The sequence below is a fragment of the Haladaptatus caseinilyticus genome, from assembly GCF_026248685.1.
GTDB lineage: Archaea > Halobacteriota > Halobacteria > Halobacteriales > Haladaptataceae > Haladaptatus > Haladaptatus caseinilyticus.
In genome coordinates this window covers 659,166-1,103,262 of sequence record NZ_CP111036.1, presented here as the reverse complement: position 1 = coordinate 1,103,262, position 444,097 = coordinate 659,166, and the positions used below count along the sequence as shown (strand labels likewise).

Sequence of the window (444,097 nt, the reverse complement as noted above, 5' to 3'; positions counted from 1 at the left end):
ACGTTCAGCGCGTTCGCGATGGTGTGCTTTGACGCGGCTACAAGCGCGAGACGTGAATCGCGCAGGTCGTCGTCATCCGCCGTGAGGACGGGGCATTCGCGATAGAACGTGTTGAACGTCTCCGCGAACTGGCGAGTGTAGGTGGCGACAGCGTGGGGTTCGAGGTCGTCTGCGGCCTCCTCGATGACGTGCGGGAAGCGTGCGATGACTTCGATGAGTTCCTGCTCCGCGTCGCTGTCGAGAAGCGATGGATCGATGTCCGTCGGAACTTCTCCACCCGCCTCTTCGATGATTCCACAGCAGCGTGCGTGAACGTACTGTACGTACGGGGCGCTCTGGGCTTCGAAATCCAGTGCACGTTCCCACTCGAACGTAATCGTCTTGGTCGGCTGTTTCGAGATGATGTCGTAACGAACCGCGCCGATTCCGACCTGTCTTGCGATACGGTCGATGTCCCCCTCCGTGAGATCGTCGTCGCGGATGCGAGTATCTATCCGCTTTTCGACCTCTTCCCTGGCGCGTTTTTCGGCCTCGTCCAGCAGGTCGTCCATGTCGATACCCGTTCCTTTGCGGGTGCTCATGCCCCCCTCGGGGAGGTTGACCCACGAATAGTGGAACGCGGTCAGTTTCTCGGTGTCGTTACCGAGGAGTTCGAGCGCCTGCGCGAGTTGCTCGGCTTGGAGTTTGTGATCCTCGCCGATGACCGTCACGGCACGGTCGTAGTTGTCCAACTTCCATTCGTGATGCGCCAAATCACGGGTCGTGTAGAGGCTCGTGTCGTCCGAGCGGAGGAAGACGAGGTTCTTCTCGAAGCCGAATTCGGAGAGGTCGAGTTGCCACGCGTCTTCCTCGTACACCGAGTGTTCGCTCTCCTTGAGGCGCTCGACGACGTCGTCGGTGCTCCCATCGAACATGAACTGCGTCTCTTTGACGAATTCGTCGAACTCCGCCGGAAGGCGGTCCAACGTGACGCGCATTCCGGAGAGGACCGTATCGACTACTTCGCTGACACGCTCGTAGGTCGCCTCGTCACTCGCTTCGAGTCCCTGTAGGATGGTTTGAATCTCGGTTTCAGCCTCGTCCACGTCCTCGGGGTCTGCCTCTTCGAGGTAGGCATTTCCTTTGCGGTAGTAGCGCACAAGGTCGTAATCGGCGCGTTCGCGTTCCGGTTCCGGTAGGTCCTCCTCGTCGAATGTTTCGTAGGCCCAGGTGAACACGGCAATCTGTCTGCCAGCGTCGTTGACGTAGTAGTGACGCTCGACGTCGTGGCCAGCGAAATCGAGAATTCGAGCGATAGCGTCGCCCGTAATCGGGTTGCGGGCGCGTCCGACGTGAACCGGACCGGTCGGATTCGCGCTGGTGTGTTCGACCACGACGCTCTCACCGCTCGGTTCGAGGCGACCGTACTCGTCGTCCTGCCCCGAGGTAACCGCCTCGTCGTAGTACGCACTGCTCGGAAGGAAGTTGACGTAGGGACCCTGTGGTGACGCGTCGGCGATGTATGCGAACTCGCTGGCGTCTATTTCGTCCGCGATATCGACCGCGACTTTCGGTGGCGGTGCGCCAACTTCCCCGGCGAGTCGGAACGCCGCGCTAGAGGCGAGAACGGCATCTACGCCTTCTGGTGGCGTTTCGATTCCGAGGTCGTCGGTCGGGAGCGAAAGCGAAGAGAGCGCCTCGTGAAGGGCGGTCTCGACTTCCTCCCTGAACGTCAGGAACATACCCGTTCGTTCCGGGTCTGCCGGTAAATGGGTTTCTGAATATGGCGGCGGTTAGGTGGTTGCACGAACCAACCGCTCGCCAAGCGAATCGATCCAGAGGATTCCGAGGCCGACGCCATACGCCAGCATGATTGTGGTTCCGACAGCGACCATTAGTAACACGCCACCCGGCAGCAGCGACGTTGCGACCAACACGCCGACGGCGACCTGTCGCCAGTACGTTCGCATCGTTCGGTATCGGACGACACCGCTGTGGTGGAACAACAACATCGTCACCGGTACTTCGATCCAAAGGCCGATACCGACCGTCGTGGCGAAGACGAGCCAAAAGAACGCGGCAGTGCGATACGCGATGATCATATTCGCCGCGAGCGCATCAGCGACGAGGTAGGAAATCACGCTCGGCGCGACGAATCGATAGCCGACGAAACTCCCACCGAGGAGTCCGAACGATAGTACGCCCGCCCAGACGAAGAACACGTTGCGGTTGGCACGCGCCAACTCACGTGTTTCGATGGCTGGCCACGCATAATAGAGCACGAGTGGAAGGACGGCGACGACGCCGACCAGCAGGCTGACCTTCATCTCGAACGCGAGCGCTTCGACCGGATGGAGAAGGACGATGTTCACGTCGCTCGTCGGCGTCCCTGCTGGAAGGTGAATCAGGAAATCGCGTTTGATATCCCCGATTCCACCCTGATAGAGGTAGGTGAACACCAGTGCGACGACGGCCATGAAGACGCCGATGATGCGGAAGGATTTGCTTCTGAGACTCCCAATCACGAACCGCAGGTCGTAGTAGTAGCCGCCGATGTCGTCCTCCGTCGTCTCCTCCTCGGCGAACGCCGCTGCCATTCTGCTCGCGGTTCGCTCGACCGTTCCTGACATATCTCCCTCGATTTCGTTCTGCGAATCGTTCGCGACTCGTTCGTCGCGTTCGTCGAACCGGTCGAGAATCGCTTCCGCCGATTCGGAATCGCCCGAATCGAGTGCTTTGTCCGCGAGTTCGAGCGCTTTGTGTTCGGTGATATCGGCGAAAGCCTCGGGCGGCGCGGCGCGAATCCCGCTCGCATCGAGATCGACGAGGTCGATTTGTGACGGGTACCCGTCACGGGTGTCGTTTCGGCCGCTAGCCCGGTCGATGACCCTCGCGGTGCCGACCCCGACGAAGTAGAGCGCCGTCATCGGAATGGCCACGAGCGACATCGAAAACGGGTCTGGCGACCCATTCACCATCGAACTGATGACGACGATGGCGAAGATCGCGTGTCGCCAATAGTCCCGAAACAGGTCCGGTGAGACGATATCGGCGTACACCAACCCGCCCATAATCAACGGGAGTTCGGCAGTCAAGCCCAAGACGAGTGTCAACAGGAAAACGAACTGCGTCCACTCCACGATGGAGTACGTCGGCTGAAAACCCGCCGTTACCGCGTTGCCGATGAGAAAACCGAACAGGAGCGGAAGAAAAACGACGTAAGCGTATACGACGCCGCCGACGAACAGACCGATAGCAAGCATCCCGACGAGCAGGTGTGTTCGCCGCCGTCCTGGAATCCTGACCCCTCGTGCGACGAGACGATCGCGGGAGCGATACACAATCCACCCACCGGCGAACAGCACCCCGACGATGGCTCCGATTTTCGCTTGCAGGAGGACGACGTCGAATGGCGTGACCGCGACGACGACGGCGTTCGTCCCGAGCAGTTGTCCCTCCAATTCGGGCCAGATGAACAGTCGGAGGGCGTAAAACGTTCCCAAGAACCCAACGACGCCCACGACGCACGCGATTCGTAGTTCGGACCGCACGCTCCTGAGCGCAGTACCCAGCACTCCCTCTAATCGAAGTCTTTCGTGTCCCCCCATTGAAACCCCCGCGCAATCGCACTACGTAGTATCGTCTCGCGCAACTATCAACTTTCCTCGTGTGGTCGTCTCCCCTTCACCGAACGGTCCGTCCCCACCAGCGCAATATATCCGCGAACGTCAGGAACGGGTCGTTGTGCTCGTCACGTCGCACTAACCGAGTACCCCGAACCGCCAGCAAACTAAACGTAATTTTCATTCGAAGTTGCGGCGGTATCGTTTCGGAAAGGCGTCTAGGAATATTCAGAATATTGAACGAGGTTATACAAAACCAGACACAAACTGTCCGAGCGAACGGTTTTCCACAGCAAGACCTCCCAACGGAGTAACCGACACTCCCGCTACGAGTCGTCGATGCTCTCGATAACACGTTGGGAGAAATCGACCTCGGACAGCTCGTCGTTTTCGAGCGCCCGGAGCCATTCGGACTCGGCATGCCAACGTCCTATCTGCTTGCCATCGAGGTCGGTCACCGACCCGCGAAGGTTTCGTTCGACTTCGGTCAACTCACGAACCACGTTGATGACGCGCCCGACTTCCCTGTGCGGAACGACGCCTGCCTGTCCTGCCTTGATGGATTCGTACTCGACTTCGATTCGTTCGTCGTCGGTTTCGAGCGACGTAACGTAGACGCCGTGGCTCATCAGCCGCGCTTCGAGCTGGTCCGGGTCGAAAGTCATGGTCGAACAAGTGTTGGCTATCGGTAAAGGGATTGTGAGAGTATCGTTTGAAAGGGAAGACAGGTCCGAACCCGAATCCGGAACAGAGGAAAGAACGTTTTACGATTGGACGACATTCCCCCTACAATGAGCGAATCGGACACCGTCGAGGAAACCTCGACGAGCAACCAGAACTCGAAGCACTCCGATGATGGGCCAAAACAGGTAGACAACCCGGACTACCACAGCGAGAATCACACCGCCGCCCAAACTTGCGGGTGGACGGCAAACGCCCTGCGGGGTGAGGGGAAGTGTTACAAAAACATCTTCTACGGCATCGAGTCCCACCGTTGCATCCAGATGACGCCGGTTGTGAAATGCAACGAACGCTGTGTCTTCTGTTGGCGCGACCACCGTGGTCATTCCTACGAACTCGGCGATGTCGAGTGGGACGACCCGGAGGCTGTCGTCGACGCGAGCATCCGCCTCCAGCGACGACTCCTCTCGGGGTTCGGCGGCAACGACGATGTCCCACGCGAAGTCTTCGAGGAGTCGATGGAACCGCGTCACGTGGCGATCAGCCTCGACGGGGAACCGACGCTATATCCCTACTTGCCGGAACTCATCGAAGCGTTTCACGACCGGGATATCACCACTTTCCTCGTCAGCAACGGAACGGACCCCGAGATGCTGGCGGAGTGCGACCCGACACAACTCTACGTTAGTGTGGACGCCGCTGACCGGGCCACTTTCGACCGCGTGGTTCGCGCGGTGGACGACGATGCGTGGGAGAAACTCATCGACACGATGGACGTGCTCGCTGAGAAAGAGGATACAAGAACAGTCCTGCGAACCACGCTCGTCGGCGGCGAGAACGTGGAAAATCCGGATTGGTACGCCGGTTTCTACGAGCGTGCTGACCCGGATTTCGTGGAACTCAAGGCGTATATGCACGTCGGCCACTCGCGCGGCCGCCTCGACCGCTCGGCGATGTTAGACCACGAGGAGGTCGTGGCGTTCACGGAGAGGGTCCAAGAGCACATGCCCGACCACGACGTGCTAAAACAGGTTCCTGCCTCGCGGGTCGCACTGCTCTCGAAAACCGACGACACGTGGGTTCCAAAGCTAAAGAAGGATAGCGAGTTCTGGGCGCGCGATTCGATAACTGGGGAGTGGAAAAAGACCAATTGATTCCGTTCCGATTCAATACGGCGCGTAGAACACCCAGCCCTCCGATGGAACCGTAATATCAACCCAGCCGTTTCCGTCGGTCGTGATGTCACTGCTCGTTCCGCTGTAATCCTTGAGCGTCGTGCTCGTCCACGAGGTGTACACCGACTGGGTGCGGGAACCGCCGCCATTGTTGATGCCGACGAGTAAGTTATTGTATCGCTCGTAGACCGCAAGGTCACCGTCAGCGTGTCGCCAGTAGGTCTCGCCGCCTGCGAGGTTCTTTTTGGTCCACACCATGTTGTTGACGTCGCTGTCGTCCAAAATGGCGTTCGGGTAAAGGTTGTAAATCATGGGCGTGCCCTCGCTGGTGAGAACGAACGCGTGGGCGAGATAATACTGCGAAGGCGCTCCCTCGTCGTGGTTCTGCACGAAGGGGTGGGCGTGCCACGGATCTTGTGCCACGACGCCCGCGCCCTGAAGACGGCTCATGTCGCCGCCGGAGAACACGTCGTGGAGTACGTAGTACAGTGGATAATCGAAGGCGTCCATTCCCGTGTCGATGTAGCCTTGAACGTAATCCACGCTTCCGTCGAACACCTCGCCGATTCGGGCCATTCCGAGTTCGTCGGCCTTGGGATTGGCGTAATCGCGCCAGTACTTCTCCTCGACGTGCTTGACCGCGTCGTAGCGATAGCCGTCCGCACCGAAGGAGGCTATCTTCTCCATGTAGTTCATCAGTTCCCCACGGACGTAGTCGGAGGTGGACCTGTCGTACTGTGCGAGGTCGGGGAGGCCGAGGAGTTCGCCGTGTTCGACCTGATGGTCGTCGTTCCAGTCGTCGATGGACCCGACGCAGTGATGAAAATCGTTGTACGAAAAACGAGGGAAATCGTAGTCGTATCCCGTCGCCATGTGGTTCATCACGCAATCGACGTACACTTCGAGTCCGTGGTTGTGGACTTCATCGATGAGTGCCTGGAGGTCGGCCTCCGTTCCGAACTCGCTGTCGAACGTGGTGAAATCCACCGGTTGATAGCCGAGTGGAGGATCGTTGCGGCCGTTCTGGTCCCCCCACGTCAGGTCGCTCTTTTGTGGTGCCTGTATCCAAATCGCATCGTAGCCTCTGTCGGCGACCTTCGAGAGGTTGTTCGTGATCGTCGGCCACGTCTCGTGGAAGTATTGGAAATGGACCGGTTCACCCGCAGCTTCCGTTCGCCCCGTGAGTTCGGATAACCCAACACCGAGTCCGGCGACTGAAAGTCCCCCGACGAACGCACGGCGCGTCAAGTCCGGACGCCGAGCGCTCGGTTCGTCGGATGCTTCCCTGCTCTCCTCGTCTGCGTCTTGCCCATTTTGAACATCGGTATCACATTGTGTGTTATCCTCTGCCTTCATACATCTATGATGTACTATCACAACATACATTAAACTAGCCAATTTTCAATTAAATTCCAATAATTTCGATAGGTATATTGGGGGCAAATGCCCCCTCGTGGCGTTGAAAACCAGCAAACTTAGATATCGTCACACAGTAGGTGTTATTCCAACTGTGGGGCTCCGTCCCACTCCATCACACTTCTGTTATGCATATCGCTTCCGGCATACTTAAACGAACGAAGCACTGAATACCGAGTATGCCAGCGACATCGCTCGTGGTCGGGTACGACGAACTCGCCGCTCTGAAACTGCTCGCCATCGATGGTGCACTCGAGAGCGAGGTCAAAGTGTCGTGTGCGGACCTCGCCGACCGTCTTGATGCCTCCAATCAGACGGCCTCTCGTCGCCTCCAGCGATTGGACGATGCGGGTCTCATCACCCGCGAAATAGTCAGTAACGGTCAGTGGGTCGCCATCACCGACGACGGCGAGTGGGAACTGAAACGCGAGTACGAGGACTATCGGCGTATCTTCGAAAACCTCTCCGGCGTCGATCTCTCCGGCACGGTTACCGGCGGCATGGGGGAAGGTCGTCACTACATTTCACTGTCGGGATATATGGAACAGTTCATGGACCGATTGGGCTACGAACCGTTCCCCGGCACGTTAAACGTCGAACTGACGGCCGAAAGCGCTCGCTCCCGGTCCGCGATGGACGCACTTGACCCAGTTCCAATCGATGGCTGGGAAGACGGCGAGCGAACGTATGGCCCTGCAGTTTGCTACCCCGCGGCTATCGAAACAACGAATGGGGACTCGTACGAGCACGCCCACGTCATCACGCCCGAACGAACCCACCACGACGAAAAGCAGTTGGAACTCATCGCGCCAGCAAAACTCCGTGACGAACTCGAACTGAGCGACGACGATCACGTAACGGTCCACGTTGAGGAGGCACCATGAACAAGACCACACCCACGACGGTCGAGCAAGCAATCGAGCAGTTCCGTAAGGGTTCTCCCCTGCTCGTCCACGACGCCGCCGACCGTGAAGGTGAAACCGACCTCATCTATCCTGCGGGAGCAGTCACATCGGATGCCGTCTCCCGACTTCGCAACGACGCCGGAGGACTGATTTGCGTCGCACTCTCACACGACGTCGCAGATGCCTTCGACCTCGCGTATATGGACGATGTTATCGACCACCCCGCGAGCGAAGGCCACGAACTCGGCTATGACTCCCGGTCTTCGTTTTCCCTGACGGTAAACCACCGCGACACCTACACCGGCATTACCGACGATGACCGCTCTCTGACGATTACCGAACTGGCGAAAGCCGCGAATACTCCCCACGAACTGAACTTCGCAGATGAGTTCCGCGCACCGGGGCACGTCCACCTTTTACGGGCCGCACCTGGCCTTCTCGACGAACGACGAGGCCACACCGAACTCGGAATCGTGCTGGCGAAAGCGGCAGGACAGCCCCCCGCTGTCGTCGTCTGTGAGATGCTAGACGACCAGACAGGCGGCGCGCTTTCACCCGAAGACGCACGAGCATACGCGGAGCGCCATGGATTCCCGTATCTCGAAGGCGCACAGATCATCGAAGCGTTAGCATAAATAGTCCGCCTTCCTCTACCGAGAGCGCAACGCATCCCTTCCGTAACGGAATTTCTCCCGCCCAATTGCAGCAATGTCTAAATACGTCTCGTAATTATGAAAAATGTTCATCGATTCACAAATCCATACTACATGTATGGACCTCAAACTAAGAGCGGTCGTATACGGAATCGTCGCAACAATCATCATTGGTTTCCTCAGCGGAGCAGCCGTTCCGTTTACCGACATGTCGCTTCCCATCGTCGGTGCTGGCTTGACCGGCATTATCGGCGGCATCGTAGCCGGATACGTCGCGGGGAGCAGACTCGGTGACGGCGCGCTCAACGGCGGTGTCGCAACCGCTGCGGGGGCAATCGTGGCACTCCTGCTCCTGACCCTTTTGGGACTGATGGCAGGACCGATTCCGGCCATCGGACTGTTCGGCTTCGGCGTGCTGTTCGTCGTCGTTGCCGCAATCCCCGGCATCATCGGCGGTGCTTTCGGCTCGTGGTTACACGGCCGTTCGGATCGCCGCGCTACCGGGCGACCCGCGGGTCGCTGAACGATCTCGTTTTTCGACGCTTCGTTCGAGTTTTCCGTTCCGTATCCGACCGCGGAGCGACGACCATGGAACGGTGACTCCCTGCCGGTTACTCTCCCCCGAGTAATTCCGAACAATCGTTCGGAGACAATCGCCAAAACTGATTACCTTGGCCTCCAATGGGACTGACGTATGAGCTTTGACGAGATGGATGTGGACACCATTTGGATGAACGGCGAGTTCGTCGATTGGGACGACGCGAAAATCCACGTCCTCACGCACGGACTACATTACGGAACGGGTGTCTTCGAAGGGGTTCGCTGTTACGACACGGAAAACGGTCCCGCGGTTTTCCGCTGGGAAGAGCATCTTCAGCGTCTGTATGACTCCTGTAAACCGTACAACATGGAAATCGAGTACGAACCGGAGGAACTCACGGAAGCTACCCTCGAACTTATCGACCGACAGGATCTCCACTCCTGTTACATTCGACCGATTGCATACTACGGCTACGACAGCCTCGGCGTCAGTCCCGGCGACTGCCCGACCGACGTAACTATCGCCGCATGGCCGTGGGGCGCGTACCTCGGCGACGACGCCCTCGAAAACGGCGTCAAAGTGATGGTTTCCTCGTGGCGAAAACACTCCTCCAGCCAGATTCCGACGAACGCCAAGACGACCGGTCTGTACGTCAACAGCCTCCTCGCTGGCGAGGAAGCCCGCCGAAACGGCTTCGTCGAGGCAATCGTCCTGAACAAGGAGGGTAACGTCGCGGAAGGTCCCGGCGAGAACATCTTCCTCGTGCGCGACGGTGAGATTTACACGCCCGGCCTCTCCCAGAGCATCCTCGATGGTATCACCCGCGACAGCGTCATCACGATCGCCGAGGAGATGGGCTACACCGTCCACGACGATGCGACTATCAGTCGCGGCGAACTCCACACCGCAGACGAACTGTTCTTTACCGGCAGCGCGGCGGAGGTCACGCCAATCCGACAGGTCGATAACGTTGAAATCGGCAGCGGAACCCGCGGCCCGGTCACCGAGGAAATCCAGTCGAAATTCTTCGACCTCGTCAACCGACGCATTGACGACCACGAAGAGTGGTTCACGTACGTTTAAACGCTCCTTTCGTTCCCACCTTTTTGCGGCGTCGGGTGTGCTCACTCACGAGACGCGTTGCGTCTCGTTCGCTGTGGGCACCGCTCCTTGCAAAAATCTGGACCAAAAAGGACACGCTCGCTTGGGCCACGCCCTCGCTCGCATCTTTTCGACCCTTAAAACTCCTCTGCCAACGTAGTCACCGTTGCATCACCTCCGGAGATGTTGGTACTAACTCAGAACCCAACAATAGAGAGAATAGACACCAGCAACAGCGTCCCAACGTCTGCACTCGGAGCTATCCACTATTACCTGAAAAGCTGGCAATATAATTTACAGCTGTGGCTACTGGTAACAGAGAAACACAGAAGAAAATTCGTAGAGATTAGCTCGTAACCGCAACTTCGCCTTCCGCGCGTTCCGGTTCGCGGGCTTCCATCTCTTCGTCCTCCTCCTCCTCCTTCTTGGCCTTGATCTTCTTCATCCGGAAGATCTCCTCGCGCTCTTGTTCCTCGAGTTTTTGCTCGATGTAGTCCTGCGCTTCGTACAGCTCCGGCAGGAGTTTGAACTCGAGTGCGTTGACACGGCGTTTGGTCGTCTCGATTTCGGTGAGCATCTTCTTCATCGCCGTCTCGACCTCCGCGGCGAGGATGATGCTTTCGAGCAGTTCCTCGTAGGCGTCCGCCGTTTCGTCGATGCGGGCGCTCGTACCGAGCACGCCGTAGCCCCGCTCGTCGAGCGACTTCTTGACCTTCGAGGATTCGATCTGCGGAACCACGACACCCATGATGTTCTTCGACTCGGTCGTGATTTCCGGGTGTTCCTGTAGTGCCGCGGCAGCTCCACGAACCGCCACGTCACCCTCCATCGCGCGAGCCATGTTGATGGTCTGCTGTGCGCGCTGGTAATCCGCGTCGAGGCCGGATCGAACATCCTGTGCTTGGTCCAGGATGTCCATGAACTCCATGATGAGTCCGTCCCGTTTCTTCTCCAGCGTGTCGTGGCCCCGCTCGGAGAGGTCGATGCGGTCTTCGATCTGCATCAGTTCCTTCCGAGTGGGTTTGACGTCCTTGGCCATCTTGCTTGACTGTAAAAACTCGATGGGGATAATTCTTTACAGTCAGGATTCGTGGTGCCGGGGTTTCTGGAACCGAGATCGATGGCCGAACACACGCAAGACGGTGGTCTCTGCGCAAACTACGTTCGAAAAATCGGACGAAATAACTGGTTTAGTCAGCCGTGACTTCTTCGGCCTGCTCTTCCGGGTAGTACTTCTCGATGAACTCCTCGTCGATCCGGTTGAGCTCCTCTTTCGGGAGCATGCTGAGCAGGTCCCAGCCGATCGTTAGGGTCTCCTCGATGGTTCGGTTCGTCTCGAATCCCTGATCGATGAACTCCTTCTCGAACTGGTCAGCGAAGTCGAGGTACTTGTTGTCACGTTCGCTCAGCGCTTCGCGACCGACGATGTTCACGAGGTCACGGAGGTCCTCACCCTGTGCGTACGCGGCGTACATCTGGTCGGACACGCCGGAGTGGTCCTCACGGGTGAGCCCTTCGCCGATACCATCGTCCATCAGGCGCGACAGCGACGGAAGCGGGTTGATCGGCGGTTGAATGCCCTGCGAGTTCAGGTCACGGTCGATGTAAATCTGACCCTCGGTAATGTACCCGGTCAGGTCGGGAATCGGGTGCGTGTCGTCGTCGCCCGGCATCGTGAGAATCGGAATCTGCGTGACGGACCCTTCACGACCTTCGATACGACCTGCGCGCTCGTACAGCTGTGCAAGGTCGGTGTACATGTATCCGGGATAGCCACGACGGCCCGGAACCTCTTCACGTGCGGCACCGATTTCACGCAGTGCCTCACAGTAGTTGGTCATGTCCGTCAGGATAACCAGCACGTGGTAATCCTTGTCGAACGCGAGGTACTCCGCCGTGGTGAGCGCGAGACGCGGCGTGACCGTCCGCTCGACTGCGGGGTCGTCCGCGAGGTTCATGAAGACCACGGAGCGTTCCAGCGCACCGGTTCGCTCGAAGTCCTCCATGAACTCGTTTGCCTCTTCGGCGGTGATTCCCATCGCGCCGAACACAACTGCGAATTCGCTTCCGCCGTCTTCGTCGCCATCGTCCTCTTCCGGCACGCTTGCCTGTCGCGCAATCTGGAGCGCGAGTTCGTTGTGCGGAAGACCGGATGCCGAGAAGATGGGCAGTTTCTGTCCACGAACCAGCGTGTTCATGCCGTCGATAGCGGATACGCCGGTCTGGATGAACTCTTCTGGATATTCGCGGGCGTACGGGTTGATAGCTGCACCGACGATGTCACGACGCTCGTCCGGAATGATTTCCGGGCCGCCGTCGATCGGGTTGCCGGACCCGTCGAGCACGCGCCCGAGGAGTTCTTCCGTAACGGGCATCTTCATCGTCTCGCCGAGGAATCGGACCGACGACTTTCGGTCGATACCTTCGGTTCCTTCGAACACCTGAATCGAGACGAGACCATCGCTCGATTCGAGTACCTGTCCACGCAGCGTGTCGCCGTCAGGTGTCTCGATTTCGACGATTTCGTCGTATCCGATCGGCTCGTCAACCTCGGCGAACACCAGCGGACCGCTGATTTCCGTGATTGTCTGGTATTCTTTCATTAGTACTTCTCCCTGAGCTGTTGGGTGATGTTTTCTTCGACTTCGTCGATGAAGTCCTGCCACTCTTCGGCCGTTCCCATCCGGTTCAGACGCGGTGCCGCGTCGATGTCCGTGATTTCGGTGACGGGGACGCCTGCTTCGAGTGCGTCGAACGCTTCCTCGTTGAAGGTCTGGATGGCTTCGAGCATCCGGTAGGTTTTCTCCGGAGAACAGAACATGTCCACGTCGTGGAACGCGTTCTGCTGGAGCCACCCTTCTCGCAGGTAGCGCGCGACTTCGAGCGTAAGCTGCTGGTCTTCCGGAAGCGCGTCCTTACCGACGAGCTGAACGATTTCCTGCAGTTCGTCCTCCTCGTCCAGCACGTCAACCGCCCACTGGCGCTTCTCCGGGAAGTCCGGCTCGACGTTCTGCTCGTACCACGGGTCGAGTTGGTCCTTGTACAGCGAGTAGGACTCGTTCCAGTTGATGGACGGGAAGTGCCGCCGTTCGGCGAGGTCCGCATCCAGTGCCCAGAACGTCTTCACGATACGCAGGGTGTTCTGCGTAACCGGCTCGGAGAAGTCGCCGCCGGGTGGCGACACTGCACCGATGACCGACACCGAACCCTCCGTACCGTTGATATTCTCGAACTTGCCTGCTCGCTCGTAGAACTCGGCGAGACGGGCGGCGAGGTACGCCGGATAGCCCTCTTCGCCGGGCATCTCCTCGAGACGCGAGGAAATCTCACGCATCGCCTCAGCCCACCGTGAGGTGGAGTCGGCCATGAGCGCAACGTCGTATCCCATGTCACGGTAGTACTCCGCGATGGTGATTCCCGTGTAAATACACGACTCACGTGCGGCCACGGGCATGTTCGAGGTGTTCGCGATGAGGCACGTCCGCGACATCAGCGGTTTGCCAGTTCGTGGGTCCTCGAGTTCCGGGAAGTCCTCGATAACTTCCGTCATCTCGTTTCCGCGCTCACCACAACCGACGTAGACGACGATGTCCGCGTCCGCCCACTTCGCGAGCGAGTGCTGGGTCACCGTCTTTCCGGATCCGAACGGTCCAGGAATCGCGGCCGTCCCGCCCTTCGCGATAGGGAACAGGCCGTCGAGGATACGCTGACCGGACACGAGCGGCGTCCGTGGCGTCTGTTTGTCGACGGATGGGCGCGGTTCACGAACTGGCCACTCCTGTTGCATCTGGATTTCTTCACCGTTGTCGAGTTCGACGACGGTGTCAGTGACGGCGTAGTCGCCATCTTCGATGGAGACGACTTCCCCACCCTCGTAGTCCGGCGGGACCATCACTTTGTGGTCGATGCTTTCGGTTTCGGGGACGATTCCGACGACGTCGCCGGGTTCGACCACGTCACCTTCCACTACTTCGGGGTTGAACTCCCAGGCCTTCTCCTGGTCGATACCGGGTGCGTCGACACCACGGTCGAGGAACGCGCCCATCTTGTCTTCGAGCACGTCGAGCGGGCGCTGAACTCCGTCGTAGATGGAGTACAGCATTCCCGGTCCGAGGTCCACTGAAAGCGGTTCGCCCGTGTTCTCGACGGGTTCTCCGGGTGCGACGTTCGAGGTTTCTTCGTACACCTGAATCGTCGTTTTGTTTCCTTCGATTTCGATAACCTCGCCCATGAGCCCTTCTTCCCCGACGTACACAACGTCGTTCATCCGGGCACCGAGGTCCGTGGCGGTCACGACCGGACCACTCACGCTCTCAATGACGCCGTCCTCACGGACGACGTCGCTGTCTGTTGCCTGGCTCATTCGTTATCACCTTGTTCGTCTTCTTCCATAAGGTCGATACCGATTGCGCGCTTGATTTTGTCGCGGAGACCGCCGCTTCCCGCGCCACCACCCAGCGTCACAAGGGTGGGTTCCACGCTCGTCTCGACGTCGTTTCTGACGTTTCGAGAGAGGTGTGTAAGGTCGTCGTCGTGCATCACGATGATGCCCACGTCGTCGTCGTTCAGTGTTCGAGAAACAGCGTCGTCCAACTCCGCGTCCTTTTCGTCGTCCGGGACGTTCGCAAACTTCCGGACTCCTGCGAGTCGGAAGCCAGTCGTGAAGTCCGGACTTCCGATGACAGCGATTTCCTGGCTCATAGTATCACCAGCTCGTCTTCGATTTCGTCCTCGGACAATCCTGCTTCGCGTCCGCGTGCGATGGCACGAATGTTGTCCACCTCACGCTGTTTTGCGAGTACGTATGCGAGCACCGGACACACCGACAGCGGGAACACGTGCGAGAGATGGTCGGAGTACTCGAGCAGTGCCGCGTCGAGGGCATGTTCGAATCCGATGAGACTGTCGGCTCGGTCCAGTTCGTCGAGCGCCTCGTCGAGGTCGCTTCCGTACGTGCTGTCGCGAATCTGGGTGATCAGTTCGTCCGTGTTTCCGGCGAGCTGTGACAGCTCCGCGGCTTTGAACAGTCGCCCACCCGAAATGAAATACTCCGAGGGGTCGATGTCCGCGCCACTTCGACTGATTCGAAGGGCGTTTCGGATGTTTCGGAAGTCGATTTCCGCTTGCAAAAACTCGACGTACAGTTGGGTCGCACGGTTTTCCGTCTCGGTAACGCCTTCCATCAACCCTTCGTAGTACGCGCGATCGACCGCGTTCTCCAGCGGAATCAGCAGTCCGCTGGTCTCGTAGTCTTCGTACGCGGCGTCGAGGTGATCGCCGAAAATCGTCCCGTTCAGCATCTCGACGACGTCTTCGATGGCGCTTGCGTCGGCCAACCGATCGAGGAACGACCGGTCGAACTCGCCCGCGTGAATCAGGTCATCATGAACCGACTGACTGTCGGCATCGGCGTAGATGCCCCGAAGAACCGTCTTGACGTTCCACGAATCGAACTTTCGCAGGTACCGCGCGATAAGCGTGTACAGTTTCCCGCCGGACCAATCCAGCAGGTCGTCGAAGTTCTTCGCGAGGTTGCGGTTCAGTGCGTACTCCACGAGGTCGACACCGTCGTAGCGTGCACCGAGCGCATTGACTTCCGATTCGTACTCGGTTTCCTCCATGTAGCGGGCGATTTCACTCGGCCCCATTCGGAGGAGCTTCCGATAATCCTCGTCGTCGAACAGCGCGGCTCGTCGTGCCCGAACGCGGGCGTTGACGTACTCGTAGTTCGATGTTCCGTCTGCCGAACTCATTGCTCGAACAGTCGCGAACTGATTTCTTGGAGGTTGTCCTCCCACACGTCTTCGAGCACCGAATCGAACGTGTTGTTCACGCGAACGCGGGATGCCTCACTCTCGGCGACGACGCCGCCGAGGCAGTCGTACTCACCCACGTATTCGAAGCCGTCGTAGTCCGCGACGATGTCGGTGAGCAGTCCCTCGTCGTCGGCTCGCCCGTACACGCGTACGGAGTCGCCCGACTCGAACTCCTCGGCCGCCGCGTCGAGCAGCGTGCGCGTCAGTTCTTTGCGGTCGTCACCACTCAGCGTGGCGATTCGCTCTTCCACGTCGGAACGAACGTCCTGCAGTACGTCCCGGCGGGCTTCCAGTCGCTTCTGCTTGGCTTCGAGTTTCGCGCTGGAGAGCTTCTGCTCTCGTTCGCGCCCGATTTGGGTCTCGATTTCGCGCTCTTTCGCCGCGAGAATCTCCTCGGCGTCCGACTCCGCCTCGGCGATTATCTCGTCCGCGCGGGTTTGTCCTTCCGAACGGATTCGTTCCGCACGCTCGCGGGCCTCGTTTCTAATATCCTCAACTACCGTTTCCAGGCTCATTTATAAGAGGGAAAGTGTGTGTGTTTAGACCACGAACACAACGACGAGCGCCAGAATGACGAGCGTCTCCGGCAGAACCGTCAGGATGAGTCCCGTACCGAACAGGTCCTGGTCTTCCGTGACAGCGCCGACTGCTGCGGCACCGATACCACGTTCCGCGTATCCTGCGCCGAGGGCAGCGAAACCGACTGCGAGTGCTGCGGCGGCTTTTGGTGGAATGGCAGAAGCGGCTCCTTGGGATGCGCCATCCTGTGCAAGCAGTACAGCTGCGTCGACGAATGCGAGTATGAATTCGAACATTGGTTTAGTCCTTTGTGGCTCTATAGCCTAACGAGTCGTATTTCGAGTCACTGGATTCTTAAAACTTCCCAAAGCGTTTCGTCCGATTCGCTCGTACTCGCGGCTTCTACCTGCTAAATCATGGTAGCAAATGCCAGTGTCGAGGGGTGACCGAGGCCAAGTCGGTCGTGAAAAAGTGAAAACGAAGTTCCGCGTTCAGTCTTGCGTCGTGTGCGTCCGATCGTAGCCGAACGGTTCGTACTCCTCGCCGCCGCCTTGGTAGAACTTGCCGAAGAACTCGACGTATTCGAGACGCACCGCCTGCAGACCCGCACTCGTGACACCGAGTGCCAGCACCAGCAGGTGCCCCACGACGAGGATGAGGAGGCCGACCAGAACGCCCGCGATGCCCGAGTGCATCAGGCCGGAGAAGATGATTTCGGCTCCCTCGTAGTGACTGTTCACGTAGCTTGGGCCGTACGAGAGCATGAAGTGCCATTCTCCGTGGTGCTCGTACGCGCCGAAGAACAGCAGGTTGATGACGAACGCCATTCCGGCCTTCGCCAGCAACACCGCGGCGATACGAGTGTAGGAGATGACGTCCGACAGCGATTTCAGGCTCTCCAGCGCGCCGATGAGTGCGCCGGGGCCGCCCATGTGGGAAACCTCACCGGCAATCATCAGCACGAGGCCGACTGCGGCGACGACGAGCGCCACCGTTCCGACGCCGGCCGGGAAGCCACCGAAGCCGAGCGCGAACGGCTCACCGTTGAACACCGTAAACAGGAACTCCGGCTTCGGACCGAGGAGCTGCTTGCTGAAAATCCAGACCCAGACGCCGACCATCAGGAGGATCCACGACCCCTTGTGGAGCACGGCATCCTTGACGCCGTGTGAGAGTTCCTCGAAGAATCCGAACAGGTAGCCGAGCGTGAGGTGTGCCAGTCCGACGAGCAGGCTCAGCACGAGCCACGTGCTCGCGAACTCGGCTTCGACGGGCTGGAGACCCTTCTTGATCGGCGGTCCGGCGTGGCCGTAAATCGCCTCGCCGAGGATGTGCAAGCCGAAGATTTCGCCGTACAGGACGCCGAAAATCGCGGTGAACAGCCCGGCCCACAGCGCGATGCCACCGAGACTCTTCAGCGCGAGGCTGTCCGTCTTCGAGTAGATCGCGTATCCGATCGCGAGGTACATCAACCCGTATCCGAGGTCACCGATCATGAACCCGAAGAATATCGGGAACGTGAGGAACAGGATGACTGACGGGTCGAACTCGAAGTATCGGGGTCGGTTGATCGTTTCGACCAGGATTTCGAACGGTTTGACCGGTCCGGGGTTGTCCTGCACGACCGGTGGCTGTTCGTCATCGTCGACGATGTGGCCACCGTCGGTCGTGGCGACTTCTTCCGCCTCTTCGGTCAGGGTGTGTTCGTGCCCTTCCTCGTAGTCGGCGCGGCGGAGTTCGTCCACTTCGGCATGCTCGCCGACCGTTTCGTTGAGGCTGCGTTCGAGTCGGTCGTACTCCTCGGTCGGTATCCACCCTTCGGCGACGAAGGCGTTCTCCGTGGTCGCGAACTGAAGTGGTGCTTCCGCCTTCTGCACTTCGATGGTCAGCTTCTCCTCGGCCGCGAGGAGGAAGCCGGTCGCATCGAGTTTCACGTCGTGCAGTTCGTTTTTGACGCCGTCGAGCTTCGACTCGAGCTTTTGTCGCTCGTGTTTGAGCTCCTTGATGTACTCCTCGGGACTGCCCCGGGCATCCGGTACCTCGTACGATGCGAAATCGACACCGACCAAGGCGTCGTCCAGCACGTCCTCGTCCGCGTGGTCCGCGGGATACGCGAAGACGGCGACCGTCCGCCCCTCGGTGAACAGCTCGAACTCCCGAATCTCGTCCGATTCGGCCAACGCCTGCTCGATTTCGTCCGTATTTCCTTCACCGACCGCGACGTGTAGGTTGTCGTAACCCGACAGCAAATCGAGGTCGATGCCGAGTTCCGCGAACGGTTTCATCGAGTCGATGCGGTCTTCGACGGTCCGAAGTTCCTCTTGGAGTCCGTTTCGCTTGTCGTCGAGCGTGTTGACTTGTGCGCGGATGTCCTCCAGTTCGCTGTTCAGCGCTTCGTCGGTGACGATTCGCTGTGGTCCCGCATCCTCGTCGTCCACGTCGAGAATGCTCTCGATGGAGCGAACCGTGACGAGCTTATCGGACGCCTCGTTTGCGCCATCAACCGGGTTACCGGGGTCGAACCCTTTCCACGATCCGTCGTAGTTCGACAGATGAACGAGGTTCAGTTCGTGAATCGTCTCGATAACGTCGGACATGACGGTCCGTGACCCGGTCACCGAGACCTTGCTCATTTGCTCAGGTCTGAGCATGCACCGCCTCCTTGAACCGGTCGAGGACGAACTCTATCGTATCCTCGACGTTGCCTTCAGCTCGTCCTTCGAGTTGCTCGCGTTCCTTTTCACCTTCGGCGAGCAGTTTCTCGCGCTCGGCTTCGATTTCCTCGCGCGCTTCCGCCAATCGTTTCTCCTCCAATTCTCTGGCCTCTTCCTCGGCTTCCGCGCGGAGTTCCTCCGCGGTCTCGCGCGCCTCCGAAATCCGCTGTTCGCGATCTTCTTTGGCTTCCGCGACGATGTCGTCAGCCTCGTTTTCGGCCTCCGTTATTCGTTCGAGAACCTCTGGCCTCGGCATATGCTGTAATCACGCGAAAGGTTGCGCTAGCGGCTATAAACTACTTGCGGAACCGCCACGCGACCGTTTACGACGGTCGAGAGGCAAGGACGCCGCGATTCGCGCCGTCTTGCCCGTTTCCCTGTAAAAACTGGGTGTGAAAGGTGGGGATTCATGACAGCACGGTCCCAAGCGCCCGCTAATGGGTATCCTCGAAAATAAACGGCGAGCACGAATCTTCTATAAGTATCTCTCGAAGGTGTACGACACCGTCAATCCGTTCATCTGGAACGAGGAGATGCGAACCGAGGCGCTGTCGATGCTCGATATCGACGACGACGACCGCGTGCTCGATGTCGGCTGTGGGACTGGCTTCGGAACCGAGGGGCTGCTCGAACGGACCGATAACGTTCACGGGCTCGACCAGAGCGTTCACCAACTACAGAAAGCGTGGGCAAAAATCGGCAAATACGACCCCGTCAGCTTCTACCGCGGCGACGCCGAGCGACTGCCGTTCAAAAACGACTCCTTCGACGTGGTTTGGTCGTCCGGTTCTATCGAATATTGGCCGGACCCGGTCGAAACGCTTCGAGACATGCGCCGTGTGACGAAACCGGGCGGACAGGTGCTCGTTGTCGGACCGAACTACCCCCGGACGGGTGTCATGCAAAAAGTCGCGGACGCAATCATGCTCTTTTACGACCGTGAAGAGGCAGACCGAATGTTCCGCGAAGCTGGCTACGAAGACATCCGCCACAGGGAGATGGGTCCACAGTACGATCCGGATATCGCCATCACGACGGTCGCGCGTGTCCCGGACAACTGAACATCCGTCTACTCACTCGTCGTCTACGTAGCTGTCGTCTCTACTTCTACGACGATCGTTTTTCTCACGGCTATTTGAACGACAATTTCATCCCCGGCCTCGAACAGTGGTGCATTCGTCCCTGCCACTTCGAAACTCGCCGTCTCGCCCGGGCTCCACGTTTCATTTGTTGCGCTGTTGAACGGTCCGGTCGGACCGGATCGGAACCCCTTCGCCGAAAAGAACGGGACCGGCGGCTGGTGTTCGAGCGGTGTCCCGTTTACGCGAATACGAATAGAGAGAGTTTGGACCGTGAGCGAGTCGCCAGCCTGATGAACGAACGTCAGGCGGTCAGCAGCAGCATCGGCGGACACGTCGATTGCGACCCGTGTTGGCTCTCGAAACGACGTCGATTGGACTGTAACTGCGCCAATTGTACCTGCGAGAACGAGCGTAACGACGAGTAACAGAACTGTTGCAACGACAGGAGAGAGGGCGCGATTCGACACGACACCAGATGGCCCCGTCTCGGTATTTCAACGTTCGGATGGGATGGGTATCGATTGTGGCGGCCCAGTTGTCGTATTCGACCGAGCCAATCCGTACGGAGTGAAGGTTGCATTGACCGTCGTCGATTCGTAGCGTGCAGAAACGGTCACTGTCCGTCTTGGGGCGATCGTCCAGAGCACTCCATCGCTTCCGGCAGTTCCGATTTCGGTTTCTCCGATCGATATTTGACCGGTAACGGGTTTTCCGTTACCGTCGGTCACGTTGACTCGGAGCGGTCCACCGACGTACGTTCGGTTGACGGTGAGTTCGAGATTTGCCGTTTCGTTTCGAATGGGGTGCCCGTATGGAATGTGGGTAGCTCCGGTAAGGGATTTGAACTGTGTCTCCCTGAATATTTTCTCCGTTCTCCCATCGAGAACTGTCTTGATTACCCCATGCTCATGCGGCAGGGTCGTCATGAATATCCCTGTCCCATATCTGGAGTTCGTACTCAGTTCGCCATTGCTGTGATTCTTCGCCCACGGGTACTGTTTTGCGGTGATGTTCTGCGCCTTTTGACCTAGCAACTGGTTCGTCCCATTCGTGTCCTTGTTTTTACCAAGATACGCTTCTCGAACGTACTGATTTCCGTGTACCGTCGAGAGAGCGACGCCAGTTTTCGTCGTCGCTACGTAGATCATCCGTGGCTCCGACTCTCCCCGATATTGGTTGACGGCATACTGTCGAACCTTCCCCTGTAACGGAATGAGATTCCCCCGAAGTGTCCACACTTCCGGTGTAAATCGTGGAACGTTGCTCCCGCGAGCCTTCATGTGGGCTATCGACTGGTCGATGTTCTCCGCTCTCGCATGGAGGACTGCGAGCCGTCTGACGTACTCCGAACCTGACAATCTCCCATCGTTGAATTTCTTCCGGATATTTCGCTCCGTGTATTTCAACGACGAAAGTTGTGATCCGATTTCGTATCGATATCGTCGAAGCGCTTGTTCTTTGACCTGGTTATTTTCCGCATTTGATAGCCTCTCGTTGAGTATGTACATCCGCTTCTGTGTCCGTACCTCGTTCCTGTCCATCTCCAGGCTGGCACTGAGGCTCATCGACGCCATACTGGTTTCAGCGCGGTTCGGGGTTCCAAGGCTCAACTGCGATGTCGTATTGTTGAACCCCGGTGGCTCTACTATCTCTTCTACGTCCGTTTCCGCGGACATCGATGTCGTGGACCCAGTTTCGAAGGCAACTGCGGGAGGGGCGAGGGCGAGGAGAACCGCCAATACGACGGGAAGAACCCGGGTCATGTGAATGCTGTACGCACGTCCTCGTTAAAATACATACGGGATTCCGAGGCAGTTGTTTGAATAGGCAAACGAGCGAGAAATCATTCAGATCTGCCACTGATGTTTTATCGCGTGGATGGAAAGTATTTTCTTTCCCGATTTACCACACAAGGGTATGCGGTCACATTCCGCCCTCCTCGTGGTCTTCCTTACCCTCCTCGTCGTGGGTTCCGCGGTTGTTGCAGGTGACACGCGGCAGGCGTCCTCGGCTGTCGTCGGTGATTCGCCCGGCGTCGAGAGCGCCGCTGTGAACCCGTCTGCAGCGAACGAAACGGCAAACGGAACGACGATTCGTATCACACCACAGCCTGACGGTGACGCTCGGTGGAATGTTTCGATGGTGTTCACGACGCAAAACGAGAACGAAACAGCGGCGTTCAAAGAGCTCGGGAGGGATTTCGAAAACAGCGGCGGGGCCATCGGTCCCTCCAAAGACGTGTTCATTCGAATCGCTCGGAAGGTGGAATCGGAGACGGGCCGCGAGATGAAAATTCTCGATTCGGAACGGAAATACACGCCCGGGAACACGACTCACACGCTGTCGCTCACGTTCGTCTGGACGAATTTCACGCAGGTCAAGGGTGACAAAATAATTCTCGGTGATGCGTTTTTACTCGATGACGGCACATCGACGTGGCTCGGTTCGCTCACTGCCGACCAGCGACTGATCATCGAAGGGCCGACCGGCTATCGAATCCAGAACTCACCAAACTTCGGTCACAGCAACGCGACGATAACGATAGAGGGGCCGAAGGCGCTAAATACCGATACCGAAAGAATCGACGTCACATACACGAAAACGGGAGGCAACGGTCCGAAATCGATCCTCTCAGCGACGAACGTCTTCCTCTTGTTGCTCGTCGTTAGCACTGGGGCTGTGGGAGTGTACGTCTTGATGCAACGGCGCGAGGATAAATCGGTAGACGACCCCCGACAAGAACCGCCCGTTGCAGCGGAGGAAGCGGACTCGGCTTCCGCTATCGGGGACGGTTCTGCGTCGGAGAACGACGAACCCAACGTCGAACTGCTGTCGGACGAGGAACGCGTCGAACACCTGCTGAAACGGAACGGTGGGCGAATGAAACAGGCGAAAATAGTCACTGAAACGAATTGGTCGAACGCTAAGGTGTCACAGCTTCTCTCGGCGATGGACAAGGAAAACCGGGTGGATAAACTTCGAATCGGCCGCGAGAACCTCATTACGCTCCCCGATGAGGATATCGTCGATTTCGACGACGAATAACTCCACGACCCGACGAAACGAGTAAGATAATCGATTAGTACTGTTCGTGCATTGTCGACTGTTTCGAAAACGTTTACCCCCTACCCGGAAAGGAATTGATTATGAAGGTCCTTGTAACCGTCAAAGAAGTCGCCGAACTCGCGGATGACTTCGAAGTCGAGGGAACCGAGGTTGACGACCGATACCTCGAATACGACCTCAACGAGTGGGACGATTACGCCGTCGAAGAAGGCGTTCAACTGAACGAAGCAGGTGTGGCCGACGAAGTCGTCACCGTCACCATCGGTCCCGAGCGTGCCGAAGAAACGATTCGAATGGCGCTCGCAAAAGGTGCGGACCGTTCGATTCGCGTCTGGGACGAATCGTTCGAGGACGTTGACCTGCTCGACACCGAAACGAAGGTTCAGATCCTCTCCGCCGTCGTTGCTGAGGAAGAACCCGATCTCGTGTTGACTGGTGTGCAGGCGGGCGACGATGCATTCGGCGCAACCGGAGTTGCACTCGCCGACGATATCGATTTCGAATGGGCTGCAGTCGTAAATGACCTCGACATGGACGCCGACGCCGGTGTCGCACACGTCCACCGCGAACTGGAGGGTGGTGTCGAGGAACTGACCGACGTGGAGCTTCCTGCGGTGCTCACGATTCAGACAGGTATCAACGAACCACGATACGCAAGTCTGCGTGGTATCCGACAGGCCCAATCCAAAGAAATCGCACCCAAAACGCTCACCGACCTCGGTCTCGATGCCGACGCGGTGCAGAGCGACCTGACGCTGACCAATATGTACGAACCCGAGAGCGAGAGTGACGCAGAAATCTTCGAGGGTAGCGCCGACGAAACCGCCGGGAAACTGGCTGAAGTGCTTCGCGAGAAGGGGGTGGCAGAATGAGCGACGTGCTTGCCATCACGGAACATCGACGTGGTGAACTCCGCGACGAGAGCTTCGAAGTCATCTCTGCAGGCCGTGAACTCGCCGACGATGCCGGTGGCGATCTTCATCTCGCAGTCATCAGCGGCGACGTGGATTCATTTGCCGATAGCCTGAATCGAGAGGGTGTAGATACCATCCACACCGTCGAAAACGGCGAGGAATTCAACCACGACGTCTACGTGCAGGCCATCGAAGCACTGTACAACGACCTCGCGCCGGCGTTCGTCCTCATGCCGAACAGCGTAAACGGACTAGATTACGCGCCCGCAGTCGCCAACCGACTGGACCTGCCGCTCGTAACGGACGCCATCGGCTTCGAGTACGACGGAACGCTCACAGCGACCCGCGAGATGTACGGTTCGAAAGTCGAGACGACCGTGGAGGTCGAGGGAGACCAGTTCGCCATCACGACTCGTGGTGCGGAATGGCCGACGGCCGAAGGTGTCGGTGATGCCGAGGTCTCCGCGTTCGATTTCGACGTTGATGAAGCAGCAGTTCGCTCGACCGTCACTGGTTTCGAGGAGGTCGGCAGTGGCGACGTGGATATCAGCGAAGCCGAGTTCATCGTCAGTATCGGTCGCGGTATCGAGGAGGAGGACAACCTCCCGCTCATCGAAGACCTCGTGGAGGCAACTGGCGCGACCCTCGCATCCTCGCGTCCGATCGTGGACAACGGCTGGCTCCCCAAGAACCGTCAGGTCGGTCAGTCGGGCGCGCAGGTCACGCCACAAGTGTATCTCGCAATCGGTATCTCCGGCGCGGTGCAGCACGTTGCCGGAATGAAAGGTGCGGACACCATCATCGCCATCAACACCGACCCGAACGCACCTATCTTCGACATCGCGGATTACGGAATCGTCGGCGACCTGTTCGAAGTCGTCCCTGAACTCACCGAGCAGTTCAGCTAGGATCGCTCGGTTCGTATTTTCACCCGAACGACGAGCGTAGTTCAATTAGCGACCTTTTTGACGGTTCTCGCCGAGTGCAGATTATGAGCGACGACGGAGACCTGCCGCTGGCCCTCGACGCATACGAGCAGTTGGCAGACAGCTATGCCGAGCGTGCGCCGACGAAACCGTTCAACGCTGATCTCGAACGCCCGACAACGCAGGGCTTGTTGCCGGATGTATCGGGCATGAACGTACTGGATGCGGGATGTGGCCCGGGCATTACGACCGAACACCTGCTAAACGAAGGCGCGGAAGTAACCGGTATCGACGCGAGTAAGGCGATGCTCTCTCATTCCCGCGAACGAGTACCGAACGCGGACTTTTTGCGGTGTGATTTCGGCAAGGAACTTCCCTTCGAATCGGAGCGATTCGACCTCGTCTACAGTTCGCTGGCGTTCGATTACGTCGAAGATTGGAAATCACTTTTCTCGGAACTCGCCCGGGTACTTCGTGCTGACGGCGTTCTCGTCTTCTCGTCCGGTCACCCCATCGCGGATTACTTCTATTTTGACCCGGAGAACTACTTCGAGACGGAAGTCGTGAGCGCGGTTTGGGCTGGTTTCGGCGACCCGGTGGAGGTTCCGACGTACCGCCGACCGCTCGCCGCGATACTGAACCCTCTCCTCGAATCTGGGTTTCGACTCGACCGCATCGAGGAATCCCAACCGACCGAGACGTTTCGAGAGAAAGACCCGGAAACGTTCGCCCGCGTTTCACGGGAGCCGACGTTTTTGTCGGTGCGCGCAGTGATGACAGCAAACTGAACCCGTCACGTATTTGCGTGCCCCGTCCTGAAGCACAGATGAATGGAGTACCTGATGGCCCGCAGGACGCTCGTCGAAGACCGGTTGGAGGAAGTCGTCGAGCGGGTCGAGCCACGCGAACTGTCGGAGCGATTGGCACATACTGCGCTCTCGGGTGGAAAGCGTGTTCGACCGACGGTGGCCATGTTGGTTTGCGAAGCGGCGGGTGGTGATGCCAAAGACGCCGTGGATTTCGGCGTTGGTATCGAACTCGTTCACGATGCGTCGCTGGTGGTGGACGACATCATCGACCGTTCGGACGTACGTCGAGGGACGCCAAGCGCGTGGGCGGAATACGGCTACGGCCCGGCCATCATTGCCAGCGACGGAATGCTTGGCGAGGCGTTCGAACTGTTTTCCTCACAGCCTCGAGCAATGGAAGTCGTCGCCGAATCGATGATCGAACTCGGGATGGGCGAAGCATCGGAACTCGTCGATTTGCCGTCGAATCAGTCCGAATACATGGAACTCGCACGGCGGAAGACGGGCGCCCTGTTCCGCGCCGCCGCCGAACTCGGTGCGATTGCCGCGGAGGCCGACCCGGAAACGGTCGATGCGTTCGGGGAGTACGCGGAGCGCGTCGGCATCGCGTTCCAGATTCGGGACGATGTCTTGGACGAGACAGCCGACCCCGACGACCTCGGAAAGCCGACGGGACAGGACGAGGAAATCGGCCGCCCATCCATCGTGCAGGTCACTGACCTCAGTGCGGACGAAGCCAACGAACTGGCCCACGAGCAGTCCGATGCGGCACTCGCCGCGCTCGGCCGCGTCGATGCCCCGGACTCGGCGGCATTGGACTACCTACGTGATTTTGCGGAGTTCGTCGCTACGCGCGAACACTGATTTCCGGCTCTCGAGCCGCGATTACAGTTTTCTGGATATTGTCATTCCGAGGAGAAGAAGGATTTTGGCGACGATGTTGGCGAGTGCGAACATAATCCCGTGAACCGGGTGAATCGAGAAGAGAACCAGATACAGACCATAGACTCCGATAATCATCGTGGTCCGGTAGGTAAACGTCCGTCCGAGTTGTTTGAATCGCTCTCGGGTGTAGTGGAGATAGTTCACTCCACCTCCGAGAAGGACGCCGAGAAACACCGCAACCCAAATTATGACCGCATTTGCTTTCTGCGAACTGTCAAATGATGTGATTCCGAGCGAATCAGTGAGATTCAACAGTAAGATGTAGAGTACGATTTGAAGCCCTATCTGCCATAACCCGCCGAAAAATCCTCGTACAGTCGAAGAGTCTTCCCAATCGTCGGAAAATCGACTAAACCATCGCTCGGAAAGACTTGCCATTGCTCCAATTACTTCTACAAACTATTTGATTTCGATGGCTTCCCGACTCGCAATTGGTTCCTCGAATTTTCACATCCTTCAGGAAGCGCGATGCGGACAGTTCGCGCGCCTTGCGCGAACTGTCCGTATGCCCGGGGAGGTCGGGGGACGCCAAGGGCGAGTGCGCCAGCGGTCGGCACACTCGCCCGCACGCGGTGGCGGTATTTGGAGTCGGCAATCGTCGGTCTCGTCGCTGTAATTTCCGACGACAGCAGATGATACAGAATTCTGTAAATGTTCAGTACCTCCGTCTACCTCTCCCCGTTGACGACACGCTTATCCGGCAGAACCGAATACGAATCGCATAAGCGTGGCTATCACGGACAAAATCTACGTCAAAAACCATCGTCAAATCTCCTCCCAACTAGAGACGAACATCCCGAAAGGAGCGTTCAAGGGTGCGACGCTGGATATCCTGTTTCAGGGCGATGGAATGCAAAAGCTGGACGGTGCGACGCGGGACAGAGTTCTCGACTTTGCCGAGGACTTCCTCGACTGTGACTGCCAGAGCAACCCGTACTGTGGCTGTCCGGAGCGGAAGTTCATGCGGTATCTGCTCGAACTGCGGGAGGGTGGACTCGGCCCGGACGCCATCGTTGACGTGATGAGCGACGACTACATGGTGTACGCCTATTCCGGCGACGTGCTATCCTTTTTGGACAACTCAGTGCGTACGCTGGAAGCCGTCGAGGAACTCGCCAACGTGGAGAATGACCACGAAGCGGAAGAACAGGCACGGCGCAAGAAACGCTCGCTGTCGGGATAGTCGGTTTCTATGGCCCTATCGGCTCAGCCGAGCCGGAACGGCTCGTCGTTTTCCAGTTCGTCATCCAGTTCTTCCAGCTGGATGACTTCCTCCTCCGTGTTGTCGTCCACTTTCGATTTTAGATGACGAACGTACTGTTTGTGTTCTTGTAGTTGGTCGCGGAGATGGTCCGCTTCCAGTTCGAGGCGCTCGTGCTCGCGAACGAAACTCTTCGGCACTTCGACTTTCGGTGGGAACGACGTTTCGTCGACGTCGGTAACTCGGTTTTCCGGAACCACTTGTACCTTCCCGTCGTGGGCGACCAGCATGTCCACATAATCGCGGAACACGGCCGACAGCGAAATGTCACGTTTTTCGGCGATCTCCCGCAGGGTTTCGAAGGCGTCCTCGTTGACCCGGAAGGAGATCGTCTTGTTTTTGTTGCCCATTGTTGTGTACATTACCGGTCTGACAGTACTTAAGGTTTCGTCAGACGAGCGGTTCCACCTACTATTTAAAAGACACCGCACACGGTGGTATGATTTATACCCTTTTCAGCTACAATTTGTGTGTCAATGTCTACCGGGAACGAATCGAAATGGACCGTGGATACCGAGCCGACCGTTCGAGACATCGATGATATCGAATTGAACGAATTCGACACCCGACCTGTCGCGAAGTTTGTCTTCGCGTTCGCCGTGGGTGCGTTTTTCTTTCTCCTTCCGATTCCGTGGGATGGACAGATAACCGTCCCATTCGACGTTGCTGTGAGCTATCTCACCGATACCTTTCCAACTGCTGTGGGCATCTACTCGCTTCTCATTATCCTTACCGGTGGCTTGCTCACCACCATCGCGCAGTTCGATGATCGGCGTCTCGGCTCGCTCGACCTCGCCTACTACGACAGTTCTCTCGTTTTCTGGTTCCTTCGGGTGGTCGGCATGCTTCTCGCGCCGGTCATGTTCTTCAAGCTCGGTCCGGAGTGGCTCCACACCGCCGGAACCGGTGGCTTCATGTGGGAAACGCTGGTGTACAGTGTCGGCGTTATCATCCCGACCGGGGCGATTTTCATCACCATCTTCGTCGAACTCGGCGGCTTGGAGTTCGTCGGGACGCTGTCCCGCCCACTCATGCGGCCCCTCTTTCGGGTTCCCGGACGAGCTGCCCTCGACAGCCTAGCCTCGTGGGTCGGTTCGTACAGTGTCGGACTCTACGTCACCCGGAACGTCTTCGAGCGCGGCGGCTACGACAAGCGAGACGTGTTCACGATAGCGACGTGTTTTTCGACGGTGAGCATCGGATTCGTCGGCGTCGTCGCCGACACGCTCGGATTGCTCTCCCTCTTTCCGGTCATTTTTCTCGCGTACTTCGTCTGTGTCGTGGTCTGTGGCTTCGTTCTCGTCCGAATACCACCTATCAGCACCATGCCTAACGAGTATATCGCCGAACCCGACCCCGAAATGCCGTTTCGAGGATCGGTGACGGAATACGTCAGATTCGCCGTGAGCGAAGCGGTCGGCAAAGCCGAACGGGGAGAGACGATCTTCGAGGCCGCGAAACGCGGTTTCATCGATGGACTGAAACTGACGAGTCTCATCCTCGGAACGATTCTCGCCGTCGGCCTCGCTGCTGTCCTTCTGTCGGCGTACACCCCGACGTTCGAAATCCTTGGCTCGCCGCTCGTTCCCGTGATTTCGTTGCTCGGCATCCCAAACGCGGAGGTCGTGGCACCGGCCTCTATCGTCGGCATCACGGAGATGTACGTGCCGGTTCTCATCGCGAAGGATGCTGCCCCGATGGCGAAGTTCTTCGTTGCCGTCCTCGCCGTCTCGCAACTCATCTTCTTCTCCAGCGTCGGTCCGATGATTATGGATATGTTCAACGATGTGCCGATTCGTTTCCGTGACCTCGTCTTCCTCTTCGTGCTTCGGACCGCCATCCTCGTCCCGCTCGTCGCCGCGATGACTCATTTCGTCGCTGCACTCGGTTTGCTTCAGTAGAACTCGATGATTCCATCGACAAGCTTGTTCTCCGCACGACGGAGATGCTCTTCCAACGTCCGGCGTTCGATTTCCATCTCGTCGGCAATTTCGGCCGTCGTCGTTTCACGCGGAATTCGATAATAACCCATCTCGTGCGCGATGACGAGCGCTTCCTGCTGACGCGGTGAGAGGTCGGCAATCGCGGTTTCTGGCGTGAGAAGGGGTCTGTCACCGGGGACTGTAGAAATCTCGCGCTTCGATTCGACGACGACGGGAAAATCGTCCACCAAATCCCGATAGAGTCCGGTGAGATTGCTCGAATCGAGTGCGAGTATCCGGCACCACTTTTCACCCTTCGCGTATCGAAGGGGTGGCACGAGTAGACAGCTGTGTCGGGCGAGATACGCTTCGATGGTATCAGTCTCGCGGTCTTTTAGGCACGTTTCGGTCATCGCCAGCCGCTCGTTTCCTTCGACCAGCAGTTCCTGCACGCCCACGAGTTCTTCGAGGTGCGCTAGCGCCTCTTTTCCCATCGGTCCGCTGACGTGGAGAAGGTCACAGTGGTCGTTACACCAGAGTTCGATGGTCGTCTCGGTTCCCAGGGTCGCGTCGGCGCAGGCACTGGGCTGTTCGATTCGCAGTACGACCTCGTGCATCGTCCGCTATTTCTCCGCGAATTATTTAAATAACCCTCCAAACGCAGGGACTGAGGTATTTGCAGTTCGCGCTCATATGACACACAATGAGCGAACAGACCGAAACGAACGAACGAACCGAAACACACGATGTGGGCGAACCGAGCGCCCAGTGGCGTGAGTATCAGGGTGCACCGACGGGATCCGATATCGAATGTAAGGGCTGGCGACAAGAAGCGGCCCTTCGGATGCTGAACAACAACCTCGACCCGGATGTCGGCGAAAAACCCAAAGATCTCGTGGTGTACGGCGGAACCGGTCGGGCGGCCCGCAGTTGGGACGCCTACGACGCCATTGTGACCGAACTGCGCGATCTCGACGACGACGAAACGCTGTTGGTTCAATCCGGAAAACCGGTCGGACGGTTCACGACGCACGAGCGCGCCCCTCGCGTGCTCATCGCCAATTCGAACCTCGTCGGGAAGTGGGACGATTGGGAGCATTTCCACGAACTCGAAGCGAAGGGGCTCATCATGTACGGCCAGATGACTGCCGGATCGTGGGCGTATATCGGCACGCAGGGTATCATTCAGGGAACCTACGAAACGCTGGCCGCCCTCGCGGACGAACATTTTGCGGGCGACCTGCGCGGGAAGATCGTCGTCACGGGTGGACTCGGGGGGATGGGTGGTGCCCAACCTCTCTCCGTGACGATGAACCACGGCGTCTGTATCGCTGCAGAGGTGGACGAATCCCGAATCGACCGTCGAATCGAGACTGGCTACTGCATGGAGAAGACGGATGATTTGGACGAGGCCATCGCAAACGCGACGGAAGCGGCCGAGGCGGGTGAACCGTACTCGATCGGCGTTCACATCAACGCCGCTGACATGCTGGAAGGCATGCTCAACCGCGACTTCGTTCCGGACGTTATCACCGACCAGACGAGTGCCCACGATGAACTGGAGGGCTACTATCCATCGGGATACACCGTCGAGGAAGCCGGCAAACTCCGCGATGTAAATTCCGAAAAATACGTCGAGGAAAGCCTGGACACGATGGCCCGCCACGTCCAGGGGATCCTCGACATCCAGGATGCGGGCGCGATCGCCTTCGAGTACGGTAACAACATCCGCGGACAGGTGAAAGAACACAGGGGGATGGAGCATGCCTTCGATTTCCCCGGATTCGTTCCGGCGTATATCCGCCCGCTTTTTTGTCAGGGAAAAGGACCGTTCCGATGGGCCGCGCTTTCCGGAAACCCGGCCGATATTCACAGAACTGATGAGGCAGTCGTCGAACTGTTCCCCGAGAAGGAACAACTTCACCGCTGGATAGACCTCGCACAGGAACAGGTCGAATTTCAGGGCCTCCCGTCGCGAGTGTGTTGGCTTGGATACGACACCGACGATGATGGCCTCACGGAACGCGCCCGGTTCGCGCTCAGAATCAACGAACTCGTCGCGGACGGCGAAATCGGGGCACCGATCGTCGTCACCCGTGACCATCTCGATGCGGGGTCGGTCGCCAGTCCGAACCGCGAAACGGAAGCCATGCGCGACGATTCGGACGCGATCGCGGACTGGCCGATTCTCAACGCCTTGCTCAACTGTGCGGCAGGTGCCGACATCGTTTCCGTCCACGACGGCGGTGGCGTCGGTATCGGCAACGCGCTTCACACGAACAACCACGTCATCCTCGACGGTTCCGACCTCGCGGCAGAAAAGGCCCGTCGTGTCTTTACCACCGACCCCGGAATGGGCGTGATTCGGCACGCCGATGCGGGTTACGACGTCGCACTCGATCAAGCGAAAAAATCGAACGTCCGGATCCCGATGCGTGATACAGAATGAGTGAGTTCGTACACACGTTCGACTGGGAGGGCACATCGGCCGACCCGAACGACGAACAGTTCGGTGACATCGTTGAATCCGCAACGATCGACACGGCAGACGAGTTCGACGCCGTCCTCGTCGGCGAACCCTACGACGGAGCGGTTATCGGCCGTGCGGGTGCGAGAGAAGGACCGTCCGCTCTCCGCAAACATCTCGCGGGCATCAAAACCCACCATTTCGACGCCGGACCGATCGGATCGCTCGGCGACCTCGGTGACGTTGCCAACCTCGAAAACGCCGACTGGGTCGAAGAAGCACAATCACTCGCGCACACCGCCGCCAGCGCGGTGCTTGACGGATCCTCGTTTCCGGTATTCCTCGGTGGGGATAACTCGCTCACCTACGCCAACGCCGTTCATTTGCTCTCCGACGAATCGTCACTCGGCGTCATCAATTTCGACGCTCACCTCGACGTACGCGAAGTTCGGGAGTCTCCGACCAGTGGAACTCCCTACCGTCAGTTGTTCGACTCGGAACTCGGCGGCGGACTCGATGCCTACGCTTGTGTCGGCGCTCGTCACTTCGAGACGAGCACCGAGTACGCGTCGTTCGTTCGTGAGAAAGGCGGCGAAATCGTTACCGCAGAAGAGGTCGGTGAGGACTCCGTCTCCGCGATCGACACCCCGCTCGACTCGATGGCCGATGTCGATACGATCTTCGTGAGCGTCGATTTGGATGTCCTGGACGCCGTGTTCGCACCTGGCGTCAGCGCACCCACGCCGGGCGGAATTTCTACTCGGGAACTGTTTCGGATGCTCCGACTTGCGGCGAGCGACGACCGAGTAGTCGGTTTCGAGATCGTCGAATGTTCGCCGTCGCTCGACCGCGATGGACTGACGGCGAAGGCTGGTGCACGGGCAATCGCACATTTCCTTTCCACACTCGGAGGTGGCCGATGAGCGGTCGAAACTCGGAACTTACAGCAGTCGTCCACGACGCAAAAGAAATCGTGACTATCGAGGCGGATGGGTCGCTCGGTATCTACGAAGATGCCGCAATCGCGGTGGTTGATGGGGAAGTCGCACGAGTCGGGGCGACTGGTCCTGTGACCCGAGAATACCCTCCCGAAGATGCGTCCTTCGCACTCGATGCGGGCGGGAAAGCAGTCATACCGGGTTTCATCGACCCACACACTCACGCCCTCTTTGCGGGCGACCGCTCCGACGAGTTCGAGGCGAAACTGCAGGGTAAGACGTATCAGGAAATCCTCGCCGATGGTGGCGGTATCCTCCGAACCGTCCGTTCAGTACGAGAGGCGAGCGACGAGGAACTGTTGTCGAACGTGCTCTCGCACCTCGATACCATGCTCGCCCACGGAACCACCACCGTAGAAATCAAATCCGGCTACGGACTCGATACCGAGACTGAACTCCAAATGTTGGCGGTCATCGCTCGCGCTGACGACCAGCACGCAGTCGATGTGATTCCGACGTTTATGGGTGCTCATGCGATTCCGGAGAGTCGAGACGCCGACGAGTACGTGAACGAAGTCGTCGAAGAACAGATTCCGGCGGTCGCCCAGCAGGGAATAGCACAGTTCTGCGACGTGTTCTGCGAGGAGGGCGTGTTTTCCGTCGAGCAGTCTCGACGTGTACTGGAAGCCGGGGAAGAGTACGGCTTGACCCCGAAAATCCACGCAGAGGAACTCGCCCACATCGGCGGGACGCAGCTCGCCGCAGAACTCGGTGCGACCAGTGCCGACCACCTTCTCTACGCAACCCAGGAGGATATCGACGCGGTCACAGAGGCAGGAGTCGTCCCCGTCTTGCTCCCGGGAACCGCATTCGGCCTGGGTGCGGAGTTCGCCGACGCTCGGGCGTTCCTCGATGCGGGTGCTCCCGTCGCCATCGCGACTGATTTCAATCCGAACTGTTACTCTCAGAGTATGGGATTCGCGGCCTCACTTTCGTGCGTGGAGATGGGGATGACCCCTGCCGAATCGCTGGTTGCGGGGACGAAACACGCCGGGATGGCACTCGATATGGCGGACGGGTCGGGGACGCTTCAACCCGGGACACCGGGCGATATCGCCGTTCTGGACGCGCCGAGCTACGTCCACGTCCCGTACAACTTCGGCGTGAACGCGGTGGAGACGGTGCTGAAGGACGGCGAGGCGGTCCATCGTGCGTGAAAACGATATCGAGGGGTGTGAGGGTACGAACAGTTCCCCGTCGGTTCGTTCGTCTGCACCCGATGGTTCGTCAGTCGGTTTACCGTTGGCAGTTGCGGACTCCAAGCGACCGCAACCGCACCATCGCAGGGGAGGCGCTCACCACCTGCCCGAGGAGCACGGCGTGGGGCGCACGAACATCGCCCGTGAGGGCTTTCGTGGCTACGACCGCCGAAACGGTTCTCACCCCTCACCGACCGACAACCACACCACTACGAAGGTGAACCTCTAATGACCGAAATACAAGTAGACGGCGAATCGCTCACGCCGGAAGACGTGGAACGGGTCGCTCGGGACGACGCGACCGTTTTTATCCCCGAAGAAACCCGCGATCGCGTCCAACGGGCCCGAAAACGCGTCGAACAGGTGGTCGAAAGCGGCGAAGCGGTTTACGGCGTCAATACCGGATTCGGCGAACTCGTGGACGAACGAATTCCACCGGAAGACATCGAAACGCTCCAAGCCAACCTCGTCCGGAGTCACGCCGCTGGGGCAGGCAGGGAGCTGACCCGTGAGGAGGTTCGTGCGATGATGCTCGGACGGGTCAACGCGCTCGTCAAGGGCTACTCCGGCATTCGTGAAATCGTCGTTGACCACCTCGTGACGATGCTGAACGAAGGTATCCATCCCGTCGTCAAATCGCGCGGAAGCCTCGGTGCGAGCGGTGACCTCGCACCCCTCGCACATCTCGCGCTGGTACTGATGGGTGAGGGTACCGCAACCGTCGCCGGAGAAAAACTGAACGGAGCGGATGCCCTCGAAACCGCTGGACTCGAACCGGTCACGCTCGCGGCCAAGGAAGGGTTGGCACTCATCAACGGCACACAGCTTTCGGTCGGATTGGCCGCGCTCGCCGTTCGTGATGCGGAACGCGCGATTCGCGCGGCGGACGTTGCCGGCGCACTCACGACCGAAGTGACGATGGGGACGACCGCCTCAGCGGACCCAGTTATCGCCGACATTCGTCCCCACGACGGGCACGCGGAGAGCGCACGAAACGTCAAACGGCTCACCGAGAACTCGGAAATCGTCGAATCACATCGCAACTGCGACCGTGTGCAGGATGCCTATTCGCTTCGCTGTCTGCCGCAAGTTCACGGTGCGGTTCGGGATGCGGTCGCCCATCTCCGCGGGGCGGTCGAAATCGAACTCAACAGCGCGACCGACAATCCCCTCATCTTCCCCGCTGACGCGGTGAACAGCCGTGCCAGCGGCACGGGCGACGCCGCAGTTCTTTCGGGCGGCAACTTTCACGGCGATCCGCTCGCACTCCCGCTCGACTATTTGACGAACGCCATCACCGAACTCGCGGCCATCTCGGAGCGCCGTGTGGACCGAATGCTCAACCCGAACATTCAGGAACCGCATCTCCCACCGTTCCTCACCGAACACAGCGGTCTGCGGTCCGGTTACATGATCGCCCAGTATACCGCCGCGGCACTGTTGAACGAAAACCGGTCCATCGGTCGCGCCTCGATGGACAACACGCCCGTCAGCGGCAATCAGGAAGACCACGTGAGCATGAGTGCCCAGAGTGCGTACAACGCTCGCCGGGCGGTCGAAAACACCCTCGCCATCGTCGGTATCGAACTTGTCTGCGGTGCACAAGCAAGCGAATTCGTTTCCGACGATCTCTCGCACGGCACCGGTACCGGTGCAGCTTACGACGTTGTCCGTGAGGTCGTACCCCCGCTGACCGATGACCGGCCGATTCACGAGGATATCTCGGCCGCCGAAACCATCGTCTGGTCCGGCCTCCTCGAAGAGCGCGTCGAGGACGCGCTCTCGGAACCCCTCGATTGATTTCGTTTCGAACTACTCCGCCTTCATTTTGGTCGGGTTGGATTCCATTCGTGGCGTTCCTGTCGCGTCCAGTGCCCACACGCCGTGATCGTCGCATTCGAACACGCGTCTAAAGATGCACCTCGACTCCACACCGCAGTCTGGACAGGGGTTGGCAGGTGCTTCGGCGGAGGTGTCTACTTCCATCGCACCGTACACCTCCCGCCACCCGCCGCTTGGGGATGTTCGATCGTCGGGCATGTTGTATCGTAATATCGTGGGTTTTCGACGGTTGTTCCTCTCGAACCGTTTGGTAGACGGTTCGCTATCCGACAACTCTTCATCCGACTACTCCCGAAAGAGATGTGACGTCTCGCTACTGGAGCGGCGTTTCGCTTTCACCGTCCGCTTCGTCGCTCACACCGCCGTCGCTCAGTTCCTCGTCGTTCGACTTTCCGTCCGTATCGAGACTTTCGAGCGCTCGGATTGCGTTCTCCCGATACGAGTCGATCGGTCGGTCGTACTGCTCTTTCGCCATGGCGGCGTAGCGGTTCGTCTCGTCTTCGAACGTCGAGATGCGTTCGAGCGTTCGCTCGGCGGTTTCGACCACCCAGCGGTCACGTGTCGATTCATCGACCACGGTGATGGATTCGGGACGAAGCGAGACGTTCACCGTTCCGTCGTCCATCTCGTAGGTTCGTGGTTTTCCGGCGATGGCGACGTATTCCGGCGCTTCTAGTTCGCGAAGCATCGCCGCGGCGTCGGGTTGGTACTGCCCCGCGTACACGAAGAACGTGTCGCCGTTCGGGTCAACTACCCGTCCACGCCAGTACTCGCTGTCTTCGCCGACGTCTTCTTTTTCGGTTAGCGTCCCGACGACGAAGACTCGGTTCGCTCGCTCGCCCGTGGGGAGGAGCAGGTAGACCGGTGCGCGTTCGTCATCCGACTCTTTGAACGTATAGCTCGCGTCGTTGAACTCCGCTGCGAACGTCCTGCGTGCGACTTCTCTGGTAGGTGCTCCACTCATGTTACATCGACCTCGCTTTGATAAGCGCCGCTTCCGCATCCACTGTTCCGGACAGTTGTTCGACATCGTTCGCCAGTACGTACCGACCCATGGTCGGTCCTGCCACGCGGTAGTAGTAGCCGAGCGTCTTTTCGCGCATTTCGTCGGCCACGACGGTGGTGTCGAGTGCGTCCATCGCCATCTGCTTGGCTTCGTCCAGTTCGATGCCGGTCAGATTCTCGGTCGCTTCCTGATTGAAGATGACCTCGTGAACGTCGTTTCCGTCGTCCACGACGCCCTTGATTCGGAGGTCGAATTCACCTTCCTGCTCGCCGTGTTCCGAACAGCGCCCGTTTTGGAGGACGCGCGTGCAATCTTCCTCGGGACAGCGCTTGATAAGGCCGCTGCCGGACTGGATATCGATCAACGCGCCCTCGATTTCGGTCGCGTTGTCGCCGACTTCGATGTCGGTATCGAGTTCCTCGACGGTCGTGGTTCGGTTGAGTTTCACCGAGTAGCGACCTTGATACTCGTCAGTGACGACGTTGCCGAGTCGGTAGACGACCCCCTCTTCGAGTTCGGGCAGGTCGGATTTCGCCCACTTGGTGAACTTGATCGTGCCCGTCTCGTCACCGAGGAGGCCGACCTGGCCGACCGAGTCGCTTCGCGGTTCCCAAAGGTCGACGACCTTGGCCGTGAGGTTTACCCACTGCTCGTCGATTTCGATGTCGTCAACCGCTACGTCGCTGGTACCGCCGGTTCGGATGTCGTCGCGTTCGAGTCCGGCCTCGTCCAGATAATGGCTGGTAACGCTCCGTCGTGCCTCTTCCATGGGCACCTTGTACTCGTTGACCAGACTGTCGAGACGCGATGCTACGTCGTCGACGGATACGTCGAGATGGTCGGAGAACTGTTCGTGTATTTCCTCTGCGTGCTGTCGCACATCGGTCATGGTTGCTCCGTCTCCACTTCGTTTTCTATGGGAGACGTATCGGTGTTGGTTCGCGATAGTATAAAAGGTTACGCGAGGGTACCGGAAGTGAAAAATGGGTCCTAACGCGGCCTCGTGGCTGTATTCTGTACCTGACCGTTTCGAACTGTTCGTCCATGGCGTGTGAGAGTGCGGCCCGCTCGTCGGGGAAACCTTTCATTCCTCGACCACCAACATGAGGTATGGACGACCGTCTCGAACGCTTCCTCCGCATCAAACTCAGGGAAGCGGGGAAAAAATATGCCAAAACCCGAGAATCGGCGGACCGGCAGATGAAAGAAGCGAAGGAAGCCTATCGAAACGCACATGACGCGGTACTTGCGGATTTGCCACAGGACGAACACGGGAGGGCAAAAATCGTCTGCCGGAGACATGTAGAACGACGGGCAGTACGACTCGATACGGAAGGTCGTCCAGCGTGCTTCGACGCGGAACATCCCGCCTGCGATGGATGTGTCGAAGATATTCGAGAGCGAACCATCGAGACGTGGTAGCCCCGATTTAAATAGCAGATTTCTGACTATCATTCCAAAAGCAAAAAGCGAGTGACAGCTATGCGATGCGGTGTCTATTCTTCCGAAAATGATTACTAGACAAATATATATTCTCAAAATCATGTCTGTAAAACGTCTTTCATTCCGATTTCGTATTTCGATAGACTGAGTCTCTCTTCGGGACGATATTGCTCAAAAACGGTCCGGTCTCGGGAATTTCCTTCAAATAAAGAACACAATTTATGCTCTTGGCTAGCATATACGGTATTCGGGGTACTATAACAATGAGCACAAAAGTAGAGAGCGGTGCTGAAATGGTATCGAACGCTTCGGAAACTTCGTGGCGGGCTTCGATGGGCGCGGGGGCAATCATCGCAGTAATCGGCGTTCTTGCCATCCTTTCACCGTTCGTGGCCGGGGTGTCGTTGTCGATACTACTCGGCGCGCTTCTGATCGTCGGCGCTCTCGTTCACGTCGCACACGCCTTCTCGGGTGGCTGGAAGCGATTCGTCATACAAGCGCTACTCGCGGTCGTTTACGCCATCGCCGGTATTGCGCTTCTGTCGAACCCGGTCCTCGGACTAACGACGCTGACCATCCTTGTGGTGGCGTTCCTGTTCGTGGAGGGCATCCTCGAAATCGTCATGGGATTCCAAGCTCGCGGTGACAAAGGCTGGGGTGCGCTCGTCGTGAGTGGCGTCCTCGCGCTGGTTATCGCCGGAATCATCTGGGCCGGATTCCCCGGAACTGCGCTGTGGGCGGTTGGACTCCTCTTCGGAGTGAACCTCCTCGTCACTGGCGTCTCGATGATGTTCATGGCACAGGGCACCAGAACTGCGGCCCGCAAAGAAGCTCCGTCCGAAACGGAAGCACGCGGCGCCTAAGCCGACTTGTTTTTGCGAGTGCAGCCTGACAACGATTACCGGAACTGTCGTAACTCCCGTGAGCACCGATAGACCGATTTTTGCCATCACCTATCGTTCCCTTTCGTATGACTCGCCCGCTCGTCGCACTCATCATGGCCGGTGGAACCGGAACGCGACTATATCCGGCGAGCAGAAGCGACCGTCCCAAGCAGTTCCTCTCGCTTCTTGGAGACGACTCCCTGCTGGCCCAAACCGTCGAACGCGCCGGCTTCGCCGACGAAGTGTTCGTCTGCACTGCCGCAGCACACGCCGACCTCGTGCGCGAACACGTTCCCGAAGCCGGCGTGCTGGTCGAACCGGAACCGAAAGACACCGGCCCAGCACTCGTGTATGCGGCCCACCGAATCCGCGAACAAATCGGCGACTGTGTCCTCCTTTGCATGCCGAGTGACCACCACATCGCGGGTGATTTCGAATCCACTGCTCGCCATGCCGTATCAGTTGCAGTGGAAACGAAGGGGGTTGTCACTGTGGGAATCGAACCCACTCGCCCTGCGACAGGATACGGGTACATCGAACCCGGTACGGAGCACGAAGACTACTTTGACGTTGCTCAATTTCGAGAAAAACCCGACGCTGAAACCGCAGAGCAGTTCGTAAAGGATTGTTTCTACTGGAACGCGGGACTGTTTGCGTGGACGCCAAACGCGTTCCTGCGAGAGGCCCGCGACTCCCCACTCGAACCACTCGTTACCGCGCTCGAAGATGGCGATGCCGAACACGGATTCGACACAGTCGAACCTGTGAGTGTCGATTACGCCGTGATGGAACGAACTGACGACACATACATCGTCCCCGCCGATTTCGAGTGGGACGACCTCGGATCGTGGGACGCACTGGAACGACTCGTTCCCGGGGAAAATACAGTTCTCGGCGATGCGCTGAGTATCGACGCGACAGGGAACGTCGTCGCCAGCGACAAACACGTGAGCCTCGTCGGTGTGGATGATTTGATCGTCGTGTCGTTCGACGATCGTGTTCTCGTCGTTCCGAAGGAAGAGGCACAGCGTGTGCGCGAAGTGGTTTCGCGATTGCGTACGGAAGACGCATTCTGAGTAGCCACCAATTTTCTTGTTGTCCTCGTCGAACAGCCCATGCTATGACAGACACACCAGCCGTTCAATCGGTCGAAACGGAAGACGAATACATTCACGTTCGATTCCGAGACCCGAACGAGTTCGACACGATTCGGACGCCGGATTGGGCAGCAAACGCCGCACAGGACGTCTCTTCGGGGGCGGAAGTCAGAACCGGGAAACGGGAGGACAGCGACGATTGGGTGGTCCAGAGCGTCCTCATCAAAAAACAGGCGGGCGAGGAGAAAGCCCGCGACGAAGCCAAACGAATACTCGAGAAAATCGAGTCGTAACGGAATCGGAACTTACCGCAAATCGCAGTAGTGAAATTCGCCGTCGCCCACCTCTCGTGTTACCGTCTTCCCGTCTTCGACCGATATCGACGAGTCGAAAATCGGGCCGTCCCGGACGAACGTGTGGAACTCCCCGTTTTTGCCGCACGGGTCGATATCCCGGGGTAAATCGGCGAGGAAAGCAGGGTCAAGTTCGCGGCCCACGAACGAGGAATCGAGCAGTGAGTCATCCACTGCTACGACGGTGGCGCGAAATCCGGCGTCGAGAAACGATTCGATTTGTTCCTCCGTGTTCGGATTCCATACCGGCCAGCAGCCGTCAATACTCGTCTTTTCGAGCCGGTATTCCCGATACCGCCGTATGTCTTCCAAGTACAGGTCAGCGAAGGCGACACGGTCGATGCCACGGGATTCATACTCGGCCATCACGTTCGCCATCCGTGATTCGTACTCCTCGTTCGAACACGCCAGTGGCAGCTCCACGAACCGAATTGGGAGCCCGATACTCTCCGCTCGCTTCTCGTACAGTTCCCGCCGCACGCCGTGCATACTACTACGTCCGTTTTCCGAAATCGTCGTCAGTAGTTCAGCTACGCTGTCCGTACCCAATTCGAGGAGAGCGTATGCAGCATCCTTTCCACCGCTCCATGACACCACCGTCTTTGGATCCGCCATCACGTCTGCTCTCCCATTAACTTCGGAGCCTACCACCGTCTACCGGGAGCGCGACGCCGGTGATGAAACTCGCGCTTTCGCTTGAAAGGAAGGCGACTGCTTCCCCGAGTTCCATCGGGTCGCCGACTCGATTCATCGGGATGTCGCTCGACCAGTCCGCGAGTCCGTCTTCGTAGCTGTCGTACTCACCGCGTTCGAGAGCCGCCTCCACGAGTTCCTGAATTCGGGGTGTCTCGTGCGCGCCCGGCAGAACCGCGTTGACTCGCACGTCAGGTGCAAACTCGCGAGCTTGGGTTTTCATCAATCCGATGACTCCCCGACGTACCGCGTTCGAGAGGACGAGACCGTCGATCGCCTCCCGAACGCTGGTGGAGGTGATGTTCACCACCGTACCCGCATCGCTGTCCGCGAGGTATGGATAGGCGCGCTTCGTCAGCCAGACGACGCTCATCACGAGCAAATCGTAGGCGGCGTACCAGTCGCGTTCGGTAGTGTCGAGAAACCGCCCGCTCGGTGGCCCACCCGCCGAGGTCACGAGGTGATCGAGACCGCCGAACTCCTCGACGGTCGCCTCGATGAGTGTCTCGATTTCGTCCGGATCGGTGATATCCGTCGGCACCGAGAGAACAGCGCCATCGCCCATTCCCTCGATTTCCCGTTCCGCGTCGGCTAGATCGTCTTCACTGCGGGCACAGATGACGACGTTCGCTCCCTCTCGGGCTAACGCCTTCGCGCTCGCCAGTCCCAGTCCACTCGAACTCGCCGTAACTAACGCCGTGTTACCTTCTATATCGAGGTCCATATTCCGAAATCCGTGGGAACTGCTAAAACTCCTCGGGGGATGATTGGCGAACCGTCACTTCACCGTCGTGCGTCACGCCGATGAGCAAGGGCGTTCGGACTCCCCGTCCTTCGACGGCGTTGCCCGCCTCGTCGCTGATTCGTTTCATCAGCTCCGGTGCGGCGTGGTTTACCTTCACACCTGCCTCGTCGCACGCGTCGTACACACGCGACGGCACGTCGTACAGGTCCGTGTTCGGTTCGACTTCGATTCGAACCGGTGCCTGGAGTGTTTCCGCGAACGCCACTGTTTCGTGTGCTTTGCGAACGTTTTCGCGGGCACTCGCCTCGACGCTGGAAACGTTCGCCCGCGAGGTACCGAGACGGTCCGCGATATCGGTTTGTGCAACCCCCCGCTCGCGGAGTGCCAGCACCTCTGCTTGTCGTCTGGTGAGAACACTCGTCTCCGCGCAAAACCCTGCCCGGTGGAGTATCTCATCCACGTCCGGTTCGTCGCTCATATCACTGCCTCCGGCATGCGTGACTGTACATGCCCAACCTGCAAAGGACTGTCCACTTCGCGGACTATCCGCCCCAGAAGTTGTCCCGACTTCCGAGGCGTTCGCGGCGTTCACGTTTTCTTCGGTTCGTCGTTTCCGGTTCCCCTTCTCCCGTGTCCTCCGCTTCGTCCTCCGGTTCCATCGGGAGGCGCTCGACGGGGTCGGCCGTCGCGTGATTGCCCTTTACGTTCGTGATTTTTACTTTAGCGCGAGCGTCGGGGAGGATGCCGTCCACGAGTACGATGAATCCTTCGTCGGTCCGACCGACGCCGGAGCCGCTCTCGTGAATGTCGTCGATCTCCACGATGACTTCCTCGCCCGGTTGGACGGGAGCGGTTTTCAGTTCCCGGATCGGCTGGTTGTAGTGGTTACACCACTCCGCACCGCCGCGGTCGCCGTAGTGGTGACAGCCCATTCCGCTGATTCGTTCCTCGAAACTGGGGCAGCTATCTGCCAGTGGACAGTCCGGCATGAGTGTGAATTTTGTGGCACTCGCCTAAACACTTCCGCAACCTTTTCTTGCGGTCGGGTGCCAACCCCCGCGCCGATTCGGCGCACTGCTCCTCGCTGTCGAGAACACGAAAAAACGAAAACGAGAGCGATTTACGCCAATGGCGTTCGTTCGACCACTTGCCCGTCGTAGGTTGGATACTGCTCCACGATTTCGCCTTTTTCCACGTCACCTTCGTCTATCATCTCCTCCAACAACCACCACGCGACTTCGATGTGGTCGGATTTGACGGTGTAGAACTCCTCGGGAACGCCGAGTTTCGCGAACCGCTCTTCGGTGGCCCACGTCTTTCCATAGATAAGCGTGCCATCGTCGGTCACGTCGTCGAACTCACGGCGGATTTGGCGCGCCATGCGCTTCAGGCGGTTTCGGTGCTGGGCGGCGTCCTTGAACACCGAGGTACAGAAGTATACGCGTGGATGGTCGCCCATCACGTCCAGAATCTGCTCTTTCGACCCATCGACTGCGGACATGTGACCCTCTTGGAGTTCGTACCCCTCGGCTTGCATTCGGCGGTAGTTACCCTGGCTCATCTCGAATTCGTTGACGTTGCAGAATTCCGCCGCGCCTTCGTCAAGGAATTCGAGGAACTCCTCTTCAGCCCGGATTCCAGGTATTTCGAACGAGGGCGTGATTCCTTCTTCACGCGCAATGTACAATATGTCCTCCCACTCCGACCCGTGCATCTCGCCCCAAAGTTCGTACGGCGGATGGAAGCGAATCTCGTCCAGTCCTGCCTCGGCGAGTCGGCGCATGTTCTCGCGCCCACCCGTGATTCCGGTGTAGAGGTGCGTGTGGTGGTCGTCACCGAACTCGTCTTTCAGCATCGAGATATAGCGGCACGTCTTGTTCATCGCCTCCTGTGGCTCGCCACCCGTGATGGACGTACCGAGGGCGTCCATTCGCTTTGCCTCGGTAATGATGTCCTCGTCGTTCTCGATCTTCCGCTCGTTCGCGTATACGTCGGTGACGTTTTTCCGGTTCTCGCCGAGCGGGCAGTAAAAGCAGTCGCGCTGGTCGCAGTACCCGTAGACGAAGAGCACCATCTTGCCACCCATGGCGCACTGTTCACAGCCCTTGGAAATCATTCGTTAGTCCGTTTTACCCGTGGAGACTCAAAAAGCGTGCGAATTACGTTACTCCCCGCCACAAACCGTGTTCAGGAGTTCGTTCATGAGCGACCGCATCGCGTAATCGTTCTCCTCGAAGGCATGCTGGCCGTGTGCACTGCCCGAAATTTTCTCGAACCGTTTCGGACTCGGAGCGTTTTCGTGCATCTGTTTCGTCGTCCGCACAAACCGATCCTTGTCACCTCTGCTCACGACGAACAGCTTCCATCCCTGCATCCCGCTTGCCGACTCCGTGGCTTTTCCGGGCGAGATTGCGAGCGTTCCGTCGATAGTTCCACTCCCTGCCCGCGAGTTGGCGCGAACGACTGCGTTCGCCCCCGCGCTGGCCCCGATGAGAACCACGTTTTTCACTCCGACGCGCCGACGGAGATATCGAACCGCGGCGAGAACGTATTCCGGGGTCGTGCTTCGGTCGTCCAGGTTCAGGTCGATTGTCAGACAGGTGTACCCCTCTTCGGCGAGCTTTCGCGCCTGTGGGAGCCAGCTTTTCCGGTCGAAACCGACCCCGTGAGCGAAGACGACCCCGCACGGCCCTTCCCCGAGAAGTGTCCCTCGTACTGTCGCACCACCGTTCGTCCTGAATTTCACGTCACCGCCTCCCTTCGGAGGATTCGTCCCTCCCGTCGTTTCATCCGTCTCCGTCTCACTGGTCGTCGATTCATCAGTCGTACTCGTCCCTCTGCTCGTCGTCCCGCCTTCGATTGTGGAACCCCTCGTCGTCGGTTCGTTTTTCGCTTCACTGGTCGTTTCTGTGGCTCCGTCACCGCTGGACGAGCACCCAGCGAGGCTGACCGCTGTGGCGGCCCCAACCGCTTGTAGAATGCGGCGCCGTGTCGGTGTTTTCGTCATGGTTGGGGAACTCGCGTATTGCTGTATTATTATACGCGACCTAATATCGCGCGAGCAACGCTCCTTGTACCGTTCACGCCGATTTAGACCGTTTAGAGTCGTTTCTTCGTCTGGTGTCTCGCTTCTCCCGAAAACAGTTAAACATCCCCCGCGTACCTGCGGGCAATGCTGCTGGTGCTGTGTGTAGACCTCGACGACGACCTTGGCCGAAAAACCGACTTCGAAACGCCGGTCATCGGCCGAGACGAAGTCGAGGCCGCCGCCGTCGCGCTCGCAACCGCAGACCCCGAAGACAGTGACGTCAACGTCATGTTCGAGGGCGTCCACCTGTACGACCGAATCGACGCCGAGGAGAGCGTCGAAGTCGCAGTCGTTACCGGAAACGAAGGGAGCGATATCAGCGCGAACAGGGAGGTCGGCGAAGAGGTAGACACCGTCTTGGCGAGCATCAGCACGAGCGAGGAGATTACGACCGTCATCGTCACCGACGGTGCACAGGACGAGAGCGTCGTTCCGGTCATTCGCTCCCGCATTCCGGTCGATGGCGTCCGGCGGGTCGTCGTCCGGCAGGCACAGGATTTGGAGTCGATGTACTATACGATCAAACAGGTGTTGAACGACCCCGAAACGCGCGGGACGATTCTCGTCCCGCTCGGTATCCTCCTGCTCATCTATCCGCTCGCCCTCCTCGCGGACAAAAACGGGATGCCCGGCGCTGTCGTCATCGGCGGTACGTCCGCACTCCTCGGGTTGTACGTCCTGTTCCGCGGACTCGGGCTCGAACGCCTGGTTGACCATGTCGCAGGAAAAGCCAGAAACAGCTTATACTCCGGTCGTGTGACGCTCATCACCTACGTCGTGGCCGCAGCCCTGCTCATCATCGGCGGCGTCAGTGGCGTCGAAACCCTCGAAGCGGTTCGGGCGGATCGCGGCGGTGCCGACCTCGGTGCGGTTCGAGTGCTTGCATCGTTGGTCTATGGCGCAGTCGTCTGGTTCTCGGCAGCGGGTATTACCTCCAGCCTCGGTCAAATCACGGACGAGTACCTCGCCGACGAGTTCGAATGGCGCTATCTGAACGCGCCGTTCTATGTCCTCTCTATCGGTGGCGTTCTGTACGCCGTGAGCGCCTACTTCCTCAGCCGCGTTTCGCTGGAGTTCCTCGCCGGAATGCTGACCGCAGGAACCCTGTTGGGATTGGCCAGCACGCTCGTTTTCGCCATCGCCGAATCGCGATACTCCCGCTCCGGGAAAGCAAGGATGAGCTAGAAACAGAACCGTCCTGCGCCGTCGTTGCTCGCGCTCGCCGCCGCTCCGTCGTCGCTCGCGGGAAACTACATGAAATCCGCAATGCCGGACTGCTTGTTCTTGTCGTTCTCGAACACGCTTTCCAACGACCGGTCGAGAATTTGGAGTCGCTGTTTGGTATACTCGCGGCAGTCGTACTCGTCGGCGACCTGAATCGCGGTGTCCATGTATTTGTTCACGGACCCTTGGTGAACCGTCAGGTTCACTCGGCCGCCGCACTCCCGGCAGTCCCCGGAAAGGGGCATTCGGCGGTACTTCACGCCGCAGTCCAGACAGCGCGTCTCCTGCCGTGAGAAGGCGCGAAGGTTTCCGATGAGGTCGGGCAGGAAGTGCCCTTCGATGACGCGCTCGGCCACGTCGGTCTGGTCCACCGCCCGCGTCTTCCGGGCCAGTTCCAACTGCGCGTTCATTTTGTCCATCATCGACCCGAGCGTTTTGTAGGCGGAGAGGTCCGGTCCCAATGCGATGTTCGAGGTGTCGTGGGTGTGTCTGAAGTTCGTGTACTCCTCGTCGGTGCCGAGATAGTCCTCCGCGATGGTGATGTCCACGTCTTCCGGGTCGGCCATCTCCAGCGTAGCCTCGTAGAACTCACGCGGATACCGGTCCACGATGTCCATGTTGTGTGCCTCGTCGTCGATTTCCGATGGGTCGATACGCGAGGACATTACCAGCGGGGCGTCCATCTGGCCCCCACGCTTGTCCGGCAGGAACTCCTTCGAGAAGTTGAGCAGGCCGTCCATCAGGAGCATTACGCAATCCTCGTCCCCATCACAATTTCTTCGCTTCGCCGCGTGAAAGTAAGGATGGGCATACCCAACCGCGGCACTCGTGAACCCGATAATTCGCCCGACGACCGCTGCGGAGGTGTGGGGGGCCATCCCGAAGACGAGTTCGCCGACCAGCTCCTCGCGTTCGTCCATCTCGTAGAACGGGTCGAGACCGTAGTAGTCGGTGAGGAGATTGTCCACGAAATCGGCCGTTTTGAGCAGGTGTTCGGCCGCGCCATCCGAGAGAACGATGTCTTGCACCCGTAGTTCCACGAGTTGGTCGTCGTGGCGGAGCGGTTCGCCGTGGATGTCCTCGTCGTAGCCCAGCGCGCGGAACTGATCCGCACTCACGTCCAGCTCGGATGGCCGAACCGCGGTCACGGGCAGGTCGGTCATGTCATATCGAATCGTCCCGTCCTTGAACGCGCTGACCCCGTGTTTCGCGCGGAGAACTCCTTTTTCGATGGGCTCCGGCGTCTTGTGCGACGATGTCAACCCTTTGACGCCCTTGAGCGTGTCAAAGACGTTTTGACGTTCTCCAACCGATTCGAGTGCGTTTCGGAACTCTTCGTTCAGGTTGATGGTCTGTGGTTCGACGCTCGTTGCGAGTATCTCACACCGGGGACACTCCGCCCGTCCGGACTGGTCGGGTTCGACTGTCGTCCCACATTCCGGACATTCGTAATCCGGATAAGTGTTGTCACCACACTCCGGACAGCGACATTTGAACGTGGGGTTGCCACAGGTTTCGCACTCTCGCCGACCGATACGCACTTCGGTCTCCCCGCGCACACCGGACATGCCTTCCGTGTGGTTCGCGGCTTTCGCCATGTCACGCTGGTTGCCACCCGTTTCGCCGATGGGAAAGAGCGTGTGAACTGCGGGGCTGAGTTCGCGCTTCTCCGACTTCTCAGGGCGACCCATTCGGTTCCCGATTCGCGTCGGCGCACGCTCCCTGATTTCGAACGGCGCGACTTCGTTCACTGCTTGAATCGCGTTGTCGCCGTTCTCGGCTTCGCCCCACTCGCGCGCTTTCCGGGACAGGTCGTCGATGTCGTCCCATTCCCTGTTCAGGTCATCGTCGAATCCCAGCGAGCGAACGAACGATTTCCACTCCGAAATCTCGATTTCCTCACCCTGCCAATGCTGGACGAGGAGCCGTTCGAGTGCGGTTCGAACATCGTCCGTGTTCTCGATAACGAGTCGCCCATCCCGAATCTCGCCCGCTTCCACGGCGGTTGCAAGTCGCTCAAATTCGGCGACCGAAATATCGTGCCAGAGGTAGGTGAACTTGGGATGGAGTGGTACGTCGTGTTCGGTCGCCCAATCGAGCGCTTCGGTCACTGACGGTTCTTCGAGGTCGATACGGGGATTGTCGCGCATAGCCTGCACGTCCACCCCGGCGTGTTCGAAGTCCTGAATCCACCATTCGAAGGTGTAGGAGGCGGGTGCGAGTGGGTGATTGTTCTCCACGAATTCGCCGTAATTGACGAGATATTCGCCGAGGTCGAGTATCTTTTTGACGCCGTTTCTCACTTCGAGCGCTTCTTCGATGTCGTCGATTCGGCGAACGTCACCGTTTGCCAGTCGTACGGTCGGTCCCTCGATGGTGTCCACGGGGATAACGCCCGCCGCCTTTCCGGGACGCTCGGTTTTTATCTGCGTCCCGGTCGCGAGGAAGTCGTCCACGAGGTGCATCGTCGCCGGATGTACACCGGCGGTTGCGAACCCATGATTCCGTGCTCTGCCGTATCGGAGGCGGAATCCTCCGGGTTTGCTCGGATGTGTAAAAACGGGTCGTCCGGCGATGAGGTCACGGAGAAACTTCGTCGCGGGTTCGACTCGAAGCGGGCCGTTCGGCCCGTCGTCCGTTTCGGCTTCCTCGTCTTCCCCTTCCGCATCGCTCTCCTCGGAATCGTCGGTTTCCGCTTCCGATTCCGTTTCTCCCCCTTCGTCATTCCCGATGGTGCCGTCGATGAGGTCTTGCAACCATGGCCAGTCGATCTCGTCCAAGTTTCGCGTGTATCGCTGAATTTTGGGTGCTTTCAGTGCGATACCCTCCGCGAGAACGAGACACATTCCACCGCGGGCGCTGTTGGTATCGACGCGTTCCAAGTCACGAAATCCGGAGACTTCCTCGTCGCCGGTTGCCTCCCCGTCCAGCATAACGGGCATGTTCTCGGCGATGAACTTCGACTCCTTGTCCTTGGGGGAGTACTGCAAACCGGTTTCGGCGTCGTAGAGGTTTATCTCCTCGGCGTAGCGTTCGATTTCGTCGTCTCGGGCTTTGTACTCGTCTAAACCGATCAGCGCACGAGTGTAGTCGGCGACGAGGACGGACAGTGCCTGTGCCGTTCCCCCAGCGGAGCGAATCGGCCCGGCGTAGTAGACGTTGACGAACTCCGTTCCGTCGTCGTTCGTGAGAATCTCCACACGGTCGATTCCCTCGATGGGTGCAGCGACTACGCCCTCCGTGAGCAGGGCAACTGCGGTTCGAACTGCACCTTCGACCTTTCCGTCGCGTGTTTCGTAATCCCCGACGTTGCCCTCCGCGAAGTCCTTTGCCAGTTCGAGGGCGGCCTCTTCACGAGACATTTCCCCTTCGAGTTCGCGAACGCGCTCAGCAACGCCTTCGATGCCGAGAATGTTCTCGACACGGTCGGCCATGTCCTTGGCGACTGGAATCTCGACTTCCGGTTGTGGGTCGCCGCTGTTTTTCCGTGCAGTTTCGGCAACGTCGAACGCGTCGTCCAACTGGGTCTCCAGTCGCTCGAAGTATCGCCTGTCTTCTTCGCGCATGTTATAGCCAGAGATCCAAGTCGGTCGGTTCGTCGTGTTCACGAACCAGTGGCTCCTCGAATGTTCGCATATACACTTCTCCTGCGAATACGGTCGCGGAATCGAGGTGTCCCGCGAGTGACTGTCCAGACTGTCGCGATAGTACAGCATGCGTGTGGGCGAACGGCTCCCCATCGAGGAGTGAAACGTTGCCGACGCAAGATGCGACTTCGAGCGGTTCGTCGAAGCTCACTTCTCGATATTCCTTTTCGTCCTGGTCGTAGAACCAGACGTCCGCGTCCTGTACTGCTCCCATAGCGACGAACCACGCCGACTCGATAGTCTCGTCTTCGGCGAGCGATTCGATTTCCGAACGCCAGTCCGCGCCGTGCCCGAGTCGAGCGACGAACTCACGTTCCCCGGTGACCTCCCGATAGTTCATGTCTGCATGGAACTGCACCGAGGACAAAAAAGGTTCAGTATCGATTCGTTTCCCTCGTCCTCAACCGAGGTATCGAGTTGTTTCCAGATGGTGGGGGGTCATACCAGTCAGAAATTCAACAATCACGGCGGTGATTCTGCATTCTGAAAGAAGATAAAACTGCGATCGGGGGCGGTTCGGGGGGAACGAAACGAGCTATCGGGGACTACTGCCAGTCCGGTAGCGAGGCTGCGTCCGTTACGCGCATGGAGATCCATGCGTCCTCGCGTGAGATGTCTGCGATGACGAGCCGCTCCGTCTGCCCGTCATCGTCCACCGAGGCCATGACCTCAGTGTCATCTGCAACCGACACCGACACTGCTGCCGTATCCGGCGTCATACTTTGAGAGAGTGTACCAAGGAATATAAGGGCACCGAAACGATTACACGTGGTCTAGTCAGTGACAGTATCCCTCGCCCCGAACTGACCGGTCGCGTAGGAAATGGGCCATTTATGGGAATAATTGTGTGGTTTCCTGCCGGCGGACACCGTTTTTATCCATCTGTCTTTCGGCAATCGCACTACTGAAAATCCCAGAATAATTCGTCATCAATAGATACCTAAACTCGTCCCATTCTGCAATTAAAACGCCGTTCGAGGCCGTAACGGCGCCAATCCTAAACGGTAAGTTTATCCGCCATGACACACAAGCCGAGGTTGGATGACAGATACTGACAACCTAACCCGTCGGCGATTTTTGAAAGCAACCGGAGGTGCGGCAACTGCCGCCGCACTCGCTGGTTGTACCGGTGGCGGTAACGGTGACGGTGGTGGCAACGGTAACGGCGGCAACAGCGGCAACAAACTCCAGCTCATCAACCCGACGATGACGACGCTGGACCCCGTTAAGGCGACCGACACGGCGTCCGGAACGGTTATTCAGCAGATATTCGATCCGCTGATGAACTATCCGAACGGTCAGGTTTCCGTCGAGAACCTGCTCGTCAAGGAACACACCGTTTCCGACGACAAGACGACGTACACGTTCAAACTCAAAGAGGGCGTCAAATTCCACAACGGAAAGGAAGTTACGGCCAAGGACGTCGTTTACTCGTGGCGGCGACTCGCCGAATCGACGAACTCCCGCCGTGCGTACTTCATCCTCGACTCTATCGGTGTCAAACACGACTCCACGACGAAGACGTACAAGGACAGCGATGGAGAAAAGCACGAACTGACCGTCGCAAAACCGAACTCGCTGGCGCTCAAGACGACGGGCGACTACGAGCTGGAAATGACGCTGCAGAAGCCGTTCCACTCCACGCTGGAGATGCTCGCATATACGTCCTTCGCGGTCATTCCCGAAGGCATCGTCGGCGACATCAACGGCTATAACGGCGAGATGAAACACAGCAAGTTCGCCACGAAGAACCCCGTCGGTGCGGGTCCGTTCAAGTTCAAGTCGTGGAAGAGCGACGACCACGCAGAAGTCACGAAATACGAGGACTATCACGACGAGAAGGCGAAAGTCGACGGCGTTCACTGGAAGATTCTATCCGAGCCGAACGCACGTCACACGTACGGTATCACGAACAAACGGGCTGATATCGTCTACGAGAGCAGCCTTCCGACGGCCCAATACGACCCGAACAAGGTCAAGAACACGAGTACGGACGACCAAGGCCGTATCGTGGGTGAGTACGGCCCGACGAATTCCGATGCGACGATGAACTATCTCGGCGTTTCCACCATCAGCTCCTACTATATGGGATTCAACACGGAGGCCGTCCCGAAAGCCGTTCGACAGGCCTGTGCGTACGCAATGAATCAGGAGACGCTGGTCAAAGAAGTGTTCAAGGGTCGTGGCGAATCCGCATACCACTTCACGCCACCGATGATCTACCCCGGTGGTGCGAAACAGTACAAGTCCCACGCGGAGAGCAAATACCCGTACGGATTCAACGAGTCACAACTCGACAAGGCGAAGCAGGTGATGAAGGACGCGGGCTACGGCCCCAACAACCCCTTCAAATTCGAGTTCACGGTCTATCAGTCTTCGACAACGTGGCCCAAGGTGGGTAAACTCCTCCGCGACAAGCTCAAGTCGGCTCACATCGAGATGTCGGTCAACTCGGCACCGTTCAACACGCTTCTCTCCCGCGGTCGCAAGGGCAACCTCGAAGCGTATTCGCTCGGGTGGATCATGGATTGGCCCGCACCGGACAACTTCCTCGGTCTGCTGTACCCGCCGCTGACGGACACTTCGAAGTCCTCGCCGCAGGCGTACACCAACTGGTCCGGCACCAAGGCGTCGAAGCAGGCGACGAAGGCGTGGGAGAAAATCCAGAACAACCGCGGTCCGACAAAGAAGGAAGAACAGGCCCGCGAACAGGCTTACGTCACCATGGAAGAGGCCAACTGGGAGGACGTCACGTTCCTGCCGACGTACCACCTCCTCTCCGAACGATTCTCCTACGACTGGGTCGACGTGCCAAAGTACGGTGGCGCTGGATTCAGCCGCCAGATGTACAACAACGTTACGTTGAGCGAACGCAAGAAGTAACCCCTATCTTCGTTTATTTTTGTCGCTACCGCCCTTGTAGCGATGTATATGTCCAGAATTACGGTGATGTTATCGCAAGACATAATGAGAGGAGCGCAAAATACGGATGTGTATTCAGCCATGAACGCGGTTATCATTGGGTGCAACCTACCGCATGACACGCTTGAAAAAGAACAGGTGGTGAGCGTGGCGCTATGAGTCGCTGGCGCTACTTCGCTCGTCGCCTGTTACTGTCGATTCCCGTTCTGATATTCGGAGCGACGATAACGTTCGTCGTCATCCGAATGGGCCCGTTAGACCCCGTCGCGGCAATCCTCGGGCCAACGGGCGATCCACAGGCGTACAACCGAATCCAAGACCAACTCGGCCTTAACCAGCCGTTATGGCAACAGTATATCGACTACATGACCAACATGTTCACCCTACAGCTGGGTGACTCGTGGGTTCTTCGCCCCGACACGAGTGCCTATTCGCTCATCGTCGAATACGCGCCGTACACCATCTGGTTGGGATTCTGGTCGGTACTCATCGCCCTTTTCGTTGGGATTCCGCTCGGGTTTTACGCCGGACTCAACCCGAACACGTGGAGCGATTACACCGCATCGTTCGGTGGTATCGTCTGGCGTGCGATGCCGAACTTCTGGTTGGCAGTCATTCTTACTGAGGTGTTGTCACAATCGGGAGGATATCTGTTCGGGTTCGATTGGGAGAACTGGCTCGTGCCGGTCAGCGTCATCGGCCGACCGGACTTGTCCAACTTGTTCAACCCGGACATTTTGTTCCCTGCCATCAAGAAAACCGCACCGGCCGCGCTCGTGCTCGGTTCCGCATCAATGGGGAACGAGATGCGTATCGGGCGGACTGCCGTGTTGGAGACGGTGAACTCCAACTTCATCGAGACAGCCCGTGCGAAAGGTGTTCCACCTCGCTCGCTCGTCTGGAAGCACATCTTCCGAAACGCGCTCATCCCGCTCGTCCCGATCATCACGGGTGAGGCGTACCTGCTGATCGGTGGTGCCGTGCTCGTCGAGACGGTGTTCAGCATCAAGGGAATCGGCTACCTGTTCTTCCAAGCAGTCATACAAGGAGACCTGCCGCTGGTCGGTTCGTTGATGTTCATCTTCATCCTGCTCGTCGTGATAATCAACATCCTACAGGATTTCCTGTACACCATCATCGACCCCCGTGTCGGCTACGATGGAGGGAGCTGAAATGAGTCGTATACCTGACGCCGAAAACGAACAACCGCTTCGAGAACGTATCGCAGACAACCCACGCCCGGCCATGCTCTGGGTCGCCGGTTTCGTCCTCCTCGTCGGAGTCGAGTTCGGCGCACTGGCGAACGCCGTGATGGCGATGCCGTGGGAATTGTTGATGGCCAAACTATCGTTTTTGAAACCCATCGGGACACCGCTCGCAGTCCTCGGTGATACGCTGGCGGACCTGCCGACCCTCCTCACGAGAGCGAACTTCGACAACTCCGGATGGCGGCAACCCGGCGGCGGTTGGGGTGGCACGTTCCTCGGTCTTTCCCCGGCGACCGTCTGGGCACTCCGCGTCGTGCTCGTCTACGCCTACGCCCTCGTATTCCTGTACTGGATGTGGCGTGGTTACCTGACGTTCCGGGAGCACTACCGATACGCCGACTGGACGCCGCGTGACGATATGGTGAACCGGTTCCGAGGCCACTCCTGGGGACTGTTCGGATTCGTCGTCGTCTTCATGTTCGTCGTGATGGCGATTTTCGCCCCCGCGCTCGGCACGACGACGGTCGAGAGAACCATCGATAATCCGTTCTCGTACGAGACCTCGTACTTGAACCAGGAAACGGGACAAGTCGAGCAAATCCTCATCGGTGATGCGAACCGCGGGTCGACTTCGGAGGGTGGCGGTAGCAACGTTGCTCCCATGACGTACGACAAGTACGACAGATACCACCCGTTCGGCACCATGCCGACCGGGAAGGACATGTTCACCTTCATGGTCCATGGTGCGCGTGTGTCGCTATTCATCGGTGTCGTCGCCATCGGCCTGAGCGGGCTCATCGCGGCTGGCTTCGCCCTGCTGACGGCGTACTACAAAGGTCTCGTCGACCTCGCCGTCGTCCTCGTGGGTGACTCCATCATGTCGCTCCCGAGGTTGTTGTTCCTCATTCTGCTCTCGTTCGTGCTTCAAAACACGTGGATCGCAAACATTTATAATGGCGGCTTGCTGCTGGCGTTGCTGTTTGCCGGCACTGGTTGGCCGTTCCTTTGGCGTGCCGTGCGTGGTCCCGCCTTCCAAGTGTCGGAACAGGAGTGGATCGACGCGGCGAGAAGCTTCGGACAAAAACCCAGCGTAACGATGCAAAAGCACATGGCTCCGTACATCCTCGGCTATCTGCTCGTGTACGCCTCGATGACGCTCGGCGGAATCATCATCGCCGTCGCAGGTCTTTCGTTCCTCGGCCTAGGAATCAACCCGCCGACACCCGAATGGGGTCGTGCGGTAGACGTCGGACAGGGGTACGTCACGACCCAGTCGTGGCACATTTCGTTCATTCCGGGCGTACTCATCGTTCTCGTCGTCACCGCATTCAACGCGCTCGGTGACGGTATCCGCGACGCCATCGACCCACAGAGCGACTCCGGTGAAGACGGCGGTGCTGAAGTTGCCGCGGCAGGAGGGAGTGGTGCATAATGGCGTCGAGTGAATATTCCGAATCGGCGACCCGTGAGGACGCCATCCTGCAGGTACGGAACCTCCAGACCGCGTTCTTCACGGACAAGGAAGTAATCCGCGCCTGTGACGGCGTCTCGTTCGACATCGAACGCGGCGAGACGGTCGGTATCGTCGGTGAATCCGGGTCCGGAAAGAGCGTCACTGCGCGCACCATCATGGGTCTCGTCAAATCTCCGGGTCGGATTCTCGGTGGCAGTATCGAATTCGACGGCGAGGAACTGACCTCGAAGTCGGAAAAGGAGTACCGCGAGATTCGCGGCGGCGACATCGCGATGGTGTTCCAGGACCCACTGACGAGCCTCAACCCCGTCTACACCGTCGGCAACCAGATCAAAGAATCGTTGAAACTCCATCAAGGTCTCAGCGGGAACGAGGCAACCAAGGAAGCGATCAACCTGCTCGAAGCCGTCGGGATTCCGGACGCTTCCCGACGGGTCAAGGAGTATCCACACGAGTTCTCCGGCGGGATGCGTCAGCGTGCTGTCATCGCGATGGCGCTGGCGTGTGATCCCGAACTGCTCATCTGTGACGAACCGACGACGGCGCTGGACGTGACGATTCAAGCCCAGATTCTCGAACTCTTGGACGAACTCCAAGAAGAGCGGGACCTCGCGATCATGTTCATTACCCACGATATGGGCGTTATCGCCGAAATCGCGGACCGTGTGAACGTGATGTACGCCGGCGAAATCGTCGAAAGCGCACCGGTCGTCGAACTGTTCGAGAACCCACGCCATCCGTACACACAGGGACTCTTGCGAAGTATTCCCGGGAGCAACCCGAACGTGGACCGCCTCGAAACCATCGAGGGGGACGTGCCGACGCCGAACGAACCGGCGACCTACTGCCGGTTCGCACCTCGGTGTCCCAAAGCGTTCGCCGAATGTGACACGGTACATCCGGTGTCGCTCGCGGTTGACGAAGATACGGACGACCACACCGCGGCGTGCCTACTGTATCCCGAAGATGTATCACAGAAACAGGCAATCGATATGCATCGAGACGCAGCAACCGACAGCGAGGAGGAACTATGAGCAAAGTACAGCAGGCTGAAGCCGAGTCAGTCACCGTCGAAGAGGGTGAGACGCTCGTAGAGGTCAATAATCTGAAAACTTACTACGGCGAAGGTGGACTCGTTGACTCGACCCCCGTCAAAGCAGTTGACGGTATTTCGTTCGATATCAAACGCGGTGAGACGCTGGGATTGGTCGGCGAATCCGGCTGTGGCAAATCGACGCTCGGACGGACGCTCATCCAACTGGAGAATGCGACCGATGGGGAGGTTTTGTTCGACGGAACTGATATCACCGAACTCTCCGGCGACGATCTCAAAAACTGGCGGCGAAACAGCCAGATGGTGTTCCAGGACCCCGAATCCAGCCTCAACGACCGGATGACGGTCGGTGAAATCATCCGCGAACCGCTGGACGTTCACGATTGGAAGACGCCGCGGGAGCGCAGACAGCACGTTCGAGAACTGCTGGACGTGGTCGGTCTGCAACCGGAACACTACTACCGGTATCCCCACCAGTTCTCCGGCGGTCAGCGCCAGCGAATCGGTATCGCGCGAGCACTCGCACTCGAACCCGAGTTCATCGTGCTGGACGAACCGGTGTCCGCGCTGGACGTGTCCGTACAGGCCCAGATTCTCAACCTGCTCGAAGACTTGCAGGAGGAGTTCGGCCTGACGTATCTGTTCATCGCTCACGACCTCTCGGTCGTTCGGCACATCTGTGACCGCGTGGCGGTGATGTATCTCGGACACATCATGGAACTCGGTGAGGCCGAAGAACTGTTCGACAATCCGAAGAACCCGTACACGATTTCGCTCCTATCGGCGATACCCGACCCCGACCCGACGTCGAGTGGCGACCGAATCACTCTCCGTGGCACGCCGCCGAGTCCGCGGGACCCGCCGAAAGGCTGTCCGTTCAGCACGCGCTGCCCGATGAAGATCCGTCCGGAGGAGTTCCAAACCATCGACGACGATCTCTGGATCGCCATCGAAGTGTTCCGGGAAGTCGTGCGTGAACGCTCGCGCGCCGAGCGGTCGATGACCGACCAACTGAAAGAAGTTCTCGGCATGGAGACGCGCTTTTCCGACATCGGCGAGATTCGCCAGGAACTGTTCGGCGAGTTCGACGTGCCGCGAGCGGTCGAAAAGCACATCGACGAGGCGGCCGGGTATATCGAAAACAACGACGACGAGCAGGCCCGCGAGTACCTCCGCGACGTGTTCGGAAGCGTCTGTGATTCGGAGAACCCGGACGACAACGTGGTGAGCGACACCGGTCGCTTCAGCCACTGTCACCGACATTTGGACGACTACGAAGAGCCTGACGAGTTCACACCTTACACGATGCGGTAATGGTCGAGACGAACCAGTCCCCCCCGCGGGTTCGACAGTTGCTCGATGCGTTCGTCTACGCGATGGCAGTGACTGGTGTCGTGTTCGTCCTCGGCGTTTTGGTGAGCTTTTCGCTCGGGAGCGACCTCGTCGGTGTGAAATACTTCCTCTTTCTTATCGGATTTTTGCTCTTCGGCTACGCGACGTTCCAAATGCTCCCCGACCCACCGTGGGACGTCAGAAAGACTGGCGATGGTGACGTCGAAGTCGTCCGCAACGATGCTCGGGGGGAGGTCATCGGCTCACGGGAAGAGACTCGGTTCCAAACTGCGGTACAACGCATCCCACCGCTCTCCCGCTATTCCATTCCGCCGGAGCAACGGCTCCCTTCGACGACGAAACTGCTGATCGCTAGCTTCGCAGTGTTAGCGACATCGTTCGTTATGGAGACGGTGTTCGGCGTCGGCATGTAGCTGTCCATGCCGGTTGTGGCTCTTCCGTGTCGCTACGCGTCCGGTTGCTGTGCTGGATACGATCGGTCGGTGTAGGGTTGTAGCAACAGTTTTTACCGCTTCGACACCTGACATGGCTGTATGCCAGAAATCGGTGACGAGGATACTGATTACGCCGAGCGTATCGCGGCCAACGCGGACGTGGAGAAGGGGGCGTGGCAGCGAACGCTCGACGATATGGAGGCGATGGCGGCGGACCTCGAAGAGGAAGGCTGGAACGTCATCCGGATTGCAGCCAGTCATACCGCTCCTGAAAATACGGAAGCGGGAAGAACGGACCGATTCGGTTTCGTCTACGTCATTCCGGACAACCATGCCGACGAGTTCAGCGAAGCAGTCGAAGCGGGAACGTTCCCTTCCTATCAGGTTTTCAGACAGGAAATGTCGTCGCGAGTATTCATGTTGACGCAGTATCTCGACCCCGATACCGACACCGTGATTCTCATCGCAGGGACCTACGAGATGATGCACGCCCCAGCACTCGTGAAAACGGCGAAGCGCGAGGACGAAATGTACAGTCACGTCCAGACAATCGACGGGACCGTTCTCGGGTCGTTCCGCCATGACGACTACACCAAGTTCTTCCCGAATCCGGAAAAGTACGACAACTACGCCCCAGAACCACGTGTCGGCGATCATCACGACGACGAGGAGTAGCGTACTGCCTCCCTTTTCCCGACGTTTCTGTCGTTTCTGTTCGCTGTGCCGTCGTGACTATTTAAACGCCTCCCTCCCTCGTGACTGCACGCTTCGCAGGGTACAAGAAGGGTGAAACCGTATTCGGCGCGTATGAACGTTGCCGAAGCGATGACACCCCGGTCCGACGTCGTTACTGTCGAGCTTCCGGGTACGCGCGACGACGTACTCGAATACCTTCAGGAGCGCTCGTTTTCTTCCGTCCCGGTCGTCAAACAGACCGATGAGGGCGAACGGTATCGTGGTCTCATCTCCCGCGATGACCTCATCGAAAATCCGGATGAAGATCAACTCGCGCTACTCATGCGCGATGTCGCGACGACGACGCAGGACGCTACCGTGGAAGAAGTCGCCGAACTGATGTTGAAAGAGCAAATCCGCCGTGTTCCGGTCGTGGACGGCGAACTCGAAGGAATCGTCACCGTTACTGACGTCGTTCGAGCGATCGCCGAGGGCGAAGCGGATGGCGATACCGAAGTCGGTACGTTGGCCAACACGGACGTCAACACCTGCTACGTTGACTCGCCGCTGACGGTCGCCGAACGGGAAATCTTCTACGCGAACGTTCCCTACGCGGTCGTCCTCGATAAGGAGGGTGAGATGGATGGGATTCTCACCGAAGTTGATATCATCGAAGTGGCCCGCGTGGTCGAGGGCGAGGACGACACTGGTGGAAGTATCGCCAACGAGGACGACGAATGGATGTGGGAGGGAATCAAATCGGTCGGCAACAGCTACATCCCGACACGAAACGTGGAGATTCCGTCCGCACCGGTCCGGGAGTTCATGACCGAAAACGTCGTCAACGTCACGAAGCGTAAAACCGCTCGAGAGGTGTCTCAGATGATGCTGAACAACGATATCGAACAAATCCCGCTCGTCAGCGGCGACCAACTCGTCGGTATCGTCCGGGACGTGAATCTGCTGGAGGCACTCAAATGAGCGGTGAACTAGTCGAACTCGCCAAACGACGCGGCTATTTCTTTCAGGCCGCGGAGCCGTACGGCGGCGTTTCGGGCTTCTACGTTTACGGCCCGCAGGGTGCTGCGCTAAAACGCAACATCGAGGATTCGTGGCGTGACCGCTTCCAAGTACAGGAAGGCCACCGCGAAATCGAGGCACCGACGATCATGCCGGAACCAGTTTTCGAAGCGTCCGGCCACTTGGACGGTTTCGACGATATGCTCGTCGAATGTCCGGAATGTGGCGAAAGTCACCGCGCGGACCATCTCATCGAGGACAACACGGACATCGAGGACGCGGAAAGCTTTCCGCTGGACGAAGTCGGCGACCTCATCGCGGAACACGACCTCCACTGCCCGACCTGCGACACTCCATTGGCGGGCGAACCGGTCGAGGATTTCAACCTCATGTTTCAGACCGATATCGGCCCCGGTTCCGGCCAATCGGGCTATCTCCGCCCGGAGACGGCACAAGGTATCTTCGTGGAGTTCCCACGACTCAAAGAATACGCTCGCAACCGGCTTCCGTTCGGTATTACGCAAATCGGCAAAGCGTATCGGAACGAAATCAGCCCCCGGAAATCCATCGTTCGCGTTCGCGAGTTCACGCAAGCCGAGTTGGAACACTTCATCGACCCCGAGGAGGACGAACCCCCGCTTCACCGCGTTGAAGACGTGGAAGTGAGGCTCTATTCGGCTCCCGAACAACAGGACGACGAGGGCAGATATCTCGATACGACGGTCGGCGAGGCAGTCGAGGAGGGCATCATCGCCAGCGATTGGGTCGCCTACTACGTCGGTGTCGCCCAGGAGTGGTACGAGCGAATCGGGATCGATATGAATCGATTCCGGTTCCGACAGCACCTCGCGGGTGAGCGTGCCCACTATGCGAGTGACTGCTGGGACGCCGAGGGTGAAATCGACGGTGACTGGATCGAACTCGCCGGTATCTCCGACCGAAGCGACTACGACCTCTCGAAACACGGCGAGTACTCCGATGAGGATTTCACCGTCTTCCGACAGTACGACGAGCCAAAGGTGGTCGAACGTGCGACTGTAGACCCAGACATGAGCTATCTCGGGCCTGAATTCGGCGGTGCTGCAGGCGACATCGCCGACGCGCTCCAGACCCTCGCCGAGCGGGACCGATCGGCGTTCGACGATGACGAAGTCACCGTCGAAGCCAACGGCGAGTCGCACACGATTCCGGTCGAGAAAACCGGCTTCACCGTCGAGGAGATCAAAGAGTCCGGCGAACACATCATGCCGCATGTCATCGAACCCTCCATCGGCGTCGGTCGTGCCCTCTACACCGTTCTCGTCCACGCATACGAACAGGACGAAGTCGAAGGCGAGACCCGAACCCGTCTGGCGCTCGAACCCGAACTCGCACCGACCACGGTCGGCGTGTTCCCGCTGATGGACAAAGACGGCATGGGTGAGACCGCACGCGAAATCGCCACCGACCTGCGGAAGGATGGTTTCGACGTGACGTACGACGACTCCGGCAACATCGGCCGACGCTATCGTCGGCAGGACGAAGTCGGGACGCCGTTCTGTGTGACGGTTGACTACGAGGGTCTCGAAGACGACACCGTGACGCTCCGTGAACGCGATTCGACGGAACAACGGCGGGTCCCCGTTGCCGATTTACCCGACCTCCTCTCGTCGCTCAAAGCTGGCGAAATCTCGTTCGACGACCTCACGGAAAACTCGCTTCGAAACCAGTAACCGTGTCAGGCGAAATCAAGCGTCGACTGGTCCACGTCAGTGGAACTGGGTTTCCTGCGCTCTACCTACTGGACTTGGTAACGTGGCAGGAGTTGCGCTTGCTTCTCGTCCTCGGGTCGCTGGTCGCGCTCGTCCTCGAAATCATTCGCCTGTTCGTGGGACTGAATTGGCGGATTTACGACGAACTCACGCGGGAGTACGAACAGGACAACCTCGCCGGGTACGCCCTCTACTTTTTCGGAATGACCGTCACGGCGTGGGTGTTCCAACCACAAATCGCGATTCCGGCGATGCTCATGCTGACCATCGCCGACCCGATCAGCGGTCTCCTCGGTTCGGGCGAGCTTGGTATCAAAGCAGTTCATACCTTGCTCGTGACGTTCGCTGTCTGTCTCGCCATCGCATCGATCTTCGGCCTTCCGGTTCCGGCAGCAATTCTTGGCGCGATAGCCGCGACGCTCGCGGACGGCGTGAAACCGGTTATCGCGGGCTACGTCATCGACGACAACCTCACGATTCCAATCGGTGCTGGGGTGGCGATTTTCGTCGGATTGCAGTATCTTCCCGTGACCGTCTGAGTTTCTGTGTCCTCACATCCATCGGCGTTGGTACCGGTATCGCACATAAACCTTCGCCGTTCACTTTCACTCCGCCACACGAACCCTTTAACCGAATGACGACAAAACCATACGACGAATGGCGACCACGGACGCTGAAACGAACTACGTGGAACATCCCTATCTCGCGCCGCAGTTCATCGAGCGACGACTCTACCAGATTCAACTCGCGGGCACCGCACGTAACGACCATACGCTGGTTTGTCTCCCCACTGGACTGGGGAAGACGACGGTCAGCCTGCTCGTCACGGCGGAGCGTCTGAACGAAGTCGGCGGTAAATCGCTCCTCCTCGCGCCGACGAAACCGCTGGTCAACCAGCACGCGGATTTCTATCGGGAGGCGTTGTCTGTTCCGGACGAGGAAATCGTCGTGTTTACTGGCGAGGTGCGCCCGGACGAACGCTCGAAATTGTGGGATTCTTCGACGATCATCATCGCAACGCCACAGGTCGTGGAAAACGACCTCGTCGGCGGGCGTATCGACCTCGGGCCGGTCACGCACATCACCTTCGACGAATGTCATCGAGCGACCGGCGACTACGCGTACAACTATATCGCCGAACGCTATCACACGGACGCAAACGACCCGCTCGTCACTGGAATGAGCGCGTCGCCGGGTGGCGATAAGGAGTCGATTCTGGAGGTGTGTGAAAATCTGGGCCTCCACGAAGTCGAAGTGATGACCGAGGAGGACAGCGACGTTTCGACCTATACGCACGACACCGACGTCGAATGGGTTCGCGTCCAACTCCCGGACGAGATCATCGAGATTCGAGACGCGCTGAACGAAGTCATCTCGGACCGACTGGAGCGACTGAAACAACTCGGCGTCGTCAACACCACGCGTCCGGATATATCGCAGAAGGATCTGAACAAAGTTCGAGGTCAGCTGCAAAAGCTCATCGACAACGACCAGTCGGAGGGATACAAGGGAATGTCCGCACACGCGGAGGTGATGAAACTTCGCCGGGCAGTCGAACTCGCCGAAACCCAGAGTGTCGAATCGCTTCGGCGGTATTTCGAACGGCAGCGAAACTCCGCCCGGTCGTCGGGGGCGTCGAAGGCGAGCCAACGTATGGTTTCGGAGCCGAAGGTGCAGGAGGCGATGCGGAAAGCGGTACAGTACGATGACCGCCATCCGAAATTCCGCAAAGCCCACACTTTCGTCGCTCAAACCCTCGTGGACGGTGGTCAACGAATCATCGTGTTTACCGAATCGCGCGATACGGCGGAGACGCTCACCGAGTTTTTCGGTCAGCATTTCGATGCTCGACGGTTCGTCGGACAGGGCGACAAGGACGGAAGCGACGGTATGACGCAGAAACAACAACAGGAAGCACTCGACAATTTCCGTGCCGGCGAGTTCGAGGTGTTGGTGTCTACTTCCGTCGCGGAGGAAGGCCTGGACGTGCCGGAAGTCGATTTGGTCCTGTTTTACGAACCCGTCCCGACCGCGGTTCGTTCGATTCAGCGGAAGGGACGAACTGGACGACAGGCGCAGGGACAGGTAGTGGTGCTCCTCGCCGAAGATACCCGCGACGAGGCGTACTTCTGGATTTCGAAGCGACGGGAGGACGAGATGGAAGAGGAGCTACGGAAACTGAAAGGTGTCGCCATGGAGGTCGAGGAGGAACTCGACCAATCACAACAGACGTTGGGTGATTTCGATACCGACGGCACCGACGAGGTCAGCCATGGTTTACAGGAGTTCGAGACGTCGAACGCAAACTCGGAGGCGAAGAACGCGGCCGAACCGGACGGCGTCGTGGCGACTGCTCGAAAACGCGACAACAGCGAAAACGTCGAAATCGTCGCCGACCAGCGCGAACTCGACGCGAACATCGCCCGTGATCTCTCCGCCCGCGACGGCGTGGACGTTCGCCTCGAAACCCTTGCCGTCGGTGACTACGTGCTAAGTGACCGAGTCGTCGTGGAGCGAAAGTCCGTGAGTGACTTCCTCGACACGTTGGTCGGTGGGGACCGCTCCGTGTTCGAGCAGGTCGGCGATATGAACCGTCACTACGCCCGGCCGATCGTCATCATCGAGGGCGATGGACTGTACGAGCAGAGAAACGTTCATCCCAACGCGATTCGCGGCGCGTTGTCCTCGCTGGCGATCGATTTCGGGGCAAGTGTTCTCCGCACTGAAGACGAGAAGGATACAACTGACTTGCTCGAAGTCATCGCCACGCGGGAACAGGAAGTGAGTGATCGCGAGGTTTCGGTCCACGGTGACAAACACACAAAGACGCTTCCAGAACAACAGGAGTACGTTGTCGGCTCCATCGCTGACATCGGCCCGGTCACCGCTCGTTCGTTGTTGGAGACGTTCGGAACGGTTCAAGCAGTGATGACTGCGGAGAAAGACGAACTTATGGAAGCGCAGGGCGTCGGCGAAGTCACTGCTGATCGTATCCGTGAAGTCGTTGCTGAGGAGTACGACTCGTAAGCATTGCTTACTGAGGGACAGCGTCGATGTATGTGTGATATAGACACACACCCGACCGAGTCGGCCTAAAACGGGTCCGTTCCCCGAAGAATGGGTCGGATGACCACGCGTAAACGGCCTGAACGGTCAATCCACATTATAGGCTCCACGTCGATTTACCCAAACGAGAGTAAACCATGTTACCTCGGCCCACGATGCAGGATGATGACGACGGGTCGGTCGCTGAGGAGCTATACGGCAAGCCACAGCACGAAACGTCCGGACAAGCGAGTGAACAGGAACTGTACGGAGACCCACAGCACGACGTTCCCGACAACCGCCTTCCGGCCGATTTCGACCCCGACATCGCGCAGGCGCTGAACTGGTTCGACTACCCGCGAGATTCCGATTCTCGCCTTCGTCGGGCGCTGTTTCCTATGGAACGATAGTTACTGGTACTTTTTCGGCTCGGACGATAGTCTCGGCAGCACTTCCAAGGATGGCCCGATCGATGGTCCCCGACTCGTGGTGACCCATGATGACGTGATCGTATCCGTTCTTTTCCACCATCTTGAGTACGTTTTCGCCGACACGCTCCGATGGTCGGAACTCTAGTTGTTTGTCCGTCGCCAGTTCTGGGTCCGTTTTGACACCCCCCTCCTCGAGCACCTCACGAGCACGGGTGAGGATTTCGTCGGTGGCGTCCGTCGCTTCGTCCGAAAAGTGAACGACGTGAAGCGCCGCGTCGAACTGGCCGGCAAACTGCACTGCAAAATCTAATGCGCGAAAACTACACTCGGAACCGTCGATAGGAACGAGTACGTCCATGAAAGAACGTTGTTCGGTTTTGGCTTAACGCTTCGCCCGGTACCACCGAGTCACACTTACTGTTTCGCTCGGTCTATTGCCGTCACTGCCTCCGCCGCTTCGCGCGTTGCGACAAGTAGTTCGCGAGCACGTCCGACATCATCCGTCCGTTCTGCCTCGGTTGCAAGTCGTGTGAGCTTTCGAACGAGCGCATTTCTGGCGTCGGTGAGGTCACCTGCGCCACCTCCTTGTTCTACGCCGGTTCCCGATTCCGAACTGTGACCGTACGGCGCACCACTTTGTTTCGGTGGCGAACGCGGATGGTGATGCGATGGTCCCGGTGACTGCTCGGATTTCCCCGGCTGATCGGCTGTTGCTGCTCCGGATTCCTCGACTTCGATATTCGTCGAATTTTCGGCTGTTGACGCTTCCGTGGCCGTTTCTTCGTTCGCCTGATTCGTTCCCTCCCGTGTCCCTTCGTTCGATGCGTTCTCCGTCGGCGATTCCGCGGCGGGTTGTTGCTGTTGGCAGGTCGGACAGAACTCGGTTCCGTTCTGGCGGAAAATGGGGTCGCCGCAAGTGTCGCAATGTTTTCCGGTCATCGTCGCCCCTTGCAACAGTAGTTCGCTCATCCGCTGCGTCGCCTTCCGCTCCTCCTTGTCCGCTTCGTATTGCTGGCGGAGTTTCTCCCGCTCTGCTTCCTTATCGAAGTCGCTCATGTACGGACAGAGACTGTCCAGACTCTTGCCCCTTTTGTTAGTCCGGTCCCACTTCGCGGCGTATCAGTATCCCCGGATATTTATATACGATACCGCGGCCAGAAATCCCGTGTCGAAGGTACCCTTCAGCGAACTCGCGACCGCCACGTACTGCCCGAGAAAGCTCTACTATCAGCGACGGGACGACATCGAAATCCCGGAACTCGTGGTCGAACGGCGACAACTCGCCTTCGAGTACGATGCTCTGCTTGACGCGGACGTTGCCGACCTGACTGACCGCCCGATTGCAGTTTCGCCGGAGCAGTTCCGTTCGAATCTCGAACGAGCGACCGAATGTGGTGCGTGGTCGGAACTCGTTTCGCCTACCGACCGCGAACTACTGGTCGACGGGAAAGACTGCCGCGGAATCGTCCACAAAGTTTTGAATTTGGAAACTCCCGTTCCGTCGATGGTTTTCACCGGCGAGCCTCCCGACCATGGGGTTTGGGAGCCACAGAGCGTCCGTGCCGTGGCCGCTGCAAAGGCACTATCGTGGGAGCACGAGCAAGCCGTCGAACGTGCGTTCGTCGAATATCCTGCATACGGCATCGTCCGCGAACTCCTACTCGGAACCCGGCGCAAGGCCGCCTATCACCGCGCACTCCGTACTGCTCGTGCTATCGATGGCCCACCACCGCGATTGAAAAATCGGTCGAAATGTGAATCCTGCGACTACCGAACCGAGTGTGGCGTGAAAACTCGGTCGCTTCGGTCACTCCTCGGCGGCTAACCATGCCTCAATTTCGTCGGCGAGTTCGCCACGCCGAACGATAGTCGATCGTTCGACATTCACGACGGTGCTTCCGGTTCCACCGGTTTCGCCGCCGTCGATGACGACAGCAGTCGCCTCTCGAATTTCTGTATCGAGGTCGCTGACGCGCGTCACGCTCGCTCGCCCGCTCACGTTCGCGCTCGTGCTGGTAATCGGAGCGACGTGCTGGAGCAGTTCCAACGCTCGCTCGTGGTCGGGGATCCGGACACCGACCCGTGAGCGACCAGCCGTGAGTACATCCGGGACGGAGTCCCGTTTCTCACAGAGAACGGTTACCGGCCCTGGCAGAAACTCGTCCATGAACTCCCGTTCTCGCTCCGTCAGTCGAACGTGTGAGAGTGCGGTGTCCACGTCCGGCACTGCGAGTGAAATCGGTTTTTCCCGCGCCCGTCGTTTCGCCTCGAACACTCGCTCGATTGCGTCTGGGTCGAGTGCGTCTGCACCGAGACCGTACACCGTCTCGGTGGGATAGACGACGAGATTTCCGTCTTGGATGGCGCTTACTGCCTGTTCTATGTCGTCCATGTTCACTCCTCGGGTACCGTATGAAAAAAACGTAGCGTCGTGGATTTTTGAAAAAGATCGTATAAATCGCTCACTCCCTGTTCGATCGCTATCGGTGTGAGGATTATGGGGAGTGCTCCATCGCGAAAAACAAATGAACTGGTTTAGTCCGACTACCGGTACGCGGACGTTAGAACGACCCGATACCGCTGTAGTTCTTCGCGATACCCGTCTTGTCGTCGATTTCGTCGTACAAGTCGCCGGCGACGTATTGGTGTGCTCCGTTCTGCTCGACGGTGAAGTGGACGTGGGGCCCGGTGCTGTTCCCGGTACTACCACAGTCACCGATGTGTTGGTGACGGCCGACGCTCTGGCCTTCGGAAACGTGGATATCGCTCAGGTGGCAGTACATCGTCTGGTAGCCAGCACCGTGGCCGACTTTGATGTAGTAGCCGCACCCTCCGGATTCGTAGCCGGTCACGTCCACGGTTCCCTCACGGGAGGCAACGACGGGCGTTCCGGTGTCGGCGGCGATGTCGAGTGCGGCGTGGCCACTCTTGTACTCTTGGCTCACCTGTCCGACGACTGGGTACGAGAAGTCGGCGTGCGCAGTGTACCGTTCCACGGACCAACCAGTCACTCGGCCGTTGTTGCCGTCGCCGTTGAACTGGATTTTCCACCACGTGTAGCCGTCGCTGTTCACGGGTCCGTCGATGATGTAACCGCCAGTATACTGCTCGGCAGTTGCAACGACACCGTAGTTCGTTCCCGGTCCACTTCGAACGTTGAGGTTGTCGGTCGTATAAATCGGAAGGCCGGTGTAGTGCGCCGCTGCGCTGTCGGTCGATGCGGCGAGCACCGTCCCGCCAAGGACTGCGCTACCTGATGCGTTGAGGAACTTCCGTCGGCTGAACTTGTCTGACATTGTTTGGAACTCCATCGATTAATGATGAATTCTAAAATTTAAGTTTTTATATCTCAAAATCTACTCTGCAATTTAGCTGTCGATATCTCTATCCAAAAGCGGAAAATCACCCACAGGCAACCGATAAACAAGTTTCTAGTTGCTAGCTGTTTTCTAATACTGACAACTTTTACCGGTACCGGTTAGCCACCTAGTCAGTTGTATGCTCTCGACCGTTACTGAACTACGACTGTCGGCGTTCGAAAAAAGTTGAAATTCGTTGAACGACGTTTAGATTCCGCTGTAGTTTTTCGGCATTCCTGACTTGGCATACACTTCTTCGCCCTGGTCGCCGGTGACGAACTGCTCTTCGTTGTTGTAGTTGACTTCGAAGTGGACGTGCGGACCGGTGCTGTTACCGGTACTTCCCATGTAACCGATGTGCTCGTGGCGACCCACGTACTCGCCGTTCGACACGGCGAAATCGTTCAGGTGGCAGTAGAGGGTTTCGTAACCTCCACCGTGGTCGATAACGATGTAGTTCCCACAGCCGCCTGCTTCGTAGCGCGTATAAGCGGTACCGGCGCGTGAGGAGTAGATGTACGTACCGGTGTCGTTGGCGATATCAACGCCGCCGTGGAACCCGCTTGACCGCTGGCCGTAGTCCGAGGAGACGTATCCCGTTGCCGGGAACGAGAAGTCAGCATGAGCCTGGTACTGTTCTACTGCATAGCCGCGGACTCGACCGTTGTCGCTGTCGCCGTTGGTTTCGACTTCCCACCAGGTATAGCCGTCTTCGTTCCACGGACCGTCAACGGTGTGCATTCCAGTGTATTTCTCGGCGGTAGCGACGACGCTGTTTTCGGTGCCGACGCCACTGCGGACGTTGAGATTGTCTGTCGTGTAGGATGCAGTCCCAATGGTGTGCGCGGCGGCCGTGTTGGTGGTTGCTGTCACGCCTGCCGTGCCGAGGATTGCTGCGCCTGTTCCTTTCAGTATCTGCCGTCGGGTCAGTTTATTTCCCATCTATTTAACCTCAACCAACAATATCTACTTGGTAGTTTTAATAATTTCTTACCTTCTCTGATACTGATATAAATATTATGGAAATATATTTTATTGTATAGTAATGTCTGAAAACGACTGGGTTTTATTTCTTCTCTTCAAACGAATATCGCTCCAAAATTGGGCGTATGATGGCTTTCGTTCTTCGCTATCGGTCTTCGATAGCACGCTCGATTTCGTCGTAATCCGGGAAGTCGGGCCACTCCGTTGCTACCCACGCGTATTCGATTATTCCGCCTTCATCTAGCAAAAAGACGGCTGGTCGAGGCTCACTGATGCCAGCCATCCCATCCATATCGAAGCTAATGCCGTACTTCTCCGCAACTTCATTGCCCGGATCACTGAACAGTTGGTAATCCATTTCGCGCTCTTCGATGAGCGTTTTGTGCTCGTACGGCGTCGAAATCGACAGCCCAACGATTTGAACGTCGTTGGTCTCGTCCCACGCCCGCTCACGTAGTTCGTTCCAAATGTACGTCGCCGGGAACCCGCCATCCATGGTGTAGAATACGAGCAATGTCGCTCCCTCGTCGGTTATATCCGAAAGAGCCGTATCCTCCCAAAACTCCTCGTTGACAAGCGGCCGCGTGAAGTCCGGCGCCGTCTCCCCGACTTCGGGGTGGTTCGCTTCGCCGAGTTCCACGACATCGAAGTCGGCCATCAGTTTTCGCCCCCGTACGTGCCTTCGAGGTACTCCACGATGTTCGCGCTCTCGCTCATCGTCACACCCGTGTTCTCGTCCACGATGGCGGGAACGGTTCGTTTCCCACTGATGCGCTTGACGACGTTTCGGTCGGAGTGCATCGGCTCTATAAATCGCGACTGGTAGGGGAGGTCGTACTCCTGTAACTTTCGAACCACACGCTCGCAGTAGGGACACGCTTGCAATCGATACAGTGTGATTGCCGGTTCTGTCGTCTCGACGCTCATGGGCACGAATTAGAACGAAATACCCGTAAGGGCTTCGCTCGCGGCAGTTTCACCCGTAATGTCCCTCAGCAAAAGAATAAAGAGTTAATCCCGCTGACGCTCAAGGTGGGTTATTGAATGACACTCTCCCCGATACTGGTCGTCCTTGCGCAGACTGCTCCACCCGATAGTATGTTTGGCGTTCCAATCTCCGATTCGATTATTCAGTGGGGTGGAATCATCGCAATTATCGTTCTGCTCGGCCTGTCTGCTTTTTTCTCCTCGTCGGAGATCGCGATGTTCTCGCTCGCGAAGCATCGAGTCGAGGCGCTCGTGGAAGACGGTGTGGATGGCGCAAAAACCGTCGATTCCCTCAAAAGCGACCCTCATCGTCTGCTCGTGACGATTCTCGTCGGCAACAACATCGTCAACATCGCGATGTCCTCGCTGGCCACGGCGCTCGTCGGACTGTATCTCGACAATCCCGGCATCGCCGTCCTCGTCTCGACGTTCGGCATCACGTCGCTCGTGCTGCTCTTCGGCGAGAGTGCACCGAAGTCCTACGCGGTCGAAAATACGGAGTCATGGGCGCTCAGAATTGCAAAGCCGCTCAAGTACTCCGAATACCTCCTCCTCCCGCTCGTTGTCCTGTTCGATTATCTCACCCGCGCCATCAACCGCGTCACCGGCGGCCGGTCGGCGATCGAGACGTCGTACGTCACGCGCGACGAAATCCAGGACATGATTCAGACGGGTGAGCGCGAAGGCGTCATCGAGGAGGACGAACGCGAGATGCTGGACAGGATATTTCGGTTCAACAACACCATCGCGAAGGAGGTGATGACTCCTCGTCTGGATATGACCGCCGTACCACAGGATGCGGAAATCGACGAGGCGATCGAAACCCTCGTTCAGGCGGGTCACGAGCGTGTGCCGGTGTACGAAGGGAGCCTGGACAACGTCATTGGCATCGTCACGGTTCGCGACCTCGTGCGCGAGAAGGACTACAGTGAAGCCGGTGACAACCTCAAACTCAGCAATCTGATTCAGCCGACGCTTCACGTCCCCGAGAGCAAAAACGTGGACGAACTGCTCACCGAAATGCGCGAAAACCGGATGCAGATGGTCATCGTCATCGACGAGTTCGGAACCACGGAAGGACTCGTCACCATGGAGGACATGGTCGAGGAAATCGTTGGTGAGATCCTCGACGGGGAGGAAGAGGAACCGATCGAGTATATCGACGACGACACGGTCATCGTTCGCGGCGAGGTCAACATCGACGAAGTGAACGATGCGATGGACATCGATCTGCCGGAGGGTGAGGAGTTCGAGACGATTGCCGGGTTCATCTTCAACCGTGCGGGCAGGCTCGTGGAGGAAGGCGAGGACATCGACTACGAGGGCGTGCGCCTCCACGTCGAACAGGTGGAAAACACCCGTATCATGAAGGCTCGAATCAAGCGTCTCGAAGACTACGAGGTCGAATCGGATTCGGTAGAAGAGGGCGTCGAGTCGAGTGCGGAGTAAGGGTCGAACGTCTTGATCGAGCGCACGAGCGAATCGAATACGGGGAAGATGTCATGAAGAGTGCTCTCGATATGTTCGATACGCTTTCGTCGAACTGACCACTCTGCAAGTGCAGACGACACGATCGACAGTAATCCGCCTCCTGACCACTTCCCGGAAATCAGCACTCGACACAGCAGCCAGCGAACTCACCGCGACCGACGCCGGAGCGAGCGGGCACCAAGAAACCCCGGAAGGAGTGCCGAAGGCACGACTGAGGGGGTGACGCAGTGCTTTTGGTCCAGCTTTTACAGGGAGACAGCCAGTGTCCGGTCGGTTCGGCCGGACGCTGGCCTTCGACCGTCGTAAAAGGCGGTAGCGAAAAGGTGGGTTAGAAGGAAACGTTCGTCTCCATCCCCTCCGTCGCGTCGTCCAATCCGTCCTGCTGGATGTCTTGTGTCATCCGGTCGGATAGTTCTCGGTCTTGGAGAATGTTCTCGAACTCGTTGATATACTGTTGGTTGACCGACCGTGCTTCGTCTTTCGCCTCGATGACCTGCCGGTACCGCCGAACAGTGGCTTCACTCGCATCGAGCCTGGCGGCACAGTCGGTGACGCTCATCTCGTCTACGAGGCAATCTTTGAGGTCCGCAATCTCGAACGGTGCATCGGTGTCGGACTCACGGAAGAGATGGAGGTCGATTCGCGCTCGAGAGACGGTTTCGGCGAGCGAATCGTCTCCCAGTTCGTCCGCGATTTCGTCGTCATTGTTGCCCGCAGAGAATTGTCGGACGACGGTCACCAGTTCCTCGTCGGTGAGCGATGTACCGAAATCGTACTGCCCGCGCATCTCCTCTATTACCTCGCGCAGTCGTTCGTCTACCTTCTCCTCCGAGCTAAGCGACCCGTGTGTCTCCTCCTGCTTTTCCGTAACCGTCTCCTCGTCGGTCACATCCATGAAAATGTCTCGGAGTTCCTCAGTTTTCTTATCCATGGCGCGTACCTGATGCTGTGATAATATAAAAACCTGTTGGGCGGCTCGTGAAATTTTTCTTCAACTGCCAGTCACGCCAAACTGTCATCTGAATCAACTACTATCCCGTCAACCGAAGGTATCTTACTGGTTGACGAGCGACGATTCTCCATGTCAACGGAAACCGGCTCGGTCGAACTGGTCGGCGAACAGACCGTCGGAAACATCGCGCGAACGGCGCTGTTCGCGGCGGTTATCGGCGCGTTCGCACAGGTATCGTTCCCCAACCCACTCGCACCGGCGATACCCATCACCTTGCAGGTACTCGGCGTGTTCCTCGCCGGAATCTTCCTGGGTCCACTCTGGGGCTCGGCGTCGATGGTTCTCTACCTCGTCGCGGGTTCGGTCGGCGCGCCCGTCTTCGCCGGCGGCTCCGCGGGCTTCGTCGAACTGGTCGGACTGACCGGTGGCTATTTGCTCTCGTATCCCGTCGCCGCCTTCGTGATCGGTGTCGTCGTCCACGGCAGTACGACGCTCAGTGACCCGAAACGAGTGAACGTCTTTCGACTCGTCGCTGGACTGGTCGCCGGAACCGTCATCATCTACGCCTTCGGGACGCTCGGATTCTCGTACGTCGGAAACTACGGATTGACCGAGGCGTTCATGCTCTCGGCAGTCGCGTTCATCCCTTTCGAGGCGTTCAAAATCGCCGCCGCGGTCGGTATCGTTCGAAGCGACCGCATTACCGCCGAATGATATCGACACGAGGTCTGGTTCATCGTTTCGGTGATACGACCGCACTCGACGACGTTTCCCTCACGATTCCCGACGGACAGTTCGTCGTCGTCGCGGGACCGAACGGGAGCGGAAAGACCACACTCGTCCGGCATTTTAATGGCTTACTCACGCCCGATGACGGGGATGTCCTGGTCGATGGGATGTCCATCGAAGACGACCTCGTAGCCGCACGAACGAGCGTCGGCATGGTGTTTCAACATCCCCGCGATACCTTCGTCTCGGCGACCGTTGGTGCGGATGTGGCTTTCGGTCCCGAAAATCTCGGCCTCTCACACGAGGAAATCGACCGCCGTGTCGAAACTGCCCTTTCCGCGGTCGGGATGGAAGGCAGACGAGATGCCCGAATCGATTCGCTTTCGGGCGGCGAATGTCAGCGTGTCGCTATCGCAGGTGCGTTGGCGATGGAACCGGCCCACCTCGTGCTGGACGAACCGTTCACCGGACTGGACGCGCCAGCACGTGATTCCGTCGTCGCTCATCTCGAACACTGTTCCGCCGAAGGGACCGGATTCGTCGTCGTCACGCACGACCTCCGGGACGTTTGGTCGCTCGCCGACCGAATCGTCGCGCTGCGTGGTGGATCGGTCGCGGTCGATGGAAAACCAGACGAGGTCGCATCCGATATCGCCGAACTCGGTATTCAGCTACCATGACGTTGGCGTATCGCGCAACCGGATCGTTCGCGGAAGGTCTCGATCCTCGAGTGAAACTCCTCTTTCAGACTGCCTTCGCGTTCGCCGCGTTTGCACATACGACACCGCGTGGGCTCGCGATGCTGAGTGCACTGGTCGCGGCGGTGTTTTTCTGGGCAGGTACACCGCCGTTTTGGGTGATTCGCGAGTTCCGGTACGTCTTTCCGTTTTTGCTTGGCGGACCTCTATTTGCAACTCTCACGCTCGGACCGCCGTGGATAGTTCCGGGCAAGATCGTCGCGCCCGCACTGGCCAGCTATCGCGTTTGTCTCGTTCTATGCGTCAGCGCAGCCTACGTCCGGACGACGCCTGTTCGGGAGTCACGGGCGGCGATTCAGTGGCTCGTTCCCGGCCGCGCCGGTCAATTTTTAGGAATGGGTGTCGCCTTCGTCTTTCGGTTTTTCCCGGTCTTACAGTCGGATCTTCGTGCGATTCGAGAGGCTATGAAGTCTCGTCTCGGAGAGAAACGCGCACTCACGGAACGAATGGAAATCATCGGGTCGGCAGGGTTGACCCGAGCGTTCTCACGCGCGGACACCTTTTCACTCGCCCTTCGTGCTCGCTGTTTTGCATGGAATCCAACCCTTCCCCTGCTATCGGTTTCTCGCAGCGACGTGCCGATTTTCTGTCTCGTCTGTGTGCTCTTCGGCTGGTCATTCGTATAAATTGCAAACTTGTTTTTCGTTCTCGCATGACGGCAAGGTGATGGACGGGAAGCAAGATTTAAGCAAGTCGTCTCCTCCTGATAAAACATGCAAATCTTCGCGCTTGCACAGGCGGCGGGCACGACGCGTCCGACGTTCTGGAGGATCGGGCTCGTCGGCGAGGTACTCTTTTATTTCCTCGCCGCGGTCGCCGTTTTCATTTTCCTGTTCGGTGTGTACAACCGCTTCTCGCGGTACACTGACGGGACGGAGGATTGGTTCGAGCGACTCGACGATCTTCCGGGTCGAATCACTCACGCGGCGAAAGTCGTGATATCGAACGAGAAACAGTTCAACCGCGACCTCTACGGTGGGTTGATGCACTCGTTCATCTTGTGGGGTTTTCTGACCCTGCTCATCGGAACGACGATTCTCGCCATCGATATGGATGGCTATCGAAAATTCACCCATTACGTCCTCGGAAACGAGGAATCCTTCTTCGTGGGTAACTTCTACCTCGCCTACTCGCTCGTGATGGATGCAATGGGACTGCTCTTCGTCGTCGGTGTCGGGATGGCGATCTACCGGCGCTACTGGGTTCGAAACGAACGTCTCTGGGGGAAACACACCGGTCGAGAGGACGACCTGTTCATTTGGACGCTGTTCCTGCTCGGGGTCGGCGGTTACATCACCGAAGGGTTCCGAATCCTCGGTACGAGTGCGACTCGAGACGTTTCGTTCGAGACGGTGAGCTTCGTCGGTTGGTTCGTCAAACTAGTCCTCGAATCGGTGGGTGTCACGCCCGCGATGGCGACCGCGTGGTACCCGGTCACGTGGTGGTCACACGCGCTCATCGCGCTCGTCTTCGTCGCAGCGATCCCGTACGCGAAACCGTTCCACATGCTGTCGTCGTTCGCCAACGTCGTCACCCACGACGAGAAGGCTGGCAAGCGACTTCCCGGTGTCCCCTCGGATGCGAGCCCGGACGAAATCGGTGCGAGCAGCATCGACGACTTCTCGTGGCGACAACTGCTCGACCAGGACGCCTGTACGAAATGTGGTCGCTGTTCGTCGGTGTGTCCCGCGAACGCCTCGGGTCGGCCACTCGACCCACGTGACGTGATTCTCGACCTGAAACAGTACCGTGAGAACCTCGACGCCGGTGTCACCGACGAGAAACCGATCATCGCGGACGGCGGCGCGAGCGTCATCGACAGCGAAACGATGGAGTCCTGTATGGCTTGCATGGCCTGTATGGATGCCTGCCCGGTCGATATCGAACACCTCACGTCGTTCACGGACATGAACCGTCGACTCACCGAGTCCGGCCAGATGGACGTGAACGTGCAGGACGCGATGATGAACGTCTTCCAGAACGGAAACGCGTTCGGGGATCCCGAACGTCGTCGTCCGGAGTGGACCGAGGAACTCGACTTCGAGATTCCGGACGCCCGCGACGAGGATGTGGAGTTCCTCTGGTACGTCGGCGACTACCCATCTTACGACGAGCGCAACCGCCGCGTCGCGCGCTCGCTGGCGACCATCCTCCACGAGACGGGTGTCTCCTACGGTATCCTCTACGAGGAAGAGCGAAACGACGGCAACGATGTGCGCCGAGTCGGTGAGGAGGGCCTGTACGAGATGCTGGTCGAGGACAACGTCGCGGCGTTCGAAAAGTGCGACTTCGACAAAATCGTTTGTACCGACCCGCACAGCTACAACACCTTCAAAAACGAGTATCCGGAGATGGCCGAGGAGTTCGACGCGCCGGTGTACCACTACACGCAGGTCGTCGAGGAACTGTTTCAGTCGGACCGGATGGGCCTCTCCGGGAACGAACTCGACTACACCGTCACGTATCACGACCCATGCCATCTCGGGCGCTACAACGACGAGTACGAAGCACCCCGAGAAATCGTCACAGGCACCGGTTGTACGCTGGACGAGATGCCGCGCAACCGTGCCAACTCCTTCTGCTGTGGTGGTGGGGGTGGCGGCCTCTGGATGGACTTCGAGGAGGATTCCAAACCCAGTGAGGAGCGCATTCGGGAGGCACTCGAAGATACCGACGCCAAAAGCGGCGTCGAAAAGTTCGTCGTCGCCTGTCCGATGTGCATGACAATGTACGAAGACGGGCGAAAAACGGGCGGCTATGAGGACGACATCGAAATCGTAGACGTTGCTGAACTGGTGGTCGAAGCGTTGGGCGCGGAAGCGAAGATCAAAGTCTCGAACTGAGTGCTCCGATTTTCCGTCTCGTTTTCGCTCGCCTGTCTTCCCGGCAACCAGCAGGCCGACTACTCGACCGGTTGCGCGACGAGAGTGGGGTTTCAAAGCAACCTCGAAAGCGAACGGTGAAATTGCCGAGTAAAGCTCTGCAGTCGGCCAAACCGGAGTCTGACGAAACCGTGCGCAGTGGTGGCCGTGCGGTTCCGGCTGCCCGTTCGCGCGCGGTACGGTCGTTTTCCCTTAGCAACTGCCCTCTCAGCGTTCCATTCCAATGACCCCTGACTCTCGACCGGAGAATTCAGACCTCCGACGAAATTCGACTACTTCTCCCTCGAAGACCATTGAAAACCTAACAACTATGTGAAGTAGACCCGAGTGTGGGAGCAATGGATTTCCTCCTCGTGGGTTTCGCGGCGTTCAGCTTCGTCGCACAACTTGTCATTCTCTACGGTTGGCACGTCCAAGACAAACCGCTAATCGTTCTCGCCACGTGGGCTGGATACGCGCTGTTCTGGGCGTATCTCGCCGTCACCGAGTTCTTCGGATTGGAGTTCGCCACCATCGGATTGGCGGTCCTCCTCGTGATTTTCCTCCCGCTCACGGCGGTTAGCGCTCGTCGCCAAGGGAGGGACGATAGGACGCGGTCCGCCTGAGTATCAACTTCCGTTTACTTCTTCATCCGTTCACTCCCGCGCCGCATCGACAGCGCGCGCTATCAGACCGGCCTGTGCACCAGCCACGAACCCGGCGTCGATGTTCACTGTCGAGAGGACGGTACATGACTGCAACATCCCCGAAAGTGCAGCCGACCCCTGCCCGGCATGACCGTAGCCGTTCGAGACCGGGAGTCCGATGACGGGGGTGTCCACCAACCCCGCCACGACGGTCGGAAGCGCGCCCTCGCGCCCGGCAGCGACGACGAGCACGTCTGCAGCGCGCAGGGCATCCACCTCGTCTAACACGCGTACGAGCGAGGCGACGCCCACGTCATGGAGTTCCTCGACGGTGGCACCCATCTCCTCGGCGACGACTGCGGCCTCTCCGGCCGGAATCGCGTCGCTCGTGCCCGCGCTGACGATGCCGACCGTGACGTCGAGTTCGGGTCGGTCGAAGCCTACGGCGTGCGCGACAAGCACATCAGCGCGTTCGCGCACGCGGACGTTCGCGTCCGGATGCTCCTCCGCGAGGCGCGCACGGACTGCTTGTATCTGTTCGTCGCTCGCGCGCGTGATCAATGCTCTACCTGCCGTTTCGACTGCAATCGTGGCGAGCGTCGCCACTTCGTCCGGTGTCTTCCCGTCACAGAGAATCGCTTCAGGAACGCCTCTGCGCGTCTCTCGGGCGGCATCGAACCGCCCTGCTTCGGTTGTCGCGTATCCGGATAGCATCGACTCCGCTTCGGAAACAGTTACCTCGCCCTCCGCGACCGCTTCGAGTAATTCCCGCATATGCACCCTTCTGTGCTCCTCCTACTCCCGTTTATCGTCCCATCCCTCTCTACGTTCCTTAACTTAAAAGTTTTGGCCAGGTGGGCAGAGCCGGTCGGATTCTTCTACTCGTGGGGCTTTTCCGTATAATTTGGGAAGCTTTATTAACTGGGCTACGGAACGTCGATGTTGTATGGCAGACCTTATTGTCAAAGCCGCTGTCAAAGAACAGCTCGACGACAAAAACGTTGCATCGGACTTCTACGATGCACTCGACGAGGAAGTCGCTGAGCTTCTCGACGACGCCGCCCGACGCGCCGAAGAGAACGACCGGAAGACGGTCCAGCCGCGCGACCTGTAAAATACGAACCTTCCTTCCATTTATCCGCTGCCGCCCAGCATCTGCTGTCTTCGCAGTCTCCCCGCCAAAACCATCTACAACTCACGAACCTCGACGCCGTCGTCGGTACCGACGTGTATCTCGTCCGCCATCCCGACGAACAGGCCGTGTTCCACCACGCCGGGAATCGAAGCGAGGCCCGTCGCCAGTTCGTCGGGTGACCGAATCTCGCCGAACGCACAATCGAGGACGAGGTTGCCATTATCGGTCACGACTGGGCCGTCTTTGCGCTCTGCTTCGCGGAGCGTGGGACTCCCGCCCAGTTCCCGCACGTCGGCGGCCACCGCCGTCCGTGCTGAAGGGAGTACTTCGACAGGTATCGGGTGACTCAGATATTCGCCCGCCTTGCTCGGGTCCGCGACGACGAGGAACCGACTCGCCGCGTTGTCGACGACCTTCTCGCGGGCGTGGGCTGCTCCACCACCCTTGATGAGGTGTGCCCCGGCGAACTGGTCTGCCCCGTCGATCGCGAGGTCGATGGCCGAAACCGAATCGAGGTCGGTCAACGGAATACCCTCCTCACGAGCCAGTTGACGCGATTGGAACGAGGTCGGAACTCCTCGTACGTCGAGTCCGGCGTCCACTGCGCGCCCGATGGCTCGAATCGCGTGCGCCGTCGTGCTTCCCGTCCCTAGTCCGACGACCATTTCGTCTTCGACTGCCTCGGCAGCGCTCTCGCCCGCGTTTCTCTTCGCCTCGTCGCTTCCGCCGGTCGATTTCATCCTTGGAGTGGGTTTTCGTGTATATCGGAAAAAGGTTTGTGAGGGGAAGGTGTGGATGTGGCTCCGTGGTAAGTCTGCGGCGAGCGAAGCCCGGAGAAAAATTCGAAGATATGCACCACCGCAAAAGGGCGAAACGCTGTCGAAGGCCTCATTCGGAGTCGGCAACTGCTCACCGTCTTTGAAAGTTCCGACCGTAGCAGTTGCCAACACCAGTTCTCGCCACAGTGATCGCCCAAACGCCTCCCCAGTCGATTCCTTTGCTCACTGTCGTTCGCTCGGTCATCCCCCGCGTGACAGTCGGCACGCCTTCGGACGTAGCCTCAGACCCGCCGACGCATGCGCCCTCTCGATTCCGTCGAGCGATAGCAATCGACGGAAACTCCATTTGCGAACCCCACTGTGTCGGCGGTAGGATTTTGGGGTCGTGCTCCGTTCACGTTCGTATGACTGCGGCCCGCACGACGACCGAGAGAGCCGGGGAGCACGACTGATGGACGCGCGCGAGGTATTTCGCATGAGTTGGCGCTCCATCCGCGGCCACAAACTGCGCTCGTCCCTGACGACACTTGGCGTAATAATCGGCGTCGCGGCCGTTATCGCCCTCGCAACGCTGGGTGCAAGCGTACAGGCTTCCATCATTGGCGATGTGGGCGGCGAGGAAGCCCAGCAGATCTACGTTTGGGTCGGACCCGAAGGACAACAGGGTGCGCCCGGCGCGGGCGCACAACCCGTTTTTTCCGACCGAGATATCGACCGGCTTCAAGCCATCGATGGCGTCGAGAGCGTCATCCCGCGCGGGAGTGTTCCGATCTCGGGACTTCGGTACGGCAACGATACCGTGGCCCGGAGCGACGTCGTCGCCATCACTCCCGCGTATTTCGACGGCGCGGAGTTCGAATCCGGAACCGCGTTCAGCAGTGGTGCGAACGAAGTCGTCTTGAACACCGCTGCGGCTACCCAGTTCGATCGGAACGTCTCTGTCGGCGATTCGATTGCTATCCTCCGAGCGAACGGTTCTGCGGTGAACGCCTCCGTTGTCGGTATTTTGAACGGCTCTGCGAGTCGTGGCCCGTTCGAAGGCTTCGCTTCTCAGCCACGGGTTTACACGCCGACAGACCCGTTCTACGAAACGAGCGTCGCCATCGACGGCGAAAACAGACGCGTGTATCCGCTGCTAACGGTTGTGGCGTCCGACCCGGACACGGTCGAACCTGTTCGTGAGGAAATGCTTCGATATCTCGAGTCCGATTCGGATGCCGTTTCGCTCATGCCGACGGACTACAGCTTTTCGGCTCGGACGAACGAAGAACTGCTCCAGCAAGTCCAAGACCTGCTCAACACACTTACTGGCTTCGTGACCGGTATCGCCGTCATCTCGCTTATCGTCGGCTCCATCGGCATCGCCAACATCATGCTCGTGAGCGTCACGGAGCGAACCAAAGAAATCGGCATCATGAAAGCCGTCGGGGCACAGCGCCATGACGTGATTCAACTGTTCCTCGTCGAAGCCGTCATGTTGGGTCTGCTCGGCGCGTTGCTGGGAACGCCGCTCGGCGTCGGAACCGCATATCTCGTCGCGGGTTACATTGATGTGCCGCTTACCTTCCCATTGGAGTGGTTCGCCATCGCGATCGCCGTCGGCGTCCTCGTCGGTGTCGTCGCCGGACTGTACCCCGCGTGGAGCGCGGCTCGTACCGATCCCATCGACGCGCTCCGGTACGAATAAAAAAGCTGGATATTCGAAGCAGTGGTTATTGGTGGTTGTGCCGTTCACTGTAAATCGGATGCGGCCTCCCCGCATTCTGGGTGGATGGGAGTTCTGCCCCCTTGTTGTACGGTGCTACTTGCACGTCCGAGTCAGTTTTCGAATGGAAGGGTTCCAGGGTCTTCGACGACGACCCACCAGTGGTAGTCCGCTTTCGGATGTCTTCGCTCGACGTGGTCCCGGAGTTCTCGTTCCTCGCCGAAATCGCGCCCACAGAGGTTACATCGGTGATGTCGTTTCCGAGCCATAGCGATAGAACGCTTGCGAGCAGGTAAAACACATCGCTCGCGAGTGCAACCGGTCGTCGCGATTTCCCTCCCATATTTGCACTCGCCCATAGCACTATTTCCCTTCTCCCCGTACTCCCAGTCATGCCACGAGAGGAACTAGTGCAGGCGGCGGAGGAACTGAAACACGCCAGCGCGGACGTCTCCGGTGACGTCAAAGACCGACTCGAATCCCAGGCCGAATCGCTTCGTAACCTCGCGGAAGCGGACCACGGCCCCGATCACGGCCGACTCGACCGTATTATGCACTCGCTCTCGGAACTCGAATCCGACGTGGACGACGAGACTGCGAAGCGTATCGAGAGTGCATACGACCACGTCAAAGCCCACCGCGAAACGGTGAGCGGCGTCTGAAACCTCCTTCCTACATCAGGTTCACAACGATCGATTTGACCATCCGAATACCATTTAACAGACTGGTTTCGGATTGACACCCATCGCTTCCAGCGATTCCGTGTACTCTTCGTAGGCAGCGGTAATCGCGCCAGTAGCGGCGTCTTTAGCTTGCTCCCATTCCTCATCGGAATCACAGCGTTCGGCGAGTAGTTCGACCGCGCCGTCCAACTGCGATTCGAGGTCTCCCTTCAAATCGCGGAACACCTGCGCCGACTGGGGGTCCGCCTGTCCGGTGAAAAAGCCGGTCAACTGCGTCTTCGATTTCTCGCTCGCCAGCGTGCGCCCGACGAACCCTCCGAGTCGCGCACGGGTATCGTCTAATCCACGAAGATAATCGTGGAGGGCCGGTACGTCGTCCGGTTCGTGACCCTCCACTTTCGCAGCCACGGTTTCGTAGTGGTCCGCTTCAGTTTCGGCGATGCTGGCGAACAGGTCGCTCGCGCCTTCGTCGGTTTCTTCGTCGGCCCACTGTGAGAACGTCTCTGCGGCCGCGTGCTCGGAAGCGGCGGCGGCACGAAAAACCTCATCGGGTTCCAGTTCGCCTCCGGTTGTAGCGTAGAGCGACTTCGACGAACCGAGTCGGGAGAGGGCGGTTTCGTTTTCTTTGCGGACTGCTTCGACGAACTCGTCTGCATTCATGAGGCACGATACGGATGCGACCCGCTTGTAATCACCGACGCCGGAAAGAAAGAGGGCCGATCAACACATCTCGTCTAGCGCGACGAACGCATCTGCGTCAGCGGTCATCCAGCTGGCCATCCGTTGGAGGCGGGTGGCTTCCGTCGGATAAATCGTACATCGGTTCGGTTTGCCGTCGTACTCGACGACGATGGATGACAACTCGAACGACTGTTGGTCTGTGGCACTCTGTTTCGGCTCGGCCGATTTGTCGATTGTATCGAAACTACCGGTCATTGTGGCCTCATGGAGCGTCCGGACGACGCAACAATATTGAGATTCCTCGCTGTCTCTATAACTCCTGCTAGTATCCCTCTGTATCGATATATATCGTCGTGACATCTCACGATTCCACCGCTGTTTTCATTTTGGAGGTGCCCACTTCGTGGACTGATACCGCTTTAGCACACGCTCGTGACTGCTCCCATCGATAGAAAATACTGATTCGGTATTCGACTGCGTACTGCTCAGTTTCCGCTTCCGGTTTCGATGGGCGCGTCCACGAGGTTGCCCCACTCCGTCCACGACCCGTCGTAGTTGACGACGTTGTCGTAGCCGAGCAGTTCCGACAGCGCGAACCACGCGATCGAGGAGCGCTCGCCGATTCGGCAGTAGGCGACGACCTCCTGGTCGTTCGTCACGCCCTCAGTTTCGTAGAGGTCGCGGAGTTCCTCCGCACTTTTGAAGGTGCCATCTTCGGTGACGGTAGCTGCCCATGAGACGTTCGACGCGCCCGGGATGTGACCGCCACGCTGTGCGGTTTCCTGCAGTCCTGGCGGTGCGAGCACTTCGCCGCTGAATTCCTCCGGCGAGCGAACGTCCACGAGGGGAACGCCGCGGTCGATCGCTTTCTCCACGTCGTCGCGGTAGGCACGAATGCCTTCGAACGGGCCACGGGCGTTGTATTCGACTTCGGAGAACTCCGGTTCTTCGTCCGTCGTTGGATAGCCGTTCTCGATCCAATAGTCGCGTCCGCCGTCGAGGAGGCGTACGTCACGGTGACCGTAGTATTTGAACTGCCAGTAGGTGTACGCCGCGAACCAGTTGGAGTTGTCACCGTAGAGAACCACGGTGGAATCCTCGGTGATACCGTGACTTCCCAGTAGGTCAGCGAAGTCATCCTTTTCGAGGATGTCCCGTTTCGTCTGGTCTTGTAGCTGTGTCTCCCAGTTGAACCCGATTGCGCCAGGGGCGTGGGCGTCGTCGTAGGCTTCCGTGTCCACGTCCACCTCTACGAGACGGTACTCGGGGTCGTCGCTCTCGAACTCGTCCAAATTGTCCTCGACCCAGTCCGCGGTAACGAGCACGTCTTTGGCGTAGTCACTGTTGCTCATGCACGTCTACGTTTCCACGCCCCGATTATATCGTTGTTACTGCCGGAAGGTTCCGCCTTCTGTCGAGTGTTCCGGAGTATTTTGCCGCAAAAATCAGCCAGCTTCGGTGCTCTTCCTCCCCTGCCGACTATCTGAAGGGGATCGGATGGGAAAATGCGGAAACAATTTCCGCAATCTCCGGTAACCTGCCCGATTCGACGTAACCCGGAGGGCTAAGACGCTGGCGTCGGTAGTTCGAGTCGATGCAGCAAAACGTCGTCGTCTCCGCTGACTGGCTCGCAGAGCGACTGGACGATGTTCACATCGTAGACGTACGCGATAGGTGGGAGTACGAGGGGATCGGTCACCTGCCGGGGGCGGTCAACATCCCATTCGAGAAATTTCGCTCCGCCGATGCGAGCGACGCGGGAATGCTCCCCAGCTCCGAACCATGGGCCGACCTGCTCGGAAACGCTGGTATCAGCGAGGACGATACTATCGTGGCGTATGACGACATGCACGGCGTGTTCGCGGCGCGATTCCTCGTCACAGCGGAACTGTACGGCCACGAAACCCTCCACCTGCTCGACGGTGATTTCAGTTCGTGGCAGAAAGCACACGAAACGACGACCAACGCGCCGGACCCAGAAAATGTACCGTACCAAGTACAGGATCCGGCCGACACGCCACTGGTCTCCCGTGAGGAAGTCGAGGCAGCTATCGATGACTCGCACACCGTCCTCGTCGATACCCGCGACCCCGAGGAATTCGCCGAGGGCCATCTGCCGAATGCAATCAACGTCGATTGGCTCGATCTCGTCGACGACGAGACTAGAGGACTTAAATCGCCGGATAAACTCCGTGAAATCCTCGAATCGAACGGCATCACACCTAACAAACGGGTCGTTCTCTACTGCAACACTGCTCGACGAATCAGTCACTCCTACGTCGTCCTCTCACACCTCGGCTACGACGATATCGGGTTTTACGAGGGTAGTCTCACCGAGTGGAATAACGAAGGTGGGGACCTCGAAACGTCGCGCTCGGGAATGAACGATGATCGTTCCCCTCCGTAACGGTTCTTTTACACGTTTCTCGGTAGTCGTTTTTGCGCCTCGGAACGAGTCTGGACGAAACCGCAACACGACGGTGCAGTAGTTTTGATCGTTACCCGCTGGAAACGACTTGAGACGTCTCGGTAACGAACTACACTGGAGGGGACCGGTCCGATGCGGACGATTGCTGGTGTGAACCTAACGAGAATAGTTTTCCATTGGCCAGCGAAACAGTGGAACCCCTTTATCGTAGGCTCCGGCCTATAGCCTGTCACCCCGGGAGGGGGAAAGGGATGACCGAGAAGAAACAACAAGACACAGAAAACGTCGAATCGGAAGAACGACGCTCGTTCATGAAGAAGGGCGCACTCGCGACGGGTGCGCTCGCGCTGGGTCTCGGTAGTGCCGGAACCGCTGCCGCGCAGGACGGAAATTCGGTGCTGGTCTACACGTACGACTACCACCCGAACGTTCCGTTCCGCGTTACCAACAGCCTCGAAGCGTCAACGACCATCAGTTTGCTCGAGCGTCCCGGCGGCGGCGACGTGCCCGAGATCAGCCAGCCTGACGAATACAACGGCTGGGTCATTCGCTACGACCTCGGTGGTCAAGATGCCGCGATCACGACGATCATGTTCTCGCGCAGTGCGAGCCTCAGCAGGGGCGACCGTCGTCGATTCGCCGGTGACGCGACCATCTTCAGCAGCGAACTCAACCTGCTCAGCACGACACTTCGAAGCAGCGGAAACTGAGCGATTCGCTGTTGTGTTGGTTGAAGAACGACGTGATTTCACGTTCATTTTTCGGACAAAAACCGTACGAGTACTGGGATAGTGACCCGTTTCGATATCCGAAACCCGACTGAAAACTATGGACAACGAGATCGAACGAGCACGCGAATCATCCGGAGAATCTAGCCGCCACGTTTTCGCCCGACAGTCGGAAACTGGTGCCTCATCGGGAACTGCATTGCTATTCGCCAGGGACTACTATCCGAACGTCCCGTTTCGCATTCTGGGAAGCCTCCCCGCCATGATAACAGTCAAGATTTTGGATGAGCCACCGGACGGCGTGCAGGTGATCTCTCAACCGGACGATTACAACGGATTCGTTATTAGTTATGGATTTCACGAAACGCCGGTTTACACGTTCATTTTCACGCGCCGGTTCCTCCTCACTGGTGGTCGATTTCGGTTGGGTGGCGACCCTACCTATTTCAGTACGAACCTCAACCTCCTCGAAGTCTCCCTTGTCAGTGTGTAATTCCTTATCCATCCGGACTTCATATCGCAATAGTCGATTCATTCATCGCTAACCCCACCCTTTTTTCGACGATTTGAACATCACGTCCGTTAAGTATCACCGACTATAACCACCGAGTAATGAATCGAAGAACGTTCCTCACGGCGGGAAGTACCGCTCTCGCCGGTCTCGCTGGCTGTCTCGATAGCTCCGGTACGTCGGACTCCGGGACCTCGGGAACGACCGCTAACACGACTGCCCAGACTGAACTGAGTGGCACGCTCAAGGTCGCAACGTATAGCGCGTTCGTGGACGCTCCGAGTTCATCTCCCGGGAAATGGTTGAAAACGGCGTTCGAAAAAGAGTATCCCAAGGCGACGCTCGAATGGCAGACGCCCGAAAACGAGGTCAACTACTTCATCCAACGGCGGGCACAGGGCGTCGATATCGACACCGACGTCTATGTCGGGCTGAACGTCGATCATCTCATCACTATCGACGACAAGCTCGGCGGAAAACAGCTGTTCACCCCCGTCGCCGACTCCTTATCGAACTACGGCCACGTCAAGGATGATTTGAAGTTCGACCCGAAACGGAGAGCAGTTCCGTACGACACCGGTTACATCAGTCTCGTTTACAACGGACACGAAGTCGAGAACCCCGGAACGTTCGACGCATTGACCAAGCCGAAGTTCGAGAGTACCCTCATCACCGAAAACGCTCAGCAGGCGATTACCGGCCGCGCCTTCCTGCTCTGGACGATTTACGAGAAAGGACCGGACGCATATCTCGATTACTGGTCGCAGTTGAAACGAAATGACGTGCAAATCCTCGGGTCGTGGGATGCGGCCTACACCGCCTACTCGAACGGCGAACGACCTATCGTCGTCTCCTATTCCACGGACCAGGTGTACGCCAATCGCTCCGGTGCGGACATGCAAAAGCATCAAATCGGCTTCCTGAACGGACAGGGCTACGCGAATCCCGAAGGAATGGCGAAGTTCGCCAATACGGATACGCCGACGTTAGCGAACGCGTTTCTCGAATTCATGCTCTCGAAGAAGGTTCAGTCGAAGATTCCAACCCTCAACGTCCAATTCCCGGCTACTGACTGGGCCGATCCCGGCAAGGAGTTCGAGAAATATGCGAAAGCACCCGAGAAAGCGATTACCTATTCCTATGACGAGTTAAAAGGCAACGTCGAAGGATGGGTTGACGAATGGGCACGGCAGATCGCAACTAACTGAATGGGTATCTGGCACTGGCTGGAACGACACGCACTCGCACTTCTCGGAGTCGTAACCAGCGCCGTCCTGATCGTCCTCTTTTACTTCCCGGTCGCCATCGTTTTTGCGGATGCCGGTGGTGTCGATGCCTTTTCGGCCGTTCTTACTGATCGGTTCTACGTCAACGAGATCTTCGCCTTTACCGCGTGGCAAGCGTTTCTCTCGACGCTTGCCAGCGTCGCCCTCGGATTGCCTGGCGCATACATTCTCTCGCGCTACGAATTCCCCGGCAGGCGAACGATTCGGTCGCTGACCATCGTTCCGTTCGTCATGCCGTCGATTCTCGTCGCCATCGGCTTCGTCGCGATGTTCGGCCAGCGCGGATTGCTTAACGATCTGCTCGGTGTCGTTGGAGTCGGACCATACTCCCTCCTTTACAATCTGCCCGCCATCATCGTCGCACATGCGTTCTACAATGCGCCACTGGTCGCCCGGATCACGAACGCAGCGTGGGAGAGCGTGGATGCTCGAGAAGTCGAGACTGCCCGCAGCCTCGGCGCAAGCCGTTTTCGGGCGTTTCGAGACGTGCTGATTCCGCAACTTCTCCCGGCGATTTTAACGGGCGCGCTTCTCACGTTCATTTTCACGTTCATGTCGTTCCCAATCGTACTCGCGCTTGGTGGCTTCGAGTTCCAAACCGTCGAGGTGTGGATTTACGCACTGGTTCGTGATCTGGACTATTCGGAGGCTGCGGTCCTTGCAGTTCTCGAAACCTCCCTGTCCTTGGTGTTGACCTATGGCTACCTTCGCTACGAAGCGCGACAAACCGCCGCGACCCGAGCGAATCGTCCGCTCGCTCGAAAACGTGTGTTTTCAGGCGTCGATAGCTCGACAGAATCACTCGAACGTGTGGGCGTGCTGGTCTACTCCGCCGTCGTCATCGTCGTCTTCGTCGGCCCGTTGCTCAGCACCGTCCTCGAAAGCGTGACGGGCCCGAGCGGGTTCACGCTTCGATACTATGAGTTTCTCGTAACGCGACAAATTTCCGGGGCGTCCTTCCAGACGAAACCCGGTGTCGCGGTCCAGAACTCGTTAGTGTTCGGACTGGGCACCCTGCTCGTCGCGCTTCCGATGGGTGTCGTGATTGCAGTGCTTTCTCGAACATGGGATAGCCGTCTGATAGAGGCCGTAGCGATGGCCCCACTCGCAGTCAGCGGGGTAATGGTTGGACTCGGCATGCTTCGCGGACTGGTTTTCGGGGTCCCAGTCGCGGGAACCAGGGTTCAGGTCAGTGGTGCGATCGCCATCGTCGCGGCCCACGCCGTTGCGGCGTATCCGTTCGTCACACGCAACGTCGCCCCGATGTTGTCGGGTATCGATCCCCGAATGGTCGAATCCGCTCGCGCACTCGGTGCGACCCGATTCCGGTCACTTGTGGACATCGAACTCCCGCTAGTTGCTGTTGGACTCGCCGCCGGGGCCGCTTTCGCCTTCGCTATCAGTATCGGCGAGTTCGACTCGACAGTTATTCTTGCCACGGGGAGCAGCAGTTACACGATGCCCGTCGCCGTCGAGCGATACCTCGGAAACCGAACCCTCGGCCCAGCGACCGCGATGGGGACCGTTCTACTCGCGGTCACCGCGGCCAGTTTCATCGTTATCGACCGTCTCGGCGGGAGGTGGGAGAATGGATAGGTCCGTGAGGTGGAAACGTGGTTGACGTTCGTCTCTCCGACGTTCGAAAGGAGTACGACGGCGTGACCGCCCTCAAAGACGTGTCGTTCCATGTCGAGGACGGCGAGTTTTTCACCCTCGTTGGACCGTCCGGATGTGGAAAGACGACCACGCTTCGTGCAATTGCCGGATTCGAGGAACCGACCGCTGGCACGGTGACGTTCGGACCTCGGGAGATGATGGACGTACCGCCGGAAGAACGCGACGTCGGCATCGTCTTCCAGAATTACGCGCTGTTCCCACACATGAGCGTCGCGGAAAACGTCGGCTACGGCCTCCAATTCCGCGACCCGCCCGGAGCGATGACGCGCAATGAGCGCGTTCGATCGCTCCTCGAACTGGTCGATCTGGCCGATTTCGGCGGTCGTGACCCCGACGAATTGTCGGGTGGTCAGCAACAGCGCGTCGCCCTCGCCCGAGCGCTCGCGCCCAGCCCCGACGTACTTCTCCTGGACGAGCCAATGAGCGCCTTGGATGCCCGTCTCCGCGACGACCTCAGAACTCAGGTCTCTCGAATCCAATCCGACCTCGGTATCACGACCATCTATGTCACTCACGATCAGGAGGAGGCGCTGGCGATAAGCGATCGCGTGGCCGTCATACACGACGGTCGCGTCGAACAAGTCGGTCGTCCGGAGGACGTGTATCGCCGTCCGGAATCCCGATTTGTCGCCGAATTCGTCGGCGAGAACAACGTCTTCTCGGGTGAGGCGGTTACACACGAAATAGAGGGGTCGTTGGTCACAGTCGATGACCACGAGTTCCGAATTACGGGTACATCGGATGGCCGCGCAACGTTCTGTGTCCGTCCTGAAGCGCTCCGACTGGGTGGCGGCGAGAACGCATTCTCGGCGACAGTCGAGGCGGTCGAATTCCTCGGTGAAGCGTTTCGCGTGCATCTCGACTGGAATGGTAAACCAGTGACGCTTCGCGTGCCTGAGGCGCCGAAAACCGAGCGAGTTCACGTCGGATTCGCTCCAGAAGATGCACACGTCATCGAGGGTATCGCATCCGAGTTTGCCGAACAGCCGTAACGCCTTCACATCGACGAAAATATTCGAACAATAACCGCAGTTCGCTCAGTTGGTGGTGGTGTCGGTGGTAAACGTCCCATCAGTGGTGTCGGTAAAGCCTCCGTTCGTTGTCTCGGTGGTGAACGTCCCGTCGGTAAAGCCACCATTCGTCGTGTCGGTGGTGAATCGACCGCCATCAGTACCGGTGAAATTCCCGTCGGTCGTTTCGGTCGTAAACTGGCCGTCCCCTCCCCCCGTCGTGAACGTGCCTTCTGTTCCGAAACCGCCCGACCCACCGATGTTGCCTCGCATGCTGTCCGGATGGAACCGACAGCGGTAGCGTCGCATGCGGTCGGTCGCACGGAACGTTATCGACTGTGTTGCCCCCCGTTGAGATGTCTCGTCCGTTTCTCGTATAACGTTCCCCGAGCTTCCGTTTTCTTCACCGAGTATCTGTAACTGATGTCGTGCGCCGTCCAAATTTATCCAGACCAGTCGATACTGTTCGCCCGAGGTCAGTCCTATCGTCGGATTATCGGCGCGCTCGATGACGGCCGGTGCCAGTCCGAGCCACGCATCGGTTCGCCCCCCGAGGATGATTACTCGCTCGCCACCACTCGTCGTTTCGGTTCCCCCGTTCGTGGTCTCCGTGTTGTTCCCTCCGTTCGTTGTATCCGTCGTTTGGTTGCCTTGTGCTAACGCCATCTGCCCAAGTATCCCAACACCTGCTACGCCTCCTGCTGCCTTCAGAAATGCTCGACGCTGCGATTTCGGTGATCCTGTCATTTGGTATTCCTCTGCCCACGAGACGAGTCCTCGCAGTAAAAACGGGTGACACCGTTCTGTTCCGTAACGGGGAATTATGCGTGAGGTATGTCTATTATCAACGCCTCTCCGGTAGAAACAGTCGGCGAATCGTCACACACTGTAGTATCGAAATAGCCTGACTGCAGGACCCCAATTGTGGTTTTCCAGTTAGGGGCACAGTTATTGTCGGGGTTTCACCAATTTCAGTACCGTTGCCAAAATCGGTCTAACCCGAGCGAAAGCATATCAGGACTGACTGGTTGAAACTCCTCACGCTCGGTTTCGGGGAAAAACTCCCTCACGCCGTCCCACGATTCGCGAGCATAGCGACTATCCACCAACACGCGGATACCTGCTTCGTCGGAGCCACGAATCACTCGTCCTAACGCCTGTCGCGCCTTTCTAACGGCGGGAACTGTGAGCGCGTAGGTGAATCCGTCGCCGAACTTTCGCTCGTATGCGGTTCGTACCGCTCGAGTTCGCGGGCTTGCGGTGTTGATGATCGGAACTCCACAGACGACTGCGGCTTTGAGTCGGTCGCCGCGATAATCGACGCCTTCGGTAAGCGTTCCACGAAGGCTCGTAACCAACACTTTGGCCTCACCGCCGAAAAACTCGTCTTTCAAATCCTCCGTCGCGTCGTCCGCACTGCTCTCGTCCAATAGAACGGGCTTCTCGACCACTGTTCGGAGGTGTTCTGCTGCCCACGTCGCTTCGGCGTAGTTCGGCATCCCGACGAGGACGTTTCCGGGCGACCGTGCCACGTCCCGAATCGCATCAGCGTACACTTGCCGCTCTCTCGTTTCGTCGCCCGGCGCACCGCGATTGTTGTACGTGAATTTCGGTGCATCAACCGCGAAACTCTCGCGGTTCGACTCGGGAAAGTTCAAGCCGTAGGTTCGTTCCACCACAGGTCGGCCATCGTTTTCGAGATGGACCAACCCGGACACCTCCTGAAAGATTTCGAGCGGTTCGAGCGTTGCACTCATCAGAATTCCACCGCCGAACTCACCGAGCTGTTCGCCGATCGCATCACTCGGGACGCAGTTCTGCATGGCGAGTTGTGCGTTGTATGCTCGTCGCCACGAATCGTCGGGTTCACGGTCGTTCCACGTCCGTTCGAGGACGATTTCACGGAAATACTCCTCGTGGTCGTTGCGATACCATTCGCCGAGTGCCCTGCCTGCCGGGAGAGCATTCCGCTCCCTGTCTTCCTCTTCTGCCTCGTTGAGGATTTTGGCGACGACAGCACCGACTTTCTCCGCACGTGCCCACGTCCCATCGTCGTAGCCCTCCGTTTCGGCCCATTTCGAAATTTCGTCAGGTTGCGGGACGGTCGGGTCACGAAGCGGGATTTCCGCATCCTGCAGGTCGGTGAGGTTCGCTTTCCAACCTCGGTGCTCGCGTTCGAGATGCTCCGTCACCCGCCGGTCGAGTTCGTCGCGCAGGTCGCGGATGAAATCCCGCGTGGTTTCCAGTTCGCGGAGCGTGATGCCCGCGTCTTCGAGTTCGGAACGAACGAGGCCAGCATCGGCCGTCGTATGTTTCGAATCCCTGTCGTCGAATTTCACGGGTTGGATGACACGGGTGAGTTCGGACTCCGCATCGCGTAGGGTCTTGTCGCCGACGGATTGGCTCACGAGGTCGCGGACCCGCGGTTCCAACATGTGTGCTTCGTCGCAGACGAGGAACGTGGATTCGTCGACGAGCGCGCCCGTGAACGTCGCTGTAGTCACCTGGTCGAAGGCGTGGTAGTAGTTTCCGACGACGACTTCGACGTGGTTCAACAGCGCGCCCATCATCGAATGCGGGCAGGTACCCCACTGAACCGACTGTGCCACGAGGTCGTCGGGTTCGATGAGGCCCATACTGTCGAAGTCGAAGGGAACGGCTTCGATAGGGTCGCCGTCTTCGGGCATGTCCTCCAAAAACTGAGCGTAGAAGGGACAGTACTCTACGTCGCTGTACTCGGGCATTTCGCGTGGATAGGGCGACGGCTCGCCCGCCGTTTCGAGGTAGGTTGCACCTCCCGATTGACTGCCGCTGTCGGCCAGCCCCATCTGCTGGCTTCTGGCTTGGGAGGCAAGGTTTTGGGCGGTCGTGGCACCGCTTTCGCCGGTGATATCCCGCGTTCGCTCTCGAAGCCCTTCACAGCGGTCGTAGACGGTGGAATCGTCGATACCACCCGCGTTTTCGCGGTTGTAGGGACAGACGTCGGCTTTTCCGACCAGAGTGAGCGCGGAAATCGGATTCCAGTCGTTGGGGAGGTTCGAATTTATCGTCTTCAGGTCGGTTTCGAACTGACGCAGTTGCTGTTTTACGCTCGTCAGGACGAACACGCGCTCGTACCTGCTGTCGGGGTCGCGAACGAGGTGCAGACCGGCTGTCAGCGCCAGCATGGTCTTGCCAGTACCACACGCCCCCTCGATGACGGAAAAGCCATCGTCGCGGGCGGTATCGATGGCTGTCTCGATGCCATTCTCCTGCTCCTCGTAGGGTTCGTCGTGACCGAATATGGTCCGCCAGTCCGCCATCATTGTTGTTCTGTTTGCCCCGTGCTTAGGGTTGTTGAACTGGAATGGTTCCGTCTCGGTATTTAAAGTTGAGGACGTGATGGAAGTGGTTCTCCCGACGCGCATCGGCACAGTGCTGAGGCGACTGCCGAAGTCCTGCGCTGACAGCAAGCGAGGCCTTCCCGAACGAAGAGAGGGATAGCTTGTCAGCGCACGCTCTACCGGCGGATGACCGAAACGAGTGGTCGCGAGCGGAGGGTGTCGGTTGGGTAGGTTCGTGGCTGATACGGTGCTGTACCGGTTTGCGGTATGATCGGCATCGGCACCAACCGGCACCCCGAAAGAAACATCGCGTCTCTCGCATCTTCACAACAGTATCCAGGGCCAACGACGGACTTGAGCCTCTACACGGACGCTGTTCATCACATGCCAGCATTTGCAGCCGACGACGCAGTTTTTACGCCTCTCGAACCCGAAGGTCAGTTCATGACCGAGGCACCCGACCTGGACGAAATCAGTGAAGACGAGTGGCGTGAAGAACTTCAGAACACCCGGCAGGAAAAAGACGACTTCTTCGACGAACATCCACAATCACCGATTCCACCGGAAAAACGCGACGACTTCGACGGCTTGTCGTATTTCGACCCGACCCCGAAGTATCAAGTAACGGCGACGGTCGAAGTCCACGACGACCCGGACCCCATCGATCTCGAAATGACTGCCGCAAACCCACAGCGATATTTGCGGACGATGACGCTTCGTTTCTCGGTGAATAACGAGGAGCAGTCGCTCGCAGTGTACCAACAAGAGGGCCAAGCGTCCCTGTTCGTTCCCTTCCGCGACAAGACAACCGGCCAGCAGAGCTACGAAAACGGGCGCTATCTCGAACTACATCCCGACCGCGAATTGACCGACGGCGACGAAATCACGCTGGATTTCAACCTCGCCTACTCGCCGTTCTGTGCCTTTAGCGAGGCGTTTGCGTGTCCCCTCCCTCCTGAAGAAAACTGGCTCGATGTCGCGATCCGCGCCGGTGAGCGGACCTTGGACGAATAACCATCGATCGTCGGTATCGCGATCCGTCGTCGGCATCGGTACTTCCGTTCTCCACGTGCCTCGGTTTCCACCGGAAGGGAAGGGAATAGACCTCGTGTTTTGTGATTGTAGAACTTTATCTCGCCATTCACTACTGAACGGTGCTGTCGGAATACTCTTTTCTAAGTCTGGAAAATGAATTTTCTGGATTTGCGAATTTGGGTGAGAATTTGGAAAGGATATTTAGGGACTCACATCCAAGCAGTGAATGCCGATGGTCAAGCCGTCGGCTGACAGCATGCCAAACTGCGACCATTGCAACGCGCACGTCTCCGAACGATTTGCGCGCGTCTTCGCTGACGAGCACGGAAACATCCGTGCATGTCCTGCCTGCTCGGCCAATGCCGGAATCGCCGAAGTGGCGCGACAGCGTGCGCAAAAAGTATAGCCCACTGTGGCGAACGGGCGGAATCGACAGGAACAAAACGAACCACGCGAAGCCTGTCAGGTGTGACAAACCACTGGGTTTACGTTGTCGAATGCTGTGACGGAACTTTTTACACCGGGTATACGACTGACGTGTCGCGCCGCGTCGCCGAACACAACGCTGGCGACGGTGCGAAGTACACCCGTGGCAGAACGCCCGTCGAACTCGTTCACTCCGAACGGTTCGATTCGAAATCGACCGCTCTGTCCCGCGAATACGAAATCAAACAGTTCAGTCGCATGCGAAAAGAACGGCTTATTGATCGGTAGCTCCGTGTAGATTCAGTCGTCCGCAGTCGCCTCCTCTTCGTCGGCTTCCGCCGACGTCACATCCGGCGTGATGAACGCGTATTTTGCGGCCTGTTTTCCGAGCTTTCGGGTTCGCTCCTCCAGATCCCCGTCCACGAACTCACCGTCTTCGAACTGCTCGTAGGCGTTTCGAATGCCGACTTGATGGGGGAGTACCCAGCCGTGAACCCCGCGTACAGTGATTCGCATGTGATCTAACGTGCTCGCGTACGACCCGCCACCGGCCACTGCGAGGAGGCCAACCGTCGTGTCCTCGAACTCGTCGAAACTACAGTAGTCGTGGACGTTCCGAAACGCCGAGGTGTACGACCCGTGATAGACGGGGCTGCCGAGAATGACCGAGTCGGCCTCACGAATGATGCGTTTGATTTCGACTGCGTCTTCCGGTTCTTCCTCATCCGGGTCGAAGATAGGGAGGTCGTACTTCCGAACGTCGATGAGTTCGGTTTCGGCGCCTGCTTCCTCTGCGGCGTCTAGTACGTGTTTCAAAGCAGTTCGCGTGTGACTTCCATCGCGCATGCTTCCGCAGACTGCGACGACTTTCGGTGTTGCTTGCATTATTTCCTACTCAGGGGTGCGAACGTTTAACCTGTCCGCTCTGGTTGTCATGGACCGGTTTCGATCGTTTCCTTTTCCCCCGTTTCCCACTCGACTTTTCCATCCCATATCCACTCCTCACACCGACAGGAAAAACGATTACCGGCGGACGATTTTTGTAACGATACTGCCAAATGTGTGTGACAGTGACTCGCGGTGGTTTTTTCGACCGGGGGGATGTCGAACGACATATGGAGACGCCGATTTCGTTCGGAACAGACGGCTGGCGGGCGACGCTTGACGAGTTCACCTCGCCGCGCGTACAGATCGTCGGACAAGCGGTTGCCGACTACCTCCGCGAGGTCGAAGACCAAGCGGGTGAAACCGTCGCGGTTAGCTACGATGCCCGGGAAACGTCGCGCGGGTTCGCCGAAGACCTCTGCCGAGTCCTCGCGGCAAACGGCTTCGACGTGCTCATCCCCGAGCGAGACACGCCGACCCCGATTCTCGCGTGGACCCTTACGGACCGCGACCTCGCGGGTGGATTGATGATCACTGCGAGCCACAACCCACCGGAGTACAACGGCGTAAAATTCATTCCGGCGGACGGCGCACCCGCCCTCCCCGAAGTGACCGACGAAATCATGTCCCGACTCGCGGAACCGGACCCACTTCCGGAGGACGAACACGGAACCGTCCACGAGGAGGATTTCGTCGCACCCTACGAAGAGCACGTCTTCGACCTCGTTGAGACCGACCTGTCCGACCTTTCGGTCGTCTACGATGCCATGTACGGCAGCGGTCGTGGCATCACCGACAAACTCCTCGAAGATGCAGGCGCAAGCGTCGAACGGCTTCATTGCGAACAGGATGCCGAGTTCGGCGGAACGTCGCCGGAACCGAACCCGGACCATCTTCAGGAACTCGTCTCGACGGTCGAGGACGGCGACGCGAACCTCGGAATCGCTAACGACGGGGACGCCGACAGACTCGCCATCGTGACGCCGGAACGCGGTTATCTGGAGGAAAACCTCTTTTTCGCGGCGCTGTACGACTATCTCCTCGAAACGGACTCGGGTCCGGCGATTCGAACCGTCTCGACGACCTTCCTCATCGACCGCATCGCAGAGGCCCACGGCGAGGAAGTTCACGAAACCCCCGTCGGATTCAAATGGGTCGCACAGGCGATGGATGAGTACGACGCCCTCGTTGGCGGCGAGGAGAGCGGTGGCTTCACGATTCGTGGTCACGTTCGCGAAAAAGACGGTGTTTTGATGGCCTTGTTCGCCGCCGCAATCGCTGAAGAACGCCCCTTCGACGACCGTGTCGATGATCTCCTCGCCGAATTCGGCGAGATTCATCAGAACAAAATCAGCCTCAACTGTCCAGACAGCGAGAAACAGCGCGTCCTTTCGGACCTCGAAGCCGAACTCCCCGAGGAAGTCGCTGGCACGGCCGTCGAAGACGTCGTCACGAAGGATGGATTCAAAATTCTGCTCGGCGACGGGTCATGGTTGCTCGTTCGACCGAGCGGTACCGAACCCAAAATGCGTGTCTACGCCGAAGGTGACAGCGAAAAACGCGTCAGTGAACTGCTCGCTGCGGGGAAGAAGCTGGTCGAACCGCTGATTTAACGCGCTGAGCGGGGGCCGATGGCCGGTTTCGACAGTTACCGTTGTTGCTTTTTCCCGTTTACGAAGCGGTTTCAGACCACGGACACATTCGCTATCGAAACGAATTACGTCGCAGTCGCCAGCAAGGCGGCCAACGGGAGATGATCCTTCGTCGGTCACACCGGTGTCGAAAATCCGGTTCACCCGAACGACAACACGTCACCGGGATTCAGGTAGTAGAATGCCGCGAGTCCCACGCCGAAGGCGACGGTAAACAGTCCGAGGAGGTCACTTGCCGACGTGTCGAACCCGTCCTGAAATACGTACGCCGCCATTACCACCGCGAACGCGACCCAGATGAGCGCGCGACGACGACGCTTGGTCTCGTCCATACGGCATCGTTCGTGAACTCGACGTATCAGTATTCACGTTCGAGGGTTCCCCAAAAACGATCATCGCTCCCTTCCTCGGCCGGTTCGATGTCGAATCCCAGCGATTCGTAAAACGGTCGAACGTTCGGGTCGAACTCGGCAGTCAGTCCGCCGTAGCGTTCCCGCGCCGTTCCGACCAATGCGCTTCCGATTCCCCGTGCTCGCCGAGCGCGTCGGACTGCGATTGCCTCGATGTGCATGTTGGCGTCGCACGGTTCCAGCACCGCCGCACCGAGGATCCTGCCGTCGTCTTCGGCGACGAGGACGTCCCCGTTTTCGATTCGCTCGCGGACTTCTCCCGCGTCGGTTTCCAGCATCGCCCCGTCCACGATTCGCATGACGGAACAGTGCTCGTCGGCGGTTGCTGGGCGGACGGTCATCCGCCCTTGATGAGCCGGAGAACTTTCACGTGCGCTGCCTCGACGGGTTGGTCTTCCGGCACGGGCCGCCCATCGACCATCACCGACACCTCGTGCGGGCTCAGGCCGACTTCGGACAGCAAGTCGGCGTAGGTTTCGTCGTCCACGTCGAACTCGTGGGTGTCCTCGCCGACAACCTCGACGGTCACGTTCATGGCACTTTCTTGCCGGTCTCGTGCCTTCAGCGTGTCGGGGTTCGGCGGACGGAGTGTGTAGTTCGAAGTTACGTGGTGGATGGTTCGTCGTCTGCACCTGTCTCGACCGTTTCCGCATACTCGGGCGTGATTCGTCGGCCTCGATAGCGTGCACGCACCGCCATCGCGAGTGCACCGAGACCGAGCAGGAGAACGACGAACTGGATGAGTCCGCCGAGAATCGGGATTTGGTTCACTAGCGCGACGACGAGGAGACCGACGAGGAGTGCGAGCCAGCGGTTCGCCTCGTCGGCTAACGACAACAGCCAGACGCCAAGCGTGAACGAACCGTATACCGTTCCGACCCAGAGGAGGATAACGAACAGGAACGCTCCGAGAATCGAGATGGGGATTCCGATGATGGTAATGGCGAAAACGACGAGCACGATCGGCACCAGAATGAGCAAGAGGAGACCGACACCTGCCGAAAGCAGGGGGGTGCTTCGCGCTCGCTCCGCAACGCCATCGGAAAAGGTCGGGAACACCGCCAGCAGGACGGCACCCAAGAGGAGGTTCACGAAAAAGCCGTACAGCGTCCCGATCCAGTTCGGCACGCGCGGGACAGGTGCCGGGCCGACGTTGGCCATGGATTCGTCCTGTCGAACCGTTCCCTCGATGCTCGCGCCCGGCACACGCTCGAACGTTTCCGCGTCGTACACGAGATTTCCGCCGATACTAGCCGTCCCGGCGACTTCTAGCGTTTCGCTGGTGATTTGGACATCCCCCCCGACGGTTCCCGCCAGTAAACTGTAACCCGCACCTCCTTCGAGCATTCCCCTAATCGTGCCAGTCCGTGCGAGGACGAAATTCCCGCCGCCGGTTTCGACGTTTCCGCCGATGGCCCCTTCGATGCGGACGTTTCCGGCGAGGGCAGACACGTTTCCGCCCACCGTGCCGGTTCGGGCGACGAGGACGTTCCCGGCGAACGCGGTTAGGTCGCCGTTTATCGTTCCGCGGACCACGACACTCCCGGCGGTTGCGGTAAGGTCGCCGTTGACCGTCTCACCCCGTTCGATAACCACGATGCCACCTGTTCTCGTTTGTTCCGCCGTCGCCGTCGCGGGGAAGGTGGCGAGGAGCAAGACGACCACGATGAGTGTCGTTTTAGCGCGCATGGCGGATGGTCGCTATCCGGTAGCAAAGTAATTGAGTCGTTGTCTGCCGGAATCATGGATTGTCCTCGGAGAATCGGTGAACTAACTCGGCGCGGAGTCTCGGGGACTTTAAGAACAACAGGTACCTTTGCTGGAACATGAGCGAGGCCGACGAGGAAACCGTTCCCGGGCGCGGCACTATCTGGGTCGAAAAGTACCGGCCACAGACCTTGGACGAGGTCGCGGGGCACGACGATATCACGGCGCGGTTGCAAAGCTACATCGAAAAAAACGACCTGCCGAACCTGTTGTTTTCGGGGCAGGCCGGTATCGGGAAGACGACCAGCGCGGTCGCCATCGCCAAGGAACTGTACGGCGATAGCTGGCAGACGCACTTCCTCGAACTGAACGCCTCCGACGAACGCGGTATCGACGTGGTGCGCGACCAAATCAAGAACTTCGCCCGCCACGACCCCGGCGCAGTGGATTTCCAAATTATCTTTCTGGACGAGGCGGACTCCCTGACGAACGACGCGCAGGCCGCCCTCCGTCGGACGATGGAGCAGTTCTCCGACAAAACACGCTTTATCATGTCGTGTAACTACTCCTCGAAAATCATCGACCCCATTCAGTCCCGGTGTGCGGTGTTCCGGTTCGGTCCGATTCCGGACGAGGCAGTCGCGGAGCGAATCCGCTACATCGCCGACGAAGAGGGTATCGAGACGACCGCGGACGGTATCGACGCGCTCGTGTACGCCGCGGACGGCGACATGCGAAAAGCCATCAACGCCCTCCAAGCCGCCGCGGTTATGGGCGAAACGGTGGACGAGGAGAGCGTCTTCGTCATCACCAGCACGGCCCGTCCCGAAGACATCAAGGAGATGGTGAAGGACGCCCTCGCCGGGGACTTCACCCGTGCGCGTTCGAAACTGGACGAACTGGTCACCGAACGTGGAATGGCTGGCGGTGACATCATCGACCAACTCCATCGTTCCGTCTGGGAGTTCGGCTTGGACGACGCCGACGCGGTTCGCGTCCTCGAACGAGTCGGTGAGGCAGACTTCCGGATCACTGAGGGTGCGAACGAACGCGTGCAACTCGAAGCGATGCTGGCCTCGTTAGCGCTGAACTGACGCCGTTTCGCTGCCGAACTTTCTCACCCCGCTGCACTCGCCGCTTGCGACGAAACGATCCCTACTCCGATTACACGATCCCGACTTCGATACAGTGTAGGCGCGCGCTAACTACCGAATTGGGAATCGTTCACGCCAGCAACGGAAAATTAGCCGAAAAACGGTGTGCGGGATTGACCCTTCGAGATGACGAGAGCGATGTCATGGGACAGTATCCGAAATCAGTGAGAGACGCACAAATCAAATGCATTTCGTGTAACGCTCCGGTCGTCCGGACCGTGGAAGATGCCTTCTTCTGCGTCGGGTGCGGCGAGTCGCCAGTCGAGTCCAACCTCGGCTCTGCACAGTCGGGAACTGACTAGCCGTTTCAACCGTCTTTTTCGTGGTTCGATCCAATTCGGTGAGTATGGCTCGAACCCTCCATGATGTTGTCGCCCGCTATCGAACCGCATCTGACCGAGAGGCGTGCCGATGACGCCAGCGATCGAAACCGACGGACTGACGAAACGATTCGACGGAACGGCAGTCGTTTCGAACCTCCGACTTACCGTTCCCGAAGGTGCCGTTTACGGCTTCCTCGGGCCGAATGGCGCAGGAAAGACGACAACGATGCGAATGCTGACCACGTTGATTCGGCCGACGAGTGGCACCGCCCGAGTCGCCGGGCAGTCCATCGACGACCGCGACGCGGTCGTCTCCCGTATCGGATTTCTTCCGGAAGAACCGCCGCTGTACGACGAACTCACTGCTCGTGAACAGCTACAGTACGTCGCGGGACTCCGTGACGTGGACGCCGACGCACGAATCGACACTCTACTCGACCGGTTCGACCTCGCTGCGGACGCCGACGAGCGTGTCAGCACTTACTCGAAAGGAATGAAACAGAAGACGGCGTTGATTCAGGCCATCCTCCACGAACCCGAACTGGTCTTTCTGGACGAACCGACCTCGGGTCTCGACCCTCGGGCCGCCCGGACCGTCCGCGAACTCATCTCCGAACTCACCGACGACGGAATGACCGTCTTCCTCTCGACACACATCCTCCCCGTGGTCGAAGAACTCGCGGATACCGTCGGCGTGCTCTACGACGGAACGCTCGTCGCCGAGGATTCTCCCGAACGACTCACCCACCGCGCGGAAGAAGAACAGTCGCTCGAAGACGTGTTCCTCGACGTGACGAGCGAGGAACGACCGATGGTGTCCCAATGAACTGGCCGAGGCTTCGGAAAAGCGCTAGCATCGCCCGAATCGAGTACCGACGAAGCATCCGCGCCATGCTGAAAAATCCCGTTCAACTGCTGGCGTTCGGCTTCTTCCTGCTCGTCTTCGTCGGTGGTCCAACGCTCGGCGGTTCCTACGTCGCGTATACACTCGGGGGTCAAATCGGCGATCTTCCCGCGTCGATCCCGGTCCTTGCTTTCGCACGTGGTGGACTCGCCGTCGCGTGGCTCATGCTCGCCGCGATAGTGACCACGAGAGCGGTCGGGAAAACCGGGCGTATCGACCACGAGGCAGGCATGCTGACGACGGTTCCAGCCCGCGATGTCGTCGGTGGTCTCGTCCTCGCCGAGTTCGCCCGAATCGGGTCGGTCGCAGCACTCCCGGTGCTCTCGATAAGTGCAGCATGGAGTCTGGCACTCGGCACGCCGACCGCGTTCGTGACTATCATCCTCGCACTGCTCGGTGTGTTCACAACCGCGATTCTTACCGGACACATCGTCGGACTGCTGCTCAAGCTAGCATTTGCGCGGTCGGAGCTGCTCGCGAAGTACAAATCCGTTCTCGCTGTCGCCGGATTCGCAGTCTACATGGCTGCCGTCATGTCGAACGCGCTGGGTCGCGTGATGGGGTCGCTCGGAACCGTGTTACAGGACGCACCGACCGGGTGGCTCGGTGACGTTTTCATGCTCGGTATTCCGGGTGTCTCGGCGTCGCTCGTCCGCGTTGCCGGGGCAGTCACATTCGTCGGCATCACCGTCCCGCTGTTGGTGTCGCTCGACGTTCGGACCGCGACTCGGCTCTGGTACGGCGACCAAGTTCAAGTCGAAAACAAACGATACGAAGCCAGCGAGTCGAGCGCCGAGTTCCTCGCTCGCTTCGTTTCACGCCCGACCCGAACCGTTACAGCGAACGTCTGGCGACGGACGAAACGTGCACCACTTCGCCTTCTCTACGTCGTATACCCGCTTTTCTTCGTCACCGCGCCGCTTCAAGAAGCGGTGCAAACCGGCGTCGTCTCGAAATATCTCTCCGTCTCGATCGCGCTCTACGGCGCATGGGCGATCGGTGCGTCCGCGCTCAATCCGCTCGGTGACGAAGGTGCGATGCTGCCGGTGACGGTTACGTCCACGATTCGCGGTAAACAGTTCGTCCGCGGACACGTCCTTGCCGTATCGCTCGTCGGACTTCCACTCATGATCGTTGGAACGGGGGTTGCGGGCGTCCTGAGTCCGCTTCCACCTGAACGATGGGTCGGATTAACGCTCGCCAGTGCCCTCCTCGGTATCGCGGGCACCGTTGTCGCGCTCGCGATCGGTACCGTGTTTCCACGATTCAGCTCGGTTCGCGTGACACGGAGTAGACGCGTCGTCGTTCCGAGCAAATCGGCGTTCGCACTCTATACACTCCTGCTTCTGGCCGGGTTTGCCGGCGTCGCGGTCGCGGTCGTTCCGGGTGCACCGTCGATGGTCGCCGGATTCGTAGCGTTCGTGACCCATTTCGTCGAATACCCGGTTATGCTCGACCCGACATACGTTCGAACCTTTGGGGGTACGATGGCCGTCCTGCTTGGTGTCGTCGCGCCGCCCCTCTCCTACCGGTACGCGATTCGAGGCTTCGACAACTACGTTCTCGACTGATAGCGGCCTTGCGGAACTGTTTTACGCACCGATGGGTGAAGAACTACCAACAATGAGCGAACTCGAGGAGGAGTACCGCCTCGACTATTTCGAGGAAAATGACTTTGTACGAAAAGAATGCTCCGAGTGTGGTGCGCACTTCTGGACGCGCGATCACGACCGCGAGACATGCGGGGAACCGCCGTGCGAGGAGTACGGCTTCATCGACGACCCCGGTTTCGAGGAGGAGTACACGCTATCGGAGATGCGGGAGGTGTTCCTCTCGTTCTTCGAGGAGCACGACCACGAGCGAATCGACCCGTATCCGGTCGCCGCAAACCGCTGGCGCGACGACGTGCTGCTGACACAGGCGTCTATCTACGATTTCCAACCCCTCGTCACCAGCGGTAAAACGCCACCACCAGCGAATCCGTTGACCATCAGTCAACCCTGCATTCGGATGCAGGACATCGACAACGTGGGGAAGACAGGGCGGCACACGATGGCCTTCGAGATGATGGCCCACCATGCCTTCAACGTCCGCGAGGACGCCGAAGAGAAGTACGCCTACGAGGGTCAAGTCTACTGGAAGGACCAAACCGTCGCCTACTGCGACGAACTGTTCGAATCGGTCGGCGCGGACCTGGACGAAATTACGTACATCGAAGACCCGTGGGTCGGCGGCGGTAACGCGGGTCCCGCAATCGAAGTCATCTACAAAGGTGCGGAACTCGCCACGCTGGTCTTCATGTCCATGGAGCAAGACCCCGAGGGCGAGTACGAACTCAAGGACGGTAACCGCTATTCGCCGATGGACACGTACATCGTGGATACCGGATACGGTCTCGAACGCTGGACGTGGATGAGTCAGGGCACCCCGACCGTCTACGAGGCGGTCTATCCCGACATGATCGAGTTCCTCAAGGAGAACGCCGATATCGAACACTCCGAGGAAGAGGACGAACTCGTCCACCGCGCCGCGAAACTCGCGGGCCACATGGATATCGACGAGGCCGAGGACATGGAAGCCGCCCGCGACAACATCGCGGACAAACTCGGCGTCTCCACGAACGAACTCGAAACCCTGGTGGAACCACTGGAAACTATCTACGCTATCGCTGACCACAGTCGGGCGCTTGCCTACATGTTCGGCGACGGTATCGTCCCGAGCAACGTCTCGACGGGCTACCTCGCCCGGATGGTGCTCCGCCGGACGAAACGGCTTTGTGATAACGTCGGCGTCGATGCGCCGCTGGACGAACTCGTGGATATGCAGGCCGAACGGCTCGAATACGAGAACCGCGATACGATTCGTGACATCGTTCGAACGGAAGTCGAAAAGTACCGCGAAACGCTCGAACAGGGCGGGCGAAGGGTGCGACGCATCGCCAAGCAACACGCCGAGGAGGGCAAATCGATCCCGACTTCGACGCTCGTGGAGCTGTACGACTCCCACGGTCTGCAACCGGACATGGTCGAGGAGATCGCCGACGAGTTCGGCGTCTCGGTCGAGGTTCCCGACGACTTCTACAGTCTCGTCGCGGACCGACACGATGGCGGGCAGGCCTTCGAGGAAGCGGTCTCGGCCGACGACCGTCTCCAGGACCTCCCGAAAACGGAACGGCTGTACTACGAAGACCAGTATCGAACCGACTTCGAGGCCGTCGTTCTCGACGTGTTCGAGCGCGAAGAGGGGTACGACGTGGTGCTCGACCAAACGATGTTCTATCCGGAAGGCGGTGGTCAACCGGGCGACCACGGTTCACTCTCGACCGATGAGATGACGGTGACCGTTACCGACACCCAAATCGAGAACGGCGTCATCCTCCACTGTACCGACGAACCGGTAGACAAGGGTGATATCGTTCGGGGTAAAATCGATGCCCAGCGCCGTCGCCGACTGATGCGCCATCACACGGCGACACATATCGTCGTCCACGCGGCCCGGCAGGTACTAGGCGACCATATCCGGCAGGCTGGCGCCCAGAAAGGACCGGACAGTTCGCGTATCGACGTGCGTCACTACGAGCGCATCGACCGCGAAACCGCGAAGGAAATCGAACTACTGGCGAACGAAATCGTCATGGAGAACACGACGGTCCAACAGGAATGGCCAAACCGCCACGAGGCCGAAGAGGAGTTCGGTTTCGACCTGTATCAAGGGGGTATCCCCGCGGGGACGAACATCCGCCTCATCCACGTCGCTGAGGACGTGCAAGCGTGTGGTGGCACCCACGTCCGCCGAACCGGCGACGTCGGTTGTATCAAACTCCTCAATACCGAGCGCGTACAGGATGGTGTCGAACGACTCACGTTCGCCGCAGGGGACGCGGCTATTGAGGCGACCCAGAGAACCGAGGACTCACTCAGATCCGCAGCCGACATCCTCGACGTTGCTCCCGTGGACGTACCGGACACCGCCGAGCGATTCTTCGAGGAATGGAAGGCTCGCGGCAAACAGATAGAGAACCTGAAAGAACAACTCGCCGAAGCCCGTGCCAGTGGCTCGGGCGGCGGCGAGGAAATCGAAGTCGGCGAAACGTCTGCCGTCATCCAGCGAATCGACGCCGACATGGACGAACTCCGTGCGACCGCGAACGCGATGGCCGAGGAAGGCAAGATCGCGGTCATCGGAAGCGGTGCTAACGGTGCCCAATTCGTCGTCGCGGTGCCAAACGGCGTCTCGTTGAACGCTGGCGAAGTCGTCGGCGAACTCGCGTCGCGCGTCGGTGGTGGCGGCGGCGGTCCTGCCGACTTCGCGCAGGGCGGTGGCCCTGACGCCGACAAGTTGGACGACGCGCTGGAAGACGCGCCGGATGTACTCCGGCAAGTCAAAAACGCGTAGTTTTCGTCCGCAACGCCGCACTTCCCGTCCGCTATACGACGGTTTGCCAGGCACGATGTAGTTTTCCGACACCGTTCGTTGCCAAGCGCTAGTATTTGCTATCGACTCGATTTGTCGCGGTAATTAGCGGGTTGCCCGGTGTTTCGCCCACATCTGAACGACCTCGTGTCCGTCGTGGTTTCGTATCTCCGGAATCCCGCTGCAATCGTCCGGTTTATTGGTTTGCGCTACCGGTCAGGTACTGTCCCCCTCCACGTACGAAAGCTGTCTCGGCCGCCTTTGGTGTCGAAATGGATCGAATAGGGGGAGGCCGTGCAAACGGAAGCGGAAAAGTGTCTCGACGACCCTTCAAAGCGCCAAAACAGACTGTTCCTCGGGATAGTAGGATTCGACCACAGTCGAGGGTTCCTCTCGTAATATACCAATTATCGCTATATGAAAATCCGTGTTCGGAGGTGAGAGACTGGCTCAAGTCGCGACGGATACAGTACGACTGGTGAGCAATATCCTAAAGTTCTTAGAAGTATTACTAGTCCGTCGAATGATAACAGCATCCGGCGATTCGATTCAGAAACGATCTGATCGGGTTTTCGTGGAAATTCAGGGGTGTGGGGAGCGACCGTCGGTGTTTTGTGGGGTTGTCGAACCGTGAGCTTTCTACAAATTCTTCCGCTTGCGGTCGTGATGGTCGCCGGTCCGCAGATTCTCAGCGCCATTTTTCTCGCCACGAGCAGGAATTGGCGGCGAAATTCCGCTGCATTCGTTTCCGGTGCTGCCCTTTCGATTACCCTCATTGTCACTGCCGCATATTTGCTCGGCAACGGCGCTAAACAGCAAGGAACCTCGAACGAGACGGTTCAGGTTATCGTCCTCGTTCTCCTCCTCGTTGCGATGGTGCACACCTATTTGACCCGGGAGGAGTCGGAGCCGCCGAAATGGATGGGAACGTTGGAGAAGGCAAGTCCGAGATTTTCGTTCAAACTTGGCTTTCTGCTACTCGGCTTTTTCCCGACCGATATCCTTACTTCGTCCGCGGTTGGTTCGTATCTCGCTGGAAACGAACTTCCGTGGACGGATTCCATCCCTTTTATCGCGCTCTCACTGTCGTTTTTGGCGCTCCCATCGCTAGCCTTGCTCGCTTTCGGCGAACGGGCTGAAACTTTCCTTCCGAAAGCGCGAGACTGGATGAACACGAATTCGTGGGTCGTCAACGAAATCGTCATCCTCTTTTTCATCGCGATGACGCTCAACAACCTTCTCGGGTAATTTCTGATTTCGCCTTGCTAGTGTTGGTCTCCCATGTTTTAGGCAGATCAAAAAGACTAAGCCATAGTTTAGGCAAGCCTAAACATATGTCCGGAACACCTGCGGAGACCCCAACCCGTCGTGAGTACGTCACGGGCGGTGTCGCCCTCATCGGCGGTGGCCTCCTCGCCGGCTGTACGAGTATCGGTTCGGAGACGAATTCGGGCGGAACATCCGAAAAATCGACGACCGGAACGACTGCTGATGATGGCTCATACTCGGTGACGATGGCACCGGCCGGTAAAGTCGAGTTCGATGGCGTCCCCGAAAACGTTTTCTCGATATTTCCACAGTACGCCGATATGGCGGTCGCGCTCGGACATGGGGACGCGATAAATTCGATTTACGTCCCCGAAATGTCCGGCAAGACGATGAACACCTACTACGACCGACTGGATGGCGTCTCTTTCGATTGGAACGGACTTTCAGACCCACTCAAAAACGGGTTGAGTAAGGAGCTGCTCTATCAACTCGACAGCGACGTCCATCTCGTTGACCCGGCTTACGTTAGCACTCAAAACAACTGGTCGCAGTCCGACATCGAGGATATTCGGAACAACATCGGTCCGATGTTCGGGAATTTCTACAGCGGTACTCACGACAGACCGCCGGAAGGATACCGCGACGGATATCAGTACTACGAACTCTGGGAGATGTTCGGGAAAGTCGCAGACGTGTTTCGAGAGCAGGAACGGTATCGGGAACTAAAAAAGGTTCACGACGACGTGCTCGCGACGATAGAGAACAAACTGCCACCGAAAAGCGAACGGCCGACGGCCGTACGCGTCACTTACAGCGATGGGAAGTTCTACACCTACCACCTCAACGAACCCGGCTACTGGCTGGCGGATACCCGGCCGTTGGGCGCGACGGATGCGTTCGCGGAGCAAGAGTGGGGCAGTTTGTGGGGGACGGTCGATTTCGAAACGATGTTGGAAGCCGACCCGGACGTTATCCTTCATCTGTGGGGTATCTCCCCGGGATACTACCTCGATGAGATCCAGACACAGATCGAGAACCATGCCGCTGGACAGAAACTCTCCGCGATTCGAAACGACCGCTTCTACGCTGCTGGGATGCGGTATCAGGGTCCCATCATGAACTTATTCCAGTTGGAGATGACGGCCAAGCAGTTGTATCCCGAGCAGTTCGGCGAGTGGCCGGGGTACGTCACCGGCAAACCGTACCCGGAAATCCCCAAGGGAGAACGACTGTTCGATAGGCAGAGGCTCTCGGACGTAATCACCGGGAACTTCTGACACGACTCACGTCACCACTATCCCTCCGATTTTCCAGCAACGTCCGGTCTCACGCATCGTTGTAGCCGAGCGAATCTCGACCGGATTCCACCGTTCCGTCGATGACCGTTCGGTCGGGGCGGGTGAATAGTCGAACCCCCCGCGGAGACGCATCATCGTAACTTTGACTGTGATGAACGGCCTGTCGTATTCGTTTGCACCATGGATACGAAGTGCCGGTACTTCAACGGTAGAACTCATCGACCGTTTCGAGTGGGACGAACGTAATCTTCGAAACCGGCATCGAAAGCCCCTGGAGGCGTCGCTAATCGGCGGCGAATCGACAGTCCTCAAAATCGGTGAGAGAATGGGGCCGATGTGACGTGGAACTGTTCGACAGTGCACGATATCACGATGCCGGCCCGTCGATTCGTGTCGATGGAATCGAACAATAACTCGGATAGACGAATTTCGTATAGCAAAATAGACTTCATCGCCGAATATGACTGGACCTCCGCATCTTAGCTATTGGCCTCTTCTATGCGTCAGCGCGACGTTCACTAACATTTGCCTCCTGTAGTGTCGGTTTTTTCCGCCCGTATCCGTGTCCAACCACTAACGAGATGAGATGTATCACAAGCAGGGCGACGAAGATGCTGATCTCCGGCTTGAATCCCGTAAAGAGAAGGGGAACGTAGAACAGCGGAAGCGACACAGAAGCCCAGAAGCCGATGAATTGAATGGGAAAAACGACTACCTGTGCGACGAGCGTACTGGCCAGTTCCATCGCGGACATATATCTAAATACGATGTATTTACTGAATACTATTCATCACATAATGCGCCTTATCTAGTGTATAATATGGGATATATGCGCATTATCTAATTTCTAGTGCTTTCTATGCTATTTGATGTCCCGGCGATTTCTCCACAGCCATGTTCTCAGACTGGTATAAAAAGGATATCAAAATGAATATTTTTCAAACTACGGTCGTCGAGTAGCACAGATTCGGTTTGTACTCCGGCTTTTGCCGCAATTTCACGCTCGAATTCGTACACTTCGTCGTGGTCCGCGTAGGCGATTTCGGGGGTCGCATCCCGCTCGGCCCACACTGCGCGCTTGAAGGGATTTCGCCGGTGATTGGTTCGGGAATTCTAACCCTTTGACAAGTGTACACACACGTTTACACAGTAACCCAATCGCGAAAGTCCCTCACGAAGAAACGAACGACTTGAAACGCTCGAATCCCCTACTCCCATCACGAATGCCATTCGCGGAACACGGGGGCGTCTCGCTCTACTACGAAACGGACGGTCCGACGAAACACGATACGGTCGCGTTCATCGAGGACGTGGGATATGGCGCATGGCAGTGGGGCTGGCAACATGCCGCCATCGCTGGCCCGTTCGAATCGTTGGTATGGGACGATCGAGGTACTGGTCGGTCGGACGCACCGATCGGTCCGTACTCGGTGTCGGAGATGGCGGCGGACCTCGATGCAGTGCTGGCGGACCACAGCCTCCGAAAGGTCCACCTCGTCGGTGCAGGGTTGGGGGGCATGATCGCGCTCCAATACGCAATGAACTATTCACGAGCCAAAACGCTGACACTCATCGGAACTGCCGCCGCCGGTTCCCGACTCTCACCAGGGGTTCGAGACGAACTACTCGCGGAGAAAACCCCCGACGCGCTTCACGAATCACTTCGTCCGGTGGTGAGCGAAAACGCATACAAAACAGGGTTGGAGGACCTCGTCGAATGGCGACTGGAGGATGACGCCTCGCTCGACGCCCAACGTGCTCAGTTCGAAGCGATGGAACGGTTCGACGTGAGCGACAACCTCTACGAAATCACGATTCCCTCGCTGATCATTCATGGCACCGACGATGGCGTCTTTCCGGTCGATGCAGGCCAGGAACTTGCGGATGGATTGCCCCGTGGCGAGCTACGGACGTTCGAGGACGCGCCCCATCTCGTCCATATCGAGCGCTCGAAGGAGGTCAACGACGAACTGCTCGAATTTCTGGAAGCAAACGCGGAGACGACGATACGATAATGTCGGAAATTATAACACGTTTGACGTGTGCCTCGAATCCGGTTCCGATAGTCCGACGATCACTCGCTTTGGCAGTCCGGGCAGCATCCGTTTTCGAGGTAGACCGACAGTACCGACTCGCCGCACTCAGAACACGCTTCTACCGGTTGTTCGTTTTCGCTATGTTCGTTCTCTACCATCGTGGCGTCCGTATTTGACTTGAACGGCTTCCTTGCATAATAATATACCTTATATAGCAACCGTCGAAAACGCGCGTTCTGATTTCGTCCTCCGAAACGCGGACAAACAGAACTGCTAACATCTCGCACGCACAATGAGATGTATGTCGCTATCACTGGAGCGACAGGCCAAACTCTGGGGGAGTCGCGTCGCGGTCGTCGATGGGAACACGGCAGTCTCCTACGACCTGCTCGCTCGCAGGGTGGAATCCACTGCGAACCGACTCGCCGAATTCGGTATCGGTCCGGGGGATAGGGTTGCCGTTATCTCTCGAAACCGTCTCGAATCAGTCGTTCTGCTGTTCGCAACGTGGCGAGTCGGCGGCATGTTCGCGCCGGTTTCACATCGTCTAACGCCCGCGACCGTTTCGCGCCCGGTAGAAGAAATCGACCCAGACCTCCTGCTGTACGAATCGGCACAACGTGATCTCGTCCGACAGTTCGATGCTCAGTCGTTCGACGAGTTCGAGCACGACGAATCTAGCTCCGTGGAATCCGCTGACGAGTGGACGACTGCATTCGACCAGAGGGACACCTGCTTGCTCGTACACACTGACGACGGCCGACGGATCGTCCGTCTGTCGAGACGGGCAATCGAGTGGACTTGCATCGTCGCCATCTCGGGATGGGGATTGGGGCGAACCGACTGTACGATCATTCTCCTTCCGCTGTCGGTTTCTCACTGTTTGCTCAGGTTCGCACTGCCGCTTCTCATGGTCGGTGGTCGCCTCGTACTCCAGCGCGCGTTCGACCCGGAACGTGCAATGGCCGCCATCGAGGAGCACGACGTGACCTGTTTCGGTGCCGGACCGACCGAGCTCCGCGAGCTGGTAGACGCGCACGCCGGAACGAACCGTCCGTCGATCACGTCCCTCGACTCCATCGACTGGATCGCCACCCGTGCTCGCGTTCCACCCGACGTACGCGAAGGCTTTCCCGTTCCGCTCGTCCGAGTGTACGGTCGACCCGAAACCGGCCCGAACGTCCTTCGTGAAACACCGGATGGTGGGCAGGTTGCTCATCCGTTTCCGAACTGCGAGGTTCGAACCGAGGACGAAACTGGCGAACTGTTCGTTCGTAGCCCGACCACCGCCAACGGCTACCTCGGCGGCGAGCGGTTCGGCGAGTGGGTTTCGACAGGAGACCTGTTCCGCCGCGACGACGAGGGGTACGCCTTCGTCGGACGAGCGAGCGAACCCTTCGAGAGTGAGGGCGAACAGGTGCATCCTCGAGCGGTCGAAACCGTCCTCGAATCGCATCCCGACGTTCGAGCGGCGGGCGTCATCGAGGCCGTCGAGGAAACCGGTGGTGTGGCACCGAAAGCTGTCGTCGTCGGTGACGTATCGCCGGGCGAACTTCGGGAGTTCGCGGAGGAGCGCCTCGAACCCTACGAAGTGCCACGGGCGATCGAAATGGTCTCCTCGCTTCCTCGTCGCACAACCGGCGAACTAAACCGGGGCGAACTCCGTAAGCGATTCGGTGGGTAGTGATCTCCTTGCCGATCTTCGAATGCTGGTGGTGGAAAGACGACCATCGAATTTTACCATGAAGAGTCTCGCTATCCGTGGCCTCTCCCCCTCGGATTCGAACCCCTATTCGAGACACTCTCCGGCGAATGCGACGTTACCGGACCGACAAAAAATTTAATCGAGGTCCAATTCTCTGCCTGCACTCTTTTACTGTCACCGATATGTTGACTTGTGGGCGACACACGAAAATAGCGCTAGAGAGTACGTTTCGGATTTCAAAACGGGGCGAAATTCCCGATAACGAAATCCATTTGTTGCTTCCAGTTTATAGTACTGCTCAATGAGTCGGCTCCGAATCGCATTTCTGAACGCCGCGCACGGGGACGAAAACACGCGGCGGAACTTCCGTAGAGAACTCGATGCTGACCTCACCGAGTTCGACGTAACCGAAGGTCATCTGCCGAACAGTTTCGACTTCGACGCCGCAGTCGTCTCGGGGTCGCGGTCGTCAGTGTACTGGGACGAAGCGTGGATTCCACCGCTCAAGGAGTGGATCGAAATCGCGATCGAATCCGGGATGCCCATGCTCGGCATCTGTTACGGTCATCAACTGCTGGCCGACGTACTCGGCGGGGACGTCCGCGACATGGGTGAATACGAAATCGGATATCGTGAGGTAGAACACTCCGGTGACTCGCTCCTGTTCGACGGTATCGACTCCCGATTCGTCGCGTTCACGACGCACTCGGATGAGGTCGCGGAACTTCCACCGGGAGCGAAGCCCATCGCGGAAAACGACTACTCGAATCACGGCTTCCGAAAGGAAGACGTGTTCGGCGTCCAGTTCCACCCCGAGTACGACATGGACACGGCCGAGGAGGTTACGCGCGGGAAGAATCTGTCCGAAGAACGCCTTCAAACGGTGCTTGACGGCATCAACGAGGAGAACTACGCTGCAGCCAGTGACGCGAAAATAGTCTTCGAAAACTTCACGAGCTACGTCGCCGACACATCAGAGATGTCAGCAGATTGACCGTCGAGCAGCGATATCAATATAAATAACCTGAATGGTTAACCACCAGAGTCACGTTCTTTGAAGACGTGATCATATTCCATGGCAGATCCGACGACAGACGACGAGAATTCGTCACGCGCTGCGCCTTCGCCGTCCGGCCCGAGCGCCAACGTGCCTTCGTTATCGCAGGACGCCCTCTTCGATGCCCTCGCATCTCGCCGGAGTCGCTACATCCTCCACTATCTTCGACGTGAGGAAACGCCCGTGACACTTCCGGACATCGTAGACACCGTCGCGGCGTGGGAGATGGACAAATCCATCGACCTCGTCTCCGACGAGCATCGACGAAACGTGTACATGTCACTCCAGCACACGCAACTCCCGAAACTCGCGATGGCTGGGCTCGTTCAGTACGACGACGACCGCGAACTCGTGGATAAAGGCGTTCACTCGGAGCAGGCCGATGCCTACCTCGATATCGCGATTTCGCGGGACGACGCGATTCCGGAGGAGTAAGGGTTATTCTTCGCACGTTCGATCGTCAGTAGCGACAGCGACGTGCCGTCGGTAGGGAATCAACCCTCCAGAACCAGCAGGGTAGTTTCACCCGAACCGACCACCGAAAACCAACGATTCGCAGTGTCTGTTTTCGGACCGACTGTCGAACGCTTCCCCTCTCCATCGCCATGATCGGTTTTCCCCCTCCAGTTCCCCGGAGTAGGAGCGTTTTTTAGCCTCCCCTCCGGAGAGTTCTCCATGCTCGATTACGTAGAACTGGAGACCGACCTCGGACAGGAAGAGCGGATGGTTCGGGATACCGCCCGCGAGTTCGTCGAAGAACACGTCAAACCCGACATCGGCGACCACTACGAGGCGGGAACGTTCCCGACGGAACTCATTCCGGAGATGGGTGAACTCGGTTTCTACGCGCCGAACCTCGACGGCTACGGCCTGCCGAACCTAAGCGAGACGGCCTACGGGCTGCTGATGCAAGAACTCGAAGCCTGTGACTCCGGCCTCCGCTCGATGGCCAGCGTGCAGGGCGCGCTCGTGATGTACCCGATTCACGCCTTCGGGTCCGAGGAACAGAAGGAGGAATGGCTGCCTGACCTCGGTGAAGGGAAGGCAGTGGGCTGTTTCGGCCTCACCGAACCCGAGCACGGGTCGAACCCATCGGGGATGGAAACACACGCCGAAAAGGAGGGCGACGAGTACGTTCTCAACGGGTCGAAAACGTGGATCACCAACTCCCCGATTTCGGACGTGGCGGTCGTGTGGGCGCGTGACCGCTCCGCGGAGAACGATCCGGTTCGCGGCTTCCTCGTGGAAACCGAGCGCGACGGCGTGACGACGAACAAGATCGACGAAAAACTCTCGCTTCGGGCCTCCATCACGGGCGAAATCAGTCTCCAGAACGTCACGATTCCCGAGGACAACGTCCTCCCGGGCGTCGAAGGAATGAAGGGTCCACTGTCGTGTCTCACGCAGGCCCGATACGGTATCGCGTGGGGCGCAGTCGGCGCTGCTCGTGACTGTTTCGAGACGGCCCGCCAGTACGCGACCGACCGCGAGCAGTTCGGCGGTCCGATCGCCCGGTTCCAACTCCAGCAGGGTAAACTGGCGGAGATGGCGACCCAGATCACCACGTCGCAGCTGCTTGCCCACCGCCTCGCCGATCTGAAGGAGCGTGGCGACCTGCGCCCACAGCACGTCTCGATGGCGAAGCGAAACAACGTCCGAATGGCCCGCGACCAAGCCCGCATCGCCCGCGAAATGCTCGGCGGCAACGGTATCACGACGGATTACCCGCCGATGCGCCACATGGCGAACATGGAGACCGTGTACACCTACGAGGGAACCCACGACATCCACACGCTGGTTCTCGGGCAGGATTTGACGGGGATTGCCGCCTTCGAATGAGCGACTGACGGGGGGTGAGTTCGAAATTAACGACGGCGTTTCTCTTTCGACATTTGACGGAACGAAGAGGGCGGATTTCACCACGCATTCTGTCGCTGGAGGAAGAGAAACAGCAGTCCGACGACGAAAAATGCGGCGAGGAGTGCGATGACTCCACCGACGGTAGTAACGAAATCTCCGAATTTACCGCCGGTGGTCACGACCCAGTCGAAAACAGCTATTAGGAGGGCTATCCCGAAGATGGTTCGGAAGTCGGCCATCGTGATTTCGGTCATAGTTCGAACAATAGTTGCGAAAGTATTAAGTTAGCGAACGTTTCTCTTCAAACCGTCCACTTTTTCGGTCGGAGCGACAGCGCCCGCGCCCGAATCGAACCGTTTCGTGCCGGTTATGAGTCCGTTCGTCCGCTTCCGGATGGATTCGACCAGCGGCGAAAGCTCTCCTGGATGATTAATTCGGTCTCGTACTTCCGGTCGCTCCTTCTCCAGCGCCAGCAAACCGGGCAGGAATCGGCCCGAACGGCAGTTGCACTTCGCGACTACGTCTACGAAACCATCGATTCGTTGCGGACTGAACGCTAACCACTTCACCTAGACTACCGCCGACCGCGGTTTTAAGCCGTTAGCGAGCAACCGTGGTCCATGAACGGGTCTGGAACGGTGAACGCGATTCACCTCGCGCGCGAGTCGGCGGCGGAAACGGAAGCGGTCGATACGGTCGAAGCGATCGCAGGGTCGGGTCTGCGCGGTGACCGCCACTTCGACCCCGACTCCTCGGGGGACGACATCACCTTCATCGAGGCCGAAGCAGTGGAGGCCGTCGAGCAGGAATCCGGAATTTCGCTCGAACCGGGAGCGCATCGCCGGAACGTGACCACCCGTGACGCCGCACTGAACCATCTCGTCGGCGAGAGATTCCGTGTCGGTGGGGCAGTTTGCGAGGGCGTGGAACTCTGTGAACCGTGTTCACATTTGGAGTCGCTGACTGAGAAAGGAACGCTCTCCGCATTGGTTCATCGCGGTGGTCTTCGTGCGGTCATCGTCGAATCGGGCGAAATCGGCGTCGGGGACGGAATCGAATCGCTATAGATCCATCCGGGATGATTCAACTCCACCTGCCAGTAGGGGGTCCCTACGGTACGAACTGCCGTTGATTACGCGTTGATAGTTCGTTCGAACCGTTTGCCAGGCGCTCCGTACCGAATAGAAAAAATCAGTCAACGACAGAGTGTTTATTTCCGTCCTTGTGTGTAAATTACCCATGCGCCGTAGAAGATTTCTGATGGTCTCCGGAGCTGCATTCGCCGGGGGAGCCCTGGCGGGATGCACTGGTTCCGAGCCGGAAGACGGCGGGAATGGGAATAGTTCGACAACGAATGCTGACGGCAAGGCCGGAACCACCAGTAATTCGGGAGGCAACGACGATTCGGGAGGTGTCGCCACGACGGGCAACGGCTTCGCACTCGTTTCGGCGAACGTGCCGAACGAGGTCGTGCTGGACGAGGAGTTTACCATCGAGTTCACGATCAAGAACACCGGCGACTCCGCGAGGTCGTTCGAATCGCCGATAGAAGTGAACGGAAGCGAGGGTGGTTCCCAACAGTCCGGAATGATTCAGACCAAAAAAATCACCCCGGGGGAGACGGCGACCTGGTCCACGAAGCTCTCTTACCCGTACGTCTCGACGGTCAACTACCTGCTTCCCGCATTCGAACAGTCGTTTTCCGTTAAAATCGTCGGTCCGGACCTCTCCATCGGCGAGACGTTCGTTACCCCGAACGAGATGGCGATTTCGGTCCAGGATATTACCGTAACTGACCACTATCGGTACGAAACGGGAAGTGGCGAGATGAGGGATGTGGAAGCGGACGACGGTCGCCAGTGGGCCTTCGTGACAGTGAGTGCTGAAAATAGATTCCGGATGCGACAATCGCTTCCGAAGGGAGACACTTTCACGCTCCTCGTCGGTGAGCGCAGGGAGAAACCGTCCGACATCGCTAAATCGGAGGGGAAGTACGAATTGGAACGATTTGGACGTCGTGACGTCGCATCGGGTGAGGGGCAGACCGGATGGTTGGCCTACGAGATTTCCGCCAATCGTTCCGCGAGCGACTTGGGTGTCGAGTGGACAGGGGGCGACGGCAGCGGGTCGTGGTCGGCACAGTGGAGTCCCTAAGTCGGACTCGCCCGAAGTCAATTCCACGCGGCTCCATCGGGATTGACGAAACGCTCCTCGCGGTCGATTGCTTCGATTTTTCGCACGTCCTCGTCGTCGAGGTCCGGAACTGAGGCGTTCTCACGGAGGTGTACTTCACCCGTTGCCTTCGGAATCGGAACGACGTTTTCGACGCCGTTGAGCCATGCGAGACTGATTTGTGTCGGTGTTGCGTCGTATTCCACCGCGATATCGCGAAGTTCGGAAACGTCATCGGCCTTGCCTTGCATTATCGGTGCGTAGGCGACGAGCGTGATATCGTGCTCTCGGGCATAAGACTGCAGTTCGGTCTGTTGGAACAGTGGATGCATCTCGACTTGGTTCGCAACGATCGGTGCATCGAGAATCTCGCGAGCTTCATCCAGCAGGTCGGGGGTGAAGTTACTCACCGCGATGTTTCGGGCAACACCGTCCGCAGCGAGTGTATCGAAGGCGGGTAGCGTATCACTTGGTTCGTACGCGCGCATCGGCCAATGAACGTATAGCAAATCGACGTAGTCGGTGCCGAGTCTGTCGAGGCTCTTTTGGGTGGTTTCTAGCACGTCGTCGTGCGAGAGGTTGTCCGGGAGAACTTTGGTGGCGAGAAAAACGTCATCACGGGGAACATCAGCGTGGGCGATGCCTACGCCGACCGGCGTTTCGTTGTCGTACATTTGTGCGGTGTCTATGTGCCGGTATCCCAGTTCGAGCGCGGTCTGTACCGTTTTTGCGCACTGCGATTCGTCTTTGTTGCCGGAGGTCCCCAGTCCGGGAGATGGAATCTCTGCCATGGATTCGGCGAAGCAAGCGAGCGCGAAAAAGGTCCGTGTCCCGGAAAGGATGATGGATTCGTCGGTTCGACTCTGGGCCGTTCAGCGACACAAGCCACCGCGTACGCCGATTCGGAGTCCTCCAATCGCTCTCAGTTTTTTCGCGCAGTTGAAACGAAGGGGTTTGCGCGACGTGATCGCATTCGATGCCCTCAGTGAACGCGCCCGTTCGATACTCCACGTCGAACGGGACTTTTGTCGGATGTACATTCCGCCGACTGTTGCGGGTTTGTGAACTATTGCCGAACCCCTCCATTTCGGGTGGAGAAGTTATGGGTTGGTTTTTCGAAAGCCGTCGTTCGTGTGCAAAACGGGATTCGGGGACGAAGGGCACCGTTTCGGGTGGAAATCGGGACCGTGATTCCTCCCCTTTCGCTTACTGTCGCTCGTTAATCCATCGTCCCGGTGACGGTGTCGCAGGTGAGACAGTACACCTCGACAACCTCCTTCTCGTCCGGGATCCGCATCCAGTGCTGTGTTCGCTCGTCACATTCGGGACACTCACGCAAAAGCTCACCCGACTCGCTTTCCTGGGGTGCCCCAAGTGCCAGTGCGACGACGCGCTCGTCGCCATCGTTTCGGCCACGCTGATAGTCGCCCGGTGCGAAGCGAACGATTTCACCGGTTTGGACGACTACGTCCTCGTCTTTCGTTTCGAACGTCGCAGTTCCTGACTGGATATAAAACACCTCCTCTTGATCGAAATGTGTGTGCAGTCCGGGGGAAAAACAGTCTCCGGGTTCGAGTTCGTAGTAGTTGATGGCCATATCGCTCGTTCCAAGCGCTTTCCCGACCGGTCTGGTGACCGAGGCCGCGCTCATAAATCCATCTACGTCGTCGATACTGACTTTCTCCATACGTGCTGATGGAGTGAAAGCCGCAAAAATCCCTCCCCCAATTTTCCCGGTCTCAGTCGAACCGTCCGGTTTCGGCTCCGCAATCGAGACAGTATGTCACGAGCTCGTCGCCATTCCCCGCCATTTCGATGGTGTTCGGGGTTCGGTCGTCGCACTCCTCGCACTCCCTGCGCATTTCGTCCAGTTCTGACTCGCGTGGCGCACCGAGCGCCAGTGCGACGACGCGCTCGTCATCCCGATTCACTCCACGTTGGAACTCGCCGGGTGCGAAGCGGATGACTTCCCCACTCTCTACCTCCACGTCGCCGTTCTCAGTCTCGAACGTTACCGTCCCCGACTGGATGTAGAACGCTTCCTCCTGACCGACGTGGGCGTGATAGCCGAAGGCGAAGCTATCGCCCGATGCGAGTTCGTAGTAATTGATCGCCATGTCAGTCGCTCCGAGCGGGTCCGAGAGCCCTCGCCGAACGGCTGCGGCACTCATTCTTCCATCCACGTTTTCGATGGTAACCTTCTCCATGCGGGTTTCTCCGCTGGCCATGAAATAAAACCATTCGCCGAAATATGAAGGTATTTAAAACCTCTGTCGGCCGAAAATCCGGAAACCTAGTTTCGGGCGCTCTTTCGCGGGTTTTTAGCCCAACCTAAAAATAGATGGTGGGCGCAAGATTTAAGTTGAGTACGGGGTTTTAAGTACGAGTTTCACGTTTGGAAGAACAGGTGAGAGACAGATGGCTATCGACCCACAGTTTCACGAAAACCGCGAGAAAGTAGACGACCACGAGGGCCACGATGTATGGGGCCCAGTAGATGAACCCGACAAACTCGGCATTCACGGTACGCATGTCGCAGTCGACTTTGACCTCTGCATCGCCGACGGTGCATGTCTGGAAGACTGTCCCGTGGACGTGTTCGAATGGGTGGATACCCCTGGCCACCCGGAGAGCGAAGAGAAAGCAGACCCGGCCAACGAGGCCCAATGTATCGACTGCATGCTGTGCGTGGACGTGTGTCCAGTCGATGCCATCGACGTGGACGCCGGACGCATCTGAGAACTGGTAACAATAGCCGATTTTTGAGTCAACCTTAGGGTATTTATATCTGTACCCTAATGGGGTGATATGAACTCCCGTATCCTCCACCAACTCCATGCGGGGTGGCGAACATGAGTCCCTCGGTAAAGCGAGAACAGGACGACGTTCTCGAACTCGAACTTGACGATGCAGCTCCCGTTCCGTTCGAACCCGAAGGAGTGCTTGGAACGGAACACTCCGACGATATGCTCACCGTCTATACGGTCTCCGGCGGCGGTTCGGCATTGGTTCTCACTCGCGAGAAACTTGCTCGTAGTTCGCTCACACTCCACGAAAACGACTTGTCGCCGATATTCCGGACTGGTCTCTCCTATCTCTTCCGGGACGGCGTCCAAACGGTTCGTGTCCGCTCCGATTTGAACACTGTCGAACGTTCCCTCGACAGGCTCGACGATGCACCAGCATACTGCTACGAGGACGTTCTCTTCACTGCAACGCTGGAAAACTAACTACTCCGGTCTGTCCACGTCTAATTCCTGTCGCAGATACGCTAGTGCATCCGATTCTGCGAGATTCTCGAACCGCTCGCGAAAATGGGTATCGCAGAGGCCGACCTGCACGCCGCCCATCTTGGGTGCGAACGTCGCCTTTCGGTCACAGTAATGACACCGCATGTGGGGGCGTACGTTCCCCACCGAATTCAACCCTGCGCTCAGAGTGTCACCGCGCTTCGGAAATGTCGATACTCCGCCTTCGAGAGTCCGGCTTCACCCAACACGTCTCCGTGAGCGTCGCTCCCTCCGGTTGGGATGAGATTATGGTCGGTGATAGCCCGCTCGATCGGCCGACTGTCCACGTCGTGTCCGTAGGGGTAATATCGCTCGACTGCGTCCAATTCGCTCGTCAGCGCTAACGCCGACTCCGGATCGGAGTATCGGAACGGATGTGCTAGTCCGACAAGGCCGCTCGATGCGGAGAGCAACTCCACACCGTGCTCGAAACTCGGTATCTCCCGGGCGACGTAGCACGGTTTTCCGCTACCGATGAGTTCGGCGAACGCGCTATCGAAGTCGTGTTCCGTGTCGGGATGGTCGTCGATAGCCCGGGCGATGTGCGGTCGGCCCAATCCTTCGCGTGATTCGAGGCCGAGGCCGATTCCGAGTCTGTCTTCGACACAGTCGATGATCGCTTGCCCTCGTTCGACTCTATCGGTTTGCAGACGCTCCAGTTCGTCCACGAGTTCCGGTGTCGGATAGACGCCGTAGCCGAGCAAATCGACGTGCTGACCATCGGATGCTTCGACTCGAAGTTCGATACCGTGAACGACCGTCACGCCCTCGATGACGGTCACGGGTGTCGGCAGGTCGGGATGCAGTCGGTCGTGGTCGGTGATAGCGACGACAGATACGTCGGCAGATCGCGCCGCGGCGGGAACCTCTGTTAGTTCCATCGACCCGTCGGAGTTGGTCGTGTGGACGTGGAGGTCCGCAAAAACACTCATGTGCATCCTCCGTCGTTCCACGGCAAGGGGGTTTCGGTGTCCGACATCGACGTTCGATATGCGATAAAGGTCATTTAACACCTTATATTCATAATGATTTGCTAGCAACAACGTTTATCATGTACATTGATGTAGAAACTGGCGATGACGCTAAAGCAGGCAAGTCAGTTGCTCGACACACAGCAGTACCCAGCAAGCACGAAGCAACTCATCTCGTCCCACGGTGACTACGTTATCGATCTCCCCAACGGCACTGAAACGCTCGAAGAAGTGCTCAATCGTGCGGGAGACGAGACGTACGAATCGTCACAACAAGCCCGCGAAGCGATGTACGGTGCTCTCAGTAGCAAAGCAATCGGACGCAGACAGTACAGTGACCGTGACCCGACGACGATGGGAACGGCCGGTCCCGACCAAGTGTCGTTCTAAACCCACTCGACCGCTTGACTCAGCGATAACGGTACCGACCCTTTCTTGTATGCATCGATGGCCCCGGAGGGTCGGGCACGGAAGACGACCGCCGGTCGATGGCGAACGTCCGGTTGCTCGCCAACGACGGCGGACCACTCGTCGTCACGGAATCCGGAACAGTCGACGAACATCACCGCACCGCCACCGTGTTCGTTCAGTTGTCCGTTCGATTTCGTCTCCGCCGTCTCGCGTAGGGCGGCGACTGGTGTGTCCGCGGCCCGCTGTGTTGGAGGTTGCGGTCGTGTAACCTCCACGAGCGACGATTGGTCGTGACTGCCGTTTCGCGGGTCGGCACGGAAATCGAGGGAGTGACCGGTCGTCACTTCTATTTCGGGAATGACATCGTATCCCGCCTCGGTCAACAGTTTCGCGACAGTGAACTCGCTCATCGCCGAACTCATGCGGTTTTTGTCGAAGTACTGGCTGGTACCCAGTTTCGACGCCATCGTGTACCGGTAGTCGTCCAACGCACCCGTGCGGAGGAATCGCTCGTAAAACGAGAGTGCCTCGTCGCGAGTCGTGTCCGGAAATCCGGCATCGTACTTCCGGAAGAAGGCTCGTGATGTCTCTCGCCCGTCCTTCGAGAACAACACGGGAAGGAAGAACCACGAGAGATAATCGTATTTAGCCAACCATGGTGATTCAACGGTGAGATCGGCGAGGAGTTCGCGTTGCCCCCAGCGGGCGATTTGGTACGGTACTTCATCGAAGGTGTACTTCGACGTGCGCCAGAGTGCCGGCGGCGTCTCCGTGTTGCCGAGCCAGTATGCGAAATCGTCGTTCCACGTAAACAGCGCCATATCGCCGTTGTCCATCTCGAATCGGCGTGTCTCGAAACCGTCCGGTCCAACATAATGGGGCGTTACCGAACGTGCGCCGAGGTTCGAGTCGAGGTGAGAGTATAACTCCTCGATGATGCGATCGTCATTCCACCGCTCCGAAGAGCGGCGAAAGCGGAGCGGGCTTGCCACGGTGGGAGATAGTAACCGGGAATGCTTACGTGTTATGCACCTCGAAACGTCCACTTCCCTCATCGCTCTCTTTGCCGTCTCCTCTCTGTCTGACGATTTTCCAAGTTGGGTAAACGATGTTATTATCCGTTACATTAATAACTGGGTAACACCTAGCATGAGTGTGGTTGTCATGTCAATGGGTGCCTATGACGAAGAAGAACACGAGCGCCGTGAACGGAAAAACAGTACCGTGGACGCGAGTTTTGATGATGTCCGTTCCAACTATCACGGTACTGTTGAATATGATTCCGGCGACTCAGCGGAAGATTTACTGAAGCAGTTCGAGGAGATTAAGTCGCAATAGTTCGGCTGTTTTCCGTGATCCTCACCAACCGGGAGTAGGCGGGGCACCGCGTTCGTCCTCGACTCGCATAGTTACCGATGGGTCCGGTTCGTCGTTTGTGGCTATCGATTTCCAGTCAGTAATCGCCTGCCCGACCCATGAGTTCGACGTTCGAACCTCGTTCAGCGTACTTTCGTATATCTCACGGTTGGTTCCCGTCGTTCCGGGTTTCGCGGCGACTGCGGCGGCGACGAATCGGGCACGGTCGTCGTCGGTCAGGTCGTCATCGATGAGGCGTACCACGAGACCCTCCAACTCCTCGGGTTCGGGATAGACGAACACCTTTCCGCCGATCGCCTGTGGGCCGAGTAGTAGCCCTGAAAGCGTGTGCGGCGGTTCGCCGTCCAGCAACCGCTCGCCTCCGAACGACTCTTCGACTCGCTCACATTCGGTTCGCTGACCGAGTTTGAGGTTGTGGCCGGGGTACTCTGCACATTCTTCCGGATACGCATCGTCGCCGTGAATCCGACACTGGAGCGTGCGTGGGTCGAGAAACGCACACGTCGGAAGCCACGAAGCCTCTGTTCCGAACGGTGCGACCGGTTTCAGTGGTTTCCGAATTCCCACGAAAAAGGCGGGTTTGCCTCGGATTGCGGCCAATTCGACACCGTCGATTTCCACGCCGGATTCGTCCTCCCAGAGGCGAGGTGTCAGGGCGTCGGTGAGTCCGGCGTTGTGAAACTCGATCACGTCTTCGCGCGTGAGTGGGACGAGATTGTATGTGTCGTCGAGCGGTTTCCGAGGGCCACGTCGCTCGTGGTTCGAAGTGGTTGGTCCGATGGCTCGCCAGTCGATACAGCACCCGGCACACCCCTCGCAGTTCACCTTCATCCAACTACTCACGGCGTTGGTGAGCATAAACGATGGGGGAGACAACTATCGACATTTCGAGGACGCGTTTCGTCCGAGCTTTCCCGCGGATATAGACAATACTCTGACGTTATTTACACATTCATATGCATAGATCTATGTGTGGTAATACATAAACTACCACAAGAAAATGCAATAATTTATGTTCCCACGGCAGTGGTCTTCTGATGATGCGACGACGAACATTCCTGTCCGCGCTCGCAACAGCAACAGCATCTGCACCAATTACGGCGACTCTCAGTTCCGAGGTTCGCGCCGCCTCGGGTCAGATTTCGCCGGTCGAATGTTATTCCACGTCGAGCTTCACTGATTCCAGCGGGGGCGAACTGACTGACAGTTCGTTCATCGCCGTCTGGGCGGAAGACACCGCCACGAACAACGATGGCGACAGTAATGGCGACGCTACGCTCTACAGTAGTGGAACGTCGATTCCAACCGTCGTTTCGGACTCGAACGTCGTCGCCGCCGGTTCGACGCTCGTCGAGGACGGCACTAACTGGCAGCGAGGTAACGAGGAGTTCGTCCTGAACACGTGGGACGACGAACTCGGTGGCTCCGGAACCGTTCTCTGGGACGAAGGCCACGGCCAATACTACACCCTCAGCAAATTCTCGAACTTCGAAAGCTATGCCGAGAACAACGGCTACACGGTGACGGCAACGAGCAACCTCTCGAACGACCTCAGTTCGGCGGACGCGGTCGTCGTCACCTCGCCCGCGAACGCGTTCACCAGTCAGGAACTCAGCGACCTCAACGACTTCGTCGCGGCAGGCGGTTCCGTCTTCCTGTATAGTCAATCCGACTACAGCGACTACGACGAGACGGCCAACCTGAACGACGTCGCAAGCTATCTCGGACTCGCGTTCCGGTTCAACGACGACGAAGTTCTCGACACGTCAAACAACGGCGGTGCGGATTACAAACCGCTGACCGATGAATTCAACACATCGTTCAACTACTTCGCCGACCGCGACGGACTCGGCCTCGACAAGGACAAGACGTACACCGTGGACGTTACCGCCGTTACCGACGGCGACACAGTCGATGTGCAGTTCGACGACGGTTCGACCGAGAGCATCCGCATTCTCGGGATCGACACGCCCGAGAAAGCGGCGAACAGTTCCGCAGAGCGCGTTCAGGAGTGGGAGGGCATCGAATCGCTCGATTACCTCGGAACGTGGGGCAGCAACGCGACCACCTACGCGAAGGGAGAACTCGACGGGAAGACGGTGGACCTCTCGTTCGACCAAAACGAACCCGTCCGTGATGCGTACGGCCGCGTCCTGGGCTATCTCCACTACGACGCTGACGGCAGTGGTTCCCGGGATGACTTCTACAACCGAAACGCGGTTCGAGACGGCTACGCCCGTGTCTATGGGTCCGGCTTCTCTCACCACGACAGCTTCTGGAGTGCGGAAGACACGGCCCGCTCGAACGGCACGAACGTCTGGGGAGACAGTGACCCCGAGAACACGACCGAAATCCGTAACCGAGCGGTAGACGACCTGTTCTTCCCGACCACGTCGAGCGTCAAAACGTCATCCGGCGCGGTCGCGGATTCCCGCGTTCCGGTCTACGCCGAGAGCACGGCGACCCAGAGCGGTGGTTACTCCTACAGCGGCGACATCCCGCTCGCGGCAGTTGACGAGTCCGCGAACGTCGCGATGGTCGGAAGTCCACTCATCGACGAGACCTACGAGAGCTCCGAAGGCTTCGCGGTCGATACCTCGGGCTACGAGAACTTCGTCTTCCTGACGAACCTCATCGATTACCTCACCGACACGACCGGTGACGTTCTCATCGACGGTGGCCACGGCCAGTTCGACGCGAGTTATGCACTCTCGAACGACGATGCCGCCTACTACCAGCGATTCCTCGAAGGCGTCGGCATCTCCTTCGAGCAGTCGAACAGCCTCGACACCTTCGACCTCTCGCGCTGGCGAGCGGTCGTCGTCACGACGCCCGTCTCGGCGTTTACGCAAGCAGAAATCGATGCACTCACCGCCTTCATCGCGGACGGTGGCGCGGTCGTCCTCGTCGGTGCTGGCACGGCACCATCGAGTGCTCGTGCAAACCTGAACGACCTCGCGTCGGGACTCGGGTCCGACCTGCGCATCAACGATGACCAGGTCACCGACAGTTCGAACAACGTCAACAGCAACTCCGAGATTCCGACGACCACCTCCTTCGACACTTCCTTCCCGCTCTTCGATGCCTACGATGGCTCGACCGGCGGTGGTGGTGGAAGCGGGTCGCTCTCGGTCGCCCAGATTCACGCGGACGCAGCGGGCGACGACACGAACAATCTGAACGACGAGTACGTCGTCTTCGAAAACACCGGCAGCGGTGACCTCGACCTGACAGGTTGGTCCGTGCAGGATGAAGTCGGGAAGACGTACGACTTCCCGAGCGGCTTTACCCTCGCCGCGGGCGCACAAGTGACGCTCCACACCGGAACCGGAACGGACACCCAGACCGACCTCTACTGGGGCAACACTGGTTCCGCAGTCTGGAACAACGGCGGCGACACCGTCTATGTCTACGACGACAGCGGCACGCTGCATACCAGCAAGTCGTACTGAACTACGTTCCACCACTACTGCGCCTTCGATTCTGTTCGTCGGCGACGGCCGGCATCTCGAACGCTAGTCCGGTTACTCGCACGCGATTTCCCTTCCGTTGCCGAACGTTCTTTCCCTGTGAACCACCTATCGGATCCATGGCCATCGAGAAATGCGACGGTTGTGGTGAGGGGGTGCCCATCGCTGGTGGCATCGCCAATCTCTGGAACACGTCTCCGCAGTCGTCGGGTGGGATGACGTTGGAGTTCGAGGACGGAAGCGAGCACTTCCTCTGTTATGCCTGTATCGAAGAATTACCGGATTTTCCGACGAGCGAGGACGTCGCAGCAATCGGTAACGCCGAGTAACACGGCGACTCCCTCCTATTGCTAGTCGCAATATTGACGCCGGTTCACGTCGTTTATACCACGCTATGAGGGGGGTTCGCTTCGGGTCTGTATGGGGTGTTCCAGTTCGAATCGATATCAGTCTTCTACTGGCGCTTCCCGTTGCAGGGTGGTGGATTCAACGCGGCGTGTCGGTTCGCGTGTGGATCGACGTTCTCACCGCGATTTCGCCGCACACGCTCGTCTATTCGGAAATCGACACGGGAACGACTCCATGGCTCATCGGTGGTGCCGTGTTTTTCGGTTTCGCCCTGAGTCTGTTCGTTCACGAACTGGCACGGGTATGGGTAGCCAGACGGCACAGCGTCGGCGTCCGGTACATCCTGTTGTGGATTTTCGGCGGCTTCTCGCAGTTCGATTACGACTCGACCTACTTCGAATACGAAACCCGAATCGCGCTTTCCGGAACGATCGTGAGCGCACTCCTTACCGTACTCTTCACGGCAATTCTTTGGCTACTCCCCGGAACCACTCCGGAGTTCGTGGCGTCGTTCGGCCTGATTGCGATGTTCAACGGCGTGATTTTGGTAGTCAATCTGCTTCCTATCTTCCCGTTCGATGGCGCCCTGTTGCTCCGCTCGTTGGTAGTTCGTGTCAGTTCCCCGCGAACCGCGACGCGAGGAGTAAGCCTTCTCGGGCAGCTACTGGCGATCGGAGTCATCTTCTACGCCGCCGTCGTGCTCGGAAACGTGCTCCTCGGACTCGTCGCGGTATTTTTCTATTTTTCGACCGTTTCCGAACTCCAAACGGTGTCGAATCAGCTCTTCCTCGCCGACATGCCGGTATCGGCGTTCGTCCGACGGAAGGAGGAGTGTGTCCCTTCGCAAACACTCGTCAGCGACTTCCTTACGGACGAACAACCGAACCTCGACGAACTGGACGATTTTCCGGTGTGTGATAGGAACGGTCAACCAGTCGGTGTCCTCACGACGAGCTCCCTCCGATCGTGGGACGAACGAGCGAGGTCCCAGAACACGACGAGCGTCGGTAAATTAGCGACGGAGGATGTCGTCATCGTCCGACCGGACGAAAACGCATTCGACGTATATCTGCTCCTCCGGGAGCAGACGAACTACGTTCTCGTTTCGTTTCCCTCGTCCGTCGGCGTACTGACCAAACCGGATTTCCTCGACATGCTCGAAACGAGACAGCAGATTGCCGGTATTCGACCTACCTCGTGGCCGTGAGTTTCACGGATATACCGAGGCAGACAAGGCTATATACGTCGGTGTTCTCCGGACGGTCTACGGAACCATACGGGGGAGGGAATACCATGATACTCGAAACCTCGGGCGGGGTGCTTCCGCCGCTCAGCGAGCACCAGTTGTTGTTCTTGCTCGCTCAGCTGTTCTTGCTGTTGCTCACCGCGCGGCTTCTGGGAGAAGCAGCGAAGTACGCCGGTCTGCCGTCCGTGTTGGGCGAGCTACTCGCGGGAATCGTGTTGGGTCCGTCGCTGTTGGGAACTGTCGCACCCGGCCTGTTCACGATGCTCTTTCCGCAATCCGCAATGCAGTACCATCTGTTGGAGGTCGTCTCGTGGCTCGGCCTCATCATGTTGCTGTTCATTACCGGCTTCGAAACCGACCTCGACCTCATCGCGAGTCGGGCAAAGACGGCCACGTACACCGCGGGTGCGAGCATTCTCGTTCCGTTCGTGATGGGATTCGGGGTGGCGTACCTCCTCCCAGCGCAGTTCCTCGTCGCCTCCGACCAGCGACTCGTATTCAGCCTCTTCATCGCAACCGCGCTCAGCATCTCGGCGATTCCGGTCATCGCGAAAGTGCTCATCGATATGGAACTCATCGACCGCGATATCGGGCAGATAACTATCGCATCGGGGATGATAAACGATACCGTCGGCTGGATTCTCCTCGCCGTTGTCGCTGGCCTCGCTCGAAGCGGTAGCGGCGAGGCACTCGACACTGCGGGCCAAACGATTCTCCTATTGTTCCTGTTTCTCGGCGGTGCCTTTCTGCTCGGTGGTCGATTCGTGGGTGGGATTTTCCGGTGGGTGGACAACACCATCGGCGGTGACGTCGCGCTCACGACGACGGCGATGATACTCGCGTTGGGTGTCGGATCGATAACCCAGTACCTCGGCTTGGAAGCAGTGCTCGGCGCGTTCATCGTCGGCATCTTCGTCGGCCGGGTCAAACGGTTCGACCAGGCGGCACAGCACTCGTTCGAGGTCATCACGCTCGGCGTCTTCGCACCTATTTTCTTCGCAACGGCGGGACTTCGCGTCGATTTGGCCGCCCTGCTCGCGCCGCCGACCTTGCTCGCCGCCGGTGTGGTTCTCGCCGTCGCAATCGCGGGGAAGTTCGCCGGATCGTTCGTCGGCGCGAAAGCGGCAGGTCTCTCGAATTGGGAGGGGATCGCGCTCGGGTCGGGCTTGAACGCCCGCGGCGCGCTGGAAATAATCGTCGCCACCATCGGAATCAGCGTCGGCGTCCTCACCGGGACGATGTACACCATCATCGTCGTCGTCGCTATCGTCACCTCACTTATCGCACCGCCGTTGCTCCGAGTATCGCTCGCCCGCGTCGAGATGTCGGAGTCGGAGGCGGAACGACTCGCCCAGAAAGAACGCGAGGAACAGAGCTTCCTCGGAAACGTCGTTCGCGTGCTCCTTCCGACGCGGTGCAGTGTCGATTCGTTGTTCGCCGCACGATTGGTCGGTCACGTCGCACGGAACCGGGAGATGGAGGTAACGTGTACCTACGTTACGCGTGGCGAGGAACGCGCCACGAGCGGCGGATCGCTCGCTCGTCGCATAAAGCGAGTTTTCTCGCGGTCGCCATCCATCGTTCGACCGACGGAGCCAGATGGCGGGGTCGTTCAACCGGCCGATGATGCGAGCGACCGGGCCGAGACGTGTCTCGATTCGATGACTGAACGGCTTTCGCTCCCCCCGAAACAGGTCCGTTCGACGGTCCGAAATACGAACGGAAACGTGAGCGAAACGGTGCTCGATGAGGCTGGACAGGGATACGATATGCTGGTACTCGGAGCGGGTCGATACCTACGAGCGGCCGACGGGTCGCTGTTTAGCGCCGAAATCGATGACGTGCTGCAGGAGAGTCCGTGCCCCGTGATGGCCGTCAGCGCGGGCGAAGCGAACCCCGAGCGAGCGTACCGAGACGACTCCGTTCGCCGAATCCTGCTGCCGACCATCGGAAACGAGTACAGTCGTCAGGCCGCCGAAATAGCGTTCGCCATCGCGAACGAGTGTGACGCATCGGTCGAAATCCTACACGTCGTCAATCGCCTTCAAGTCGAAGAACCGTTCGTCGGCGAAGCGGACCTCTCCGAAGCCATCGAATTCGGGGAGGATATCGTCGAGCGGGAGGCCGAACTCGGTCGCCAGATGGGTGCGACAGTGAGAAAGCGGGTTTCCATCGGTGATCGCCCCGAACGAAGTGTCGTCGAACGAGCGATGCTGGAGCGGACGGACCTCGTCGTCCTCGGCACCAAAACGCGTCCCCTCTCCCGGCGTGTCTTCTTCGGGCACCGGGTCGAACACATCCTCAGAAACGCGCCGTGTGCGGTTGCGGTCGTCAGTTCGCCGTGAGCTATCGACGGCGAAGGCGAGTGCCGTGGAACGGCGCGTCTCCGTTCCCGACCGTTCGACGTTAATCGTACCGTCGGTCTCGTCTGTTCCATCGCTCCAGAAACCCGCAGGTTTTACGCTTCGGCTACCGTTACGCAATACAGTGAACCCCGAGCGGATCGTAGACGAGTTTCCTGCGCCCTCCTTTCGCGGTAACCAACAGGACGCCCTCGAAGATATTCGGGCAGCGTTCGAGAGTGGCAACGACGTGGTACTCGTTCGTGCCCCGACGGGGAGCGGGAAATCCCTCCTCGCCCGTTCCATCGCGGGATGTGCAAGACGTGTCGAGGATGCCGACCCGACCGATGCTACGGGGTCGTACTACACGACACCGCAGGTATCCCAACTGGACGACGTTGCGAGTGACGACCTGCTGGACGATCTGAAAATCATTCGCGGGAAACGAAACTACTCCTGTATTCTGCCGGGCGAGCACGACACCCCGGTCGATAGAGCGCCCTGTGCGCGTGAGAAGGGGTACGATTGCTCGGTAAGACATCGCTGTCCGTACTTCTCCGACCGGGCTATCGCCAGCAATCGGGAGATCGCGGCGATGACGTTGGCCTACTTCATGCGAACTGCCGGGTCGGAGGTGTTTCGGAAACGCGACATGGTGGTCATCGACGAGGCTCACGGACTCGCCGAGTGGGCGGAGATGTACGCGACCATCGACTTGAACCCCAGAACGGTGCCCATCTGGGACGACCTGAAGATCCCGGAGATGACGGGGCTAGATAGGGCAGTAGAGTACGCGGATAGCCTTTCAGCAACCTGCTCACGTAGAAAGGACGACCTCATCGCACAGCAGGAACTCACGCCCGCGGAGGCGGCCCGACGGGATCGGTTTCAGGAACTCATCTCCGAATTGGACTGGTTCGTGGATGACTACCGGAATCCCGACAGCGCGACCGAGTGGGTCGTGGACCAACCCGAGGGAAAAGGCGGCCCGATTACTATCAAGCCGATGAATCCGGAGCGATATCTCTCACACACCGTTTGGGAACGCGGCAACAAATTCGCGCTCCTCTCGGCGACGATCCTCAACAAGGAGGCGTTCTGTCGGCAGGTCGGCCTCGAACCCAGTCGAGTTGCCCTCGTGGATGTCGGACATACTTTCCCCGTCGAAAACCGTCCGCTCTACGACGTGACACAGGGGAAAATGACCTACGAACACCGCGAAGAGACCCTGCCGAAAATAGCACGCACTATCGTCAAAATCATGCAGAAACATCCGGACGAGAAGGGCATCGTTCATGCACACTCCTATCACATCCAGGAGAAGCTGACCCGGAAACTCCACGAGTTCGGTGTCGGCGATCGTGTTCGCGCCCACGAACGCGACAGCAGGGACGCCGACCTCGAAGCGTGGAAGGCGGGCGACGACCCGGACGTGTTCATCTCAGTGAAAATGGAAGAAGCGCTCGATTTGAAGGGTGACCTCGCGCGGTGGCAGGTGCTTTGTAAGGCTCCATTCCTGAACACCAGCGATTCGCGGGTCGCCCACCGCCTCGAAAACGGCCAGTGGGCGTGGTACTATCGGGCCGCACTTCGAACCGTCATTCAGGCCTGTGGACGCGTTATTCGCGCACCTGACGATTACGGCGCGACGTATCTCGCGGACTCCAGCCTGCTCCAACTGTTCGACCGTGCTCGCACCGATATGCCGGACTGGTTCGCCGAGCAGGTGGACCGAATGAGCGATCCCGACCTTCCGGAGTTCGATCCCGGTTCGGGCGGCAGTATCGGGAAACGCGGCGGTGGAGTGAGCGATTCCGGCGGCAGTCACGGTAGTAATCGCAACAACGGGGGTGATTCGGACACGAACTCGCGATCGAAATCGCAGTACTCGGGCGAGCGAAAGAGTCCGATGGCGGACGTGTGGGACACGGAATAGCAGGTCGATAGTCAGATACCGGACGGAATATACTCATTCATGCTAGGTGTCTAATTTATCCCCCTATTCACCGGAATCAGGACGAACTATGCGAGAAACGAGACGGACGATTCTCAAGACGATCGGTGGCATCGCGGGTACGGGTGCGATTTCCGGCCAGACGAATGCAAAGCAAGCAGAACGACTTCCGGCAATGAAACCCGAGATGCGGTGGGCACCGGCAGACGAGTCGAACTACAGCGAGGCGGAACGCGAATCCGACCTCGATATCCGGTGGTTCGTGGTTCACGTTGCACAGGGTGAGGCCGAGTGGACAGTCGATTGGTTCCAAAATCCGGACGCAAACGTGAGTGCGCATTACGTCGCCGACCATCGGACGGGCGACCTCACGCAGATGCTCGCCGAGGAAGATATCGGATGGCACGCCGGAAACTGGCCTTACAATCAACACTCGCTCGGTATCGAGCATTCCGGATGGGTCAACGATACGGTATACACCGACACGCTGTACGAAGTCTCCGCCAGAATCGTCCGCTGGGCAGCGACCGAGTTCGACTTCCCGAAGCGCGTCCGGCGCTCCGAGATCGCGCCCTGTGACGCAACGGACGGGGAGGGCGGCGTCATCGGCCACGACCAGATTCCGAACCCCTACGACTGTACGGAACCGGGCGGCATCAGCGGTCACTACGACCCTGGTTCGCTCTGGAACTGGGGCCGCTACGAGGGGTTCATTCGCCGCTGGGATATCGAAGCGGGAGAGAACGCCGTCGTTCTCTCGGACGACGCGGCTCACCACGGTCCGGACGAGCACGCAAAAACCATGGCCGTGTCCGCCGGAACGGTTGCCATTGCCACCGGGAACGTGCGCGTTCGTGGTGACACCCAGTGGTACAAACTCGATTTCGGTGACTCCCACGGATGGGTTCCAGCGGACGATCTGCTCTATGCACGATTTGATGCCGGATCGGCAGTGGAGACGACATCCGACCTGAACGTTAGCGCTGAACCGGATGGGAAACGTCTCGCCACCGTTTCCGAAGGGACGACCGGAACTATCGCGGGCGGTCCCGTCGATACCGTGGGCTATCGATGGTGGAACGTGGACTACGAGAGTGGCGAGGCGGGCTGGTCCGTTGACTACTGGCTCAAATCAGACTGACGGTGTACGCGACCCCTGAACTCACCATCAGGAAGACGAACAACAGCGAAATCAGCTTTTGTCGGAGGTTTTCCATACGAAACCCGAACTATCCGAGGAAAATAAACCTTCGGTCACTCGACTCGCGCATCCAGAACGACGTGCCAGACGCCTTCACTGTGGCTTTTCACCCGTCTCGTTTCCAGAACGTCGACTTCCCGACCGTGACTTTCTGCGGCCTTCCTGAGTCGCGAAACTGGTCGCTCCCAGAGGCGGTTTTCGGGAGTCGTCTCGTGCATGTGAACGATTCCACCGGGTTCCAATGCAGCGAGTGCACCGTCCAAATACTCGTGAGCTTCGTAGTATCCCATGACGACGCGCTCTGCGGGTTCGTCGATCTCTATCTCCCGGCAGTCCGCCCGATAAGCGTCTATTCTGTCGGTGACGCCGTTTAAAACGGCGTTTTCGAGCAGAAATTGGAACGAAGTCGGGTTGCGTTCGACCGCCGTCACCTGCGCTCCGGCACGGGCCATCGGGAGCGTAAAGTAGCCGATTCCGGCGAACATGTCGAGGACGCGCTCGTCGGATTCGACGACGGTTCCCATTCGAGCGCGCTCCCGCTGGTTACCGGGTGCGAACATCACCTCCCGCAGATCGAGGGCGTACTTCGTCCCGTGTTCGGTGTGGATGGTTTCGGTGTCGCCCGACCCTGCGACGACCGTCATCTCGGGTTCCCGGTGCTCACCCGAGATGCCTTCGCGGGCGAGGACGGTGTCGGCCTCGCCATGAAGTGAGAGAAGTGCATCGCCGACCTCGTTCTGCCGAGGGCAATCATCGAATTGGACGAGGACGACGCTTCCGATGACGGCCCACGACTTCGGTGCCGCTTGGAGCTCGTTGTCGTCCCACCCCTGCGCGCGAAGGTGTGACTCCAAATCCGGCAGTCGGCGCTCGGGACTCACCTGCTCGATAACGTCGAGCACATCCGTTTCCGTGGGCGCTTTAGTTACCGGTAGTTCGACCGTGTCGCGGTCGTGTTCGCGCACTTTCCGGGTGTCGTCGTAGATCCCCTCCGCAGTCAGTTCGGCGATCGCTGTTTCCGCCCTCGGTTTTGCCGCCAGCACGGCGAGGTCACTCATCGGGAACCACGTAGAGTCCGGAGCGACTCTTGAACACCGGGACCATGTCGGCGTCGTCGTCCATGTACGAGGGTCGGGCGATCGTCTTGGTTTGGAAGGTTTCGGGGTCGAGGACTTGCACCGCGTGCTCGTCCTCGACGGTGACGAGCGTAGTTTCCTCGGCGTCGTCGATGTGGCCCAATTTCTTCGCGTCGGGGGCGTCGCCGTCCTCGAACTGGGATTCGTACTGATCTCCGGTCGTGATCCGAACACCCTTCAAGTTCCCTCTGACACTGCGAACTAACACCGGTCCATCGTCGTCGTCCGGGTCGATGATATCTCCGTGGGTGAACGGCGGCAGGCGAATCGCGTAGGTTACGCGATATACTTCGTTGCCGTCCTCGTCTTCCGTGACGAGCGTCTCCGAATCGGTGAAATTGCCGCCGAACTCCTCGATTACTTTGTTGGAAATCTTCTTGCCGATGTTGTTGGTCGAAACTTTGAGATTCAACCCGTCAGGCGTTTCGTCCACTTCGGTGATGAAGGCGTTTCTGTCGCCCGTTGCCTCCATGTCGGCGACGATTTCGTTGGCGATTTCCTTGGTTCGTTTCTCCTCTTCCGGCGTCGGCGTCCGGTCAACGCCACGCAGTTGGACGATGCTGGCGTAGTAGTCCCCAGCGATACGACCACAGCGAGTACACGTCTGTCTGGCAATCATGACGGGAACCATGACCTCCTCTTCGACGAGCGTTCCGCGGACGACGCCGGAGAAATAACAGTGCATCCGGATCGTGTTCTGGTCGATTTGTTCCGGTTCGACTTGCCACGACACGTCGCGGGCATCCACGTGTACGGCGAGGGCTTCGCTCACTTCTTCTATCGCAACGTCCGTGTAATCCTGTGCGCCGATGTCTACCCAGCGTCTGCCGCGGAAGACCGCACCACACTGTGCACAGACGCGAACTTCGATTCGCTCCGGGGCGTCGACGAGGTCGAAACGCTCGAAGTAACATTCGTCGCACAGCTTTCGGTCCTGAGTAGATGCAGAGGCGGGGTAGTCCCGTTCCGTGATGTCCACTTCGATGGTGTTGCCACAGTTCGGGCAAAACTCGCGGGACTCGGTCATTGACGGTTCTATGTCGTTCTCACTTTTAAGCCTGTAGAAGGCTTACGCGAACAGCGACACGTCTTCGTCCCGCGAATCGCGCCACGAATAGACGGGTTTCCACCCTAACATCGACTGTGCTTTTTCGGTCGAAAGGGCCGAATCGGTGCCCGAAATTCGACAGCCTTCGGGCAGGTCGCCGAAGAATTCACGAAGTGCATCTTCGATAGGTTTGTCCAGGTAGTTGTCCGGTGCCCCCACGAGAAACGGCTCGTGACCGGCGAAATTCGCTGTGATGGCGTCCTCGATGGCGGTTGCAACGTCCCGGATGTCCACGTAGGACCAGAAGTTTCCGGCGCCCGTCGCGAGGTCCGCTCGTGCATCGAGACAGTCGTACTCCCCGGGGAACTGTATCCACGAGGCTCGAAGTGACGCGACGGGGACATCGTATCGCCGGGCGACCATCGCCCCGATTTCCTCACCGACGACTTTCGACGTGCCGTACGGGTCTTCCGGACGGAGCGGATGCTCCTCGTCCAGCGGGAGATACTCGGGAAGTGATGGTGCACCAGCGAGTGGAAAACCGTACGCACTCTCACTCGACGCCCACGCGATGCGGGCGTTCGCACGCCCAGCGGCGGTCAACACGTTGTAAACGCTGGTAACGTTGTTTTCGAACACGCGCATTCCGGCGTGTCGCTCCGGCGATGGACGCGCCGTCCAGTGGACGACCGCATCCGGGTTTTCGGTCGAAACGACTTCCGACGTCTCGACTTGTTCGGTCAAATCCGCACTTCGAAACGAGAGGCCCTGATATCCCTCGAGATTCCACTCCGACCGCGAGAGACCGACGCATGTCACGTCCCACCCTTGTTCGGCGAGATGGACGGCAAGCCACCGCCCTGTATGGTCGAGACTACCGGCTAAAAGTACCGTGCCGGTCATCGACATACCCTCGTCGGTTCACACGAGAACATACCATCCCTACCTTGCGTCCGCGGGTAAGCGTTCTGGCCCCCTTCCTGATATTTTCAGAATAATTATTTTGCAATAATAGTGTGTTACTTCTTGGCATGACTGACGAACGTTTAAACGGTCGGAATACCTAGACGGATGCATGAAATGGAAGGCAGACTGGGGCCTCCGGGCCAGAATGGGCCTGACGATGTTCCTGTTGTTCGCGTTGTACATCGTGTTCGTCGGCGCCCTTGCATACATGAATGTAAGTGTGTTAGTGATTGCGCTCGTATTCGGCAGTTTTTCGCTCGCCCAGTTCTTCTTCAGCGACCGCCTCACGCTGTGGAGCATGGGAGCACACGAAGTGAGCGAAAGCGAATATCCGGAACTGCATGGGATAGTGAGCCGACTCTCCCAACAAGCTGACCTGCCGAAACCGAAGGTTGCGGTCTCCGACACTCGCGTGCCGAACGCCTTTGCGACGGGACGTTCCCAGAAGAAGGCCGCCGTCTGCGTGACGACTGGCCTAATGCAAACCCTCAATCAGGAGGAGTTGGAGGGCGTTATCGCCCACGAACTCGCGCACGTCAAAAACCGCGACGTGATGGTCATGACCATCGCGTCGTTCCTCTCGACCATCGCGTTCATGGTCGTCCGTTGGGGTTGGCTGTTCGGCGGCGGTGGTGGGGACAACCGTGGTGGGAATCAGGTTCCCGTGTTCGTCGCCATTCTCGCCTCGCTCGCCGTCTGGATCGTCAGCTACATCCTCATTCGTGCACTTTCGCGCTACCGCGAGTTCGCCGCAGACCGCGGTGGTGCGACCATTACCGGTAAGCCGTCGGCGTTGGCATCGGCGCTGATGACCATCGACGGCCGGATGGACAGGGTTCCGAAAGAGGACCTGCGCGAGGAGGCGGAGATGAACGCCTTCTTCATCATCCCCATCCGGAGCGGTTTCATCGGGAAACTGTTCAGCACGCACCCGAGCACCGAACGCCGGGTCGAGCGACTGCGTGAGATGGAACGCGAGATGGAATCGTACTAAGGCGTCTTGATGTAGGCGTACTCCTTTCTCGCCTGTAGTTTCGTGAGTTCACCGACACCCGCCGGGACGGTTTCGACTCCCTTCAGCAAGTCCGTTTTCGAGAAGTTGAACGCGTCCATGCTGTTCCGGCAGGCTTTGAATCTCACGCCCTGTTTTACGAGCGATTTCACCTTCTCTGCGACGGTGGAATCTTTCGTCACGAGTCGAATACCTTGGCCGTTGGCGACCAGTTCGACGGTCGCAACGTCGGTCGAACCGTCGTTGACGAGGTTGGCGACGTTCGCCACTGCGTGTTTCTGGTGCGATTCGCCGCTACTGAAGTGGAATACCGTGCTCATCGTCGTGTCCTTCGATTGGTCGGCTTGCTCGGTCGTTTCGTCCGTCGTTTCTCTATTTTCCGTTTTCGTTCCAGTATTCGTACCGGTGGTGTCCGTCGTGGCGGCCTCACCCGGTCCGCCCGAACACCCAGCGAGCGCGACGGCGGTACCGGCACCCGCCAGTTCGAGAAACCGGCGTCTCGAATGATTTCCCATCGTTTCATCCGACAACCTTGGAACTCTTTATTAAGAATCACATAAGCATCGTTCCCCTTTTTCCGCTCCGCGTGCGTACACCCGCGCATGGGACTATTGGACGGAATCCGCGAAGTGCTCGGTATCCGGGCCGAGACGGATGCTGGACGCGACGCCGACCCGGAGGACCTCTTCGGCATGAGCACGGCCTACGTCACGATGGAGGCCGACCTCGGCTACGAACCGGTCGGAATGGCCGCCCTCTGTTTTTCGGAAGTGGATAGTACCGATTTCCAGAACGCAGTGGACGATGTGCACGCCATTCTCGAAGCCGGAAAGGAAGAGACGGGAACGGAGGCTCGCGCGCACGTGGACAACCACGGCTACTCGTGGGTCGTCCTCGAAGATGAGGACTTCGAGGACCTCGTCACCAGCCTCCATTTCGCCGCGGATACGTTCGTCGAGCAAGGGTACGGGTCGCGCCTGCTGGCCGCGCTCTTTGGATTTCAGCAGGATGGAAACAACGTCTACTGGGTCTATTCGTTCCGTCGAGGGGCGTACTACCCCTTCGCACCCAAGCGTGGCCACGAGCGCAATTCGGCCGCGGAGTTCAAACTGGAAAGCAACCTCGACGGCGAACTCGAAATCGAATCGGACGAACAGTACTGGTATCCACTCTGGCCCGACAACATTCACGAACACCCGTGGGACTGAGCCTCGACGGATGTTCGTGTGAACTACTCCCACGACGCTGACTCTTCTTATCTAAACCCTGCTACTTCAACTCGACCTCCCTCACCGCAGCCGTCCATTTTCACTTTCACTCCGCAGTTAACGGAGGTTTATATGATGGTGAGCACAAGGATGGAGTACGATGGCAGACGTAGACCTCGAAACACTACCGGGCGTTGGACCGGCGACAGCAGAAAAACTCAGTGACGCAGGATTCGACTCCTACCAGAGTCTCGCGGTTGCGAGTCCCGGCGAACTCAGTAACACCGCCGACGTGGGCGAGAGCACCGCCGCGGACATCATCCAGGCTGCGCGAAAGGAAGCGGACATCGGCGGGTTCGAAACCGGCTCGCAGGTGCTCGAACGACGTGAACGAATCGGCAAACTCAGCTGGCAAATCAACGAAGTCGACGACCTCCTCGGCGGCGGCGTCGAAACCCAGTCCATCACCGAAGTGTACGGTGAGTTCGGTGCCGGGAAATCGCAGGTCACGCACCAGCTTTCCGTGAACGTTCAGCTACCCCGTGAGCAAGGTGGTCTCGGTGGAAGCGTCATCTTCATCGACAGCGAAGACACGTTCCGTCCGGAACGTGTCGATGACATGGTCCGTGGCCTTTCGGACGAGGTCCTCCAGGCTACGATGGATGACCGTGAAATCGAGGGCTCTCCTGAGGACGACGAGGCGATGGACGAACTCATCGACGATTTCCTCGACAAGATTCACGTCGCGAAGGCGTTCAACTCCAACCATCAAATGCTCCTCGCGGAGAAGGCACAGGAACTCGCCGGACAACACGAGGACAGTGAATGGCCAGTTCGACTGGTCTGTATCGACAGTCTCACAGCCCACTTCCGTGCCGAGTACGTTGGCCGTGGCCAACTCGCAGAACGCCAACAGAAACTCAACAAACACCTCCACGATATCGACAAGGTCGGCAACCTGTACAACACTGCTATCGTCGTGACGAATCAGGTCTCCTCGAACCCGGATTCGTTCTTCGGCGACCCGACCCAGCCTATCGGTGGCAACATCCTCGGACACAAATCGACGTTCCGGATGTACCTCCGCAAATCGAAAGGCGACAAGCGTATCGTCCGTCTCGTGGACGCGCCAAACCTCGCGGACGGCGAGGCAGTAATGCGCGTGCAGGATGGCGGCCTGAAGCCCGAATAACTCCCTCAGCGCTTCACAGAGACGTTTTCCCGACCCGTTCTTCAAATCGATTTTCGGTATTCGTATCCGCGCGTGTCGATTCGTTCGTCGTAGAACTCCGACGCACGTTCGTATCCTGCCGATCCGTAGAAACTGATAGCACGTTCGTTCTCGGCCATGACGCCCAGCGTGATTCGTTTTCCATCTCGCGCTTCGATGCATTGTTCAGCATACTGTAGAAGCCGCTGTCCGACTCCCTTGCCCCACTGCTCCGGATGTATATAGATGCGACCGAGGTGGTACCTCGCGGAGCAGTCGTCGTCGGGCGTGGCGGAAACGAACCCGACGATGTCACGGTCGTTTCTGGCGGCAACAGCAAAGACCGCATCGTCGTTTGCAATGAGCGAGAGAAACGATTCGGAATCGTAGTATTTCGTGAGGAACTCATCGACGGTCTCCGCTCCAACGATCGATTCGTGAGCCGAACGCCACGCTCGGTCCGCAACTCGTTGAACTCCATCGATATGCGTGGGCTCCGCTGGACGAATCTGGATACGCATATCGAAGCAACGTCAGCGTCGGTAAAAAACGTCCGCCACCGGATGAGATACCGACGGTCGCCCGTAGTCGTGTCCGCTCTGCTACTCGGTTGTCGTCTGTCCGGCTTCTTTCTCCCCTTCGAAAATCTCCGCCCCGTCCTGGACGACTTTTTCGGCGAGCACGGCGCATTTCACCCGCATCGGACTGATGTCCACGCCGAGCATGTCTATAACGTCGTCCCTATCCATCTCCTCGACTTCGTCGAGCGTCATTCCCGGTAGTTTCTGGGACAGCATGCTCGCGCTGGCCTGACTGATGGCACAGCCGTCGCCCCGGAACGCGACTCGCTCGATGGTTTCCCCGTCGTCATCGAGTGCCACATCGAATTCGAGTTCGTCGCCACAGGAGGGGTTGACCCCTTCGTGGGTGAAATGGGATTCTTCCAGTTCACCGTAGTTGCGTGGGCTACGATAATGGTCGAGAATCTGCTGCCGGTACATGTCCGAACCCATGCTCATTGTTGAATCTGGGTAGGTGAGTATCACCTAAAAGGATTCCGACGGTTCGGCCCGGTTTGAGCGTATAAGCCCGTATCGTTCCGAACGGAGGTCTTCGACATCGGCGAGGTTTCGAAGGAGTGGATGTGTTAGCCAGCAGGTGGAGATGAACAGGAGTCCGAACCCGGCAGTAGTCATGACGACCGCATTCCCAAACATATCGCCACCGATTCCGCCGAGAAGCGACCCGAGCGGCATTGCACCAACTGAACCGCTGGCGAGTACGGACGAAACACGTCCCATCAAATCTTCGGGAACGACGGATTGTACCATCGCTGAAAAAATGACGTTCGTCGCGCCGATTGGAACGCCTGCGAGGAAGAACAATCCCACGGTGGCCGGAAGCCATCCGACCGCGACAGCGGCGAGCCACGAAAGGCCGCTCAGTGCGAAGCCGCCGACGCTCAATGCCGCCAGCGAGAACCGTTTCAGTGGCGTTGCCGAAAGCGACCCAACGAGCATTCCGCCGGTGATTGCGGCGAGGATAAACCCATACGTGTCCGGCCCACCGGAGGCGTTTGCGTAGGCTGGCAGAACTGCGAGAGCCGTCCCGATGGTCGCATTGACGACGAGGCTTCCGAGGAGTACCCAAACGAGAACTGAACCACGGACGTAGCGGATTCCGTCCGAGAGTTCCATACGATAGTCGCCCATCGCTGAGGTGACGTTCTTTGTGCCTTCGTCACGGTCACTGTCGTTCGTGTCAGCGGACGGGATCCGGACGCCGACGAACACCAGTGCGGCGATAGCGAAGGTGACCGAGTCGATGAGATAAAGCGACACAGCACCGACCACCGCGACGACGATACCGCCGAGGGCGGTGAAAACGAAATCGACGCCCTGATAGGCGAACGAGAACGCGGAATTCGCTTCGACCAATTCCTCCTCCTCGACGACGCGGGGGAGGGCGGCCTGCTGTGCCGGGTAGACGAACTGATTCAGGAGCGAGACGATCGGCATCACGACGAGAACGACCCCCACCGAGAGCCATCCCATCACCGCGGCGAACGGAATCGCGAGGACGAAAATCCCCTGTAACACCTGCGTCCCGACTAAAATACGGCGAAGCTGCCACCGATCAACGAGCGGCCCGGCGAGGAACTGGAAGACTTGTGGAAGCATGGTGAGAAAGCCAGCCAATCCCGTGTAGAACGACGACCCGCCGAGTTCGAACGCGAGCCACATCGCCGCGATGGTGTAGACGCTGTCCCCGGCGTTGGTTATCAGGCGTCCCAGAAAGAGCCGCGTGAACGTCCGATTCGTGAATAGAGAGCGCATGAACCGAAACAGACACTCTCAGAGGATATATGTTCGCAGAAATACACTTCTGTCGGCGAAACTGCCGAAACACGCTTCTGTTCTCCACCTTTCACTTACTCGACTTCGATGCTTAACCCGTCGTCTACCCGTACCGTGAGTTCGTCCCCCGCCAGTTCGACGGTGAGTTCCACCAGCAACGGTTTCTCGGCGATGATTTCGGCCTCGTTCTCGATGAGCCACTCCAGTTCCCACGCGGACTCCTCGCCGAGATCGATGCCGTGTTCGTAGTGGAACGCGACGATCGCTGGATGCTGGAGAATGTACGACCCGATCGACCCGAAAGCGTGGTCGTTGCACCGATCACAGACGAACTCGACGCCGATTTCCGCTTCCTGTTCGAAATACTCCGATTCGGTGACGAGCGACCCGACCGTTCGTCCCGAGCAGTTCAGACAGATTCCGTCGGTCATCATCGAAAAGATGTTTCGAAGCCATCGCTCGAAGGTCCGCGGGAGCTCGTCCACATCGCGCTCTTCGAACGCACCCGGTGGAAATCCGAACGTCGACCGTTCTACGTCGCAGGACGGACACCGAACCGTCACCATCTCCTCGTCGTATTCCGCTTCCAGTCTCGTTTCACATCCGATGCAGGGCAGGTCGAGTTCGTACGTCGTGGATTCGGCGCGCTGTGTGTACGTTCCGGAGAGAATCGCACCGATGACTCGAAATCCTGCGAACGGGAGTTCGTACTTCCCGTTTTTCTGTCGGACGAACAAGCCGACGAGTTTGTTCAGGTGGTAGTTGAACTGCCCGCTGTCGCTGATGCCGACGCGATCGTGGAGTTCGGAAAACGACAGCGGTTCGTCGGCCTCCCACAGCGTTTGGATGATTCCGATTCGTGTATCGTTTCCGAGAAGGGAGAAAGCTTCGTCCGGCGATAACTCTCGCTCATCCGCGTCCATAACTGCTGATTGACTGGACGAGTAAAAACGATTTTCACGCCTATCCGGAAACTTTCTGTCCGAACGGATCGATGTTGGTGGTTGGAAATCGTTGCTCCGAATGTTTCCCGGTCATTACTCTACCATTGCATCTTCCAGCGCCGCTCGAAGTGGCGTGCTGTCCCACTGTTCGTCGTAGCGTTCGCCGTCGATGAAGAACGTCGGCGTCCCGATAACCCCGCTCTGAGCGCCGGATACGAGATCCTCGTGAACTCGGTTGCGGTGGGTATGCATCGTGAGTTCGTCGTTGAATTGGTTCATGTCGAGGTCGAGAGTTTCCGCGGCGTCCTGTAACTCCCCTTCCGTTATTTCGCTCGGATGCTCGAAGAGCAGATCGTGCATCTCCCAAAACTTCCCCTGCTCCGCCGCCGCTTCCGCCGCTTCCGCTGCCCGCTGTGCGTGCGGATGCAGTTGTGTAAGTGGGAAATGGCGAAAGACGAACTGCACTCGATCGCCCATCGTCCGTCTCAGTTCCTTCACGGACTGCTGTGCTTCTTCACAGTATGGACATTCGTAATCGCCGTATTCGACGAGTGTGACGGCCGCGTCAGCCGCTCCGTCGACATGGTCGTGTTCGTTGATTGGTACGGCAAGCTGCGTCGCGCGTGATTGGCTCATTGATACCCCCCATGTAGAACTACCACTAGCATCGGTGATAGACCTACCGCGAACTTCGGAAGGGCCGATTTCGTGTCGAAATCTACTGCGCAAACAACTGCCGAGCGTCGTCCACGGCTTCGACCAGCTTATCGACCTCTTCACGCGTGTTGTAAATGTAGAAGGACGCTCGCGCCGACGCCGCAACGCCGAGTTTGTCGTGGAGTGGCTGTGTACAGTGGTCGCCCGCCCGAATCGCCACCGCGTGGTCGTTCACGATGCTGGAGAGGTCGTGGGCGTGGACGCTATCGACGTTGAACGAGACGAGACCGCCACGGTCGTCACCCGGTGGGCCGTAGATTTCCACGTCGCCTTCCTCCGTCAGGCGATCGTAGGCGTACTCCGCGAGTTGTTCTTCGTGTCGCTGGATGCGCTCCATGCCGATCTCTTCGAGGTAGTCCACCGCGGCGGCCATCGCGATACCCTGGGCGATGCTTGGTGTCCCGGCCTCGAATTTCCACGGAAGGTCTTCCCACGTCGCGTCCTCGTAGGTCACCTTCCGGATCATGTCGCCGCCGTAGAGGTACGGTTCCATCTCCTCTAAGATGTGTTCCTTGCCGTACAGACCGCCGATGCCGGTCGGGCCAGCCATCTTGTGCCCCGAAAAGGCGTAGAAGTCGGCGTCGATAGCTTCGACATCGACGGGACGATTTGGAACCGCTTGTGCGCCATCGACGAAGATATAGGCGCCGTGGTCGTGTGCGATGTCGGCCAGTTCACCGACTGGGTTCGTCGTTCCGAGCGTGTTCGAGACGTGGACGACGCTGACCATTTTCGTATTGTCGGTGATCATCTCCGCTGCGGCGTCCATATCGAGGTAGCCCTGCTCGTCGATCGGGATGTACTTCACCTCCGCACCTGTTTTCTTGGCGAGCTGTTGCCACGTCACGAGCGAGGCGTGATGTTCCATTTCGGTCAGGACGACCTCGTCGCCCGGCCCGAGTTCGTTCAGCCCCCACGCGTAGGCCACGAGATTCTCGGATTCGGTCGTGTTCTTCGTGAACACCATCTCCTCGCGCCCGCCGCTCGCGCCGATGAACTCCGCAAGTCGGTCGTGCGCTTCCTCGTAGGCGACGGACGCCTCCTGACTCAACTGGTGGATGCCACGGTGGACGTTCGCGTTATAGTTCCGGTAGTAGTCACAGATGGTCTCGACGACCTGTTCCGGCGTCTGCGTCGTCGCCGCGTTATCGAGGTACACCAACTGGTTCCCGTTTACCTCCCGCTGTAGAATCGGGAAGTCCTCCCGAATGCGCGCCACGTCCAACGCCTCTGACTGCTGTGGTTCCATTGCCTATCGATTGGTGTTCGAGTCAAAACACTCCTTCGGTCTCCCGAAGCTGTCGAAACCTATTTTGGTTACACCGATAGTAACGTGGCTTAAGCCGCTCGGGCCCTTGCCCTCAGTATGGTCTCGAAACGACGACTGGGCGCGAGCTTGCTCTTTCTTGGACTCGCGTTCGTCGGAGCCTTCCACACGTTCCTCTCGTTCGCCTTCGATACCGGACTGACGATGATTGGCGTAACGGTCACGGTTGGTTCACTGCTCTGTTTGGCAGCAGTGAACGTCCCCGCCGTGTTCGATTGATCGTTGTGGAACTCGGTTACATCCGCAAGAACTGTGCGTGCTTAGTGGAGTCCAGTTCGAGGACGCTTCCCTCGTCTACGAACCCGTTTTCGACTGCAAGCGTCACTGCATCCGTACCGACGATGTTAGCCACGCTGGCACGGGTGAGACTGTCCACGACTTCGCTCTCGTCCACCTCATCGCCGCCGTAAAACTCCTCGGTGACGGTGAACGACACGCCGTCAGTTTCGAACGTCTCGCCGAGCACGTCGTCGTCACAGACAGCGACGAGTAGTCCCTCTTGTGTGTCCCGCTCCCTGAGAATCATTATTCCTGAATTAGCTCTTGTTCGGCCTGTTTTCGCATCTCTTCCGCCTCCTCGGCGAGCTTTTCGGCTTCTTCGTCCTCGCCGAGTTCTTCCAACGCGCGAGCTTTCTCCTCGACGACCTGCGCGTTTCGGAAGCCGAGTCGAATCGCGTTGTCGAGGCAGTTCAGTGCGTCTTCCGCCAGTCCGCGTTCGAGGAGGAAGAATCCGCGGTTGAACCACGCCTGTGGGAATCGCTGGTCGATTTCGACTGCGCGCTCCGAATGTTCGAGTGCCTGTTCGGTCTGCCCGGACTCCCACAGTGCGTATGCGAGATTCGTCTCGGCAGTCGCGGCGTGTTCGCTGTCGTCGTCGATTCGAAGGGCTTCACGGTACGAGCCGATGGCTTCGTCCCACTCTTCGAGTTGGCCGTGTGCCGCACCCTTGTTTACCCACGCTTCCTGTGCTTCGAGGGAGTCCTCGTCCGCAAAGCGGGCCGCACGCTCGAACGTCTCGGTCGCCTGTTCGAAGCGATTTATCTGCATGTAGCTCAGGCCGACCTCGACGAGGTCTTTGACGGACACCCTGTCGCTCGGAATCGCCTGCTGGTCGAGCATGTCGGTAACGACACGGGAGTCCACTGGGTCCACTTCGCCCGGATCGACTTCGAGTTCTGGTGGATCCAAGTCGAACTCGTCGTATGGATCGCCGAAGCCTTCCCCTTCCGAGAACTTGTGACTTCGCTCGTCGGTCATTACTTGCCGATTGGGGCGGCGCACTGTTAAGGTCTGCGCCATCGAGCCTCGAAGAGACCGGCGCGAGACACCATTGAAGACCGCAGTATCACGGTTTCGTTTCGAGAGCGCTCATAAAGGCCATTCGAGTCGTGTCAGCAAGGACTACCAACCTTTATAAACCTTAAATACGTCATTTAAGTCGCGCTATGACCGACCCCAAGGAAACCATCAACATTGAAAACGTGGTCGCCTCGACGGGCATCGGGCAGGAACTCGACCTTCAGAGCGTCGCGATGGACCTCGAAGGCGCGGACTACGACCCAGAGCAGTTCCCCGGTCTCGTCTACCGTACCCAGAACCCGAAATCGGCCGCACTCATCTTCCGCTCCGGTAAAATCGTCTGTACCGGCGCAAAGAGCACCGCGGACGTCCACGAGAGCCTCGAAATCGTCTTCGACAAACTCCGTGAACTCAACATCCAGGTCAACGAAAACCCGGAAATCGTCGTCCAGAACATCGTTACCAGTGCCGATCTCGGCCGCAATCTCAATCTCAACGCTATCGCTATCGGTCTCGGACTGGAGAACATCGAGTACGAACCGGAGCAGTTCCCCGGCCTCGTCTACCGTCTCGACGAACCCGAAGTCGTCGCACTGCTCTTCGGTTCCGGGAAACTCGTTATCACCGGCGGGAAGAAACCCGAGGACGCGGAACAGGCAGTCGACAAAATCGTCTCGCGTCTCGAAGAGCTCGGTCTGCTGGAATAATCGCCACACCCAAGACGCCACACTCTCGATTATCGAGTATGGCACTGTTGGGTGAACTGACGCCACTCGTCGGAACGTATCTCCTTCTGGCGAGCTTTCTCACGCTGACGGCACACATCGCCGCGAGAAATTTCCTCGGGAGCGTGCCGCTTCCTCGCGCGCTCGCAATCGGCCCGCCGATTGCGGCGCTCCCGTTTCTCCTTCAGCGGTACGTCGGTCTCATCGTCATCGTCATCGCGATAGCGCTCGACCTGACCCTCTTCCACATCGTCTATCGACTCAAGTGGCGTACTGCAGGCTTCGTCACCGCCATCCACGTCCTCGTCAGCTTTCTGGCGAGCGTCGTCATCGGCGGTATCGTCTACATCATTTCGCTCGGCCCGCCGGCGCCACCGACGTAATCGACGGAAAGCATATTATTCTGGACTCCGAACTGCGGTTTCATGTCCCTCCCCCGCCGCCTTGAACAACTCGGCATCGTCCTCGGGAGCGTGCTAATGCTCTCGCTTCCGATCACCGTGCTCACACCACTCCTCGTTGAGACCCCAAAACTGTGGCAGACTGCTTTGCTCGTATATTCACCGGGACTTGCCGTCGGCGTTCTCATCGCGCTCGACAAATTTCCGGTTTCCTACCACCAAGTTTGGGTGTTCAGTATCGTCAGCTGGCTCGCCACAGTCGCTCTATGGATGGTGTTCGATGTCGAAAGCGTTACCACAAACCAACCGACTGCAATCGGAACGTGGCTCGTTGCCCTGTTCGTCGGCACACTGGTCGCGTGGGCGAATCCGAAGATGCAGCGGCGTCGAAGTAACGCCTAATCAGCGACGTTCGTACCGGACAAAATCGAACGCATCGCGCTCGTCGCGCTCGGCCTCTCGCCATTCTTCCTGATTCCACTCGGGAAACTTCGTATCCCCGTCGTACTCCGCGTGAATCTCGGTCAATACCAGTTCGTCCGCGTGGGGAAGGAACTGCTCGTAAACCGTCGCGCCGCCGATGACGAACGCGGTATCGTCCAGCTTTTCGACTTCGTCGATCGCTTCCTGAACGCCGTGGACCAGTACTACGTCCTCCGGAAGGTCTGGATTCGAGCGACTGAGGACGACGTTCGTGCGACCCGGCAGTGGGCCGTCGATTCGCCCTGCAATGCTGTCGTAGGTCGTCCGCCCCATGACGACGGGATGACCCATCGTCGTCTCCTTGAAATGGCGCAAATCCTCCGAGTAGTGCCACGGCATGTCGCCGCCGTCGCCAATGACTCCGTTTTGGGCGACGGCGGCGATGAGGACTAAGCGCGTCATTCCGCCACGCTGAATCTGATGCCGGGATGGGCGTCGTACTCCCGGAGGGTGATGTCGTCGTAGGTCAGTTCGGCCAGCGAGTCCGCCGAAACCTCGATCTCGGGACGTGATTTCGGTTCACGAGACAGTTGAGTCAGCAGGCCGGGGACGTGGTCGAGACCGTCGTTGCCGTCTTCTTCCTCCGGTGCCGCCGATTCGAGCCAGTTTCGAACCTCCTCGAACTCGGCTTTCATCTCAACGTCGCTCAGTCGTGCTTGCAGTTCGCCGAGATTGTCGCGGTACCACTCGCCGCGTTCGCCCTCGCCACAGTAGATGTGGGCGTCCACGATGGTGTGGGCGAACTTGCCGACCTCGAATCCAGTTTCCTGCGCGAGAACGGTCGCAAGCAGGGCGTAAGCCGCGATGTTGAACGGGATGCCGAGCGCCACATCGCCCGACCGCTGCGTGAGGTGTAGGTTCAGCGTCTCGCCCTGTACGTTTACCACGAACGTGTAGTGACACGGTGGGAGCGTTGAAACCGCCGCATTCGCTGGGTGCCACGCCGAAACGACGAATCGCCGCGAGTTCGGGTTCTCTTTGAGGCCGTCGAGGACGTACTGGATTTGGTCGAACGTTCCGTCATCGTTCAACCATCGGTGGCCATCCTCCGGCCACGACTCGCCCGGCAGCCCTGACTCCGGAACCGGGAACCGTCGCCAGAACCGTCCGTAGGCGGTGTCGAGGTTCCCGTCTTCGTCGGCCCACTCGTTCCAGATACCCGTCTTCTCGCGCAGGTTCCGAACGTGTTCCTCACCGGAGAGATACCAGAGAAGTTCGTGCAACATCGAGTCCCAGCGAAACCCGTCCATCTGCTTCGTCGTCAACAGCGGGAATCCCGCTTGCAGGTCGATTTCGTAATGTCGACTGAACGTCGAAATCGTATCCACGCCGGTTCGATTGGGCTTGTACGTCCCCTCCTGAAGTACGTCGTCCACGAGACCCAGATACTGCTCCATAGGTGTGGGTTTGCACCGGGCGTAAAATATGTGTTCGATTCGGCAACCAACTATCGAGACAGCACTGCGATGTATCGCGTCAACGAGCGATGGACACGCCGTTCGAACTCCTCCTCGACCGTCCATCCCGCATCACGCGCCTCGGACACCCATGAGCGGTCGCCGACGATGACCGTTCGTGGTGCGACCCGATGGGCCTCCGAAAGCGCACCGTCTACGAGGACATCCAGTTCGAGATTCGCGATCTTCGACTGCCTGCCGTAAGGAGCGTCGAACACCACGCCGTCGATGGAATCGTCGGGAAACGGCAGGTGTGTTGCATCGCCGCGAACTGTTCCAGCATGGCTGTCGGGGCCGTAGTGAGTGAGGTTTTCCCCTGCCCCGCGAACCATCTTTTCCTGTGCATCCACGCCGAGCGGTCGTGCTCCCACCAGCGCGGCCTCGATGAGTACGCCACCGGTCCCGCACATCGGATCGAGGATCGTTTTCCCCTCCCGTGCTCCGGCGATGTTCACCAACGCGCGTGCGAGCAGTGGATGCATACTTCCCGGTTGGAAAAAGGGTCGGTCGGTCGGCATGCGACTCCCGAAATCGCGTGTGCTCTCGATTTCGAGCCAGCCGAGCATGCAGATGTCGTCAGAGAAGATGGCTCGCAGTTCGTGATCCGGGTCGTCCAAATCGACCGAAAAGCCACGTTCGACGAGTATCCGACCGAGTTTCCGTTCCGTTTCCTGCGTGCTCAGTCGTGTTTCGCGTACCGACCGGGCGCGCACCGCAACACTTCCCTCGCGGTCGAAGGACGCGGCGGAGAGCAATGCGCACGCGCTGTCGATGTCGGCGTTCGTCCTGCCGATCTGCTTGCTCGCTCGGTGCGTGTACGCGAGGTTTCTGATGCGCTCCGTGATGGCCGTCGCTCGCGCGAGTCCCGGTGCGACGATTTCGACGCCAGTTGCCGCGCTCTCCGCCTCACAGGCCGCAAATTCGTCGTCTTCTCCGCCGAGTTCGAGTAGATACACTGTTGGATTTCCGCTGGATTCAGTTCGCTGTCGTTCGACAGGAGTCTGTGGTTGGTCTTGGGAATTGCGAATTACGCTTTGGATATCGTCGTGGCATTGGACGGGTGCGCCGTCCTCGATTCGTTCCTGCTGGTTGTCCCGTTCTTCCTCCGTCCTGTTTCGTTCCGCTGACCGCAGTTGCTGGCTCAAAAACCGCCACCACGAGGTCACCCGAACGCGCGGGAAGGTCGGGTGGCCTCGGCGAATCGCCTCGGCCACTCCCACGGCGCATCCTCATATCCGTGTCACTGCGCGATTGCCGGCGTTTGCGTCGCTTCTCGAACCGGTGTTTCACCAAAAAAGTCGAAAATTCGATTACTCGTCTTCGTCGCCAAGCAGTCGTTCCACGAGGGTTTCAGGGTCGAATCGCTCGATGTCGTCGTATCCCTGTCCGGTTCCGAGGAAGAGGATCGGCTTCCCCGTCACGTGTGAGATGGAGATCGCGGCCCCACCTTTCGAGTCGGCGTCAGCCTTCGTCAGAATGGATCCGTCGATTTCCGCGGCGTTGTTGAACTCCTTGGCACGCTGCACCGCGTCCTGTCCGGCCACGGCCTCGTCCACGAAGAGGGTCATGTCCGGATCGACGACGCGGTCGATTTTCGCCAACTGGTCCATCAACCCTTCGCTGGTGTGCAGTCGTCCTGCCGTGTCGCCGAGCACCACGTCGATATCGTGGGCATCCGCGTACTCCACGGCATCGTAGATAACTGCTGCAGGGTCGCCACCCTGTTCGTGCTTGATCAGCTTTTTGCCCAGCGAGTCGGCATGCACCTCGATCTGTTCGTTCGCTCCGGCACGGTAGGTGTCGCCGTTCGCCATTACCGACGAGTGACCGTGCGCTTCGAGATAGCGCGACAGCTTGGCGATGCTCGTCGTCTTCCCGACGCCGTTGACGCCGGTGAAGATGATGACGAGCGGTTTGTCAGCCTCTTCGACGCGCTGGTCGAAATCGAACTGCCCGACGCTGATTACCGACAGGAGGGAGTCACGAAGCGCCTGTTCGACCACGTCTTCCGTCTCGGCGCTGAACTTCCGCGTCGCGCCGACGAGGTCGCTTCGGATTCCTTTGAGCATCTCTTCCGCGACGCTCATCTCCACGTCGCTTTCGAGGAGCGCCATCTCCAACTCCCAGAGGGGGTCTTCGACGTCCTGCTCCTCGATGACGATTTCACCGCGAGCGAACGATTTCGCCTTTTGTGCGAAGCCGCCGCCGTTGTTCGTCCCTTCGGTTTCCGACTCCGGTTCGCGGTCGGCCTCCGATTCGGATGCTTCAGTTTCGGTTTCCTCCTCGACGGGTTCCGACGTTTCGGCTTCGGCTTCTTCGGCTTCTTCGACTTCTTCAGCTTCTTCGGCCTTCTCCTCAGTCGTCTCCTCGACGTCCTTACGGAACCCGCTCAGCTTCTCCTTCAGACTGTCGAACATCGCCGGTTATTCGTCCTCGTCTTCCTGCTGTTGCTGCATCTGCTGCATCTGCTGTTGCATCTGCTGTTGTTGCATCTGCTGCGCCTTCTGCTCCAACTGGTCGCTCTCGGCTTCGATCTCCGCGATCTCTTCCTGCGTGTCGCTGATATGCTGATCGACGACGTCCTTTCGGCTTTTTAGCGATTCGACGGCACCGTTCTGGTCGCGCTCCGCAGCGTAGCCGCCACCGAGTTCGACGACGACTTCGTCGATGTTCTCGACGCTGGCACGGATGTACGCCCCGCCACCGAGCGGAACCTGAACGATCGAACCGGTCTCGAGCGTTTCGATAGCTTCGATGGCTTCATCCATCTCGCCCTTCTCGTCGCGCAGGTCCTCGACTTCGCCCTCTAGTTCCTCTTTCTCGGCTTCCAGCTGCTGAAGCTGCTGCGACAACTGCTGAAGCTCTTGATTTCCGCCGCCCATCATCGCTCTTCACTCTCCGTTCCGCGAGTAATCGTGCTCATGTCAACACCTGCGGGAGCGAGCGGGAAGAATCTTCCTAACTCGAACGCTCCGTCCATGAGTTCTCAATACGATGAGGTGCTCGAAGTGACCCGGTCGAAAACCAGCAGTACCTCCACCTGAACCGATTGTCCTGATCCCCAAATCGGCAGTCGTTCCTCTGTTCGATTTTCGATAGCTAAGAAACCCGATTCATATCATCGCTGTCGCTCGGGCGACTATTGATATCAACGCCCACGTGGGAAAATCGTGTGGCGATAGAGCTGCGATAATGAAACTCGGCAACGATATCGGTTCCGATGGGTGAAAATCAGTCGATATATCCCAGTGCGTCCTCGATACGTCCGAGCTCCGGCCCGGTCGTATCCTGCCCAACGACGTAGCCGTTGGCGTTCGCGAGGAGTCCCGACCCAACGAGCGGCCCACCGTAGTTGATGGTACCGATGTCGGCCGGAACGCCCAGCACGTCTTCGACGGTGTCGAGTTCGTCGTCGGTTGCTTTCGGGTGGCAGAGAACGCCTCTGTTCGTCGCCACCGCGGCAGTTCCGACCGTTCTCACACCAGCGATCATGCCGCGCTCGACTGGGACGCCGAGTCCATCCGAGACGGCCTGTACCGCCTCGTGCGGGAGGTCCGGGTGAACGTACGCACCGGTGTCGTTCGCGAGAACGACGTTTCCGGCGGCGTTGATGCGTCCCGGCAGTTCTGTGATAGGGACATCGATGGCGTCTTCGACCGATTCACGTTCGTGGTCGGTCATTCGACTGCTCACGAGCAACCCGTTCTCGTTGCCCGAAACTAGTGCACCGACGGTCGATGATCCACCCAGATTCGTCCGGACCGGCTCGACTCCTAACTCCGTGGTGAGCGATTCGACCAGTTCGTCGTCCAAATCGGGCCGAATCAGTAGATGCTCGTCAGTCGCATGCGCGAACACACCAACGTACGACGACCCATTAAACGCGGTACGGAGCACCGGTCTACTCTTCGTACTCCGCCTCGACGACTGCTTCGCCCTCTTCGTCGAAGCGTGCCGCGTGAACGCGGATCTTTCGCGGCGGCTTTTTTCGGCCGCGCGACCAGATTGCTTCGTTGATGGAGGGGTCGAGACGCACGTCTTCCTCGTCAACCTTGAAATGTTTGGCGAGGTGTTCGCGCACCACTTTCATCGCCTTACCGGCGCGTTTCTGCTTCGGCTCTGCTTTTACGTCTCGGAGCGGAACCGTAATGACTCGCTCCTCGAAATCACTTGCGCTCATTATTCGTCAGTGTCGCTACGCCGCCAGCTGCGACGTTTTGGGTTTCGCATCACGTCTCGGTCGGTCTTCATGATGACCCACGCAGGGACGCGGCTGTTCTGCCGTTCCAACTTGGAAAGCCGCTTCTTTTTGGCCTTCGACTTCTTGCCCATAGTGGTTGCCACTTTTCCGCCGTCGCATAAAATCTTGTTCCTTTCAAACGGGGTTAGAGCCGGAACGCCGAAACGGTCGAGTACTCCGGCCCGTCGCTCGTCAACTCGCTTTTCGTCAGCCGAATCTCCTCGACTTCCATCGTCCCGACTTCCGGGTCGAGTTCTCCTACGTTCCGCTGAACGAGTTCCTTCCCGCCTGCGTGCTGCATTCTGGCGATGGTGATGTGTGGAATGAACTCGTTTTCCTCCGGTTCGAACTCGAGATCGTAGAGACGAGACTCCACGGCATCGTGGAGCAGGTCCATCTCCGTTTCACCCTCGTCGACACCCAACCACACCACGCGAATATATTCGAGACTCGGGAAGACGCCCAGCCCCCGGATGTTCGCGTCGAACGGGCCGAAATCGATGTCCGATTCGACCGTCAGTTCGAGGGCGTCCTCGATGGCCGAAACGCGGTCCGAATCCACGTCACCGAGGAATTTCAGCGTCACATGGGCCTGTCGTGGGTCGGTAAACGATAGTCCGTCAGCCTCGCTGAACCGCTCTTGGACGCCTGCAACACCCTCTGCGAGGGCATCCGGTAGGTCGATACTCACGAACAGTCGCATACGTAATCGTTCGCCGCGAGAGGGCTTCAAGATTGGTTCCGTGGCTTGCGGTTATCCTCCCCTCTTCCGGGGTTGGGGAGAGGATTTATGCCTCTGATTTCCTATCACTACATGTGAACTCCCCGTTCGATGTTTTAGGGATCGATGCGGATGCGGACGACGAGGAAATCGTTGCGGCATACAGACAGCGAGTGAAAGAGGCCCACCCAGACGTGGGTGGCTCTGCCCGGGAGTTTCAGCGAGTCAAAGCGGCATACGAACGGATTCAGGCCGGATACGGAACCGAGGAGTACGAGGGGGAATGGGAGAAAGTCGAAGAAGTACAGACGCCAAAATATCCGCAGGTCGAGTATCTCAACTACGAGGTTCTCGACGATTACGGCTGGGAAATCGACGACCAAAATCTATTCCGGAAAGCCGCCGCAGCCGGACTCGATTCGGAGGATTATGGTCAGTTCCCGGTCGAACCGCAGGAATCGCTTCTCGAAGCCGCCGAGAACCGTGGTTTCGACTGGCCGTTCGCCTGTCGCGGTGGTGCCTGTGCGAACTGTGCGGTCGCAGTCGTGGCGGGGGAGACGGAGATGTTCTCGAACCACGTTCTCTCCTCGGAGATGACCGACCGTGGGTTCCGCCTGTCCTGCATCTGCGAACCGGCGACTGACGATATGCAAGTCGTCTACAACGTCAAACATCTGCCCGGTTTGGACGAACTTCGGTTGCCGCCACAACAGTTCGGGCAGGCTTCTTCCGACGATTGAAGTGGGGTATCCACTTTCCAGTCTATGGTTTACCTAGAGACTGATGACGCCGGTAGAGGTAGTACAGACAGAGCGCGATGGCGACGAACGGGAGTACCATCGTTACCGTCTCGCCAGCGAACTTCGTTGCAAGTGACTGCTTTTCAGGGCCATTGCTACCAATCACTCCGAGAAGGACGAGTGCCGTCCCACCGTAAAGGTATGGATTCGGCGACCATTCGACCGGACTCGCCCGAATCCCCCGAGCATCAAGAAACAGGGCGATGCCGAGCACTGGAAAGCCGAATAGATAGACGATACCGGTGATGGCGGCTAGTGCTTTCGTGACTGGCGCAACCGCGTCCGGAATGAACGGCGACATCGTGGATGCGACAACCATCAAAAACAACCCCGCTATCGGATACGCCGCGATGTAGTACCACCATCGGGAGCCGAATTTCGAGGCTTCGCTGAACTCTTCTTCGCCCTTTTCGGGTTCAACTGCCGACAACGACATCGAATTGCAGTTGTTGCAGGGGGGTTGTTCTTCCGATGGACTTCTCCACAGTCGTCACACTCCCACTGAAGGTCCACCTGCTCCTCTATCCGCTTCGTCTCATCGACTGTCTCGACTCTCTGCTGCCCCGACATGGTTGAAATGATTCTGTAGTGTTATTTATCTCTATCTGCCTGAAACTGGCTGACGACCCTGATCGACCGCAAATCAACTAGAAAAAGCATTTAAACCGCCGGAAAGCCAAACACTCTCTAACGATGGTGCTCGACAATCTCGGTAGTTCTCTCCGCGGTTCCCTCGACAAGTTGAGTGGGAAAACCCGCGTTAGCGAGGACGATATCGAGGAAATCGTCAAAGAGATTCAGCGCTCGCTCCTGCAGGCTGACGTCGATGTGAGCCTCGTGATGGAGCTTTCCGACTCTATCAAAACTCGATCGTTGGAGGAAGAACCGCCCGGTGGGACGACGGCCCGTGACCACGTGCTCAGTATCGTCTACGAGGAACTCGTCGGCCTCGTCGGCGAAAGTACGGACATCCCGCTCGAAAACCAGACTATTCTCCTCGCCGGGCTCCAGGGATCCGGTAAAACGACCACGTCCGCCAAGATGGCGTGGTGGTTCTCGAAGAAGGGCCTTCGCCCTGCGGTCATCCAGACCGACACCTTTCGACCCGGTGCATACGATCAGGCGAAGGAGATGTGCGCCCGCGCCGAGGTGGACTTCTACGGTAATCCCGACAACGACGACCCGATCGATATCGCCCGCCAAGGATTGAAGGAGACCGCTGATGCCGACATCCACATCGTGGACACTGCCGGTCGGCACGCGCTCGAAGACGACCTCATCGCCGAAATCGAGGAGATCGAGGCGGAAGTCAACCCCGACCGCAACCTGCTCGTGCTGGACGCAGCGATCGGACAGGGCGCGAAAGATCAAGCCCAGCAGTTCGACGAATCCATCGGCATTGACGGCGTCGTCATCACGAAACTCGACGGGACGGCGAAAGGTGGTGGCGCGTTGACGGCGGTCAACGAGACCGATTCCTCGATCGCGTTCCTCGGGTCCGGAGAGACGGTACAGGACGTGGAGCGATTCGAACCGAACAGCTTCATCTCGCGTCTACTCGGAATGGGAGACCTCGGTCAACTCACCGAGCGCGTCCAGCGTGCGATGGAGGAGACGCAGGAAGAGGAGGAGGACTGGGACCCCGAGGACATGCTGAAGGGCCAGTTCACCCTCAAGGACATGCGTCACCAGATGAACGCGATGAACAAGATGGGGCCGCTCGAACAGGTCATGGACATGATTCCCGGCTTCGGCGGGGGTATCATGGACGAACTACCGGACGATGCGATGGACGTGACGAAAGACCGCATGCGGTCCTTCGAGGTCATCATGGATTCGATGACCGAGAACGAACTCGAAAACCCACGCTCCATCGGTGCGAGCCAAATCCGGCGTATTTCCCGTGGCAGCGGCAAGGACGAGGAACGCATCCGCGAACTGCTCCAGCAGCACAAGATGATGTCCCAGACGCTGAAGCAGTTCCAAGGGATGGGACAGGGCGGCGACATGGAGCGTATGATGAAGAAGATGCAGGGTGGCGGCGGTGGCGGCGGGTTCGGCCCGTTCGGATAACGAGCATCGTATCGTAGGCTGTCGGGTCTACCGCAACACGCCCCTTTTTTGTTCCACGGCCGCATCCGTTTCAACAGATGTCCGTCCGGGAAGTCGCCGTCGAGGCATACCGCGAGGCCCTCCCCGCGTTGGCCGCGAGCGTAGTCGGCGGCCTGTTCGCGGGCGTCGTTCTCGGCGGTATGCGCGCCGAACTCCGTGAGGTACAGGGATTGCTCGTTCTCGTACCCGCCCTCCTCGCCACCCGTGGAAACGTCTACGGGTCGCTCGGCGCGCGCCTCGCGTCCGGACTCCACCAAGGGTTGGTCGAACCGTCGTTCGTCCCGGACGACGATCGAGTGTGGGCCGCTATCGTAGCCTCGCTGGCGAACGGGATTCTCGCCAGCCTGTTCGCGTCGTTGGTCGCGTTTTCGGTTCTCCGGCTGCTCTCCGACCCCGTTGCACCGTTGCCCACTTTGGTCGCTATCGCGTTCATCGCGGGATTGCTTTCGGGCAGCGCGCTGACCGTCGCCGTCGTCTTGGTCGTATTCGCGGGATACCGGCGCGGTAACAACCCGGACACGCTCGTCGGACCGCTGGTGACGACGACCGGCGACGTGTTCGGCATCTCGTTTCTCCTGCTCGCCGTTCGAATCGTCCTCGGGTTCGGATTCGGGGGCGGATGAATGCCGACACGCTGGACGGTTCGCGCCATCATGCGGGCTATGCTCCCGGTTTTGCTCGTGTTGACCGTCGTCGAAATCGGCAGCGGTCTCGTCCTCGGATCGTTCGAGAGCACCCTGCTTCGGTATCCGACGCTTCTCGCACTCGTGCCGGTCACCATCGGAACGGCGGGCAACCTCGGCAGCATTCTCGCCGCCAGACTATCGACCGCGTTTCATCTCGGAACGCTCTCGTTCAGTCGTGAGGATGACCTCCTCGCGGGAAATGCGGTGGCAACTGTCGCGCTCGCGATCACCGTTTTTCCGGTCGTCGGCTTCGGTGCGTGGTCGTTGACGTGGTTGATCGGCGGAACCGAGTTGGGACTCCACATCGTCGTTTTCATCTCCTTGATGAGTGGAATCACGCTGGCATTTATCGCAGTGTTGGTTACGCTCGTTGCCACTTACGTCGCGTATCGGTTCGAACTCGACCCTGACGACGTGGTCATTCCAGTCGTCACGAACGCTTGCGACGTGCTGGGTGTTATCGTACTCTTTGTCGTCGTCCAAACGGTTATCTGAAACTACGTCTCGCCCGTAATCGGCTTGCCGTCCTCTGTCGGTGGCGCGACGTAATCGATGAACTCCTCGACGGAGGGGTCGTTCACCCTGATTCGGACGTGAATGTCGCCGAGTTCGTCCGGATTGCCGACCGCGAAGTTGATGACGCCTTGGAAGGCGGCTTGCTTTTTCAGCGAGAACGAAAGAGTATCGCCGTCTCGACCGCCGAAAAACTCCCCGCGTGCCGTATCGAGGATTTCCTGTCGGTGGAGTGCTTCCGAGAACGCCTCGACGCTGTGCGCTTCGGCGACGAGTTCTCCGTGTCCCGATTCGGCTTCCGCACCGGGGAAGACGTTCTCGATCGCGTCCGCGACCCGCGCCTCGATTTCCGTGTCCCGAACCGGCGCCGTAATTTCGATATCGACGCTGTAAATCATGTTCCCTCCGCAGTTTGTACGTTTTCCAGCCCCGAAAGTCCGTCTTCGAGGAGGGCACGAATCTGCATTCGGAACGCGTCGAGCGTGTCTGTGTTGTCGATAACGGCGTCTGCTCGTGCCATCGCTCGGTCGAGACCGAAACCGAGTTCGCGTTCGTCACGCTGTTGAAGTCCCTCCTCGTCTTCATCGGTGCGGTCTCTGCCGCGCTCGCCGAGTCGTTCGGCGCGAACTTCGAACGGCGCTTCGATGCTCACCAACACGAAATCGTCGCCGAAGGTGGATTCGAACCGTTCGACTTCGACGCCGGAGCGAATGCCATCCACGAGGACGGTATCGGATCCTTCCATCGCGTCCTCGATCTGCGGAAGCGACGCCTGTGCGATGGCGTCCGGGCCGTTTTCCTCGCGGAGTGCTTTCGCGATTTCGCCGTGGTGTTCCGCCGGGTTGAGACCGCGCTCCCGGCACGCTTCGCGGATGACATCACCCATCGTCACGACGGGGATGCCGACCTCTTCCGCAACGGTTGCGGCTTCGCCCTTGCCGCTCCCCGGTAGGCCGACGGTTCCGATTACTCGCATTGCTCTGGTTTTGTCGTGAACCGTGCTTAAGGGCTGTGCTCTCGCGCGAAATCCCAATCCCTTATGATGACCGCCCGATAATGTGGCACTGAGGGCACGTAGCTCAGTCTGGATAGAGCGTCGGACTTCTAATCCGACGGTCGTGGGTTCGAATCCCATCGTGCCCGTTCGTCTTTCGTTCGTGCTCGTTCCATTTTCGCTTCCGTAATACGTTCGACTGTAGCGACAGTTGATATTACTTCGTGGCCGCTTCAGTTGCTCATAATCGAGGTCAACACGGGCGTTCAGGGACGAGCTACGACCACGCTCCGCTCCCACAAAACCAGCCCGAACACCTTCACAGCCAGTACGTCATTCACGAGAGAGGAGGCCGCGAGGGCTATGCATCTCCATCCCGTGTCTCCTTCGAGTATGGATTACGAAATCACGAACCGGCCTGCGTTCACCCAGCTTGAACTGACACTGGAATCGAATGAGGAGATTCGAGCCGAGGCCGGGTCGCTGGTTAGTCACTCGAAGAATGTCGAAGTCACGGCGGGGATGGACGACGAGCTCGTAGAATCGCTCTCCGATTCGATGTTCGACGAACGACGACCGTTTTCGACCACCTTTTCGGCTAACCGTCCCGGCACCGTCACGTTGGCACCGCCGTTTCCCGGCGATATTTTTCACTACGAACTCCGTGATGAGTCGCTTTACACCCCATCAAGCTCGTTTCTCGCCGTGGAACCGGGTGTCGGACTGGACGCCGAACTGAGCGGCGGACGGGCGTTCGTCGAGTCTGAGGGGGATTTCTTGCTCGAGCTGTCGGGGTCGGGGTTATCGTTTCTGTCGAGCTACGGGGCGATTTCGGTGGTCAGTCTCAACTCCGACGAACGATACGTCGTGGACACTGGACACGTCGTCGCGTTCGAGCAAACTGTCGGATTTTCGGTTAGCCGCCTCAGCGGCGTCCGGTCTCCCGCCGAGAGCGGCGACGGACTCATCTGCGAGTTCGAAGGACCGGGAACCATCTGGATGCAATCGCGCAGTCCGGCGGCGTTTCTCACGTGGCTCGTTCCGAATCTGCCGGACGAACGTCAGTAGATGGAAGAGGTGGCGGAATTTGCGCCCCGCACGACGCTTATTTACTGGGAGGTCGAACGATGGTGTATGCGAGAGGATTTTCTCCTACTCAACCCGGGTCCAGTTCCCCTCGCGCGTGACGTTCGAACCGCGATGAGCGAACCGATGGTTTCGCACCGCTCGTCCGAGTTCGAATCGGTGTACGAACGCGCACAGACCAGTCTCGATTACATCTTCGAGCGATCGTCGCTCGATGGAACGCCGACGACGAATGGCGGCACGAGTCTCATCTTCAACGGAACCGCGACGATGGCGATGGAAGCCGCGGTCGCCAACCTCGCCGGTGAGGATGACGAAGTAGTCACCATCGTCAACGGAAAATTCGGTCGGCGATTCAAACGGATCGCCGACCGATATGCGAACGTCACCCCCGTCGAATTCGACTGGGGTCACTCCATCGACCCGGAAACGGTCGGCGAGGTAGTCAGCGACGATACGAAAGTCGTGACGATGGTACACAACGAGACGAGCACCGGTCTTCTCAATCCGGTCGCCGAAGTCGGCGAAATCGCCGACGAGCACGACGCTTACTTCGTTGTAGACGGTGTTACCTCCCTCGGTGGCGACGAGTTCCTCGTGGACGACTGGAACGTCGATGTCGTAATCACCGACGCGCAGAAATGTCTCGCTGCCCCACCGGGTACCAGCGCGATGTACGCGACGCCTCGCGCGCAGGAGGCATTCGACGGCGAGAACGCGCCGTTTTACGAGGATTTGGACTGGCATCTCCGGAAGGCGGACTCCCACCAGACGCCGTTCACGAGCGCCGTTCCTCTGTTCCGTGGCCTCGCGCTTGCAGTCGAGCATATCGAGGACGAGGGCATGCCCGAACGAATCGCTCGCCACCGCAGACAGTCGTCGGCGTTCCGAGCCGCGTTCACTTCGATGGGGCTGTCGATGTTCCCCGAACGAAACGAGTCGTCGGAGTATTCGAACACGCTGACTGCCGTCTCGCTCCCTGTAAGCGTCCGCGAAAACCCGGACGACTTTTTCGACGCGGTGACCGAACGTGGCGTCAGCATCAGCGGTGGACAGGCGCATCTCGGTGGTGAGATCTTCCGCGTGAGCAACATGGGCAACCTCTCCTCGGAGCAAATCCTCCGTGGCGTGCGTGCTATCGGTGAGGCGTTCCTCGACGTCGGCGAAGATGTCGATCTGGAGGCGGCGATGGCCGCGGCCCGGGAACAGTTGCGCTGATTCGGCACCGACCGAAAAATAGCAGGTGTACTTACCTGTTATCGCGTCGAAACATCGACCATGGTCGTCCGGGTGCTGGGTGGCGAGGGTACCGACCGACTCGAAGCGATTAGCGATGGCGTCTTCGCTATCGTGCTGACGCTGTTGGTGCTTCAATTCGAAGTGCCGGACGTTCCGTCGGCGCAGGCGGGGACCCAACTTCCGCCGTATCTCCTCGGCTTTCAATCGTTGCTGTTCAGCTATCTGCTGAGCTTCTTTACGGTCGGTGTGTATTGGGTCGTTCACCAGAACCTCTTCCAGAACATCGAACGACACGACCGGATTCTCCTCTATCTAAACCTGCTGTTCCTGCTCACCATCTCCTTTCTCCCGTTCCCGACGGAACTCGTTGGCACGTATTCGACCCGGTTGACGTGGGGGTTGTACGCGACGAACTTCACACTCGTCGGACTGACCATGACGGCGACGTGGTGGTACGCCGCACGACGCGGCCTTATCACCGATGAAATCAGCACCCACCACGCTCGTCTGGTTTCCATTCGGGGGCTTATCGTCCCTTTCGTGTTCGTCTCCTCGATAGCGGTCAGTCTGGTCAGTCTCGACCTGGCGTACTGGATGCCCCTTCTCATCATCCCGCTTCAGGCGTGGTGGGTGCGGCGATATCGCTCACTGCAGGGCGAGGGTTAGGGAGTCGAGGCTGACTATTCGAGTTCCGACAAGCCGGCTACGGACAATATCGACTGCACGAGGAGAACGAGAACGAAGGCGAACGCGACGAACATCGTCGGAGCGGAGAGATACCGCGCGGTTTGGTAGGAAAACACGAGCCGCCCGAATCCGAGTAGGAGAAAACTCAGGAGGATAAGGGCGAACGCGCCGAATCCGAGCAGAACGAACGTGCGCTTTTTCATCGGTTTTGTTCGAGCTTCCCGACACGTATAGCGGTGTCGCTCGCGGGTTCGAAGACGTAGCTGTGTTCGATGTCCGTGTCGTAGAGCACGGTTTCGGGTTGTCTTTCCCACAGTCGCAAGAGGAGGAACACGTCACCGGCCGCCCCCGACGTGTCGATGGAGCGGACGGAATACGCCACTAGCGCTCGCGAGTCGAGTTCTCTTCCTCGCCATTCGCTAGCATGCTCTGCAAACCTTGCCGTAACTGGTGGTTATAAAATTCTGTAGAAATATTCCTACTACACATGAGTGACGACCAGCCCCGATTCGATACCCGGAGCGTTCACGCGGGGCAGGAGCCGGACCCCGCGACAGGGGCGGTTGCTCCGCCCCTCTACCAAACGACCTCCTACGCCTTCGAGGACGCAGACCACGCCGCAAACCTGTATGCGCTGGAAGCCGACGGTCATATCTACTCCCGGCTGAGCAACCCGACAGTCGAGATGCTGGAGGACCGAATCGCTTCACTCGAAAGTGGAACCGATGCGGTCGCTACCGCCAGCGGTATGGCGGCGCTCGACTCGCTCACGCTCGTCCTCGCGGAGGCTGGCGACAACGTCGTCGTCTCGACCGATACCTACGGCGGGACGACCGCCTACTTTTCGCACACCGCATCCCGTCGTGGAATCGAGGCTCGGTTCGTGGACACGCTCGACTACGACGCCTACGCCGACGCAATCGACGAGGACACGGCGTTCGTCCACGTCGAAACCATCGGCAATCCGTCGCTCGTCACTCCCGATTTCGACCGTGTGGCCGATATCGCCCACGACCATGGCGTTCCTCTCGTCGTGGATAACACGTTTGCGACGCCCGCGCTCTGTCATCCCCTCGACCACGGTGCGGACGTCGTCTGGGAATCCACGACCAAATGGCTTCACGGGAGCGGAACGACGGTCGGAGGCGTCCTCGTGGACGACGGCACCTTCGACTGGGAGGGCTACCCGGAAATCGCGGGCGAAAACCCAGCCTATCACGGTATCGACTTCTCGAGGGACTTCCCGAACGCACCGCTCGCCGCTGCCGTCAGGTTCCGTTCGCTTCGAAGCCTCGGCAATCAGCAGTCGCCCTTCGACGCGTGGCAGACGATTCAGGGGTTGGAAACGCTTCCCATCCGGATGGCCCGCCACTGCGACAACGCCGCTATCGTCGCGGAGTACCTCGCCGACCACGACGAGGTAGCGTGGGTCACCTACCCCGGTCTCGAATCACATGATACGCACGACAACGCGAGTCGATTCTTGGATTCCGGCTACGGCGGCATGATTGCTTTCGGACTCGGCGAGTACGAGGCCAGCAAGACGTTCTGTGAGGAAGTCGACCTCGCCTCGTTTCTCGCCAATATCGGCGACGCGAAGACGCTCGTCATCCATCCCGCGAGCACGACGCACGCCCAACTCTCGCCGGAAGAACAGCGGTCCGCTGGCGTGACGCGCGACCTCGTTCGCCTCTCGGTCGGCATCGAAGACCCCGCTGATATCCTCGCCGACCTCGATTCGGCAATCGAGGAGGCTACACGATGACTGTCTCGCTTGGCTCGTTCGAATTCGAGTCCGGTGCGAAGATTCCTGAATTGGAAATCGCCTACGAGACGTACGGCGAATACACCGGCAACAATGCGGTTCTCGTCTGCCACGCACTCACCGGCAGCCAGCAGGTTCTCGGAAGCAAAGACGGCCAAGGAACCGGTTGGTGGGACGAGATGGTAGGCCCGAGCATGCCCATCGACACCCGCAAGCAGTTCGTGGTCTGTGCAAACGTTCCCGGATCGTGTTACGGCACGACCGGCCCGCAGAGTACGAACCCCGAGACGGGTGACCCCTACGGTTCCGATTTCCCGACCGTCACCGTCGGCGATTGGACTCGTGCCCAACATCGTCTGCTGGATCATCTCGGAATCGACGGACTCCGGGCAGTCATCGGCGGAAGCGTCGGCGGGATGAACGCCCTCGAATGGGCGAAACGATACCCGGACCGCGTCGAGAAGGTAGTTCCAATCGCCACGTCGGCGCGTCTCGATCCACAATTGCTCGCCCTCTCCGCGGTTTCCCGGCGGGCAATCGTCTCCGATCCGATATGGCAGGGCGGTGACTACTACCCTGACCATCCCGATATCGGATTGGCCCTCGCCCGGCAACTCGGTCACGTTACGTACCTGTCGAAGGATTCGATGGCGGACAAGTTCGGTCGGCGACTCGCCGACTGTCCGCCACGGAAATTCGGTGCGAGTGGGGATTCTTCCAGCCCCGTTCCGGAGTTCGCTCTCGACGATGACTCCTATCGTGACGTGGAGAGCTATCTCGATTACCAGGCACAAAAATTCGTCCAGCGATTCGACGCGAACAGCTATCTCTATCTCACCCACGCGATGGAGAACTACGACCTCTCCGCAGGCTACGACTCCGACTCGGACGCGCTTGCGGAGTACGACGGCGAGGTACTCGTCCTTTCGATTTCCGGCGACTGGCATTTCACGGTCGAACAAGCGACCCATCTCACCAACGCGTTCCGCGACGCCGGTGTCGAAGTGACCCACCGCGTCATCGATAGCGACCACGGACACGATGCGTTCCTCACCGAACCCGAGTCGGTCGGCCCGCCGATTCGACGATTTCTCGACCCCGAGACGGGACGGTTCGCTCCCGTTCACGCCAGTCTGTTTGCCCACTGAATGGCCACTGAATTGATTGCCCCTCCCCTCGTCCAGAGGCCGAGATGAGAACCCGACTGCTCGTTTTGCTCGTCACCGGTGTGGTCGTCACATCGAGTGTCAGCGTCGCTGGTGTCGAGAACGTACAGCAACGGAACGAACAACGAGCACTACCGTGTCAGTACCCGTCACTGTACGATGAGTCGATAGATTCGGTGGTTGCCGTCGGGGTCGAAACGCCTCGGGGAATCGGTGAAGGTTCCGGATTCGTATACCGACTCTCCAAATCGAATTCGTCCGGTTACATCGTCACGAACGAGCACGTCGTCGCGGGGGCGACTGAACTCTCAGTGCAGTTCAACCGCGGGGAGTTCAGACGGGCGGAAATCGTCGGCACGTCGCCTCGAACTGACCTCGCCATTCTACGAATCGAACGAGTTCCGAACTATGTCGATTCGCTTTCGCTCGCAAATGAACGGGCGGAACCCGGTCAGCGGGTTGCCGCACTCGGTAACCCTCTCGGTTTACAGGGTACGATAACGCAGGGTGTCGTCAGCGGGGTCGATCGAACGCTCCCGACTCGTCAGGGCTTTTCGATCCCCGGTGCAATTCAGACCGACGCGGCGATCAACCCGGGCAACAGCGGCGGTCCACTGGTAACCTGCGGCGGGCGCGTTATCGGCGTCAACACCGCCGGTATCGTGGGTGGCGAAAACCTCGGATTCGCGATTCCCGCGCAAGCCGTTAGACGGACCGTGCCGTCACTCATCGGCGACGCGAATCGCGCTGACGCGGATCGGGCCGCCGAACAAATCAGTCGCTAATTTCGATTTTATCACCGTCTTCGGTGTCCTCCTCTTCCGTAATCGGGAGTCGAACTTCGAGGACGCCGTTGCGGTAGGAGGCCGTAATGCTATCCTTCTCGACTGCCTTAGGGAGGCTCACGCGCTCCGAGAGTTCGCGGGCACGGCTGAAGTCGTCACCAGTGACCTCGTGTTTCGCGGAGACGGTCAGCACGTCGTCGCTGAACGAGAGGTCGATCTCTTCCTTCTCGAACCCGGGGAGGTCGGCGACGAGGACGAACTGTCCATCGTGTTCTTTCAGGTCGATGTGGGTACCTCGCCGTCCGTCCGACCGGGGTTCGCCGACGCCCCACATGCGGGCGCGCATTTGTTCGAACATTCGGTCCATATCCTCAAAGGGGGTGTATCGTTCCATTACAATCACCGACTGTATTAGATGACTTCTGAAATAATAAAGATAGCGAGACACGGAATATCACGTGTCTCAGGGCTTCTATCTTTAGATTGCGTTTTTGGTCGCGAGGATGTCGTGGAGTTCGTTCATGTGCGAAACGATGGTGTCACAGGCCGGTGCCACGGCGGGTTTTGGCTCGAAGCCGACGGCCAATCCCGCGACTTCCAGCATCGGCAGGTCGTTCGCTCCGTCACCGACTGCGACGGTGTTTACTATGTCCGCGTCCTGGTCTTTCGCCAGCGACTCCAGGGCTTTGTCCTTCGTCCCCTCGATGAGTGGCCCTTCGACTTCGCCCGTCAGTGTCTCGCCGTCGTCCGGCAGTCGGTTGGCGATGATGGTGTCCACGGACACTCCTTCGCGGTCGAGCGCGGCTTGGACGCCGCGCTCGAATCCGCCGGTCAAAATCGCGACGTGGGTTCCCTTCTCGGCCAAATCGGCGAGAATCTCGGCGGCACCGGGCCGTAGACGGACCTCCGAAAACGCATCTTCGGCATCCACCAGCGGAAGGCCTTCGAGCAGGGCCGCCCGGTCGCGGAGGCTTTCGGCGTAGCTGATTTCGTCGTTCATCGCGCGCGCCGTGATGTCCTCCATCTGGTCGGCAACGCCCTTTCGTTTGCCGAGCAGCACCGTCATTTCCGAATCGGAAAGCGTACCGTCGAAGTCGAACGCGACTATCTTCATTCGAATCGTGATTGGTGCTTCCGGTTGTTAAAAGAGTGTGGTGCGCGTGGAAATTGCCGAAACGGCGGACGGAACCGTTGCTGAAGCTGGGTACCGAACTGGGTTCCGAGATACAACTGCTCTGCAAGACGTGGCGATTGGAACTGTTCGGCGAAAGCCATCCTCGCTCAGTCGCTCGCGAGTGACCTCCTCATCGCTTGCTCTCACTCGCCCGTCTTCATCAGGCCGTCGAGGGCCGGGCGTCCGTGGGCCACCCCTAAAACTGTCCGCCGATTCGGATCGTTTGCTGATTCTCCCGATTCGAGTCGAAACGTCGGTTCGTCGCGTCGATTTTCATCAGAAATTCCTGACCGGTTGGAATATTCTCCGTGGAATGAACGATGGATGACAAAACATATGCCGACTCTCTCAAACGTTCCGAACGTTCTACATGAGTTCCGACAACGACATCCCGATCGACCCGGATGGGTCGTCCAGTCCGATTCCGGACATCGACCTCGGTAGCATTCTAGGAAATACGCTTCTCATCGGACTGGCCATCGTCGTCATCGCCGCACCCGTCGCCGGGTTCATGGCGTGGGAACCCGTCGATGAAGGGAACGTGAAAGTCGTCAAGAAGTGGGGTGCGGCCAGCGGGGCCGTCTTCGAACCGGGCGCACACTTCATCAACCCTGTCTCCCAAAGCACGGTTTCGCTCTCGACTCGCCCCCAAACGTACACGATGTCGAGTCAGCAAGGCGAAGGCAGTAAAGAAAATACCGACGATGCGATAACCGTCCTGACCGAGGACGGACTGCGGGTAGACATCGACATTAGCGTTCGGTATCGCGTCGATTCGTCGGAAGCGGTGAAGTTCTACAAGAACTATCGTGGCGTCGAAACCGCAGAACAGCGTCTTATCCGTCCGAGCATTCGGTCGGTACTGCGGACCGAAGCGGGGCGTCTGCCGGTCACCGAAATCTACACCGGCGAGGGACAGACAAAACTGAAAGAGGCGGCGCAGAAGGCGCTCCAGAAGGATTTCAACGAGGACGGCCTCATCCTCGAAACGGTACAGATTCGAAACGTCAACCTGCCCAAGCAGTACGCCCAAGCGGTCGAACAAAAAGAGATCACGAAACAGCGCAAACAGCAGAAGGAAAACGAACTCGAAGTGGAAAAGTTGGAGGCCGACCGAAAACAAATCGCGGCGGAAGGACAGGCCGAAGCGAACCGCATTCTGAGCGAATCGCTCGACCGTAACGTGCTCACACAGAAGTACATCGAGAAACTGGACAAAACCGATACGGTGTACATCCCTGTCGGCGGCGAAGGGTATCCGCAGTTCGTCCGGAACATCGACGGCGGTTCGAGCAACCAGTCCTCCGCGTAATGACCGACGACACCGCCAACCGGTTGGTTACGTGGGCGCTCGTCTTGACGAGCGCTCTTTCGCTAGCCGTCTTTCTCGGCGTGGTCGCCAAATCGCTGATTAGTTGGAAGGCTGTCGTCCTCTTACTGGTTATTCTTGCTCCCGCACTCTTCCTGTCGTACCGACTCAACAAGGCACAGCGCGCCTACGACCGCGGCCGATACGGAATCGGGCGGCGAGTGGTCACCGAGCGAACAACGCTTCCAGCCGATGGCTGTTCAGTTTGTGGCTACGATACACCTAAAAACCAACCCGGAATACGGCGACGATTCGTCAAGGAACTCGTCGTTGATGGCGTTCCGGTCGCGCTGATCGATAGTGGACAAAACGACTACTGCCCGAAGTGTGCCGAGACGGCTTTGGAGCCAAGCGAAACGAATGGTGAAATACAACCACGAACCGGTTCCGAAGAACGGGAGTCCATCGAGTAGTCGAACCTCTAAACAATTTTTTCACCGTAATATTGTAGAAAATATTCTGGCAATCTTCGCGATTAGAGAAAGGGTTAACGGGCGGCAGGTGTTTTCTCCCCACCAATGAAGGTCTTAGTCACTGACCCCATCGCCGATGCGGGACTGGACAGACTCCGCGAGGCAGGGTACGAGGTAGAGACGGCCTACGATGTCGAGGGTGATGCCCTCTTGAACGCGGTCACGGACGCAAACGGACTCATCGTCCGCTCCGGAACGGACGTAAACCGCGACGTGTTCGAGGCCGCATCCGAACTCGTCATCGTCGGCCGGGCGGGGATCGGCGTGGACAACATCGACATCGAAGCCGCGACCGAACACGGCGTCATCGTCGCGAATGCTCCGGAAGGCAACGTCCGAGCAGCCGCCGAACATACCGTCGCCATGGCGTTCGCCACCGCGCGGTCCATCCCACAGGCACACGTCAGACTCAAGGGTGGCGAGTGGGCGAAAGGCGATTATCTCGGCACGGAACTGAACAAGAAGACGCTCGGTATCGTCGGACTCGGTCGAGTCGGCCAGGAAGTCGCGAAAAAGCTCGACAGTCTGGGAATGGAACTCGTCGCATACGACCCATACATCAGCGAGGATCTGGCCCGACAACTCGGTGCCGAACTGGTTGAACTGGACGAATGTCTCGACCGCGCCGACTTCCTCACGGTTCACACACCGCTCACGCCCGAAACGGAAGGCCTCATCAGCGACGAAGAACTCGCGCAAATCGAAGGTGGATACGTCGTCAACTGCGCCCGCGGCGGTGTCGTCGACGAGGAAGCACTCGCCAGCGCGGTCGAGGACGGTATCCTCGCAGGCGCGGCAATCGACGTGTTCGCTGAAGAACCGCTCCCCGAAGACAACCCACTGCTCGATGTGGACGACGTTATCGTCACGCCGCACCTCGGTGCGAGCACGGAGGCGGCACAGGAAAACGTCGCCACCAGTACTGCTGACCAAGTCGTCGCAGCCCTCAAGGAGGAACCAGTTATCAACGCTCTCAACGCGCCATCCGTCGAAGAGAGTGCGTTCCCCCGTGTCCGTCCCTACATCGAACTCGCGGAGACTGCGGGTAAAATCGCCACACAACTCCTCGATGAGCGAATCGAGCGTATCGAAGTGAACTACGAAGGCGACATCGCGGAAGAGGAGGTCGATCTCGTCACCGCAAGCGCTCAGAAAGGTGTTTTCCAACCGCTCGAATGGCAGGTCAACGCGGTCAACGCACCCCAAATCGCCGAGGAACGTGGCGTCGAAGTTACCGAGAGCAAGACCCGACAGGCGGCGGATTTCCAGAGCCTCATCGCGGTCACGGTCGAAAGCGCGGACGAGGAAATCACGGTCGAAGGAACCCTGTTCGCGGGTGACGACCCCCGAATCGTCCGTATCGATGGCTACCGCGTCGATGCGATTCCGCACGGCCACATGCTGGTCGCGCGGAATCACGACAAACCCGGCGTCATCGGGTTCGTCGGTACCGTCCTCGGCGAACACGGTATCAACATCGCGGGGATGTTCAACGCGCGTGAAACTGACGGTGGCGAGGCACTTTCCGTCTACAATCTTGACGACGAACTCACGGCGGACGCGAAACGCGCGCTCGAAGCGGACGAGCGCATAATCGAGGTCCGAAGTATTGGACTGAACGGCGCGTAGGGACGGTCTTTGGGGAGACCTTTTTATCCGAAGACGGTACCAACCCCGACGAGGTGACGGAGCGACGGATTACCGATAGCTGACCACAACCTGCCGCGAAAGCCGGACTCAAGTACCAGCTTTGCTTCCCTCAACGTGTGGCCGAGGATTTCGGAGACGAAAATCGACCGCGGGTTCAGGAGCGATTGGTAACCGGATACTCCGGAAAACTCCTCCTCGCCGTTTCACTTGGCTGGACGATGATTCAGACGGGTAGGCTCGTCCTCTCGCCGATGCTCCCGACGGTGATGGATTCGCTCCGAATCACGGAGCTTCAGGCCGGGTTCGCCTTCACCCTCCTCTGGGGGCTCTACGCTCTCGGCCAGTATCCGAGCGGACGACTCTCCGACCGCCTCTCACGGAAAACCCTGCTTGCGACTGGACTTTCGTTTCTCGTCGTCGGATTCGTCGTGCTCGCCGGTGCGCCAACCTACTCGATGTTCCTCCTCGGTGCGGCGGTCGTCGGAACGGGGGCTGGACTCTATCCAACGCCCGCTAGAGCACTGGTATCTGACTTGTTCGTCACCCGCCGGGGGCAAGCATTCGGCCTTCACGGTGCGTCGGGAGACGGTGGCGGTGCCATCGCGGCAGGGCTTGCAGTCGTCGTGCTCACCTTCGCGACGTGGCGATTCGCGTTCCTTCCGGTCGTAATTCTCCTCGTGGTCGTATTCGTTCTGCTCCATCGCTGGAATCGCGAGGCGTATACGCCACCACGGGTCGATGGAGGCACCGGATACGCGGCGCTCCGCGATGTTCGGAAAACGGCCAATCGCTTCGCCAACCGCCAGACGGTCGCTCTGCTCGTTGCTTACTCCCTCTATGCGTTCGTCTGGCAGTCCGTCACCGGGTTCTTCCCAACTTTCTTACAGGAGGCGAAGGGATTCTCACCGGCACTTGCGGGCGGGGGCTTCGCCGCCCTCTTCGCCGTCGGAGCGCTGGTGAAACCGCTTTCCGGGTCACTCGGCGACCGAATCTCACGGCCCGTAGTCGCAGCTGGGTCACTGGTAGTCGCGACGCTTGCGCTTACCGGCGTCGTCGTGGCGAGCGGGACGCTTGCGGTGACTGTAAGCGTCGTCGTCTTTGCAGCGGGACTGATGGCATACCCTCCGGCCATGCAGGCACATTTGATGGACGTGTTTCCGGATGGCACCATGGGCGGTGACCTCGGTGCGACTCGAACCATCTACGTCGGTCTCGGTAGTTTGGGAACGACATACGTTGGTTTCGTGGCGGGACGAGCGGGGTACACGATCGCCTTCGCCGGATTGTTGGTCTGCTTGCTCGTCAGCGCGACACTCGTGCTTGGACTTGCCCGAGGTCGGTAGTATCAGGGAATTCGGATGGCAGTTCCTTCGCCGGTAAAAGCGGGCCGAACTCGTCGAACGCGTTTCGAAGTTCGTTAGGGTTCCCCCGACCGGGGAGGGGGGTCGTCGCGGTTCGACGGGTTTCGGTTACGCCGAGCATCGACTAAACGTGATCCACAGCAGCCTCTGCCATCCGTCTGTCAGTCGTCGGCTTCCCGCCGACGGGGGCCGCACCGATAATCGGACCGTCTGTTTCCCCACCGCGTTTCGACCTCGGGTTGGGAATCGCTTTAGGCTATCACACGCTTGGAGCGTCCGGGTCGTTATCTCGAGATGTGCCTCAACACGTCGTCGGTGTCGGCGGGAACGGGTTCCGGTTCGACGCCCGCTTTTGCTGCCGCATCGGGGTCTTTCAACAGGTGTCCCGTGGTCAGGCAGACGACGTTCTCGTCGGCCGATATCTTCCCTGATTCGCGGAGTTTTCGCAGGCCAGCGACGCTCGCGGCGCTGGCGGGTTCGACGCCGATTCCGTCCCTCGCCAATGCTCGTTGAGCGTCGGTGATTTCGTGGTCCGTGACAGCGATTGCGGTTCCGCCGGTTTCTCGGATCGCCGGCAGTGCTTTCGGGGCGTTGACAGGGTTTCCGATTCGGATGGCGGTCGCGATTGTTTCGACTTCGTCCCAGCGACGGACTTCGTCCGCATCGGATTCGACGGCCTCGACCATTGGGGCCGCACCTTCGGCTTGGACGCCAGTCAGAGTGGGTACTTCTTCGGCCGTCAGTTCACCGGCGGCGACGAGTTCACGGAACGCTTTGAACAGCGCGCTGGTGTTTCCGGCGTTGCCGACTGGAAGTACGATTCGGTCGGGGAGGTCGCCGGTTTGGTCGCGGAACTGTTCGATGATCTCCAGTCCGATGGTTTTCTGGCCTTCCAAGCGGAACGGGTTGAGCGAGTTGAGGAGGTACGCCTCGCCGCGATTTGCGAGGTCGGAGACGATGTCGAGGCAATCGTCGAAGTTGCCGCCGACTTCGAGGATTCGTGCGCCGTGGAGGCTCGCCTGTGCCACCTTTCCGGCGGCGACTTTTCCGGCAGGCAAGAGGACGAGCACTTCGGTATCGGCACGCGCGCCGTAACAGGCTAACGCGGCGCTGGTGTTCCCGGTGCTCGCGCAGGCCAGCCGGTCCGTGCCGAGCTTTTCCGCGACTTTCACGCCGAGCGTCATTCCGCGGTCTTTGAAACTGCCCGTCGGATTCATCCCCTCGTGTTTGATTCGAAGGGAGGAGACGTCGACCTCGTCTTCGATGGTCGGCGCTTCGTACAGGGGGGTGTTCCCCTCGTCGATGCTCACGCCGGATTTCACGGGGAGGGCGTCGGCATAGCGCCAGACACCGCTCCCTTCGAAATCATCGAACGTCGGATGGTCGGCGTACCGAACCTCGAGCAGTCCGTCACAGTCGGGACAACGATAGCGAATCTCGTCGAATGGCGCGCCGGTCCATTCACAGGCGATACACGCGAGCCATACGCCGTCGTCCGCACTGTCGGGTGCTGATGTGGTCGGTTTCGAGAGCGTCAGGGTCATTGCCCGGTTGGATGGGTTCGGTAGTGAAAAAGTGGGTGGTCGGTGGCAACGCTATCCAGGTGTCGTTCACTCTCGATATCGAAAATACTGTGATGGCACTACGGGCCCGTTTAGATGAGGCTCATGTAGTAGTCCCAGTCCCAGTTTGGACCGGGGTCGGTGTGGTCGTTGTATCCACAGTCGGTCTCGGGTACCTGGTGGTGTCCCATGATGCCGCTTTCACCATTACACGATGCGACGCCGGAGACACGACTCTTCGGGATGTTGTACTGGTCACACAGCCAGCGGACGAGTTCTGCGGAACTCTGGTACTGCGCAGTCGGGAAGCCACTGCTGACGTAGCCACCGTGTTCGATGCCGATGGTGGCGTCGTTGTACCAAGAAACGCCACCTGCGTGCCACGCCTCGTTGATGTCGCTGACGGACTGGTATTTGTATCCGTCGTCGCGGATGGTGTAGTGGGCGCTGACGTTTGCGTCCGGGTTCTGGAACCAGTTGACCGTCCCCTCGGCAGAGCCTTGGGCCACGTGGATGACGATGGCGTCGATTTCTGCCGCACCACGGTTCGCGGCCGTGTAGTTGCTCGAATGGGCGGGTTCCCAATCGACTGCCGGTTTTGCCACGGCGGTGCTACTCGACAACGCCGTTGCGCCGATACCTGCAGTTCCTGCCGCACCAATTTTTTTCAGTAGGTCACGTCGTGATTGCATGCTACATCTATTGATTTGGGCGGGTCTTTATATTTCTTTCTAGGTTTTATCTATAATAATATCTCCTAACACTAGCTATTCAAATATATAACCGCTCCTCTCACTCGGTGATCGTTAAGGGATCACGACGTCGTTCGTTACAACGAAAGCACGAGTTCGTCGTCCTCGCGTTCGAACTGCGTTCCGAACGCGGACGAGAGGGTATCCATCTGCTGCATACTCCAGTTACCTGCGTAGTGTTCCGCTTCGTGGACCGCGAGGTCGTAGATTTCGGTCGGATGGAGCCGGAGTTCCGTGAGGTCGCCGTCCTTGAGGGCCAGTTCGAAGATGAAACTCCGGTCGTTTCGGCGTTCCGAATCGACCGCATAATCGTCCAGGAAGTCACCCGTATCGTACAGAACGAGCGTATTATCGACGACTTCGACGCCTTGGAAGACGTGGGCACTGTGGCCATGGACGATATCGACATCCTGTTCGGCCAACCATCGAGCAAACTCCCGAAACTCGACCGTGGGTTCCGTCCGCATGTTCGGCCCCCAGTGAAGCGACGCAACGAGCAAATCGGGGTTCGCTTTGCGGGCTTGGGCGATCGAATCGCCGACGATACGGGCCGCTTTGTCGTCGGTTACGTCGAACTCCACGTAGGCCGTTCCGGGTTCGTCCCGTCCCGCACCGAACTCTGGCGTGTTATCCGTGAACGAAACGAAAGCAACGTCGTAGTCGCCCACCGAGACGATGGCTGGAGCGCGGGCCGCGTCTTCGTCCGCACCGGCACCTGAATGTGCTATTCCTGCGTCGTCGAGGTACTCGATGGTATCGAGAAGGGCATCGGAACCGTAATCCAAAATATGGTTGTTCGCGAGTGACGCCCAATCGACGCCGACGGATTTCAACGCCGGAATCGCCCAGTCCGGGTCCGCTCGAAAGTGAAAGGGTCGGTACGTATCCGTCCATGGCGTTCCGCGGGCCGAGAGGCAACATTCGAGGTTGATAAACAATCCATCTAACGCTTCGAGGTGTTCCTCGATGTTACCCCAAACGGCGCTGACGCTCCGCTGTCGCTGCCGTTCGTCGATTAGTCGTCCGAGCATTACGTCACCCGTAAAACCGAACCGTATCGCGTCCCCTTGACCCATCGTAATCCCCTATTAGTATATTGGCATGACGAGAACAAAAGGCTGCCCGCCCGTTGACCTCCTTTTTCTCCTGCGATGTCCCGATAAACTCCGGTGTTGGGGCTTCTGGCTGGTTTCTGTCCTGTTCGTTACTTGCGGAAATCTATATTATTAATAATGAACTAATATCTGCCATGGCACAACAGAGAACAAAAAGTATCAGCGAATCGGTTCGAGAGCGCGGTGTAATCAACAGAACGTGGTCGAGTTCGATTGTCGGTGGATTGGCAGGAGGAATCGTTTTCGGTGTCCTCATGCAGTCGATGGGGATGCTGCCGGTCGTCGCGTCCCTCTACGGCCTGGACGGTGTTGTGATGGGCTGGGTCGCACATCTCTTCCACAGCATTGTGTTCGGTCTCGTCTTCGGAGGTATCATGACCATGACCGGCCTCCGAAGATACGCCACGAAAATAGTCCCAACGGCCGGTCTCGGAGCGGCGTACGGCGCCCTTCTCTGGTTCATCGCCGCGGGAATCGTCATGCCGCTCTGGCTTGGTGCGGTCGGAATGGAAATGCCGCCGGTCCCGAACTTGGACCCCATGAGTCTCGTCGGCCACCTCGCCTATGGCGTCGTGCTAGGCGCCGTGTTCGCCGCGTGGTATCGCCGCTGAACTCACCCGTTTTCGCCGAGATACGCCAACAGCGCCTTTTGCGCGTGAAGCCTGTTTTCGGCTTGATCCCACGACAGCGAGCGGTCGCTTTCGAGTACCTCTCCGGTGATCTCTTCGCCGCGATGGGCGGGAAGACAGTGCATCGCATACGCCGAACCGGGGAGCAGGTCAGCGTTCAGTTGGAACCCGTCGAACGCCGCCAGCTTTTCCTTCCGTTCGTCCTCCTCGCCCATGCTGACCCACACGTCGGTGTAAACGACGTCCGCGTCGGCGACCGCTTCATGGGGGTCGTTCGTCAATACAGGTGAGCAACCGCGATTATTCGCCCGCGCAAGTGCGTCACTCGACGGTTCGTACCCTTCCGGCGTCGCAATCGTCAGGCCGAGGCCGACCGTCGATGCCGCGATTGCGAAGGAGTTGAGCACGTTGTTTCCGTCGCCGACCCACGCGATGGACAGGTCTTCGAACGAGCCGAACTGTTCCTGAATCGTGAGCAGGTCGGCGAGCGACTGACACGGATGGGCGATGTCGGAGAGGCCGTTGATGATGGGTACCGTCGCGTACTTCGCCATCTCGACCAAACAGTCGTGGTCGAACACGCGACCCATGACGAAATCGACGTACCGCGAGAGCACTCTCCCCGTATCGGAGACGGGTTCGCCATGGTCTAGGTGGGTGTCGTCCGGCCCCATGAACACGGCGTGTCCGCCGAGCTCCGTCATTCCCGTTTCGAACGAGAGACGGGTGCGCGTACTCGGTTTCTCGAACAGCATAGCGAGCGTCTGTCCGGCCAACTCCGGCGGCGACCCGTCCGATTTGAACTCCTCGGCCAGCGCCAGCACCTCGGCCAACTCGTCGGGGGATAAGTCGTCCACGTCGAGGAAGTGGCGGGTCATAGCTTCTCCTCCAGTGAGCGACAGACGCGAGCCAACACGGCTACCGAGTTGTCGAACTCGCCGAGTTCGATATGCTCATCGGGCGTGTGGTCGAGCGACGAATCTCCCGGTCCGTACGTTACGACTGGACAGTCCCACGTCTCTGCGTAGATGTTCGCGTCGCTCGTCCCGGTCTTTCTGAGGAGGCTTGGCTCGCCATCCTCGTTTCGAACCGCCACACGAAACGCCCGTCCGAGTTCAGTACGTGGACTGGCTATCGTCGGGGGTATCGATTCGTTCCACGAAACGGTTCCCGCCGCCAGTTCGTCTTCGGCGATTTCACGGATCTCGTTCGCCGTCGTTCCCGGTGGAATCCTAAACTGGATTTCTGCTTCGGCCTCGGTCGCCAGTCCATCGTCGGTGAGACCGCCGTCGAACGAAATCGGTTTTGCGGTCACCGACTCGAACGTCGAACTCGGTTCCTCTGGTCCCGACTCGTCCGCCGAATCGGCGTTCGATTCGAACGCCGATTCGACTCGCGAGAGCCAGCCAACGGCGTGTTGGATGGCGTTCGGTTCCGGACGGGAGGTGTGGTGGGAATCGATGGACACCGAGTAGGAACCCGACAGGAACCCACGATAACCGAGCGTCAGGGCGTCCCAACCGCTCGGTTCACCGTTCACGACGAACTCGGGTTCCTCGTAGTCGTCCACGAGGTGTCGAGCACCGCGCGAGTCGGTTTCCTCCCCGACGACGCCGACGAAACTCGCGCCCGTCTCGACTGCCGCGACTGCCATCGCAGCAAGCGGACCTTTGGCGTCCACGCTTCCGCGGCCATGAAGAACGCTGTCGTCTAGTTCTACTGGGATTTCGCCCGGAACCGTGTCGATGTGTGACGTGAGTAGGATTTCGTTTCCCGGCGCACGAACGTTCCCGACATCGTCGATCCATGCCTCACGACCGTGCTCCTCGAAGAACGAGGTGAGTCGTTCCGCGCAGTCCGTCTCGTTTCCCGATACCGATGGCGTTTCGACCAGTTCGACCAGCAGGTCGTGCGCACTGGCCACCGTGATTTCCGTGGTTGTCATGGCTTTCGTCAGGGTCATTCGTTTCCTCCCAACACGTCGGATAGCGCCTCGACCACCGTGTCGAGCTGTTCCGTCTCCACAGTTAGGGGTGGAAGTAAACGGAGAACGCTCCGTCCCGCCGGGAGTGCGAGTATCCCATGGGATAGTGCGAGTTCCTTTACGACGCGATTCGCCCCGCGCTTCACTTCGATTCCGACCATCAATCCGTGGCCGCGGATGTCGCGTACCGGCAGGTTCGCGGCGTCGAGTTCGGATCGAAAGTATTCGCCCATTTCCGCCGCGTGTGCCGGAAGATCTTCGTTTACGAGCACCGAGAGGGTCGCTTCCGCGGCAGCACTGACGACCGGACTCCCGCTAAAAGTCGAACCGTGTGGCCCGGCGTCCTCGGCTATCCAATCGGCGCAAAGTGTTGCACCGATGGGAAGGCCGCTCGCCAGTCCCTTCGCGGTCGTCACGATGTCGGGCGTCACTCCGGCATGTTCGCACGCCCAGAGGGCGCCCGTCCGTCCGAGCCCAGTTTGAATCTCGTCGAACAGCAATGCGGTTCCCGAGTCGGCGGTCAGCTCGCGGGCAGCCTGAAGATAGTCCTTCGTCGCGGGGTTGACGCCGCCTTCCCCTTGTACAGGTTCGAGAATGACGGCGGCCGTTTCGTCGTCTACTGCGTCTGCGAGTTCCTCCTCGTCGCCATAGGTGACGAACACCACGTCATCGACGAGCGGTTCGAACGGGGCGCGGTATTTCGGCTTCCACGTTACCGACAGCGACCCCATGGTGCGCCCGTGAAAGCCGCGCTTGGCTGCGACGATTTTCGAGTTTCCGGTCGCGCTCCGGGCGAACTTCAACGCTGCCTCGTTCGCCTCGGTGCCGGAGTTACAGAGCCAGACGTTTTCGAGACCGGACGGTGCGACGGTCGCCAACGTTTCGTACAGTGAATCGCGGGATTCGGTCGGGTACGAGGCGTGGACGAACAGCAGTTCCGCGGCCTGTTTCTGCACCGCCGAAACGACTTCGGGGTGGCAGTGACCGACCGGCGAAACCGCATAACTTGCGCCGAAATCGAGATATTCGGTCCCGTCCTCGGCGTAGAGGTACACTCCTTCACCGCTTTCGATCGGGATGGGCTTTTGGGAGTAGACGAATTCGCTCATTGGGAACCCCCTACTGCTCCGGGCGTGAATTTCGTCCCGTGACCCTTCTGTGCCGCTGTAATCGGGTCGCGGTTGTTTGCGTCCGCGATGACGACCGATTTTGCACCCCCGTCGAGGGCTTCCGTGGCCGCCATGACCTTCTTGGTCATGAACCCTTCCGCTGCTCCTTTCGCGGTCGCCATCTCCGCAGGGGTGGCGACCTGCTCGATGAGCGTCGTCTCGTCCTCGGGATTCTCGAGGAGACCCGGTACGTCCGTCAGGACGACGAGGTCGCCGCCGAGTGCGGCGGCGATTGCCGCTGCCGCGCGGTCCGCATCGGCGTTGACCGGCGTTCCATCGTCGGCCAGCATCGGAACTGTCACGACAGGCGTGTAGCTTTCCGCGAGTAGTGTCTCGAGGAGTGAGGCGTTCACATCCTCGATTTTACCGGAGTGGTCGCCGCGACGAATCTTCTTCTTGCCGTCCTCGACGACCCTGACGGCGGACTTTCTCGTCCCGGTCAACAGCGCGCCATCGACGCCGGATAGTCCGACTGCGCGGACGCCTTCGGCCTGCAAATCAGCGGTCAAGTCCGTATTGAGTTTACCGGGCATCACCATTTCGAACACTCCCATCGCGCGCTCGTCGGTGAAACGTCCGACGACGCCGTTCGGCGATTCGACGTATTCGGGTTCCTCGCCCAGTTCTTCCAGCGTGTCGTCCACGGCGGTCGAACCGCCGTGGACGACCACTACGTCCTCGCCGTTGGCGGTCAGGTGAGCGATATCGTCGAGTGCGCCCGCTGGATTCACTGCGCGGGCACCCCCGATTTTCACGACGATGGGCGTGTTCTCGTCTTCGATTATGCCACCATCGGCGCGGAGGCCGTCGTTTGGAACGTTGTCATTATCGATGAGTTGGTCGTGTGCATCGAGCAGTTCGTCGTGTGTGTACTCGGTACGTGTCATGGTGACCCCACGGGATGCAGTCCCTGAAACGCCAGTCCGGCGGTTTCCTCGAACCCCAGTGCGACGTTCGCGGCGTGGACCGCCTGCCCCGCCGACCCCTTCATTAGGTTGTCGATGGCGCTGAAGACGACCACGCGCTTGTTTCCGGGGTCGAGTTCGAATCCGACTTCGGCGTTGTTCGTTCCGGCGACTGCCTTGGGCTCGGGATAGCGATAGACGCCGCTCCCGCCCGCGACGAGGTGGACGAAGGGTTCGTCCTCGTAGCAGTTCCGGTACGCCGTCCAGAGGTCGCCCTTCGAAACCGGCGAATCAGGAAAGACGTGGCTCGTTGCGGACGCTCCGCGAACCATATCCACGGCGTGGGCGGTGAACGAGACGCTGGTATCCAGAATGGCCTCGATTTCTGCCTCGTGGCGGTGGCCCGTCGGTGCGTAGGGACGAACGATTCCAGAGCGTTCGACGTGGCTCGATGCCTTGCTGGGTGTCGCGCCGCCTTCCGACGACCCGACTTTCACGTCCACGACGACTTGCTCACTTCCGGACAGAATGCCGGCGTCGAACAGGGGGTACAGACCGAGAATCGTCGCGGTAGCGTTACAGCCACCCGCTGCGATGAGATCTGCACCGATGAGTTCCTCGCGGAACAGTTCCGGGAGAGCGTACACCGCCTCGTCCAGATACTCCGGATAGGTGTGGCCGTCGTACCACTCATCGTACTCCGACTCGGTTTCGAGTCGGAAATCGGCGCTCAAATCGACCACGGTGTCGGCGGCGTCGCGGAACTCGTCGATGTGCTCCATCGAGACACCGTGGGGCGTTCCGGCGAACAGGACGTCTACGGATTCTAAGTCGTCGGGTTCCGAAAAGCGTAGCTCGGACCCACGAAGGTTGGGATGCACCGACCCGACCGTCTTGTTCGCGTATTCCCTGCTCGTCGCTTGGGAAACGTCGAAGTTCGGATGCCCCGAGAGCAGGCGAAGCAGTTCGCCGCCGGTGTATCCACTGGCTCCGATAACGGTTGCGGAGAGCGTTTCGGCGTTCGTTTTCGCCGTCTCGTCGGTCGCGGCGGCCATCAGGCCATCACCTCCATTCCGACCGTGGATTCCAACCAATCGACGACGCTGGCGGGCACGTCCAGGTCCACCGCTTCGTTCAACGCCTTGAACTCGACCGTGTGGTTCACTTCGTGGACCGTGTAACCCGAGTCGGTTTCCATCAGATCGACGCCGAGCAGCCCGCCGCCGACCGCATCGCTGGCCTGTTCGACCAACGACTCGGCTTCCGAATCCAGTTCGAACGTCGTGGTTTCGGCACCTTTCGCGGCGTTCGTCAGCCAGTGGTCGTCGTGACGGGCCATCGCCGCGACCGGTTCGCCATCCAGCGCGAGCACGCGGATATCCCTCCCGGGTTTGTCCACGAACTCCTGCACGTAGAACACTTTGTGCTCGTAGTGACCGAGCGTGGCTTTGTGTTCCAAGATGGCTTCTGCCGCGCTTTTCGAGTCGATTTTCGCCATAAGGCGACCCCACGACCCGACGACTGGCTTGAGCACGCAGGGGTAGCCAAAGGACTCGATGGCTTCCATCGCGCTCTTGGTCGTAAATGCGACTTTCGTCGCAGGCGTGGGAATACCGGCGCCAGCGAGCGTGAGGCTGGTTTTCACCTTGTCGGCGCAGATGTCGGCCGTCTCGTGGCTGTTGACGACCGGTATGCCGTACGCCTCGCAAAACTGCGTGGCGTACAGGCTCCGACTCGTCGCCAGACAGCGGTCCACGACGAGGTCGAGGTTTTCGAAGGTGGCCGGCGCGTCCGTCAGGTCGAACGTTTCCTTGCGCACGTCGATTTTCGTCACCTCGTGCCCGCGGTCACGGAGTTCGGCGAGTAGGAGCTTTTCGTCCTTGCGGATACGGGAGTAGAGCAGTCCAATCTTCACGCGAACCACTCCTGCTGGTTTGCGTGAGCCGACTGAATTGAAGATTCAGTGACGTGCAATTTACTCCCCCCAGTCCTCTTCGAGCTCGGGTGCCCGGTCGAGGACTGGCGGGTTCACGTCGATCACTTCCAGTTCGACACCGCAGGTCGCACAGTCGATGATTTCGCCCGATTCCAGATCGTTGTGCAGGGGTACGTCCGCCCCACACTCAACGCATTCTGCCATTGTACTCTCCCATATCGCACTATCGGACTTAAATCCATCGCTATTAATTATGGATAAAAAGGGTATACTACCGTCTCACGGCGTGAAAAGGCGGATTTCGCGGTTCGGATTTGTGATCAAGTAAGTTGCCCCCGGAGGGGTCGCGGTAGTTCAGACATAGTCGTTCACCTCTGTCTGGAGCAGTTCGTTCGCCGCATCGAGCGAGTCAACCAGTTCGACGACCGTCTCTTCGTGGACGACGAGCGTCGCCTCTGCATCACTCAATCCTTCTACCATCGCATCGGCAGCAGGGCCGCCGTGTGAATCACGCATCCCGACGCTCGTTTCGGGGTCGAGTGCAGCCTCGACCTCCTCACGGGGAACGTATTCGGCGAGCGGCGCACCGAGTACGTCCTTCGCGGCGGAATCGAGCGCGTCGTAGTTCGCCTCTCCTGCCGTCGCAACCAGTTCGTGTGCCGTGCGGAACGGGACGCCGCACATGGCAAGCAAGTCGGCGATTCCGGTCGCTGTCGAAAAGCCATCGGCCGACGCCTCGGCAAGTACGTCCTCGTTCCACGTTGCAGTCGCCACCGCACCCGCCGTCACCTCAACCGCGTCAGTTACGGCGTCGATGGCGTCCCACGCGTGGGGCGTCGCGCGCTGGAGGTCGCGGTTGTACGCGCGTGGAAGTCCCTTGAGCGTCGAAAGCAAGCCAGACAATCCAGCATGGGTATCACCTGCCACCGCGCGAACCAGTTCGAGCGTGTCGGGATTCTTCTTCTGGGGCATGATGGACGACGTGGACGAATAATCGTCCGACAGTTCCACGAACCCGCGATTCGAGTAGATGACGAGGTCCTCCGCGATTCCGGAGAGGGTCGTGGCGAGAGTGGCCAGCGCGGACACCGTCTCGACGAGGAAATCTCGGGTGGACGCCGCGTCCATGGAGTTCCCCAGAACCGAATCGAACCCGAGCAGCTTCGCCACGCGCTCGCGATTTACATCGAACGGCGTTCCCGCGAACGCCGCAGATCCGAGGGGACACTGGTTCACCCTCCCGTACGCATCGAGCAGGCGGGCCGTGTCGCGCGTGATCGCCTGCTCGTAGGACGCGAGGAAGTGACCGACTGTGGTCGGTTGGGCGGGTTGGAGATGTGTGTACCCCGGCATCACCGTGTCCGAGTGCGATTCGGCGACTTCGAGCAGTGCTTCGCGGACCGCGATGGTCGCATCCAGAACGTCCAGGACATCCTCGCGAAGACGATAGCGGATGCAGGTCGCAACCTCGTCGTTCCTGCTTCTGGCGGTGTGCATCTTGCCGCCGTCGGCACCGACCTTCTGGACCACCGATGTCTCGATGGCGGCGTGAACGTCTTCGCCGTCGGGAAGCGACCCGTGGCCATCGACTTCGACCACGTTCAGCGCGGTGAGAATCTCGCCCGCCGTTTCGTCCTCGATGATGCCCTGTTCCGCGAGCATCACGACGTGGGCGCGGTCCACCGCGAGGTCCGCTGCGAAGATGCGCTCGTCGGCGGATAGCGACGAGAGAAATCCGCGGGCGGGACCGCCGCTGAAGCGGTCGCCGCGGACGACATCGCCATCGCCGTTTTTGCCGCCGCCGATTCCACTCCCTTTCTCACTCATTATTCGCGAGGCGTGCCTGATAGCCGTGGTATTTCGCGACGCCCGTCGCGTCAGCCTGCTCGATCTTGCCGACGGTTTCCGTGTTGAACGAGGCGGCGTCCTCGGAGTACACCGCGTACTCGCTCTCGCGGGCGACCGGGCGGGCCTGTCCGCCTTCGAATTTGACCGTCACCGTGCCGGTGACTTTCTCCTGTGTCGTGTTGATGAAGCCGTCGAGGGCGTCCACGACTGGGGCGGAAAGCAGTCCCTCGTAAGCCTTTTCGGACCACTGTTGGTCGATTCCGGTTTTGGACGAGCGCTCCTCTTTCGTCAGCACCAACCCTTCGAGGGCCTGGTGCGCGTTGAGAAGGGTCGTCGCCGCTGGGTGCTCGTAGTTCTCGCGCACCTTCAGGCCGAGCATGCGGTCTTCCATAAGGTCGGTGCGACCGACGCCGTGTTTGCCCGCGAGTTCGTTCAGATACTCGATGAGTTCGACTGCGTCGTAGGTCTCGCCGTCGATTGCGACCGGTTTCCCGTTCTCGAACTCGATCTCGATGAGTTCCGTTTCCGCACCCGGTTTCGTCGTCCACTCGTAGATGTCCTCCGGCGGAACGTAGCCGGGGTCCTCCAGATTGCCGCCCTCGACGGAGCGACTCCAGAGGTTCGTGTCGATGCTCCAGACGCCCTCGTTGCCACCTTCGACGGGGAGTTCGTGTTCGTCGGCGTATTCCATCTCCCACTTGCGGGTCAGGCCGAGTTCACGCACGGGCGCGATGACTTCCAAATCGGAGGCACGCCAGACCGCCTCGAAACGTAACTGATCGTTTCCTTTTCCAGTACAACCGTGCGCGACGGCGTCACAGCCGTTCTCTTTCGCAACGTCCAAAATCGCCTCCGCGATTACCGGGCGTGCGAGTGCCGTTCCAAGTGGATAGCCCTGATACGTCGCGTTGGCCTTCACCGCGTCGAGACACTGTTCCGCGAATGCGTCTTTCGCGTCCACGACGTAGTGTTCCAGGTTGAGTGCCTCCGCGGTTTCCTCCGCTTCCGCGAACTCCGCTTCGGGTTGTCCCACGTCTACAGTGACGCCGATTACCTCATCGTAGCCGTACTCCTCTTCGAGGAGGGGGACGCATACTGTGGTGTCGAGTCCGCCCGAGAAGGCGAGTGCAACGGATTTCATTGTGAACGTTGCCAGGGACTCCACCCACTTAAATTCTTCTCAGAAATATTAGAAATAAAGTTGCAAAATGGACTATGGACAAATTAATCACGTGTGAATTCGCGTTGAACGAACGTCGGGTCGGGGTGGAATAGGTATTAGTGGGACTAGAAAAGCCCCGGCCGCCGTCGCACGCAGAAGGAGTTGGAGTCGGACTCGTCACTCACGACAGGGGCGACCCCGGTGGCGCGAGTCCACGACATTACGAGACTGTTCTGGCGTGATTCGTATAAAACCTTTCGGCGCGGCAATGGTTGCCAACACTCCTCTTTGCCAGCTAGAATTTATTATCTGTCACCAGAAACGATGGAGAATGCGACGATTCCCCGCCCTCCTGCTCGTCCTCCTCGTCATCACGTCCGGGTGTGCCGACTACATCCCGTGGTTGGAGCGGTCGCCGAAACCGAAGGCGGACTCGCAAGCCAATCTGAACCCACCACCCGGCGCGAATACCGAGTGGATATTCGATTCGGAGCGACTGCTTTCCGCCCACGAGTCCGCTTTGGCTGGAATGAATTATCGAAAGGAGGTTCGGATTCGCCCGAATCACAGCACTGGACCGACGGAGTGGTCGAACTCGACTCTCGACGCACACGTTGGAGATGGGCGAACTCGCCTGCACGAACGAGGCGATATACGTGCCCTCGTCGGCATCAGCGAACCCTATCACGGTTATTCGGCAAATGGCACTGCGATATGGCGTGTACCACAAAACGGTGACTACAACTATCACTACGTCTCCGCTCCGGCGAACCCGATTTGGGAGAACGTCGAGAACGACACTCGAATGAGCCAGATTCTTATGAACTCGGATTTCGTTTGGAATGGGACAACGGTCCGGAATGGGACGACCCTGTACCGATACAGAGCGGCAAGTCACACTGAACTTTCGACTGCGAAATCCCTCTGGGCAACCGTATTCGTGGATGAACGCGGGTTCGTCTACGAACTCTCTGGGACTCTCCAAACAACTGGAAGACCGACCACGGTCAATTTTTCTTATCGGTTTTCGGAAACGAACTCCACACCGACGAAACCGAACTGGGCGAGCCGAGTCACTCGATTGACGGCGGTTCACGATTCCGGTGCTCTTGCCATCGAAAACACAGGTAAAACGGTTATCCCTGCGGGTAGTAGTGGCGTGGCGGTAATTACTAATGGTTCTATAAGTGTCGGTGAAAGGCTCGAATTCACGAAACCTTTCAGACCAGATGAGGTCGCATATGTTATTCTTACTGATGTTGGAAACAAAACTACAAACGGCATAACTGACGGCAAAATTCAAGTTAGAAAGCATGCGCCGTCACCGACTGAAGCAGTTCGGTCACAGTTCGAGTGGCGATGGATTCGTTTCGGAGATCCTAACGGTAACTGGTCAGTGAAAATCCAACGACGGTCTCGAAACGACTAATCACGAACGCCACCCTCATATTCTTCCCCTCTCTCGAGACGAACAGTGTACAGCCTCAACGTTCCCGTTCCCGGCGAGGTCGCCCGACTCGCGGAGGAACTGCGGCCGTCGCTCTACCAGTTCGATACCGTGCGCGACCAACATACCCTCGTCGTCAAGCGATTCGGCGACCACAAAAATTACGATCGACTCGAAATGCAGGTTCGAACCGCACTCGTCGGGTCGCCAGCCTTCGAAGCCAAAATCGCTGAAATCGACATCTTCGAGGATCCGGCACGCGGTGATGGCCCAGTCGTCTACCTCGCCGTCGAAAGTCCCGGACTGCGTGACCTTCACAGCGAACTGGTTTCCGAGTTCGACTGTATCGAGGGCATCGAGGGCGACGACTATGTTCCCCACGTGACGCTCGCCCGCGGCGGAAATCTCGACGTCGCTCGGCAACTTACGGAACGAGACACCGATCCGATTACGTGGACTGTTACGCGACTCCAACTTTGGGATGCGACCTACGAGGAACCGGCCGCGACGATTTCGCTTCCCGCGTGAGTTCCCCCGACCAACCACGATTCACTGCGGTTTCGGCGGGTTGCCGTCCCATGCGTCCCTGTCAGTGAAGAAGTTCAGCATGGCGAACTTGAGCTTTTCCGGGGCGATATCCAGCATCTCGTCGCGCTCTTCCGGTGGAAACGTCTCCCGAACGCTGTATTTCCCCATCTCTCGAACGCTTTTTTCGGTGTAGCGTTTGTCCAACAGCACCCTGATGCCGAAATCCCCCGGCGAGCGAATCACGCGGCCGAGCGCCTGCCGCGTCTTTCGGATCGTCGGTATCTCGATGGCGTACTCCCAGCCCGAATTTCGTCCGGAGCGGTCGGCGAACACCCTGTCGTAGGCGTCCTGCACGGCGTCCATTCTGTCGTCAAGGTGTGGGTACGGAACGCCGACCACGACGACGGTTCGGGCGTCGTCGCCGTCGAAACTGACGCCCTCCGCGAGCGTCCCCCAGAGCGAGGTGAAAAGGACGCCGTTCGAATCATTCGTGAACTGTTGGCGGAGTTCCTCGACGGGCGTCCCCGCCTCGTCGAAGTAAAGCCTCCCGTCGATTCGGTTTCGCACGAGGTCACGGTAGCGTTCAGCCTCGCTGTAACTCGGGAAGAAGACGAGCGTGTTTCCGGCGGTGAATTTCACCGTCTCGGTCAGCACGTCCGCGATGGTCTCTTGTGTCTCCCGTTCGCTTCGCTCGCTGGCGAACAGGGCGGGCGATTCGACCGCAAACGTCCGGCGATTTTCGTCGGGGAACTGGAGACCGTAGGCCAGCGTCACCGGTTCCGTCAACCCGAGCACGTCCGACAGCACGTCGAAGGGCCGAAGGGTCGCGCTCATGAGCACCGTCGCGTACACCTCGTCGAAGAGGTCCTTCGTCACTTCGCGCGGGATGCAGGTGTACAGCTCCGCTCTCCCGTACACTTCGTCGGTGCCTTCGTCCCGCCGAACCCCGACAACGGGATACTGGCCGAGTTCGGCCCCCTCGTCCATGTACGACTTGACGAAACTGGCGGCTTGGAGCGTCTGGCATTCCTGACGGGTCTTCGCATCGCCCTCCTTGTACGCCTCCTCGTACTGCTGGTCGAGTTCCTTGGCGAGTCCCAACGCGTCGTCCAGTTCGTCGTCGATTCCCTTTCCCGTATACTCTTGAAGGAAATGCAGGGTGAGTTCGTCACGTTTGTTCTCGTTCGCGATCGCGACGTCCTGCCAGTTCTCGCCGACTGTTTCGCGCTCTCCGAACCCGAACGAGTCCTCGTACGTACTCGTGAGCGCACGCTGGAACGCGGCAAGGACGTTGAACCCGGTTTCGCTCCGGAAGTCATCGCTCTCCTGCAACTCGTCCAGCGCGCTGTCGAGGGTGTTCTCGGTCAGCGTCCGCGAAGCGTGGTCCCGGGCGGTTCCTTCGATATTGTGGGCTTCGTCGAAGATGGTGATGACGTCCTCCGGGTCGCGGCCCAACCATCGGAAGAATTGCTCGCGTATCATCGGGTCGAGGAGGTGGTGGTAGTTGCAGACGACCAAATCGACGCCTTCCATCCCGTCTTTCAGCAGTTCGTAGCCGCACATCCCCTGTTCTTCGGCGAACTCGTAGATGTCGTCGGGCGTCCGAACGTCGTCATAGAGCCACTGGTAGAACTCCCCGGTGTCCTCGGTGAGGTTGTTGTAGTAGTAGTCACAGACGTTCGCTTCGCGCAGGTTCTCGACTTCGTCCTGTATCTGGTCGAGTTCGTCCATCACCGCGCTACGGGCTTCCGCGGCAGTTTTGTCGCCGTCCTGCATCACTTTGAGCAGTTCGCGCTGACGCTGCTCGAGTTCCTCCTTGTCACGTTCCTTATCGACGACTTCGTAGGTGTTGTCCCGAAGTACCTGACACTCCTGATAATCCACGTCGATGTGGCACATCGACCCTTTGCCGCGAAAGACGACGGCGCGCAGGGATTCGTTCCGGTTTATCTCGCGCGCTTCGGTGACGAACTGACGCATCTGCTGATGGACGTTCGTCGTGATGACTACCGTTTTGTCCTCCTCGCGGGCGTACTCAAGTGCGGGTACGAGCGATGAGAGTGTCTTTCCTGTCCCGCACGCGCCCTCGAAGACCACGTCCTGTCCGCGCGCCAGCCCGTTGTAGATGCGGTCCATCGCCTCCTGCTGATTGTCGTAGGGCGACTCGTATGGGAAGAACCGCATGTACTCGTTCGTCGTCGACACGATACGGGATATTTGCGGCTTGGTTCAAAAAGTCTTGCCTACGCGAGATTGTCGTGATTTGATGGACTGGGGTGGTTTCCTCGAAAACGTCGTTTCCGTGAGCTTCTATCACTTATCGAACTACTCGTCCACGCCGTCAAAATCGGTCCCGAATCGCGGAAACAGTCTTTTCCCCGACACCGGTGATTTCACGCAGTTCGTCGTCCGAGGCGCTTCGAATCCCGTCCAAACTCCCGAAACGGCGGAACAGCTTTCGGCGCGTTTCCGGTCCGACACCGCGAACGCCGTCCAACTCCGTCGAGACATCATCCCGAAGCGTCTGATGGTATTGAACGGCGAATCGATGGGCTTCGTCGCGTACTCGCTGGAGGACGTGCAGTTGCGGGGCGTCGCTCGGCCAGTCGAAGGTTCGGTTGGGCGTGATGACGATTTCCTCGGCTTTGGCCAGACCGACGGCGGGTACGTCCCATCCGATTTCGTCCAGCGCCTCCCGTGCGGCGTCGAGTTGTCCCTTCCCGCCGTCGATAAGCAGTAAATCGGGGTCCGGTCGCTCGTCGTGTCCTCCGATTGCCCGATTCGCGCGCCATCGAATCAGGGCGCGCATGTTGTCGTAGTCGTCGTTTTTTTCAGTCAGTTTCTTCCGTCGATAGTCGGACTTCTCGGGAGATCCACCGACAAACACGACGTTGCTGCCGACGACGGACGATCCCTGTGCGTGACTCACGTCGAATCCCTCGATTCGGTCGATCGCGGACATCGAGAGTCCGTCCGCTAACGCCCGGAGTTCGTCGGGAGCGTTGGCACCCCGCCGGGCGTTCTTCAACGCCAAATCGACGAGCGTTGCTTCCCTTCCCGCACCCGGCACACGTACCGCGACGCCTTCGGACTCCAACCAGTCGAGTACGTCCGTATCGTCGGGGCGCTCGGAGAGCAGGAGGGCGTCAGGTAGGTCGCGCTCGGCGTAAAATTGGGGAATGAAACCGCCGAGCACCGCGGCCACGTCGTCGCCGTCCGGAACCGAAAGCGTGTGCCGGTCGCGGTCGACCAGTTGACCGCGCTCGCTATGGAGTCGCGCGACCGTGGCATGTTCGCCTTCGACCGAGGCACCGAGCACGTCCACAGTTCGTTCGTCGGTCCGCGACGAAATCGCATCGGCGTCGCCGCCGTGGAACGATTCGACCGCTTCGAGTCGGTCCCGAAGGTTGGCCGCGCGCTCGAACTCGCGGTTCTGGGCGGCCGATTCCATCTCCCGGCGGAGGGGGGTCACCAGCACGTCCGTCTCGCCACCCAGGAACCGCTCGACGCTTTTCACGTCGCCGAGGTACGCCTCGCGTCCGATTTCGTTCGTACAGGGTGCGGTGCAGAGTCCGATGTCGTAATCGAGGCAGGGTCGGTCGCGGTTGGCGAACTTATAGTCCGAACAGCCCCGAATTCCGTAGGTTTCCCGAAGGGCCTTGACCACGGTTTCGACGTGGGATTTGTTGGTGAACGGCCCGAAAACGGTCGCGCCCTCACGATTCGGGTCGCGAGTAATCTCGATTTGCGGAAATTCGTGACCCGTTACCTGGACGAGCGGATACGATTTGTCGTCCTTTAGGCGGACGTTGTACCGCGGCTGATAGCGTTTGATGAGGTTCGCTTCCAGCAAGAGCGCCTGTGTCTCCGTGTCGGTCACCGCGAAATCGAGCGCGTCGGCGCGCTCGACCATCCGACCGATGCGGTTGCTTCGTGGGTCTGCGTACGACCGAACCCGTGCTCGAAGGTCAACCGCTTTGCCGACGTACCGGACGGTATCGCCCTCTAAAAACTGATACACACCGGGTTCACGGGGGAGTTCCTTCGCACGCTCTCTGACCGTCGCGGCGTCCATTGCGTTTGGCTAGCCAGCCTGGAAGTTTGAACTTGTCCCTACCGGAGGAGTCCACGCCATCCGGTATGGTAGCACGATACTCGACGCTCCTCGAAACGATCCGGTATCCGTCGCTTCCAACCAATCGATTTTATTCGGTGGCGTCACATTGGTGCGGGTAGACACATGGCTAATCGACAGAACGAGATGGTATCGACCGTGAACCGACCTGGATGGACCGGGGTTCACCGATAACCGATTCTAATGAATTCAAACTCGAAACGCCGCCTTCGAGCACTGTTCGCCGCCCTCCTCACCCTCTCGGTTTTGACGGTAGGCTACGGTGTTGCGACCTCGTGGACGGAAACGACGTTCGAATCCCATATCGACGGAAACGATGTCAACCGAGACGTACAAGTCGCCCCGAAAACGGACGGTATCACGGTAATCGCGACGGACTCCAACTCGTGGCGAGGAGAGGCCAGCGAAGGTCCGCGGGCGAGAGCCGAACTCGTCGCGCTTAATCCGAACGGAACGGTTCGATATTACAACGACACTCACACCCGCTACTGGGACGTTGACCCCGTTCAGGGGACGACGGCGACGGTGGAGTACTCCTACGCGGACCACCTTAGCGGGGACGAATGTCCGGGCGCCGACGAGTGGAACGCCAGCGAGTACGGCGTCAGCCAGGAGACGTGGGACACCTACTACGATACCCACGGCGACGTGAACGCCTGTACGTTCAATGGTGTCGAGCGCGTCAACCTCACGACCGGTGAGGTTCGGCAGGTGTGGGGCCACCCCACGCCCGGAAAGGAAGCGACGCGGTACCACGACGTGGACCGCATCAACGAGACGCACCTCGTCGTCGCCGACATCTACCTCGATGGGGTGTTCGTCGTCAACACCGAGACCGACGACATCGTATGGCGTTGGAATGCCTCCGACGATTTCGACCCGGAGAGCACCGGTGGCCCGTTCCCGAAGGACTGGTCGCACATCAACGACGTCGAAATCCTGGAAGACGGCCGAATCACGGTAAGCATTCGGAACTTGGACCGTGTCGTGTTCCTCTCCCCGGACAATCACACTGCTATCAAGTCACAGACTCTCGGCGAGGAGGACAACTACGACATCCTCTACGAGCAGCACAATCCCGACTACATCAACGAATCCAACGGCGGTCCCGCGGATATCGTCGCCGACAGCGAGAACAATCGCGTCATCGAATATCAGCGAACCGACGACGGAAAGTGGAAGCAGACGTGGATTTGGCGGGATGGACGAATGCAGTGGCCACGGGACGCCGACCGACTTCCGAACGGACACACGCTGATCGGTGACTCGAACGGCAACCGCGTCCTCGAGGTCGATGAAAACGGCAAGGTCGTCTGGCAACTCAACATCGCATTCCCCTACGAAGTAGAACGACTCGGAACTGGCGACGAGTCCACGAACGGACCGAGTGCCCAGTCCGCGGAAATCACCCCCCGTTCCGGAAACATCGGTGACCAGTTCTGGATCGCCGTGAAGGGTCTCATCCCCGGAAAATATCTAAACGGCTTGATGTATATCACGCCGGTTTGGATGGGCGTTCCCGAAGTGTTCGCCATCGTGTTCGGATTTGTGACCGTCCTCGTTTGGGGAGGCATCGAAGCGAGTTGGTACGTGAGCAGTCGCCGAAAAACGTCTGGCGACCGGTCCGACGAACAGTCCATGGACTGATCTCCATCTCACTCCGATAATCGCGACAAACCGAACCTATTTCTGAACGTCTTCCTTTCCGAGCGCGGACCGAATTCGACGGGCCGCATCTTCTGCTTCTTTCCCATCGACGGGGACGTAAATCGGGTCGCGGCCCGCACGCTCGATAACCAGTTCTTCCGACCGAGTGACGAAATACAGTCCGCCAAACACTATGGCGGCGAACAGGAGTACTCCGCCGATGAGCAGTAACGCGTCCGTAAGTACCCCAAACATGATCGCCATCGAAGCGATCATCCCCTCGATTCCACCGACGATATGGCTATCTGGTCCCTTCGTGTTGCCGAGCTGTGTGAGGACGCCACTACTATTCAGTAGGTAGCCACCGCCGAGCAGAACCATTCCGTAGACGATGCTTCGGACGGTCCATGAAAGATAGCCATCCTGACCGGTCGGTTGGACGCTTGCATCGAGGACGTTGGGCCGGTCCGCGTGGTCGAATCGTCTCCCTCCGCCCTCGGGCATGAATGCGAGAACGCGATGACTCGTCACCGCGATTCGCGCCCCTTCGAGTTCGATTTCCTCCTCGATATCTTCGCCCGCGAACAACATATCCAGCAGGCGATCATCGGACGCCTGGGAGAGCGGGGACTGTCGCATCGTTTATCGGGACTATCACTGTGTTAAATAAGGTTGCGGCTAAGTCATCCCTCGCCAGATACAAATCGAAGACGGGTGAATGTTCGATCATGACCGACGTACGCGCGTGGCTCGTGGAGCGAACGTATAGCGATCGCGACCTGTTGACACTGGTGTACGCGACATCCGACGGTGAGCGATACCTCCAGAAAGAACTGGCAGGACGACTCGGCGGTGAGACGACCGCCGCAATCGATGTCGAAGAAGGGCGCCTCGCGCAGGTGGACGATGACGCCGTCAAGGAGCGATATGCGGCGGAAGTCGAGCGAATGACGGCACAGCACGAGCCGGATGATATGGTGTGACATAGAACAGTAACGTTTTATGTCCGTTGCCGTAACCCGGAACCATGGCCGCCATTCGACTCGACGGCGTGACGAAGCGATACGGCGCCGTCACCGCCGTCAACGACCTCTCGCTCGACGTAAAAGAGGGGGAGGTGTTCGGTTTTCTCGGACCGAACGGTGCGGGAAAATCGACGACGATCAATCTCATTCTCGATTTCATTCGGCCGACTGCGGGTAGCGTCGAAGTTCTCGGGATGGATGCACAGGAAGAAAGCGTCGCCGTCCGCCGGCAAACCGGCGTTCTTCCGGAAGGATTCTCGGTATACGATCGCCTGACGGGCCTCCAGCACGTCGAATTCGCTATCGAATCGAAGGAGGCAGACGACGACCCGGAGGAACTTCTCGACCGAGTCGGCCTCCTCGACGACGCCGACCGAAAGGCGGGCGGGTATTCGAAAGGGATGGCCCAACGACTCGCCTTCGCGATGGCACTCGTCGGCGACCCCGACTTGCTCATTCTGGACGAACCATCGACCGGTCTCGACCCGAACGGTGCGCGTGAGATGCGCGAAATCATCAGGAATGAAAAAGCGCGCGGCGCGACCATCTTCTTTTCCAGCCACATCCTCGGGCAGGTCGAAGCCGTCTGCGACCGCGTCGGCATTCTCCACGACGGCGAACTCGTCGCGGAGGATTCCATCGAAGGGCTTCGCCGGAATGCCGGTGGCGACACCACGCTCACCGTCGAGACGAGTTCGCTACCGCCGAACGCAGTCGAAGACGTTCGTGATGTCGACGGTGTGACGGGAGTCACCCGCGACGGCGACATCCTGATCGTGACCTGTGAGGCGAGCGTCAAAACAACCGTCATCGCGACGCTCGAAAACGCGGGTGTGGACATCGAGGACTTCGAGACGGAGGAGGCCTCGCTGGAAGACCTCTTCGTAACTTACACGGAAACGGAGGTGACGGCATGACGTGGCAGGCGGTCGCCAGAAAGGACTTCCGCGACTCGCTTCGGTCACGGTGGTTCTGGGTCGTCTCGGCGATTTTCGTCGGCCTGTTCAACGGTAGCGCGTACTTCGTCGGGAAGGGTCTCGGCAACACGAATCAAAACGCCAGCACTGACGCCTTTATTGCCTTGTTGGGTGGAAAAGTCGTCGCGCTCCTCGTCCCACTCATCGCGCTCGTCGTCGCCTACAGCGCCATCATCGGCGAACGAGAGACTGGCACGATAAAACTCATGCTGTCGCTTCCCCATTCCCGGCAGGACATCGTCGTGGGAAAGCTACTCGGACGGAGCGGCGTCATCGCCGTGCCGATTTTCCTCGGTCTGATAGCCGCCGCAGTCGTGCTCGTGATCTTCGGCATCTCGCTCAAAATCGTGAGCTACCTGCTGTTCACCGTTCTCACAGTCGCGCTCGGCGTGACGTTCGTCAGCCTCGCCATCGGGATTTCGGCCGCCGCGTCGACGAACCGCCGTGCGATGGTCGGGTCGGTCGCACTGTACGTCCTGTTCACGCAGCTGTGGAAGCACGTCCGTCGGTCGTTGTTGGTCCTCGACGACAAACTCTCGCTCGGATTGGAGACGGCACAGTTCGCGAAATACGGACTGTTCGTCAAATATTTCAACCCCGTTCGAGCCTACGAAACCCTCGTCGCCAGCCTCTATATGGGAGGGACGCTAGACGCGCGGTTATATCAGCTGAGCGGGATTCAACTCCAACTCTACAAACAGGCTATCGGCGAGATGCCGTTCTATCTCTCGAACGCCGTCGTGCTAGCGCAGTTCCTACTCTGGTTGCTCATCCCCATCGCAGTCGGGTATCTGATCTTCGACCGAGCGGACCTCTAGCGTTCGTCCAATTCCGCTCGCTCGACGCCGTTTTCGTCCAACACGTCCCAGAACTCGTCCTCTTCTACAACCGGCACGCCTCGCTCTTCGGCGTCCTCACGCTTCGTCTGCCCCGGACTCTCGCCGACGACGAGGTAGTCCGTGTTGCCGGAAACGCTTCCCGTCGCGTTCGCGCCGTGCGCTTCGACGAAATCGGAGATATCGGAGCGCGAGCGGGAGAGTGACCCGGTGAACACGAACGTCAGACCGGCGAGTTCGTCGCCGCCGTCGGTTTCCTCCGCTTCCGGTTCGACGTGGGTCAGCAGTTCCTCGATGACCTCGCGGTTGCGCTCGGAGTCGAAAAACTCCCGAACCTGGTTCGCCACGATCGGTCCGATGTCCGGCACGGATTCGAGTTCGTCGCGCGAGCCAGTCATCAGGACCTCCATCGACCCGAATTCGCGAGCCAACGCGCGGGCCGTCTCGGTTCCGACACGGGGAATCCCGATGGCTGAGACGAAGTTCGCGAGCTGTGGCCGTCTGGATTCCTCGATCTCCGCGAGCAGGTTCTCCGCGCTCTTCGCGCCCCAGCCGTCGAGTTCGAGCAGGTCGTCGGCGTCCAGTTCGTAGAGGTCTGGAAGCGATTCGATGAGGCCGCCGTCGATGAGCTGTTCGACACGCTCCTCGCCCAATCCTTCGATGTCGAGTCCATCGTCGCTCGCGTAGTAGGCGACTGCGCGCCGGAGTTGGGCATCGCAGGCGAGTCCGCCCGTACAGAACGCGATCGGTCCATCGCGCTCGATGGGACTGTCACAGACCGGACAGTGGTCGGGGAACTCGTAGTGCCCCTCGTTCCGTTTCTCCATCACTTCGGAGACGTATGGAATCACGTCACCTGCCCGCTGGACTCGCACCTCGTCGCCGACGTTGACGTTTTTCTCTGCGATTTCCTCAGGGTTGTGAAGGCTGGCCCGCGAGACGGTGACGCCACCCACGTCCACCGGTTCGAGCAAGGCAACGGGGGTCAATCGTCCCGTCCTCCCGACTTGGAGTATCACGTCGGTAATCTCGGTCACTTCCGCACGTGCCGGGAATTTGTAGGCGTACGACCAGCGATAGGAGCGCGCGGTCGTTCCGAGTGCAGCGCAGGCGGAGCGGTCGTTCACTTTGATGACGACGCCGTCGATTTCGTAGTTCAGTTCCTCGCGTTCCGCCATCAAGTCGTCCCGGTAAATGATGGCGTCCTCGATGTCCTCGACCAGTTCCGTCCTGTTTACCACCTTCAGGCCGTACGTTGGCAGGGTCTCGTACTCCGACCAGTGCGTCGGGAATTCCTCGCTCGCGTCCAGCACGTCGTAAAAGAAACAGTCCAGTGGGCGGCTCGCGGTGACGGACGAATCGAGCTGTCGAAGCGATCCGGCGGCGGCGTTTCGCGGATTGGCGAAGGGGTCCTCTCCTCTTTCGACTCGCTCGCGGTTGAACTCCTGAAAGGCGTCCCGAGGCATGTACACCTCGCCGCGAACAGCGAGGAAATCCGGATAGTCACCGCGGAGATGATGTGGAATACTCGAAATGGTTCGGACGTTTTCGGTCACGTCGTCGCCTTCTCGGCCATCGCCACGGGTTGCGGCGCGAACGTACTCGCCGTCCTCGTAAACGACTTCGAGCGAAAGCCCGTCGAACTTCGGGTCACAGACGTACTCGACGTCGTCGCCGACTTCCCGTCGTATCCGGTCGTCGAAATCACGTACGTCGTCGGATTCGCCACTGGAGTCGATGGAGAGCATCGGTGTGACGTGCTCGACGGTTTGGAGTTCGTCCACCGGTTCGCCGCCGACTCGACGCGTCGGACTGTCGTCCGTCTGAATGCCGAAGGTGTCCTCGAGTTCCCGCAAGCGCGTGAAGAGCGTGTCGTAGGTTCGGTCGGCGATGATCGGATCGTTCTCGACGTAGTACCGATAATCGTGGTGTCGAATCGCCTCCCGAAGGAGTTCGGCCTGCTCGCGCGCGTTGTCTGTACTCAGTGCTTCGACCGACTCGAAATCGGTTCGTGGATCCTCGACGTAGGGGTTTTCATCCGCGCTCACCTCTGCCATCGTTCGGGGATTGTTCGCCTTCGGGTAAAATAGTTCAGCAACCATCGGCGGGGGATGCCTGCAATAGCAGCCTCAAAACTCTCTATGATCGCGGTCATCACGACCTTCTATGACGAACTATAGCGTTCACGAACCGGAGTACGACGACACGACCGACGAGGAGTGGAGTGCCCCTCAGGAACACGACTTCGACACCGATGACCTCTCGGACATCGCCAGCCACTTCGTCCTCTCCTCGTCCGGATTCGACAGTCCGGACACGTACGACGACCTGCAACTGCCCGTCGTCGGTCCCGATGGAAAGTTGAACGAGAACGCACTGCAGACCGCTTACAGCGGCGGACACAGCGTCGAAGCGGTAGAGGATATCGACGAGGATACGAAGGGAGACGCGAGGGACGTTCTCGAATCCTTGGCCGACGAGTTCGAGGACCTCGATTTGAGCGATTGAAGTTCATTGCTCGCCACAGTCGTTGATTCGGGGTCGCGGAGTCCTGAGACGTGAGCGGAAACTGGGGATAACGTCACAATACGCTGCCTGCCGGAACGAAAACGACTTTCAACGAGTGGTTACTCGTCCGGCGTATGAACGAGGATGTTCCGGAAGCGCGCTTTTCGACCGCGACGGTGGATTGGGCACGCGAGGAACACGACATGCTCGGCAGGCATCGACGAATCGATACCGAGCGACTCCGTGCTCGATTGGTATCACGGACGCTGTCGCTGTCAGTGGCGCGAATGCTCGCTTACTTCCGATAACGACTTACAGCAGTTCGGCGACGTTTTCGATCGCGTTCCGGCAGAACGGACAGCGGTAGTTGGTAGAGAAGCCGCTCGATTGAGCAACGGTCTTTGTTTCCAGTTCGTGGAATGCGATGTTCCGACGACAGTCTGGACAAGGTACTTTTGACACGATTGTTGCTATACTACCGAAGGTACTTAAATCGAAGGTGCCGAAACAGTTATATGATATGACGGTCTCACGCGTTTTCTAAACCCTCCCCCGCATCATCGTGCGCTCGAAATGTACGCTCACGAGGTGAAATGATCCGATGTGACGAATGAGCGCTTCCTGGCGCTATTCTTCGAATCGGAACGTGCCGTCCTGCTGGACGACCTCTCCATCGACCTCGATTCGCGAGTCTTCGCTCATATCCACGATCATATCGACGTGTACCGCGCTGTCGTTTTGCTCCTCCGTTTCGGGAACACAGATGTCGTACGCCATGCCGACTGCGAGGTGTACGGTGTCGCCCATCTTTTCGTCGAACAGCATGTTGTAGGAGAACTGGTCGATGTCGCGGTTCATTCCGATACCGAGTTCGCCGAGTCGTCGCGCTCCCTCGTCGGTATCGAGGACGCCCGCGAGCACATCCTCGTTCTTGTCGGCGCTGAAATCGACGATTTCGCCCCCTTCAAACTTCAACCACACGTTTTCCACGATGTGGCCCTGGTGGACGAGCGGTTTGTCGAACAACACCTCGCCTTCGACGGAATCGGGAACCGGCGCCGTGAATACCTCGCCACCTGGCAGATTGTTTTCCCCGTGGTCGCTGATGGTTTTCATGTTCGTCACGGACATGGTGAGGTCGGTGGTGTCGCCCGAGACGATGCGCACTTCGTCCGCGCCGTCGAGGATTTCGACCATCTGCTGTTGGAACTCGCGCTGTTCGTCCCAATCCTTGTTCATCGCGCCGTAGACGAACTCCTCGTACGTGTCGGTGCTCATCTCGGCCAACTGCGCGCTTCCCGGCGAGGGGTGTTGTGTGAGACACCACCGCATCGAGAGGATTTCTTCCTGTATCGGTTGGTACGCCTGATTGTATGCCGCGTGCGTCTCCGCATCCACGTCGCTCATATCGGAGGCGTTCTCGTCCGCCCTGACATGAACGACGGCGTCCGCGGCCTCGAACAACGCTTGTTCGTGTTCCGGGGTGTTGAGGTGAGCCGAGTCAACCGATTTGAGAAACGCGGCCCGCTTTCGGTCCCGTCGTCCGTTCATCACGAGGGGGAACGCCCCGCGTTCGCCGAGTCGTCTGGACAGTGCAATCGCGAGTTCGTCAGCGACGGACGGAACGCGAAGCACGACGTTGTCGCCCGCTTCGATATCGAGCGAATGGTCTACGATGATTTCGGCGTGTTTCCGAATCCGTGAATCCATAGTGTTGGATTTCATGGATACCGGAAACCGCTTTCGGTACGTCACCCGGAAAACCGTGCGTTCACCCTCGCTTATTTGTTCACTGCCGCGGAAAGGGCGGACATGATCGACCTACGGAGTGACACGGTAACCAAGCCGAGCGACGAGATGCGCGAATCCGCCCACGATGCCGATGTCGGCGACGACGTGTACGGAGAAGATCCGACGGTAAACGAGCTCGAAACCCGGGCCGCCGAGCTGATGGGAATGGAAGCGGCCCTCTACGTCCCGACGGGGACGATGGGTAATCAAATCGCAGCGCGGGTGCACACCGACCGCGGACAGGAAATCCTCGTGGAACGCGAGAGCCACATCTACAAGTGGGAACTCGGCGGATTGGCTCAGCACGCAGGCCTACAGGTCCGAACGCTCGACGGCGGTGAGCGAGGGATTCCGACGCCCGAACAGGTAAAATCCGGCTACGTCGAGGAGGACGCACATCGACCAGGAACTGGCTTGTTGAGCCTCGAAAACACGCACAATAGCAAGGGTGGTGTCGCTATCGCACCCGAGGAAATCGACGCGGCGGCGGATGCGGCTCACGAACTCGGTGTTCCGGTTCATCTGGACGGAGCACGAGTCTGTAACGCTGCCGTCGCCCACGATGTTCCGCCCGCCCGATTCACCGAGGAAATCGATTCCGTAATGTTTTGTCTCTCGAAGGGTCTCGGCGCACCGGTCGGATCGATGCTCGCCGGAAGTGAAGACTTCATCGCACGCGCTCGACGAACGCGAAAGTTGTTCGGCGGCGGAATGCGTCAGGTTGGCGTACTGGCTGGTCCAGGACTGCTGGCGCTCGACAACGTCTCCCGACTCGTGGACGACCATGAAAATGCCCGCGTTCTCGGCGAAAAATTAGCTGATATCGACGGTCTCGCAGTCCAACCGCCGGAGACGAATATCGTCCTCGTGAACACGGAAAACGCTGGACTGACCGCGGATGAGTTCCTCACCGCCTGTGAGGAGATGGGCGTTCTCGGGACACAGTTCGACACGCACGTCGTCCGGTTCTGTACGCACTGGGACGTGAATCGAGGGAATGTCGAAACCGCGGCAGAAGCGGTTCGAGACGCAGTCTGAGGCAGATCTGTCGGAGACAGTACGGTCTGAAACTATCCGGAAAACATTTGATTTGTCACTCGGTTCGGACGGTATGCAAACGACGAACGCCCTCTTGCTCGGAATTTTATTGACCCAGTTCGGCGGAGTTGCGGTTCTCGGTAATGTACTCCTTCCGTTCGAATTGGCAACCGGAACGCTGTGGCTTGGACTCCTCGTCGGTGTCGGCGGCGTCGTGAAGAATCAGTTCACGCCGAGCGAATCGTAGTTGGATTATCGCTGGCCTTTTTGCACGCCTTCTTGAAACCCGGTCAGCGTGCGACGGATGAACAGGTAGATGAAGAAGACGAAAGCGAGTATCGCGACGAGGAGACCGACGAACACGGGGTCGCTGAGGAGATCCCCGATGATTCCAACTGGTTGCATACCCGTGCCTATCAGTTCACGAACCAAATTCGTTTCGCCGTGCTAGTGACAAAGTTGATTGACGAGTAGATTCATACGCATAAATATGGCTGACCTCTTGCCCTCCAGCACGGACGTGGACCCCCCCACGGGTGGTAACCCGCGTGTACTCGGCGTCGATAGCGACGATGCCGACGACCTACTCGGGGCACTTTCGTCGGGAACGGCCAGAGACCTTCTCTCCGCGCTCCACGAGGAACCCGCAACCGCGTCCGAACTGAGCGACAGAGCGGATACCTCGCTCCAGAACGCCCAATACCACCTCCAGAAATTGGAGGACGCCGAGCTCATTTCACCGGTCGATACGATCTACTCGGAAAAAGGCAGGGAGATGAAAGTGTATGCACCGACGGACGGGCCGCTCATCCTCTTTGCGGGGCGGGAAGACCAGACTACCGGCCTCAAAGATGCGCTTTCGCGTGTTCTCGGCGTCGCCGTTCTGCTCGGTGCGGTCAGCGCCGCGATTCAGTATGCTGCCACGGAAGGGATACTAGGAATCGGTGGGCAGGCCGCAGAGAACGGGTCGCCCTCGGGTGGTGGTGGCGTGTCCATCGCATCGAACGAAGGTGCACGTGCGGCACAGGACGCGACGAGTACTGTCGCAACGACGATTCCGCCGGGAGTGCTGTTCTTCGCGGGCGGTGCCCTCGTCATTGCACTCGGTGCTGTCTGGTGGTATTTCGTCCGCGACTGAGACCGATTCGTGTGAAAAAACGATAACTAAAACGCCTTTTTTAGCTTACCAAGAATACATTATGTCGTCGTGCATACTACGAAATGGAACCGCCCTGCTTCGGCCCTCCGCCAACGCCATCAGCTTTCCACCAGCCCTCCAACGGTAAACTCCTGAACGAGTTTCCCGTTCCGCCTGAAAACTCCACCACCGAAGCCCTCCTCCTGCGGTTCCAACTCGATATGTGTCGGCAGTCCCCCCCGTGGACGAGCGTGACTGCCGGGGTTCAACAACAATACTTCACCAACGTTCGCCACCAGATGTCGGTGTGAGTGACCGAACACGACGACGTCCGCGTCACGCTCTCGTCCGAGTAGCTCCAGTCCCGTGTTCCCACCCCGCTGTCGATGGGTGAGCACGAACCGAACGCCGTTTGTTTCAAAGGTTCGAACCTTTGGAAGCCGGTCGAGCACGCCCGGCGTCGCGTTGTTGCCGTGAACTGCGGCCAATCGGTTGCTCTCGGCTTCGAACGCGTCGAGTGCGGCCTCGGTCGTAAAGTCTCCCGCGTGAACGACGAGGTCGGCCTCGCGGACTGCCTCTCCGGTTCGCCCCGAGAGTTCGTGACCCGTCTCGCTGTGGGTGTCGGAAACGATGGTTATCATACGCCGGCGTTGGTATCGGATGGACTTGCGTGTTCCGTCGTAAGGACTTTGACACCTCCGTGATGCTATTCGGGTAATGGCGAGTAGCAAGTCCGTCGTAATTGCCGCCCTTCTCGCGAACGGGGCGATTGCCGTGTTGAAATTCATCGGGTATCTCCTCACCCTGAGTCCGGCGATGCTCTCGGAGACGTACCACTCCATCTCGGACACCGGAAATCAGGTGTTCCTCCTCATCGGTATTCGGTACAGCGGACGTGAGGCAACCCGTGGACACCCCTTCGGCTACGGCAAGGCACAGTTCTTCTACAGTTTTCTCGTGAGCGTCTTGCTCTTTGGTATCGCCGGATGGGAGAGCGCGAAACACGGCTACAACGCACTGATGCATCCCCACGCCGAACACATCGAACCGGTGCACCTCCTCGGGCAAACGTTCGACCCGATATACGTCAACTACGCCGTCCTCATCGGTGCCATCCTCTTCGAAAGTTATGCGTTCATCAAGGCCTACAAGGCGATGAAAATCGAAATCAACCGTCGCGACTGGAGCGGCTTCCGGGAGGCCTTCCGCAAGACCAGCGACGTGACGACCCTGACGGCGCTAACGGAGGACACGATCGCGCTCTGCGGCGCGGGAATCGCGTTGTTCGGTGTCTACCTCTCCCGAGTTACCGGAAATCCGATGTACGACGCGGCGTCCGCCCTGCTCATCGGCCTCATGCTGATGGGATTCGCCGTCGCGCTCGCGTGGGAGAACAAACGACTCCTCCTCGGCGAGAGTCTTCCCGAAGAGGAAGAAGACGAACTCCGTATCATGCTAGACGAATCGGACGGCGTGACGGAGATCATCGACTTCCGAACCGTCTATTTCGGTCCCGGGAAGGTCATCATCGCCGCCGACGTGGCGTTCGACCCGGAACTCGACACGGGCGAGATGGACGACCGAATCACGCACATCGAGAACGAGATGTTCGCGGCGAACGACCACGTGAAGAAGGTGTACATCGAACCCGAAGTGCAGGAAGGGGACAGGCGAGAGACGGTGGCGAAGTAGACTTCCTGGAGGGTGGACATTTCGACGGGTTCCGGTCGGGGAACACCGTGTTGGGTGACTCGGTAGCAAAACAAGAAACGGACTCGGCATTCGGTAGCACGTAACTGTTAAGCGATTGGTGGCTTAAGACACACGTATGAACCACCCCCTCTACACTCTCGGCAAGACGACCGCGAGAGTGAGCGCAGGGTCCGTCCTCCTCGCCATCGCCTTCGTGGCGTTCTTCATTCTCGCCCTGCCGTTTCTCGACGCGATGGCGATTGCGGGGATTCTCCTCCTCGGTCTCGCCGCGATAACGGTCAACAGCGCCGTGGAAATCGTCGGGCCCTACGAAAAGCGAGCACTGACCGTCTTCGGCGAGTATCGGAAGCTCCTCGACCCCGGCATCCACTTCATCCCTCCGTTCGTCAGCGCGACACACCGATTCGACATGCGGACACGGGTGTTCGACGTGCCGAAGCAGGAGGCCATTACGGAGGACAACTCGCCCGTCATCGCCGATGCCGTGCTCTACGTTCGGGTGATGGACCCGAAACGAGCGTTCCTCGGCGTCGATGATTACGAAAGGGCGGTCGCCAACCTCGGACAGACGACCCTCCGAGCAGTGCTCGGGGATATGAAACTGGACGAAACGCTCAGTCGCCGGGACGTTATCAACACCCGAATCCGCGAGGAAATCGACCCGCCGACGGACGAGTGGGGCATCCGTGTCGAGAGCGTCGAAGTTCGTGAGGTTATGCCGAGTCGCTCAGTCGTCGGCGCGATGGAACAACAGACGAGCGCCGAACGCCGCCGCCGAGCGATGATCCTCGAAGCGCAGGGTGAACGCCGAAGCGCCATCGAGATGGCAGAGGGAGAAAAAGCGTCGAACATCATCCGAGCACAGGGAGAAAAACAGAGCCAAATCCTCGAAGCACAGGGTGATGCGGTTTCCATCGTTCTTCGTGCGAAATCCGCCGAATCGATGGGTGAACGGGCGATCATTGACCGGGGAATGGATTCGCTCAAGCGTATCGGCGAGAGCAAATCGGCCACGTTCGTCCTGCCACAGGAACTCTCCTCGTTGGTCGGTCGGTACGGCAAACTCCTCTCCGGTAGCGATGTGCAGGGCAACGGCGCAATGCTGGAGAGCAACGAGTTCGATCCTGAAACGGAGAAACTGCTCGGGTTAGACGATATCGAGGAGATGCTAACCGAACTCGATATCGAGGTCGATGAGGCGACGGAAATCGGTCGGGAAACGGAACCTAAGGCGAACTGACCCGTCGGAAGCGAAACGCTCGATGGGGTTCACCCGAGGACGATGACGCGGAACAGGGTGAGTACACCGACGAGGGAGTATACAACCATCATCGTCTGAACCGTCCGTTTTTCCGGAACTCGACTGTTGAGCAACGCACCCATCTGGCCGCCGACGATGCAAGTCAGTCCGGCCACGAGACCGAATCCGAACGGAACGGTGAAATGATGCCCGCTGAGTGCTGCCGGTGCGTAGCGCAGGAGTACGAGATTTGCAGCGAGTGCCGAAACGATGGTTCCATGGAGAACGAGCGCGCTCGTTCCGGTCGAGTGACGAATCGGGATTTTCTTGCGAACCGTCAACAGCGTTTGTGCGAGTTCACCGATAGCGATACCGACGAGTCCCGCCATCGAACCACCGACGCCAGCGATGGCTTGGTCGAATCCGTCGAATTGGGTGACCGGTGTCCCACCGTCCGTCCGTACCGCATCCCTACTGGAGAGGAAGCTTTCGAGTCGAGTGCCGGAAACCCAGTCGGAGAGCGATTTCCCGTCACGGTGTGCGTCGTAGAGGATACCCGAAAGCACGAGCAACATCCCGCCGAACAGCATTTTCAGTGCCGAGGACGGAACGAAGTACGACACTGCGCGGGCGACGATGGCGACTGGGATGCTCACGACGAGGATGGATTTGGCGATGCCCCAGTTCACCTGTCCGCGGAGCCAGAACGCCGTGACGCTACTGGTGTAGCCGAACAGTTCGACGAACAACGCTAGCCCGATCGCACCCTGCAGTGCGAGGTCGGGAAACGCCGGAACGAGTTTCGGATAGACGAAGAGGAAGGCGGGTGTGAACAGCACTGCGGCCTCCATGGCGAAGGTGTTGACGGTCGTGCAGATGGCGAACGTCAGCAGGACGAACGCGACCAGACCGACCGGCGAGAACCCCAGCGGGAGCGACATTTTCAGCTGACCCCCTCATCCGGTAGCGTCGGGTGCCGTGATCGGGTCGTTCGATTCAGCGCGTCCGCTCGGAGTGCACGTATCATTGTGGCTGCTATACGACCGTTCATACTGAAAAAAGTTGATATCGAACGGGATTCCCGAGAACGATGATGCGGATTAGAACTCGTCCAACCCCGGTTCGACGCCGCCTTCGGGTTCGATTCCCATGTCGACTTCGAACTCCGCACGAACGTCTTGAATCCGGTCACGGATGTCGGCAGCGAGCTCGAATTCGAGGTTGCTTGCGGCCTCTTGCATGCGCGTTTCGAGCTCTTCGATGTACTGGGCCGCCTCCTCGTCCGTCTCGGGCGCGCTTCCGGTAACGGTGCTCGTATCGGTCTTGCTTCCCGGCAGGTTCGCCTCGGAAACCGCTTTGTCGATGGTTTGTGGTTCGAACCCGTGTTCTTCGTTGAACTCCCGTTGGATCTCCCTTCTGCGTCGGGTTTCATCCATCGCGGCTTCCATCGCGTCGGTTACCTCGTCCGCGTACAGCACGACTTCGCCGTTGACGTTGCGGGCCGCACGACCCATCGTCTGCACGAGCGAGGTTTCGGAACGCAGGAATCCTTGTTGGTCGGCGTCGAGGATCGCGACCATCGACACTTCGGGGATGTCCAACCCTTCTCGGAGCAGGTTGATGCCGACCAGCACGTCGAACTCGCCCAACCGAAGCCCACGAACCAGTTCGTGCCGCTCGAGGGTGTCCGTCTCGTCGTGCATATATTCGACGGCGACGCCCGCCTCCTCGAGGTATTCGGTGAGGTCTTCGGCCATCCGCTTCGTCAGCGTCGTGACGAGGACGCGCTCGTCCGCTTCGACTCGCGCGTCGATACGGTTCATCAAATCGTCGATCTGCCCCGATGCGTCGCTGACTTCGACCATGGGGTCGACGAGGTGCGTCGGCCGAACGATCTGTTCGACGACCTGCTCGCTCTCCTCCTGTTCGTAATCGGCGGGTGTCGCGGAGATGTACAACGTCTTCGCGCTCTTTTCTTCGAACTCCTCGAACGTGAGCGGGCGGTTGTCGTAGGCCGTGGGAAGTCTGAACCCGTTCTCGACCAACGAATCCTTCCGGGACTTGTCGCCTGCGAACTGGCCCTTGATTTGCGGAACCGTCTGGTGCGATTCGTCGATGACACAGAGAAAATCGTCGGGGAAGTAATCGAGAAGGGTATACGGTGCCTCGCCAACGTCGCGATCGGAGAGATACACGGAGTAGTTCTCGATACCCGAACAGTAGCCCGCTTCCTTCATCATCTCCAAATCGAACGTCGTCCGCTCCTCGATTCGCTGGGCGGCCACGAGATCGCCGTTTCGCTCGAAATACCGAATCCGGTTTTCCAAATCCGTCTCGATCTCCGCGATCGCATCGCTCATCGTCTGTTCCGGAATTGAGTAGTGCTCCGCCGGGTGGACGAGGACGGCGGGTTCCTGTGATTTTACTTCACCTTCGAGCGGATCGATCTTCACCATTCGGTCGATTTCGTCGCCCCAGAGTTCGACGCGAACCGCGTACCGCCCGTACATCGGGAATATTTCGACGGTGTCACCGCGGACGCGGAACGTCCCCTGCGTGAAATCCATATCGTTGCGCTCGTAGTTCAAATCCACGAGGCGAGCGAGCAGTTCGTCGCGCCCGATTTCCTGGCTGACTTCGAGGCGCAGGCTCATCTCCTCGTAGTTTCGCGGGTCACCCAGTCCGTAAATCGCGGACACCGATGCAACGACGATCACGTCATCCCGAGTCAAAAGGGAACGCGTCGCGGAGTGGCGGAGGCGGTCGATCTCCTCGTTGATGGAAGCGTCCTTGTCGATGTAGGTGTCGGTCTGCTCGACGTAGGCCTCGGGTTGGTAATAGTCGTAATAGGAGACGAAATACTCCACCGCGTTGTCCGGGAAGAGGTTCCGGAACTCCTCGTACAACTGCGCCGCCAGCGTCTTGTTGTGGGCGATGACCAGCGTCGGTTTCTGTATCTCTTCGACGACCCACGAGACGGTGTTCGTCTTCCCCGACCCCGTGACGCCCAGCAGGGTCTGTTTTTCCATTCCCTCGTCGTATCCCGCTGCCAACTGCTCGATGGCTTCGGGTTGGTCACCGGCCGGGTCGAACGGGGCGTCCACCCGGAACTCGGTTTCGGCGTCCGGGTTGTCGGGCCTGAGCGGCCCGGACTGGGTGTCACTCATGGTATTTCCCGTAGGGATTCGAGGTACTTGAGCGGGTCGTTTGCATAAGCCAGTACGTTTCTATCGGGCAACGCCGTACCTCACGCATGCCACGCACTGCCATCGTTGCCGGGGTCGGTCCGGGCCTCGGCGCGTCACTAGCCCGTAAGTTCGCCGATGAGGGCTGTTCCCTCGGTCTGTTCGCCCGTTCGGGAGAATACGTCGAATCGCTCGCGGCGGACCTGCCGATGCCCGTCATGGGCGTCGAAGTGGACGTAACCGATCCTGACGCGGTTACGAGAGGCTTCGAGCGTGTCCGCGACGAACTCGGCCCTATCGAAATACTGGTCAACCACGCGAGTGGTGCGACGTGGAAGGGGCTTCAGGACTGCTCGTCGGATGAGTTCGAACACGCGTGGCGGGTCGCGGCCTACGGCGGCTTCCTCTGCTCGAAAGAAGCCCTCTCAGACATGCTCGATAACGGCGGAACGATACTGTTCACCGGCGCAACTTCGTCGGTTCGTGGGCGAGGCGGTGCGGTCGGATTCAGCAGTGCGAAGTTCGCCGTGCGAGGGTTGGCGGAGTCGATGGCCCGCGAACTCGGCCCCAAGGGGATTCACGTCGCACACGTCGTCATCGACGGTGGGATTCTCCCGTCCGAGACGGATGTCGATTCGACCGAGGACTACCTCGACCCCGACGCCATCGCCGAGTCGTATTGGCATCTCGTGGAGCAGGACAAGAGTGCATGGACGCTCGAACTGGACGTTCGTCCGCACGCCGAGGGGTTTTGAGTCGGAAAATCACGACCTCGCTGCGGAAAACGGTCCTCTCGAAGCGTATCGCAGTGGTCTACCGCAGCACTCAGTCGCGTTTTACCATGGCACAGCATAACCTATACCGCAAAACCCGTAACGCTATACGCTCTGTTATCAGACGCCATTAGCTGATTTTCATTACTTCGCTGGTCGTCTATTGATGATGGGTTTCCGGTGCGACATCGACTCCGGTCGGTGGAGGTTATACGCACATTGGCGAAACCCAATGGGGGGAATCATGGTATCGACCGAAATACGGAACGAAATCGAAGAGGACTGTGGACTCGTTCCAAGCTGGATCACGAACCTTTCGGAACCGGCCAGCGATCACAGTTGGAAACTCGTCCGAGACCTCGAATTCGGGGAGACGGAACTGTCCGCACGGGAGAAAGCGCTCATTGGCGTCGGCGTGGCGGCGGCCATCAACTGCCCGTACTGTACCCACTTCCACAAGGAGGATGCACGAATGGAGGACGTCACGGAGGTGGAACTCGAAGAGGCCATCAATCTCGCCAGTACGACCCAGTACTTCTCGACGGTGCTCCACGGAAACGAGGTGGACTTGGACGAGTTCGTCGATGAGACGACCGAAATCGTCGAGTACATTCAACGGCAACAGGCAGCAGCAGGGGCTGACTGACCGCAAACGTTTTTCTTAAACGATGGGATCGAATCTATCGTCCGAACGTTGTACCGACACGCCGTACAACAAATAAGGGATATCGACTCAATCGTCCAATCTCGCCAACACCGCATCCGGGTCGTATCGCAGCGACAGCGACCGCGACCGACCGCGGCCTTCGACGTTTGTGTAGGTCGCGTCGATGATGCCGAGTTGGTCGAGTTTGTTGATGATCTCCGAGTAGCGCGTGTAGCCCAAGTCGGTTTCGTCGTGGAACGCCTCGTATACGTCGCCAGCCTGCTTACCGTCGTGTTCGGCGATGACCCGGACGAGGGAAACCTCGTTTTCACTCAGCGCGTGCAGGCTATGCGAGAGGTGGACGAACTTCGATTTCTCGTAGGCGTCTTCCACGTCCTGTAGGCTGACGGTTCGACTGGCGCGCATCTCGGCGTTCAGTCCGGCCCGGCGGAGCAGGTCGATACCGACCCGGAGGTCGCCGCTCTCGGCCGTGAGTTCGGCCACGCGTTCCAGTACCTCCGGTCCGATGACACCCTCGTGGAACCCGCGTTTGACGCGTTCGCCGAGGATGCCGATGATCTCTTCACGGTCGTAGACCGGGAAATACACGTCCTCGGGCCGGAAGACGCTTTGTACCCGCGTATCGAGTTCCTCGATAACGTCCAAATTGAGGTCGGAGGAGACCACGATGACCCCGATTTTCGCGCCGCTGTGGGCCTCGTGGGCGCGCAGGAGCGAGTAAAGCGTATCGGAGGCTTCCCCTTCGTAGAACAGATAGTTCACGTCGTCCAGCGCGACGACGAGCACTTCGTCGTCCTCGACCAGTTTGTCCGTTATCTGGCGGAACAGTTTCTTGAACGAGATGCCGCTTGACGGCGGTTCGTACTCGAAAATTCCCTCGAAGATTCGGGAGAAAATCGCGTATCGCGTCGAATCCACTTGACAGTTGACGCGGACGGTTCGGACGTCGGTCTGGGCCGACAGCTCATCGAACAGTTTCTGCACCGCGGTCGTCTTGCCAGTCCCGGGCGGTCCGCGTGCCATGACGTTGAGGGGGCGCGACCCACGCACTGCTGGCCTGAGCGCGTACTGCAAGCTCTGCATCTGGGATGCGCGGTGTTCGAACGTCTCCGGCACGTAGTCGATTTCGAAGACGTGTTCCTCGCGGAACACCGACTCGTCCCACGACAACATCCCCTCGTCGGGGTCGTCTGCCATCACTTTCACCACGCTTCCGGAGGTACTTAATCCTTCGCCAGAGACAAAAAGTTAGCAAACAGGGTGTCTCGACCCTAGCTCTGTTGAATTGCGCTTTGTATGTCGTTTCTGTCCATCGACATACCGTGTCTGTTCTGGGCGTGTTCTTGGACCATCTCGACGACTTCATTCTCGTCGTTCGCTCGCACCATGAAGTCACAATCCTGTTGCGTACATTCGAACTGTTGTGCCATTGTTGAATCTCTCCGTTTCGTGCTGTTTCCCCCGCTGGGGTGGAAACGGTGACGGTGGGGAGGTAAGTAATATTTCTGGCTGTGAGACGCGGATGGTCGTTTTCGACACGCCCCATTCGTTCCGTTATCGCTCGTTTCCCGTGAGATGATTACGGTTGCCGACTGCAAATCGCATCACTGTACCGCCAGTCCCGCAGCGGTTTCGGTGTCGATTCCGTTCCAATCAGTTCTCCAAGGAAACAACACCGGGGATGTCTACCTGAACTTTTCGAGTAAACGATCGTAAAATCCACTCTCGCCGCCGTCAGCCAACTTCTCGACGATCAACTCGGGCGTAGACCTCGCGAGATGGTTCTTCACCGGCGAGCGTTCGACGACTAACTCGCCATCGACCAATCCCTTCGCCTCGATGCCGTCCACTGCAACCGCCTCGTCTGCTACGTCTCGGATCTCATCCGCAAGGTGGGAGACGAACACGCCGGTCACGTCGCGCTCGCCGAGTTCCTCCAGAATTCCGGCGATGATTTTCGCGCTCGCACCGGGTTCAGTGATGCTTTCGAGTTCGTCTACCAATACGAGTCGGCCCGCCTCCCCGTCCGCGAGGGATGCGAACTCCCGAAGCGTGCTCTCGAACGCCCCGGCGTCGAGGGTACCCTGTGTCTTACCGTGGTAGTGTAACTCCTCGAACCGTGCTACTCGAACCGAATCGGCGGGGACCGGAAGTCCCATCTGCGCGAGAATGACGATGAGTGCCACCAAATCGAGTGTCGAGGTTTTCCCCCCACTGTTCACTCCCGAGAGGAGTGCGACACCTGTGACACCGTAGTCGACCGGTTCGACCTCGGCGAAATCAACGTCGAGCATGGGCGACCGACCACCGACAATGTCGAACCCTCGTCCGCCGAACTCCGGCAGTACACACTCGAAATCACGAGCGAACCGGGAGATGGCGAGTTCTACGTCCAGCTCGAGCGCGGCGTGGACGAGTTTCTCGGCGGATTCGCGTTCGTCCGCGAGTGTTCGTGCGAGGTCGCGTTTGTGGCGCTCCGCCCGTCTCGATTTCTCGGCTTCCAGCTCCTCTCTGAGGCGTGTTATCACACTTTCGTCGTGTTCGACCGGAAACGAGGGTTCGTCGGGAAACGCCTGTCGAGCGATTTCGGTCTCACCGGCGTCCAACGAAAGCGTCTCGATGAGGTGGTCACGGGCGGCCTCGATGGCGGCATCGTACTCGTCCGCCAGTTCGCGCGAGAGCAGGGAGTCTACGCCAGCACCCCGCTCGACCAACGAGAGTAAATCGGACCCTTCGATGGTCACGTCTCGCTCCCGAATCGCGTCCCTGAGTCGGTCGTTCGCAACGTTTTCTGCCATCGAGACGGCGGCATCCAAATCGGCGATTGCGTCGGTCAGGCGGGAGAGTTCGTCGTCGCCCGTCACGCCGCCCTCTCTGGTAACTCGTGACAGTGCGGATTCGAGTGACGCGATATCGAGGGGTGCATCCAACCCGGCGACGCGGTGGACTTTCGCCGCCGCGAGAAGCGTCTCACGATTTTCGGCGAAAAAGGCGAGCGGTCGTTCGGGGACGAGTTCGGCGGGTGTTTCGAGCGCCGCGGGGTCGACCCGAACATCTCCCTCGACAGTGACACCCGTGAACGACTCGTCCAGCGCGACGACGGTCGAGTACCCGCGAGCCAGTTCGGCTAATTCGCGGGCGTCTTCGACTACCTCGACGGGGAGTTCCGGAATTTGCTTGCGTGCATTCGCGTACCGTTCGGCGTCCGTCGTCGCCAGACACCGGTCACGGACCGTCACGTCGCGTGGTTTTGCGAGTGGCTCGACGCCGGTCAGCGCATCCCGCACGTCGGCGCTCGGGGTTCGCTCCATCGCTCGCGCGGTGAGTTCGTGCACCTCCTCGATGCGGGATGCAGTCGCGCTCGGATACAGCGTTTCGAGACGCTTTTCGGCATAGGTCGTGACGGCTCGCGCTTGCAGAAGGGAAAGAACCTCCCGATACAGTTCCCGTGCCCTGTCGGTCGCGAGAAAGTCGCCCGGGTCGTCGTGTCGAATCCTGATTGCGGCGCGCGCGATGGTGGCGGCGCGCCCTTCCGTGATGCCGGGGGCACGTGCGAGGGTCGCCACATCGCCGGTTTTTAGCGCATATTCGGAGTCCTCCAGTTCCGCGAGCGCGTCGGCTGTCTTCGTACCGACACCGGGTATCGCCTCGAAATCCATTCGCTCCGAGCTATTTCGTCATACATCAAAAACGTTCCCGACGCGCGGCGGCGAGAAACGGGCACCAGTGAGGACCGTCGGTACGTCACTGCCGTCATTCGTGGTCGCGTAGAACCGGCCTTCCAGAGATTTGGCGGTTTCTGCGTGCGCTGAATTCGCTCCTCTCAGCGGGAGCGATCCGTCGTCGGGACGACCCCGTGGCACGGTCTGATATCCGAGTCACATTTTCATGACCGAACAGACCGACGCACATCACGAGGGGCTTTTGCGTGCGCAGACGAGAAGGAATGATATGCCGACCGTCGAGGAGAAACTGGCCGCTGTCAAAGGGGACCTCGCCGACCGCGAGGGCGTGCTCATCGCGTTCAGTGGTGGCGTCGATTCGAGCGTCGTCGCCGCCGTTGCGCACGACGCGTTGGGTGACGATGCCGTCGCGTGTACCGCAAAGAGCGAGACGCTTCCGGATGCCGAGCTCGAAGATGCGACTCGCGTCGCCGAGGAGATCGGAATCAGGCACGAAATCGCCGAATTCAGCGAACTGGACGACCCCGCGTTCGTCGCCAACGACGACGACCGCTGTTATCACTGCCGGACGATGCGTCTCGGCACGATGTTCGAGAAAGCGAACGAACTCGGCATCGATATCGTCTGTGACGGGACGAACGCCGACGACGTCGATGCCGGTCACCGCCCCGGATTGCGGGCAGTGGAGGAACTCGACGCGTACTCGCCACTGCTTCAACACGATATCTCGAAGGCCGAAGTTCGTGACATCGCGGACAAGTATGGGCTCTCGGTCGCCGACAAACCGTCCATGGCATGTCTCTCCTCGCGCATCCCGACCGGCTTGGAAGTGACCGAAGAGCGACTTTCACGCATCGAGCGCGCGGAAGCACTGCTTCGCCAATGGGGATTTTCGCAGTTCCGAATCCGCGATCACGACGGTCTCGCGCGTATCGAAGTCGGCGAGGGAGAACTCGATCGTGCTTTGGACGAGGAGTTCGCCAGCGCCGCCCACGACCATCTCACGGAACTCGGCTTCGACCACGTCACGCTGGATTTAGGCGGCTACCGAACCGGTAGCGTGAGTCCAGAAGGTGCGTCGGAACGACAAGCCGAACCGGTGGTCGAAGACGTCTTTGCGGCTGACTATCCGACGAACGACTCGTAGAAATCGATTATGGGCGTTCGCACCCAAAGGGTGGCAGTTGGCTGGCACGCGAACTGCGGTCTGTAGCTGCTGGCACGCGAGCTAAGGGCAAGGCACGAACGCTACCAATAGGTAGGCAACGTATCCCCTTAGTTATAAACTGATTACGATGCTCGAAAGCTATCGTTGCGTGAGGGGACGAGTGTCACTGCTGAAACGAAACGATATGAAACGTTACCTGCCCGTCCACTTCAGGAGGAGCAGCGTCCCTTCGAACAGTCCGACCATCGTGAGTGCCACGAGGAAGGGCGCCATACCGGTCGGGTCTGGACTGAACAGGAACGAGAAGCCGAGGAACCCGCTCCAGAAGTAGAGGCGGCGGTCGGCCATCCACTGACGGGTCGTCAGCCCCATCATGATCGCGAGCATGATGAGCAGCGGAATCTGGAAGACGACCGCCAGCACACCCATCATCATCAGGATGAGGTCGAACGTCTTCGTCAGGCCGAACGCGACGGTGACGACCTCCGCATTTTGGGTGTACGAGAGGAAGTAAGTGAAGATGGCGGGGAGGATGAGGAAGTAGGCGAAGCTGACACCGACGAAGGCGAGGACGAGGCTGGTCGGGACGGCGGCGAGGTAGTATCGGCGTTCGTTCGGATACAGGCCAGGGCGCATGAACAGGTACGTTTGGTACACCATCACGGGGAGGGCGACGATAACCCCGGCGAGGCTGGCGACCTTGAGTTCCGTCATGACGAGCGCGAGCGGATGGTAGAGCCGAGGACGCGTCCCTTCGCTGATCGGAAGCACCGAGTACCAAAGGAAGTTGATGACCTTCTCGGCGAACGGGAGCGTGATGACGCTCACGACGCCCGCGACGATGAGAATGACCGCGAGCCGTTTTATCATCTCCTCTATGTGGTCCGCCAACGGCATCTCCTGGTCGTCGGTTGGCTGGCTCGGTCGCTCGACCGCCGGTTCCGGGTCTTCCGGCGCGTAGAGGTGGTCCTCTTCCTCCGGTGGCTCCCGAATATCCTCCGTGTTCGGGGACTTCGAGAGATTGCTTCCTGCTGTCGCCTCCGATTCTTCGCCCATTCACCCGGTGCTAGGTATCCGTGTTATTATAGGCTTTCTTCATCTTGCGAGACGAGAAGATTGATAACTGGGACGGGGTTACCATTCGCAAGGAATGTCTACCTCGGGGAACAGCGTTATCGGTGAAGATACCGCGAAAACTGTCGCTAGTGGCCGTGAAACGCTCGGAGCGATGCTTTCGACTGCGCAGACACATCTGCAGAAAGTCTTCATCGTGTTCGTTATCGGGTTCCTCGGGTCGTTCTACGCGATGTCGATGGTCATCTGGCCGTTTCTGGAGGACGTTACGACCTCCGGGATGCCGCAGCACGTCATGGACAACGTCAAAATCGTCGCGGTAACCCCGTTCGACGTTATCCTCCTCCAGGCGAAAATCGCGATGGTTGCGGGTGCGCTCATCGCACTCCCCGTTTTGCTCTATCTCGGACGCGATTCGCTTCGTCAACGCGAATGGTATCCCGACCTCTCCCTTTCCTACTGGAAGATCATCCCGATGGTCGTTCTCGCCATTCTCCTGTTCATCGGGGGCCTCTCGTACGGCTACTCGCTTTTCTTCCCACTGATGTTCAAGTTCCTCGCCGAGAACGCGGTCAACGCGGGGTTCAGTCCGAACTACGGAATCGTGGAGTGGACCGAGTTCGTTCTCGTCCTCACGCTCTCGTTCGGCCTCGCCGCCGAGATGCCGCTCATCATGAGCATCCTCGGCTACACGGGCATCGTACCGTATGAAACCTTCCGTGACAAATGGCGGTATGCGGTTATCGCCATCTTCACGTTCGGTGCAGTGTTCTCGCCCCCGGATCCCTTTACGCAGATCATGTGGGCCGCACCATTGCTCGTCCTCTACGGGTTCAGCCTCTACCTGACGAAAATCGTCGTCACCATCCGTCGCGGAAGCGAGGAGGTAAGCCTCCGGAAGACGGTGCGAAACAAGTGGAACCACATCGTCGGTATCACGCTCCTCGTGGCGGGCGGAACCTATCTATTCATTTCGCGAGGCGGCGGCGTCTACGTTCAGAACGAACTGCTGCCCAAACTCCCGGCGGAGTACCGCCCGATAAACGACGTTCCGACCGTCGAATCCATACTCGGCGTCCCGCGTGAATCGGCGATCATCGTCGTCGTGGCGGCCGTCGCGCTTCTCGCACTCGTTATCGCGGTACTGTATTTCCTGTTCGCGTCGCTCGAAGCGGGTTCGACCATGGAACGTTCCGGCGCACCGAGTGAGCTAGATATCGACGAACTCGACGCCGCGGGCGTGCGTGCAGCCCCACCCGAAGTGTTCGAGGAGATGAGCGAGAGCAAATCGCTCGACCACGCGCGTGCAGCGATGGACGACGACGACCCCGACAAGGCCCAACTCATCCTCGACCGGTGGGACGAAGTTCACGAGGAGGAAGCGGAGGAGTCGGACGAACCCAGAGTTCCTGAGGACGGTGAAGCACCGCTCGCCGAGGACGTCGCCAAACAACAGGACGCGAACGACGATGAAAACGTCCTCCAGAGCACTGCGGCGGGCATGGCGAACGCCTTCACGGAGGACGAAACGACCGAGGACGACATCGGCGGGTACTACTACGACATCGCGTTCATCTTCCAGAGTCTCACGTCGAAGATGTTCCGCATCGTCGGCGTGTTCATGCTCGTTCTCGCGGGCGTATTCGTCGGGCTGTACCGGGGCGGTATCGGCTACATCAACGACGACTTCACGCGACGTGTTCCGCAGGAAATCGTCCAGAAAGGCGACTTACTCAACATCGTCACGCTTCACCCCGTCGAGGCGCTCATTTTCGAGGTGAAAATCAGCACCCTTCTCGCAGCCGTCTCCGTCCTTCCGATGGTGATGTACTACGGTTGGCCCGCGATGAAGGAGCGACGCCTCGTTAGGGGTAACCGCAACGTGTTCTTTATCTGGGGCGCGACGCTCTTCGGCGGCCTCGTGGTCGGTAGCGCGATCGGATACGGCCTCGTCGCTCCGAGCATCATCTCGTGGCTCGTCACCGACGCTCACGCCGCGGACATGCTGATTTCCTACCGGGTGAAGAGCTTCTTCTGGCTCGTCTTCCTCACCACGGTCGGTATCGGCCTGCTTGCTGACATCCCGATCACGATGTTCCTGTTCCACGCGGGTGGTATCCTCAACTACAAATCGATGCGCGACCGCTGGCGAGTGTTCGTCGTCGGCACCTTCGCGGTTGCGGGACTGGTGACCCCGGACAGCCTCTACACGATGTTCCTCGTCGCCATCCCCGTCTCGTTCGCCTATGGATTGGGACTCGCCATCCTGTGGCTGTTCACGCTCGGCGGAAGGCGTGCCTGACGGTGTGCTTAAGTATGCTTCTGAGAATATCACGGTATGAGCAAGATAAGCGTCGAGGTCCCCGACGAACTGCTCGCCGATTTGGACGAGCACGTCGGTGAGGACGGCAAGTTCGTCAACCGGAGTGAGGCGATTCGTGCCTCCGTCAGGAAGATGCTGGACGTTTTGGACGAGATAGACAAGCGCCACGGGAGATTGCAAGATGACTAGCGGAAGACCACAGTCCGTGCTTGCAACCGGTCAACTCGCTATCGCCGCCGTGTTCGTCACCGCACTCGTGACGGCACAACTCACCGCCGCGAAGGTGTTGGCGTTCTCGCTTCCGTTCTCCCTTCCGATCGCTGGCGATTCGCTCGTCCTCCCCGGAGCGGCGCTGGCCTACGCGCTGACCTTTTTCGCGTCGGACTGCTACTCCGAACTGTACGGCCGGAAGGCGGCGACTCGACTGGTGAACGTCGCGTTCGCGATGAACTTCGTCATGCTGGTGCTCGTCTGGTCTACCATACAGGCCCCTGCCGCACAGTCCAGTGTCGATCCACAGAAGTTCCGAACCGTTCTCGGGGCGAGCACGCCCATCGTGGTCGGAAGCCTGCTGGCCTACGTCGTCAGCCAGAACTGGGACGTCGTCGTATTCCATAAAATCCGCGAACTCACCGGCAACGCGCATCTTTGGGCGCGCAACATCGGTTCGACGGCGAGCAGTCAGGCCATCGACACCGTCATTTTCGTCGGCGTGGCGTTCTTCATCTTCCCGCAGTACCTCGGAATCGGTGCGAAACTTCCCGGTGAAATCATTCTTGCGCTCATCGTCGGCCAGTACATCCTGAAGCTTCTCATCGCATTCCTCGACACGCCGCTCGTGTACGTCGTCGTCGGTTACTTGCGTTCGCAGGGCCACGCGCCGTCGTATTCAACCGCGGCGGACTAACGCTCAGTGGACTGAAAACGAACGTTGGCGAATCGAACCTCCAGTCGGCATATCGACCCTCGATTATTGACGACTGGCCTCGTCAGTCGATCCGTTGCGCGAACCCGAACCGCGGTTTCACTTCTTCGACGCGGATTTTGACCGTGTCGCCCGCTTCGGTGCTCGGCACGAACAAGGTGTAGCCGTCTACTTTTGCGATACCGTCGCCTTCGCTACCGACGCTTTCGATGGTCACTTCGAGGGTGTCGCCCGCTTCGACGGGTGATGTGAGGTAGCCACGGGCGACGAGATACACTTCGGAGGACTCATCGCGCGAGGCGTCGGGGCTCATCGTTCTGACGTACTCGAACTCGTCCTCGATGTCGGCGCGCAGGTCGTCCAAATCCGGACCCTGAAACACCTTTGCGACGAAGTCGCCGCCGCTGTCGAGCACTTCCAGCGCCGTCTCGAACGCCAGCCGAGCCAAGTAAACCGAGCGAGCGTGGTCGAGACTATACTCGCCGGTCATGTTCGGTGCCATGTCCGAGAGCACCACGTCAGCGGTGCCCACCGTCTCGCGGACTTTTTCGCGCGTTTTCTCCTCGGTCATGTCGCCACGAATCGTTTCGACGCCGTCCACCTCGTCGATTCGCTGGAGGTCCACACCGACGACTGTTCCGGCATCGCCGACTTTCTCCTTTGCGACCTGAAGCCAGCCGCCAGGGGCGGCACCGAGGTCGATAACAGTTTCTCCCGCGTCGATGAGATGTGCCTCTTCGTCCAACTGCTGTAGCTTGTAGGCAGACCGGGATCGATACCCTTCCTGCTTTGATTTGTTGTAATAGTGGTCTTTGCGAGCCATCTGTTGCTGTGTGTTATCGCTCCGAGGCGTAAACGCCCTTCGTTCGCTCCTCTCGTCGTCTTCCACTTCGCGGATCGCTCCTCGCCAAAATAGATAAAAACAGCTAGCGGTACTCACATTCGTCCTGATGTCGGACGAGATCCGATTTGTTCTTCCCGCCGACGAAGACCTTCTTCTTGCAGTAGTCGCAAATACCCCATCGTGGGTCGTCTTCGTCGAGCGTATATCCGTCTGGCCGCCACTCCTGCGACATATACGGGAAAAACACCTTCTACCGTAAAACGTTTATCAAAAATCTGTTTGGTATCGGGCGTAATAATCGGTGGGAAACGGTGAGTCGGGCAGAAACTGATAGTTTGTCATGCGCACACGTCGCGCGCGCGAACGGGTGACTTTTTATGCCGCCGTTTCGTAGCAATCGCCAACATGTTCAAGGCTATCGTGAGCGCGGATACGCTCCGGACGACGATCGATTCCGTGGGCGTTCTGGTGGATGAGTGTAAAATCCACCTCGAAGAGGATGGCCTCGCTATCAAGGCGGTTGACCCGGCGAACGTCGGGATGGTCGACCTCCAACTCTCAAACGAGGCATTCGAATCCTACGAGGCCGATGGTGGCGTCATCGGCGTCAATTTGGACCGGCTCGAAAGCATCGCAGGAATGGCCAGTTCCGACCAACTCATCGAAATGGAACTGGACGAGGAAACCCGAAAGCTTCACATAAAAATCGACGGGCTGGAGTACACTCTCGCGCTTATCGACCCGGACTCTATCCGACAAGAGCCGGATATCCCTGATCTCGATCTCCCCGCGACCATCGTCGTCGAAGGGTCGGATATCGACCGAGCGGTCAAGGCCGCCGACATGGTTTCCGACCACATCGCACTCGGTGTGGATGAAGGTGAGAACGTATTCTACGTCGAAGCGGAAGGCGACACCGACAACGTCGATCTGAGACTCGACACCGACGACCTCATCGACCTTACGGCAGGTCCTGCCCACTCACTTTTCAGTCTCGACTATCTGAAGGACATGAACAAGGCACTCCCGAAAAACGGCGAAGTGACCATCGACCTCGGCGAGGAGTTCCCGCTGAAGATGCACTTCGAAACCGCGGAGGGAATGGGCGAAGTTACGTATATGCTCGCCCCGCGTATCCAGAGCGACTGATCGTTCGATTTCTTCGATTTCACGCCTCCGACGCCGACGAAGCGACGGGCGTTGCCACCATCCACTGACCGATACGACACAAATCAGAGGTTCCGGTCGATAACCGCCTTCGTGGACTGCGCTTTCTCTTTCCACCCGTAACCTGCCTCGTAGACGTGTCGCTTGCTCTCGACCAACTCTTCGGGTGAGGATTCTTCGAAGCCACCGCGACTCCACGTCCCGCTCTTGTGGAGCCATTCGACGACGTTCTCGCGCGTTTCGGGCCACGATAGGCCGACCATCTCGTACCATGCGATCATGGCGAAGACGGCGTTGTCGTGGGTTCCCGGAACGCTTCCTTTCTCGTAAATCGTCTGCATCGGCTCGAAACTCGGTTCGGACACCGTCTCTCGGAACTCGTCGGCAGTGAGGAGTCGAAGCGCACCGTCGCTCTCGACTATGCGTTTTTCGTGTCGGAGGCGGTCAAGTGCGGCCGCATGGAGCGCATCCCAGCGCCCGTGAACCGCCTCTCGGAGTTCCGCCTCCGCGTGCGAGTCGGTCGTGAGCACCGCGATGATGTCCGTGTACGACTTTTCGATGTCCGCCCACGGCTCGCCATCGAACCGGCAGTCCGGGCCGTGAAGGTTCGTCGTGGTTCGGCAGTCGGGACACGGATACGCGAAACGTGGCACGGAACCCGCTTCTCACGCGTCGGTAATAGATGATTGGATTCCAGTGCGGTCGGGAAACGCCGGATTTCCGTCTCAGCGACCGCGGGTAATCGACCGTTACCGTGCGACCGTCGCGTTTATTCGTGACCGCACGAATTGGCGAGTATGAATTCGCTCCACGCCCGATACCCGTTTCTCACAGCTGCTCGTGAGGCGGTTCGGGATGCGAACGTCAACCTCGCCGAGATCATCGCCGGTGAGGGTGACCGCCATCCGGCGGTTGAGCGTGGTGTGGAGCGCGTACGCCGCGCACTGCTGGATGGAACGGTTCGTCCGGTAGCGGATGGACGGCGATGGGGAACGACTGCCGAGGTACTCTCGTATCCGATCGCGAGGATGCTGGTATCGCTCCTCGATGCTCCCGGCGCTGTCGAAAAGTACGCCAGTGCTGAGGCGGGAACAGCTTACGAGCAGTTCGTCGCTGACTTCGAGGCCCCGGACGACGGTTTGAAGAGTACACGGGGAGCCTCACTCACGCTCGATACGCTGGTGGCCGATTTCGACCTCTCCGAATCGGTCGTGGAGCGCGAGGACGATTTCGGCGTCGCAGTCGGGCCGTACCTTTCGCTCATCAGTGACTTTTCCGACGACGAGTGGCGACTTGCCTCGCGGCGACTATCGAACGGCTACGTCGGCGTCTCGCGGGCGGAACTCAACGAACTGCTTCGGGCGTCTACTGAGATGCGAATCGCCTCCGACCTCCCCCTTTCCGTCCCGGAGGAAATCGAGGATGCGCTGTCCGAGGAAGTGTCGGAACTCGAATCGTCGTTCACCGACGCCGACTTTTCTCACGACATCGATACGCTCGCACCGAGTCTATTCCCTCCCTGTATGAAGGCCCTGCTCGCGGACGTGCGGGACGGCGAACGCCTCGCCCCCGCTTCGGAATTTTCCCTCGTCTCGTTTCTCGCCAGCATCGGGCTCGACACGGACGAGATTCAGGCGCTCTGTGAAGTTCGTGGGTCGGCACGTGCGGACCGGCTACGTTATCGAATCGAACGAGTGCGGGACGAGCGTACCGCACAGTTCGCGCCACCGAGTTGTGCGACGCTCCAGGCATACGATGACTGTGTAAACAAGGACGACCGCTGTGAGACGATTACGCATCCGTTGGTCTACTACGAGGACGCGCTGGACGAGAACGGTACCGTGACCGATTGGCGCGATCGTTAGTGTTGGTTCGCCAGCCACAGACCGACTCCGGTCATCAGCAACACGAACCCGACCATGACGGCGACGACGGCGAGCGCTCCCTGTTCCGTGAGACCGCCGCTATCGAACTGGCTGCCGACAACGAGCATGACTGCGATAAATAGACCGACCGACACGACGGAGACGACGATGTCACGAAGCTTCTCGCCCTCGATATTCATGTCCGGCGTTTCCCGCGGTTCCGTCAAAAGTTCTCCGCTTCGAAGTCGGGAGCGGGAGTTTCGTTGAACTGAGCGTTTATCGTGATTGCTGGTTTCAATCCATGCGATAGAATATCGACTTTCGGTGTGATTGCAACTCGTGGATCGAAACCGCATGCGGGGCGTCGTGCCAACGGTCGGCGAAGGCACACGAACATTGGGGAGGATGCGGAGGGCGTGCGGCCCTCGGTTCGGGCCACATGCCCGATTGTGGTGGCGGTCGTTTTGGAGTCGGCACCTGCGGGCAATATCGAAGCGCCAGCTACAGACCCATGATTTCGGAAAATACGACGAAAAACACGAAGACGTCCACTTTCAACGGGCCATTACCCTCAACATAAATCGAAAAACGACCTGACACTTGCGAGAACAGGTGAAACCCTTACACCCTTCCAGCACGTACCTTTTACACGTAGAAACGACCGCCGAGACGCCGGAACGTGCTGATTTTCGCCGTATTCGTTTCGCGTAGGAGGAAGCAACACAATGAACACAGCCGCTTCCAGAAAAGTATCGTTGGCTCCGCTGGCCGACACTGGCGAGACTGATCCTCGCTCACAGCGTGCCAGAGCGGAGCGAATGGCCGTCACGCCGCTCGGTGGCGGTCTCTACGAAGTCGAAAGCCAGAGCGACCACACCTACTTCGCCGACTTGCTCGGCGGCCGCTGTACCTGTCCCGACCACATGATGCGCGGGGTTCAGTGCAAACACCTCCGTCGTGTGGCCATCGAAATCAACGAAGGACGGGTCCCACCCCCGGGCAAGGAGGCGGTCGAATGCGCCCGCTGTGAGGCGGTCGTTTTCGTGGACGAACAGCTAGCGGACGCCGTTCACTTCTGTGAACACTGCGAGCTTCAGTCCGGCGAACCCGTCATCGACCGGAACACCGGCGACTTGATGGTCGTCGTCCGAATGCCGGGGTTCCGCGCCGATACGGTCGAAGTACCCGGCAAGGATTGTACCGTGGCCGAGTATCCGGCGAACGAAGGATACCCACCGGACGACCCCGTGGTGGAAGTGCTCTACCCGATTCCGGCGGGATTGCGGCCCGAGCAGTTACGGCCATCACATCTGCGTCGCTACTCGTTCCCGCGCTCGCGGCTTCGACGCCCCGAACCGCCCGCAGACCAATCCGAACTAACCGATTTTCCGGACCCGGAGTCCGAGTAGCGACTCCGCCGGTGTTCTTTGCGAGTTTCGAGAGCGGTTACTCCAGCATCGCCTTTGCCTCGTCCACCGAGAGGATTCCCTCCGCGACAGCGTTGAGAACGTCTCCGATCCCGTGTTCGGGTGCTTCTTCGTCATCGTCGGTTTGAAGCGCCCCCATCGGTTCGCCCTCCTCCAATGCGGTTTCCTTTTTGACTCGATAGTTGCCCCCGTCGGTCTGATGGACGTCCGCCGGGTGGAAAAAGTACCAATCCTCCCGGTCGAAACGCACGCCGATTTTGGGTTTCGCGCCGAAATTCTGCGAAAAGTAAACCAACGCCTCGACTTCCTCCCCGGTGAGATAAATCGGATCTCCGGAACTGGATTTTGCCTCGATAGCGTAGAACACGTCGCCGTTTCCGGCCAGCACGTCCGGCAGTTCGCGCTGGGTGGCACCACCGCTCGCCGGGGCGCGCATGACCGCGAACCCTTCCTCGTCCAATCTGTTGACGAGTTCGCGCTCCCGTCTATCGCCTTTCGCGTTCGCCATTCGTGTCCATATCTCTCTTTGCTCGTGGTTTAATCCCGTCGCCTCGACGGTGTCGCGCTATCGACCGACAAAAACCAATTACCGTCGAACGCTTACGTTCCGTGCTGCCAGCTACCCATGTAGTCGGCTTGCTCGTCAGTGAGCGAGTCGAACTCCACGCCGTCCGCTTCGAGTTTGATCTCCGCGATCTCCTTGTCCAACTCGTCCGGCACCTCGTGGACGCCAGCGTCGTATTTCTCGCTATTTTCGACCATCTCGCGGACACAGGCGGCCTGTACGCCGAAGCTCTGGTCCATCACTTCGACGGGGTGACCCAACGCGAGCGGTGCGGCGAGATTGACGAGACGGCCCTCGGCAAGGACGTTGAGACGCCGTCCGTCTTCCATCTCGTATTCGTGGACACCATCGCGGGCATCCCGCTCGCTGACGGCGAGGTCGGAGAGCTGATTCAGGTCGATTTCGATGTCGAAGTGACCCGCGTTGGCGAGGAGGACGCCGTCCTTCATCAGGTCGAAATGGTCTTCCGTGATAACGTCGCGGTTGCCAGTCGTCGTTATGAACACGTCGCCCTCTTTCGCGGCCTCCGCCATCGGCTTGACATCGTAGCCTTCCATGTGGGCTTCGAGCGCGCGCCGCGGTTCGACTTCCGTGACGACCACGTTCGCGTTCTGGCCTGCCGCCTTCTTCGCGACGCCTTTGCCACAGTAGCCGTAGCCAGCGACGACGACGGTCTTTCCGGCCCACGAGAGGTTCGTCGTCATGGCGATGGTGGCGAGCGAAGATTCGCCCGTGCCGTGAACGTTGTCGAACAGGCGTTTCATCGGCGTGTCGTTGACGGCGAAGACGGGGTAGTCGAGTGCGCCGTCTTCGTCCATCGCGCGGAGTCGGTGGACGCCGGTCGTCGTCTCCTCACAGCCGCCGACGACGGAGTCGATAAGCTCGGGGTGGTCCTCGTGGATTGCGGCGACCATGTCCATCCCGTCGTCCACCGTGACGGTCGGTTCGATGTCGATGACTGCCTCGATTGCTTCGTAATACTCCTCGTCGCCCACGCCGCGTTTGGCGTAGCTCGTGATGTTCGGATGTTCGTCCAGCGCGGCGCTCACGTCGTCGTGGGTCGAGAGCGGGTTGCACCCCGTGACGGCGACTTCCGCGCCACCTTCTGCGAGGGTCTCGACCAGCACGGCGGTTTTCGCTTCGACGTGCATTGCCATCCCGATTCGCTGGCCGTCGAGGGGTTTCTCCGATTCGAACTCCTCCCTGACGGTGGTCATGATCGGCATGTGCTGTCGCGCCCAGTCCATCTTCCGATGCCCTTCGACGCGAGCGGACTCGACGTCGTCGAGTTGCTCGCTGATCGATGGATACTCTGCCATGCTGTAGAAAAGAACGAGCGCACCCAAAATGCTACCGAAGGCGGTCGGCCGAAAACGTATCGTGTGAGATCCAGTGCAAACGCGTTTCGCCGAAATCAGTCGGATGCACGTCGGATGGCGTCCGTTGCTCGTTTTTCAGCCTCTTTTCGAACCGACGTTTCGTCCATCACGAGCACCTCTTTGTCCGCCATGAGCACCCTCCCGTCACAAACCGTATGCTTCACATCGCTGCCGCGAGCGGCGTAGGCGAGGTGACTGACGAGGTCGTGACGTGGCGTGAGATGACTCACCGACAGGTCGAGAACTGCGAGGTCGGCGTTCGCACCCTCTTCGATTCGACCGCTGTCGAAACCGAGGACGGTCGCGCTTCCCTCGGTCGCCATTCGGACGACCGTTTCCGCGTCGACCGCACTCGCGTCGTTGGCCGAGAGTTTCCCAAGCATGGCCGCGTCGCGCATCTCGCCGAACATATCGAGGTCATTGTTCGATGCCGCGCCGTCCGTCCCCAGTCCGACCGTGACGCCCGCGTCCAACATTGCCTGGACGGGTGCCATCCCGCTGGCGAGTTTCATGTTCGAGGCCGGGCAGTGGACGACGCCGGTTCCCGTCTCCGCGAGCAGGTCGATTTCGGTTTCGTTGACGTGAACCCCGTGAGCGACGAAATCGGTCGCGCCTGTCATATCCATCTCGCGGGCATATTCGAGCGGTCGCACACCCCGTTTTTCAACGATCGGTGCAACCTCGTCTTTCGTCTCGTTTGCGTGATAGTGGAGTGGGACGCCGAGTTCGCGGGCGTTTGGGATGTATTCCGCTAAGTACTCCTCACCGACCGTCGTCAGGCTGTGTGGCATCACTGCCGTGGAGATGCGCCCGTCGGCGGCACCGTAGAACTCCGCCGCGATTTCGAGGCTGGTTTCGAAATCCTCGCGGGCGGCCGTTTCGTCCCGGCCAATCGTCACGACGCCGTGACCGAGCCGGGCACGAACTCCCGCGTTTTCGACCGCTTCGGCTACTTCATCGACGTGGTAGTACATGTCCGCGAAGCCAGTCGTTCCGGACTGAATCATCTCCAGCAAGCCGAGTTCGGTTCCGGCGTGGATGTCCTCCGATGTCAGCTCCGCCTCAACGGGCCAGATATCCTCCCTGAGCCACGATTCGAGGGGTTTGTCGTCGGCATAGCCACGGAGAAGCGTCATCGCGGCGTGACAGTGCGCGTTGACGAGACCGGGAATCACGAGGCCGTCGTTCGCATCCAACGTTTCGTCAGCATCCGAAATCTCGTTCGGTGGATCGACTGCGAGGATTTCTCCCTCGTCCTGGTCCACCAGCACGTCGGCGCGTTCCACGGTCATGTCCGGTCGCAGTACCTGCCCGTCCGCGATTCGGAGGGTCGTCATGCGTACTGCTTGTCCATCCTCTTGCATGACTTTGATGGATTGCGGTCCGCGCCGGGAAAGCAAGAGTAATCCGTCTGGCGGACAGATGCGGAGATAATGCGAATCGCCGTCCCCAACAAGGGCAGGTTGCACGACCCGTCGATGGAACTGCTTGAACACGCGGGACTGCATGTCGTGGACGGAGCAGACCGAAAGCTGTACGCGAACACGGTTGATCCGGACGTGACGTTGCTCTTCGCCCGCGCGGCAGACATCCCGGAGTACGTGAGCGATGGTGCGGCAGATATTGGAATCACCGGCCTCGACCAGATGCGAGAAGCGAACCCCGGAAACGTGGTCGACTTGCTCGATTTGGGCTACGGCCAGTGCCGTCTGGTTCTCGCCGCACCCGAGGACGGCGATATCGACGATGTCGCCGACCTCGCAGGGAGAACGGTCGCGACCGAGTTTCCGAACATCGCAAAGCAGTATTTCGCCGAAACATCCGTCGATCCCGAAATCGTGGAGGTCAGTGGCGCGACCGAACTCACTCCGCACGTCGATATGGCCGACGCCATCATCGACATCACGAGCACAGGTACGACCTTGAAGGTCAACCGTCTCGGCATCATCGATGAGGTGCTATCGAGTTCGGTTCGTCTGTTCGCCCGCGACGATATGGCCGATGACGGAAAGGTCGAACAGGTCATGATGGCGCTCCAGTCCGTCATCTCCGCCGAGGGCAAACGCTACCTGATGATGAACGCGCCCGAGGACAAACTGGATGAAATTCGGGACGTGATTCCCGGCCTCGGCGGCCCCACCGTGATGGACATCGCCGGCAACGGAAAGGTCGCGGTGCACACCGTCGTCGACGAGCGCGAAGTGTTCGAGACCATCAACGAGGTTAAGCAACTCGGTGCCAGCGGTATTCTCGTCACCGAAATCGAACGACTCGTTGATTGAGGACACGACGCCAGCCCATCCCGTCTCCTCTACCGCACGATAGTCACCGTCATCGGCGAGCGGTGTGCCACTTTTTCGGCGACGGAGCCGAGGAGGATGGTCGAGATGTCCTCCTTTCCGTGGGTTCCGATCACGATGTGGTCCACGTCGTGGGATTTGGCGTATTTGAGTATCTGTTTCGACGGCTGTCCCATCTTGATGGTGCCCTCGAACGGCACGTCACCCGCCGTTTCCCGCAGCTCCTCGTGAAGCTCCTTCGCGTTATCCCACTCCTTTTGGTACCACTCCTGTGAGTAGGCTGGCATTCCTGCCTTTCCGAGTGGTGACTGATACCCCGGCGACAGCGGGTCGATGTCGAACGGATTGACGACCGTGAGAACCGTGATTTCCACGTCGGGTATCGTCAGCGCGTAGTCGAGCGCCGCCTCCGATGCTGGCGACCCATCTATCGGAACGAGAACGTGTTCCCCCATATGAGCGGTCACGACCGCAATCGAGTAAAACGATTTTCTCTGATTATGCCACGACCCGCGGTGGACGAGGGTTCGTCTACCGGTCCATTCGTTTGTCAGTTCACTCGTCCGTCGGTTCACCCCGTTCCGAGGATAAACTCGAAGAGGACGTACGATCCGACCGCAGAAACGGTCGGGGAGAGGACCCACAGTACGACGATTCGGCTCGTCGCGGCCGGGTCGAAGAGCGTTTCCGCGGCCAGTTCCTCGATATCCTCCTCGCCGATCGGCGGAACGTCTGCCGTCTCACCACCGTCTCGTGATGCCCGTGGGGTCGGCATCTCGCCCTCCGCGACCTCGCCAATGGTCGGGCCGGGCGGAACCTCCGTCTCGCTGGTCTCGGCGATGAGTGCCCCAGTCGAAAGGTCCACGTCGGGCGTCGGTTCCGGTTGCATCGCGGATTCCGCTGCGTCCGCGAGCGACACCGCACGACTGGCCCGCCCCCATCCGAGTCCGATGATACACGAGGTGGTGCTGACCGCGAGACTCGCCGGAATTCCGAGTCGGGAGAGGATGGTGATGATCGTCGCACCAATTATCGAGACGATGAGCGCCGCCAGTATCGGCAAATCGGTGATGCCGTCGCCGATCGTATCGAGCGTCCGGCGGGCGATGGTGAATCCGCCGAGACCAACTGCGCCGATTGCGAGCAGAATCCCCTGTTCGATGGTGATGGCTCCGTTGCCGACGAGCGGGGCAACCGCGTTCGCCGCGTTCGATGCCCCTGCGCTGAAGCCCATGTAGCAGGCGATAACCAGCACCGAAATCGCACCGACGAGGTCGCGTTTCCCTACACCATCGTTGAGTTTCGGAAGGGGAACCATTCCGGAGCGGTCCAGTCGAAAGAGTCCTCCCTCGATTCGGGAAAACGAGAAGCGAGCGTCGAGATGCGGGTAGATGTAGCGGCCAACGACCATTCCGATCCAGAACGCGGCGAGCGGTGCGATGATCCACGCGGAGACGATGGTGAACATTATCGACTCGTTCAACGTGTTGGTGGCGAGACCGAGTCCGACGATCGCCCCGACCGCTGTCATCGAGGTGGACGCTGGCACGCCGAACAAGTTCGAAATGAGGAGTGCAAACCCCGCAAAAAAGAGCACGATGATGCTTGTTTCGAGCGTGAACTGACTCGCCGGAACGATGCCGTCGCTCATCGTTTCGATGACGTTCCTTCCGACGGTCCAGCCTCCCCAGAGCGCGAACGCAGTGAAGAGGCCTGCCGCCCCGACTTTTCCGATGATTCGACTCCCCACGGCCGGACCGAACGCGACGCCAGTCGATGACCCCCCGATGTTGTAGCCGACGAAAACGGCGACGAACAGTCCGATTATCAGTAACCCTGTGACCACATTGGTTCCCCCGAATCATATGACGGCGTGGAGCTATTTCGTTCTTTCTCGTCCGACTCAAGCGCGAAACGTCGCCCACCGGAGCATATCATCGAACTTCACGACCGATTCGTAGCGGTCGTTCGGGTCGTCTGCCATCGCTTTCGAAAGCACCGCATCCACCTCACGGGAGACCGACGAGTCGAAATCAGCGGACGGAACCTCCTCGGCACTGACATGGGGCGTGTTGCCAGTCACGAGGAACCGTGCAATCGCACCGAGGCGATACACGTCTGTCCGTTCGTCCACTGTGCTCCCCGCAACCTGTTCCGGTGCGTCGTACGCCGAGGTATCGCGATACTCCGCGAGAGCGATGGCAAGTTCCCAGTCGCTCACGTCGGTCTTTCCGTCCCCGTCGAAGAGAACCGACTCGGGCGTGAGGCCGCCGTGAACCATCCCGTCTAGATGTGCTCGGTGAACCGTCGCGTTTGCGGCGGAGAGATCCTCTATTTGTTCTTCGAGGGGTCGCTCGCAGTCCGCGAGCGACCCGCCACCGTAGTGGGGTAGTTCGACCCAACCGTCGTCGAAGTCGAGAATCGGGACGACTCCCCGCCGGTCGCTCAGGTCGGCCCAGCGTTCGACTGCTGCGCTGAACTCCTCGGTGCGATTCGGGTCGGTTAGATACCGTCTGGTGACGACGTGTGGACCGTCCTCACCGCGCTTTCTGACACGATACGTCTCGGTGAACTCGTCGCTCCCGAGGCGTTCGAGGTGGCCGTATTCTAGCTCGGGTTCCGTCCCTGATTCCACCTCGGTGGATTCCGTTTCCGCGTTCATTCGACGGTACGCTGCGAAGACACCGGTCCCGAGGAGAACACCCGAGAGGGCGAACCCTGCGCTGCTTGTGAGAAAATCCGTCGTCTCGTCCACGAGCATCGCTGGAAACGGTCGCTGGCGGATAAACCCATACACGGATCCTCTGGTTCCGAGGATTACGTGTTCTTCCGAGACGGAGAGCATCGTTGGCTCCTCGTCCACCTCGAACGACCATTTGACGGTTCCATCCTCGGTTGTGAAAGCGTACAGTCGGTAGTAATGTATCGTATAAAGGACTCCCTCCACGATGTCTCCCCAGTAAAAGTGTAAATTATCCGTGGCTGGAAGCTCGTACGTCCATCGTTCGGAACCGTCGGTATTCACCGCGATGATCCGTTTTCCGGTGTTCAAAAACACCGCCCCGTCGGCCACGATCGGTCGTTGACCGTGTCTAACTGTACTCTCGTACTCCCAGCGTACGTTTCCGTCGGCTACGTCGAGCGCGACCAGGTTCTCGTTCCAGAGATACAACGTACCGTCGTGTACCTCCGGCGCCGAATAGCCCCCATCGTCCAACGATTTCGTCCAGTGTGTCGAACCGTCGGGATTCAGCGAGACTATCGTTCCACGGATTTGGCAGATAATCGCCTTCTCGGTTACCGAATGTAACCTGAGTGTGGCGTCTCCTTCCTGGGAGGACTCCGTGATCTCTGCCCCACTTCGCTTCCATCGTTCCCTTCCCGAACCGGCCGAGAACGCATACACGCCGTTCTCCGTACCAACGTATACGGAGTCGTCACGATGGTCGAGCGAGTAACCCCGTTCGCTTTCGATATCGTTCTTCCAGCGAACCGTTCCGGAGTCGATGTCGTATGCGACGACGTTGAATCGCTCGGTGGCGTAGACCGTTTCGCTGTCGAACGCCAGTCGGCTCATATACCTTTCAATGGGTCGTCGCCATCGCTCGGCACCGTCTTTGGGGCTGAGCGCGATGAGCGCTCGGTCTTCCCTCGTTTCGCTGCTGCTGGGTGCACCGACCACGAAAACCGTGCCGGCTTCGGCGACCAGATTTTGAAGCGACAGAAACGTCTTCTTCCACAACTCGTTTCCGGTCGCTTCCTCGATTGCGAGGACGCTGGTGGTACGCGGGTCGCCGCCGTTCGACTTGGAGGAACCGATGACGTACACCACTCCGTCCGCCGCCGTCACCGGATAGTACGCTTCGACGCCCGACCGCGAAATCGTCCAATTCGGCTCGGGCGCATTACCTGCCGTTCCGGTTGTCGTAGTCGTCTGTGCACTTCCGACTGCACCGGCTATTCCGGCCGTTCCGGAAGCGGTCAGGAATCCGCGTCTGGAAAGCGAGGAGGGCGAAGAGTTCATACTCCCATCTATCGAGTCGAATTATTTATAGATGAATATCGAAACGGAACGGTCGGCCGAAGGTGGGAACGAACGCCGTCCGTATCCCGACGCGGATTCGCTCATCAGTTGTGGGACGTTTCGTCCGAGGTCACCGGTTCCACATAGCGGTGAAATCGGAGAAAACACAAAGCCGTTTGTACGCCGAGTCGCTATCGACTGGTATGGAACAGGGACCAGGTACGATGGAACGAACTGCCTCGGTCGTCGTGGTCGATTACGGACTCGGCAACCTTCGAAGCGCCGTCAGCGGTCTCGAGCGCGCCGGGGCTGCTGTCGAAATCTCCGACGACCCCGCCACGTTCGAAACCGCGGACGGAATCGTTCTTCCGGGGGTCGGGGCGTTCCGTGAAGGAGTCGAAAACGCCGGGCCGTATCGCGAAGCGCTCGTCGAAGCCGCGGAAAGCGGGACGCCGGTGTTCGGCATCTGTCTCGGAATGCAGATGCTGTTGACGACGAGCGAGGAAGCGGAACGTGCCGGGGAAGGGGAAGTAACCGGACTCGACTGCATTCCGGGGACGAACGTTCGATTCGGCGACGGGCAGAAGGTCCCACACATGGGGTGGAACGAACTATCCGTCGAACGCGACCACCCGCTCGTGGACGGTGTCAATGGGGAGTACGCCTACTTCGTCCACTCCTACTATGCCGTGCCGGAAAACGACGACGCGATAGTTGCTACGACGGACTACGAAACTCGGTTCCCAAGCATCTTGGCCAACGAGTCTGGAACCGTGTTCGGGACGCAGTTCCACCCCGAAAAGAGCGGCGAGACGGGGCTTCGAATCCTGCAGAATTTCGTCGAAATCTGTGCGGACGGCTGAGGGGGGGATCCGCTTCGGTCCGACTCTTCAAAGGAACTCGCGAACGTCCGAATACCACATGTCGTGGTGGTCCATGGCATCGATTCGTCGTGCGATTTCCACGGCGAGGGCGTGCCAACACAGCTCCGTCGGGTCCTCGGGGTCGAGATTGTACTCGCTGTCCCGGCAGGTGCATCCTCCCTCGACGATATACTCGTCCTCGAATCCAACAACGACCACAAAATCCTGATACTGCTTGACTCGTTGTTCGGACACCGCCTCGATTGCCTGCATCCCCCGGTCGTCGTGAACGGTGAGGATTCGGTCGACGACGTCCGGCGTCAACGATTCCACGTCGTCGAGGTCTGCTTGCCACTGCTCGACGGGATTCACGGATTTCCCTCCGTGGGCGGGTGTTGACGACGGGATGGATACACCGGACGCACGGATGGGCGATTCGGACGGCCGAAATAAACCCATTCCGATAGCGTATAGGAATACGGTTCGGTAAGGTTGTGGTGTTCGTGGGTGCTACGCGCCAGACGAAGCGTTACTGAAGAGGTTGACGTAACGATACCTTTAGTCGCTGAACCCGACACGACGCTACCAAAACCCGGGGCAAAGTCTCTATCCACTCGATAAAAACGGATACGCCAGAGACACATCCTCCTCGCAGTCGAACTCGCTGGGCTTTTCGCCCCGGAACGCGGAATCGGAACCATGAACGTCCGCGAAGGAGGAGTCGAGGTGGTCGTCCCCGAACAGGACGGCGACAGCATCACCGACGACGTGTTCTTCAATCCGGTACAGGAGTTGAATCGCGACCTCACGGTCGCCGTCTTGCGAACGTATCGCGACCGAGAACCACGAGCAGAGAGCTATCTCGACGCGATGGCTGCCTCGGGAATTCGTGGCATTCGCGCCGCGCAAAACGGCTGGGACGTCACCTGTGCGGACATCGACCCCGATGCGATCGACCTCTGTCGGGAGAACTTCGAGCGCAACGACTTGCCGGGCGAAGTCGTTCATCGGAACGCCAACGCGCTCATGCACGAGTCCGTCTTCGACATCGTGGACATCGACCCCTTCGGAACGCCGATACCGTTCGCCGACGCCGCCTTCGCCAACACCCGTGACCTCGTCTGTGTCACCGCAACCGACACCGCTCCGCTCTGTGGCGCACACTTCCACAGCGGGGTCAGAAAGTACAGCGCCATTCCGCGGAACACCGACTACCACGCCGAAGTCGGCGTTCGAATCCTCCTCTCCGCGCTCGCCCGAACTGCCGCCCGATACGACACGGGTATCACGCCGATTCTGACCCATGCGACGAACCACTACGTCCGGACCTACCTCGAACTCGACCACAGCGCGACCGACGCGAACGCCGCGATGGACGAACTCGGCCACGTCTACCACTGCGAGGACTGTCTCCACCGCGACTACGAATACGGCCTCATCGCCAACCCGCCCGAAACCTGCCCTGCCTGCGATAGCAACCGTGTTCTCACCGCTGGTCCGGTCTGGCTCGGGGCGACTCACGACGCGGAATTCGTCGCCGAAGTGCGCGAGAACGTCACCGATGATATGGGAAGCGTAAAACGCGCGAACAAACTCCTGGACGCACTCGAAGGCGAACTCCACGAACCTACCCACTACGATCAACACAGGCTCTGTAAGGAGTGGACGCGGTCGGCCTCCGGAATGGACGACTTTTTGGACTGGCTCCGGGATGCTGGCTACGAAGCTTCGCGTGCCCACTACGGCGGAACGACGTTCAAGACGCCGGCGAGCGTCGAAGAAATCCGGATCGCAACCCAGTAGCGAAATTATTAGTGCGTTTTCGCCTAATTAGTAGGTGTGAATTTTCGAGCGACTATCGGCGAAATCACGGACGAGGTACGCGAACAGGAAATCACGTTCCTCGCCGCCGGAATCGCGTTCTACGCATTCGTCTCGATACTCCCTGCACTCCTACTGGGATTGGCACTCGTCTCCATTGTCGGCGGTGAAGGCATCGCCACCGAAATCGTCGAAACCGCTCAACGATTCCTCTCACCCGCCGCGGAGGCGGTTATCTATGAGGCGTTTACCAACCGGTCGGGCCGTGGGGGTGCAACTATCGTTGGTGTGCTCGTTCTGATATGGAGTACGCTCAGGGTGTTTCGCGGTCTGGACAAGGCGTTTTCGCGAGTGTACGATTCGAACGGGGTGGAATCGTTTTTCGAAACGCTGGTCGATGCGCTCATCGTCGTCGTCGTCGTCGGATTGGCACTCGTCGGACTCGCGGTCGGCAACATCGTGTTTTCCGCGTTCGGATGGGTTCCATTCGCAAAGGCCCTCTCCGCGGTGGTCATCCTTTTTGCGCTCGTGCCAGTGTTCCTTCCGCTCTACTACTTCTTTCCGGATGCGGACGTGACTGTTCTGGAGGCACTTCCGGGAACGGTGCTCGCAACCGTGAGTTGGGTCGGTTTGCAGGTGGTGTTCCAGACGTACGTCGAATCGGCGGCACAGTTCACCGCGTACGGCGTCCTCGGAGGTGCGCTCTTGCTGGTTTCGTGGCTCTATCTGGGTGCCATCGTGCTCCTTCTCGGTGCGGTGGTGAACGCCGTCCTCGCTGGAGGGCCTTTCAGGAAAACTAAAGACGCGGGGGAAACCAACAGCAAACAGCAGGTAGATTCAGGAGAGTATATGACCGACGATACAGAGCAGTCTGCCCCGGATATCCTCGAACTGCACGGCGACGTCGAGCGCCTCCAATCGGAGTTCGAGGAGTTCGAGCACGATGTTAGCGAGCGCACGGTTCAGAAACCCGAACTGGAGTCGGAGCTAAAGCGATACGTTCGCAGACGGATGCGCCGCGGACACGCCCGCGGGTGGGGTCCGTATCTCGTTCTTCTGTACGGGACAGCCATGACTCTCGGAGCGTTCCGATGGCTCGAAAGCGGATGGGCGATCGCCGCCATGCTCGTCATCTGGCTCTCGACGCTCGGATTGTACACACTGATGGTGCTCATCGGATTCGGCGTCAGTGCGGTCGGTGTTCCGGGTCGTGTCAGTGGCCGAATCAGAAACTGGCGCTCCTGATTATGTCTCGGGGATGGGGTGTCGTCGAACTGCTTCGGGAGACGTTGCCGGGGTGGGTACCGGAGATATTCGTTTACGTTACGCAACTGGGTGATGCATGGTTTCTCCTTCTCGTCGGGACGCTCTGCTATTGGCTCGGTGACGACCGGGAGCGGTTTGCCTTCGTTCTCGCTGGCACGCTGGGTGCACTCTCGTTGACGCTCGCCTTGAAGGAGTTCTTCGCACTTCCCCGACCGAACGCAGCGCTCCAGTTCACCGAGGCGACTGGCTACGGTTTCCCGAGCGGCCATGCCCTCGGTTCGACCGTATTTTGGGGCCTACTCGCCTTGGCTGTAGACCGATGGAGTCGCAACGTTCGTATCGTCGGCGCGGTGGTCATCGTTACGCTGGTTGTCCTCTCACGACTCATCCTCGGCGTCCACTTCGCGGTCGACGTCGTGGCCGGTGTCGCTATTGGACTCGCGTATCTGGCGTTCATCATCAAGGGACTCCGGTGGAAACCGACTCCGACGTTCGGACTCGCGGTCGTTTTCGCGCTGGCCGCTGTACTCCTGACAGTGCGTACGTCGCCGGCCCAAAATGGTCTCCTCGACCCAACCGCCGCGGTCGGGGGTGCGGTAGGTGCCTTGCTGCTGTGGTTGGTGCTCGGCAGATCCGACGAATCAGTGAGCTACGCTGCATGTGTCGTCGGAATAGCGCTATTTGGCGCACTCTCTTACGTCGGTCTCAAATTTTCACTTCCACTCGCTGCCGTGTTCGTGATCAACGCTGTCGTTCAGGGCGGCGTAATCGCGTATCCGCGAATCGCCGGCCAGTAGCCGAAGCGAAGGAATATCGTCACCGTTCTTACTGTCGCAGAATCGATAAGAGAACCGTTGCCGCGCCGCCGAAGTTTAGAACTTCTCCAAGTAGCGGTCCTTCTCCCAGCCACTGACGTAGGTTTTGTAATCGTCGTACTCGGCGGTTTTGACCGTGACGAACTTTTCAACGACGTGGTCGCCGAGCGCCTCCGTGACGACTTCGTCCGTTTGGAGCGCATCGACGGCTTCCATGAGGGTTCCGGGAAGCATGGTGATTCCGTGCTCTTCGCGCTTTTCGTCGTCGAACTCGTAGATGTCTTCACGCACGGGTTCGCCGGGGTCGGCCCCGTTTTCGATGCCGTCCAGTCCCGCGCTGATGACAGCGGCGAGCGCGAGGTAGGGGTTGCACGACGGGTCTGGACTGCGGATTTCGAAGCGCGAGCTCGCGCCTGCTGCGTCGGGTACACGGATGAGTGCCGAGCGGTTTACACCACTCCACGCGACGTAGACGGGTGCCTCGTAACCCGGCACGAGACGCTTGTAGGAGTTGATCGTCGGGTTAGTGATTGCCGTGAACGCCTCGGCGTGGTCGAGGATGCCGCCCATGAAGTTGTATGCCGTCTCGGAGAGGTTGAACTCATCGTCCTCGTCGGCGAACGCGTTGCCATCCTCGTCGAAGAGGCTCATGTGACAGTGCATGCCCGAGCCGTTGATTGCCGAGATCGGCTTGGGCATGAAGGTGGCGTGGATGTCGTTCTGTTCCGCGACCGCACGGACGACTGCGCGGAAGGTTGCGATGTTGTCGGCCGCCGAAAGCGCATCGTCGTATTTGAAGTTGATCTCGTGCTGGCCGTCCGCGACTTCGTGATGGCTGGCTTCGATTTCGAAGCCCATCTGCTCTAGTGTAAAGATGACTTCCCGGCGCACGTCGCTGGCCATGTCTTTCGGTGCGAGGTCGAAATAGCCGCCAGAGTCGTGCGGAATGGTGGTTGCCTTGCCCTCGTCGTCCTTTTCGAACAGGAAGAATTCGGGTTCCGGACCGATACTGACGGAGTAGCCCATCTGATCGGCTTTATCGAGAACGCGTTTGAGGACTTGTCGTGGTCCTCCTGAGAACGGCGTTCCGTCCGTGTTCACCACGTCACAGATGAGACGGGCACTCGCGGTTTCACCGTTCGAGCGCCATGGGAGGACGGCGAACGTAGATGGGTCGGGTTCGAGGCGCATGTCGCTTTCCTGAATTCGCGCGAAGCCTTCGATGGAAGAGCCGTCGAACCAAATCCCCTCTTCGAACGCTTTTTCGACTTGATGAGCCGGGATGCTGACGTTTTTCACGGTTCCCGTGATATCGGTAAACTGGAGACGGACGAAGTCGACGTTTTCGCGCTCGATCGCTTCCAGAACGTCCTGCTCCTCTTTGTTCAACCCTTCCTCTTCTGTCGCGGCAATATTTCCGTCTGTCATCTTTATCGACAGTCTACGCAAATACATCCACCATTAAAACTGTAACGGTTGGTCAATTGTGCAATTTTTGCCCAGAATTGGATATTCGTTAAATTCTAATGCATGGAGTGGGATGGTTGGTGTAATGACGTACGAAAATCTTGATGCGAAGCTAGTAAACGAACTACTTGGTGACGGTCGGGCAAGTCTTCGAAGCCTCGCTGAAAAACTGGACGTGTCGGTGACGACGATCTCGAACCACCTTGCAGACTTGGAGGAACGGGGGGTTATTCAGGGGTACACTCCCCGAGTCGATTACGACGCGCTCGGCTACGACGTGACGGCTATCGTTCAGCTAAAAGTCGAGGGGAATGCCTTGCCCGAGGTAACCGAACGACTGCAGGACCACGACCAAATGATCAGCGTCTACGAAGTCACGGGTGACTACGACATCATCGCTATCGGAAAGTTCACCGATACGGATGGAATGAACGAGCAAATCAAGAAACTACTCATCGACCCGGATATCAAAGAGAGCAACACGAGTGTCGTGTTGAACGCCGCGAGCGAACACGAACAGTTCACGCTCGACGTCGGCAATTAGTCGGGTATCAGTAACTCTTAGACCCCGGAGCGAGTCGTTACGGTCATGAGCGTTATCGCGGAGTTCACTATTCATGCTCCGACCCTCGTGTTGACACCGACGCTCGAAGCCGCTCCGGGGATGACCGTCGAACTCGACCAACAGATCGTTGCGGCAGGCTACACGCCACTGCTCATCGTCTGGGTGAGTGGCGACGATTTTACGTCGTTCGATACCGCCATCGAACGGGACGAAACGATCGCGTCACATGCGATCATCGAAGACCTCGACAGTCGAAAACTGTACCGACTAGAAATAGCCTACGACGACATTCTTCCCGTGTATCCCGCATATCGGAAACTGGGTGCGATTCCGATGGCTGGGCAGGGCAGAGCGGGCGATTGGCGACGACGGATTCGATTTCCCGACCGTGATGCGCTCGCCGAGTTTCAACAGTTCTGTGCCAACGAGGGAATCGATTTCTCACTGCGACGACTGTACACGCCAGGCGACGAACAAATGGCATTTCAACTGACTGAGCCACAACTCGAAGCGCTCGTCGCCGCGTACGAAGTCGGGTATTTCAACGTACCGCGCGACGCGACGCTCGAAGATCTGAGCTCGCAGCTCGATATTAGTAAACAATCAGTTTCAGAACGTCTTCGACGTGCGCAATCGCATCTCGTCTCGAACGCTATCCTGGGTGAGTGAAATATATTGCCTGATTTGTAAGGCCAACGTTGAGAGTGTTCGACGTACATGAACGAAGTAGAACGTCTCGATCGGAGAAACGAGTACAAATTTCAGTTCCAGTCCGACCCTCTCAACCAACGATGCCCACTCAAGACGAAATCAATACGCCAGCGCCGTCAGTCGTTTATTCCACGCTTGCGAGTGCCCGCCGTCGACTCGTGCTTACCGAACTCCTCGGTCAGAATCAGTCGATATCCGTCTCCGATCTCGCAGAGACCATTGCTTCCGAGGAATCCGACAGCGACCCACGACGTATTCACGCTCAATTACATCACAGTCATCTTCCGAAACTCGAAGACGCTGGGTTCGCCGTCGTGAAAGATGGACACGTAACGCTGGCCAGCCATAGAGACACTATCGAACCCTATCTGGTTCTTGCGGAACGATTCGACTCGCTACGAGACTGATCTTCAAAAAAGCGTTCGAACGGTCGATAGCGATGCAGTTGTGGAAGCGGATACGGGGTCGGCCGTGTGATGAAGTTCCTGTCGGAAGTTACATCGCACCGCCCATGCCACCCATACCGCCCATGCCGCCCATGCCGCCCATGCCGCCTGCCGGTGGGCCGCCTGCGTCCTCGTCATCGTCGCCAACCTGACCGCCCTTCAGTTCGCCTGCGGCGATAACGTCGTCGATGCGTAGGAGCATGACAGCGGCTTCTGTCGCGCTCTCTACTGCCTGCGTTTTGACTCGGAGCGGTTCGACAACGCCGTCTTCTTCCATGTCGACGATATCGCCGGTGTAGGCGTCAAGGCCCGAACTGGCGTTGCCAGCGTCGTGTTTGCTACGAAGGTCAACGAGCGAGTCGATGGGATCGAGTCCGGCGTTCTCGGCAAGCGTGCGTGGGATGACTTCGAGCGTGTCGGCGAACGCTTCGACAGCCAACTGTTCGCGGCCACCGACACTGTCGGCGTAGTCGCGCAGTGCGAGGGCGAGTTCCGTTTCCGGAGCGCCACCGCCGGGGAGGACTTTGCCGTCCTCGAGTGTGACGCGGACGACACCGAGACTGTCGTCGATTGCGCGCTCGACTTCGTCTACGACGTGTTCCGTGCCACCGCGGAGGATGAGGCTGACGGATTTTGCCTCTTCGACGTCCTCGACGAAGATGCGCTGGTCGCCGCCGACGTCCTTCTGTGCGACGCTACCGGCGAAGCCGAGGTCGTCTTCGGTGATGTCGTCAACGCTATTCACGAGGGTTGCGCCCGTCGCGCGAGCCAGTTTTTCCATGTCGCTGGATTTTGCGCGTCGGACGGCGAGGATACCTTCCTGGGCGAGGAAGTGCTGTGCCATGTCGTCGATACCGCCGTCCACGAAGACGACGTCAGCGCCGACATCGACTAGCGAGTCAACCATTTCACGGAGCTGTTTTTCCTCTTGGTCGAGGAACTGCTGGAGTTGGTCGGGGTCGGTGACGTTGACCTCGGCGTCGATTTCCGTCTCCTTGATTTCGAGTGCACCGTCGACGAGGGCGACGTCGGCGTCCTCGGCGAAGTACGGCATGTTGTCGTGGACGCGCTCCTTGTCGATGATGACGCCCTCGACGAGTTCGGAGTTGTCGATGGTCCCGCCGACGACCTTCTCGACTTTGATGTTGTCCGTGTCGATCTCGTCGTCGTCGGCGACGCTCTGGACGGCGTTGACGACGAGTTCCGCGAGGTGTTCCTTGGCGTTCTCCGCACCTTTGCCGGTCATCGCCGTGGCGGCGATCTTCTCGAGGTATTCGGTGTCGTCCGCGTCGACTTCGATCGCGGCGTCTTCGAGGACTTCCTTGGCCTTCTCGGCGGCCTGTCGGTATCCCTGCGCGAGCGTGGTCGCGTGGATGTCCTGTTCGAGGAGGTCCTCCGCCTTCTGGAGGAGTTCACCGGCGACGACGACCGCGCTGGTCGTCCCGTCGCCGACTTCGTCTTCCTGTGTTTCCGCCACTTCGACGACCATGTTGGCCGCCGGGTGCTCGATTTCCATCTCTTTCAGGATGGTGACACCGTCGTTCGTGACGACGACGTCGCCCATCGAATCCACGAGCATTTTGTCCATCCCTTTCGGGCCGAGTGTGGTACGTACGGCCTCTGCGACCGCCTTACCGGCGGTGATGTTCATGGACTGCGCGTCGCGCCCGGAGGTTCGCTGGCTGTCCTCTGAAAGAACGATAAGTGGCTGATTGCCCATTGGCTGTGACATAGTCATCACATGGGTTGATTGCGATTCTATATAAATCTTTTCTTGGACACGTGCGAACGTGCCACAAAGGACTCGCGAAGTGGAATGCTATGCAATAACAGGGTAGCGTTTATATAGGAAAATGGAGCTAACCGCTGAACTGGTGATACTCCATTCCTTGTTGTTTCATCTCGTTGCGTTTGCGTTCGAGGAACGAGTACACCGCACCGTGCGGTGCGCCATCCAGAATCATCTCGGCGGCACTCCGAACTGTCTCTACCTGCTGTGGTTGCCCGATGATCCCGAGCGTCGTGCCGTAAATAACGACGTTTGCACCCGTCAGCTCCTCCATCAACTGGCGAGTTCGACCGTTCTCACCGATGAGTCGGCCTTTTTGCCGCTGAAGGTCGTTCTTGTTGCGGGCGGCGGCATCGATATCCACGAGGTCGAACAGCATCAGGTCGTCTTCGAGCAGTGTGAGCGCCTCGTCCGGGGCAAATCCGCGCCCGATCGCTCTGACGATTTCCGGCGCTTTCAGTCCGCGGACGGGGTCACCAGTCTTCTCGACTCGTACCGAACCGTCGTCGGAATCGATATCGAGGCGCACGTCGGCACGACTTTCAATCTCTCGCATCGTCTCACCGCCTTCGCCGATGAGAACGCCGATTCGGTCCTGCGGTATCGTCACGTGCTTCATGAACGCTCTTACCACCTGACGCGGTTTAAGCCCTTCCCTACCCACCTTTTGCAGCGTTCGCGTGACTCCGTCGCGCTCTCTGGCAAAATCTGGATCAAAAGCATTCTTCCTTCACTTCGCTCCGCTCCGTTCAGTCGTCGGCCCGCTCGCTCGTCGTTATCGCTCCTCACTCGCGGAGAGCATGCTGGCAACTTCCCGGTCGTGCCGTCTGCTGATTTCCGGCAGTTGTGTCGTCTTCTGAAAACGTCCCGTGGAAAATGTCGATAGGTGATTGAAAATAACATCCCCTTATGGAATCGAAAAACGGCGGTTCGTGGTCGAAATATGACAAATTTGTGGGGATGTTGGCGGTCGGTCTGTTTGCAGGCTACTTCGTTCGGCCGACAGAGGCGGCTATCGTCGCAGTCGTTCCGCCGCTTCTCTCGCCGCTCGCGGTGTGGCTTCCGTGTTCGCTGTTCATCTTTGCCCTCGCAGGGACGACGGGACTGTACACTGCAATCTTGCAGACGAAACTCCGCGATTCGGAGCAAATGGGGCGGCTTGTCGTCCAGCGAGTTTCGTAAACGCGGTCGTTTTATTTTTCTGGGTCTGCGTTCTCCCGAACCCACGCTTCCAGTTCGTCGCCGTGAACGTCCAACCCCTCCCGTTGGAAGAACGACGCGACGTTCGCACAGTCCCGGGTGAGAAACTCCCCGCTGTTAGGATGGTGGATGGTTACTGCCTGTCCGACGTCGATGATGCAGAGTTCGCCGTTGCTGACGAGGATATTGTATTCGGAGAGATCGCCGTGGACAAGTCCCGAATCGTATAGACGACGCATATACTCCTTGACGACTTCGTAGGCAGTTTCGGGATTCTCGAGTTTCGCATCCGCGAGGGTTGGTGCCCGCCTACCGTCGTTGCCCATGAACTCCATCACCAGGACGTTTCGCTGGACCGCAAAGGGTTCAGGCACTCGTACACCTGCCTTCCGGGCGCGCTTGAGATTGGCAAACTCCTTGCGAACCCACGCGAGGACGACCCGCTTTTTATCTCCACCGAGTTCCTCGAACCGCGGGTCTCCGACGAGATACTCCCGCATGTCCCGGAAGTCGCTCGCGTTGATTCGGTAGATTTTGACCGCCACCTCTTCGTGTTCTTCGTCACCTAGCGCGCTGTAGACGGTCGCTTCCTTCCCCGAAGAGATCGGTCCGCCGAATGCGCGGACGTAGCCATCCTGTACGAGTTTGTACAGTGCGGCGAGCGTAGCGTCGTCGAAGACGGACTGCTCGACCTTGAACTGGTCGGCGTCCTTGACCCGTTCCCGAAATTGACTGAACTCTCGATCACGCTTGCGCGCGATGCGGTCGGCTTCGGTGTCGGAAACGTCGATTTCCTCCCACTCGTCGCCGGGGGCCTCGGTGTTTTCCGGATCAAGCAGTCCGTACTCCTTGTTCATCTGTCTCCGTCTAAGTGGAGGAGCGGTAAAAGGGTGGCCCGTTCCTGTTAGTACGATTCCTTGTGGAGAATTTCCTCGACGCTTCGCCGCGGGAGACGCTCGGGTTCTTCCCCGCCGCTCGGTCCGACCGCGAGAAGCATCACCGGAATCTCGTCGTCCGGCAGGTCGAGGAACTCGGCGATTCGCTCCTGGTCGAAACCGATCATCGGGGTCGCCGTCAGCCCGCGCGCGTGCGCGGAAAGCATGAGATTTTCGGCGGCAAGGCTCGCGTTTCGAATCGCGTAGTCGCGACCCAGTTGGTCGTCATCGTACATTCCAACGGTCTGGGCCTTCGTCTCCGCGGCCGTTTCCTCGTCCATTCGACCCGCTTCGACCCACTCGTCGAAGACGCTGTCCGCCGTCTTCGCGTCGGTATGACCGACGACGAGAATCGCGGTTCCGGCATCGCGGATATGCTCTTGGCCATACGCGATGTCGACGATTTCGTCCAGTCGCTCCTCGTCCTGCACGGCGACGAACTCCCACGGTTGGAGGTTGTAGGACGACGGGGCGATGGCTGCATCCCGAATCAGTTCTTCCAACGTTTCTTCGTCGATGTCCATGTCGGGGTCGTAATTGTGCCCTGACCGGCGTGTGTGAAGTGCCTCGATAACGGCCGGGAACTCTGCGTCGTGGTCAACGTCGAACTCTTCGGTGGACAGGTTTTGCGACATCGTGCTGCGAATTACGAACTCGGGATTTAATCCCGATATGGAAACGGCCGAGATTTCCGATTGCGGTGTGCTATCGCGGCAATGAGAATAACGAACAGGGGAACGAGCGAAGCGAGTCCTCCCAGTGGGTGGTCAGCAGGGGGATAACTGCTGAGAATTAGGCAATTTGCACACCCACAAATAACCAGCACTCTATACGACCACAAGCGGCCAGCACACTCTCCGCGAGCGAGGAATGAAATGACGAGTGAGCGGGCCAAGCGACGGCCGAAGGGAGGAGCGCGGGCTTTTGGTGCAGGTTTTTCCAGTGAGCGCGGCAAGCCGCGCGAACGCAGAAAAAGGTGCTATTGGATATGCCCTTCTTGACGCAATTGGTCGGCCTGCTGTTTGTCGTAGCGCCATTTGATGTCAGCCTTTTCGTCCTGCCAGTCCCATGGCTCTACGAGCACGATATCGTCCTCTCGAATCCAGACGCGCTTTTGCATCTTTCCGGGGATTCGGGCCGTTCGTTCCTTGCCGTCTGCACACCGAACTTTGACGCGATTCGCACCGAGCATGTTGGTGACGGTAGCGAATACCTCATCGTCGTCTGGCATGCGGAGGTTTTTGCGTCCGCTGTTGTCACTCATATCCCACAGTTGGTGGTCATTGCCTTTAAATCCGCCGTCCTGCACGCAGATACTCCCCTGCGCAATCGGAGAGGAACCCATTCACATGTCTCTCAGCGCCGATCGCGGAAACCGGAGGCTACATCGCGCCGAAGATCGAGGATAGTCGCTGTTCCGACACCGACGAAACCGAAGTCACGAGGACGCAAATCGCCGAACGGTGGCGAGCAACTGCCACTTTTAAGACACTCCCGTACACATTCCGGGCTATGCTCGGAAAACTCGGTGCGAAGGGTATCGTCGGTCTGCTCGTACTCGTCGCTGGAATCGGTGTCATCGCCCTCAAAAGTCTCATCATCGCGGCAGGGATGGGTCTAGTCGTCGTCGGCTTCGTCCTTACTGCATGGGGTCTCGTTTCGGGCGTGCTGGAGAGCTTCGGAATGGGTGCGATGATGGGCGGTGGCAATTTCGAATAGTCGATAGGCTTTTCCTGATCCTTTGTGAATTTTCAGAACCCTGTGTGTAATTCCTTCGACATATAATTATTATTCTAATACGAGTAATATTAATTACTACTCAAATTATATCTAGATGAAACGATGGAAGAAAACGACACACAGAGCGGCGAAGGTCACTCTCGACGGACGTTCATGAAAGCGACCGGAGCCGCAACTGCTGCGACGACGGTCGGTCTGAGCGCACGGGAAGTAGAAGCAGAGGAACACTCGATGAACGCGTTGCTGAAAGATATGTCCATCGAGGAGAAAGCGGGACAAATGATCCAGCCCGTGGTCAACAGTCTCGACCCCGAGGCGGATTCGACCTTCGACGACGTTTCCCTGATCGGTGATCTCATCACCGACGTGGCTGCCGGGTCGTTGCTCTCCGGCGGGTCGCTCCCTCCGACGACGGACCCACAGGAGTTAGTCCAGAAGGTCAATGCCCTTCAGGAGTATACGATCGACAACTCCCCGCACGGGATTCCGTTCTTCTACGGTGTCGATGCCGTGCACGGAGCTTGCTATCTCGACGGAGCAACCGTGTTTCCACATCGGCTCAACATGGGGGCGACACGCGACCCCGACACCATCGAACGTGCCGAGCAACACACTGCCGCGGTACTCGAAGCGACCAGTTGTCACGAAACGTTCGCTCCGACCCTCGAACTCCAACGCGACCCACGCTGGGGACGATTTTTCGAGGGAATCAGTGAAGACCCGAAGGTGCTTTCCGACATCTCGGCCGCCCGAATCCGGGCGCTCGAAAGCAACGACCGCGTCACGTCCACGGTCAAACACTTCGCTGGATATGAAGTCCCCGAAAATGGCAACGACCGTGCGGCCGCAAACGTCTCGATGCGCGACCTGCGGGAGACGCTACTTCCGCCGTTCGAGGTTGCCATCGAGGAAGGGCCCGGCATGATTATGGTTAACAGCGGCTCAGTCAACGGTGTTCCGGCGCACGCTTCACGGTGGCTGTTGACCGATGTTCTGCGGGATGAATACGGCTTCGAGGGTGTGGTAATCTCCGACTGGAACGACCTCTTCCGCATGATAGACCGTCACCAGTACTTGCCGAACACCGAGGAGGGCCGACGAAGCGCGGTAAAGGTAGCTATCGAAGCGGGATTGGATATGGTAATGCTCGGTGGCGGCGGTCTCACCCCTCCGGAGTTCGTCTCCCACGTTCGAACCCTCGTCTCTACCGGCGAACTCTCGGAGAAGCGCATCGACCGATCCGTCGGGCGTATCCTCGAACTAAAACGGGACCTCGGGCTGTTCGAGAACCCCTACGCCGATTCGTCCGATCTTACCTCCCTCGTCGGCAACGACGAGTCAATGGAGGTGGCGACCGACCTCGCCCGCGAGTCGATGGTCTTGCTGAAAAACGACCCAGTGACGGAGGGAGACGATTCGGCGCTACCGCTTTCGGGCAACGAAAACGTGCTGGTAACTGGGCCGGGAATCGACCCCGAAACCGGTATCGAGAACCGAATTCTGATGCAGTACGGCGGTTGGACGCTCGGTTGGCAGGGCATCGAGGGTGGGTCGCTCACGGAAGGTGGCCCCCGGCCAGCCGGGACGACGATGGTAGCGGAACTCGAAGCCGCGCTCGGAAAGGGACAACTCACGCACGTCCCGACGGACTTCGACCGCTCGAAGTGGTGGTCGATTCCCGAGGATACGACCCACGAGAACGGGAAGTACGGGTTCACGGACCGGCAGCGCAGCGCCGTCGAGAGTTCGGCTCCCGACGCGGACGTCGTCGTGGTCGTCCTCGGTGAAGGACCACACAATGAAGGGTTCGGTGACCGAGACACCCTTCAACTTCCAGCGACTCAGCGGGAGATTCTCCAGACCGTCGTCAAGAACACGAGCGATGACACGACTATCATCGGCGTGGAGTACGCGGGCAGTCCGCGGGGCAACGACGAAACTTTCCGCCATCTCGATGCACTGTTGTTCGCCGGTGAACCCGGCAGCGGTGGCGGCAAGGCCATCGTCGAGACGCTTTTCGGCGAGAACAACCCTTCCGGAAAGCTCGGCTTCACCTGGCCCCGAAAGGCCGGTCACGTACCGAACTACCACAATGCGTGGCCGTCGAGCCGACACGAACCGCTGTACCCTTACGGGTACGGGCTGAGCTATACCAGCTTCGAGTACTCCAATCTCACAGTCACACCGTCGAACGTCGGCAAACCGGACGGCTGCCGGACGATAACCGTCCACGTCGACGTCGAAAACACGGGTGACGTAGCGGGCGACCACATCGTGGAGGTGTTCAACACCGAGTTCTACGGTTCGGTCATCGCCCGTGATAACCGGGTGGTCGGTTACGAACGCGTCCGCTTAGATTCCGGCGAGAAAAAGACCGTTTCGGTCGACATCGATCTGAAAGTCCTGGAAGTCGTCCCGGGTGACGTCCCGGCACTGGCTCCGAAAGTAGTCGAGGAGGGCGAGTACAAGCTAGCCGTCGATCCGGATAGCGACGGGTCGGTCACGCTCACCGTTCGGAAGACCGGAAGCGTGGGAAGTGCGCGTCATGTTCCCGGCCGGTTCGACATGAACGGCGACGGTGACGTCACCGTCGCCGACGTCGTGGAGATATATCGGTTGTCGAAGGACGAGTAACGCTACCCGCTCGTCATGGGTACCGTATTTGGAGTTCATGATGGCGCCCGGGACCGGTATGGGACACCATTTCGACACGGCTCGGGTGTCTCGACTGCCGTTACGACAACCACGGAAAACAGGGACGAGGACCCTCGACGATCCGCCTATTCGGCCTGCCGGATCTTTTCCCGCCCGGGCGCGATGAGGTCGTCCAAGTAGCTCGCGAGCGCGCTTTTCGCGTCGGCCGGATGCAGTTCGCCGCTTTCCAAGTCATCTTCGAGCGACTGGTAGTCGTCGTATTCGAGGTTGCCACCGTACTTGTCGGGGCGTTCGACCACGACCTCCTGGAAGCGCGGGAAGACGTGGTATTCGAAGATCTGGAGGACGGGATTTTCGAGGTCACCCTCTGGGTCGCGCGTCGGCGGACAGAACGCCGAGTTGACCTTTTCCTCGATGTCCTCGGTCGAATCCTCCATCGAGATAGTGACGCCTTTGCTGGAGGACATCTTGCCCTCGCCGGAGCCGAGATCGGCGATGAGCGGCGTATGGATACAGGTCGGGGAATCGTAGCCGATGCTCGGGAGCGTGTCGCGGGCGAGCATGTGGACTTTCCGCTGTTCCATGCCGCCGATTGCGAGGTCCAAATCGAGATATTCGATGTCGAGCGCCTGCATCAGGGGGTACACCGCCTGTGAGACTTTCGTGGATTCGCCGCTCTGAATCTCGGCCATCGCTCGGCTTGCCCGGTTGAGCGTCGTCTCCAGTTCGAGGCTGTGCAAGTCGAGGACGTAGTCGTCGTCCATCTGGAACTCGGATCCGAACCGGAACTCGGTGTTCTCCTCGTCCAGCCCGTAGGCGATGAACTGTTCTTTCATACGCGCTGCCGTCTCCTGAATTTCCTCGAACGTCCCCTTATCGTTCAGGTAGGCGTGAACGTCGGCGAGGAGGATGACGACTTCGAAGCCGGCCTCCTGTAAGTCGATGAGTTTGTTCGCGGTAAGCATGTGCCCGATGTGGAGCACGCCGGAGGGCTCGTAGCCGACGTAGGCGCGCTTTCCTTCGGGGTCGTTCGCGAGTTCGCGCACCTCCTCCTCGGTCACCAATTCGTCGGCGTTCCGGGAGATTAACTCGTAAGTGTCCATGCACGGAAAAAGATGGCTCACTGGCTTTAGGGTTACGTCATTGGATAAGGAACAAGTCAGATGAGACGAAACGGAGGGTATGAACGGAACGCGAATCGGACTCTGGTTGGTCGTCGTCGGCACGCTCGCACTGTATCCGGCGATTCAGTTCGGACGGGAACTCGGCGCGACGAACGAAATCATCCTGTTGTACGGGGCGGTGCTGGCCGTCGGCTTCGGTATCGCACTCTGGGGTCTGAGCGTCGTTCGAACGCTTTCAACGGAGTGGATGACGTAAACGTGGAACCCGATTAGTTACCGAACGAGGACGAAGATGATGACGAGGACGACCGTCGTTCGTCGGCCCGGCGCTCGGCGCGGTGTTCGCTGATGAGTTGATCGAGTTGGTCCGTCTTTTCCTCTTTGCGGCGATCTTCCGCCTGGTTGCGCCAGTCGTCAATGACGGTTTCGACTTCGGATTCACGCGCGACGGCGAGTTCGTCGATTTCCTGAATCGTCACGTCGCTCGCCGGACCGACCGGAATCTCGTGGTCGAACAGCACCTCGTCCGCCACGTCCGAGATACCCCCTGCTTTGAGCACGACTCGCGGACCGATGTCCGCGAGTCGCTGGGCGGTCGAACGTCCCGCTCCGCTCGCGTCGCGGAGATAAATCACGTCATCTTCGGCGAGTCCGTAACTTTCGTGTGCGGAATCGATGGCGTCGTTGGTGAACTTGTCGATGGGTTTGACGGCGACCAGTCCGGCTTTTCGTTCCGCCACGTCGCTGAAGTTCGAGTGGTCGAGCTTCCACAGTTCCTTGAGGCGGGCGAGTTTACCCTCCAGCTCCTTGATCGTCTCGTCGCGCTCGTCCAGTTCGTCGTCGAGTCGGTTGTTCTCGCGCTGGAGTCGTGATATTTCGCGTCTGGCGCGGACGTTCTCTCGTTCCTCCCGTTTCGCGTCCGAGAGTTCGCGTTCGAGTTCTTCGATTCGGTCGTCTTTCTCCTCGACCGTTTCCCGAAGGTCGTCCGTATGCGATTGCAGTCGCTCGACCTGCGATTCGAGCTGCTTGATGCGTTTTTCCTCGGCGGAGAGTTCCCGAACCGTGTGTTCCGACTGCTCTTCCTCCGGCTCCGGGTCGTCGGAGAGGTCTTTGACGACGCTTTCGACGCTCTCCTCGCCTGCAACCACACGGGCGGTCACCTCGCTCGGACTCATCCCTGCCGGGACTTTCCGCGCGATACGTTCGAACTGGTCCTCGTGGCCGTCGAACGCGAAGAATGCCGCGGCCATCGCGTCACGCTGGTGGTCGTTGTCGTAGTTTTCCTCACGGGTCCGGTGTTGTTTTTCGTCTATCGGAAGGTCACGTTGCGGTGTCCACGGTGCCGCGTCGAAGCTTCGTCGAATCTTCTCGACGGTTTCCGGCATCGGGGTCACGTCCGCCGCGACGATAATCGGTCGTCCACGCTCGATTATCCACTCGATAACGTCGGCGGTGTCGGCGGTTCGAGTGCTCCATACGTCGAGGAGCGAGCCGTCCAAACCGGTCAGTGCCACTGCTGTCGTCGTTCCGGGGTCGATGCCGACGATGACGTGATCCCTGCGTTTGACGAGGGGTTCGAACTCGATTCCATCCCGCCTCAGTCGGTCTATTTCGACACGTACGTCGCCGGACCGTCTAGACGAAACGGGGATGTCGCCCGGTCGAGCAGTCACTTCGAAGATCGCGTTGGAGTAGCCGCCGTACTTCTCCGTGACCTCACGTTCGTACTCCAGTCCGGCACTCCGGATTTCGGATTCGACTTTTCGAGACGTTTCCTTGACGGAGCCGTGAATTCGACGGGTGAAGCGGTCTTCGCTCCACCCACCTTTTCCAGTCGAACGCCCGCGGGAGACTTTGACTCGGGTGGTGTCGGTGAAGGCGGTCACCTCGTAACCGATATTCATCGCGGCGAGACGGGCCGCCGCTTCCGCCTCGCGCATCGGCTTCTTTCCGTAGGGTACCCCGTGCCTGGATGCGACCCGGGAGAGCGGTTCCGGCCGTTCCGCACCAGTCACTTGGACGAGTCGCGTCCCGTCCGGAAGTCCACGGAGAAAATGGACGAGCGCGTCCTTGTTCTTGGCGAGTTCGTACATGTTGTCCGTCGCCACGAGCGCGGGTTCGTCGCGCTCGATGAGTCGCCGAAGTTTGCGGTAAGAAACGACGTCACGGTCTACCTGCTCGCCATCGTAGACGACGAGCGCGTAAGAGGGAGAATCACCTCGGACGTCCCCGCTTTGGATGTCAACCCCGAAGACGAGAACGTCGAGAGCACTCGTTCGCTCGCTCACGGTTCGTGATAAGCACCGTCGAAATATAAATCCGGCGCGGAAAACACCCGATACGAGGGCCGGGAAGTGACCGAGGCTGACGAGTAGACGGTTCTCAAAAATGGACGCTGTCGTCGGGTCTATGCGTCGGTGAGGTAGCGCTCGACGGACCAACCCCACACGTTCCGGTCGAGCCAGTGGACGCCCCACCAGCGATAGCCGTCTTTATCGATCGGGCCGTTCATGATTTCGCCGACTTCACCGGGCGAAATCGTGGCAACGATCGGCTGGTCGGTTCCCGGCTGTTCGCGCGTGTTTAGGTTGGTCGTCGGCGTGACTCGGTCGCCGTCGACGAACCGGTTTCCACCGCCGCTACTGCCGTTGACGAGGCTCATGAAGTAGTTCCAGTCCCACGTCGAACCGGGGTCGGTGTGGTCGTTGTAGCCGCAGTCGGACTCGGGTACCTGGTGGTGGCCGATGATACCGCTTCCGTCCCGGGCGTCACACGGCGCGACGCCGGTCGGGTGAACTTTCGAGATACCGTAGGTGTCACAGAGCCAGCTGACGATGTTGGCGGATTTCTGGTACAGCGCGTCGGTGAAGTTCGTCTCGCCGACCCAGCCCTCGTGTTCGATGCCGATGGAATGGAAGCTGTAGTTTTGCCCCCCGCCGTGCCAGGCGCTATCCTCATTGTGAACCATCTGGGTCGCGTGGCCGTCGGAGTTGCGAATCACGTATTGGGTGCTCACATCTGAGTCGGGGTTTTGGAACCAGCTGACGGTTCCACCGTAGCTTCCCTGGGTGACGTGGATGATAACCCAGTTGATTTCGCTCGCGCTCTTGTTGTCGTTGGTGTAGTTGCTGGAGTCGGCCGCAACCCATCTGTCAGCGTATGGGTCTTGCACGTGCGCGCTCACCGTTCCGGATAAGCCGACACTACCGAGTCCGACCGTACCGACCGCTCCGAGTTGCTTCAGTACCGTTCTTCTTTTCTGCTCCATCAAGACTAATTAATAATCTAAAACTATATAATATTTTCGTCAAAATAATATTCTACTGACATAGTTCTGTAAAGGAAGGAACTCACGAGGTCGCTCGATAAATCGACTCGCCCGGACCCGGCGATTCACGTTAGCGGTGGCTGTTCCGATCGTTCGCGCTACTCGTCCGGATACGGTACTTCGACGATATCGCCGTCGTCGGGGGCGAACACCTCGCCGTCGAACTCCTCGCGGGCTTCCCGGAGGTGGGCCGAAACGTCGCCCGCGTAGCGTGAGGAAACGTGCATGAGTGCGAGTCGAACCGTCCCTGCTCGTTGAGCGATGTTTCCGGCCTGTGCCGCGGTCGAGTGGGCCGTTTTCCTCGCACGATCCGCTCGGTCATCGGCGAAGGTCGCATCGTGGACGAGCAGGTCCGCATCTTCGGCTATGGAAACGACTTGCTCCGACGGGCGCGTGTCCGCGGTGTAGACGAATTTGCGCCCGGGACGTGGGTCGCCGACGACTTGTTCGGGATTGACGACGGTTCCGTCGTCGAGTTCGACCGGATTTCCGGCGTGGAGTTGCTGGAACTTCGGGCCGACGGGGACGCCGAGTTCTTCGGCGTGTTCGCGGTCGAAGCGACCCTTTCGGTCGTCTTCGACCAGCGCGTAGCCGAGGGAGTTCGTTTCGTGATCGGTGCGAAACGCGCGAACTTCGTATTCGTCGCGGCGGACTGCTACTTCGCCCGGCGCGACTTCCGTGATGTGAATCGGGAACGACGGCTGACTGCCCACCGCATGAACGAGCGTGTCGATATCGTCGCCGGTTCCACGCGGCGTGTAAATCATCAGCGGGTCGTCTCGGTCGTTGAAATTCCACGTCTGGACGAGACCCGGAATCCCGAGGACGTGGTCGCCATGAAGGTGCGAGATGAACAGGTCAGAGATGGTAAAGCCCGTCCCGAAGCGCATCATCTGACGTTGGGTGCCCTCGGCGGCGTCGAACAGCAGACGGTCGCCTTCCCGGTTGACGAGGATGGCACTCGGGTTACGCTCCGTCGTCGGCACTGCCCCACTGGTTCCGAGGAAGGTGACTCGCATCGACATCTACTGGCAATTCGTGGATGGATAACTAAACCGCCTTCGAAAGCGTCGTTCGACTCGAGAGGAAATACCGGCCTAGCCCATCCGCTGTACGAAGGGGGAATGAAAGCAGGAGCGACCTAACTCCCCGAATTGGCATCTTATCCCGTGAACGGTGGAAGCTGTTTATCCGGCGTCTCGTCGTCACCTCGTTCGCGGATGAGGAGGGAGATATGACACGAATCCCGAGAACTGTTAGTGCCACATTCGTGGCTGTTCTCGTGGTACTTGCCGGCGGTGTAGCGATATCGCTGGGAGCCACAGGACAGGCGGATACAGCATCAGAAATGCGGGTTACAGACCTGCAGGGGGAATCACAATCGAACGTAACTATCAACGAACAACAGAGCGACGGCGAAACCATCGTCATCGAATCGGTTACCGTTCCGGAGGGCGGCTTCGTCGCGATTCACGACGAAACGCTCCTCGAAGGGAACGTCGTGGGCAGCGTGCTCGGTAACTCGGTGTATCTCGAACCCGGGACGCACGAAAACGTCACCGTGACGCTTGCGCGCCCGATTACCGAGAGCCAGACGCTCATCGCCATGCCGCACCAGGACACCAACGCGAACGAGGTGTACGGTTTCGTCATCAGTAACGGAACCGTCGATGGGCCATACACGGCAAACGGTGAGGTCATCACCGACGACGCGGAAATCACCGTCGGTGAAGCCGAAGAACCACCAGCCGACAACGAGACGAATCAGACGAACGAACTCGTCTTCCAAGTCGATTCGCTGAACATCGACGAGTGGTCGTTCGTGGTCGGCGACAGCACCGAACCGGACCGCACCGAGACGATCAGCGGCGTTGACTTGCAGGACGAGACGGTTCGCGTCAACGTGACTGCCCTGCTCGAAAACGAATCGACGCAGGACGTCATCGAACGTGGCCAGAACGTCTCGCAAGAGGACGTCCAGACAGCCGTGGAAGAGTCCGACGTGACGGTTCCGAGCGACCTCGAAACCGTCCGGGTCGAACTCCGCGACATCTCCATCGAGAACTCGACCATCGTCGTTGAGCTTCCATCGAATCTGAGCGTTCCGGCGATACCGGGACAACCCGGTGTCCCCGAACAACCGCAGGAGCTCGATGCGAACGTGACCTTCGAAGACCAAACTACGAGCGGAGAGACCGTCACCATCGACTCGGTTACCATGTCTGAGGGTGGCTTCGTCGCGATTCACGACGAGACTCTGCTCGATGGAAACGTCATCGGAAGCGTCGTCGGTTCGTCGGAGTATCTCGAACCCGGGACGCACGAAAACGTCACCGTGACCCTCGACGAACCGCTGAACGAAAGTCAGCCGCTCATCGCCATGCCGCACCTCGACACCAACGATAACGAGGTCTACGACTTCGTCACGTCCGAGGGAGCCGAAGACCTCCCGTACGTCGTGGACGGCGAAATCGTGGTTGACCAGGCGAACGTGACCGTCGAAGGTGGTGCGGAAACGACGACGGTCGCGGAGACGACGACGGCCGAACAACCTCCGGCAGCGGAAACGACCACTGCTGAGGAGACGACCACTGCCGCGAACGAGACGACGGCCACCGAGGAGACGACGACTGCGGAAGCGACCACCACTGCCGAAGCGGATGGTCAGGTCAGCAATGTCTCCAACCTCGGACCGTCGCTCGACGTGGAGAACCTCGAAGCGCCGCTCAACGCGACTGTTGGCGAAACTATCAAGGTAAGCGCGACGATCACCAACCCTACCGATCAGGAACTCACGCAAAACGTTGATTTCCGGTTGGAGGGCACCGTGGTCGAGCGCAAAGAAGTATCGCTCGGACCCGGTGAAAGCGTGGACGTGACGTACTGTATCGACACCAGCGACGTCGAACCCGGTACGTACACCCACGGCGTCTACACCGAAAACTTCGGCGAACTCGCCTCGATCACGATCGAGGCCGCCGAGGGAACCACGACGGCCGCGAACGAGACGACGACTGTCGCAGAGACGACCACCGTTGCTGAAGAGAAGACGACCGCTGTTGAAGAGGCGACGACTGCTGCTGCTGAAGAGACGACCACTGTTGCGAACGAAACCACTGTTGCCGAAGAGACGACCGTTGCCGAAGAGACGACCGTTGCCGAAGAGACGACCACTGTTGCGAACGAAACCACTGCTGTCGGAGGGACGACAGTGGTTTCGAACAGGACGACTGAAGCTGGCACTGCGACGACCGCTGCGAACGAGACGAGCGCATAAGCGAGTCTCGTGGTTTCGACTCACTCGACAAGTCGTATTTTTCATAGACCTCCATTTCATACGACCAAGTTCGGACAGCACAACCGACCGATTCTTGTCCGGCGACCTGCTATGACATCTCGATGGAGTCGCCGCTGTGGACCGAAACGTACGCCCCCAACCTGTCCGACCTGCCACAACCAGCAGTGCGTGACTATCTGGAGCGGGCGGTGAACGAGCCGATCAACATCGTTCTCTACGGACCGGAAGGGTGCGGGAAAACTGCCGCTGTACGAGCACTGGCGCGCGAGGCACACGATGACCCGGACAACGACCTCGTGGAAATCAACGTCGCGGACTTCTTCGACCGTACGAAAAAAGAGATCCGGAACGACCCGCGATTTTCGAACTTTCTGCAGGGTGAAACCGAATTTTCGAAACAGTATCGTCACGGGTCGAGCAAACGCAAAAAGTACAAACGCCAGTGGTCGAAGCGCGAGATGATAAATCACGTTCTCAAGGAATACGCGGGCTATGCGCCCTCTTCCGGCGAGTATAAAACCATCGTTCTCGACAACGCCGAGGCTATCCGCGAGGACTTCCAGCAGGCGCTTCGTCGGGTAATGGAACAGTACCACGAAACGACGCAGTTCGTCATCACTACTCGCCAACCGACGAAGCTCATTCCGCCGATCAAATCGCGATGCTTCCCCGTCTCGATGCGGAGCCCTACCGAAGACGAGATCATCGACGTGCTCGAACCGATTCTGGAAGCCGAAAACGCCGAGTACGACGAGATGGGCCTGCGATTCGTCGCTGGCTACGCGAAAGGCGACCTCAGAAAGGCGATTTTGGGTGCCCAACTCCTCCACGAACAGGAGGGTGCCGTCACCACGGACGCCTACCAGGTGCTTCGTGAATTCGGCATTCGAGGACGCGTCGAGAAGATGATGGAACAGGCCGAAAATGGACAGTTCACTGATGCTCGAAGTTCGCTTGATGAACTCCTCATCGACGAGGGGTACAGCGGGGACGAAGTGCTCGAAGAAATCATGGACGCCTTCGGCCGATCGAACAGATACACCGGTGAGTCGCTCGCCGAGGCAGTACTGTTGGCAGCAGAAGTCGATATGGATCTGACCGAGGGGACGAACGACAGACTCCACATCTCACACTTGCTTGCCGAACTCGGCGCGGGGTCGTAACCGGCTGATTCCGCGCTTTCCTGACCGACGCTTCCAGTTTTAGAACTCACCGAGACTCGACTGTCCGCTGTTCGAACCCGCCATGCTGGCGGCCTTCCCGATCGTGCTTTCGAACGTGGAGTCCTGACTCCTGTCGTAGAGGGTAGCCGCGGGGTGAACACAGATGAGCACGTCGCGTATCTCGCCTCCGAGTTCGGCGTTGGCTATCGTTCCAGCCTCGTTCGTCACCGCCACGTCGCGCTCGAGGAGATGTTCGCTCGGGACCTTTCCGAGCGTGACGATAACGTCCGGATTCGCCAGTTCGATTTCACGTTCTAAATACTCCCGGCAGTTGTTCAGTTCCTCCTTCGTCGGGTCACGGTTTTCTGGCGGCCGACAGCGTACACAGTTGGTGATTCGAACGTCGGCACGCGAAAGCCCCGCATCGCGTAGTTTCTCGTCCAACACGGATCCACTCCGTCCGACGAACGGTTCGCCCTGCTCGTCTTCGTTCGCACCCGGTCCTTCCCCGACGAACAGGAGGTCCGCGTCTTCCGGTCCGGTCCCGTTGACGATTTGGCTCCGACAGTCCACGAGCGCCGGACAGCGCTCACATTCGGTGACTTCCAGTCCCTCCATCGTACCCATGTACGGTGAAAACGAGCGGGACGTATTAATTTCCCGCGGCCTGTGTTCGCTACCGGTCTAGCGTGCCGTCGTCCGCCACTCGTCTCCGGCGCGGGCCGCTATCCTCGCGACTCGGAGCGGTTCCGGTCGGCCGCCTTCCGGGGTAAACGTTCGGATCACGTCGTGTGCTTCGTCGTCCGTAACGCCGACGTTTCGGACGAAGATCGTCTGCTCGTTGACCGAGAGTTCCTGCCGCGGTGGCTGTCGTCGGTAGATCTCTCGGCGTCGTTCGAGATTCTCACCGGAAAATTCGGTGGCGAGTGATGCGTCCAGTCCGTCGCTTTCCTCGAACGTGACGGAGATGACGGGTCGGTCGAGTACGTCGGAAATTCTGTGCATATCTACGATATTGTACCACGAAAGTGCGATTCCGGAGATGAGAACGTAGCGTACGTCCTCACGGTCGAGGCGCGTACCGAGGGAGCAAATCGCATCGCTCACGTCCGTTCCGCCGATCGTACACGTTCCAAAAACGAAGCCGTCGATGACCCTGCTTGCGCGCGTTACCACGCCAGCGAGCGTGCTGGTGCCGGTGTTACCAGTCTCGCCGTCGTGGTACGACTCCGCGACGCCAAGCGCTCTGACGCCGGGTTTCACGCTATTTGTCGCCGTCTTTGATGTCCGAGAGCCGGTTTAGCAGCTCGTCGTTCGATTCTCCGAACTCGAAACTGACGCTCCCCTCGTGGTCGTGTTCGGACGTGTTGACGCCGCTGTCGTCGTCCAAATCGGCACTGTACTCTCGGTTTTCTTGTTCGGATTCGTCGTAGCTCCCAAAGCCCATACGTTCATCGTTACGTTCTTCTATCACTAAAGTGCCTCGCCGCCCGTCAGAATTTTGGTAGATGACGGAAAACACCCCGACATGCAAGTTACCAACGTCACTGCCGACGCTGAGGCGTTCACCTGCAACGCGTATCTCGCACTCGGTGGCCGCCCCGTCCTCGTCGATGCTGGTGCGATGAATGGCGTTGTGGACGTGATTCGAGACCACACGGCTTCCCTCGATGCCGTCGTTCTCACCCATCAGCACGGCGACCACGTCGAGCAACTCGATGCCGTGTTGGACGAATTCGACGCGGAACTCGTTGCCTACGACGCACATCCTCGCCGGGACGTGGCTATCGACGACGGCGACACACTCACGATCGGCGACGAGGAGTTCGAAGCCATCTACACGCCCGGCCACGCGGACGACCACCTCGTTTTCGTCAGCGACTCGACCGTCTTCAGTGGGGACGTGGTGGTTCACGACGACGGGGCCTTCGACTACGGCAGTTTCGGGCGTACTGACATGCCCGGTCAATCCCGCGAGGACCTCATCGACAGCATTCGTGAAATCCTCGACAGGATGCCCGACTCGGTCGAACACATGTACGCCGGACACGGCGGGGAATTCCACGGCGACGTACGCGACGTTATCGAAACCGCACTGGAGCGGGCCGAAAAGCGCGAGCCGAAATATCCCGAATAACGTCGGCATGAATCCGTGGCGGGAAAATCGGGGAACTCCACAACTCACTCGTCGAGTTTGCTACTATCTCTCACGAACGCTTTTCGCGTCGATCTTCGTCACCTCAGTATATGCCCGGACCTGTCTTTCTATCCGGCGATAGAATCGACCTCAGAACGGTCGAAGAGGAAGATTTGGACTTCCTCCAAACGACGGTCAACGACCGCGCAGTCCGCCAGTATCTCGGCAACCGGTCGCCAGTCAACGGCCACCGAGAGCGGGAGTGGTACGAAGAAAAAGCATCCGACGACGAAACCACACATCTCCTCATCTGTCGCGACGGGGAACCGATGGGCATCGTCGGACTCTATCCGGAGGATTCGAAGGGTGTCAACGCGGAAGTCGCCATCTTCCTCGCCGAGGAATTTTGGGGCGAGGGCTACGGTACCGAGGCCAGTCGGCTCATTACCGACTACGCCTTCCGCGAACGTCGCCACCACCGCGTGGTTGCGCACGTCTTTTCCGCCAACGTCGGGTCAGCGCGAATCTGGGAAAAGCTCGGGTTCCGCCACGAAAGTACGCACGTCGAAGCCGAATTTTTGGACGGCGAGTACGTCGATGTCGAACTGTATGCGATTCTCGAAGACGAGTGGTTCGACCGAGACGCGTAGCTCTTCGGTCGATGTGTGATAAAAATCTGCTCGGATTATGCGCTTCGCGATTCCTTGCTCTTCGGGCGGAGTTTGTTGTAGCCGCATTTTCGGCACTGCTGGGCTCGCTGTGGGTTGCGAGCGTTACAGCGCATGCAGATCATCTTTTCGAGCGTCCGTTTTTCCGCTGCGTCGAAACTGGCCATACGGAGCGTTTTCTTCCCCGCGCGTTTAAACGTTTTTGAGTTGCCGCGTCGGAAGTCGTTCGTCGCTTCGTCCGGTTACTCGTCCGAATCGCCTGCGTCCAGATACTCCTGCTGTACTGCGACCACCTCGCTCGAATCCGTACAGTCGGCGTATCGGCGAAGCGGTTCGTCGTTCAATTCGAGAAACGTCTCGCCCCATCTGAACTTCGAGAGGATTTCCTCGGCATGGTCTCGTTCGCCGAGGATGCACAACCCGGCGGCGAACGCCTCCACGGTGTTCAACTGAAAGGGCTTCCCGTAGTTGACCGGATTCGCCGCGACGAGAAACGGCAGTGCCCGATGGATTCCCGGCATCTCGAAGAGAGCCGTTTCGGCGCTCTTCCACGAACAGTCGAGCGCGACGAGATTCTGGCTCTCCTCCTTGTCTGCGGGCGAGAGTGCCTGCTCGGCGTGCGGATTGAGCACGATTCCGTATGGTGTCGCCCGACTCGAACGGTGCAGTTCGGTAAGGTCGAACCGCGCGAGTTTCCGGGCCGTACATTTCTTCGGGTCGTCGTCACCCTCGTACCGGACGTGGAGTCTCACTGGTGCGCAGTTGGAAGGGGTCGCCCAAAAACAGCGTGGTAGGGAACCGTGTCATGGAGACAGAATCGTCCCTCACGAAATTGCGTTGGAAGTCGCTCTGGGGAAAGGAGTGCGGAAGATGAGCGCCCCGTGATGCACGGGGCAATATGGAAACGAAATCCTCTTGGAGTACTGATCGACCGGGTCTCCCCGGCGCACGTCAGTTTCGAAAGACGGTGTAAAGCCGTTTCTATGACTGCTATTGTGAATCATCCATCCCTCCATACCGATCAATAGCGCTCCCAAATCGCCGTGGCTGCTCCCGTTTCCGTGCCGGGACGCTAAAGAGGGTCGTTCCCGTTCCCCCGCGTATGGACTCCGAGGTGGTCGTTCGCGGCTATTACGACGCTATCGATGCGCACGACTACGAAACGTTCGAGGGATTGCTCGCACCGGATGTCGTTCACGACCGCCCCGACCGAACCATCGATGGGCGGGAAACGCTCGTGACCTTCATGCGCGACGACCGACCGAACAAGCGCACGACACACGAGATTTCGAGCGTCTCGGGGAACGGGACGACGACCGTCGTGGAGGGTCGTCTCCTCGATTCCGACGGTGAGGAACTGTTTACGTTCGAGGACGAGTTCACCCTCGTCGACGGCCGGATTACGAACATCCGGACACGGGCGGAATAACCGGAGGCCGTGTCAGCGTCCGTTTACATATCAACCCATTATTTTTCGCTATTTGGTACCCTGGTCCATACAAGATGGCGTCCTCACGAACAACGCTCGGCGCACGAAACAGGGTAATGGGCACGATAGCCGTACTAGCGGTCGCACTGTTAGTTTCCGCGGCGATCGAGAACTATCTGGTATTTTCGTACCTCGCGGCACTGTTCATCGTCGCAAACTTCGGTGCCTCGTCCATCGAGCGACACGGCGACGAACTCGACCTCGCCCCGTACACGTGGTTGCTGGTCGGTCTGGCCGCGATTTTCGTGGCCGGATTCACGATTATTTGGCTTCAGTGGAATCCCGGTGTGACCGAGTACACCTACATGCTCGGTCTCCCCGTCCCGACGCTGGCCTACTTCGTCTTCCTGTGGCTGTTGCCGCTTCTCGGCGCGTTCTACTACGCCCTCGTTTTCCCCAGCATCGGGAGCGACGATGTCGTGGACGATATCATGGGCGACGTTCGGCAAGTACAACGGCGCAAGCAGTTCCCGCTTTCCGTGGCTCGAACCGAACCGGATGGTGGCGCGAGCGATGCACGACGGCCCTCGCCGGACGGCAACCACGGGGAAGGAAACCACAGTACGAACGGTGAATCGTCAGGGGCGAAAGGAGGTGAGCATCGATGACCTCCCTCCCGATGGTTCCCCTTCAGGAAATCCCAGTCACCGACAGCCCGTACGTCATTCTTTTCGGCGGTGCCTATCTGCTGATGGTGTTGGCTATCGGTGTGTGGGGCTATCTGCAGACCGAGAGTACCGAAGACTTCCTCATTACCGGAAAAAGTATCGGAACGTGGGTGCTCGCGCTGACTGCGTTTTCGGTCATCCAGTCCGGGTTTGGCTTCGTCGGCGGACCCGAACTGGTCTACGAGTTCGGGACGACGGCGCTGTGGATTTTCTTCACGGCCCCGTTGGGTTTCATCGTCACGTGGGTTTTGCTGGCGAAGCGAATGCGCCTGCTGGCTGACATTCGCGATGTGATGACGCTCGCGGACGGAATGTACGTCCGGTACGAAAGCGCGTGGGTTCGTGGACTGACCGCGGTCGCGGTCATCGTCGGCGTGATGGCGTACCTGGCGACCAATCTCGCCGCACTCCAGTACGTCATGCGGGCGATATTCGGCCTGCCGGTTATGTGGGGCCTCCTCATCGGCGCGACCATCCTTCTACTCTACAGCATGCTCGGCGGCATGATCGCGGGGGTCTGGACTGACTTCGTGCAAGCCATCACGATGATCGTCGGTTCGGTGTTCGTCTTCGCCTTCGCGCTCTCGTTCGGGGGCGGTATGGGGTCGATTTCACGAAACCTCGCGAGCGCGGACCCTGCGTTCGTCTCGCCCTTCGGTGCACTCGGCGCACCCACTGCGACTATCTTCACTGCGCTTGGCTGGTGGATCCTCTTCTCGGTCGGTGCGGCCGGACAGCCACACCTCATCACCAAGTTTTACATGAGCCGCAACCTCAAAATCCTCCGTTGGGGTGCGCCCATCGCCGCCGTGACGTATGCGATTTCGAGCCTTCTCGCGTTCTCGACCGGTCTGTCGATGCGTGCGATGGTCGAAGCTGGACGGACTGCCGCACCGAAAAGCCCGTCCATCGTCGGCCCGGTGTTCGTCCTCGAACACACACCCGGCGTCGTGGCCGGACTCATCTTGGCAGCACTGTTGGCGGCCATCATGAGTACCAGCGACTCGTTCCTGAACATCGGCGCGGCGGCAGTCTCCCGTGACATTCCGCGTGCACTCGGTCGCCCCATCGACGACGATACGACGGAACTTCGCGTGACACAGATCGCACTCGCGGGACTCACCGTCGCATCGACGCTCATCGTGTATTTTTCGGAGACGTTGGTCGGCATCCTCGGAACCATCGGGTGGGGATTCTTTGCGGCGGCGTTCTTTGCCATCGCGGCTCTCGGACTGAACTGGAAAGGGGCGACGAAGGAGGGCGCAATTGCCGCCCTCGTCGGTGGGTTGACGGTCAACGTGTTCTACAGCGCGGTTCCGCGAATCGCGGACACTGTTGGACTCTCGGAACTCAGCACGACCGTCACGAACCTCTACCCGTTCCCCGGTTCGTTTCCGGTCGGAACGGTCGCGCTCTTGGTTACGATTGCGCTCTTCGTCGGCGTCTCGATCGTGACGCAGGAACGGGCGACGGTTCCGGAAGATATCGGCATCCTCTTGGAACGATAATATGGCTATGATACGAAACAACGGTATGAACGAGCCACGGGACGACTCCTCGGAAGAGTTGCTCGCACACCTTACGCAGTGGTTCCGCCAGCGCCCCACGTCGATGGAATACTGGGAACTGCTCGTGACCGACGAGCGACTCGTCTGGTGTTTCGTCGGCGAATCGTTCAAATCATTGCTCTTGCGAGCAGACACTGGCGAACGCGGTCGCAGAGAAATCACGGAACTGTCTCCCGAACGGGCCCGGACGCTCAGCGAGCGGAACTTCGCCGTTCCGCTCGATTCGCTGCAGTCGATTCGGCTTCGGGAGGGCTCCCTGTTTCGACGTGCGACGGTTACCGTGACGTGGCGCGAAGGTGATTCGTCCGAATCGTTCGAACTTCGCGCGACGAAATCAGCGGACCCGCAGGTAGGTGACGTCGAAACGCTCCAAAACGACGCTCGACTCTCACACGTCGATATCGAAATCGAAACCGTATCCGGACTCCTCTGATTTCGGCTTTCGAACGGCCGCCCGTTCGCGGCTATTCGTCGCTATTCGCGGCCCAACACGGCATCGTCCTCGACGTCCGGGAATGCGGATACGATACGTTCGAGGATCTTCGCTTCGGCTCGTCGAAGGTTCTTCGAGGCCGCGGTTTTCGAGATATCGAACTCTTCAGCCAGCGTTCCGAGCGTCGCGTTCCGTGGCGTCCGGAAGTACCCCCCATCGACGGCTCGTTTGAGCGTCTGGCGTTCCCGTTCGGACAGTTCTCGACAGCCATCGAGGACGTCTTTCGCCGTCCCGAGATGCTGGATAACGTCGAGATAGTCCTCGAACGACGTGGCGTTTCGGCTCTCGACGTGAAAGTCGTTTCCGACCTCCAATTCGGCGAGGGCGTTGTCGGTGTTGTCCGCGGTGTCGAAGCCGACGCTCCAGAGTTCACTCCCCCCGCTGATTTGAAACGGGCCGGTGATGTAGCCGTCGTGTTCCCGAATGGTCCGCATCGCGTTCGTCTGCCCGATAAACGATTTGATTACTGCCGTATTCTCGCGGCGGGAGAGCAGCTCGAATCCCAGCGTTCTGTCGTGGTTCTGAAGCGCGTTGAGGCCGTTCGTTAGCGCACCACGGTCGTCCCCGGTCACGAGAATTCTCGTTTCTAACTTCTGCTGGGCGGTGTTGAAATCCCAGTGCATGGTGTGGAAGGACACGTCGACGTCGTCGGTGACGTCGATATATGGACAGTCATACTGTACCATGTCCATTGTTACCGAAATCATATCCTATCTCATCGTTCATGACGGAAATAGATGGCGACACGTACCATCCGGGTTGATTTTACATATCAACCCGCTATTTTTCGCCTACTGACTCCCTTCACTATCTCACGAATGACTGGCCCACAGGAGGCGGACGACCGAATCTCCCCGCCGGAGACGACGACCGACGATCTTCTCACTGTCGATGACGACCACTTTACGACGGACAGCGTTTGTATCGTGACCGGCGCCGGCTCCGGGATCGGGCGTTCGACTGCCATTGCGACGGCCGCGAACGGATTGACTGTCGTCGGAACCGACATCGACGAGTCCGGCCTCGACGGAACCGCGGAACGAATCGCTGAACTCGAACTCGCCGGCGAGTTCGAGGGTGTCACCGCCGACCTGACTGAAGATGACGACCTCGACCGAATCGTCGATACGGCCGCCGACTACGGCACGATTCGTTACCTCGCCAACATCGCCGGGATGCAACACATCGACTCCATCGAGGAGTTCCCGATGGAGACATACGACACCATTCACGACATCATGCTCAGAGCGCCGCTGTACCTCACCAAACGCTGTCTTCCCCACATTCGTGCGACCGACGATGGCGTGGGCTGTATCGGCAACATGTGTTCGGTTCACGGCCACTACGTCACCGCGGACAAGGTTGCCTACAACGTCTCGAAGTTCGGCCTTCGCGGACTCACTCAATCCATTGCGGCAGAGGGCGGCGGCTCGATTCGTTCGTTCTCGGTTAGCACGGGCTACGTGAAGACGCCGCTCGTCACGGACCAGATTCCGGATACGGCAGACCAACGCGGAATCTCCGTCGATGAAGTCGTCGAGGACGTCATGCTCGGCCAAGCCCGAAGTACGGAGATGATGGAACCCGTCGACGTCGCCAACCTGTTCGTCTTCGGCTTCTCGAAACACGCGAAACACCTGAACGGCGGCGATTTACTGTTCGACGGCGGGATGACCTTGACATACGAGTAGGGGTGAAATCGATTGTCGACTTATGCCGTGGTTGTCGTCAGTCCGAATCGACACAGCGGTCTATCCGCGACGGCCTGCACCCTCTCGATTTCGTCGTCTGAAATCAGCACGTCCATGTCGATGCTCGGAGCGTAGTATACCTGCTCTTTGAGCACGTACCCATCCTCGATATCCATCGTTTCCCGAAGGAGGATTTTTTCGGCAGTGTATGTTCCATCCGCGAGTGTGGTATCGATTTCCTCCCGTACCGGCTCGGGAAACCTACTGTACTGAATCATCCGAAGCGAGCACTCCCGGTAGGTTCGGTTCGCTGGTGTGGTAGTACTCGATATTTCATCTGTCGTGTTCGATTCCGTCTCCGGAATCGCGGAGTGGCCTCCGACACAGCCACTGATTGAAAGGGTCGCGCTGAGAGCGAGAACCGTTCGGCGTCGCATACCTGTTGTTACCCTAACCACTGCTGAATACTTTCTGAAAAGTGAAACGATCGTTTTACTCTTTGTCGCCCGACCCGAGGGCGCTCTCGCCGACCGGTTCGTGGCCCTCGATGACTTCCTGTCCACCCATGTAGGGACGCAGGACTTCGGGGACCGTCACGGTACCGTCGTCGTTCTGGTAGTATTCGAGAAGCGCGACCATCACGCGACCGACGGCAGTTCCCGAGGCGTTCAAGGTGTGGAGATACTCCGTCGACTCGTGACGTTCGGGGCGGTAGCGCAGTCCTGCCCGACGGGCTTGGAAGTCCTCGAAGTTCGAGGCCGACGAGACTTCGAGCCATCTGCCACCTGCTTCGGGACCGTCTTCCATGTCGTCGCCGGGTGCCCAGACCTCGATGTCGTAGGTCTTTGCCGACGAGAAAGTGAGGTCGCCCGTACAGAGGTTGAGAATACGGTACGGCAAGCCGAGTTTCTGAAGGACCTCCTCGGCCTCCGCGAGCAGTCCCTCCAACCGGTCGTAGCTTTCCTCCGGTTCGACGAAGTTGACCAGCTCGACCTTGTTGAACTGATGGACACGAACGATTCCCCGCGTCGCCACACCGTGTTCGCCTGCCTCTCGGCGGAAGTTCGGCGTGTAGGCCTGATGCTTTAGTGGGAGGTCTTCACGCAGGAGGATGTCCCCGGCGTACATGTTCGTCACCGGTACTTCGGCCGTCGGGCAGAGCCAGAGGTCGTCGCCCTCGATTTTATACGCATCGTCGGCGAACTTCGGCAGCTGTCCCGTCCCGGTCATCGCCTCGCTATCGACCGGTACCGGTGGGAATACGTCCACGTACTCCTGTTCGCGGTGAACCTCCAGCATGAACTGGATGAGCGCGTGTTCGAGTCGCGCACCGTCTCCCTTGAGGAAGTAAAAGCCACTGCCCGAGACTTTTGCTCCGCGTGCCTCGTCGATGATTTCTAACTCCTCGCCGAGATCGTAGTGCGGGATAATCTCTTCAGGTAGGTCACGCAGGTCGTCGAAGCCTTCCCTGCGAACCTCCTCGTTGTCCGCTTCGTCCTCGCCGACCGGGACGCTCTCGTGTGGAACGTTCGGGATTTCGAGGATTCGCTCTTCGAGTTTCGTATCGAGTTCGTCGGCGCGCGCTTCGACCTCCTCTAACTCGGCTTTGAGGTCGCTCGAACGTTCGATGGCTTCCTGTGCTTCCTCCTCCTTGCCTTCCTGTTTCAGGTCGCCGATACTTCGGCTGACCTCGTTTCGTTCGTGGCGCAGGTCGTCGCCCCGCGCCTTCAGTTCTCGCCACTCTTCGTCCAGGTCGAGGAACTCGTCTACGTCCACGTCGGCGCCTCGATTTTCGAGGGCCGCTCGGACTTCGTCGGGATGGTCCCTAATATACTTCCTGTCGAGCATTCCTGTGTCGGGTTTCAGTCCGCCTGCAAAAAACCGTATCGCTCTTTCGACTATGGGGTGTGGAGTTTTGGAGAATCGTTCGAACGGTCGTCGAAGTCAGTTGAACCGTCGTTGAATCGGAAGGTCATCGCCGAGTCGTTCAGACGTGTCGAGAGTTGCTGCGCCGTTACCCTCCGTACCAAAGTTCCACAACCGACCCTTCCGACTCCAGTGCTCCGCGCTAGCGAATCGTTTTTTGCCAGCAACTCACATTGACTCTTCTATGGCAATCGGCGACCTTCGGGAAGTCACGACGGGCGACTGTTCGGACCTATACTACCTCGACACCGGAATGTACGACACCGAGGCTTACGGTGCGGTATACATCCTCGATACGGAAAAGCCGGCACTCATCGACTCCGGCATCGGGATGAACTACGAGCGAATCCTCGACGCGCTGGATGAACTCGATATCGCGCGGGAGGAGTTGGAATCGATCGTGCTGACGCACGTCCATCTCGACCACGCGGGTGGCGCGGGCTTTCTCGCCGAGGAGTGTCCGAATGCGGACGTGTACATCCACGAAATCGGTGCCCGCCACCTCGTGAACCCGAAATATCTCGTCAAGGGGACGAAGAGCGCGGTCGGCGACCAATGGGAGTTCTACGTCGAACCGAAACCGGTTCCCGAAGAGCGCGTCGTCGAACTGACCGACGGTGATGCCATCGACTGCGGCCACGAGTTGGACGTTATCCACGCACCGGGACACGCCCCGCACCAAGTCGTCTTCTACGACGACGAGAACGACGCTGTGTTCACGGCCGACGCCGCGGGTATCTGGGTGCCGAGCATCGAGCGCGTCCGTGAAACCTCGCCACCGTCGGATTTCGACCTCGACCGGTGTCTGGACGACGTGGAAACCATCCGGGAAATCGAACCGACGACGCTTTTGTATCCGCATTTCGGGCCGCGTCCGTACTCCGACGAGGCGATGGACGAATACGGCGAAGTGCTCTCGCAGTGGGTCTCGGCGGTCGAATCGCAACGCGCCGCCGAGGACGACGACGAGGCGGTTATCGAGCACTTCGTGTCGGAACAGGAAATGGACGACGTGTGGGGCGAGCGAAAGGCCCGCGCCGAAGCCGAATTGAACACTCGCGGAGTTCTCCATTATCTCGAACAGAGGAAAGACGAGTGACGAACCCGAAACCGCGAAAACACCAATAAACTCTTATATAGTTTTACACTACCTTAATGTCGCCAGGGTCTGAAGGGAATGGTATGGAGTGGCGTGACGCAGAACAGGAGTACACAGACCCGGTCATCGAGCGGACGACGCTGTCCAGGATGTTCGAGGACAGCGCCGAGCGATACGCAAACCGCCCAGCACAGCAGTACAAGGGCGGGGTGTACCGTCGCTCGCTCACCGAAACCGTGCTTCCGGCGGCCCCGGACGGCGAATTTCGCACGCTTTCGTATGCTACAATGCGAGACATCGTCCACAACCTCGCGGCCGGATTCCGCGACCTCGGTGTTACCGCGGACGACCGGATCGGCATTTTCGCCGACACGCGGATGGAGTGGGCACAATCCGATTTCGCCCTGCTCGCCGCTGGCGCGGTTGTAACGACCGTCTATCGAAGTTCCTCAGTCTCGCAGGTCCAGTACCTCCTCGGCGACCCGGAAGCGACCGGCGTCGTCGTCGAAAACGAGGACCTATTGGAGCGCGTCTTCGAGGCGGAAGACGACCTCGACCTCGAATTCATCGTCGTGATGGATTCCCTCTCGCGGGAGTACGAGCGCGACGATCTCCACACCCTCGCCGATGTTTACGACCGCGGTTCGTCGATGTTCGACCCCGATGAGTACGAATCGTGGCTCGATGCACGTGACCCCGACGACCTCGCTACGCTCATCTACACCAGCGGGACGACGGGCCGACCGAAGGGCGTCCGTCTCACGCACTGGAACTTCCGCTCGAACGTCAATCAGTCGTACCGCCGGTTCGGTCCTCGCCCGGACAAGGACGTCCCAGCCATCGACGAAAACGCGAGCACCGTCTCGTTCCTCCCGCTCGCACACGTGTTCGAACGAATGGCTGGCCACTTCCTGATGTTTGCCGCCGGGGCGACCGTGGCGTATGCCGAGAGCCCCGACACGCTCCGTGAGGACTTCCAGTCGGTTCGTCCGACGACCGGAACCAGCGTCCCACGCGTGTACGAACGAATCTACGACGCGATTCGATCGCAAGCCGAGGAGAACGACACGAAACGCAAGATATTCGAGTGGGCAACCAGCGTCGGTGTCGAATATCACGAGACCGACTCGCCGGGGGTCGGTCTCCGGGCGAAAAAGATCCTCGCGGACAAACTCGTCTTCGACAAGGTAAAGCAAGGCCTCGGCGGCAACGTGGAGTTCCTCATCAGCGGCGGTGGAAGCTTGTCCGCCGAACTCTGTGCGCTCTATCACGGCATGGGTCTGCCAATTTTGGAAGGATACGGCTTGACCGAAACGTCACCCGTCATCAGCGTCAATCCCCCCGAAGAACCGAAAATCGGCACGATCGGTCCGCCGCTGTTGAATCAGGATGTAACGGTCGATACATCGATGGTCGGAATGGAATTCGACGATGTCGCAGGTGACGTCGGTGAACTTCTCGTCAAAGGTCCGAACGTCACTGACGGCTACTGGAACATGCCCGAGGCAACCGAGGAAGCCTTTACCGAGGATGGGTGGTTCCGAACCGGCGATATCGTGGAAATCCGTCCCGACGGGTATATCGCCTTCCGTGAGCGAGCGAAGGAGCTGCTCGTGCTCTCGACGGGCAAAAACGTCGCTCCCGGTCCCATCGAAGATGCGTTCGCCGCGAGCGACATCGTCGAGCAGTGTATGGTGATGGGCGACGGGCGGAAGTTCGTCAGCGCGCTCATCGTGCCGAACGAGCCCGAAGTTCGTTCACGAGCGAAGCGTGAGGATGTCTCGCTTCCCGACGACACGCATGAACTCTGTCGGAACGAGACGGTGCGCGAGTGGATCGAAGCCGAAGTCGAGACGGCGAACCAACGATTCGAGTCGTACGAACGAATCAAACAGTTCAGGGTCGTTCCGGTCGAGTTCACCGAGGAAAACGACCTCCTCACGCCAACGATGAAGAAGAAGCGTCGGAACATCCTCGATCGATTTGCCGACGACATCGAGGCAATATACGCCGACTAAGTGCGGGCGTTTTTATACTATCGGGTTACTCATTTCCAGTACATGGAGGGTCGCCCGTGAGCTCCGGGGCAGGTGCCGAGTTGATTTACATCGTCGCCGCCATCATCGGTGTCGGTGTCGTAGCACAGGTACTGGCAGACAGATTCCGCGTTCCGAGTGTGCTTTTTCTGCTCTCCGCAGGAATCATCGTCGGCCCCGTCGGGGTCGGATTACTCGACCCCACGTCGTTCGGTGGCGCGCTGTCGGCGATCGTTGGGCTGAGCGTCGCTATCATCGTCTTCGAGGGCGCGTTCCATCTCAAACTGAACAAACTTCGCGAGGCACCCTCCGCACAGATTCGCCTCGTCACCGTCGGTGCGGCCATTTCCCTCGTCGGAACCGCCACGGTCGTCCATTTCGCGCTCGGTGCGGCCTGGGACTTGTCGTTCCTCATCGGCGCGCTCCTCGTGGCGACCGGACCGACCGTCATCACGCCGATTCTATCCGTCGTCGCGGTTCGCGACCGGGTCGGTGCGGCGCTGGAGACGGAAGGCATCGTCAACGACGTGACGGCGGCAATCCTCGCGGTGGTGATGTTCGAGGTCGTCGTCCTGACGGGTGAGGAGTCGTTCGCGCTCGCCGAGTTTCTGAGCGAGTTCATGGCGAAACTCGGCACCGGACTCATCGTCGGCTTACTGATCTCCCTCGTCATCTGGTACGTGCTTCGTCACGTCGACCTCTCGCGAGAAAACGCACCACAGAACTCCCGTCTGTTAGTGCTAGCCGGGGCACTCGTCGCATACGCCGTCGCGGACTTCTTCGCAAAGGAAGCGGGTATCGCCGCCGTTGCGACGGCGGGTATCATTTTGGGCAACGCCGACCTTCCCTACGAGGAGAAAATCGAGGAGTTCAAAGGCGACATTACGCTCGTCGTCCTCTCGTTCGTGTTCATTACGCTCGCGGCACTGTTAGAGCCGAGCGATCTGTTTTCGCTGGGAATCGGCGGTTTGGTCGTCGTTCTCGCAGTGATGTTCCTCATCCGTCCCCTCCTCGTGTTCGTTTCGACCACCGGAACCCGGTTCACGCGCGGCGAAAAACTGTTCGTGAGCTTCGTCGGTCCGCGTGGTATCATCCCGGCGTCCGTCGCGACGCTGTTCGCCTTTCGACTCCAGAATACCCCGGAAATTCCAAACTCGGGGGCTGCGGCGACGACCCTCATCGGAACCGTCTTTCTCGTCATCCTCGTTACCGTCGTGTTCGAGGCTGGCTTCGCTCGACACATCGCGGAACGACTGAACGTGATCCCAATGCGTGTACTCATCATCGGAGGTGGCAAGGTGGGCCGTGCGCTCGCCGAACGCCTCGAAGACCGTGGAGAGAACGTCGTGCTCATCGAGCAGGACGAATCGATAATCGCAACCGCCCGCGATAAGGGATTTACCGTCCATCGCGGCGACGGTACTGATACGGAAGTCCTTCGGTCGGCAGGCGCCGACAACGCGAAAATCGTCGTTGCGGCGACCGGCGACGACGACGTGAACCTGCTGGTTGCGCAACTCGCCGATTCGAAATTCGATGCAGAAACGATCATCGCCCGAGCGAACAATCCGGACAACGTGGACGCCTTCGAGGACCTGGGCGTTCGAACGATTTCCTCGTCGCTCGCGACAGCGTGGGCCATCGACAACGTCATCGAACGTCCAGCGCTCTCGAACTGGATGACGGAACTCGGACGGAGCGGAGACGTACAGGAAATCGAGGTTACCGCGAAAGACCTCGTCGGCAAGACCATCACCGAACTGGACACTGACCTTCCGAACGGGGTCCTCATCGCACTCGTCGGACGGAATGGTGAGACGCGCGTGCCGAGCGAGGACTTCACGTTTCAGCAAGGTGACCATATTACGTTCCTCGGCCGTAAGGAGGCGGTTCGAGACGCTATCGACCGCTGTCACCCACGATAACCCGAACCAAACGGACCGTCTACCGCTTCCGACTTCTGTTTCGTCGAAGGAGTTCGAGGTTGACTGCCGAAAGTAAGACGAACGACCCGAGAAGCAGTCCGGCGTATACGAGCATGGGGACTTCAGTGAACGGGTACATTCCGACTAACCGACAGACGATGGCCGCACCGCCGACGAGTGCCAACCCGAGGTAGTACGTACTCCAGTTCGAAGCCTGGACTGTCGGATAAAGATACTCGTCGAGTTCGTTTGCCCGGTCGCTGAGTTGGACGTTCCCTCGCTGTCTGTCGTATTCGATGACCCCCGCATCCGCCATCTTCGGGAGATGTGTCTGATACAACGAAGTGTAGACGGATTTTCGTTCCTTGGACGAGACCAGTTCGATGGAGGTGTCGTTTTCCCACGCCGCGACTACTTCGGCGAGTTCGCCGATAGAAACCGCTCCTGTCCGCGATCGAAGGTACGAAAGCGTGTACCGACGCCGTGCGTTCGTGAGGATTTCGAACGCCATGTCGCGTGAAAGCATCCGTGTTCCGGATGATGGCTCGGTGGTCATAATCGGCAGTTCTGTAACCGTCCTACCTGGCGGTACACTACCCTGACTTCGCAGCAGAGCCGCAAAAAGATATTCGTCTGTTTAGGTCCCTTTGTGGCAGAAACAAGGGACGATGACGTAGAACCGTCTCCCGAGCCACGAACTGTGTTTTTATGCTCTCTCGTTCCAAACCTCCCGTCATGCTTCATACCGAGGGTCCACTGCTGACCATCGATGTCGGGGACCGAAAAACGACCACCGAGAAGGTAGACGACGTGTTGTCGTCGTTCGTCGGAGGTCGGGGCGTGGGGACGAAGCTCGCTCACGACAGGATTCCGTTCGATGTTGCCCCGTTCGCCCCGGAAAACAGTCTGTTTTTCACGACCGGACCACTGCAAGTTTCGAACATGAGCTTTACCGGGCGGATGAGCTGCACCGGTGTTTCTCCGCTCACGGGCGGATTGCTCTCCTCGAACGCCGGTGGGTTTCTCTCCCGACACTTCGGCGCGACCGGCTATAGCACCGTGGAACTGACCGGCCGGAGCGACGACCTACTGGCGATTCACGTCACGGACGAGGGAATCGAATTCGAGGAGGTCCCGGAACTCGCCGAGGCGACGACCTCCGAAGTCGGTGAGTACATGACCAGTGAACACGGACTCGGCGACGAGCAACTCCTCGTTGCCGGCCCGGCGGGGGAAAACCGCGTTCGGTTCGCGTCCATCATGACGACCGAACATCGCGCGTTCGGTCGCGGCGGTCTCGGTGCCGTGATGGGTTCGAAGGGCGTCAAATGCATCTCCTTCGATGGCGACTCCGCACCGGAGCTCGACATCGACCCGGTTCAGATGGACGTACACCGCGAGGCTGCAACTGCCGACGATCATCCGATGAAGGAGGCCGGAACGACCAGCGTGACGGAGTACGCGAACCACGTCGGCGCGCTCCCGACTCGCTACTTTTCGGAACTGGAATTCGACGGCGCGAGCGACATCGGCGGCGGCGCGGTATCGGACAAAAAATACAAGAAGGGGACCTGTTCGCAGTGTGCGTTCGCCTGCAAACTCCCGACCAAGGACGAGGAGACCGGCGTGGAAACCGAGGGCCCGGAGTACGAGACGGTGATGGCGTTCGGCAGCAACGCCGGAATCGACGACGTCGTCTCCGTGATGAAATCGAACGACCTCTGCGACGAGTTGGGAATGGACACCATCTCCTGTGGTGACGTGATTTCCGCCTATCTCGCCGCGAACGACGAGTTCGGCAACAGCGAACTTATCCACGAACTCGTCGAGAAGATCGCCTACCGCGAGGACGAGGGTGACCTGCTTGCGGAGGGCGTCCACCGTGCCGCCGACGAACTCGAGGTGGAGGACTGGACGGTCAAAGGGCTCGAATTTTCGGCCCACGACGGTCGAACCCTGAACGGACAGGGGCTCGCCTTCGCGGTTTCAAACCGCGGTGCGGACCACATGTACGCCGAGTTCTACTCGAAGGAGTACCCGCTCGTCGGCAAGGACGAGGCAGTTGACCCGACTGGATTGGAGGGCAAACCGCCCCTCATCGTGGCAAAAGAGAATCACAACGCGGTTCTCGACAGCGGTGTCGTCTGTAAATTCTCCCGTGACTTCATGACCGAAGAGCGCCTCGAAACGCTCCTCGATTCGGAGTACGACGATCTGATGGCGATGGGTGCTACCGTGGTCGAACTCGAACGTCACTTCAACAATCGGCGTGGATTCGACCGCGAGGATGATACCCTCCCGTACGACCTTCCGGAGTTCGAGGATGCGCTGTCGGAGTATTACGTCGAACGTGGCTGGAACGACGATGGGACGGTTCCCGAAAACTCGGGCGTCGTGAGCGCGGACGACTAACTCCCCGTTTTTTCTTTCTCACCGACGCGTACGATCGCAACGTCCGGATTTCGAAACACCACGCTCGTCCCGGACGACCCGTTCAGCCGACGCAGCAGTTCGGCCCACTGCGTCGGTGTCACCGTTTCGCGAGCGATCCAACTCCGTGAGCCCTCACGAGTGAGGTAGACGTAGTCGGGCGACACATCGTCTTTGGTGAGAACTCTCTCGATGCACGTCGCTGATGCACAGGTCGAACTTTCCCGATACAGCGAGACCTGCCGTTCTCGCCGGTCGGGTGGCAGCCATTCTGCCCCCCAGGGGGAGGCAACGACGGTTCGGTGGGCGAACACCGGAAACCACTCCGCGGCATCACCAGCGACGAGAACCGTCGCATCTGGCGGTGTTCGCTCCCGTACCCACTGCATCGCTGCCATGTCGTCATCGTCGATGTACGACGGTAACGGGTCCTGTTGGAGTTGGTGGAGGGGTCGCGTGGGAACAGGCTCGTAGTTCGCGGCGAACAACCCTCCCGTCACCACGCCGTAGCTCAGCAGTATCAGGAGGAGCACGAACGGAAGTCGGCGACTGCCGACGGTAGCGGACCGGCTCGAACTTGCCATCGAACGCTGAACCCTTGGAAGCCAGTCGAAGATGACAGACGAGACGACGAATGCGCCCACCAGCATGAGAAACCGCGGCTTCGGGAACACGACTACCGTTGTGGCGAACCAGGCGGGGAGGAAATATCGCTTTCGCACGGTGAGCGTCACGATTCCGACGAGCGTAAAAACGTGCCAAATGGCCAGAAACCGCGTACGAGTGGCATAGAGGAACTTCGATGGGAACCAGAACAGCCCTTGTCCGATTCCGAGACGCGACCCGGCGGTTCGCGTGAAAACGTCGAGTCCGTGAACGCCGATGACCTGCCACCACCACGGAAACGCCAGAAGTAGACCGCCAGCTGCGACGAACATCCCGCGGTAGAGACCGGCAATCGACCGGTCGAGGACGACGAAAAAGACGAGATAGCTTGTGGCGAAGAAGACGGGATATGACGGATGTGTGAGGATCGTGAGTCCGAACAGGGTTGCTCCCGCAACCGCCCACCTGAGGCGCTTTTCGCGAAACAACCGCATCCCGGCGTACAATCCCGTCGTGGTGAAGAGGAACGCCGGAGCGCGGACGATACCACCCGCCGAGAGGTGCCATTTGAACACGGCGGGACTCACTGCAACGACGAACGCCGCGAGTGCCGCCCGTCGATTTCGGTCGGTGTGCCCGTCGAACAGTTCTCGGCCGAGAAAGTAAACGGGAACGACGGAAGCGATGGTAACCAGTCCGGGCAGGAAACGAGTGAGCGTCAGCGGGCCGCTGTCGAGAAAGTCGCGGGCGAACGCAGCGACATAGAACATGAGCGGCGGGTAGGCGAACGGGATTCCGTTCGTCGTGTATCGCGGAATCCGCGCCGGAAGTTGATAGCCGTGGGTGCGAACCGCATCGGCCATCGCGAGGTACAGACCGCCACCCGCCGCCGGATACGGGTGAGTGACGAGGTACGCCGCGAAGACAACGAGGCTGGCGAGGAGGGCCGGAATCATCCATGCAAGCACTGAGGTAGAGGGACGACTGTCGGACACGTGCTGTATTTATCGCTCTTCGTAATTATTCTATCCCTATAACCGGTGAACTGAACGGTCAAAAAAGCAAGAACCCGCACCGTTCGTGTTCGTTCAGTCGCGTCGCTCCTTCACTCGCGGCACGTTCACCGTCGTTCGAAGGTCATCGCGCCGCCTTGACCGAACCCGACACAGAGCGTCGCGAGTCCCTTCTTCGCGTCGCGCTTTTGCATCTCGTGGACGAGCGTGACAGGGAGGCGCGCGCCCGATGCACCGAGTGGGTGTCCGACGGCGATCGCACCGCCGTTGACGTTGAACTTCTCGTCATCGACCCCGAGTTCGCGCTGGCAGTAAAGCGTCTGGCTGGCGAACGCCTCGTTGAGTTCCACGAGGTCGAACTCGTCGATGTCTTCGCCCGTGCGTTCGAGCAGGCCTTGGGTCGCCGGGACCGGACCGATTCCCATCATCGTCGGGTCCACGCCAGCGACGTTGTTGTCGCCGACGTAGGCGAGAATTTCGAGACCGTGGTCTTCGGCGAAGGCTTCGCTGGTGACGAGAGTTGCGGCCGCGCCGTCCGAAATCTGGGAGGCGTTACCGGGCGTAACCGTACCGTCGGCCTTGAACACGCTCGGGAGGCCCTGTAGTGCTTCCAAGCTGGTATCTGGGCGGATTCCTTCGTCGGACTCGACGAGTCCGTTCTCGGTTTCGATGGGAACGATTTCGTCGTCGAACCGACCTTCCTCGGTCGCCGCCGCGGCGCGCTGATGGCTCCGGAGGGCGTATTCGTCTTGGTCTTCACGGGAAATTTCGAACTCCTCGGCGACCTTTTCGGCCGTCATCCCCATCTGGAGTTCGGGAAGGTTGTACTGCTCCGACATCTCGGGATGGAAGTTTCGACCTTCGTAGGCACTGGACATGGGGACGCGGGACATGTTCTCGACTCCGCCTGCGATGACGGCGTCCCGTTGTCCCGCTCGAATCGCGTCGCTCGCGCTGATGAGCGACTGCATCGAGGAGGCACACCATCGGTTGATAGTCGTTGCCGGAACGCTTTCGCCGAGATCCGAGAGGAGTGCGATGATTCGCGCGACGTTGTTGTCCTGCTGACCGCGCTGTTGGGCGACACCCCACATGAGGTCGTTGATGTGGTCACCCGTCAGACCTGTCTCCGAGAGGATCGTGTCGATAAGTGGAATCGAGAGGTCTTCGCTCCGAACGTCTTCGTACACGCCGCCGTCCTTTCCTTGCGGTGTTCTGACTGCTTTTACGATGACTGGTGTGGTGTCGCTACTCATGCCAAACCGTTCTCACTGGATGCCCTTAAGTGGCGGTAGAACTCCGTGTAAATGAGAAACAGTTTGTTCGTTTATTGACCGCTAACGACGTTCAGAAACCCCTCGCTTTGGGTCGTTTCACCCTTCGTGTATTTTGTCACGAAAGGAGGGTGAGGCTCCGGCGTCTGGGTAATAGTCGAGGATTCTTCAGAAACTATTTGTTCGAACCCATTCCATATCCCCTGTAACGTCCGACGATGCAAGGTTCTGATACCGCCCAGAAACGTAGCCGTTCCCTCCCGTTCACGTCGAGCGATGAGTCGGGCGTAGTATCCCGATTTGCCAATCCGGTTCCGCTCGTCGTCCTCATTACCGCTTTCGGACTCTTCCTTCGACTCGTAAACCTCGGTGCCCGTGTCGCCCATCAGGACGAAGCCCGTGTCGCGTACTGGATGGCTCGATACGCCGAAAACGGCATCTGGTTCTACCGCAAGATCGTTCACGGTCCGTTTTTCTTCCACGTCAACTCGACCATGTTCTCCCTCTTCGGTGCGAACGATTTTATCATGCGTCTCGTCGTCGCGCTGATGGGCGGGTGTCTCCCGCTTGCAGCCTTGCTGTTTCGCAAACGACTTCGTCCGTCCGAGACGGTCGCACTCGCGGCCCTATTCGCGTTGAACCCACTCCTCCTCTACTACTCGCGCTTCCTACGAAACGACGTTCCGTTGGCCATGGTGATGGTGTTCGCGTTCGGCTTCTTCGTCAGGTTTGCCGACACCAGAAAGCTGCGATACGTGTTCGCGGGAGTCGCTTTCTTCGCACTCGGATTTACGATGAAGGAGAACGCCCTCCTCTACGCGGCCTGCTGGGTTGGTGCGGGCGCCCTCATCTACGACCACCGTCTCTTTCTCCGACGGGTCGGAAACGACGGTATCGCGGGTGCGATTCCGCCGGGACTTCGTAACTGGGTTCGGACGAACGACAGTCGAGCGATCACTACGACTATCTTCATGGGGGTCGGTGTCGCGCTCCTCGCCGTTCTGGAGTTCCTCACCGTCATCGTCTTTTTCTACGCGCCACGCTCACAGACTCGCCCCGGTATCGGTCTCTGGAAGTCCCTTTCGAACCCGACGACGGTTCCCGAACTCATCCACACCTCCACGGTCGGCACGTGGGAGAAGTTCATCAGTTGGTCAGGCCACACCGACCATGCGTATCTTCCGTACCTCGGCGACTCCCTCCAGACGCTCAAGGTCGGCGGGCTTGCGTTGTGTCTCCTCGCTGTCGTCGGATTCCTCGTCGACCGGTACTCCGGTGACCGGCCGAACGACGTGGTCGCGTTCGGGTTCTACTGGGGTGTCGCCAGCGTTCTCGGCTATCCGATCGTAATGGATATCAAAGCCGGATGGGCGATGGTGCACGCTATCGTTCCACTGGCATTCCCCGCCGCGGTCGGTCTCGCGTTGGTTTTCCGCTGGGGACGGGAGGGATACGAACGACGGGACGACGTCAGCCTCGCCGCAGCCGTCGTCTTGCTGTTGCTCGTTTCGGCGCAGGTCGGTGCGACGGCGTATGATACGTCTTATCAAAATCCACAGAGTCCCGACAACCAGTTCGTTCAGTATGCTCAGTCGTCGTCCGGCGAGGCCAAGCCACTTCTGCACGACCTTCAGCGGATTTCTCGCCGGAACGACGGGCCGGACGTGATGTTCTTCGGCGAGGAACTGTACTCACCTGACGAATCCGACCACGAGGTTCCCCCCGCTGGACAGGGGTGGTTCGACCGACTCCCACTGGCGTGGTACTTCGAAGCCGCCGATGCGAACGTCGTCAGTACGAACGAACCGACCGACCTCCGCGGCGCGAAACCACCGATCGTCGTCACGCTGAACAACGTCTCGACCTGTAACTCGGAGGACGGTACTGCCGAGGACATCGACCAGTACATGGCGGGTTACGAGGCATATGAGTTCCAGCGATTTGCGTACGATAGCGGATGTACCGTCAGTAGCATGACCATCTATGTGGACAAAGACGAAATCGACGATCGACAGTGACGAAACCGACGTTGGTCAGCTAGAGAACCACTTTGATGCTTGTGATGTGCGACGCTCGAACTACGGACCGCTGTGCGCTTCGAGACTTCGTCATCATGAGGCTTCGGAACGCACCATCGATTTGCACGACTGTTTCTTTTAATTTATTTTGGAAGGGGAGCGGTCGCCACCGTAAACGCCGACATTCGACTAATTTTACCGTCTCCGTCCTCCTCCTCCGTTCCCTCGAACTGCGATGTTCGACTCCTGACCGCTTCGATGCTTCGACGCCCTTAAGATTGTCCCGCGTCAATTCACGGAAGAATGAACAGCGGGGCGCTGGACGTAATCGAGTTCTTGCTTACCGCACGCATCTACAGCGAGAACCAAGACCTCGACGAAAACGACTTACCACCTGCCATTCGGCAGGTATTTTGGCACGATGGCACGATAGAGCGACCGCTACAAACATCGGTCGAGACGGCGCGCGAGGCTACCGGTCTCGACCAACCGTGGGACGCGATTTCCGATTTGATGTTCACCGACCGGGATACGTTCTCGGGGAGCATCGAGCTGACCCAGCGGGAGATGGCCGAGGAGTGGTTCGTGGAACGTGACGAGGAACGAATCGAACGAAACCCGACGTTGGCGTACGCGCTTTCGGACTACGACGGCGTCGATGTGGAGTACGAGGCCGTGCGTGACGAGAATCGCCCGGTGCAGTCCGACCGAGCGTGGATAGATAGCCTGCTCGAGCAGCATTTCGACCCCGACGAGGAGGACGAAGACGGCGAGAGCATGCTCGACCTCGTGGACATCCACGCGCCTGAGGAAGTCGAACTGACGCTCGACGACCTCGTGCTCACCGAGGATCAGGAGGCCGAAATTCACAAAATCGTCAAGGCAATCGAGCACCGTGAATATCTCGCCGAAATCGGGCTCCGAGAAATCGGAAAACTCCTGTTCGTCGGCCCACCGGGAACCGGAAAGACCTCCACGGCGCGAGCGCTCGGCTACGATTTGGACCTTCCGTTCGTCGAGGTGAAACTCTCGATGATAACCAGCCAGTATCTCGGCGAGACGGCGAAAAACGTCGAGAAGGTGTTCGAGGTGGCGAAGCGACTCTCGCCCTGCATCCTCTTCATGGACGAGTTCGACTTCGTGGCCAAGACGCGTCGAAGCGACGAACACGCCGCCATCAAACGCGCCGTCAACACCCTCTTGAAATCCATCGACAACATCTCGTTGATTCAGGATGACGTGCTCCTCATCGGCGCGACGAACCATCCGGACCAACTCGACGCGGCGGCGTGGCGCCGTTTCGACGAAATCATGAACTTCCCGAAACCGGACGTGCAGATGCGTTCGGACATCCTTCGGGTCATCACTCGCCGGATGAAAATCAACGACTTCGACCCCGACGAACTGGCGTCGAAGACGCAGGGGCTCACCGGGAGCGACCTCCGTCTCGTCCTCCGCGAAGCGGTGCTCGAAGCCCTGACCGAAAACCGTACCGAGCTCATGCAAGACGACTTGCTCCACGCCATCGAGGATTTCGAGGAGCGAGACAACCTGAAGGATATGGACATGATCGATGGCGATCACGATGCGCTGGTTGCGGGCGGGGATATAAGTGGTCACTCACACGACCACTGAGTGATGGAAATCACTCTCCTCGGCACCGGCGACACAACGGGGACGCCGACGCCCGGATGCGATTGTGAGACCTGTTCTGTGGCACGTGAACGCGATATCGAGCGTTCGCGATTTTCGGTTCACGTCCGCAACGAGGTGACGGGGGAATGCCTTCTCATCGACGCCAGTCCCGACTTCCGACAGCAGTTTCTCACCCACGATGTGCCGCTTCCGGACGAACTCATCATTACGCATATCCATTTCGATCATCTGGACGGGCTCGGGAATGCCTACCGCCTGTTCGACTCATTGCCGGTTCACGCCGCGAACGAACTCGATCCCGAGAAAGACGAGAGCGTCGCCGAGACGATTCGGAGCAAGTTCGACTATCTCGATCGGATATCGGTTCACGATCACGACCCGCTCTCCTCGTTTTCGGCTTGTGGATTCGATGTGACACTCTTTCCGGTCGAACATCCACCGTTGCTCTGCTACGGAGTGGTCGTCGAAGGGAACGGTTCGAAACTCGTCCTTTCGGGGGATACGAGCTACGGGATTCCAGACCCTTCCCGAGAGGTGATGACTGACCCCGATCTCTTTCTCGCGGATGCGATCGTTCCAGCCTCGCTTTGTGAATACCATCCCGCAGGTGGCCGACATCATACCGAAGACGGCGTTCCACGCACGTTCGGATACAAACACATGACGCGAGAGGGAGCGCTCTCGATGGCAAACGAAATCGGCGCTGAGGAGACACGACTCGTCCACGTTTCGCATTTTTACCCCGCAGAAGAAGCGTTCGAGGAACCGTTGGCGATAGACGGTGAACGATATTACATCTAACTTCGTCGGACGAGAACGGCGACGGCGAGTAGCAAGCCAACAGCGCCGACAACGAAGTCGAATCCGGGGAGCGACGCGCCCGGGTCGCTGACGGATCCGCCGCCATTCTGTCCGCCGAGGCTTCCGTCGTTCCGTTCGTCATCGTCCTGTACGCCCGAATCGTTCGACCCGGTTCCAGTTTCGGGTTGCTGGCCGTCCGCCCAGCCGTCGATGGACTGGAGGTAAGAATGACACTGCTTCATCGTTTCCGCGTCGTACTTCGCCGTATCGCCGCTGATTCCGTAACTACCGGTCACGTTTCGGTCGGCCATGGTCGGACTTTTGGCGCGTTCGTCGGGAAGGCGTGCCACGTCGTAGACGAGCCACGGTGCGTAGAACTCCCAGACGACCTCACCTTTCGGCGTCACTTCGAGGACGCGCTGGTTTTTCGAGTCGCCGATGAGCGTGTTGCCGTTCGAGAGGCGGTCGGCGTCGCGGGGCCACCTGAAGTCACCCTGCTTGCCGAGTTCCCACGTCAGTTCCCAGTCGTCGCCCTGCTTTTCGTACTCGACGATGCGCTCGTTCTCGGAGTCAGCGACGAGGAACGTCGGATTGCCGTCTTTACTTTCCAAATAGTCGGGGTTGTGCTGCTTGTCGAGAATATCTTTGTCGCCGTACGAACCGAGTTTCATTTCGACGTCGTTCGTGGAGCGATTGACGACGATGGCTTGGTCGAAGTTGCGCGGCGAGGCCAGATACAGTCCGTCGCCGATTTTGTCCACGTCGTTCACGTGCGTCCAGTCCTTCGAATAGTTGCCGCCGACGGATTTGGGATACTCGCTCCTGAAGAACCAGCGCCAGACGATTTCGTCTTTCTCCAAGTCGTAGACGAAGATACTGTCGTTTGCTTTTCCAGTCTCCGGATTTGAGGCACGCATGTTGGCGACGAGGAGCTGCGTGCCGTTGTTGATGAGGTCGATGTCGTGGGTGTCGTGGATGGGAAGCGACTCCTCCCAGACGTGTTCTTGCGTCCGCGGGTTGAACTCGTAAACGACGGTTTTTCCCCTCGCCGTTCCGGTAACGAAGAGGTTTCCGTTTTCCATGGGATCGACGTCGTAGCCCCAAATCATGCCGTGTTCTGCGGTGTGGTGAACCCACTTTACCTCTCCCTTCGGCCCGACGCCGACGAGTTTCGCGGGTTCTTTGCCGCCGTTTTCGAGCCACGAGTAGCCTTGCACGGCGATAACGGTCGTTCCGTTCGCCGGGGTTACCATCGTCCCGGCACAGGGATTTTGGGAACTTCCGTGCCCACCCGATTGGGCGGTAAGTGGCGAGGCCAACAGGGGAAGACAGCACAGGAGTATCGCACCGACGGCGAGTATCTGCCGTCGAGAAGGCGTCTGCATATCGTTCTCTATCCCCTCCCGGCATCTTGTATGTTTACACATCTTTCCGCAGACCCGCCGCTATGCTGTATCGTCGACCTCCACCTGAATCGGTAGTGCTCCTCGGCAGGGAGGACTGACTGGAAATGGATTTTTACCAGCCTTCGGCGTGTTCGTCCCGTCGGTGCTTCGCTCTCGACCCCGACCACGCACCGAGCGTCACCCCGTAGATGAGGTGACTCAGGTGAAAAACGAACCGCTCGTCCGACTGTAACTCCATCCGAAGGACACGCTTTAAAACCACGTGAATACCGAATTCGGAGAGTAACAGACCGTACACCGTACCCAATAGCGTCCCATATGCTTCGTCCATGTGTCCGGATTCGGTCACCCGCTGTTCGAACAGCAGTGCGAACAATCCGCCACCGGCCATCCCGTACAACAAGTGTAACACGAGCCCCTGTAGGGGGTAATCGCTGTCCTCTCCGTCACCGACGAACCGCGCCCAAAACGCCGACGTTGGGGGGAGGGAGTGTGCAATCGGCATTCTGAAGCTAGTCATGACGACTGTCGAGATCAGGCCGCCAACGAGACCTCGTCCCAACGTCCGGCCCGTGGCGATCGCTTTTTCGGTTCGTCCCGATTCGGTTAACTCCATTTCTTCTCGGTCGAGTAGGTCAGCCTCGGCGTCGATAGGCATTTGGGCCGCCGGGGGATCGAACCGGACTGCGGTCACTCTTCCGTTCGAAACGCGTCCAGTCCGGACTGCCGTCGTTTCCGTCCCACCGGGTCGGCAACCCACGGCGTCCGGGACTCGCGTTTCGAATCGAGGTCGATATCGGGCGGGTCGGCAGGGTCGTATCCGGGACAACCCGCTCCGCAACGCGTCGGGTTCACGACTCGGCCTTTCCAGTGGCAGTACGGAAGTCCACCGTCCCGTGGTTCGATTTCTTCACACCCCGGGAACTCGTAGGTTCGCCACCCTTTGCCGTAGGCGCGCTCGGCCATTCGCCGACGTTGACGGGCCTTTTCGTCCGCGTTCACGATACGAACGTCCGTTTTCCCCGCGTGTTGTTCGATGAGTTCGGTTCCGACCTCGTCGGTGCGAAGCGGCGTCGGTTCGCGAACGATTTCGATTTCCTCGCCCTCGAATCGCCAGACTCCGACCTCGTCTGGGATGCGGTTCAAGTGCGCGCGAGTAACGTAACTCTCCGTCGCCAACACGACTTCGTCCACGAGGCCGAGGCTCACGTCCTTGCGGAGTTGCGTTTCGAGGTCGCCGGGGTCGGCCAGATCGGGTTTGTTTTCGATACCGATGAGTCGCCCAAACCAGTCCGGATAGCGCGCGACCTGCCGGACGTACTCCCTGCCACCGCTGCGCTCTCGTTCGAAAAACCCGATTTCGACCGCTCGGTCCACGACCTCGCGGGCGTACTCGGGCGACGTATCGAAGGCGGTCCGCCAGTAGCGCGCCTGCCCGACGCCGACGCTGCATTCGATTGCGGCGTCGGGAATCCGCTCGCTCGTCAGCTTCGTGCGGGCGTCGAACGCCGGTCCGGGCTCGACACATAGAACGTCGATGATTCGATTCGAGGGGGAGTGGACACCCCCGCCGATTTGTCGCGCGAGAACGTCGTTGGTCGTCGCTTCGAGATGAGCACACAGCGCCAGCTCGAACGGGAACTCTCGCACACTACTGGTTCAGTACGCGGAAAACAAAAAGCCCGCGTCAGTCGTCGGCGCGGACGGAATCGTCCGTTTCCTGTTCGGGTTCCGTCTTGTTTGTCCCTCTCCCTCGGATTCTCGATTCCCAGGTTCCGATCCGCATCGTCGGTTCGGGCTCTTGGCGGCCGTTTTCACCGGGCGTCTCGAGCAGGGACGCGAGGCGGGTTTTCGCCCGGGTGATGATACCCCCGCCTTTCGCTCGTCCATGCGCCTCCTTTTGCTCAGGTTCGTTCCTCGACGGACGTTTCCCGCTGGTCGGTTCTCGTTTCTCGATCGAGGCGTCCTTCCCCCGTGAATCACACAATCTCGTTCCCCCCAAACGGGTATTGGTGACGGATTTCAATAGTCGTTCGTGTAGGATTCGAAACTCCGAGCGAAATCGTTACGATTCGAGTTTCTGAAGAATCCTACTCACCGTCCGAACGACGAGAAACGGGAGCATCACGGCGATACCGATGCTCGCGACCCAACAGACGAGTATCACCGCCAGATTGCCCCCGAGCAGTTCTGCACCATAAATGTAGGCGAAGGCAATGACGACGACCGCACTACCGCCAAGCGCGAGTGCGAGCAGTACGACGAGTGCTCGGCGAACTGCATCGAGGGTTGGCGTCCGTTCAGGGAGGCTGTTTGTTTCGTATTTCATGGTTGTTCTCCTCGATCGAATGGAAAACGCCACCCTGTAAAAATGTTAGCTGAAATACAATTATGTAGAACGTGCTACTGAAACGCGGTACTGTAACTTCGCTGTCTAATAGTGCTCGTTCAGTCGCCATCCACGTGTTCATTGACCGCACCAATCCTCTCTCACTCGTTTTCTTCCCCCGCAATTACTTGCTTTTGCCGCGTTCACTCGGTTCCGTTTGCCGCAGTGTCTGTATCCGTCACGGTGGTATTTTCGTCCGTCTGTCCCCCGCGACAACGCCCGATTTCGACGACGTTCAGGTCGCCGTCAACGACGACGCGTAGTTCGTCGTCCGCAAGGGGAATCGTGACTTCGATCTCCCATGGACCGTCCGAGCGTATCGTGGTGTGTTCGTCGCTCACGCACCACGGGAGTGCCCAGAACGGTTTCGTACAGAGGTCGGTTCCGTGGTCGCTGTAGAAGGTGACGACCTGCGATTGGTCGAGAAGCGACAGCCCGACCGTCGAACGAAGTTGGTGGCGACACTGCTCACAACGATGGTTCACTCGAACTTCGGTCCCGAGAACGTCTTCCGTGTCATGGGTCACGGTCGTCCCCATCTTCCCGTTACACTCCGGGCAGACGCCGTCGGCGGCGAGACAGTGGAGGTGGCGAACGCGTTGGTTGAACGCGTCCATGATTTCGTCGTCCGTCCGGTCGTTCAATCCTCCCGGTGGGAAGGGATAGCTTCCGTGGAGTTTCGTGCAGTCGGGACACGCGATGACCAGCGTTTCGTCCTCGTAGGTTGCCTGCAGGTGAATGTTACAATTCGTACAGGTCTCGTCCAGTTCGATCGGATCTCGCCTGGGATGTTCGTTGAAGGATCCGGCCAAAATTGCGCTGACGACCTTCTTCCCGGCCTGTCGGAAGTCGTAGCCCTCGTCGGTTTGAACAACGAAGTGGTCGGCCAACTGCTGGAGATGGTAGTTGAACTGAGCGCTGTCACGCATTCCGACGTCCTTACGCAGTTCCGAGAACCGAACCGGGCGCTCAGGTGCCTGCCAGAGCGCCTCCAGAATCGAAAGTCGGGTTTCGTTGGCGATGACCGAAAACGCCTCCGCCGGAGCGAGACAGTCGTCGCACTCCTGTAACGGCGTATCACTGCTCATATTCGGACCGACGATGGGGTGTGAGTAAAACGTTGTGTGAACTGCATTTTTGAAACTATTCTGTCACGAGCGCGCGCCATACCAGAACAGTAGGTTTATCAGTCGTTCGGGCCGAATCTACGACAAATTACTCTCAGGAGGTCAACGTTGACAGGAACACACAACCAACCGGAGGTGAACATCGGACTCGTCGGCCACGTCGATCACGGGAAAACGACTCTCGTGCAGGCGCTATCCGGCGAATGGACCGACCAGCACTCCGAAGAGATGAAACGGGGCATCTCGATTCGACTCGGCTACGCCGACGCGACGTTCCGGCAGTGTCCGGGCGTGGACGCGCCGGAATGCTACACCGTCGATGAGACGTGCCCTGATGGTTCGGACAGCGAACCGATTCGTACAGTTTCGTTCGTGGACGCACCCGGCCACGAAACGCTCATGGCGACGATGCTCTCGGGCGCATCGCTGATGGACGGCGCAGTGCTCGTCGTCTCGGCCACGGAAACCGTTCCGCAGGCCCAGACCGAAGAGCACCTGATGGCGCTCGACATCATCGGTATCGAGAACATCGTCATCGCACAGAACAAAATCGACTTGGTCGACCGCGACCGCGTGGAGCGCAACTACGAACAGATTCAGGAGTTCGTAGAAGGCACCGTCGCGGAAGACGCACCGGTCGTCCCGATCAGCGCCCAGCAGGAAGTCAACATCGACCTGCTGATGCAGGCTATCGAGGAGGAGATCCCGACACCGGAGCGCGACCCGGAAGACGACCCACAGATGTACGTCGCCCGCAGTTTCGATATCAATCGGCCCGGAACGACGTGGGACAAACTCACCGGTGGCGTCCTCGGCGGCAGCCTCGTGCAGGGGAAACTCACTGACGGTGACGAACTCGAACTTCGTCCTGGCCGCGAAATCGACGAAGGTGGACAGACCCATTGGGAACCCATCGAGACCGACGTTCGCTCGCTGCAGGCGGGCGGCGAAATGGTGGACGAGGTCACCCCCGGTGGGCTGCTCGGTGTCGGAACCGGACTCGACCCGAGTTACACGAAAGGTGATGCGCTGGCCGGTCAGGTCGCCGGAACGCCCGGTAGCCTTCCCCCGACGTGGGAGCAGTTCACGATGAAAATCGACCTGCTCGACCGTCTCGTCGGCTTGGATGACGAGGAAATCGACGAAATCAGCACGGGCGAACCACTCATGCTGACCGTCGGCACGGCGACGACCGTCGGTTCTGTCACCAGTGCGCGCGACGGCGAGTGTGAAGTCGCACTCAAACGTCCTGTCTGCGCACCGGAAGGCGCAAAAATCGCCATCAATCGGCGTATCGGCGCCCGTTGGCGACTCATCGGAATCGGAACGCTCACTACCAACTGATGGCTCTCACGGTCGCCATGGATACGAGCGCGCTCATGATGCCCGTCGAATCTAACATCAGGGTGTTCGACGAACTCGACCGGCTGTTAGGCCAGTTCGAGTGCGTCGTCCCTCGCGCTGTCGTCTCCGAACTCGACGGGCTTTCACAGGGCGGTGGCGCGGAAGCGACCGCTGCCACCGTTGGCGCGGACTTGGCGACTCGCTGTGACCCCATCGATCATCACGAATCGTACGCCGACGACGCATTAGTCGAACTCGCGCCCGAGTTCGACTTCGTCGTCACGAACGACGCGCCCCTCCGGGACCGTCTGCTCGACGCTGGCGTTCCGGTAATTCATATAAGGGGCGGGAACAAACTCGCAATCACTCAACCATAGCATGTACAAACGGGTTAGACTGAAAGATACGGTCGAGGTACCTCCCCAGTTCCTCGCGGACGTAACGCCGGGGCTGGTGCAGCGGCTACTACAGGACAAGCTCGAAGGACGGATGGACGAAGACGTCGGCAGTGTCGTCAGCGTCACCAAAGTTCACGATATCGGCCAAGGTGCGGTGCTTCCAAACCGCCCGGGCGTCTACTACGATGCGGAGTTCGACGCCGTAACATTCGACCCCCAGATGCAGGAGGTCGTGGATGGAGAGGTCGTGGAAGTCGTCAACTTCGGTGCGTTCGTCGGCATCGGGCCGGTAGACGGACTGCTCCACGTGTCCCAGATTTCGGACGAATATCTCGCATTCGACGAAGAGAACCAACAACTCGCCTCCCGCGAGTCCAACCGTACGCTCGGTGTCGGTGACTCGGTTCGAGCACGAATCGTTACGAAGAGCATCGACGAGCGCAACCCACGCGAGAGCAAGATCGGCCTCACGGCGAAGCAGGTCGGGCTGGGTAAACACGGCTGGCTGAAGGAGGACCGTGAAAAACGCCAACCGGCAACCGAGAGTGAGTAACCATGGCCAGTAACCGACTCGCCTGTCGCGACTGTCACGCCGTTCTGGACGCGGACGAGGAAATCTGTTCGGTGTGCAATTCGACCAGTCTCACGGAAGACTGGAGCGGCTACGTCGTCATCGCCCATCCCGAGGAGAGCGAGATCGGGCAGGAGATGCAAGTCACGGAGCCGGGAAGCTACGCACTGAAGGTCAGATAGACTCGTGGCGGACACCGTCGTCTCGCTCCCTCGCGCACTGCGAAGTGAGCTCAAGGAACCGCTCGGTCCGATTTTCACCGATGCAGAGACGCTTCTGGACTCCGCAGGCAGTCCACTCGTCGCCGTCGGCGACGTCGTAACGTATCATCTCGAATCCGCCGGGGTCACGCCGAATGTAGCGCTGGTCGATGGGCTGACGAAACGCGACACGGTCGAACCGAAAATTCGGAATGCAGTGAGCGACGACGCCCGCCACGTCACGGTCACGAATCCGGCCGGAGTGCTCACCGACGCTCTTCTCTCCGCGCTAACCGATGCGATTGCCGCACCCGAAGCGACCGTTCTCGTCGTTGACGGCGAAGAGGACCTCGCGGCATTACCTGCCGTACTCGCAGTCCCGGATGGAGGGACCGTCGTCTACGGTCAACCGGACGAGGGCATGGTTCTCGTGGACGTGACTCCATCCGTCAAAAGCCACGTTTCGGACCTCCTGGCCCGAATGGATGGCGATATCGACCGGCTCTTCTCACTCGTCGATTACGGACGGCGTTCATAAGCTGACGAGGCAATAAAATTTATCTACCGCTGCCGAAGATTGTATCATAATGGGTAGCGACCGCCTCGGTGATGACGTGGCTGTGGAGTTCTCTCAAATCCTCCACCAGTTGAAACACCACGGTTGCAATCTCCTCCTCGTCGGCTCGGTTCCGGATTCGGTGTTGTCATGCGCCAGTCGCAAGTTCTTCGGCGACCCCGAGGAACGTCGATTTCGCATCGTCGCCCTCTCCGGGTCGTCTCGAACCACGGTCGAGAAACGACTGCCGACGGTCGCCTCGGCCGACGAAACTGTGATCATCACACACGCAACGGAATTATCGGATGCCGAGTTTTCGTCGTCGGTTCACGTCGAAGCGGGGGTTCCGAAGCTCTCGAACGCCGTTTCGTCCGCTATTACTTCGATCGAAACGGAAGACGATCTCGAACCGGGTGAACTCCGAGTCGGGCTCGATTCGCTCGAATCGCTACTCGAACGGTACTGCCCGGATCTCGTTCACCAGTTTCTCGGCGTCGTCACCGAACAGATTCGCGATGCGAACGGAATGGGCCATTTCGTCTTCCCACGGGACTACGACCACGAACTGGTGACCGACCTCGCACCGTTGTTCGACGGGGTTGTCGAATATCGGGTTGATAGGGGCGGGCAGGAACGGTGGCACTTCCCGGCTTCCGACATCCGTTCTCCGTGGCTTCCGCTGTAGATATCGGACGGATGAATCGCACACTTCGAAATCCTTTTACACGCTACAGGGAGAAAAGGAGTATAACTGAGTGTTACACATGGAAGTCGAAATCCTCTCACAGGAGCAGAATCCAATGCTCCACCGGACTGAAGTGCGGTTCCAGATCGTTCACGACGAGGCAACCCCCTCGCGTCTCTCCGTTCGAGACAGCCTCGCGGCGAAACTCGACAAAAACGCGGACGAAGTCGTCGTTCACGAAATGAGCACGAAATTCGGCATGCGAAAAACCGTCGGCTACGCGAAAGTCTACGACAGCTCGGAGCACGCGCGTGACGTCGAACAGGACTACATGCTCGAACGAAACAAGATCACGGCGGACTCGGACGCCGAAGCCGACAACGAGCCTGAAGCGGAGGAGGCTGAATAATGGCGCGTAACGAACTCTACGACGACGACGGCACGACTAACCGGGAGCAGTGCCCACGCTGTGGCGACTCGTTCCTTGCCGACCACGGTGACCGACTTCACTGTGGCAAATGCAGTTACACCGAGTGGAAGTAAATGCGAATCCTCGGCGTTGAGGGTACTGCGTGGGCGGCCAGCGCGGCGGTCTTTTCGACCGGATCGAACGACGATCCGTCAGAGACCGATTCTGACGCTGTCTACGATACGAACACCGAATCCGTTTTTATAGAAACCGACGCCTACCAACCGGAGAGCGGCGGTATCCATCCGCGTGAGGCAGCCGAACATATGAGTGACGCGATTCCACGCGTCATCGCGACGGCGATGGCCGAAGCGGACGGTTCGATCGATGCGGTCGCGTTTTCGCGCGGGCCGGGGCTCGGCCCGTGTCTCAGAATCGTCGGGACTGCGGCACGCGCGCTTGCGGGACGGTTGGACGTGCCACTGATCGGTGTGAATCACATGGTCGCCCATCTCGAAATCGGGCGACAGCAGTCCGGGTTCGACTCACCCATCTGTTTGAACGCCAGCGGCGCGAACGCTCACGTATTGGGGTACCGAAACGGTCGATACCGCGTGCTCGGCGAGACGATGGACACGGGCGTCGGTAACGCCATCGACAAGTTCACCCGCCACGTCGGGTGGTCACACCCTGGCGGACCGAAGGTAGAGGAGGCAGCGAAGGATGGCGAATACATCGACCTCCCCTACGTCGTGAAGGGAATGGATTTCTCCTTTTCCGGCATCATGAGCGCGGCAAAACAGGCGGTCGATTCGGGCGAAGCTATCGAGGACGTTTGCTTTTCACTGCAAGAGAACATCTTCGCCATGCTTACCGAGGTGGCGGAGCGCGCGCTCTCGCTCACGGGTCGGGACGAACTCGTCCTCGGCGGTGGCGTTGGCCAGAACGCGCGTCTCCGCGAGATGCTACTGGAGATGTGCGACCAGCGTGGCGCGAAGTTCTACGCGCCGGAACCACGCTTCCTGCGGGACAACGCCGGGATGATTGCGGTGCTGGGTCGAGAGATGTTGGACGCAGGTGACACGATTCCACTCACCGACTCGGCAGTCGATTCGAACTTCCGTCCCGACCAAGTGGCCGTCTCGTGGCGAACCGACCGTGAGGAAGTGTTTCGCAACGTCGGCGAGCGCGAAATCCGGGGTGCGGAGGCTACCGTCTCGATGGGGGAAGAACGCGTGACGAAACGAAGGGTGTCGAAGTCCTATCGCCATCCCCAGCTCGACGCCCGCTTGCGCAAGGAACGGACGACTCTCGAAGCGCGATTGACGAGCGATGCCCGCCGAGTCGGCGTTCCGACGCCGGTCGTCTACGATGTCGACCCCCTGGAGGCAGTCATCGAGTTCCAACATGTCGGTGAATCCGACCTCCGTGAGGAACTGTCTGCACGGCGAGTGCGTGACGTGGGTCGGCACCTCGGTGCGATGCATCGTGCAGGAATCGTCCACGGCGACCCGACGACACGAAACGTCAGGTGTGCGTCGGAGCGAACGTATTTCATCGATTTCGGACTCGGCTACTACTCCGACGACGTGGAAGATTACGCGATGGACCTGCACGTCTTCTCGCAGAGCCTTGCCGGAACCTCGAACGACGCGGAAACGCTATGGAGCGAGTTCGAGTCGGCGTATTCGGAATCCGGTGATAGCAAGGTGCTTTCGCAACTGCGCGAAATCGAAGGCCGTGGACGGTATCAGTGACGGCGCATCTCCGGAACGGACTAGGATGGAGTCACTGTGACTGATCGAGCGGGTGTGGACGGTATCGGGTTGACTGCACCCGCTCGGCATGCGCCCGGCAACCGTCGTCAGCATTTCATCAAAACCGTCTCCGATCGCCTCGATCTCTAACCGATCCATTTGCATCTCGCAACCGTAATGCCCCAAACGCTATTACTTACGCGGTCATTCGCTATCATATGTCCGACAAAGATACCTCCGGAACCCTCTTCGGCATGCCGTACAACTTCGAACGACCGAGCGTCGGGCGGATGCTGTCCGCCTACTGGAAACCAGGTGAAGGGATGCTGGTCGAGAAACCGTTCGGCATCGGCTACACGCTCAACCTCGCCAACTGGCGTTCGTGGCTCGTCCTCGCTCTCGCCGGTGTCCTGCTTTGGCAGGAGCGGAGCGGACCGGATGTCGAAGCCGTCGAAGACGAACCCGTCGAAGTCATCGTAGACGACGACTGATTCGGCGCGGCCGATTCGACGCCTCTTTTTGCTCGCGGAACACCCTTTTCGCCATGATTCGGTTCGTCACCGGCAACGAGGGGAAAGTCCGCGAGGCACGTGAGTATCTGGACGACGAGGTTCGCCAAATCGAGTACGATTACACCGAAGTTCAGAGCGACGATCTCGCCGAAATCGCGCTTCACGGTGCGCGAGAAGCGTATGAGGAGACGGGCGGCGAGGACCCGGTGGTCGTGGACGACGCGGGCCTGTTTATCGACGCGATCGGTGGCTTTCCGGGCCCCTACTCGGCATATGTTGAGGACACGCTCGGCGTCGAGCGTGTCTGGCAAATCGCTGAACAGGAAGAAAACCGTCGTGCCCATTTTCGCTGTATCGTCGCGTATTACGACGGCGAGAACGCGAAGACGTTTTCAGGCTTGGTGCCCGGCACGCTCGTTGCACCACGTGGTGACGGCGGGTTCGGTTACGACCCGATCTTCGAACACGAGGGAAAGACGATGGCTGAGATGAGTACCGAGGAGAAAAACGCCATCTCACATCGCGGGCGGGCGCTGGCGAAGTTCGCGGATTGGTTGTCGGAGCGGTAAAGCGAACGGGTGAGAATCGGTTGGGGAATTGTTTTTGACCGAAACGTGTTTTTTGTGGCCTTCGACGCACTTTGCGTAACTCAAAGCTACTCTCGCCACTCCATATCCGGACCCGGATACTCCCCGCCGACCACCACGTCGTACAGGCTTTCGGGGTCGAATAGCGCGACGAACCCATCGGGGCGTTTGACGCTGACCGAAATCCGTCCCTGAAGCGTGGCCGCGGTTTTCGCACTTCGAAGGTCATCGTCGTAGGAAATGATATGTGCCGCGTTTCCGGCGTACGCACTGGCGAGGGCAGGGTGGTCGCCGGGCGACTGTTCGACTTCGATTCGGAGCGCTTCGATTTTCTCGCGCCAGTCGCGGGCCAGTTCGTCGTCCGCGAGTTCTCGAATGACAGCCTCGGCTTCCGTGAGGAGTTCGTCGCTGGCGACGAACTCCACCCACGAGTGGTCGCGGACGATATTCATCGTTTGACGGGCATCTCCTCCGACCAGCAGGTCCGCAGCTAGCACATCCGCCCCGACGGCGATGCGGGCGGGATTCGGGTTATTCATCCCGGTGCTCCGAAAGCGTCTCGCGAACGGTTTCGAGGTCGGTGTCGAACTCCGCAGCACGGGTGAACAGCTCGCCCCATGTCATGGATTGGTCTGCGAGTTCGAGGGTGAAAAGGGCTCGTTTCGGTCGTCGTCGAACACTGGGGTGCAGCGGGACATATCTCATAAAATCAACAGTACAGCTTCGATAGCGGGTTCCGACGGGCGTCCCTCACGGCCGGTCGAGATTTACGCCGACTCGTTGCCCAAGATGTCCGTCGTCACGGTCTTCTCGTAGTTCAACGCGTCGAGTTCGACGCGCTCCGTGTAGCCACTGTACTCCACGATAACATAGTAGGACACCGAGAGCGTGCTCTCCTCGCCACGGCGGAGGTGCGTCTCCCACCACGCACCCAGCTTCGAGTTATCGAGGGGAACGGTGTCTCGAATCGTCGTCTCGCTGTGTGGCTCGATTTCGATGGACTCGTCCTTCGATTCGTCCGAGAGGACGATGTCGTTCATCGTCACGCGATAGCCGACTTCGGTGATGTGAATCGACTCTCCTCGGTCGTTTTTCACGGTAGCGGACGACTCGATGGGTGTTTCGGCCATCGTCGCTTCGCCCCACTCTGCTTGCGTGTTCGAAACGCTCCCGACCTGCCGACCGGCGACCGAGAACGGAAGCGTCGAGTTCGAATCGACCGGGCCGAGCATATCGGTCGTGATCGTTCCACGCTCCGGTTCGCCACCGACCGGTAGTCGAGCGAACCCGGCATCGACCGTTACGTCGCGCTCGACCACGCGAGACGTTTTCTCACCGTTGTTGACGTGGCTGACCCACCAGCGTTGGACTTCGCGGTCGGTGATCTCTCCGGAGAGTTCGAGGTCGGTGCGCCCCGGGCCAATGTCCTGACTCGTCTCACCTTCGACTAACTGAATTTCGTTCATCAGTACGCGATACTTTGCATCGACGGAGAGATGGTCCGCGAACACGGATCCCGGCTCGTTCGGGTTTTCAACCACAGCACGCGTCCGGATTCCGGTGTTCCCGGTTTCGGGTACTTCCCACTCGCTCTCGACCGATTGGAGTTTCGGCGACTCGAACTCGGTCGTGTCGGTTCGTGGCACCGTCTTCGTCGTGGTTTTGCCACCACCCAACACGTCGGTGGTGAAGACGACTCGCTTGCTCAGGAACGGAAGCGTGACTCGTTTCGTCTCCCCGTCCTCTTTTACCACGGCGTAAAACTGCACGTCCATCGTGGTCCGTTCGTCGTTTTTCACGTGGCTCTCCCACCACGCCGGAAGCTTGCCGTTATCGAACATCGAGTCGATCGCGAACGACGTTTTCTCGCCGGGGGTTACGTGTACTCCGCTGTCGGTTGTCCCCTCGGCAATGCGTACGTCGTTCATCGTGATGGTGTATCCGAGTTGCGAGAAACTGACCTCCCCGCTGGTCGGATTTTCGATCGTTGCGGTGACGTGGAGGGGGGTTTTTGCCTCGGTCGCTGTCCCCCACTCCGCGTCGGTTTTCATCACACGGAGCACCGTCCGGTCACCGGCAGTCATGGTCCGGGTCTCGTCGCTCTCGAACGCGCTGAGCAGATCGGTTTCGAAGGGTCGCTTCTGTGCTGGTAGTTTCTTCGTGAACAGCGGGACGCTCACAGTCGGTTCGATGCTCACGGTCGTCCGTTCACCGTTGTTGATGTGGCTTACCCACCAGGCTGGAATCTTCTCGTTGTCCATCCGAGTCGAAATCGCTATCATTGATTCCCCAGTGGGAAGTCCGATACCCTTGCTCGTTCCTTCGGCGACGGTCACGTCGTTCATTCCGACTGCGTAGTTCACATCTACTACGTCCGGAACTCCGACCGAATTTGGATTGTGCAAGCGGATTTCCGTCTGGATTTCACTCGTCTCGGCATTCACGGTTCCCCAGTCGGTCCGGACGTTCTCGACGCTTGGCTGTCCGACGGTTACCATGCCTGACGTGACTGCCACACCGAGACCACTGGCGCTGACGACGAGCAACGATACCACCGCGGCGACTGATTTGCCGAATAGGCTACGCATTGGCGATGCCCTCTTTGATGATCGGTATATCGAATTCCATACAATTCATTAGAGTGGCATTCGGTCGGAACCCCAAGTAGCTTTACCTGTAATTATCCATCGTCGGACGGCAGTGGATGGGTTTTTCCACCCGGAAATGTAACACCGATCGTTTCGCCGACATCCAATGAAGTGGTCGTGTACGCATCACACCGAGTTTCACCGACCGTCAGCACGACGCGGTATCGACCGTCTTCAGGCAGAACGCGAACAACTCGTGCGTGAACGTCCGGATTTTTGTTCCCGAGTTCGACGTGTTCCGGACGGATCGCCATCGGCCTCCCTTTTTCGGGATGGGGGAGGCAGTTGCTCCCGGTGAACCGTGCGACGAACGACGATGCCGGGCGCTCGAATACCGCATCCGGCGTTCCTTTCTGCTCGATACTGCCATCACGCATCACTGCGATTCGGTCGGCCAGAACCCACGCGGTCGTTCTATCGTGGGTGACGTACACCGCGGTTTCGTCGGCCAGCAGTTCGGCCAAGTCCTCACGGAGCGACTGGCGGGTTGGCACGTCCAACGCTGAAAGCGGTTCGTCCAACAGAAATGCGTCCGGCCGGACGAGCAGCGCTCGGGCCAGCGCAACTCGCTGCTTTTCCCCACCCGATAGCGTTTCTGGATACCGTCCCGCTAAGTCCGAGACGCCGAGTGTGGAAAGCAGTTCGTCGGGGGAACGCGTTTCTTCGTGATACTCCTCGCCGAACGAGACGTTTTCGGCGACGGTGAGATGCGGGAAGAGTGCGTACTCCTGAAAAACGAATCCAAATCGACGTTTCTCCGGGGGGAGTCCGTTCATATCCCGCCCATCGAGCGAGACGCTCCCGTCGTAATCATGAAACCCTGCGACCGCCTCCAGCAGGAGCGATTTTCCGCTCCCGCTCGGACCGAGGACGACCAGCGTTTCGCCTGCCGGCATATCCACGTCGGCTTCGACCGTAAACGTCGCACCATCCGCGGTGAACGCCGCGTTTACGTCGATGGCGAGCCCCGACTCCGTCACGGCCATCCTCCACGGTCGTAGGCGAGCGACCGAACCAGTAGGAAAATCCCGACACAGAGAACGAGCAGAAGAGTCGCAACCGAACCGCTCGCCTCCAACCCGGATGAGAGAAACGTGTTGTAGATGAACACCGGCGCATGTTGGACGCCGGAAACGCGCTCCATCGCTGGCGGGTAGAACACCGACACGCCGTAAGCGACGATGGCGACGGCACCGAACTCGGACACCGCTCGCCCCCACGCCAAAACGCCGCCAGTGAGGATACTCCGGGCGGCCAGCGGTGCTGTCACGCGTCGAAACGTCTCCCATTCGTCCGCGCCGAGGGTTCTGGCGGCCCGTTCGACGCGCGAATCCACGCGCTCGAAGCCCTCGCGGGCGGCGTTCACTGCGAAAGGAGCGCTGACGAACGTCATCGCTAGCACCATTCCGAACAACGTTCCGAGCACCCGTGTCCGGGGAAGGATTCCACCCCTTCCGAACGCGAACAACACCGCGAGTCCGGCCACGCTGTGTGGAACGACCAGCGGCAGGTCAACGAGACTTTCCACCAGTGGCTGTCCTGGAAATCCGCGAGCGAGAACGATGGCGAGTGGAACTCCCAGCGTAACCGCGGCCATCGCGGAGAGCAAGGGCGCGTACACCGAGAGGAAAAGCGCCCGTTGAACGCTCGGGTCGGTCGCCGAGTTTAGCAAGGAGGCGGGACTCTGCCGAGCGACGAGCATCAAAAGCGGGAGGGCGAGCGCCACGAGGAGTACGGTTCCGAGGGTCGTGGAAAGGATGCCGAACGTGCTGCGTCCTCCGACGAGGGCGAGTCCACCAGCGCTCAGGACGGCGAAAACGGCGTAGAGTTCGGGACGGCCGACCGAAAATGAAATCGAGAACGCCAGCAGTTGGACCGTCACGACTGCCAGCACTGACGTTCCCGTTCCAAACGCGACCGTCGTAGATCGAGCCGACTCCGTGCTCACGATTCGAGAGCAGACACCCGACTGCGAAGTGTCTTTCTCTCAGTGTTCCGCGACCTGCGACAGGTCTTCGAGTTCGTCTCGAACCACGTCACTCACCGAACGGTGCGGTCGGCGCGGCGCACCTGCGGGTGCGCCACGCGCTTTCATGACCGCTTTCGCGCCCGGGACGCCGTATTGGGCCGTGATTGCCCGATTCAACTCGACGAGTCGGGCATTCAACTGGCGGGCCTGTTCGTCGTGCCCCCCCCGATGAAGTTCATAGATCTCGTTCGCACGCTCCGGTGCGACGTTCGCCAGCGCGAGAACACCGCCGTCGGCACCGGCGTCGAGTCCTGCGGCGTAGATGCTACCGCTCCCGACGAGCAGGTCGAAGTCGGCGTCCTCGGTTCGAGCGCGTTCTCGTTGCAGTCGCGTCAAGTCGCCACTGGAATCTTTCATCCCGACGATGTTCTCGTGGTCGGCGAGTTCGCCGACCACCTCCGGTGTGAGGGCGACGTCGGTGTACGCCGGAACGCTGTAGAGGAAAACCGGGATCGGACTTTCGTCGGCCACGGTGTGATAGTAGTCGATCATCGTCTCGTCGTCGTGGTCGAAGTAAAAGGGCGTTATCACGAGGGCGGCGTCGGCTCCCGCTTCCGCCGCGAGCGTCGTTTGGCGCATGGTTTCCCGGAGGCCGGGATGTCCCGTTCCGGCGAGTATCGGCACGCTCGACGCTTCGGCGACGATTTCGACTACCCGGGCACGTTCCTCGACACTCATCAATTCCGCCTCGCTGTTTGACCCACAAGGGACGATGAAATCGACCCCGCGGTCTTCGACCCACGACACGAGTTCGCGGAGTTCGGATTCCTGTAGGTCGCCCGCATCATCGAACGGTGTCAGCAGTGGGACGCCAGTTCCGTGCATGGCTATTCCCTCTCACGCCGAGACCATGAAATCGTGGGTATCGGAAGCGTCTCACGGTCGTCTGACGCGGTTTTAAGTTGTCGCCAACCCCAGTCGAAATCGGGCGCGCACAACACCTCTCTCCCATCCTCCCACTCCGCGCGCCCGGCACACACCACCCACATCCTCCCCTGACCCCGCTCCCTACCACCTCCATTTCGACACTCCCCTTTCCGAAGGTTGTCCCTTACGCCGCCGTAGACGTGTCCTGAGAACAGCAAACGGTGCCTACACCCCTGACAAACGGTTCATAACAAAGGTGGGTCCGGCCTTTCGTACAGTTGCGCCCGACGGCTCGGGCGCGAAGCGTGTCGCAGTCTCGCGGTGGGTTTCCGGCGGGGCCGGGGGCTCTGGCGGCGGGTTGGCTTCCCGTTACAGTGTCACCAATCTCCCCACGAAAGTTCTCGTCCCGGACGACCCTAGAATCCCGCGCTGCCCAATCGTTTTTCCTTTATCCCGAATTCGAGAGCCATGGGCTTCGGTAGCTGTTGTACAAAACGAACCGGGTAACGGATAGCTACGCTGACCCTTGTAATCGTTCCCGCACTGCCGGGAGTGCATCCCGTGCGGCGATGAGCGCGACACGGTCGCCACCTTCGAGCGCCGTTCCGGGAAGCGGTATCGTCATCCGTTCGTGTGACCGTCCGTGGGCGTATATTCGCGCGTCGGTCGGCAGCTCGACTGCCATGACGTGTGTACCGACGAGGGGGGAGTTCTCCGGAATGGTTATCGTCGTCAACTGCAAATTCGCCGTCAAATCCGCGATAACGTCGAAATCGCCGCCGAGGAGGGCGGTTTTCGCTCCAGCCGCGCCGAGGCGCTCGGGGTAGATGACTTCGTCCACGTCGCCCGCGAACTTGTGGTAGATGTCTTCCCGATAATCCGCGTCGATGCGCATGACGGTTCGACAGCCGTGATGTTTCCCGACCATACATGCCGCGAAGTTCACGTTCAGGTCGCCGGTTAACCCACCGATCGCGTCGGCCGAGTCGAGACCGGCCTCGGTCAGCACGTTCTCGTCCGACCCGTCGCCTTCGATGACCTCGAACCCTTCCTTGCGCGCACGTTCGACCTTGTCCGGGTCGTCCTCGACGATGACGAGGTCGTGACCCTCCTCGGTCAACACTCGGGCGGTTCGTAATCCGACTCGTCCAGAACCCACGATAACAAATCGCATGGGTATTCAGAGGCGTACCGAGAACAAAAGCGTTGGTGCAGTCGGCAGTCAGCCGAGAGGTCAACTACTGACAGTCGTCCTTGTCACCTCCCGAATCGTCTCCTTGGTCGTCATCCGAACCCTCGTCGCCGGAGCCATCGTCGCCGGAGCCATCGTCCGAGCTATCGTCGCCAGAACCCAGAACGTACAGCTCGGCGTGGTCGATGTACATGGAGTACGTTGTCGAATGTTTCGGATAGGTCGACGTGTAGACGTTCCCATCCGCGACGACGGGCGTGTCGGCGGCGGGACCGACGTCGTCGTAGTCCCAACTTCCGAAGGTGTATCGCCACTCACGTTCGAGTTCCGCGGTGCTGAGCGCGAGAACGACCGCGTCCCCGTACTGCAGATCGACGCCGGTTCTACCGGGAACGTACAGCGCGTTGTCAGCCACGGTAAGGTCGCCGGTTATCTCCATATCGAACTCGTCCGACCAGACGAGTTCGCCCGTTTCGGCGTCCATGACCGTTATTCCGTCGGGTTCGCCGTCGTTGTACTCCGCGAGGAACACGTAGCCGTCGCCGACAGCGAGTCGCCCGTGCTTGTCGTCGCTGACGCCGGGGCGGTACGCCCACTTGACGGTTCCGTCCGAAGCCGACCGACCCTGCACTGCGATGCCGTACTCGTCGGTTCTGATACCGTACACGCGGTCTGCCGTGGCCGCGTGGAGTGTGAAATCGGCGTTTTCGTCCTCGATACGCCACTTCTCCGTCCCGTCGTCGGCGTTCAGCGCGGCACCCTGCCGATAGAAGACGGTGGCGTCGGCGTAACAGGGTTCGGTTCCGACGTCCTTGTTCATCCAGACGATATCGCCGGTTTTGCCGTCGAATGCGAACCCGTACCCTTTCGCCTCATCGACGGCGAACAGCCGACCGTCGACGAATACCGGGTTCTCCCACTCGTAGGAGTCGGTTTTGTGCCACTTCGTCTCGCCGGTTTCGCGGTCGAGTGCAAAGAGGCCACCTTCGTCGTTGGCGGGATAGTCGTCGGTTATCGTGGCGAAGTAGACGTATTCGTCGCCGACCGTCGGCGTCTTTGGTTGCGGAACGTCATCCCGTCGCCACTTCTCTTCGCCCGCTTTGAGGTCGTAAGCGAGGATGTACCCCTTGCTTTCCGACGGGGCTGAACTGGTATCCGCGACGAGATAGAGGACGCCGTCCGCGACGACTGGTTCCCGGTTCCACATGCTCCCGTTCAAATCCATCGACCAGTCGGTCTGTACGTCCGTCTCCGGGCCGCTATCTGCCGTGAAACCTGTCCGTCCCGGATTTCCGTGATAGGTCGTCCATCCGGCCGGGTCGTTGCTACTGTCGGCGTTGTTGCTATCGTTGCTACCGTTGGCGTCGCTGTCGTCCTGCTGTGCGAGAGCGATGCCGGTTCCGGTGAGGCTCACTGCACCAGTTGCGACACCGACCGTCTTGAGGAACGTCCGTCTATCATTCGAAGGCATGCATTCCCCGTTTCCGATAGAGCATACTTGCTTATAATTATAGTAATTGAACAATTCTTGGCGTTAAATGTCTTTTAAATGAACAGAATTTTCAACATTCTCAAAAGTAAATAACGAATGGAATAGTGGTCAGTTAGTCGATACGACGACACTGGCTGTGTCGTGTCGCCCGCTTCCACTTCGTCTAAGCTCGGCGTCGCTTCGATGCAGGCTTCCGGCGGTTGGTCGCCCTCAGCAGTCGTTCTCGTCGCTGTCGCCCTGCTGGTCGTCGCTCGACCCGTCGTCTTGATCGCCACCGTTGCCAGCGTCACCGTCCTCTCCATCATCCGGATCAGTGGTCGAGTCGCTTGCGATGCGGTGGTCGGCGTCCGGTCGCTCATTACACGCTTCGAGGACGAACAGTTCCGAGTCCACGTATTCGGCGTATTGGGAGTCCCCTTCGAACGTCGGGACATACACCTTCCCGTCCGAAGCGACGGGGGTACTGGCGGTGTTTCGACTGTCGAGGACGTAGCTCCACTCGGACTCACCGGAGTCCGCGTCGATAGCGTAGACGAACGCCTTGTAATTGGCCGGGACTGGGTCCGGTTCAGATTCGGGGGCGTACCGCCCACCGAGGTAGACGGTTCCGTCGGCGACCACCGGGTCACCGTACATCGAGGCGAACGACTCGAACGTCCACTCCGGCGCGCCTGTCTCGGCGTCGAACGCATGGAGTTTCTGAACGTCGTCCGAACTCACATCCGGATTACCGTCGTGGGTGAAAACGAACACCTGTCCGTTTCCGATTGCGAGGTTAGTGATTTTGTACTCTCCCGGATCTCGGGGAATTATCTGTTTCCACTGTTCGGTTCCGTCCGAGGCCGACCACGCATGGAGTCGATAGCCCGGTTCCTCGTCCCGTCGCGCGGTACCGTACACGAGCCCGTCGTGAACCGCTTCCAACGATGCCATTTCTTGGGTCCACTTTACCGAACCATCATCCGCGTTCAGGGCTGTGCCGGTTCTAACGAACAACGTGCCGTCGGCGTAGCACACTTCACCGCTAACGTCGCTGGTCTCCCAGACGGTGTCTCCCGTTTCCGGATCGAGTGCGACCGTTCCGGATTCGTTCGAATACTCGCTGTAGGCGGTGTACAGATGGCCGTCTACGAGAACCGGATCTTCCCACTCGACATGGTCACCGCGACTCCACTTCGTCTCTCCCGTCTCCGCATCAAGTGCGAACAGGGTGTTTTCCGGCCTCCCTGCTTGGCTTCCCGGAACGTCGATTCCGAAGTACAGCGTCCCATTGCCAACAGTGGGTGTTTTCGGTGCCGGAAGGTCAGTGTGTTTCCACAGTTCGTCACCCGTCTCCGGATCGTAGGCGGCGATGAACCCGTCGCTCGCGTACGTTCCGGTATCCGTAGCGACTGCGAGGTACAGCGTCCCGTCGTGGAGGACTGGCTCGACGACGTACGAGCGAGTGCCGACGCGCAGTGCGCCGCCCGCGTCCATCGACCAGTCCGTCGTGGCATATGGGGCAGGACCGTCGTCGTCGGTTGCTCCGGTTCGTGCGGACCCGCCACGGAAACTCGTCCAACTACCGACGTCGCCCGTCTCGTCGCCATCGTCACTATCGTCGTCTTCCTGTGCGAGGGCGACACCGGTTCCGGTAAGTCCCGCTGCTCCAACGGCTACGCCGACCGTCTTGAGGAATGTGCGTCTGTTTTCTTCCGACATGCAGACGAAATACTCTCTCCCCATCCCTTTCCTATAAGTGTATTAAGGTGAGTAAAACTGTTTTATTTGTCATCTAATCGTCCAATACCGGATACAGTTTATGTTTTTATCTATTTATTTTTCATTTCGTATTCTTCCCCGACTGCATCGACCCTATGGGACGACTGCTCCGCTGTTCGGGGTAAAAAATCGAAAAAGCCTAGGCCGGGATTTGAACCCGGGCTCTCGTCCTTACCAAGGACGCGCTTTACCGCTAAGCTACCCAGGCGCAGGCATCTACTTCTACACACGGAACCGTCTTTAGGCGTTTCGATTCGCGTTAGGGAACGGCACTGGATGACGTGGGTTACTCGACGTGATTCGGTCGTCGTCGCGAGAGCTTCACGAGTCCCTCTTCCGTATCGTCCGGTAGGTTCGTCGTCGATTCGTGTTCGTCGGCTGCGCCGGCGAGTTGCTCGGCGTATCGCCGCGTTCCTGCCGGACGGTCACGGCCCGTTGCCGTCGTTCCCGCGACGATGGCGAGTTCGAACACGTCGGTTTCGAGCGCGTTGCTGGTCGTTCCTTCCGTTTGATTTCGTCCGAACGCTTTGACGGTTTGTACCGCCGTCCCGGCGGCTTCCGTCCGTGCGAGAAGCGAGAACCCCCGGGAGACCATCACGTCTGCCGCAAGGACGGCGATATTACTCTCCGTGTGCGGTGGCTCAGCGTTCCACGGTTCGTCGTACGCCAGCCGTCGCGTGAGTTGTAACCCTTCGTAGATGAGTTGGACACCTGCGGCGCGCCGTTCGACTGCGCTCGTCCCGGCATCACCACCGACTGCTCGCACGCTCAGCAACGTCAGCACACCCGGAACGATTCCCGACGACTCCAGTAGTTCGTCGATATAATCGCGGAGTCGCGCTGGCGTGATGTCCCCGATAGCCTCGCGCGCTGCCCCGCGCGCCCGCACGGCCTCTTCCATTATCGGGGCTTACGACGGAACTGCCAAAGACCTTTGGAAAGCGTCGCCAACTGGACGTATGATTCGCGTATCCGATGGTTCGGAAATTAGAACTGTCACCCTCGATCGCCCGAAGTCCCGCAACGCACTCACGCAGCAGGACCTCAACGACCTCGCGGAGGCCGTGGGAAACGCCGACCAAGCGGTCGTCTATCTCCACGGCGAAGGAACCGCGTTCTGTGCCGGTGCCGACCTCGATGTCGTGGCTGGGTTGGAGCAGGAATCGGCGACTGCGTTCGCGGAACACGGCCAGCACGTAGCGGACACGATCGAACGCGCGGAAAGCATCGTCGTCGCCGGGATCGACGGTTTCGCCCGGGGTGGTGGCGTCGAACTCGCGCTCGCCTGTGACGTCCGAGTCGCGACCCCCGACGCGACGTTCGCCGAACCGGGGGTCGGGCTCGGTATCTTTGGCGCATGGGGTGGAACTGTCCGCCTTCCGGGAATCGTCGGCATGGGCGACGCCCTCGACCTCGCGCTCTCCGGTCGAGTCGTGGATGCGGACGACGCCCTGCGAATGGGTTTGGTTTCGCGCATCGCCGACGACCCGCGAACCGTCGCGGAAGAAATCGCACAAAACACCCCCGACGCGCTCTCAGTCGTCAAAAACCGCGTCCGTGACCGGTCCTCGGCCGATGTACAGGCGGAACGCGAAGCCGAGGCGTTCGGTACCCTCGTGGCGAAGCACGCCGAGAACATCGCCGCTCAGCGCGATTGAGTCGGCGCGACTTACACCGATTCGGGTGACGGCGGGGCGGCGCGCTTGTGCTTGCTCCGGGCGAACATCGATTCGATTCGCGCAACGTCATCCTCGGTAACCCCATCGACCTGTCGTGCAGTTGCGGAGGCAGAAACCGGACCATCGACGTGCAGTGCCAGCACCGCATCGAGCGTGTCGTAGTCGATGCCCAACTCCTCTTCGTCGGTCTGCCCGGCCCACAGACCGGCGGTCGCTTCCTTTTCGGCGAGTTCGTCGGGGACGCCGACGTGCTTCGCGAGTTGGCGTACCTGCTGTTTGTAGAGGTTACCGATCGGATTGCAATCGACCGCTCCGTCGCCGTATTTCGTGAAGTAGCCAACCAGCGCCTCGGTCCGGTTTCCGGTGCCGAGAACGAGCGCTCCTTGGTGGTTGGCGACGAGATAGTTCAGTACCGCTCTCGTTCTGGCGCGGGCGTTGCCCACCGCCATCTGGTCACCCTCGGCCTCGGTGTATGCGTTCAGGAACTCGTCCACGATGGGGTTGATTTCGAACACGTCGTAGGGTATTTCGAGCTCGTTTGCGACCCACTCCGCATCGCTCATGTTATCCTCCCGGCTCACCGCACCGGGCATGACGAGGCCGTGGAGGTTTTCCTTTCCGAGAGCTTCCACTGCGAGGTAGGCCGTCAGCGTGCTGTCGATGCCGCCCGACAGTCCCAGGACCGCCGAATCGGCACCCGCCGCGGAAATCTGCTCATCGATAAAATCCGTGATGTGCTCGCGGTGAGCGTCGAGCTCCGACTCGGACAGTTCGAGATCTATCATGACCGGGTGTTAGTCTGCTAATGACTAAAACCTCCCCGACTGCGATGAATTTTTGGACGAACGTGGGACGGCGCTACGTTGAAGTGGTGTCGGGGTGTAGCAACGTTGGCATCGTTCGAGTGCACCGGCGGTGAGCAGATCCGATTGATTTGCGATCCTCGGCGCGTAAGAACGACCGAAGAGAGAGTCACGCGCCGGTGGTCTAGTGGCAGGACATGAGCTTCCCAAGCTCATAGCCCGGGTTCAACTCCCGGTCGGCGCATTCTGCGAGGAACGAACGTGACGAGCGGATGCGCTCGCAGGCGTCGAGCAAGCGAGCCGGAGCCGAGCGAAGCGAGATCGTCTCGCCCTGTTCGATCCCCGTCGTCGCGGCGTTCATCATCCGAACCCCGTTTTCAGATGAACTGGACGTTTTCCACTTCGAATCGTGCGCCACCCATCGTTCCGTCGGTTACCGAAATCGACCAATCGTGAGCGTCGGCGATTTCCTTGACGATGCTGAGACCGAGTCCGGTCCCGTCGCTGGTGGTCGAATACCCGGCTTGAAACGCTCGCTTGAACTTCTCCTTCGGAATTCCTGGACCGTCGTCCTCGAAGTAGAACCCCGAGCGATCTTCCAGCAGTCCGATATGAATCGTTCCTTCCGAATCCGTATGTTCGACGGTATTTCGAATCAGGTTCTCGAACGCCTGCTGCAGGAGGCTGTGGCTGCCGACGATCGTGGGGAGTACATCCCCTATCGATAGTGAAAGGCCCTCCGTCGCGGCGGTTTCCCACGCGTCATCAACGACGCTCCGGAGATGAACCGTTTCGGCGTCGAGATTCTGCTGTTCGATATGTGCGAGCGACAGCACGTCATCGATGAGCACCTCCATTCGGTTCAGCGCGGTTTCGACGCCGTCCAGATGTTCGTGTCTGTTCTCGGGCTCATCCCGGGCGAACTCGACGTACGCCTGTGCCACATTGATCGGATTTCGGAGGTCATGGGCGACGACGTTTGCGAAATCGTCGAGGCGATTTCGTTGTCGCGTGAGTTTGGCTTCTCTCCGTTCCCGCTCCAATTCGTAGCTGATCCACTTTCCCATCAGGTCCACGAGCGTGATATCCCAGTCGGTGAACTGCTCCGCCCGAACCGTTCGGTCGTAGAAACAAAAAGTTCCGTAGACCGCTTCGTTTACCACGACCGGTGTTCCGATGTAACACTGCACTCCCATCTCGGTGAACCCCGCACGGGAGGTCAGCTCCGGGGCTTCGGATTCGATGTCCGTCAGAACGAGCGTTTGTTCGGTATCGATTGCATACTCGCAGTTCGTTTCCTCCAGCGGGACGACGTCACCGGCTTCTGTTTCTCCGCTTGGGTCGTGGACGATTTCGAAGATATAATCATCGCCCTCGATGTAGGAGAGCGCTCCATACTCCGTTCCCAGCGCTTCCCTGCCGATTTCGAGCAGTTTCTCCACCTTTCCCTCGAACGGCTCGTCTTTGTCCGCGATGACGCGATAGATCCGTCTGAGAATGGTTGCCTGACGTTCCTGGTTCGCCCCGGATAGTTCGTCGCTTGTCATCTACGAAATCGCCCTTGCCATCTTGTTTTGTCGTGGCTGTGAATGGCGCCCACCACGTTCGGTCGAGATCCGGAGCGCACCGACGGGACGCGTGCCGACTCCGATCTCCGTTACATCACGTCTCGATGCTTCCGTCGTTTCTATTCGACACGGGGAAATCATGTTCTAACTGTGTCAAATTCGCGCATTGTAGAACGCTTTCGATTCCATCAGCATAAAATAACCTGCTGTACACCCCGGTTACCCCGTCTTATCGACGAGTTGACCGAAATCGCGGTTCTCCACCAGTGAAATGAGCGCCTTCGTTTCATCTCGGTTAAACTTCATCGGTCTGCGCCACCATGGTCCCTTTCCCGAGTCGCTGGAGAGTTCCGTCACGATTCGATTCGCCTCCGTCCCCGTCTCGGGACTACTCAACGGCATTGCTCGTTCGTACAACATCGAATCCTCCTCTTTACCCGCCACCAACACCTCGGCATCGAACGTCTCGCGTTTCACGTGCGCGTTGTTCTCGAAAACGTTCCGAACGTCGTTTTTGGAGCCCGCAAACTCGGATTCGGACATCGGTTCGCGCGCCAACCGAAACTGCCCGATGATATATGCCCCCCAGCGAGGGGAAATCCATTCGTGGTCCGGTTCGTCCATCGTCGAGAGCGTCGCGTAGAAAAAAACGAAATCTCCCTCGCCTAGTTCCAAAAGCGGTCGAGCTTTCACGCCGAACGGGTCGCCGTAGGTGTACCGTTCACAACAGGGATACTCCGCAAACTCCGGGTCGAGATGGACGGGAAGGTCGTCCGTGCCTTCGGGGAGTTCGACCGAGAGGTCGAGATCTGCGTAGGTCGGAACCGCACGACCCGTCGGCTCCGATTCGGGGATCGGGACGTATTCGAACCGCCCGTCCGAAAAAATCGGGCCGCGGACGCCGGGCTGGTTGGTATTTGCGGCGACGTTAATCGCGACGGCGCGTGGCATAGCTCTTCGTGGGGACGCGGATGGGAAAAGCGTGGCTACCACGCTCCACTACCAAACCCCGAGGGGTCCGATACACTCCCGACAGAACGTGTATTCCGCACCGTTTTCCGTCCCACAATGTGGACATCGACGAATGCTCGGGTCTGCCTGATTTGCCTCGCTGAACTCTTCGAGAACGCTTTCCTTTCGAACCTCGTCCGGCGCACCTCGCTCCGCGCTCGATGGCGTCGACTGAAGGAGCGGCGAATCCTCGTCGCTCCGGAGGAAACGATAGATGAGTAGCTGCAGTCCTGCGAAGAGGACGACGTACAGGATGATCCACCCCCAGACGTTCATGCTACGATATGACATACGCCGTCATGCTACTTGGTAGCTTCGCACATTTTGTCCACAAATTTTAGAACGTTCGTTGATTGGTCGTCGAACTGGCCGTTTGTGGCCACTCATTACTCTCGTCTTTACTGCGTTCGAAAAAACGCGGGTAGGAGTTATGCTGGTTGAAGCTTCAGCACTCGATCGTCCTGTGGCGCGGGCCCTGCTGATCGTCCATCCTGATTGCTGGTCGTCACGTACAGATGGTCCTCCGGTCCAGTGAAAACGGTTCGCAGGCGCCCGTACTCGTTTTCCAGCAGGCGTTCCTGTTCGACTACGTTCCGTTCGTCGATTCGAACGCGGTGGAGATGCTGCCCCACGAGCGTTCCGAAGAAGAAATCGCCTCGCCATTCGGAAATCGGTCCTGTGTAGAACGTCGCGCTTCCAGGTGCGATAGTCGGCGTGTACGTCGCAATCGGGTCGGTGAACTCCTCGCCTTCGCTTTCGCCGGTGACGGTCGGCCACCCGTAGTTGTTCCCCGCTTCGAGGACGTTGATTTCGTCGTTCGTGTCGGGGCCGTGTTCCGTACTGAATACCGTTCCATCCCGTAACGCGAGGCCCTGCGGGTTGCGATGACCGTATGTGAACACTTCGTTCCCGAACGGATTGTCTGGATGTGGCGTTCCATCGAGCGACAGTCTAAGGACTTTTCCTGCCAACGACTCTTTGTCCTGTGCTAGCTCCGAATCGGTAGCGTCACCCGTGGTGACGTACAGCGCATCGTCGTAGATGGCAAGTCTGCCGCCGTTGTGGATCGACGAGGCGGGTATGTCGTCGAGAATCGTGCGGTCGCGCTTGAACCCGTCTTTGATACGATGACGGACGACTCGGTTTGTGAGCCCTGCCGACCCATCGTACGTCTGGTAGGTGTACGCGAAGTTCTCGTCGTTCGGGTGGAGAACCAATCCGAGGAGACCGCCTTCCCCTTCGTGGGCGATTTCGTCGGTGATGTCGGCGACGATTTCGTTGCTGTTCGGGCGAATACGACGAATCCGACCCGGTCGCTCCGTGAGATAGAGATCGCCGTTAGAAGCGAAGGCCGTCCCCCATGGCACTTCGAGGTTCATAGCGACCGTCTTGATCCGAACTCCCGGACCCATATCCGTAGTCGAGGTTTGCGTCGCACTACCGGACGATTCCATACACCCGGCGAGTCCGGAGATCCCGAGCGCCATCGTCCGCAAGTACGTACGGCGTCGCATAGTATAGCTCACGACCTCACAGGAGAAAAGCGGTGTGGTGTCGGATTAGTTCGATGTATTCGATGGACCGAGGTCGCGCTGGAACTCGTCGAACACCTCGAAATCGTCGGGCAGTTCGGAGTCGATTCGTCGTGATTCTTTTTCCGTCGGTGGTGCGTCGTCGAGGGGGACCGTTTCGTCCTCCCACCCGGGTTTGATTTTGATGCTTTTCGCGGGCATACCGACCGCGATGTGGTGCGCCGGAACGTCGCTCTGGACGACTGCGCGCGCGCCAACGATGGAGTCCTCACCGACTTTTACTCCCGCACGAACCATCGAGTCGTACGTTACTCGCGCATCGTCTTCGATGATAGTGTGGAAGTTCGTCACCTCGGTTTGGTCCACGACATCGTGGTCGTGCGTATAGATGTGGACTCCGTCGCTGATGGAACATCGGTCGCCGATTGTCAGTTTTCCGCGGTCGTCGAGATGTACATCGTCGTGAATGACCGTGTTGTCACCCACCGTGATGTTGTGCCCGTATGTCATTGTGACTCCCTTGAAGATGCGGAGGTTGTCACCCGCCTCCTCGAAGAGGTGGCTCGCCAGCATCTCACGAAAACGGAGGGCAAACTCGACGTTGTCGGCCATCGGTGTCGCGTCGAACTGTCGCCACAACCACTGGAGGTGTTTCGATTTCCGGAACTTCTCCTCGTCTTTTTCCGCGTAGTACTCGCTTTCCAGCGTCGAGTTACAGGGGTCGTAACTCTGGAGTCGCACGCGTTCCGCGTTCGACACTGGTTCGCCGTTCTGCCACGCCTCATAGGCGTCGCGGTCACCGTGGAGGTCGACGAGCACCTCCTCGACCACCTTGCACGTATCCTCGTCGCTGGCGAGCCGTTCGTCTACTTCGTCGATGAACCCGCGGACGCCCGCTTCGGCGGACTCGGGGAGCGTAACGTGTCGCTTTGTCATATCCTTATTTCACCCTCGATTTTCTTATCGGTTAGTTACTCTTCCGAGGGCATGGGGGTTTTGGTTCCGGCGGGCAGTGTGACTTCTTCGGGCCATGGTTTCAACTGGAAAATCGAATGACCGTGGGTAGTTATTTGTGGCTCACGTTCACTTTCACTCCGCACTTTCCAAGCTTGTACACCAGCGTTCCGGTCATCGAAGCGACGGAGGTCAGGCAGACGCCGAAGCCCGAAATGCGACCCATACGAGAAGGATTCCAGCGATAATCGCACCGTCCTTGCCGACTCGTTCAACGGTAGCCTGCCAGCCCATGTTCATCTCGGCGGTAATCATTCGGAAATGATATCCCTTCCCTCTCTACGCCAAAAACACGTGTCGAGGCCTGTCGGCCAAGACGTCCCGACCCCAACTAACGGTGTCGCTGAAGGCGTCACTGCGGAAGAACGCCATTGCGTCCTCCTTCGAGCGCCACTGGCTGGCAATGAACATGTCGTTTTCGTCCTCGTGGTTCGCCAGGAGGTCGGTGTCGAAGTGACCCTCCATATCTTCGAGCACGCCGCCGACGGTTTTGAACTTGTCCACGAAGTCCTCCCGTTTGTCGGGCTTGACGGTGTAGAACATGCCCATCGTCCCGAATCCGCTCTCATCACCCGCTCGGGCGACGATTCCGGGGAGGTCCGCGAGGAAACCGCCCGCCGTCTCCGCCGCGCTTTGGGTCTTCCAGATGCTCACGACCGCCGAGCGGTCGGCGCCTTCGTACACCGCTGTCTTGACATGTGTGTCGTAGTGATCGAAGTTTTTCCGGAGGCCGTCTACCTCGTCGAACAGGTCGTCCGCGTCCTCCTCGGAGTAGAGCACCATCGCATACACGTCCTCGCCGTGCGGCTTTCCGGCGTAGATGTCGAGGTCCTCGAGTTCGCCGCGAATGTTCTCGGACTCGTCATCCTCGTCTCCGGATTTTTCGTGGTGATGGCCGCCTTCGCCGTGTCCACTTTCGCCGTGGGCATCACCGTGGTGCGGACTCGTGCCCGCGTTGCTGTGACCATGTGCGTGCGCATCGCCGTGGGGATGGGCGTCCTCCGGAACTGGGACTTCCTGGCCGTCCATGAACGCCGGGAGGTCTTCGGGCGGGAAGCGCCGTCCGAAGTAGAACGACCCGAACTCCGCGAAGCGCGAACTTCCCTCGTCGAAGCGCATCTCGTACAGCAGGTCTTTGATGTGGGTCGGGTCATTGCTGAACAGGTCGACGCCCCACTCGAAATCGTCCATTCCGATGCTTCCGGTGATGATCTGGGTGACCTTTCCGGCGTAGCCTTTGCCGATGTCGCCGTGGCTGGACATCATCTCGGCGCGCTCGTCGAACGGCGTGTCGTACCAGTTGTCTTCCCCGGTTCGGCGTTTGCTCATCGGGTAGAAACAGATGAACTCCGCGTCTGGAACGTCGGGATAGAGTTTGCTCGCCACGTAGCGCGCCATCCCCGTGTCTTCGATGTCGTCCGGATCTTTGACCATCTCATCGGAGGTGTATCCGCCGACTTCCGTCACGGAGACGTAGGAATCGGTTCGTTCCGTAAAGTCGGCGAACCCGGTTCGCTCGAACGCTCGCTCAGCCGTGTCGAGGTCGTTCATTTCCGGACGGAAGTGAACGACCAGCAGGTCGGCCTTGTGCCCCATGACGCTGAAGACGGCGGACGACCCGTCGTCCGCGTCGGTGACATCTTCGCGCGCCTGAAGGAACTCGACGCCGTCCGTCAGTGCGCTCTCTCGAACTCGCTCGGAAGCGTCTCGCCACGCGTTCCAATCGATGGTTCGGAAATCGTGGAGTGCGTACCATCCTTCGCGCGTCGGTGGGACTTTTCTCGGCATAAGCGGGGGTTAGGAGCGACCGGACAAGGAACTTTTGAGTCGCCTCGGAACTTTCACATCGACGCTATTGATATTACTGCGGACAGTGTCGCTCCGACCGAAAGCCTTTCAAAAACACGACTTAAACCCCCTGTCAATGCGGAAAAGTGGCCCGCCGAAAGGCCTGATATCGTATCTCGTGCTCGAACTTCTGGACAAAAAACCGCGGTACGGGTACGAAATACTCAAGGAGATACGGGAGATTAGCGGTGGCCACTGGGAACCATCCTACGGCTCCGTGTATCCAATTCTCTACAAGTTCGAGGAGAAAGGATGGGCCGAACGAATCGAGCGTGAGGACGAACCCGACCGGAAGTATTTCGAACTCACCGACGCGGGCTACGAGGAACTCGAAGAAAAGCGAACGGAGAGCGGAACGAAAGCCCGTGAGTTTGCGGACGTAATTCTCGGATTCTATCACGTCTACGTCGCGTTTGCAACCGACGACCGGTTCGAAGTCGAAAGTCCCGCCGGCGAGTGGCAGTTCGACGAGACGTTCAGTTCGTGGATATTGGAACAGATAATTCGACACCACGAACGCGACTTCGGCGACTTCGAGCGGATTCCCGACACGCCGGAGGAGTTCTACGAACGGATGGGTCTCGAAGACTGACCCGTCAGTTTCGGTTGCGTCGATATCACGAACTACGGCGATCGGTAGTTATTTCGACTCCTTTCAGATATATGATTGTATGCCCTCCAGACGACGACTGCTAACCAGTCTCGGGTGTGGAACGATGGCTGGACTAGCTGGCTGTAGCGGATCAAACTCCGGTGGCTCGGATACGGTCGATTGTCACTCGCACGCGCTTTCCCATGGGGATGGTGACGCGTTGGACAACGGCGCGAGGGGAACCGTCGAAGACGATACGGTCAGGCTCGTGGTTCCGCTGTCCGTCGAAGACGTGAAACGATACGATATCGACACGATTCGGGTGTACGATATCGCGGACGAACTCGCTCATTCGATTCCGGTTTCGGCCGACGATGCCGACCTGATGGCGAACAAAGTCGGTGTAAACGAAGGTCAACTCCAGTACGAACAGCACCTCGGCCATCGCCCGTTTCACGGCCAATATCGCGTGGTCGTCGTCGATACGAACGAAAAGGCCGTTGACTCCGTCACTATCGAGTTCAACTGTTTTCCCGAGGTCGAAGACGAAGCGTAGTCTCGCTCGCGTTGCCATCCGTTCGTTTCGGTCAGTGAAAAACCAGTAACGTGGAACCGACTCCGAGCCTATCCGGCCAACAGGCGTGGGCCGAATATCATCAGGATGAGGCTGGCCAGCATCGTCAGGCCGACGGTCGTCGTTATCATCGTCGTAACCTGTCTTCCTTGACTCGTCGGGAGTCGCGAAACGACGGCTTCCGAACCCATCCGGAGGAGGTGTCCTCCATCCAGCGGGAACGCCGGAATGCAGTTGAAGAAGCCGAGGTTGAGGTTTATCCATCCCGTCCAGAACAGGGCGTTCGCAATCAAGAATACGCCTCCACCCAGTCCCGAAAGTGGTCCCTGCACCGTGTAGAAGTTGGCGTTCCACGCGACGAACCCGGCGAAGTTGTAGCCGACGGGCATCGAGAGGCTGGCGAAAGGCAGGAGAAGTGTTCCGGCGATACCCAGCAGGAAGGCAGTGAGTGGGCCGTTGCCACCGCCACCGAAGACGGAAACGAACTGCCCGGCAACGAGGTCCCGGAACGTCTCGGCCGGATACAGTTTCGTCCCGAACCCACTGGCCGTGATGCCGGACGTTCCTGGTGAGACGAGGATACCGACGATAGCTCCGCCGTCACTGTTCTCGCCGAGGGTCACGTCGTAGGTGGCGCGCTGGTAGGACCCATCGTTTTTCGTGAACGCTTCGATGGTGACGGTCTCTCCCGCCTCGTATCCGTTCAGCGTACTACTCAGGTCGCTGCTGTTGACGATTCGCTCGCCGTCGATAGCCGTGATGACGAGCGAGTCGCCTTTGCTCACTCCACCGACCGTGCTCATCGGACCGCCCGCTTGGACGGTTGAGAGCGCACCGATCGGGCCAGTCACGTTCTCGCCATTGGCGGTCAGCGTGGCGATTTTTCGGTCGGCGAGTTCACGTTCCAATGCCCGTTCCGTATACACGGTGGTCCCGTTCACGGCGGTGATGTTTTCGCTTGTGTCGATCGCTGGCTTGCCCGAGTTCTGTCCATCCGATGCGAAAGGGGAGGCTTTCGCGATCGCGGTGACGAGTAAGGAACGTTCGATAGTCGTCTGTCGCTCCTCGTCGCCGCGTTCGACGGTAACCGGAACCGTTCTGCTTTCGATGTTCGCCAGTTTGTCGTGGAGGTCGCCGTTGCTCTCGACGGAGGTTCCGTTTACACCGACGATTCGATCGCCACGTTGGATACCCGCATCATCCGCGGCCGACCCGTCGAACACGCCGCCGACCGCCGCACCCGATGCGACGGTTATCGAACCCATCACCGGGCCGAAGAGGAGCATGAACGCGAGGATCGTCACCGCGAAGTTGTTCGTCACGCCGGCCGCAAACATCCGACTTTGGCCGCCTCTATCCGCTTTTCTCCGGTTCTCTTCGTCGGGTTCGACGAACGCGCCGATGGGGAGAATCGTGAACAGTGCCAGCCCCATCGATTTGATTTCGATATCCTCGACGCGGCAGAAGATGCCGTGTCCTCCCTCGTGAACGACCAATCCGACGAGGAGGCCGAACAGGATTTCGGGGGCGACCGAAAGCGGCAGGAAGTCGTTGACGCCGGGGATGACGAGTACGTTGCGCGGTTGCGTGACTGCTGTCGGCTCCGGCGGCTTCTGTACGATGGTAATCGCCTGCAGGACGAGCACGAGGAAGGTCCCGACCATCACGACTAACGCGATGCCGAGACCGAAGTTCCCCCACGCTCGCCAGAACCGTTTCGGTCGAGCGAGACGGTCGAGCAGTTTCTTTCCTCTCTGGGTGTGTAGCGTCAGAATCGGCCCCTGCATACCGAGATACGACGGCAGCATATCGTTTGCCCGGAGTGCGAGAAGGGCAAACCAGTAGGCTGTAATTCCGATAACCACCCACACAATCGTATCCATTGGCAACAGAAAGGTTCGCGTCGCTCAAAGGCGTTTGGGAACGAACGCGAAAAAGGAAGGTGCGTTATTCGGCGGTCTGCCAGTCTTCTTCGAAGTCCTGCTGCTCGGCATCCTTCTTGCTCTGACGTTTCTGCTGGAATTTCCGTGCAGCCGCGATTCCGGCGGCGGTACCGCCGAGAACTGCGGCGCGGCGGACAAACGTTTTAGCTTTGCCGCGACCTTTCGTCTCCTCGAGTTCCTCCTCTTCGACTTCCGCATCCACCTCTTCCGTCGTCTCGGTTTCCTCGACTTCGGTTTCCTTAACGAGCTCGGTCCGTTTCAGTGCTGGCTTTTCTAGATTGAGTTCTATCAGGGCCATGGTAATATCTCCGTTCAGTCGCTGACGAGATTGGTCGCCAGATGGACTTTACACCTCTCTATAACACATGTGGGTACTTTGTTATGCACCTATTATGCGGAGGTAGTAGGTTTATATTTGCCAGCACTATTAACTCTGCTGGCGATTAGGGGACTCGTAAAAAACGTCTCCGGTTATCCTTCCCGTCGCAGTCGGCGGAGCACGAACTCCCGATCCAAATTCGAGAGGAACGGTCCGAGTTTTGGCCCCTGGTCCTCGTCGAAAAAGAGGCGATAGCCCGTTCCAAAGAACTCACCCATATCGATATCGTGGCGCTTTGCGGTCTCGTATATCTCTTCTTGGATTTCATCGCCGTCGTGGCCCGCTTCGATGAAATCCGCGAGCTCGTCGAGCGCGGTCGCCGTCTCGGCATTTATCGCCGCCTCGGGCATCTCCGTTCGCTTCAGGTCGTAGTCGTATTCGTTGCTCGTTCGCTGTGCCCACGTCTGCGCTCGTTCGACTCGCGCGAGCGCCTCCTCGACTGCCCAGTCCGGCGCATCGTCGGGAATGTGTCCCTCCTTTCGCGCGATCTCCTCTCGGAGTTCGGGGTCGTCGGTCATTCCCAGAATGGCGGCGAACGTGTATGGGATTCGGATCCGCTCGGGTCGAATCTCGCTCACGACCATCGGGTAAATTCGCTCGGCGAGTGCGGTTTCCCGCTCGTCGGCGTTCTCCTCGCCGAAGTAGATTCGCTCGAATCGGTCGAACTCGTCCACGAGCAGGTCGAGGCGGCCAATGTCGAAGTCGCGCGCCTTGTTCGGGTCTTTGGTGAAAAAGTACCGGAGTACTTCGGGTTCGAGTAGTTCCAGCACCTCGGAAACGAGCACGATGTTTCCCTCCGAGGAGGAAAACGGCTTCCCGTTGAGGGTGAACCACTCGTAGGTCATCGGAACCGGTGGTTCGAAATCCATGACGTTCCGGGCGATATCCTCGCCGCTCGGCCACGACCCCTCCGCGTGGTCCTTGCCGAACGGTTCGAAATCGACGTCGAGCGTCTTCCATTGGGCTGGCCATTCGAATCGCCACGGCAGTTTCCCTTCGCGGAGTGTTGCGGTGCCTTCGTGACCACAGCCGTCGATGGTGTTGTCGCCGGCCTTCAGGTCGGTGCAAACGTATTCGACGGTCCCGTTTTCGACATCGAAATCAGTGACCGTCTCGGTAACCTTCCCACACTCCTCACAGATGGGATTGAACGGGATGTACTCGCCATCCACCTTGTCCTGATATTCGGCCAGCACGTCTCGTGCCGTCTCGGCGTTCGTCAGGAGTTCACGGGTTACGTCCTCTAATGCACCTGACTCGTACATCTCGGTGTTCGACATCACGTCGATTGGAACGCCGAGCAAATCCGCGCTCTGCTGGATGAGGTTCGAGAAATGCTCGCCGTAGGAACCACAGCAGTCGAACGGGTCCGGAATGTCAGTGTACGGCTTGCCGAGATTACGACCGAGTGCACCGGCGTTCACGTCACCCAGATCGACGATGCTGCCGTCCAAGTCGGCGAGCTTTCGTGGTAGTTTCCGTAGTGGGTCGCGGTCGTCCGCGGTGAACACTTGTCTCACTTCGTGATCTCTGTCACGCAGCACCTGGGCGACGAAGTAGCCGCGCATGATCTCGTTGACGTTGCCGAGGTGCGGAACCCCCGATGGAGAGATTCCACCCTTGATGATGATGGGGTCATCCGGGTCGCGTGCTTCGATCCGGTCGGCGACTTCGTCAGCCCAGAAGACGTGGTGGTCGGCTCCCCCCTCGTCACGCTCATCGACTGGTGCTGTGCCCGTGCTCATCCTTGTACCCAGTAGGTCATCTCGTCGTCGGTGCCCTCCGGGATGATATCGGTCCCGCTATGGTCTCCGCTGAGCACCGCGTCCGCGATTCGCTCCGGCTCCGTGCCGTCGAGGACGATGGTTCTGACGCCCGATCGTTCGATGAGCTTTGCGGCCAGCAGATCGACCGGCGAAGAGCTTCCTGCGGTCATTTCGAGGTCGGCGATGACATCGACGAGTTCACCGGCGGACAGTTCGTCGTATTTTGTCGCGTCGTCTACTTCGTTGGGGTCGTCGCTAAACACGCCGTTGACGCTCGTCGCGTAAACGAGCAGGTCGGCGTTGGTGTACTCCGCCAGCGCCGCGCTCACGGCGTCGGTCGTTTGGCCGGGCATCACGCCGCCCATCACGGCGATATCGCCACGGTGCATCGCCGTTCCCGCTTTTTCGTACGTCTCGGCGGGACTCGGTGCAGCTTGCTCGCCGAGTGCTGCGATGAGCAGGCGAGCGTTGAGCCGCGTCACGTCGATACCGATATCGTCCAGTTCGATTTCGTTTGCGCCGAGGTTACGCGCCGCGCCGATATACTCCCGCGCGACACCGCCACCACCGACGACGGCACCAATGGTGCACCCCTCTTTTGCGAGCGATTCGATGACTTCGGCATGGCCACGGACGCGCTGGGATTCGAGGTCCGGCGCGAGTACGCTCCCGCCGATAGAAACGACGACCTTCATACTATGGCCGACTTACGGGGACGCAGCCTTAAGCGTTCTCAACTTCCGACCGAAGGGTAAAAGCGCCTCGCCATCTCCATTACGCGCATGAAGATACTGGGTATCGTCGGAGACGAGTCGGGGGGAGTTGCAGACCGACTCGCGAATCAGCTCGGAAAACGTGGTCGAGTGGCCGTCGTTACCTCGTCGTCGGTATCGACCGATTCGACCCGTTCGGCAAACGGGTTTGATTCGCCGAATTCGTCTCACTCGACGACGGTCGAACTCGGTGAGAACGGGTGGTGTGCCCGCGGTGGGAACCGCTCGCTCTCCGATGTACTCGACGAACTCGCACCGGAGAACGACTATGCGGTCGTTTCCGGCTTTCCAGCCGCGGATATACCGACGGTTTCCCTCGACGACACCGACTTCGCTGGCGAAACGCTCGTCGCAACCGACGCGGACGGCCTCGACGTCGAGGCTGTTTGCGATGCACTGGCAGCTGTCGAGGAGTACGAAACCCTCGAATCCCTCGTTGAGCGCGCGAAACGCTCGCCGAATGCGGAACGCTCGGGTGCGATTGCGACGTTCACGGGGCGCGTCCGGGCTAAGGACAGTGACGACGATACACCGACCGAATCCCTCGAATTCGAGATATACGACGGGGTCGCACAGACGAAACTGAACACCATTCGTGACGAACTCGAAACGCGTGACGGGGTTTTCACCGTTCTACTGCACCACCGAACGGGGGTCATCGAATACGGTGAGGATATCGTTTTCGTCGTCGTGCTCGCTGGTCACCGCGAAGAGGCGTTTCGAACCGTCGAGGATGGTATCAATCGTTTAAAAGCGGAGGTACCGATTTTCAAAAAAGAGGTGACCACCGACGAACAGTTCTGGGTTCACGAGCGATAGACCGACGGTATCGGTGGGACTGATCACGCTTTTCGACCCATTCGACGACAGTTTCTAGATTCGGGAAATAAAAAACGAGAGGGGCTTTTAAACATTCTAAGCGTTTTTGAATACTTCGTGAAATGTCACTTTCACCCGCGTTCACGTCACTTTCCGCTCGAAAGTGCTGAAGATTCCCGAAACCACCCTAAGCTTCCTCCCTTTATAACATCCCTCCTCTCCATGGGCGAAGTGGAGTCAGCACATGAGCGCTACCACGCAAATCGCCCCTGAAAGCCCTGAACCGGAATCCAAGGAAGACCGACTCAAGCAGTACCTGTGCGAGAAAGCGAGCGATGGAGAGATGTACTTCAAAAGCAAGTTCATCGCGGACGAAGTCGACCTCTCCGCCAAAGAGATCGGTGCGCTGATGGTGAAACTGACCGATTGCGCTGAGCTCGAAGTCGAAAAGTGGTCGTACACGAGTGCGACCACGTGGCGCGTGGCTCCCGCATAACGCACCTCGGCCCGCACGTCCCCGCACGTGTCCCATTCGAACACCCCGCCACGAATTCCCCACGCTCCGAACCCCAACGGACCCTGAATCCCCAATCCCCACACGAATCACACCCCGTGCTCCCCTGATATCGCATCCCCTACAAACCTCCCACCCTCCGCGATTCCCCCGACAACGCTGCAGCCGAAACGCACCCAAATCCCCAATTCGACGGTCCTGAATGCCGTCCCTCGTCACGCCGTTCCTGTTTTCCGCCTTCGATGGCTTTGTAATTCCCCGTTGTCTTCGTTCGACCAGTGTCACTCCTCTCCGCGTTGACGACCGCTATCCTCCCCGTTCTCTCCGTGGCTGCCGTCGGATATTTTCTCGGGACCCTCCGTGATATCGACGTGGATGCGTTGGGAACCGTTACCATCTACGTTCTGACTCCTGCACTCGTTTTTCACAGCCTCACGACGTCGTCGCTCGGTGGGGGTACCGCCGTGACGCTCGCTGTGGGCGTTGCGGTGTTCACGCTCGGGATGGCGCTGTTGGCGGAGTTCGTCGGACGGGCCCTTGGCGAGTCGGAACCCGTCCTCGGAGCACTCGTGCTAACGAGCGCGTTTCCCAACGCGGGTAACTACGGAATTCCCCTCTCGCAGTTCGCATTCGGTGACGTAGGCCGTAGTACCGCAATTCTCTATATTGCGGCTCAATCCGTGCTCACCTACACTGTCGGCGTGTATCTCGCGTCGCGAGGTAACGGCACGTCGAACCTTGCGGCGCTTCGTGACGTGTTCAAACTTCCCCTCGTCTACGCCGTCTTTGCCGCTGGTGCGGCGCGTGCACTCGATATCGTTCCCCCCGTCGATTCCGCCGCGATGGAGACGCTGAAACTGACCGGCGATGCGGCGATTCCTATCATGCTGTTGATGCTTGGGATCCAGTTGGCGAACACCGATTCGGGTGCCGCCGTCTCCCGCGTGGGCGTCGCGAACGCGATGAAACTCCTCGTTGCACCGCTCGTCGCCGTCGTCGTCGTCTTTCTTCTCGGCTTCGAGGACGTAACCGTCGCTCGGGTGTTCGTTCTCGAATGTGCGATGCCGGCGGCGATAACGCCGCTCATTTTGAGTATCGAGTACGATGGCGGAAATGTGGGACTTTCCGCCCCGGAATACGTGAGCACGGCTATCTTCGTCAGTACGTTAGCCAGCGTGCCGGTACTGACGCTTCTCATCGCCGTCCTGCAGTCAGGTACTATCGTCTAGGGGTTTATACCGATTCGTTCCGTATTGAGACTGAATGGCTTCGACCGAGCCGCCCGAGAATGGACCTCCGCTGGAGCGACTTCGCTCAGTTTTTCGGGTGTACGACGTTCGCAGAGACGGCGAGCAGTTGATTTACTACGGCGAGCCGCTGGTTCCACAAGAGAGATTGATGAAGACGGTGTGGCCGCTGTTTCGACAACAAGGCTACGAAGTCACGCTCTCGACCCGGATGGGAGAGTACGTGCTCGTCGCCGAACCCGTCACACTCGGTCCGGACGGTATCCCATGGAAAAACGTCCTGCTGTTCGTCGCGACCATCCTCTCGACGCTTTGGGCTGGGGCGTCGTGGTACCACGTCAACCCGCTTTCCAGTCCGATCGATGCGACACTGACGGCGTGGCCGTTCACCCTCGCCGTGATGGGCGTCCTCGGAACGCACGAACTCGGCCATTACGTAATGAGTCGCTACCATGGCGTTGACGCGACACTCCCGTATTTTATCCCGATGCCGACGCTCATCGGCACGATGGGTGCAGTCATCCGGATGAAAGGTCAGATGCCCGACCGCGAGGCGCTATTCGATATCGGCGTCTCCGGACCGCTGGCAGGCCTCGTCGCGACGGTTATCGTCACGGCAATCGGATTGACGTTGGAACCCGTAACCGTCTCCCAAGCGACGCTCAACAGTGCATCGACCATCGAGGTGAAGTTCGGCTATCCGCCCCTGCTGAAGGCTATCGCAGCGGTCGTCGGCGAGCCGTTGGCGTACGACAACGACCCGACGAAATCCGTCAACCCGGTCGTTATCGGCGGTTGGGTCGGAATGTTCGTCACGTTCCTCAACCTCATCCCGGTCGGGCAACTCGACGGCGGTCACATCGTTCGGGCGATCGTCGGCGAACGACAGGAAAGTATCGCCGCGCTCGTTCCTGCGGTCCTATTCGGACTGGCGGCGTACGTCTTTTACGTCCTCCACGTGAGCAACGCGACCGTTCTGTGGGTTATCTGGGGATTCCTGTCGATGTTCTTCGCTTACGTCGGTCCCGCAACACCCATCGACGACGGTGAACTCGACCCACGGAGAAAACTGCTTGGCGTGTTGACGTTCGTCATTGGATTCCTCTGTTTCACGCCGACACCGATTCAAATCATTTCCTGACCGTGGGTGTACCCACGGTCAGGAAGCGGTTCGCCGTCCATCGTCACGCCGGAAGCCGTGACCTCGCCGATAACCGAAACCGATGTCGGTGACGCTGTTCGTGCCTCCGACACTGCTTTTTCTGGAATCGTGAAGACGAGTTCGAAATCCTCGCCGAAAAAGAGACTCAACGTCTGCTTGTCGTCTTCATCCTCGGCAACGTCACGAACGCTTTCAGCGACCGGAATCGCCTCGCCGTCGAGTTCGAACCCGCAACCGCTGGCCTCCGACAGTTGGTGAACCGACCGTGCGAGGCCATCACTAGAGTCCATCATCGCTGACGCGTGCGGTGCGAGGGCTCGCCCCGCCGCCACGCGCGGCTCGAATCGAAAGAGCTCGTTTGCTCGTTCGGTTTCGCCTCGATCGAACAATCGAAGTGCCGCGCCGCTCCGTCCCAGCGTTCCAGTCACGCAGAGAACGTCCCCTGGCTGTGCACCGGACCGAGTAATCGGGCTGTCGGTTCGGCCGAGCGCGGTCGTCGTCGTCGTGAACTCTCCAAACGTATCGAGGTCGCCGCCGACGTAGCGCGCATCGACCGATTCGCAGACGTCGCTCGCACCAGTCACGAAGGATTCGAGCTCGTCCGGCTCGAATTCGGGTGCGGCGTAGACAGCGACGGCAGCGACTGCTTGTGCCCCCATCGACGCAATGTCCGAGAGGGAGGCACCAACCGCACGCCACCCGGCGGTGTACCGTGTCGTCCCGGAGGGGAAGTCCGTCGTCTCGTGGAGCATGTCGGTCGTTAAGACTAATCCGTCCACGACCGCCGCGTCGTCACCCGCGTCGGGGAGTTTGCCCGCCAGTAATTTGAGCGCGGCCCGTTCGTCCATATCGATCGTTCTGTCGCGCCGAGAAAAAAGCCGAACGGTCTTCGTTGGCTTCAAGCAGTGTCCCCGATATTGGCGAACTGATAACTGATGCGTCTCGATTTGGGCGACCTGCGGACGATCGTCGTTGGGTTTGTCGCCGCAGTCGCCGTCCTCCTCGTCGTGTTCTCCGTCCTCGGTATCGACCGCGTGATCTCGGCGTTGTCGATGGCGAATGCTCGGGTGGTTGCCCTCGTCGTGGTCGTTGCACTCTGTTGGCTCTTCTCGTGGGCGATGTCGCTCCGTACCGTTCTCGGGATTCTCGGCGTTCACGTCTCCGCGCTCCGGGCGTTTTTCCTCTACGCGGGCGCGACGTTCGCCAACAACGTGACGCCGTTCGGGCAAGCCGGTGGCGAACCGTTCACCGCCCTGCTCATCTCTCGGGTGACGAACGCCGAGTACGAGACCAGCCTCGGCGCTATCGCGACCGTAGACTCCATCAACTTCGTCCCCTCGATCACGTTTGCGCTGGTCGGTGTCGCCTACTACGCGACGGTGGTCACGCTCGGTGATACGATAGAACTGGTTGCACTCACTATCGTCGTGATAGCGGTCGCGATTCCCACTGCGGCGGTCGTCGGTTGGCAGAACCGGGACCGTGTGGGGGAAGGTATCGCGGGTGGTGCCGTCCCGCTCATCGGCATCGCTGCGCGCGTCGTCCCGAACGTGAACCCGACGACAAAACCTGCCGTCAAGCGGCGAGTCGACGGGTTTTTCGGTGCTATCGAGCGAATCGCGGGTGACCGTCGTGGTCTCCTTCTTGCCGTGTTCTTTTCGGCGTTCGGATGGCTCCTCTCGTCCATCTCGCTGTGGTTGTCGCTCTACTCGCTCGGACACCCCGTTCCGTTCGCGGCGGTGTTGTTCATCGTTCCGATAGGGAGTATCGCTGGCGTCGCACCACTCCCGGGCGGCCTCGGCGGTGTCGAGGCGGCACTGGTCCTGCTACTGGTGCCGATTACGGGTGTCACTGCGGCGACGGCAGGTGCGGCGGCGTTCATTCACCGTGGTGCGACCTACTGGCTTCCGACGATGCTCGGCGGGGTGACGATAGCGATGTTGGAAGCTGACAAGACGAACGGCGAGTAGTCCCCGATAATCGGCCGTGAATTGGGGACCGACCGCACAGTGGGGAGCCAACTGTTCGCTATCATGCAATACCTCGAACTGCACTCTCCGGCGCGAACGGTGGTTGAGACGGCATCCCACCCTGCTCGTCCGAACTCCGTAACGATGGCTTTAAACGCCGCCGAAGGGAATCCAATCGTATGACGACGCTCTACGACGTTCCGGCTGACGCGCTCATCGAAGCGCTCGCCGACGAGCTTGCAGATCGAATCGAACAACCGGACTGGTTCGAGTTCGCAAAAACCGGCGCACAACGCGAACTGCCTCCGGAGCAGGACGACTTCTGGTACGTCCGTGCAGGCAGCCTCCTCCGAAAGGTGGCTGTGGACGGACCGGTCGGCGTCGAACGCCTTTCGACCGAATACGGCGACACCAAATCCGGTTCGAACCGCTACGTCGTCGCACCGGCACACCGCGCTGACGGGAGCAAGAAGGTCATCCGAACCATCCTCCAGCAGCTCGAAGAGGAAGGCCTCATCGAGTCCAGCGAGGTACGCGGCCGCGAAATCTCCGCCGAGGGTCGCAGTTTCCTCGACGATACGGCCGGTGAGGTCATGTCCGACCTGGACCGACCGGAACTCGAACGCTACGCGTAAGAACGCGATTTCCGTTTTCGACTATCGTTTTTTCTCCCCGTGAGTCGTGACTATTCTCGAATCTACAGTTCGACCGTCTCGATTTTCTCACCTGCTCGGACGGTGTCCTCCGTAATTGTTTTTGGTCGTGCGCGGTAAGCAAGGGACAAGGCATGAGTGGAAGTCCTGACGACGACCGACTGGAAGAGCTTCGAAAGAAAAAGATGGAGGAACTGCAGGATCAAAAACAGCAAGAAGATGCCCAACAACAGGCACAACAGCAGGCTGATGCACAGAAGCAGGCCCTGCTCCGGCAGTACCTCACCGACGGCGCTCGTAAACGACTGAACTCGGTTCGGATGAGCAAGCCGCAGTTCGCCGACCAAGTCGAACAACAAATCCTCGCTATCGCACAAAGCGGGCGAATCAACGGCAAAATCGACGACCAGAAAATGAAAGAACTGCTCCGCGAACTGAAGCCCGATAAGAAGAGCTTCAACATCAAACGCCGCTGAGATGGAACTCGGACTCCTCTACAGCGGGGGAAAGGACTCGACGCTCGCCGCCCTCCTGCTAAACGATTTTTACGACGTGACGCTCGTCACGGCTCACTTCGGCGTTACCGACGATTGGAAGCATGCTCGGGACACCGCCGAAGCGACCGGGTTTGACTTCGAGACCGTCGAACTCGACCGAGACGCGGCACTCACCGCAGTCGAACGGATGGTCGAAGACGGCTATCCTCGGAACGGTATCCAGCAAGTACATCTCCACGCTCTGGAAAGCGTGGCTGGGATGCGCTTCGACGCGATTGCCGATGGAACGCGTCGGGACGACCGGGTCCCAACGGTCTCGCGTGCGCAAACGCAAAGTCTCGAAGACCGCTACGACATCGATTATATCGTGCCACTCTCCGGATTCGGTCGCAGTGCAGTCGATCGACTCGTCACTGCGAACCTCGACGTCGAATCCGGCCCGAGTGACGAAATTCGAAAGGCCGACTACGAAGCGGAATTACGAACCCTACTTACGGAACAGCACGGTGCGGATGCGGTAAACGACGTGTTCCCTGCGCACGAGCAAACCTACGTTACAGGGTTTCTCACCGGTGGATAATGCAACGCTTGACTGGTCGTTTACCACGGATATAACTTTTCGATTCGAGTGAACCCTGGACTTACCGTCCGGTACGCATCTACAACCGATATCGTTCCATGCAGTAGCATCCAACGAACTATACCCATCCCACGTGTACGGACTGGCGATGCGCGCCTTTCGAGTTGCCTATGATGGCCGTCCGTTCTACGGATTTCAGCGCCAGCCGGACGTTCCGACCGTGGAGGATGCGATGTTCGATGCACTCCGTGCCCTCGGTGTCGCGGATACCGTCCCGGAGGGATACGCCGCCGCGGGTCGAACCGACGCCGGTGTTTCCGCTCTTGCACAGACAGTCGCGTTCGAGTGTCCCGACTGGCTCACTCCCTCGGCGTTCAACAGCGAACTTCCGGGGTCGATCCGTGCGTGGGCGAGCGCCGAGGTCGTTCCGGAATTTCACGCGACACACGACGCCTACTATCGGGAGTACGTCTACCACTGCTACGCCCCGAAGGCGAACCTTGGTCTCGCAAAAGATGCCTCCAAGCGACTCGCCGGCGAGAACGATTATCACAATCTGACGCCCGATGACGACGGTACCGTCCGCGACCTCGATATCCACGTCCTGCAGGACGGCGACTATCTCGTCTTTACGCTCCGGGCCGGTGGCTTTGCCCGTAATCTGGTTCGTCGGGTCGTCTCGCTCGTCCACGCCATCGCGGTCGGCGACGCCCCGATGGCGAAAATCGAGCGCGTCCTCTCCGCGAAACCGTTGGACGGACCGGAAGGAATCCCGCCCGCTCCTGCACATCCACTGCTGCTCGCGGACGTGGGCTATGGCTGTGAGTTCGAACTCGAGGACGATGCGGCGAAGAGTGCCAGAGACGTGTTCCGCGACTTGCGAATCGAGCGCCGGACCCGGTCGCGAGTTGCCGGAGAGATCACTACACACCTCGAATAGCTTTCTCACTGTCATGTGGGGCCATCTATTATGGTAGGCAACGACCTGCTCCGAGATGTGACGGTAAACATCGCCACCGGGATACTGATTTTCTCGTTCGGACGATGGGTCGGCGCGACGATTGCCGGGGCGATAAATGGTTTCGGAATCGTCGTGTTCGCGCTGTTCTATATCAGTTCCCTCCTTATCGGGGTCTACTTCATCGTCCGCGGACTCGGGGAACTCGTCGAGGACATCGTCCGGGACGAAATCACGCACCGGGGCTGACTTTCCGTTGGGTGAGTACGACTCCCGTCGATTTCGTCCACCGGAATCGTTTTGTTATTTGGACGATGGATTCCCGTATGAGTCATCGACCTGACACTGACTGGCTTTGGCAAGCGACGATGTACGTCTTCCTCGGTCTGATACTCGGAGCTATCGGTTCGGGAGTTGCTGGCATTTTCACCCTCTCCTTCGGTACAGTGGGTGCAATCCTGTCACTGGTTATCACCGGCCTGTCGCTGTTTGTCGGGGTCTACTTCGTCCTCCGTGGCCTCGCGGTTCTCATCGGAGCGATCATGGACGGCAAGCGAATCGAAAGTTAAACCCACTCGTCGGGCCAGATGCCGGCCGCCCGCATCCCCTCTTCGTAGTCGTTTTCGCGGAGGTTCGCGGCCACGTCCTCCGCCTCCCGCCTCGGAATCTCGTCGCGCGAGGCGACCTCTCGCACGAGCAACGCCGCCAACATGGCGTGTTCGCGCAGGTTTCTGTCGTCCACTTTGTCCCGTGTGTCGGCGTGGGTGTGTCCCCATCCCCGGCCGCGTGCTCCCGGCGCGCTGTGGTCTTGCTCGCTGTGCAGTTGGAGCGCGGGAATTCCCTCTTTCAGGAACGGCCAGTGGTCGCTGAAGGGATGGACTCCCTCCTGTTGCTTGATGGGTTGATTCGTCTCATCCGAGACGGTTTCGACCACGTCACGCATCGTTTCGGAACCATGAAGGTACGCCCGCATGTCGCGGAATCGGCCCGCACCATCGACGTTGACGACGGCGTTTACGTTCGAGGGGTCGAGCGATTCTACGAGCACCTCGCTTCCCAACAGTCCGATTTCTTCACAGCCGACTCCGGCGATTCGAACCCGGGTGTCGAGGTCCATCTTCGCAAGCAAATGGGCCGCCGCGACGACGACGGTAATACCGCATCCGTTGTCGAGGGCACCCTCGGCGATATCGTGCGAGTCGAGATGAGCGACGACCACGACCTCGTCCTCGGTATCCGGCCCGAGTTCCGCAACGGCGTTGTGGCTCGTCCCCGGTGTCGTTTCGGCATCGACGATGAGCCTCGCACTTGCGCCGCGGTCGGCGTAGTCGGTCAGCCATGCACCGGTTTCCTTGCTCACCCCGACACCCGGAATCGCGGTTTCGTCCCCGAAGGTGAGCGACCCGGTCGGTGGAAGTTGTCCCGAAACGTGATTGTGGAAAATGAACCCGTCGGCACCTGCTGCGGCAGCGTAGCCGAACTTCTCCATTCGGTGAATAAACCGACTCCCCGCGGGTGTCGTCGTGCTTGCAACCGCGATTTTTCCGGCAACGTCGTTCTCGTCGATTTCGTCGGGCATGCCGTGGCCGACATCGACCAATTCGCCCTGTACGTCGCCAGCGGGCGAGTACGGCAGCGCGATGGTTTCGAACGAGCGTTCCACCGGGTCAGTGACCGCGAGTCGTGCGGACCCACGTGACCAACAGTCCATCTCGAACGATTCGGTGTGGGCGTTTCGCGCACCAGCGCGTTCGAACCCCTCGGCGACGAGTTCGGCGGCCCGTCGCTCACCGGGATGGCCACCCATCCGATTTTCGAGTTCGGTCAATTTCGTCAAAAACGTCCATGGATACTCGTCCTGCCACATTCCGGCGAGCGCTATCTGTGCCTCGTCAACCATACCCCCACTGTGTCGTCATCCCGTAAAAACCTCTGTCCGGCGGTAAAGTATCCTTCCGAAATCTCAACGTTTACAGGGGAGCTATCCTTACCAGTATGGTATGAGTTCTGTTCCCGAACGGAGCGATATCGATACCGTGTACAAATGGGATTTGGAGAGCATCTACGCGAGCGACGACGAATGGGAGGAAGCCTACGAGAACGTCGAGGACCGATTGGGTGACCTCGAAGCGTACGAAGGCCAAACGACGGACGACGGCGAAACCCTTCTCTCGGTTCTGCAACTCTCGGACGAAATCGGCCGCGAGGTCTCGATGGTTGCATCGTACGCCCGAATGCGAAGCGACGAGGATACCTCCGACCAACAGTATCAGGCACTTTCGACCCGTGCCCAGTCGCTCGCTTCGCGTGCCCAGAGCGCGTCGAGTTTCATCGAGCCGGAAGTGCAGTCACTCGACCGCGACGAACTCGACCGCATGATCGAGGAGACGGACGGTCTGGAACAGTACGACCATTACCTCGACGACGTGATGCGGATGAAAGAGCACACCCGCTCGGCGGAAATCGAGAATCTACTCGCGGAGTTCGGCGAGGTCACGGGTGCGTCCAGCGAGATCTACAACATGCTCTCGAACGCCGACATGGCCTTCCCGACCGTCGAAGGCCCTGACGGAGATGCGGTCGAAATAACACAAAGTAACGTCGTCAACCTGCTCAAAAATCCCGACCGCGAATTCCGGCAGACGGTCTACGAGAACTACTTTGACGAGTGGAGTGACGTGCGGAATTCGGTCGGCGCTGCGTATAAAAACAGCGTCAAGTCGGACGTGAAGTACGCTCGCGCCCGGAACTACGACACCGCACGCGAAGCGGCGCTGGACGGTCCGAACGTCCCGCCGGAGGTGTACGACAATCTGCTCGATACGGTGCGTGACAACCTCGATAAACTCCATCGCCACGCCGAACTCAAACGCGAGAGCCTCGGAGTGGACGAACTCCGAATGTGGGATATCTACATGCCGATGACCGACTCGAAGAGTCCCGACCTCGACTACGACCAAGCGGTCGAGTACGTCGTCGACGCCGTGGGTGCGCTCGGGGAGGACTACCAGTCGCGCGTCGCTGACGGCATCGATTCGCGCTGGATAGACGTGTACGAGACGCAGGACAAGCGGTCGGGTGCGTACAGCGGTGGGACATACGACACGCAGCCGTTCATCCTCATGAACTATCAAGACGATGTCACCTCGATGTATACGCTCGCACACGAACTCGGGCACTCGCTTCACTCGCAGTTGACGAGCGAGACGCAACCCTACGTGTACGGCGGCTATGAAATCTTCGTCGCCGAGGTAGCCAGCACGGTCAACGAGGCACTCCTGACACACCATCTACTCGAAACCGTCGAGGATCCGGAATTCCGTCTTCACGTGTTGAACGAATATCTGGAACAGTTCCGCTCGGTTCTCTATCGCCAGACGCTCTTCGCCGACTTCGAATACCAAACCCATCAGGTAGCGGAGAATGGCGAGGCACTCACGCCCGACCGACTAGACGAGATCTACGGTGACCTCAAACGCGAGTTCTACGAACCCGCGGTCGTTGACGAGCGAATCGAGCGTGAATGGATGCGTATCCCGCATTTCTACCGCGCCTACTATGTCTATCAGTACAGTACGGGTATCAGCGCCGCCGTTGCACTGGCCGACAAGATTCTGGAGGAAGGCGAACCCGCTGCCGAAAAGTACCTCGACTTCCTCAGCAGTGGATCACGAGAATACCCGCTCGAACTTCTTCGCGATGCGGGTGTCGACATGGCGTCGCCCGAACCGATTCAGCGAGCCCTCGATGTCTACGACGCACATCTCGATAAGATGGAATCGTTGATTTAACACGGGACCCGCTATCGATTTCGCCCCACGAAGAACAGTCTCTCAGTCGCTGTCCCGCCCGGATTGCTCACGTTCGATTTTCACCGTCGTTGGATCTTGCATATTATATTTTTTTGAAAATATCTTGGTGTAATTTGAGTCAAAAAGGGAGTAAATACCCACAAAACCACGGCAACACGCGTGATTATTTTGAAGATACAGAAGTCTTCCGGATGGTCCGCGACCCAAAGGCACTTTTAATGTGGCGACATACGAAGGAATAACAAATGTCGCGCAGTCCATCTGTCCCTGATAGACCAACACTCGAACTCGATCCGGAGATGTCCGATGAGGAGCGCCTGTCGGCACTCCAGGAACACTTTACGGATATCGTCAAGGTCAACGAAAAACTGCGTGAACGTGTCGAAGACGCCGGAGAACGCCGCGAAGATCTTGCCGACGAGGTGGATCGTCTTCAGCGGGAGAACGAGACGCTGAAAACGACGTCGCTGTACGTTGCAACGGTTGAAGACGTGACTGATGACGGTCTCATCATCAAACAACACGGAAACAACCAAGAGGTGTTGACGGACGTCGCGGTGCAACTGCGCGAGGACATCGAGGCCGGTGATCGGGTCGCAGTCAACGACTCGTTTACCATCGAGCGACTACTGGATATGGAGACGGACGCGCGAGCACAGGCGATGGAAGTGGACGCATCGCCGGACGTAGCCTACGACGACATTGGTGGTATCGAAGAACAGATTCGAGAGGTCAGGGAAGCGGTCGAAGAACCCCTCATCAACCCCGAACAGTTCGAAGCCGCCGGTATCGAACCGCCATCCGGCGTCCTCCTCCACGGGCCACCGGGAACTGGGAAGACGATGCTGGCGAAGGCAGTCGCCAAGCAGACCGACGCCACGTTCATCAAGATGGCCGGATCGGAACTCGTTCAGAAGTTCATCGGCGAGGGTGCCAAACTCGTCCGCGACCTGTTCGAACTCGCATCCGAGCGCGAACCGGCAGTCATCTTCATCGACGAAATCGACGCGGTCGCATCGAAGCGTACCGACTCGAAAACGTCGGGCGACGCCGAGGTGCAGCGGACGATGATGCAACTGCTCTCGGAGATGGACGGGTTCGAGGACCGCGGCGAGATCCGCATCATCGCGGCGACCAACCGCTTCGACATGCTCGACAGTGCCATCCTCCGCCCCGGTCGCTTCGACCGCCTCATCGAAGTGCCGAACCCGGACGAGGAGGGTCGTCACCGTATCCTCGAAATCCACACCAGCGACATGAACCTCGCGGACGACGTGGATTTCGACCGACTTGCCGAGGAAACCGAAGGATTCAGCGGTGCCGAAATCGAAAGCTTGACGACTGAAAGCGGTATGTTTGCCATTCGCGACGGTCGTACCGAGGTGACGATGCGGGACTTCGAGGGCGCCCTGGAGAAAATCGAGGCCGGTGACGACCCGGTGCCGAATCTGCGATACGCGTACTAAATCACCACTTTCCTCGTTCGCGGTGAATTACTTTCCCCGCTTGTGGTGAGTTGCCTCCTTTCTAGTGGCTGCGTGGCTGTTGATTCTGTGGTTTGTGCGGCTTGCTGACTCCTGCTACCTCCGGCGGTCGCCGATTTTCGACCGGTCGGCGTTTGGGATGTGGTACCTGCCTCTCGATCGAAACCGCTCGTAAGATCGGCAGTGTTGAAGCGACTGGGGCTCAGTATTCGAGTGACAGCGGTAAACATCGGGAAATCCCGTTCCGAACCATCCGGGATAAGTAGGTGATGCCTGAAATCACTGTACCAGAACTCTCTCCCAGTGGCACGTTCCCGGCGCACCGAAGCAGGTGGCTTTTTCTTCCCACACAGTGCCGACTCTCGTATGCGAGTTGACCTCGGCAACGTCCTCGACACCGTTGCCTCTCCCGGCGTCTCACGCGACGCACTCGACCGATTGGACGAGCGCGTCGCCGACGCCCACGAGCGAATCGAAACGGGACGCGAAAACAACGAACACGGGTACGAAGCACTGAACCTGCCGGAGACGACCGATACCGACGAGATTCGGGCCGCGGTCGAACCGTTCGCGGATGCCGAAACTGTACTCACGGTCGGCATCGGCGGAAGTGCGCTCGGCGCGGCGACGCTGGCGCACGGACTGGAATCCGATGTGGATGCATACTTCTTCGACAACGTGGACCCCGAACACGTTTCGTCCCTTCTCGACACCATCCCGCTCTCGACTACTGCAGTCAACGTGGTCTCTCGCTCGGGAACGACGGCCGAGACGCTGGCGAACTTCCTCGCCGTGCGCGACGCGATGGAAGCGGACGGCGTGGACTGGACGGACCGAACCTTCGTCACGACCGGCGACGAGGGCAATCTCCGAAACCTCGCACACCGACACGACCTGCCCGCACTCGACGTTCCGGACGGTGTTCCGGGGCGGTTTTCGGTGCTTTCGACCGTCGGATTGGCCTGTGCCGCGATTCAGGGTCACGACATCGACGCGGTGCTTTCGGGGGCAGCGGCGGAGGCGAATCGGCTGTCGGGATCGCTGTTCGATTCACCCGCCTACGCCTACGGAACGGCGTGCTACGCGCTGGACGAACGCGGGGCGGGAATCAACGCGATGATGCCCTACGCCGAGTCGCTGGAGACGTTCGCCGAGTGGTTCGCTCAGTTGTGGGCCGAGAGTCTCGGGAAGGATGGACTGGGTCAGACGCCAGTCCGAGCGCTCGGTGCGACCGACCAGCACTCCCAACTCCAGCTGTACCGGGCAGGCCCCCGCGACAAGATGGTCACGTTCGTCCGTCCGACCGAGCGAGGGGACCGTTCGATCCCGAAAACCGACCTTCCCGGTCTGGAGTACCTCGGCGGGCAAAGCCTCGGAACACTGCTCGACGCGGAGTTCGAAGCGACCGAGGCGAGTCTTGCGGAATCGGGACAGCCGTCCGTCCGTCTCGAAATCGACCGCGTCGACGAATATGGACTCGGCGAACTCCTCTACTGTTTGGAAGCGTCCTGTGTCCTCGCGGGTGAACTCTACAGCGTCCAGACGTTCAACCAACCGGCAGTCGAGTGGGGCAAGCGTGCCGCCCGCGGCTTGCTTGGCGGCGGCGAGTTCGACGAAGCTGATTCGGTTGCTGACAAGTCGAATCTCGTGATCGAATAGCCATCGTTCACAAAGCATTTACCGGACTACGAAGTGTAATCAAACGTCCTCTGCGTCTCCTCAATGGCGCACTTACAGTATGATGAGTAACAACTACGTTTCGACGGTTCTCGCGGCTTTCGTCGCAATTTCGCTCTTCACCGGCGCGGCCACTGCTTTCAGTGACCCCGCTTCGTCCGACGGATATCCCGTAGAGACGCTCGCTGATACGCCGTTCGACCACGATACGACCGAGGCGAACAACAGTTCCGTGTCGCTCGATTACGAGGGTGACCTCCTCGTCCTCGATGCTGCCGCGAACCAGACGCTTCATGGCGAAACGACCCTCGAACCGGATACTGAACTGCTCGTCGAAATTCACGCGACGAGCCAGTTCTTCAAATCGCGGCCGGTTGCGGTTCGACCGGATGGAACGTTCACTGCGACGTTCAACTTTAGCGACTACGACGCCGAAACGGAGTTCGGCGTCGTCGTCTCCACGCGGAAAAACAACTCGACTGCGGAAGATCCGCTCGTCGCCGTCGATGGTGTCCTCCAAAACGGAACGGAAACGACGACGACAACGACGACGGCGCTATCGACGACAACCACGACCAGCGATTCCGTGACGAATGACACCGAAGCCGAGATGACGACCGAGAAGACCACCCCTGTGGCCGACGAGAGTGTCGATACCTCCACGACTACCGTCGAATCTAGCGATACCGGTGGTCAACCCGGGTTCGGATTGGTCGTCGCAATGGCCGCGCTCGCCGGAATCGCACTCCTCTCCCGTCGCCACTGAACGTCTGGTCGTAGCATCTTTACTCCCGCAGTCCCTTCCTCCGGCTATGGAAGACGGTACAGCGGCAGGCGTCGGTGGCGATTCGCCGACTCGTGGTTCGCTCGGCCAGATGGTGCGTGCGGTCACAATCGGTGGCGTTCTCGGCTTCTCGGGCCTGCTCGCTATCTCGCTATGGGCGACTGCGTTCCTTCTCGTCCTCGGTCCCAACTCGCTTGGACCGATGGAACGACTCGCGCTTTCCACGCTTTCACTCGGTTTTGGGACCGGAACGGTCGCCGCCCTGTTCATGCTCGGCCGTGGATACGGATTGTCGTATCTCGATTTCAAGCTCCCCAATGCGCGTGATTGGGGCTATGTCGTCGTCGGCACGATCGGCCTCCTCGTGTTGCAGATCATCGTCGGCGTCATCCTCACCCAACTCGGAATCGGGACCGCGGACCACAGCATCGAACAACAAGTCAGTACGGGCAATCCCGAAATCCTTCTCATCATGATCCCTGCCGCATGGCTCCTCATCGGCCCGGGTGAGGAGTTGCTCTACCGGAACATCATTCAAAAATCCCTGTACGGTCCGTTCTCGAAATACGGTGCGGTCGTCGTCGCGAGCGCGATCTTCGCACTGGCACACATCCCCGCCTACGCGGCAGGGTCATCGACGCTCGTCGCGACCGGTGGAACGCTCATCGTCATCTTCCTGCTCTCACTCCTCCTCGGTGGTGCCTACCTCAAGACGGGCAACGTCACCGTCTCGGCACTCATACACGGCTCGTTCGACGCAGTCCTTTTCGGGCTGATGTACGTACAGTACGCCGGGTAAACCCTTAGGAGGGGTTCTTCCGCGAGAGCGGACTGCCACAGATCGGACAGCGGTCTTTGTCCTCGTCGAACTCCCGACCACAACCGGCACACTGGAACGACCAGTTTCGCTGTTCCTCGATGCCGTCCTGAGCGATAACATCGACGGCCACGTCCATACGTTCGGCGACGTTTTGCATCGCGTAGTCGTCGGTGACGAGCGTCCCGTCGAGTTCGAACGTGGCGGCGATGAGTCGGATGTCCGTCATCGACAGGACGTCCAAATCACCAGTCTCGTCCGCGGCACGGCGGACCTTTTCGACCGCATCGTCGCGTGGCAGGTGGATGTGCATCCCTGACCCTTCCATGGCGTCGAATCGGAAGGCGTGTTCGCCCTCTAGCTCCTGTTGGACCATTGGAATGGACGCTGTCTGTTCGGTCGTATGATACTCGTTGATAAAAGCTGAGGCGTCTAAAACGTACATTACCGCTGAACTACGATGTAATCTTTGACCGCCTGTACCCGGTTGACGGGAAGTTCGAAATGCCCATCCTCATCGATTTCGAGGTCGACGGTTTTCGGGTCGATCTGTTCATCCGGTTCGACGACGAGGCTGGACAGTTCCCCCGTCTTCAAGTTCATCGTGATGTTGTAGAGCATCCCCAGTTCCGTGCCGTCTGACCCCATAACGGCCTTCCCTGAGAGATTCTCCGCGAGTATGTCCGACATAGTTGGGGGTTACCGACCGCTACTACATAAACTCCACGGGGTGGTATCGGTGAGGAGAGCCGGTGGAGTCCAAGGCGAGTCTCCCATCCGTTGCAGTCGTTCGTTTTCGAGTCCGGATGAACCACTCTTTCGTGCCCCATTTTTTCCACGTCCTGTCGCACCTGCGTGGCGATGGAGTTAAATGCTGTGCGGGGTTGTTCTGTGATAAGAACTTCTCCCGGGTGGTAGGTATGTCGGACACAGATTCACACGAGACGGAAACCCCGTCTCTCAGAACCCCCATCGTCGCAGTCCTCGGTCACGTCGACCACGGCAAAACCAGCTTGCTCGACAAAATCCGCGGCTCGACGGTGATAGAAGGTGAAGCGGGCGCAATCACACAACACATCGGTGCAACAGCGGTACCACTCGACATCGTGTCGAAAGTCGCCGGGAAACTGGTCAATCCGGACGATTTCGACCTTCCGGGACTGCTGTTCATCGACACGCCGGGGCACCACTCGTTTACGACCCTTCGGTCGCGCGGTGGTGCGCTGGCGGACATCGCGATCCTCGTCGTCGACGTCAACGACGGGTTCCAGCCACAGACTGAAGAGGCGATAAACATCCTCGCACAGTCACAGACCCCGTTCGTCGTCGCGGCGAACAAAATCGATACGACGCCGGGATGGAATCCGAAACCGGACTCGCCGATTCAGGGAACGTACGACGCACAGAGTGATCGAGCACGCTCGACACTCGATCAGAACCTGTATGAACTGATCGGTGAACTCAGTGATGCAGGATTTTCGGCTGACCTGTACTGGCGAGTGCAGAACTTCCAGAACAACGTCGGTGTGGTGCCGGTCAGCGCGGAGACGGGCGAAGGCGTTCCCGACCTGCTCACGGTGCTGATGGGACTGGCCCAACGGTACATGCGCGACGACATGGAAATCGACGTCACCGGACCGGGCGCCGGAACGGTTCTCGAAGTCAAAGAGGAGAAAGGCTTCGGGACGACCCTCGACGTGGTGCTTTACGACGGTACCGTCGGCGCGGACGAGACTGTCGTCGTCGGTGGCAAGAACAAGCCGATAGTGACGGACGTTCGCGCCCTACTGAAACCCCGACCATTGGCGGAGATTCGAACCGAAGACCGATTCGAGAAGGTCGATTCCATCGGTGCCGCGGCCGGGGTTAAAATCGCCGCACCGGGTCTCGACGACGCGATGGCGGGAGCACCCGTCCGAGTCGTTCGCGACCGGGAAATCGATGACGTTATTTCGGAAGTCGAGGCGGAACTCGCAGAAGTCGAAGTGAGTACAGCAGAGGAGGGTGTCGTCGTGAAAGCCGACACGCTCGGCAGCCTCGAAGCCATGGTGAGCACGCTCAAAGAGGAGGAAATTCCGGTCATGCTCGCCGAAGTCGGAGACGTCGCGCCGCGCGATATTCGATTTGCGACGACTGCAGACGAACCGAAACACCGAACGATTCTGGCATTCAACGTCGATACGCTCGCGGAGGCCGCTGACGAAGCGGAACAACGGGATGTTCGTCTTTTCGACAGCGACGTTATCTACCAACTCATCGAGGAGTACGAAGAGTACGTGGACGAGATGGAACGTGCACAGCAACAGACCGTGCTCGACAACATCACGAGACCGTCCCGCTTCCGAATCCTGGAAGACCACGTTTTCCGGCAGAACAACCCCGCAGTGGTCGGCGTCGAAGTCATGTCCGGAACCGTCAAAAACAACTCCTTCGTCGCCAAGTTCGAGGGCAACGAACCGAAGCGGGTTGGCACCATCAAAGGGATTCAAGAACAGGGTGAGGACGTAGACGAGGCGCGTGCGGGTACTCGCGTCAGCGTCGCCATCGATGGCCCGACGGTCGGTCGGCAAATCGAGGAAGGTGACGAACTGTGGATCGACTTGCCCGAAAAACACGCCAAAATCCTGGAACAGGAGCTTTCCGACGACATTCCGGGCGACGAACTCGAAGCGCTTCGAATGTATCTCGACAAACAGAGAAAACGCGATCCGTTCTGGGGCAAATAGGGCGAATACGCTTTAGTTGGTGGCCGGAAAACTGGGGGATGGAGGGAAGTACATGAGCGTACGTAGCCGTATCGCTCGATAGTCGGTTTCGTACTACGACCTCGTGTTACTCGTCCTTTCGATACTACTCGTTGGCGGGTTCGTGGTCAGCGTCTCGAGTTCGATGCCGATCCATCTCGGGACGATGCTGACGGGGGTTGTGTCGTCGCTGGTCGTCGGTGACGCAGTCTTCAAACGACCGCCTAACGGGCAGTCGGAGTGATCTGGTCCTCGACTGCCTGTTTTACTTGGAGTACGGCGCTAGCGGCCAGTCCCCGAGCGACTTCGTCGCGCTCTTCTTCGTCGAGGAGGTCGTCATCGAGTTCGTCGTCGTCGGGCTCGAACCCGGCGCTGACGATGTGACCGACCGGTGGCTGAACCGAGACAGTCGCCTGCGGTCCAGTAGCACCGTTTGTGACATGTGATCCAATGACGTATTCGTCCGGCAGGAACTTCCGGGTCAGGGTGGCGATGTCGGCCACGCTGTCCCGAAGCGCGCGCGTCTGCTCTGGGGAGAGTTCGACGACATCGACGGACGCACGCTGTCCGGCCTGCGTCACGTCGGGGGTTCCAGCATACGGAGTATTTCCATTCATGCGGTCTGCTGTCCTTCGATAAGGCCGTCAGCCGTATAAACCCGTCGTCGTCGGAAGTTAACAAATCGGTTCGCTCTCGCCGTATACTGCAAGAACGACGGCCGTAACGTACGTCCCCGGTTCGGCGTCTTCGGTCACCGTTTTCACCGCTTCGTCGTCGAACTCCCAGTCCCGGAGTTCCCGCCCCGCTTCCAATCCGGCCCGAACCCTGTCCTCGATTTCTCCCGCATCGGTTTCGCCCGCGGCCTCGTAAAACAGCCCTGCGCCGTCGCTCTCGGTCCAGCCCAAACCGGCCGAGACATGCCCGGGACCGGGCCTCGTTGCACGCGCTTCGACGACTGTCAGGCGATTTCCTGCCGGACCGAGATCGGGCGCGGTACCCACTGCTTCGACCGGCGTGTCGGCGGGGATGACCGACGAGACGGAGACGAGATTGTAGTTGTGGACGTTCGCGTCCGCGAGTGCCGCATCGTATGACGACATCTTCGTCGGCCCGCTCGCGGTTCCCCAAACGACCCGAATCGTGCTCATGCAAGGGGGGTCGGATGTTCGAGGGAAAGGGTCTGTCGATTCTAGCGAGGTGTGTGTTGCGGTAGCATGGCCGGTGTCGTCCTGTGTCGGGTTCCTCTGTGGGTGGCTGAGCGAACGCAAATCGGCTGCGAGTGACGGAAAACTCCTGTCACGAAGGTCCCGAAACACGCTCCATTCTTCGCGGCTGAGACTTGCGACCAGCAACCGCAGTCGACACTCCCTTCGTCAGCGGCCCAAAAACGATGCGAGAATCGTCGCTTCAAACAGCCAAAAACCCCTCCTTCTATTCGAAATCCCGCCGCATGGCGATTTCGAACCACGGGCAGAGACGGAGTTGGCGATACCAGCGCGGATTCTCGTATAGTCGCTCGTAGGGGACCCACATCAGGCCGCCGACTTCCTCCTCGACGGGATTGAGTGAGGTGTCCGTGAGTGTGAGTTTCAACACGGCACAAACCTCGTGCTCGACGCCCTCTTGAGGGTAGTAGCGCTTGTACTCGAACTTGTCCGTCTGTTGGAGGTCGTCGTACTGGTCCGGCGAAATGCCGAGTTCGTCTTCGAGACGCTGACGGGTGGCTTCCTCTTGGGATTGCCCCGGGTTGGGGTGGGAGGCGACCGTGCCGTCCCAGTAGGTGTCCCAGAGACGCTTGGTCGGCGCACGCTGGGCGAGCAGGATGTTATCGTCTTCGTCGAAGATGAGGGCGGTGAACGCACGGTGGCGGATGCCGTCTCCAGTGTGCGCTTCGAGGCGGTTGACGATTTCCAAATCGTTGTCGTCGGCATCCACGGCGACGACGGATTTACGGGCGTTTTTATGAACTTCGTCGGTATCGTCCGAGGCAGAACTAGCGGACGTGTTGGTGGCGTTATCAGCGCTCATACTGCTACAGAGAACCAACCGTCTCAAACGTTCTTCGGAACACGTCCACGAACGAGTCGTCCTGGTCCGTGTCTTCCCACCCCGAGTCGCGGCATTTAGGTTCATACGACCCCGACTATCGAGCAATGACCGACGCCGCAACCACCGGAGAGGACTACTCCGGGCTGTTCGGCGCGTTTCGCTACAGCTTTCGCGCGACTGATTCGACGGTTTTCCGCCTCTACGTTCTCGTTAGTTTCGTTCTCGGGGCCGTTCTCGGCTTGACGTTCGTGCTGGCGCTCATCTTCTGGTTCGTAGAAACGCTCGGCCACTCCGCCTTCGACACCTCCTCGAACGCCTTCCTCGGCGTCGTTGCGCTGTTCATCCTCGGTCCGCTCTTCGCGCCGGTTCTGTTCGTCGCGCGACGGCATCGCCGCGGTGAGGCAACGGTTCCGGTCTACGATACTGTACTCGCACTCAGTGGCTTTCTCTTCGTTATTTCGCTGTATGCCGGACTCGTCATTACGGTTCCGCCGGAGTACCAATCGGCCAACGCGGGCGCGATCGGGACCTTCCTCTACTCGCTCCCGCAACTGTTCGGCCTCGTCCCACCACTGGTCGCCGCGCTGTTGATTTTCGTTATCCATCGGTTTACTCGGTGACGCAGTTTTCCGGAGCGTAATCCGGAAAAGGGTCGACGACCTACCCATGCCCATGACCGAGAAGACGAGCACGTTCCTCGTCACGCACGCCGAAGCGGAGTCGGCGGTACTGAAGGACGTACACGACGGACAGGTACACACCCTCTCGAAAAACCCCGGCGTTGATGCCAACGACGCCATCGACGCCACTGTCGCGCCGGAACCACCGATGGAGATGACGTGGGACGTCGTGGAAATCGACGACCAGCGACCGCTCACGGTTCACGAGAGCGAGGAACCGCCGACGGTCCATGAGCGGAACATCGCGGCGGAACAAGCGGTTGGCGACCTCGAACGAACCGAACGCGCCGGAATCGGCGAGATTCACGTCCTTTCGGTGCCGCCGGAGGAAACGGAGGACGCCGTGAGCGATGTGCTGGACGACGAAGGGACGCTCGCCCGCGCCGCCCGACTTGGCGTAAATCGCGTGGAAATTCGCTCGGAAGAGGGTATCGTGAGCGTTCGGTATCTGCCGTAACAGCGAATCATGTATTCCCGCTAACTCCGAGAATCGCGCCACAGTGAGGGCAGTCCCAGACGTTTCTCGAACGCAGAATTCCGCCAGCGGATGCGTCGCTTTTCACCAGTTTTTCGACTTCTTGGCCACAGTCAGGGCAGTGAGACATACTCACGAAATCACAGCAGAAGAACAAAACTCACGGAAGTACGGCCGAATCCGGACGTTTTTCGTCCATCCCTGAGAATCCCCGCCTATGGCAATGCAACCGCACCTGCTCGTTGACGAGGGCGACCTGAACGACATCGCGCTGATTCCCGGCGACCCGGGCCGCGTTGACCGAATCGCAAAGCAGTGCGATACTTCGGATGTCGTTTCCGAAAACCGCGAGTACAAGGTCGTCAACGCGGAGTACGAGGGCGTTCCGCTGACGATTTGTTCGACCGGTATCGGCTGTCCTTCGGCGACCATCGCGATCGAGGAGATGGAAGCCGTCGGCGTCGAAACCGTGATTCGTGTCGGAACGACCGGCGCACTCCAACAGGACATCGAAATCGGGGATATGGTCGTCGCGACCGGCGCGGCGAAAGACGAGGGGACGACCCGGCGCTACGAGAAAGACACCTACCCCGCGGTGCCGGAATACAACGTTCTCTCCGCGTTGGTCGATTCCGCGGAAGCGAACGACGAGGACGTTCACGTCGGTCCGATCGCGTCCGACGACGCCTTCTACGCCGAAACCGACGAGTACGTTTCGGACTGGGAGGAAGCGAACATCCTCTCGGTGGAGATGGAAGCCGCGGCCGTCTTCTCAGTTGCCCGCCGGAAAGGAATGCGCTCGGGAGCCATCTGCACGGTCGATGGCAACCTCGTGAAGGGGACCCAGAAGGGTACCGACACCGAGGACGATGAACTCCCCGAGAAGGCGAAAAACAACGTCGAACGGGCGATTCGCATCTCGCTGGACGCGGTCGTCTCGCTCTCGGAATAACTACCCCGCATCGGGTGACTTCATTTCCTTTGGGTGTCACCCTCTCTCAGTAACAGAACGCATTTATTCTCGAATGGCGCAGTTTTTCGTATGCTTGATGACCTGCGTATGCGCTATCACGCGGCACTTCGGCGCATTCGCCGGTTCGAACGGCGGGAAATTCAGCATTTCACCCAGTGGGTCGAACACACTCGAAACCTCACTCGGCTCACGATACTGGTGGTCGCACCCATCATCATTGCGGTCATCACGTGGCTCTCGAACACGGTGAACGTCGTAACGTTCTTGCTCTTCCCCCCGCTTGCATCGGGGACGTACACCCTGTTCGCCGACCCGGAAGGGAAGTACGCTTCTCCCACTCGGTTCGTCGGCGGCATGACTGCGGGGGCGCTCTGTGGCTGGGTCGCACTGACGTTCTCCGCCAGATATCTGTATCACGTTCCGCCGGACTCGATGACGATTCACGCCGGAGGGGCGGCGCTTGGTATTCTCCTCACGGTGCTCGTGACGTGGTCGCTCAACGTCGAACAGCCGACCGCGTTTTCGTCCGCACTACTCGTCCTGATGTTTCCCTTTGGCGAAATGGGGAGTTTTCTTTCAGGGTTCCTGTACGTCGCCGGTATCGCAGTCTCTAGCAGTATCGTCGCTGGCGTGTTCGTCATCTGGCGACGGGAGTTCTACGAACGGCGGGCACGGTATCTCTATCGTTCGACGAAAGGCGACGACCACGTCCTCGTCCCGATGCGCGGCGAGGACGCCGAGGAAGCGGCCATGTTCGGTGCAAAACTGGCCGCGGCACACGACGCGGGCAAAGTCGTTCTCATCGACGTCGTGGACGAACACGCCATCGAGAAAGCGGAACGGGATATCGAGGCCTCCGACGGCGGGAACGAACCCACGCTCGTGAACCCGGAGTCCGCGGAACTCGTTTCTGAGGGGGAAACCGCCGAAGCACAGGCGGCGGATGTCGCCGCGGACCGCCTCGAAACGCAGGCACACCGAATCCGGACGCGGATGGGTGTTCCCTGTGAAGTCGTCGTCGCGGGAGACGGCAAAACGTCCGCGAAAACGGTTCTGAACACCTCTCGCGAAGTGAACTGTGACCTCATCGTCACCCCGTACGAGGAGAAACACGGCGCGCTCTCGCCGTTCGTCCGGGGACTGTTCCGCGGAAACGTGGACGCAATCGCATATCGGCCAGCCCCCGACGGAACGCCTCGTCGACGATGGAAGCGCGTTCTCGTCCCGATCCGACGAGCGGGCAACACCGCCCACACGATGATCGATTTCGCACGGCGACTGGTTGGGCGGTCGGGGTCGGTCAGTGTCTGTACCTGCATCGACCGTGAGGCGGAGCGCCGAACAGCCGAATCGACCCTCGCGGACCTCGTGGAGGCGTTCTCGGGCGTGTTCGAAACGCGCGTCTCGCGGAGCAGTATCGAGGATTTCCTCGCCGCGAACGACGACCACTACGACCTCATGATAATCGGCGCGAGCACCGACCGAAGCGCAGCATCGCGGTTCATCTCGCCGCCGACGTTCGAGCGAATGCACGAGATCGACTGTGACGTAGCGGTCGTGCATCACGGTTGAGCCGCGATGCACGACCACATCAGAAATCGTCCAACGTTTGGTTCAGGGGGTCTCCCGCTAACTGGTCGGCCAGTTCTTCGACGTGTTCCCCGCCGAGTGCCGCCTTCACCAGCATCCGTCCGACGAAGGCGGGGCTGACCACGATATCGGCTCCTGCCCGGCGGAATTTCTTCACGTTGTCGTGGTCGGTCGCACCGGCGACGATTCGAACGTCGGGATTCAACTGCCGAGCGGTCAACACCGTGAGTGCGTCGTCGGCGTCGTCATCGGTCGCGACGAGCACCGCCTGTGCTCGTTCGATGCCGACCCGTTCGAGTAACTCCTCGTCGGTAGGGTCGCCATGGATGACGGTTCGGTTTTTGGACCGAAGTTCGTTGACGAGCGCTTCGTCGTCGATGACGAGTGCGTATTCGGTTCCGTTGGCGAGCTCATCGACTATCCATTCCGTAAGCAGGTGGCCGTATCCGAGTACGAGTAGGTGATTTTCCATGAGTTCGATGTTGGTGTCGGTTGTTCGACCGAGGGCGCTTGCGAAACTGTTCTCCACCATCGGCACAAATAGAACACCCAGTGCAGCCGCGAAACTACCGGTTCCGAGGATGATGACGGTCATTCCGAACGCTTGTGCGAATGGTGCCGTCGGTTGGATATCGCCATACCCGACGGTGCTCGCCGTCACGACGGTGAAATAAAAGGCTTCGAAGAGGGCATTGCTGCCGTCGATGCCGTCGAAATACTGCCGGAGTGTGTACGCACCGATAGTCCCGTACAATTGTGCTCCGACGACGGCGGATGCGGCGGCGATTTGCGTCGTCGTCGGTTCGATCGGATGTTCGAACCGGTGACGAGTCCGAATCAACATCGGAAGGGTGACGAGCGACCCGGCGACGAGAAGGAGCGAGTACGGCGTCGATTGAAGTATTCCATGTATCGCGGCGATGAGGACCAATATCGTACTCGCGTACCAGGCCGCACGAAAGCCACGGCGGAGGCCGAGGGCTGCGACGAGGAGGAGAAAGCCGACGATGGTGCTAGTGTATGCTGTCGTCGTCCGAACGACGTCGGGAATGATTCCGCCGAACAACCCGCCGTTTCCTCCGGTGCCGCTGAGACCAGTGGAGACGAGACCGGTCGCTATCGAAAGCAACGCGACGCCGATGGTTAACCAGACGACGATACGAGCGGAGACGAATCTCCCCCGCGCCACTCGCCCCATGTGAATCTCCATGCTACCTCCCGTGCGATAAATCAGGTGGCCGAACGGTACGCGAGGCCGACCACCGCCGCTGCCGCTAGTTCGACCAGCTCACAACGTCGTTTTGACATTTCTGTCGGTACGCCTTTGTAACTGCCACTACAGTCCGGCGTATGGACTATTCGTTCCCGGTCGCTGTGCTCCTCGGGCTGTATCTCGGGGCGCTCACGGGGGTCGTTCCGGCGCTCGTCGCGTGGTGTCTCGGCTTCGTGTTCCGGTACGTGACGAGCGTTTCGCTCCCCGGATTCGCGGTCGTCGTCCTCGGCGTTGCCATCGCGGGTGTACAGGGTGGCTTGTTGGGTCTTCTCGACCCCACTGTCGTCGAATCGCCGGTGGTCGTCGTTGCAGTCATCGTCGTCATGTTGGCGACACAGTACGCTCACGCGAAGGGCGACTCCATGGGCGCATCGTTCCCCCGGCGGGTGGGTCTCCGTCAACTCCGGGACCATCGTCTCTCCGGCGATGTGATCGAACGAGTCGGCCGGTTCGGTCGGGTTCGTGTTCGGACGACGGGCGACGTCGGTGACATCGATGGTTATCCACCGCTTACCGATGACCTCAGGTCGGCGATCCGTGACGGCGAATGGACGTTTCCTGCAGATCTCCCCATCGCCGAGTTGGAATCTCGCTTGGCGGACCGACTTCGAACCGAGTACGACCTCGCCGACGTTTCCGTCGAGATCGACACGGGAGGAAAGGCGACAGTTCGTGCCGCACCTCCGGAAGGTTCGCTTTCCCGTCGCCTTCCTTCGAACCGTCGCGCGGTATCGGTCGATTCCCTCGTACCGACGGGAATCGCACGTGGTGACGAAGTCGCCCTCGAACTCGGTGACGACGAGGTTGTCGGGACGGTTCTTAGCGCGAAAACGGAAGGAAATGAGTCCGAGGACGACGCTGACGAAGATCCGAGCTCCGTTTCCCGCGCACCGACGACGACCGGTGGGGACGGCCGGGTGACGGTTTCGGTTCCGAAAGCCGACGCGAGCGACCTCATCGGCGGTATACCGACGAAACTTCGGGTGCGGTCGCGGGAGATTCACCCCGAATTCGAACTCGTCCGTTTACTCCGACAGGCGGGCAAGCAGTGGCGGCGGGTACAAATTTCCCCCGGAAGCGAGTTGGAAGGGATGGCGTTAGGTGGTCTCTCCGTTCGCGATACATACGATGTGGCGGTGTTAGGTATCGAGCAGGCAAACGACTGGACGGTCGCACCGTCCGGCACCACGACCCTCACTGCCGGGGATAACTTGTACGTGGTCGGAACACGCGATTCGCTCCGTCGATTCGCGGAGGTGGTCGAATGATGCAGCCACTCCCGCAGAATCCGCAGGGAGCGCTCGTCCAAATTATCGGTCTCGGAATCCTTTCGGGAGCGGTCGCTGGCGCGGTTGCGTTCGTCCATCGATGGTACGCTCGGGAACGCGTGCCTGCTGGACTAGCCATCCTTGCCGGCGTCGGCGCGGTCGGCGTTTCATTGGGCACATGGCAGACGCTCCAACCGTTTTTCACCGCCGGAAATCAGGACGTCCTGACGATCCCCAACGCGACGAAAAACATCACTTCATTCGTCGTTGCGGCCATCACCGCCGTCGTCGGTGCGCGAGTCGGCGACCGACTGACGACCAACATGGCAGCCCTCTCGGGAGCGAAGAAACTCGACGACGACGTGAGTCGAATCGTCGGCGCGGTCGGGCGGATGGTTACGGTCACGATTCCCGAAAACATCGGCGACATCGACGGCTATGACACTGTTTCGGATGAAACGAAAACGGCGCTGGCTGGGTCGTCGTTCGTGTTTCCACGCGGAATCACCGTGTCCGAACTTCGAGAGCGAATCATCGCCCGACTCGAGGACGACCACGGCATCGGACACGTCGATATCGACCTCACTTCGGATGGAACGGTCGAATATCTCGCACTCGGCAGCCGAGTCGCGGGACTCGGTCCGCTGCTCGTCCCGGGAACGGTCGCTATCGCCATCCGAGCGGACCCTGCATTCAGCGCCGGTGCTGGCGATTCCGTCGCTATCTGGCGACGAACTAACACTGGATCGGAACGCCTCACGACCGGCGAAATCAGGGGTGTTGCCGGGGACGTGGTGACGCTCGCCGTGGATGCAAACGACGCGAAGACGTTCGACACGACCGAGCGGTATCGACTCGAGACGCTTCCACGGCGGACACGGCCGGAACGCGAGTTCGTCACCCGGCTTCGCTCCGCGGACGTAACGATGGGTGTACTGACGGTTGAACCGGAAAGCGCCCTCGTCGGTCTTCCGGTCGGAAGCATCGATGCAACCGTCGTCGCAGTCCGACCGTCTGACGGCGCTACGGAGACGCTTCCGCTTCGTGGTCGGCCGCTGGAGACAGCGGATACCGTGTTCGTCGTCGCCGAACCGACCGTCATCCGGCGAATCGAACGGGCGGCAAAAACGGATACCGAACCGATCGACGCAAACACGACTGCTCGGAGTCGAATACGGTAGTCTCGGTGGAGACGATGAAGACCGTTTGCAGGACCGTCGTTCGAGCGTAACTGCGCCACGCGAAAATAGCATCCCGATGCCAACGTCAGGTGATGCATGTCCGTGTACCAGCGTCGTCGGTATTTTTCCGGTGTTCGCCCGCTGTCTTGCTGGCCGACCCGACTATCTCGCTGGCTTTTCCCGTCATTTCGTCGGCCATTCCTGCTGTTTCGACGGTTTTGGTTCGCTCGCGTCCCTGCAGGCGAACCGCAACCGCTCTCCCGCCGAGAGAGAAAGCGACTTCCCGCGTCCGACCGTCACGTCGTATATGCAGTGGAAACTCTTCGCGGACCTCGCGGAAATCGCGGGAGGAAAGGACGTATCGGTGGCCGCCGAGTCGGGCGACACCGTCGGGGACGCACTTTCGGCCCTCCTCGAACCGCGTCCGGAACTCGAAAATCGCGTCTTGGACGACGATGGCCACCTCCGCGACCACATCAACGTACTCCGAAACGGAACGAACGTGTTCACCGAAGCGGGATTGGAGACGGAACTCGAACCTGGCGACGAGCTCGCGCTCTTTCCGCCGGTGAGTGGTGGATAGTTCGTGAACGTCCTCGTAACGAACGACGACGGCGTCGATGCACCCGGCATCGACGCGCTCTACAATGAACTCTCGGTAGTTGCCGACGTGACCGTCGTTGCACCGGCGGACAACCAGAGTGGTGCCGGACGGACGAACTCACACAAAGTCGCGGTGGATAACCACGAACGCGGACTCGTCGTCCACGGAACCCCCTGTGATTGCGTCGCGGTCGGTCTGCAAACTCTCGACCCGACACCTGACCTCGTCGTTTCGGGCTGTAACGCTGGACCCAACTTCGGCGCGCACAAACTCGACCGCTCCGGGACGGTTGGGGCCGCCAAGGAAGCAGTCTACCTGGGTGTGCCCGGAATCGCAATCTCGGCCTACGACCCGATAAGGGGCGGGCAACGCGAGTTCGAACGCGAGGATTTCGCCCTGCCGTCACGGATCGCACGTTATCTGGTCGAAAACGCCGATTCCATCGGCTCGGGCACTTACCTGAACGTCAACGTGCCGACTGTCGAGCGGACGGTACCGATTCAAATTACCAGACCGACGAGGGACTTCGGCGTCCGAATCGAGCGGGACAAAAACGACGATGGATTTGCAGTTGTCGATCAGTTTTACGACCCGCTTCGCGGAGACCGCCCGGAGGAGTTGGACGACCCGAAAGGCACCGACCGCCGGGCACTCGCCGATGGAGAAATCAGTATCTCGCCGCTTGGGGTGGGCCACGAACGAAAACGAAGCGACGACCTGTCGAAACTCGCTGACGCCTTTCGATAAACCGTCTGCCAGGGATACTACTCGGTCAAATCCGCGCCCATCACGAAATCAGGGTCGTCCGAAATTTCCACTCGACAGTAGGCGGTGTCACTGACGAATCGAACCGTCTCGGGAATCAGCACTCGCGCCTTTTTCGCGCCCCGTTCTCCGGCATCACGTGCGATTTCGGTGAACAGCGCTCGTGCGGACTCGGTGTCCCCCCACGCACCGACTGCGTATTCGACCCACGTTTCGGGTTCGCCATCGTCGTTTTCCCACTCCCACTCCCGGGAGACGGTCGAAAACCCCTGCACGCCGTCGTCCTGGATGACGAGCAGTTCGTCGTTTTCGGCGCTTCGACGAAGGTCTTCACGTGTGAGTTCCGAGAGCGCCCATGACTCATCGAAATCGAGCGCGAGACCCTGTAGATGTGTCCGAACGTCGCTTCCGGTCCAGAACTTCCACGCTGCGTTCGCGTCGTCAGTAACGGACAGCTCGGAGCGCACGTCGGTGTCGGGTTCGGGATGCGCCCACCGAAATTCGGTGACCGGATCGTATCCGGCGGCGCGCGACGACCCGAGTCCGGCGACGTTCCACGAAAACACCATGTTTCGGAAGACGGTCGCCCCGCGGTCGCGTGCCCAGCCGAACAGTTTGTCGGTCATGCGGCTTGCGACACCCTGTTCGCGGAAGTTCGGGTTGACACGCATACCTTGTCCCCAAGCTTCCCAGTCCGAAAGCATAACCGCCTGTACGATTCCTGCGATTTCGTCGCCAGCGTCCGCGACGATGGTGTGTCGATCATCGCCGTCTATCCAATCGTGATATACTCGCGGGATGTAGTCGTCGCCGTCGCGGTCTGCCCACGTGTCCTCGGTGAACGCGATGACTCCGTCGTAATCGTCGTGAGTGGCTTTTCTGAGTTCTATCTCGGTCACTCCCATGGCACTGACCGTTCGGAAATCTCTCCCGCGATGGGTTCTTGCATCGTGGTCACGGGGTCGTCGCTGTTCGCCAGAACCCACATCAGTTTCACCTTCGCAGTGCCTGGTAGCATATCTTCACCCTCTACGATACCAGCGTCGAGGAGGTCACGTCCGGTGTCGTACACGCGGTCACAGACGCGGCCTTCGATACATTGACTCGTCATGACGACGGTCGTTCCGCTTTCGACCAGTTCCTCGACTCGGTCCGCCCAGTCGGAATGGACGTGTCCCAGCCCGGTTCCTTCGATGACGAGCCCCGCCTTCCCCTCGGCGAGATCGAGTGCTTCGACACCCATACCGGGTGTGAACTTGAGGAGTTCGACGTCACTTTCGATGTCGTCCCTGAGCGTGAGTTCCTGCGCGCCTCGCTCGTCGTACTCGCGTCGGAACGTGACTTCTTCGGCCTCGTAATCCACTGCTCCGAGTGGTTTCGCACCGACGGTTTGGAATGCGTCCCGGCGCGACGTGTGGTTCTTTCGCACTCGGGTTCCGCGGTGAAGTGCGCAATCGTCGTCGCTTTCGTTTTCGTGCATGCAGACGAGCACCTCCGCGCAGTCGGACTTTGCGGCTTCCACGGCGCAAACCGCGTTCATCACGTTGTCCGAGGATGGTCGGTCGGCGGAACGCTGACTTCCGGTGAAGACGATGGGAACCGGCGTGTCGAGCATGAACGAGAGGGCGGCGGCGGTAAACTGCATCGTGTCGGTCCCGTGCATGACGACGACACCGTCCGCGCCGTTCTCGATCTCTTCGTATACTGCCTGCGCCAAGTCCTGCCAGACGTCGGGCGTCATATTTTCCGACAGGATGTTGGCGACGACTCGACCGCGGTAGTTCGCTCGCCCTGCGAGGTCGGGCACCGCCCGAAGGACGTCCTTCGCGTCGAATCGTGCAGTCACAGCACCGGTTCGGTAGTCCACCGTGGATGCGATGGTTCCCCCCGTACTGATGAGCGAAATCGTCGGTAGTTCCGGGTCGAACTCCACGATGGACGAGTCGCCCGTCTCTCCCTCTTCGATGTCGTACACGTCCGATTCGAGCACGTCAACGTCGGCATCGTCGCGGTCGATTCCAACGTTGTAACCGCCGTCGAGTTTGACGACGAGGTTGCTCGCCGTCGAGGAGGGCAAAAGCACCCCTTCGAACGTCTGGTCTGCCCGTTCGACGCGGACACGGTCCCCTGGATTCATACCTCGGGGTAGCGCGGCGTTGGACTTCAATCCATTCGTTTCGGGGAAAGGCACATTATCTCCGGGAGTCAACTCGGATACATGACTCAGCGAACTCGGACGCGCGAGACGAGTGACGACCTGTCCGATATTCTCGGGGACGAGAGTGGAGAACAGGGAGGGGGAAGCGAGAGTTTCCGGAGTCGCACCAAGCAGCGCGCGGTGAACTTCTTTTCACCACGGTATTTTCTCCTGGCCGTGGTTGCACTGACGGTTTCGACGTTCGTCGGTGGGTTCGTTCCGTTCGTAGGAACGCTCGGTGGACTCGTCGGAATGTTCGTCGCGGCGTTCGCGCTCGGTGGACTGACCAGCGAATCACGAACGTTGGAAACCGCGACTGGCGGCCTGGTTGCCGCAGGACTCACGCTCCTCTTAGGGAATCTCACCCTGCTGGCAGCGGGCGGAACGACCGTCGCTGCCGTCGGACTCGGTGCAGGGTTTCTCGTGGCCGGTCTGGGCGCGTATTTCGGCAGTGACCTCCGAGATGGTCTGACCCGCGACCTCTGAAGTCGCCGCGAAAGAGCTTCAACCGGAAAGCGTCCAATGGCCGTCGTTTCGCTCGACGATTCCCCGCTCGGCCATGGTTGCGAGGTGTCCTTCGACGACGTGTTCGGGGGCGTTGGTTTCCTTGCTAATTTCCCCTACCGTTTCGGCCTCTGCCGCGAGCGCGGCCAGAATTTCGGATCGAATCGCGTTTTGGCCCGTTTCGTCCACTTCCTCGCTGAGTTGGTCTAGCACGTCCGTGATCCGGCCGTGAACCCATCGTTGTGCGAGCGAGAGTTCGCTCTTTAACTCTTCCAGACAGTTGAGCTCTTCGGCGAGACTGGCGATTTCACCTGCTTCGGCGTCACTCACCGATTCGGCATCGCCTGATCGTGTGTTCCCGTACTGAACGTTCAGCGATAGATACTGACACGTGCTCACGTCGAGGTTCGGACTCGCCGGATAGGCACTTTTCATATCGAACTCGTATGGAGAAACGTCGACTTCGAGTCGGAGGTTCCGTGAAATGTTGAAATATTTGCGCCGCTGGTTGTCGGTTCGGCTTTCGACCAATCCCGCCTCTTCGAGTTTTCGGAGGTGATCGATGACCGCCTTGGGGCTGACGCCGAGATATTCGCTTATCTCTGTGACGTAGCAGGGTTTGTGCGAGAGAAGTCGCAAGATTCGCCTGCGATTTTCATTCCCGAGGATATCGAGCAGCACTGCGGAGTCCATTCACGTCAACGACTTGGTAACGCGGACGGAAAAGCGTGTCTCTCGCCGTGAGCGAACGTTGCCGATATGTGGCACCAAACCAAAAGACTCGTCATTGGACGCTCAGACGCCGTTTTCTGCCGTTTTAGCTGTTGCCGTTCTTTCCGTTTCCGATGCCGCCCGAGGAGTTCCCGTTGCCGACGCCGATGTTTCCGTTGCTGGTGTTATCGTTTCCCGGTGTCGTTCCGATTGCACTCCCGTTCGAACCGTTGCCGTTGCCGACTCCGGGTGTGTTCGTCGAGTTGTTCGCGTTTTCGCCCGGGACGCTCACGCTACGAAGCGAGCGAGCGACCTCGGATATTTCGGGACCGCCGACGGTTTTCGTTTGTTCACTCATGTTCCGGAGTTTCCTGTTTCCGACCCCGACCTTCTCCGCCCGCGGTTTCGTCTCGTTGATTGCGTTTTCGAGGGAACGAATCTCACCGACGATTTCGCTCATTCGTGCCTGATACCGTAGGGTGCTGATTTCCCCGTTGTTTCGTGCTTCGACGAGGGCTTGTTTGCGCTGTCGCACGTCTTCCAGTTCGGTCTCCAAATCCGCGACTTGGTGTCTGACGAGGGACTGTCGCGCCGACCTGTTTTCGGTGTTGTTGAAGCGGGCAACCCAGAGGCCGGTATCGACCGTGCCTTTTGTTTGTGAGGTGCTGACTTGCATGAACGACGAAATTTCAGCGCCGAGTGTGCTGTTAGAACTCGTCGTGTTCTGATCGGTTTGGAATGCGTTCGGGGAGACGTTTGCTGGTTCCGTGGACGACGGTGCGGCAGCGGTCGGCAAAGCGACGGCGAACCCACACACTGTGAGCGTCGCCAACAGGACGGCGCGAATGGCGTGCATCAGTAGTTCATTACTGTCCCTTCTTTTAAAAAGACGGTAATTCGTTCGTTCTGTTCACATCTCGAGATGGAGATACGAGAGACGGAAAGAGAGTTTAAAAGCCGATTAAATTCACTCTAACCGCTCGAATGCTCGGTCTGCGGCGAGGACGGAAACCACTGAAAGAACAACTGTTGCAAGAGGGAGCAAGACACCGGGTTCGTAACGAAGTGGTGGATGAAACCCGAACCCGTAGTCGAGAACGTCGCTTGCCAATGCGACGCCGAGCGCCGCGACCAACGCCCCACGTGTCGTTCGCCCATAGTGGGGGATGAGAAACGCCTCGACGACGAACGCGAGGTGGGTGATGACGATTCCCCAGTAATCCCAGACCGCGTTTGGGTTCCATGGCGGACCGAAATACGCCGAAAATCCGAGGTTGAGTGCGACGAACGTCCAGATGCCGAACTTGACAAGCCAGACGAACGCAAAGGTGTGAAGGTACGCAAGAGGGAGGTTCTGCGGCGCGTTGGAGAGTCGATTGCCGAGATTGGGTAACAGCGTCAGAAACGAGGCAGTGACGAGGGCCAGTGCCATCGGTGAATCGACGTACAGTGGCCAGAGAAACGTCGGTACCTCGGGCATCGTCTCGACGTAAAACCGAATCCCAACGAGAATTGCCAGCGAGTTCACGACCAGCAACCACACTAAGCTTGGCGTATTTTCGAGATAGTAGCGGGCGTACCGGTCGGGAATCTCCATATTCATCACCGTGTAGTGAACAACTAAAAGAACTGCTGTCATCGTTGCATGGCCGAAATGAATAGAATTATTTATATACTATGTCTGCCCTTCTATATAATGCTTTTGCATAACTGCTATATAACTATTACCTCTTGTGTGTTACTGTCTATCATGTTCGAGTCGTTTTCCAGCGGCTACTACCTCGGGCGACTGTACGTCGAACCACATCGGGCGGACCACGCCGTCATGTCCCGAGATGACCACGAGCGCGTCAACCAAGCACTCTACGCGAGCGGCGACGGCGTCGAGCGACTCGACTGGCCACTGGTGATGAAGATCGACCAGCAACACTTCTCCGTGCACGCAGAGGAGGGTGTGCCGGACCGAACCCTCGTCGTCCCCGACGACCTACTCGAAAACACTCGGATTCGCAACCCACCCGAGCTAAAAGAGGTACTGTTAGCGAAGGCCAACCGGGTCGAACAGCTCATGCAGTTTCAGCCGCACGATCATGGGTTCGGAAACGGTGGTGCCGTGTAAACGACGGACCCTTCGATTCAAATACCCAACTGCAGGCTGCGAGCGTGTGCCAAACACCTGCGTGAAATGATATGTCGTGTCTAGTTCCCGCGGCCTTGGAGTTTCTCCTCTTCGGGTAGATCCACGTTGGCCTCGCCTTTCATGCCTGCCCCGATGTCCTTGCTGATTTCGCCGAGACGTTCGGGGTCGTCCCAGTTGTTCGTCGCTTCGACGATCGCGTTGGCCATGACCCGTGGGTTCTCCGCCCCGAAGATACCTGATCCAACGAAAATACCGTCACAGCCGTGGTGCATCATGAGCGCGGCGTCGGCGGGTGTCGCGATGCCACCTGCCGCGAAGTTCACGACGGGAAGCCGCCCTGCTTCGGCCGTTTCGTGGACGAGTTCGGCTGGTGCTTCGAGCTCTCGGGCGAGCATCTCGCGTTCCTCGTGAGTCTTACCCTGCAGTTCCCGAATGGCTCCTTTGATGGTCCGCTGGTGATGAACGGCCTGGTTCACGTCGCCCGTACCTGCCTCGCCTTTGGTTCGGATCATCGCCGCGCCCTCGTTGATTCGGCGGAGTGCTTCGCCGAGGTTCCGTGCACCGCAAACGAACGGGGCGGTGAACTCGCGCTTGTCGATGTGATAGGCATCATCCGCGGGGGTGAGCACTTCGGATTCGTCGATCATGTCCACGCCGATGGACTCCAGAATCTGGGCTTCGACCGAGTGGCCGATACGTGCCTTGCCCATGACCGGGATGGACACCTCGTCGATGATCTCCTCTACGTCGGCGGGGTCCGCCATTCGCGCCACGCCGCCGCGTTTCCGGATGTCCGCCGGAACCGCTTCGAGCGACATGACCGCGACCGCGCCCGCGTCCTCCGCGATTCGTGCCTGTTCCGGATTGACGACGTCCATGATGACGCCGCCTTTTTGCATCCGCGCGAACCCGCGCTTGACGAGTTCCGTTCCACGCTTCAGTTCCTCGATGTCGGTCGGCTCTGCCATGGTTGTCCCTAACGAACGTGGGGCTTAAGACGTACCGATTGCTCGGCGTTCCGCGATTCGTCGCTCGTCCGGTCCAAAATCGCGTCCTCTGAACCGTATCGAAGGCTCTTTGCCTCGACCATCCGTGCCCGCGAGTATGACCGACCTTCCGGCCCGAGATGATCTCCCGTGGTACGTCGCGCCGCTTCCGCAGTGGCTGGAGGATTTCGGCCTTCGAATGGCGTGGGCCATCGTCGCTATCAACCTCGTCGGTACGGTGTTCGGTTTCTGGTACTACGGCTTTCATCCGCTTCCGCTCTCCGACCCACTCATAACGTGGCAGTTCGCGGTCGAACCCCCCGAAACGTGGCTATTCGTCCCTGACAGTCCGGTCGCCACGCTGTTTATCGCGCTCTCGCTCGGCCTGTGGAAACTCGACCGAAACACGGAGTGGGTGAATGCTCTCGCGTTCTTCGGCTGTATCAAGCTCGGAGCGTGGACGCCGTTCGTCCTTGCGGCGTTCTTTTCGGGTTTCATCGGGGTCGGCTGGCCGATGTACACGTTCCTGTTCGTCAGTCACCTCGGAATGGTCGCCGAGGCGTTTCTCATCCACCGCTACAGCGACTTTCCGGTCGGTGCCGTCTTCGTCGCCGTCCTCTGGTACGGCGGAAACGATATCGTGGACTACTTTCTTCCCATCGTCGGGACACCACACCACACCGCACTTCCGGCGCAGGAGGTGCTTGCTGTCGGGTACAGCCATCCGACACCGGCCCACGAAATCGCGGCGGCGGGTGCGGTTACGCTGACCCTGTTGGCGACCTTCCTGGCGCTCACGACGCGAGTCGAGAAATTGGAGCGACCGAACTGACGACGTTCGGTAGACGGCCGAACTGTCGTGAAACGAAACTCCTCGGGACATCGCCGTTCGTCAGTATCCGAGATGTACTCCCGATTATCACTGTATCCGAGAGTACATTTTAGTAGATGCCCGTGCGAATAACTACCATGACGTTCGGGAACGATGATGATTTGAATCAACCGTCGAAAGTTTCGTTGATTGTCAAGGAAGGGACGAACGGTCGCCGTGCGATGGCGTTTCTCGCCGCGAACGATGGCCATGCATATACCCGAAACGAAATTCGAGATGGAACGGGGATTTCCGATGGAAGTATCGGGCCGGTACTGACCCGTTTAGCCGACGACGGGCTGTTACACCGTCATGGAGGGCAGTGGACGCTCGCAGAGGAAGGGATAGCAGCGCTGGAGTCGGAGGGCCTCTTGGACGAACTCCGCGAAGAATGGAACGCAGGCTGGTAGAACGGAAACGGGGAGAATGATCGGTCCGGTTCGCACTCGCCGCTCGTGGGGCACGTCTTGCCCTCTCGAACCCGTGCTGGTCTACATTTCGCCGTTCGTATGGGATCGTACCCACAACTCCCCTATTCGGGAGAGTCGCGTTCGGTGGGACTTCCCGTGCTCTTCCTGCTCGATATAGCCTTTCCCGCCCGGACCCAATCTATCGACGTTGTAGATGACTTTCGACCTGAAGCTGTCGGTGTACTCCTCGTTCAGATCCTTGGAGAGCGCTTGGGCGAGTTCGCTCACGCTTTCGAACTCGCCGTGTTCCCCGAGCGTAAACAGAATGAGTTCCTCGAAGGGTTTGACGTTCGAAAACGAGGCGACCGGTAGTTCCACGATGTGTCGTCCATCGATTTCCTTCGCGCCGATGGTCGTTCCCCGCTCGTCGAACTCCGAAAGCAGATCTCGGGCGCTTTCGAGTCGGATCTCGATTCGCGCTTCGTCCACGTCGCCGTCGCGCACCGACGCGAGCAAGTCGATTTCCTCCCGCAGTTCCTCGGCGAGCTCGGTTTCCAAATATTTCTCCGGAGCCGTGTAGTAGGTGTGTATCTTCTGACGATCGCTCTCTCGCTCGACCATGATGGAGTGGGCCGCGGTCGCAAAGGCGAAACTCACCGTTCGTGGCATCGAACTGACGTTCACCCAAATTTCCCCGCCCGCGTCGAGTTCCGTGTTGATTCGGTCGTAGGCTTGTTCGAACGCTGCGTCGTAGTCGTAGACATCCTCCAACACCACTCGCTCCGTCTCCGCACCAAGTAGGTTCTCGAAATCCTTGCCGAGCTTTCGAGAGAGGTTGCGGGAGTACTCGACGTTTGCCTCGCTTCCGACCGCGCCTTCGAGGAGGATAACGCGGTCGACGTCGAGTTGGTCGCGCACGAGTGGCGCGATAAGCCGGTCGTAGTCGAATCCGACCGGAACGATGTGTGTTTGCATACAAGTCGGTTCTCATGAAGTAGATTTAAACTCGTCGTCAACTCTCTCGGCTCGCGTGTCTCTTGTGTGTCGAATTTGGTGTTTCAGAACTTCTTCATGATAACTGGAAGCCACCGCGACGAAACGAACAGCGAGTAGCTACCATCGGTGTACGCGTGCTACGGGTGACAGAGGGTGGTGCCAATTTGTCGCTAGGTATCGCCGACTCCAATCAAACGGCCACCGCCACCGTCCCGCGACAGCCACACCCTCCCCAACCGATTCGCTTCGCTCATCCCTCGCACAGCTCCGACGATGGCGTCTCGGACGACCGTGTACTCGACGCCACGTCAGTGCGCGCCACATTGCTTGATCGGCCATCCGGATGGCCCCGCCAGCGCGGAGTCGTACTCGTACCTCACTTCGTTCGTCACGAGTGCGAACGCGCTGGCGGGGAAGAGTGGGGAAACCGGCGGTGGCGGTTCCTTAGCGGATGACGGCCTCGGAAGAGCGAAGCTCTTCCGGTGGCTTCGTTTGTTGTCGGCAACAGCTATCCCTGAAGTAATAGAGTACCGATCAAGACTCCATGCAACTTCTGAAAAGCGATCCCAGAAAACTCAGCGATCAAAAATCCGCGTTTCCAACTAATCGGCTTGTAGGTCGAAGTAGAGATTCGTCTCCTCGTTGAATGCGTGCGACGTAACGGTCGAAACGGAGACCGTCAGCACCAGTCCGACGACCATGCCGACGACCGATGCCAGCCATCCGGCGTAACTGCCGGGCACGAACGGCAGGAACACACTTGCGAGGTAGAACACTTGACTGCCGACGATGCCGAAGTACATCCCCACTCGTGTCACCCGCGACCAGTAGAGCGCGACGATGACGGGAAGTGCGAGTTGAGCGAACCCGCCGAAGGCAGTCGAACCGATTTCGACGATGGCTTTCGGCGTGTAGAGGCTCGCGACGAACGCGGCGAGTGCGAAGACGGCGACGCCGATTCGGCCGAGGGTGTCCTCCCAACCGTCGCTGGCGTTTGGGTTGACGAACGGACGGTAGAGGTCGCGGGTGAAATAGGACGACCCGGAGAGCAGCATCGAATCGGACGAGGACATCATCGCGGCCATCGCACCCGCGACGACCAGCGCGGCGAACCACGCCGGTGCGTACTCGGCGAGCAGGACGGAAAGGACGTTCTGGTCTGCGGCGTCGATTGGCAGGCCGCGCGCCCACGCGCCGAGCATGAACGCCGGGACGAACAGCAGGACGACCATAATCGGCCACAGCGAAAAGGTTCGTTTCAGCACTTTCTTCGACCCGGCGACGAAGAACCGCTGGTTGACCTGCGGGAACATCGCCACGCCGAAGGCGATGCCGATGGCCTGCGAGAGCATCCACTGTGGGGAGTACACGCCGCCGCCGAGCGAGAGGAATTCGGGATTCGATTCGGCGAGGGTTGCAGTCGCAGAACTCATCCCGCCCAGTTCGGCGAGCACCCAGAGCACGGCGGCCCAGACCATCACGAGCATGAACGCCCCTTGCAGCGTGTCCGTCCACGCGATACCGCGCATTCCCGCGAGAACGACGTAGGCTATCATGAACACCGTCACCAGACCTGCACCCATCGCGTAGGAGAGCTCGCCGCCGGTCAGCGCCTCCAGCGCGGTTCCCGCCCCAACCTGCTGGAGCATCACGTATGGGAACAGCCAGAACAGACTGATTCCGGCGATGAGTCCACGGAGCAAAGGTGACCCGAATCGGTCACCGAGCATCTCCCCGAGGGTGACGTAGCCGTGTTCCCGTCCGAGAAGCCACTGCTTGTAGCCGACGACGTACCACAGCACGGCGAACAGCACGCCGTCCATCAGCCCCATCACGAGGATCCACTCCGGTCCGGAGCCGTAGGCGAGGTTCGGTCCCCCGAAGAACGTGAACGCCGACAGGAGCGTCGCGAACGTGGTGAACAGTAGGACGACGGTCCCGAGCGTTCGACTGGCGAGGTAGTAATCCTCCGCACTTCGGTCGGTCAGTCGATACGCCAACAGGCCAACGAGCAGTGAAAGGAGGAGATACCCGCCGACGATGCCCAATTGGAGCGTCGTCTCGTTCATATGCTCTCCTCAATGCCGAGTCCCCACGCTCGGTCCGCGAACAGTTTGAACACGAGTGACACGACCGCCATCCATCCGATGTGCCACCAAAGCCACACCGGCAGACCGTACAGTACTTGCCCGTCTCCCCAGAGAAACCACGGTATCGTCAACGCGATAATCACCGCGAAAACGACCATCCAACCGATTCGTGCGGAGTCGTTATTCATCGACCCAACTGTCTGACCGCGAGATGATAAGATTTACCAATCACTTTCGAAATACGCCTTCGAAGAAAATTTGTCTTCAAAACTACTCCAGTCCCGTTCATTGCCGAACTGATCGCTCGAATCTAGTGACAACGGCTAACACCGTAGAAGACCCAGAAGCGCCATGGCACGCACTGCGATTCAGTTGTACACGCTCCGTGAACTGGACGAATCGCTCCCCGACCTGCTCGCCCGCGTCGGCGAGACCGAATTCGACGGCGTGGAGTTCGCGGGGTTAGGTGATTCCGACCCCGAAATCGTGGCAGATGCACTCGATACTGCGGGACTCGACGCCGCTGGGGCACACGTCCCGATCGAGGAACTCGAATCAAACACGGAGGCGGTAGTGAAAACGTATCACAAAATAGGTTGTGACAGGCTCGTCGTGCCGTATCTGGACGAATCGAACTTCGACAGCGAGACGACGGCGACGGAAACTGCACATCGACTCGATGCCCTCGCGGAACGGGTCGAAGCACATGGTTCGACACTCTGCTATCACAACCACGACCACGAGTTCGCTGAAATCGGCGACAGGACCGGTTTTGACGCCTTCATCGCGGAGTCCGACGTTCATATCGAGCTCGACGTGGGTTGGGTCGTCGCCGCGGGCCGTGACCCGTATTCGCTTCTCGACTGTCTTGCCGGAAACGTTCCGTTGGTTCATCTGAAGGACACTGCCGATGGCTCACCGGTCGAACTCGGCGAGGGCGATGTGAACGTGGCGGATTGCGTGAACGCTGCTCTCCGGGCTGGGGCTGAATGGATAATCTACGAACACGATGACCCCGATACTCCGGAATCATCACTTGTCAACGGTGCAGAACGATTGGCGGGGCTGGACGGCTGATCATACATTCTGCTCAAATATTGTAATAATTTTCTCAATTTTCGCAAAAATTGACGCAAAATCGAAGGAGAGAACGCTGGTGACGACAGCTATTTCAGCGTTCAAGCGCGAAAATGAGACGTATCCATGGCACGGCTCATGGACGCATCACAATCACGCCCTTCACAGGGGCAGTTCATCACTCATGGACGATACAGCGAAATACCTCATTCACGCAGACATTACCGCCGACGGGGTGGTGGAACGGAGTGACGTCGTCGGCGCGATCTTCGGGCAAACCGAAGGGCTGCTGGGCGACGACCTCGATTTACGGGACCTCCAGCAGTCCTCGAAAGTTGGCCGTATCGACGTGCGCGTCGAGAGCGAACACGGCCAATCGTTCGGTACCGTCACCATCGCCAGCAGTCTCGACAAAGTCGAAACGGCGATCCTCGCGGCGTCACTCGAGACTATCGAGCGCGTCGGCCCGTGTCGCGCGAGCGTCAGCATCGCCAACATCGAAGACGTCAGAACCGCGAAGCGGAGGGAAGTCGTCGACCGCGCAAAGGAACTCCTGTCGTCGTCGTTCGATGACGACGTAATGACGAGTCGTGAGATCCTGGCCGAAGTCCGCCAGAGCATCCGCGTCGAAGACATCACCGAATACGAAGGCTTTCCGGCCGGACCGAACGTCACGAACACCGACGCCATCATCGTCGTCGAAGGTCGCGCGGACGTGTTGACGCTTCTCCGATACGGCGTCAAAAACGCCATTGCAGTGGAAGGAACGAACGTCCCGGATGCCGTCGCAGACCTCACGCAGGAGTGCACGACGACCGCGTTTCTCGATGGTGATCGTGGCGGTGACCTCATCCTGAAGGAACTCGAACAGGTCGGTGATATCGACTACGTGGCCGTCGCCCCCGACGGGAAATCCGTGGAAGACCTCTCTCGCGACGAGGTGATGTCCGCCCTCCGAAAGAAACGCCCACTCGACCGATTCGAACGCGACGAGACACAGTTCGCCGCCGCGACGGACGGTAGTGCGCTTCCTGCTCCCGAAAACGACGAGACGGATACCGAACGTCCCATCGAGCCATCGACCACGGACTCGCCCGACGACGGGGTCGAATCCAGTGCCGAAGTCGAAACTGGCGAAACCGTTGCCGACACGTCCCACGGGAGCGAATCGAAGTCAGACGACGAATCGGCGGTCGCCGAAGACGACTCACTCGTGGCCGAGGCTGTCGAATCGGAACCGTTGGACGATGCAACCGACCTCGACACTCCGGACCGCGAACCACAAACGATCCGAAGCCATGCGAGGACGGTCATCGAGGCCGAATCCGAGACGGTACGATTGCTGGACGATGACTATTCGATTCTCGCGGAAGCACCCGCCGCCGAAACCTTCGACGCCATCGAACGTGCGGAGTCCGTTCCACACGCTGTCGTGTTCGATGGAACGCTCAGTCAGCGAATCTTGGACATTTCGGCCCAACGTGGCGTCGAACAGATCGTCGCCCGTGACGAGGGCGAATTCGTCAAAAAACCGACGACGGTTCGTATCTTGACGGTGGACCAGCTTTAGCAACGTTTTCCATACACGAGGGCAGTTCCGCCATCGGCGTAGTAATCCGACACTGTTCGCCACAACTCGAACCCAAACGATTCGTACAGCATCCGTGCTGATTCGTTCGCTTCGTGCACCGTAAGCGAAACGTGTTCACAGTCCCGTTCCCGTGCCATCGCCATCGCTGTTTTCAACAGCTCCGTGGCCCGCCCTTCTCGACGATGCATCGGCTCGACGACGAGCTCTGCGAGGTACGCGTCGTCCGAAATCATCAGCAGGACGTAGCCGACCGGCCGACCCTCTGCAGTCGAAACGAAGGCGAGTCCGCCCCCCGAAAGCGCTGTTTCTAACAGTTCCGGTGCCGGTTCGGCGAGCCACGTCCGAATCGTACGCAGACGTGGAAGGTCAGCAGTGGTCGCTTCCCGAATCACGCCGGTAGCCCTACCAGCAGCGAGAGCCCCGCACCCAAGAGCGCTCCCGAGAGCGTCGCGAGGAAGTTGACGCTCTGATTCCCGATTCTCTCTCCTTCGATAGTCGCACCGAGGAGGCTGTCGACGGTCATCCCACCGATACCGGCCATCGCGATGACGATGCCGCCGAGCGGTCCGATCGTCCCGAACAACGTGACGGCGATGACTGCGACGACGATCGCCCCGAGGGCACCGGCCAACTCGCCTTGCCACGTGACGCCTCCGTCGGTACCCGGTTCGACGCGTTTGAGCGTGGTAATGAGCCGTGGGTTATCGAACACGCCCCCGATTTCGCTGGAGAGGGTGTCACTCATCGCGGTTGCGATGCTTCCCGCGAACGCGAAGAGAAAGACGGTATTGGCGACGGGTAAGCGATCACTGGCAGCAAACGCCAGCACTGCGAACAGTGCGACTGCGGCATTTCCGAGAACGTTTCCACCTCCACGTGCGCCTTCGTTGGCTTCCGCGACGCCGTTCTCCCGCTTCTGTTCGTAGCGGAACTTCGTGGACAGCGCCCCCAACGCGAAAAACGAGATGAGGACGGCGAACCACGGGTAGCCACCGAGGACGATGGTGAGCAGCGCGAGGAGAACGCCGGTGAGCATCCCGGTTACGGAAGCGGCATCGAGCGCCCACGAGATGTAGCCAAAGCCGACCGTGACGGCGATCGCTATCGCGACTTCGAGCGGCGTCACCGTCACGGTGAGGTCGGCGAACAGCCACAGGAGGAGCGCCACGGAGAACATCACCAGTGGGTCGTCGCGCTCGAACAGGACGGAGCGGAGCAGTCCTGCTAGGAGTGCGCCGCTCGCGGCGAGGAAAATGAGGATGGGTATCATCGAATCGATCGGTGCATCGCTGACGGTCAAAACGACGACCTGCGCAGCGAACGCCGCGACGAAACCACCGACCGTGAAACCTGCTGTCGCGGTGATCGCCGTATTACTCCACGAACGGGCGACTTGTTCGACCAGGTTTCCATAGACGAGCAGACAGACGGCGGCGACGAACACGCGTGTCGGTAGATCGACGACGATGACGAGCATGGCCAGCCCTGCGGTGGCGAAGGAGAATGCAGCGAGGCCGCGAAGCCTCCCTTCACTGCGGTCACTGGGCCGTGCGAACAGGTCGAACACGACCCCATCGTCAACGACAAGCGCGAGCGCACCGATTGCGGCGAACAGTGCGGCCACGCCCGCCACCAGCACCGATCCAACGAGGGCTACCGTTCCGACTGCCGCGAACGCTGCCGCCCGTCGTATGCTCGTGGTCACGATGTGGATTTTCGGGGACGAACACTTAATCTTCCCGAACGGGACATGGCGTGACGTTTAAGATTCGATAGCGGTAACTCCGCGCCAGTGGGACTTTACGACCGGTACCTCACGGCACGCGTCCGCCGCCACGGAGCGGACGCACCCAGTCACATCGCCGTCGTCATCACCGAACGCGACCTGCTCGAACAGGGCGCCTACGAAACGCTCGAATCGTTCTTCGACTGGACGTTCGACTACGGCGCGGAGCGCGTCACCGTCTACGTTAGCGTGCTGGATTCCGGCGCGGTGCCGACCCTCAAACGCGAACTCGAAAGCATCCGCGCACCGCGAGACATCGCGGTGCGCGGCCCGGACGATCTCACGCCCGCCGAGGCACCGATTCAGGTGAGTATCGGACTCGGTGGGAAAAGTGAATTCGCGCAGGCGGTGCGCGCGGTTGCAAAGGACGTGAAAGCAGGAGACGTGTCGGTGGACGGAATCGACGAATCGGCCATCGAGTCGAGACTGGTGTTTCCGACCGACCCCGACATCGTCATCAAAACCGGGGCGGAACGCCTGTCGGACTTCATGATCTGGCAGTCGGTGTATTCGGAACTATACTTTACCGACGTGAACTGGCGGGATTTCCGCCAACGGGATTATCTTCGTGCAATTTTGGATTACAAGAATCGACAGCGACGGTTCGGGCGGTAGGGACAGCCATCCAGTCACACGCCTTTTCGAACATGTCCCGAAAGGACTGCTTATACTCCGTTCCGCCGGTCTCGAAACCGCTAGTTCCATAATTATGAAATAGAAGACGACAGTTGTACTCATCGGGATGGGGACACCGAGTGATGGGACTGGGAGACGGGCGTATCTCCAGGCAGCCGGTGTCGCGCTCGCGACGGCGGTTGCGGGGTGTGGCGGGATGTCCGAACCGAGCAAAGAGTCGGTTATCCGTCCGTACCGCAACCGATTCGAGGAGATCATCGACATCGGGGAACTGGACCGGGATAGTGCCGAATCGGTCGATACGGTCGTGAATCGGTCGATACGCGATGGAACCCTGCTCTACTTTCCCCCCGGAACGTATCGACTCTCGAACCTGGACCTCTCCCACTACTCGAACTGTGGGCTCGTGGGAAACGAGTCCACGCTCGTCGTTCCGGCGGGAGAGCAGGGAAACTGGATTTACGGGGAACCGGTTCGAGACCTCGTGCTCGATGGGTTCACCTTCGACTATCGGGAACCCACGGCGGCCCCCGTCGTCGCTTTCTCGGTTGCCGGGGGGAACAACGTCCTTCGGAATCTGACGTTCAAGGGGAGTCGTGGTCCGTACCCACGGAGCGGTCTCGAACTCGAAGTTCCAAAGCGGTCCGCATCACTGCTCGTCGAACGAGTCTACATGCGAGGTGGGTCGCGGAATGGAAACGCGATCTTCACGCATACAGGCCATGGATCGCTGAAATTCGTCGATTGTCACGTGGAACATTGGGCGGAGGGTCTCTATGCATCCCCGCACTCCGGCCCACTCCTGGTCAGCGGCGGGACCTACGCGAACAACGGTATCGACCAGATACGAATCGGTGGCGGAACGACCGGAGCACGGGTGGAAAACGCGACCGTTCGTATGGACGACCCACAGAACTCGGAAGCGAAACCGAACATGCGTGGGATTTGGTTGGAGGAAGGGACGAACGCAGTCGTGGACAACTGCACCATCGACATCACGGACTTGACCGGGACGTACAGCTCGGGCGGCATCGTGGTCGAAACGCAGTTCGGAAGCGCGAAAATCACGAATACGACGATTCGAACGGATCGCAGCGTACCGGCCATCAACATTCGCGTGCCGACGACCGAGTATGACCCGGAAACGATGCCGAGCATGAAACGTCTTCCATCGGACACTCACGTCAGTTGCGAGAACGTCTCGATTTCCGGAACCGCGACGGACGGAACCGCCGTCCTTCTCGCAGGACGGAACGGCTGTAGATTCGAGGATTTCTCGATTCACCACCCGCTCGGCAAGCGGGATGGAATCACCATAAAGAGCGGGCGACGGACGACGATCAGCGACGCTCGCTTGCGTGTGAGTGGCGTCCCGATCGTCACGCCCGGCCCGATGCCGACACTGCGAAACGTGGATCTGGGTGGGAACTAATTTATTGTCACTGTAGCCGAATGTTCGACAGTATCATCGTTTTCCGCAAATGTCGGGACTGGCTCGTCGTTCGAGGTCAGGATACTGCACAACCGGCGAGACCCATCGATGCGACCATCGAACCACACGTGTTCACTGCTGTTCTTCGATTCATTCTTTTAATGGAATCCCGCGCGAATTCGAGAATACTACCCAGAATTTTGTTCCTCGCCGCTCTCCAATTCGTCCATCGATACTCCATCCGGCACGTATTCGCGGAACGTCCGGATAATCGAGCGCGCTTCGTCCAACTCCACGCCACCCACCGCCCGTACGAGTGCCAGCGCGCGCTGGACTTTCGCCTGGTGGAACGATTGCTCGCGGGATTCGTAGGTTCGAACTGCGCGCAGGAAGTCGATCTTCGAGAACTCGGGCCAGTAGGGCGTACAGAAGAAGACGGCGGCCTCGTTGCCGTTGGCGTGCCACGGGAGGAAGTTGCTCGTTCGTTCGTCGCCGCCGGTTCGGATGATGAGGTCCACGTCGCGGAGCGGGCGGTCGTAGAGTCGCGCTTCGATGGTTTCGACGTTGATGTCGTCCGGGGAGAGGTCACCCGTTTCGACTTCACGGGCCACGTCTCGGGCCGCGCCGAGGAGTTCGTTCCTGCCGCCGTAGGCTAGCGCGATGTTGAGGACGAAATTGTCGTAGTCGCGGGTTTGTCCTTCGGCGTAGTCGATGGCATCCCGAACGCGCGGCGGCAGTTCAGGGACGTCACCGATTGCCCGGATGCAGACGCCGCTCTCGTGGACGCGTTCCGCGTCGGCGAACTCGTACAGCTTGTCCTCCAACAGGTCGAACAGGGATTCGCGTTGGTCCTTCGGACGGTCGAAATTCTCGGTCGAGAAGGTGTACAGCGTTAGCTCTTCGACGCCGATATCCTCACACCAGTCGAGGACGCGCTCGGTCGTTTTTGCACCCTCCCGATGGCCGTCGGAGGCTTCCTCGCCCTGTTTCGTCGCGTACCGTCGATTTCCGTCCTGAATGACCGCGACGTGGGTCGGTGCGCCCGAAATACTCCGCCGCAAATGTCGTTCGTAGGCAGTCTCCAACTGTCGCCGGGCCCGCGTCAACATCGTCTTGCTCGTTCTCACTCGTTCGATCGCTATCAGCCTTATCCTCCGGCTCCATGCTTGTTAAATTATAATATTGACATTTTCACGAGGTCAGTTGCATACCTTTTTAACTGTGGCCTCTCTCTGGTAGAATGCAATGGCGAAAGGTACGGTTGACTTCTTCAACGAGACCGGTGGTTACGGATTTATTGACGCAGAGGACGAAGACGAAGACGTGTTCTTCCACATGGAAGACGTCGGCGGCCCAGACCTCGAAGAGGGCCAAGAAGTCGAATTCGACATCGAACAGGCCGACAAAGGTCCACGCGCGACCAACGTCACGCGCCTGTAAACGTATCGGTAGTGATTACTTCCCGCGGGAGGTCACACTGCCGCGCGAAAACTACAATTTTTGAGCATCGTCTGTACTCGAGAGCGACGGCGTAATCGTAGGTCGTATAACGGCCGCCACGTATCCTCGGATATGGATCGCGTCATCGACGACGACCTTTATCGGCGCACGAAACGACTCCTCGAACCTGGCGAGATAGCGCTCAATGGAGCCATCGTCCACACTGACCTCGGAAGTGACGCGGACATCGAGATGCATCAGGCGTGTGTAGACATCGGCGACGTGATCGCGGAAAACGCGGGCCTCGACGCTAGCGACACGTACGTCTACTCCGGCACCGACGACACGGATTTCGCGTCGAATCAGCATCAGGGTCTGACGCTCTCGGACGACGAATTCGTCTGGGAGTGTCAGCAGTTGCTCCGCGACGGATCGTTCGACGTGGTGTTTTATTACGAAGCAACTGCCGATCAGCAGGGCATTCTGGATGGAATCCAAGATCTCGGGTTCGAGGTGACTGGCGTCGAAGGGTGAACGTCCTGCGCGTCCGACCTGAGAGGTAGCGGCAACCGGACGCAAGTCAGAAGCCTTTACATATGGCCCATTCTAACGGACTGATAGTAAGACTGGGAGCGCTTCGTATGAATCGTATATTCTCTATTCCCCGGAGGCAAACCTCGTGACAACAACAGGTGGCGTAATCTCGGGCGTGCGGGTTTCCCACGACCGAGCGAGTCTCGACGATGTTGCGGCAGCTTGTCATGCTGACCAACAGGAAATCGTCGCACGACTCGTCAAAGAACCATGCGTGACGGAAGCGTTCGCGCTTCAGACGTGCAACCGCTTCGAAGCGTACATCGTGACCGACACACCGTCGGCCGGAGGAGAAGTCCTCCAGGGGTTCGCCCCGGACGTAGCCGACCACGCTGTCGTGACGATGGGGCACGAAGAGAGCCTGCGTCACCTCTTGCGTGTTACCGCGGGACTGGAATCCATCGTCCTCGGTGAAGATCAGATAATCGGGCAGGTGCGCGAATCGTACAAGTCCGCACGATCCATCGGAGCTATCGGCCCGATGCTCGAAGAGGCACTGATGAAGGCGATTCACGTCGGCGAACGTGCTCGTACCGAGACGGCGATCAACGAGGGGGTCGTTTCGGTTGGTAGTGCCGCGGTAGCGCTTGCGGACGAACACCGCGATCTCGATGGTGCAACGGCACTCGTCGTCGGAGCGGGTGAGATGGGAACCATCGCGGCGCACGCACTGGCGGATGCAAATATCGAGACGCTCATCGTCGCCAATCGGTCGGTCGAGCGCGCTGAGACGGTTGCGGAGGAGGTCAGCATCCCCGACGCTCGTGCTGTCGGCCTGACGGCGCTTCCCGCCTGTCTCCCGCGGACTGATGTGGTCGTCACGGCGACCGGAAGCGATGGATACGTCCTCGATGCCGACCTCCTTTCGGGTTCTGACGAGACGTTGGTCGTCGATATCGCACAACCCCGCGACGTTTCGCCCGCCGTAGCCGCACTCGATGGGGTCTCCGTCCACGATATGGCCGCACTGGAGTCGGTTACGGACGAAACACGAAACCGACGACGGGCCGCCGCCGAGTCGGTCGAAACGATGGTCGACCGGGAGTTCGAAAACTTGCTCGAACAGTACAAACGAAAACGCGCTGACGAAGCTATCGCGGCGATGTATGAAGGTGCGGAACGGGTGAAGGAGCGAGAGCTCCAAACCGCACTCGCTCGACTCGACGCGAAAGGCTTGGACGACGACCAACAGGCGATCGTTGAATCCATGGCGGATGCGCTTTTGTCACAACTGCTCGCACCGCCGACCAAGAGCCTGCGCGACGCGGCAGCGAAAGACGATTGGACGACCATCAACACCGCACTGCAACTGTTCAGTCCCGAGACCGCCGAGGAACCGCCGGAGTTCGTGGCTAAGCAACTCGAATCGGCCGCGGACGACTGAGCCACTCGGAACGCATATCGAAGGACTTCACAGGAGCGAGGAACGCAACATACCACCGAGACGGCAAACGCTTTTATCTTATTTCCACTCGTCCGCCCAGGCATGGCAAGCCTACTTTCCGACGACGAGATTCAGACTCGACTACCGAACGGTTGGGAACGCGAGGCCGACGAAATCGTCCGTAGCTACGAGTTCGACGATTATCTCGATGGTGTCGCGTTCGCCTCCGAAATCGGTGAAATATCGGAAGAGGAGTTTCACCATCCGGAGATCATCATCGGATACGAGGAGGTAGAAGTTCGACTGACCAGCCACGAAGCGGGTGGGATTACGGACAAAGACGTGGAGATGGCCGAGCGGTTCGACGACGTGCGCTGATGAACGCCCGGTACGTCTTCGCGGTTCGATTCCGCCTCGACCCGACCGCTTCCGGTCTCTCGCTCGAACCTCGGGAGTTCGAGACGCGCCTGTCACGACGGGCCGACCCACCGGGGACCGATGGGTGGCTGTTTTTCCGCGACAACCTCTGGCGCGGTGAAATCGGCGACGATCGGCATTTTCGCGACCTGACGAGCGACGCGCTCGGCGTTTCGGTGACGAGTGTGGAGTACCGCGCCTTCGAAACTGACGAGGAGTATTACGATGCCCTCAAGGAGGAAATCGGGGAGCAGTTGGCGGAGTTCAAGGCCGATACGGTGTCAGAGGTGATCTCGAAATACCTCGGTAGTTCCGTCGAGGTGAAGTATTAGCGGTGGTTTTGTGATCGATCAGCGAATGGTAGCACACTTCCAATCGTCGATGGAACGATACTATGACTTCGCTTTACAGACGCGATGCTTGTACACAGCAGATTCAGCCAACGTGTGACCACCTTCTCCGACAACCGCTTTCAAAATCAGCCCGCGAAACTTCCCTTACAAATCCTTGATAGTCATCACGGCCTCTTCGAGGTCCGGAGCGTCGAAGAACTCGCGACCGATGTAGGCGTTCGCACCGCCAGTGTAGAGGTCATGGGCTGCGGTTAGCACGTCGTCGGGGAGCGGTTCCGGTTCAACTTCGCACAGGGATTTCCAGTCGGCGATACCGCGCTCTTTTGCGCTTTCCTTCGCGTCGTACACTGCATCGACCCACCCGGACTGCTCGCGCTTGTGGTACTGGCGGATGAACTCCTTGCTCACCTGTTGGCTGTAGAACGTGAATCGATTCTCGTCGAACGTCCCGACCACGTCCGCGACGCGGATTTCCCCGTCGTAGTAGCAACACTCGATTTTCCCGTCCTCGTGAACGAGGTCGGCTTCGGCGGCCTGTTTGGTGATGATATCGTTGACCTCGTTGGCGAGGGTTTCGAGCGTCTCGACGCTTGCCTTTCCGGCGATCGTGTCTGCCTCTCGCCGTGAGAGATAGCGGTCTTCTTCCTCGTATTTCGTGGAGAATTCGACGACGGGTTCTTCGAGTTGGACCGCGCCCTCGGGCCACTCGGGAAAGTCCAACCCGTGGTCGGCGGGGTCGGTGCGGCGTCGGAGACTCGACCCGACTGGCACGCTGTTCCGGAAAACGATTTCGAGTGGGATGAGGTAGTTGTCGTCAGCTCCACTGTGGAACAGGTCGTAGTCGTAGTTTCGACCCTCACGCGGCAGGTTCGGCACCTGTGTGAGATCGATGGCCATCTCGGTCGGCGGTGTTGTCGCGTCGGACAGGGAAACGACCTCGCCATCCGAGACGACGCCGCGATAGTGCGTCGGGATTCCGGCATCTTCCAACAGCTCGAAGTTGAACGCCCCCATGGTGCAGAGGCTCGCACCTTTATCCTCGATTTCGTCGGGCATCTTGCCCCAGTCGAACACCGAATAGTCGTCGGTAAAGACGAACGAGCCACGTCCGAGGGAGTCCGGCGTCGGTTCACGCTCGACCCGGAACTCCTTCACACTCGTCATGGTGTGTGGTCTACCGTGCCCGGACTAAGAAGTTTCCATCCTCATGTTGAAATGAGCCGGTAGGCTGCTGAGAGATATACACACTCGTGTGATGGGTTCTGCCGTGACCCTGCGCTTTTTCACGGTCGAACTGGATGAGGAGGATATGGCTAACGTGCGCGGGGAAAACAACGTTCCGCGGGACCAGTTCGGTTTCGAACACGTCCCCGAAACCGACCAATCGTTCGAGAACGCGCTCGAAGCGGCACGAAACGGCGAGCGGTTGACGGTGGCGGACGGCGTCGAACTGCTGACGACCGGAACGGAATCGCTCGGTATCGACATCGCCAGAAAGGAACGCGTGTTGGAGGCCGCGGACCGGCGCAGAGAGGAAGTCGTCGGCGACTACGTCACATTCGTTGCCAACCTGAACAACAACGTCACGACCGCCTGCAACACCGGCTGTCTCTTCTGTAATTTCAAGAACACTGCCCAGAATTTCGAAGTCGGCGCTGGCGAACACGGTGGATTCACGAAAACGCCGGAAGAATCCCGCGATCTCGTCGCGGACGCCCGAGAACGCGGTATTTACGAGGTGACGTCCGTCAGCGGACTCCATCCCGGACTCGCGTTGGATGACGAACACCGTGAAATTCTCGAAGCCAGTGACCGCGGCGACCTGAACTACAAATCGCCCGAGGCATACGAAACCGACCCGAAAACGTACGTCGAACATCTCCGCGCGATGAACCTTTCCGGAATCCACGTCCACTCGATGACGCCGGAGGAAGCCTATCACGCCCGGCGTGGGACGGAGTGGGGGTACGAAGCGGTGTTTGAGAAACTGCAATCCGCCGGACTGGCGAGCGTTCCCGGCACCGCCGCCGAGATTCTGGTGGACGAGGTGCGCAGAGTCATCTGTCCCGGAAAAATCGACACGAACGAGTGGTTGGAATCGATGGAAGCCGCGGCGGCCGTCGGACTCGACATGACGGCGACCATCATGTACGGCCACGTTGAAAACGAGATGCACCGCGTGATGCATTTGGAGCGGGTTCGTGACCTCCAAGACCGAACCGGCGCGATAACCGAGTTCGTTCCGCTATCGTTCGTCCATCGAAACACGCCGCTCTACGAACGTGGAATGGTCGATGCTGGCGCGACCACCCACGAGGACGAACTGATGATTGCCGTCTCGCGGCTCTTTCTGGACAACGTCGAGAACATCCAATCGTCGTGGGTGAAGTACGGCGACGCACAGGGGTTAAAGATGCTCTCCTGTGGCGCAAACGACTTCATGGGAACCATCCTCTCCGAGGAAATCACGAAACGGGCGGGGGGCGAGTTCGGCGAGTTCCGCTCGTTCGAGGAGTACGTCGAGATGATAACCGCAATCGGCCGGACTCCAGCGGAGCGTACCACCGACTACCGGCAGATTCGACCGATCGACCCCGACGATTCTCCGTTCGGTCCGACCTTCGGTCCGTGTGCCGACGGAACGCCACTCCTCGAGTAGGGTATGAAACGTGTGACCCCATGGTGCCCGGTTTACTGGCATGATGTCAGATCGGATCGGCTGTCGTGTCGGTGCCACCGATGGGTTCACGATGGCGGCCGGTAGGAAGGCTCGTTCCGGGAGAGAACAGTCCGGTATCGCTCACCTGCGACACCGTCGGATTCGATTTTCTGCCGGATGCGAGCGGACGTCCACTCCCGTTCGTCATCGAGGAATCGACGATACACTGGTAATCGCTCACGTAACGGCACCCCGGCTTCCGCCGCGATGTCCTCCAACTCCCGTAATGCGGGCCACGCGTACTCCGGATTGATATAGTCGTCCGTGACTGGCGAGACGCCGCCCAAATCATCGACGCCGCAGTCGAGGAGTTCGCGCGTCGGCGAGAGGTTCGGCGGTACCTGTACGGAAACCTCGTCGGGAAGTGCCGCTCGGGCCATCGCCACGGCCCGTCGCATCGTTTCGACGGACGGTTGTTCGAACCGTGAGCGCTCGTTGGGTACGACGTTCTGCACGATGACTTCCTGAATGTGACTGTACCGCTCGTGGAGTTCCCGAATTGCAAGCAGGCTCTCGGCTCTATCGCGCCACCCCTCGCCGATACCGACGAGGAGTCCGGTGGTAAACGGAACGTTCAATTCGCCCGCCGTTCGGATCGTGGCGAGTCGTTGGCCGGGGTTCTTCCGTCGAGGGCCCGCGTGGGCCGACACGTCGGCCGTCGTCTCCAGCATTACGCCCATGCTGGCGTTCACGTCGGCGACGAGTTCCATCTGGTCGCGTGTCTGGTCGCCCGGATTCGAGTGGGGGAGCAGTCCCTCCTCCAGCGCGAGTTCACACATCTCGCGGAGGTACGAATGGATGGAATCGTGCCCCCACTCCGCGAGTTGGTCATTGACCTTCGTGTAGCGGTCGTCGGGGTCGTCGCCGAAGGTGAACAGGGCTTCCGTACAGCCTGCGTCCGCACCCATCTTGACGGTTTCTCGGACTTCTTCGGGCGAGAGCAAGGAGGCCTCCCCCGGCGGGTCGAAGTAGGTGCAGTAGGTGCAGGTGTACCGGCAGGCCGTCGTGAGGGGGATGAAGACGTTCTTCGCGTAGGTGAGCGATTCCGCCGGTTCCACGTCCTCCGGGGTGACGGCGAGCAGTCGGTCGATGTCGGCCTCGTCGAACGTGATGTCGATATCGTACTCGTCGGCCCCCGGAATCATTGACTGGTTGTTGGACGGGTGGGTAAAAGTTCGTTTGGAAGTCGGATACGAGTGTGTGGGACCGTCCTTATTCGTTGATTCCTTATCAATAATGTGGATTGATATTTTCTTTCTATACTGCTCCGGGACTTTGGTGAATGCAGTGATCCACTTCCCCAAAACAAGACATCGAGTAGAGTCAGCAGTGTTCAGCGACAGAAGCGTTACCCTCCGACGTTACGATAAAACCGACTCACAAGGGCGACTTGCTCACTTTCTATAACAACCCGTGAAATCCGAATCTTCAAGCCATTTAACTCTCAAAACAAAATAACGAATGTCACCGCCCGACGACGCCTCTCCACGCGAAGTTTTCCACTGGTTCAGAACGACCGAGGACGAACCGGTCGCCTTCATCCGTGATATCCTCACGACGGCGATGTGGGCGGTCGGAATCGGTCTGCTCCTGTTCGCGATCAGCGGCGTCTGGCCGCCGCTGGTGGCCGTCGAAAGCGGCAGTATGGAGCCGCAGATGTACCGCGGTGACCTCATCTTCGTGATGGAAGAACATCGATTCGCGGGCGATGGTGCGCATGCAAATACGGGAATCGTCACCTACCGCGCCGGACAGCGGTCCGGCTATTCGTCGTTCAACGAACCCGGCGACGTGATAATCTTCAAGCCGGACGGAAACGGACGGGCGACGCCGATAATCCACCGCGCCATGCTTTGGGTCGAAGGGGGCGAAAACTGGTACGGCAGAGCCACCCCCGATTATGTCGGCGATGCGGACAACTGCCGAGAACTGGCCAACTGCCCGGCCCCACACGCCGGTTTCATCACCAAGGGCGACAACAACGCTGGCTACGACCAAGTCGGATTCGGCGCGTACACCGGTCCCGTCAAACCGTCGTGGGTCGTCGGCAAGGCGAAACTCCGAATTCCGTGGCTCGGACATGTCCGACTCCAGTTCGCCACGACCACCGCGCCGGAACCGCTGGACCTCGAAACGCGTCCAGCGACGAACTCGACCACCGTTCCGATCCGTGTCCTGGCGTAATTTTCGACCGATAGTTTCCTTCGACCGTCCAGTTTTCCCTACTGCCCCGTCCCCTCGATTCGCCGGTCCCGACCCGCCTCGACTCGTCCGTCCGTCACTGAGAGCGAGAAGCCTGCCCCCCGAAGCCAATCGCGGGCCGACCCGTCGCTATGCATCAGCACCTCCGCGATGTCGGCCGATTCGTCCACGTCGGTTGCGAGCCGGTGTGAATCCACCTCCGCGACTGAGGCCCCCGCATCGTTCGCGATTCGGCAATGGTCGAGATACGAGGTTCCGTGGTAATCCACCCGAAATTCGTCGTGGCGGGAGACGAGCGCGTTCGTCCCGCCGCCGCGACCCGGCGCGAGCACCACGTCGCCAGCGGTCGAGAAAAGCCGTTCCAATGCGTTCGGCGTCGCCAGCGCGAGGTCCGCCATCACGATTGCGGTGGCGTCGTTTTCCCCCAGCATGTCGTTCACCGCGGGAGTCAATGGTCGTGAATCGACCGTCTGGGGTGCGTCCACGTCGGTTGGACTGGTGGTGAGCACTCGCGGTTCGTGTCCCGTCGCGCGAATCGCCGAGAGTACGTCTTCGAGCATCGCCATCGAGAACTCCCGACGCTCGTCGGGGCCGAGGGTGTCGGCCAATCGCGTTTTCGGGTCGCTCGCCGAGAACGGCACCACCACCTGCATGGTCATCCCTACTGGGTTGGCGTGTTAAGAAGTTGCGAAAACGGCGTCGAAAATCGGCGTCAGTGTCGTTACCGCAGTCGGTTCGTGTTCCGTTGCTGGGAACGGTACCAGAACCCAGCACCGCCGACGACTACGAGACCCACGATAGCGACGCCACCGTACATCAGCAGTTCGCTCTGTTGGGCCGATTTGTTGGCCTTCTCTGCGGCCGAACTGGCGCTGTTTTCCGCTTGTCCGGCGATATCGACGGCGTTGCCGAAGTTACCCGCCTCGTAGGCGGAGATGGCGTTTTCGACGCGTCCCTCGGCATCCTCGGTGTTCGCACCGGCCGGGGCTTCATCGATGGCCTTCTGCGCGGCGGCTATCGCTTCTCGTGCGTCCGTGCTATCCTCGGTGTGGTAGTTCGCCGACCACGAATCGATTTCGTCGCTGTTGCCGCCCTCTCGGGTCTGGCTCAGTGTGGCGAGCGTGAACGCCTGTTGGGGTTCGTATGTGAAGTTCTCGATTTCCGGAACCGTTCCGGACACCTTCACCACTGTTTCGCTCGCGTCACTGTCGAGCGTGAGGGAGTGGTTGAACGACTGGCCGTCGTAGGACTTTTTCGCCTTCTGATTTCCGGCCTGGTCGTACGTCGTCACCGTCCACGTTACGTCCATCAGTTCAGTCTCACCGTTGAGCGTCCACTGCTCGTAGTCGCTGTAGAGGTCGGTTAGCGTCAGCTTCGCGCTCACTTCGTCTCCCACGTTCGCGTCGTCAGGAATGCCTTGCGTCTCGGTCGAAATCGCCGCGGCAGGGACGACTGCCGAGAGGGCAAGTGTGAGGACGAGGAGAAGTGCTGTCAGCTTAGAACAACGGGTCGAGTTCATCCTCATCATCCTCAACGAGATTTTCGAGATTCGTCTCGCTCTCCTGTTTGATGTCGTCGATGTTGTCCTGCGCTTCGATGGCGACCTGCTGAAGCTCCTTGATTCGTGGCACGTTCGTCACTCCCGAGAGGAGGACGACGCTGGCCACGTTGGGTTCGTTGACGGGATAATCGCCGCCGCGAACTTCCATACTGCCGGTTTGCTCCTCCAGCCACTTCCGCCCGCGCTCTATCCCTTTGCGGTTCAGGTGCTCGGTCGGACCGCTCATGACGAGCAGTGCACGCTCGGTTCCCTGAATCTCACACGGAAGCGTTAGACGGCCGAGTGCTGCCTTTCGCACGAGACTGGTGATTCGGTTCGTCGTGTGTGCGGTATCCTCCGTTTGACCGCCACCGCTGCCGGTGAATCGGGAAAGGAGCCCGCCGGAGTTCTGCATTTCGACTTCCTCGGCGGCGTAGCCGATGGTCGAGACGCCGCCCCCAGCGAGCGTGTTGATGATTTCGCTGGAGTCCACGACGCTCTCTGCAACGTCGTCGTCGCCGCCGATTTCACCTGCTCCGAAGAGGATACCGAACCGCGTAACGATCTCCTCGTTGATTTCGGAGTAGCCGCTCTGAACGCTCTCACCCGATTGGCGCCACGAGTCGTTGTCGAACACCATCAGGTTGTCCACTTCGCGGACGAACGTCTGGAACGAGCGCGCCGCGTTGAGGGTGTAGATGCCTCCTTCGTCGCCGCCAGGGAGGATACCGAGTCCGTAGACGGGTTCGGTGTAAATTCGTTTCAGGTGTTTGGCGACGACCGGTGCGCCACCACTTCCTGAACCGCCGCCCATTCCGGCGATGATGAGAAACGCGTCGACTTCGTGAACGGGGATGTTGTCGATCGCTCCCTGTACTTCGTCGATGTCCTCTTCGGCGATTTCCGCGCCGAGTTCGTTGTCCGCACCCACGCCGTGACCTTTGACGCGGGACTGTCCGATGAGCACCCGGTTTTCCTCCGGAACGTGCTGTAGGCCCATGAGGTCAGCGCGAGCGGTGTTGACTGCGACTGCGGCGCGCACGATGCCGCTTCGTGTTCGCTGGTCATATTCCAGGAACTTGTCAACTATTTTTCCGCCTGCCTGACCGAATCCGATCATCGCGAGTTTCATTTTTCGGTACCGTTCTCCGTTGAGAGAACAACAGAACTAAACACCGTATAAACCTTGTGGTGTTTGGTGTATTACTTAAAAGATAGTCGCAGCAGTAAACGCCTTGAGGCGGTATTTTATCACCATTCTGGTATCGGAATAGACAGTACGCAGACATCCTCTCTTTAAGTCTGGATATGTCCACGATGTCGGGGGTTATGAAGTGTGGATATGTGCAAACTAGTTAGAAAATTGCCAACTCCGCGCGCGCTCGTCCAGACGCTGGTTCGAGCGCCTCAGCTTTCGACGCCGAGGTATGTCGCCAGCGTCGTCAACGAACTTGGTTCGACGCCGAACGCCGTCACGTCGTTCTCCTGCACGGTGTTGTCGAACTTCAGCGACCGATACTGGTCCGCACCCATCGGGGCACCCGGAATCGTCCCGCCGATTTTCAACCCCGCCCCCGCCAATGCCATCGGCACCGAAACGATAGTCACCGGTTGCCCCTCCGCCTGCCGGACGAGTCGCGCCACGTCAGCGAGGGTGAGTACTTCCGGTCCGCCGATTTCGTAAGTTTCGCCGTCGTGTGTTTCCTCGACGCTGGCGGCGAGCATCGGTGCGAGGTCACCGATCCAGATCGGTTGGAATCGCGTTCTGCCACCGCCGGGAAGCGGTGCCAGATACGGCGGCGTGAGTTTCTTCGTGAACGAGAGAAACTCGCTCTTGTCGCCGAAGACGACCGACGGGCGGAAAATCGTCCACCGGAGGTCTGAATTTTTCACGAGTCCCTCTGCCTGTCCCTTCGATCGAATGTACTCCGTCGGACCGGTCGGGTCCGCACCGAGGGCGCTCATCTGGACGATTTTTCCGACACCGTGCTCTTCGGCGGCCTGGACGATGTTCTGGGTGCCACCGAGATGAACGCTCATGTGTGTCACTCCTCGCGGCGGTTTGAACAACGGCGAGAGGGCCACGAGATTTACGACTGCATCTTGGTTCTCGAACGCGTTCTCGATGGACGCGAGTGCGGTCACATCGCCTGTCGCTTGTTCGACACCCGCTGGAACGTCGGCATCGTCCGGAGTGCGTGCGAGCACCGTCACCTCGTGTCCTCGCCCGTGTAGTTCGCGAACGAGATTGCGCCCGATAAATCCGGTACCGCCAGCTACGAGAACCTTCATAGTACGGATATGTACGTGATTGTAGGTAAAGCTGTCTACCACGAAACCCGGAAGGTTTTACCTCCCAACTCGAAGGTCCGGCTATGCTGCTAACGCTGGAGGGACTCGACGGGAGCGGAAAAACGACCGTCTGGGAGGTGCTCCACGAGGAGTTTTCCGATGCGGTGTTCACCCGCGAACCGACGAACTCGTGGTACGGGGAGGCTGTCGATCGTTCAATTAATGACGACGATGCGGACTCCATTGCCGAACTGTTTCTGTACACCGCGGACCACGCGGCTCATCTCTCGAACACGATTCGGCCCGCGTTGGACGACGGAAAACTCGTCATTTCCGACCGCTACTCGGACTCCCGCTATGCCTACCAAGCGGTCGCGCTGGAAGGCCACGTCACGCGACCGATGGAGTACATAATCGGAGTTCACAAGCCATGGACACGACCGCCGGACTGCACTATCTATCTCGACGTTGACCCGGAAACCGCGGCGGCGCGGAGTGGGGCGACGAACAAGTTCGAACAGGCTGGATTCCTCGCGCAGGTGCAGTCGAACTACGAACGATTGATGGATGCGGAACCCGGTCGCTTCGTCCGTATCGACGCGACACGATCGCCCGAGGCGGTCATCGACAGCGTCGTTTCGACCATCGAACGCGTCACGAGCGACGAGTAGTGTGGACGGTCGGAACGATCTATTGGACGACCGGTCGGACGAGTAGTTTTCAGGGTGGGGGTCGTACGACCCCTATGGCAGAACGGGATGACGACTCGGGATTCAGTTTAACACTGCCCCCGATGCGCCTTCCACCGGTGACGTTCCCCGACCGGGTTCGCCTCATCGCTCCCCTCTTCGAACGCCCGGAGCATCCGGAAAAGTCGGCACGACTTCGCGTTCGTGTCCGAACGCTCGTCGTTTTCCTGCTTCTTTTCGATGCGATCGACGCTTTGTTCGCTCTCCAAGGTTCGCCAGCACCGTGGTTTCGAGCGGTAGTCGGAACCGCGATATTGATGATCATCGTCGGTCCCGTGAGTGTTCTGTATCTCTGGGAAGGAGTGGCGGTTTTTGCGGGCGTCGGCTGGTTCGCAGTCGTCCCGTCAGCGACTCTGTTGTTGCTTGTTCGATTTGTTCGGCAGGTCGACTTCCTCGGGCGGGGGCATCCAGAACAGGTCGATGGAGAGCCCGAGCGTGAATGGAAGCACCCAGACGAGAATGAGCGCGGTTCCCCTATCTCGGATGCCGGTGCCCCCGAGTCCGACCGCACCACTCAACAGGATGGTGGTGGCGACATAAACCAAGGGGACGAGGAGGAGTGAGTACACCACGGCGCCCCACTTCGTCGAGAGACGAAGGCGGAAAAAACGAATAACGACTGCCGTGATGACGGTGTTGACGAGGATGATGACGAGGAATCCGAACGCCGTGGCGGCCGAGACCATGCTCGCTAGTAGGATGTCAGTGCTCTTTTGCGTACCGGAAGACGACGGGAAATCGGGCCTTTTCTCGACGTATTTCTGTCGTACCGGAGCACGATGGATAACGCGACCGTTGTGCCTGTGAGCGGTCGGTTCGTATCTAACGGTCACAGTCGAAACCATTCCATCATCTTCGACTGGCTCGACGCCGTTGCTAAACCCTCGATGCTTTTCCACCCCGTAACAAGGTTTACGCTGCCATCTCACCTTCCATCTCGTATGGCAATCACCGCTCGTGACCTTATGACGACCGACGTCGAAACGGTTTCTCCCGACGACGAGATCGGTGAGGTGTTGACCCGCCTTGCCCGTGTTCAGTTCAACGGTTTCCCGGTCGTCGAAGATGGGGAACTCGTCGGTATCGTGACACAGCACGATCTCGTCCACATTTTTCAACCAAGCGACCGGACGCTCTGGATTCCGATCGGTTTCCCACCGTTTCTCGAGAGTCTGGAGTACGGAATCGACCTCTCGTGGAACGAACTCGACGCCGGACTCGACCTCGCGAAAAACGCGGGCAAACCGATCCACGAGATCATGACCGAGGAGGTGGTGACGGTTTCGCCGAACGATGAGTTGGACCGGATTCTCGATTTGCTGGCCGACGCCGAGGCGGATATCAACCGATTACCCGTGCTCGAAAACGGCACACTCGTCGGAATCATCGCGCGACAAGACGTGATTCGTGCGATTCGTGATCAGCGCCGCTCCTCGAAATAACACGTCCGAAGGCGGTGCCCATTGGATACCAACCAGATTTTAACCACGAATCACCGATCTATTCGGTTCGTCTTTGTAATCCCCGGCTAGCTATATTATTTGACATATGTTCGAACTCACCATGCCCTCCTGAGATATGGCTGGCAAATAAATTCACAACAATTAGTAATAAATCTAGTATACTAGATTGTAGTATTAAGTGCTGACTACGCTATTTGTGTTTCATGCGTTCACACAAAACGCTTGGACGACGACAGTTCATGACTGCTGCTGCCGGAACCGCCGCCGCCGCTGCTGGTGTCGGTGCACTCTCCGAAACAGCGAGTGCTGCACGATTCAACAAATATAGCTCCGTCTATACGACGGAGGACCTCTCCGTTCGTTCCGGTCCGGGAACGGGTTACTCCCGAAAAGCGGTCGCCGACAAATATACCGGCGGTTACGTTCTCGCTGGCCCACAAAACTCGAACGGCTACACCTGGTGGAAGGTACGATACAACGCGGATTCGAGCGGAAGTACGGTTACTGGCTGGTCCGCAGGCGACTGGCTCGTTCACTCGGACTTCTCTTATCCCGCAACTGGAATCGTCACCGCGACCTACTACGACAGTCGAAGTTCGGGTAATCACGGTGCCGTGGACATCGCCAACGACCGATACACGAACGTCCGCGCGACTCGCGGCGGAACCGTCGGAACCGTCGGATGGGACCCTGACGGGTATGGAAACTACATCATCATCAATCACAGCGGTGGCTTCCAAACCTTGTACGGTCACCTCTACTCCGTTCTCGTCTCGGAAGGCGAGAGCGTCTACTGGGACCAGCACATCGGAGAGATGGGAAGCACCGGTAACTCCACCGGCCCGCACGTTCACTACGAAATCCGCAAGAACGGTGTCCGACAGTACGTCCCGCCGAGCGAGTCCGACGAAGGAAACAAATACTTTGAGCGGAGCGGCGTCCCGAAAGTTTACTACTAACTCCGGCATTCGACGGGGGTTTTCGAAAGCTACTCCCTTCCGCGAGGGTGATGTCGAGTAGTGACCCGGTACAGAAATGCAGTGCTGTTCGTCTTCCTCGCCGCCGTCTGGGGGTCCGCGTTCATGGCCATCAAGGTCGGACTGGACTACTTCCCACCGGTGTTGTTCGCGGCCATCCGCTACGACGTTGCGGGCGTCCTGATGCTCGCGTATGCCGTCTACGTCACCGACCGATGGCTTCCGCGCACCAACGATGAGTGGCGACTCGTCCTCGTCGGCGCCGCGTTGATGATTGCGGGCTATCACGCTTTCCTCTTCATCGGCGAAACGGAGACGACGAGTGCCGTCGCGGCTATTATCGTCAGCTTCAGCCCCGTCCTCACCACGGGGTTCGCGCGCGTCCTCCTTCCCAGCGAACGGCTCGAACCGTCGGGAATCGCCGGACTCTTCCTCGGACTCGTCGGTGTCGCCGTGTTGAGCCAACCGAACCCGAACAACCTGCTTGCGGACGATTTCGTCGGCAAAATCCTCGTGCTGCTGGCGGCGCTCTCGTTCGCCTTTGGAAGCGTACTCACACGCCGAATCGACGCCGAACTGCCCATCGAAACGATGGAAGCGTGGTCGATGCTACTCGGCGCGCTCATGATGCACGTCATCAGCATCGCCCGCCCCAGTGAATCGTTCGCCGCGGTCGAGTGGACGCCGGAAGCACTCGTCTCACTCGCCTATCTCTCGCTCGCCGCCAGCGCGATCGGCTTTCTGGTCTACTTCGACCTGCTGGAACGACTCGGTCCCATCGAAATCAATCTCGTCTCCTACGTCGCACCCGTCTTCGCTGCGGTCGCTGGCCTGTTGTTCCTCGATGAAACCATCACGCCCCTCACCGCGCTCGGGTTCCTCATCATCTTCGTCGGATTCTGTCTGCTGAAGCGACGGGCGATTTCGCGTGAACTGCCACGTCTTACCGGCGTCTTCTCGTCCGGTCGATGAAAACAAAAGACGAAATCCGTGCAACGTCCGGACTTACGCGAAACCGTACAGCACGCCTTCACCGTCAGTTCCCCCGATGTCCGGCAGGGTCGCCCGCTCCGGATGCGGCATCATGACCGCGACGGTGTCCGACTCGCCGACGATTCCGGCGACGTTTCCTTTCGACCCGTTCGGGTTCGTTGCATCACTCACGGTACCGTCTTCGTCGCAGTAGCGAAAGAGGACTCGTCCCTCCGAATCGAGTTCGTCGTACTTCTCCTCGGTAATTTCGAATCGGCCTTCGCCGTGAGCGATCGGAACTTCGATGACCTCGCCCTCATCGTAGACAGCGGTCCACGGGGTATCGGCGTTCTCGACGCGTAGGTAGACGTGTTCGCACTGGAAGCGTGCACTTCGGTTGGTCGTGAACGCACCGGGAGTCAGCCCCGATTCACAGCCGATTTGTGCGCCATTACAGACGCCGAGGACGGGGACACCCGACTCGGCGGCCTCGCGCACTTCGGCGACGATCGGCGAGTTCGCGGCGATGGCTCCCGCACGGAGGTAGTCGCCGTAGGAGAACCCACCGGGGAGCATTACACCGCTTACGTCCGCTGGTAACCCATCCTCGTGCCACACGAGCTCGGCGTCGATATCGAGGTGTGAAAGTGCGCGTTTGGCGTCTCGGTCACAGTTGCTCCCGCCGAACTGAACGATAGCGACGGTCATCGTTCCTCGACGGCCACCGTATAGTCGTGAATCGTCGGATTGGCGAGCAGACGCTCCGCCATCTCTCCGGCGCGCTCTTCGGCGTCAGTGACGGATTCGGCATCGAGGTCGATTTCGAACTGGTCCGCCGAACGGAGCGACTCCAGTTCGAAGCTGAGTCGTTCTAGTGCTTGTCGGGTAGTTTCCGCTTCAGGGTCGAGGACACCCTGCTTCAGCCGAACCGTCACCGTCGCGGTGTAGCCAGTCATCACCTATTCCTGCGTGTCTGTGTTCAAAAACTCTTTTGGAACGATTCTCTTGTACACGTTTGTGTATTCCGAAGCGCGAAATGGTTCGAACACGCTCCTTCGAGTGATTTTTCGGTCAGCTTTGCCCGCTTCTTCGAGTGATTTCGGTTCAGGCTCCCCGTGACTCGTATAGGCGGTGCCGAAAATTTTGCAACGTCGGCAACGTTTTTGTTCCTCCACTGCTTTACACCCATCTCATGACTATCCCCCGTATTTGGCAGGTGGAACGATGAACTCCCGTGAGCTAACCGAAATCACGGTCGTCGGAAACGATGACACCGGACTCGTCGCCCGTGTCACGACCCTCCTCTTCGAGCGGGGAATCAATATCGAGGACGTCGATCAAGCGGTTCGTGACGGTATCTTCCGGATGACGATGCACGTCGAAACGAGCGATATGACGGTGGACGAACACCGGCTCCGCCGCGACTTGGCTGACCTCGGCGACGATTTGGATGTGGACGTCCGGGTGCGGTTTCCGTCTGAACGAGACACGCGACAGGTCGCCGTCCTCGTTACGAAAGAATCGCACTGTTTGCAGCGATTGCTCGCTGCACGAGGCGACCTCGATGCCGAAATCGGCGTCATCATCGGTAACCACGACGACCTCGAACCGGTCGCTAAACGACACGGTATCCCCTTCCACAACGTTGGTGACGAGAAGGGCGTCCACGACGAGGATCATCTCCTTTCCCTACTGGACGATTACGATATCGACCTCCTCGTGCTCGCACGGTTCATGCGGATTCTCAGTCCGGAAGTGGTCTTTCGATACGAGGGTCGCATCATCAACATCCATCCCAGCCTCCTCCCGGCGTTCCCCGGCGCGAAAGCCTACCGACAGGCGAAGGAAGCGGGCGTTCGCGTCGCTGGTGTCACCGCCCACTACGTGACGACCGATCTGGACCAAGGGCCGATCGTCACCCAGCGCGTGTTCAACGTCCCCGACGACACGACTGTGCCGGAGATGCGCGAACGTGGTCAGCCCCTCGAAGCGGACGCACTGCTCGAAGCGGTGCGCTTGCATCTCAACGACGACGTATCGGTTCGGCGCGGCCGCACGGAACTCACGGACACCGACGAGGAGTACCGCCTCGGCATGCCGTCGAAACTGGGCGAGGTGACCCCCGACAGCCCCATCGATGGGAGTGTTATCGATGAGGCAACCGGCGAATCGATCGGCGAATCGGACGACTAAGACCGACGATCGTCACCCACTTTTTCGAGCGAGAACGAAATCGGTCGTATCGCCCATCGAATCGTTGACAGTCCGCCGCCAGCGGACTTCGAATCCAGCATCTTCGACAATGGTCGTACTTCCCTCGGGCGCGAGAGTGCTCCAGTGCATCTCGACGCCGGTTCCGAGCCAATCGTCGTTCGACCCTTCCCACGCCGACGAACCGACCGTGAGAAGGAGGTATCCTCCGGGTCTGAGGACACGATGGAACTCCCGTATCACATCGGGATGTTCATCGATCGGGACGTGGATGACCGAATAATACGCACAGACGCCGTCGAATGCCTCGGTTGAAAGACCCAACTGCGTCATGTCGGACTGACAGAACCGTCCGGCAGGGACGTTTTCGCGTGCGCGCATCACCTGTTCGCGAGAGAAATCGATTCCGACGAGGTCGTATTCGGCGGCCAATCGCCGAGCGATTGGCCGCCCCGCGCCGCAACCGGCATCGAGCACGCGGGCGTTTTCCGGGAGACGATCACAAAACTCGCCCAGCAGCACCGTATCGTCGCCACTTTGCGCTCTCTCTGCGAGATAGTCGTCCGCGATTTCGTCGTACGCCCGGCGGACCTCGGTGCGGCGAACGTCGTTTCTATCGGGGGACATACGGGGACGTCGATTGGTTGGTTCGTCTTCCGATAAAAACGTTCGGTGGTGATTCGTCGTCCGCGACTGTTCCCGTCACGGGTACCTACTGGAACTGGTTCTGTGACCCGATGGCTTCGGTTGCTGGGGGTTGTTTGCACACGGCGATCGAGTCGCACACCCTCCTACCGACGTATCGAATACGGAGCGTGCATCGCGCAGTTGCGTTCATTACCGCCACAACACTGATTCGAGCGTGGTTCCGAACTCCCGAAGTTCTGGAAAAAAGCCGTGAATTCCGACCAAAAGCCACTCCTCGCCTCTCACTCGTCGTTGGGGACTGGCTCGTACTTCGAGCCGACGGGGAGCTCCAGCGCGCGTGGCATCACGCCGAGGGTCAGTTCGTTCCACTCCCCTATCTCGCCGTCTAGGCTGAACTGCACGGGGTCGTCCCGGGCGATCTCGATATCCACCGTCGGCGCTCGTAGGTGTGTCACGTTCTCGGACTCCGTGCCGAACAGTCGCTGAAGGAGGGCTTCTCCGACGAGGTTCGGGGCGGGCATCTCCTCGATGATCGTGACGTTGAGCAGGCCGTCCTCCATGTTCGCTTGCGTTCGCCCCTTCGCGGGGAATCGTCGACCGTTTCCGACGAGGACGAAGACGGCATCACCCGACCACGATATCTCGCCGTCGCTCGATGTGGTAACGGTCAACGGAACGCCGTCGAAATCGGCCATCAACTGCAACGTGTTCACGACGTAGGCGAGCACGCCGAGGCGCTCTTTTTGCTCGGAGTCGGTTTCGACGCTCGCGTCCGCGGTGAGGCCGCCGACGCAGGAGTTGATGAACTCCCGATCGTTCGCGGTCCCGAGGTCGATTCGTCGCCGCTCGCCGCGTTCGAGCACGTCGAAGGCGTGTTCGATGCCGGTGATGCCGATATTCCCGGCGAAATTGTTCCCGGTTCCCGCCGGGATGACGCCGAACGTCACCGAATCGAGTGCATCCGCCGAAACGAGACCGCGGACGACCTCGTTCAGGGTTCCGTCGCCACCCGCCGCGGCCACCATCGATGCGCCGTTCTCCGCGGCTTGCTCCGCGAATTCGACGGCATCCCCTTCTTCGCGGGTTTCGAGGATCGTAAAATCGCGTTCCGCAGCGAGTTCACGGACCTCTTCGGCGTGTTCTGCGTCCCCGCTAACGGGGTTCAATACGACGACGCGCTCGTACTCGATATCGTCCGTCGCCGCGAGGTCGCCCTCTGTTCCAGCCTCGTCGGCATCCATATGGTAAAAATTCGGCGGAAAAACCAAAGTTCTGTCGGCAGTATATTTACGGACGTGTTCGCCATCGACCTTCACGCCCATACGCGGTTCTTCCACGGCCACGAGCGGGCCGCGGAACTGTTCGACCCACTCGGTGTCAGACTCCTCACGCTGGCCGCACGCTACCGCGAACTGGATGGAGTCGCGCTGACGAACCACGACTACTATCGTCCGTTCGGCGGTCTTCCGGTCGAGACGATTCCGGGGATAGAGATTTCGACGACGAAGGGCCACGTGCTGGTCGTTGGCCCCGACCCCCCGACCAGCACCGAACCGGGAACGCTGACGCCCCACGAGGTAGTCGAGATGGCCCACGAACGCGGATGTGCGGCCATCGTTGCTCATCCCTACCGGAATAGCACGGTACGCGAAGTCGGTGCGGATTTCGACGCGATCGAAGTAAACGGCAAACACCCACGAACGGAGGAGTGGGTACGAACCCTTGCGGAACGCAACGGCCTCCCGCTGGTCGGCGGCAGTGACGCTCACTATCCTGTCGAGGTCGGTCGCGCATACACGCGTGTGGATGCTGACGTGCTCACCCCCGGAAACGTCGTGGAGGCGATTCGAGACGGCCGCGTCGAACCCGCGGTCCGACGCGGAACGTTCGACCAGGGTGTTCGACGCCTGTATCGAAGGATCCACGAGGGGAAGGACAACCTTCATCGCCCGAAGGAGGAATCGCCGGGCGTAGGGGAACCGCCGCAGCCCGAGGATTGAGACCGTAATCACCCGGTTTTCCTTTCGGGTTCGGACGAAGTATCCTCACCCGAGTCGTTCGTCCAAGAGCGACCTTCGACTCATCTCGGTACCTTTCGGGTTCGGACGAGGTATCCTCACCCGAGTCGTTCGTCCAAGATGAGTCGAGTCTTCGTGCTCACGACTTCTTCCAACTCACGTGCACGGGTGATGAGTTGATTCACGCCCTGTGTGTCGGCGGCGTCCACGACCAGGACGATGTCGTCTTCGCCGCTGACTTGCCAGACGAAGTCCACCTGTTCCCACTCCGCGAGTTGGTCGGACATCTCGGTGGTATCGACGGCCACGTCTACCCCGATTTCTATCATCGCCTTCACGTTCCCTGTTCGAGTTGCGACGGTAAACCGCTCGATAACGTCCTCCTCGGTCATTCGTTCGACTCGATTTCGAACCGTTCCTTCCGAGGTTCCGACCTCCTCGGCTATCTCCGTGTACGGTGTTCGGGCGTCTCGTCGGAGGAGATTCAGAATCTGTCGATCGAGTGCGTCCATTGAGATTAGCACCTAGTCGGGGCTGCTACTTCATGATTACGAATATCGTAACAATGCTTCGAAAGCAAGGTTTATTATCCCGGATTCCATATGAATCTCGTAATGCCGGGTGCCTATGTTGCGCTGGAGGGTGGCCATGTGGTGGAAGCCCGTGGTCGCGCTCCGGGAACGGCTTGCGGGGAACTGGTTTTCACAACAGCATACACTGGATACGAAGAGAGCCTCACGGACCCATCCTACGAGGAACAGGTCCTGACGTTCTCGTATCCGCTCATCGGGAACTACGGTGTCCGAGAGGAACGCTTCGAAAGCGACCGAGTCCATCCGCGCGCCGTCGTCGCGCGTGAACTGACCGACGACGTCGCGGAGTGGCTTGAAGCCGAGGGCGTTCCAGCGGTCGACCACCTCGATACGCGCGACCTCGTCGGCGGGATTCGGGAACAGGGCGCGATGAAGTGCGGTATCGCGGTCGGCGAGAACGCCACGCCCGAAGACGCGCTCGCGGAACTCGAACGCTGCCCGGGGATGAGCGACCACCAAGACATCGGTTCGCAGGTCAGCGTCCACGAACGGGAGATTCACCTCGGCGAAGACACCGACGACGAGAAGACGGTCGCACTCATCGACTGCGGTGCGAAGGGAAGCATCATCGACGCGCTCGTCGAACGCGGCGCGGACGTTCACGTGCTCCCTCACGACGCGACTACCGATGATGTCGAGAGCGTCGACCCCGACGTGTTGTTCGTCTCGAACGGCCCGGGCGACCCTGCGAACTTCGAAGCGGCGCAGGAACTGGTCGAAAACTACGTCGGTGAACTCCCGCTCGCGGGTATCTGTCTCGGTCAGCAGATTATCGCCCGTGCGCTCGGTGGGACGACGGAGAAGATGGACTTCGGCCACCGCGGCGTCAACCAGCCAGTTCGTGACCTCGAATCGGGTCAAGTCGTCATGACCACGCAGAATCACGGCTACACCGTCGCCGACCCCGGGGACCTCGACGTAACGCAAATCAACGTCAACGACGACACCCCGGAAGGGTTGGAAAGCGACGAACTGTCGGTTATCACTCGTCAGTATCACCCCGAAGCCAACCCTGGCCCCCACGATACTTTCGACTTCTTCGACGATGTGCTTTCGATGGCACCCCGAAAGCGGATCGTCGCTGCCGACTGATCCGGCGGGTCCGCATCGACTCCGATTACATCGACACTATTCTCCGATTTCTATCGTGTTCTCGCCCGGAATTTGCCAATTCAGCTCGACTACTCCCCGGGCGGTCCCGCGCAATCCATCCCGACTGACGACTTCGAACGTTCGGTTTTTGGCCTCGGGGGTAAACGGCGCGGCCACCATCAGCCGAGCAACGTCGGCGCGTGGAATCGCGCCGGAAACGGTTTCACCACCTTCGCCGATCAGCACGTCCTCGGTCGCAGGGGCGTTCGTCAATCTCCCCGGCCGGATGATAGTGTAGGAGAGTTGGGACGTACGAAGCACTGCTTCGGCGTGATTTTTCGCGTTCAGGTTGTTCCAAAGCAGCGCCCGAAACGGTGCTGGCATCCCTTCGCGGGAGTCGCCGACCCCGATCGCACTCTCGAAAACGAAGTGGTCGATATCGGCCGCAACTCCCGCATGAACGAGGTTTTCGACGCCCGCCCCGTCCACGAGCCGTCCGCCGATAATGACGCTGGGACCTGGCTTCGAACCGACCGCACAGAGAACTACGTCGCAGTCGGTGACGGCTTGTGAGGCGTCTGCCGGGTCGAGGAGATCTCCGACGATAACCTCGTCTGCACCCTGATTCGAGAGCTTGTGCTCTTCGTCCGGCGACCGCGTCATCGCCCTGATGGTGAGGTCGGCGTTCCGAAGCCGTGTCAGTATTTCCCGGCCCGTCCTCCCACTGGCACCCGCGATCAACACTCGTTGTCTCTCAGAACTCATCTCCACCGTTGTTCGCTTAGGACGGGCAAAGTTCTCGCGGCCGTGACGGTTACGATTCGACTGTCAATACGCGGTCCGAAAGGACATAGCATGATAGGGGTGTGTTATTTCCGTCGGCTTCCGAAACCTCGAACTACTACTCCTGTCGAGCGCTCTTTAAATTCAGGGGGTAACGTACATCGACTATCGTGTTCTGGACGTATTTTTCACCATCTAATTAAAAATATTTAAGTCGGGTCGGAAAATACAATCGGGTGGTTATGACACCATCACGACGGCAGTTTCTCAAACTCACGGGCGCGACAGCAAGTACGGGAGCGATACTGGCGAGTGCGTCGCCCGTTTCTGCGCACGCGAAACCGAATATGCGGTGGGTCGCGGCGGATTCGAGCAACTACGATGACGGTCGGTACGGCGAGAACATAAACTGGTACATCGTCCACGTCGCGGAAGGGAGTTATTCGGGAACGATCAACTGGTTCCAGAATCCCGATGCCGATGCTAGTACCCACTACGTCATCGAAAACAAGGATGACCCCGAAATAACGCGGATGGTGGACGAATCGGATACGGCGTGGCATGCGGGCAACTGGGAGTACAACAAACAGTCGCTCGGCATCGAACATCCGGGCTACACGGGCGAAACGACGTTCGTAGACGGCATGTACGAAAAATCCGCCGAAATCGCACAGTGGGCGGCAGAGACGTACAACTTCCCGCTTCGCGTCCGACGGTACGACGTCGCGCCGTGTAATCCAAGCGATGACGGTGGTATCATCGGGCACGACCAGATCCCTGACCCGAACAACTGTTCGGCGGGCGGTGGAGCGGGTCGCCACGGTGATCCCGGTTCGACGTGGAACTGGGGTCGCTACGAGGGCTACCTCCGACGCTTCCACATGGGTGCTGGCCAGCACGTCGTCACTTCTTCCGATCTCAACGTTCGGGACAGTCCGAACGGCTCCGCCATCGACACTGCACCCGACGGCACGGCAGGTGAAATCCTCAGCGGCCCGGTCAACGACGGCGGTTACGAGTGGTACGAGGTCGATTATGAGGGAAGCACACAAACCGGTTGGTCGGCGGCCGACTGGCTTCTCTACGCGCGGTTCGGCCCGAGTGACAGCGTGACAACTACCTCCGCGCTCTCGGTGCGCACCAGTCCCGATGGGACGAAAATCGATACCGCTTCCAACGGCGAAGGCGGAACCATCCTCGATGGTCCGGTCGATTCCGGTGGCTATCGCTGGTGGAAGGTCGATTACGACAGCGCACAAACCGGTTGGTCGGCTGGTTACTGGCTCCAGTAAGCAGTCGGCAGCAAGTTTTCGTTGTGTTCGAAGCATTCGGAACAAAAAAGTGTCCGTAGGGATACTGGTAACTATGGGCAAACCTGTCGTCGGCAGTAAAAATAACATCACGTATACCGAGGTACACGCCGGAATTCTCGGTATCGTCATCGGTGTTCTCGCGGGATACGTTAGCGAACTCGGATTTCACAGCATGGCGGTCGGTGTCGCCATCGTGTTCATCATGATTTCCCTCGGCGTCGGGATTCGCGGCGACGTGCCGATAGCCCAGCGGACGATTCGGCGCGAACCGTGGTATGCACTGACGGCGTTCTTGCTCGGTGGTGCGATCGGGACGTTGATTTGAATCGGGGGTTCCGTATCGCTGAAAATAGCCGTACTGTGGTGGTACTGACGGTGAACTGTTCGAGCGTACCTGATATCAAAAATACGCTTCTACCAGCCAGTTATCTCATCCCCATTTCTCAGCACGCTTTGGCCTGTCGCCGACGGACTGCACGCACAGCGGTTCATCGCGCGCATCGAGCGCTTCGACAGCGGCCTTCGCACCTGCGACGGTCGTGAAGTACGGAACGTCCTCTTCGACGGCCATCTCGAGCGCCTCGCGGTCGTCGGTCACGAGGAGGTCGATTTTCCCGGCACGAATCGCATCCGCGGTGTTCTCGAACTCGGCGAGGTCGTAGTAGTCGCCGAAGCCAGCCACGTCGAGTTCCACGGCTGCGGTGCCCTCCTCGGGCAGGGCGTTGTACGCGGCGGCCTGTGCCTTCTCGTAGGCTTTGCCGAACGAATCGGCGGTTCCCATCACTTCTCCGGTGGATTTCATCTCCGGGCCGAGGCGGGGGTCGGACCCGGAAAGGCGGTCGAACGGGAGCACGACCTCCTTGACGCTCGTCTGTTCGGGGATCTGCTCCGTCGCATCGAGTTCGGACAGCGTCTCGCCGGCCATCACCTTCGCGGCGAGTTTGGCGATCGGAACGCCAGTCGCTTTCGAGACGAACGGAACGGTACGCGAGGAGCGCGGGTTGGCTTCGAGGACGTACACTTCGTCGTCTTGCACCGCCAGTTGGACGTTCATCAGACCGACCGTGTCGAGGGCGCGAGCGATGTCTTCGGTAACTTCGCGTACGCGACCCAGCGTCTCGTCGTCCAGCGAACGAGGCGGAATCATACAGGCCGAGTCGCCCGAATGAACCCCGGCGCTTTCGACGTGTTCCATGATTCCGCCGATGACGATATCTTCGCCGTCGCTCACGGCGTCAACGTCCAGTTCGACCGCGTTTGCGAGGAACTCGTCCACGAGAATCGGCTTGTCCGGCGAGACGCGAACCGCCTCCTCGATGTACTCTTCGAGTTCGTCATCGTTGTACACGACGTCCATCGCGCGACCGCCCAGGACATAAGAGGGACGCACGAGGACGGGATAGCCGATTTCGTGTGCGAGGTCGAGCGCTTCTTCCTCGCTCGTCGCACTTCCGCCGGTCGGCTGAGCGATACCCAAGTCGTCCATCAGGCGGTTGAAGCGGTCGCGGTCCTCCGCGAGGTCCATCGCGTCAACCGTTGTTCCCAGAATCGTACAGTCCAGTCCCCTGCGTTCGATTTCCGTCTCGAGCGGGTGACCGATATCGACCGAGGTCTGACCGCCGAACTGTACCATCACGCCGTCGGCGTTCGTCGCCTCGATAACGTCGGCGACTTCCTCGGCAGTGATCGGTTCGAAGAACAGTCCGTCGGAGGTATCGTAATCGGTCGAAACCGTCTCGGGGTTGTTGTTCACGACGTGCGCTTCGATACCCATCTCGCGCAGGGCGCGCACGGCGTGCACCGAGCAGTAGTCGAACTCGACACCTTGGCCGATGCGAATCGGACCGCCGCCGACCACGACGACGCTCTCGACGTCGGTGTCGACTTGGAGTTCGTCACGACCCGAGAAGTTTGTCTCAAGGGCCGAGCGGGCCGAGTAGTAGTACGGTGTCGATGCAGCGAACTCGCCAGCGCAGGTGTCTACCTGTTTGAACGAGCGGTCAGGGGCCGACGTTTCGACGACTCCAACGTCCGCACCGGCCATCGAGGCGACCTCCTGATTCGTGAACCCTTTCTCCGCGGCACGGTCGAAGTTCCCGTCTTCGGCGCCCTCGGCCGCCTCCGCGATGCGTTCGTACCGTTCGACGTACCACCCTTCGATTCCGGTGAGTTCCGCGACCTGTTCGGCGGTGTAGCCGCGCTCGAACGCCTCGAACATGGCGTAGGGGCGGTCAGGTGTCGGCGCTTCGAGGTAGTCAGTTTCGAGTTCGTCGTCGCCGACTTCGCTCCACTCCACGTCGGGTTCGTACTCCGAACTGCGGAGGGCTTTCAGCAGGCTTTCCTCGAACGTTCTGCCGATCGCCATCGCCTCGCCGGTCGATTTCATCGCGGTGCCGAGTTCGAAATCCACGTCGTCGAACTTGTCCTTGGGCCAGCGCGGCACCTTCGTCACGACGTAGTCGATTGCGGGTTCGAACGCCGCCGTCGTCTGGCCGGTGATTTCGTTCTCGATTTCGTGGAGGCGTTTGCCGAGTGCGACCTTCGCGGTGACGCGGGCGATGGGATAGCCGGTTGCCTTCGACGCGAGTGCCGAGGAGCGAGAGACTCGGGGATTCACTTCTACGACGCGGTACTCCCCGCCGGGGGTGCCGTCGTCACGCCACGCGAACTGGATGTTACAGCCGCCCTGAATCCCCAAGTCGCGGATGACTTCGAGGGCCGCGTTGCGCATCTCTTGATGGCCGTCGTCGGGGATGACCTGCGAAGGCGTGACGACCGTGGACTCCCCCGTGTGGATACCCATCGGGTCCAAGTTCTCCATGTTACAGATGATGATACACGAATCGTCGGCGTCGCGCATCACTTCGTACTCCAGTTCGACCCAGCCGGCGATCGATTCGGTGATGAGCACCTCGTTGTTGCGCGAGAGTCGCAGTCCCTTGCGGACTCGCTCCTTCAGTTCGTTCATCTCGCCGACGACGCCCGACCCCGACCCGCCGAGGGTGTAGGTCGTGCGTGAGATGACGGGCAGGCCGCCGACCGATTCGACTGCTTCCTCGACCCGTTCGCCGAGTGCGTCCGCATCCACGTCACCGACGGATTCGTCGTCTTCGAGCGTGATGGTCGTCGAGCGCGGAACCGGTTGGTCCAACTGTTCCATGCGCGCGCGGAACAGATCACGGTCCTCGGTGGCGTAGATGGTGTCGAGCGGCGTTCCCATGATATCGACGTCGTACTCGTCCAGTACACCCTCCTCGCTCAACTCCGCGGTAACGTTCAGTCCCGTCTGTCCCCCGAGCCCGGCGATGACTCCGTCGGGACGTTCCTTTCGGATGATTTCCGCGATGGCGTCCGTGGTGATGGGTTCGATGTATACCTCGTCGGCCATCTCCGGGTCGGTCATGATGGTCGCCGGATTGGAGTTGACGAGAACGACCCGTGCTCCCTCTTCCTGTAGCGCGCGGCAGGCCTGTGCGCCGGAGTAGTCGAACTCCGCGGCCTGTCCGATTTGGATGGGTCCGCTTCCGATGAGCAAGATCGTTCTGTCTTCGGTGTCCTCGGTCATGGCTGTTATCGGTGTGAAGTTCGTACATCGTAATAAGCCCCACGAAAGATTACGAGGTGCGAAACCCAGTTTCGAATTTCGGAATCGCGGGCGATAGGAGAGGAATGTGTGACCAGTTCGTATCGCTGAGGGCAGTATGACGGCTAAAAACGGTGAATACGGTGTCGTGACGATTGCTGATGTTAGGCACGAGCCACTCCCTCCTTTCTTCCCTCGCCCGTCGCCTCCAGGCACAGCAGGCGGGCGAGTACGTGACCGATTTGCCACCGCGGGTCGAAAAACGACTTGCTGCAGAAAACGGCTGATCGGCCTTGGAGCGGGCGGCCCAAACCGACCCGCCCGCCCTGCAATCGAACCGGGAATGGGGAACGAACGAGCGAACCCGAACACGCTGCGAGAGGAGCGAGTTCGGGACGAGGAAACCGTCGACATCCTCGGATGAGCAAACGCCAAGCGTTTGTGAGTTACGGAAGACTGCTGGTTTTTACGTACCGCGAAAGACGGTCCGTCTCCCGCAGGTTTAGCGTACGCCTCGCGATTACAAACGACAACACCTCATCGAGCCTTCCGCCAGCACCAAAACGACGTTCAACGACGCAGACCCGTCATCCAAATCGTTCACCTCCCCGCCGACGCATCAGCAGGTAAAGGGTTTTACAGTCGGAACCACTACGTCCGCGCATGTGGAAACGGTTGCTGGCGCTGCTGCTGTTGATTCCGTTACTGGACGGGTTGTTCCTCGTCTTCGTCGCTGGGAATATCGGATGGCAACTCACCGTGGCGCTCGTCGTGCTGACCGCCCTTCTCGGAATGTTACTCGTGCGCGCGGAGGGGAGACACACCATCAGGAAGATTCAGTCCGATATCCAACGCGGTGACATTCCCACCGATCGCATCATCGATGGTGGATTCTTGCTCATCGCAGGTGCGTTCCTCCTGACGCCCGGACTGATTACGGATACCCTCGGATTCCTGCTCGCGTTCCCCGTGACGCGGGCGATGTTCCGAACGGTCGCGAAGAAGTGGGTCATCACGCCCTACATCGACAAGCAGACCGGCGGGTTCGCCTCGGGTAACATCTACACGTTCGGGTTCCCGAACCCCGGAAACTCCGGCGGAGCGAGCAGTTCGAGTAGTTCCGGCGGAAACGGTGGTGACACGTATCGGATGGATTCGGACACCTACGACATCGACTTCGAGGAGGATTCCGATTCGAAAAGAAACCCTTAAACGTTGCAGGGCGCAACGATGAAATGCGCTCACTGAGGGCCAATAGCTCAGTTAGGTTGAGCGCTCGGCTGATAACCGGGAGGTCCGCGGTTCAAATCCGCGTTGGCCCACCTTTCAACGGGGGCCGAGGACATAATCTCCCCAGCCACCTAATCTTGCTGTCCACAACAGTTCTGAGGAGCTCCTCTCGTAATGACTGCTTAGTACGAGTATCCTCGGTTTCAGTTCCGACTGTGGTGAATAACAAAGGCATCCCTCGCCGACTACGTCGCTATGCCGAGGAAATCGAATCGACGAACGATGTTGAAACTCGCCAGCGCACTTCTCGGCGGCGGCGCATTCGCCACCGTCGGAGGAGCGACTCGACAAACAACTACTGGAACCCAACCCGACGAAAACGGCCTCGTAACGGTCGAAAGCGACCGTAGTTTCGACGAGACCGTCGAACGAATCGAGGGAGATATCGAGAACACGGACGCGCTGACCCTCGTCACGACGGTTGACCACTCCGATAATGCCGAGTCAGCGGGTCTCGATTTACCGCCGACGGTGCTGTTCATTTTCGGCAATCCGGAACTCGGCACGCCGCTGATGCAGGCGAGTCGAACCGTCGCCATCGACCTGCCGCAGAAACTGCTGGTCTGGCAGGACGGCGAGACGGTGAACGTCACCTACAACGACCCGCAGTATATCGCAAATCGTCACGGCATACGGAATCAGGAGCAACGACTCGATACGATTGGCCGCACGCTTCGCGCGCTCGCCACTGGTGGTACAGGGAGCGGACTGTAGTGGCAACGGCAACACCAGTTCGTAATCCCGACACCGAAACTGTTTGCCGCGGTGTTCCGCGACGGCGTGCGACGGATCGTGTTGTCGATGCGTGCTTGTCAATGATACCTACCGCCATGTGGGTATCACGTGTCACCCCCTATCGTCGTCTGTCGCCTGTGCTATGGCGGTATCGTGGCCGCTTGCTACGTCTTCCACTCCTCCGACGACCTCCATCTCCGGGTCGGTTCCATCGCCCTCTTTCGCGTCAGTTACCGAGACGATCGCTCCCGCTCCACCCAGCAGCATCAGTAAAACGAGCAGTATCGCCAGTATTCGCTTGTGCCGTAATCCTTCGTTCATTTTCCCATCCCACGTCACGACAGCGACGCGAACAATGGTACGCTCGTCGTCATCGTATACGTGTCGGTGAATCTGAGTCTTTGGCCTCGAACCGCTACCCGTCGGTGGGTTCGCCTTGGAGTCTTCGAATCAACCAAACGAACGTGAGGAGTGCAACCCCCGTCAAAACGTGCTTCGCCAGTTCGCGCCACTCCGGCCGTTTTCGTTCTTGTTCCATGGATTACAGTCGGGTGAGAGGACCAAATGGATTGTGGCGAGTTATGAGGGAGGAGTCGAAGTCGTCGTTTCTGCTGTCCCTTTCGTGGCAGCCTCAGTTCCGATCCCGACCGAACCGACACATCCAGCGAGGTCAACCGAGAGGGGAGAGCCAGAAACCAATCTCACGTCGCTTCGGCAGTTCGTCGGAGTCGGGACGACGGCATAGACTTTCTAGCCAGTTGCATCTCAACTCAATTCGCGTTCGTTCCGCGTTCTCTGTGCTTTCACGTCCTCGACGGTCTCGTTCTCCAGCAGCAGGTCAACCCGACGCTCGAACTCACCTTCGTCGATTTTGCCGCTCGCGTATCGGCTTCGAAGTATGTCGAGGGCATCCTGCTGTTCGTCCACCGGTTCCGATTTCGGTTCGTCTTCTCGCCGTTCGCTCTCGCTTTCCCACCCGAACACTGCGTTGGAGAGAATAGTCAAAATGGGGAGTACTACGGCGAACCCGAGGGCGAACACCATCCAGAACCACTCATACCCGAGAAACAGCGCTGTCAATCCGAAACCGAGGACGAGAAGCGTGACAATCGGTGGAATTTGCCTCTCAAGCGATCGGTGACTGCTGTCCATGTTCTTCTCTTCTCCACGAAGTATAAAATCACTGTCACCCGTTGGGCGAGGGTTCTTACCGTCTGCGACCTACTGTCTCACATGGCAGGCCGAGTGCCATCGGGGCCGGAGGGGGTACCGTTTCTTGGGTCGAGTCTCCGCTACGCCGACGACCCGCTGGGGTTCATGGAACGTGTCGCGGACGAGTACGGCGACGTCGCTCGAATGGATGTGTATACGCAGGAAGTGTATCAGGTCACCGACCCCGAAGCCATTCGCCGCGTTCTCGTAACGAACGCGGCGAACTACCGCAAGCCGAGTTTGGGTGGCGACGAAGGGTTGGGCGGGCTGCTCGGCGATGGGTTGCTGACGAGCAACGGGGAGCACTGGCAGCGCCAGCGAAAAATCATGCAACCGTCCTTCTACGGCGATAAACTGAACGAGTACGCCGACATCATCGTCCGCGATACGGAGACGCTGGCGGATTCGTGGCACGACGGCAAACACATAGATATCCACCGCGAGATGTCCGAACTCACCCTTCGAATCGTCGTCGAGAGTTTGCTCGGTGCGCGAATCGACGGGATGGAGCGAACCATCCGCGAAGCACTGTTGGAGGTCGGCGAGCGGTTCCGCCCCGGCCCGCAGGGATTCGTCCCCGAAGAGGTGCCGACGCCGCGGAACGTTCGCTATCGCCGGTCGGTCGAGATCCTAGACCGGATCCTTCGCGAAGTTCGCAGAGAACACGACGTTCACGGCTCGGAAGACGACTTGCTCGGAACGCTTCTCGGAGAGGAGGCGGACGGACGACTGGACGAGGGATCGGTCCGGAACGAGATGATGACGATGTTGCTCGCGGGCCACGACACGACTGCCTTAACCCTCACGTACGCTTGGGATCTCCTGTCGAGGCATCCCGAGAAGGAACGAACGTTCCACGACGAACTCGATTCGGTAGTCGACGAGTCCCCGACCATCGCCGACCTCGGGAAACTGAATTATTTGGAGACCGTGGTGATGGAGGCGATGCGCCTCTACCCGCCCGCCTACGTCGTTTATCGACAGGCGGCGGAAGCCGATGAACTCGCCGGATTTCATATTCCTGCCGGAACCATCGTCGCTACGCCGCAGTGGGTCGTCCACCGAGACGAACGGTTTTTCGACGACCCCGAAGCGTTCCGTCCGGAACGATGGACGAACGAGTTCCGCCGGGACCTTCCCGAATTTGCCTACTTCCCGTTCGGCGGTGGCACGCGCAAATGCATCGGCGACGGGTTCGCCATGCGTGAGGCAAAACTCGTGTTGGCGACGCTCGGAAGTCGGTTCGCGTTCGAACGAATATCCGACACGCCGCTCTCGCTGGTTCCGTTTGTCACGATTCATCCCGAAGACCCGGTCGAGATGACGGTTCGCGCTCGATAAGTAGTCTATTTTCCGGACCACGGAGGTGACGGATCCCGGCGAGCGTCCCGTCGCGATCCATGTTCGAAACGTTTCACGGCCGGACGGGTCATTGATTTTCGTACTCCCACGGGTGTCCATTTCGCTGAACCCGAACCGAGCGATTCACCCGGGTCGAATACGTAGGCGGTGGTATGAGCACAGGGAACGCGGCTGGAAAGGTGCGATTCGGGCTGGCGCTGGCGCTCGGTGTCATCGTCCCCGGGATGTCGAAATACGTGTTGACCGAGATGGGATACGGGCTGGTCGGTACTGCCGTCTTCTACACGGGCTATCTCACCGCCGCGCTTCTCATCTGGTACATCTGGGTCAGACCGCTGGAACTGACCGGATCGAGCGGGGCATAGCGGAAGTTTAAAGGAGAACTCACACCGACTCACGGACAGGAATGCTTGAGTTCGTCCCACTCCCACTCATCGACGACTTCCTCATCAAATACAACGTGGGACAGGCGGTCTTCGTCCTGTTCGCGCTCTCACTACTGGCCGCGATTCCGCTAAAGTCCCGGAAGGTACTGTCGTTGAACACCATCCTGTTCGGTCTGCTGTTCCTCATCGTCGTGGCGATGGGTGCACCGGCCCACTTCGCCTATCTCGGCGTCGCACTGCTGGTTATCGCCCCATTGCTGTACACGACCGCGAGCAGATAGGATAGAACGCTTTTTTCCCCTGGAGATAGACGGTTCGTCTATGGCAGACGACCTGACAGCCACGCTTCACACGAACCACGGCGACATCGAGGTACGACTGTTCGACGAGCGCGCACCCCGCACCGTCCAGAACTTCGTCGGACTCGCGACGGGCGACCGGGACTGGACCGACCCGAAATCCGGCGACAAAGTCTCCGGCGAACCCCTCTACGACGACGTGCTCTTCCACCGCGTCATCGACGACTTCATGATTCAGGGCGGCGACCCGACCGGAACCGGCCGCGGCGGTCCCGGCTACCAGTTCGACGACGAGTTCCACCCCGAACTCAAACACGACAGCGAGGGCATCCTCTCGATGGCGAACTCCGGCCCGAACACCAACGGCTCGCAGTTCTTCATCACGCTCGCCCCGACGCCGCACCTCGACAACAAACACTCCGTCTTCGGCGAAGTCATCGACGGCATGGATGTCGTCACGGAAATCGGCTCCGTGGACACGGACCGACAGGACAAACCGAAGAGCGACGTCGTGCTCGAGTCGATCGAAGTTCACGACGAATAACGACGCCGAGGAGTCGCGGACAGTTTTTTTCCGTGCTCGACTGTTGATACACCGACGACGGCAACGAGGGTGATACAGCGACGACCTTCGAGGTTGCACGCCCGAACGCACGTTATTTGAGTCGTACCGATCGAACCGCTCACCGTTTCACGTGAATCTCGCCTTGCGAACTCCCACAAGTCAACAGTCCTGGCGATACCCTTCGAAACCGTCTCCCCCAAGCGCGCGATTCCGAAATCACTTCCCCGTCCATCCCAAACCCCCGCGCATGGACGAGTCCGCGAAAGGAACGAAGATCGAGTGGCGAGAGTGGGGTTCGGACGCCTTTTCCGAGGCGCAAGACGAGAACAAACCCGTCCTCCTGTCCCTCTCCGCGCGGTGGTGTTCGTGGTGTCACGAGATGGACGAGACGACGTATTCGATACCGACGTTGGCGGCGAACGTCAACGACTCGTTCGTCCCGGTCCGAGTGGATATCGACCGACATCCCCGCGTTCGCGAGCGATACAACATGGGCGGATTCCCGACGACGGTCTTCCTCACGCCGGAAGGCGAACATCTGACCGGTGCGACCTTCCTCGACCACGACACGATGCGACAGGTCGTCGGGCAGGTTCGCGACCTCTGGAAACACAAAGGGCGAGAAGCGGCACAGGTGCCGCGAAACGTACGCGACCAAAACCCGCCCGCTGACGACGTAACCGAGGAAATCGAGCGCCTCCTGGTCGGACAGGTCGAGGACCGATTCGACGCGACACATGGCGGATGGGGTGACGATGCGAAGTTCCCGCTCCCTCGGACCGTCGAATTCGCGCTGAAACGAGACCGGGAGCGCGCACTCGCCACCTTGTCGCCGATCACGGCGAACCTTTTCGACGACTACGAGGGTGGATTCTTCCGCTACGCGGGAACTCGCGACTGGAACGACGTTCATCACGAAAAAGTGCTCGACGCAAACGCCGCACTCGTGCGCGCATACGCGAACGCCTACCTGTACACGGGCGAGGAACGCTACCGCGACCCCGCCGAGAAAACGATCGAATATCTGACGACGACGCTCTGGAACGGCGAGGCCTTCGGTGGAAGCCAGCAACCCGGCGATGGATACTACGATGGTGATGCGAGCGACCGCGAGAGCGAAGACGCCCCGGCCATCGATTCGACCGCCTTCGCCGACTGGAACGCGCTGGCAGCGGATGCCTTACTGACGTTTGCGGCCTACACTGACGACGACCACGCTCGTCGCTACGCCGAACGAACTCTCGACTTTCTCGATTCGCTCATCGATGACGGTGCCGTCGCCCACTATCGAGACGGCGACGAGAGTGACGAAATCGAGGGGGGCGAATCCGGACTGCTCGCCGACCAGGCGTACGTCGTTCGTGCGTTCACCACCGCCGCCCAAGTACTTGGAGACGGAACTGACGACGGGAATTCCGGCTACCTCGACACTGCGTGCGAAGTCACCGACTACACGATCGATACGCTTCAGCAGGACGACGGCGCGTTCGTCGACGGACCGATCGAAGGGCCTGGACTGCTCGACCGGCCGCTCCGTCCCGTCGATGGAAACGCGGCGCTCGCCGACGCACTGGTGGACCTCTCAGTTCTCACCGACGACCCACGATACGAGGAGACGGCAGCGGAGGCACTCGGTGCTTTTGCCGGCGCGGCGGACCGAATCGGTGTTCAGGTTGCTGGCTACGGAACCGCGGCATCGCGCGTGTGTAGACAACCACTCACGATCGTCGTCGCTACGCCGTCCGGATCCGACCTTCATCGCGCTGCACTCCGGATTGCGGACCACGAGAAAGTTGTCGTCCCGAACGCGGACGGCGAATTCGAGGATGGACACGCCTACCTCGTTGCAGAAGACACGGTATCCGACCCGGCGAGCACACCTGCCGAACTGAACGAACTCGCAGCGGATTTGTTTTAAAATGCAATCAGTAGATAAAAACGAGCATGCGGTTAAAATCTCGGCGAACGCACGTAGCGTTTTTATAGAGCTAGCGTAATGTCAACAGATATGGCAAGTCTCCGCGATTTAGGCCTCTCCGAATACGAAGCGCGGGCGTATCGGGCACTGTTGAACACCGGTCCGACCACGGCGAAGGAGCTTTCGCGCGCGAGTGAAGTTCCGATGGGTCGAATATACGACGTCCTCAACAGTTTGGAGACGCACAACCTCGTCCGCAGTCAGAGCGCGAGTCGTCCGAAAAAGTACGTCGCCGTCGAACCGGGAACCGCGCTCGACCGACTGCTGGACGACAAACTGCAGGAACTGGACGCGAAAGCGGAGCAGTACGAGGACATCGTCGATGAGTTGGGAACGGAACTCGACAACACGGAACCGCCCATCGAGGAAGGATTTTGGACGGCGGCAGTCGGCCCGGAAGAATCACTCGAACTGCTGATCGAACGGTTGGACGCCGCCGAGGATCGCATTGTCATGGTTGCTGGTCGTGTGTCGCCGACGTTCGACATCGGTGATGTCGGTGAAACCGTCACCAAACATATCGAGCAAGCCCTCTCCCGTGACGTCGAAGTCTCGGTGCTCATGTCGCCGGAACTCGTCCGCACGTTGCCGCCGAGCGTCGGTGACCGATACGCGACCACCCTCTCCGACCATCCGAAATTCTCCGTGCGGACGACCTCGAAACTCGATGGGACGTTCAATCTCATCGACGAAATAGAGGTGTGTATCGAGGTCGCAAACCCCCTCTCACCGGGCGAAGCGTTCGCCATGATCGACCTCAAGGATCCGGAGTTCGCCGCGAACGTGAACAGCCAGTTCACTTCTCGATGGGAAGTGGCGGAACCGCTTCGTCTCTAAGATTCCATCCCTACTCCCGTCCGGAGAGTCCGACGAGGTGACCTACTTCCGGCAGGAGGATTTCGTCGGTACCGAGGCGAACCGCGTTTTCGCTCCCGGGAAGACAACAGACGATGACACCATCGACGACACCTGCTGTCGTTCTCGTCCCGACGACTTTCGTCCCGATTTCGTCGTAGGAGAGGGTGCGGAACAGTTCACCGAATCCCGGAAGTTCCTTTTCGAGGAGCGGTGTTACCGCCTCGACGGTCACGTCGTCGGGCGTGACGCCGGTTCCACCGGTCGTCACGACCACATCGACGTCCTTTCTGCCGACGAGGTTATCCACTGTTTTTTGTACTGAATCGTAATCGTCCGCGACTAATTCACGGGTCACCAAGTCGTGCCCTTCGCTTTCGACCAGTTCGGCGATGGCATCTCCCGCGGGGTCCTCGTCGAGCGAACGCGAGGACGAGACGGTGACGACGCCAAACCCGAGTTCGTCTACGTCGTGTGCGTGATGGTCGTGTTCGTGCCGCTGGTCGTCGTGGTGGTTCCCGTCCTTCCCCGTATTCGATTCGTCCCCCACTTCCTCGTCTTCGTCGTCCGTCGATGCCCGGCGTGTGTCACGTGACTGAAGATCGACCATGGCCGTTCTTTCCCGTTGCGCTTCCTAAAAGTCGTCGGCGAATCCGTTGAGTTACAGTTTTACGCCTCCCCTCTAACCAACTGTACATGAAAGCCGTCCAGTTCGAAGGACACGGCGGGACGGAGGTTATCGACTACGCGGAGTTCCCCGACCCGGAACCTGCGCGCGACGAAGTTCTCGTCGATATGAAGGCGGGCGCGCTGAACCACTTGGACGTGTGGACGCGACGTGGGTTGCCCGGACTCACGCTCGATATGCCACACGTCCCCGGCAGTGACGGTGCGGGCGAAGTCATCGAGGTCGGCGAGGGCGTAACCCGATTCGAGCCCGGCGACCGCGTCGCCCTCTCGGCGGGCGTCAGTTGCGGAAACTGCGAGTACTGCCGCCACGGCGAACATTCGCTGTGTGTCAAATACCATATCATCGGCGAGCACATTCGCGGCGTTCACAGCGAACTCGCCGCGATTCCAGAGGACAATCTGCTCCCGGTCCCGGAGGACGTTTCGTGGGAGACTGCTGCCGCCGCGCCACTCGTCTTCCAAACTGCGTGGCGCATGCTTCTCACGCGTGGCGACGTTCGACCCGGTGAGGACGTGCTGGTCCTCGGCGCGTCCGGCGGCGTCGGCCACGCCGCCGTTCAAATCGCCGACTACGCAGGTGCGACGGTGTATGCCACGGGAAGTAGCGAGGAAAAACTCGACCACGCTCACGAACTCGGTGCGGACTACGCCATCAACTATGAGGACGACGACTTCGCCCACCAAATTCGTGAACTAACTGGCAAACGCGGCGTCGATGTGGTGGTAGACCACATCGGTGCGGCCACATGGCAGGATTCCCTAAAGAGTCTGGCCAAGGGCGGACGGGTTCTCACCTGCGGTGCGACGACGGGCGGACGACCGGAAACCGACATCAACCGCATCTTCTGGAATCAGCTCTCGGTCATCGGTTCCACGATGGCATCCCACGGCGAGGCGGACGACGTGATGGAACTGGTCTGGGACGGTACCTTCGAACCCGCGATTCGAGCGGTGCTTCCGATGAGCGAGACGGCACGCGCTCACGAACTACTCGAGAACCGCGATGGGTTTGGAAAAGTCGTCGTCAAACCGGATAGCGAACTGTGATGGCTGAAAACAGGGAGTTCGGACGAAGTGGATGGGTTTTGGTTGCAGTGATGGTACTGGCGTTCATCATCGCGCCACTGCTCATCTACATCAATCCGCCGTATCTCCCGTTCAAGTTCGCATACATCGTCGTACCGCTGGTTCCGGCGATTCTGCTCGGTGCGACCGCGGTTTGGGCCGCCCAGCGCTAAATGTACGTTGAAAAGTATACAAATTTTTCACTGAGTGGTGTGACCACGTATCATGAGTGTTATCCACGTCAGAGACCAACACGATGGGACTTCACATCGACAGGTCGAACTCAAACTGTGGCATCCGGGCTGTTGGACCCTCGAAGTGACCGAGGAGTTCGATGGAACACACATTCTGGAAAAGTCGCTCTACCCGACCGACGAGACGGTCAAGGGGGATTTCATCCTCGTTTCCGAGGGTGACCACGATATCGAAACGCTGGTCGAAGCCATCGACGCCCACCGCGTGGTCGAGAGCACCGCCATTCTAAAGGACGGTGGGAGCCGTGCCCGTATCGTCGTCACGTATCAACGCGCATCGAGCATCGTCCCCGAAATCGTCAATTCGGAGTTCATGCCCATCGAACCGGTTCATATCACCGGTGGATACGAACACTGGACAGTCCTCGTGCGCTCCGACCGACTCGAAGCCGTGTTCGCCAGAATGGAAGGGGAGTACGATATCACACTGGAAGCGATACAGGAGGTAAACCCCCGAGATAACGTCGAATTTGCCGACACCAGCGATCAGATCTACGACTCGCTATCGACCCGGCAGACGGAGTGTCTCTTCGAAGCACACGATGCCGGCTACTACAATTGGCCACGCGAGATATCGGCAAACGATATCGCCGAGAATTTCGGTATCAGCGGCCCGACCTTCCTCGAACATCTCCGGAAGGGTGAGCAGAAAGTACTCGACGCGTTTCTGACGAAACTCGCCGGACGGAACTACTGACCGCTCGACCGAACCGTTCCCGTCGACCTCGCCGAAGTGGGAATCGCTATGAGGGAGTACGTAATTTACGATGGTATGTCATCGAACCTCACGCTTTCCGACGTTCTCGACGTGGAGTATCCCGCTCCTCCCTCGTGGTCTTCGGACGGTGAATTTCTCGCCACCACGATGTACGAAGACGACGGAAACGTTCTCCTCGTCTCCGACCGAACGGGAGACCGGACGTGGCGTTTCGCTCCCGAAGAAGGCTTCGTCTCCGAATTTTCGTGGTCACCGACCGCTCCGGAACTGCTCGTCGCCACCGACGGTGGCGACCTCCTCCTCGCCGTCCCGAACGAACGGACGACACGACGACTCATATCCGGTTCGGACGACCGCGAAGCTTACACGTGGTCGAACGACGGGTCCCGATTCGCCTTCTATCGCGACGGCCGACCCGTCGTTCGTGACGCCGTAACGGGCGACGAACGAACGTACGACGTACCGGTACGTGGTCCGTTCCTCGGTGAATCCCGGATGTTTGCGTGGTCGGACGACGACGTCTCTCTCGCGTATCGATTCGTCGACGACGGGACGACGCAGATCGGCGTCGTCGATGTCGAGAACGACGAACTGGTGTGGCGTACTCGAGACGAGACGGCGAGCAGAAGTCCCACGTGGTTGGCCGACGGTCGCATCGTCTTCGACCAGCAAGGTGAGGGTGGACGCGTGCGACGCATCGTCGCAGTCGATCCGACGACCGGCGAGGAAACCGTTCTCGCCCGGGAAATCGACCGCGAACGCGGCGTCGTCTCACAGGGAGCAACGGAGGTGTCCCCCGATGGAACCCGAATCGCGCTCACGCTTCCACTCGACGGCTGGGATCACGTCCACGTGGTCGATACCGAGACTGGCGAACGCACGCAACTGACGGAAGGCACGTTCGAGGACAAAGGAGTCGCCGACGGGGCGCCGCAATGGCGCGACGACGAGACCCTCGTCTTCGCCTCGAATCGAAACGACGCCGGACAACGTCACATCTTTTCGGTCACGCTCGACGGTGCGACGGAATCACTCGTCGAAACGGCAGGGACGAACGTCTCACCCCGTCCATCCCCCGACGGTAGTGCGCTCGCGTATCTACACGCGGACCGCCACCGTTCGCCGGAACTTCGTGTCGATGTGGATGGGCACACCAATCGAATCACTCGGTCGTCAGTCGAGAACTGGCCAGTCCCACCCATCGAGCCGGAGCGAATCGAGTTCGAAAGCGCGGGCCGGCACATCGAGAGCTATCTGCTCGACCCCCGAAAATTCGAGACGGTTGCGGGCGATGCGACCGACCTGCCTGCGGTCGTCTGTGTTCACGGCGGACCGATGCGCCAGATGCGCGATGGCTGGCACCCATCGCGCTCCTACAGCCTGTTCTACACGTTTCATCAGTATCTCGCCGAAAGGGGATACATCGGTCTATTCGTCAACTACCGCGGTGGTATCGGCTATGGTCGGGACTTTCGACAGGCGATCGCGGGCGTCAGAGGTGCCGACGAAATCGAGGACGTTGCACGGGCGGGACAGTATCTAAAAGAACTCGACTATGTCGATTCCGACTCGGTCGCCGTCTGGGGACTTTCGTACGGTGGCTACGCCACGCTCCAAGTGCTCGGTACACATCCCGACGTATTCTCGCTCGGTATCAACCTCGCCGGACTCGCGGACCTCGAACTATATCGCGACTGGGCAGAAGAGACGAAATATCCGGCCGCTACCTCCGCGGAAGTGCTCCGGATGGGTGGCGAACCGTGGGACGTCCCGGAACGCTGGGCCGAAGCATCGCCGGTGACGCACATGGATCGCTACGAGGCGCCACTGTACAACTTCCACGGGACCGCCGACAGCTACGTCAACTTCGAACAGTTGGACCTCGTCGTGGAAACGCTCACCGACCTCGGAAAGGAGTTCGACGCCGACCACTACCCCGGCGAAAATCACGTCTTTTCGAAACGGGCGACGTGGGAACGAACGCTGGCGAAGGTCGAACGAACGCTGGAGGCGTCACGATGAACGTCTTCGTTTCCGCCGATATGGAAGGCATCACGGGCATCGCCGACCCGCGCGACGTCGTGAAAGACGAAGCGGACTACGACGATGGACGGAAGCTGATGGTCGGCGACGTGAACGCCGCAGTCGAAGGTTCACTCGCGGCTGGCGCGGAGAGAGTGCTCGTCAACGATTCACATTCCTCGATGACGAACCTCCCTCGGAGTGCGCTCCACGACGGCGCTCGCTTGATTCGGGGTGGAACGAAACCCCGGTCCATGATGCAGGGACTGACCGCTGACCACGGCGTCGCCTTTTTCATCGGCTATCACGCCAAGGCCGGAACGCCTGCGGCCGTCCTGAACCACACGTTCTACGCGCAAGAACTCGTCGCGCTTCGCGTGAACGACGGCGAGGTCGGCGAACTCGGATGGAACGCCGGACTCGCCCGCTCGCTCGGCGTTCCGATCGGGCTCGTGACGGGCGACGACGCGACCGAAACCGAGGCTCGTGACGAACTGGGGGACGTGGAAACTGCCGTCGTCAAGGACGGAATCGACCGATTCACGGCCGACTGTCTTCCGATTGAGGCGGCCCGCGAACGGATTCGAACCGCCGCGGAGCGGGCGGTTCGACGGGCCGCAACCGACGACTTCGAGCAATCGGTTCCGGACGAACCGATCGCTATCGAGGCCGACTGGGCGACGACGAATCAAGCCGCTCGTGCGGCAGGGCTACCGTCCGTCGAACGAGCGGGAGGCCGGACGACTCGCGTCGAGGGGACGGACTACGCCGGCGTATTCGAAGCCTCGGTGGCGATGTTACGCGCCGCAGGTGCGGGCCGAAACGAGTGGTACGGATAGTTCGAAGTCGGTGGTTGGGAGGTGACGCTGACACGGGGCGTATTTCGATACCTGTCCACCTTTCGGCGGAACCCTGTTCGCCTGAGACGTCGTCTCCGGTTGAAACCGTCCCCGTGATTTTTAACTGCACCCAGTAACACCTAAACCACAGATCGAACGAGGAAGTCCATCGACTCCCCTTGGCCCGTCTTCGAATAAAAACGCTCGCGAACTCACTCCGCCAGTTCCCGAACGAAATCGTCGATGGTCTCCCGTGCGTTCTCTTCGTCCTCGGCGGTCAACCCCCCGAGAAGCACGGAAAAAATCACGTCGCTCCGTCCGTTATCCCGACGAACGATTCCGGAGAGCGTTCTGCTTCCGGTGAGGGTTCCCGTTTTCGCTCGAACGTCGCAGCCAACATCCGACAGTCGATCTTCGAGGGTTCCCTCGCCGGGTTTCGGGAGCGAGTTGAAAAACGTCTCCGACCACGGTTGCTCCGTGACCCATTCGAGGACGCGAACGATGCCACGGGCGGAAATCAGATTGTACCGCGATAGCCCGGACCCGTCTCGAATTCTGAACGCGCCGACGGTGCGGGAATCGAGGAACTCCTCGATGACTGTTTCCCATTCGCTCCACGACCCCTTTCCACGAACCTCTTTGGCGATGTTTCGAGCGAGTTGTTCCGCGAGGAAGTTGTCGGATGGCACGTTCATCTCCCGAACGAGTTCGGAGACCGGCGGCGATTTCACCGTCGCTATCGGTTCGCCCGACTTCGGTTTTTCCGTGACGTGCAGACCGCCGATGTGAGCCACCCCGACCGCTTCCAGCGCGTCCCGGAACGCGAGCAGGCAGTGACAAACCGGGTCACCGACCGGGACGCGCTCGGTGTTCGATTCGTCAGGTGATCGTCCTTCGATACGAATCGTATCGTCGTCACGAAACATTCGTAACTCGTCCGCGGACGGGTCGATGTTCGTGTCGAGTTCGATAGCACTCGTTCGTGGGGTTATCTCGACCTCCGTGCCCGTCACCGTTACCGAGACTGTATTTCCGTCGAGCGCGAGTGCCGTGCTCTTCGCACCGTACTCGTGCCGTCCGTCTTCCCACATCCATCCCGGCCCACGGGATGCTTCGGAGAACCATCCCACGTCGGCGATGACGTTCGTCACTGTGCCGATGCCGTTGTTTCCGACGCGTTCGGCAAGGACCGACAATCGGTCGAGCGAAAGCGATGGATTTCCCCGCCCTGCGAGCACAAGGGAATCGCCGGATCGAGAAACGTTCGTCTCGAACCGATAGTCCGGGCCGAGATGGTGGTAGGCCAGTGCGGCGGTGAGTAGTTTCGTGTTCGATGCTGGCGGAAGCGGAACGTCCGGGTCGTGTGCTATCAGTTCGTCGCCGCCGAGTTCTTTGGCCACCACGCTCGACGCAAAGGACGCTCCGGTTACCACGAAAATGCCTCTCGCTCGTCGCTCTCCAAGTGACAGGCCGACAGCTGCCCGTCGGCGACTGATTCCAGTTTCGGAATGTGCGCTTCGCAGGGCGACAGATATTCCGCGAGCGTTGATTGCGCCTCATCCCAGTCTCCGTCCGCCGCGTTCGAGATGGCCCGTTCGATGGTCCGGTCGACCGCCGCCGGAAGGCTCGCCGTGAAATAATGCGAGCGAACCGACGCTGGATCGGTATCCGTTTGCAGGTTCTCGTCCCGTACGTCGTTCCGGAGGTCCATGTATTCGCGATATGTGTCCCGAGTGAACGGGTCAGGAATGATGAGTTCGGGACAGCGGGTGTGAAACTTACAGCCCGAAGGGGGATCGCTCGGACTCGGGACGTCGCCGACCAATCTCGATTCCACACCGCGCGTGTCCGGGTCCGGATTCGGAACCGAATCCAGCAGGGCGCGCGTGTAGGGATGATGCGGGTCGGTAAACAATCGGTTAACCGGGCCAGTTTCCACGAAATCACCGAGGTACATCACCGCGACGCGGTCTGCGACGTTCCTGATGACGGAGAGGTCGTGCGTGATGAACAGGTACGTGAGGCCGTACTCCTCCTGTAAATCCTGCATGAGCGAGAGGATCTGTGCCTGCACGCTCATATCGAGACCACTCACGGGTTCGTCGGCGATGACGAGGTCGGGATTGATCGACAGCGCCCGTGCCAGGTTGATTCGTTGGCGTTGTCCGCCCGAGAACTCGTGTGGGTACCGTCCGTAATGCTCCTCCTTCAGGCCGACCTGACCGAGCAGTTCGCGGACGCGCTCCCTGCGTCGTCCTTCGTTCCACCCTGCCGCTTCGAGCGGGTCCGCGATGATGTTCCCGACTTTTCGACGCGGATTGAGACTGGACTGTGGATCTTGGAACACCATCTGGGCGTTTCGTCGAAATTCGTGTTTCGCGTCGCCGTCGAACGTCGTCGTTCTGACGCCGCGGAACTCGACTGCGCCGTCGGTCGGTTCCGTTAAGCCAAGAAGGGTTCGTGCGAGCGTCGATTTGCCACAGCCGGATTCGCCGACGACACCCAGGGTTTCGCCGGGATAGAGGTCGAAGCTCACGCCATCGACCGCTCTGACGCTCCGACTGTCCAGCTCGATCGGAAACCCATCATCCGAATTCCATCGGAGCGAACCAATGAGGCCCGTGTTGACCGGAAAGTGTTTCGTCAGGTTTTCGACCCTGAGTAGCGGTTCGTCGGCTCGTTCCGGGCGTTGCTGCAGGCGTTGACTCATCGTTGACCTCGTTCGTGTAGCATCGGCTCGTTCGCTCCGTAGTCGTCTTTATAGAGGATACACGCCGAGTCGTGATTCGGTCCCACACCGACGCGTGGCGGCTCGATTCGCGAGCAGTCATCGACGGCGACGGGACAGCGCGTACGGAACCGACAGCCGGAGGGCGGGTCGATCGCACTCGGCATCGTCCCCTCGATGGGATTCAGGTCGTCCGCCTGCCGGTCGGGTCGGACGACCGACCGCAGGAGCGACTGCGTATAGGGGTGTTTCGGGTTTCGGTACAGTTCGTCGTAGGGTGCCTGTTCGACCACTTTTCCGAGGTACATCACGGCAACGCGGTCACAGACTTCCCGGACGACGCCGAGGTCGTGGGTGACGTAGACGACGCTCGTGTCGTATTTCTCCTGAATCTCGTCGAACAGGTCCAAAATCTGTGCTTGAATCGTCACGTCCAGCGCCGTCGTCGGTTCGTCCGCGATGATGAGTTTCGGGCTGCACGACAGTGCCATCGCGATGAGCGCCCGCTGGCGCATCCCGCCCGAGAACTCGTGTGGGTACTGATCGGCCCGCTGTTCAGGATCCGGAATTCCCACGTCGTCGAGCAGTTCGACCGCCCTGTCGTGAGCTTCCGACTCCGTGCAGTCGGTGTGATATTCCACGATTTCGGCGATCTGATTTCCGACCGTAAAGACGGGGTTCAACGCCGACATCGGGTCTTGGAAGACGAACGAAATCTCGCTCCCGCGGACGTCCCGTCGAAGTTCGCGTTCGGTGCAGGCGGTGAGGTCACGACCGTCGAACCGAACCGTTCCGTCGACCACCTTGCCGGGTGGGTTGATGAGTCCGAGGAGGCTCTTCACCGTCACGCTCTTTCCGGCCCCACTCTCGCCGACCAACCCAAGCGTCTCGCCGCGGTCCACTTCGAAGCTCACGCCATCGACGGCTTGGACGATTCCTTCTTCGGTGTAGAAGTACGTCCGGAGGTCTTCGACTTCGAGGAGACTCATTGCGTTCGCCTCCCGTCAGTTTCATCTTCGCTCTGCGTTCCGCCATCCGTAGCCGGATTCTCGGTTACCGGGTCGGGGTCGTCGCGCATCGTACTCTCGCTGGAGAGGAAATCGTCGTCCAGTTCGTCCCAGTTCGCCTTGCGGAGCGTCGTTCTGGGGTCCATGGCGTCTCGGAGACCGTCGCCGAGCAGATTGAACCCCATCACGGTGAGGAAAATCATCAGGCCGGGGAACACCGCGACCCACGGGGCGATGATCATGGCTTCTTGTGCTTGATTCAGCATCCGCCCCCACGACGCGGTCGGCGGTTGCACGCCGAATCCGAGGAACGACAGTGCAGCCGCGCCGATAATGACGCCGCCCATCGAGAGCGTTCCCTGCACGACGACCGCAGCCAATCCATTCGGGACGATTTCACGGAAAAGGATGGTTCGGTTCGGCAGTCCGGCGGCTCGAGCCGCTTCGACGTACTCCTCTTCGCGGATGGAAAGCACCTCGGAGCGCATCACACGGGCGTATGCTGGGATACCGATGACCCCGTAGGCGATGAAGAGGTTGTAGACGCTCGGTCCCATGATCGCCATCATAGTCATCGCGAGGACGAGGCTCGGAATCGAGTACAATACCTCTAACAGACGCATGATGAGGTCATCGATTCGACCGCCGAAGTAGGCCGCCGCAGCGCCACACACGATTCCGCCAAGGAAGCTGATTCCGACGGAAATGATACCAATGGCGAGCGCGATTCGGCTTCCGTAAACGATTCGAGAGAGCACGTCCCGACCGAAATTGTCCGTTCCCATCGGATGGTCGAGGGAGGGGGCCGAGTAGGATTCGGCTGTGTTCTGCACGTGGGGGTCCGCGTGAATCGCGGTAATAAGGCTCTTATCGAACACCATGAGGTCGATGGTCGAGAAAATGGCCAGCACGACGAGGATTCCGACGATAACTGCGCCAGCGATTGCCGTTGGACTGTGTCGGAGTTCCCGAATCGTCCCCATAAGCCGGCTTTCGGTGTCGATGCCCGTCTCGGTAAGTGATTTGCTCGTACTCATATCAGTCGTATCTGATTCGCGGGTCGATGTAGGCGTACGCGAGGTCGGTCAGCAGGACGCCGACGAGGAACAACAACGCGAACGACAGCGTCATTCCCATGATGATACCGTAGTCCTGTTTCGTTATTCCCTTGAAGAACAGACGGCCCATGCCCGGAATGGCGAATATCTTCTCGGCGATGACGCTGCCGTCCAGCAGAAACGACAGCTGTAGCCCGATGATGGTCACCAGCGGTAGGAGTGCGTTTCTGAAGGCGTGTTTGAGCAGGATGCGTCGCTCCGGCAGGCCGAACGCCCGGGCCGTTTGGACGTAGTCCTGTGATAGCTCCTCGACCATGCTGGAGCGCGTCATTCGCATCAACGTCGCGGTCTGTGCGGTCGCCAGCGTGATTACGGGCATGACGAGTCGTTTCGCCGACTCCACCGGGTCTTGTGCGAACGGAACGTAGCCCGAGGCGGGAAGCCAGCCCAGTTCGTAGGCGAACAGGAAGATCAGCATTAGACCGAGCCAGAAGTTCGGGGTCGAGAGACCCGCCAGTCCGAAAAACCGCGAGACGTGATCGCCCAACTCGTTGTGCCGCGAGGCGGCATAAACGCCGAGCAGGAGCGAAATCGGGAGTGCGATGACGTACGAAAGGCCCATCAGGGTGAGAGTCGGCCCGAGGCGTTCCAACATGAGGTCGGCAACGGGACGTTTCAGCAGGAACGATTCACCGAGGTTCCCGGTGAGAACCCGTCCGAGGTAGTCGAGATACTGTTGCCAGAGTGGTCGGTCGAACCCATATTGACGGATCAGTTCATCTGCGAGTTCTTGACTGGGATTTAGTCCGAGGTAGATGCGCACCGGATTTCCAGGCAGTGCGTGCATCATCACGAACGTGAGTGTGAACACGCCCAACAAGACCGGTATGATCTGAAGGAGCCGTCGGACGGTGTATCGATACATACTCATGATTTCGTGTATGGAAACGGAAGGTAGTTAGTTGCTGAGCGAGGCGTTCGACCACTTGTTACATAGCGGTTGGGCTGCGAACGCTGTCGGGTCGTACCCGTTGACTTTCTTACTCCACGCCGTTGCGGACTGTTCGGAATACACCGGGATGTGCGGATACTCGGATTGGAACGTCTCCGCGAGTTCGATGTACAGCTTTCGGCGTTCGTCGCGGCTTCCGAGTTTCCGCGCCTCTCGAATCTTCTGGTCTGCTTTCTTCAATTTCTCGCTATCCGGATACGCCTCGTAGAGCATCCCGGCAGAAGCGTTGCCAACGTAGCTGTCTTCCACGCCACCATCGTCATTGCGCGGGTTGCGGAAGAGATAGTAGTAGAAGCCGTCGGGGTCTTGTCCTCCTGACCAGCCATAGATGGTTACGTCGAATTCCCCCGTGTCGAGTTGGTCGAGCCAGCGGCCGATATCTACCTCCTGAACCTCCGCGTTGATACCGACTTGGTCCATCTCGTTTTGCAACTTGATGACCATGTTTTTGAACTTTCCAGACGCGAGCGTGGACATCGTCACGTCGAACCCGTCGCCGTATCCCGCCTCTTCGAGCAACTGCTTCGCCTTTTCGTGGTCTTTCGGCGGATAATATTTTTGTTTCCATTCCTTCCACGGGAAATCCCAGGCCTCGTTGACTTCCTTCGGCATGAACCCGTAGCTTCGTTTGCCGAGTTCTCCCTTCGTTACTTTCAGCATGTCGTCGTAATCGACGAGATACTGCATCGCCTCCCGGACCTTCCGGTCGTCGAACGGCTTCCGTTTGGAGTTGAACACAAGTCCGTTGTAATCGAACTGCGAGATGCGCTTCATCTGGATGGAATCGATGTTCTTCGCTTCCCCAAGCAGTTTTTCAGGGACGGACGCTTGATGCACGCCACTGGTCTTGAGATCAACGAATGCGGTCTGTGCCTCGGGAATAATGCGATATTTGATCTGTTTCAGATTGGCCTTTTTGAGGAAGTAATCGTCGTATCGTTCGAGCGTGAGATGCGAACCGGTCTGCCATTGCTTGAGTTTAAACGGCCCGCTTCCAACGGGCTTCTGGGCGAACTTCTTTTGCCCCTTGTTTTCGGCGGCCTTCTTTGGAACGATGACGGCGTTCATTCCGGTCAGTTCCAACTCGAACAACGCATAGGCGTACTTGAGATTGAACGTCACCTCGTAGTCGCCGGTCGCATCCACGCTTTCGATGAATCCGAGATTCTCCCGATTCGTCGATTTGTTCTTCGGGTCGAGCACCCAGTTGAACGAGTACGCCACGTCTTCGGCGGTGAGTTCGCTTCCGTCGTGAAACGTAACCCCTTGCTTGAGCGGGACCGTGTAGGTCGTTTCGTCTTTCTTTTTCGGTCGTTCCTTGGCGAGATGCGGGACGATTTCGCTCCCGTCGGGTTTCACGGCGAGAAGCGAGTCGAAGAGGTAATGCATCATCGAATTCGCCCACGCGAGTTCGTTCATGCGTGGGTCCAGCGTCGTCGCACTCTCCGGCGATGTGTTGATGAACGTACCGCCTTTCTGGTCAGTACCTCCGGGCCCGTCACCGGTCGTCTTTTGACCGCCACAGCCCGCAAGAACGGTTGCGCCGCCGAGCGCGCTCATCGTGAGGAATCGTCGTCGATTGAGGGAAGAGTCGTATCTTTTTGTCATGGTGTCAGTTGCTACGGGTTATCGCCCGATTCGTGATACCTAATAGCAAAGAAGGATGTAGCAAATAAGACAGCCCTTTCATACTAGGGTTATCTTCTCACAACCAATATCTCTACGTCGTCTTGTAATTTTGGTGAATTTTCATGTCCTGAAAGATACCCCGTAAGCGTGTGTTCCCCCGTCAGTGCTTGCCACTCGTCGCCATCCGTTCCACCACGGCGAACCTGCCCATCCCACGTCCCCTCGAACTGTCGCACGCCGTGTCGCCGAAATGCGACACGGCGTGGTTTTTTCGGTGGTTCGAATCCGCGTTCGTCGGCGTCAGGGATCCCATCCACGTCCCAACCCCAGAGACGACTCGTGGGTAAGCGTACGCTCAACGGAAACGGCGCGCGATTACGAACCCGAAGCACAAACGCCGCCGATTCCCCGACAACGATTTTCCGCGGTGCACGGAGTTCGACCGAGAGGCATCGAAGCGCGACCGCGTTCGGAACGAGTCCCGCGAACCAACTATTCCCACTCTCGGCACCGCCCGCCGGGTCGGGTGACAGCACGTCTGCCGGTTTCATGGATTGGTTACCGAGCGCACGAAAGAAATGCCTTCCTCACGACGGATTTTCATCGGTTTGCCGGCGTGTCCGTTCACAGTCCATTCGGAATCCGGTCGCGACCGAACACGTCCTCGCACGTTTCCCGTGATCGGAGGCACTCGTGGCTGCCGTCGCTCCGCACCAACACGACGGGCGGTTTCGGCTCCGCGTTCGTATGACTCGCGCTACCGAGCGAATACGCTCCTATCTTGTCCACCGCGACGATGTCGCCGGGGCCGAGCTCGGGAAGGGCGACGTTCTCGCTGATTACGTCGCCCGTATAGCAGAGGGGGCCCGCGACGTGGTATTCCCGCGTCGGATCGCGATCTTTCACCGCGTAGACCGGATAGGGCCAGTAGGACGAAACCGAGTTCGTTCCGCCGTCCAGCACCGCAAAATCGGCGTAGGGAGTCTCTTTCACCACGCCGACGGAACCGAGAAAGGTTCCGGCGTTGCCGACGAGCCTGCGCCCGGGTTCGACGAACAGGCGTGGTTCCGGGAGTCCGAGGTCGGAACAGGTTTTCCGAACCGTTTCCGACAGATGTTTCACGATGTCATCGGTGGCGGGCACGTCCTCGTCGTACGGCACCGGGAATCCTCCGCCGAGGTCGAGAACCTCGCACTCGACGTCCAGTTCGTCTCGGATGTCCCCCGCGAAGTCGAGCATCTCCCGGGCGGCGACACCGTAGGGTTCGACGCCGCGAACCTGACTTCCGACGTGTAACTGCACGCCAGCGAGCGAGACTGCATCGGATTCGGCAGCCATCTCCGCAACGGCCATCGCCCGCCCGCTTTCGATGTCCAGTCCGAATTTGCTCTCGCGGGTCGCCGTCGCCACCTCCGGGTGAGTCGGCACTTCCATTGCAGGGTTGCCCCGAATCAGGACGTCGGGGGTCGTGTTCGTCGCGTTCGCCGCCACGATGACTTTCTCCAGTTCTGTGGCGTTGTCCACGAGCAGGTGAGAGACGCCCCAATCGAGCGCACGTTCGATGTCTTCCGGGGCGCGATTCATCCCCGTTAGGAGGACGTCCGCCGCATCGAATCCCGCGCGTCGTGTCGCGGCCAGTTCGCATCTGGCGTAGGCTTCCGCTTTGCATCCGGCGTCCCGGAGGACCGATAAAATACCGAGGTTGTAGTTGGCCTTCACCGCGAAGTGAACCTCCGAGTCCGGGTAGTGGTCGTCCAACGCGCCACGGAGGGTTTCGTAGTTCGTCCGCAAATCATCCTCAAAAAAGGCATACAGCGGCGACCCAAACTCGGAGACGAGGTCGTCTGCGTGCGTACGCAGTCGCTCTCGTCGGGTGTCGATGTCCATGAACCGAAATCCCGCACGGGGCGAATAACCCTGTGCCCTCCCATGCTAGGGACAGGGATTTACCACGGGGACGATACCATCCGCACGATGTCACGGGCCAGTTCGCTCGCCCCCCTCACCGCCGCCGCGCTGTGGGGTGGGATGTACGTCGTGAGCAAGTGGGGGTTCTCCGTCGTTCCCCCGGTGACGCTGGCGTTCCTCCGCGTCGCGCTCGGTGGATCGACGCTGTTCGTAGTCGTCCGACTGACGATGCCGACTCGGTCGTTCTCGCGTACCGATCGCCGACGGTTCGGCGTCCTCGGCGGATGGGTCGCACTCACCCTCGTCTCGCAGTTCGTCGGCACCGATTTGACCACCGCGAGCCAAGGCTCCCTCCTGACCGTTCTCACGCCCGTCTTTACCCTCTTACTCGGGGTGAATGTCCTCGGGGAATCGCTTTCCCGACAAACGATCGGCGGGATGGCGCTGGCCGTCGTCGGCACATTGGTCGTCCTCACTGGCCAGTACGACTTTTCCACCATCGGGGACGGTAACCTCCTCGGCGTTTTCGCGCTGTTCGTCGCCAGTTTCGCGTGGGCGGGCTATACGGTATGGGGCAAACCGCTCGTCAGAACGTACTCGGCCCTCGAAACCGCGACCTATTCCACGCTCGCGTCGATTCCGCTCGTCGCGATTCTCGTCCCGTTCGAACTCGCATTCATGTCACTCGATGTGACGATAACGCTAGCAATCATCGGGGCGGTGTTGTACCTCGGCGTCTTCAGCACCGCGGTGGCGTGGTTTCTCTGGTATCGAGGACTGGAGGAGTTGGACGCGGGTGTCGTCGGCGTTTTCTTTTTCGCACAACCCGTCGTCGGCACGGCCCTCGGCGCGCTCTTCCTTTCGGAGTCGCTCGGTCCGTCGTTCCTTGCTGGCGGCGTCGTGATGGCCGTCGGTGTGTGGATCGTGAGCACGGCAGGGGAGTAATCGCTCGCGGAGTCCTCCCACTTTCGGTATGCGGAGGTGGATCTTCATTGCCGCCCGTCTATCCTCCCCCGATAGTAGAAAAACTGACACACGCGACGGTGCCGATCGAGGACACCGACGAAGCTATCGAACGATGCCCCAACAAACCGGGCTTCGAAAAGGGGACGGTACTCGATTTCGCTGTCGAACTCAATCCCGCAGTGGGTCTTCGGTTCCGTCGACGCTATCCACGATAACATCCCCTTCCGGCCGTTCGACCAGCCAGAACAGTTTGTAGCCGTCCACTTCCCGAACGAACTCGATGTCCGGTGCGTCGTTCAGCGAATACCGACGGAGAGTCCACTGTAACACCGATTCGCGTGTTTTCGCCCGTGATTGGTCCTTCGAGAGTTCCGTCGGGAGCACCAGCACGTCCTCGATTTCCCGATTCTCCACCGCCGGAACCCCGTCCGCCCGTACCACCAACCTGCGAGAGCGGTCCACGCTGGCGACGAACCGGTCGGTATGGTCGCTCATGAACGGCCGCTCGATGGTGATTTCGGCCTCGTACACCCGATATGGGTAGGCAACCGCACCGACCCGTCCCGTTCCTGCTTCCTCGCGCGAAACCGCCGGTGGAATGACCGTGAGTTCCGTTCGCTCGTGGCGTTCGCCGACGAGTTTACTCGTCATTCCAGTAGCCGGATTCGACGACGTGCGCGCGGATATTGTCCGCTTCGGTGATGGCTTTCGGCGACACGTCCCGCCCACCGTCGGTCACGTAGCTCGGCGTTCCGCTTCCGGGTTGGCTGGTCACCTGCGACAGCGGCTTGTCGAACACGTCGAAGTGGTCTTCGACGCCGGATGGTGGCTTGGTCACGAGCGACACTGAGACCAGCGTAATCACCGAGAGGATGAACGCCGGGAACAGGCCGTAGACGCCGACGAGGTTGTAGAGGAACGGAGATGCCTCCTGTGCTGGCATTATTCCCAGTGCGTCGAGGACGCTCCCGAGTTGCGTCCACACTACCATCGTCGTCGCGCCGACCACCATGCTCGCGACGGAACCTTTTGCCGTCACGCGCTTCCACCACAGCGCCGCGATGAGCGTCGGTCCGATCGCAGCACCGAGACCACCCCATGCGTAATCGAGGACGAGGGTGTAGATGGGCGTGCTCTTGGCGAGGTACGCGAAGGCGATGCTCGCTCCGCCAAGCCCAAGCGTGACGTAGCGCGAATAACGCACCAGTTGTTGCTCGGTCGCCTGTTTGTTCATGAAGCCGTGGTATACGTCCTCCACGATGGCGCTCGTGGCGACGAGCAGTTGCGAGTCGGCGCTGGACATCATCGCCGCCAGCGCCGCCGCGAGAACGATTCCGGCGATCGGGCCGGGGAGGAGGCTGAGCGTCAACCGCGGCATGGCGTTGTCTGCCTGCGCGAGGTCGCCCTGTCCGAAAGCGAGGATGGCGTACAGTCCGACGAGCGCCGCGCCGATGTACGCGACGAACATGAACAGTTGGGCGACCATCGCCGCGAGGCGGACGTTTTTCACCCGGTCGATACCCATGAATCGCACCATAATATGTGGGTTGCCTGGAACGCCGAGACCGATCGCGGCGTAGCTGATGATGCCGAACACTGCCGCCCACCCGGTCGCACCCGCGGTGATGCTGGTGAACGACCCGCCACCGACGCTCGCGAGGTCGTTGAACGGCAGCCCGAAGTTGGTGAACGCGATGATCGGCAGGATGATGAACGCGACGAGGATGATGGCCCCTTGGAAGTAGTCGGACCACGCGACGGCGAAGTAGCCGCCGAGCATCGTGTAGCCGACGACGATGACGCCACCGACGACGATTCCGACCCACGGTTCGACGCCCGTGAGAATCTGCAACAGCGTCCCCGCGGCAACGATTTGTGCGCCGACGTAGCCACCTTCGAACAACATCAGCACGATTGCCGAGACACCCTTGACCATTCCCGTATCGTCCTGCAAGCGAGTGGCGAAAAACGTCGGGAGCGTCACCGATTTCACGATTTCCGTGTACTTCCGAAGCCGCTTTGCGAGACCTGCCCACGCGAGCAGGTCGGCCGGAATCATCCCGAGTCCGTTCAGAAACGCCATGATACCCGTCCCGTATGCGTTCGCCGGAACGCCGAGGGTAAGCCACCCGCTCATTTCGGACGCTCGCTCGGAGAATCCGGTGACGACCGGGCCGATTTGACGGCCACCGATGACGTAGTCGCCAACGGTGTCCATCATTTTGGACGCCCACAGTCCGATACCGATGAGGATGAGCAGATACGCGCCGAACGTCCCCAGCACCCAGATACCCGCCGACCCGGCGAGTCCCGCACCGTCAGGCATAGCTGTCCTCCTCGTATTCCTCACGCAGGCGTTTTTCGCGCCTGCCTTCGAGGACGTAGTACGCTATCAACATCACGAAAAACACCACGTAGGGTCCGACCAATCCAAGCCAGTCGAGCGTGCTCATCCCTGCCATACCCTTACTGAGTCGCAACCGGAAAAATAAACGTTTCGGGTATACAGGGCGATGAGACACGAAAGTATTTGTAGGGAGATGGGACGAGAGTGTGAACATGCAAAGGATGACAGGGGTTCGGTGACCGATGCGTCCGGAATCGCCGACCGTCGAAACCCGCGACGAATTGACCGACTACGTCGCCCGATACGCCGACGAAACCGACGGTGAACTCGGCGTCTTCCTCGGATTTCCCCGTGGCCCGGACGAGTTCGATGTCGTCTGCACCCGAAACGCCCGTCGAGCGTTTCGGAGCGCGAGTATCGTCAAACTCCCCGTTCTGTATGCGCTGTACGAGCAGTACGATGGACGACTCGACTCGCTCGAAACGTCGTGCCCGCTCGACCGAAACAATCGGGTCGGTGGAAGCGGCATTTTACACCTTCTCGATGCCACACCGACTATCGAAGACCTCGCTCGCGCGATGATCGCCACCAGCGATAACGCCGCGACGAACCAACTCGTCGATTTACTCGGAATGCACACGATAAACGATGCTGCAACGAAACTCGGAATGGAACGGACGCGACTCGCCCGCAAAATGATGACGACGCTCGAAGAGACGGATTTCGGGGCCTCCGGCGTTCCGGTGCCGGACGGTGAACCGGCGAACACTACGGCACCCCTCGATTGTGCTCGATATTTCGCCGACATCGCCCGTGAGGCGACCCTTTCCGCGGATGCCTACGAACGAATGTGCATCCCGCTTTCGGCCCAGAAGGACACGTCGATGGTGCCCAGATATCTACCCTACGGGACCGAAATCGCCCACAAAACGGGATGGCTTCCGACCGCCGCGCTCGACACCGGTCTGCTATCGGTTCCTGACCGGGAGAATCCGCTTATATTCGCCGTCTTCGCGGACGATGTTTCACATGGTGCGGATGGCGCGGACGCGATCGCGGAAATCGGCGACGCGGTATTTTCGTGGCTCAAATGAGTCGGCGTGCGAGTTCGAACTTTTCGTCCAAATCCGCGAGATAGTCGTCGTGGTCACTGTCGAGACTGTTGATGACCACTGCATCGTCACCACCGTAGGCGTGAATATATTCGTCACCGCCGAGGCTGATAGCGACGTGACCGGGGAAAAAGAGCAGGTCGCCCGGTAGGAGTTCGTCACGCGAAACAGTCTCGCCCATCGAACGCTGTTGGTCGGCATCTCGTGGGAGGGTGATGCCGTTGACTCGGTAGGCTATCCACGCTAACCCCGAACAGTCGATGCCGTCCGTCGTCATCCCTCCCCAGTCGTACTCCGTGCCGAAGAACTGCTGTGCGATTTCGACGACGTCTTCGTCGGTCGGATTATCGGGTGGTAGACGAACTGCGGCATCGGATTCCAACGTCGATTTGGATTCGAAACCAGTCCGTTCAGCGCGAACTCCCGTCCGAAAGACGACGTCGGAACCATCGATTCGACACGGGGTACCAGCGTAAATCGGGTGGTCCACCTCGTCAGGCGCGATCTCGTGGGTGACGACGGCGTCCATCCCCTCCATCCGAGGATCCGCGAGGACACCCGTTTCGATCCACCCGAGGTAGCCGTCCGGCGTTCGGACACGAACCCACTCGTCGTGGCAGTCGAACGTGACGACAGTGGCACCGTAGAGCACTTGTGTGACCTGTTCGGCGTCACTGCTCGCGTCGCCGCGGACGGGGGCGACTGAGACGGTTACCGTTTGCTCGCCCCGTTCGTCCGCGAGCACCGATAACTCGCTCTTTACCGATCCGTCGGTCGCTTTCTGGACCGCCTCGCAGGCGTGCGCTTCGAGTTCACTTGTCGCGACACTACCTCCGAGAACGAGCTGATCTCGTTCCGAGCCAGTCGTCGTCGATCCGACCGTCACGTCGAAAACGGTGACTCGCGAATCGGGTGCATATCTCGTCCGACAGCATTGAAGCGCCAGTCGCGCGCGCTGGTGGTCGTCCATGCGCTCCTGTGCTCGGAGCGGCCCCAAAATCCTATCGCCTATTCGAGATGGACGATTTCGGGGTCGAACGACTCGCCGTCCCAACGCCATGACCCGACGAAGGGGTACGACCCGTTTAGCGAGACGATGACGTAAGAGTAGCCCTCCCACGTCGCGTCCATCGCGTCGGTTTCACTCGGTTGGTCGGGTCCAGCAGGATGTGAATGATAGAATCCAACGACATCCCGCCCGCGGCCCTCGACTTCTTCCATTATCGTGAGCTGTTCTTCCGGGTGTATTTCGTAATTCGTTTCCGGCGTTTCCGCGACGTTCTCCGCCTGAAACGTGTCTTCGACTCGGGCCGGGGACCCCTTCTCTCCGGCGAGGATTCCACATATTTCGGCGGGACGACCCCGGCGCGCGCGGCTCACTAGCGTATCGTACACTTCGCGCGAGAGGACGAGCATACAGCATTGTTCATCCTCTGAAGACATAAGCGGGAAGGCCGGACAATCGAAACCCACTTGCAGGGGAAGCGGCAATCGGGGGACGTGCGAGGGTTGCCAAGCCAGGCCAACGGCGGCGGGCTTAAGACCCGCTCGCGTAGGCGTCCATGGGTTCGAATCCCATCCCTCGCATACGCTACCGAACGAAGTGAGGAAGCGTGAGAAGGAGGGGGTTCGAATTAGACCGGGCACGCGCAACGAACCGAGCATGTCCGGGCGTCGTTCGAATCCCGTCCCTCGCATTTTCAGCGAACGATCTCGAGAGCGGTGCGTACAGTCTAGGTTCGGGGTAGACCGGAGGAGGTGTCGCATAGTAACCATGGCCGGATCCGTTCGAGGGGCTTACTGATTTGCCAGAGAGTTCATTGCCGCTGCTAACCAGTGTAGCAACGCACCGAATCGGCAACCAGTCGCGGGTACAGTTGCAGCGAGCGACGATAGGATTTCCCGACTCGATAGACGTGTGGATAAATTAGCAATGACTATCGCAGATATCTCCATCGCACATCCCGATCTCATCCTCTCTCCGACCATCAACTCGATTTCGGAGATACAACTCGACCGGGAGTTTCAACCGGTTTTGATCTCGGACGAAGACGTTTACGTCGTGTTCTTTACCGTTACGGGGGCATTCATCGAATTCGAGAAAGCAGTAGAGGAGGACCACACGGTGGCTGATTTACGGGTTGTCGGTGAGTATGGTGACCGGCGTGTTTATCGGGTTTACATCACGGACCGAGCAAAAGTAGTGACGCCGATACTGGCTCAGCTTGGGATTCAACTACTGAACGTGAGTAGTAGTTCTGACGGTTGGATGCTCCGGATACTGGTACCGAAACGGTCGCTGTTGTCTACGTTCAAAACCCACTGTGATGCTGAAAAGATCTCGTTTCGCGTGAACCAAATGTACCGTGAAGAAAAGGCGGAAACGAGTGGCATCGGACTGACCAGCAAGCAACGTGATGCGCTCGTAATCGCTCGTAAACAGGGATATTTTGACGACCCAAGGGAGATATCGCTCCAAGAACTTTCTGCGATGATGGAGGTATCACCGTCCGCGTTAGGACGCCGTATTCGACGAGCGACGAGGACGCTCATCGATTCGGTGCTGGGTTCAAACAAGTAACAATTCCCCGGTAGCAACCGGAACTATATAAACCCGCAACTGGTGAACGGAGAGGTTCACCCGAGTCCAGCGAATAGATAGCCCGTGGACATGGAGATAAGCCCGAACAGTGACGGTACGAGGACAATCGCCGAATTCGACAGTCGAAACGAGGGGGGAGATGCCCTTACTGTCGGAATTGTCGATGCTCTCTCGGCCGCAACTGGCGTTGACCCGCTGGAGATGGAACCGCTTCACTACGCCGTAGATGTAGACGCCGTAGCTACCCTCATCAGATCGCAAGCAACGAACGGACGTCGTGATGACGATATCACCGTGAGCATTCGTATTGACGGGTGCGACGTTACTATCGAGGGTGATGGACGTATCGAAGTCACTGAGGGAGGAAACGATGGAGATCATCAGTCGGATGGAAACGGACCGTGATTGAAAACGAGCACTCACAGGATACCGTACGGGAGACGTGCATCGAATACACGTTTGGCCATCTGAAGATAACGATCATCAGTGACCCGGAGAACGATAGAGGTTGGATACAGTCATCGCTCGCTGTCCCAATCGAACCCTGATTACGGTGATGACGTCAAAGAGGAATAACCGGATCACTTCGGCAGATTCGTTCATCACGGCGATCGAATCGATCCTGGTAGAGGCGTATCGACACGACATCGATGTCGAGGGTGGTTGGTTTATCCAGCCGAACATCGACAGCGTTCCCGGCTGGGATGTCGAAATTTGGCTGGTCCAGCGAGACGATTCGGAGAACTAACTCGAAGTCGGGTCGTGACTTCCGTATAGTCGTTTTCGCTGCTTTTCAGACGGACAACTCCCGGAATGGTACTGTTGTAGACGGAGTTTCCTCGACTTGGCTTCTTTCACTCTCGTTTGTAATTTTTTCTCTCAGGCATTTATTGCACTCCGACATTTTTATCTGATATTATCGCCCATTTTTTGTAATGGGTGCAGACAATCATTCTCGGCATCAAAATCAGTTTTTCTCTGTGACTCGTCGTCTCGGACGAACGTACCTGGTGGGTTCGATCACGCCGAATTCACGGACAGGTTCGACATTTATCACTCCGAACTGCTTCCGTTCTATCGAGCATCCGGTGGGGGAGCGAGATGGTCCTCCTCGGCGATGCTGTCATTCCGGATGGACGGGGGATTCAAGAGTGGCTGGATAACAGCGTCGACGATACGTTGGAGGACGTTTTCCGCCGTTCACAAGCGCTCACAGGACGATACGTTATCATCCACTCCGACGCGGATACAACGACCGTTATTCCGGATGCGCTCGCGCACAAATCCGTGTACTACCACACGGAGCGCGATCTCCTCACGTCCTCGCTCAAACTGCTGTTCGACTCCGTCGATGTGGACTCTACCGAGAACTCTCGTGTCGCGGCTTTCATGAGCACGGAGACGTTCATACACAACGAAAGCGCTCTCATAGGGGATAAGACCCTCTTTCAGAACGTACGATGCGTTCTTCCCAACCACGTTTTGGATGTCGATACGAAACGCGTCACACGGCGGCCGCTTTTTCCGCCCGAGGATCACCAATCGACGGCGCAGTACATCGGGGACCTCCTTTCGGGTGCCATGGAAGCGTTCAACGACGAGTACGATCTTCTTACAGCCATCACTGCTGGTCGCGATTCCCGGACGATACTGGCATGTTCGAAGGACATCGTTCATGATATCACGTGGTACACGTTCTCCGACTGGTCCACGGACGAGCATCCGGACGTTACGATTCCAAAACGAATTGCCGCGGAACACGGTTTCGACTATTCGGTTTACCACCCGCGTGCCGTGACCGATGGTTTTCGGACCGCTCTCGAGGACTATCTCTGTTGGACGAGGGACTTACCGAAGACAAAGAACGTCCAGTTTTTGTACAATAACTACGACCCGGCAACGAACCTTTATATCACCGGGAACGGTCCGATATACAAACTGAACTATACGCTGCCGAACGACGGAGCGGATGTAATCCAACACGCGTGTGACGTGCTTCAGTATCCCGATGATGATTTCATCATGAGTGAAATCGAGGAGTGGTTACCCGGCGCCATTGATTATGCCGAAAAGTACGGTATCCCTCCGATGATTCTCCTGTATTGGGAGTTGCGAATGGGTCGATGGGGCGCGCTGGCACCGCGTGAAAAGGACATCGCCATTCGAGGGATCTCACCGTTCTCGAATTACAACCTTCTGTTAGCGGCGTTGAACGTGGACACGGTGCGACTTTCTCCACCCGACTACGACTTGATAAACAGTATTATTCGGGCGAAGTGGCCTGTGCTACAGAAATACCCCGTCAACCCGAGCACAAACGCTCTCAAAGCGACGGTCGCTCGCGCTGCACCGTATCCTGTCGAGCGATTTCTGAGATATATAAACGCCAAAATAAATTAGACAGTGACGCTTTCACTCCCGCAGCGGCGTGATATGGGGCGAGCGGTCGCGTCCATCTGTGCTACTGAATACGGTCGATTCGCTTCTCACCTACCGGCAGGTGAGACGGCCAATACGTTCTCTTTTATCGATTATTATCATATATTGATATTCACTTGTGGGATCAAAGACAACAGTGGTGATATACGTGGTACGAGCCCAAATGAATCATACTGTCTATGTGGTCCTCTTTCGATCTATCTCTGTACGTTATGCATTTGTGTCACTCTGCTGACGATGGGTTTTTAAATGTCGGTTGCTGAGTGTTACAAAGTATAATGAATGAGGACGGTTCCCCACCCGACCGCGGCGTCCACCGTGTTCGGCATGACCTTTCCGGTCCGCAGTCACTCAGCACGACTGTCACGGTGGCCGTCGCCGACGTCGCTGGCGTCGAACCAGCTGAAATCCCCGAACAGCTGTACGACGTTATCGATCCGGAGGCCCTCGACAAACTGTTCAAACCCCGTGACGACGGTACGCCACGACGAGGTGGTCGGCTCTCGTTCTCGCTCTACGGCCACCACGTGACCATCCGCGGAGACGGGTCGATTACGGTCCAACCTGGACTTGCACGCATCAAACAACTCGGAGGGAACCTACTCATCGTCGGTTCCGTTCCGGATTCCGTCGTGGACGCCGCGAGCACACCGTTGCTTGGTGACACGACGCGCCACCGAACGCGTGTGTTCGCACTTCACGATCGAAGTGTTTCGACGGCCCGAAGCCGACTCTCAATGGCCGGTTCGACGGGTAAAAACGCCCATATCGTGGATTACCACACCGGTTCGAGATCCGCCGCCACGGACGAAACCGTTCAGGTTGGTCCCACGATGGAACACGTTGACGGCGACCTCGACGACTTCCGTGACGAAATCGTGCGGACGATTCGCCGTCTCGACGGCGAGGGTGGTGGCTTCGTCCCGGCGGAACTCCGCTTTTGTTTCGACACCCTTCGTCCGCTGGTCGAAAGGCACGACGATGCCTTGGTCGATGCCTTTCTGACTCCCATCTTCGAGGCCGTGAGGGACGTCTCCGGCATGGGTCATTTCGTTCTTCCTGTCGAGTTCGATTCACAACCGGTTCGTGCTATTGCATCGAAGTTCGATGCTGTCATCGAACTTCGAGCGGGTGGTTCCGGCCCGGAACAGCGATGGCACCTCCGCGAAACGGACTACTCCACCGAATGGTTCGACCTTTAAAGCGACGACGAGAAGCATCTCGGTTTTAATCCACTCCAGTCACGGACGCATCTGACGAACGGGCGGTCGATGGGGTCCTCGATCTTGCCACTCATCGACGATGTTCAGACACACTCCCTCTCCGGGGGTGATCTCCCATCGTTCACGGTCACAGGGGACGAACTACAGCGCTTTTTCGACCTCGAAAACATCCCCGCCATCACGATGGTACGCGTTTTTGCACGTTGGAAACCGACGTTATTCGAGACTTCTCGTAACGCCTTTTCCGCTCCCGACCCTACGCCGTAGCAATGACTCAGACGAGCGTCGAACGAGCGTTCGATTTACACGATGGATTTGAACGAGATGGCCCCGGCACGTACGTCGTGACGACGACTCCGTTCGAAGGGATCGCGCGACTGCGAGAGGAAACCGTCGAGGTAACGGTTCGAACACCGACACTGTCGGCAGTCGTCGAAGGAGAATCGGTTGCCGAAGTGGTCGAAACTGGTTGGTTCGAAACGCTCGAACTGCGGCTCGAAGATACACACACTGTCGCCTCGACGGACGATATCACGCCGCCGGAAATCGAGCGAGAGGGTGACGAGGTCGTGATTTCACTGGAATTTTCGGGCTCCCCGGATACCAGCGCGGACGACGCGATGGCCATCGTCGATTTCGTGGAAGGAACGTGGGTGCAGGGTATCATTCCCGGTTACGAGTACGGCGACCCTGCGGCGGGGTTGCTCTCGCAGGCGCACCAGAGCTACGACTGAATCGCTCGGCTGTCCGTCCCCGATCAATCCATCGAAATATAGGTTTGCGTATCTTCGACGCCCTGAATCCCTTGAATTCCGTCGGCTGAAATCGTTTTGACCTCGGCGGGGTTTTCGACCTGTACTTTCACGATGAGGTCGACGTCACCGGCAACGATGTGGGCGTCCTGTACTCCCTCGATGTCGAGGATCGTGTTTTTCAACCGGTCCGCTTCTCCCGTGTTTGCTTTGACCATGATGTATGCGGCGACCATTTCAGATACCTCCTGCTTCCGCGGTTGCTCGACTGTTGTCCCCGACGAGGATCCTCCGAACGTCCGCTAACACGGCGAAATCGGCGAGGACGGCGATTCTGTCCCCCAGTTCGAGCGAGTCATCAGGAAGCGGGATACCCATCGCCTCGCCGCGCTTGCCGAACGCGAGAATACGCGAATTGGCGGGCAGTTCCAACTCGCTGATCGAGTAGCCACGCATCGGGGACTCCTCGGTGATGGTGAGTTCTACGACCTGCAAATTCTGCGCGATATCGGCGATGGCGCGAATGTTGCCGCCGAGTAGGGCGTTTTTCGCTCCAATCGCGCCGAGTCGCTCGGGGTAGACGACCTCGTCTACGTCGCTGGCGAACTTTCGGTAGATATCTTCCCGGTAATCTTCGTCGATACGAAGAACGGTCCGGCAGTCGTGATGTTTCCCGACCATACAAGCCGCGAAATTGACGTTCAAGTCACCCGTCAACCCGCCGACAGCGTCCGCTGCGTCTAAATCTGCCTGTTTGAGCACGGATTCGCGCGAGCCATCGCCTTCGATAACTTCGAAGCCATCGGTACGCGCACGCTTTGCCTTGTTCGAATCGTACTCCACGAGTACGACATCGTGGCCTTCTTCCCGGAGGACGCGGGCGGTTCGCAGGCCAACTCGACCTGCACCAATGATAACGAATCGCATGGAACACTGTACGACAGTGGGGTTAAATAACCTTTCTCCGGTGTCAGTCGTGCCTAATTTCGGTTATATCATCCGGTAGAGAGGGAGAAGACGCTGCTCGAGTGACCAGTATCCGGGCCTCATCGCCTGCGAGGAAGACTTGTTACTGTGGCGCCAACTCATGGCATGGAACGTCACGAAGCGACCTTCGAAATACACTCGAAGTCGGATGCACACGCGGTCAATTTACTCATGGAGCGTGTTTACGACTCGTTACGTGAAGAGTCGATGAGTATCGAGGGAAAAATCGAAATGCCGAACGAAATGCTCGAAGCGTTCGAAATCCTTCGGGAGGAAACTGCGCGCGAAAATCCCGGGAAGCTGACCTTCGTGTACGAAGAAATGGACCGGAGCTTCGTAGAGTAATTTCGACGGGTATCGGACGATCAACGGACACCTCGTCCTTCGATGTCAACGTCGTGTCCGAACTGGGCAAAGGTTTTTCTCGCGTGGTAGAGTATCACACACCATGGTTCACGCATTTATCATGGTCAACACGGCCGCAGGAAAGTCACAGGGCCTGCTCGATTCGGTTCGAGGTCTCGAAACCGTCGGCGAAGCACACATCGTCGCCGGGGATTACGATATCGTCGTCGAAGTCGATACGGACGAGGTCTACAACGTGCTTCAAACGTCGTCGTCCGACATTCAGGGACTCGACGGCGTCGTAGACACGAAAACGTACATTGCGATCGATTAAACGGAACACCTCGACGATGACGACCCTCGCTAGTGGTCGAGTTCGTACACGTCGTTCGTTTCGAGGAACGAATCCAACCATCCTTTCTGTTTGCGTAGTCGCGGCGGTACGTCTGCATATACTCGGTCGAACACGTCGTGAGGGTCGGGGTCTTCGACGGATTCGGCCACCTCAACCGCTTTTGCTAACGTTTCATCGGCCTCGTCGTGGACCTGTTCGATGAACTCATCGTCGATGACGTTCTGCTCACGGAGCCACGTTTCGTATCGTTCGAGGGGGTCCGCGGTTCGCCATTCGGGCAGGTCGCGCTCCTGGTCTTCGTACTTGCTCGGGTCATCGCTCGTGGTGTGCGCACCCTGTCGGTAAGTTAGACTCTCGACCAACACGGGCTCTCCCTTTCGTGCGGAGTCGAGCGCCTCGGTGACCGTTTCGCGCACTGCGAGCGGGTCGTTACCATCGACTTGTACACCTTCGAAGCCGTACGCTTCGGCCTTCACGGCCATGCTATCGCTCGCGGTCTGTTTGTGTCGTGGCAGGCTGATAGCCCAGTTGTTGTTTTCACAGAAGAAGACGACGGGAGCGTCGAAGACGCCTGCGAAGTTCAGCCCTTCGTGAAAGTCGCCCTCGCTCGTCGCACCGTCACCGAAGTAACAGAGGACGGCGTCCTCGTCGCCACGGTAGTTCATTCCCATGCCAACACCCGCCGCGTGGGGTATCTGGGTGGCGATCGGGACCGCCTGTGGGAAGTTCGGCACGTCGTGTTCGGAGTTGTATTCCGGCCGTCCGAGGCGGAACAGGAGCACGTCGCTTATCGGGACGCCACGTGCGACCTGCATCGCGTTCGAGCGATAGGTCGGAAAGAGCCAGTCGTCGTCTTCCATCGCCAGCGCGGCACCGACCTGTGAGCCTTCCTGTCCGCGATACGGCGGCCAGCTGCTCATCCATCCCCGTCGTTGAAGCGCGATTGCGCGCTCGTCGAATCGCCGGGCGAGAACCATCTGTCTGAAGGTCTCACGGGCGTCTTCGGCGGAAAAGGGCGTTTCGGCCAGTTTCCGCTCTCCGATGATTCGGTTCATGCCCCCGGAGATGTAGTCCGGTTTCAAAGACGTTCCGAAAGCGGTTACACGAGTGTGTGGTTTCGGAAAAAGTCGGAAGAACGTACGATCGGGGAGTTCCGGATCGTGAGCGTGTCAGTCGGGGAATGGGTTTTCGGAACCGCGGAACCGATGGCAGCGGTTGCCTTCGGTCGCGACTCACGAGCGCGAGCCACCCTTATAGCGGTCACCATCGTCCCATCTCGCTTTTCGTCCTTGCATTGCCGTCGATCGAAACTGTCGTTCGACCACTGTCCGTCACGTAATCCGCTATTCCGTTCTCGCCGTCTACGGAAGCGGGCAGAGACTGGCCGTGAAAACCACCGTCTCGTCCGTTTCGTTCCGTGCCCCGTGCACGACCCCTCGTTCGTGGAGGATGACGCCGGGGGCAGAAACGACTTCCTCGGAATCGCCCTGAATCACGGTTACGTCGCCCTCAAGAACGTGAAAGACGTTCGTGCTGTCGCCGTGCTCGTGTGGCGAGAGTTCCGCTCCGGGGCCGAGGGCGAACGCCTTCACGAGTACGTCGTCTGTAACGACCAGTTCGGCGGTTTGGACTTCTTCGTCATCGGGATCGAGGTCGAGTTCTGCATAACGGTCGCGCATACCGGAAAAACGGCCCCTCGGTCCTTAATCCGCTTGGTCTACGTCGTCGGAACTATCCGACTCCTCGACGTCCTCCCGATAGTCCGCGTGGTCGGTGATGAATCCCGATTTGAACCCAATCCACCCGATAACGCTGATGAAGAGGATGGGCGGCAGGATGGCGAACCCCCAAAGCGGGTCCATTCCCCAGCCGAGAATGAGTGCGACGTCGAGCAGTCCAAGGGCGAGAAAGGGAAGGATGGCTTTCGCGGCGCGCTTTCTGTCCACATCGGACGGCTCGGTCGGCAGTGACGTCCCCATACCAACCGTTCGGTGTCCCACGACCAAAAACTGCCCGTTCGTTCTCATCCGCTCGCGATCGGCCGCCCACGCTCAAGTGGGTCACCGTCGTACCACCACCATGGCGACCGAACTCGCGGACGGTCTCTGGTGGTTCGAACTCGGGAGCGTGAACGCCTACCTCGCGGACGACGACGGCGAATTGACGCTTATCGACGCCGGAACGCCGTTCCACAGCGGTGACATCGCACGCGGCGTTAGCGACGCTGGGTACAGCATCAACGATATCGACCGCGTGTTGGTCACGCACTACGATTTCGATCACGTCGGCGCGCTTTCCCGGCTTCCGATCGATGCGCCCGTCTTCGTCGGCAAAGCAGACGCGCCAGTTCTCTCGGGAACCGAAACCCCCGATTGGCGAAACCACAAGGGTGCACTCCAGCGCGTTGCGGGGTCACTAGTTCCCGCTCCGAAAAACGAACTCCGTCCCGTCGAGGACGACGACGAAATCGGGAGCTTTACTGCCTACGCCACCCCGGGACACTCTCCCGGTCACATCGTCTACGTTAGCGATGCCCTCGATGTCGCCTTCCTCGGTGACCTCGTACAGGAATCCCACGGCGAACTGAAAGCCTCTTCGTGGATTATTAGCTACGACACCGACGCCGTGCGCGATAGTGTCGTTTCACTCGCGGAACGCACACCCGATTTCGAAGTCGCCGCGATGGGCCACGGCGTCCCGTTCATCAGGAACGGGAGTGAACGACTGGGGGAGCTGGTCGAAACACTGTAACACGAATCGGCCGCTCTCGCAATGCCGACCCTGTCGCGGCTACGACCGATTCGGAAGGGGATTCGGATGGTTGCATCAACACGATCTGCACTCGTCGTACTCTTCCGCCATCACGGGTTTTGCCCGACGAACGACGAGTACACCGCCGATAATCAACACCGTCCCGAGCAGCTGTACTGCCCCGATAGGTTCATTCAGGAATACCAGACCACTCGCGAGCGCGACGATGGGAACGACGTTTCCGTACACTCCCGTCGTGGACGGGCCGACCGCCTGTACCGACGAGTTCCACCAAACGATCGCCAGTCCTGTTCCGAGTGCGCCGGTGAAGACGACGGCTCCCCATACGGGGAGTGTGATGGAGCCCCACTCGACGCTTCCGTAGTACGGCACGGCGAGCAGATGGAGAAACGGAAGTGCGACGAGCAACCCGAAGAACGTGAGAGCCAGTGGCGACACTCGGTCGAGAACGGGGCGATTGAGCGCGGTGTACACACCCCACAGGATCGCCGCGAGGAGGACGATTGCGTTCCCGACCATCGTGCTCCCCCCGAGCGCAACGCCGCCACCACCGAATACCACTACCGCGGTTCCGACGACTGCGACGAGAAGACCGAGCCACGCCAGGCCACCGAGCCGTTCGAGTCCGATGAATTGACTCACCATCGCCGTCCAGAGCGGCGCGCTCGCCATGATGAGGGCGGCATTTCCTGCCGTCGTTGCATCCATTCCAACGATGAACGCGACCGGAAAACACCAGTAGCCGAGGACGCCAAGTGCGACGACCTGCCATCCTCCCGCCCGAACCGGTTGGAGCAAACTGTTTTGCAGGTTGCTACCCCGCTGTCCGGCGAGATATACTCCGCCGAGGACGAGTGCCGAGACGGTAAATCGAAGCGAGTTGACGACGAACGGATTGAGGTCGGCGAGCGCTACTTTCAGCACTGCGAAGTTGACTCCCCAGACGAGCACCGTCGCGAGCAGCGTCAGGTCGTTGCGGTCCCGAATCCCCCCGATTGCCAGCCGTAACACGAGGGAAGTACGTGCTCGATGTGAATAACTTCGTGCCCACTGCTACAGTCGATTCGAACGGGAAACTCCTCCCCGGATTCATACTCGTACTTACATCCGCAAATACATCCCGCGCGAAGCGGGGGCAGTGTACTCGAAGCCGAACTGCTCGTAAAACCCCTCCACGTCCGCCATGAGGTTGACGTACGCGCCTTCTGGCGCGTTCTCCTCCACGTATCTCATTAGTCGTTCCATCATCCGCGAACCGAGTCCCTGTCGCTGGTGGTCGGGATGAACTGCCATATCGCAGAAATGGTACACCGACCCGCTATCTCCAATAATACGGGCCATACCGACGACTTCGCCATCGTCGTCGACAACTGTCACGCCGAAAACCGTGTTCGGCAATCCTCGCTCGACTGCCTCCACGCTTCGAGATGCCATCCCCGCGGCTTCGCGAAGTGCGACGAATTCTTCGACCGTCGGCAGTTCGTCACGTATCTCGTAGGTCATACCGATCGATTCACGGGCGAATGATTTGCGCTTTCTTTTTCCGGCCGATCCCGCAGGTTTCGATCGCTTCGACTGCTAGCATTTCGTCGGATTTACCCCGACTTACGCCGTCAACTCTTCGGCAACCGTGTCCGCGGTCAGCAGGTTCGGGTCAACGATGAGGTCAGCCTGCCCCCGAGCGAACTCCGGAATGGTGTTCTCGTCGTACACGACGGCGCGGATTCCGGGATTCACGTCCTTCGCCACCGCGATCGACGTGGCCTGTCCGACATCCGTGAGAACGAACAGGTCCGCGTCGTGGATCCCCGCATCCTCCAGCGCGGGGCGGGACGCGATTCCGTCCACGATAGTCGTCTCGACGTTTTCTGATTCCAGTGCAGTGCCGAGTCCGTCTCCATCTGGTCCTGCAATGACTGCGCGCATCACTCGTACTCGATGGTCGCCGGAGGTTTATGTGTCACGTCGTAGACGACGCGGGCGACGTTTTCGTTCTGTCCCGTGATACGCGACTGGATCCGCTGAAGCGTCTCCCAGTCGAGTTCCTGTGCCCTGGCGGTCATGCCGTCGCGGGATTCGACCGACCGGACGGCGACGATCCAACCGTGCACGCGGTTGTCGCCTTTCACGCCGGTACCCTTGCCGACGACGGCGGCGAACGCCTGCCATGGGTCGTACTCCTCGAGTTCCTCTTCGACCACGTGGCACGCCTCGCGGGCGACTTGGGCCTTCTCACGGGTGACCTCACCGATGACACGAACCGCGAGGCCGGGGCCGGGGAACGGCATGCGTTCCGCGACGATGTCCTCCAGTCCGAGGGTGCGCGCAACGTCGCGCACCTCGTCCTTGTACAGGTCGCGGACGGGTTCGACGATGCCGTCGAAGTCCACGACATCCGGCAGGCCGCCGACGTTGTGATGTGATTTGATGCCGCCTTCGCTCTCGATTCGGTCGGGGTAAATCGTCCCCTGCACGAGATACTCCGCGTCCGTCTCCTTCGCCTCGCGTTCGAACTCGCGGATGAACTGCTCGCCGATGACGGCACGCTTTTCCTCGGGGTCGATGACGCCCGATAGTGCATCGAAAAAGCGGTCTTCGGCCTCTACGACCTCCAACGAACTCATGTAGGAGAACGTCTTTCGAATCTGCTCGGTTTCGCCCTTCCGCATCAGTCCGGTATCGACGTAGACGGGCGTGAGTTGGTCACCGATGGCTTTGTACGCGAGCGCGGCCGCGACGGAAGAATCGACACCGCCTGACAGCGCGATGATGGCGTGCGAGTCGCCAACCGTCTCTCGAATCTCTTCCACCGCTTCCTCGATGAATGTGCCTGTTTCGACCATTAGGCTTCGACCTCCTCTCGTCGTTGGATGTCGAGTACTGCATCGAGCAGGCCGACGAACGGCGGACTCGCCCTGTCAGGTCGAGACCGGAACTCGGGGTGGAACTGCGTCCCGAAGAAGTACGGGTGGTCGTCCAGTTCGAGGATTTCCATCCGGTTGCCCGCACGTCCGGAGAAGACGAGATCCTCACCGTCGAAATCGTCGAAATACTCGGGGTTTACCTCGTAGCGATGGCGGTGGCGCTCCGTACAACTCGTCGCGCCGTACACCTCGTGGGCGAGGGTGTTCGCCTCGATGTCCGTCTCGTGTGCGCCGAGGCGCATCGTTCCGCCCATGTCCTCGATTTCGTACTGTTCCGGCAGAATGTCGATGACGGGGTGTGGTGAGTCGCCGTCGATTTCCGCGGAGTTCGCCCCGTCCAATCCGAGGACGTTTCGGGCGTACTCCACGACGGCCATCTGGAAGCCCAGACAGAGGCCGAGGAACGGAACGTCGTTCTCGCGGGCGTAGCGAATCGCTTCGATTTTTCCCTCCGTGCCGCGACTGCCGAACCCACCGGGAACGACGATTCCGTCGGCCTCTTTCAATCGCTCTTCGTGGTCGTCGTCCATCTCGTCGGAGTCCACCCAGAGGACGTTTACGTCCACGTTCTTTTCGAGTCCGGCGTGTTTCAGCGCCTCGTGGATGGACATGTAGGCGTCTTCGAGCGCGTACTTCCCGACGAGCGCGATATCGACTTCGCCTTCGGTTTCCTGCGTGACGAGTTCGCGCCACGCCGTACTTCGTTCCTCGCTGGAAACCGCTCGGTCCGTGAGGTCGAGTTCCTGCATGACGTACTCGTCCAAACCTTCTTCCTCGACGACCAGCGGAACGTGGTAGATGTCCTCCACGTCGGGATTCGAGAAGACGGCATCCGTCGGCACGTCGCAGAACAGCGCGATTTTCTCCTTCGTTTCGGGGTCCAACCCGTCGTCACACCGGCCGACCAGTACGTCGGGTTGCAG

General features: G+C 59.2%; 481 protein-coding genes, 5 tRNA genes and 2 pseudogenes (2 of these 488 only partly in view). 250 read left to right on the top strand and 238 right to left on the bottom strand.

The features are described 5' to 3' along the window. The 3 genes from argS to OOF89_RS06155 all read right to left on the bottom strand — a co-directional run. A protein-coding gene (gene argS, locus OOF89_RS06165; RefSeq protein WP_266079307.1) for an arginine--tRNA ligase crosses the window boundary here: on the bottom strand, positions 1 to 1,721 show its 5' portion. The gene continues 31 nt to the left of window position 1, outside the view; only the first 1,721 of its 1,752 coding nucleotides appear in the window; the start codon lies at positions 1,719 to 1,721; its stop codon lies beyond the left edge, outside the window. Positions 1,722 to 1,772: 51 nt separating this feature from the next. Then, complete coding sequence (locus OOF89_RS06160) at positions 1,773 to 3,587, bottom strand: twin-arginine translocase subunit TatC (RefSeq protein WP_266079305.1); 1,815 nt, start codon at positions 3,585 to 3,587, stop codon at positions 1,773 to 1,775. 341 nt (positions 3,588 to 3,928) lie between these two features. After that, the gene (locus OOF89_RS06155; RefSeq protein ID WP_266079303.1) at positions 3,929 to 4,267 is read right to left on the bottom strand and encodes a hypothetical protein; all 339 of its coding nucleotides are present in this window, start codon (positions 4,265 to 4,267) and stop codon (positions 3,929 to 3,931) included. 126 nt (positions 4,268 to 4,393) lie between these two features. On the opposite strand from OOF89_RS06155, the gene twy1 reads away from it, so the two are divergent. Next, positions 4,394 to 5,437 (top strand): 4-demethylwyosine synthase TYW1, encoded by a 1,044-nt coding sequence (gene twy1 / locus OOF89_RS06150; protein WP_266079301.1) that lies wholly within the window; start codon positions 4,394 to 4,396, stop codon positions 5,435 to 5,437. Between the two features lie 12 nt (positions 5,438 to 5,449). Here the strand turns inward: twy1 and OOF89_RS06145 are convergent, their stop codons facing one another. Further along, positions 5,450 to 6,814: an alpha-amylase domain-containing protein gene (locus tag OOF89_RS06145; RefSeq protein ID WP_266079299.1), complete on the bottom strand. Its 1,365-nt coding sequence runs from the start codon at positions 6,812 to 6,814 to the stop codon at positions 5,450 to 5,452. A gap of 239 nt (positions 6,815 to 7,053) precedes the next feature. Between OOF89_RS06145 and OOF89_RS06140 the strand changes: the two genes are divergently transcribed. The 4 genes from OOF89_RS06140 (at position 7,054) to OOF89_RS06125 (ending at position 10,056) form a co-directional block, all read left to right on the top strand. Then, a complete protein-coding gene (locus OOF89_RS06140) occupies positions 7,054 to 7,758 on the top strand; it encodes a CTP-dependent riboflavin kinase (RefSeq protein WP_266079297.1) in 705 nt (234 codons plus the stop codon). After that, complete coding sequence (ribB, locus tag OOF89_RS06135; RefSeq protein ID WP_266079295.1) at positions 7,755 to 8,414, top strand: 3,4-dihydroxy-2-butanone-4-phosphate synthase; 660 nt, start codon at positions 7,755 to 7,757, stop codon at positions 8,412 to 8,414. The genes OOF89_RS06140 and ribB overlap by 4 nt, the downstream gene beginning before the upstream one ends. Positions 8,415 to 8,550: 136 nt before the next feature. Continuing rightward, positions 8,551 to 8,955 carry a DUF5518 domain-containing protein gene (locus tag OOF89_RS06130; protein WP_266079293.1) on the top strand — a complete coding sequence of 135 codons (405 nt, stop codon included), beginning with the start codon at positions 8,551 to 8,553 and terminating at the stop codon, positions 8,953 to 8,955. A gap of 171 nt (positions 8,956 to 9,126) precedes the next feature. After that, positions 9,127 to 10,056 carry a branched-chain amino acid transaminase gene (locus OOF89_RS06125; protein ID WP_266079291.1) on the top strand — a complete coding sequence of 310 codons (930 nt, stop codon included), beginning with the start codon at positions 9,127 to 9,129 and terminating at the stop codon, positions 10,054 to 10,056. A 364-nt stretch (positions 10,057 to 10,420) separates the two neighbouring features. On the opposite strand, the gene OOF89_RS06120 is transcribed toward OOF89_RS06125, so the two are convergent. From OOF89_RS06120 to ahaH, 9 genes are all read right to left on the bottom strand, one after another. Further along, positions 10,421 to 11,113 (bottom strand): V-type ATP synthase subunit D, encoded by a 693-nt coding sequence (locus tag OOF89_RS06120; RefSeq protein WP_266079289.1) that lies wholly within the window; start codon positions 11,111 to 11,113, stop codon positions 10,421 to 10,423. A 151-nt stretch (positions 11,114 to 11,264) separates the two neighbouring features. After that, entirely contained in the window at positions 11,265 to 12,677 is a 1,413-nt protein-coding gene (locus OOF89_RS06115; protein ID WP_266079287.1) for an ATP synthase subunit B, read from the bottom strand. Then, entirely contained in the window at positions 12,677 to 14,437 is a 1,761-nt protein-coding gene (locus tag OOF89_RS06110) for an ATP synthase subunit A (protein WP_266079286.1), read from the bottom strand. The genes OOF89_RS06115 and OOF89_RS06110 overlap by 1 nt, the downstream gene beginning before the upstream one ends. Beyond that, positions 14,434 to 14,775, bottom strand: a complete 342-nt coding sequence (locus OOF89_RS06105; protein WP_266079284.1) for a V-type ATP synthase subunit F — start codon at positions 14,773 to 14,775, stop codon at positions 14,434 to 14,436. Before OOF89_RS06105 ends, OOF89_RS06110 begins: the two co-directional genes overlap by 4 nt. After that, on the bottom strand, positions 14,772 to 15,827 hold the full coding sequence (locus OOF89_RS06100; RefSeq protein WP_266079282.1) for a V-type ATP synthase subunit C: 1,056 nt from the start codon (positions 15,825 to 15,827) through the stop codon (positions 14,772 to 14,774). The genes OOF89_RS06105 and OOF89_RS06100 overlap by 4 nt, the downstream gene beginning before the upstream one ends. Beyond that, entirely contained in the window at positions 15,824 to 16,405 is a 582-nt protein-coding gene (locus tag OOF89_RS06095; RefSeq protein ID WP_266079280.1) for a V-type ATP synthase subunit E, read from the bottom strand. Before OOF89_RS06095 ends, OOF89_RS06100 begins: the two co-directional genes overlap by 4 nt. A 24-nt stretch (positions 16,406 to 16,429) precedes the next feature. Further along, the gene (locus OOF89_RS06090) at positions 16,430 to 16,705 is read right to left on the bottom strand and encodes a F0F1 ATP synthase subunit C (protein WP_266079278.1); all 276 of its coding nucleotides are present in this window, start codon (positions 16,703 to 16,705) and stop codon (positions 16,430 to 16,432) included. A gap of 195 nt (positions 16,706 to 16,900) precedes the next feature. Then, complete coding sequence (locus OOF89_RS06085; RefSeq protein WP_266079276.1) at positions 16,901 to 19,060, bottom strand: V-type ATP synthase subunit I; 2,160 nt, start codon at positions 19,058 to 19,060, stop codon at positions 16,901 to 16,903. Further along, positions 19,047 to 19,379, bottom strand: a complete 333-nt coding sequence (ahaH, locus tag OOF89_RS06080) for an ATP synthase archaeal subunit H (RefSeq protein ID WP_266079274.1) — start codon at positions 19,377 to 19,379, stop codon at positions 19,047 to 19,049. The genes OOF89_RS06085 and ahaH overlap by 14 nt, the downstream gene beginning before the upstream one ends. 181 nt (positions 19,380 to 19,560) lie before the next feature. Here ahaH and OOF89_RS06075 point away from each other — a divergent pair, with 181 nt between their 5' ends. Continuing rightward, positions 19,561 to 20,184, top strand: coding sequence for a methyltransferase domain-containing protein (locus OOF89_RS06075; protein WP_266079272.1), 624 nt, complete (start codon positions 19,561 to 19,563; stop codon positions 20,182 to 20,184). 23 nt (positions 20,185 to 20,207) lie between these two features. Here OOF89_RS06075 and OOF89_RS06070 read toward each other — a convergent pair whose 3' ends face one another. Together OOF89_RS06070 and OOF89_RS06065 are read right to left on the bottom strand one after the other, a co-directional pair. Further along, the gene (locus OOF89_RS06070; protein ID WP_266079270.1) at positions 20,208 to 20,672 is read right to left on the bottom strand and encodes a type IV pilin; all 465 of its coding nucleotides are present in this window, start codon (positions 20,670 to 20,672) and stop codon (positions 20,208 to 20,210) included. Between the two features lie 27 nt (positions 20,673 to 20,699). Further along, entirely contained in the window at positions 20,700 to 21,968 is a 1,269-nt protein-coding gene (locus OOF89_RS06065) for a DUF7094 domain-containing protein (RefSeq protein ID WP_266079268.1), read from the bottom strand. Positions 21,969 to 22,122: 154 nt separating this feature from the next. Here OOF89_RS06065 and OOF89_RS06060 point away from each other — a divergent pair, with 154 nt between their 5' ends. The 5 genes from OOF89_RS06060 (at position 22,123) to OOF89_RS06040 (ending at position 26,784) form a co-directional block, all read left to right on the top strand. Beyond that, complete coding sequence (locus tag OOF89_RS06060) at positions 22,123 to 23,250, top strand: helix-turn-helix transcriptional regulator (RefSeq protein WP_266079266.1); 1,128 nt, start codon at positions 22,123 to 22,125, stop codon at positions 23,248 to 23,250. 101 nt (positions 23,251 to 23,351) lie between these two features. Then, positions 23,352 to 24,143, top strand: a complete 792-nt coding sequence (locus OOF89_RS06055; RefSeq protein ID WP_266079264.1) for an electron transfer flavoprotein subunit beta/FixA family protein — start codon at positions 23,352 to 23,354, stop codon at positions 24,141 to 24,143. After that, complete coding sequence (locus tag OOF89_RS06050; RefSeq protein ID WP_266079262.1) at positions 24,140 to 25,093, top strand: electron transfer flavoprotein subunit alpha/FixB family protein; 954 nt, start codon at positions 24,140 to 24,142, stop codon at positions 25,091 to 25,093. Before OOF89_RS06055 ends, OOF89_RS06050 begins: the two co-directional genes overlap by 4 nt. Before the next feature lie 83 nt (positions 25,094 to 25,176). Next, a complete protein-coding gene (locus tag OOF89_RS06045) occupies positions 25,177 to 25,899 on the top strand; it encodes a class I SAM-dependent DNA methyltransferase (protein WP_266079260.1) in 723 nt (240 codons plus the stop codon). A 42-nt stretch (positions 25,900 to 25,941) separates the two neighbouring features. Then, positions 25,942 to 26,784, top strand: coding sequence for a polyprenyl synthetase family protein (locus tag OOF89_RS06040; protein ID WP_266079258.1), 843 nt, complete (start codon positions 25,942 to 25,944; stop codon positions 26,782 to 26,784). A gap of 21 nt (positions 26,785 to 26,805) precedes the next feature. Here the strand turns inward: OOF89_RS06040 and OOF89_RS06035 are convergent, their stop codons facing one another. After that, entirely contained in the window at positions 26,806 to 27,243 is a 438-nt protein-coding gene (locus tag OOF89_RS06035) for a hypothetical protein (protein WP_266079256.1), read from the bottom strand. Between the two features lie 349 nt (positions 27,244 to 27,592). Between OOF89_RS06035 and OOF89_RS06030 the strand changes: the two genes are divergently transcribed. Next, complete coding sequence (locus OOF89_RS06030; RefSeq protein WP_266079254.1) at positions 27,593 to 28,048, top strand: DUF5814 domain-containing protein; 456 nt, start codon at positions 27,593 to 27,595, stop codon at positions 28,046 to 28,048. Positions 28,049 to 28,071: 23 nt separating this feature from the next. On the opposite strand, the gene OOF89_RS06025 is transcribed toward OOF89_RS06030, so the two are convergent. Next, on the bottom strand, positions 28,072 to 28,476 hold the full coding sequence (locus tag OOF89_RS06025; RefSeq protein WP_266079252.1) for a ribbon-helix-helix protein, CopG family: 405 nt from the start codon (positions 28,474 to 28,476) through the stop codon (positions 28,072 to 28,074). Between the two features lie 126 nt (positions 28,477 to 28,602). Between OOF89_RS06025 and OOF89_RS06020 the strand changes: the two genes are divergently transcribed. Next, the gene (locus OOF89_RS06020) at positions 28,603 to 30,027 is read left to right on the top strand and encodes a YjiH family protein (RefSeq protein WP_266079250.1); all 1,425 of its coding nucleotides are present in this window, start codon (positions 28,603 to 28,605) and stop codon (positions 30,025 to 30,027) included. Here the strand turns inward: OOF89_RS06020 and OOF89_RS06015 are convergent. Beyond that, the gene (locus tag OOF89_RS06015; protein ID WP_266079248.1) at positions 30,021 to 30,665 is read right to left on the bottom strand and encodes a helix-turn-helix domain-containing protein; all 645 of its coding nucleotides are present in this window, start codon (positions 30,663 to 30,665) and stop codon (positions 30,021 to 30,023) included. The genes OOF89_RS06020 and OOF89_RS06015 overlap by 7 nt on opposite strands. 86 nt (positions 30,666 to 30,751) lie before the next feature. On the opposite strand from OOF89_RS06015, the gene hutU reads away from it, so the two are divergent. Genes hutU through hutH form a run of 5 tightly spaced genes read left to right on the top strand, consistent with a single transcriptional unit; the run spans position 30,752 to position 36,512 of the window. Beyond that, positions 30,752 to 32,497, top strand: coding sequence for a urocanate hydratase (gene hutU, locus OOF89_RS06010; protein WP_266079246.1), 1,746 nt, complete (start codon positions 30,752 to 30,754; stop codon positions 32,495 to 32,497). Beyond that, positions 32,494 to 33,438 carry a formimidoylglutamase gene (gene hutG, locus OOF89_RS06005; protein ID WP_266079244.1) on the top strand — a complete coding sequence of 315 codons (945 nt, stop codon included), beginning with the start codon at positions 32,494 to 32,496 and terminating at the stop codon, positions 33,436 to 33,438. The genes hutU and hutG overlap by 4 nt, the downstream gene beginning before the upstream one ends. Further along, on the top strand, positions 33,435 to 34,670 hold the full coding sequence (hutI, locus tag OOF89_RS06000) for an imidazolonepropionase (RefSeq protein WP_266079242.1): 1,236 nt from the start codon (positions 33,435 to 33,437) through the stop codon (positions 34,668 to 34,670). Before hutG ends, hutI begins: the two co-directional genes overlap by 4 nt. After that, positions 34,663 to 34,941, top strand: coding sequence for a hypothetical protein (locus OOF89_RS05995; protein ID WP_266079240.1), 279 nt, complete (start codon positions 34,663 to 34,665; stop codon positions 34,939 to 34,941). Before hutI ends, OOF89_RS05995 begins: the two co-directional genes overlap by 8 nt. Continuing rightward, positions 34,941 to 36,512 (top strand): histidine ammonia-lyase, encoded by a 1,572-nt coding sequence (hutH, locus tag OOF89_RS05990; RefSeq protein WP_266079238.1) that lies wholly within the window; start codon positions 34,941 to 34,943, stop codon positions 36,510 to 36,512. The genes OOF89_RS05995 and hutH overlap by 1 nt, the downstream gene beginning before the upstream one ends. A 12-nt stretch (positions 36,513 to 36,524) precedes the next feature. Here hutH and OOF89_RS05985 read toward each other — a convergent pair whose 3' ends face one another. The 3 genes from OOF89_RS05985 to OOF89_RS05975 all read right to left on the bottom strand — a co-directional run bounded on the left by OOF89_RS05985 (position 36,525) and on the right by OOF89_RS05975 (position 38,449). Then, on the bottom strand, positions 36,525 to 36,752 hold the full coding sequence (locus tag OOF89_RS05985; RefSeq protein ID WP_266079236.1) for a hypothetical protein: 228 nt from the start codon (positions 36,750 to 36,752) through the stop codon (positions 36,525 to 36,527). 115 nt (positions 36,753 to 36,867) lie between these two features. Continuing rightward, positions 36,868 to 37,518, bottom strand: a complete 651-nt coding sequence (locus OOF89_RS05980; protein WP_266079234.1) for an RPA family protein — start codon at positions 37,516 to 37,518, stop codon at positions 36,868 to 36,870. A 1-nt stretch (position 37,519) separates the two neighbouring features. After that, positions 37,520 to 38,449, bottom strand: coding sequence for a replication factor A (locus tag OOF89_RS05975; protein WP_266079232.1), 930 nt, complete (start codon positions 38,447 to 38,449; stop codon positions 37,520 to 37,522). Positions 38,450 to 38,670: 221 nt separating this feature from the next. Here OOF89_RS05975 and OOF89_RS05970 point away from each other — a divergent pair, with 221 nt between their 5' ends. From OOF89_RS05970 to OOF89_RS05955, 4 genes are all read left to right on the top strand, one after another. Further along, the gene (locus tag OOF89_RS05970; protein WP_266079231.1) at positions 38,671 to 38,982 is read left to right on the top strand and encodes a DUF7091 family protein; all 312 of its coding nucleotides are present in this window, start codon (positions 38,671 to 38,673) and stop codon (positions 38,980 to 38,982) included. A gap of 284 nt (positions 38,983 to 39,266) precedes the next feature. After that, positions 39,267 to 39,866: an HdeD family acid-resistance protein gene (locus tag OOF89_RS05965; protein WP_328517185.1), complete on the top strand. Its 600-nt coding sequence runs from the start codon at positions 39,267 to 39,269 to the stop codon at positions 39,864 to 39,866. A 107-nt stretch (positions 39,867 to 39,973) separates the two neighbouring features. Then, entirely contained in the window at positions 39,974 to 40,963 is a 990-nt protein-coding gene (locus OOF89_RS05960; RefSeq protein ID WP_266079229.1) for a mannose-1-phosphate guanylyltransferase, read from the top strand. Positions 40,964 to 41,007: 44 nt separating this feature from the next. Further along, positions 41,008 to 41,277 (top strand): hypothetical protein, encoded by a 270-nt coding sequence (locus tag OOF89_RS05955; protein ID WP_266079227.1) that lies wholly within the window; start codon positions 41,008 to 41,010, stop codon positions 41,275 to 41,277. A gap of 12 nt (positions 41,278 to 41,289) precedes the next feature. On the opposite strand, the gene OOF89_RS05950 is transcribed toward OOF89_RS05955, so the two are convergent. The 6 genes from OOF89_RS05950 to OOF89_RS05925 form a co-directional block, all read right to left on the bottom strand. Then, complete coding sequence (locus OOF89_RS05950) at positions 41,290 to 41,952, bottom strand: adenine nucleotide alpha hydrolase (protein WP_266079225.1); 663 nt, start codon at positions 41,950 to 41,952, stop codon at positions 41,290 to 41,292. A 16-nt stretch (positions 41,953 to 41,968) separates the two neighbouring features. Beyond that, on the bottom strand, positions 41,969 to 42,754 hold the full coding sequence (locus OOF89_RS05945) for an SDR family oxidoreductase (protein WP_266079223.1): 786 nt from the start codon (positions 42,752 to 42,754) through the stop codon (positions 41,969 to 41,971). A gap of 22 nt (positions 42,755 to 42,776) precedes the next feature. Beyond that, positions 42,777 to 43,253: a Tfx family DNA-binding protein gene (locus OOF89_RS05940; protein ID WP_266079221.1), complete on the bottom strand. Its 477-nt coding sequence runs from the start codon at positions 43,251 to 43,253 to the stop codon at positions 42,777 to 42,779. 64 nt (positions 43,254 to 43,317) lie between these two features. Continuing rightward, positions 43,318 to 43,764 carry a TRAM domain-containing protein gene (locus tag OOF89_RS05935; RefSeq protein WP_266079219.1) on the bottom strand — a complete coding sequence of 149 codons (447 nt, stop codon included), beginning with the start codon at positions 43,762 to 43,764 and terminating at the stop codon, positions 43,318 to 43,320. Between the two features lie 131 nt (positions 43,765 to 43,895). Further along, positions 43,896 to 44,891, bottom strand: a complete 996-nt coding sequence (locus tag OOF89_RS05930; RefSeq protein WP_266079217.1) for a radical SAM protein — start codon at positions 44,889 to 44,891, stop codon at positions 43,896 to 43,898. A gap of 48 nt (positions 44,892 to 44,939) precedes the next feature. After that, positions 44,940 to 45,782: an alpha/beta hydrolase gene (locus tag OOF89_RS05925; protein ID WP_266079215.1), complete on the bottom strand. Its 843-nt coding sequence runs from the start codon at positions 45,780 to 45,782 to the stop codon at positions 44,940 to 44,942. Between the two features lie 165 nt (positions 45,783 to 45,947). Between OOF89_RS05925 and OOF89_RS05920 the strand changes: the two genes are divergently transcribed. Continuing rightward, a complete protein-coding gene (locus OOF89_RS05920) occupies positions 45,948 to 47,048 on the top strand; it encodes a DUF373 family protein (protein ID WP_266079213.1) in 1,101 nt (366 codons plus the stop codon). A gap of 65 nt (positions 47,049 to 47,113) precedes the next feature. On the opposite strand, the gene OOF89_RS05915 is transcribed toward OOF89_RS05920, so the two are convergent. The 3 genes from OOF89_RS05915 to OOF89_RS05905 all read right to left on the bottom strand — a co-directional run bounded on the left by OOF89_RS05915 (position 47,114) and on the right by OOF89_RS05905 (position 51,453). Beyond that, on the bottom strand, positions 47,114 to 50,653 hold the full coding sequence (locus tag OOF89_RS05915; RefSeq protein WP_266079883.1) for a DNA polymerase II large subunit: 3,540 nt from the start codon (positions 50,651 to 50,653) through the stop codon (positions 47,114 to 47,116). 1 nt (position 50,654) lies between these two features. Further along, positions 50,655 to 51,074: a PPC domain-containing DNA-binding protein gene (locus OOF89_RS05910; RefSeq protein ID WP_266079211.1), complete on the bottom strand. Its 420-nt coding sequence runs from the start codon at positions 51,072 to 51,074 to the stop codon at positions 50,655 to 50,657. Positions 51,075 to 51,279: 205 nt separating this feature from the next. Beyond that, positions 51,280 to 51,453: a DUF7556 family protein gene (locus OOF89_RS05905; RefSeq protein ID WP_266079209.1), complete on the bottom strand. Its 174-nt coding sequence runs from the start codon at positions 51,451 to 51,453 to the stop codon at positions 51,280 to 51,282. Positions 51,454 to 51,775: 322 nt separating this feature from the next. Here OOF89_RS05905 and OOF89_RS05900 point away from each other — a divergent pair, with 322 nt between their 5' ends. The 12 genes from OOF89_RS05900 to OOF89_RS05845 all read left to right on the top strand — a co-directional run bounded on the left by OOF89_RS05900 (position 51,776) and on the right by OOF89_RS05845 (position 66,080). Beyond that, a complete protein-coding gene (locus OOF89_RS05900; RefSeq protein WP_266079207.1) occupies positions 51,776 to 53,617 on the top strand; it encodes an ABC transporter substrate-binding protein in 1,842 nt (613 codons plus the stop codon). Positions 53,618 to 53,811: 194 nt separating this feature from the next. Beyond that, positions 53,812 to 54,828: an ABC transporter permease gene (locus tag OOF89_RS05895; RefSeq protein WP_266079205.1), complete on the top strand. Its 1,017-nt coding sequence runs from the start codon at positions 53,812 to 53,814 to the stop codon at positions 54,826 to 54,828. A gap of 1 nt (position 54,829) precedes the next feature. After that, entirely contained in the window at positions 54,830 to 56,296 is a 1,467-nt protein-coding gene (locus OOF89_RS05890; protein WP_266079203.1) for an ABC transporter permease, read from the top strand. Beyond that, on the top strand, positions 56,296 to 57,372 hold the full coding sequence (locus OOF89_RS05885) for an ABC transporter ATP-binding protein (RefSeq protein WP_266079201.1): 1,077 nt from the start codon (positions 56,296 to 56,298) through the stop codon (positions 57,370 to 57,372). Before OOF89_RS05890 ends, OOF89_RS05885 begins: the two co-directional genes overlap by 1 nt. Further along, positions 57,369 to 58,706, top strand: coding sequence for an ABC transporter ATP-binding protein (locus OOF89_RS05880; RefSeq protein ID WP_266079199.1), 1,338 nt, complete (start codon positions 57,369 to 57,371; stop codon positions 58,704 to 58,706). The genes OOF89_RS05885 and OOF89_RS05880 overlap by 4 nt, the downstream gene beginning before the upstream one ends. Continuing rightward, positions 58,706 to 59,158 carry a DUF7555 family protein gene (locus OOF89_RS05875; protein WP_266079197.1) on the top strand — a complete coding sequence of 151 codons (453 nt, stop codon included), beginning with the start codon at positions 58,706 to 58,708 and terminating at the stop codon, positions 59,156 to 59,158. The genes OOF89_RS05880 and OOF89_RS05875 overlap by 1 nt, the downstream gene beginning before the upstream one ends. 120 nt (positions 59,159 to 59,278) lie before the next feature. Further along, the gene (locus OOF89_RS05870) at positions 59,279 to 59,854 is read left to right on the top strand and encodes a DUF7529 family protein (protein ID WP_266079195.1); all 576 of its coding nucleotides are present in this window, start codon (positions 59,279 to 59,281) and stop codon (positions 59,852 to 59,854) included. A 132-nt stretch (positions 59,855 to 59,986) separates the two neighbouring features. Next, complete coding sequence (locus tag OOF89_RS05865; protein ID WP_266079194.1) at positions 59,987 to 60,835, top strand: CBS domain-containing protein; 849 nt, start codon at positions 59,987 to 59,989, stop codon at positions 60,833 to 60,835. Continuing rightward, a complete protein-coding gene (gene glyS / locus OOF89_RS05860) occupies positions 60,832 to 62,586 on the top strand; it encodes a glycine--tRNA ligase (protein WP_266079192.1) in 1,755 nt (584 codons plus the stop codon). Before OOF89_RS05865 ends, glyS begins: the two co-directional genes overlap by 4 nt. A gap of 2 nt (positions 62,587 to 62,588) precedes the next feature. Continuing rightward, the gene (locus OOF89_RS05855) at positions 62,589 to 63,164 is read left to right on the top strand and encodes a diacylglycerol/polyprenol kinase family protein (protein ID WP_266079191.1); all 576 of its coding nucleotides are present in this window, start codon (positions 62,589 to 62,591) and stop codon (positions 63,162 to 63,164) included. A 118-nt stretch (positions 63,165 to 63,282) separates the two neighbouring features. After that, positions 63,283 to 65,652 carry a DEAD/DEAH box helicase gene (locus OOF89_RS05850; protein WP_266079189.1) on the top strand — a complete coding sequence of 790 codons (2,370 nt, stop codon included), beginning with the start codon at positions 63,283 to 63,285 and terminating at the stop codon, positions 65,650 to 65,652. Between the two features lie 176 nt (positions 65,653 to 65,828). Continuing rightward, positions 65,829 to 66,080 carry a hypothetical protein gene (locus OOF89_RS05845; protein WP_266079187.1) on the top strand — a complete coding sequence of 84 codons (252 nt, stop codon included), beginning with the start codon at positions 65,829 to 65,831 and terminating at the stop codon, positions 66,078 to 66,080. Here OOF89_RS05845 and OOF89_RS05840 read toward each other — a convergent pair. Together OOF89_RS05840 and OOF89_RS05835 are read right to left on the bottom strand one after the other, a co-directional pair. Further along, the gene (locus tag OOF89_RS05840) at positions 66,067 to 66,459 is read right to left on the bottom strand and encodes a universal stress protein (protein ID WP_266079185.1); all 393 of its coding nucleotides are present in this window, start codon (positions 66,457 to 66,459) and stop codon (positions 66,067 to 66,069) included. The genes OOF89_RS05845 and OOF89_RS05840 overlap by 14 nt on opposite strands. Positions 66,460 to 66,515: 56 nt before the next feature. Then, entirely contained in the window at positions 66,516 to 67,157 is a 642-nt protein-coding gene (locus tag OOF89_RS05835) for an Sjogren's syndrome/scleroderma autoantigen 1 family protein (protein ID WP_266079183.1), read from the bottom strand. Between the two features lie 109 nt (positions 67,158 to 67,266). Here OOF89_RS05835 and OOF89_RS05830 point away from each other — a divergent pair, with 109 nt between their 5' ends. Further along, positions 67,267 to 67,926, top strand: coding sequence for a CRISPR-associated protein Cas4 (locus OOF89_RS05830; RefSeq protein ID WP_266079181.1), 660 nt, complete (start codon positions 67,267 to 67,269; stop codon positions 67,924 to 67,926). Here the strand turns inward: OOF89_RS05830 and OOF89_RS05825 are convergent. The 5 genes from OOF89_RS05825 to OOF89_RS05805 form a co-directional block, all read right to left on the bottom strand. Further along, positions 67,909 to 68,493, bottom strand: coding sequence for an L-threonylcarbamoyladenylate synthase (locus tag OOF89_RS05825; RefSeq protein ID WP_266079179.1), 585 nt, complete (start codon positions 68,491 to 68,493; stop codon positions 67,909 to 67,911). The two genes, OOF89_RS05830 and OOF89_RS05825, sit on opposite strands and share 18 nt — an antisense overlap. A gap of 169 nt (positions 68,494 to 68,662) precedes the next feature. Then, the gene (locus OOF89_RS05820; RefSeq protein WP_266079177.1) at positions 68,663 to 69,397 is read right to left on the bottom strand and encodes a peptidoglycan DD-metalloendopeptidase family protein; all 735 of its coding nucleotides are present in this window, start codon (positions 69,395 to 69,397) and stop codon (positions 68,663 to 68,665) included. A 270-nt stretch (positions 69,398 to 69,667) separates the two neighbouring features. Continuing rightward, complete coding sequence (locus OOF89_RS05815) at positions 69,668 to 70,402, bottom strand: M23 family metallopeptidase (protein WP_266079175.1); 735 nt, start codon at positions 70,400 to 70,402, stop codon at positions 69,668 to 69,670. A gap of 187 nt (positions 70,403 to 70,589) precedes the next feature. Further along, entirely contained in the window at positions 70,590 to 71,102 is a 513-nt protein-coding gene (locus OOF89_RS05810; protein ID WP_266079173.1) for a redoxin domain-containing protein, read from the bottom strand. Beyond that, positions 71,102 to 71,371: a glutaredoxin family protein gene (locus OOF89_RS05805; protein ID WP_266079171.1), complete on the bottom strand. Its 270-nt coding sequence runs from the start codon at positions 71,369 to 71,371 to the stop codon at positions 71,102 to 71,104. The genes OOF89_RS05810 and OOF89_RS05805 overlap by 1 nt, the downstream gene beginning before the upstream one ends. 117 nt (positions 71,372 to 71,488) lie before the next feature. Between OOF89_RS05805 and OOF89_RS05800 the strand changes: the two genes are divergently transcribed. Further along, positions 71,489 to 72,880, top strand: coding sequence for a hemolysin family protein (locus OOF89_RS05800; RefSeq protein WP_266079169.1), 1,392 nt, complete (start codon positions 71,489 to 71,491; stop codon positions 72,878 to 72,880). 109 nt (positions 72,881 to 72,989) lie between these two features. Further along, the gene (locus OOF89_RS05795) at positions 72,990 to 73,145 is read left to right on the top strand and encodes a hypothetical protein (RefSeq protein ID WP_266079167.1); all 156 of its coding nucleotides are present in this window, start codon (positions 72,990 to 72,992) and stop codon (positions 73,143 to 73,145) included. 105 nt (positions 73,146 to 73,250) lie between these two features. Here OOF89_RS05795 and OOF89_RS05790 read toward each other — a convergent pair whose 3' ends face one another. After that, positions 73,251 to 73,853: a conditioned medium-induced protein 4 gene (locus tag OOF89_RS05790; RefSeq protein WP_266079165.1), complete on the bottom strand. Its 603-nt coding sequence runs from the start codon at positions 73,851 to 73,853 to the stop codon at positions 73,251 to 73,253. 150 nt (positions 73,854 to 74,003) lie between these two features. Here OOF89_RS05790 and OOF89_RS05785 point away from each other — a divergent pair, with 150 nt between their 5' ends. The 5 genes from OOF89_RS05785 (at position 74,004) to OOF89_RS05765 (ending at position 78,848) form a co-directional block, all read left to right on the top strand. After that, a complete protein-coding gene (locus OOF89_RS05785; protein WP_266079163.1) occupies positions 74,004 to 74,588 on the top strand; it encodes a biotin transporter BioY in 585 nt (194 codons plus the stop codon). Beyond that, positions 74,585 to 75,283, top strand: coding sequence for an energy-coupling factor ABC transporter ATP-binding protein (locus OOF89_RS05780; RefSeq protein WP_266079161.1), 699 nt, complete (start codon positions 74,585 to 74,587; stop codon positions 75,281 to 75,283). Before OOF89_RS05785 ends, OOF89_RS05780 begins: the two co-directional genes overlap by 4 nt. Next, complete coding sequence (locus OOF89_RS05775; protein WP_266079159.1) at positions 75,280 to 75,987, top strand: energy-coupling factor transporter transmembrane component T family protein; 708 nt, start codon at positions 75,280 to 75,282, stop codon at positions 75,985 to 75,987. Before OOF89_RS05780 ends, OOF89_RS05775 begins: the two co-directional genes overlap by 4 nt. 87 nt (positions 75,988 to 76,074) lie before the next feature. Continuing rightward, a complete protein-coding gene (locus OOF89_RS05770; RefSeq protein WP_266079157.1) occupies positions 76,075 to 78,204 on the top strand; it encodes a heterodisulfide reductase-related iron-sulfur binding cluster in 2,130 nt (709 codons plus the stop codon). A gap of 377 nt (positions 78,205 to 78,581) precedes the next feature. Next, positions 78,582 to 78,848, top strand: a complete 267-nt coding sequence (locus tag OOF89_RS05765) for a hypothetical protein (RefSeq protein ID WP_266079155.1) — start codon at positions 78,582 to 78,584, stop codon at positions 78,846 to 78,848. A gap of 30 nt (positions 78,849 to 78,878) precedes the next feature. Here the strand turns inward: OOF89_RS05765 and larB are convergent, their stop codons facing one another. Further along, positions 78,879 to 79,643: a nickel pincer cofactor biosynthesis protein LarB gene (larB, locus tag OOF89_RS05760; protein ID WP_266079153.1), complete on the bottom strand. Its 765-nt coding sequence runs from the start codon at positions 79,641 to 79,643 to the stop codon at positions 78,879 to 78,881. Between the two features lie 172 nt (positions 79,644 to 79,815). Between larB and OOF89_RS05755 the strand changes: the two genes are divergently transcribed. Further along, positions 79,816 to 79,983, top strand: coding sequence for a DUF1931 family protein (locus tag OOF89_RS05755; protein ID WP_266079151.1), 168 nt, complete (start codon positions 79,816 to 79,818; stop codon positions 79,981 to 79,983). Between the two features lie 74 nt (positions 79,984 to 80,057). Here the strand turns inward: OOF89_RS05755 and rpiA are convergent, their stop codons facing one another. Continuing rightward, complete coding sequence (gene rpiA / locus OOF89_RS05750; protein WP_266079149.1) at positions 80,058 to 80,744, bottom strand: ribose-5-phosphate isomerase RpiA; 687 nt, start codon at positions 80,742 to 80,744, stop codon at positions 80,058 to 80,060. Positions 80,745 to 80,913: 169 nt separating this feature from the next. Continuing rightward, positions 80,914 to 81,129: a hypothetical protein gene (locus OOF89_RS05745; RefSeq protein WP_266079147.1), complete on the bottom strand. Its 216-nt coding sequence runs from the start codon at positions 81,127 to 81,129 to the stop codon at positions 80,914 to 80,916. A 129-nt stretch (positions 81,130 to 81,258) separates the two neighbouring features. Between OOF89_RS05745 and OOF89_RS05740 the strand changes: the two genes are divergently transcribed. Further along, on the top strand, positions 81,259 to 82,470 hold the full coding sequence (locus tag OOF89_RS05740; RefSeq protein WP_328517184.1) for an ABC transporter permease: 1,212 nt from the start codon (positions 81,259 to 81,261) through the stop codon (positions 82,468 to 82,470). A gap of 25 nt (positions 82,471 to 82,495) precedes the next feature. On the opposite strand, the gene OOF89_RS05735 is transcribed toward OOF89_RS05740, so the two are convergent. Then, complete coding sequence (locus OOF89_RS05735; RefSeq protein ID WP_266079144.1) at positions 82,496 to 82,831, bottom strand: hypothetical protein; 336 nt, start codon at positions 82,829 to 82,831, stop codon at positions 82,496 to 82,498. A gap of 49 nt (positions 82,832 to 82,880) precedes the next feature. Here OOF89_RS05735 and OOF89_RS05730 point away from each other — a divergent pair, with 49 nt between their 5' ends. Further along, positions 82,881 to 83,150 (top strand): DUF7553 family protein, encoded by a 270-nt coding sequence (locus OOF89_RS05730; protein WP_266079142.1) that lies wholly within the window; start codon positions 82,881 to 82,883, stop codon positions 83,148 to 83,150. Between the two features lie 54 nt (positions 83,151 to 83,204). On the opposite strand, the gene OOF89_RS05725 is transcribed toward OOF89_RS05730, so the two are convergent. The 3 genes from OOF89_RS05725 to OOF89_RS05715 form a co-directional block, all read right to left on the bottom strand. After that, complete coding sequence (locus tag OOF89_RS05725; protein WP_266079141.1) at positions 83,205 to 83,831, bottom strand: rubrerythrin family protein; 627 nt, start codon at positions 83,829 to 83,831, stop codon at positions 83,205 to 83,207. A 60-nt stretch (positions 83,832 to 83,891) separates the two neighbouring features. Then, a complete protein-coding gene (locus OOF89_RS05720; RefSeq protein ID WP_266079140.1) occupies positions 83,892 to 84,107 on the bottom strand; it encodes a DUF7511 domain-containing protein in 216 nt (71 codons plus the stop codon). Between the two features lie 230 nt (positions 84,108 to 84,337). Further along, positions 84,338 to 85,204 (bottom strand): sulfurtransferase, encoded by an 867-nt coding sequence (locus OOF89_RS05715; RefSeq protein ID WP_266079138.1) that lies wholly within the window; start codon positions 85,202 to 85,204, stop codon positions 84,338 to 84,340. Positions 85,205 to 85,446: 242 nt separating this feature from the next. On the opposite strand from OOF89_RS05715, the gene OOF89_RS05710 reads away from it, so the two are divergent. The 6 genes from OOF89_RS05710 to OOF89_RS05685 all read left to right on the top strand — a co-directional run bounded on the left by OOF89_RS05710 (position 85,447) and on the right by OOF89_RS05685 (position 91,474). Further along, on the top strand, positions 85,447 to 86,259 hold the full coding sequence (locus tag OOF89_RS05710; protein ID WP_266079136.1) for a sulfurtransferase: 813 nt from the start codon (positions 85,447 to 85,449) through the stop codon (positions 86,257 to 86,259). A gap of 272 nt (positions 86,260 to 86,531) precedes the next feature. Then, positions 86,532 to 86,990, top strand: coding sequence for a hypothetical protein (locus tag OOF89_RS05705; RefSeq protein ID WP_266079134.1), 459 nt, complete (start codon positions 86,532 to 86,534; stop codon positions 86,988 to 86,990). Positions 86,991 to 87,108: 118 nt separating this feature from the next. Next, the gene (locus OOF89_RS05700; protein WP_266079132.1) at positions 87,109 to 87,501 is read left to right on the top strand and encodes a hypothetical protein; all 393 of its coding nucleotides are present in this window, start codon (positions 87,109 to 87,111) and stop codon (positions 87,499 to 87,501) included. A 119-nt stretch (positions 87,502 to 87,620) separates the two neighbouring features. Continuing rightward, positions 87,621 to 88,727, top strand: a complete 1,107-nt coding sequence (locus tag OOF89_RS05695; protein ID WP_266079130.1) for a thiamine ABC transporter substrate-binding protein — start codon at positions 87,621 to 87,623, stop codon at positions 88,725 to 88,727. Continuing rightward, on the top strand, positions 88,728 to 90,401 hold the full coding sequence (locus OOF89_RS05690) for an ABC transporter permease (RefSeq protein WP_266079128.1): 1,674 nt from the start codon (positions 88,728 to 88,730) through the stop codon (positions 90,399 to 90,401). A gap of 17 nt (positions 90,402 to 90,418) precedes the next feature. Further along, complete coding sequence (locus tag OOF89_RS05685; RefSeq protein ID WP_266079126.1) at positions 90,419 to 91,474, top strand: ABC transporter ATP-binding protein; 1,056 nt, start codon at positions 90,419 to 90,421, stop codon at positions 91,472 to 91,474. 45 nt (positions 91,475 to 91,519) lie between these two features. Here the strand turns inward: OOF89_RS05685 and OOF89_RS05680 are convergent, their stop codons facing one another. Further along, the gene (locus OOF89_RS05680) at positions 91,520 to 92,239 is read right to left on the bottom strand and encodes a hypothetical protein (protein WP_266079125.1); all 720 of its coding nucleotides are present in this window, start codon (positions 92,237 to 92,239) and stop codon (positions 91,520 to 91,522) included. A 224-nt stretch (positions 92,240 to 92,463) separates the two neighbouring features. Continuing rightward, the gene (locus tag OOF89_RS05675; protein ID WP_407661590.1) at positions 92,464 to 94,797 is read right to left on the bottom strand and encodes an ATP-dependent DNA helicase; all 2,334 of its coding nucleotides are present in this window, start codon (positions 94,795 to 94,797) and stop codon (positions 92,464 to 92,466) included. Positions 94,798 to 95,259: 462 nt separating this feature from the next. Between OOF89_RS05675 and OOF89_RS05670 the strand changes: the two genes are divergently transcribed. The 3 genes from OOF89_RS05670 to OOF89_RS05660 all read left to right on the top strand — a co-directional run bounded on the left by OOF89_RS05670 (position 95,260) and on the right by OOF89_RS05660 (position 96,564). Further along, positions 95,260 to 95,829 (top strand): DUF1684 domain-containing protein, encoded by a 570-nt coding sequence (locus OOF89_RS05670; RefSeq protein ID WP_266079881.1) that lies wholly within the window; start codon positions 95,260 to 95,262, stop codon positions 95,827 to 95,829. A 277-nt stretch (positions 95,830 to 96,106) separates the two neighbouring features. After that, positions 96,107 to 96,256, top strand: coding sequence for a DUF7563 family protein (locus OOF89_RS05665; protein ID WP_456071285.1), 150 nt, complete (start codon positions 96,107 to 96,109; stop codon positions 96,254 to 96,256). Between the two features lie 62 nt (positions 96,257 to 96,318). Continuing rightward, a complete protein-coding gene (locus tag OOF89_RS05660) occupies positions 96,319 to 96,564 on the top strand; it encodes a GIY-YIG nuclease family protein (protein ID WP_266079123.1) in 246 nt (81 codons plus the stop codon). 12 nt (positions 96,565 to 96,576) lie between these two features. Here the strand turns inward: OOF89_RS05660 and OOF89_RS05655 are convergent, their stop codons facing one another. Beyond that, positions 96,577 to 97,161 (bottom strand): NADPH-dependent FMN reductase, encoded by a 585-nt coding sequence (locus OOF89_RS05655; protein WP_266079122.1) that lies wholly within the window; start codon positions 97,159 to 97,161, stop codon positions 96,577 to 96,579. Positions 97,162 to 97,391: 230 nt separating this feature from the next. Between OOF89_RS05655 and OOF89_RS05650 the strand changes: the two genes are divergently transcribed. Continuing rightward, positions 97,392 to 98,774, top strand: a complete 1,383-nt coding sequence (locus tag OOF89_RS05650) for a phosphoglucomutase/phosphomannomutase family protein (protein WP_266079120.1) — start codon at positions 97,392 to 97,394, stop codon at positions 98,772 to 98,774. 179 nt (positions 98,775 to 98,953) lie between these two features. Here the strand turns inward: OOF89_RS05650 and OOF89_RS05645 are convergent, their stop codons facing one another. The 4 genes from OOF89_RS05645 to OOF89_RS05630 form a co-directional block, all read right to left on the bottom strand. Next, positions 98,954 to 99,145 (bottom strand): hypothetical protein, encoded by a 192-nt coding sequence (locus OOF89_RS05645; RefSeq protein ID WP_266079118.1) that lies wholly within the window; start codon positions 99,143 to 99,145, stop codon positions 98,954 to 98,956. Positions 99,146 to 99,171: 26 nt separating this feature from the next. After that, positions 99,172 to 99,564, bottom strand: coding sequence for a GNAT family N-acetyltransferase (locus OOF89_RS05640; RefSeq protein ID WP_266079116.1), 393 nt, complete (start codon positions 99,562 to 99,564; stop codon positions 99,172 to 99,174). Then, a complete protein-coding gene (gene samp2, locus OOF89_RS05635; RefSeq protein ID WP_266079114.1) occupies positions 99,561 to 99,758 on the bottom strand; it encodes a ubiquitin-like small modifier protein SAMP2 in 198 nt (65 codons plus the stop codon). Before samp2 ends, OOF89_RS05640 begins: the two co-directional genes overlap by 4 nt. Before the next feature lie 68 nt (positions 99,759 to 99,826). Next, positions 99,827 to 100,912, bottom strand: coding sequence for a bactofilin family protein (locus OOF89_RS05630; RefSeq protein WP_266079112.1), 1,086 nt, complete (start codon positions 100,910 to 100,912; stop codon positions 99,827 to 99,829). Positions 100,913 to 101,049: 137 nt separating this feature from the next. On the opposite strand from OOF89_RS05630, the gene OOF89_RS05625 reads away from it, so the two are divergent. The 6 genes from OOF89_RS05625 (at position 101,050) to OOF89_RS05600 (ending at position 110,270) form a co-directional block, all read left to right on the top strand. Further along, a complete protein-coding gene (locus OOF89_RS05625) occupies positions 101,050 to 102,024 on the top strand; it encodes a replication factor C small subunit (RefSeq protein WP_266079110.1) in 975 nt (324 codons plus the stop codon). Between the two features lie 471 nt (positions 102,025 to 102,495). Beyond that, positions 102,496 to 103,233 (top strand): ABC transporter ATP-binding protein, encoded by a 738-nt coding sequence (locus OOF89_RS05620; RefSeq protein WP_266079108.1) that lies wholly within the window; start codon positions 102,496 to 102,498, stop codon positions 103,231 to 103,233. After that, positions 103,230 to 104,882, top strand: a complete 1,653-nt coding sequence (locus OOF89_RS05615; protein ID WP_266079106.1) for a hypothetical protein — start codon at positions 103,230 to 103,232, stop codon at positions 104,880 to 104,882. Before OOF89_RS05620 ends, OOF89_RS05615 begins: the two co-directional genes overlap by 4 nt. A gap of 52 nt (positions 104,883 to 104,934) precedes the next feature. Next, positions 104,935 to 107,706, top strand: coding sequence for an alanine--tRNA ligase (alaS, locus tag OOF89_RS05610; RefSeq protein ID WP_266079105.1), 2,772 nt, complete (start codon positions 104,935 to 104,937; stop codon positions 107,704 to 107,706). 648 nt (positions 107,707 to 108,354) lie between these two features. After that, entirely contained in the window at positions 108,355 to 108,972 is a 618-nt protein-coding gene (locus tag OOF89_RS05605) for a GAP family protein (protein WP_266079103.1), read from the top strand. 86 nt (positions 108,973 to 109,058) lie between these two features. Next, positions 109,059 to 110,270, top strand: a complete 1,212-nt coding sequence (locus tag OOF89_RS05600) for an ABC transporter substrate-binding protein (RefSeq protein WP_266079101.1) — start codon at positions 109,059 to 109,061, stop codon at positions 110,268 to 110,270. 6 nt (positions 110,271 to 110,276) lie between these two features. Here OOF89_RS05600 and OOF89_RS05595 read toward each other — a convergent pair whose 3' ends face one another. The 3 genes and pseudogenes from OOF89_RS05595 to OOF89_RS05585 form a co-directional block, all read right to left on the bottom strand. Beyond that, the gene (locus OOF89_RS05595) at positions 110,277 to 110,510 is read right to left on the bottom strand and encodes a hypothetical protein (protein WP_266079100.1); all 234 of its coding nucleotides are present in this window, start codon (positions 110,508 to 110,510) and stop codon (positions 110,277 to 110,279) included. A gap of 277 nt (positions 110,511 to 110,787) precedes the next feature. Beyond that, positions 110,788 to 111,045 carry a hypothetical protein gene (locus OOF89_RS05590; protein WP_266079098.1) on the bottom strand — a complete coding sequence of 86 codons (258 nt, stop codon included), beginning with the start codon at positions 111,043 to 111,045 and terminating at the stop codon, positions 110,788 to 110,790. A gap of 146 nt (positions 111,046 to 111,191) precedes the next feature. Next, positions 111,192 to 111,377, bottom strand: a pseudogene (locus OOF89_RS05585) (hypothetical protein); the annotation flags it as partial. 137 nt (positions 111,378 to 111,514) lie between these two features. Here OOF89_RS05585 and OOF89_RS05580 point away from each other — a divergent pair. From OOF89_RS05580 to OOF89_RS05560, 5 genes are all read left to right on the top strand, one after another. After that, positions 111,515 to 112,306, top strand: a complete 792-nt coding sequence (locus tag OOF89_RS05580; protein ID WP_266079097.1) for an alpha/beta fold hydrolase — start codon at positions 111,515 to 111,517, stop codon at positions 112,304 to 112,306. A 322-nt stretch (positions 112,307 to 112,628) separates the two neighbouring features. Further along, positions 112,629 to 114,011: a class I adenylate-forming enzyme family protein gene (locus OOF89_RS05575; RefSeq protein WP_266079095.1), complete on the top strand. Its 1,383-nt coding sequence runs from the start codon at positions 112,629 to 112,631 to the stop codon at positions 114,009 to 114,011. A gap of 322 nt (positions 114,012 to 114,333) precedes the next feature. After that, positions 114,334 to 115,026 (top strand): type 1 glutamine amidotransferase, encoded by a 693-nt coding sequence (locus OOF89_RS05570; RefSeq protein WP_266079093.1) that lies wholly within the window; start codon positions 114,334 to 114,336, stop codon positions 115,024 to 115,026. An 81-nt stretch (positions 115,027 to 115,107) separates the two neighbouring features. Next, on the top strand, positions 115,108 to 115,524 hold the full coding sequence (locus OOF89_RS05565) for a DUF7344 domain-containing protein (RefSeq protein ID WP_266079092.1): 417 nt from the start codon (positions 115,108 to 115,110) through the stop codon (positions 115,522 to 115,524). 240 nt (positions 115,525 to 115,764) lie between these two features. After that, positions 115,765 to 116,928 (top strand): acyl-CoA dehydrogenase family protein, encoded by a 1,164-nt coding sequence (locus OOF89_RS05560; RefSeq protein WP_266079090.1) that lies wholly within the window; start codon positions 115,765 to 115,767, stop codon positions 116,926 to 116,928. Between the two features lie 77 nt (positions 116,929 to 117,005). Here the strand turns inward: OOF89_RS05560 and OOF89_RS05555 are convergent, their stop codons facing one another. Continuing rightward, positions 117,006 to 117,203, bottom strand: coding sequence for a hypothetical protein (locus tag OOF89_RS05555; protein ID WP_266079088.1), 198 nt, complete (start codon positions 117,201 to 117,203; stop codon positions 117,006 to 117,008). A gap of 171 nt (positions 117,204 to 117,374) precedes the next feature. On the opposite strand from OOF89_RS05555, the gene OOF89_RS05550 reads away from it, so the two are divergent. The 3 genes from OOF89_RS05550 (at position 117,375) to OOF89_RS05540 (ending at position 119,103) form a co-directional block, all read left to right on the top strand. Further along, positions 117,375 to 117,509, top strand: a complete 135-nt coding sequence (locus tag OOF89_RS05550) for a hypothetical protein (protein WP_266079086.1) — start codon at positions 117,375 to 117,377, stop codon at positions 117,507 to 117,509. Between the two features lie 60 nt (positions 117,510 to 117,569). Beyond that, positions 117,570 to 118,016, top strand: a complete 447-nt coding sequence (locus OOF89_RS05545) for an MOSC domain-containing protein (RefSeq protein ID WP_266079085.1) — start codon at positions 117,570 to 117,572, stop codon at positions 118,014 to 118,016. A gap of 172 nt (positions 118,017 to 118,188) precedes the next feature. Next, positions 118,189 to 119,103: a DUF4352 domain-containing protein gene (locus tag OOF89_RS05540; protein WP_266079083.1), complete on the top strand. Its 915-nt coding sequence runs from the start codon at positions 118,189 to 118,191 to the stop codon at positions 119,101 to 119,103. A 17-nt stretch (positions 119,104 to 119,120) separates the two neighbouring features. On the opposite strand, the gene OOF89_RS05535 is transcribed toward OOF89_RS05540, so the two are convergent. Next, a complete protein-coding gene (locus OOF89_RS05535; protein ID WP_266079081.1) occupies positions 119,121 to 119,912 on the bottom strand; it encodes an aldo/keto reductase in 792 nt (263 codons plus the stop codon). Here OOF89_RS05535 and OOF89_RS05530 point away from each other — a divergent pair. After that, complete coding sequence (locus OOF89_RS05530) at positions 119,911 to 120,186, top strand: hypothetical protein (RefSeq protein ID WP_266079079.1); 276 nt, start codon at positions 119,911 to 119,913, stop codon at positions 120,184 to 120,186. The two genes, OOF89_RS05535 and OOF89_RS05530, sit on opposite strands and share 2 nt — an antisense overlap. A gap of 154 nt (positions 120,187 to 120,340) precedes the next feature. Here the strand turns inward: OOF89_RS05530 and OOF89_RS05525 are convergent, their stop codons facing one another. Both OOF89_RS05525 and OOF89_RS05520 read right to left on the bottom strand, forming a co-directional pair. After that, entirely contained in the window at positions 120,341 to 120,808 is a 468-nt protein-coding gene (locus OOF89_RS05525) for a cupin domain-containing protein (protein ID WP_266079077.1), read from the bottom strand. Positions 120,809 to 120,860: 52 nt separating this feature from the next. Further along, positions 120,861 to 121,328 carry a cupin domain-containing protein gene (locus OOF89_RS05520; RefSeq protein WP_266079075.1) on the bottom strand — a complete coding sequence of 156 codons (468 nt, stop codon included), beginning with the start codon at positions 121,326 to 121,328 and terminating at the stop codon, positions 120,861 to 120,863. Between the two features lie 211 nt (positions 121,329 to 121,539). Here OOF89_RS05520 and OOF89_RS05515 point away from each other — a divergent pair, with 211 nt between their 5' ends. Next, a complete protein-coding gene (locus OOF89_RS05515) occupies positions 121,540 to 121,860 on the top strand; it encodes a 4Fe-4S dicluster domain-containing protein (protein WP_266079073.1) in 321 nt (106 codons plus the stop codon). A gap of 113 nt (positions 121,861 to 121,973) precedes the next feature. Then, a complete protein-coding gene (locus OOF89_RS05510) occupies positions 121,974 to 122,351 on the top strand; it encodes a hypothetical protein (protein ID WP_266079072.1) in 378 nt (125 codons plus the stop codon). Here OOF89_RS05510 and OOF89_RS05505 read toward each other — a convergent pair whose 3' ends face one another. Then, complete coding sequence (locus tag OOF89_RS05505) at positions 122,352 to 122,516, bottom strand: DUF6757 family protein (RefSeq protein WP_328517188.1); 165 nt, start codon at positions 122,514 to 122,516, stop codon at positions 122,352 to 122,354. It lies immediately after the preceding gene. 38 nt (positions 122,517 to 122,554) lie between these two features. After that, positions 122,555 to 123,343, bottom strand: a complete 789-nt coding sequence (locus OOF89_RS05500) for a PHP domain-containing protein (protein ID WP_266079070.1) — start codon at positions 123,341 to 123,343, stop codon at positions 122,555 to 122,557. Positions 123,344 to 123,487: 144 nt separating this feature from the next. Between OOF89_RS05500 and OOF89_RS05495 the strand changes: the two genes are divergently transcribed. After that, positions 123,488 to 123,772: a DUF5789 family protein gene (locus OOF89_RS05495; protein ID WP_266079068.1), complete on the top strand. Its 285-nt coding sequence runs from the start codon at positions 123,488 to 123,490 to the stop codon at positions 123,770 to 123,772. Here OOF89_RS05495 and OOF89_RS05490 read toward each other — a convergent pair. After that, complete coding sequence (locus OOF89_RS05490) at positions 123,769 to 124,785, bottom strand: DUF5784 family protein (RefSeq protein ID WP_266079066.1); 1,017 nt, start codon at positions 124,783 to 124,785, stop codon at positions 123,769 to 123,771. The two genes, OOF89_RS05495 and OOF89_RS05490, sit on opposite strands and share 4 nt — an antisense overlap. A gap of 172 nt (positions 124,786 to 124,957) precedes the next feature. Here OOF89_RS05490 and OOF89_RS05485 point away from each other — a divergent pair, with 172 nt between their 5' ends. Then, positions 124,958 to 125,131, top strand: coding sequence for a DUF5786 family protein (locus OOF89_RS05485; RefSeq protein WP_266079879.1), 174 nt, complete (start codon positions 124,958 to 124,960; stop codon positions 125,129 to 125,131). A 21-nt stretch (positions 125,132 to 125,152) separates the two neighbouring features. On the opposite strand, the gene OOF89_RS05480 is transcribed toward OOF89_RS05485, so the two are convergent. After that, positions 125,153 to 126,001 (bottom strand): YkgJ family cysteine cluster protein, encoded by an 849-nt coding sequence (locus OOF89_RS05480; protein ID WP_266079064.1) that lies wholly within the window; start codon positions 125,999 to 126,001, stop codon positions 125,153 to 125,155. Between the two features lie 209 nt (positions 126,002 to 126,210). On the opposite strand from OOF89_RS05480, the gene OOF89_RS05475 reads away from it, so the two are divergent. The 6 genes from OOF89_RS05475 to OOF89_RS05450 all read left to right on the top strand — a co-directional run bounded on the left by OOF89_RS05475 (position 126,211) and on the right by OOF89_RS05450 (position 135,671). After that, on the top strand, positions 126,211 to 128,622 hold the full coding sequence (locus tag OOF89_RS05475; RefSeq protein ID WP_328517183.1) for a DUF4350 domain-containing protein: 2,412 nt from the start codon (positions 126,211 to 126,213) through the stop codon (positions 128,620 to 128,622). Between the two features lie 137 nt (positions 128,623 to 128,759). Continuing rightward, positions 128,760 to 128,969, top strand: coding sequence for a DUF7561 family protein (locus OOF89_RS05470; RefSeq protein ID WP_266079062.1), 210 nt, complete (start codon positions 128,760 to 128,762; stop codon positions 128,967 to 128,969). Positions 128,970 to 129,034: 65 nt separating this feature from the next. Then, positions 129,035 to 130,195, top strand: coding sequence for a site-2 protease family protein (locus tag OOF89_RS05465; protein WP_266079060.1), 1,161 nt, complete (start codon positions 129,035 to 129,037; stop codon positions 130,193 to 130,195). Positions 130,196 to 130,281: 86 nt separating this feature from the next. Beyond that, positions 130,282 to 132,579 (top strand): cation:proton antiporter domain-containing protein, encoded by a 2,298-nt coding sequence (locus OOF89_RS05460; RefSeq protein WP_266079059.1) that lies wholly within the window; start codon positions 130,282 to 130,284, stop codon positions 132,577 to 132,579. Between the two features lie 142 nt (positions 132,580 to 132,721). Then, the gene (locus OOF89_RS05455; protein WP_266079058.1) at positions 132,722 to 134,512 is read left to right on the top strand and encodes an ATP-dependent DNA helicase; all 1,791 of its coding nucleotides are present in this window, start codon (positions 132,722 to 132,724) and stop codon (positions 134,510 to 134,512) included. Positions 134,513 to 134,600: 88 nt separating this feature from the next. Then, the gene (locus OOF89_RS05450; protein ID WP_266079056.1) at positions 134,601 to 135,671 is read left to right on the top strand and encodes an N-acetylmuramoyl-L-alanine amidase; all 1,071 of its coding nucleotides are present in this window, start codon (positions 134,601 to 134,603) and stop codon (positions 135,669 to 135,671) included. A 113-nt stretch (positions 135,672 to 135,784) separates the two neighbouring features. Here OOF89_RS05450 and OOF89_RS05445 read toward each other — a convergent pair whose 3' ends face one another. From OOF89_RS05445 to OOF89_RS05435, 3 genes are read right to left on the bottom strand one after another with little or no spacing between them, the layout of a single operon-like run. Beyond that, complete coding sequence (locus tag OOF89_RS05445; RefSeq protein ID WP_266079054.1) at positions 135,785 to 136,789, bottom strand: class I SAM-dependent methyltransferase; 1,005 nt, start codon at positions 136,787 to 136,789, stop codon at positions 135,785 to 135,787. Beyond that, on the bottom strand, positions 136,782 to 137,894 hold the full coding sequence (locus OOF89_RS05440) for a 60S ribosomal export protein NMD3 (protein WP_266079052.1): 1,113 nt from the start codon (positions 137,892 to 137,894) through the stop codon (positions 136,782 to 136,784). The genes OOF89_RS05445 and OOF89_RS05440 overlap by 8 nt, the downstream gene beginning before the upstream one ends. A gap of 42 nt (positions 137,895 to 137,936) precedes the next feature. Further along, positions 137,937 to 138,818, bottom strand: coding sequence for an NAD-dependent epimerase/dehydratase family protein (locus tag OOF89_RS05435; RefSeq protein ID WP_266079051.1), 882 nt, complete (start codon positions 138,816 to 138,818; stop codon positions 137,937 to 137,939). Between the two features lie 172 nt (positions 138,819 to 138,990). Here OOF89_RS05435 and htpX point away from each other — a divergent pair, with 172 nt between their 5' ends. After that, positions 138,991 to 139,875: a zinc metalloprotease HtpX gene (gene htpX / locus OOF89_RS05430; RefSeq protein ID WP_266079050.1), complete on the top strand. Its 885-nt coding sequence runs from the start codon at positions 138,991 to 138,993 to the stop codon at positions 139,873 to 139,875. Here htpX and OOF89_RS05425 read toward each other — a convergent pair. Beyond that, positions 139,872 to 140,408, bottom strand: a complete 537-nt coding sequence (locus OOF89_RS05425) for a DsrE family protein (RefSeq protein WP_266079049.1) — start codon at positions 140,406 to 140,408, stop codon at positions 139,872 to 139,874. The genes htpX and OOF89_RS05425 overlap by 4 nt on opposite strands. Before the next feature lie 87 nt (positions 140,409 to 140,495). Here OOF89_RS05425 and pspAB point away from each other — a divergent pair, with 87 nt between their 5' ends. Together pspAB and radA are read left to right on the top strand one after the other, a co-directional pair. Beyond that, complete coding sequence (gene pspAB, locus OOF89_RS05420; RefSeq protein WP_266079047.1) at positions 140,496 to 141,101, top strand: PspA-associated protein PspAB; 606 nt, start codon at positions 140,496 to 140,498, stop codon at positions 141,099 to 141,101. A 160-nt stretch (positions 141,102 to 141,261) separates the two neighbouring features. Then, complete coding sequence (radA, locus tag OOF89_RS05415; protein ID WP_266079045.1) at positions 141,262 to 142,293, top strand: DNA repair and recombination protein RadA; 1,032 nt, start codon at positions 141,262 to 141,264, stop codon at positions 142,291 to 142,293. A 41-nt stretch (positions 142,294 to 142,334) separates the two neighbouring features. Here radA and OOF89_RS05410 read toward each other — a convergent pair whose 3' ends face one another. The 6 genes from OOF89_RS05410 to OOF89_RS05385 all read right to left on the bottom strand — a co-directional run bounded on the left by OOF89_RS05410 (position 142,335) and on the right by OOF89_RS05385 (position 147,578). Next, positions 142,335 to 142,832 (bottom strand): GNAT family N-acetyltransferase, encoded by a 498-nt coding sequence (locus OOF89_RS05410; protein ID WP_266079043.1) that lies wholly within the window; start codon positions 142,830 to 142,832, stop codon positions 142,335 to 142,337. Positions 142,833 to 142,913: 81 nt separating this feature from the next. Continuing rightward, positions 142,914 to 143,330: a Fe-S cluster assembly sulfur transfer protein SufU gene (gene sufU / locus OOF89_RS05405; RefSeq protein WP_266079042.1), complete on the bottom strand. Its 417-nt coding sequence runs from the start codon at positions 143,328 to 143,330 to the stop codon at positions 142,914 to 142,916. Between the two features lie 27 nt (positions 143,331 to 143,357). Further along, positions 143,358 to 144,647 carry an MFS transporter gene (locus OOF89_RS05400; RefSeq protein ID WP_266079041.1) on the bottom strand — a complete coding sequence of 430 codons (1,290 nt, stop codon included), beginning with the start codon at positions 144,645 to 144,647 and terminating at the stop codon, positions 143,358 to 143,360. Positions 144,648 to 144,742: 95 nt separating this feature from the next. Continuing rightward, a complete protein-coding gene (locus OOF89_RS05395; protein WP_266079040.1) occupies positions 144,743 to 145,591 on the bottom strand; it encodes an ArsR/SmtB family transcription factor in 849 nt (282 codons plus the stop codon). 114 nt (positions 145,592 to 145,705) lie between these two features. Further along, complete coding sequence (locus OOF89_RS05390) at positions 145,706 to 146,248, bottom strand: DsbA family protein (protein WP_266079039.1); 543 nt, start codon at positions 146,246 to 146,248, stop codon at positions 145,706 to 145,708. Positions 146,249 to 146,330: 82 nt separating this feature from the next. Beyond that, complete coding sequence (locus OOF89_RS05385) at positions 146,331 to 147,578, bottom strand: aminotransferase class V-fold PLP-dependent enzyme (RefSeq protein WP_266079038.1); 1,248 nt, start codon at positions 147,576 to 147,578, stop codon at positions 146,331 to 146,333. Positions 147,579 to 147,695: 117 nt separating this feature from the next. On the opposite strand from OOF89_RS05385, the gene OOF89_RS05380 reads away from it, so the two are divergent. After that, the gene (locus tag OOF89_RS05380) at positions 147,696 to 147,875 is read left to right on the top strand and encodes a hypothetical protein (protein ID WP_266079037.1); all 180 of its coding nucleotides are present in this window, start codon (positions 147,696 to 147,698) and stop codon (positions 147,873 to 147,875) included. A gap of 16 nt (positions 147,876 to 147,891) precedes the next feature. Here the strand turns inward: OOF89_RS05380 and OOF89_RS05375 are convergent, their stop codons facing one another. Next, a complete protein-coding gene (locus tag OOF89_RS05375; protein ID WP_266079036.1) occupies positions 147,892 to 148,182 on the bottom strand; it encodes a DUF424 domain-containing protein in 291 nt (96 codons plus the stop codon). A gap of 2 nt (positions 148,183 to 148,184) precedes the next feature. Continuing rightward, positions 148,185 to 148,913 (bottom strand): annotated as a pseudogene (locus OOF89_RS05370) (tetratricopeptide repeat protein); the annotation flags it as partial. Between the two features lie 188 nt (positions 148,914 to 149,101). Here OOF89_RS05370 and OOF89_RS05365 point away from each other — a divergent pair. The 3 genes from OOF89_RS05365 to OOF89_RS05355 are packed head-to-tail and all read left to right on the top strand — an operon-like array spanning position 149,102 to position 150,483. Next, a complete protein-coding gene (locus OOF89_RS05365; protein WP_266079034.1) occupies positions 149,102 to 149,662 on the top strand; it encodes a TATA-box-binding protein in 561 nt (186 codons plus the stop codon). 38 nt (positions 149,663 to 149,700) lie between these two features. Then, positions 149,701 to 150,063, top strand: a complete 363-nt coding sequence (locus OOF89_RS05360) for a DUF7473 family protein (protein WP_266079033.1) — start codon at positions 149,701 to 149,703, stop codon at positions 150,061 to 150,063. Between the two features lie 42 nt (positions 150,064 to 150,105). After that, positions 150,106 to 150,483 (top strand): hypothetical protein, encoded by a 378-nt coding sequence (locus OOF89_RS05355; protein WP_266079032.1) that lies wholly within the window; start codon positions 150,106 to 150,108, stop codon positions 150,481 to 150,483. Here the strand turns inward: OOF89_RS05355 and OOF89_RS05350 are convergent, their stop codons facing one another. From OOF89_RS05350 to thpR, 9 genes are all read right to left on the bottom strand, one after another. Next, positions 150,484 to 150,966, bottom strand: coding sequence for a dihydrofolate reductase (locus OOF89_RS05350; RefSeq protein ID WP_266079031.1), 483 nt, complete (start codon positions 150,964 to 150,966; stop codon positions 150,484 to 150,486). Then, positions 150,963 to 151,961, bottom strand: a complete 999-nt coding sequence (gene thyA, locus OOF89_RS05345) for a thymidylate synthase (RefSeq protein WP_266079029.1) — start codon at positions 151,959 to 151,961, stop codon at positions 150,963 to 150,965. Before thyA ends, OOF89_RS05350 begins: the two co-directional genes overlap by 4 nt. A gap of 50 nt (positions 151,962 to 152,011) precedes the next feature. Further along, positions 152,012 to 152,977 carry a methyltransferase domain-containing protein gene (locus OOF89_RS05340; protein WP_266079875.1) on the bottom strand — a complete coding sequence of 322 codons (966 nt, stop codon included), beginning with the start codon at positions 152,975 to 152,977 and terminating at the stop codon, positions 152,012 to 152,014. A 354-nt stretch (positions 152,978 to 153,331) separates the two neighbouring features. Continuing rightward, on the bottom strand, positions 153,332 to 154,438 hold the full coding sequence (gene ftsY, locus OOF89_RS05335; RefSeq protein ID WP_266079027.1) for a signal recognition particle-docking protein FtsY: 1,107 nt from the start codon (positions 154,436 to 154,438) through the stop codon (positions 153,332 to 153,334). Between the two features lie 6 nt (positions 154,439 to 154,444). After that, entirely contained in the window at positions 154,445 to 154,903 is a 459-nt protein-coding gene (pfdA, locus tag OOF89_RS05330; RefSeq protein ID WP_407661625.1) for a prefoldin subunit alpha, read from the bottom strand. A 349-nt stretch (positions 154,904 to 155,252) separates the two neighbouring features. Next, positions 155,253 to 155,918, bottom strand: coding sequence for a translation initiation factor IF-6 (locus OOF89_RS05325; RefSeq protein WP_266079025.1), 666 nt, complete (start codon positions 155,916 to 155,918; stop codon positions 155,253 to 155,255). Positions 155,919 to 155,922: 4 nt separating this feature from the next. Further along, complete coding sequence (locus OOF89_RS05320) at positions 155,923 to 156,201, bottom strand: 50S ribosomal protein L31e (RefSeq protein WP_266079024.1); 279 nt, start codon at positions 156,199 to 156,201, stop codon at positions 155,923 to 155,925. Beyond that, positions 156,201 to 156,353, bottom strand: coding sequence for a 50S ribosomal protein L39e (locus tag OOF89_RS05315; RefSeq protein ID WP_266079873.1), 153 nt, complete (start codon positions 156,351 to 156,353; stop codon positions 156,201 to 156,203). The genes OOF89_RS05320 and OOF89_RS05315 overlap by 1 nt, the downstream gene beginning before the upstream one ends. 53 nt (positions 156,354 to 156,406) lie before the next feature. Beyond that, positions 156,407 to 156,964 carry an RNA 2',3'-cyclic phosphodiesterase gene (gene thpR / locus OOF89_RS05310; protein ID WP_266079023.1) on the bottom strand — a complete coding sequence of 186 codons (558 nt, stop codon included), beginning with the start codon at positions 156,962 to 156,964 and terminating at the stop codon, positions 156,407 to 156,409. 113 nt (positions 156,965 to 157,077) lie between these two features. Between thpR and fer the strand changes: the two genes are divergently transcribed. Next, positions 157,078 to 157,722 carry a ferredoxin Fer gene (gene fer, locus OOF89_RS24525; RefSeq protein ID WP_303657567.1) on the top strand — a complete coding sequence of 215 codons (645 nt, stop codon included), beginning with the start codon at positions 157,078 to 157,080 and terminating at the stop codon, positions 157,720 to 157,722. 22 nt (positions 157,723 to 157,744) lie between these two features. Here the strand turns inward: fer and OOF89_RS05295 are convergent, their stop codons facing one another. Then, positions 157,745 to 158,218: a hypothetical protein gene (locus tag OOF89_RS05295; RefSeq protein ID WP_266079022.1), complete on the bottom strand. Its 474-nt coding sequence runs from the start codon at positions 158,216 to 158,218 to the stop codon at positions 157,745 to 157,747. A gap of 257 nt (positions 158,219 to 158,475) precedes the next feature. Between OOF89_RS05295 and OOF89_RS05290 the strand changes: the two genes are divergently transcribed. The 3 genes from OOF89_RS05290 (at position 158,476) to OOF89_RS05280 (ending at position 161,075) form a co-directional block, all read left to right on the top strand. After that, a complete protein-coding gene (locus OOF89_RS05290; RefSeq protein ID WP_266079021.1) occupies positions 158,476 to 159,855 on the top strand; it encodes a signal recognition particle protein Srp54 in 1,380 nt (459 codons plus the stop codon). Between the two features lie 77 nt (positions 159,856 to 159,932). Then, a complete protein-coding gene (locus OOF89_RS05285; protein ID WP_266079020.1) occupies positions 159,933 to 160,517 on the top strand; it encodes a magnesium transporter in 585 nt (194 codons plus the stop codon). Further along, positions 160,518 to 161,075 carry a magnesium transporter gene (locus OOF89_RS05280; RefSeq protein WP_266079019.1) on the top strand — a complete coding sequence of 186 codons (558 nt, stop codon included), beginning with the start codon at positions 160,518 to 160,520 and terminating at the stop codon, positions 161,073 to 161,075. It begins immediately after the preceding gene. Positions 161,076 to 161,077: 2 nt separating this feature from the next. Here the strand turns inward: OOF89_RS05280 and OOF89_RS05275 are convergent, their stop codons facing one another. Together OOF89_RS05275 and OOF89_RS05270 are read right to left on the bottom strand one after the other, a co-directional pair. Then, entirely contained in the window at positions 161,078 to 161,491 is a 414-nt protein-coding gene (locus OOF89_RS05275) for an RNA-binding domain-containing protein (protein ID WP_266079018.1), read from the bottom strand. Continuing rightward, positions 161,488 to 162,069: an AAA family ATPase gene (locus OOF89_RS05270; protein WP_266079017.1), complete on the bottom strand. Its 582-nt coding sequence runs from the start codon at positions 162,067 to 162,069 to the stop codon at positions 161,488 to 161,490. The genes OOF89_RS05275 and OOF89_RS05270 overlap by 4 nt, the downstream gene beginning before the upstream one ends. Positions 162,070 to 162,161: 92 nt before the next feature. On the opposite strand from OOF89_RS05270, the gene OOF89_RS05265 reads away from it, so the two are divergent. The 4 genes from OOF89_RS05265 (at position 162,162) to OOF89_RS05250 (ending at position 165,078) form a co-directional block, all read left to right on the top strand. Then, positions 162,162 to 162,236 (top strand) — tRNA-Arg (locus OOF89_RS05265). Positions 162,237 to 162,480: 244 nt separating this feature from the next. Then, complete coding sequence (locus OOF89_RS05260; protein WP_266079016.1) at positions 162,481 to 163,155, top strand: TIGR00266 family protein; 675 nt, start codon at positions 162,481 to 162,483, stop codon at positions 163,153 to 163,155. 66 nt (positions 163,156 to 163,221) lie between these two features. Beyond that, positions 163,222 to 164,391 (top strand): pyridoxal-phosphate-dependent aminotransferase family protein, encoded by a 1,170-nt coding sequence (locus OOF89_RS05255; RefSeq protein WP_266079015.1) that lies wholly within the window; start codon positions 163,222 to 163,224, stop codon positions 164,389 to 164,391. A 60-nt stretch (positions 164,392 to 164,451) separates the two neighbouring features. Then, a complete protein-coding gene (locus OOF89_RS05250) occupies positions 164,452 to 165,078 on the top strand; it encodes a TMEM175 family protein (protein WP_266079014.1) in 627 nt (208 codons plus the stop codon). Between the two features lie 14 nt (positions 165,079 to 165,092). On the opposite strand, the gene OOF89_RS05245 is transcribed toward OOF89_RS05250, so the two are convergent. Both OOF89_RS05245 and OOF89_RS05240 read right to left on the bottom strand, forming a co-directional pair. Continuing rightward, positions 165,093 to 165,302, bottom strand: a complete 210-nt coding sequence (locus OOF89_RS05245; protein WP_266079013.1) for a hypothetical protein — start codon at positions 165,300 to 165,302, stop codon at positions 165,093 to 165,095. Then, positions 165,299 to 165,481 carry a hypothetical protein gene (locus OOF89_RS05240; protein WP_266079012.1) on the bottom strand — a complete coding sequence of 61 codons (183 nt, stop codon included), beginning with the start codon at positions 165,479 to 165,481 and terminating at the stop codon, positions 165,299 to 165,301. The genes OOF89_RS05245 and OOF89_RS05240 overlap by 4 nt, the downstream gene beginning before the upstream one ends. Before the next feature lie 105 nt (positions 165,482 to 165,586). Between OOF89_RS05240 and OOF89_RS05235 the strand changes: the two genes are divergently transcribed. From OOF89_RS05235 to OOF89_RS05225, 3 genes are read left to right on the top strand one after another with little or no spacing between them, the layout of a single operon-like run. Next, positions 165,587 to 166,864: an O-acetylhomoserine aminocarboxypropyltransferase/cysteine synthase family protein gene (locus tag OOF89_RS05235; protein ID WP_266079011.1), complete on the top strand. Its 1,278-nt coding sequence runs from the start codon at positions 165,587 to 165,589 to the stop codon at positions 166,862 to 166,864. After that, entirely contained in the window at positions 166,861 to 168,012 is a 1,152-nt protein-coding gene (gene metX / locus OOF89_RS05230) for a homoserine O-acetyltransferase MetX (RefSeq protein ID WP_266079010.1), read from the top strand. Before OOF89_RS05235 ends, metX begins: the two co-directional genes overlap by 4 nt. Positions 168,013 to 168,056: 44 nt before the next feature. Continuing rightward, the gene (locus tag OOF89_RS05225) at positions 168,057 to 168,815 is read left to right on the top strand and encodes a S1C family serine protease (protein WP_266079009.1); all 759 of its coding nucleotides are present in this window, start codon (positions 168,057 to 168,059) and stop codon (positions 168,813 to 168,815) included. On the opposite strand, the gene OOF89_RS05220 is transcribed toward OOF89_RS05225, so the two are convergent. Together OOF89_RS05220 and serB are read right to left on the bottom strand one after the other, a co-directional pair. Next, a complete protein-coding gene (locus tag OOF89_RS05220) occupies positions 168,805 to 169,209 on the bottom strand; it encodes an Hsp20/alpha crystallin family protein (protein WP_266079008.1) in 405 nt (134 codons plus the stop codon). The genes OOF89_RS05225 and OOF89_RS05220 overlap by 11 nt on opposite strands. Before the next feature lie 84 nt (positions 169,210 to 169,293). Next, on the bottom strand, positions 169,294 to 169,929 hold the full coding sequence (gene serB / locus OOF89_RS05215; RefSeq protein ID WP_266079007.1) for a phosphoserine phosphatase SerB: 636 nt from the start codon (positions 169,927 to 169,929) through the stop codon (positions 169,294 to 169,296). A gap of 37 nt (positions 169,930 to 169,966) precedes the next feature. On the opposite strand from serB, the gene OOF89_RS05210 reads away from it, so the two are divergent. The 5 genes from OOF89_RS05210 (at position 169,967) to OOF89_RS05190 (ending at position 174,824) form a co-directional block, all read left to right on the top strand. Then, positions 169,967 to 170,317, top strand: a complete 351-nt coding sequence (locus OOF89_RS05210) for a hypothetical protein (RefSeq protein ID WP_266079006.1) — start codon at positions 169,967 to 169,969, stop codon at positions 170,315 to 170,317. A 42-nt stretch (positions 170,318 to 170,359) separates the two neighbouring features. Then, positions 170,360 to 171,301: a prohibitin family protein gene (locus OOF89_RS05205; protein WP_266079005.1), complete on the top strand. Its 942-nt coding sequence runs from the start codon at positions 170,360 to 170,362 to the stop codon at positions 171,299 to 171,301. After that, positions 171,301 to 171,771, top strand: a complete 471-nt coding sequence (locus OOF89_RS05200; protein WP_266079004.1) for a hypothetical protein — start codon at positions 171,301 to 171,303, stop codon at positions 171,769 to 171,771. Before OOF89_RS05205 ends, OOF89_RS05200 begins: the two co-directional genes overlap by 1 nt. A 105-nt stretch (positions 171,772 to 171,876) precedes the next feature. After that, positions 171,877 to 173,460, top strand: coding sequence for a phosphoglycerate dehydrogenase (gene serA / locus OOF89_RS05195; RefSeq protein ID WP_266079003.1), 1,584 nt, complete (start codon positions 171,877 to 171,879; stop codon positions 173,458 to 173,460). Positions 173,461 to 173,597: 137 nt separating this feature from the next. Further along, on the top strand, positions 173,598 to 174,824 hold the full coding sequence (locus OOF89_RS05190) for an MFS transporter (protein WP_266079002.1): 1,227 nt from the start codon (positions 173,598 to 173,600) through the stop codon (positions 174,822 to 174,824). On the opposite strand, the gene OOF89_RS05185 is transcribed toward OOF89_RS05190, so the two are convergent. The 4 genes from OOF89_RS05185 to OOF89_RS05170 form a co-directional block, all read right to left on the bottom strand. After that, entirely contained in the window at positions 174,784 to 174,963 is a 180-nt protein-coding gene (locus OOF89_RS05185) for a hypothetical protein (protein ID WP_266079001.1), read from the bottom strand. The genes OOF89_RS05190 and OOF89_RS05185 overlap by 41 nt on opposite strands. A 163-nt stretch (positions 174,964 to 175,126) precedes the next feature. Beyond that, positions 175,127 to 176,386, bottom strand: a complete 1,260-nt coding sequence (thrC, locus tag OOF89_RS05180) for a threonine synthase (protein ID WP_266079000.1) — start codon at positions 176,384 to 176,386, stop codon at positions 175,127 to 175,129. A 110-nt stretch (positions 176,387 to 176,496) separates the two neighbouring features. Further along, a complete protein-coding gene (locus tag OOF89_RS05175; RefSeq protein ID WP_266078999.1) occupies positions 176,497 to 177,096 on the bottom strand; it encodes an N-acetylmuramoyl-L-alanine amidase in 600 nt (199 codons plus the stop codon). A 137-nt stretch (positions 177,097 to 177,233) separates the two neighbouring features. After that, a complete protein-coding gene (locus OOF89_RS05170; RefSeq protein ID WP_266078998.1) occupies positions 177,234 to 178,232 on the bottom strand; it encodes a CapA family protein in 999 nt (332 codons plus the stop codon). Between the two features lie 173 nt (positions 178,233 to 178,405). On the opposite strand from OOF89_RS05170, the gene OOF89_RS05165 reads away from it, so the two are divergent. After that, positions 178,406 to 178,882: a hypothetical protein gene (locus OOF89_RS05165; protein WP_266078997.1), complete on the top strand. Its 477-nt coding sequence runs from the start codon at positions 178,406 to 178,408 to the stop codon at positions 178,880 to 178,882. 2 nt (positions 178,883 to 178,884) lie between these two features. On the opposite strand, the gene argF is transcribed toward OOF89_RS05165, so the two are convergent. From argF to OOF89_RS05120, 9 genes are all read right to left on the bottom strand, one after another. Continuing rightward, the gene (argF, locus tag OOF89_RS05160) at positions 178,885 to 179,778 is read right to left on the bottom strand and encodes an ornithine carbamoyltransferase (RefSeq protein WP_266078996.1); all 894 of its coding nucleotides are present in this window, start codon (positions 179,776 to 179,778) and stop codon (positions 178,885 to 178,887) included. After that, positions 179,775 to 180,863 carry a [LysW]-lysine hydrolase gene (locus tag OOF89_RS05155; protein WP_266078995.1) on the bottom strand — a complete coding sequence of 363 codons (1,089 nt, stop codon included), beginning with the start codon at positions 180,861 to 180,863 and terminating at the stop codon, positions 179,775 to 179,777. Before OOF89_RS05155 ends, argF begins: the two co-directional genes overlap by 4 nt. Continuing rightward, entirely contained in the window at positions 180,860 to 181,993 is a 1,134-nt protein-coding gene (locus OOF89_RS05150; protein ID WP_266078994.1) for an aspartate aminotransferase family protein, read from the bottom strand. The genes OOF89_RS05155 and OOF89_RS05150 overlap by 4 nt, the downstream gene beginning before the upstream one ends. Then, complete coding sequence (locus OOF89_RS05145) at positions 181,990 to 182,940, bottom strand: acetylglutamate/acetylaminoadipate kinase (protein ID WP_266078993.1); 951 nt, start codon at positions 182,938 to 182,940, stop codon at positions 181,990 to 181,992. Before OOF89_RS05145 ends, OOF89_RS05150 begins: the two co-directional genes overlap by 4 nt. After that, entirely contained in the window at positions 182,937 to 184,013 is a 1,077-nt protein-coding gene (argC, locus tag OOF89_RS05140; RefSeq protein WP_266078992.1) for an N-acetyl-gamma-glutamyl-phosphate reductase, read from the bottom strand. Before argC ends, OOF89_RS05145 begins: the two co-directional genes overlap by 4 nt. Then, complete coding sequence (gene lysX / locus OOF89_RS05135; protein ID WP_266078991.1) at positions 184,013 to 184,873, bottom strand: lysine biosynthesis protein LysX; 861 nt, start codon at positions 184,871 to 184,873, stop codon at positions 184,013 to 184,015. The genes argC and lysX overlap by 1 nt, the downstream gene beginning before the upstream one ends. A gap of 60 nt (positions 184,874 to 184,933) precedes the next feature. Next, positions 184,934 to 185,098: a lysine biosynthesis protein LysW gene (gene lysW, locus OOF89_RS05130; RefSeq protein ID WP_266078990.1), complete on the bottom strand. Its 165-nt coding sequence runs from the start codon at positions 185,096 to 185,098 to the stop codon at positions 184,934 to 184,936. Between the two features lie 150 nt (positions 185,099 to 185,248). Beyond that, positions 185,249 to 186,721 carry an argininosuccinate lyase gene (gene argH / locus OOF89_RS05125; protein WP_266078989.1) on the bottom strand — a complete coding sequence of 491 codons (1,473 nt, stop codon included), beginning with the start codon at positions 186,719 to 186,721 and terminating at the stop codon, positions 185,249 to 185,251. Then, positions 186,714 to 187,883, bottom strand: a complete 1,170-nt coding sequence (locus tag OOF89_RS05120; RefSeq protein WP_266078988.1) for an argininosuccinate synthase — start codon at positions 187,881 to 187,883, stop codon at positions 186,714 to 186,716. The genes argH and OOF89_RS05120 overlap by 8 nt, the downstream gene beginning before the upstream one ends. A gap of 352 nt (positions 187,884 to 188,235) precedes the next feature. Between OOF89_RS05120 and OOF89_RS05115 the strand changes: the two genes are divergently transcribed. Together OOF89_RS05115 and OOF89_RS05110 are read left to right on the top strand one after the other, a co-directional pair. Next, positions 188,236 to 189,333: a hypothetical protein gene (locus OOF89_RS05115; RefSeq protein WP_266078987.1), complete on the top strand. Its 1,098-nt coding sequence runs from the start codon at positions 188,236 to 188,238 to the stop codon at positions 189,331 to 189,333. 45 nt (positions 189,334 to 189,378) lie between these two features. Continuing rightward, the gene (locus OOF89_RS05110) at positions 189,379 to 189,879 is read left to right on the top strand and encodes a 2'-5' RNA ligase family protein (RefSeq protein WP_266078986.1); all 501 of its coding nucleotides are present in this window, start codon (positions 189,379 to 189,381) and stop codon (positions 189,877 to 189,879) included. A 21-nt stretch (positions 189,880 to 189,900) separates the two neighbouring features. On the opposite strand, the gene OOF89_RS05105 is transcribed toward OOF89_RS05110, so the two are convergent. After that, positions 189,901 to 192,084, bottom strand: coding sequence for an ATP-dependent DNA helicase (locus OOF89_RS05105; RefSeq protein ID WP_407661585.1), 2,184 nt, complete (start codon positions 192,082 to 192,084; stop codon positions 189,901 to 189,903). Between the two features lie 136 nt (positions 192,085 to 192,220). Then, positions 192,221 to 193,954 (bottom strand): excinuclease ABC subunit C, encoded by a 1,734-nt coding sequence (locus OOF89_RS05100; RefSeq protein WP_266078985.1) that lies wholly within the window; start codon positions 193,952 to 193,954, stop codon positions 192,221 to 192,223. Between the two features lie 243 nt (positions 193,955 to 194,197). Here OOF89_RS05100 and OOF89_RS05095 point away from each other — a divergent pair, with 243 nt between their 5' ends. Next, positions 194,198 to 195,661 (top strand): arylsulfotransferase family protein, encoded by a 1,464-nt coding sequence (locus tag OOF89_RS05095; protein ID WP_266078984.1) that lies wholly within the window; start codon positions 194,198 to 194,200, stop codon positions 195,659 to 195,661. Positions 195,662 to 195,697: 36 nt separating this feature from the next. Here OOF89_RS05095 and OOF89_RS05090 read toward each other — a convergent pair whose 3' ends face one another. Continuing rightward, entirely contained in the window at positions 195,698 to 196,300 is a 603-nt protein-coding gene (locus OOF89_RS05090) for a hypothetical protein (RefSeq protein WP_266078983.1), read from the bottom strand. 89 nt (positions 196,301 to 196,389) lie between these two features. On the opposite strand from OOF89_RS05090, the gene OOF89_RS05085 reads away from it, so the two are divergent. Genes OOF89_RS05085 through OOF89_RS05075 form a run of 3 tightly spaced genes read left to right on the top strand, consistent with a single transcriptional unit; the run spans position 196,390 to position 198,481 of the window. Then, a complete protein-coding gene (locus OOF89_RS05085) occupies positions 196,390 to 196,644 on the top strand; it encodes a hypothetical protein (RefSeq protein WP_266078982.1) in 255 nt (84 codons plus the stop codon). Positions 196,645 to 196,688: 44 nt separating this feature from the next. Next, positions 196,689 to 197,603 (top strand): ABC transporter ATP-binding protein, encoded by a 915-nt coding sequence (locus tag OOF89_RS05080; RefSeq protein WP_266078981.1) that lies wholly within the window; start codon positions 196,689 to 196,691, stop codon positions 197,601 to 197,603. Beyond that, a complete protein-coding gene (locus OOF89_RS05075) occupies positions 197,600 to 198,481 on the top strand; it encodes an ABC transporter permease (protein ID WP_266078980.1) in 882 nt (293 codons plus the stop codon). Before OOF89_RS05080 ends, OOF89_RS05075 begins: the two co-directional genes overlap by 4 nt. Here OOF89_RS05075 and ligA read toward each other — a convergent pair. Next, on the bottom strand, positions 198,478 to 200,556 hold the full coding sequence (ligA, locus tag OOF89_RS05070) for an NAD-dependent DNA ligase LigA (protein ID WP_266078979.1): 2,079 nt from the start codon (positions 200,554 to 200,556) through the stop codon (positions 198,478 to 198,480). The genes OOF89_RS05075 and ligA overlap by 4 nt on opposite strands. A 109-nt stretch (positions 200,557 to 200,665) precedes the next feature. On the opposite strand from ligA, the gene OOF89_RS05065 reads away from it, so the two are divergent. Both OOF89_RS05065 and OOF89_RS05060 read left to right on the top strand, forming a co-directional pair. Beyond that, positions 200,666 to 201,007 carry a hypothetical protein gene (locus OOF89_RS05065; RefSeq protein ID WP_266078978.1) on the top strand — a complete coding sequence of 114 codons (342 nt, stop codon included), beginning with the start codon at positions 200,666 to 200,668 and terminating at the stop codon, positions 201,005 to 201,007. 134 nt (positions 201,008 to 201,141) lie between these two features. Next, entirely contained in the window at positions 201,142 to 201,315 is a 174-nt protein-coding gene (locus OOF89_RS05060; protein WP_266078977.1) for a hypothetical protein, read from the top strand. 4 nt (positions 201,316 to 201,319) lie between these two features. On the opposite strand, the gene OOF89_RS05055 is transcribed toward OOF89_RS05060, so the two are convergent. Continuing rightward, positions 201,320 to 201,469 carry a hypothetical protein gene (locus tag OOF89_RS05055; RefSeq protein ID WP_266078976.1) on the bottom strand — a complete coding sequence of 50 codons (150 nt, stop codon included), beginning with the start codon at positions 201,467 to 201,469 and terminating at the stop codon, positions 201,320 to 201,322. 165 nt (positions 201,470 to 201,634) lie between these two features. Then, positions 201,635 to 202,717 (bottom strand): aminopeptidase, encoded by a 1,083-nt coding sequence (locus tag OOF89_RS05050; protein WP_266078975.1) that lies wholly within the window; start codon positions 202,715 to 202,717, stop codon positions 201,635 to 201,637. 102 nt (positions 202,718 to 202,819) lie between these two features. On the opposite strand from OOF89_RS05050, the gene OOF89_RS05045 reads away from it, so the two are divergent. Together OOF89_RS05045 and OOF89_RS05040 are read left to right on the top strand one after the other, a co-directional pair. Continuing rightward, positions 202,820 to 203,836, top strand: coding sequence for a threonine aldolase family protein (locus tag OOF89_RS05045; protein WP_266078974.1), 1,017 nt, complete (start codon positions 202,820 to 202,822; stop codon positions 203,834 to 203,836). Positions 203,837 to 203,909: 73 nt separating this feature from the next. Then, positions 203,910 to 204,083, top strand: coding sequence for a hypothetical protein (locus OOF89_RS05040; protein WP_266078973.1), 174 nt, complete (start codon positions 203,910 to 203,912; stop codon positions 204,081 to 204,083). A gap of 5 nt (positions 204,084 to 204,088) precedes the next feature. Here OOF89_RS05040 and OOF89_RS05035 read toward each other — a convergent pair whose 3' ends face one another. Beyond that, positions 204,089 to 204,241, bottom strand: coding sequence for a DUF7859 family protein (locus OOF89_RS05035; protein ID WP_266078972.1), 153 nt, complete (start codon positions 204,239 to 204,241; stop codon positions 204,089 to 204,091). A gap of 85 nt (positions 204,242 to 204,326) precedes the next feature. Between OOF89_RS05035 and OOF89_RS05030 the strand changes: the two genes are divergently transcribed. Further along, the gene (locus OOF89_RS05030; protein ID WP_266078971.1) at positions 204,327 to 204,974 is read left to right on the top strand and encodes an ArsR/SmtB family transcription factor; all 648 of its coding nucleotides are present in this window, start codon (positions 204,327 to 204,329) and stop codon (positions 204,972 to 204,974) included. Between the two features lie 119 nt (positions 204,975 to 205,093). On the opposite strand, the gene OOF89_RS05025 is transcribed toward OOF89_RS05030, so the two are convergent. Further along, positions 205,094 to 205,615 (bottom strand): metallophosphoesterase, encoded by a 522-nt coding sequence (locus OOF89_RS05025; protein ID WP_266078970.1) that lies wholly within the window; start codon positions 205,613 to 205,615, stop codon positions 205,094 to 205,096. 76 nt (positions 205,616 to 205,691) lie between these two features. Here OOF89_RS05025 and OOF89_RS05020 point away from each other — a divergent pair, with 76 nt between their 5' ends. Next, the gene (locus OOF89_RS05020; RefSeq protein ID WP_266078969.1) at positions 205,692 to 206,666 is read left to right on the top strand and encodes a cation diffusion facilitator family transporter; all 975 of its coding nucleotides are present in this window, start codon (positions 205,692 to 205,694) and stop codon (positions 206,664 to 206,666) included. 253 nt (positions 206,667 to 206,919) lie between these two features. Next, positions 206,920 to 207,927, top strand: a complete 1,008-nt coding sequence (locus OOF89_RS05015) for an SPFH domain-containing protein (protein ID WP_266079868.1) — start codon at positions 206,920 to 206,922, stop codon at positions 207,925 to 207,927. Between the two features lie 29 nt (positions 207,928 to 207,956). Here the strand turns inward: OOF89_RS05015 and OOF89_RS05010 are convergent, their stop codons facing one another. After that, on the bottom strand, positions 207,957 to 208,868 hold the full coding sequence (locus OOF89_RS05010; RefSeq protein WP_266078968.1) for a sulfite exporter TauE/SafE family protein: 912 nt from the start codon (positions 208,866 to 208,868) through the stop codon (positions 207,957 to 207,959). Positions 208,869 to 209,027: 159 nt separating this feature from the next. Then, a complete protein-coding gene (gene uvrB / locus OOF89_RS05005; RefSeq protein ID WP_266078967.1) occupies positions 209,028 to 211,094 on the bottom strand; it encodes an excinuclease ABC subunit UvrB in 2,067 nt (688 codons plus the stop codon). A gap of 86 nt (positions 211,095 to 211,180) precedes the next feature. Between uvrB and OOF89_RS05000 the strand changes: the two genes are divergently transcribed. After that, positions 211,181 to 211,867, top strand: a complete 687-nt coding sequence (locus tag OOF89_RS05000; protein WP_266078966.1) for an SDR family NAD(P)-dependent oxidoreductase — start codon at positions 211,181 to 211,183, stop codon at positions 211,865 to 211,867. Positions 211,868 to 212,129: 262 nt separating this feature from the next. Then, positions 212,130 to 212,531 (top strand): carboxymuconolactone decarboxylase family protein, encoded by a 402-nt coding sequence (locus OOF89_RS04995; protein ID WP_266078965.1) that lies wholly within the window; start codon positions 212,130 to 212,132, stop codon positions 212,529 to 212,531. Between the two features lie 87 nt (positions 212,532 to 212,618). On the opposite strand, the gene OOF89_RS04990 is transcribed toward OOF89_RS04995, so the two are convergent. The 3 genes from OOF89_RS04990 to OOF89_RS04980 form a co-directional block, all read right to left on the bottom strand. Continuing rightward, positions 212,619 to 213,749 (bottom strand): ORC1-type DNA replication protein, encoded by a 1,131-nt coding sequence (locus OOF89_RS04990; protein ID WP_266078964.1) that lies wholly within the window; start codon positions 213,747 to 213,749, stop codon positions 212,619 to 212,621. A gap of 74 nt (positions 213,750 to 213,823) precedes the next feature. Next, on the bottom strand, positions 213,824 to 213,982 hold the full coding sequence (locus OOF89_RS04985) for a DUF1059 domain-containing protein (RefSeq protein WP_266078963.1): 159 nt from the start codon (positions 213,980 to 213,982) through the stop codon (positions 213,824 to 213,826). Between the two features lie 255 nt (positions 213,983 to 214,237). After that, on the bottom strand, positions 214,238 to 216,211 hold the full coding sequence (locus tag OOF89_RS04980) for a MutS-related protein (RefSeq protein WP_266078962.1): 1,974 nt from the start codon (positions 216,209 to 216,211) through the stop codon (positions 214,238 to 214,240). A gap of 292 nt (positions 216,212 to 216,503) precedes the next feature. Here OOF89_RS04980 and larE point away from each other — a divergent pair, with 292 nt between their 5' ends. Next, the gene (gene larE / locus OOF89_RS04975; RefSeq protein WP_266079866.1) at positions 216,504 to 217,382 is read left to right on the top strand and encodes an ATP-dependent sacrificial sulfur transferase LarE; all 879 of its coding nucleotides are present in this window, start codon (positions 216,504 to 216,506) and stop codon (positions 217,380 to 217,382) included. A gap of 213 nt (positions 217,383 to 217,595) precedes the next feature. Here the strand turns inward: larE and tatC (OOF89_RS04970) are convergent, their stop codons facing one another. Then, positions 217,596 to 218,459: a twin-arginine translocase subunit TatC gene (gene tatC, locus OOF89_RS04970; RefSeq protein ID WP_266078961.1), complete on the bottom strand. Its 864-nt coding sequence runs from the start codon at positions 218,457 to 218,459 to the stop codon at positions 217,596 to 217,598. A 94-nt stretch (positions 218,460 to 218,553) separates the two neighbouring features. On the opposite strand from tatC (OOF89_RS04970), the gene tatC (OOF89_RS04965) reads away from it, so the two are divergent. From tatC (OOF89_RS04965) to OOF89_RS04955, 3 genes are read left to right on the top strand one after another with little or no spacing between them, the layout of a single operon-like run. After that, a complete protein-coding gene (gene tatC, locus OOF89_RS04965) occupies positions 218,554 to 220,779 on the top strand; it encodes a twin-arginine translocase subunit TatC (protein ID WP_266078960.1) in 2,226 nt (741 codons plus the stop codon). A 36-nt stretch (positions 220,780 to 220,815) separates the two neighbouring features. Then, positions 220,816 to 220,989 (top strand): ribbon-helix-helix domain-containing protein, encoded by a 174-nt coding sequence (locus OOF89_RS04960; protein WP_266078959.1) that lies wholly within the window; start codon positions 220,816 to 220,818, stop codon positions 220,987 to 220,989. Next, positions 220,982 to 221,707 carry a queuosine precursor transporter gene (locus tag OOF89_RS04955; RefSeq protein WP_266078957.1) on the top strand — a complete coding sequence of 242 codons (726 nt, stop codon included), beginning with the start codon at positions 220,982 to 220,984 and terminating at the stop codon, positions 221,705 to 221,707. Before OOF89_RS04960 ends, OOF89_RS04955 begins: the two co-directional genes overlap by 8 nt. A gap of 82 nt (positions 221,708 to 221,789) precedes the next feature. On the opposite strand, the gene OOF89_RS04950 is transcribed toward OOF89_RS04955, so the two are convergent. Beyond that, positions 221,790 to 222,548 (bottom strand): 23S rRNA (uridine(2552)-2'-O)-methyltransferase, encoded by a 759-nt coding sequence (locus OOF89_RS04950; protein ID WP_266079864.1) that lies wholly within the window; start codon positions 222,546 to 222,548, stop codon positions 221,790 to 221,792. A 103-nt stretch (positions 222,549 to 222,651) separates the two neighbouring features. Further along, positions 222,652 to 222,801 carry a hypothetical protein gene (locus OOF89_RS04945; protein ID WP_266078955.1) on the bottom strand — a complete coding sequence of 50 codons (150 nt, stop codon included), beginning with the start codon at positions 222,799 to 222,801 and terminating at the stop codon, positions 222,652 to 222,654. A gap of 173 nt (positions 222,802 to 222,974) precedes the next feature. Here OOF89_RS04945 and OOF89_RS04940 point away from each other — a divergent pair, with 173 nt between their 5' ends. Next, on the top strand, positions 222,975 to 223,718 hold the full coding sequence (locus tag OOF89_RS04940; protein WP_266078953.1) for a DNA polymerase sliding clamp: 744 nt from the start codon (positions 222,975 to 222,977) through the stop codon (positions 223,716 to 223,718). A gap of 83 nt (positions 223,719 to 223,801) precedes the next feature. Here OOF89_RS04940 and OOF89_RS04935 read toward each other — a convergent pair whose 3' ends face one another. Next, positions 223,802 to 224,389: a DUF7474 family protein gene (locus OOF89_RS04935; protein ID WP_266078951.1), complete on the bottom strand. Its 588-nt coding sequence runs from the start codon at positions 224,387 to 224,389 to the stop codon at positions 223,802 to 223,804. Positions 224,390 to 224,533: 144 nt separating this feature from the next. On the opposite strand from OOF89_RS04935, the gene OOF89_RS04930 reads away from it, so the two are divergent. Further along, positions 224,534 to 225,601 (top strand): DNA primase large subunit PriL, encoded by a 1,068-nt coding sequence (locus OOF89_RS04930; protein ID WP_266078949.1) that lies wholly within the window; start codon positions 224,534 to 224,536, stop codon positions 225,599 to 225,601. Here the strand turns inward: OOF89_RS04930 and OOF89_RS04925 are convergent. Further along, positions 225,598 to 225,801 (bottom strand): DUF7472 family protein, encoded by a 204-nt coding sequence (locus OOF89_RS04925; protein ID WP_266078947.1) that lies wholly within the window; start codon positions 225,799 to 225,801, stop codon positions 225,598 to 225,600. The genes OOF89_RS04930 and OOF89_RS04925 overlap by 4 nt on opposite strands. Positions 225,802 to 226,326: 525 nt before the next feature. On the opposite strand from OOF89_RS04925, the gene OOF89_RS04920 reads away from it, so the two are divergent. Continuing rightward, on the top strand, positions 226,327 to 227,010 hold the full coding sequence (locus OOF89_RS04920) for an SWIM zinc finger family protein (RefSeq protein ID WP_266078945.1): 684 nt from the start codon (positions 226,327 to 226,329) through the stop codon (positions 227,008 to 227,010). A gap of 37 nt (positions 227,011 to 227,047) precedes the next feature. On the opposite strand, the gene hjc is transcribed toward OOF89_RS04920, so the two are convergent. From hjc to OOF89_RS04905, 3 genes are all read right to left on the bottom strand, one after another. Beyond that, the gene (hjc, locus tag OOF89_RS04915) at positions 227,048 to 227,536 is read right to left on the bottom strand and encodes a Holliday junction resolvase Hjc (RefSeq protein WP_266078943.1); all 489 of its coding nucleotides are present in this window, start codon (positions 227,534 to 227,536) and stop codon (positions 227,048 to 227,050) included. Between the two features lie 92 nt (positions 227,537 to 227,628). Beyond that, positions 227,629 to 228,912, bottom strand: coding sequence for an adenosylhomocysteinase (locus tag OOF89_RS04910; RefSeq protein WP_266078941.1), 1,284 nt, complete (start codon positions 228,910 to 228,912; stop codon positions 227,629 to 227,631). Between the two features lie 95 nt (positions 228,913 to 229,007). Then, positions 229,008 to 230,309 carry an amidohydrolase gene (locus tag OOF89_RS04905; RefSeq protein WP_266079862.1) on the bottom strand — a complete coding sequence of 434 codons (1,302 nt, stop codon included), beginning with the start codon at positions 230,307 to 230,309 and terminating at the stop codon, positions 229,008 to 229,010. A gap of 96 nt (positions 230,310 to 230,405) precedes the next feature. On the opposite strand from OOF89_RS04905, the gene hisG reads away from it, so the two are divergent. Next, complete coding sequence (gene hisG / locus OOF89_RS04900) at positions 230,406 to 231,254, top strand: ATP phosphoribosyltransferase (protein WP_266078940.1); 849 nt, start codon at positions 230,406 to 230,408, stop codon at positions 231,252 to 231,254. 29 nt (positions 231,255 to 231,283) lie between these two features. Here the strand turns inward: hisG and OOF89_RS04895 are convergent, their stop codons facing one another. The 3 genes from OOF89_RS04895 to OOF89_RS04885 form a co-directional block, all read right to left on the bottom strand. Further along, positions 231,284 to 231,727, bottom strand: a complete 444-nt coding sequence (locus tag OOF89_RS04895) for a universal stress protein (protein WP_266078939.1) — start codon at positions 231,725 to 231,727, stop codon at positions 231,284 to 231,286. A 116-nt stretch (positions 231,728 to 231,843) separates the two neighbouring features. Further along, a complete protein-coding gene (locus tag OOF89_RS04890; RefSeq protein ID WP_266078938.1) occupies positions 231,844 to 233,118 on the bottom strand; it encodes an inorganic phosphate transporter in 1,275 nt (424 codons plus the stop codon). A 57-nt stretch (positions 233,119 to 233,175) separates the two neighbouring features. Further along, positions 233,176 to 235,296: an outer membrane protein assembly factor BamB family protein gene (locus tag OOF89_RS04885; protein WP_266078937.1), complete on the bottom strand. Its 2,121-nt coding sequence runs from the start codon at positions 235,294 to 235,296 to the stop codon at positions 233,176 to 233,178. Positions 235,297 to 235,499: 203 nt separating this feature from the next. On the opposite strand from OOF89_RS04885, the gene hisH reads away from it, so the two are divergent. Then, positions 235,500 to 236,159, top strand: coding sequence for an imidazole glycerol phosphate synthase subunit HisH (gene hisH, locus OOF89_RS04880; protein WP_266078936.1), 660 nt, complete (start codon positions 235,500 to 235,502; stop codon positions 236,157 to 236,159). A 27-nt stretch (positions 236,160 to 236,186) separates the two neighbouring features. Here hisH and OOF89_RS04875 read toward each other — a convergent pair whose 3' ends face one another. Next, the gene (locus OOF89_RS04875; protein WP_266078934.1) at positions 236,187 to 236,531 is read right to left on the bottom strand and encodes a hypothetical protein; all 345 of its coding nucleotides are present in this window, start codon (positions 236,529 to 236,531) and stop codon (positions 236,187 to 236,189) included. 327 nt (positions 236,532 to 236,858) lie between these two features. Here OOF89_RS04875 and OOF89_RS04870 point away from each other — a divergent pair, with 327 nt between their 5' ends. From OOF89_RS04870 to OOF89_RS04860, 3 genes are read left to right on the top strand one after another with little or no spacing between them, the layout of a single operon-like run. Next, entirely contained in the window at positions 236,859 to 237,962 is a 1,104-nt protein-coding gene (locus OOF89_RS04870; protein WP_266078932.1) for a tRNA (guanine(26)-N(2))-dimethyltransferase, read from the top strand. Positions 237,963 to 237,998: 36 nt separating this feature from the next. Beyond that, positions 237,999 to 239,225: a YihY/virulence factor BrkB family protein gene (locus OOF89_RS04865; protein WP_266078931.1), complete on the top strand. Its 1,227-nt coding sequence runs from the start codon at positions 237,999 to 238,001 to the stop codon at positions 239,223 to 239,225. Between the two features lie 2 nt (positions 239,226 to 239,227). Continuing rightward, the gene (locus tag OOF89_RS04860) at positions 239,228 to 240,043 is read left to right on the top strand and encodes a phosphatase PAP2 family protein (RefSeq protein WP_266078929.1); all 816 of its coding nucleotides are present in this window, start codon (positions 239,228 to 239,230) and stop codon (positions 240,041 to 240,043) included. A gap of 75 nt (positions 240,044 to 240,118) precedes the next feature. Here OOF89_RS04860 and glnA read toward each other — a convergent pair whose 3' ends face one another. Continuing rightward, the gene (gene glnA, locus OOF89_RS04855) at positions 240,119 to 241,489 is read right to left on the bottom strand and encodes a type I glutamate--ammonia ligase (protein ID WP_266078927.1); all 1,371 of its coding nucleotides are present in this window, start codon (positions 241,487 to 241,489) and stop codon (positions 240,119 to 240,121) included. A 124-nt stretch (positions 241,490 to 241,613) separates the two neighbouring features. Here glnA and lrp point away from each other — a divergent pair, with 124 nt between their 5' ends. The 3 genes from lrp to OOF89_RS04840 all read left to right on the top strand — a co-directional run bounded on the left by lrp (position 241,614) and on the right by OOF89_RS04840 (position 243,211). After that, entirely contained in the window at positions 241,614 to 242,072 is a 459-nt protein-coding gene (gene lrp / locus OOF89_RS04850; protein ID WP_266078926.1) for an HTH-type transcriptional regulator Lrp, read from the top strand. Positions 242,073 to 242,117: 45 nt separating this feature from the next. Then, positions 242,118 to 242,762: a helix-turn-helix domain-containing protein gene (locus OOF89_RS04845; RefSeq protein WP_266078924.1), complete on the top strand. Its 645-nt coding sequence runs from the start codon at positions 242,118 to 242,120 to the stop codon at positions 242,760 to 242,762. Positions 242,763 to 242,884: 122 nt separating this feature from the next. Next, complete coding sequence (locus OOF89_RS04840; RefSeq protein WP_266078923.1) at positions 242,885 to 243,211, top strand: DUF7344 domain-containing protein; 327 nt, start codon at positions 242,885 to 242,887, stop codon at positions 243,209 to 243,211. 88 nt (positions 243,212 to 243,299) lie between these two features. Here the strand turns inward: OOF89_RS04840 and thsA are convergent, their stop codons facing one another. Both thsA and OOF89_RS04830 read right to left on the bottom strand, forming a co-directional pair. Next, on the bottom strand, positions 243,300 to 244,970 hold the full coding sequence (gene thsA / locus OOF89_RS04835; protein ID WP_266079860.1) for a thermosome subunit alpha: 1,671 nt from the start codon (positions 244,968 to 244,970) through the stop codon (positions 243,300 to 243,302). A 139-nt stretch (positions 244,971 to 245,109) separates the two neighbouring features. Then, positions 245,110 to 245,658, bottom strand: a complete 549-nt coding sequence (locus OOF89_RS04830) for a KH domain-containing protein (protein WP_266078922.1) — start codon at positions 245,656 to 245,658, stop codon at positions 245,110 to 245,112. Positions 245,659 to 245,948: 290 nt separating this feature from the next. On the opposite strand from OOF89_RS04830, the gene OOF89_RS04825 reads away from it, so the two are divergent. Further along, on the top strand, positions 245,949 to 246,221 hold the full coding sequence (locus OOF89_RS04825; RefSeq protein ID WP_266078921.1) for an EMC3/TMCO1 family protein: 273 nt from the start codon (positions 245,949 to 245,951) through the stop codon (positions 246,219 to 246,221). Between the two features lie 11 nt (positions 246,222 to 246,232). Here the strand turns inward: OOF89_RS04825 and rio1 are convergent, their stop codons facing one another. The 3 genes from rio1 to eif1A all read right to left on the bottom strand — a co-directional run bounded on the left by rio1 (position 246,233) and on the right by eif1A (position 248,438). Further along, positions 246,233 to 247,096 (bottom strand): serine/threonine-protein kinase Rio1, encoded by an 864-nt coding sequence (gene rio1 / locus OOF89_RS04820; RefSeq protein WP_266078919.1) that lies wholly within the window; start codon positions 247,094 to 247,096, stop codon positions 246,233 to 246,235. Between the two features lie 47 nt (positions 247,097 to 247,143). Then, positions 247,144 to 247,809, bottom strand: a complete 666-nt coding sequence (locus OOF89_RS04815) for a nitroreductase family protein (RefSeq protein ID WP_266078918.1) — start codon at positions 247,807 to 247,809, stop codon at positions 247,144 to 247,146. Positions 247,810 to 248,153: 344 nt separating this feature from the next. Further along, the gene (eif1A, locus tag OOF89_RS04810) at positions 248,154 to 248,438 is read right to left on the bottom strand and encodes a translation initiation factor eIF-1A (protein ID WP_266078917.1); all 285 of its coding nucleotides are present in this window, start codon (positions 248,436 to 248,438) and stop codon (positions 248,154 to 248,156) included. A 248-nt stretch (positions 248,439 to 248,686) separates the two neighbouring features. On the opposite strand from eif1A, the gene OOF89_RS04805 reads away from it, so the two are divergent. Together OOF89_RS04805 and OOF89_RS04800 are read left to right on the top strand one after the other, a co-directional pair. Next, positions 248,687 to 248,893 (top strand): DUF7470 family protein, encoded by a 207-nt coding sequence (locus tag OOF89_RS04805; protein WP_266078915.1) that lies wholly within the window; start codon positions 248,687 to 248,689, stop codon positions 248,891 to 248,893. Positions 248,894 to 249,016: 123 nt separating this feature from the next. Continuing rightward, on the top strand, positions 249,017 to 251,548 hold the full coding sequence (locus OOF89_RS04800; protein WP_266078913.1) for a glycoside hydrolase family 3 protein: 2,532 nt from the start codon (positions 249,017 to 249,019) through the stop codon (positions 251,546 to 251,548). Between the two features lie 146 nt (positions 251,549 to 251,694). Here the strand turns inward: OOF89_RS04800 and OOF89_RS04795 are convergent, their stop codons facing one another. Continuing rightward, positions 251,695 to 252,672, bottom strand: coding sequence for a tyrosine--tRNA ligase (locus OOF89_RS04795; RefSeq protein ID WP_266078911.1), 978 nt, complete (start codon positions 252,670 to 252,672; stop codon positions 251,695 to 251,697). Between the two features lie 79 nt (positions 252,673 to 252,751). On the opposite strand from OOF89_RS04795, the gene OOF89_RS04790 reads away from it, so the two are divergent. Continuing rightward, positions 252,752 to 252,949, top strand: a complete 198-nt coding sequence (locus tag OOF89_RS04790; RefSeq protein ID WP_266078908.1) for a hypothetical protein — start codon at positions 252,752 to 252,754, stop codon at positions 252,947 to 252,949. Positions 252,950 to 252,962: 13 nt separating this feature from the next. Here the strand turns inward: OOF89_RS04790 and OOF89_RS04785 are convergent, their stop codons facing one another. The 3 genes from OOF89_RS04785 to rnz form a co-directional block, all read right to left on the bottom strand. Further along, positions 252,963 to 254,981 carry a DUF460 domain-containing protein gene (locus OOF89_RS04785; protein ID WP_266078907.1) on the bottom strand — a complete coding sequence of 673 codons (2,019 nt, stop codon included), beginning with the start codon at positions 254,979 to 254,981 and terminating at the stop codon, positions 252,963 to 252,965. A 119-nt stretch (positions 254,982 to 255,100) separates the two neighbouring features. Then, positions 255,101 to 255,961 (bottom strand): peptidoglycan recognition protein family protein, encoded by an 861-nt coding sequence (locus OOF89_RS04780; RefSeq protein ID WP_266078906.1) that lies wholly within the window; start codon positions 255,959 to 255,961, stop codon positions 255,101 to 255,103. Between the two features lie 158 nt (positions 255,962 to 256,119). Continuing rightward, positions 256,120 to 257,046 carry a ribonuclease Z gene (gene rnz, locus OOF89_RS04775; protein ID WP_266078905.1) on the bottom strand — a complete coding sequence of 309 codons (927 nt, stop codon included), beginning with the start codon at positions 257,044 to 257,046 and terminating at the stop codon, positions 256,120 to 256,122. Between the two features lie 209 nt (positions 257,047 to 257,255). On the opposite strand from rnz, the gene OOF89_RS04770 reads away from it, so the two are divergent. Then, positions 257,256 to 259,298 carry a DUF7282 domain-containing protein gene (locus OOF89_RS04770; RefSeq protein ID WP_266078904.1) on the top strand — a complete coding sequence of 681 codons (2,043 nt, stop codon included), beginning with the start codon at positions 257,256 to 257,258 and terminating at the stop codon, positions 259,296 to 259,298. 122 nt (positions 259,299 to 259,420) lie between these two features. Continuing rightward, on the top strand, positions 259,421 to 260,482 hold the full coding sequence (locus OOF89_RS04765) for an AAA family ATPase (protein WP_266078903.1): 1,062 nt from the start codon (positions 259,421 to 259,423) through the stop codon (positions 260,480 to 260,482). 39 nt (positions 260,483 to 260,521) lie between these two features. On the opposite strand, the gene OOF89_RS04760 is transcribed toward OOF89_RS04765, so the two are convergent. From OOF89_RS04760 to OOF89_RS04750, 3 genes are read right to left on the bottom strand one after another with little or no spacing between them, the layout of a single operon-like run. Beyond that, the gene (locus OOF89_RS04760; RefSeq protein ID WP_266078902.1) at positions 260,522 to 261,109 is read right to left on the bottom strand and encodes a uracil-DNA glycosylase; all 588 of its coding nucleotides are present in this window, start codon (positions 261,107 to 261,109) and stop codon (positions 260,522 to 260,524) included. 57 nt (positions 261,110 to 261,166) lie between these two features. Beyond that, positions 261,167 to 261,745: an endonuclease dU gene (locus OOF89_RS04755; protein WP_266078901.1), complete on the bottom strand. Its 579-nt coding sequence runs from the start codon at positions 261,743 to 261,745 to the stop codon at positions 261,167 to 261,169. 1 nt (position 261,746) lies between these two features. Beyond that, the gene (locus OOF89_RS04750; RefSeq protein ID WP_266079858.1) at positions 261,747 to 261,929 is read right to left on the bottom strand and encodes a DUF5786 family protein; all 183 of its coding nucleotides are present in this window, start codon (positions 261,927 to 261,929) and stop codon (positions 261,747 to 261,749) included. A gap of 81 nt (positions 261,930 to 262,010) precedes the next feature. Between OOF89_RS04750 and OOF89_RS04745 the strand changes: the two genes are divergently transcribed. Both OOF89_RS04745 and OOF89_RS04740 read left to right on the top strand, forming a co-directional pair. Continuing rightward, positions 262,011 to 262,619 carry an MBL fold metallo-hydrolase gene (locus tag OOF89_RS04745; protein WP_266078900.1) on the top strand — a complete coding sequence of 203 codons (609 nt, stop codon included), beginning with the start codon at positions 262,011 to 262,013 and terminating at the stop codon, positions 262,617 to 262,619. A 110-nt stretch (positions 262,620 to 262,729) separates the two neighbouring features. Continuing rightward, positions 262,730 to 263,269 (top strand): GNAT family N-acetyltransferase, encoded by a 540-nt coding sequence (locus OOF89_RS04740; RefSeq protein WP_266078899.1) that lies wholly within the window; start codon positions 262,730 to 262,732, stop codon positions 263,267 to 263,269. Positions 263,270 to 263,304: 35 nt separating this feature from the next. On the opposite strand, the gene OOF89_RS04735 is transcribed toward OOF89_RS04740, so the two are convergent. Further along, the gene (locus OOF89_RS04735; RefSeq protein WP_227776399.1) at positions 263,305 to 263,454 is read right to left on the bottom strand and encodes a 50S ribosomal protein L40e; all 150 of its coding nucleotides are present in this window, start codon (positions 263,452 to 263,454) and stop codon (positions 263,305 to 263,307) included. A 75-nt stretch (positions 263,455 to 263,529) separates the two neighbouring features. Next, complete coding sequence (locus OOF89_RS04730) at positions 263,530 to 264,039, bottom strand: DUF367 family protein (RefSeq protein ID WP_266078898.1); 510 nt, start codon at positions 264,037 to 264,039, stop codon at positions 263,530 to 263,532. Between the two features lie 350 nt (positions 264,040 to 264,389). Between OOF89_RS04730 and OOF89_RS04725 the strand changes: the two genes are divergently transcribed. From OOF89_RS04725 to OOF89_RS04710, 4 genes are all read left to right on the top strand, one after another. Further along, on the top strand, positions 264,390 to 264,716 hold the full coding sequence (locus tag OOF89_RS04725) for a nuclear transport factor 2 family protein (protein WP_266078897.1): 327 nt from the start codon (positions 264,390 to 264,392) through the stop codon (positions 264,714 to 264,716). A 74-nt stretch (positions 264,717 to 264,790) separates the two neighbouring features. Further along, on the top strand, positions 264,791 to 265,384 hold the full coding sequence (locus tag OOF89_RS04720; RefSeq protein ID WP_266078896.1) for a hypothetical protein: 594 nt from the start codon (positions 264,791 to 264,793) through the stop codon (positions 265,382 to 265,384). An 11-nt stretch (positions 265,385 to 265,395) separates the two neighbouring features. Continuing rightward, the gene (locus tag OOF89_RS04715; protein ID WP_407661624.1) at positions 265,396 to 266,952 is read left to right on the top strand and encodes a sodium/proline symporter; all 1,557 of its coding nucleotides are present in this window, start codon (positions 265,396 to 265,398) and stop codon (positions 266,950 to 266,952) included. A 25-nt stretch (positions 266,953 to 266,977) separates the two neighbouring features. Beyond that, entirely contained in the window at positions 266,978 to 267,445 is a 468-nt protein-coding gene (locus tag OOF89_RS04710) for a hypothetical protein (protein ID WP_266078894.1), read from the top strand. Between the two features lie 41 nt (positions 267,446 to 267,486). Here the strand turns inward: OOF89_RS04710 and OOF89_RS04705 are convergent, their stop codons facing one another. Further along, a complete protein-coding gene (locus OOF89_RS04705; RefSeq protein WP_266078893.1) occupies positions 267,487 to 268,212 on the bottom strand; it encodes a helix-turn-helix domain-containing protein in 726 nt (241 codons plus the stop codon). A 111-nt stretch (positions 268,213 to 268,323) separates the two neighbouring features. Here OOF89_RS04705 and OOF89_RS04700 point away from each other — a divergent pair, with 111 nt between their 5' ends. Further along, positions 268,324 to 269,196, top strand: coding sequence for an SDR family oxidoreductase (locus tag OOF89_RS04700; RefSeq protein ID WP_266078892.1), 873 nt, complete (start codon positions 268,324 to 268,326; stop codon positions 269,194 to 269,196). 20 nt (positions 269,197 to 269,216) lie between these two features. Here OOF89_RS04700 and OOF89_RS04695 read toward each other — a convergent pair whose 3' ends face one another. After that, complete coding sequence (locus OOF89_RS04695) at positions 269,217 to 269,633, bottom strand: hypothetical protein (protein WP_266078891.1); 417 nt, start codon at positions 269,631 to 269,633, stop codon at positions 269,217 to 269,219. A gap of 55 nt (positions 269,634 to 269,688) precedes the next feature. Then, positions 269,689 to 271,044: a serine--tRNA ligase gene (serS, locus tag OOF89_RS04690; protein ID WP_266078890.1), complete on the bottom strand. Its 1,356-nt coding sequence runs from the start codon at positions 271,042 to 271,044 to the stop codon at positions 269,689 to 269,691. Between the two features lie 262 nt (positions 271,045 to 271,306). On the opposite strand from serS, the gene OOF89_RS04685 reads away from it, so the two are divergent. The 3 genes from OOF89_RS04685 (at position 271,307) to OOF89_RS04675 (ending at position 276,182) form a co-directional block, all read left to right on the top strand. Further along, the gene (locus tag OOF89_RS04685; protein ID WP_266078889.1) at positions 271,307 to 272,221 is read left to right on the top strand and encodes an MBL fold metallo-hydrolase; all 915 of its coding nucleotides are present in this window, start codon (positions 271,307 to 271,309) and stop codon (positions 272,219 to 272,221) included. A gap of 83 nt (positions 272,222 to 272,304) precedes the next feature. Continuing rightward, positions 272,305 to 274,239, top strand: coding sequence for an AMP-dependent synthetase/ligase (locus OOF89_RS04680; protein WP_266078888.1), 1,935 nt, complete (start codon positions 272,305 to 272,307; stop codon positions 274,237 to 274,239). Between the two features lie 56 nt (positions 274,240 to 274,295). Further along, positions 274,296 to 276,182: a cation:proton antiporter domain-containing protein gene (locus OOF89_RS04675; protein WP_266078887.1), complete on the top strand. Its 1,887-nt coding sequence runs from the start codon at positions 274,296 to 274,298 to the stop codon at positions 276,180 to 276,182. 19 nt (positions 276,183 to 276,201) lie between these two features. Here OOF89_RS04675 and OOF89_RS04670 read toward each other — a convergent pair whose 3' ends face one another. Beyond that, on the bottom strand, positions 276,202 to 276,738 hold the full coding sequence (locus tag OOF89_RS04670; RefSeq protein WP_266078886.1) for a DUF7344 domain-containing protein: 537 nt from the start codon (positions 276,736 to 276,738) through the stop codon (positions 276,202 to 276,204). 179 nt (positions 276,739 to 276,917) lie between these two features. On the opposite strand from OOF89_RS04670, the gene OOF89_RS04665 reads away from it, so the two are divergent. Next, positions 276,918 to 278,594, top strand: a complete 1,677-nt coding sequence (locus tag OOF89_RS04665) for an aldehyde ferredoxin oxidoreductase family protein (RefSeq protein WP_266078885.1) — start codon at positions 276,918 to 276,920, stop codon at positions 278,592 to 278,594. Here the strand turns inward: OOF89_RS04665 and OOF89_RS04660 are convergent. Both OOF89_RS04660 and OOF89_RS04655 read right to left on the bottom strand, forming a co-directional pair. Then, the gene (locus OOF89_RS04660) at positions 278,591 to 280,213 is read right to left on the bottom strand and encodes a hypothetical protein (protein ID WP_266078884.1); all 1,623 of its coding nucleotides are present in this window, start codon (positions 280,211 to 280,213) and stop codon (positions 278,591 to 278,593) included. The two genes, OOF89_RS04665 and OOF89_RS04660, sit on opposite strands and share 4 nt — an antisense overlap. Positions 280,214 to 280,338: 125 nt before the next feature. After that, entirely contained in the window at positions 280,339 to 281,487 is a 1,149-nt protein-coding gene (locus OOF89_RS04655) for a thiolase family protein (protein ID WP_266078883.1), read from the bottom strand. A gap of 236 nt (positions 281,488 to 281,723) precedes the next feature. On the opposite strand from OOF89_RS04655, the gene OOF89_RS04650 reads away from it, so the two are divergent. From OOF89_RS04650 to OOF89_RS04640, 3 genes are all read left to right on the top strand, one after another. After that, entirely contained in the window at positions 281,724 to 283,523 is a 1,800-nt protein-coding gene (locus OOF89_RS04650) for a flippase activity-associated protein Agl23 (protein ID WP_266078882.1), read from the top strand. A 303-nt stretch (positions 283,524 to 283,826) separates the two neighbouring features. Beyond that, on the top strand, positions 283,827 to 285,158 hold the full coding sequence (locus OOF89_RS04645; RefSeq protein ID WP_266078881.1) for an ATP-binding protein: 1,332 nt from the start codon (positions 283,827 to 283,829) through the stop codon (positions 285,156 to 285,158). A gap of 3 nt (positions 285,159 to 285,161) precedes the next feature. Further along, positions 285,162 to 285,980: an MBL fold metallo-hydrolase gene (locus tag OOF89_RS04640; protein ID WP_266078880.1), complete on the top strand. Its 819-nt coding sequence runs from the start codon at positions 285,162 to 285,164 to the stop codon at positions 285,978 to 285,980. Here the strand turns inward: OOF89_RS04640 and OOF89_RS04635 are convergent. The 6 genes from OOF89_RS04635 to OOF89_RS04610 form a co-directional block, all read right to left on the bottom strand. Then, positions 285,977 to 287,365: an arylsulfotransferase family protein gene (locus tag OOF89_RS04635; protein ID WP_266078879.1), complete on the bottom strand. Its 1,389-nt coding sequence runs from the start codon at positions 287,363 to 287,365 to the stop codon at positions 285,977 to 285,979. The genes OOF89_RS04640 and OOF89_RS04635 overlap by 4 nt on opposite strands. A 133-nt stretch (positions 287,366 to 287,498) precedes the next feature. Beyond that, positions 287,499 to 288,044 carry a hypothetical protein gene (locus OOF89_RS04630; RefSeq protein WP_266078878.1) on the bottom strand — a complete coding sequence of 182 codons (546 nt, stop codon included), beginning with the start codon at positions 288,042 to 288,044 and terminating at the stop codon, positions 287,499 to 287,501. 32 nt (positions 288,045 to 288,076) lie between these two features. Continuing rightward, complete coding sequence (locus OOF89_RS04625; protein ID WP_266078877.1) at positions 288,077 to 289,036, bottom strand: DUF5787 family protein; 960 nt, start codon at positions 289,034 to 289,036, stop codon at positions 288,077 to 288,079. Between the two features lie 37 nt (positions 289,037 to 289,073). Beyond that, the gene (locus OOF89_RS04620) at positions 289,074 to 289,373 is read right to left on the bottom strand and encodes a hypothetical protein (protein WP_266078876.1); all 300 of its coding nucleotides are present in this window, start codon (positions 289,371 to 289,373) and stop codon (positions 289,074 to 289,076) included. Between the two features lie 78 nt (positions 289,374 to 289,451). After that, positions 289,452 to 289,715, bottom strand: coding sequence for a hypothetical protein (locus OOF89_RS04615; RefSeq protein ID WP_266078875.1), 264 nt, complete (start codon positions 289,713 to 289,715; stop codon positions 289,452 to 289,454). A gap of 203 nt (positions 289,716 to 289,918) precedes the next feature. Then, positions 289,919 to 290,863 (bottom strand): winged helix-turn-helix domain-containing protein, encoded by a 945-nt coding sequence (locus OOF89_RS04610; RefSeq protein ID WP_266078874.1) that lies wholly within the window; start codon positions 290,861 to 290,863, stop codon positions 289,919 to 289,921. 147 nt (positions 290,864 to 291,010) lie between these two features. On the opposite strand from OOF89_RS04610, the gene OOF89_RS04605 reads away from it, so the two are divergent. The 11 genes from OOF89_RS04605 to OOF89_RS04555 all read left to right on the top strand — a co-directional run bounded on the left by OOF89_RS04605 (position 291,011) and on the right by OOF89_RS04555 (position 297,903). Then, positions 291,011 to 292,246, top strand: a complete 1,236-nt coding sequence (locus OOF89_RS04605) for a translation initiation factor IF-2 subunit gamma (RefSeq protein WP_266078873.1) — start codon at positions 291,011 to 291,013, stop codon at positions 292,244 to 292,246. Beyond that, positions 292,246 to 292,623, top strand: a complete 378-nt coding sequence (locus OOF89_RS04600) for a PIN domain-containing protein (protein ID WP_266078872.1) — start codon at positions 292,246 to 292,248, stop codon at positions 292,621 to 292,623. The genes OOF89_RS04605 and OOF89_RS04600 overlap by 1 nt, the downstream gene beginning before the upstream one ends. Position 292,624: 1 nt before the next feature. Next, positions 292,625 to 293,197: a DNA-directed RNA polymerase gene (locus OOF89_RS04595; protein WP_266078871.1), complete on the top strand. Its 573-nt coding sequence runs from the start codon at positions 292,625 to 292,627 to the stop codon at positions 293,195 to 293,197. Between the two features lie 2 nt (positions 293,198 to 293,199). Then, positions 293,200 to 293,397 (top strand): transcription elongation factor subunit Spt4, encoded by a 198-nt coding sequence (spt4, locus tag OOF89_RS04590; RefSeq protein ID WP_266078870.1) that lies wholly within the window; start codon positions 293,200 to 293,202, stop codon positions 293,395 to 293,397. 4 nt (positions 293,398 to 293,401) lie between these two features. Then, entirely contained in the window at positions 293,402 to 293,953 is a 552-nt protein-coding gene (locus OOF89_RS04585; protein WP_266078869.1) for a GTP-dependent dephospho-CoA kinase family protein, read from the top strand. A gap of 49 nt (positions 293,954 to 294,002) precedes the next feature. Then, on the top strand, positions 294,003 to 294,656 hold the full coding sequence (locus tag OOF89_RS04580) for a DUF7504 family protein (RefSeq protein WP_266078868.1): 654 nt from the start codon (positions 294,003 to 294,005) through the stop codon (positions 294,654 to 294,656). A 79-nt stretch (positions 294,657 to 294,735) separates the two neighbouring features. Further along, entirely contained in the window at positions 294,736 to 295,065 is a 330-nt protein-coding gene (locus OOF89_RS04575) for a 30S ribosomal protein S24e (protein ID WP_266078867.1), read from the top strand. After that, positions 295,065 to 295,199 carry a 30S ribosomal protein S27ae gene (locus OOF89_RS04570; protein WP_266078866.1) on the top strand — a complete coding sequence of 45 codons (135 nt, stop codon included), beginning with the start codon at positions 295,065 to 295,067 and terminating at the stop codon, positions 295,197 to 295,199. The genes OOF89_RS04575 and OOF89_RS04570 overlap by 1 nt, the downstream gene beginning before the upstream one ends. Continuing rightward, positions 295,200 to 296,822, top strand: coding sequence for a bifunctional N(6)-L-threonylcarbamoyladenine synthase/serine/threonine protein kinase (locus OOF89_RS04565; RefSeq protein ID WP_266078865.1), 1,623 nt, complete (start codon positions 295,200 to 295,202; stop codon positions 296,820 to 296,822). Between the two features lie 218 nt (positions 296,823 to 297,040). Continuing rightward, positions 297,041 to 297,313 (top strand): DUF5808 domain-containing protein, encoded by a 273-nt coding sequence (locus OOF89_RS04560; RefSeq protein ID WP_266078864.1) that lies wholly within the window; start codon positions 297,041 to 297,043, stop codon positions 297,311 to 297,313. Positions 297,314 to 297,366: 53 nt separating this feature from the next. Continuing rightward, positions 297,367 to 297,903 carry an XTP/dITP diphosphatase gene (locus OOF89_RS04555; RefSeq protein WP_266078863.1) on the top strand — a complete coding sequence of 179 codons (537 nt, stop codon included), beginning with the start codon at positions 297,367 to 297,369 and terminating at the stop codon, positions 297,901 to 297,903. Positions 297,904 to 297,989: 86 nt separating this feature from the next. On the opposite strand, the gene OOF89_RS04550 is transcribed toward OOF89_RS04555, so the two are convergent. The 10 genes from OOF89_RS04550 to OOF89_RS04505 form a co-directional block, all read right to left on the bottom strand. Next, positions 297,990 to 298,460: a DUF7384 family protein gene (locus tag OOF89_RS04550; RefSeq protein WP_266078862.1), complete on the bottom strand. Its 471-nt coding sequence runs from the start codon at positions 298,458 to 298,460 to the stop codon at positions 297,990 to 297,992. A 228-nt stretch (positions 298,461 to 298,688) separates the two neighbouring features. Further along, a complete protein-coding gene (locus OOF89_RS04545) occupies positions 298,689 to 300,509 on the bottom strand; it encodes an LEA type 2 family protein (RefSeq protein WP_266078861.1) in 1,821 nt (606 codons plus the stop codon). 92 nt (positions 300,510 to 300,601) lie between these two features. Next, positions 300,602 to 301,549, bottom strand: coding sequence for an ABC transporter ATP-binding protein (locus tag OOF89_RS04540; protein WP_266078860.1), 948 nt, complete (start codon positions 301,547 to 301,549; stop codon positions 300,602 to 300,604). Further along, positions 301,546 to 302,517: an ABC transporter permease gene (locus OOF89_RS04535; protein ID WP_266078859.1), complete on the bottom strand. Its 972-nt coding sequence runs from the start codon at positions 302,515 to 302,517 to the stop codon at positions 301,546 to 301,548. Before OOF89_RS04535 ends, OOF89_RS04540 begins: the two co-directional genes overlap by 4 nt. Before the next feature lie 39 nt (positions 302,518 to 302,556). Next, positions 302,557 to 303,423, bottom strand: a complete 867-nt coding sequence (locus tag OOF89_RS04530) for a dihydrodipicolinate synthase family protein (RefSeq protein ID WP_266078857.1) — start codon at positions 303,421 to 303,423, stop codon at positions 302,557 to 302,559. A 556-nt stretch (positions 303,424 to 303,979) separates the two neighbouring features. Further along, positions 303,980 to 304,639, bottom strand: a complete 660-nt coding sequence (locus OOF89_RS04525) for a potassium channel family protein (protein WP_266078855.1) — start codon at positions 304,637 to 304,639, stop codon at positions 303,980 to 303,982. 64 nt (positions 304,640 to 304,703) lie between these two features. After that, positions 304,704 to 306,128 carry an outer membrane protein assembly factor BamB family protein gene (locus tag OOF89_RS04520; RefSeq protein WP_266078854.1) on the bottom strand — a complete coding sequence of 475 codons (1,425 nt, stop codon included), beginning with the start codon at positions 306,126 to 306,128 and terminating at the stop codon, positions 304,704 to 304,706. Between the two features lie 231 nt (positions 306,129 to 306,359). Then, complete coding sequence (locus tag OOF89_RS04515; protein ID WP_266078853.1) at positions 306,360 to 307,850, bottom strand: PQQ-binding-like beta-propeller repeat protein; 1,491 nt, start codon at positions 307,848 to 307,850, stop codon at positions 306,360 to 306,362. Between the two features lie 196 nt (positions 307,851 to 308,046). After that, positions 308,047 to 308,118 (bottom strand) — tRNA-Thr (locus tag OOF89_RS04510). Between the two features lie 78 nt (positions 308,119 to 308,196). Further along, on the bottom strand, positions 308,197 to 308,811 hold the full coding sequence (locus OOF89_RS04505; protein ID WP_266078852.1) for a DUF7114 family protein: 615 nt from the start codon (positions 308,809 to 308,811) through the stop codon (positions 308,197 to 308,199). 58 nt (positions 308,812 to 308,869) lie between these two features. Between OOF89_RS04505 and OOF89_RS04500 the strand changes: the two genes are divergently transcribed. Further along, positions 308,870 to 309,568, top strand: a complete 699-nt coding sequence (locus OOF89_RS04500) for an enoyl-CoA hydratase/isomerase family protein (RefSeq protein WP_266078850.1) — start codon at positions 308,870 to 308,872, stop codon at positions 309,566 to 309,568. Positions 309,569 to 309,579: 11 nt separating this feature from the next. On the opposite strand, the gene OOF89_RS04495 is transcribed toward OOF89_RS04500, so the two are convergent. Beyond that, entirely contained in the window at positions 309,580 to 310,374 is a 795-nt protein-coding gene (locus tag OOF89_RS04495) for an NAD+ synthase (protein WP_266078848.1), read from the bottom strand. A gap of 191 nt (positions 310,375 to 310,565) precedes the next feature. On the opposite strand from OOF89_RS04495, the gene OOF89_RS04490 reads away from it, so the two are divergent. Next, positions 310,566 to 310,636: transfer RNA gene (locus tag OOF89_RS04490), tRNA-Gly, on the top strand. Positions 310,637 to 310,769: 133 nt separating this feature from the next. On the opposite strand, the gene OOF89_RS04485 is transcribed toward OOF89_RS04490, so the two are convergent. The 7 genes from OOF89_RS04485 to OOF89_RS04455 all read right to left on the bottom strand — a co-directional run bounded on the left by OOF89_RS04485 (position 310,770) and on the right by OOF89_RS04455 (position 317,305). Next, positions 310,770 to 311,939 carry a GAF domain-containing sensor histidine kinase gene (locus OOF89_RS04485; RefSeq protein ID WP_266078846.1) on the bottom strand — a complete coding sequence of 390 codons (1,170 nt, stop codon included), beginning with the start codon at positions 311,937 to 311,939 and terminating at the stop codon, positions 310,770 to 310,772. Positions 311,940 to 312,179: 240 nt separating this feature from the next. Beyond that, positions 312,180 to 312,911: an Nmad3 family putative nucleotide modification protein gene (locus tag OOF89_RS04480; RefSeq protein ID WP_266078844.1), complete on the bottom strand. Its 732-nt coding sequence runs from the start codon at positions 312,909 to 312,911 to the stop codon at positions 312,180 to 312,182. Positions 312,912 to 312,959: 48 nt separating this feature from the next. Beyond that, the gene (locus tag OOF89_RS04475) at positions 312,960 to 313,262 is read right to left on the bottom strand and encodes a DUF7577 domain-containing protein (RefSeq protein ID WP_266078842.1); all 303 of its coding nucleotides are present in this window, start codon (positions 313,260 to 313,262) and stop codon (positions 312,960 to 312,962) included. Between the two features lie 137 nt (positions 313,263 to 313,399). Then, positions 313,400 to 314,485: a PQQ-dependent sugar dehydrogenase gene (locus OOF89_RS04470; RefSeq protein ID WP_266078840.1), complete on the bottom strand. Its 1,086-nt coding sequence runs from the start codon at positions 314,483 to 314,485 to the stop codon at positions 313,400 to 313,402. A 45-nt stretch (positions 314,486 to 314,530) separates the two neighbouring features. Next, positions 314,531 to 315,439 carry an acyltransferase gene (locus OOF89_RS04465; protein WP_266078838.1) on the bottom strand — a complete coding sequence of 303 codons (909 nt, stop codon included), beginning with the start codon at positions 315,437 to 315,439 and terminating at the stop codon, positions 314,531 to 314,533. Positions 315,440 to 315,649: 210 nt separating this feature from the next. After that, entirely contained in the window at positions 315,650 to 315,772 is a 123-nt protein-coding gene (locus OOF89_RS04460; protein WP_266078835.1) for a hypothetical protein, read from the bottom strand. Between the two features lie 24 nt (positions 315,773 to 315,796). After that, on the bottom strand, positions 315,797 to 317,305 hold the full coding sequence (locus tag OOF89_RS04455) for a heme-binding protein (protein ID WP_266078833.1): 1,509 nt from the start codon (positions 317,303 to 317,305) through the stop codon (positions 315,797 to 315,799). A gap of 136 nt (positions 317,306 to 317,441) precedes the next feature. On the opposite strand from OOF89_RS04455, the gene OOF89_RS04450 reads away from it, so the two are divergent. After that, on the top strand, positions 317,442 to 317,957 hold the full coding sequence (locus tag OOF89_RS04450) for a PadR family transcriptional regulator (RefSeq protein WP_266078831.1): 516 nt from the start codon (positions 317,442 to 317,444) through the stop codon (positions 317,955 to 317,957). A 79-nt stretch (positions 317,958 to 318,036) separates the two neighbouring features. After that, positions 318,037 to 318,513 (top strand): hypothetical protein, encoded by a 477-nt coding sequence (locus OOF89_RS04445; protein WP_266078830.1) that lies wholly within the window; start codon positions 318,037 to 318,039, stop codon positions 318,511 to 318,513. Positions 318,514 to 318,581: 68 nt separating this feature from the next. On the opposite strand, the gene OOF89_RS04440 is transcribed toward OOF89_RS04445, so the two are convergent. The 4 genes from OOF89_RS04440 to pyrH form a co-directional block, all read right to left on the bottom strand. Then, complete coding sequence (locus OOF89_RS04440; RefSeq protein WP_266078828.1) at positions 318,582 to 320,414, bottom strand: site-2 protease family protein; 1,833 nt, start codon at positions 320,412 to 320,414, stop codon at positions 318,582 to 318,584. 64 nt (positions 320,415 to 320,478) lie between these two features. Beyond that, on the bottom strand, positions 320,479 to 320,772 hold the full coding sequence (locus OOF89_RS04435; protein ID WP_266078827.1) for a hypothetical protein: 294 nt from the start codon (positions 320,770 to 320,772) through the stop codon (positions 320,479 to 320,481). Between the two features lie 173 nt (positions 320,773 to 320,945). Then, complete coding sequence (lysS, locus tag OOF89_RS04430; protein WP_266078825.1) at positions 320,946 to 322,598, bottom strand: lysine--tRNA ligase; 1,653 nt, start codon at positions 322,596 to 322,598, stop codon at positions 320,946 to 320,948. After that, on the bottom strand, positions 322,595 to 323,314 hold the full coding sequence (gene pyrH, locus OOF89_RS04425; protein ID WP_266078823.1) for a UMP kinase: 720 nt from the start codon (positions 323,312 to 323,314) through the stop codon (positions 322,595 to 322,597). Before pyrH ends, lysS begins: the two co-directional genes overlap by 4 nt. Before the next feature lie 87 nt (positions 323,315 to 323,401). Between pyrH and OOF89_RS04420 the strand changes: the two genes are divergently transcribed. The 4 genes from OOF89_RS04420 to OOF89_RS04405 all read left to right on the top strand — a co-directional run bounded on the left by OOF89_RS04420 (position 323,402) and on the right by OOF89_RS04405 (position 327,113). Then, entirely contained in the window at positions 323,402 to 324,211 is an 810-nt protein-coding gene (locus OOF89_RS04420) for a molybdopterin synthase (RefSeq protein WP_266078822.1), read from the top strand. Positions 324,212 to 324,455: 244 nt separating this feature from the next. Further along, positions 324,456 to 324,707 carry a DUF7123 family protein gene (locus OOF89_RS04415; RefSeq protein WP_266078820.1) on the top strand — a complete coding sequence of 84 codons (252 nt, stop codon included), beginning with the start codon at positions 324,456 to 324,458 and terminating at the stop codon, positions 324,705 to 324,707. A gap of 296 nt (positions 324,708 to 325,003) precedes the next feature. Continuing rightward, positions 325,004 to 325,954, top strand: coding sequence for an AEC family transporter (locus OOF89_RS04410; RefSeq protein ID WP_266078818.1), 951 nt, complete (start codon positions 325,004 to 325,006; stop codon positions 325,952 to 325,954). A gap of 34 nt (positions 325,955 to 325,988) precedes the next feature. Continuing rightward, positions 325,989 to 327,113 carry a site-2 protease family protein gene (locus OOF89_RS04405; protein ID WP_266078816.1) on the top strand — a complete coding sequence of 375 codons (1,125 nt, stop codon included), beginning with the start codon at positions 325,989 to 325,991 and terminating at the stop codon, positions 327,111 to 327,113. Here OOF89_RS04405 and thiL read toward each other — a convergent pair. Continuing rightward, positions 327,098 to 327,982: a thiamine-phosphate kinase gene (thiL, locus tag OOF89_RS04400; RefSeq protein ID WP_266078814.1), complete on the bottom strand. Its 885-nt coding sequence runs from the start codon at positions 327,980 to 327,982 to the stop codon at positions 327,098 to 327,100. The two genes, OOF89_RS04405 and thiL, sit on opposite strands and share 16 nt — an antisense overlap. Before the next feature lie 87 nt (positions 327,983 to 328,069). Between thiL and OOF89_RS04395 the strand changes: the two genes are divergently transcribed. From OOF89_RS04395 to OOF89_RS04365, 7 genes are all read left to right on the top strand, one after another. After that, positions 328,070 to 329,104, top strand: coding sequence for a lysylphosphatidylglycerol synthase transmembrane domain-containing protein (locus OOF89_RS04395; RefSeq protein WP_266078812.1), 1,035 nt, complete (start codon positions 328,070 to 328,072; stop codon positions 329,102 to 329,104). A gap of 179 nt (positions 329,105 to 329,283) precedes the next feature. Next, positions 329,284 to 329,739 (top strand): 30S ribosomal protein S19e, encoded by a 456-nt coding sequence (locus OOF89_RS04390; RefSeq protein ID WP_266078810.1) that lies wholly within the window; start codon positions 329,284 to 329,286, stop codon positions 329,737 to 329,739. A 152-nt stretch (positions 329,740 to 329,891) separates the two neighbouring features. Then, on the top strand, positions 329,892 to 330,233 hold the full coding sequence (locus OOF89_RS04385) for a DNA-binding protein (protein ID WP_266078808.1): 342 nt from the start codon (positions 329,892 to 329,894) through the stop codon (positions 330,231 to 330,233). Between the two features lies 1 nt (position 330,234). Continuing rightward, positions 330,235 to 330,834, top strand: coding sequence for a DUF7411 family protein (locus OOF89_RS04380; protein ID WP_266078806.1), 600 nt, complete (start codon positions 330,235 to 330,237; stop codon positions 330,832 to 330,834). A gap of 148 nt (positions 330,835 to 330,982) precedes the next feature. After that, on the top strand, positions 330,983 to 331,774 hold the full coding sequence (gene truA / locus OOF89_RS04375; RefSeq protein WP_266078804.1) for a tRNA pseudouridine(38-40) synthase TruA: 792 nt from the start codon (positions 330,983 to 330,985) through the stop codon (positions 331,772 to 331,774). Positions 331,775 to 331,804: 30 nt separating this feature from the next. Further along, complete coding sequence (locus tag OOF89_RS04370; RefSeq protein ID WP_266078802.1) at positions 331,805 to 332,041, top strand: hypothetical protein; 237 nt, start codon at positions 331,805 to 331,807, stop codon at positions 332,039 to 332,041. Between the two features lie 77 nt (positions 332,042 to 332,118). Further along, complete coding sequence (locus OOF89_RS04365; protein ID WP_266078800.1) at positions 332,119 to 332,361, top strand: hypothetical protein; 243 nt, start codon at positions 332,119 to 332,121, stop codon at positions 332,359 to 332,361. On the opposite strand, the gene OOF89_RS04360 is transcribed toward OOF89_RS04365, so the two are convergent. Then, positions 332,358 to 333,692 carry a M28 family metallopeptidase gene (locus OOF89_RS04360; RefSeq protein WP_266078798.1) on the bottom strand — a complete coding sequence of 445 codons (1,335 nt, stop codon included), beginning with the start codon at positions 333,690 to 333,692 and terminating at the stop codon, positions 332,358 to 332,360. The genes OOF89_RS04365 and OOF89_RS04360 overlap by 4 nt on opposite strands. 100 nt (positions 333,693 to 333,792) lie before the next feature. Between OOF89_RS04360 and pepF the strand changes: the two genes are divergently transcribed. The 5 genes from pepF to OOF89_RS04335 all read left to right on the top strand — a co-directional run bounded on the left by pepF (position 333,793) and on the right by OOF89_RS04335 (position 340,348). Continuing rightward, complete coding sequence (gene pepF / locus OOF89_RS04355; protein WP_266078796.1) at positions 333,793 to 335,583, top strand: oligoendopeptidase F; 1,791 nt, start codon at positions 333,793 to 333,795, stop codon at positions 335,581 to 335,583. 266 nt (positions 335,584 to 335,849) lie between these two features. Next, positions 335,850 to 337,070: a proteasome-activating nucleotidase Pan2 gene (pan2, locus tag OOF89_RS04350; RefSeq protein WP_266078794.1), complete on the top strand. Its 1,221-nt coding sequence runs from the start codon at positions 335,850 to 335,852 to the stop codon at positions 337,068 to 337,070. 384 nt (positions 337,071 to 337,454) lie between these two features. Then, complete coding sequence (locus OOF89_RS04345; RefSeq protein WP_266078792.1) at positions 337,455 to 338,747, top strand: glucose-6-phosphate isomerase; 1,293 nt, start codon at positions 337,455 to 337,457, stop codon at positions 338,745 to 338,747. 79 nt (positions 338,748 to 338,826) lie between these two features. After that, on the top strand, positions 338,827 to 339,531 hold the full coding sequence (locus OOF89_RS04340; RefSeq protein ID WP_266078790.1) for a BGTF surface domain-containing protein: 705 nt from the start codon (positions 338,827 to 338,829) through the stop codon (positions 339,529 to 339,531). 46 nt (positions 339,532 to 339,577) lie between these two features. Then, positions 339,578 to 340,348 carry a CPBP family intramembrane glutamic endopeptidase gene (locus tag OOF89_RS04335; RefSeq protein ID WP_266078788.1) on the top strand — a complete coding sequence of 257 codons (771 nt, stop codon included), beginning with the start codon at positions 339,578 to 339,580 and terminating at the stop codon, positions 340,346 to 340,348. A 4-nt stretch (positions 340,349 to 340,352) separates the two neighbouring features. On the opposite strand, the gene OOF89_RS04330 is transcribed toward OOF89_RS04335, so the two are convergent. Together OOF89_RS04330 and OOF89_RS04325 are read right to left on the bottom strand one after the other, a co-directional pair. After that, a complete protein-coding gene (locus OOF89_RS04330; RefSeq protein ID WP_266078786.1) occupies positions 340,353 to 340,811 on the bottom strand; it encodes an NOB1 family endonuclease in 459 nt (152 codons plus the stop codon). Beyond that, complete coding sequence (locus OOF89_RS04325; RefSeq protein ID WP_076430449.1) at positions 340,811 to 341,056, bottom strand: PRC-barrel domain-containing protein; 246 nt, start codon at positions 341,054 to 341,056, stop codon at positions 340,811 to 340,813. The genes OOF89_RS04330 and OOF89_RS04325 overlap by 1 nt, the downstream gene beginning before the upstream one ends. Positions 341,057 to 341,286: 230 nt before the next feature. Between OOF89_RS04325 and infB the strand changes: the two genes are divergently transcribed. Further along, positions 341,287 to 343,092, top strand: coding sequence for a translation initiation factor IF-2 (infB, locus tag OOF89_RS04320; protein ID WP_266078781.1), 1,806 nt, complete (start codon positions 341,287 to 341,289; stop codon positions 343,090 to 343,092). A gap of 242 nt (positions 343,093 to 343,334) precedes the next feature. On the opposite strand, the gene OOF89_RS04315 is transcribed toward infB, so the two are convergent. From OOF89_RS04315 to OOF89_RS04305, 3 genes are all read right to left on the bottom strand, one after another. Further along, entirely contained in the window at positions 343,335 to 343,727 is a 393-nt protein-coding gene (locus tag OOF89_RS04315) for a DUF5811 family protein (protein ID WP_266078779.1), read from the bottom strand. Between the two features lie 57 nt (positions 343,728 to 343,784). Beyond that, positions 343,785 to 344,258 (bottom strand): pyruvoyl-dependent arginine decarboxylase, encoded by a 474-nt coding sequence (locus tag OOF89_RS04310; protein WP_266078777.1) that lies wholly within the window; start codon positions 344,256 to 344,258, stop codon positions 343,785 to 343,787. A 283-nt stretch (positions 344,259 to 344,541) separates the two neighbouring features. Next, a complete protein-coding gene (locus tag OOF89_RS04305; RefSeq protein WP_266078775.1) occupies positions 344,542 to 345,138 on the bottom strand; it encodes an NUDIX hydrolase in 597 nt (198 codons plus the stop codon). A gap of 125 nt (positions 345,139 to 345,263) precedes the next feature. Here OOF89_RS04305 and OOF89_RS04300 point away from each other — a divergent pair, with 125 nt between their 5' ends. The 4 genes from OOF89_RS04300 (at position 345,264) to OOF89_RS04285 (ending at position 348,859) form a co-directional block, all read left to right on the top strand. Continuing rightward, positions 345,264 to 345,779, top strand: coding sequence for a hypothetical protein (locus OOF89_RS04300; RefSeq protein ID WP_266078774.1), 516 nt, complete (start codon positions 345,264 to 345,266; stop codon positions 345,777 to 345,779). Positions 345,780 to 345,831: 52 nt separating this feature from the next. Continuing rightward, positions 345,832 to 346,296, top strand: a complete 465-nt coding sequence (locus tag OOF89_RS04295) for a DUF5812 family protein (protein WP_266079856.1) — start codon at positions 345,832 to 345,834, stop codon at positions 346,294 to 346,296. Between the two features lie 235 nt (positions 346,297 to 346,531). Beyond that, a complete protein-coding gene (locus tag OOF89_RS04290; protein WP_266078773.1) occupies positions 346,532 to 347,266 on the top strand; it encodes a nucleoside phosphorylase in 735 nt (244 codons plus the stop codon). 90 nt (positions 347,267 to 347,356) lie between these two features. After that, positions 347,357 to 348,859, top strand: coding sequence for an HPP family protein (locus OOF89_RS04285; protein ID WP_266078772.1), 1,503 nt, complete (start codon positions 347,357 to 347,359; stop codon positions 348,857 to 348,859). Positions 348,860 to 348,878: 19 nt separating this feature from the next. On the opposite strand, the gene OOF89_RS04280 is transcribed toward OOF89_RS04285, so the two are convergent. Further along, positions 348,879 to 350,087 carry a DUF7126 family protein gene (locus OOF89_RS04280; protein WP_266078771.1) on the bottom strand — a complete coding sequence of 403 codons (1,209 nt, stop codon included), beginning with the start codon at positions 350,085 to 350,087 and terminating at the stop codon, positions 348,879 to 348,881. 140 nt (positions 350,088 to 350,227) lie between these two features. Between OOF89_RS04280 and OOF89_RS04275 the strand changes: the two genes are divergently transcribed. From OOF89_RS04275 to surE, 4 genes are all read left to right on the top strand, one after another. Then, the gene (locus OOF89_RS04275) at positions 350,228 to 351,418 is read left to right on the top strand and encodes a potassium channel family protein (protein ID WP_266078770.1); all 1,191 of its coding nucleotides are present in this window, start codon (positions 350,228 to 350,230) and stop codon (positions 351,416 to 351,418) included. Further along, complete coding sequence (locus OOF89_RS04270; protein ID WP_266078769.1) at positions 351,415 to 352,599, top strand: hypothetical protein; 1,185 nt, start codon at positions 351,415 to 351,417, stop codon at positions 352,597 to 352,599. The genes OOF89_RS04275 and OOF89_RS04270 overlap by 4 nt, the downstream gene beginning before the upstream one ends. Before the next feature lie 307 nt (positions 352,600 to 352,906). Further along, positions 352,907 to 353,182, top strand: a complete 276-nt coding sequence (locus OOF89_RS04265) for a ubiquitin-like small modifier protein 1 (protein WP_266079854.1) — start codon at positions 352,907 to 352,909, stop codon at positions 353,180 to 353,182. A 3-nt stretch (positions 353,183 to 353,185) separates the two neighbouring features. Further along, on the top strand, positions 353,186 to 353,950 hold the full coding sequence (surE, locus tag OOF89_RS04260) for a 5'/3'-nucleotidase SurE (protein ID WP_266078768.1): 765 nt from the start codon (positions 353,186 to 353,188) through the stop codon (positions 353,948 to 353,950). Between the two features lie 17 nt (positions 353,951 to 353,967). On the opposite strand, the gene OOF89_RS04255 is transcribed toward surE, so the two are convergent. Both OOF89_RS04255 and gatD read right to left on the bottom strand, forming a co-directional pair. After that, entirely contained in the window at positions 353,968 to 354,873 is a 906-nt protein-coding gene (locus OOF89_RS04255; RefSeq protein WP_266078767.1) for a GNAT family N-acetyltransferase, read from the bottom strand. Then, a complete protein-coding gene (gene gatD / locus OOF89_RS04250; protein WP_266078766.1) occupies positions 354,864 to 356,105 on the bottom strand; it encodes a Glu-tRNA(Gln) amidotransferase subunit GatD in 1,242 nt (413 codons plus the stop codon). The genes OOF89_RS04255 and gatD overlap by 10 nt, the downstream gene beginning before the upstream one ends. An 81-nt stretch (positions 356,106 to 356,186) precedes the next feature. Between gatD and OOF89_RS04245 the strand changes: the two genes are divergently transcribed. Beyond that, a complete protein-coding gene (locus tag OOF89_RS04245) occupies positions 356,187 to 356,651 on the top strand; it encodes a hypothetical protein (RefSeq protein WP_266078765.1) in 465 nt (154 codons plus the stop codon). Positions 356,652 to 356,669: 18 nt separating this feature from the next. Here the strand turns inward: OOF89_RS04245 and OOF89_RS04240 are convergent, their stop codons facing one another. The 3 genes from OOF89_RS04240 to OOF89_RS04230 form a co-directional block, all read right to left on the bottom strand. Beyond that, the gene (locus tag OOF89_RS04240) at positions 356,670 to 357,362 is read right to left on the bottom strand and encodes an ArsR/SmtB family transcription factor (RefSeq protein ID WP_266078764.1); all 693 of its coding nucleotides are present in this window, start codon (positions 357,360 to 357,362) and stop codon (positions 356,670 to 356,672) included. 124 nt (positions 357,363 to 357,486) lie between these two features. After that, a complete protein-coding gene (locus tag OOF89_RS04235; protein ID WP_266078763.1) occupies positions 357,487 to 358,236 on the bottom strand; it encodes a DUF7096 domain-containing protein in 750 nt (249 codons plus the stop codon). A 111-nt stretch (positions 358,237 to 358,347) separates the two neighbouring features. Next, positions 358,348 to 358,977, bottom strand: coding sequence for a DUF1405 domain-containing protein (locus tag OOF89_RS04230; protein ID WP_266078762.1), 630 nt, complete (start codon positions 358,975 to 358,977; stop codon positions 358,348 to 358,350). A 153-nt stretch (positions 358,978 to 359,130) separates the two neighbouring features. Here OOF89_RS04230 and OOF89_RS04225 point away from each other — a divergent pair, with 153 nt between their 5' ends. Next, positions 359,131 to 359,499, top strand: a complete 369-nt coding sequence (locus tag OOF89_RS04225; RefSeq protein ID WP_266078760.1) for a DUF5802 family protein — start codon at positions 359,131 to 359,133, stop codon at positions 359,497 to 359,499. 80 nt (positions 359,500 to 359,579) lie between these two features. Here the strand turns inward: OOF89_RS04225 and pdxS are convergent, their stop codons facing one another. After that, positions 359,580 to 360,488, bottom strand: a complete 909-nt coding sequence (gene pdxS, locus OOF89_RS04220) for a pyridoxal 5'-phosphate synthase lyase subunit PdxS (protein ID WP_266078758.1) — start codon at positions 360,486 to 360,488, stop codon at positions 359,580 to 359,582. A 136-nt stretch (positions 360,489 to 360,624) separates the two neighbouring features. Between pdxS and OOF89_RS04215 the strand changes: the two genes are divergently transcribed. Together OOF89_RS04215 and OOF89_RS04210 are read left to right on the top strand one after the other, a co-directional pair. Further along, positions 360,625 to 361,338 carry a DUF1405 domain-containing protein gene (locus tag OOF89_RS04215; protein ID WP_266078756.1) on the top strand — a complete coding sequence of 238 codons (714 nt, stop codon included), beginning with the start codon at positions 360,625 to 360,627 and terminating at the stop codon, positions 361,336 to 361,338. A 137-nt stretch (positions 361,339 to 361,475) separates the two neighbouring features. Next, complete coding sequence (locus OOF89_RS04210) at positions 361,476 to 361,787, top strand: MarR family transcriptional regulator (RefSeq protein ID WP_266078754.1); 312 nt, start codon at positions 361,476 to 361,478, stop codon at positions 361,785 to 361,787. A gap of 81 nt (positions 361,788 to 361,868) precedes the next feature. On the opposite strand, the gene OOF89_RS04205 is transcribed toward OOF89_RS04210, so the two are convergent. Further along, the gene (locus OOF89_RS04205; protein ID WP_266078752.1) at positions 361,869 to 362,762 is read right to left on the bottom strand and encodes an HFX_2341 family transcriptional regulator; all 894 of its coding nucleotides are present in this window, start codon (positions 362,760 to 362,762) and stop codon (positions 361,869 to 361,871) included. A gap of 185 nt (positions 362,763 to 362,947) precedes the next feature. Here OOF89_RS04205 and OOF89_RS04200 point away from each other — a divergent pair, with 185 nt between their 5' ends. After that, positions 362,948 to 363,238: a hypothetical protein gene (locus OOF89_RS04200; protein WP_266078750.1), complete on the top strand. Its 291-nt coding sequence runs from the start codon at positions 362,948 to 362,950 to the stop codon at positions 363,236 to 363,238. A gap of 147 nt (positions 363,239 to 363,385) precedes the next feature. Here the strand turns inward: OOF89_RS04200 and OOF89_RS04195 are convergent, their stop codons facing one another. After that, entirely contained in the window at positions 363,386 to 364,852 is a 1,467-nt protein-coding gene (locus OOF89_RS04195; protein ID WP_266078748.1) for a sodium:solute symporter family protein, read from the bottom strand. Next, positions 364,849 to 365,061, bottom strand: a complete 213-nt coding sequence (locus OOF89_RS04190; protein ID WP_266078746.1) for a DUF3311 domain-containing protein — start codon at positions 365,059 to 365,061, stop codon at positions 364,849 to 364,851. Before OOF89_RS04190 ends, OOF89_RS04195 begins: the two co-directional genes overlap by 4 nt. A 163-nt stretch (positions 365,062 to 365,224) precedes the next feature. Here OOF89_RS04190 and OOF89_RS04185 point away from each other — a divergent pair, with 163 nt between their 5' ends. Together OOF89_RS04185 and dnaG are read left to right on the top strand one after the other, a co-directional pair. After that, complete coding sequence (locus OOF89_RS04185) at positions 365,225 to 365,950, top strand: sugar phosphate isomerase/epimerase family protein (protein WP_266078745.1); 726 nt, start codon at positions 365,225 to 365,227, stop codon at positions 365,948 to 365,950. Positions 365,951 to 366,134: 184 nt separating this feature from the next. After that, entirely contained in the window at positions 366,135 to 367,520 is a 1,386-nt protein-coding gene (gene dnaG / locus OOF89_RS04180; RefSeq protein WP_266078744.1) for a DNA primase DnaG, read from the top strand. Here dnaG and OOF89_RS04175 read toward each other — a convergent pair. Beyond that, complete coding sequence (locus tag OOF89_RS04175; protein WP_266078742.1) at positions 367,517 to 367,933, bottom strand: GNAT family N-acetyltransferase; 417 nt, start codon at positions 367,931 to 367,933, stop codon at positions 367,517 to 367,519. The two genes, dnaG and OOF89_RS04175, sit on opposite strands and share 4 nt — an antisense overlap. Continuing rightward, complete coding sequence (locus OOF89_RS04170; protein WP_266078740.1) at positions 367,930 to 369,246, bottom strand: DUF92 domain-containing protein; 1,317 nt, start codon at positions 369,244 to 369,246, stop codon at positions 367,930 to 367,932. Before OOF89_RS04170 ends, OOF89_RS04175 begins: the two co-directional genes overlap by 4 nt. A gap of 87 nt (positions 369,247 to 369,333) precedes the next feature. Here OOF89_RS04170 and OOF89_RS04165 point away from each other — a divergent pair, with 87 nt between their 5' ends. Together OOF89_RS04165 and OOF89_RS04160 are read left to right on the top strand one after the other, a co-directional pair. After that, complete coding sequence (locus OOF89_RS04165) at positions 369,334 to 369,942, top strand: undecaprenyl diphosphate synthase family protein (RefSeq protein WP_266078738.1); 609 nt, start codon at positions 369,334 to 369,336, stop codon at positions 369,940 to 369,942. A 127-nt stretch (positions 369,943 to 370,069) separates the two neighbouring features. Beyond that, positions 370,070 to 371,395: a right-handed parallel beta-helix repeat-containing protein gene (locus OOF89_RS04160; protein ID WP_266078736.1), complete on the top strand. Its 1,326-nt coding sequence runs from the start codon at positions 370,070 to 370,072 to the stop codon at positions 371,393 to 371,395. 188 nt (positions 371,396 to 371,583) lie between these two features. Here the strand turns inward: OOF89_RS04160 and uppS are convergent, their stop codons facing one another. Then, positions 371,584 to 372,504: a polyprenyl diphosphate synthase gene (gene uppS, locus OOF89_RS04155; RefSeq protein WP_266078734.1), complete on the bottom strand. Its 921-nt coding sequence runs from the start codon at positions 372,502 to 372,504 to the stop codon at positions 371,584 to 371,586. 136 nt (positions 372,505 to 372,640) lie between these two features. Here uppS and OOF89_RS04150 point away from each other — a divergent pair, with 136 nt between their 5' ends. The 5 genes from OOF89_RS04150 to lwrS all read left to right on the top strand — a co-directional run bounded on the left by OOF89_RS04150 (position 372,641) and on the right by lwrS (position 375,562). Next, positions 372,641 to 372,835 carry a cold-shock protein gene (locus OOF89_RS04150; protein WP_266078732.1) on the top strand — a complete coding sequence of 65 codons (195 nt, stop codon included), beginning with the start codon at positions 372,641 to 372,643 and terminating at the stop codon, positions 372,833 to 372,835. 132 nt (positions 372,836 to 372,967) lie between these two features. Next, a complete protein-coding gene (locus OOF89_RS04145; protein ID WP_266078730.1) occupies positions 372,968 to 373,369 on the top strand; it encodes a DUF5778 family protein in 402 nt (133 codons plus the stop codon). A gap of 145 nt (positions 373,370 to 373,514) precedes the next feature. After that, positions 373,515 to 374,813: a glutamyl-tRNA reductase gene (gene hemA, locus OOF89_RS04140; RefSeq protein ID WP_266078728.1), complete on the top strand. Its 1,299-nt coding sequence runs from the start codon at positions 373,515 to 373,517 to the stop codon at positions 374,811 to 374,813. Positions 374,814 to 374,915: 102 nt separating this feature from the next. Then, the gene (locus OOF89_RS04135) at positions 374,916 to 375,191 is read left to right on the top strand and encodes a 4a-hydroxytetrahydrobiopterin dehydratase (protein WP_266078726.1); all 276 of its coding nucleotides are present in this window, start codon (positions 374,916 to 374,918) and stop codon (positions 375,189 to 375,191) included. Continuing rightward, positions 375,191 to 375,562, top strand: coding sequence for an LWR-salt protein (gene lwrS / locus OOF89_RS04130; protein ID WP_266078725.1), 372 nt, complete (start codon positions 375,191 to 375,193; stop codon positions 375,560 to 375,562). The genes OOF89_RS04135 and lwrS overlap by 1 nt, the downstream gene beginning before the upstream one ends. A gap of 165 nt (positions 375,563 to 375,727) precedes the next feature. Here the strand turns inward: lwrS and OOF89_RS04125 are convergent, their stop codons facing one another. Continuing rightward, positions 375,728 to 376,747, bottom strand: coding sequence for a phosphoribosylaminoimidazolesuccinocarboxamide synthase (locus OOF89_RS04125; RefSeq protein ID WP_266078723.1), 1,020 nt, complete (start codon positions 376,745 to 376,747; stop codon positions 375,728 to 375,730). Positions 376,748 to 376,892: 145 nt separating this feature from the next. On the opposite strand from OOF89_RS04125, the gene cofH reads away from it, so the two are divergent. Further along, positions 376,893 to 378,242, top strand: a complete 1,350-nt coding sequence (cofH, locus tag OOF89_RS04120; protein ID WP_266079852.1) for a 7,8-didemethyl-8-hydroxy-5-deazariboflavin synthase subunit CofH — start codon at positions 376,893 to 376,895, stop codon at positions 378,240 to 378,242. A gap of 86 nt (positions 378,243 to 378,328) precedes the next feature. Here cofH and cofG read toward each other — a convergent pair whose 3' ends face one another. Continuing rightward, positions 378,329 to 379,447 (bottom strand): 7,8-didemethyl-8-hydroxy-5-deazariboflavin synthase subunit CofG, encoded by a 1,119-nt coding sequence (cofG, locus tag OOF89_RS04115; RefSeq protein WP_266078721.1) that lies wholly within the window; start codon positions 379,445 to 379,447, stop codon positions 378,329 to 378,331. A gap of 316 nt (positions 379,448 to 379,763) precedes the next feature. On the opposite strand from cofG, the gene OOF89_RS04110 reads away from it, so the two are divergent. Continuing rightward, positions 379,764 to 380,486, top strand: a complete 723-nt coding sequence (locus OOF89_RS04110; protein ID WP_266078719.1) for a S26 family signal peptidase — start codon at positions 379,764 to 379,766, stop codon at positions 380,484 to 380,486. Between the two features lie 38 nt (positions 380,487 to 380,524). Here the strand turns inward: OOF89_RS04110 and cofC are convergent, their stop codons facing one another. The 4 genes from cofC to OOF89_RS04090 all read right to left on the bottom strand — a co-directional run bounded on the left by cofC (position 380,525) and on the right by OOF89_RS04090 (position 384,336). Beyond that, a complete protein-coding gene (gene cofC, locus OOF89_RS04105; RefSeq protein WP_266078717.1) occupies positions 380,525 to 381,157 on the bottom strand; it encodes a 2-phospho-L-lactate guanylyltransferase in 633 nt (210 codons plus the stop codon). A 68-nt stretch (positions 381,158 to 381,225) separates the two neighbouring features. Next, positions 381,226 to 382,023: a hypothetical protein gene (locus OOF89_RS04100; protein ID WP_266078716.1), complete on the bottom strand. Its 798-nt coding sequence runs from the start codon at positions 382,021 to 382,023 to the stop codon at positions 381,226 to 381,228. Continuing rightward, on the bottom strand, positions 382,001 to 383,176 hold the full coding sequence (locus OOF89_RS04095) for a tubulin/FtsZ family protein (protein WP_266078715.1): 1,176 nt from the start codon (positions 383,174 to 383,176) through the stop codon (positions 382,001 to 382,003). Before OOF89_RS04095 ends, OOF89_RS04100 begins: the two co-directional genes overlap by 23 nt. A gap of 275 nt (positions 383,177 to 383,451) precedes the next feature. Continuing rightward, positions 383,452 to 384,336: a complex I NDUFA9 subunit family protein gene (locus tag OOF89_RS04090; RefSeq protein WP_266078713.1), complete on the bottom strand. Its 885-nt coding sequence runs from the start codon at positions 384,334 to 384,336 to the stop codon at positions 383,452 to 383,454. 83 nt (positions 384,337 to 384,419) lie between these two features. On the opposite strand from OOF89_RS04090, the gene tmk reads away from it, so the two are divergent. The 5 genes from tmk to OOF89_RS04065 all read left to right on the top strand — a co-directional run bounded on the left by tmk (position 384,420) and on the right by OOF89_RS04065 (position 388,497). After that, positions 384,420 to 385,007 carry a dTMP kinase gene (tmk, locus tag OOF89_RS04085; protein WP_266078711.1) on the top strand — a complete coding sequence of 196 codons (588 nt, stop codon included), beginning with the start codon at positions 384,420 to 384,422 and terminating at the stop codon, positions 385,005 to 385,007. A 74-nt stretch (positions 385,008 to 385,081) separates the two neighbouring features. Continuing rightward, positions 385,082 to 385,648 carry a hypothetical protein gene (locus OOF89_RS04080; protein ID WP_266078709.1) on the top strand — a complete coding sequence of 189 codons (567 nt, stop codon included), beginning with the start codon at positions 385,082 to 385,084 and terminating at the stop codon, positions 385,646 to 385,648. Positions 385,649 to 386,026: 378 nt separating this feature from the next. Next, entirely contained in the window at positions 386,027 to 386,527 is a 501-nt protein-coding gene (locus OOF89_RS04075; protein ID WP_266078707.1) for a CBS domain-containing protein, read from the top strand. A 224-nt stretch (positions 386,528 to 386,751) separates the two neighbouring features. Beyond that, on the top strand, positions 386,752 to 387,507 hold the full coding sequence (locus OOF89_RS04070; protein WP_303657566.1) for a M23 family metallopeptidase: 756 nt from the start codon (positions 386,752 to 386,754) through the stop codon (positions 387,505 to 387,507). Between the two features lie 60 nt (positions 387,508 to 387,567). Then, positions 387,568 to 388,497, top strand: a complete 930-nt coding sequence (locus OOF89_RS04065) for a DMT family transporter (protein WP_266078705.1) — start codon at positions 387,568 to 387,570, stop codon at positions 388,495 to 388,497. 33 nt (positions 388,498 to 388,530) lie between these two features. Here OOF89_RS04065 and purQ read toward each other — a convergent pair whose 3' ends face one another. Together purQ and purS are read right to left on the bottom strand one after the other, a co-directional pair. After that, positions 388,531 to 389,205 (bottom strand): phosphoribosylformylglycinamidine synthase I, encoded by a 675-nt coding sequence (purQ, locus tag OOF89_RS04060; RefSeq protein WP_266078703.1) that lies wholly within the window; start codon positions 389,203 to 389,205, stop codon positions 388,531 to 388,533. Continuing rightward, a complete protein-coding gene (purS, locus tag OOF89_RS04055) occupies positions 389,202 to 389,453 on the bottom strand; it encodes a phosphoribosylformylglycinamidine synthase subunit PurS (RefSeq protein ID WP_266078701.1) in 252 nt (83 codons plus the stop codon). The genes purQ and purS overlap by 4 nt, the downstream gene beginning before the upstream one ends. Before the next feature lie 268 nt (positions 389,454 to 389,721). Here purS and OOF89_RS04050 point away from each other — a divergent pair, with 268 nt between their 5' ends. After that, complete coding sequence (locus OOF89_RS04050) at positions 389,722 to 390,690, top strand: formyltetrahydrofolate deformylase (RefSeq protein ID WP_266078699.1); 969 nt, start codon at positions 389,722 to 389,724, stop codon at positions 390,688 to 390,690. 12 nt (positions 390,691 to 390,702) lie between these two features. Here OOF89_RS04050 and OOF89_RS04045 read toward each other — a convergent pair whose 3' ends face one another. Both OOF89_RS04045 and OOF89_RS04040 read right to left on the bottom strand, forming a co-directional pair. After that, complete coding sequence (locus tag OOF89_RS04045; RefSeq protein ID WP_266078697.1) at positions 390,703 to 391,335, bottom strand: class I SAM-dependent methyltransferase; 633 nt, start codon at positions 391,333 to 391,335, stop codon at positions 390,703 to 390,705. Between the two features lie 302 nt (positions 391,336 to 391,637). After that, positions 391,638 to 392,597, bottom strand: coding sequence for a diacylglycerol/lipid kinase family protein (locus OOF89_RS04040; protein ID WP_266078695.1), 960 nt, complete (start codon positions 392,595 to 392,597; stop codon positions 391,638 to 391,640). A 54-nt stretch (positions 392,598 to 392,651) separates the two neighbouring features. Between OOF89_RS04040 and OOF89_RS04035 the strand changes: the two genes are divergently transcribed. After that, complete coding sequence (locus OOF89_RS04035; RefSeq protein WP_266079850.1) at positions 392,652 to 393,356, top strand: PHP-associated domain-containing protein; 705 nt, start codon at positions 392,652 to 392,654, stop codon at positions 393,354 to 393,356. Positions 393,357 to 393,472: 116 nt separating this feature from the next. Here the strand turns inward: OOF89_RS04035 and OOF89_RS04030 are convergent, their stop codons facing one another. After that, the gene (locus OOF89_RS04030) at positions 393,473 to 393,886 is read right to left on the bottom strand and encodes an Lrp/AsnC family transcriptional regulator (protein ID WP_266078693.1); all 414 of its coding nucleotides are present in this window, start codon (positions 393,884 to 393,886) and stop codon (positions 393,473 to 393,475) included. 102 nt (positions 393,887 to 393,988) lie between these two features. Between OOF89_RS04030 and carA the strand changes: the two genes are divergently transcribed. Further along, positions 393,989 to 395,059, top strand: a complete 1,071-nt coding sequence (gene carA, locus OOF89_RS04025) for a glutamine-hydrolyzing carbamoyl-phosphate synthase small subunit (protein ID WP_266078691.1) — start codon at positions 393,989 to 393,991, stop codon at positions 395,057 to 395,059. Positions 395,060 to 395,095: 36 nt separating this feature from the next. Here carA and OOF89_RS04020 read toward each other — a convergent pair whose 3' ends face one another. Then, on the bottom strand, positions 395,096 to 395,824 hold the full coding sequence (locus OOF89_RS04020; protein WP_266078690.1) for an SDR family oxidoreductase: 729 nt from the start codon (positions 395,822 to 395,824) through the stop codon (positions 395,096 to 395,098). A gap of 260 nt (positions 395,825 to 396,084) precedes the next feature. On the opposite strand from OOF89_RS04020, the gene OOF89_RS04015 reads away from it, so the two are divergent. Next, positions 396,085 to 397,134 (top strand): N-acetylmuramoyl-L-alanine amidase, encoded by a 1,050-nt coding sequence (locus OOF89_RS04015; RefSeq protein ID WP_266078688.1) that lies wholly within the window; start codon positions 396,085 to 396,087, stop codon positions 397,132 to 397,134. A gap of 73 nt (positions 397,135 to 397,207) precedes the next feature. Beyond that, positions 397,208 to 397,480 carry a hypothetical protein gene (locus OOF89_RS04010; RefSeq protein WP_266078686.1) on the top strand — a complete coding sequence of 91 codons (273 nt, stop codon included), beginning with the start codon at positions 397,208 to 397,210 and terminating at the stop codon, positions 397,478 to 397,480. Between the two features lie 105 nt (positions 397,481 to 397,585). Here the strand turns inward: OOF89_RS04010 and carB are convergent, their stop codons facing one another. Next, positions 397,586 to 400,720 carry a carbamoyl-phosphate synthase large subunit gene (gene carB, locus OOF89_RS04005; RefSeq protein WP_266078684.1) on the bottom strand — a complete coding sequence of 1,045 codons (3,135 nt, stop codon included), beginning with the start codon at positions 400,718 to 400,720 and terminating at the stop codon, positions 397,586 to 397,588. Between the two features lie 136 nt (positions 400,721 to 400,856). On the opposite strand from carB, the gene OOF89_RS04000 reads away from it, so the two are divergent. The 4 genes from OOF89_RS04000 (at position 400,857) to OOF89_RS03985 (ending at position 402,742) form a co-directional block, all read left to right on the top strand. Then, a complete protein-coding gene (locus OOF89_RS04000; RefSeq protein WP_266078682.1) occupies positions 400,857 to 401,162 on the top strand; it encodes a hypothetical protein in 306 nt (101 codons plus the stop codon). 239 nt (positions 401,163 to 401,401) lie between these two features. Beyond that, positions 401,402 to 401,950, top strand: coding sequence for an FxsA family protein (locus tag OOF89_RS03995; RefSeq protein ID WP_266078680.1), 549 nt, complete (start codon positions 401,402 to 401,404; stop codon positions 401,948 to 401,950). Between the two features lie 36 nt (positions 401,951 to 401,986). Then, a tRNA-Ile gene (locus OOF89_RS03990) sits at positions 401,987 to 402,060 on the top strand. Between the two features lie 163 nt (positions 402,061 to 402,223). Beyond that, the gene (locus OOF89_RS03985) at positions 402,224 to 402,742 is read left to right on the top strand and encodes a DUF302 domain-containing protein (protein ID WP_266078678.1); all 519 of its coding nucleotides are present in this window, start codon (positions 402,224 to 402,226) and stop codon (positions 402,740 to 402,742) included. A 132-nt stretch (positions 402,743 to 402,874) separates the two neighbouring features. On the opposite strand, the gene OOF89_RS03980 is transcribed toward OOF89_RS03985, so the two are convergent. Both OOF89_RS03980 and OOF89_RS03975 read right to left on the bottom strand, forming a co-directional pair. Beyond that, positions 402,875 to 403,084 (bottom strand): hypothetical protein, encoded by a 210-nt coding sequence (locus OOF89_RS03980; RefSeq protein WP_266078676.1) that lies wholly within the window; start codon positions 403,082 to 403,084, stop codon positions 402,875 to 402,877. Positions 403,085 to 403,178: 94 nt separating this feature from the next. Then, complete coding sequence (locus tag OOF89_RS03975) at positions 403,179 to 403,301, bottom strand: hypothetical protein (protein ID WP_266078674.1); 123 nt, start codon at positions 403,299 to 403,301, stop codon at positions 403,179 to 403,181. 33 nt (positions 403,302 to 403,334) lie between these two features. On the opposite strand from OOF89_RS03975, the gene OOF89_RS03970 reads away from it, so the two are divergent. Then, complete coding sequence (locus OOF89_RS03970; protein ID WP_266078672.1) at positions 403,335 to 403,508, top strand: hypothetical protein; 174 nt, start codon at positions 403,335 to 403,337, stop codon at positions 403,506 to 403,508. A gap of 20 nt (positions 403,509 to 403,528) precedes the next feature. Here the strand turns inward: OOF89_RS03970 and OOF89_RS03965 are convergent, their stop codons facing one another. Then, entirely contained in the window at positions 403,529 to 403,915 is a 387-nt protein-coding gene (locus OOF89_RS03965) for an SHOCT domain-containing protein (protein ID WP_266078670.1), read from the bottom strand. Between the two features lie 81 nt (positions 403,916 to 403,996). Here OOF89_RS03965 and OOF89_RS03960 point away from each other — a divergent pair, with 81 nt between their 5' ends. From OOF89_RS03960 to OOF89_RS03935, 6 genes are all read left to right on the top strand, one after another. Further along, positions 403,997 to 405,316, top strand: coding sequence for a cytochrome P450 (locus tag OOF89_RS03960; protein ID WP_266078668.1), 1,320 nt, complete (start codon positions 403,997 to 403,999; stop codon positions 405,314 to 405,316). Positions 405,317 to 405,489: 173 nt separating this feature from the next. Continuing rightward, entirely contained in the window at positions 405,490 to 405,702 is a 213-nt protein-coding gene (locus OOF89_RS03955) for a hypothetical protein (RefSeq protein WP_266078666.1), read from the top strand. Between the two features lie 41 nt (positions 405,703 to 405,743). Beyond that, positions 405,744 to 406,004, top strand: a complete 261-nt coding sequence (locus OOF89_RS03950) for a hypothetical protein (protein WP_266078664.1) — start codon at positions 405,744 to 405,746, stop codon at positions 406,002 to 406,004. Between the two features lie 40 nt (positions 406,005 to 406,044). Then, complete coding sequence (locus OOF89_RS03945) at positions 406,045 to 406,566, top strand: peptidylprolyl isomerase (protein WP_266078662.1); 522 nt, start codon at positions 406,045 to 406,047, stop codon at positions 406,564 to 406,566. Positions 406,567 to 406,834: 268 nt separating this feature from the next. After that, complete coding sequence (locus OOF89_RS03940; RefSeq protein WP_266078660.1) at positions 406,835 to 408,505, top strand: DUF255 domain-containing protein; 1,671 nt, start codon at positions 406,835 to 406,837, stop codon at positions 408,503 to 408,505. A 90-nt stretch (positions 408,506 to 408,595) separates the two neighbouring features. Continuing rightward, the gene (locus OOF89_RS03935; RefSeq protein WP_266078657.1) at positions 408,596 to 409,402 is read left to right on the top strand and encodes a TrmB family transcriptional regulator; all 807 of its coding nucleotides are present in this window, start codon (positions 408,596 to 408,598) and stop codon (positions 409,400 to 409,402) included. Positions 409,403 to 409,412: 10 nt separating this feature from the next. Here the strand turns inward: OOF89_RS03935 and OOF89_RS03930 are convergent, their stop codons facing one another. Continuing rightward, positions 409,413 to 410,030, bottom strand: coding sequence for a MogA/MoaB family molybdenum cofactor biosynthesis protein (locus tag OOF89_RS03930; protein ID WP_266078655.1), 618 nt, complete (start codon positions 410,028 to 410,030; stop codon positions 409,413 to 409,415). 86 nt (positions 410,031 to 410,116) lie between these two features. Between OOF89_RS03930 and OOF89_RS03925 the strand changes: the two genes are divergently transcribed. The 5 genes from OOF89_RS03925 (at position 410,117) to OOF89_RS03905 (ending at position 415,008) form a co-directional block, all read left to right on the top strand. Further along, positions 410,117 to 411,157: a zinc-binding dehydrogenase gene (locus OOF89_RS03925; RefSeq protein WP_266078653.1), complete on the top strand. Its 1,041-nt coding sequence runs from the start codon at positions 410,117 to 410,119 to the stop codon at positions 411,155 to 411,157. Next, positions 411,157 to 411,348 (top strand): hypothetical protein, encoded by a 192-nt coding sequence (locus OOF89_RS03920; RefSeq protein WP_266078651.1) that lies wholly within the window; start codon positions 411,157 to 411,159, stop codon positions 411,346 to 411,348. Before OOF89_RS03925 ends, OOF89_RS03920 begins: the two co-directional genes overlap by 1 nt. A gap of 52 nt (positions 411,349 to 411,400) precedes the next feature. Continuing rightward, on the top strand, positions 411,401 to 412,126 hold the full coding sequence (locus OOF89_RS03915) for a helix-turn-helix domain-containing protein (RefSeq protein ID WP_266078649.1): 726 nt from the start codon (positions 411,401 to 411,403) through the stop codon (positions 412,124 to 412,126). 75 nt (positions 412,127 to 412,201) lie between these two features. Beyond that, on the top strand, positions 412,202 to 414,169 hold the full coding sequence (locus OOF89_RS03910) for a S9 family peptidase (protein ID WP_266078647.1): 1,968 nt from the start codon (positions 412,202 to 412,204) through the stop codon (positions 414,167 to 414,169). Then, positions 414,166 to 415,008 (top strand): M55 family metallopeptidase, encoded by an 843-nt coding sequence (locus OOF89_RS03905; protein WP_266078644.1) that lies wholly within the window; start codon positions 414,166 to 414,168, stop codon positions 415,006 to 415,008. Before OOF89_RS03910 ends, OOF89_RS03905 begins: the two co-directional genes overlap by 4 nt. Positions 415,009 to 415,220: 212 nt before the next feature. Here the strand turns inward: OOF89_RS03905 and dacB are convergent, their stop codons facing one another. From dacB to lysA, 8 genes are all read right to left on the bottom strand, one after another. Further along, a complete protein-coding gene (gene dacB / locus OOF89_RS03900; RefSeq protein WP_266078642.1) occupies positions 415,221 to 416,441 on the bottom strand; it encodes a D-alanyl-D-alanine carboxypeptidase/D-alanyl-D-alanine endopeptidase in 1,221 nt (406 codons plus the stop codon). Beyond that, a complete protein-coding gene (locus tag OOF89_RS03895) occupies positions 416,435 to 417,718 on the bottom strand; it encodes an ABC transporter ATP-binding protein (protein ID WP_266078640.1) in 1,284 nt (427 codons plus the stop codon). The genes dacB and OOF89_RS03895 overlap by 7 nt, the downstream gene beginning before the upstream one ends. Beyond that, positions 417,715 to 418,725, bottom strand: coding sequence for an ABC transporter ATP-binding protein (locus tag OOF89_RS03890; RefSeq protein ID WP_266078638.1), 1,011 nt, complete (start codon positions 418,723 to 418,725; stop codon positions 417,715 to 417,717). The genes OOF89_RS03895 and OOF89_RS03890 overlap by 4 nt, the downstream gene beginning before the upstream one ends. After that, positions 418,722 to 419,780, bottom strand: a complete 1,059-nt coding sequence (locus tag OOF89_RS03885; RefSeq protein ID WP_266078637.1) for an ABC transporter permease — start codon at positions 419,778 to 419,780, stop codon at positions 418,722 to 418,724. The genes OOF89_RS03890 and OOF89_RS03885 overlap by 4 nt, the downstream gene beginning before the upstream one ends. A gap of 1 nt (position 419,781) precedes the next feature. Next, positions 419,782 to 420,732 (bottom strand): ABC transporter permease, encoded by a 951-nt coding sequence (locus OOF89_RS03880; RefSeq protein WP_266078635.1) that lies wholly within the window; start codon positions 420,730 to 420,732, stop codon positions 419,782 to 419,784. A 27-nt stretch (positions 420,733 to 420,759) separates the two neighbouring features. Next, positions 420,760 to 422,373, bottom strand: coding sequence for an ABC transporter substrate-binding protein (locus tag OOF89_RS03875; protein ID WP_266078633.1), 1,614 nt, complete (start codon positions 422,371 to 422,373; stop codon positions 420,760 to 420,762). A 137-nt stretch (positions 422,374 to 422,510) separates the two neighbouring features. Next, on the bottom strand, positions 422,511 to 422,993 hold the full coding sequence (locus OOF89_RS03870; protein ID WP_266078631.1) for a hypothetical protein: 483 nt from the start codon (positions 422,991 to 422,993) through the stop codon (positions 422,511 to 422,513). Positions 422,994 to 423,066: 73 nt separating this feature from the next. Further along, positions 423,067 to 424,329, bottom strand: a complete 1,263-nt coding sequence (lysA, locus tag OOF89_RS03865; protein ID WP_266078629.1) for a diaminopimelate decarboxylase — start codon at positions 424,327 to 424,329, stop codon at positions 423,067 to 423,069. An 87-nt stretch (positions 424,330 to 424,416) separates the two neighbouring features. On the opposite strand from lysA, the gene OOF89_RS03860 reads away from it, so the two are divergent. After that, positions 424,417 to 425,295 (top strand): DMT family transporter, encoded by an 879-nt coding sequence (locus tag OOF89_RS03860; RefSeq protein ID WP_266078627.1) that lies wholly within the window; start codon positions 424,417 to 424,419, stop codon positions 425,293 to 425,295. A 189-nt stretch (positions 425,296 to 425,484) separates the two neighbouring features. On the opposite strand, the gene OOF89_RS03855 is transcribed toward OOF89_RS03860, so the two are convergent. From OOF89_RS03855 to OOF89_RS03845, 3 genes are read right to left on the bottom strand one after another with little or no spacing between them, the layout of a single operon-like run. Continuing rightward, the gene (locus OOF89_RS03855; RefSeq protein ID WP_266078625.1) at positions 425,485 to 425,967 is read right to left on the bottom strand and encodes a hypothetical protein; all 483 of its coding nucleotides are present in this window, start codon (positions 425,965 to 425,967) and stop codon (positions 425,485 to 425,487) included. Beyond that, positions 425,957 to 427,642, bottom strand: coding sequence for a sodium/proline symporter (locus tag OOF89_RS03850; protein WP_266078623.1), 1,686 nt, complete (start codon positions 427,640 to 427,642; stop codon positions 425,957 to 425,959). The genes OOF89_RS03855 and OOF89_RS03850 overlap by 11 nt, the downstream gene beginning before the upstream one ends. Next, positions 427,635 to 427,778 carry a hypothetical protein gene (locus tag OOF89_RS03845; protein ID WP_266078621.1) on the bottom strand — a complete coding sequence of 48 codons (144 nt, stop codon included), beginning with the start codon at positions 427,776 to 427,778 and terminating at the stop codon, positions 427,635 to 427,637. Before OOF89_RS03845 ends, OOF89_RS03850 begins: the two co-directional genes overlap by 8 nt. Before the next feature lie 127 nt (positions 427,779 to 427,905). On the opposite strand from OOF89_RS03845, the gene OOF89_RS03840 reads away from it, so the two are divergent. Next, complete coding sequence (locus OOF89_RS03840) at positions 427,906 to 428,757, top strand: serine hydrolase (protein ID WP_266078619.1); 852 nt, start codon at positions 427,906 to 427,908, stop codon at positions 428,755 to 428,757. Here the strand turns inward: OOF89_RS03840 and OOF89_RS03835 are convergent. Both OOF89_RS03835 and OOF89_RS03830 read right to left on the bottom strand, forming a co-directional pair. Further along, positions 428,750 to 429,745: a C40 family peptidase gene (locus OOF89_RS03835; protein WP_266078617.1), complete on the bottom strand. Its 996-nt coding sequence runs from the start codon at positions 429,743 to 429,745 to the stop codon at positions 428,750 to 428,752. The genes OOF89_RS03840 and OOF89_RS03835 overlap by 8 nt on opposite strands. 38 nt (positions 429,746 to 429,783) lie before the next feature. Then, complete coding sequence (locus OOF89_RS03830) at positions 429,784 to 430,191, bottom strand: desampylase (RefSeq protein WP_266078616.1); 408 nt, start codon at positions 430,189 to 430,191, stop codon at positions 429,784 to 429,786. A gap of 86 nt (positions 430,192 to 430,277) precedes the next feature. On the opposite strand from OOF89_RS03830, the gene OOF89_RS03825 reads away from it, so the two are divergent. The 8 genes from OOF89_RS03825 to OOF89_RS03790 all read left to right on the top strand — a co-directional run bounded on the left by OOF89_RS03825 (position 430,278) and on the right by OOF89_RS03790 (position 435,773). Continuing rightward, a tRNA-Leu gene (locus tag OOF89_RS03825) sits at positions 430,278 to 430,362 on the top strand. A 346-nt stretch (positions 430,363 to 430,708) separates the two neighbouring features. Further along, on the top strand, positions 430,709 to 431,356 hold the full coding sequence (locus OOF89_RS03820; protein WP_266078614.1) for a helix-turn-helix domain-containing protein: 648 nt from the start codon (positions 430,709 to 430,711) through the stop codon (positions 431,354 to 431,356). Between the two features lie 90 nt (positions 431,357 to 431,446). Continuing rightward, positions 431,447 to 431,782, top strand: a complete 336-nt coding sequence (locus tag OOF89_RS03815) for a HalOD1 output domain-containing protein (protein ID WP_266078612.1) — start codon at positions 431,447 to 431,449, stop codon at positions 431,780 to 431,782. Positions 431,783 to 431,933: 151 nt separating this feature from the next. Continuing rightward, positions 431,934 to 432,125: a hypothetical protein gene (locus tag OOF89_RS03810; protein WP_266078610.1), complete on the top strand. Its 192-nt coding sequence runs from the start codon at positions 431,934 to 431,936 to the stop codon at positions 432,123 to 432,125. 353 nt (positions 432,126 to 432,478) lie between these two features. Beyond that, positions 432,479 to 433,777: a hypothetical protein gene (locus OOF89_RS03805; RefSeq protein WP_266078607.1), complete on the top strand. Its 1,299-nt coding sequence runs from the start codon at positions 432,479 to 432,481 to the stop codon at positions 433,775 to 433,777. A gap of 317 nt (positions 433,778 to 434,094) precedes the next feature. Continuing rightward, on the top strand, positions 434,095 to 435,018 hold the full coding sequence (locus tag OOF89_RS03800; RefSeq protein WP_266078605.1) for a DUF7504 family protein: 924 nt from the start codon (positions 434,095 to 434,097) through the stop codon (positions 435,016 to 435,018). Positions 435,019 to 435,087: 69 nt separating this feature from the next. Then, entirely contained in the window at positions 435,088 to 435,306 is a 219-nt protein-coding gene (locus OOF89_RS03795; protein WP_266078603.1) for a hypothetical protein, read from the top strand. Between the two features lie 2 nt (positions 435,307 to 435,308). Further along, positions 435,309 to 435,773 (top strand): DUF5813 family protein, encoded by a 465-nt coding sequence (locus OOF89_RS03790; protein ID WP_266078601.1) that lies wholly within the window; start codon positions 435,309 to 435,311, stop codon positions 435,771 to 435,773. Between the two features lie 23 nt (positions 435,774 to 435,796). On the opposite strand, the gene OOF89_RS03785 is transcribed toward OOF89_RS03790, so the two are convergent. Next, on the bottom strand, positions 435,797 to 436,027 hold the full coding sequence (locus OOF89_RS03785; protein WP_266078599.1) for an Lrp/AsnC family transcriptional regulator: 231 nt from the start codon (positions 436,025 to 436,027) through the stop codon (positions 435,797 to 435,799). A gap of 1 nt (position 436,028) precedes the next feature. Beyond that, positions 436,029 to 436,718 carry a potassium channel family protein gene (locus OOF89_RS03780; protein WP_266078597.1) on the bottom strand — a complete coding sequence of 230 codons (690 nt, stop codon included), beginning with the start codon at positions 436,716 to 436,718 and terminating at the stop codon, positions 436,029 to 436,031. 147 nt (positions 436,719 to 436,865) lie between these two features. Here OOF89_RS03780 and OOF89_RS03775 point away from each other — a divergent pair, with 147 nt between their 5' ends. Then, positions 436,866 to 437,123 (top strand): hypothetical protein, encoded by a 258-nt coding sequence (locus tag OOF89_RS03775; protein ID WP_266078595.1) that lies wholly within the window; start codon positions 436,866 to 436,868, stop codon positions 437,121 to 437,123. A 103-nt stretch (positions 437,124 to 437,226) separates the two neighbouring features. Next, positions 437,227 to 437,457: an Lrp/AsnC ligand binding domain-containing protein gene (locus tag OOF89_RS03770; RefSeq protein WP_266078593.1), complete on the top strand. Its 231-nt coding sequence runs from the start codon at positions 437,227 to 437,229 to the stop codon at positions 437,455 to 437,457. A gap of 29 nt (positions 437,458 to 437,486) precedes the next feature. On the opposite strand, the gene OOF89_RS03765 is transcribed toward OOF89_RS03770, so the two are convergent. The 3 genes from OOF89_RS03765 to OOF89_RS03755 form a co-directional block, all read right to left on the bottom strand. Beyond that, a complete protein-coding gene (locus OOF89_RS03765) occupies positions 437,487 to 438,533 on the bottom strand; it encodes a thiamine pyrophosphate-dependent dehydrogenase E1 component subunit alpha (RefSeq protein WP_266078591.1) in 1,047 nt (348 codons plus the stop codon). Positions 438,534 to 438,839: 306 nt separating this feature from the next. Beyond that, positions 438,840 to 439,157 carry a cupin domain-containing protein gene (locus OOF89_RS03760; RefSeq protein ID WP_266078589.1) on the bottom strand — a complete coding sequence of 106 codons (318 nt, stop codon included), beginning with the start codon at positions 439,155 to 439,157 and terminating at the stop codon, positions 438,840 to 438,842. Positions 439,158 to 439,181: 24 nt separating this feature from the next. Continuing rightward, entirely contained in the window at positions 439,182 to 439,457 is a 276-nt protein-coding gene (locus OOF89_RS03755; protein WP_266078587.1) for a hypothetical protein, read from the bottom strand. Between the two features lie 100 nt (positions 439,458 to 439,557). On the opposite strand from OOF89_RS03755, the gene OOF89_RS03750 reads away from it, so the two are divergent. Then, positions 439,558 to 440,229, top strand: coding sequence for an MBL fold metallo-hydrolase (locus OOF89_RS03750; RefSeq protein ID WP_266078585.1), 672 nt, complete (start codon positions 439,558 to 439,560; stop codon positions 440,227 to 440,229). 75 nt (positions 440,230 to 440,304) lie between these two features. On the opposite strand, the gene OOF89_RS03745 is transcribed toward OOF89_RS03750, so the two are convergent. The 5 genes from OOF89_RS03745 to OOF89_RS03725 form a co-directional block, all read right to left on the bottom strand. Beyond that, entirely contained in the window at positions 440,305 to 441,261 is a 957-nt protein-coding gene (locus tag OOF89_RS03745) for a DMT family transporter (protein ID WP_266078583.1), read from the bottom strand. A gap of 90 nt (positions 441,262 to 441,351) precedes the next feature. After that, a complete protein-coding gene (locus OOF89_RS03740) occupies positions 441,352 to 441,753 on the bottom strand; it encodes a GNAT family N-acetyltransferase (protein WP_266078581.1) in 402 nt (133 codons plus the stop codon). 102 nt (positions 441,754 to 441,855) lie between these two features. Continuing rightward, positions 441,856 to 442,176, bottom strand: a complete 321-nt coding sequence (locus OOF89_RS03735; RefSeq protein WP_266078579.1) for a DUF7126 family protein — start codon at positions 442,174 to 442,176, stop codon at positions 441,856 to 441,858. Further along, positions 442,176 to 443,093, bottom strand: coding sequence for a glutamine-hydrolyzing GMP synthase (gene guaA / locus OOF89_RS03730; RefSeq protein WP_266078577.1), 918 nt, complete (start codon positions 443,091 to 443,093; stop codon positions 442,176 to 442,178). Before guaA ends, OOF89_RS03735 begins: the two co-directional genes overlap by 1 nt. Continuing rightward, positions 443,093 to 444,097: the 3' portion of a CTP synthase gene (locus tag OOF89_RS03725; protein ID WP_266078575.1), read on the bottom strand. 639 nt of this gene lie beyond the right edge of the window; only the last 1,005 of its 1,644 coding nucleotides appear in the window; its start codon lies beyond the right edge, outside the window — the gene reads right to left on this strand; it ends in the stop codon at positions 443,093 to 443,095. Before OOF89_RS03725 ends, guaA begins: the two co-directional genes overlap by 1 nt.

Bases quoted from the DNA above. Each gene is read 5' to 3' on its own strand.
- OOF89_RS06160 (WP_266079305.1), bottom strand. From the start codon at position 3,587: ATGGGGGGACACGAAAGACTTCGATTAGAGGGAGTGCTGGGTACTGCG.
- OOF89_RS06155 (WP_266079303.1), bottom strand. From the start codon at position 4,267: ATGACTTTCGACCCGGACCAGCTCGAAGCGCGGCTGATGAGCCACGGC.
- twy1 (WP_266079301.1), top strand. From the start codon at position 4,394: ATGAGCGAATCGGACACCGTCGAGGAAACCTCGACGAGCAACCAGAAC.
- OOF89_RS06145 (WP_266079299.1), bottom strand. From the start codon at position 6,814: ATGAAGGCAGAGGATAACACACAATGTGATACCGATGTTCAAAATGGG.
- OOF89_RS06140 (WP_266079297.1), top strand. From the start codon at position 7,054: ATGCCAGCGACATCGCTCGTGGTCGGGTACGACGAACTCGCCGCTCTG.
- ribB (WP_266079295.1), top strand. From the start codon at position 7,755: ATGAACAAGACCACACCCACGACGGTCGAGCAAGCAATCGAGCAGTTC.
- OOF89_RS06130 (WP_266079293.1), top strand. From the start codon at position 8,551: ATGGACCTCAAACTAAGAGCGGTCGTATACGGAATCGTCGCAACAATC.
- OOF89_RS06125 (WP_266079291.1), top strand. From the start codon at position 9,127: ATGAGCTTTGACGAGATGGATGTGGACACCATTTGGATGAACGGCGAG.
- OOF89_RS06120 (WP_266079289.1), bottom strand. From the start codon at position 11,113: ATGGCCAAGGACGTCAAACCCACTCGGAAGGAACTGATGCAGATCGAA.
- OOF89_RS06115 (WP_266079287.1), bottom strand. From the start codon at position 12,677: ATGAAAGAATACCAGACAATCACGGAAATCAGCGGTCCGCTGGTGTTC.
- OOF89_RS06110 (WP_266079286.1), bottom strand. From the start codon at position 14,437: ATGAGCCAGGCAACAGACAGCGACGTCGTCCGTGAGGACGGCGTCATT.
- OOF89_RS06105 (WP_266079284.1), bottom strand. From the start codon at position 14,775: ATGAGCCAGGAAATCGCTGTCATCGGAAGTCCGGACTTCACGACTGGC.
- OOF89_RS06100 (WP_266079282.1), bottom strand. From the start codon at position 15,827: ATGAGTTCGGCAGACGGAACATCGAACTACGAGTACGTCAACGCCCGC.
- OOF89_RS06095 (WP_266079280.1), bottom strand. From the start codon at position 16,405: ATGAGCCTGGAAACGGTAGTTGAGGATATTAGAAACGAGGCCCGCGAG.
- OOF89_RS06090 (WP_266079278.1), bottom strand. From the start codon at position 16,705: ATGTTCGAATTCATACTCGCATTCGTCGACGCAGCTGTACTGCTTGCA.
- OOF89_RS06085 (WP_266079276.1), bottom strand. From the start codon at position 19,060: ATGCTCAGACCTGAGCAAATGAGCAAGGTCTCGGTGACCGGGTCACGG.
- ahaH (WP_266079274.1), bottom strand. From the start codon at position 19,379: ATGCCGAGGCCAGAGGTTCTCGAACGAATAACGGAGGCCGAAAACGAG.
- OOF89_RS06075 (WP_266079272.1), top strand. From the start codon at position 19,561: ATGGGTATCCTCGAAAATAAACGGCGAGCACGAATCTTCTATAAGTAT.
- OOF89_RS06065 (WP_266079268.1), bottom strand. From the start codon at position 21,968: ATGACCCGGGTTCTTCCCGTCGTATTGGCGGTTCTCCTCGCCCTCGCC.
- OOF89_RS06060 (WP_266079266.1), top strand. From the start codon at position 22,123: ATGCGGTCACATTCCGCCCTCCTCGTGGTCTTCCTTACCCTCCTCGTC.
- OOF89_RS06055 (WP_266079264.1), top strand. From the start codon at position 23,352: ATGAAGGTCCTTGTAACCGTCAAAGAAGTCGCCGAACTCGCGGATGAC.
- OOF89_RS06050 (WP_266079262.1), top strand. From the start codon at position 24,140: ATGAGCGACGTGCTTGCCATCACGGAACATCGACGTGGTGAACTCCGC.
- OOF89_RS06045 (WP_266079260.1), top strand. From the start codon at position 25,177: ATGAGCGACGACGGAGACCTGCCGCTGGCCCTCGACGCATACGAGCAG.
- OOF89_RS06040 (WP_266079258.1), top strand. From the start codon at position 25,942: ATGGAGTACCTGATGGCCCGCAGGACGCTCGTCGAAGACCGGTTGGAG.
- OOF89_RS06035 (WP_266079256.1), bottom strand. From the start codon at position 27,243: ATGGCAAGTCTTTCCGAGCGATGGTTTAGTCGATTTTCCGACGATTGG.
- OOF89_RS06025 (WP_266079252.1), bottom strand. From the start codon at position 28,476: ATGGGCAACAAAAACAAGACGATCTCCTTCCGGGTCAACGAGGACGCC.
- OOF89_RS06020 (WP_266079250.1), top strand. From the start codon at position 28,603: ATGTCTACCGGGAACGAATCGAAATGGACCGTGGATACCGAGCCGACC.
- OOF89_RS06015 (WP_266079248.1), bottom strand. From the start codon at position 30,665: ATGCACGAGGTCGTACTGCGAATCGAACAGCCCAGTGCCTGCGCCGAC.
- hutU (WP_266079246.1), top strand. From the start codon at position 30,752: ATGAGCGAACAGACCGAAACGAACGAACGAACCGAAACACACGATGTG.
- hutG (WP_266079244.1), top strand. From the start codon at position 32,494: ATGAGTGAGTTCGTACACACGTTCGACTGGGAGGGCACATCGGCCGAC.
- hutI (WP_266079242.1), top strand. From the start codon at position 33,435: ATGAGCGGTCGAAACTCGGAACTTACAGCAGTCGTCCACGACGCAAAA.
- hutH (WP_266079238.1), top strand. From the start codon at position 34,941: ATGACCGAAATACAAGTAGACGGCGAATCGCTCACGCCGGAAGACGTG.
- OOF89_RS05985 (WP_266079236.1), bottom strand. From the start codon at position 36,752: ATGCCCGACGATCGAACATCCCCAAGCGGCGGGTGGCGGGAGGTGTAC.
- OOF89_RS05980 (WP_266079234.1), bottom strand. From the start codon at position 37,518: ATGAGTGGAGCACCTACCAGAGAAGTCGCACGCAGGACGTTCGCAGCG.
- OOF89_RS05975 (WP_266079232.1), bottom strand. From the start codon at position 38,449: ATGACCGATGTGCGACAGCACGCAGAGGAAATACACGAACAGTTCTCC.
- OOF89_RS05970 (WP_266079231.1), top strand. From the start codon at position 38,671: ATGGACGACCGTCTCGAACGCTTCCTCCGCATCAAACTCAGGGAAGCG.
- OOF89_RS05965 (WP_328517185.1), top strand. From the start codon at position 39,267: ATGAGCACAAAAGTAGAGAGCGGTGCTGAAATGGTATCGAACGCTTCG.
- OOF89_RS05960 (WP_266079229.1), top strand. From the start codon at position 39,974: ATGACTCGCCCGCTCGTCGCACTCATCATGGCCGGTGGAACCGGAACG.
- OOF89_RS05955 (WP_266079227.1), top strand. From the start codon at position 41,008: ATGACAGACACACCAGCCGTTCAATCGGTCGAAACGGAAGACGAATAC.
- OOF89_RS05950 (WP_266079225.1), bottom strand. From the start codon at position 41,952: ATGGCGGATCCAAAGACGGTGGTGTCATGGAGCGGTGGAAAGGATGCT.
- OOF89_RS05945 (WP_266079223.1), bottom strand. From the start codon at position 42,754: ATGGACCTCGATATAGAAGGTAACACGGCGTTAGTTACGGCGAGTTCG.
- OOF89_RS05940 (WP_266079221.1), bottom strand. From the start codon at position 43,253: ATGAGCGACGAACCGGACGTGGATGAGATACTCCACCGGGCAGGGTTT.
- OOF89_RS05935 (WP_266079219.1), bottom strand. From the start codon at position 43,764: ATGCCGGACTGTCCACTGGCAGATAGCTGCCCCAGTTTCGAGGAACGA.
- OOF89_RS05930 (WP_266079217.1), bottom strand. From the start codon at position 44,891: ATGATTTCCAAGGGCTGTGAACAGTGCGCCATGGGTGGCAAGATGGTG.
- OOF89_RS05925 (WP_266079215.1), bottom strand. From the start codon at position 45,782: ATGACGAAAACACCGACACGGCGCCGCATTCTACAAGCGGTTGGGGCC.
- OOF89_RS05920 (WP_266079213.1), top strand. From the start codon at position 45,948: ATGCTGCTGGTGCTGTGTGTAGACCTCGACGACGACCTTGGCCGAAAA.
- OOF89_RS05915 (WP_266079883.1), bottom strand. From the start codon at position 50,653: ATGCGCGAAGAAGACAGGCGATACTTCGAGCGACTGGAGACCCAGTTG.
- OOF89_RS05910 (WP_266079211.1), bottom strand. From the start codon at position 51,074: ATGAACTATCGGGAGGTCACCGGGGAACGTGAGTTCGTCGCTCGACTC.
- OOF89_RS05905 (WP_266079209.1), bottom strand. From the start codon at position 51,453: ATGACGCCGGATACGGCAGCAGTGTCGGTGTCGGTTGCAGATGACACT.
- OOF89_RS05900 (WP_266079207.1), top strand. From the start codon at position 51,776: ATGACAGATACTGACAACCTAACCCGTCGGCGATTTTTGAAAGCAACC.
- OOF89_RS05895 (WP_266079205.1), top strand. From the start codon at position 53,812: ATGAGTCGCTGGCGCTACTTCGCTCGTCGCCTGTTACTGTCGATTCCC.
- OOF89_RS05890 (WP_266079203.1), top strand. From the start codon at position 54,830: ATGAGTCGTATACCTGACGCCGAAAACGAACAACCGCTTCGAGAACGT.
- OOF89_RS05885 (WP_266079201.1), top strand. From the start codon at position 56,296: ATGGCGTCGAGTGAATATTCCGAATCGGCGACCCGTGAGGACGCCATC.
- OOF89_RS05880 (WP_266079199.1), top strand. From the start codon at position 57,369: ATGAGCAAAGTACAGCAGGCTGAAGCCGAGTCAGTCACCGTCGAAGAG.
- OOF89_RS05875 (WP_266079197.1), top strand. From the start codon at position 58,706: ATGGTCGAGACGAACCAGTCCCCCCCGCGGGTTCGACAGTTGCTCGAT.
- OOF89_RS05870 (WP_266079195.1), top strand. From the start codon at position 59,279: ATGCCAGAAATCGGTGACGAGGATACTGATTACGCCGAGCGTATCGCG.
- OOF89_RS05865 (WP_266079194.1), top strand. From the start codon at position 59,987: ATGAACGTTGCCGAAGCGATGACACCCCGGTCCGACGTCGTTACTGTC.
- glyS (WP_266079192.1), top strand. From the start codon at position 60,832: ATGAGCGGTGAACTAGTCGAACTCGCCAAACGACGCGGCTATTTCTTT.
- OOF89_RS05850 (WP_266079189.1), top strand. From the start codon at position 63,283: ATGGCGACCACGGACGCTGAAACGAACTACGTGGAACATCCCTATCTC.
- OOF89_RS05845 (WP_266079187.1), top strand. From the start codon at position 65,829: ATGTTACCTCGGCCCACGATGCAGGATGATGACGACGGGTCGGTCGCT.
- OOF89_RS05840 (WP_266079185.1), bottom strand. From the start codon at position 66,459: ATGGACGTACTCGTTCCTATCGACGGTTCCGAGTGTAGTTTTCGCGCA.
- OOF89_RS05835 (WP_266079183.1), bottom strand. From the start codon at position 67,157: ATGAGCGACTTCGATAAGGAAGCAGAGCGGGAGAAACTCCGCCAGCAA.
- OOF89_RS05825 (WP_266079179.1), bottom strand. From the start codon at position 68,493: ATGGACGACATAGAACAGGCAGTAAGCGCCATCCAAGACGGAAATCTC.
- OOF89_RS05820 (WP_266079177.1), bottom strand. From the start codon at position 69,397: ATGTCAGACAAGTTCAGCCGACGGAAGTTCCTCAACGCATCAGGTAGC.
- OOF89_RS05815 (WP_266079175.1), bottom strand. From the start codon at position 70,402: ATGGGAAATAAACTGACCCGACGGCAGATACTGAAAGGAACAGGCGCA.
- OOF89_RS05810 (WP_266079173.1), bottom strand. From the start codon at position 71,102: ATGGCCGACTTCGATGTCGTGGAACTCGGCGAAGCGAACCACCCCGAA.
- OOF89_RS05805 (WP_266079171.1), bottom strand. From the start codon at position 71,371: ATGAGCGTCGAGACGACAGAACCGGCAATCACACTGTATCGATTGCAA.
- OOF89_RS05800 (WP_266079169.1), top strand. From the start codon at position 71,489: ATGACACTCTCCCCGATACTGGTCGTCCTTGCGCAGACTGCTCCACCC.
- OOF89_RS05790 (WP_266079165.1), bottom strand. From the start codon at position 73,853: ATGGATAAGAAAACTGAGGAACTCCGAGACATTTTCATGGATGTGACC.
- OOF89_RS05785 (WP_266079163.1), top strand. From the start codon at position 74,004: ATGTCAACGGAAACCGGCTCGGTCGAACTGGTCGGCGAACAGACCGTC.
- OOF89_RS05780 (WP_266079161.1), top strand. From the start codon at position 74,585: ATGATATCGACACGAGGTCTGGTTCATCGTTTCGGTGATACGACCGCA.
- OOF89_RS05775 (WP_266079159.1), top strand. From the start codon at position 75,280: ATGACGTTGGCGTATCGCGCAACCGGATCGTTCGCGGAAGGTCTCGAT.
- OOF89_RS05770 (WP_266079157.1), top strand. From the start codon at position 76,075: ATGCAAATCTTCGCGCTTGCACAGGCGGCGGGCACGACGCGTCCGACG.
- OOF89_RS05765 (WP_266079155.1), top strand. From the start codon at position 78,582: ATGGATTTCCTCCTCGTGGGTTTCGCGGCGTTCAGCTTCGTCGCACAA.
- larB (WP_266079153.1), bottom strand. From the start codon at position 79,643: ATGCGGGAATTACTCGAAGCGGTCGCGGAGGGCGAGGTAACTGTTTCC.
- OOF89_RS05755 (WP_266079151.1), top strand. From the start codon at position 79,816: ATGGCAGACCTTATTGTCAAAGCCGCTGTCAAAGAACAGCTCGACGAC.
- rpiA (WP_266079149.1), bottom strand. From the start codon at position 80,744: ATGAAATCGACCGGCGGAAGCGACGAGGCGAAGAGAAACGCGGGCGAG.
- OOF89_RS05745 (WP_266079147.1), bottom strand. From the start codon at position 81,129: ATGGAGTTTCCGTCGATTGCTATCGCTCGACGGAATCGAGAGGGCGCA.
- OOF89_RS05740 (WP_328517184.1), top strand. From the start codon at position 81,259: ATGAGTTGGCGCTCCATCCGCGGCCACAAACTGCGCTCGTCCCTGACG.
- OOF89_RS05735 (WP_266079144.1), bottom strand. From the start codon at position 82,831: ATGGGAGGGAAATCGCGACGACCGGTTGCACTCGCGAGCGATGTGTTT.
- OOF89_RS05730 (WP_266079142.1), top strand. From the start codon at position 82,881: ATGCCACGAGAGGAACTAGTGCAGGCGGCGGAGGAACTGAAACACGCC.
- OOF89_RS05725 (WP_266079141.1), bottom strand. From the start codon at position 83,831: ATGAATGCAGACGAGTTCGTCGAAGCAGTCCGCAAAGAAAACGAAACC.
- OOF89_RS05720 (WP_266079140.1), bottom strand. From the start codon at position 84,107: ATGACCGGTAGTTTCGATACAATCGACAAATCGGCCGAGCCGAAACAG.
- OOF89_RS05715 (WP_266079138.1), bottom strand. From the start codon at position 85,204: ATGAGCAACAGTGACTACGCCAAAGACGTGCTCGTTACCGCGGACTGG.
- OOF89_RS05710 (WP_266079136.1), top strand. From the start codon at position 85,447: ATGCAGCAAAACGTCGTCGTCTCCGCTGACTGGCTCGCAGAGCGACTG.
- OOF89_RS05705 (WP_266079134.1), top strand. From the start codon at position 86,532: ATGACCGAGAAGAAACAACAAGACACAGAAAACGTCGAATCGGAAGAA.
- OOF89_RS05700 (WP_266079132.1), top strand. From the start codon at position 87,109: ATGGACAACGAGATCGAACGAGCACGCGAATCATCCGGAGAATCTAGC.
- OOF89_RS05695 (WP_266079130.1), top strand. From the start codon at position 87,621: ATGAATCGAAGAACGTTCCTCACGGCGGGAAGTACCGCTCTCGCCGGT.
- OOF89_RS05690 (WP_266079128.1), top strand. From the start codon at position 88,728: ATGGGTATCTGGCACTGGCTGGAACGACACGCACTCGCACTTCTCGGA.
- OOF89_RS05680 (WP_266079125.1), bottom strand. From the start codon at position 92,239: ATGACAGGATCACCGAAATCGCAGCGTCGAGCATTTCTGAAGGCAGCA.
- OOF89_RS05675 (WP_407661590.1), bottom strand. From the start codon at position 94,797: ATGATGGCGGACTGGCGGACCATATTCGGTCACGACGAACCCTACGAG.
- OOF89_RS05670 (WP_266079881.1), top strand. From the start codon at position 95,260: ATGACCGAGGCACCCGACCTGGACGAAATCAGTGAAGACGAGTGGCGT.
- OOF89_RS05665 (WP_456071285.1), top strand. From the start codon at position 96,107: ATGCCAAACTGCGACCATTGCAACGCGCACGTCTCCGAACGATTTGCG.
- OOF89_RS05655 (WP_266079122.1), bottom strand. From the start codon at position 97,161: ATGCAAGCAACACCGAAAGTCGTCGCAGTCTGCGGAAGCATGCGCGAT.
- OOF89_RS05650 (WP_266079120.1), top strand. From the start codon at position 97,392: ATGGAGACGCCGATTTCGTTCGGAACAGACGGCTGGCGGGCGACGCTT.
- OOF89_RS05645 (WP_266079118.1), bottom strand. From the start codon at position 99,145: ATGGACGAGACCAAGCGTCGTCGTCGCGCGCTCATCTGGGTCGCGTTC.
- OOF89_RS05640 (WP_266079116.1), bottom strand. From the start codon at position 99,564: ATGACCGTCCGCCCAGCAACCGCCGACGAGCACTGTTCCGTCATGCGA.
- samp2 (WP_266079114.1), bottom strand. From the start codon at position 99,758: ATGAACGTGACCGTCGAGGTTGTCGGCGAGGACACCCACGAGTTCGAC.
- OOF89_RS05630 (WP_266079112.1), bottom strand. From the start codon at position 100,912: ATGCGCGCTAAAACGACACTCATCGTGGTCGTCTTGCTCCTCGCCACC.
- OOF89_RS05625 (WP_266079110.1), top strand. From the start codon at position 101,050: ATGAGCGAGGCCGACGAGGAAACCGTTCCCGGGCGCGGCACTATCTGG.
- OOF89_RS05620 (WP_266079108.1), top strand. From the start codon at position 102,496: ATGACGCCAGCGATCGAAACCGACGGACTGACGAAACGATTCGACGGA.
- OOF89_RS05615 (WP_266079106.1), top strand. From the start codon at position 103,230: ATGAACTGGCCGAGGCTTCGGAAAAGCGCTAGCATCGCCCGAATCGAG.
- alaS (WP_266079105.1), top strand. From the start codon at position 104,935: ATGAGCGAACTCGAGGAGGAGTACCGCCTCGACTATTTCGAGGAAAAT.
- OOF89_RS05600 (WP_266079101.1), top strand. From the start codon at position 109,059: ATGTCCGGAACACCTGCGGAGACCCCAACCCGTCGTGAGTACGTCACG.
- OOF89_RS05595 (WP_266079100.1), bottom strand. From the start codon at position 110,510: ATGAGTTCTACCGTTGAAGTACCGGCACTTCGTATCCATGGTGCAAAC.
- OOF89_RS05590 (WP_266079098.1), bottom strand. From the start codon at position 111,045: ATGTCCGCGATGGAACTGGCCAGTACGCTCGTCGCACAGGTAGTCGTT.
- OOF89_RS05580 (WP_266079097.1), top strand. From the start codon at position 111,515: ATGCCATTCGCGGAACACGGGGGCGTCTCGCTCTACTACGAAACGGAC.
- OOF89_RS05575 (WP_266079095.1), top strand. From the start codon at position 112,629: ATGTCGCTATCACTGGAGCGACAGGCCAAACTCTGGGGGAGTCGCGTC.
- OOF89_RS05570 (WP_266079093.1), top strand. From the start codon at position 114,334: ATGAGTCGGCTCCGAATCGCATTTCTGAACGCCGCGCACGGGGACGAA.
- OOF89_RS05565 (WP_266079092.1), top strand. From the start codon at position 115,108: ATGGCAGATCCGACGACAGACGACGAGAATTCGTCACGCGCTGCGCCT.
- OOF89_RS05560 (WP_266079090.1), top strand. From the start codon at position 115,765: ATGCTCGATTACGTAGAACTGGAGACCGACCTCGGACAGGAAGAGCGG.
- OOF89_RS05555 (WP_266079088.1), bottom strand. From the start codon at position 117,203: ATGACCGAAATCACGATGGCCGACTTCCGAACCATCTTCGGGATAGCC.
- OOF89_RS05550 (WP_266079086.1), top strand. From the start codon at position 117,375: ATGATTAATTCGGTCTCGTACTTCCGGTCGCTCCTTCTCCAGCGCCAG.
- OOF89_RS05545 (WP_266079085.1), top strand. From the start codon at position 117,570: ATGAACGGGTCTGGAACGGTGAACGCGATTCACCTCGCGCGCGAGTCG.
- OOF89_RS05540 (WP_266079083.1), top strand. From the start codon at position 118,189: ATGCGCCGTAGAAGATTTCTGATGGTCTCCGGAGCTGCATTCGCCGGG.
- OOF89_RS05530 (WP_266079079.1), top strand. From the start codon at position 119,911: ATGGATTCGGCGAAGCAAGCGAGCGCGAAAAAGGTCCGTGTCCCGGAA.
- OOF89_RS05535 (WP_266079081.1), bottom strand. From the start codon at position 119,912: ATGGCAGAGATTCCATCTCCCGGACTGGGGACCTCCGGCAACAAAGAC.
- OOF89_RS05525 (WP_266079077.1), bottom strand. From the start codon at position 120,808: ATGGAGAAAGTCAGTATCGACGACGTAGATGGATTTATGAGCGCGGCC.
- OOF89_RS05520 (WP_266079075.1), bottom strand. From the start codon at position 121,328: ATGGAGAAGGTTACCATCGAAAACGTGGATGGAAGAATGAGTGCCGCA.
- OOF89_RS05515 (WP_266079073.1), top strand. From the start codon at position 121,540: ATGGCTATCGACCCACAGTTTCACGAAAACCGCGAGAAAGTAGACGAC.
- OOF89_RS05510 (WP_266079072.1), top strand. From the start codon at position 121,974: ATGAGTCCCTCGGTAAAGCGAGAACAGGACGACGTTCTCGAACTCGAA.
- OOF89_RS05505 (WP_328517188.1), bottom strand. From the start codon at position 122,516: ATGCGGTGTCATTACTGTGACCGAAAGGCGACGTTCGCACCCAAGATG.
- OOF89_RS05500 (WP_266079070.1), bottom strand. From the start codon at position 123,343: ATGAGTGTTTTTGCGGACCTCCACGTCCACACGACCAACTCCGACGGG.
- OOF89_RS05495 (WP_266079068.1), top strand. From the start codon at position 123,488: ATGACGCTAAAGCAGGCAAGTCAGTTGCTCGACACACAGCAGTACCCA.
- OOF89_RS05485 (WP_266079879.1), top strand. From the start codon at position 124,958: ATGTCAATGGGTGCCTATGACGAAGAAGAACACGAGCGCCGTGAACGG.
- OOF89_RS05480 (WP_266079064.1), bottom strand. From the start codon at position 126,001: ATGAAGGTGAACTGCGAGGGGTGTGCCGGGTGCTGTATCGACTGGCGA.
- OOF89_RS05475 (WP_328517183.1), top strand. From the start codon at position 126,211: ATGCGACGACGAACATTCCTGTCCGCGCTCGCAACAGCAACAGCATCT.
- OOF89_RS05470 (WP_266079062.1), top strand. From the start codon at position 128,760: ATGGCCATCGAGAAATGCGACGGTTGTGGTGAGGGGGTGCCCATCGCT.
- OOF89_RS05465 (WP_266079060.1), top strand. From the start codon at position 129,035: ATGAGGGGGGTTCGCTTCGGGTCTGTATGGGGTGTTCCAGTTCGAATC.
- OOF89_RS05460 (WP_266079059.1), top strand. From the start codon at position 130,282: ATGATACTCGAAACCTCGGGCGGGGTGCTTCCGCCGCTCAGCGAGCAC.
- OOF89_RS05450 (WP_266079056.1), top strand. From the start codon at position 134,601: ATGCGAGAAACGAGACGGACGATTCTCAAGACGATCGGTGGCATCGCG.
- OOF89_RS05445 (WP_266079054.1), bottom strand. From the start codon at position 136,789: ATGAGTGACCTCGCCGTGCTGGCGGCAAAACCGAGGGCGGAAACAGCG.
- OOF89_RS05440 (WP_266079052.1), bottom strand. From the start codon at position 137,894: ATGACCGAGTCCCGCGAGTTTTGCCCGAACTGTGGCAACACCATCGAA.
- OOF89_RS05435 (WP_266079051.1), bottom strand. From the start codon at position 138,818: ATGACCGGCACGGTACTTTTAGCCGGTAGTCTCGACCATACAGGGCGG.
- htpX (WP_266079050.1), top strand. From the start codon at position 138,991: ATGAAATGGAAGGCAGACTGGGGCCTCCGGGCCAGAATGGGCCTGACG.
- OOF89_RS05425 (WP_266079049.1), bottom strand. From the start codon at position 140,408: ATGGGAAATCATTCGAGACGCCGGTTTCTCGAACTGGCGGGTGCCGGT.
- pspAB (WP_266079047.1), top strand. From the start codon at position 140,496: ATGGGACTATTGGACGGAATCCGCGAAGTGCTCGGTATCCGGGCCGAG.
- radA (WP_266079045.1), top strand. From the start codon at position 141,262: ATGGCAGACGTAGACCTCGAAACACTACCGGGCGTTGGACCGGCGACA.
- OOF89_RS05410 (WP_266079043.1), bottom strand. From the start codon at position 142,832: ATGCGTATCCAGATTCGTCCAGCGGAGCCCACGCATATCGATGGAGTT.
- sufU (WP_266079042.1), bottom strand. From the start codon at position 143,330: ATGAGCATGGGTTCGGACATGTACCGGCAGCAGATTCTCGACCATTAT.
- OOF89_RS05400 (WP_266079041.1), bottom strand. From the start codon at position 144,647: ATGCGCTCTCTATTCACGAATCGGACGTTCACGCGGCTCTTTCTGGGA.
- OOF89_RS05395 (WP_266079040.1), bottom strand. From the start codon at position 145,591: ATGGACGCGGATGAGCGAGAGTTATCGCCGGACGAAGCTTTCTCCCTT.
- OOF89_RS05390 (WP_266079039.1), bottom strand. From the start codon at position 146,248: ATGAGCCAATCACGCGCGACGCAGCTTGCCGTACCAATCAACGAACAC.
- OOF89_RS05385 (WP_266079038.1), bottom strand. From the start codon at position 147,578: ATGGAACCACAGCAGTCAGAGGCGTTGGACGTGGCGCGCATTCGGGAG.
- OOF89_RS05380 (WP_266079037.1), top strand. From the start codon at position 147,696: ATGGTCTCGAAACGACGACTGGGCGCGAGCTTGCTCTTTCTTGGACTC.
- OOF89_RS05375 (WP_266079036.1), bottom strand. From the start codon at position 148,182: ATGATTCTCAGGGAGCGGGACACACAAGAGGGACTACTCGTCGCTGTC.
- OOF89_RS05365 (WP_266079034.1), top strand. From the start codon at position 149,102: ATGACCGACCCCAAGGAAACCATCAACATTGAAAACGTGGTCGCCTCG.
- OOF89_RS05360 (WP_266079033.1), top strand. From the start codon at position 149,701: ATGGCACTGTTGGGTGAACTGACGCCACTCGTCGGAACGTATCTCCTT.
- OOF89_RS05355 (WP_266079032.1), top strand. From the start codon at position 150,106: ATGTCCCTCCCCCGCCGCCTTGAACAACTCGGCATCGTCCTCGGGAGC.
- OOF89_RS05350 (WP_266079031.1), bottom strand. From the start codon at position 150,966: ATGACGCGCTTAGTCCTCATCGCCGCCGTCGCCCAAAACGGAGTCATT.
- thyA (WP_266079029.1), bottom strand. From the start codon at position 151,961: ATGGAGCAGTATCTGGGTCTCGTGGACGACGTACTTCAGGAGGGGACG.
- ftsY (WP_266079027.1), bottom strand. From the start codon at position 154,438: ATGTTCGACAGTCTGAAGGAGAAGCTGAGCGGGTTCCGTAAGGACGTC.
- pfdA (WP_407661625.1), bottom strand. From the start codon at position 154,903: ATGGGCGGCGGAAATCAAGAGCTTCAGCAGTTGTCGCAGCAGCTTCAG.
- OOF89_RS05320 (WP_266079024.1), bottom strand. From the start codon at position 156,201: ATGAGCGCAAGTGATTTCGAGGAGCGAGTCATTACGGTTCCGCTCCGA.
- OOF89_RS05315 (WP_266079873.1), bottom strand. From the start codon at position 156,353: ATGGGCAAGAAGTCGAAGGCCAAAAAGAAGCGGCTTTCCAAGTTGGAA.
- thpR (WP_266079023.1), bottom strand. From the start codon at position 156,964: ATGCGACTGTTCGTGAGTATCGACCTACCGGATGCCCTCGCAGAGGGT.
- OOF89_RS05295 (WP_266079022.1), bottom strand. From the start codon at position 158,218: ATGTCGTTGTCGGCAGTTGAACCCGAAAAGGGCGAAGAAGAGTTCAGC.
- OOF89_RS05290 (WP_266079021.1), top strand. From the start codon at position 158,476: ATGGTGCTCGACAATCTCGGTAGTTCTCTCCGCGGTTCCCTCGACAAG.
- OOF89_RS05285 (WP_266079020.1), top strand. From the start codon at position 159,933: ATGTCCGTCCGGGAAGTCGCCGTCGAGGCATACCGCGAGGCCCTCCCC.
- OOF89_RS05280 (WP_266079019.1), top strand. From the start codon at position 160,518: ATGCCGACACGCTGGACGGTTCGCGCCATCATGCGGGCTATGCTCCCG.
- OOF89_RS05275 (WP_266079018.1), bottom strand. From the start codon at position 161,491: ATGATTTACAGCGTCGATATCGAAATTACGGCGCCGGTTCGGGACACG.
- OOF89_RS05270 (WP_266079017.1), bottom strand. From the start codon at position 162,069: ATGCGAGTAATCGGAACCGTCGGCCTACCGGGGAGCGGCAAGGGCGAA.
- OOF89_RS05260 (WP_266079016.1), top strand. From the start codon at position 162,481: ATGGATTACGAAATCACGAACCGGCCTGCGTTCACCCAGCTTGAACTG.
- OOF89_RS05255 (WP_266079015.1), top strand. From the start codon at position 163,222: ATGCGAGAGGATTTTCTCCTACTCAACCCGGGTCCAGTTCCCCTCGCG.
- OOF89_RS05250 (WP_266079014.1), top strand. From the start codon at position 164,452: ATGGTCGTCCGGGTGCTGGGTGGCGAGGGTACCGACCGACTCGAAGCG.
- OOF89_RS05245 (WP_266079013.1), bottom strand. From the start codon at position 165,302: ATGAAAAAGCGCACGTTCGTTCTGCTCGGATTCGGCGCGTTCGCCCTT.
- OOF89_RS05235 (WP_266079011.1), top strand. From the start codon at position 165,587: ATGAGTGACGACCAGCCCCGATTCGATACCCGGAGCGTTCACGCGGGG.
- metX (WP_266079010.1), top strand. From the start codon at position 166,861: ATGACTGTCTCGCTTGGCTCGTTCGAATTCGAGTCCGGTGCGAAGATT.
- OOF89_RS05225 (WP_266079009.1), top strand. From the start codon at position 168,057: ATGAGAACCCGACTGCTCGTTTTGCTCGTCACCGGTGTGGTCGTCACA.
- OOF89_RS05220 (WP_266079008.1), bottom strand. From the start codon at position 169,209: ATGGAACGATACACCCCCTTTGAGGATATGGACCGAATGTTCGAACAA.
- serB (WP_266079007.1), bottom strand. From the start codon at position 169,929: ATGAAGATAGTCGCGTTCGACTTCGACGGTACGCTTTCCGATTCGGAA.
- OOF89_RS05205 (WP_266079005.1), top strand. From the start codon at position 170,360: ATGAGTTCCGACAACGACATCCCGATCGACCCGGATGGGTCGTCCAGT.
- OOF89_RS05200 (WP_266079004.1), top strand. From the start codon at position 171,301: ATGACCGACGACACCGCCAACCGGTTGGTTACGTGGGCGCTCGTCTTG.
- serA (WP_266079003.1), top strand. From the start codon at position 171,877: ATGAAGGTCTTAGTCACTGACCCCATCGCCGATGCGGGACTGGACAGA.
- OOF89_RS05185 (WP_266079001.1), bottom strand. From the start codon at position 174,963: ATGCTCGGCGTAACCGAAACCCGTCGAACCGCGACGACCCCCCTCCCC.
- thrC (WP_266079000.1), bottom strand. From the start codon at position 176,386: ATGACCCTGACGCTCTCGAAACCGACCACATCAGCACCCGACAGTGCG.
- OOF89_RS05175 (WP_266078999.1), bottom strand. From the start codon at position 177,096: ATGCAATCACGACGTGACCTACTGAAAAAAATTGGTGCGGCAGGAACT.
- OOF89_RS05170 (WP_266078998.1), bottom strand. From the start codon at position 178,232: ATGGGTCAAGGGGACGCGATACGGTTCGGTTTTACGGGTGACGTAATG.
- OOF89_RS05165 (WP_266078997.1), top strand. From the start codon at position 178,406: ATGGCACAACAGAGAACAAAAAGTATCAGCGAATCGGTTCGAGAGCGC.
- argF (WP_266078996.1), bottom strand. From the start codon at position 179,778: ATGACCCGCCACTTCCTCGACGTGGACGACTTATCCCCCGACGAGTTG.
- OOF89_RS05155 (WP_266078995.1), bottom strand. From the start codon at position 180,863: ATGACCCTGACGAAAGCCATGACAACCACGGAAATCACGGTGGCCAGT.
- OOF89_RS05150 (WP_266078994.1), bottom strand. From the start codon at position 181,993: ATGAGCGAATTCGTCTACTCCCAAAAGCCCATCCCGATCGAAAGCGGT.
- OOF89_RS05145 (WP_266078993.1), bottom strand. From the start codon at position 182,940: ATGACACGTACCGAGTACACACACGACGAACTGCTCGATGCACACGAC.
- argC (WP_266078992.1), bottom strand. From the start codon at position 184,013: ATGGCCGCCGCGACCGACGAGACGGCGAAAACGAACGCCGAAACGCTC.
- lysW (WP_266078990.1), bottom strand. From the start codon at position 185,098: ATGGCAGAATGCGTTGAGTGTGGGGCGGACGTACCCCTGCACAACGAT.
- argH (WP_266078989.1), bottom strand. From the start codon at position 186,721: ATGAGTGAGAAAGGGAGTGGAATCGGCGGCGGCAAAAACGGCGATGGC.
- OOF89_RS05120 (WP_266078988.1), bottom strand. From the start codon at position 187,883: ATGAAATCCGTTGCACTCGCCTTCTCGGGCGGACTCGACACCACAGTA.
- OOF89_RS05115 (WP_266078987.1), top strand. From the start codon at position 188,236: ATGCGACGATTCCCCGCCCTCCTGCTCGTCCTCCTCGTCATCACGTCC.
- OOF89_RS05100 (WP_266078985.1), bottom strand. From the start codon at position 193,954: ATGGACGCCGCGACGGTCAGAGAGCGTGCGAAGGAACTCCCCCGTGAA.
- OOF89_RS05095 (WP_266078984.1), top strand. From the start codon at position 194,198: ATGAATTCAAACTCGAAACGCCGCCTTCGAGCACTGTTCGCCGCCCTC.
- OOF89_RS05090 (WP_266078983.1), bottom strand. From the start codon at position 196,300: ATGCGACAGTCCCCGCTCTCCCAGGCGTCCGATGATCGCCTGCTGGAT.
- OOF89_RS05085 (WP_266078982.1), top strand. From the start codon at position 196,390: ATGACCGACGTACGCGCGTGGCTCGTGGAGCGAACGTATAGCGATCGC.
- OOF89_RS05080 (WP_266078981.1), top strand. From the start codon at position 196,689: ATGGCCGCCATTCGACTCGACGGCGTGACGAAGCGATACGGCGCCGTC.
- OOF89_RS05075 (WP_266078980.1), top strand. From the start codon at position 197,600: ATGACGTGGCAGGCGGTCGCCAGAAAGGACTTCCGCGACTCGCTTCGG.
- ligA (WP_266078979.1), bottom strand. From the start codon at position 200,556: ATGGCAGAGGTGAGCGCGGATGAAAACCCCTACGTCGAGGATCCACGA.
- OOF89_RS05065 (WP_266078978.1), top strand. From the start codon at position 200,666: ATGACGAACTATAGCGTTCACGAACCGGAGTACGACGACACGACCGAC.
- OOF89_RS05060 (WP_266078977.1), top strand. From the start codon at position 201,142: ATGAACGAGGATGTTCCGGAAGCGCGCTTTTCGACCGCGACGGTGGAT.
- OOF89_RS05050 (WP_266078975.1), bottom strand. From the start codon at position 202,717: ATGGATTCACGGATTCGGAAACACGCCGAAATCATCGTAGACCATTCG.
- OOF89_RS05045 (WP_266078974.1), top strand. From the start codon at position 202,820: ATGATCGACCTACGGAGTGACACGGTAACCAAGCCGAGCGACGAGATG.
- OOF89_RS05040 (WP_266078973.1), top strand. From the start codon at position 203,910: ATGCAAACGACGAACGCCCTCTTGCTCGGAATTTTATTGACCCAGTTC.
- OOF89_RS05035 (WP_266078972.1), bottom strand. From the start codon at position 204,241: ATGCAACCAGTTGGAATCATCGGGGATCTCCTCAGCGACCCCGTGTTC.
- OOF89_RS05030 (WP_266078971.1), top strand. From the start codon at position 204,327: ATGGCTGACCTCTTGCCCTCCAGCACGGACGTGGACCCCCCCACGGGT.
- OOF89_RS05025 (WP_266078970.1), bottom strand. From the start codon at position 205,615: ATGATAACCATCGTTTCCGACACCCACAGCGAGACGGGTCACGAACTC.
- OOF89_RS05020 (WP_266078969.1), top strand. From the start codon at position 205,692: ATGGCGAGTAGCAAGTCCGTCGTAATTGCCGCCCTTCTCGCGAACGGG.
- OOF89_RS05015 (WP_266079868.1), top strand. From the start codon at position 206,920: ATGGCGATTGCGGGGATTCTCCTCCTCGGTCTCGCCGCGATAACGGTC.
- OOF89_RS05010 (WP_266078968.1), bottom strand. From the start codon at position 208,868: ATGTCGCTCCCGCTGGGGTTCTCGCCGGTCGGTCTGGTCGCGTTCGTC.
- uvrB (WP_266078967.1), bottom strand. From the start codon at position 211,094: ATGAGTGACACCCAGTCCGGGCCGCTCAGGCCCGACAACCCGGACGCC.
- OOF89_RS05000 (WP_266078966.1), top strand. From the start codon at position 211,181: ATGCCACGCACTGCCATCGTTGCCGGGGTCGGTCCGGGCCTCGGCGCG.
- OOF89_RS04995 (WP_266078965.1), top strand. From the start codon at position 212,130: ATGGTATCGACCGAAATACGGAACGAAATCGAAGAGGACTGTGGACTC.
- OOF89_RS04990 (WP_266078964.1), bottom strand. From the start codon at position 213,749: ATGGCAGACGACCCCGACGAGGGGATGTTGTCGTGGGACGAGTCGGTG.
- OOF89_RS04985 (WP_266078963.1), bottom strand. From the start codon at position 213,982: ATGGCACAACAGTTCGAATGTACGCAACAGGATTGTGACTTCATGGTG.
- OOF89_RS04980 (WP_266078962.1), bottom strand. From the start codon at position 216,211: ATGGATTTCGAGGCGATACCCGGTGTCGGTACGAAGACAGCCGACGCG.
- larE (WP_266079866.1), top strand. From the start codon at position 216,504: ATGCCGACCGTCGAGGAGAAACTGGCCGCTGTCAAAGGGGACCTCGCC.
- tatC (WP_266078961.1), bottom strand. From the start codon at position 218,459: ATGGGCGAAGAATCGGAGGCGACAGCAGGAAGCAATCTCTCGAAGTCC.
- tatC (WP_266078960.1), top strand. From the start codon at position 218,554: ATGTCTACCTCGGGGAACAGCGTTATCGGTGAAGATACCGCGAAAACT.
- OOF89_RS04960 (WP_266078959.1), top strand. From the start codon at position 220,816: ATGAGCAAGATAAGCGTCGAGGTCCCCGACGAACTGCTCGCCGATTTG.
- OOF89_RS04955 (WP_266078957.1), top strand. From the start codon at position 220,982: ATGACTAGCGGAAGACCACAGTCCGTGCTTGCAACCGGTCAACTCGCT.
- OOF89_RS04950 (WP_266079864.1), bottom strand. From the start codon at position 222,548: ATGGCTCGCAAAGACCACTATTACAACAAATCAAAGCAGGAAGGGTAT.
- OOF89_RS04945 (WP_266078955.1), bottom strand. From the start codon at position 222,801: ATGTCGCAGGAGTGGCGGCCAGACGGATATACGCTCGACGAAGACGAC.
- OOF89_RS04940 (WP_266078953.1), top strand. From the start codon at position 222,975: ATGTTCAAGGCTATCGTGAGCGCGGATACGCTCCGGACGACGATCGAT.
- OOF89_RS04930 (WP_266078949.1), top strand. From the start codon at position 224,534: ATGAATTCGCTCCACGCCCGATACCCGTTTCTCACAGCTGCTCGTGAG.
- OOF89_RS04925 (WP_266078947.1), bottom strand. From the start codon at position 225,801: ATGAATATCGAGGGCGAGAAGCTTCGTGACATCGTCGTCTCCGTCGTG.
- OOF89_RS04920 (WP_266078945.1), top strand. From the start codon at position 226,327: ATGAACACAGCCGCTTCCAGAAAAGTATCGTTGGCTCCGCTGGCCGAC.
- hjc (WP_266078943.1), bottom strand. From the start codon at position 227,536: ATGGCGAACGCGAAAGGCGATAGACGGGAGCGCGAACTCGTCAACAGA.
- OOF89_RS04910 (WP_266078941.1), bottom strand. From the start codon at position 228,912: ATGGCAGAGTATCCATCGATCAGCGAGCAACTCGACGACGTCGAGTCC.
- OOF89_RS04905 (WP_266079862.1), bottom strand. From the start codon at position 230,309: ATGACGACCCTCCGAATCGCGGACGGGCAGGTACTGCGACCGGACATG.
- hisG (WP_266078940.1), top strand. From the start codon at position 230,406: ATGCGAATCGCCGTCCCCAACAAGGGCAGGTTGCACGACCCGTCGATG.
- OOF89_RS04895 (WP_266078939.1), bottom strand. From the start codon at position 231,727: ATGGGGGAACACGTTCTCGTTCCGATAGATGGGTCGCCAGCATCGGAG.
- OOF89_RS04885 (WP_266078937.1), bottom strand. From the start codon at position 235,296: ATGAACTCTTCGCCCTCCTCGCTTTCCAGACGCGGATTCCTGACCGCT.
- hisH (WP_266078936.1), top strand. From the start codon at position 235,500: ATGGAACAGGGACCAGGTACGATGGAACGAACTGCCTCGGTCGTCGTG.
- OOF89_RS04870 (WP_266078932.1), top strand. From the start codon at position 236,859: ATGAACGTCCGCGAAGGAGGAGTCGAGGTGGTCGTCCCCGAACAGGAC.
- OOF89_RS04860 (WP_266078929.1), top strand. From the start codon at position 239,228: ATGTCTCGGGGATGGGGTGTCGTCGAACTGCTTCGGGAGACGTTGCCG.
- glnA (WP_266078927.1), bottom strand. From the start codon at position 241,489: ATGACAGACGGAAATATTGCCGCGACAGAAGAGGAAGGGTTGAACAAA.
- lrp (WP_266078926.1), top strand. From the start codon at position 241,614: ATGACGTACGAAAATCTTGATGCGAAGCTAGTAAACGAACTACTTGGT.
- OOF89_RS04845 (WP_266078924.1), top strand. From the start codon at position 242,118: ATGAGCGTTATCGCGGAGTTCACTATTCATGCTCCGACCCTCGTGTTG.
- OOF89_RS04840 (WP_266078923.1), top strand. From the start codon at position 242,885: ATGCCCACTCAAGACGAAATCAATACGCCAGCGCCGTCAGTCGTTTAT.
- thsA (WP_266079860.1), bottom strand. From the start codon at position 244,970: ATGGGCAATCAGCCACTTATCGTTCTTTCAGAGGACAGCCAGCGAACC.
- OOF89_RS04830 (WP_266078922.1), bottom strand. From the start codon at position 245,658: ATGAAGCACGTGACGATACCGCAGGACCGAATCGGCGTTCTCATCGGC.
- OOF89_RS04825 (WP_266078921.1), top strand. From the start codon at position 245,949: ATGGAATCGAAAAACGGCGGTTCGTGGTCGAAATATGACAAATTTGTG.
- rio1 (WP_266078919.1), bottom strand. From the start codon at position 247,096: ATGAACAAGGAGTACGGACTGCTTGATCCGGAAAACACCGAGGCCCCC.
- OOF89_RS04815 (WP_266078918.1), bottom strand. From the start codon at position 247,809: ATGTCGCAAAACCTGTCCACCGAAGAGTTCGACGTTGACCACGACGCA.
- eif1A (WP_266078917.1), bottom strand. From the start codon at position 248,438: ATGAGTGACAACAGCGGACGCAAAAACCTCCGCATGCCAGACGACGAT.
- OOF89_RS04805 (WP_266078915.1), top strand. From the start codon at position 248,687: ATGCTCGGAAAACTCGGTGCGAAGGGTATCGTCGGTCTGCTCGTACTC.
- OOF89_RS04800 (WP_266078913.1), top strand. From the start codon at position 249,017: ATGGAAGAAAACGACACACAGAGCGGCGAAGGTCACTCTCGACGGACG.
- OOF89_RS04795 (WP_266078911.1), bottom strand. From the start codon at position 252,672: ATGGACACTTACGAGTTAATCTCCCGGAACGCCGACGAATTGGTGACC.
- OOF89_RS04790 (WP_266078908.1), top strand. From the start codon at position 252,752: ATGAACGGAACGCGAATCGGACTCTGGTTGGTCGTCGTCGGCACGCTC.
- OOF89_RS04780 (WP_266078906.1), bottom strand. From the start codon at position 255,961: ATGGAGCAGAAAAGAAGAACGGTACTGAAGCAACTCGGAGCGGTCGGT.
- rnz (WP_266078905.1), bottom strand. From the start codon at position 257,046: ATGTCGATGCGAGTCACCTTCCTCGGAACCAGTGGGGCAGTGCCGACG.
- OOF89_RS04770 (WP_266078904.1), top strand. From the start codon at position 257,256: ATGACACGAATCCCGAGAACTGTTAGTGCCACATTCGTGGCTGTTCTC.
- OOF89_RS04765 (WP_266078903.1), top strand. From the start codon at position 259,421: ATGGAGTCGCCGCTGTGGACCGAAACGTACGCCCCCAACCTGTCCGAC.
- OOF89_RS04760 (WP_266078902.1), bottom strand. From the start codon at position 261,109: ATGGGTACGATGGAGGGACTGGAAGTCACCGAATGTGAGCGCTGTCCG.
- OOF89_RS04750 (WP_266079858.1), bottom strand. From the start codon at position 261,929: ATGGGCTTTGGGAGCTACGACGAATCCGAACAAGAAAACCGAGAGTAC.
- OOF89_RS04745 (WP_266078900.1), top strand. From the start codon at position 262,011: ATGCAAGTTACCAACGTCACTGCCGACGCTGAGGCGTTCACCTGCAAC.
- OOF89_RS04740 (WP_266078899.1), top strand. From the start codon at position 262,730: ATGCCCGGACCTGTCTTTCTATCCGGCGATAGAATCGACCTCAGAACG.
- OOF89_RS04735 (WP_227776399.1), bottom strand. From the start codon at position 263,454: ATGGCCAGTTTCGACGCAGCGGAAAAACGGACGCTCGAAAAGATGATC.
- OOF89_RS04725 (WP_266078897.1), top strand. From the start codon at position 264,390: ATGGACTCCGAGGTGGTCGTTCGCGGCTATTACGACGCTATCGATGCG.
- OOF89_RS04720 (WP_266078896.1), top strand. From the start codon at position 264,791: ATGGCGTCCTCACGAACAACGCTCGGCGCACGAAACAGGGTAATGGGC.
- OOF89_RS04715 (WP_407661624.1), top strand. From the start codon at position 265,396: ATGGTTCCCCTTCAGGAAATCCCAGTCACCGACAGCCCGTACGTCATT.
- OOF89_RS04710 (WP_266078894.1), top strand. From the start codon at position 266,978: ATGAACGAGCCACGGGACGACTCCTCGGAAGAGTTGCTCGCACACCTT.
- OOF89_RS04705 (WP_266078893.1), bottom strand. From the start codon at position 268,212: ATGATTTCGGTAACAATGGACATGGTACAGTATGACTGTCCATATATC.
- OOF89_RS04700 (WP_266078892.1), top strand. From the start codon at position 268,324: ATGACTGGCCCACAGGAGGCGGACGACCGAATCTCCCCGCCGGAGACG.
- OOF89_RS04695 (WP_266078891.1), bottom strand. From the start codon at position 269,633: ATGCGACGCCGAACGGTTCTCGCTCTCAGCGCGACCCTTTCAATCAGT.
- serS (WP_266078890.1), bottom strand. From the start codon at position 271,044: ATGCTCGACAGGAAGTATATTAGGGACCATCCCGACGAAGTCCGAGCG.
- OOF89_RS04685 (WP_266078889.1), top strand. From the start codon at position 271,307: ATGGCAATCGGCGACCTTCGGGAAGTCACGACGGGCGACTGTTCGGAC.
- OOF89_RS04680 (WP_266078888.1), top strand. From the start codon at position 272,305: ATGGAGTGGCGTGACGCAGAACAGGAGTACACAGACCCGGTCATCGAG.
- OOF89_RS04670 (WP_266078886.1), bottom strand. From the start codon at position 276,738: ATGACCACCGAGCCATCATCCGGAACACGGATGCTTTCACGCGACATG.
- OOF89_RS04665 (WP_266078885.1), top strand. From the start codon at position 276,918: ATGCTTCATACCGAGGGTCCACTGCTGACCATCGATGTCGGGGACCGA.
- OOF89_RS04655 (WP_266078883.1), bottom strand. From the start codon at position 281,487: ATGAGTAGCGACACCACACCAGTCATCGTAAAAGCAGTCAGAACACCG.
- OOF89_RS04650 (WP_266078882.1), top strand. From the start codon at position 281,724: ATGCAAGGTTCTGATACCGCCCAGAAACGTAGCCGTTCCCTCCCGTTC.
- OOF89_RS04645 (WP_266078881.1), top strand. From the start codon at position 283,827: ATGAACAGCGGGGCGCTGGACGTAATCGAGTTCTTGCTTACCGCACGC.
- OOF89_RS04640 (WP_266078880.1), top strand. From the start codon at position 285,162: ATGGAAATCACTCTCCTCGGCACCGGCGACACAACGGGGACGCCGACG.
- OOF89_RS04635 (WP_266078879.1), bottom strand. From the start codon at position 287,365: ATGCAGACGCCTTCTCGACGGCAGATACTCGCCGTCGGTGCGATACTC.
- OOF89_RS04630 (WP_266078878.1), bottom strand. From the start codon at position 288,044: ATGCCTATCGACGCCGAGGCTGACCTACTCGACCGAGAAGAAATGGAG.
- OOF89_RS04615 (WP_266078875.1), bottom strand. From the start codon at position 289,715: ATGAAATACGAAACAAACAGCCTCCCTGAACGGACGCCAACCCTCGAT.
- OOF89_RS04610 (WP_266078874.1), bottom strand. From the start codon at position 290,863: ATGAGCAGTGATACGCCGTTACAGGAGTGCGACGACTGTCTCGCTCCG.
- OOF89_RS04600 (WP_266078872.1), top strand. From the start codon at position 292,246: ATGGCTCTCACGGTCGCCATGGATACGAGCGCGCTCATGATGCCCGTC.
- OOF89_RS04595 (WP_266078871.1), top strand. From the start codon at position 292,625: ATGTACAAACGGGTTAGACTGAAAGATACGGTCGAGGTACCTCCCCAG.
- spt4 (WP_266078870.1), top strand. From the start codon at position 293,200: ATGGCCAGTAACCGACTCGCCTGTCGCGACTGTCACGCCGTTCTGGAC.
- OOF89_RS04580 (WP_266078868.1), top strand. From the start codon at position 294,003: ATGGGTAGCGACCGCCTCGGTGATGACGTGGCTGTGGAGTTCTCTCAA.
- OOF89_RS04575 (WP_266078867.1), top strand. From the start codon at position 294,736: ATGGAAGTCGAAATCCTCTCACAGGAGCAGAATCCAATGCTCCACCGG.
- OOF89_RS04570 (WP_266078866.1), top strand. From the start codon at position 295,065: ATGGCGCGTAACGAACTCTACGACGACGACGGCACGACTAACCGGGAG.
- OOF89_RS04565 (WP_266078865.1), top strand. From the start codon at position 295,200: ATGCGAATCCTCGGCGTTGAGGGTACTGCGTGGGCGGCCAGCGCGGCG.
- OOF89_RS04560 (WP_266078864.1), top strand. From the start codon at position 297,041: ATGTCCGACAAAGATACCTCCGGAACCCTCTTCGGCATGCCGTACAAC.
- OOF89_RS04555 (WP_266078863.1), top strand. From the start codon at position 297,367: ATGATTCGGTTCGTCACCGGCAACGAGGGGAAAGTCCGCGAGGCACGT.
- OOF89_RS04550 (WP_266078862.1), bottom strand. From the start codon at position 298,460: ATGAATAACCCGAATCCCGCCCGCATCGCCGTCGGGGCGGATGTGCTA.
- OOF89_RS04545 (WP_266078861.1), bottom strand. From the start codon at position 300,509: ATGCGTAGCCTATTCGGCAAATCAGTCGCCGCGGTGGTATCGTTGCTC.
- OOF89_RS04530 (WP_266078857.1), bottom strand. From the start codon at position 303,423: ATGCACGGAACTGGCGTCCCACTGCTGACACCGTTCGATGATGCGGGC.
- OOF89_RS04525 (WP_266078855.1), bottom strand. From the start codon at position 304,639: ATGCGATTTGTTATCGTGGGTTCTGGACGAGTCGGATTACGAACCGCC.
- OOF89_RS04520 (WP_266078854.1), bottom strand. From the start codon at position 306,128: ATGCCTTCGAATGATAGACGGACGTTCCTCAAGACGGTCGGTGTCGCA.
- OOF89_RS04515 (WP_266078853.1), bottom strand. From the start codon at position 307,850: ATGTCGGAAGAAAACAGACGCACATTCCTCAAGACGGTCGGCGTAGCC.
- OOF89_RS04505 (WP_266078852.1), bottom strand. From the start codon at position 308,811: ATGGAAGAGGCCGTGCGGGCGCGCGGGGCAGCGCGCGAGGCTATCGGG.
- OOF89_RS04500 (WP_266078850.1), top strand. From the start codon at position 308,870: ATGATTCGCGTATCCGATGGTTCGGAAATTAGAACTGTCACCCTCGAT.
- OOF89_RS04495 (WP_266078848.1), bottom strand. From the start codon at position 310,374: ATGATAGATCTCGAACTGTCCGAGTCGGAGCTCGACGCTCACCGCGAG.
- OOF89_RS04485 (WP_266078846.1), bottom strand. From the start codon at position 311,939: ATGACAAGCGACGAACTATCCGGGGCGAACCAGGAACGTCAGGCAACC.
- OOF89_RS04480 (WP_266078844.1), bottom strand. From the start codon at position 312,911: ATGCCACGCGCCGTCGCGATTAACGTCGCCGCAAATACCAACCAGCCC.
- OOF89_RS04475 (WP_266078842.1), bottom strand. From the start codon at position 313,262: ATGTCATATCGTAGCATGAACGTCTGGGGGTGGATCATCCTGTACGTC.
- OOF89_RS04470 (WP_266078840.1), bottom strand. From the start codon at position 314,485: ATGCGACGCCGTACGTACTTGCGGACGATGGCGCTCGGGATCTCCGGA.
- OOF89_RS04465 (WP_266078838.1), bottom strand. From the start codon at position 315,439: ATGACAAAGCGACACGTTACGCTCCCCGAGTCCGCCGAAGCGGGCGTC.
- OOF89_RS04460 (WP_266078835.1), bottom strand. From the start codon at position 315,772: ATGATTACCGCCGAGATGAACATGGGCTGGCAGGCTACCGTTGAACGA.
- OOF89_RS04455 (WP_266078833.1), bottom strand. From the start codon at position 317,305: ATGCCGAGAAAAGTCCCACCGACGCGCGAAGGATGGTACGCACTCCAC.
- OOF89_RS04450 (WP_266078831.1), top strand. From the start codon at position 317,442: ATGCGGAAAAGTGGCCCGCCGAAAGGCCTGATATCGTATCTCGTGCTC.
- OOF89_RS04445 (WP_266078830.1), top strand. From the start codon at position 318,037: ATGCCCTCCAGACGACGACTGCTAACCAGTCTCGGGTGTGGAACGATG.
- OOF89_RS04440 (WP_266078828.1), bottom strand. From the start codon at position 320,414: ATGGATACGATTGTGTGGGTGGTTATCGGAATTACAGCCTACTGGTTT.
- OOF89_RS04435 (WP_266078827.1), bottom strand. From the start codon at position 320,772: ATGGCCCTGATAGAACTCAATCTAGAAAAGCCAGCACTGAAACGGACC.
- lysS (WP_266078825.1), bottom strand. From the start codon at position 322,598: ATGAGCACGGGCACAGCACCAGTCGATGAGCGTGACGAGGGGGGAGCC.
- pyrH (WP_266078823.1), bottom strand. From the start codon at position 323,314: ATGAAGGTCGTCGTTTCTATCGGCGGGAGCGTACTCGCGCCGGACCTC.
- OOF89_RS04420 (WP_266078822.1), top strand. From the start codon at position 323,402: ATGAAGATACTGGGTATCGTCGGAGACGAGTCGGGGGGAGTTGCAGAC.
- OOF89_RS04415 (WP_266078820.1), top strand. From the start codon at position 324,456: ATGAGCGCTACCACGCAAATCGCCCCTGAAAGCCCTGAACCGGAATCC.
- OOF89_RS04405 (WP_266078816.1), top strand. From the start codon at position 325,989: ATGGCTTCGACCGAGCCGCCCGAGAATGGACCTCCGCTGGAGCGACTT.
- thiL (WP_266078814.1), bottom strand. From the start codon at position 327,982: ATGGACGAACGGGCCGCGCTCAAATTACTGGCGGGCAAACTCCCCGAC.
- OOF89_RS04395 (WP_266078812.1), top strand. From the start codon at position 328,070: ATGCGTCTCGATTTGGGCGACCTGCGGACGATCGTCGTTGGGTTTGTC.
- OOF89_RS04390 (WP_266078810.1), top strand. From the start codon at position 329,284: ATGACGACGCTCTACGACGTTCCGGCTGACGCGCTCATCGAAGCGCTC.
- OOF89_RS04385 (WP_266078808.1), top strand. From the start codon at position 329,892: ATGAGTGGAAGTCCTGACGACGACCGACTGGAAGAGCTTCGAAAGAAA.
- OOF89_RS04380 (WP_266078806.1), top strand. From the start codon at position 330,235: ATGGAACTCGGACTCCTCTACAGCGGGGGAAAGGACTCGACGCTCGCC.
- truA (WP_266078804.1), top strand. From the start codon at position 330,983: ATGCGCGCCTTTCGAGTTGCCTATGATGGCCGTCCGTTCTACGGATTT.
- OOF89_RS04370 (WP_266078802.1), top strand. From the start codon at position 331,805: ATGGTAGGCAACGACCTGCTCCGAGATGTGACGGTAAACATCGCCACC.
- OOF89_RS04365 (WP_266078800.1), top strand. From the start codon at position 332,119: ATGAGTCATCGACCTGACACTGACTGGCTTTGGCAAGCGACGATGTAC.
- OOF89_RS04360 (WP_266078798.1), bottom strand. From the start codon at position 333,692: ATGGTTGACGAGGCACAGATAGCGCTCGCCGGAATGTGGCAGGACGAG.
- pepF (WP_266078796.1), top strand. From the start codon at position 333,793: ATGAGTTCTGTTCCCGAACGGAGCGATATCGATACCGTGTACAAATGG.
- pan2 (WP_266078794.1), top strand. From the start codon at position 335,850: ATGTCGCGCAGTCCATCTGTCCCTGATAGACCAACACTCGAACTCGAT.
- OOF89_RS04345 (WP_266078792.1), top strand. From the start codon at position 337,455: ATGCGAGTTGACCTCGGCAACGTCCTCGACACCGTTGCCTCTCCCGGC.
- OOF89_RS04340 (WP_266078790.1), top strand. From the start codon at position 338,827: ATGATGAGTAACAACTACGTTTCGACGGTTCTCGCGGCTTTCGTCGCA.
- OOF89_RS04335 (WP_266078788.1), top strand. From the start codon at position 339,578: ATGGAAGACGGTACAGCGGCAGGCGTCGGTGGCGATTCGCCGACTCGT.
- OOF89_RS04330 (WP_266078786.1), bottom strand. From the start codon at position 340,811: ATGTACGTTTTAGACGCCTCAGCTTTTATCAACGAGTATCATACGACC.
- OOF89_RS04325 (WP_076430449.1), bottom strand. From the start codon at position 341,056: ATGTCGGACATACTCGCGGAGAATCTCTCAGGGAAGGCCGTTATGGGG.
- infB (WP_266078781.1), top strand. From the start codon at position 341,287: ATGTCGGACACAGATTCACACGAGACGGAAACCCCGTCTCTCAGAACC.
- OOF89_RS04315 (WP_266078779.1), bottom strand. From the start codon at position 343,727: ATGAATGGAAATACTCCGTATGCTGGAACCCCCGACGTGACGCAGGCC.
- OOF89_RS04310 (WP_266078777.1), bottom strand. From the start codon at position 344,258: ATGAGCACGATTCGGGTCGTTTGGGGAACCGCGAGCGGGCCGACGAAG.
- OOF89_RS04305 (WP_266078775.1), bottom strand. From the start codon at position 345,138: ATGAGCGCTGATAACGCCACCAACACGTCCGCTAGTTCTGCCTCGGAC.
- OOF89_RS04300 (WP_266078774.1), top strand. From the start codon at position 345,264: ATGACCGACGCCGCAACCACCGGAGAGGACTACTCCGGGCTGTTCGGC.
- OOF89_RS04295 (WP_266079856.1), top strand. From the start codon at position 345,832: ATGACCGAGAAGACGAGCACGTTCCTCGTCACGCACGCCGAAGCGGAG.
- OOF89_RS04290 (WP_266078773.1), top strand. From the start codon at position 346,532: ATGGCAATGCAACCGCACCTGCTCGTTGACGAGGGCGACCTGAACGAC.
- OOF89_RS04285 (WP_266078772.1), top strand. From the start codon at position 347,357: ATGCTTGATGACCTGCGTATGCGCTATCACGCGGCACTTCGGCGCATT.
- OOF89_RS04280 (WP_266078771.1), bottom strand. From the start codon at position 350,087: ATGGAGATTCACATGGGGCGAGTGGCGCGGGGGAGATTCGTCTCCGCT.
- OOF89_RS04275 (WP_266078770.1), top strand. From the start codon at position 350,228: ATGGACTATTCGTTCCCGGTCGCTGTGCTCCTCGGGCTGTATCTCGGG.
- OOF89_RS04270 (WP_266078769.1), top strand. From the start codon at position 351,415: ATGATGCAGCCACTCCCGCAGAATCCGCAGGGAGCGCTCGTCCAAATT.
- OOF89_RS04265 (WP_266079854.1), top strand. From the start codon at position 352,907: ATGCAGTGGAAACTCTTCGCGGACCTCGCGGAAATCGCGGGAGGAAAG.
- OOF89_RS04255 (WP_266078767.1), bottom strand. From the start codon at position 354,873: ATGGGAGTGACCGAGATAGAACTCAGAAAAGCCACTCACGACGATTAC.
- gatD (WP_266078766.1), bottom strand. From the start codon at position 356,105: ATGAATCCAGGGGACCGTGTCCGCGTCGAACGGGCAGACCAGACGTTC.
- OOF89_RS04245 (WP_266078765.1), top strand. From the start codon at position 356,187: ATGACTCAGCGAACTCGGACGCGCGAGACGAGTGACGACCTGTCCGAT.
- OOF89_RS04240 (WP_266078764.1), bottom strand. From the start codon at position 357,362: ATGGACTCCGCAGTGCTGCTCGATATCCTCGGGAATGAAAATCGCAGG.
- OOF89_RS04235 (WP_266078763.1), bottom strand. From the start codon at position 358,236: ATGCACGCCATTCGCGCCGTCCTGTTGGCGACGCTCACAGTGTGTGGG.
- OOF89_RS04230 (WP_266078762.1), bottom strand. From the start codon at position 358,977: ATGGAGATTCCCGACCGGTACGCCCGCTACTATCTCGAAAATACGCCA.
- OOF89_RS04225 (WP_266078760.1), top strand. From the start codon at position 359,131: ATGTTCGAGTCGTTTTCCAGCGGCTACTACCTCGGGCGACTGTACGTC.
- pdxS (WP_266078758.1), bottom strand. From the start codon at position 360,488: ATGGCAGAGCCGACCGACATCGAGGAACTGAAGCGTGGAACGGAACTC.
- OOF89_RS04215 (WP_266078756.1), top strand. From the start codon at position 360,625: ATGACCGACCTTCCGGCCCGAGATGATCTCCCGTGGTACGTCGCGCCG.
- OOF89_RS04210 (WP_266078754.1), top strand. From the start codon at position 361,476: ATGACGTTCGGGAACGATGATGATTTGAATCAACCGTCGAAAGTTTCG.
- OOF89_RS04205 (WP_266078752.1), bottom strand. From the start codon at position 362,762: ATGCAAACACACATCGTTCCGGTCGGATTCGACTACGACCGGCTTATC.
- OOF89_RS04195 (WP_266078748.1), bottom strand. From the start codon at position 364,852: ATGAACGAGACGACGCTCCAATTGGGCATCGTCGGCGGGTATCTCCTC.
- OOF89_RS04190 (WP_266078746.1), bottom strand. From the start codon at position 365,061: ATGAATAACGACTCCGCACGAATCGGTTGGATGGTCGTTTTCGCGGTG.
- OOF89_RS04185 (WP_266078745.1), top strand. From the start codon at position 365,225: ATGGCACGCACTGCGATTCAGTTGTACACGCTCCGTGAACTGGACGAA.
- dnaG (WP_266078744.1), top strand. From the start codon at position 366,135: ATGGACGATACAGCGAAATACCTCATTCACGCAGACATTACCGCCGAC.
- OOF89_RS04160 (WP_266078736.1), top strand. From the start codon at position 370,070: ATGGGGACACCGAGTGATGGGACTGGGAGACGGGCGTATCTCCAGGCA.
- uppS (WP_266078734.1), bottom strand. From the start codon at position 372,504: ATGTTGACGCGGGCCCGGCGACAGTTGGAGACTGCCTACGAACGACAT.
- OOF89_RS04150 (WP_266078732.1), top strand. From the start codon at position 372,641: ATGGCGAAAGGTACGGTTGACTTCTTCAACGAGACCGGTGGTTACGGA.
- OOF89_RS04145 (WP_266078730.1), top strand. From the start codon at position 372,968: ATGGATCGCGTCATCGACGACGACCTTTATCGGCGCACGAAACGACTC.
- OOF89_RS04135 (WP_266078726.1), top strand. From the start codon at position 374,916: ATGGCAAGCCTACTTTCCGACGACGAGATTCAGACTCGACTACCGAAC.
- lwrS (WP_266078725.1), top strand. From the start codon at position 375,191: ATGAACGCCCGGTACGTCTTCGCGGTTCGATTCCGCCTCGACCCGACC.
- OOF89_RS04125 (WP_266078723.1), bottom strand. From the start codon at position 376,747: ATGACGAGTGTGAAGGAGTTCCGGGTCGAGCGTGAACCGACGCCGGAC.
- cofH (WP_266079852.1), top strand. From the start codon at position 376,893: ATGGCTAACGTGCGCGGGGAAAACAACGTTCCGCGGGACCAGTTCGGT.
- cofG (WP_266078721.1), bottom strand. From the start codon at position 379,447: ATGATTCCGGGGGCCGACGAGTACGATATCGACATCACGTTCGACGAG.
- OOF89_RS04110 (WP_266078719.1), top strand. From the start codon at position 379,764: ATGTCACCGCCCGACGACGCCTCTCCACGCGAAGTTTTCCACTGGTTC.
- cofC (WP_266078717.1), bottom strand. From the start codon at position 381,157: ATGCAGGTGGTGGTGCCGTTCTCGGCGAGCGACCCGAAAACGCGATTG.
- OOF89_RS04100 (WP_266078716.1), bottom strand. From the start codon at position 382,023: ATGAACTCGACCCGTTGTTCTAAGCTGACAGCACTTCTCCTCGTCCTC.
- OOF89_RS04095 (WP_266078715.1), bottom strand. From the start codon at position 383,176: ATGAAACTCGCGATGATCGGATTCGGTCAGGCAGGCGGAAAAATAGTT.
- OOF89_RS04090 (WP_266078713.1), bottom strand. From the start codon at position 384,336: ATGAAGGTTCTCGTAGCTGGCGGTACCGGATTTATCGGGCGCAATCTC.
- tmk (WP_266078711.1), top strand. From the start codon at position 384,420: ATGCTGCTAACGCTGGAGGGACTCGACGGGAGCGGAAAAACGACCGTC.
- OOF89_RS04080 (WP_266078709.1), top strand. From the start codon at position 385,082: ATGGCAGAACGGGATGACGACTCGGGATTCAGTTTAACACTGCCCCCG.
- OOF89_RS04075 (WP_266078707.1), top strand. From the start codon at position 386,027: ATGGCAATCACCGCTCGTGACCTTATGACGACCGACGTCGAAACGGTT.
- OOF89_RS04070 (WP_303657566.1), top strand. From the start codon at position 386,752: ATGCGTTCACACAAAACGCTTGGACGACGACAGTTCATGACTGCTGCT.
- purQ (WP_266078703.1), bottom strand. From the start codon at position 389,205: ATGACCGTCGCTATCGTTCAGTTCGGCGGGAGCAACTGTGACCGAGAC.
- purS (WP_266078701.1), bottom strand. From the start codon at position 389,453: ATGACTGGCTACACCGCGACGGTGACGGTTCGGCTGAAGCAGGGTGTC.
- OOF89_RS04050 (WP_266078699.1), top strand. From the start codon at position 389,722: ATGAACTCCCGTGAGCTAACCGAAATCACGGTCGTCGGAAACGATGAC.
- OOF89_RS04045 (WP_266078697.1), bottom strand. From the start codon at position 391,335: ATGTCCCCCGATAGAAACGACGTTCGCCGCACCGAGGTCCGCCGGGCG.
- OOF89_RS04040 (WP_266078695.1), bottom strand. From the start codon at position 392,597: ATGGATGCCGACGAGGCTGGAACAGAGGGCGACCTCGCGGCGACGGAC.
- OOF89_RS04030 (WP_266078693.1), bottom strand. From the start codon at position 393,886: ATGGACGCACTCGATCGACAGATTCTGAATCTCCTCCGACGAGACGCC.
- carA (WP_266078691.1), top strand. From the start codon at position 393,989: ATGCCGGGTGCCTATGTTGCGCTGGAGGGTGGCCATGTGGTGGAAGCC.
- OOF89_RS04020 (WP_266078690.1), bottom strand. From the start codon at position 395,824: ATGAGTTCTGAGAGACAACGAGTGTTGATCGCGGGTGCCAGTGGGAGG.
- OOF89_RS04015 (WP_266078688.1), top strand. From the start codon at position 396,085: ATGACACCATCACGACGGCAGTTTCTCAAACTCACGGGCGCGACAGCA.
- OOF89_RS04010 (WP_266078686.1), top strand. From the start codon at position 397,208: ATGGGCAAACCTGTCGTCGGCAGTAAAAATAACATCACGTATACCGAG.
- carB (WP_266078684.1), bottom strand. From the start codon at position 400,720: ATGACCGAGGACACCGAAGACAGAACGATCTTGCTCATCGGAAGCGGA.
- OOF89_RS04000 (WP_266078682.1), top strand. From the start codon at position 400,857: ATGACGGCTAAAAACGGTGAATACGGTGTCGTGACGATTGCTGATGTT.
- OOF89_RS03995 (WP_266078680.1), top strand. From the start codon at position 401,402: ATGTGGAAACGGTTGCTGGCGCTGCTGCTGTTGATTCCGTTACTGGAC.
- OOF89_RS03985 (WP_266078678.1), top strand. From the start codon at position 402,224: ATGCCGAGGAAATCGAATCGACGAACGATGTTGAAACTCGCCAGCGCA.
- OOF89_RS03980 (WP_266078676.1), bottom strand. From the start codon at position 403,084: ATGAACGAAGGATTACGGCACAAGCGAATACTGGCGATACTGCTCGTT.
- OOF89_RS03975 (WP_266078674.1), bottom strand. From the start codon at position 403,301: ATGGAACAAGAACGAAAACGGCCGGAGTGGCGCGAACTGGCGAAGCAC.
- OOF89_RS03965 (WP_266078670.1), bottom strand. From the start codon at position 403,915: ATGGACAGCAGTCACCGATCGCTTGAGAGGCAAATTCCACCGATTGTC.
- OOF89_RS03960 (WP_266078668.1), top strand. From the start codon at position 403,997: ATGGCAGGCCGAGTGCCATCGGGGCCGGAGGGGGTACCGTTTCTTGGG.
- OOF89_RS03955 (WP_266078666.1), top strand. From the start codon at position 405,490: ATGAGCACAGGGAACGCGGCTGGAAAGGTGCGATTCGGGCTGGCGCTG.
- OOF89_RS03950 (WP_266078664.1), top strand. From the start codon at position 405,744: ATGCTTGAGTTCGTCCCACTCCCACTCATCGACGACTTCCTCATCAAA.
- OOF89_RS03945 (WP_266078662.1), top strand. From the start codon at position 406,045: ATGGCAGACGACCTGACAGCCACGCTTCACACGAACCACGGCGACATC.
- OOF89_RS03940 (WP_266078660.1), top strand. From the start codon at position 406,835: ATGGACGAGTCCGCGAAAGGAACGAAGATCGAGTGGCGAGAGTGGGGT.
- OOF89_RS03935 (WP_266078657.1), top strand. From the start codon at position 408,596: ATGGCAAGTCTCCGCGATTTAGGCCTCTCCGAATACGAAGCGCGGGCG.
- OOF89_RS03930 (WP_266078655.1), bottom strand. From the start codon at position 410,030: ATGGTCGATCTTCAGTCACGTGACACACGCCGGGCATCGACGGACGAC.
- OOF89_RS03925 (WP_266078653.1), top strand. From the start codon at position 410,117: ATGAAAGCCGTCCAGTTCGAAGGACACGGCGGGACGGAGGTTATCGAC.
- OOF89_RS03920 (WP_266078651.1), top strand. From the start codon at position 411,157: ATGGCTGAAAACAGGGAGTTCGGACGAAGTGGATGGGTTTTGGTTGCA.
- OOF89_RS03915 (WP_266078649.1), top strand. From the start codon at position 411,401: ATGAGTGTTATCCACGTCAGAGACCAACACGATGGGACTTCACATCGA.
- OOF89_RS03910 (WP_266078647.1), top strand. From the start codon at position 412,202: ATGTCATCGAACCTCACGCTTTCCGACGTTCTCGACGTGGAGTATCCC.
- OOF89_RS03905 (WP_266078644.1), top strand. From the start codon at position 414,166: ATGAACGTCTTCGTTTCCGCCGATATGGAAGGCATCACGGGCATCGCC.
- OOF89_RS03895 (WP_266078640.1), bottom strand. From the start codon at position 417,718: ATGAGTCAACGCCTGCAGCAACGCCCGGAACGAGCCGACGAACCGCTA.
- OOF89_RS03890 (WP_266078638.1), bottom strand. From the start codon at position 418,725: ATGAGTCTCCTCGAAGTCGAAGACCTCCGGACGTACTTCTACACCGAA.
- OOF89_RS03885 (WP_266078637.1), bottom strand. From the start codon at position 419,780: ATGAGTACGAGCAAATCACTTACCGAGACGGGCATCGACACCGAAAGC.
- OOF89_RS03880 (WP_266078635.1), bottom strand. From the start codon at position 420,732: ATGAGTATGTATCGATACACCGTCCGACGGCTCCTTCAGATCATACCG.
- OOF89_RS03875 (WP_266078633.1), bottom strand. From the start codon at position 422,373: ATGAGCGCGCTCGGCGGCGCAACCGTTCTTGCGGGCTGTGGCGGTCAA.
- OOF89_RS03870 (WP_266078631.1), bottom strand. From the start codon at position 422,993: ATGAAACCGGCAGACGTGCTGTCACCCGACCCGGCGGGCGGTGCCGAG.
- lysA (WP_266078629.1), bottom strand. From the start codon at position 424,329: ATGGACATCGACACCCGACGAGAGCGACTGCGTACGCACGCAGACGAC.
- OOF89_RS03860 (WP_266078627.1), top strand. From the start codon at position 424,417: ATGTCACGGGCCAGTTCGCTCGCCCCCCTCACCGCCGCCGCGCTGTGG.
- OOF89_RS03855 (WP_266078625.1), bottom strand. From the start codon at position 425,967: ATGACGAGTAAACTCGTCGGCGAACGCCACGAGCGAACGGAACTCACG.
- OOF89_RS03850 (WP_266078623.1), bottom strand. From the start codon at position 427,642: ATGCCTGACGGTGCGGGACTCGCCGGGTCGGCGGGTATCTGGGTGCTG.
- OOF89_RS03845 (WP_266078621.1), bottom strand. From the start codon at position 427,778: ATGGCAGGGATGAGCACGCTCGACTGGCTTGGATTGGTCGGACCCTAC.
- OOF89_RS03840 (WP_266078619.1), top strand. From the start codon at position 427,906: ATGCGTCCGGAATCGCCGACCGTCGAAACCCGCGACGAATTGACCGAC.
- OOF89_RS03835 (WP_266078617.1), bottom strand. From the start codon at position 429,745: ATGGACGACCACCAGCGCGCGCGACTGGCGCTTCAATGCTGTCGGACG.
- OOF89_RS03830 (WP_266078616.1), bottom strand. From the start codon at position 430,191: ATGCTCGTCCTCTCGCGCGAAGTGTACGATACGCTAGTGAGCCGCGCG.
- OOF89_RS03820 (WP_266078614.1), top strand. From the start codon at position 430,709: ATGACTATCGCAGATATCTCCATCGCACATCCCGATCTCATCCTCTCT.
- OOF89_RS03815 (WP_266078612.1), top strand. From the start codon at position 431,447: ATGGAGATAAGCCCGAACAGTGACGGTACGAGGACAATCGCCGAATTC.
- OOF89_RS03810 (WP_266078610.1), top strand. From the start codon at position 431,934: ATGACGTCAAAGAGGAATAACCGGATCACTTCGGCAGATTCGTTCATC.
- OOF89_RS03805 (WP_266078607.1), top strand. From the start codon at position 432,479: ATGGTCCTCCTCGGCGATGCTGTCATTCCGGATGGACGGGGGATTCAA.
- OOF89_RS03800 (WP_266078605.1), top strand. From the start codon at position 434,095: ATGAATGAGGACGGTTCCCCACCCGACCGCGGCGTCCACCGTGTTCGG.
- OOF89_RS03795 (WP_266078603.1), top strand. From the start codon at position 435,088: ATGGGGTCCTCGATCTTGCCACTCATCGACGATGTTCAGACACACTCC.
- OOF89_RS03790 (WP_266078601.1), top strand. From the start codon at position 435,309: ATGACTCAGACGAGCGTCGAACGAGCGTTCGATTTACACGATGGATTT.
- OOF89_RS03785 (WP_266078599.1), bottom strand. From the start codon at position 436,027: ATGGTCGCCGCATACATCATGGTCAAAGCAAACACGGGAGAAGCGGAC.
- OOF89_RS03780 (WP_266078597.1), bottom strand. From the start codon at position 436,718: ATGCGATTCGTTATCATTGGTGCAGGTCGAGTTGGCCTGCGAACCGCC.
- OOF89_RS03770 (WP_266078593.1), top strand. From the start codon at position 437,227: ATGGTTCACGCATTTATCATGGTCAACACGGCCGCAGGAAAGTCACAG.
- OOF89_RS03765 (WP_266078591.1), bottom strand. From the start codon at position 438,533: ATGAACCGAATCATCGGAGAGCGGAAACTGGCCGAAACGCCCTTTTCC.
- OOF89_RS03760 (WP_266078589.1), bottom strand. From the start codon at position 439,157: ATGCGCGACCGTTATGCAGAACTCGACCTCGATCCCGATGACGAAGAA.
- OOF89_RS03755 (WP_266078587.1), bottom strand. From the start codon at position 439,457: ATGGGGACGTCACTGCCGACCGAGCCGTCCGATGTGGACAGAAAGCGC.
- OOF89_RS03750 (WP_266078585.1), top strand. From the start codon at position 439,558: ATGGCGACCGAACTCGCGGACGGTCTCTGGTGGTTCGAACTCGGGAGC.
- OOF89_RS03740 (WP_266078581.1), bottom strand. From the start codon at position 441,753: ATGACCTACGAGATACGTGACGAACTGCCGACGGTCGAAGAATTCGTC.
- OOF89_RS03735 (WP_266078579.1), bottom strand. From the start codon at position 442,176: ATGCGCGCAGTCATTGCAGGACCAGATGGAGACGGACTCGGCACTGCA.
- guaA (WP_266078577.1), bottom strand. From the start codon at position 443,093: ATGGTCGAAACAGGCACATTCATCGAGGAAGCGGTGGAAGAGATTCGA.